This is a genomic window from Atlantibacter subterraneus (assembly GCF_007570865.1).
GTDB lineage: Bacteria > Pseudomonadota > Gammaproteobacteria > Enterobacterales > Enterobacteriaceae > Atlantibacter > Atlantibacter subterraneus.
The window spans coordinates 57,672-519,044 of the sequence record NZ_VLPS01000001.1 but is presented as its reverse complement, the minus strand read 5'-3'; the positions used below and the strand labels follow the sequence as shown (position 1 = coordinate 519,044).

Here is a 461,373-nt window from a genome sequence, read left to right as displayed (position 1 = left end):
GTTGCCGACTACGGTGCCGTCATCGTTAATCTGATAGCTCACCAGGTCGCCCGGCTTATAGCCGTTCTGCTCGGTAGAGACGATATTGTTGGAGCCAGTGTTCTGCTGCATTGAACCGGTGAAATCCAGGGTAAACGGCGTTGGCGCTACGCCGTTCAGCGAGCCAGGCGTCATCGCAATCGTCGCCGGGTTGGTCGGTGCCGTCAGGTTACCGTTGCCGTCAAAAGTCATGGTGGTCGGCGCGGAAACCGGGCTGTTCGCCACGCTGCTGTCCTGGTAGTACACCGCCCAGCTGCTGTCGGCGTTTTTACGGAAGTAGACGTTCATGTCATGGGCGTTACCCTGGGTATCGAATACCGTGACGCTGCCCTTTTTGTTGTAGCTATCGGCGTTGGTCGGGTTAAACGCTACGCCCGCCTCGATGGTTTTATCCGAGGAGTTGAGATTGACCACCATTGACGCAGTGGTGGTCACTTTTGCCGGCATCAGGGTGTTCGGGATGGTCAGGCCAACCGGGTTGGCACCCTGCTGAATGGTCGGCGGGGTACCGGTTGCCGGGTAGCCGGTTACCTGCATGCCCTGCATGTTGGTCAGGTTGCGGCTTTCATCCAGTTTGAACTGGCCGTTACGGCTGTAAAACACCGAACCGTTGCTGTCCACCAGGCGGAAAAAGCCGTTCTGGCTAATGGCGACATCGAGGCCACGACCGGTATTGGTGGTGATGCCGTCGCTGAAGTCCTGGGTCACCGCCGCGACTTTAACGCCGAGGCCCACTTTAGAGCCGGCGAACATATCCGCAAAAGAAACGGAAGCGGATTTAAAACCGTAGGTCGCGGAGTTGGCAATGTTGTTGCCAATCACGTCCAGGTTGGAGGCCGCAGCATTCAGGCCGCTGACCGCTTGAGAAAAGCCCATGTCTTACTCCTGTAAGTGCAAGCGTTAGATAATTTGTCGCACTTCGCTGATTGCGAGAGTGCCGTAGGTGCCCAGGTCCAACAGGGTGTTGCCATTACTGCGCGTCACGCCGTTGACTAAAGCGAAATTAAGCGGCTGCGCCACCAGTTGCGTACCGGCAGAGCTTGCCGAAATCGTCACGTTGTACGCGCCGTCCGGCACGGCGGTGCCGTCGGTCATCTTGCCGTCCCAACTAAAGGTGTGAACGCCCGCGCTGAGCTTGCCGATGTCCAGGGTCTGCATCACCACGCCCTCTTTATTGGTGATGGTGGCGGTGACTTTATCCGCCGCCTGCTGGAGCTCAACGCCGAATGGGGTGGTGGTTTCTTTACCCGCCAGGATCGTGCTGCCCGGGATCATCACCCCGCGGTCGATCAGCGCGCTGGCCTGCAACGACTGATTGTTATCAAGCTGGCCGGAGACCGCGCCCAGCGTGGTATTCAGCTTCTCGATCCCGCTTACGGTGCTGATTTGCGCCAGCTGGGTGGTCAATTCGTTGTTCTGCAACGGGTTGGTGGGGTCCTGGTTTTTCAACTGCGCCACCAGCAGCGTCAGAAAGCTGCTCTGGAGATCGGACGCGCTGCTGCCGGTCAGGCTATTGGAACCGGTGGAATAGCTGGCTCCGCTGACGCCAGTATTGGTTGGGTCGTTAACGTTAACGGCAATGGACATGGTTTTCTCCTTATTGTCCGATGGTCAGCGTTTTCAGCATCATGCTTTTCACGGTGTTCAGCACTTCGACGTTGGCCTGATAGCTGCGCGACGCCGACATGGTGTTGACCATTTCGCCGACCACGTCGACGTTCGGCATTTTGACGTAGCCGTTGGCGTCCGCCAGCGGATTGCCTGGCTCGTAGACCAGCTTGTCCGGTGCCTGGCTCTCCACCACCTGGCTGACCTTCACGCCGCCGGTGGCCGCACCGGGCTGGGCATCCACCTGGAATACCACCTGTTTAGCGCGATAGGGCTGGCCGTCCGGCCCGGTCACGCTATCGGCGTTGGCGAGGTTACTCGCCGCCACGTTGAGGCGTTTCGATTGCGCGGTCATGGCTGAACCGGCGATATCAAAAATATTGAGCAGCGCCATGATTAGTTTCCTTGTTGCAGCACGTTCATCATGCCTTTGATTTGCCCGCTCATCAGCGTCAGATCCGTCTGGTATTTCAGCGCGTTATCTGCAAACTGGGTACGTTCGCGGTCCATATCCACGGTGTTGCCGTCCATCGACGGTTGATCGGGGATGCGGTACAGCAAGTTGGTGGATGGGGCCGTGGAAGCCTGGGCGGGAATGTGGTGAGCGGAGGTCATGGTCAGTGCAACCGTGTTGCCTTGAGCCCGTCCGCGCTCCATTACCTGTTTGAGTTGGCTGGCGAAATCGATGTCCCTGGCCTGATAGCCCGGGGTATCGGCATTAGCAATGTTCGCCGCCAGGATCTCCTGACGCTGCGCGCGCAAATTGAGCGCTTCCTGCTGAAAACGCAACGCGGCATCGAGTTTGTCGAGCATGGTTCCTCCGCGAATAGCATGGTGATGGCGACAGCTTAATGCGCGACCACCTCGCCTTATCGTTGGAATAAGCGCAAAATGCGTCGCTATTTGTTGCCTTGAGTCATCACGAGTCGCGGTAAAATCTTCACCATCGCGCTACCGGAGTCTCGGATGAAACGTCTACCCGCCACGCTTGCTACCGTTTTGATGCTGCTTAGCGCATCGGCTCAGGCCGATGTGACCGCAGGATTGACGGCTTTTTTCGCCCAACGACTGGCGGGTATCAGCGACGAGGTTCAGGTCACGGTCAAGTCGCCGCAAAGCAACTGGCCCGCCTGTGACAATCCGGCTTACAGCCTGCCCGGCAACGCCAGGCTGTGGGGCAACCTGAGTGTGCTGGCGCGCTGCGCTAACGATAAGCGTTATTTACAGGTGACGGTTCAGGCTTACGGCGAGTATGTGGTGGCGAGCGCCCCGGTTGCACGCGGCAGCGAGCTGAATGACGGGAATCTGCGCCTGCAACGCGGTCGGCTGGACCAGCTGCCGCCGCGGGCGATGCTGTCGCTCGATCAGGCGCGCCAGTCCCAGACGCTGCGCGATTTAGCGCCGGGGCAAACCCTGACGATGTCGATGGTGCGCCAGCCCTGGCGGGTAAAAGCCGGTCAGCGCGTTATGGTGATTGCCACCGGCCAGGGGTTCAGCGTCAACAGTGAAGGCCAGGCGTTAAATAATGCTGCCGTAACGCAAAATGCCCGGGTGCGCATGGCCAACGGTCAGGTGGTCAGCGGAACGGTAGATAATGATGGGAATATTCTGATAACGCTATAATCTCTTGCCTCTACACTCATCCAGGCGCGGGTAATCGCTGGCGCCGGTAGCCGGGACCGTAGAGTAACGCATTCTTTCTGGTCATTAATTCGCGGGTAAGCGTAATGATGGGTGTAAAGATTTTGCTGCGGCTGCCGATAAAATATCAACAAATGATAAGACAGGCTCACAGCCACGAGCCCCCTCGATGAGGATTGAACATGAGCATAGAACGCACATCGCCTTTAAAACCAATCGGCACTGTCCAACCGCGCGAGGCGGCCGAGCCTGCACAAGTCCCCGTTAATCGCCTGGATAAAACCGCATCCGCCACCAGCACCAGCGTCACCTTCAGCGGCGCGCAGGCGCGTCTGATGCAGGCTGGAAGCAGTGATATCAATATGGAGCGTGTTGAAGCGCTCAAAACCGCTATTCGAAACGGCGAGCTCAAAATGGACACAGGCAAAATTGCCGATGCGCTAATTAACGAAGCTCAGAGTTTCCTGCAGAGTAAATAATGGTATGAGTCGTCTGTCAGAAGTGCTGGATCAAATGACGGCTGTCCTCAACTCGCTGAAAGAGGTGATGGACGCCGAGCAACTTCAATTATCAGCAGGCCACGTGAATGGCAGTGCGTTGCAACGTATTACCGAGCAGAAAAGCTCGCTGCTGGCCACGCTGGATTATCTGGAGCAGCAGCGCCGCGCGGAGCAGAACGCCGGACGCAGCGCCAATGACGATGCGCCAGGACGCTGGCAGGCAATCACCGAGACGACGCAACAGCTGCGCACGCTGAACCAGCACAACGGCTGGCTGCTGGAGGGGCAAATCGCCCGCAATCAGCAGGCGCTGGAAGTACTGAAACCGCACCAGGAACCCACTCTGTACGGCGCGGATGGCCAGACAGCGAACTCCGTGCGCGGCGGGAAGAAGATTTCTATTTAATTTTTTTGCCGGGCCTGACTCTCTGTCAGGCCCGTTTTTGAATCTACCTAAGCCGTCCGGCGCGCAAAATCCCGCACTCTGAAGCCCAGCACTGCCAGCGTGGCGAAGTACGCAACCACCCCAACGATCACCACCGCCAACAGGCGCAGAATACGGTATGGCATGGTGCCCATATCCCATGCAGGCATCACCATCATCATGCCGATCAGCGCGCCCGCCATCACCAGCACCGCAATAATCAGCCGGGTCAAAAAGCGCGCCCAGCCCGGCTCCGGCTGGAAGATTTTCTGTTTACGCAGTTGCCAGTACAGCAGGCTGGCGTTTAAGCAGGCGGCAAGTCCGATAGACAGCGACAGCCCGGCGTGCTTCAGCGGGCCGATAAACGCCAGGTTCATCAGTTGAGTCATAATCAGCGTCACGATGGCGATCTTCACCGGGGTTTTGATGTTCTGGCGAGAGTAAAAGCCCGGTGCCAGCACTTTTACCACGATCAGCCCCATCAGCCCCACCGAGTAGGCGATCAGCGCGCGCTGGGTCATATCGGCGTCGAAGGCGGTGAATTTACCGTACTGGAACAGCGCGGCAATCAGCGGTTCGGCCAGAATGCCCAGCGCCACGGCGCTCGGCAGCGCCAGTAAAAAGCACAGCCGTAAACCCCAGTCCATCAGGCGGTTATATTCGTCGTGATTACCGCTGGCGAAGCTGCGCGACAGCGACGGCAGCAGGATCGTGCCCAGCGCCACGCCCAGCACGCCGGACGGGAATTCCATCAGGCGGTCCGCGTAGTACATCCAGGAAACCGAACCCGACACCAGGAATGAGGCGAAAATGGTGTTAATGATCAGGGAAATCTGGCTCACCGACACGCCGAGGATCGCCGGGCCCATCTGCTTCACCACCCGCATCGCGCCGGCATCGCGCAGATTAATGCGCGGCAGCACCAGCATGCCGATTTTTTTCAGATGCGGTAGCTGATACAGCAGTTGCAGCACGCCGCCTACCGTCACTGCCCAGGCCAGCGCCAGCACCGGCGGATGGAAATACGGCGCGGCAAACAGCGCAAAACCGATCATGCTGATGTTGAGCAGCGTCGGCGCGAATGCCGGGACCGAGAAGCGGTTCCAGGTATTGAGGATCGCCCCGGCCAGCGAGGCCAGCGATATCAGCAGGATGTACGGGAAAGTGATACGCAGCAGCTGTTCGGTCAGCGCGAACTTGTCAGCGGTGTCCACAAAGCCCGGCGCGGTGACCAGGATCACCCAGTGTGCGCCAATAATCCCCAGCACCGTGACAATCGCCAGCGCCAGGGTCAGCAGGCCCGAGACATAGGAGATAAACAGCCGCGTGGCCTCTTCCCCCTGCTTGCTTTTATATTCCGCCAGGATCGGCACAAACGCCTGGGAAAATGCCCCTTCAGCGAAAATACGGCGCAGCAGATTGGGGAGTTTAAACGCCACAAAAAAGGCGTCGGTCGCCATCCCTGCGCCAAACACGCGTGCCACAATGGCGTCGCGCGCAAAACCCAGCACGCGGGAAAACATGGTCATCGAGCTGACCGCAGCCAGCGATTTTAATAAGTTCATTATTCCATTCCACAAACACTAACGCCTGCAAAGCAGGCGTCAGGTATTCAGCGAGCGCCTAGTCTACCCGAGCGCTGGTGAAATTCTAGCGGCAGATGTTACAGGCGGTTATTCTTCCATCGCCTCGCGCCACAGCTTTTCAACCACCCGCTGGGCCAGCAGCGCCTGTTCGCCTGCGGTTTCGGGAATGGTCTGATTTGCCACGCAGTCGATAAAATGCTGCGCACAACCAACAAATCCGCGCTGTTCAAGCGTGCTCTGCCAGCCGGGAATGGGCTGGGTAACGATCCCTGCTCCGCGCTCTTCCTGCCAGTCGCGCATATCGGTGACCTGATACAGCCCGCCGTCGGTGACCGCCTGCACCCACTCGCGCTGGCTGCCCGCCCGGCGATGCATGCTGGTGGTGATTTGTAATTGTTGATGGGCGAAGTGGTGCTCGGCATACAGCATTTCACCCCGATCGTTGGTTTGCAGGACGCCGCTTTGCAGTTCTGCCGCGCCGCCTGCCAGCCATAGCGCGGTGTCCACCACGTGAAGGTAGTCATCCAGCAGGGTAAAGCGTAAATCGTGCGGGCCAACGCTGTCTGCGCGGTGTTTATCCATCCGCAGCGAGGCGCAATGTTCCAGTCGCGCTTTCAGCTCGCGATAGCGCGGCGCAAAGCGGCGGTTGAAGCCTACCATCAGAGTCAGTTTTTTACGCACCGCCAGATCCACCAGCCGCTCGGCATCCGACAGGTTTTCCGCCAGCGGCTTATCCACGCAGACGTGAACCCCGGCGTTGAGCAGCTCGCTCACCACCGCGTAGTGGCTGGCGGTGCTGCTATGCACGAACACCGCATCGCAGCGCGTCGCCAGTTCGGCAATCGACCCGATATAAGGAATGCGGTACGCGTCGCATATCGGCTGCGCCTTCGCTTGCGTCGGGGAAAACGCCCCCGCCAGCTGCCAGCGTGCGGCCGCAGAAAGCACCGGCAGCCAGGCTTTTTGCGCGATGCCGCCGAGCCCCACCATACCTACCCGTAATAAGGCCATGATTATTCTCCGAGATGCGCTAACAGGGAATCGAGCCGGGTTTGCAACTCCTGAACCTGCGCTTCCAGCACCTCAACGCGCAGCGCCAGATCGTCAGAGCTTGCGCTGACGCTCTCTTCATCCTGAGTGGGAATGACCGTATCGCCGCTGAACAAGTGCATATAGCGGCTTTCGCGCTTGCCCGGCTCGCGCGGCAAGCGAGCAACAAAGGGGCCGTCTTCACGGGCTGCCAGCCGCTCCAGGGTGTTTTCGACTTCCGCCATATCGGCAAATTCGTGCATCCGCGAGGTACGCCCGCGCAGTTCCCCCGGCGTTTGCGCGCCGCGCAGCAGCAGCGTGGCGATTAGCGCCACTTCCGCGCTGTTGAGTTTGAGATCGCCAAATTCAGAATTACAAAAGCGCTGTTCGTATTTCATCACCCGATTGCCGAACCCGCTGACGGTGCGCAGATAGTGGCGCTTCACCAGCAAATCCAGGGTGTTTTGCACCTCGGATTCGCTGAGATTCAGCACCGGCTCGCGGTTGGTTTTCTGATTGCAGGCCGTGACAATGCCGTTAACCGACAGTGGATACTGCTCTGGCGTAGTGACCTGTTTTTCCAGCATGCAGCCAATCACGCGGGCTTCGGTGGCGCTGAGTTGGTATTTCATTGAGGCTCCTTAACGACCTGCGGTCCATTCTTTGGTAGTCAATGCGGTTAATACGTGATCGCGCCAGACGCCGTCGATCAGCAAATAATCTTTGGCATAGCCCTCTTTTTCAAAACCCAGCCGGGCCAGCAGATCCCCGCTGCGCTGGTTATGGGGCATATAGTTCGCCATGATGCGGTGAATATGCTGGGTGCGCTGCATATAGCGGATGGCGGAGGTCAGCGCTTCAAACATCAGCCCCTGCCCCTGCCATTTTTCCCCCAGCGAATAGCCCAGATAGCAGGCGTGAAACGAGCCGCGCACCACGTTGGAGAAGTTGGCGACGCCGTAGATCTCTTTTTCATCGGGATCGAACAGCGCGAAATAGAACGCGCTGCCCTGCTTGTGCAGTTCATTGATCATGCCGAGCCGCGCCTGCCAGCCGGACGGATAGCAATGGCTCTCGTCACGAATCGGCTCCCAGGGCTTGAGAAACTGCCGGTTTTCGGCATAGTAGTCCGCCAGCCGCCAGGCATCCCGTTCGTAAATCAGGCGCACCACCAGGCGGTCGGTCACTAAGCGTATTTTCGGCACATTATTGCGATAGCCAAACATCTGTCGTTACTCCTTGCAGGCATTCTGTCGTCGCCCGTTAGCCACGCCATGTTTTTACTATACCTGTTGCCAGGAGAACAGTGAAAACAGCAACATGCCTTTTTTCAGGTCGTTATCGCGTTTCGATTAACGTCATCAATCAATCTCACAGATTGATAAAAAAATATTGTCGCCTCGACGATGGGAAAATGTGACCGGGCACCGCAAAATGGTTTTCTGTGGTTTCGTTTCCCGGGAGGGGGAAATGGCTGGGGTCTCGCAGGCAAGGAGCCTGGGTAAATATTTCCTGCTGCTCGACAATATGCTGGTGGTGTTGGGCTTCTTCGTTGTTTTTCCGCTGATTTCGATTCGTTTTGTTGACCAAATGGGCTGGGCCGCGCTGATGGTTGGGATCGCGCTCGGCCTGCGTCAGCTTACGCAACAGGGTTTAGGGATTTTTGGCGGCGCGATTGCCGACCGGTTCGGTGCCAAACCGATGATCGTTACCGGGATGCTGTTACGCGCGGCAGGTTTCGCCACCATGGGGATCGCCCATGAGCCATGGCTGCTGTGGTTTTCCTGCTTCCTGTCCGGTATCGGCGGCACGCTGTTCGATCCGCCGCGTTCGGCGCTGGTGGTGAAGCTGGTGCGCCCGGACCAGCGTGGGCGTTTCTTCTCGCTGCTGATGATGCAGGATAGCGCCGGGGCGGTGATCGGCGCGCTGCTCGGCAGCTGGCTGCTGCAATACGACTTTCGCCTGGTGTGCGCCGTGGGTGCGGTGCTGTTTGTGGTGTGCGCGGGAGTGAACGCCTGGCTGCTGCCCGCCTATAAGCTCTCCACCATTCGTACGCCGATGCGCGAAGGCATGGGTCGGGTTCTGAAAGATAAGCGCTTTATCACCTATGTATTAACCCTGGCGGGCTATTACATGCTGGCGGTGCAGGTGATGTTGATGCTGCCGATTATGGTGAACAACATTGCCGGAACGCCGGCGGCGGTGAAGTGGATGTACGCCATTGAAGCGGCGCTGTCGCTGACGCTGCTGTACCCTATCGCCCGCTGGAGCGAAAAGCGCTTCCGCCTTGAGCAGCGTCTGATGGCGGGTCTGCTGCTGATGACTTTCAGCCTGGTGCCGATGGGCTTAACCGCCTCCCTGCAACAGCTGTTTACGCTGATCTGCGTATTTTATATCGGTTCGATCATTGCCGAACCGGCGCGGGAAACGCTTAGCGCCTCGCTGGCGGACGCCCGGGCGCGCGGCAGCTATATGGGCTTCAGCCGTCTTGGTCTGGCGATTGGCGGCGCGTTTGGCTATGCGGGCGGCGGCTGGCTGTTCGATATGGGTCATACGCTCGGCCAGCCGGAACTGCCCTGGGCGATGCTGGGCGCGGTGGGGCTAATTACCTTCTTTGCGCTGTGGTGGCAGTTCAGCCTGCGCCGCGTCGATCCGTCTATGCTGGAGCCGGGTAGCTGATTTGCCCCCTGCTTTGTTCTCCTCCATACTGAAAGTTACGGTCATCATATGGAGGAGAAACGTGAAGCTATATATTTACGATCACTGCCCATTCTGCGTGAAAGCGCGCATGATTTTCGGGCTGAAAAATATCCCCGTCGAGCTCAACGTCCTGATGAATGACGATGTTGATACCCCCACCCGAATGATTGGCCAGAAGATGGCACCAATCCTGCAAAAAGACGACAGCCGCTATATGGCTGAGAGTATGGATATCGTGCATTACGTCGATAAGCTGGACGGCACGCCGCTGCTGACGGGCGCGCGTAACCCGGCTATCGCCACCTGGCTGCGTAAAGTCAACGAGTATGCCAATCGTCTGCTGCTGCCGCGTATGGCGAAAGCGTCGTTTGACGAGTTCTCCACGCCGGAAGCCCGGGCTTACTTTACCGAGAAAAAGCAGGCGTCCATTGGCGCGTTTGACGAGCATCTGGCCCACTCGCCTGGGCTGATAAAAAATATCAGCGACGATCTGCGCGCGCTGGATAAACACATCAAAGCGCCGAATGCGGTCAACGGCGAACTCTCTGAGGATGATATCGATCTGTTCCCGCTGTTGCGTAACCTGACGCTGGTCCAGGGGATCACCTGGCCGACCCGCGTGGCGGATTATCGCGACAATATGGCGAAGCAGACCCAGGTTAACCTGCTCACCTCCATGGCGATTTAAGCCTGAGCCGGCGCGACGCGCCGGCGTTTCAGTTTTTTCCCCTGTTATTTTCCACCTCAGTGCGCGATGCTGCCGGGATTAAGGATGGCGTAACGCTGAGGAACTCTATGAAAAAAATCGTTATCGCACTCGTCGGGCTACTGACGATGCTGGTGGTAGGTTGCAATCAATTAACCCAATACACCGTGACCGAGCAGGAAATCAACCAGGCGCTGGCGAAGCGCAATAACTTTGCTAAAGACATAGGCCTGCCGGGCATTGCCGACGCGCATATCGTGCTGTCGAATCTCTCCAGCCAGATTGGCCGCCAGGAGCCGAATAAAGTTACCCTGACCGGTGACGCCAATCTGGATTTAACCTCGCTGTTCGGCGACCAGAAAGCCACCATGAAGCTAACCCTGAAGGCGCTGCCGACGTTTAATAAAGAGCAGGGGGCGATCTATTTACAGGATATGGAAGTGGTCAGCGCAGAGGTGCTACCGCAGAAAATGGAAGGCGTATTAAAGACCCTGACGCCGTATCTTAACCAGTCATTAAAAAGCTATTTTAACCAGCAGCCTGCATACGTGTTGAGTGAAGACCGCACCAAAGGCGAGGCGCTGGCGAAGCAGTATGCCAAAGGCATTGAAGTGAAACCGGGCGAGATTGTTATCCCGTTTATCGATTGATCTAAGCGGGGGCAGCCACCGCCCCCGTAATAAAAAGGATGCAAACGAAAACGTTTCCGCATATCCTTTGTGCCCGGCATAAATCCAGCCATTGTTGACTGATTTCCCACCAGCCGGAGCACGCTCATGACCGTATCATCCCAGGAATTAACCATCCGCCGCCCAGACGACTGGCACGTCCATTTACGCGATGGCGAAATGCTGAACATCGTGGTGCCTTATACCAGCGAAACCTATGGCCGCGCGATTGTGATGCCCAACCTGGCACCGCCGGTGACCACGGTTGACGCCGCCCGCGCTTACCGTCAGCGTATTCTGGATGCCGTACCGGCCGGTCATTCGTTCGAACCATTAATGACCTGCTATCTCACCGACACCCTTGACGCCGACGAGCTGGAACGCGGATTTAACGAAGGCGTGTTTACTGCCGCCAAGCTCTATCCGGCCAATGCCACCACCAACTCCAGCCATGGCGTGACCAGCATTGATGCAATTATGCCGGTGCTGGAGCGAATGGAAAAAATCGGCATGCCGCTGCTGGTTCACGGCGAAGTGACCCACGCTGATATCGATATTTTCGACCGGGAAGCGCGCTTTATCGAAACCGTGATGGAGCCACTGCGCCAGCGCCTGACCCACCTGAAAGTGGTGTTTGAACATATCACCACCAAAGACGCCGCCCAGTATGTCGCCGACGGCAACGATCTGCTGGCCGCCACCATTACTCCGCAGCATTTGATGTTTAACCGCAACCATATGCTGGTTGGCGGCGTGCGCCCTCACCTCTATTGCCTGCCTATTTTAAAACGCAGCGTTCACCAGCAGGCGCTGCGCGAGCTGGTCGCCAGCGGCTGCGACCGGGTATTCCTCGGCACCGACTCCGCACCTCATGCGCGTCATAAAAAAGAGACCAGCTGCGGCTGTGCCGGCTGCTTCAATGCGCCGTCCGCCCTGGGCGCCTACGCCACGGTGTTTGAAGAGATGAACGCACTGCAACATTTCGAAGGGTTCTGCTCGCTGAACGGCCCGCGTTTCTATGGCCTGCCGGTGAATGAAGCGCAAATCACGCTGGTCAAACAGGAGCAAACTATCGCCCAGAGCATAGCCCTGAGCGACGACACCCTGATTCCGTTCCTGGCGGGTGAAACGGTGCGCTGGTCGGTAAAACGCTGACAGAGAAATATTTTCTGCCCCCTGTTGCAACCTGGATAAGATAACTGTATAAATATCCAGTATAAATAACAGGGGGCGATCATGCGTATTGAAGTCACCATAGCCAAAACCACCGTATTACCACCCGGCGCGATTGACGCGCTGACCACAGAACTGACGCGCCGTATCGAACATTCTTTTCCGGATACCGGAAATCATGTCAGCGTGCGCTATGCCGCTGCCAATAATCTCTCGGTGCTGGGCGGCGCGAAAGAGGACAAAGACCGCATCAGCGAGATCCTTCAGGAGACCTGGGAAAGCGCTGACGACTGGTTCTCTTCACCCTGAATTCGTGTTGTATCAACATACTGCTTTATGCACACTTCTGCTGCGGTATGTTGATGCATTTCGAATAGCGAAAATAAAAAAGTATTCTCTCATTGTGCATTTCCGGGCTCGCCGCCCGGCTTTTTATTATCCTCTTAACCGCAATTCTCTTTTCAGTTTTATCTGTATTGCCGTGTTGCAAACGCTTATTTATCCGAATAAGTTGCCGTTTTATTGTTCAAACAATTCCACCGTTTAAAAAAATGTGTTGCAGAAAATATATTTTTTAGACGTCGGCGCTAATCCACTGATATACTGAAATTGCTTCAATAAAAGACGCATTGAACCTCGAACGACGTTGTCTATAAACACGATAAAGGGGGTTATAATGGTAAAGAATAATGAAGTTATTCAGACGCATCCCCTTGTAGGATGGGATATCAGCACCGTAGATAGCTACGATGCGCTGATGCTACGTTTGCACTATCAATCGCCAAATCGCCCTAATCAAGATGACACCGAAGTTGGGCAAACCCTGTGGCTTACCACCGACGTAGCCCGCCAGTTTATTTCGATTCTCGAAGCTGGCATTGCGAAAATAGAATCCAGTGATTACCAGGAAAACGATTATCGCAAACATTAGTTTGCTTATCTTTTAATCGACAGGCACCTTCGGGTGCCTTAATTTTATGAATATTCTGATTGCTGCCGCTTATATTAATTTTGCTTAAGCGTTGTTGCGCAAACATATCCGCACTGCCTTTTGGTTATATTTCCCGCGATTCTGGTTGTTAACTATTCGGGTAAATCTTGTTTCTTTTCCTCAGGTTCTTTACTCTGCACTCCCTTCACTCAAATGGAGAAAATGTCCATGGAGTACGATCTCATTATTGTTGGCAGCGGGTCCGTGGGTGCCGCTGCCGGGTATTACGCCACCCGTGCGGGGCTGAAGGTATTAATGACCGATTCGGCTCATCCACCGCATAAAGAAGGCAGCCATCACGGTGAATCACGCCTTATCCGTCATGCCTATGGCGAAGGTGAAAAGTACGTCCCGCTGGTGCTGCGGGCGCAAGCGCTGTGGGATGAACTCCAGCAGCTAAGCGGCGAGAAAATCTTTACCCGCAGCGGCGTGTTGAATCTTGGGCCAGCGCATTCCGAATTTCTGTCGAACGTAGCGCAAAGCGCGCAGCAGTTCAGCCTGACGCTGGAAAAACTCGACGCTGCCGCGCTGATGGCCCGCTGGCCTGAAATCACCGTCCCGGCGGATTTTATCGGCCTGTTCGAACCCAATTCCGGCGTGCTGCACAGCGAAACCGCTATCGCCGCCTGGATACGTCTGGCAGAACAAGCGGGCTGCGCCCAGCTGTTTAATTGCCCGGTACAGGCCATTCACGCCGATGCGGACGGCGTCAGTATCGATACGTCTGAAGGTACCTTTCGCGGCCGCAAACTGCTGTTGAGCGCCGGAACCTGGGTGAAGCGGCTGGTCCCTGAGCTTCCCATTACCGCGGTGCGCAAGATATTCGCCTGGTATCAGGCCGATGGTCGTTACAGCACCAATAACCGTTTTCCGGCGTTTACCGGCGAATTGCCCAATGGCGATCAGTTTTATGGTTTCCCCGCAGACAATAACGAGCTGAAAATCGGCAAGCACAACGGCGGACAAATCATTAGCGAGCCTGAACAACGTAAACCTTTCGGCGCGGTGCATACCGATGGCGCAGAGGCTTTCCCGTTCTTACGGCATATCCTCCCGGGTATTGGCGGCTGTCTGTATGGCGCAGCCTGTACTTATGATAATTCCCCGGATGAGGATTTTATTATCGATACGCTACCCGGCGCGCCTAATGCCCTGGTGATTACCGGCCTGAGCGGACATGGCTTTAAGTTCGCGTCGGTGCTGGGTGAAATCGCCTGCCAGTTTGCGCAAGACGTTGCCTCTCCGTTCGATCTTTCGCCTTTCGCCCTGAGCCGCTTTAAAAATGCCTGATATCAAGGGTGGGCTCCCACCCTTGTAATTCCCCTCACGGCGCGGTAACCGGGTATAATGCCGCTGACTTTTCTCAAATGGGCTTAACCATGCGTCGGCTGTTTCATTTTCTGGTCAATAACGTGCGCGAGCATCTGGTACTTTACCTGGTGCTGTGGTCGTTACTGGCAATTATCGATCTGATCTGGATCTGGTTTTTCTGACGCGTCTGTCATCAATAAAATTGACATACATTGACAAACCACTGACGCAAATTTAACGATTCCCGCCTCTTTTCCGCCGTTATTCCACGCCAAAACAACGCTAAATTACGCCTTAGCTAAGCATTATTTTGTCGTTCAATTTCTTTGATGAACTGCTTCCATTTTTTTGGATTGCTTTTGGTTGGCGCTCACGCCATTGTTGCAGCAACTTTAAAATTTAACAGGCGCACAACAATGCAGTGGCGTAACTCACCCACCCGATACGGACATCTTTCAGTGATTTTACACTGGGCCATCGCCCTTACCGTTTACGGTATGTTCGGGCTTGGCTTATGGATGGTGACCCTCAGCTACTACGATGGCTGGTACCACGACGCCCCTGAGCTCCATAAAAGCATCGGCATCCTGCTGATGATGGCGATGGTGGTTCGCTTAGTCTGGCGCATGATTTCGAAGCCGCCACGCGCCCTGGCGACTTACTCCGCGTTTACCCGCGTCGCCGCGGCGGCTGGCCATGCCCTGCTCTATCTGCTGCTTTTCGCCATTCTGATTAGCGGTTACCTGATTTCCACAGCCGACGGCAAGCCCATCAGCGTATTTGGCTGGTTCGAGGTGCCTGCCACCCTCAGCGATGCGGGCGTACAGGCCGATCTCGCCGGTCAGGTCCACCTGTGGCTGGCGTGGGGCGTAGTTATCTTTTCCGTCTTACACGCGCTTGCCGCGTTAAAACACCACTTTATCGATAAAGATGCCACCCTGAAGCGGATGCTCGGGAAAGCGTCATAACTAAGGACTAAGGAGCGACAATGAAAAAAAGCCTGCTGGGGTTAACTATGGGTGCCCTGTTATTTACCACCGGTTCCGCCGTGGCTGCGGATTACGTTATCGACAAACAGGGCCAGCATGCCTTTGTTAATTTCCGCATTCAGCATCTGGGTTACAGCTGGCTGTACGGCACGTTCCGCGATTTCGACGGCTCATTTACCTTTGATGAGAAAAACCCGGCAGCGGATAAAGTGAATGTCACCATCAACACGAATAGCCTGGATACCAATCATGCTGAGCGTGACAAGCACCTGCGCAGCGCGGATTTCCTGAATGTGGCCAAATTCCCGCAGGCGACCTTCACTTCGACGGAAGTGAAAAAAGACGGTGAAGGGCTGGATATTACCGGCAATCTGACCCTCAACGGCGTGACTAAGCCGGTAACGCTGGATGCTAAATTAATCGGCCAGGGCAGCGACCCGTGGGGCGGCCAGCGCGCAGGCTTTGAGGCCAGCGGTAAAATTCATCTCAAAGATTTTAATATCACCACCGACCTGGGCCCGGCGTCTCAGGATGTTGAGCTGATTATCTCTGTAGAAGGCGTACAGAAGAAATAACCGGTTCCCTCGCGGCGGGTGCCGCGAGGGGAAAGGTCACTCGGGGTCAGGAATGCCCAGTTTAGTATTCAACCGTCCCCGGGATTTATTAAAAATTTTCGCGCCGTTTTCCCGCCCTGCACGCAGTTGACGCTGCTGCTCTTCCGGTAACGCCAGTTCGTGCTGGCATTTCTCGCTACAGCAACCGTTGAATTTCTCGGTGCACGTCGGGCACTGAATAAACAGCAGATGGCAGCCGTCGTTCTTGCAGTTGGTATGGGTATCGCACGGCGCGCCGCACTGGTGGCAATGTGCAATCACGTCGTTGCTAATCCGCTCGCCCATTCGCTCATCAAACACAAAGTTTTTGCCGACGAAACGCACCGGCAGCCCCTGCTCGCGGGCGCGACGGGCATATTCAATGATCCCGCCCTCAATATGCCAGACCTGCTTAAAGCCGTTATGGCGCATCCAGGCGCTGGCTTTTTCACAGCGAATGCCGCCGGTGCAGTACATGACGATTTTTTTATCTTTATGCGCTTCCATCATCTCGACGGCTTTCGGCAACTGCTCGCGGAAGGTGTCTGCGGGGATTTCCAGCGCATTCTCGAAATGGCCCACTTCGTACTCATAGTGGTTACGCATATCGATAAACACCGCGTCTGGATCGTCGAGCATGGCGTTCACTTCAGCGGCTTTCAGGTACTCGCCGACGTCGCTGGCATCAAACTGCGGATCGTCAATGCCGTCAGCCACGATACGGTCGCGCACTTTCATCCGCAGCACCCAAAACGATTTCCCGTCATCATCCACCGCGATATTCAACCGTAGGCCGTTGAGCGCCGGATCAAAACCGTACAGTAGTTCGCGCAACGCCTCAAGGTTGCTGGCCGGCACGCTAATCTGGGCGTTAATCCCCTCGTTGGCGAGATAAACGCGGCCAAATACCTTCAGCTCAACAAACGCCTGGTACAGCGCGTCGCGGGTGGCCTGAGGATTAACGATGGTGAAATATTTATAGAATGAGACTGTGGTGCGCGGCTCGGTTTCCGCCAGCATACGCGCCCTGAGTTCCTCATTCGAAATGCGGTTATGCAACACTGGCATGGTGTTCGTTCCTGCAATCGGTAAGGGAAATTTATCGCGCGGCATGATATAGCATTTAACACTAATTTACATCCACACAATCTGCGCTACATTTGCACCCTTATTTCAACAAACCCAACGGCATCCCCGGCTAACTCTCTGAGATTTTTGGCCCCGGGAAAAATTAATGCCACAATAGGCGCTATAGTTTCTCGATTTGTCATTCAGGAAATTCATGACTCAATTACCCACATTCTCGCGTCGTCTGCTTCATCCCCGTTTCTGGCTGAACTGGCTGGGCATTGGTGTGCTCTGGCTGGTGGTTCTGCTGCCCTACCCGGTGATTTATCGCCTCGGCTGCGGTATAGGCCGCCTGGCGATGCGCTTTATGAAGCGCCGTGCGCGCATTGCGTACCGTAACCTTGAGCTGTGCTTCCCGGAAAAATCGGACGCGGAACGCCATCAGATGGTGGTGAAAAACTTTGAATCGGTCGGCATGGGCCTGATGGAAACCGGTATGGCCTGGTTCTGGCCCACCTGGCGCGTTGAACGCTGGTTCGATGTGTCCGGCACCGAGCATATCAAAGCGGTGCAGGATCAGGGTAAAGGCGTGCTGCTGATTGGCGTTCACTTTCTGACGCTGGAACTGGGCGCGCGGATTTTCGGGATCCATAACCCGGGTATCGGTGTGTATCGCCCCAACGACAATCCCCTGCTCGACTGGCTGCAAACCTGGGGGCGGATGCGTTCCAATAAGGCGATGATCGATCGCAAAGATCTCAAAGGCATGGTGCGGGCGCTGAAAAACGGCGACATCATCTGGTATGCGCCGGACCACGATTACGGCCCGCGCAGCAGCGTGTTTGTGCCGTTTTTCGCCGTCGAACAGGCCGCGACCACTACCGGCACCTGGATGCTGGCGAAAATGTCCCGGGCCTGCGTAGTGCCGTTTGTGCCGCGCCGCAAGCCGGATGGCTCAGGGTATGAAATGGTGATCCTTGAGCCGGAGTGCAATCCGCCGCTGGAAACCGCCGAAGAGACCGCTCGCTGGATGAACGGCGTGGTGGAGCGCTGCATTATGATGGCTCCGGAGCAGTACATGTGGTTGCACCGCCGGTTTAAAACGCGCCCTGAAGGCGTGCCCTCGCGTTACTGATCCTCCCGGCGGCAGGGAACTGCCGCCGCGTTGTGGCGACTCTCTGATATTTCAGCAATAAAATTTCACATTCATACTGGCAAATTGTCAGATTCGTCTATTCTTTCCTGAAAAGCCCATGCACACAGGGAGATTGCCATGTCTATGTACGCCACACTTGAAGAAGCCATTGACGCCGCTCGCGAAGAGTTCCTTGCGGATAATCCCGGGATCGCTGAAGACGAGGCAAACATACAGCAGCTTAATATCCAGAAATACATCCTGCAGGATGGCGATATTATGTGGCAGGCTGAGTTTTTTGCCGACGATAGCGAGGATGGCGAGTGTCTACCGGTGTTAACCGGTGAAGCCGCTCAGAGCGTGTTTGACGGTGATTTTGACGAAATCGAGCTGCGCCAGGAGTGGCTGGAGGAAAATACCCTCCACGAATGGGATGAGGGTGAATTCCAGCTGGAACCGCCGCTGGATACCGAGGAAGGCCGGGCAGCAGCGGACGAGTGGGACGAACGCTAGGTTATTCGTACGGGCCGTGACTCGCATCAATCGGCAGTAGCAGGGTATCGAATACCAGCGAAAACGGCAGATCGAGCACGGTAACGTACCGCCACGCAGAGTCTCTGACATCCCACTGTACGCCGGGATAATACTGGTTGCCGTGCCCCTGTCCGGGTATGGTTCGGCTAATAATGCTGCCGCAGCCGCTTAACAGCAGCGCGGCCAGAATGATAACAACAGCGCGCATTCAATAATTCCTGTCAGTCTTAGGGATAAAAAAGCCGGCCCTGGTGGCCGGCTTTTTACATTGCAGAACAGTTTAGCGCGTTTTCAGGGCGCTGGGGTTAAGCGTTATCCCCTGATAATGCGAAACCCAGGAAGAATACTTCTCTGGCGCGGCCCACACGCGGTAGTGCAGACGCGCCAGGGTGACCGGGTCGCTTAACAGTACCAGACGGCGGTCGCGGTTAAGTTTATCCGGCGTTTCGTTCAGTGCCTGCTCGACGTGGCGATCGCGGGCGATCTCCAGTACCTGGCTGGCGCGGTGGCGCGCCGTTGCCATGGCCGTTGCCAGCGCGTTAAACGACGGATGGAATACCGCATGCATAAAGCCGTCATCCAGGGTACGTTCGCGATTGAGATGCAAATAGCGTTCGGTATCCAGCAACACCTGCGGCGTATTGTACTCTTCCGGGATCAGGAACAGTTTCCAGCGTTTGGTACGCAGACCCACGGTAGCGCGGCTGGAAATCACCGATACAAACGGCGACAGGATCAGCGAGAACACAATCGGTGCCAGCCAGAACAGGAAGCGCAGGTCGAGCCACGCCATACCTACCGCCCAGACCAGGCCCAGCAACAGCTGCGAACCGTGACGCATAAAGGCTTCGCCCCATGGGGTGGAGTCATCGTCACGCTGCGGTGAGTTCCAGACAACTTCCCAGCCGAGGAATGCGCTTACCACAAACACGGTGTGGAACAGCATACGCACCGGTGCCAGCAGTACTGAGAACAGCACCTCCAGCAGCAGTGACACCGTCACACGCATGAATCCGCCGTACTCTTTCGAGCCTTTGCACCAGATGAGCAGCACGCTCAGCAGCTTAGGCAGGAACAGTAGCACCATGGTCGAGGCAAACAACGCAATCGCCAGTTCCGGACGCCACTGCGGCCACACCGGGAACAGCTGGCGCGGTTGCAGGAAGTACTGCGGTTCGGTCAACGCGTGCACCACCTGCAATGCCGTAGACAGCGCGAGGAACATAAACCACAGCGGCGCGGAGAGATAAGACATCACGCCGGTCAGGAACACCGCGCGGTGTACCGGGTGCATGCCTTTTACCAGGAACAGGCGGAAGTTCATCAGGTTGCCGTGGCACCAGCGACGGTCGCGCTTCAGCTCATCCAGCAGGTTCGGCGGCAGCTCTTCATAGGAACCCGGCAGGTCGTAGGCGATCCATACGCCCCACCCCGCACGACGCATCAGCGCAGCTTCGACAAAGTCATGGGACAAAATCGACCCGGCGAACGAACCGTCACCTGGCAGCGGCGCAAGGGCGCAGTGCTCAATGAACGGCTTGACGCGGATAATGGCGTTATGGCCCCAGTAGTGCGATTCACCTAACTGCCAGAAGTGCAGACCTGCGGTAAACAGCGGGCCGTAAACGCGGGTCGCGAACTGCTGGCAACGGGCGTACAGCGTGTCCATGCCGGAGGCTTTAGGGGAAGACTGAATGATCCCGGCGTTCGGGTTCGCTTCCATCAGGCGCACCAGGCCGGTAAGACAGTCGCCGGTCATTACCGAGTCGGCATCCAGCACCACCATATAGCTGTACTGGCTGCCCCAGCGGCGGCAGAAATCGTCGATGTTACCGCTTTTACGCTTCACACGGCGGCGGCGGCGGCGATAGAAAATCTGCCCTTCGCCCTGTACTTCGGCGATCAATTCCATCCAGGCTTTTTGCTCGGCCACGCAGATATCCGGGTTATAGCTGTCGCTCAGGATGTAAACGTCGAAATGCTGTTGCTGCCCGGTGGCTTTGACTGACTCCCAGGTCGCCCGCAGGCCAGCGAAAACGCGATCCACGTCTTCGTTGCAGATCGGCATGATCAGCGCGGTACGATGCGCCGGATCGATAGGTTCATCGCCCACCGTTGAAGCGGAAATACTGTATTTATCCCGGCCAATCAACAGTTGCAGGAAGCCCATCAGCGCCGTCCAGAACCCTGCCGATACCCAGCAGAACAGGATAGCGAACAGGATCAGAATGCCGCTTTGCAGGATATACGGCAGCAGCTGCATGAATGACACCCACAGATCCTGGCCAAACATATCGGCAGGATTAATCAGCGCCCAGCCCTGGTACGGCAGAATGGTTTTCATATACCAGGTAGCGACCACCGTCTGTGACAGGGTCAGCAGCAGCAGGATGTAACGGCGGATGGTGCCCACGGTACGCCACTTTTGCTCGGACGCCTGCTGTTCTTTGGTCAGGCGAGAGAGATAGCGCGGCGCGACTTCACGACCGCGCAGGCGATCCCAGAAGCGCCCAACCGGGTTGGTACGCCAGGGGTCCGGGAACATTGAAGAGCGTTTAGCCTTCGGCATCGCCTGCAGTTGGGTGCGCCCTTCATCATCTTTGATTAACTGTCCTTCAGACAGAGAATCGGGCCAGCTCATCTCCAGACGTTTTTGAACAGACTCCAGCGGTGAATCGTCATCGCGGGAAACGGTAAAGCCTGGCTCGCCGAGCGCATGATGCACATCACGCAGCTCGGCAGTATTTTCCGCCAGCGCCGCTTTCGCCTGGGCGGAAAGCGGCAGCGCCTCAATATAGGGGGTAGACTTATTCATTGGCAGGTAGCTGATAGCTCCAGGTTTCACTCAGCGTCTGATCGCCATTGACCAGCGCGGCACGCATTTCAGTGGTTTTCTTGGCGTCTTTCAGCTTGACGCGCACGATCATCCGCCACCCTTTGGTGACAGGATTATAGCGCACGGCGCTTTCAACGATTTCACCGTTGTCGCCAATGCTGGTTTGCGCGGTCACCGGCGTTTCCGGCGGCAGTTTTTTCATTTCCGGGCCAGCGAAATCCACCACGAACGCAATGGTGCCGTCCGGCTGACGGATCAGGTTCGACTGCTTCACATCGCCAGTGGAACGACGGGTCTGGGTAACGTATGCGCTTTCCGGCGCATGGAGCTTGTCTTCATCACGACTAAAGGTAATCGTGTATTTGAAGTTCATCTCTTTACCTGGCTCCGGCAGTTGGTCCGGCGTCCAGTAGGCAACGATGTTATCGTTGGTTTCGTCGTTAGTCGGGATTTCTACCAGCTCGACTTTACCTTTGCCCCATTCACCCACTGGGGTGACCCACGCGCTTGGGCGCTGGTCGTAACGATCGTCGATATCTTCAAAACGCGAGAACTCGCGGCCACGCTGCAACAGACCAAAGCCCTGCGGGTTTTCGGTGCTGAAAGAGCTAACAGCCAGGTGTTTCGGGTTGTTCAACGGACGCCAGATCCATTCGCCGTTGCCGGCTTTAATAGATAAACCGTTTGAGTCATGCAGTTCCGGGCGGTAGTTAGTCGCAGGGGATGGCTGGTTCGGCCCGAACAGGAACATGCTGGTTAATGGCGCAACGCCCAGTTTGCCCACTTTATCGCGCAGGTAAACTTTTGACTGAACATCTACCACGGTATCGCGGCCAGGCATAATCACAAACCGGTACGCGCCGGTCGCACGGGCCGAATCCAGCAGCGCATAGATGGTCAAACGTTTGTCGGTGGGTTTTGGCCGTTCGATCCAAAACTCACGAAAGCGCGGGAACTCTTCACCGGAAGGCAATGCTGTATCAATAGCCAGACCACGTGCCGAAAGGCCATAAACCTGGCCCTGACCAATTACGCGGAAGTAGCTGGCACCCAGCATGCTGACGATTTCGTCGTTCTTATCTTTACTGTTGATCGGATAAAGCACTTTGAAACCAGCGAAACCGAGATCTTTTACAGTGTCTTTGTCGTGCTGGACGTTGCCGAAATTGAAGTAATCCGGGCTGTATTTGATTTTACGCACCGCGGTTGCGGTCACTTCGTTGATGGTGACCGGCGTGTCGAAGTACATGCCCTGATGATAAAATTCGAGCTTGAATGGGGTCTTAACGTTGTTCCAGTAGGCTTTGTCATGATTGAACTGGATCTGCTGATAGTCCGCGTATTTCATGTCGCGGAAAACGGACGGCAGATTGCTTTTTGGCGCTTCATAGCCTTTATCAGCTAATGATTTGGCCTGTTTTGCGACATCGTCAATGGAGAATGCCCAAACCGAGGTGGTATAAAAGGACAACATCACTGCCGCGCCTAACCAGTGCAATTTCAACATCTGTGGTTTAATTTTCATATTAATTAGCACATCCCCCTTTGTGTGCTTAAATCAATCCGATCCATTTTAATGGAAACTCAGGCTTTCCGACAACATAATCCCCTCTTTGTTCATCCCGCTGGCTCAGGGTTTATACAGTTGCGGGCGCAGGGATTCGTTTTGCGAGTTAAACCTGGAGACACTTACCAGGAGTTGGTGTAGGGTTGCCGACGAATTTACCCACATACGCACATAGCGATAAGACGAAAAGTCCGAGAGTTTGCGGAGTTATATGAAGACGACGACAGTACAGCGAGAATATTTTCTGGATTCTATCCGCGCCTGGTTAATGCTGTTGGGGATCCCGTTCCACATTTCATTAATCTATTCGAGCCATCACTGGCACGTAAACAGCGTCGCACCCTCATGGTGGCTGACCCTGTTCAACGACTTCATTCACGCCTTTCGGATGCAGGTTTTCTTTGTAATTTCCGGTTATTTTTCATACATGTTATTCCTGCGTTACCCCCGGCCAAAATGGTGGAAGGTGCGCGTCGAACGCGTGGGCATTCCCATGTTGACCGCCATCCCCCTGCTCACCCTGCCACAATTTATTATGCTGCAATACGTTAAGGGCCAGGCGGATAAATGGCATACCCTGAGCGGCTACGAAAAATATAATACACTGGCCTGGGAACTCATCTCGCATTTGTGGTTTTTACTGGTTCTGGTGGTATTAACCAGCATTGGGCTAATTTTGTTTAAGAATATATCCAGCGGGATCGCTTCAGGGCGTGTTCGTTGGTTGCAAAATATCACCTTAGGAAAACTCTCAATTATTTTCTTTTTCCTCGGGCTGGTTTATGCGCTAATTCGCCGTACCCTTTTTATTGTTTATTCGCCTATTTTAAGTGACGGGCTGTTTAATTTTATTGTTATGCAAACGCTGTTTTATGCGCCATTTTTTATCCTCGGTGCGCTGGCGTTTAAGCACCAAAACCTTAAGCAGTTATTCATCCTGCCGTCGCGCGGCTGCACGCTGGGCGCGGCTGTAGCGTTTGCCGCCTATCTGGCTAACCAGCGTTACGGCAGCGGCGATGCCTGGATGTACGAAACGGAATATGTCATCACTATGGTGCTGGGATTATGGATGGTGAACGTGGTGTTTTCGTTGGGCTACCGTGTCCTTAATTTCCAGTCGGCACGCGTCACCTATTTCGTCAATGCTTCGCTGTTTATCTATCTGGTGCATCATCCGCTGACGCTATTCTATGGCGCTTATATCACGCCACATATCACGTCTAATACCCTTGGTTTTATCAGTGGATTGGTGTTTGTTATCGGCATCGCGCTGGTGTTATATGAAATTCACCTGCGCATTCCCTTACTGCGCTTTTTGTTTTCCGGCAAGCCGCAAAATAAGCGGCCCGACGCCGTCGCGCAAAGCAAATAATTACAGCAGCCACTCCACCGGGAGCCAGTAAGCCAGCGTCACCAGTACCCGCTGCCAGAAGCGGGTTTGCGGCTCCCGGGTTAACACCACTTCCTTGCCGTCACGCTGTTCAATCCAGTTTAACCGTCCGGTGCGATCGAGACGTAGCGTCCACGCGGCTTCCTGCTGGCTTTGAGTGAAGCGAGTATGGATCTGCTGTGCCAGTTTTTGGCTTTCAATGACCAGCCCCATTTCGGTGTTCAGCATGGCAGAGCGTGGATCAAAATTAAACGAGCCAATAAACACGTGGTTGCCATCAACGCTGAAGGTTTTGGCATGCAGGCTGGATCCCGAGTTCCCGGTCAAGCCCCGGTCATGCTGGACACGTTCCTTTTGCGGGCCGGGTTTGAGCTCATAAAGTGCAATTCCATGGCGCAGCAGTTTTTTACGCCAGCGCGCATAGCCCGCATGCACCACCGCTACGTCGTTGGCGGCCAGCGAGTTGGTCAGAATAGCGATATTAACGCCTTTGCGTTTGAGCATCAGCAGCTGCGCCACGCCCGCGCGGGTCGGGACAAAGTACGAAGAGATAATATCGAGCTGCTTTGTTGGTTCGCCGATAACGTTTAACAACCGTAACGGTAATAGCGAATGCCGGCGTGCTTTGCCCTCCCCTTTACGCGGATCGTCGCTCAGTAGACGCGTCTTCGCCCAAATCATAGAGAGCGTCCCGGCGTCCAGGTGGGTAGCGAACTGGGTAGTGGCGAGTTTATCGAGATAGGATTGCGCCACCGGATCCTGCTGCCACTCCTGTGGCAGCTGAACGCGCTGCTCGATTTCGTGCTCATTAACATCGAGCACTTTTTCCAGAGTCGAAACCGACGCGCATTCCCAGTAGCGTTCAAAATCATCACTGACATGCTTTACTACTGGCCCGACAGCCAGCACATCCAGATCGGAGAACAGCGGCTGGTCCCCTGCGCCAAAATAGGCGTCGCCCACGTTGCGGCCGCCAATAATGGTGGCCTCTCCATCGACGGTATAACTTTTATTGTGCATCCGGCGGTTCAGTCGCGCGAAATCAGTGAGATAACCTAACGCTCGCAGGGTGCGAAATGAAAAAGGATTAAATAAGCGAACTTCAATATTCGGATGTGAATTTAGCAGCCGTAGCGCGCTGTCCATGCCGAGGGTATTGTTGTCATCCAGCAACAGCCGTACCCACACGCCGCGTTTGGCAGCGTCAAGCAGCGCGCTAAATAATAACCGCCCGGACATATCGTCTTCCCAGATGTAATACTGCACATCCAGCGTCTGTTCCGCCATTTCTGCCAGCAGATAGCGGGCGGCGAAGGCATCCAGGCTATCAGCCAATGGATGCACGCCGCTATAGTCGGGATGCGCCTGAGTTTTTGGGGCGATAGCTCGCCCAAGACGCGTATTATGCGTCTTGTTCGGGTGAGAGTTGCGCAAGTAAGCGCTGGTAAAGTCGGGTGTTTTCTTCGTCATAGCAGACAAAGTATACCTGCTCCGGTAAAGCGTGCCGGGTAAGATAGTCTGAAACCGTGTTAACCGCGATTTCTGCTGCCGCCGGTTTTGGATATCCGTAGATCCCGGTGCTGATTGCCGGAAACGCTACGCTTTTATACCCGTTGTCGCACACCAGCTGCAGGCTGTTTCGGTAAGCGTCAGACAAGAGTTGCGCTTCATGTGCATCGCCATCGCGCCAGACCGGACCAACGGTGTGGACCACCGCTTTCGCCGGCAAATTCCCCGCGACAGTGATTACCGCATGGCCCGTAGGACATGTACCCTGCTGCTGGCGTACCTGCATACAGGCCTCCATCAGTGCCGGGCCTGCCGCACGGTGAATAGCGCCGTCGACACCGCCACCCCCCATCAGGGACGAGTTTGCCGCATTGACGATGACGTCAGTGGTCATTCGGGTGATATCACCCTGCACAACCTCTATTCTGGATTTCATTGCCGCCTCCTTCATACCCAGTAATGATTGTAGAACATCCGTTAGGCCGGGTCTGAGTTAGTGATAGACGACGTTAATAACCGCTAATTTTTTACGCTCATCCAGATAGTGAAGCTGGACGCTTGCCGGTACATTACTTTTGATTTTGGCGGAATTGATATCAGCCACCGCGAAGGTCTGGGTGACGCGTTTGGTACCGACAGGGCATACCACCCTGAATTGACGCTGGCTGTGTGAAAAATCGCAGCCTTCCTCAACAATTGAACCTCTGAAATGAATCACTCCATCGGCGGCTGAAGCGCTAAACACCGCTAAAGAGCACGAGAAAAAGGACAAACAACACAGTGACAGCACTGAACGCATCAGCATTTTTGCAGTTCCTCATAAGCGCTTCATCCTGAAGACGTGAAAGGTCCTCGCTTAACTATAATTCAACATATTTAACATATTGTTAATATTATGAACAGAATTACACAGTTATCAGCAAGATTGGCCTTAGGAGATCTAACGGCAAAAAACAGTGCAACTTTAATTATCGACTGGATAACTTATAAAATTCCCGGCGGGGACCACTGTTGTCTGAGGTTGATGGCTTTACCGTCGCTGACGGTCACGAGGATGGTGAGGTCATCGCCCGGATCGACATTGATGGCCAGACGCGATACCGAATAAGGTTCGTTGCCTTTTATATGCGCGCGAGAGTGTTGACGAGTGTTGCTATTACCGGAGGTGCCTTTGCGTATGGCCTCAAGCTGGATTTGGCATTCGCAGTCCTGGGTCAGCATCACCTGCGGTACGATGGTCCAGATAGAGCCCTGCTGTTGGGCGTCAAATACGATTTGGTTGGTGAGCGCGACGAGTAACACCATGGTGTACATAACTGACCTCCAAAAAAAACAGGGCCGAAGCCCTGTTCTTAATGCGTTGTACGATTAGTACTGAGCAGCATTCACGAAGTTATTGTAACCGCGCTGAGTGACGTCGGCTGATGCGTAGTTGTCGGTCTGAACAACGTTAGCGTAGTGAGAGTTACCGCGCTGGCTGATAGTGATATCAGAACGGATAGCATTCTGGTTCACGTTCACAGCGTTGTAGTTACCTTTCTGGGTAACATCGGTATCAGAGCCAAAACCGCCAGGCTGTTTAATATCGGCGGTGTTTTTCACACCATCCTGATCCAGCCAAATGTTGCTGTCTTTAGCAGACTGCTGAACATTCGCGAAGTTGTTATAATGCGTTTGGTTAATATCCACCAGGGAGCCATCAGCACCAGTCTGAACTGAATTCACAACGTGATGAGCGCCGTCCTGATAAATTTTCAACTCAGCACCAGACTGAGAAGGACGCCAGTCATTACGATCTGCCATTGCGCTGCCAGAGATAACCACTAATGCTGCAACTGCTGCCACTTTGAATAATTTCATGGTAAAACCCCCATCGGATTGATATTAAGTCGCTCAGAATTAGCGTTGTGTAACGCGTATATTCATAAACGAGTTCTTTTGAACAACAACTGCGGTTTTTTGCGTACCATATTGGGTAACGTTCGCTCTGTTATTCGAGCCTTTTTGAATAACAATCGCGCTATTACCGAACCCATTCTGCTGTATATCCGCATCATTACGGAAACCGTCCTGAGAGACATACGCCAGATTGTAATTTCCTGATTGGTCTACATTTGCTCTGTTACCCGTGCCATTTTGCATAACAACGGTTTGCAGTTTATGGCCATCCTGGCGAGTATCGGCTCTATTATGAGAACCGTCTTGACCAATAATCGCTGCCTGATTGTATGAAGACTTGCTTAATTCATTCACAGCAAAGTTATATTCTGCTGCCGCAAGATCATTACTATATGAATAAGCCACAGCGGGCATACCCAATATAGTCAACATCATCAACAACAATTTGTTTTTCATGTTGTCACCTTGGGCTGGCAGGATAATTAATACAATTATCCTTTCAATCATTTCTAATTTGTAAACACAACTAACAAAATGTTATTGCTGCGTTACGGAGAAGAGTATGTCCGGGGAAACATATTTAATATCTCACCCGCGAGTCGTATTTTTTCTTATTCCGTCACGAAAAAGTATGAGAATGAGAGCAGGTAATAAAGAAGCAAAATATTTTTTTAGTAACAGCTGACAGCAGGGAAAGCAAAGATTCAACCCTGATTAGCAAGCGAAGCGGTAAAAAACAGCGACGAGAAGCCTGTCAAAAAAAACTGCTGAAGATTCTGTCACGACAAACTCATTATCTATACAAACGCTAAAGCCTCCTTGCTGCCAGGGTGACTCCGCGGATTAGAGGTAATACATTTTGAATGATAAATAGAAAAACGCATTACAATCATAAACTTAAAATTATTTGTATGATTTTTAAAATGATGCAAATCATTAAAAATGTACAACTTCTCTATTAATTTTGTCATTTCTAAAATCATCAAATTAACATTTGTATATTCCATTTTACATTCTGTAACATCTTTAACACTTGATTTAAGATTAGTAATGGCTAGATTGAATTCAGCAGTACAAATAAATGTCTCTCTTTTTCATCACCCTCTCCGGGGATGATTGATTATTTTTCTATACACAGCAGTGCAGCATTTGGCAGTACTTCTGGTGGGCTGAATATCTATTCAGCCCAGCTGCCAGGTGTCAATATAAAAAACAGTGGGGTTTCATCATGTACAGTGAAGTCCAGAGCATGCATGGCCAAACGTTGTTCTTGATTACTAAACCGTCTTTACAGGCGACAGCGTTATTACAGCATTTAAAATCATCTCTTGGAATAAACGGCAAACTGCATAACATTCAGCGCTCCGTTGATGATATTGCAGCTAACAGTTTGATTCTGCTTGATATGATGGAAGCTGATAAGAAGCTGATTCAATACTGGCAGGATAATTTAGGCCGCAAGAACATCAATCTCAAGATTGTGTTACTGAATACACCCGATGAATATCCGTTTCGAGAAATCGAGGGTTGGCCGCATATTCATGGGGTGTTTTACGCCCATGAAGACCAGTCCTGCGTTATCGAAGGGATGCGAGGCGTGCTGCGCGGCGAATGCTATTTTTCGCAAAAGCTTGCCAGTTATTTGATTACTCACTCGGGTAATTATCGTTACAACGGCGGTGAATCTACGCTGCTTACGCATCGTGAGAAAGAGATCCTTAATAAATTACGCGTCGGCGCTTCAAATATTGAAATCGCTCAGGCCTTATTTATTAGCGAAAACACGGTTAAAACCCATCTTTATAATTTGTTTAAGAAGATTGCGGTAAAAAACCGTACTCAAGCTGTTTCGTGGGCGAACGATAACCTCAGGCGATAAGCCATGAAAAACCTTAAACTTTTACTGGTGGCCTGTGGAATTTTCTGGGCCACTACGACTGCACACGCCGTAGAAGTGGAAGTCCCGGGATTGTTAACCGACCGTACCGTTTCGTCTATTGGTCATGATTTTTATCGTGAATTTAGCCATAAATGGGAAAGTTCATATCCTGGAAACTTATCAATAAATGAAAGGCCCAGCGCCCGTTGGGGAAGCTGGATAACCATTACTCTGGATCAGGAAGTGCTATTCCAACTCTTTCTGTTCCCTACAAAACGAGACTTTGACCAAAACGTCGATATTGCACTTGCGCAGACACAGGAAGCATTGCAGCGTCGTCAAATAGATAAAGTGTTATTGAGTACCGGTGATTTAACCAGCGATGAATTTTAATTCTCAATAAAACCTATTCAGGAGGCTGACATGCGTCTCGCATACGGCATGATTTCGTTGATGTTAATTGCGCCACTGTCGTGGGGCGGAAATATGACGTTTCAATTCCGCAACCCGAATTTTGGCGGTAACCCGAATAACGGCGCTTTTTTATTAAACAGCGCGCAGGCGCAAAACTCGTATAAAGATCCCAGTTATGACGACGATTTAGGCTATGAAGCGCCGACGGCGTTGGACAGCTTCAGTCAGGCGTTGCAGTCGCAAGTGCTGGGTAATCTGATGTCCAATATTAGTACTGGCAAACCGGGCCGTATGGTGACCAGCGACTACATTGTCGATATCGGGAACCGCGACGGGCAGTTGCAGCTGAACGTCACCGACCGTAAGACCGGTAGAACCTCTGTCATCGAGGTATCGGGATTACAGTACAGCTCCGGCACAGAATAACCCGGTTAAAAAGGATTCTTATCATGCAGCGCTTACTTTTACTTCTGGCAGTGACGTTATTAAGTGGCTGTTTAACCGCTCCCCCAAAAGAAGCGGCAAAACCCACTCTGATGCCCCGCGCGCAAAGCTATCGCGATTTGGTGAAGCTCCCCGATCCAAAAGGCAAGCTTTATGTGTCGGTGTATAACATTCAGGATGAAACCGGGCAGTTTAAGCCGTACCCGGCAAGTAACTTCTCAACCGCCGTACCGCAGAGCGCCACCTCGATGCTGGTGACCGCATTAAAAGACTCGAAGTGGTTTGTGCCACTTGAACGCCAGGGTCTGCAAAACCTGCTTAACGAGCGCAAAATTATCCGCGCCGCGCAGGAAAATGGCACCGTCGCACCGAATAACCGTCAGCCGCTCGATTCGCTGCGCGCGGCGAATATCATGATCGAAGGCTCGATTATCGGTTATGAAAGCAACGTTAAATCTGGCGGCGTCGGGGCACGTTACTTTGGGATCGGTGCGGATACGCAGTATCAGCTCGACCAGATTGCCGTGAACTTACGCGTGGTCAACGTGAGCACGGGTGAAGTGCTGTCATCGGTGAATACCAGCAAAACGATACTTTCCTATGAAGTCCAGGCTGGGGTGTTCCGCTTCATTGATTATCAACGCCTGCTGGAAGGTGAGATGGGTTACACCTCGAATGAGCCTGTCATGATGTGCCTGATGTCCGCCATTGAAACCGGCGTGATCTATCTGGTGAATGACGGGATTAACCGCGGGTTGTGGGATCTGCAAAACCCGGCTGACATGAACAACAAAGTGCTGGCGAAGTACCGGGATATGGCGACACCGCCAGAATCCTGATAGCTACCGCGCCAATAAAAAAAACCAGCTCAGGCTGGTTTTTTTTCGTTTTGCGCCAGGGCTTTTTTCTCACTACGGCTGCCAAGCCAGAGACCGCTGGTTTTCATAGCGAAACCAAACAGCAAGCCTAACAGTAATGATGGGACTATCACTTTCCAGTCCCCCTGCCCTGCAAAGGTGGCGCAGGCACCAATAAAGGTGCCCGGTACAAACGACAGCAACAGATGCCTGGCCTGAACGCACATCAGGAACGCCACCACGCCGGTAATGACATAGCCGAGCACAGAAAACTGCGGTGCCATCGCGCTGGTATGAATGATCACCTGTGCCCACAGCACGCCGCTGCACAACGTGCAGGCCGTCATCAACAGGCCCTTAAAGCCGGTTTTCGGGCAGGCAAAATAGGCGGTGCATCCCAGGAAGCCCGCCCAGCTAATCAGACCCAGTGAAATCGCCACCCAACCCCAAAGGCCGGAGAGGATGCCTGTCGTCAGTGCTAAAGAAATGAGTATGTTCATGGCAGCGTATCTTATCAGAAGCCCTGGCTACTGGTGAGATATGCCGCACATAATTTGTAATTTGAATTGTGTTGTTACATTAATAATGTGATTCAAATCACTCTTATTCACCCTCTTCGGTCAACTCATCCCACATTGCCAGTACGGCTTCGCGGGATAGCTGCGCAAGGGTGCGCCAGAAAGCGGTAGTGGCGTTCGCCTCCACTTTGCCAAAGAAAGTGTCACACCACGGCAGCAGATAGTCGGCGAACAGGGTTTCCAGCGCTTCGCTCTCGTCGTCTGCGGCATTATCTTCCAGCCACGAGGCAGCCAGCAGCAGCGTGCCGATATGATCGGCAGGCGTTTCACCCAGCGGCATGCCGCGAGTTTGCAGAAAGGCCCGGACATCCGTTTCCTGCTTCTCCTGCTGCCATTGCGAACCGTAGGGCGGCACGCGGCACGCTTCACCGACAAACAGCGCATCGTAGTCTGCCGTCAATGCCGGCAGGTCCACGCTTTTCTGCAACCGCGCCAGCAGATCGTCCTGCTCCAGCGGCCAGTTTTGCGCCAGTTTTCCCTCTTTAATCAGGGTAAAAATCGGTGCCATGACCGGATCGCTGGGGTGACGGTAATAGAGAGAGCCCAACAGACGGCAAATAATAGAAAATTCGTTCATAAACATTCCATGGATGGGATTAGAAATCAGCAAATTCAGGGATTGGCGCCCTGCCGCGTGATTCAAGGAAATTCAGGAAACGGCGCGGCGTGACATTAAGAATGCGCTCTTCCGGGAAATCAACGGCGCGGATAATTTTCAGGCTTTCCTCAAAATTACCCAGGGTGAACGCCGTATGGGAATCAGAGCCGAGTGCCAGCCAGCCGCCTGCGTCACGCACGGCAGCGGCGATCCTGGTACAGTTGGCCTCGCTTCCCTTGCGGGAGTGTAAAAAGGACGAGTTGTTAATTTCCAGCGCCACCTGATGCTTCGCGGCCGCTTCAGCGATGGCGTCAATGTCCACCGGGAATTTCGGGTTGCCGGGGTGGCTAATCATATGCACGTCCCCGTTCGCCATGGCGGCGATCATCGCTTCGGTATGGGTGTCGCGATCCTGCGGCGGGAACACCGGCTCGTGGAAACCGGCGATAATAAAATCCAGCGCATCCAGCATCGGGCCAGTGCAGTCGATCTCGCCAGCGGTATTTTTGATATTGGCTTCAATGCCGCGCAAAATCCCTACGCCATCCACCACGCGTGGCCAAATACGCATATTAATAAAGTGCCAGTGGTGCGGCGCATCCGCCATGTCAGGGCCGTGATCGGTAATAGCAAACAGCTTGATGCCGTTTTTCTTTGCCGCAGCGATATAGTCATGAAGGTTGCTGTAAGCGTGAGTACTGGCGACGGTATGCATATGCAGGTCAACGGGATACATGGTTTTCTCCTCTTGCGTTTTCACTAAGGATACCAGTTTCAGCGTTGAAGCTCACGAAATGCCCGGCGAGAGCCGCCGGGCGGGCTGTTAATAGCCGCGTTTCAGATCCACCTGACCGGCGGGGATCTCACCGCGATCGAGGCTGCTTATGGTGTGGCTGATATAGGCGATCGCCTCCACCGGACGGGTCACGGCGGCGACATGCGGGGTAATCGTCACACGCGGATGCGTCCAGAGCGGGCTTGAGGCGGGCAGCGGCTCGCGGCTGAACACATCCAGCATTGCCGCTTTAAGTTTGCCGCTATCCAGCGCAGCCAGTAAATCCTCTTCCAGCAGGTGAACGCCGCGCGCCAGGTTGATGACACAGGCGTTATCCGCCAGTTTATCGAGCAGTTGACGATTAATAATGCCGACAGTTTCTGGCGTATTCGGCAGCAGGTTAATCAGCACGCGGGTGCCGGAGAGAAACGCGTCCAGCTCGTGCTGGCCTGCGAAGCTTTCGACATTGGGATAATTTTTGCGGCTGCGGCTCCAGCAACGCACCGGGAAATCCCAGGCGACCAGGCTTTCCGCGACTTTGCCGCCTAAAACGCCTGCGCCAAGGATACCGATGGTAAATTCTTCACGGGTATAGTCATCCAGCGGGTTCCAGACGCCCTGCTGCTTCTGCGCCTGGTAATCATCGAAGCGTCGGAACCAGTGCAGCACCTGGCTTACGGCATACTCCTGCATTTGCAGAGCCATACCGGTATCTTCGAGGCGGTAAAGCGGCACGCCCGGCGGCAGCATATCGGGATGCTTTTGCAGTTGGCTGAGGATGGAATCCACGCCCGCGCCCAGCGCAAATACGGCTTTCAGGGTTTTGCGCCCGCTGAGCATTTCAACGGGCGGGTGCCAAACCAGCGCATAATCTGCGTGGTCACTATCGCCGGGTTTCCACTCACGCACCCGAGCCTGCGGCAGCGCCTGATGTAATTTATCGAGCCAGAACCCCGTATCAAAGGTGGGGTGATAAAAAATGATGTCCATAGCGTCTCCTCTTTTATACCAGGATCGCGGCAAACCATAGCAGATGCAAGGCGCATTGCCCTGAATTTCATCAATTTGCTGTTTTAAGAAGCAGGTTGTTTGAAGTTTGATTAAACGCGCGCAATAACGCGAAAAGTTGATTGACGGCGCAGCAGGATTTCCCTACATTAGCGCCCGTCCCGGACAGAACGGGACGACAATATGGTGAGGTGTCCGAGTGGCTGAAGGAGCACGCCTGGAAAGTGTGTATACGGCAACGTATCGGGGGTTCGAATCCCCCCCTCACCGCCATATTTTGAAAAAAGCTCATACGAAAGTATGAGCTTTTTTCTTTTCAACTCCGTGCCGGGGGGGATGAGAACCCCCGACCGGGGTTTGACCACCTTTTCCCTACCTCAACCCACTAATGTCTCAAAAACCGTAAACAACACCAATGCCGCGCTAAATCATCATTAATATAAAGTATGTTGTAACTAACGCACCCTCCCTACCCCGTCACCACCCCGACTCCCCGCTCCGCAAATGGCCGCAGCACTTGCTCCTCCGTTTCCTTTGCCACCACCAGCGTATTCACCAGCGAAATATCGCCTATCGCCCAGGGAGAAGCGGTATTCAGCTTTTCCGGGGACGCCATGACAATCGTTTCGGCAGCCCGGCCCGCAAGGGCGCGTTTAATACACGACTCCTCAAAATCGCCGGTCGTCAGCCCCGCCTCGGCATGGACGCCGGTCACGCCTAAAAAGCATACATCAGCATGAATTTTTGCCAGCCCTTCCAGCGTGGCGGCCCCGACAGTCACAATCGAGTGCTTATAAAGCCGCCCGCCTATTAACACCACATCAATATGTGGATGGTCGATCAGCCCCAGCGCAATCCCCGGGCTATGGGTGACCACGGTAATATGTAAATCCAGCGGCAGGCACTTCACCAGTTCGCCGGTGGTGGTGCCGCCGTCAATCAGCACCACCTGTCCCGGCAATATCAGTTCCGCCGCCTTGCGGGCAAGCCGCTGTTTGATGTCCAGCGACAGATTTTTGCGTTCCGCAAAAGTGGCGATAGCGGCTGAAGCCGGCAGCGCGCCGCCGTGTACCCGCTGCAACAGCCCTTCCGCAGCCAGCTCCCGTAAATCCCGGCGAACAGTATCTTCGGATACGGCAAAAGTTTCGCTTAACTGCTTCGAAAGCACCTGCCCCTGTGCGGCAAGCAATTCGAGGATCTTCTTTTTACGTTGTGGAGTGAGCATAAATCCCCTTGCACGATATTGCACGAATACGTTTGACTATACACGAATGTGCGCGTTATCGTGCAAACTTACTGATGGAGGGGGCAAAATGCAATCTGAACATGCGCGAATTCGTATTATCGACAGCCAGACGCTATCCGATGACTGGTATGTCCTGAAAAAATACACCTTCGATTTCTTACGCCGCGACGGCAGCTGGCAACAACAAAGCCGCGAAGCCTACGATCGGGGCAACGGGGCGACGGTCCTGTTATATAACCGGGAAAAACGCAGCGTGATACTGGTGCGCCAGTTCCGCCTCCCGGCCTTTCTTAATAATCACGATGGCTTTTTACTGGAAGCCGCTGCAGGGCTGCTGGACAATCTGGACCCGGAGACGCGCATCAAAGCCGAAGCGGAAGAAGAAACCGGCTATCGTCTCGACAATGTGCAGAAAGTGTTTGAGGCGTTTATGAGCCCCGGCTCCGTGACCGAAAAGCTGCACTTTTTTATTGCCGAATATGATGCCAGCCAGTTCACCGGCACGGGCGGCGGTATTGAAGAGGAAGGTGAAGACGTCGAAACCGTCGAGCTGGGTTTTGATGACGCCTTAACTGCGATTAAGCAGGGAAGAATCGTCGATGCCAAAACCATTATGCTGCTACAGTACCTGGCGCTCGAAGGGGTGATGTAACCAATAACGCCCATCCTGCGATGGGCGTTAACATTCCGGTCATTAATAATAAGTACGTAAAAATTCCGTCAGGCAGAGTATCGCCATCGCCTGCCCGTACGGCATTGAGGTCTGCGGAATGTTGCGGTAAAACGCCAGGTCATGCCCCATTCCGGTGCCAAACGACACCTGCTGAAGCTCACCGTCGCGGGAGATATGTTCCACGATCCCAGCAATCGCCTTTTCCGCCACCTCCGCATAGCGCTTCGGCAGATAGCGTTGCCGCACCCCTTTCAGGATCCCGTAGGCAAAACCCGCCGTGGCGGAAGCTTCAGGATACGAGTACTGATCGTCCAGCAGAGTATGCCACAGGCCGCTTTCGTCCTGACACTTCGCCAGCGCCGCCACCTGATTCTCCAGTACCTGGATTAAATAACGGCGTACCGCGCTGTGCTCCGGAAAATCCACCAGTTCAAGAAAATCGGGAATGACGATGGTCAGCCAGCTATTACCCCGCGCCCAGCGCGCACGCGCAAAGTTATGCCGCCCCTGATAATTCCAGCCGTGGAACCACAGCCCGGTTTCCCGGTCCATTAGATTCTGTACGTGTAGCAGGAACTGATAGGTCGCCTCTTCAACATATTCTGGCCGGTTAAGCAATTTGCCAATTTTAGTCAACGGCAGAACGGTCATCATCAGCGTGTCGTCCCACATCTGCTGATGATTTTCTTCGGCAAGGGTAATGTGCTGCATACCGCCATAGTCGGTACGCGGCATCTGGTACATCGCCCATTCGGCCCAGCTTTCCAGCCAGGGGAGATATTCTGGATTACGCGTTTCTTCATAGCGATACGCCAGGGTCAAAAACGGTGCCATGGTATTGACGTTTTTGGTGGTTGTCCCCTCGGCAAAGCGGTCGGCAAACCAGGCGTCGATAATCTGGCACATCCCCTCATCGCCGGTCTGGCGGTAATACTGCCAGATACCGTACAGCCCGACGCCGTGTGTCCACTCCCACCCTGCCCAACCTTTGGTATCAATCACCCGCCCGTCATCCAGCCGCAGCAGAAACTGGCCAGTGTCATCGCGAATATGAATCAGGTTATCGGTCACTTTATGAATGAGATCTTTCAGTTCGTCCCGGGAGATGATGCGCTCAGGCTGGCGCAACAGCGGGCTATGTTTTACGGGGTAAATAATCATTCGTTTTGCCTTAATAAGGAGTGACGGGGCGCGCCATGGCGGGTTTATGGCGGTTCAGATAGCCAATATTGTTATTGCCCCATAGCGCTGAATACGGCATACCCGTCAGCATTTCGACGGTGGCACGCGCCTGCGGGGTAATGGCTTCCGGCACCGGGCGATTGGCGAGGCGCATTTTTGCCGTCTCCTCGCGCAGAATACTGTGGGTGTGCAGGTTAAGCCTGAAACGCAGGGAGATCAGGAAACCGCAGGCCAGAACCATCACCGTACCGCCGCTTAAAATTAACAGGATGGTCTGGCTCACGGCAGGAGGTTGCGTGGTTTGTCCGGAAACGAACCCGGACATCTGCATCACGATTCCTACCAGCATCACCGCCCCCGCCTGGGATGCCTTGCGGGTCAGAGTCATAATGCCCGCGAAAATCCCTTCGCGACGCTGGCCGGTGATCGCCTCATCCACGTCGGCAATATAGGTGTACGTATTCCACGGTACATAGTTGATGCCGCCGCGTCCCAGTCCGGCGATCCCCGATACCAGCAACAGCAGCGCAAACACATCGTTTAATCCGGCATACCACAGCACGCCGTAGGAAATAGCGCTCAGGCCGAACAGCACCACCACTACGCGATAAGAGGGTGCCGGACCAAATTTGATGCACAGCGGGATCATGGCGATCACCGCGATAAACTGCATGATTGCCATAGCGCCCATCAGGCTGGAGGCAAGCGAGGCGCTCTGCATCAGCACAAACACCACATACCAGGTAAACACGGCGTTAAACACGTCCTGGGCAATGTATCCCCCCAGATACATCCCCAGATGCTGACGAAATATTTTAATCCGCAGCGTCGAGGTCAATTCAATATTCAACCGCTTCATGCTTTGCAGGAAGGTCAGGCTTTTCTTTTCCTGCTCCGCACGCAGCGCCGCTTCGGTCCACTCCGCGCGCGGCCTTTCCCAGGTAAAGCACCACACCAGGGTGAGCACGATGGCGCACAGGGTGGCGAACACCACGCTGGCGTAGAAAAAGGAAAGGGCGTTGTCCTTACCGAAGGTATTGAGCAGGATGCCCGGCAGGAAGGCGGCCAGGATTGCCGAGAGCTGCGCCATCGAAATCCGCGCGCCGGAAAACTTAGTTTTCTGTTTAAAGTCATCGGTCATTTCCGGTACCAGGGTTTCATATGGCACCAGGATCATGGTGTAAACCACATCGAAAATCAGGTAGGTCGCCAGGTAATACCCGTAGCTCATCCCTCCTACCCACATAAAGGTGTAGCTAAAGACCAGCGGAATACCGAGCAGGATAAAGAATTTGCGCCGACCAAAGCGTTTACCGAGCCAGGTCGAGCCGAAGTTATCGGTGAGGAAACCCATCAATGGACTCACCACCGCGTCCAGCACCCTCGCCATCGCAAAGATAAAGGTCGCCTCAACCGGCGTGAGCCCACAAAAGGTGGTGTAGAAGTACAGCAGCCATGCGGCGGTCAGGGCGGTGGTTCCCGCGCCCAGGAAATCCCCTGAGCCGTAAGCCAGATAGTTTGCCAGTCCAATTTTACGTTTTGTCATTGCCGTCAACCCGTTACAAAGAATAAGGGAGATTGCAAGTCACGGCCCTGTGAGGGGTCTGCATGAAATCTTTCATGCCTAAAGTAAAATCAGAGAGGGACAGAAACCTTTGTAATTCCGCCATAGCTTTACAAAAGGTGGCAAAAATACCCGGAATGCCCGCTTAACACTCCATTTTGTGAAACAACGGTTCGTTTTTATCGGACAAATGTATTGAAATGGACAGAGAAAAAAATAGACCCCGCCATGGCGGGGAGTCAGGCGTTCAAAACCAGGCTTAGCGGTAGTTAACAATGACCTGGTTGGATCGCACCCGCAGCACCGGGAACAGTTTGCCGCCGCCGGGAACCTCCCAGATAAAACGCAGCGGTTCACTGGCCGCGATGTTATTGAACCCCCAGGTTGTTCCGCCCTGCCCCTCAATCGGCACGCAGTGGTTAGTACTGCACAGCCGCACCTGCAATCCGGTGGGCGTTGGGCCAGCCAGCTCGTAGCGCCAGGCGACCAGCGTCATTAAGCCGTCCACCGGCTGCGAAGGTGCCAACGGCGGTGATGAGACCGCCTGGCCGCGCCAGGAGAGCGTCGCTCCCACGGCGCTGCTCTGCCATGCGCCTTCCGCCGCGTGAGACAGCAGCGGCGCGAGCAGTATTAATCCTGCCAACAGGCGCATTATTTACCTCCGATAATCGCGGTCATACGGATATTGCGGTTTTCCGACAATTCCATGTTAGAGAGCACCACCAGCTGCGACAACGTGCGGCGTAAAAAGCGCGACAGCAGCGGGCGCAGCGCGTGGTTCACCAACAGCACCGGCGGCGCACCTAACATCTCCTGGCGCTGCAACGCTTCCTGCGCCTGTTCCAGCAGGCGATCTGCCAGGCCTGGCTCCAGCCCGCCACCGCCCTGCAGGGCTTGCAGCAGCAGACGCTCCAGCGCCGTATCCAGACCGATTACCTGCACTTCGCCAGTGCCCGGGAACCACTGCTGGGTGATGGCGCGGCCCAGCGCGACGCGCACCACGGTGGTCAGTTCATGGGGATCGTTCTGCAGCGGCGCGTGCTCCGCCAGGGTTTCAATAATGGTGCGCATATCGCGGATCGGCACTTTTTCGGCCAGCAAACTTTGCAGCACTTTATGCAGCGTGGTGAGGGTGATCACACCCGGCACTAAATCCTCGGTCAGCTTCGGCATATCCTGGGTGACGCGATCCAGTAGCTGCTGCGCCTCCTGGCGGCCAAACAGTTCCGGCGCGTACTGTCCGATAAGATGGTTGAGATGCGTCGCCACCACGGTACTGGCTTCCACCACGGTAAAGCCCTGAATCTGCGCCTGCTCTTTCAGGGCGCTTTCAATCCAGATCGCCGCCAGGCCGAAAGCCGGGTCAATGGTTTGCTCGCCCGGCAGCGTGCCTGCGGCGGTGCCGGGGTTGATTGCCAGCCAGCGGCCCGGATAGGCGTCGCCGCTGCCGATTTCTACGCCCTTCATCAGAATGCGATAGCGCGCCGGAGGCAAATCCATATTGTCGCGGATGTGCACTACCGGCGGCAGGAAGCCCATGTCCTGGGCGAACTTTTTACGAATACTGCGGATACGGCCCAGCAGTTCGCCGTCCTGCTGAAAATCCACCATCGGGATGAGCCGGTAACCCACTTCCATGCCCAGCGGATCTTCCAGTTGAACGTCGCTCCAGGTGGCTTCCACCGCCTGGGTGTTCTCAGGTTGTTTCACCTGCAGCGGCGCGGGAGCCTCTGCGGTTTCGCGTCCGCGCATCCACCAGGCCAGGCCCAACAGCGCCACGGTAAACAGCAGGAACACCAGGTTCGGCATGCCCGGCACCAGGCCCAGCAGCCCGAGCACGGCGGCGCTGAGCAACATCACGCGCGGGTTGCTGAACAGCTGGCCGACCATCTGTTCGCCGACGTCCTGATCGGTGCTGACGCGGGTCACGATCACACCTGCGGCGGTAGAAATCACCAGCGCCGGGATCTGCGCCACCAGGCCATCGCCGATGGTCAGCAGAGTGTAGCTTTCCGCCGCCTGTGCCATCGGCATCCCGTGCTGAATCACACCCACCAGCAGGCCGCCGACGATGTTGATAACCATGATCAACAGCCCCGCGACGGCGTCGCCGCGCACGAACTTACTGGCACCGTCCATTGAGCCATAGAAATCGGCCTCCTGGGTCACTTCGGAACGGCGCTTTTTGGCTTCGTCTTCGCCAATAATCCCGGCGTTGAGGTCGGCATCGATCGCCATCTGTTTGCCCGGCATGCCGTCGAGCACAAAACGTGCGCCCACTTCCGCGATACGCCCTGCACCTTTGGTGATAACCATAAAGTTAATGATCACCAGGATGATAAACACCACGATCCCCACCGCGAAGTTACCGCCCACCAGGAAGTGACCAAAGGCTTCAACCACTTTACCCGCCGCCGCGCCGCCGGTATGGCCTTCCATCAGGATGATACGCGTGGAGGCGATGTTGAGCGCGAGGCGCAGCAAGGTGGTGAACAGCAGGATTGTCGGGAACGCCGCAAACTCCAGGGTGCGCTGGGTGAACATCGCCACCAGCAGCACCATAATCGACAGGGCGATGTTGAAAGTGAACAGCAGATCGAGGACGAAAGCCGGCAGCGGCAATACCATCATCGACAGGATCAGCATGATCAGAACCGGCCCGGCCAGAATCTGCCATTGCGTTGTTTTCATATTGCTGGGCAGGCGCAGCATCGCCACCAGATTAGCCATCGGTGTCCTTCTCGTTCATAAAGTCCAGTGCCTCGGGCACCGGTAAGTTTTGCGGTTTCTTGGGGATCAGTCCGCCAGCCATGCGCCAGCGTTTCAGTTGCCATACCCAGGCCAGCACTTCCGCCACGGCGGCATACAGTTGGCCGGGGATCTGCTGGCCGATTTCAGCATGACGCCACAGCGCACGCGCCAGCGGCGGGGCTTCCAGCATCGGAATGCGGTGTTCATTGCCAATTTCGCGGATGCGTAACGCTACCAGGCCCGCGCCCTTCGCCAGTACCTTCGGCGCGCTCATTTTGTTTTCGTCGTATTTCAGAGCCACGGCGTAATGGGTCGGGTTAGTCACGATCACGTCGGCTTTTGGCACGTCGGCCATCATGCGGCGACGCGCGGCGGCACGCTGCTGCTGGCGGATGCGCCCTTTGACGTGCGGGTCGCCTTCCTGGTCTTTAAATTCGTCGCGGATATCCTGACGGGTCATGCGCAGTTTTTTGATGTGGCTGTAGATTTGCCAGAACACGTCAAACCCGACCATCGGGATCAGGCCGAGTACGATCAGCAAGCCGCACAGCGCCACCAGATTAAGGGAGTTGCTCAGCGCAGCGATAGGCGCTTCACTCATCAGCCGCAGCATCTCGGGCCAGTTGTGCATCAGATACCAGGCCGTGACGCTGCCCACCAGCGTGGCTTTCAGCACCGCCTTGACCAGTTCCGCCAGCGCCTGGGACGAGAACAGTCGTTTGATCCCGGCGATGGGGTTGAGCTTGCCAGGGTTAAACGCCAGGGATTTCGCACTGAACAGCACGCCGCCCAGCAGCATCGGTGCGGCCATCGCCACCAGCACCAGACCCACCAGCAGCGGCAACAGAGCCAGCATCGCCTGTTTTATCAGGCTGCTGATTTGACTGACAATCAGGCCAGGGTCATTGATAATGCTGTGATCGAAATGCAGGCCAGCGGTGAGCATCGCCGCCAGTCTGCGGGCGACAGGCTCCCCGCCGATCCACAGAATACTGATCCCCACCAGCAGCATCAGCAGTGAGGTCAGTTCACGGGAACGGGGTATCTGCCCCTCTTCACGCGCCTTATCAAGTCGGTGGGGTGTGGGGGCCTCTGTTTTTTCCTGGTCGCTATCTTCAGCCACAATGGAGATTCCGTAATGTCATAGCGCCATTATGCGTAACAACGCCCGGATTCAATCGCCAGAAAAGCGGATGGAAACGCGAGGAATTCAGGATTTAAATTAAGTCACGCGTGCCGGTACCCCCGCCGATCTCACATAACAGTCTTGTCCATATCGTTTTCGCAGAAAAATTGTACACGCGTCACGTTTATTTAACTTTTCCCTGGTTAATGTTTATGAAAGCGATTCCACAACTCCCAGATTTAACAGCTTTACAGCCGATCGAAAGCACATTAATGGCAACCTGTTGCACAATTTACCCCTCTAAATGTGATCACCTTCTCAAAACAATTTTGCAACAGATTCATCCATAACAACGACCGGAAAACACATAACCTTTTCATCCTGCAACTCCTACAGTCGTTGATGTCGCCTAAGAAGTGTCTTAAGGGAATGCATGAGCAACAGGGAAATTCTCATCCGGCAGTTAATTTCCACTACACGCCTTGATTTTGTGAAGGGCTCACTTCGGCTTTGCAATCACATAACAGCGACTCACCCCTGTAACACAACGCGTTTGCACCATTAACCCTATAACTTATGTCACCAGTCAGAGGTGTTCGATGAGTAAGATGAATTTAAAACAATTATTATCCGCCAGCGTGCTCGGCTTAATGGTTTGCGCCACTTCCGCTATGGCGAAAGAGGTGGAAGTCGTCAATATTTCCAAAATTGCCGGGATGCCCTGGTTTAACCGCATGGGCGAAGGCGTCACCAACGCCGGGAAAGATTTAGGCATCAACGCCTATCAGGTCGGCCCTTCCAGTACCGACGCCCCGCAGCAGGTGAAAATTATTGAAGACCTGATTGCCAAAAAAGTTTCCGCCATCACTATCGTCCCGAATGACGCGAACGTGCTGGAGCCGGTATTCAAGAAAGCGCGCGATCAGGGCATCGTGGTGCTGACCAACGAGTCCCCGGGGCAGCCGTCTGCTAACTGGGACGTAGAAATCATCGATAACGAAAAATTCGCGGCCGATAACGTCGAAGAGATGGCGAAAGCCATGGGTGGTAAAGGCGGTTATGTGATTTACGTTGGTGGCCTGACCGTGCCTCAGCATAACCTGTGGGCGGACCTGTTCGTGAAATACCAGAAAGAGCATTACCCGGAGATGCATGAAGTCACCACCCGTATGCCGGTGGCGGAAAACATCGACGACGCGCGTCGCACCACGCTCGACCTGATGAAAGCCCACTCTGACCTGAAAGGCGTGATCTCCTTCGGTTCCCAGGGCCCAATCGGTGCCGGTCGTGCGGTGAAAGAGAAACGCGCGCGCGGCAAAGTGTTTGTGTTCGGCATGATGATCCCGTCTCAGGCGGCTTCGCTTATCAAAAGCGGCGATATCACCATGGGCGTGACCTATGATCCGGCCACCGCAGGCTATGCGCTGACGGCGGTCGCGGATAAGGTCATCAAGGGCGAAGAGATCAAACAAGGCCTGGACATCCCGAAACTGGGCAAAGCCGACGTAGATACCGATAAGCGCATCATTAAATTCCACAACGTACTGCGCGTTACCAAAGACAATATCGATAGCCTTTATTAATCAGGGCGTTGCTCCGGCGCGCGGATAACTCACGCGCCGGAGCCAATTGTTTACTTGTTCGCCGGTCGCCCCCACGCCCGGCGATAATTGTCTCTATGAGGTGGTCATGAAGCCTTTTATTTCGCTGGCCAACATCAGCAAAACCTTTTACGGCGTCAAGGCGTTGGATAACGTCGCGCTGACCTTGTTGCCCGGAGAAGTGCATTGCCTGGCCGGACAAAACGGCTGCGGCAAATCGACCCTGATTAAAATCATTTCCGGCGTGTATCAGCCCGATCCCGGCGCGCAGATCGAGATTGACGGCGCGCCGGTTTCCCGTCTCTCCCCGGTCGATTCGGTCAAAGCGGGCATCCAGGTGATTTATCAGGATCTGTCGCTGTTCCCTAATCTGACGGTGGCCGAAAACATCGCCATTCACCAGTACCATAAAAAGTCCTGGGTGAATCAGCGCGAAATCCGCGAGATTGCCGAAAGGACGCTACACAGCATCGGCGCAACCCTCGATCTCGATGCCACCGTCGAATCCCTGCCCATCGCGCAACGCCAGATTGTCGCCATTTGTCGGGCGCTGGCGCAGGACGCCAGACTGATCATTATGGATGAGCCCACCGCATCGCTGACCATGCAGGAGGTTAAAGGCCTGCTTAAGGTGGTTAACGATCTGAAACAACGCCAGATCTGCGTGGTATTCGTCAGCCACCGTCTGGTCGAGGTGATGGCGATTTCCGATCGCATCACGGTGCTGAAAGACGGCAAGCTGATCGGTACGTATCCGGCGGCGGAAGTCGATAATAAAAAGCTCGCGTTTTTGATGACCGGGCTGGCGTTCTCTTATCAGTGCCTGACGCCCCGGGAGCAGCTCGGCGACGTGGCGCTGGAAGTCAAACATCTCAGCCGCGAGGACGAGTATTACGACGTGTCGCTGCGGGTGCACAAAGGCGAAATCCTGGCCATTACCGGGCTGTTGGGCGCAGGACGTACCGAGCTGTGCATGAGTCTGTTCGGCCTGACGCGCCCGGATCGCGGTGAAATCCTGATTGACGGCCAGCCGGTAAACTTCAAAAGCAACCGCGACGCCATCAACGCGGGGATTGGTTACGTATCTGAAGACCGCATGGGCACCGGGCTGGTGATGGCGCAATCGATCAATGACAACATTATCTCTACCGTACTGTCGCGGCTGAAAACCGCGTGGCGGCTGCTTGACCGTCGCAAATCCGATGCGGTGGTAGAGGATTTGGTCAAACAACTGACCATAAAAATCGGCAGCGTTCACCTTCCGGTAAATACCCTTTCCGGCGGCAACGCCCAGCGCGTCGCTATTGCGAAATGGCTGGCGATCAAACCAAAAGTGTTAATTCTCGATTCACCCACCGTCGGCGTGGATATCGCCAACAAAGCGGGGATTTATCAGATTATTAATGCGTTAGCGCAGCACGGCATTGCGGTGCTGATGGTTACCGATGAGATCGACGAGGCGTTTTTTAACAGTCATCGCATCCTGGTGATGCGCAAAGGGGAAATGACGGCGGAGTTTTGGCCTTCAAAAACCACGGAAGCCGAGTTAGCAGAGGTCGTCAATGGTTAATAAATTCGGCATAAAAAAGCATGAACTCTTTTTGGGGATCACCATCCTCATCATCGGCGGCTATCTGACGTTTGCCAGCCCCGATTTTATGACACTGGGTAACATTTACGATTTGATCAACAACTACGCGATGCTGACGATTCTGGCATGCGGTTTGTTTATCGTGTTGATTTCAGGCGGGATCGATATCTCCTTCCCCGCCATGACCATCATCTCGCAGTACGTGATGGTGACGCTGATCCAGAACACCACCGGCAACTTCGCCCTCGCCTTCGCACTCAGCGGCGGCATTGGGCTACTGCTGGGGGTGGTGAACGCCATTCTGGTGAACCGGCTGAGCGTCCCGTCGATCATCATTACCATTTCCACCCTGAATATTTTCTATGGCCTGCTGCTGTATCTCACCAAAGGGGTCTGGCTGTACAGCTACCCTGAGTGGTTTGAACAGGGCGTGATGCTGTTTAAATTTACCGCCGCCGATGGTTATGACTACGGCCTGAGCCTGCAAATCCTGACGCTGATCGTGGTGGTAGCGCTTACCGGCATCATCATGAATAAAACCAGTATTGGGCGCATGATTTACGCCATGGGCGGCAACCGGGAAGCGGCGTCACGTATGGGATTCGGCATCTTTAAACTGCAGCTGTTCGTGTACGGCTATATGGGGCTGATGTCCGGCGTCGCGGGCGTGGTGCAATCCGCCACGGTACTGACCGTCGCGCCCGATTCGCTGCTGGGCTACGAGCTGACGGTGCTGGCCGCCGTGGTGCTGGGCGGCACCAGCATCATCGGCGGGCGCGGCACGCTGCTCGGCACGCTGCTCGGGGTGATCCTGCTGGCGGTGTTGCAGAACGGCCTCAATTTGCTCGGTATTTCGTCTTACTGGCACACGGTTGTCACCGGTCTGGTGATTGTAATCAGTATCAGCACCACCGCGTGGGGCCAGCGTAAAACCCAGGGAGTCGCGCTATGAGCAATCGTAAAATTAAAGATAACGTCGAAATTTATCTGAGCGTGCTGATTGGCGTAACCGTTGTGGCGTTCAGCTTCCTGATCTCCAATGTGTTCTGGTCGGCCGCCAACTTCCAGTCCATCGCCTCGCAGATGCCGATCCTCGGCGTGCTGGCACTGGCGATGGCGGTCACCATGCTGACCGGCGGGATTAACCTGTCGATTATCGCCACCATGAACGCCTGCGCGCTGATCATGGCATGGGTAGCGACCCACTACCCGCCGGGTGCCTTTGCCGTGGTGCTGGTTTTACTCTCCGGCTTTGCCACTGCGCTGATAATCGGCTTTATCAACGGCATGCTGATTGCCGTGGTGCGGGTATCGCCGATCCTGGCGACGCTGGGGATTATGACGTTATTGAACGGTATCAACATCGTGATTTCCCGCGGATCGTCGATCACTAATTTCCCCGAGTATATTCTGTCGATCAATAGCTCCAGCGTACTCGGCATCCCCACGCCACTACTGGTGTTTATTGCCGTGGTGATTGTGATGTGGATTATTCTTGAGAAATCCGCATTCGGACGCACCATCTACCTGATTGGCTCGAACGAGCAGGCCAGCCACTATTCGGGGATTAACACCCGCAAGACGCTGATCTGGGTGTATATCCTGTCATCAGTACTTTGCGTGATCGCCGGGCTGCTGATGATGTCAAAACTCAACTCGGCGAAAGCGTCATACGGAGAGTCTTACCTGCTGGTGTCAATTCTTGCAGCGGTGCTGGGCGGCATTAACCCGGACGGCGGATTCGGCAAGGTGTTTGGCATGGTAATGGCGCTGATCCTGCTGCAAATGCTGGAGAGCGGCCTGAATATCCTTGGAGTGAGCAGTTACATCACCATGGCCCTGTGGGGCGGGCTGCTGCTGGCATTTATCTTTTTGAAGGGGATAAATGTGTCAAGGGTGTTTGGGCGGGTGTGAACGGTGTAAGCAATCAGGCCGTTGTTTAGCGGCGGCCTGATCTCCTCATGATGCGCCAGGACAAAAAAGTGCGCTAAATAATAAGATTTTTAATCACTCCTTTTTCAGATAGATAGAATAATTATATACATCCTATCCAACTATTAACCGGTATTAATTGGCATTGTTATCAATTCTAATTAATTACCTGGCCCAATATTAACCATTCATATAACGCATTAAGCTAATCAATAAATTTATTAATTCCGAAAATAGAGTTATGGATACTTGATAAAGGGCATAGCTATAGCTTTTCATTGAAACATAGTTCAAGCTTGCCCCTGAAAAAATGTGATATTAATCCTCTGATTAATAAGCCGTACAAATATAAAAAATATAACTAATGTTTACACAGTCAAATCTATGATTAAGGTCAAGTTTATATGTTGCAAGTTTAAAATTATGGTGTAGTCTGCTCGTCGCTTGTGGCGTTATGCGATCGTTTAATTTATTGCAAAAATAACTTATATAGTCTTTTTAGATTATATTCCGTTCCCATTTTTACACATGGAGATATTTGTTATGGAGATGACGAAGTTGACAGGTAAAGCTCTTTTTGCCGTTGTGTTTGCTTGTTTCGTCAGCTTTGCGCAGGCGGATGAGATGAATGCCGGAAAAATACATTTTACGGGTTCCATTATTGAGCCTACCTGTGAAATCGCCGGTAATGATGGTAAAGACAATAAGGTTCCCCTGGGTACCTATCCTACATCCTTATTTACCGCTAAAGATATTGAATCAACTTTAATGCCCTTTACTATTACCCTGACCAAATGCCCTGTCGCGACAACCGGCCTGCCCGCTGTCCAGTTAACCTTCAACGGTACGACAGTCACTAACGATCCCACCCTACTCGTAGTCAGTAAAATTACTAGTGACGGTACTACTGCGGCAACCAATGTGGGTATAGCGGTCAGTCCTTCAGGTGACAGTTCTACCCTGATAAAATTTGATGGCAGTGAAGATCAGGCCAGTATTACGCTCCCTCTCGCGGCAGGTACCGATGTCAGCGCGGATTTCGATGCCCGCTATAAAGCCATTGCGACGCCAGTAACAGCCGGCCCGGCGGACGCGGATTTAACCGTCAATATTCTTTATCGCTAATCAATAAAGTTTAATTATTCATTTGAAAAATAACTGTTCGATAATGTTGCGTTATATCGAAACCGACAACAATAAACCAGCTGTTGCTGGTTTATTGTTGCTAATAATTATAGTGAGTAATATTGATGCGCGGAATAATCTCTTTTTTTATTCTCTTCTGCTTTAACTTAACGTTGTGTCAGGCAGCGGGTGTCCAGATAGGCAGGACGCGAGTTGTTTATAATGCCGCGAACAAAGAAGTCGCGCTGACTCTGAAAAACGATGATCAGGAGCTCCCCTGGCTAATTCAGGCCTGGACCGATACCGGCGATGGAAAAACGCGCGGACCTTTTATTGTGACTCCGCCGCTGTTTCGGCTCGATCCGCAAAAAGAGCAAAGCTTACGTATTACCTGGACGGGCGCTCCTCTTCCGGAAGATCGTGAATCGCTGTTTTACATGAACGTGCGCACAATCCCGGCCACAGACAAAGAGGAACAGCAAAAAAATGTGCTGAGGTTGATTTATAAAACCCGCCTGAAGCTTTTTTGGCGCCCGCAGGATTTGTCAGGTACACCAAATGAAACCTGTGAACATTTAACGTTTAAATTAACTGGCGACCGGTTGCAGGTTGTCAATGCCGGTAATTTTTTCAGCGTCTTTGATTCATTATCCATAGGCTCCACAACCATCAGGAATGCCGATATGGTTGCGCCTAAATCAACCGCCGCCTTTCCTGTCTCCGGCCCTGTAACAAGTTTAAATGCAACCTGGCGTTGTATTACCGACTATGGCAACGCTTCGAAGAAATTTACAGCCGCTGCTTCCCGAGAGTAATACCAGGAATGGTCAAGCCAATATTCCAATGTCGCCCGCAAAACTGGCGTTTTAACGCCTTTTTATATTGCCTGGGCGGAACGCTGTTGGTTCTTCCCCCCTGCCTTTACGCAAGGGAATACTATTTTAATCCTTCATCGCTTGAAGGGGATGAACTTGCACGCCAGGATATCGACTTGTCGCTGTTTTCTAAACGAGATGCGCAACTCCCCGGGACTTATCTTTCGAAGATTGTTTTGAATAAACAAAAAATGCCGGATGAATCGATTGAATACATCAGCGGCCCGCAGGGCGTTTTACAGCCTGTACTGACGCCCTTACTGCTTAAAAAATGGGGAGTAAAAATAGAGGATTATCCTGAACTGGCTCAACTACCGCCTGACAAAAAGCTTGATGCTCCTTTAAGCCATTACATTCCCTTTTCGTCTGCGATATTTGATTTCAATAAGATGTCGCTTTCCATCAGCATGCCTCAAGCGGCTATCACCCGATATAGCCCTGATTATGTTGATCCGTCGCGATGGGATAACGGCACGCTCGCCGCGTTTACGGATTACTCTTTTTCCGGCAACGAACGCGATGATTCTCATCAACATTCCTCCAGTCAATATCTGAATCTGCGTAACGGGATTAACGTGGGTGGATGGCGGTTAAGAAGTTACTCCACCTGGAGCAACGCCGATAGTGAGCAATCATGGAACACCATTAATTCCTGGATTCAGCATGATATTAAAGCCCTTAAGGCGCAGTTTGTTGGCGGTGAAAACAGCACGCGCGGCGAAGTTTTCGATAGTCTTCAGTACCGTGGCGTCAATATCGCGTCTGATGAAGAGATGCTGCCTAACAGTCAGCGCGGTTATGCGCCCATTATTCGCGGTACTGCTAACTCTAACGCCGAAGTATCGGTACGACAAAATGGTTATCTTATCTATCAGACTACGGTCGCGCCTGGGCCGTTTGAAATTAGCGATCTTTATTCAACGACAACTAACGGCGACCTGGATATCACTGTTAAAGAAGCCGATGGTTCAGAACATCACTTTACCCAGCCCTACTCGGGAGTGGCCATCATGCAACGGCCAGGGCATCTGAAATTCGAAGCCACTGCCGGACGTTATCGGGCAGATAACAATTATCACGCCAGCGAGCCGCTTTTTTTGCAGGGCAGCGCTATTTACGGCCTGAATAACAATTTGACGCTGTTTGGCGGTGGGACTGGCTCCGGTAAATATACAGCGGCCAATCTGGGTGTAGGCGTCACCTTAGGGGAGTTAGGTTCTTTATCAGCGGATGTGACTCATGCTCGTACCACGCTTAATAACGATGAACAAAAAGCGGGGCAATCGTACCGGTTGCTTTATTCCGGGCAAATCGACTCAACCAATACCAACTTCACTCTGGCTAGCTATCGTTATTCAACCAGTGGCTATTACAGCTTCGCTGACGCCAATGAAAAATATGATGGCGACGAGAACGACTGGTCATTTCATTACAACAAGCGCAACCGTATCCAGGTAAGCATCAGCCAGTCAGTAGTGGATAGCAGTATTTATCTTAACGGGTACCAACAAAACTTCTGGGGAACTTCGAAGACGGAGAAAAGCCTCTCCGCAGGCATTAACAGCAACGTTTACGGCATAAACGTCAATCTGGCCTATACCTATAGCAAAACTTCTGACGATGCCAGCGACCAGTCCCTGTCGCTCGGGTTCAGTATACCTCTTAGCCAGTGGATGCCTGATAGTTGGGCAAGTTACGCAATCAATAGCGTTAAAGGCGGAGACGTTAGTCAACGCGTTAGCCTTTCCGGAACGCTCCTTGAAGACCAGCGCCTGAGCTATACCTTGCAACAGAGTCAAACCAACCACGGCGGTGAAGCGACCAGCAGCCTTTATAGCGGTTATCGTTCACGCTACGGCAATATGAACCTGGGTTACTCTTCATCATCAAATGATACGCAACAGTTAAATTATGGATTGAACGGCGGCATTGTTGCTCACTCCGGGGGGCTCACCCTTGCTCAACCGCTGGGTAATCAATTTGCCATAGTCAGCGCAAATGGCGCATCCGGTATCAAATTTATCAACCAACATGGTATCCAGACTGACTGGCTCGGCAACGCTATCATTCCTTCTTTGACGCCCTATCAGGAAAACGTCATTCGCCTGGATACCACAACTCTGCCTGACGATATCGACAGCGGCGATACCGCTGTGACTGTGGTTCCCAATCGCAATGCAGCGGTTTTAGCGCATTTTGACGCGCGCATTGGCTATCGCGCGCTGATATCCCTGAAGCGTCCTGATGGTCGCGCAGTACCCTTTGGCGCGCTGGCGACAGTCGACTCGACATCGCCTGGCGGCATCGTCGACGATGCCGGTGTGCTTTATCTGTCTGGTATGGAACAGCAAACAGCCTTAACGATTAAATGGGGCAACGCGCCTGGTCAGCAATGCCATGCCGTTGTGACTCTGCCTGTTAGTGAAACAAAACGGATCCTTATTGCGAGCGCACTATGCAAGTAACACATTTATCCTCTCTCTCTAACCAAAGGTCAGCGCTGCAAAATGGGCTATTAAACCTGGCGATTATTTTATCATTGCTTTGGTATCCCCTCGCCGGGCATGCAAAAACATTAGCCGCTTGCCAATGGAGGGCCCCAGTCAGATATGACATGAGCGTTGATCGTGTATTAACCCCGGATGAAAATGTTATTGATAACGCGCTGACTTTATCTAAAAACCTTGCCGATGGCGCGGTCGATCAGGAAGTCAGCTGTAAATGCTCGGGCATTGCAGCAGGCACTTCTATCACCGAACTCACCGCAGTCGGTAGCCCGCTCAGCGCAGGCAGTTCTGGTTACGGTATCCTGACCAGCCATCTTGATTTACATGTTTCAGGCTACGGTGACAATATTAATGGTTCCGCTAACACTCAAATATCCATACCAACTTATCCCACGCCTGCAGACATGCTGATAGCCCGCTATGATCTGACGAAGACAGAAGCCAACGCAGACGTCTGTAACGATGCGACACGGCCTGTCGGAGCAGCGACAGTAAAAAGACAATTCAGGTGGAATACCGTAGGAATTATTATTAAAGTCACCAAACCGATTTTCGGCATTGAGGTAATCCCACCCACTATTGTGGCCCAGTATTACGCCTGCCTTTATTACAGCAGCGCTTGCCTGGTAGGCGAAACGCAACACGTATCCGATGTCTGGCTCAGGGGATCCATCACCGCCCCACTCAGTTGCACCATTAATGCAGGCAGTATTATCGATGTCGACCTGGGCGAAGTTAATCGACCCCAGTTCATTAGCAAGGGCCAGATTCCTCGGGGCTATCGGTTGCGGGATGTCGATATCACCTACCACTGCGACGATCCCGAAGCGCGCACGACCACTGATAAAATTCAGCTTACCTTGAGTTCCGATCAGGGCGTGGTCGCCGACAGCAATCAGCTCATCGCCAAAATGATTGGTCGTGACGATCTCGGCATAAGAATGTATGACGAAAATAACAACAGCATAGTATTGGATGGATCCGTCAGCTTCCCGTTAAGCCTGGATCAGGACGGCAATGGCCATATCAAAATGACCGCCGCTCCGGTAAGCACGACCGATACGCCTCCCACCGCTGGCGCGTTCGAAGGCAATGTCACCGTAAAAATGGATATCAAATAATTCACTTTCCCCACTCTGGCGGAATGAAAATGAATTGCAATGCTCTATAAATGTGTTTCACATAATTTGTGAACTGCTTTCAAAAGCTAAAAAATAAACTAACAACAGTCTTATTAAGACTATCAAGTCTGTTACGTTACTTACGTTTAATAAGCAGGAGCTAAAGCAAATGGAATGGGAAAAATTGCTGAATAGCAGTCGCCGTAAAAATAAAAATAAAATCGCCACAGGTAATGAATCACAAGAAATCATAAATAAAACATATAATAAAACGGAGTGGCGCCAGGAAATTGAACGCGATTTTGACAGAATATTATTTGCTACGCCTACTCGCCGCCTCGCTGATAAGACACAGGTCTATCCTCTCGATCGCAATGACAGCGTGCGGACTCGCTTGACGCACTCACATGAAGTCGCCAATTTCGCTCGCGGAATAGGAATGAGGTTAGCCTTTGATCATAAACAAGAAATATTTGGCGCGCTTGATGAACTGGTGGCAAAACGCGATGTTCCCGCCCTGTTAGCCGCTATCGGCCTGGCGCATGATTTAGGAAATCCGCCCTTTGGGCATCAGGGTGAAGCGGCAATGAGAGACTGGTTTAGGCTCCATCTTGAACCGTTAATCGCACAAAGCGCGGAGGCACCTGCGCAACCGATCTATAATGACTTTTATGAATTCGACGGAAACTCTCAAACAATACGTCTGGTGACAAAATTACAAATATTAAATGACCGCTTTGGGTTAAACCTGACGTATGCGACACTTGCCGCGTTAATTAAATACCCCAGAAATTCTTATTCATCGCCAAAAAACAAATGGAAAAAGCACGGTTATTTTTATTCAGAATATAAAATCATTCAGGATGTATGGAATGAAACAGGACTCAGAGAAGGGGTTCGCCATCCATTCACTTATATTATGGAAGCCTGTGACGACATTGCCTATTCCATACTTGACGCAGAGGATACCGTAAAGAAAACCCTCGCTTCCTATCAGGATCTTATTAACCATTTACGCTGTTGGGAAGAGGGTAATGATGAAGTCATCAATCAGGTTATTAAAGAGACTGAAGAAAAAAATAGTGAGTATGAAGCGTTGCGTCAGGCGCTTTCCCCTGCTGAGCTTAATGACATGAGTATGCAGATGTTCCGCGTGAAATGCTCAGCTGCAATGATCAACTGCGTTGTCGAGGCTTTCTGTCACCATTCTCAAAACATGCTTACAGGAGAATGTGATATTAAGGATTTACTGAGTAAAAGCCGAGCCAGGACGTTGGGTAACGCCTTAAAGAATTTCGATAAAACACGCGGTTACCGTCATAAATCGGTACTGGAGCTTGAATTAAAAGGCGCTAATTACATTCAGGGTTTAATGGATATGCTGTGGATTGGCATCCATGGACATAAAACACAGCGAGAGCGCGAGAAAGAACAGCAGACATGCCAGGAAAAACGAGATGAGTATCGCTCTAATTCTCCTTTTGGCCGGTATGTTTATAGTCAAATTTCTGAAAATTATCGGCGTATATTTGAAGATGAAGATGACGAGTTACCTGTACTGTATAAGGAAGCCCAATTACTTTCAGATGCCATTTCGGGCATGACAGATGGCTATTTAATAACTCTGCATGATGAACTTAAATCGCTCTATGAATATGAAAGTCGCCAACAGAAATGACCTGCTAAAACGTCGGCTCGAAGATTTTTTTTCTTCCCGCGACGACCGCAAAGCCGCCAGAGATATGATGTTGGCATTGGCTGAGGATACACGCGTCTGGATTTTTGGCGGGATGATCCGTGACATTGGGCTGTTCGGGCGCAAAGGCTTCTGTTCGGATATTGATGTGGTGATAGAAAGCGATCGGGGCGATTTAACCAACCGTATCAAAAAGCTCCCAATAGAGTATTTCACAGTCAACAAATTCGGTGGCATTCGTTTTCGATATCAAGAGATTGATTTTGATATCTGGTGTCTTGCTGATACCTGGGCTTTTAAGCAACAGATTATTCCGCTCGAAGATGTACATAGTTTACTGGAGACGACGTTGATGACATGGGATGCCGTCCTCTACGATTTACAGCGGCGTAAAGTCATTAGCCCTGAAAACTATCTCACTGATTTAGTTGAGAAGCGGCTCGAACTCGTGCTGAACCGGACGCCAAACGAAATTGGTTCGCTGGTTAAAATTCTGCGAACGATCTATGGAAAAGAGGTGGATAAACTTGGACCAAAACTTTGCCAATTTCTGAGAGAAATGTTGCGCACATACAGTGGTGAAATCCTCATGCGTTATGAGCTTTCGCATTATCAAACCAGCATCATTAACGGCTTAAAACTGGCAAATTTACGGATGGCGTTGTGCCATAATCAGCCAGACGCGGATTTGGTGTTGTGTTCAGAACAGCCTCCACGCCAGTTAACGCTGCATTTCACCTCCAGCTAAAAGCCACTCTGGTTTACAGAGTGGCTTCGTAAGTCAAAAACCTAAACTATCCAGCAAATCATCAACCTGATCCTGGCTTGCCACCACGCCCGCTTTGGTGGTGTCCACCTGCGGCCCGTTGAGCAGGCTGTCATTCTCGCGTTTGGCGCGCGTGCCCGGTTCCGGCATATTTTCCAGCAGCACCATCAGCAGCTGCCGTTCAATTTCCTGAATCACGTCCATCATGCGCTTGATCACCTGGCCGGTAAGATCCTGGAAATCCTGCGCCATCATGATTTCCAGAAGTTGGGCGTTGGTGTAGCTGGTGTGGCCCGGAACACCAGAAAGATACTGACGGGTGTCGGTCACCAGTTCACGGGCGTCGCTCAGTTCGATAGGATTTTCGAACCAGTCGTCCCAGCGTTTGCTCAACGCTTTCGCGCCTTTTTCCAGCTCTTCCTGATGCGGCTGGGAAGCCTCAACGCTGTTTAACGCGCGCTCTGCCGCCTGGGCGGTCATTTGCACGACATAGTCAAGACGATCGCGGGCGTCCGGAATCGCTTCTGCCGCTTCGGCTATCGCCTGATCTAACCCCAGCTCACGCAGGCTGTCGCGCAGCATACGCGTCAGGCTGCCGATACGGGCGATAATATCGGCGGCGGAATGTTCTTCGCTGGGTTTTATTGCAGGTTGCATCATCACGAGCTCCTTACATTCCGAGTTTCTCGAAGATTTTGTTCAGTTTCTCTTCCAGAGTCGCTGCCGTGAAGGGTTTCACCACATAGCCGCTGGCCCCCGCCTGTGCTGCGGCGATGATGTTTTCTTTCTTGGCTTCCGCCGTCACCATCAGCACCGGCATCGCCGCCATCGCGCCGTCGGCGCGGATGGTTTTCAGCAATTCCAGGCCATCCATGTTCGGCATGTTCCAGTCAGAAATCACAAAACCAAACCCGCCCGCCTGCAGTTTGTTCAGCGCATCAACGCCGTCTTCTGCTTCTTCAACGTTATTGAAGCCCAGCTCTTTCAGCAGGTTACGCACAATGCGTCGCATGGTGGAAAAGTCATCCACAACCAGAAACTTCAGCTCTTTATCCGCCATCAAAAACACTCCTTAATTAAATACGTATTGCCTGTCCGGCACTGATTTTCGCCAGCATCTGCTGGCTGACCTGGCTTAGATCGACGACTTCGCTGACGCCACCCATATTGATGGCCTCACGCGGCATGCCGAACACCACACAACTCGCTTCGTTCTGGGCGATGTTCCAGGCGCCCGCCTGGTGCATCGCCAGCATGCCCGCCGCGCCATCGTTGCCCATCCCGGTGAGGATCACCCCCACCGCGTTGCGCCCCGCGTGTTTAGCGACGGAATGAAACAGCACATCCACGGCGGGACGATGGCGATTCACCGCCGGGCCGTCGTGAATTTTGATTTGATAGTTCGCCCCGCTGCGCGACAGCTCCATATGCCGGTCGCCCGGCGCGATATAGGCGTGGCCCGGCAGTACGCGCTCGCCGTCCTCGGCTTCCTTAACGCTGATCTGGCACAGCTTATTCAGGCGTTCAGCGAAGGAGCGGGTAAACCCTGGCGGCATATGCTGGGTAATCAGCACCGCCGGGCAGGAGAGCGGCAGCGGTTGCAGCACGTGGCGGATCGCCTCAGTGCCGCCGGTAGACGCACCAATGGCAATCAGCTTCTCCGAGCTGAGCATCGGGCCAGCCTTCAGGGTTGCGGGAACCGCCTGCTGGGCGCGGGTAGCGACTTTTGCGCGCGCTGCGGTGCGCACTTTTTCGGCGATCATTTCGCTGTACGCCAGCATTCCTTCACGGATGCCGAGCTGCGGTTTGGTGACGAAGTCTACCGCGCCCAGTTCCAGTGCGCGCAGCGTCACTTCCGAGCCTTTGCCGGTCAGGGAAGAGACCATCACCACCGGCATGGGCCGCAGGCGCATCAGCTTTTCCAGAAAATCCAGCCCATCCATGCGCGGCATTTCCACATCCAGCGTCAGCACATCCGGGTTGAATTTTTTGATTAAATCCCGGGCCACTAACGGATCGGGCGCCGTCGCCACCATTTCCATATCGCTATGACTGTTGATGATTTCCGTCATGATTTGACGCATCAACGCCGAGTCATCTACAGACAGCACCTTGATTTTACTCATTGTCTTTCCTTACTCAGCGCGTAAACCGTCTGACCGCGAAGCCAGAAATCGCGGCTGAGATTACTGAAATTCTCTGAATGCCCGGCGAACAATAACCCCCCCGGCTTGAGTAACGGCACAAAACGCTTGAGGATCTCCTGCTGTGTTTCTTTATCAAAATAAATCATCACGTTGCGGCAAAAGATGGCGTCAAACGGGCCGGGTACGTTGTACTGCTTATCCAACAAATTCAGCGCAGCGAACTGAACGGCGTTGCCGAGTTCGCTGCGCACGCGCACCAGCCCTGCATGGGGGCCGGTGCCGCGCATAAAATAGCGTTGCAACTGCTGCGGAGAGAGGGTCTTAAGCTCTTCCTGGCGGTAGATCGCGCTCTGCGCCTTTTGCAGCACTTCGGTGTCGATGTCGCTGCCGAACACGTTGAAACGGCCCGGGGCGATGCCCAGCGCGTCGGCAAGCGTGATGGCGATGGAGTACGGCTCCTCCCCCGTCGAGGCGGCGGCGCTCCATACCCGGTACTCCCCGCTGCGTTTACGCGCATGGTCGGCCAGCACCGGAAAGTGGTGGGCCTCGCGGAAAAACGCCGTCAGGTTGGTGGTTAATGAGTTAACAAAAGCCTGCCATTCTGCGCTGTTCGGGTTCGCTTCCAGCATACTCAGATAGCGACCAAAATCGTCGAGACCCAGGGTGCGTAACCGGCGAACCAGCCGGTTATAAACCATGTCCCTTTTATGCTCAGCCAATACAATCCCGGCGCGCTGATAAATCAGTTGGCATATCCGACGAAAATGCGCGTCGGATAGCGCGAGGCGCTGGGTCATCTGAAACAGTAATGACGTTTGCCCATTGGGCAGAGATGATGTCATAGCGCCTTCTTTACATAGATTCAGGTTAAAACCGGCACCCGTTGCGGGGTGACTGCCACTTCACTGTCCTCCCGGACAATACTTTCAAGATTAAATGCCGATACCAGCGTGGTGAGACGCTCGGCCTGTCCGGACAGCGAATCGGTCGCGGCGGCGGCTTCTTCGACTAACGCGGCGTTTTGCTGCGTCACCTGATCCATTTGGCTTACCGCCTGGGCAACCTGCTCAATCCCGCGGCGCTGCTCATCGGAAGCCGAGGCGATCTCCCCCATAATGTCGTTGACCTGGGTAACGGAACGAACAATTTCCGACATGGTATTGGCAGCGGTATCCACCAGCTGCGAGCCCTGCTGCACCCGGGAAACCGACTCGTCGATCAACACCTTGATCTCTTTGGCCGCCTGAGCGCTGCGGCTGGCCAGATTGCGCACTTCACCGGCAACCACCGCGAATCCGCGTCCCTGTTCCCCGGCGCGCGCCGCTTCTACCGCCGCGTTCAGCGCCAGGATATTGGTCTGGAACGCTATCCCGTCAATCACGTTGGTGATGTCGCTGATTTTCTGCGAGCTGACCTCAATGCCGCGCATGGTGCTGGCGACGTTGGCCGCCTGATCGCCGCCCCGCTGCGCGGTTTGCGCCGCGTCGCGCGCCAGCTGCGAGGCCTGGCGAGCGTTATCGGCGTTCTGGCCGACGGTAGCCGTCAGTTGCTCCATACTGGCGGCGGTTTCCGCCAGCGACGCCGCCTGCTGCTCGGTACGCGCCGACAGATCGTTATTCCCGGCGGCAATTTCACCGATGCCGGTATGCATTTGATGGCTGCCCTGGCGTACCTGCCCCAGGGTGTCGCGCAAGCGGGTTTGCATCGATTTCAGGGTGGCGAAAATCAGCGAGATCTCGTTACGGCCATACACCTCAATGGTGCGTGCCAGATTGCCATCGGCGATGCTGTCGAAATGGCTGCGCACGATGGCCAGCGGCGTGACGACCATGTTGCGTACCCACCACAGCGAGCCCAGCAGCAGCACCAGCGCCGAAATGGTCCCCACGGCGAAAATCAGCCCGGAGATCCGCAGGTTTAGCTGACTGTCTTCGCTCGCCTGGCGAACAAACAGGCTGATATGCTGCTGCCAGGCGTCGTAACTAACGTCAAACGCCTTTTGCGACTGCTGCGCCGGGGCGGTCAGGAAATCAGAAAGCTGATTGTTTTCCAGCCAGGTCGCCTGATGCTCGATATCATCCCGCCAGGTTTTAAAGCTTTGCGCCGTCGAGGCTTTCATCGCCTCGCCGTCTGCCGTCAGCGCCTCAATCGCCATAAACTGCTCAAACAGCGCGTCCCCCTGCTTGAGGCTACTGCGCGCGGCGGTCATCAGCGCTTTGATCTCCTCCGGCGGATAGCTCAGCGCCGTCAGGGTGCCCGCGCGGTTCAGGGCGGTGCCCGCTTCCAGCAACGCCGCGCGAGTCTGGGTCAGGGTGTCGCGCTGGTGATTGCTGGCCTCCACCATTTTCAGGTTCTGGTTGTCATCGCGAAACGCCCAGAATGACAGGCCGTTACTGCTGATCTGCAATATTCCGCAGAGGATCATCAGTAACATCAAACTGGTCGAGATACGGATACGGTTAAACATTCACTCTCCCACATGGCAACATTGCCGATTCAATCCCGTCATACTTCAAGTTGCCGCATTGTTGGGTATGCTCCCCCGTTCCTGGTCCCTTCTCCCTGTCGCCCATACAACCGCTCAAACTACTCAGGGTGGTTATTAAAATGTTTCCCAGTTGTCGTCCTGGCCGCTGGCAAGAGCCTTACGAGGGGTAAGCGCGGGGGCGCCACCTCTGGGGTTCTCATCGCGGACAGGGTGCGAGTCCTGGTGTGTTGTTGGTTGTGTGTGTAAACGAAAAGCGGAAACGGCCTGGGTCAACAGACTGGCCTGTTCTTCCAGCGCCACGGCGGCGGCGGCGGATTGCTCCACCAGCGAGGCGTTCTGTTGGGTCACGCGGTCCATCTCGGAAACCGCCAGCGCCACCTGGTCGATGCCGCGGCTCTGTTCATCCGACGCCGAGGCGATTTCTCCCATGATGTCGGTGACACGGGTGACGGCGTTGACGATGTCCTGCATGGTATCGCCCGCGCTTTCCACCAGCACCGAGCCGGTATCCACGCGCGCCACAGAATCTTCGATCAGCGCTTTAATTTCTTTTGCGGCCTGGGCACTGCGGCTGGCAAGGTTACGGACTTCCCCGGCCACCACCGCGAAACCCCGTCCCTGCTCCCCGGCGCGGGCCGCTTCTACGGCGGCGTTCAGCGCCAGAATATTGGTCTGGAAGGCGATGCCGTCGATCACGCTGGTGATATCGGCGATTTTCTTCGAGCTGGCGGCGATGTCGTGCATGGTATTGACCACGCCGTCCACCACTTTACCGCCGCGCCCGGCGGTTTCTGAGGCGCTCTGCGCCAGCAGTGACGCCTGGCGGGCGTTCTCGGCGTTCTGTTTCACCGTCGCGGTCAGTTGCTCCATACTGGCGGCGGTTTCTTCCAGCGAGGCCGCCTGCTGTTCGGTGCGTGAAGAGAGGTCATTATTCCCGGCGGCGATTTCGCTGGTGCCGGTATAAATGGCGTCAGAGCCTTCGCGCACGCTGGTGACAGTGTCGATCAGCTCCTGCTGCATATGCTGAACGCTGGCGGCCAGCGCGGTGATTTCGTTGCGCCCGGCAATAGCGAGTCTCGGGGTCAGATCGCCGCTGGCGATTTTATGAATATGGCTGATGACCTGGCTCAGCGGGTTCAGCAAGGCGTTACGGATGCCAAACCACACCAGCACCATCACCACCAACAGGGCGATGCCCAGCGCGCCTAACTGCCACAGCGCCAGACGATAATCCGCTTTGCTGCTGTCGTACGCGGCCTGGTAGAGTTCGATATTCAGCGCTTCGTACGCTTTGATCGCTTTATCGAGTGCGTTTTGTTTTCCCTGGGTGGCCTGGGCGAAATAGGCGTCCATATTGCCGGTTTCAAGGAACTGCACCAGTTCGGTCAGCGCCGCGTTGTAGTCGTTGTACGCTTTTTCCACATCACTGATGGCGCTGGTCATGGCCGGTAAATTGATATGGCTTTGCTGGAAGGCGGCGAAATGTTCCTGGGCGCTTTTTAACGTGGCTTTGGCGCTGTTGAGTAAATCTGTTTTAGCGCTGCTTTGCTGGATTGTCGGCGTCATCAACATGCGTGCCGAGGAGCGGCTGAGGTTGATGCGGGTCTGCAGCATCATTTCCCAGGTTGCATTCAGTTCACCCTGCTGGATGCGCAGCTCGTGTGAAATGCCGAAAGTCTCCTGATTTTCTTTTACTGAGGTAAAAAACAGCCCGCCGGAAATCAGTTGCAGCAGGGCAAACACCACCAAAACAACCATTAACAGAGTGACGACGCGAATACGGTTCAGCATACAGATAACGCCTTCTAAGCAGGTCTACTGTGGCTGTTATCGGCACGTGACGAAGGAACTTTATTGCCTGGATGCAATTTGCCATAGCCCGGAGGAGCTTAAAAAGCAATATCCACCACCAGCGTATCGCTGTAGTTTCCGGCGGGCGGTGTGTTCTGGGTAGCGAGGATCCGGGCGGTGTAGTTATAGGTGCGCAATAGCCCATCGGTGCTAAGCTGCGACGAATCCGCGCTGGCCCAGCGCTCCGTTCCCGACACGCCCCAGCGGTTAATGCTGCTGCCCTTGAATATTTCATAGCTCAGCCGGTTCGCACCGCTGGCCATATTGCGCACGTTACCGCTGGGGTAAAGGCCGTTATTGATCCCTACGCTATAGACGCTGCCTTTGGTGCAGGTAATCGAAATGCTTTGCGAAACCGGCGCAAAGTCCTTGACCAGCGGCGCGCTGTTAAAATTGATCGTGGGCGCGGCGATGGCGATGCAGTCGTTAGTGACCGAGAGCGTAATTTGGGTGGTGATGTCCACCGTGCCGGTTTGCAACGTCAGGCAGACCGCCACGCCCACCGCGCAAATATTAAAGTTCACCCGCAGCGTCAGGTTGACCTGCCACAGCCCGGCGCTGACGTTTTGCCCGTTAACAGTGCGAATAAACAGCGGAAAATTGTAGGTCTGGCTGTTCAGCAGGCCCAGCAACACGCCAGCGTTGAAGCGATAGTTGCCGCTCACCGGGATTTCACTGCCCGCCGGGCAGCCGGACTGGACGCACAGCTGAATGGGGATCAGATCGGTGGAGGCGGGATTGGTGGTATTGCGTAACGCCGCGCGGGTGCCGGCGCTGGAAGTGGCGTTCAATAGCGTAATGGTCACGTTATCGTTATTCAGCAGGTTCAGCACTTTGTCACAGTTCAGCGTCACCACCGAGGTAGTGTTAAGCACGGTGCTGTTAACGGTAAACGAGGTTTGGGTACCGAACGCGGCGTTGTTATTGGTGACGCGGCAATCCGCCTGCGCCGCGGCGCTGCTCGCCAGCAGAATAATTAACAGCAGCAGGCGCATCATGGCGCGAGCCCTTTACAGATAATCGGCCCCTCGGTTTCCAGCCGATGACTGCGCGGTTTATCCAGCACCAGCGTGGCGCGACACTGCCTGCCGTCAGGCAGCGTCACGTCAAGCACGTTATATTCACCGACGCTCTCCAGAAACGCCAGCCCGTCATAGCCGACCGGCGTCGGCGGCTGGCCTCGGCGCAGGATCTGGCTGGAAACCGGGATCGCCGCGTTGTTCTCATCATGCAGGATCACGTTAACTACCCGCTCCTGCTCCATCGGAAATTCCACCAGATAACCGCTGTTGCGCCGCAGCGCCAGCCGCCGGTCGGTCTCTTTTATTCGGGTATCGGCAGGCAGATCCAGCGTATCGATGCTGTAATTGGCCGGGTAATAGGCGGTGACGCCGCTGATCAACAGATAGCCGTCGTTATCGGTTTTCCCGACTGGCTGATTTTCAAAGTTGACGGTGATATCCGGCTGACCGTCGGTGCTGATCACCGCGAAGGCGTCATTGATTTGGTTGGCGGCGAACAGTTTGTTATCCATCATTACCAGCGCGCCGCGCAGTTCGCCCCAGCTGGTGTAGCTCTCGCGATCGCCATAGACGCCGCCCTGGGCTTCCAGTTTATTATTGCGCCAGCCGAGCGTCGCCTGCTGGTAGTCCGGGTCCCGCGACTGGCGGGCATAGGCCAGGTTATAGCTGAAGCCGCCGTCGCTGGGCATCGCGCGATTGTAGTTCACCCACTGGGTGCTGCCGCCGTCCGGCGTCGATTCCACACTGACCGCGGCGCTGTGCAGCCTGCCGAGTGGGATCTGTAACGACATCGCCATAGACCAGCCGTCCCGGGCGGGATCGTGGCTGGCGGAGAGATACAGGCTGCTGTTGGCCCAGATATTTTTGCTCCAGAACAGGTTTACCAGCCTGGTGTGCTTATCATCAAAGCTTTCGATATCCAGCCACGCCGCGCCCAGGTTACCAAATTCCCCCATGTTGTAGGACAGGGAATACTGCGCGCTGCTACGGCTTAGGCTGGCGACTGGCTGATTATCTTCCGCCACGGGCGCGGGGCGATCGTACAGCGCCAGATTGCTGAAGCCCTGGCTGCGGCGGGTATGCTGGGTGGCGAGATTGAAGCGGCTGGCGCTGTACTGATAGCCCCAGTTGATCTGTTCCCCCGCGCGTCCGCGCACCCGGCTGTGGGTCCACGCGCCGTTCGCCACCCCGAACTGTCCGAGCTTGACCAGCGAACCGACGCCGCCCAGCGCCAGCGACTCGGCACCTTCGAGATGAGTTTCTGCCGTCCAGTAATCGGTGACGCCGTGCCGCCAGCTGGCGCTGCCTACCGCCGGGCCGTAGTCAAAATTCTTGATCCCGTAATTGCGCCGTAGCGCGCCGAGAGTCAGCGCCCCGTCGTTCAATCCGGCCTGAAGAAGCTCACTTGCCACGTAAAACGGCAGGGTCGTGGAAACCTGTCTGCCCAGGGCATCGGTTGTCACCACCACCGCATCCCCCGCGCCGTTGACATAGGGCAAATTGGTGAGGGTAAACGGCCCTGGCTCCAGCTGACTGGAGCCAGTACGGTAACCATTGATAAATAAATCAACGCTGGTAGGGACGGCGGCCTCGCCGGAAAAAACCGGCACGGGCCAGGTCACCAGATCCGGGCGCAGCGAAAAATCGCGCCCCACGGTGATCCCCCCGACCCGCACGCTGTTACTCCAGCTCAGCCCATCGCTGATTACATCCCCCAGCGACCAGGTGATGGCGCTGGATTCCTGGTTGATGCTGTAGGTGGTGTCGTAGCGCGTATACCCTTGCGGCTGCCCGTCTGCGCCGCCCAGATTCTGGCGCACGGTGCCGGTGGAAGAGAGTGAACCGGTATCGTTGAAAAAGCGCAGCTCGTGCCATACCGACGCCTGGCGCGTGCCGCCTTCGGTGCTGTTGGCGTAAAAATCATAATTGAGCAGCGCGCCCTGCCCGCTGCGCGCCACCACGCGCGGATTGCCGTTGCCGAAGGTTACTTCCCGCTCCGGTACCCACTCTTTCGGCACCGTCAGCAGCAGCTTTTGGTTAACGCTGTCGTAGCGATATTCACTCTCCGGCAGGCTGGCGAGGGCGATATCGCCCTGGGGCAGTTTATCCACCGGAATACCGCCGCGTTGCAGATCGGCGCTCGACGCCCACAGGCCGCCGTCCCGCCGTTGCACCGGGATCACCAACCCGGTTTCGTAATGGTTAACTACCAGCGCCAGGTGGTAAACGCCCTGCTGGTTGATGGCCTGAGCATCGGGTGGCGGCGGCAGCAGATCGTCATCCTGCTGCGCGCGCCCGGTGGCGGAACAGAAACAGAGCATCATCATCAGGCTGGTCCGGCCTAACGCTGCGCCGGCGCACGCCATACGCTCTCCCTGGCGTTGACGGAGGCGGAAAGCTGGGTCGGATTCGCCATGCCGGACGGCAGCGGCCAGCTGCGCGAACTGCCCGGCAGCACGTAGCCCAGCAGCCCCTGCGCCAGCGTGCGGCGGGAGCCGCCTTGCTGTACCGTTACCTCGCTCAGGCGGACGTGGATTTTGTCATTATTGCTCACCTGAATCGCCGGTTTCCCGTTGTGATTCACCACCTGCCAGCGCAGCTGTTGGGTCGAGACCAGCGCGTGGTGGGTTCCCTCGCGCTGCACCTTAATCCCCTGCCCGTAAACGAACAGCGGGATGGAATAGCGCATTTGCAATTTCAAACCCATCTGCGGTTTTTGCAGGCTGTTCGGCTGGGGAATTTCATCGACCACGATGCGGTATGCCTGTTCGACGTTGGCGGGCACCGCACCCTGTTTAATCAGGCGGATCAGCTGTTTTTTATTGCCGTCGATGCGCACAATCGGCGGGCTGGCGACCACCTCCTGCTGGGCGCTGTAGCGCTCGCTGCCGCCCTCCTGTTTCCAGCGGATGATCCGCACCTGCATGGTAGTCGGCTGGCTGCCCTGATTCTGGATCCACAGCTCTGCCGCGCCGTCATCGGGCTTCAGCACCGGATCGATAGGCCAAATCAGGATATTGCTCGCCGCCCACGCGGCATCAAAAAAGGGGCTAAAAAACAACGCGATTGCGACAGCTCCTGGCAACAAACGCCTGTGTCTCATTCTGTTTTCCTTATTACCATGACAGGGTCACGGTTAATTGATCGCTGTAGGTTCCCGCCGGGCTCATGCCGGTAAGCTGCGCGGCGGCAAAGATGGGCAGCGTGATGTTATTGCTGTTGGTGTAGCTCACCGTCACCGCCTGGTTAACGCCGATTTCGCTGTTGGCGGCAAGAGAGGCGGCGCTGTACAGCCGGTACGGCACGCGCTCCGCGCCGTTTGCGCGCTGCAGATTGCGCACCGAGCCGTAATGCTGTCCGCCATCGATAGCCATGCTTAGCGTCACCCCTGGGGTACAAGCCAGATTCAGCGCGGTATTTGGCACAAAGCCGGTGGTGACGCGGCGATTATCCACCCCGCTGTGCGAACCAAAATCCAGCGTGCCGAATACCCCGCCCACGCCGCTGGCGACCGAGCAGCCAGCGGCAATCGTGGCGTTAACCTGAAAGGACTGGGTGGTGACGGCGCTGGCAGGCAGCGCGATAAGCAAACCGATAACCGGCGCAACGCGGCGTAACACCCGCAGCCGCCTCGTTAATACACCACGCTGACGTTAATGGTGTCGGTATAGGTGCCGGGGATCACGGTGACGCTGTTACCGCCGCCCTGGATCCGGCCATACAGGGTGTAGTTATCGACGCCGCCGGTGGTGGAAGCGATGGGGATCGGCGCGTTGTCATCGATTTCATTATTGAAGGCGCTGTCGCTGAACAGGCTGTAGGCGACGCCCTGAGTGGCGTCGGCGGCGTTAACCAGATAGCGCCCCGGCGTGCCTGGGGTGCCGACGACGCGGGTGGGCGCGCCGTTATTGCTGCTGGTGACCTGAACGGTGTAGTCGGCGGTAGTGCACTGGATGCCGAAGCTGTTGCCGCCGCCCGCGCCCGCTAATTGGGTAGTCAGGGTATCGAAGGTGGCGGGAGAGGTACCGAAATCCAGTACGCCAAAATTGATCCCATCCTGGCTGGGCGATCCGTTAATCAAACAACCATTAGTGAGCGTTAAGGTTGCGCCAATGGTACCACTACTGGTTACCGCATAACTGGGGAGTGTTACCACGCTGAGTCCTACGCCCAGCATCATGGTCAGCAGATTTATTTTCATTAAAATTTCTCCGTCACCTTATGCCTTAAAGCCCTGCTACAGCGGTAATTTCAGGCTTTTTTCAGGCGGTTATTCAGAAATTTAGTTTAAGGTTTCGGATACATCCAGAAATATTCTGATATCTCAATCGGATGGCTTATTGACAAGTTTAAACATTAGCAATCATTAAGTTACAAACTATTAACAAGCTGATGAATGTAAATTTTGCATAATATATTGTTTGTTCTGTGATGTTATTCACAATGAAACGCTGACGTAGTTGTAACACCAGGCGAGGCAGGCAAGCTGCTGGCTAATCACCCGCGCATTGAGCTGCCCGCTAATACGCCGCCACGGATGCCTTTCCAGCCACTGAATAAACGCCGCGCAACTTTGCAGCGTGATCCGCTGCGGCGGGTAATCCTGAGAATTGCCGGTGAGTCGCGCCACCATTTTGCGCGCCGTGGCATTTTCCCACAGCTGCCAGTGATTGTTCCACCAGCCGAGACGCCAGCTACCGCCCGGATGCCATAGTGCGCCAGCATCGCTTTCCCCCTCCTCGACCACAAACCACAGATGGGTGCTGCCCGCTTTCACTTCTGGTGCCCAGGCGGTGATCGCCGCACCGCGCAGAACGCATTCGTGCGCCAGGTAGTGGTCCGTTACCGCAGCAAAGCGCCGCTTCAGGCGCTGAAAGTGACCATGCAGGGCAATGACCGGGCGAACCATCGCTCCGCTGTCGTTGCGTTTTAACGCCGCGCTGCCGTAGCGGATCGCATCAAACTGGCTGCGCGCGAGGAAGTATTGTTCTGCGGCGCGCACCCGCTCCACCAGCGGTACGTCACGCGGCTCAGCCAGGGCCTGGCTGTCGCTCGGGTAGCGCAGCGAGTCGCCCACCGACCAGGGGCTGTAGTTGGTGGATATTTGCACGACCCGCCCTGAATCCGTATCGGCGCTGACGATGACGTAAAGCCGCTGCTGGCGGCGTAAGCCCTGAAAAGGCAGTGTAAACACTTGAGTGGCGATTCGTGATACCGGATGTTCAGCGTCTGAAAACTGGCTTTCGCACCATACCGCCGCCTGGTTAAGCACCCGATAGGCCGTGATATCAGCATGGTGTCGCCCGGCGGCAAGCGCGGCGAACAGTTGCTCGCGCCGCGCTTGTGCAGCCAGGTTGACGCGCAGGGGCGTGAAGGCCAGACCGCAGGCGGTGCATTGCAGGCGCGGGCTGCCGGAACGGTTAGCGCCATAGCGGATCAGGCGGGCCATGCAGCCGCGCGGGCAGCCCTGCCCGGTCAGGCCGAGATGGCGCGCGAATAGCTGTGCAAACCAGTCATTGCATTCTGCTTCGTTGAACAGCGGCGGCAGGCTGCCGCATTTTCCGCAGCCGAGCGCCGGATAGCCCAGCCGAAAAACCGGCCAGACGTAGTCCGGGGCATCCGCCACGCCCAGATTGGCGCACTTCCCGCTTTTACAGACGTTCAGCCGCACCTGAAAACGGTTATCCATCACCGGGTTACCCATGCATTGTGTTAGTCGACAGAGAATGACCCGCTTTTGCATTACTGGTTGTGAGGGCTTTCACAAAAGCAAGGCTTTCAGCCGGTAAAGATAGCCGCGCCTCTTTTTCAATTAAGGAATGATGATGAAAGTTAAATACCTCTCCCTGGCGATCCTCGCGGGCTGGTGCACACAAAGCCTGGCGCAGGACGTTACGGTGATTTACACCAACGATCTCCACGCCCACGTTGAGCCATACAGCGTACCGTGGATTGCCGACGGCAAGCGTCCGGTTGGCGGGTTTGCCACCATTTCCACGCTGGTGAAGCAGGAAAAATCCCGTAACCCTGCCACCTTCTATTTTGACGCCGGAGACTATTTTACCGGCCCGTATATCAGCAGCCTGACCAAAGGCAAAGCGATTATCGATATCCTCAATACCATGTCACTGGATGCAGCGTCGGTAGGTAACCATGAATTCGACCATGGCTGGGACAATACCCTGCTACAACTGAGCCAGGCGAAGTTCCCGATTCTGCTGGGTAACGTGTTTTACCAGAACAGCTCGGTGCCGTTCTGGAATAAGCCCTACACCATTCTGGAAAAAGACGGCGTCAAAATTGGCGTGATCGGTCTTCACGGGGTGTTCGCCTTTGACGATACCGTTTCGGCGGCGATGCGCCAGGGCATTGAAGCGCGCGACGAGGTGAAATGGCTCCAGCACTATCTGGATGAACTGCACGGCAAGGTAGATATCACCGTGGCGCTGGTACACGAAGGCATACCGGCGCGCCAGTCCAGTAAGGGCAGCACCGACGTGAAGCGGGCGCTGGATAAAGATATTCAAACCGCCAGCCAGGTGAAAGGCCTGGATCTGCTGATCACCGGCCACGCCCACGTCGGCACGCCAGAACCGATTAAAGTGGGCAATACGCTGATCCTGTCCACCGACAGCGGCGGCATTGATATCGGCAAACTGGTGCTCGACGTTAACCCGAAAACGCGCTCCCACACGGTAAAAAGCTTCGAGTTAAAAACCCTTTTTGCCGACGAATGGAAGCCTGATCCGGTGACCCAGCAGACCATCGATAAGTGGAACAAACAGCTGCAACAGACGGTCAACCAGCAGATTGGCGAAACGCCCATCGCTCTGACCCGCGCTTACGGTGAATCCTCTTCACTCGGCAATCTGTTCACCGATGCGATGATGGCGGCAGCGCCGGATGCCCAGATGGCGGTGACCAACTCCGGCGGGCTGCGCGCAGATATTAATGCCGGGGAAATTACCCTCGGTGATGTGATCAGCGCCTTCCCATTCCCCAACGAGCTGACGGTGATGGATCTCAACGGCAAACAGGTGCGTAACCTGATGGAGCACAGCGCATCACTTTCCAACGGCGTGTTGCAGGCGTCAAAAGGGGTCATGATGCGCTATGACACCCATAAAGCGCTGGGGGCGCGGGTGACACTGTTAACCCTCAACGGCAAGCCCATCGTGGATAATCAGGTGTATCGCGTGGCGACCAACAGTTTCCTTGCGCCGGGAGGCGACGGATTTATGGCCTTTACCGAGGGGACCAACAAGCAGGTGCGCGGCGGATACAACTTATCAGATGCGCTCATCGATTATCTGAAAGCGGGCAATAAAATCGACCCGGCGGTGGTGAACGAAAAGCGGGTAGAAGAAAGTAAGTGATAAAAAAGCCCGGCAGGTTGCGCCTGCCGGGCTTTATGATGATTACGCCACGCGCGCCGCGGCGCTGTCCAGCAGCGCCATTTCTTCGCTGTTGAGCAATTTCTCGATGTTCACCAGAATCAGCATCCGGTCGCCCACCGCGCCGAGGCCGGTCAGGTATTCGGTAGACAGGGTCACGGCGAATTCCGGTGCCGGGCGGATCTGATCGTTAGTCAGCGACAGCACGTCGGACACGCCGTCCACCACAATCCCCACCACGCGCTGGCCCAGGTTCAGCACGATTACCACGGTGTTGTCGTTGTAATCCACATCTTCTTGATTGAATTTAATGCGCAAGTCGACAATCGGCACGATCACGCCGCGCAGGTTGGTCACGCCCTTGATGAACGACGGGGTGTTGGCAATGCGGGTGACCTGATCGTAGCCGCGGATCTCCTGCACTTTCAGAATGTCGATGCCGTATTCTTCATCGCCGAGGGTGAATACCAGAAACTCCTGGCCAGACGGCTCTCCGGCCAGCTTGGTTACATTACTCATACCGGTCATTTGCATATTTTCCTAAGCTTATCAGGCGGCTGTCTGCGCCACACGTTGTTCACGATTAAGACCTTGCAGCGCGGATACATCAACGATCAGCGCCACGCTTCCATCACCCAGAATAGTGGCGGCAGAAATACCCGGCACCTTGCGATAGTTGCTTTCGAGATTTTTCACTACCACCTGGTGCTGGCCAATTAACTGATCGACCAACAGCGCGTAACGGCGGTTAGCGCTTTGCAGGATCACCACGATGCCCTGGGTGGCCTGGGTTTTCGCACCTTCGACGTCAAACACTTTCCACAATTCCACCAGCGGCAGGTATTCACCGCGCACTTCCAGCACGCGCTCGCCACCCGCCAGCGGGTGTAAATCTTCTTCACGCGGCTGCAGAGATTCCATCACCGCGTTGAGCGGCAGAATGAACACTTCTTCGTTCACTTTCACCGACATGCCGTCAAGAATGGCGAGGGTCAGCGGCAACAGGATGCGAATGGTGGTACCCACGCCCTGTCTGGACTGGATTTCCACATGGCCGCCCATCTCCTGGATGTTCCGTTTCACCACGTCCATCCCCACGCCGCGTCCGGAGACATCGGTCACCACTTCGGCGGTGGAGAAGCCCGGCGCAAAAATCAGCATACCGACTTCATCATCGGTCATGTTTTCGCTCACCGGCAGCCCCTGGGACATTGCTTTTGCCAGAATGCGCGCGCGGTTCAGCCCTGCGCCGTCGTCGGTGACTTCAATGCAGATGTTGCCGCCCTGGTGTTCGGCGGAGAGGATCAGGTTACCCACCGGGGATTTGCCTGCCGCTACGCGGTCTTCCGGCATTTCGATACCGTGATCGAGGCTGTTGCGCACCAGGTGAGTCAGCGGATCGATAATGCGTTCAATCAGGCTCTTATCCAGCTCGGTTGAGCTGCCCTGGAGCGTGAGTTCAATCTGCTTGCCGAGCTTGCCCGCCAGGTCCCGCACCAGACGCGGGAAGCGGCTGAAGACGTACTCCATCGGCATCATGCGGATCGACATCACCGACTCTTGCAGATCGCGGGCGTTGCGTTCCAGCTGGCTCATGCTGGTGATCAGATCGCCGTGAGTGACCGGGTCCAGCTCGTTAGAGCGCTGGGCCAGCATCGACTGGGTGATCACCAGTTCACCCACCAGGTTAATCAACTGGTCGACTTTCTCAACCGCCACGCGGATGCTGGTGTTTTCACGCTCGCGGGTCGCCGGTTTCTGCTCGCGTTCGGCGCGGGCGGGCGCGGCGGCCACCGGCGCAGCAGCAGGGACAGGCGCAGGTTTGGTTTCTTCAACCACCGGTACGGCTACGGCTTCTACCGGCTGCGGCGCGGCATTACCCGGTGTGGAAAAGGCGATCTGCTCCGGCTCGACCACAAAGCACAGCACCGCGCTGATGTCATCGGCGCTGACGCTGGTATCCAGCGTCGCGCTCAGGGTGTTTTCGCCCTGCACTACGTCGCTCAGGTCGCCCAGGTTGGCGAGCTCTTCCTGCAACAGCGCCACTTCGCTGGCTTTTAAGCCGCTTAAGGTGATGCGCAGTTTGCCATCGGCGGCGGCGGGCGCAGCCGCCTGCGGTTCCGGCGTCACCAGCGTCAGCGGTGCCGCTTGCGCGCTGGCTTCGCCCTTCGCTTCCAGCGCAAGCTGGCGCAGCGCCTGGCAGATGTATTCGAAGCTGGCAGCGTCCGGCTCTTCTGAACTTTTATACGCGTCGAGCTGTTCCTGCATAATATCTTTGGTTTCCAAAAACAGGTTGATAATGTCGGTGTTGAGTTGCATCTCACCGCGCCGGGCTTCATCAAGCAGGTTTTCCATCAGATGCGTGGTTTCCTGCAACACGCTAAATCCAAATGTGCCGGCACCGCCTTTTATGGAGTGGGCAGCACGGAAAATGGCATTCAGTTGCTCTGAATCCGGCGCTTCGGGCGCCAAAGAGAGCAGATGCTGCTCCATATCCGCTAACAGTTCGTCAGCCTCATCAAAAAACGTTTGATAAAAATCGCTGATATCCATACTCACGCTATCACCTCTGACCCGGTTGTGGCGGTGTTGAGTTCGTCGCCGGGGGCACTGCTCCCGGTTGGGCTAAATCGCTGAGAGAGCCGTTCTGGCTGTCGGCATTCTCATGCAATATCGATTGCTCGGTCTGCTTGTTGAGCACCAGAATGCTGATGCGCCGGTTGATGGCTTCATCCGGCCCTTTGTCGGCCAGCTTCATGGTGGCCGACATGCCGACAACGCGCAGCACTTTGCCGTCGTCAAGGCCGCCGATCACCAGCTCGCGCCGCGAGGCGTTCGCGCGGTCCGCCGACAGTTCCCAGTTGCTGTAGTAGCGTTCGCCGGAAGCATAAGGAATATCGTCGGTGTGGCCTGACAAGCTGATTCGGTTGGGAATGCTGTTCAGCACAGGCGCGATGGCGCGCAGGATATCGCGCATGTACGGCTCCACTTCGGCACTCCCGGTTTTAAACATCGGGCGGTTCTGGCTGTCGATAATCTGAATACGTAACCCTTCCGGCGTCAGGTCGATGCGCAAATGCGGGCGCAGCGCGCGCAGTTTCGGGTCAGATTCAATCAGCTGGTCCAGATCGCCACGCAATTTTTTCAGCCGGCTGGTTTCCATGCGCTTTTTCAGCTCATCGATATCCGGCTCTTTTTTTACTTCACCCTGCGCCTGGGTGTAATCATCGCCACCGCCCGGGATCGGGCTTTCGCTGTCGGCGATGCGCTGCCCGCCGGTGATCGCGGCAGAAAGCGGGGTACGGAAATAGTCGGCAATTTGTACCAACTCTTTAGGGCTGGCGATGGAAATCAGCCACATCACCAGAAAGAACGCCATCATCGCAGTCATAAAGTCGGCATAGGCAATCTTCCACGATCCGTGAGCCCCCCCGCCGTGGCCTTTATGTTTGCGTTTCTTAACGATAACGATCGGGCGATGTTGATTCTTCATGCGTCTTCCGTCGTGGTTTGCTGGTTCGGTGATTTCACGGCGCGCACATGCTCATCCAGCTCGATAAACGACGGACGCTCGGTGGAATAGAGCGTTTTACGGCCAAACTCGACGGCGATCGGCGGCGCGTAACCGTTGAGGCTGGAGAGCAGGGTCACTTTGACGCACTGCATCATTTTGGTGGTTTCCGCGCTCTTCTGGCGCAGTACCGTCGCCAGCGGCGAGATAAAACCGTAAGCCAGCAGAATGCCGAGGAAGGTCCCCACCATGGCGTGGGCGATCAGCGCGCCCAGCTCTGCCGCCGGACGATCTGCAGACGCCAGCGCATGGACCACGCCCATCACCGCCGCCACGATGCCGAACGCCGGGAGCGAGTCGCCCATGATCGCCAGGCTGTTGGCCGGGATCTCGCACTCGTTCTCATGGGTTTCGATCTCTTCATCCATCAGCGCTTCGATTTCGAAGGTGTTCATGTTGCCGCTGATGATCAGGCGCAGATAGTCGGTGATGAATTCGAGCATCACTTTATCGGCCAGAATGCGCGGGTAGCTGGCGAAAATTTCGCTCTCTTTGGGGTTTTCGATATCCCGCTCAAGGGAGAACATCCCCTGCTGGCGTGATTTGGCCATCAGGCGATACAGCAGCGCCATCAAATCCATGTAGGTGCTTTTGTTGTATTTGGAGCCGCGAAACAACAGCGGTAACGCTTTGACCGTGGCTTTGATCGCTTTGCCGTTATTCCCGACGATAAACGCCCCTACCCCTGCCCCCCCAATGATGACAAATTCAGCAGGTTGATAGAGTGCGCCAAGGTGACCGCCGGTCATCATATAACCGCCGAACACTGTACCGAGAACAACCAGGTAACCTATAAGAATCAGCACGACATCTTCCTTCCGCTGTTGACTGTGACAAGGATTCACAAGCGAAAAGACGTTTTGTGTCTGACGGGGAATAAAAAAGCAGCGATAAGAGACTTATCGCTGCTGGAGTGATTCACCACACCTGACGCTTAAACAGCCTGTACGACCTGTTCATCCAGCAGTTGTGGAATAATATCGGCAGTATCTCGGGAAAGTTTACGCCTTTTTACTGCGCGGGAAGGCGGTTGGCATAAGCTACAGGCGAAACTGCCAACCGGCTGATGCGCATGGGTAATAAAGTTGCCACCGCAGCAGTTGCAGGTCGACAGTTCCAGCATGCCGCTTTCGACAAAACGCACCAGCGTCCACGCGCGAGTCAGCGCCAGCAGCGGGCCTTCATCCTGAGACGGGCACTGTTCCAGGTAAAGGCGATAGGCCTTAATCACCGCGTCCACGCCGGAACAGAGCCCGGTGCGCAGCAGGTATTGCCAGGCGTTACAGAACATCGAAGCGTGGATGTTCTGCTCCCAGGTCATAAACCAGTCGGTGGAAAACGGCAGCATGCCTTTTGGCGGCGGGCTTCCCCGTAATTCTTTATACAGCTTGATTAATCGCCCGCGGCTGAGCTGGGTTTCGCTTTCCAGCATCTGAAGACGCGCGCCCAGCGTGATCAATTCCATTGCCAGCTGAATGTCGCGCGCTTCCTGAACAATGCTCTTTTCGACCATGATCAGGCCCTTTTCTTTTTGCTGACGTCGTCAGCCGTGGTCGCATCGTTAAGCAGGCGGGTGGAAAGCAGGATCCCGGTGTGAACCTGTTGCAGATCGTCAACGCGCGACTCCTGCGTCAGACGGGTAATGGTTTGGTGATCGTCAAAGCGAAACTGACAGATAAGCTGATTGGTCTCGGCCAATTTTACCATCTGCGGTAGCGTAAGCTCGCCGAGGGTGTTTGCCATCTCTTCCGTCACGCCCAGGCGGAACATGGCGGATGCTTTGTCCTGGCTAATTAAACGTTGAGCCAAAAGCAGATACGACAGGTTGATGTCGTAAATGTGTTTCAGTAACTCGGATGTGTGCATTTTTCCCATCCAGAATAACCAACTGCGTACTATGCGGTATGCCCGCACCCCGTGATGTCGCCAGATAAAATCTGGAAAAGTAAAAATAAGGGTTTAATGTTGCAATAAAACAAGTGGTTATTGTAAAGGCCGCTCCATGAAGACAGGTCGTCACAAAAAGTTACTTATTTAAAGACAATTCTTATTTCCCTTACAAAAAACTAAGATTTTTCCTAAAGCGAGCAAACTGTACTCGTCAGAAATTTTACATACAATCGGAGCATGACAATAATTTCGATAATATGTGACAAGCATCACACATTTGAATTAAAAATCTTAATAAACCAATCAGAAAATCTATAGAAATGGACGTTTTTTAACCAAAACTGGTACTGACGTCGTATTGCTTTTACGAATAATCATTCATGGCAAGGGGTATTTACAAAGCTAGCAAGAAAAGTTTCCGCTAATTTTTTACCACTTTTAATTAACATTTAAGAAACAAAATTCCTCACTTAAGCGACGCCCTCTTATATTTATTTAATCATTAACAATCAATGAGTTAAAAATAAACCGTGCGCCAAATAAAAAAATTGTAAATATTTTATTGAAGCGAAGCGCAAACCCTGCTTCTTAAACTGGGACGGGTTGCCCAGACGCTACACAAACATTTCACAAACGTTGCATATTCCTTATATAAGAATAATTAAACTATTTTGTGTTAAGTCTCTCCTGAAGTTCATGTTGTTACCTTGCGCAAACGATAAAAAGCGCGTATCGCTGAGTACACAGCGCCAATTCTCATGTGAGTAAGGAGCGTTACATGAGCTATAAACATCTCCTGGTCGCGGTTGCGCCGACCCCGGAAAGCTATCAGCTGGTGGCAAGAGCCGTCTCCATCGTTAAGCCCGTTGACGGTTCAATCACCCTCATCACCCTTGCATCTGACCCGGAACTGTACAACCAGCTCGCCGCGCCAATGATGGAAAACTTGCGCGAACTGATGCTGGAAGAAACCCACCTGTTTTTACAATCCCTGAAGGAGCAGGCCGGATACCCGATTCATGACACGGTGATCGCCACAGGAGAATTGAGCGAACATATCCTCAATATCTGTGGGAAAACCCCGATCGACCTGGTGGTGTGCGGTAACCACAATCAAAGCTTCTTCAGTAAAGTGACCTGTAGCGCTAAGCGGGTAGTCCAGTCCTGCTCGGTGGATGTGTTGCTGGTGTCGCTATAACGCGTGCGGCCCGCTAAGGGCCGCGTTGCGTGACAGGGAAAACGGGGACTATCAGGCGAGTTTCTGGAAGGTGGCGATTTTTTGCTGTAGTTGGCTTTGCGCGCTACGCGGCGCAATCTGCTTTAGGGTCGCGAGGAAACGCTCCTGCCAGTGATGAATATCGTTTTCCTGCACGACAGCCATCATTTCGCTATGGCGTGAGATACGTTCCGCCAGCGGCATGGTTAACGCGCGGTTCAGTGCCTGGGCGACTTCATCGCGGTCATAGGGATTGACCAGCAGCGCGGAGGTTAATTCATTCGCCGCACCGGCGAATTTTGACAGCACCAGCACCCCTGGATTGGCCGGATCCTGCGCCGCCACGTACTCTTTCGCCACCAGGTTCATCCCATCGCGCAGTGGCGTTACCAGCCCGACATCCGCATGACGGAACACTTTCATCAGCAACTTACGATCGAAGTGCTGGTTCAGATAATAGAGCGGTGTCCAGCCCAGCTGACCATATTTGCCGTTAATCCGCCCGGCTTCGGTTTCCAGTTGATGCCGAATATCCTGATAGGCCTGCACTTCGCCACGTGAGGTCGGGGCAATCTGGGTATAGCGAATTTTACCGTGATGCTGCGGGAAATTTTCCAGCAGGGCTTCAAACGCCTGGAAACGTTCAGGCAAACCTTTGGAATAATCAAGACGCTCAACTGAGAAGATATTCTTAATGGTTCCCAGCTCTTTTTTCAGCTGCGCCAGTTTGGGCGGCAGCGGGCCCGCGGCCTGAGTGGCGATCTCTACCGGCTCGATACCGATTGGGTAAACCGAGGTGGTGAACTGTTTGCCAAACGCACGGTGGGTATGTTTATCCCGCGTGGTCAACGCGGTTTGCTGCGCCACACTTTCTAAAAACGCATTTTCATCGTTAGCGGTCTGGAAGCCCAGCAGATCGTAATCACACAGTTTTTCCAGCAGATCGGCATGGGGAGGCAAGGCGTTAAAGATTTCCGGCGTCGGGAACGGGATATGCAAGAAGAAGCCAATACGGTTATTGATGCCCAGCGAGCGCAACGCGCTGGCGAACGGCAGCAGATGGTAGTCGTGGATCCACAGGATATCGTCCTCTTCCAGCAGCGGCTTCAGTTTTTCCGCCAGCAGCTGGTTAACCCGCAGATAGCCTTCCCAGGCATCGCGCTGAAAGTTCACCAGATCGAGACGGTAGTGGAAGGCAGGCCATAATACGGCATTGGAAAACTGGTTATAGTACTGCTCGTAATCCTGCTCGCTAAGATTAAAGGAGGCCCAGGTAATATTGCCCCGACTGACGGTTTTCAGCGGCTGGTCTTCATTGCCAATCTCTCCGCTCCAGCCAAACCACAATCCTCCCGCCGCTTTTAAGGCACCCAGCACGCCAACCGCCAGGCCTCCTGCGCTTGCTTTTTTATCATCGGGCGGCGCGATACGATTAGATACTACGACTAAGCGACTCATAACCTACACTCCTGTCATTCAATTTTTGTTCTTTTTCTTGTTGTGTTACCAACTTTTCTAGCCATACGTGGACGGCCTGTACATTCATCAGACGATACTTCGCTTCGGTTTCTCCCTTACCGACCTTGATAGAAATGCCGTTCATGGCATTCACCACGGTAAAACCCGCCTCGTCTGTTAAGTCATCACCGATAAACACCGGCGTACGGCCAGCGAACGGTTCCTGCTGCATAAACGCCGCAATCGCCTCGCCTTTATTGATGCCGCGCGGTTTGATCTCGACCACGCATTTGCCCGGCTGGAGCGAAAGCTCCTCATACAGGCTCGCCAGCGTCGACGCCAGGCTAAGAATATGCGTTTCAAATTCCGGTGCCTGGCGATAGTGCAGCGCAAAGGCCATGCCTTTACATTCCAGCTCGGTGCCGGGCATCGCCGCCAGCTCCGCTTCAAGGCGCAACTGCAGCGCGCGCACCAGATCCGCAGGCAGCGTAACAACATGGGTATTTCCGTTGATGTCGCGACGCTCGGCGCCGTGCACCCCGGCAACGGGGAAACGATGCGGTGCGGCCAGCTTGTCCAGCTCGGCCATAGAACGTCCCGAAATCAACGCCAGCGCCCCATTCTGAAGACCGGAAAGCTTTTCCAGGAGGGCACGCACGTCGGTCGGTATGTGAACCAGATCGGGATGAGGTTGGATTTCTGCCAGCGTACCATCGAGGTCAAAGAAAAAAGCCAGGTTTCCGTTATTCAGGGGTGGTAGAGAGAGTTCAGTAGCCACCAGTGGTTTCCTCCTTACACAGTCAAAAGGCAACCAAACAGTTACCTGCCATTATCAATAGCCATGTAAGTATAGACAGTGTGACGAGGCTCGCCATGTTGCTAACGCCCCCGTAAGGCTTGCCAGCGCTGGATTAGTCTGAAAAACGGCAAAAAAAAGCCGACCCGGACGGGTCGGCAATCAATAATTATTACGAATGGATCTTAAGGAAAAGCGGCGCGTTTTTTTGTCAAAAGACGTTACACCGTGCGTTTCGCTTTCTGTTTGTAACGGTCGAAAATCACCGCCGCCAGCAGGATCAAACCACGCACCACATACTGAGCAAACGGGGAGATATTCAGCAGGTTCATGGCGTTTTCCACCGTGCCCAGAATCAAAATACCGGCCACGACGTAAGAGATTTTACCGATGCCGCCTTTCAGCGAAACCCCGCCCAATACGCAGGCCGAGATGACAATTAGCTCATAACCGATAGAGGTCATCGGCTGGCCGCTGGTCATACGCGAGGCAAGAATGATCCCAGCTGCGGCGGAAACCAGGCCAGACAGCACGAAAATAATGATTTTGGTGCGTACTACCGGTACACCGGCCAGACGCGCCGCCTCTTCGTTACCACCAATCGCCAGGGTGTTGCGACCAAAGGTGGTTTTGTTGAGCAGAAAGCCGAAAATAATCAGGCAAGCCACGGTCAGCCAGATTGGTGCCGGCAGGCCCAGCCAGTTGGCATAGCCCAGCGTAAAGAAGCTTTCGTCTTCAATGCCCACCGCTTTACCGTCAGAAATAATGTAGGCCAGGCCGCGCACAATCTGCATGGTGGCAAGCGTGGTGATCAGGGCGTTGATTTTCAGTTTGGCGATAACAAAGCCGTTCACAAAGCCGCTGAGCATGCCGAGCGCCAGACCGGCAAACACCCCGATCCACAGGCTTTCGGTCATATTAATCACCACGGCGGTGGTGACCCCGGCGCAGGCGATCACCGACGCCACCGACAGGTCAAAGTCCCCGGACGCCAGGCAGAACAGCATCCCGCAGGCCACCATTCCGGACATGGAGATAGCCAGCCCCAGCCCCTTCATATTGATAAAGGTGGCGAAGTTAGGCACAAAAATCGCACAGGCGATAAACAACACGGCAAACACGACCAGCATACCGTACTGGTCCCAGATACGACCGAGGGTCAGCGATGACTTTGGCGCACCGGATGTGGTTAAAGCAGACATAAACTCTCCTGTATCAGGCGACAGCCTGGCTGATTTTTGGCATCGCAAGGCTTAGGGCGTCTTGTTCGCAAGCCTCGTTATGCAGTAACTCCCCGGCGACTTCCCCTTCACGCATCACGATGATGCGGTCAGCCACCCCGAGCACTTCTGGCAGGTCGCTGGAGGCGAACAGCACCGCCACGCCCTGCGCCGCCAGCGCATAGATAACGTTATAAATTTCGTGCTTCGCCCCCACGTCGATACCGCGCGTTGGCTCATCCAGCAAAATGACCTTCATCTCTTCCGACAGCCAGCGGCCTAAAATCGCCTTCTGCTGGTTACCCCCCGACAGGTTCATGATCAGCTGCCCGGCGGTCGGCGTTTTAATATTGAGCGACTTAATATGGTGCTGGGCGTTTTGCGCCTCCCAGCCGTTGTTAATCAGGCATCCGGCGCTGATATGCTTGCGGCGGGCGCTGATGTTGATGTTGTCCTGCACTGAGTGCACCGGAATAATGCCGTCCGCTTTGCGATCTTCCGGGCACAGCATCATGCCGGAGCGGATCGCGTCGCCGGGTGCCCGAATATTGACCGGCTGGCCATCGATATAAATCTGGCCGTCAGTAATGCGGGTGCCGCCGAACATGCCTTTCATCAGTTCACTGCGCCCTGCCCCGACCAGGCCGAACAGCCCAACGATTTCGCCGCTGCGTACCGACAGGGAGATGGGCGTGCGCACGCCTGGTGCCTTCACGTTTTCCAGACGCAGCCGTTCCGGCCCGTACTCGCGCGGTTTCCAGCCGTAGATGTCGCCGATTTCGCGTCCAACCATCGCCTGCACCAGTTTGTCGTGGTTGACCTGTTGCATATCATCGAAGGTGCAGACGTAGCGGCCATCTTTAAACACCGTGATGGCATCGCTGAGCGCGAAGATCTCTTCCATACGGTGGGAGACATACAGGATCACGCGCCCTTCGTTGCGCAGTTCGCGGATCACCCGAAATAAGTTTTCAATTTCCCGCGCCGATAGCGAACTGGTAGGTTCGTCAAAGGCGATAACTTTGGCGTTGCGCGCCAGCGCTTTGGCGATTTCCACCATCTGCCACTGCCCGATAGACAGGTACTTGAGCGGCGTTTGCGGATCGATATCCAGCCCTAAATGTTCCAGCTGCAGTTTGGCCTCGTAGTTGAGCAATGACCGGTTCACAAAGCCCATTTTGTGGGGGATCTGGCCCAGATAGATGTTCTCGGCCACGGTCATCTCCGGTACCAGGTGCAGTTCCTGGTAGATGATCGCCACACCCGCGTTCAGCGCCTGAGTGGTATCGGCAAACGCTACCTCCTGGCCTTTCAGGGCGATGGTGCCCGTGGTTGGGGTGTAGTTGCCGCTGAGAATTTTTAACAGGGTCGATTTCCCCGCGCCGTTTTCGCCCATCAGCGCATGAACCTGCCCGGCATGGCAGTCAAAACTGATATCTGATAGCGCTTTCACGCCCGGGAAGGTTTTCCCGATACCGCGGAAAGAGAGCCAGGGTGTTGATTGCTGCATAACGCCTCCACAAACCACCAAAAAGGCGAGCGCACCTGCGGCGCTCGCCCTACGACATTACTTACCGCCTAAACCTTTTTTAGCGAGCTCTTCTTTGAAGTTGTCGCGGGTAATCAGCACCACGTCGGTCACTTCAGTGAATTTCTCTGGCTCAACGCCTTTGGTCACCCAGTTGTAAAGCATTTCGCTGGATTTGTAGCCGTGTACGTCCGGGCTTGGCAGCAGCGAGCCGTAGAAGCCGGTCGCCTGCGCTTTGGACAGTTCGCTCACCGCATCAACGCCGTTGATGCCAATGCCGATCACGTCCGGCGCTTTAAAGCCCTGGCCTTCGGTGGCACGTACGCCGCCCAGCACGGTGTTATCGTTCATACCGACGATCAGCCAGTGTTTTACTTCCGGATGCTGAACCAGCATAGAGTTAGCGGCGTCGAAGGCGCCTGGGATATCGTTAGACTTGGTGGGAACCTGGTAGATCTGTTTTTCCGGGAATCCGGCGGCTTTCAGAGCGTCCATGGAACCGCCGGTACGACGGCGCGCGGTATCCAGTTCGTTGGCGGTAATCGCCATCACGGCGGTTTCTTTCACATCCCAGCCGCGTTTCTGCATCTCTTTATACAGTTCCTGGCCCTGGCGTTCGCCGATTTTGGTCGCCGCCATCATTACCAGCGGAACGGTATCCATTGGCTTGCCTTTGGCGTTAACAAACTGGTCATCCACGGCGATGACTTTCATGTCGTAGCCACGGGCTTTAGCGACAATCGCCGAGCCCAGTTTCGGATCTGGCGTACAAATCACGAAGCCTTTCGCGCCGCTGGCCGCCAGGCTGTCGATGGCGTTAAGGGTTTTCTCACCGTCAGGCACGGCGATTTTGATCACTTCAAAACCTAAATCCTTGCCGGCTTTATCAGCAAATTTCCACTCCGTCTGGAACCATGGCTCCTCAGGCTGTTTCACCAGAAAACCCAGCTTCATGGTTTCTGCGATAGCGGATTGTGACATAACGGCAGCCAGACCGATGGCTGCCAGAGCTTTAGTAAATTTGTGCATGAGCAACTCCAGCTTTAGTTTTCTTTTTGCAGGGTAATGAATCATTAAAATCTTTACTAAAAGGCTTTAAAACAACGCATTAGCTTTTCTGAGGTTCAACGTGCTATTGCTGCGGATAGTATTAGCGGGAAATTGATTATCCATAGGAGAGCGAAATCACATCGCAGAATTTCAGTAAAACAGTGCATAGATTCAGCGATAAAGAACATAAAATTTGGCTGATTTGTATGATGATTAATTTAACAATAACTGAATTATCCATATTCATAGCTCGACAATCCTTGCCATGAAGTAGAGCCGTGACGGCAACTCAAAAAGCGAGCCGCAAGATCTTCACCAGGGTTGCTTATTGTCGAGTGTAAATAAGAAAACCCTGAAGAATTTGCAAGAATTCATTTCAGGGCTAAATGATTTTGAATGTTGTATACGATCTGAATATAACACCCTAACCCAGGGAATTTCAGGCAATTACCGATTTCATTCATCTCCATTAATTGCGAGACAGGTTCCAATATCGAAACAACATCACAGAATAGCCGCGTGTATTAATGAGATAGTGAGCGTATCCTGTAAAAAATGAGGAACAAATCAGTCAGTAAATAGGGCATTCGCTCATTGCGTAATGCGCTCACAATAGCCAGATATCGATCGCGACCTCTTTTACGAGATATAAGCTTTCAGTCACAAGAAGAAATAAGGACATCATATGATCACTAGCGGAATGGTACAAAAACTCAACGCCCAAATGAATCATGAGTTTTACACGTCAAATATGTATCTCCAGCTTAGCGAATGGTGTAGCCAGCAAGAACTCAACGGTACCGCCGTATTTTTGCGACACCAGGCACAAAATACCGTCACGCAAATGATGCGCATGTTTGAATATATTAAAAACAGCGGCGCAACCCCCCTCCTGAAAGAACAGCCCAGGTGCAGCCATTGCGTCACGCTGGAAGATATGTTTGAACAAATGGTTAAGGACTACCATCATCGCATCCAGGCGCTGGCGACCCTGACCGACGAGGCGCGCGCAGCCAACGACACTGCGGCAATCAGCTTTTTAGCGACGTTTAAAAAAGAAGAACTGGTCGACGGCACGCTGCTGCAGGTTATCCTCGATGAAGTCCGCAGCGCCAAAAAAGCGGGTGTTAACATGCAGCAAACCGACAAGCAGTTGCTCGGCGTAATCGATCTTTATCATTGATCAATTTTTGCCACAGAGGAGGTTTCGCACCTCCTCTCGTTATCCGGCTTTCCCTCATCGTCAGCGATTTATGCTATTAATGCGCTGTAAGGCAAAATCATTATTTGATAGTTGTCTTTATTATCTCAGATCAATAAATACCGCCACCCTGCCCGGGTCAATTATTTATGTCGGCTATATCTCAAATTTCACTGATATATTCCCTGCCGATAACGCCGTCATACAGGTTATTTAATTTCATTTTTAATGTTAAAAAAAGGTAATTAAACGAACTATTAATCTTATCTTTCCACAAATCAGATCTACCTCTCAATGAGTACACTTACAATTTGTAATGCTTAAGCGATTCACGCGTTTAAACATTCAAGGATTGTTATGATCACCATCGAGTTTATCGTCATTATTCTCTGCCTGCTGGTAGGTACTCGCTTCGGCGGTATGGGGTTGGGTCTTATTAGCGGCATTGGATTATTTCTATTAACGTTTATTTTCGGTCTGGAACCTGGAAAACCGCCTGTCGATGTCATGCTGACCATCCTTGCGGTAATCGGCTGCGCCGCCACGCTGCAAACGGCGGGCGGGCTGAACGTGATGATGCAGTTTGCGGAAAAGCTGCTGCGCCGTCACCCACAGCACATCACCCTGCTGGCCCCGTTCACTACCTGGACCCTGACTTTCCTGTGCGGCACCGGGCATGTGGTTTACACCATGTTCCCGATTATCGCCGATATCGCGCTGAAAAAAGGCATCCGCCCGGAACGCCCGATGGCAGTTGCCTCTATTGCCTCGCAGATGGCCATCACCGCCTCCCCGGTCTCTGTTGCAGTGGTATCGCTGGTGTCGATCATCGCGGCAAACCACGGTGTGGGCCAGGCATTCGGCATTCTGGAAATTTTAGCAGTGTCGGTGCCAGCATCGCTGTTTGGCGTGCTGATTGCCGCGCTGTGGAGCCTGCGTCGCGGTAAAGATCTTGAGAATGACCCGGAATTCCAGGAAAAAATCAAAGATCCGAAGCAGCGGGAATTTATCTTCGGCTCCACCGAAACCCTGATGAACCAGGTGTTCCCGAAACAGGCCTGGTGGTCTACCTGGATTTTCTTTGCCGGGATCCTCGTGGTGGTGCTGCTTGGCGCAATGCAGGATTTACGTCCGGCGTTTGAAGTCAAAGGCGTGATGAAGCCGCTCTCCATGAACCTGGTGATCCAGATGATGATGCTGATCGCCGGTGCGGTGATGCTGATCGTCTGTAAAGTCAATCCGGCGTCGATTTCTAACGGCGCGGTATTCAAAGCCGGGATGGTGGCGATTTTCTCGGTATTCGGCGTGGCGTGGATGAGTGACACCTTTTTCCAGGCGCATCTTGATGAACTGAAAATGGCGCTGGAAGGCGTGGTGAAAAGCCATCCGTGGACCTATGCGCTGGTGCTGTTCCTGGTTTCCAAACTGGTGAACAGCCAGGCGGCGGCGCTAACGGCGGTAGCCCCGATGGGCCTGATGCTGGGCGTCGAGCCAAAAATGCTGATTGCCTTTTTCCCGGCCTCTTATGGCTACTTTATTCTGCCGACCTACCCGAGCGACCTGGCCTGTATCGGCTTTGACCGTTCCGGCACTACCCGCATCGGCAAATACATTCTTAACCACAGCTTTATTATCCCGGGCCTTATCGGCGTGAGCTGCGCCTGCGTAGCCAGCTACCTGCTGGTCTCCGCCCTGTTCTGACCGCTAAAAACAGCAAACCCGCGCGTGCGCGGGTTTGTTGATCAAGGAGAAACGTTAGCCGTACGCGCGTAGCGTCCGCTGGCACAGGGCCGAACGCACGCAGTCATCTTTGCCGAAGCGCACCACGCTAATCATTTCATCATCTTCAAAACGTTCGAGCGCATCGCTCAATCCCGAGCGAACACCGGATGGCAAATCACACTGGGTAATATCGCCATTAACGATCACCGTGACGTTTTCCCCGAGGCGGGTCAAAAACATTTTCATTTGGGCCGCCGTGACGTTCTGAGCCTCGTCCAGAATCACCACCGCATTCTCAAAGGTCCGTCCGCGCATATAGGCAAAGGGCGCGATCTCGACCTTACCAATCTCCGGACGCAGGCAGTACTGCATAAAGGATGCACCCAGCCGTTTCACCAGCACGTCGTAGACGGGGCGGAAATACGGGGCAAACTTCTCGGAGATGTCGCCGGGCAAAAAGCCGAGGTCTTCGTCGGCCTGTAATACCGGGCGGGTCACGATAATCCTGTCGACATCCTTATGTATCAGGGCCTCCGCGGCTTTCGCCGCACTGATAAACGTCTTGCCGCATCCGGCTTCGCCGGTGGCGAATATCAGTTTTTTGCTTTCAATGGCGTTGAGATAACTTTCCTGGGCGTCAGTACGCGCCACTATCGGCGAAGCGTCGCGACTATCGCGCGCCATGCCAATGGCTTCAACACCACTCATCTGCACAAGCGAGGTGACCGATTCTTCTTCACGTTGTTTATGACTCCGTGAGTCGCGTCTCAGCACACGTTTTGCTTCGCGACGAGCTTTGATCACTGCTTTTTGTCTTCCCATGGATGGCACCTTGAATAGTTGGTTTACATATTACGCAATGCCTGACGGCACGCGTTGATGCGCACGAACATATGAGGTTTGGCTTCCTTTTAAGCCATAGACTGCCGGTTAGAGTGACACGTCGGGGAACCGCCGTATCAAACACATCGGTAAAAAACGCGAAAGAGAGAAAATTGATGGTGAAGAATGCGTTACCGGGAGAGGGCTCACCCGGTGAGAGTGTGGAACGTTGAAAAAGGGTTTGTCCATTACAGGACGCTGTCATCCGCGATCTCCATAGTGAATCCGGGTTCACAACCGGGAACTACCGCATAACTTATCTCTACACTAAAATTTAGCATAACTACAACAAATATTTTACTTATCTACAATGATTCTTCACGCCTGCTGATGTGACAGTTATGACAGGAAAATTTTACAGATTTATTTCAACCGGATAGTCATACAAAAAATTTATGGATTAATCGTTAGCAAATGAAAAATTTAGCGCCGCTTCCTCCATAACAGTCAGCCGGAAATTCCCGGCTGACTGTTTGATTATGGTGTTAAATCGATTACTGCGCCTGAAGTTTTGACGGAGCCGGAGAATGATACACATCATCCGCCTTTTCAAAGCGTTCGATCATAGTTTTTGACGGCGCTTTGCCCATCAGGCTGACCACCACGATACCGAGTGTGGCGAAGATAAAGCCCGGAATGATTTCGTACAGGTTAAACCAGGCGAACTGTTTCCAGACGATCACCGTTACCGCACCGATAATCATGCCTACCAGCGCGCCGTTACGGGTCATGCGCGACCACATCACCGAGAGCAGCACTACCGGGCCAAACGCCGCGCCGAAGCCTGCCCACGCGTAGCTGACCAGGCCGAGTACGCGGTTGTCCGGGTTCGCTGCCAGGGCAATCGCCACCAGCGCTACCACCAGTACCATTAATCGCCCTACCCACACCAGTTCACGCTGGCTGGCATGCTTGCGGAAAAACGCTTTATACAGATCTTCGGTGATGGCGCTGGAGCACACCAGCAGCTGACAGCTCAGAGTGGACATCACTGCCGCGAGGATAGCGGACAGCAGGATACCGGCGATCCACGGGTTAAACAGGATCTGCGCCAGTTCAATAAACACGCGCTCGCTGTTCTGGTTGACCGAGGTGGCCAGCGCCGGGTTATTGGTAAAGTAGGCGATGCCGAAGAAGCCCACCGCTACCGCACCCGCCAGGCACAGGATCATCCAGGTCATGCTGATACGGCGCGCGTTAACGATGGTGTGATGGGAATCCGCCGCCATAAAGCGCGCCAGGATATGCGGCTGACCGAAGTAGCCCAGCCCCCAGCCCATCAGCGAAATGATCGCCACCAGGTTAAGGCCCTTGAGCATATCGACGTTTTCGATGCTTTTCTGTTTGATCACTTCCATCGAATCATCCAGGCCGCCCACCGCGAAAATCACGATAACCGGCGTCAGGATCAGCGCGAAAATCATCAGGCTGGCCTGCACGGTATCGGTCCAGCTCACCGCCAGGAAACCGCCGATAAAGGTGTACAGAATGGTCGCGGCCGCACCGGCCCACAGCGCCGTTTCGTAGCTCATGCCAAAAGTGCTTTCGAACAGGCGTGCGCCGGCCACAATGCCCGATGCGCAATAGATGGTGAAGAACACCAGAATCACTACCGCAGAGATGATGCGCAGAACGCGGCTGTTATCTTCAAAACGCCCGGTGAAATAATCCGGTAACGTTAGGGCGTTATTGTTGTATTCGGTGTGAACGCGCAAACGCCCGGCCACCAGCTTCCAGTTGATCCAGGCGCCTACGGTCAGGCCGATGGCAATCCAGCTTTCCGAGATCCCGGCGATAAAAATCGCGCCAGGCAGGCCCATCAGCAGCCAGCCGGACATATCCGACGCCCCTGCGGACAGCGCGGTGACCAAGCTGCCGAGACGGCGTCCGCCGAGGATATAGTCATCAAAGTTTTTGGTCGAACGCCAGGCGATAAACCCTATCAATATCATGCCAAAGATATAAACCAGGAAAGTCACCACCATAGGTGTGCTTGTCGTCATGCAAATCTCTCCAAATGGGATCCCGCACGGTGTTACCCGTACGTTTATTGGCCGCCGGAACGCAGCAGCTTCGTTATAGTTACTCTTTAAGGAGCAGTATCCTGCCGTAAGCGGTTTTCATTCACAATCGATTTAACACCTCATTCACAACAAATTCACCCCAGAAACTGCGCGTCTTTTTTAGAGGTTGCACTTGCTCACGCTTTTAGTCGGTTGCACCGGGTAAAAGTGTTAAGTCGCCCGTATTTCTTAGGCTACCGCCACGAATGTGTTTTCGATCATCGCGTTTTCTTATTTAACAATTCATTCATTTTTTGGCTTGCTACTCAGGTCACATTTAACATGGTTGCACAAAGTTGCAACATGTTGGATATTGCCGGTACTTGATTACAAAACAGCAATAATTAAAACGGGAGTTAACAACATGGGCACCACCACCATGGGCGTTAAACTGGATGACGCGACGCGGGAGCGCATTAAATCTGCCGCATCGAAAATTGACCGCACGCCCCACTGGCTGATTAAGCAGGCCATCTTTAATTACCTCGAGCGGCTGGAAAATAACGATACCCTACCTGAGCTGCCTGCCCTGCTGGCAGGCGCGGCCAATGAAAGCGAAGAAGCGCTCAGCGCGGCGGGCGAAGAAAATCATCAGCCGTTCCTGGAATTTGCCGAGCAGATCCTGCCGCAGTCGGTGAACCGCGCGGCGATCACCGCCGCATGGCGTCGTCCGGAAACCGACGCGGTGCCCATGCTGCTGGAACAGGCGCGCTTAACGCCGGAGATGTCCAGCCAGACGCATCAGCTGGCCTGGAAACTGGCGGATAAATTGCGTAACCAGAAGACCGCCAGCGGTCGTGCTGGCATGGTGCAAAGCCTGTTGCAGGAGTTCTCCCTCTCCTCTCAGGAAGGCGTGGCGCTGATGTGCCTCGCGGAAGCCCTGCTGCGTATTCCCGATAAAGCCACCCGCGACGCGTTAATCCGCGACAAAATCAGCAACGGCAACTGGCAATCCCATATTGGCCGCAGCCCGTCACTGTTTGTTAATGCCGCCACCTGGGGGCTGCTGTTTACTGGCCGCCTGGTCTCCACCCATAACGAAGCCAGCCTGTCGCGCTCACTGAACCGCATTATCGGCAAGAGCGGCGAACCGCTGATCCGCAAAGGCGTGGATATGGCGATGCGCCTGATGGGCGAGCAGTTTGTTACCGGGGAAACTATCGCCGAAGCGCTGGCCAACGCCCGCAAGCTGGAAGAGAAAGGTTTCCGCTACTCCTACGACATGCTCGGCGAAGCCGCGCTCACCGCCGCCGATGCGCAAGCCTACATGGTTTCCTACCAGCAGGCGATCCACGCCATCGGTAAAGCCTCCAACGGTCGCGGCATTTATGAAGGCCCGGGCATCTCCATCAAACTGTCGGCGCTGCACCCGCGTTACAGCCGCGCCCAGTACGATCGGGTAATGGAAGAACTCTATCCGCGCCTGAAATCCCTGACCCTGCTGGCGCGTCAGTATGATATCGGCATCAACATCGACGCCGAAGAAGCCGATCGGCTGGAAATCTCCCTCGATCTGCTGGAAAAACTGTGCTTTGAACCGGAACTGGCGGGCTGGAACGGCATCGGCTTCGTGATCCAGGCCTATATGAAGCGCTGCCCATTTGTAATCGACTACCTGATCGACCTGGCGACCCGCAGCCGCCGCCGTCTGATGATCCGCCTGGTGAAAGGCGCGTACTGGGACAGCGAGATCAAACGCGCCCAGGTGGAAGGTCTGGAAGGCTATCCGGTTTATACCCGCAAGGTGTATACCGACGTCTCCTACCTTGCCTGCGCCAAGAAACTGCTGGCGGTGCCAAACCTGATTTATCCGCAGTTCGCCACCCATAACGCCCATACCCTGGCGGCAATCTATCATCTGGCCGGGCAGAACTACTATCCGGGCCAGTACGAGTTCCAGTGCCTGCACGGCATGGGCGAACCGCTGTACGAACAGGTGGTGGGCAAAGTGGCTGACGGCAAACTCAACCGTCCGTGCCGCATTTACGCCCCGGTGGGCACCCACGAAACGCTGCTGGCGTATCTGGTGCGCCGCCTGCTGGAAAATGGCGCTAACACCTCCTTCGTTAACCGCATCGCCGATACCACGCTGCCGCTGGATGAACTGGTGGCCTGCCCTGTCGCCGCTGTCGAGAAGCTGGCAGCCCAGGAAGGCATTCCCGGCCTGCCGCATCCAAAAATTCCGCGTCCGGTAGATCTGTACGGCAATGGCCGCGCCAACTCTGCCGGTCTGGATCTGGCAAACGAACATCGTCTGGCGTCGCTCTCTTCGGCACTGCTGAATAGCGCCACCCAAAAATGGCTGGCGCAGCCGATCCTCGAAGAGGCCGCGCGCGACGGCGAGATGACCCCGGTGGTTAACCCGGCGGAGCCGCTGGATATTGTCGGCTATACCCGCGAGGCTACAGAGCAAGAAATCAGCCAGGCGCTGCAAAGCGCGGTAAATAACGCGCCGATCTGGTTCGCTACCCCGCCGCAGGAGCGCGCCGCGATCCTCGAACGCGCTGCCGTATTGATGGAAGATCAGATGCAGACGCTGATCGGCGTGCTGGTACGTGAAGCAGGTAAAACCTTCAGCAACGCCATCGCCGAAGTGCGCGAAGCGGTGGACTTCCTGCGCTATTACGCGGGCCAGGTTAACCACGATTTCGATAATGAAACCCATCGTCCGCTCGGCCCGGTGGTGTGCATCAGCCCGTGGAACTTTCCGCTGGCCATTTTCACCGGCCAGGTGGCCGCCGCGCTGGCGGCAGGTAACAGCGTGCTGGCCAAACCCGCTGAGCAGACCCCGCTGATCGCCGCCATGGGCGTGCGCATTCTGCTGGATGCTGGCGTACCGGCAGGCGTGGTGCAGCTGCTGCCAGGCCGCGGCGAGACCGTCGGCGCGCAGTTGACCGGCGACGAGCGGGTGCGCGGCGTAATGTTTACCGGCTCCACCGAAGTGGCAACGCTGTTACAGCGCAATATCGCTACCCGCCTCGATCCGCAGGGCCGCCCGACGCCGCTGATTGCCGAAACCGGCGGGATGAACGCCATGATCGTCGACTCGTCCGCCCTGACCGAACAGGTGGTGGTGGACGTGGTTTCATCAGCGTTCGACAGCGCCGGCCAGCGCTGTTCGGCACTGCGCGTGCTGTGCCTGCAGGATGACATTGCCGATCACACCCTGACCATGCTGCGCGGCGCGATGGCGGAATGCCGGATGGGCAACCCGGAGCGCCTGACCACCGATATCGGCCCGGTGATTGACGCCGAAGCCAAGGAAAACATCGAGAATCACATTCAGGCGATGCGCGCCAAAGGCCGCCCGGTGTTCCAGGCGGTGCGCGAGCATCAGGACGACGCCCGTGAATGGCAAAGCGGCACTTTCGTTAAGCCCACCTTAATTGAGCTTGAGCGTTTCGATGAGCTGAAAAAAGAGGTGTTCGGCCCGGTACTGCACGTGGTGCGCTACAACCGCAGCAACCTTGACGCGCTGATTGAGCAGATTAACGCGGCGGGTTATGGCCTGACGCTGGGCGTGCATACCCGCATTGATGAAACCATCGCCCAGGTTACCGGCAGCGCCAGCGTCGGCAACATGTACGTCAACCGCAATATGGTGGGCGCAGTGGTCGGCGTGCAGCCGTTCGGCGGCGAAGGACTGTCCGGCACCGGTCCGAAAGCGGGCGGCCCGCTGTATCTGTACCGTCTGCTGGCGAATCGCCCGGAAAACGCCGTGACCACCACCTTTAACCGCGATAACGGCTTACCGGTGGACAGCCAGCTGCGCACCGCACTACTGCAACCGCACGAGGCGCTAACCCAGTGGGCGGCCAACCGTCCGGCGCTGAAAGCGGTGTGCGAAGCCTTTGGCGCACAGGCGCAAACCGGCGTGCAGCGCGTATTGCCGGGGCCGACCGGCGAGCGCAACACCTATACCCTGCTGCCGCGCGAACGGGTTCTGTGCCTGGCGGATAACGAAGACGACGCGCTGGTACAGCTTGCCGCCGTCACCAGCAGCGCCAGCCGCGCGCTGTGGCCGGAAGATAAGCTGCATCGCGAACTGGCCGGTAAACTGCCGTCTGCCGTTGCCCAGCGCATCGACTTCGCTGGCGCGGATTCGCTGATGAGCCAGCATTTCGACGCGGTGATCTATCACGGCGATTCCGATCAGTTGCGCACCCTGTGTGAGAACGTGGCGGCGCGCGACGGCGCGATTGTGTCGGTGCAGGGCTTTGCCCGTGGCGAAACGAATCTGCTGCTGGAGCGGCTGTGGATTGAACGCTCGCTCAGCGTCAACACCGCGGCGGCAGGCGGCAACGCCAGCCTGATGACAATCGGCTAACGCTTCGCTACCCTAAAAGCTCCGTTCAGGAGCTTTTTTTTTGGGGATCGATCATGACAAGAACAGGAATAATGGTTATCGCGCTGCTGATGTCGTCGGCGGCGCTGGCGCAGGATTGCGAGAAAGCCGAAACGCAGCTGGAGCTTAACGACTGCGCGGCAGCCGAATATCAAAAGGCGGATAGCGAGCTGAATGCCGCTTATAAAAAGGTGTACGCCCTGGCCAGTAAAGAGCAGCACGGCTTGCTGAAAAACGCGCAGAATGCCTGGATTAAACTGCGCGACGCCGACTGCGACTTTATCGCCTCCGGCGTCGAGGGGGGCAGTATTCAGCCGATGATTTACAGCCAGTGCCTGACGGACAAAACCCGCGAGCGCAGCGCTTACCTTGAATCAATGCTGCAGTGCGGCGAAGGCGATTTAAGCTGCCCGTTACCGGCGGCGGCCAGCCACTAACGGGGACGAATACCCGCGATAATCATGCGCTGGACGTTCTCCACCGTCTGCTGAAAAAAGGCGTCATCCTGCAAGGTGGCGCCGGTTACCGCTTCAACCTGAACCGAAAAATCCGCATAGTGCTGGGTAGTGGCCCAAATCATAAAAATCAGATGATTGGGGTCGATTTTCGCCAGTTTGCCCTGCGCCACCCAGCCAGCGACAATCGCCGATTTCTCTTCCACCAGCGGTTTTACATCCCCGGACAGTTCTCCCATCAGCAGCGGCGCGCCCTGCAACATCTCCATGCAAAACAGCCGGGAGGCTTCAGGGTAGTCACGCGACACCGCCATTTTTAACCGAATGTACTCGCCGATGGCGGTCAGCGGTTCGAGATCGCTGCGAAACGCCCGCAGCGGCGCCAGCCAGATCGCCAGGATCTGTTTCAGCACCGCGATATACAGCGCGTCTTTAGAGGGAAAATAGTAGAGCAGATTGGTTTTCGACACCCCCGCGCTTTCGGCGATATTTTCCAGCGTCGTGCCGTGCACGCCATATTTTGAAAACTGGCTGAGGCCCGCCTGCAAAATGGCGTCCCGCTTCGCCGCCACCGCCTGCGAACGTTTACCGGCGGGTTTCTTTCCCTGGATCATGCGTTGATTATCCTTCCGACTGTTCCACGGCCTGCTCGCTGGCCGGTTTCTTTTTAAGCTTCAGTTCACTGACCAGCACCCCGAGCACAATGCACGCACCGCCCAGCAGCGCGATGGCGGGAAGGCGTTCTCCGGCCATGCGCCCAAAAATCCCGGCCCATACCGGCTCGCCGGTATAAATTACCGTGGCGCGGGTTGGCGACACGCTGCGCTGGGCCCAGTTCATGGTGACCTGAATAATGGCGCTGAAAATGCCTAACCCCAGCGCCACTACCAGCAAACCGGTGGAAAACGGCGGAACGCGCTCTCCCGCCGGGGCCATCATCATAAAAGACACCAGCGAAGCCGTGGCGAGCTGCACCACCGTGACGCGCTTGATGTCCACTTTGCCCGCCCAGGCGCTAATTAAAATGATCTCCGCCGCAATCGCCACTGCGCCAATCAGGGTGATGATTTCCCCCTGGCCCATCTGCAGCAAATTGCCATCCGGCCCGGCAAGAAACACCAGGCCGATGAACGCCAGTGCCACGCCAATCCACGACATCAACCCCGGCATTCTGCCGAGGCACAGCCACTGGAGCAGTGGCACCAGCGGCACATACATAGCGGTAATGAATGCGGATTTGCTGCTGGGAATGGTTTGCAGCCCCCAGGTTTGCAGGCTGTAGCCAAGGGCGATGGCAATACCGATCGACACCCCCGCTTTCAGTTCAAGGCGCGTCAGCCCACGCAGGGATTTTACCGAAAGTAGCCCAACCGCCAGCGCCGCCGTAGCAAACCGCAGCCCGACAAAAAAGAACGGATCGCTGAGAGTTACCGCGTACTGCACGGCCAGAAAGGTGCCGCCCCAGAACATAGTAATCAGGATCAGCAGGGCTTCCTGCGGCTTAACGGAAAATTGGTAGCGTTGACGTAGCGATGACATGAGAGCACCGAAAAATGTGACAGCTCTCAAGTTTGCGATGGATTAAGACCTGGCGCAATGCCTAAAAACGAAACCGCCGGTCAGGGCCGGCGGCGATGATGATTAACCCGGTTGAAGCGGAGTCAGGTTAATCCACAGTACTCAATGTAATCGGGCTATTCGTTGTTACCGCGATTCCCACCATGACTGTTTTTACCCCCTTTTTTCCCCGCTTCTGAGGCACGTTGCGGGTCATTTTTAAAGTTCCCGCCGCTCGCCTGGCCGCCTTTACGGCCAGCTTCGGATGCCCTTTCACGATTTTCTGCAAAATTACCAGCACCACCACGATGATTTGCCATATCTAACCTCCGGAAAGCGAAACATTAGTCATCATTCAGTTTTGATATCACTACGGCCTTTTACCCCGCGGGTAACCAGAGACATATTTCGTTTGCCGCGTGAGTTAAAGCCTAGACTACAAGCGGACAGAGATCATTTTTCTGTAACATCCCGCAACATGTAATCCATCAATCGGGTGATTATTAACCCCCATTATCTATAAACAGCTCTAATAAGTACCAAAATTGGTAGTTTTTAAATGTGAAAGGATGCAACAGAGCGGCAACACTGGCTAAGTTGCTATACATCAAGCAAAACCCAGTGAAATTTGCACTCCTGGCGCAACGTCATATCTTTAAAAGAGGGCAACCTGGCGTTGCGAACAAGATGTTGAACTCAGGAGTGACTGAAGATGGCGAAGATTTTAGTGCTTTATTACTCAATGTACGGACACATCGAGACCATGGCTCAGGCCGTCGCGGAAGGCGCGCGGGGCGTTGAAGGCGTCGATGTGGAAGTGAAACGCGTTCCTGAAACCATGCCGCCCGAACTCTTCGCGAAAGCCGGCGGTAAAGCGCAAACCACGCCAGAAGCCACGGTGCAGGAACTGGTGAACTACGACGCAATTATTGTCGGCACCCCAACCCGCTTCGGCAATATGTCAGGCCAGATGCGCACCTTCTGGGACCAGACCGGCGGTCTGTGGGCCTCCGGCGCGCTGTACGGCAAAATCGCCAGCGTGTTCAGTTCGACCGGCACCGGTGGCGGCCAGGAACAAACCATCACCTCCACCTGGACCACTCTGGCGCATCACGGCATGGTGATCGTGCCGATCGGCTATGGCACCAAAGAGCTGTTTGATATTTCACAGGTGCGCGGCGGCACGCCGTACGGTGCCACCACCATTGCGGGCGGCGACGGCTCGCGTCAACCCAGCGAAGAAGAACTCTCTATTGCCCGTTATCAGGGCCAACACGTCGCCAGCCTGGCGGTCAAACTTAAAGGCTAAAGGTACAGGAGAATATTGATGCCAAATCAACAATCTAAAGCTCATCACGTGGGTGAATGGGCCAGTCTGAGAAATACCTCGCCGGAAATTGCTGAAGCCATCTTTGAAGTGGCGGACTATGACGAAAAACTGGCGGAGAAAATTTGGGAAGAAGGCAATGATGAAGTGCTGATCCGCGCCTTTAAAAAAACCGATAAAGACTCCCTGTTCTGGGGCGAGCAAACCATCGAACGCAAAAACGTCTGAGTCAACGCCCCCGCCGCCCGGCGGGGGCAACGCGTTATTTCACCGCGCTGTCTAACACTGCGGTGAATTTATCCCACGGGCAAAAACCGTCGCTGTCGGTCGGGCAGCCGGTAAGCTGTAACGCGACGCGCTGCGGCGGGCTTTCCAGATTCAGCGGCGTCGCGTCGCGCAGCTGCTCGCTGCTTTGATACACGTATTCGACCTTCATCAAATCGCGATTGGTTTTGCTGTCGTGCCAGCGCTGGAACATGATTTTCCCGCCAATCGGCGTGCGCTCGTACTGGTGAGCCAGCTGATAGGGTTTGAAATCCAGCGCCGTCAGCAGCGAGGCGATATTAGAATCATGCCCCACCAGTACCGTTACTGCCGGCCCCTGCTTCTCGGTCACCAGCGCTTTCTGGATGTATTTCACCAGCGGCGCGGCCACGTTACGCGCCACATCCGGCGAAGTGAACAGCGTATCCTGATAGCCATTTTTCAGCTTCGACAGCACGCTCCACTGCTTGTCGGTTTTGATCTGGCCCCAGGCGACGTCTTCCATCGGAAAGCCTTCGTAATACTGCAACGTAAAGGCATCCACCAGCGAGTTACCCACTTTCAGCGGCCCGCTGACGCCCGGTTCCTCGGTGGGTTTGGCGCTGAAAGTGTCTTTCGCCGCCGTTAAGTCGCACACCTGTTTCTGTTTGCAGGACGGCGAGTCGTCATAGCCGGTCACCTCTTCCAGCAGTTTATAGCTTTCATCCAGCTGATATTCGCCGCGCTGGGTTTCCATGGCTTTCAGCGCCGCCTGCTGGAATTCCGGCGAGGTATTGGTGATCACCGGGTTAAAGGTCGGGTCCATGGTGCCCATTTTTTCCTGATGATGGACCGGAATATCGCAGCCCGGAAACGCGCCGGTAATAAAGAACTGCGCGGTGGCGACCGTACGCTGGAGGCTATTGGCGTAGGCGTAAACCCGGTTATTCGCCGGGCATTCGCCGCTGGTGACCAGCCCCTGCTGGGCGAACCACTCGCGGAAATAGTGGCCCATATACACTTCCAGCACGCCGCCTTTGGTGGTGAGCTGCCCGCCGGGGACATCCCATTGCGGCCATTTCTGGGCGGTGGATTGCTCAAGCACGCTGCCATTGTTGGCGAGCGGCGCGCGTAAGTTATGGCGGCTCATCAGCAACACCTGCTGAAGCTGGTAGCCTTCCGGCGCGGTTTCTGCCTGCGCCAGCGCGGGGATAAGCAATACAGAGGCGAGCGTCATTGCGAGCGTTGTTTTTTTCATGCCAGGTTCCTCAGGACGTTTATTCCAGCAACGAGTGTGGCAGAAAAAATCTCAACGCCCCGGCGAGCGGATCGCAAAATGACGGTTTTATGACGGGTTAGGCATTCCGGCAAATAAGTTTTATAATGAAACTATATGCCGTTTTTTTTAAGGAGAGATGATGAAACGGACCCGTATGGCAAACACCAACTGCCCGGTTGCCCGGTCGCTGGATATTATCGGCGACTGGTGGTCGCTGCTGATTGTACGCGATGCGCTACGCGGTATCACGCGTTTTGGTGAATTCCAGAAAAGCCTTGGCATCGCCAAAAATATGCTTACCGTGCGCCTTAAGCAACTGGTCGATGAAGAGATCCTGCGTCTACAACCGGCATCCGACGGCAGCGCCTGGCAGGAGTATGTATTAACTGACAAAGGCCGCGCGCTGCAAACGGTGCTGGTGGCGCTATCCCAGTGGGGCAATGATTTTCTGTTTGATGCCGGCGACACCGCCACCGTGCTGGTGGACAGCACCCATCGCAAACCGCTGCGCCGCCTGGAGCTGATCGCGGAAGATGGCCGCAAACTGGAACCTACCGAGGTTCAGTCGAAACTCCCGGTGCGCTAAATCGTTAACCGCCCTTTTGGCTAAAAAAATAGCGCGCAATTTGGTTGCATAATAAAACCAAAGTATCTACAGTTAATTTAGTTTCAATATGCAACCTAATACTGAGGAGTCCATTATGAGCACCGCATCTTCTACGGCGTTAATTACCGGCGCATCTTCCGGTATCGGCGCGGTTTACGCCGACCGGCTGGCCGCCCAGGGCTATAACCTGATTCTGGTGGCGCGCCGCGCCGATCGGTTACAGGCTCTGGCGCAGCAGTTGACCGAACGCTTTGCCGTCACCGTAACCCTCCTGGTGGCGGATCTCAGCGCCGAAGCGGGTATCAACGCGGTAGAAAACGAACTGCGTAACAATGAGGCTATCACGTTGCTGGTGAACAACGCCGGTGCCGCGCATATGGCCTCGTTTCTCGACAGCAGCGCCCAGGCGCATCAGGACATTATTACCCTGAACATTACCGCCCTCACTCGCCTGTCGCTGGCGGCGCTGCCGCGTTTTAAAGCACGTAATGCCGGGACGATAATTAATATCGCCTCGACGCTGTCCATTCACGCCCGTGGCGAAACCGCGCTGTACAGCGGCACCAAAGCCTTCGTATTAAACTTCTCGCGCGGGTTACAGGCTGAATTCGCCCAAAGCGGTGTGCGTATTCAGGTGGTAATGCCGTCGATTACGGCAACGGAAATCTGGGGGCACTCCGGGATTGCCCATGCGCAACTCCCTGAAGGCACGGTGATGACCAGCGAAGATATGGTCGATGCCGCCCTCGCCGGGCTGGCGCAAGGGGAAAACATCACCATCCCACCGCTGCACGATATGGCGCTGTGGGAGCGGTATGAAGAGGCGCGGCTGGCCGTGTTTGGCGCGTCGCGCACCGGTGTTCCGGCACCGCGCTATGGTAAATAACCGGTCAACGCACTGAAGGCCAGCAATGGCCTTCCGGCACTAGATCTGCATATTCATCACGTCCTGATAGGCCGACACCAGTTTGTTGCGCACCTGGATACCCATCTGCAGCGAGACCGACGACTTCTGCAAGTCGACCATCACATCGTTAAGCGACACGCCCGGCGCGCCGAGTGAAAACTGGTTCGCCTGAGCGCGTGCGGCGTTCTGGGTATCGCTGATGCGGCCCAGCGCGGCCTGAAGTTCACCGGCAAAACTCACGGCGGGCTGCGGTTGTACTGGCGTATTGCGCGCAGACAGCATGGTGGCCTGCAACTGCTGGACGACGCCTTCAATCCCCTGAATGGACATGACACTCCCCTGGATCATTTCGAGTAGACGGAGGTTACCACCTTGTCAATGAGATAAAGGCGTTAAATAGCCACTAAAATCTCATCTATTTGGTTCATCGAAATTCCCGGAAAGCCAAATAATGGCAGCGCCATCATTGTGGAAGTTATTGTGCACGTTGCACCCGGGAGTCCGTTTTGCTTCATAACACCAAAATTGTTGTCCACGCTGAGCATCGAGGTGCGCGATGAATACCGCTGCTCCGGCTCAAGCGCCAGCAAATAAAGCCAACGAATGGTTAACCCGCCTGCGAGCAAATCCTCGTATTCCGTTGATGGTCGCCAGCGCGGCTGCGGTCGCGATTATCGTGGCCCTCGTCCTGTGGGCGAAAACCCCGGATTACCGGGTTCTGTACAGTAACCTGAGCGAAAAAGATGGCGGTGCCATCGTCACTCAGCTCACCCAAATGAACGTGCCGTACCGGTTCTCCGATAACGGCGGCGCTATCATGGTTCCGGCGGATAACGTACACGAACTGCGCCTGAAGATGGCCGGGCTGGGCCTGCCGAAAGGCGGCGCGGTCGGATTCGAGCTGCTGGATCAGGAAAAATTCGGCATCAGCCAGTTCAGCGAGCAGGTCAACTATCAGCGCGCGCTGGAAGGCGAACTGTCGCGCACCATCGAAACCTTAGGCCCGGTAAAAAGCGCCCGCGTTCACCTGGCCATGCCAAAGCCGTCGCTGTTTGTCCGCGAGCAAAAGGCGCCTTCTGCTTCCGTTACGGTAAATCTGGAGCCGGGCCGCGCGCTGGATGAAGGACAGATCACCGCCGTTGTGCATATGGTCTCCAGCGCGGTAGCCGGTCTGCCGCCAGGTAACGTGACGCTGGTGGATCAGGGGGGGCACCTGTTAACCCCGTCCAGCACTGCCGGTCGCGATCTGAACGATGCACAGTTGAAGTACGCCGCCGACGTCGAAGGCCGCGTGCAGCGCCGTATTGAAGCGATCCTCGGTCCTATCGTCGGTAACGGCAACGTTCACGCCCAGGTCACCGCGCAGATCGACTTCGCCAGCAAAGAGCAAACCGAAGAGCAGTATCGCCCGAATAACGACCCGAACCAGGCCGCCATCCGTTCACGCCAGTTAAACACTAACGAACAAATCGGCAGCGGCTTGCCGGGCGGTGTGCCTGGTGCGCTGTCAAACCAGCCTGCTCCGGCCAATAACGCGCCTATCGACGCGCCACCGGCGCAAAACCAGCAAAACGCCCAGAACAACGGCCAGCGCACGCAAACGGCTAATACCAACAGCGCCGTGCCGCGCAATACGCAGCGCGATGAAACCACCAACTACGAAGTCGATCGCACCATCCGCCATACCAAAATGAATACCGGCGATGTGCAGCGCCTGTCCGTGGCGGTAGTGGTTAATTACCGCACGCTGCCGGACGGCAAGCCGCTGCCGCTGACCAGCGATCAGATGAAGCAGATCGAAGATCTGACCCGCGAAGCCATGGGCTTTAGCGAGCCGCGCGGCGACACGCTTAACGTGGTGAACTCGCCGTTCACCGAAACGCTGGAAACCGGTGGCGAACTGCCGTTCTGGCAGCAGCAGAGCTTTATCGATCAGCTGATGTCCGCAGGCCGCTGGCTGATAGTGCTGATTGTCGCCTGGCTGCTGTGGCGTAAAGCGGTACGTCCGCAGCTCCAGCGCCGCGCCGAAGAGACCAAAGCCGTCCAGGAAGTGGCTCGCCAGCAGAAAGAGATGGAAGACGCAGTGGAAGTGCGCCTGACTCGCGACGAGCAAACCCAGCAGCGCCGCACCACCCAGCGCCTGAGCGCCGAGGTGATGAGCCAGCGTATCCGTGAAATGTCTGATAACGATCCGCGCGTAGTGGCGCTGGTCATTCGCCAGTGGATGAGTAACGAACTATGAGTGGACTGACCGGTACCGACAAAAGCGCCATTTTGCTGATGACCATCGGCGAAGACCGGGCGGCGGAGGTGTTCAAACACCTCTCTCCGCGCGAAGTGCAGCACCTGAGCGCCGCGATGGCCAACGTGCGCCAGATCTCCAACAAGCAGTTGACCGAGGTGCTGGCGGAGTTTGAACAGGAAGCCGAACAGTTCGCGGCGCTGAGCGTTAACGCCAACGACTATCTGCGTTCGGTGCTGATCAAAGCGCTGGGCGAAGAGCGCGCCGCCAGCCTGCTTGAGGATATTCTCGATACCAAAGAGACCACCTCGGGTATGGAGACGCTCAACTTTATGGAGCCGCAGAGCGCCGCCGATCTTATTCGCGACGAGCATCCGCAGATTATCGCCACCATCCTGGTCCACCTCAAACGCGGCCAGGCGGCGGATATTCTTGCCCTGTTTGACGAGCGCCTGCGTCACGACGTGATGCTGCGTATCGCCACCTTCGGCGGCGTCCAGCCAGCCGCGCTGGCGGAACTGACCGAAGTGCTCAACAACCTGCTCGACGGCCAGAACCTCAAGCGCAGCAAAATGGGCGGCGTAAGAACCGCAGCCGAGATTATCAACCTGATGAAAACTCAGCAGGAAGAAGCGGTTATCACGGCGGTGCGCGAGTTCGACGGCGACCTGGCGCAGAAAATTATCGACGAGATGTTCCTGTTCGAAAACCTGGTGGAAGTGGACGACCGCAGTATCCAGCGCCTGTTGCAGGAAGTGGATTCCGAATCGCTGCTGGTGGCGCTCAAAGGTGCCGAACAGCCGCTGCGCGAGAAGTTCCTGCGCAATATGTCCCAGCGTGCAGCAGATATCCTGCGCGACGACCTGGCCAACCGTGGCCCGGTGCGTCTCTCCCAGGTGGAGAACGAGCAGAAGGCGATTCTGCTGATCGTCCGTCGTCTGGCGGAAACCGGCGAGATGGTAATTGGCAGCGGCGAGGATACCTATGTCTAACCAACCGGCCTGGCAGCGCTGGCTGCCTGACGATCTCGCCCCACCCGCCACGGATTTTGTCATGCCGGAAGCGGCGGAGCCGAATACTGAGCTCACCGCCGCCCAGCAGGAGCAACACCTGCAACAGCAGCTGGCGCTGCTACAAACCCAAGCCCACGAGCAGGGCTATAACGCGGGCGTCGCCGAAGGCCGCGCCCAGGGGTTTGAACAGGGCCGCCAGGAAGGTTTTCAGAAAGGCGTTGAACAGGGTATGGCGGAAGCCCGTAACCAGCAGGCCCCGGTGCATGCCCGGATGCAGCTGCTGGTGAGCGAATTCCAGAACACCCTCGACGCCCTCGACAGCGTGATTGCCTCCCGTCTGATGCAGATGGCGCTGGAGGCCGCGCGCCAGGTCATCGGCCAGTCTGCTGGCGTCGACAACAACGCCCTGATTAAACAGATCCAGCTGCTGTTGCAGCAGGAGCCGCTGTTCAGCGGCAAGCCGCAGCTGCGCGTGCACCCGGATGATTTACAGCGCGTGGAAGAGATGCTGGGCGCGACCCTTAGCCTGCACGGCTGGCGGCTGCGCGGCGACCCGACGCTGCACCCCGGCGGCTGTAAAGTGTCGGCGGACGAAGGCGATCTTGACGCCAGCGTCGCCACCCGCTGGCAGGAGCTCTGCCGCCTCGCCGCGCCGGGAGTGGTGTAATGACCGCCCGGCTTACCCGCTGGCTGGCGTCGCTCGACGCCTTTGAAGCCAAAATCGCCCAGCTGCCGCCGGTACGCCGCTACGGGCGGCTGACCCGCGCTACCGGTCTGGTGCTGGAAGCCACCGGCCTGCAACTGCCGCTGGGGGCGACCTGCATTATCGAACGCCAGAACGGTAGCCAGACTCAGGAAGTGGAAAGCGAAGTGGTGGGCTTTAACGGCCAGAAACTGTTTCTGATGCCGCTGGAAGAAGTGGAAGGCATTTTGCCCGGCGCGCGGGTCTACGCCCGCCACGCGGTGGGCGATAACCTGCAAAGCGGCAAACAGCTGCCGCTGGGCCCGGAACTGCTGGGCCGCGTGCTGGATGGCGGCGGTAAACCGCTCGACGGCCTGCCCGCGCCGGAAACCGAATCCACCGGCGCGCTGATCACCCCGCCGTTCAACCCGCTACAGCGAACCCCGATTGAAGACGTGCTGGACGTGGGCGTGCGCCCGATCAACGCGCTACTCACCGTCGGACGCGGCCAGCGTATGGGCCTGTTCGCCGGTTCCGGCGTCGGCAAAAGCGTACTGTTAGGCATGATGGCCCGTTACACCCAGGCGGACGTGATTGTCGTCGGCCTGATTGGCGAACGTGGCCGCGAAGTCAAAGATTTTATCGAAAACATCCTCGGCCCTGAGGGGCGCGCCCGCTCGGTGGTGATCGCCGCCCCGGCGGACGTCTCTCCCCTGCTGCGTATGCAGGGCGCGGCCTACGCCACGCGCATCGCCGAAGATTTCCGCGATCGCGGCCAGCACGTGCTGCTGATTATGGACTCCCTGACCCGCTACGCCATGGCCCAGCGTGAAATCGCGCTGGCGATCGGCGAACCGCCTGCCACCAAAGGCTATCCGCCTTCGGTATTCGCCAAACTTCCGGCGCTGGTGGAGCGCGCGGGCAACGGCATCACCGGCGGCGGCTCAATTACCGCGTTTTATACCGTACTGACTGAAGGCGATGACCAGCAGGACCCCATTGCCGATTCGGCACGCGCGATCCTCGACGGCCATATCGTTCTGTCGCGCCGCCTGGCGGAAGCGGGCCACTATCCGGCCATTGATATTGAAGCCTCCATCAGCCGCGCCATGACGGCGTTGATCACCGATCAACACTATGCCCGGGTGCGGATGTTCAAGCAGTTACTGTCGAGTTTTCAACGCAACCGCGATTTGGTGAGCGTGGGGGCGTACGCCAAAGGCAGCGATCCGTTACTGGATAAGGCCATCGCGCTCTGGCCGCAGCTGGAGGCGTTTTTACAACAGGGCATTTTCGAGCGTGCCGACGTCGAGAATTCGCTACAGGCACTGGAGCTGATCTTCCCGACGGTGTAACGAGGCGTAAGTGAGGTAACCATGAGTCAGAGCAATGCGCTTAACACCTTAAAAGATCTTGCGGAAAAAGAAGTCGATGACGCGGCTTTGCGGTTAGGTGAAATGCGGCGGGGGTGCCAGCAGGCTCAGGATCAGCTCAATATGCTGATCGACTATCAGCACGAGTACCGCAGCAACCTGAATCAGGATATGAGCCAGGGCATCGCCAGTAACCGCTGGCAAAACTACCAGCAGTTTATTCAGACGCTGGAAAAAGCCATCGAGCAGCACCGGCAGCAGTTAATGCAGTGGAACTCAAAAGTCGATCAGGCATTGGGTTTCTGGAAAGAGAAAAAGCAGCGTTTGCAGGCATGGCAGACGCTTTCCGATCGTCAGGCCAGCGCCGCACTGTTAGCGGAGAACCGGCTCGATCAAAAACGTATGGATGAGTTTGCGCAGCGCGCGACATTTCGGAAAAGCGAATGATTACATTACCTAAAATTTCAGTGGTCCCTGAAGGCGATATTGCCGGGCTGGCGGTTTCTGACAAAAGCGCCCCACTCGGCGAATCTTTTCTGGCGTTACTGAGCCAGGCGATGCCCGGCCTCGGTGACGGTAAAAGCCTGGATCTCGACGCGCTGGCAAACGGCACCCAAAAACTGACGTTAAAGCCTGGTGAAATCGCCGGGGAGGCTGACACCGATGCGAAAACCCTGCTCGAAGCGATGCTGGCGGGGCTGCATACTCCCACTGATAGCCAGCCCGACGCCACCGCCACTGCTGTAGCCAGCGTGGCCGATAAAATTCACGGCGTTAAAGATGATAAGTCACTCAACGAACAGGATATGGCTGCATTAACTGCCCTGTTCGCGATGCTGCCTCACCAGCAAACCGCTGCGCTGGCGAAAGAAAGCGTAAGCGGCCAGGCCAACACGGCGGCGGTTGCCACCGCGACAGGCTCGCTGGCGAAATCGCTGACTGGCGATGTACGCGCCGAGATCAAAAGTGATGGTAAACCCCGTGCTGATACGCAGGCCTTAACTGCCCAGGCCCAGCCGACGGCCTCCGTTGCCACCCAGCAGCCTGATGCGGTGCAGGCCGCCAGCAATGCTGAAAAGCTGTTTAACGACGCCAACGCCAGTAGCCCGACCACGCCATCGGCATTACAGCCGCTGGTGAGTAGCGCAACTACGTCAACCGCGCCGAGCAGCGCCGCCATGGCTACGCCGCATACCGCAGTGCTGAATGCCCAACTGGGCACCGCCGAATGGCAGCAGGCGTTTAGTCAGCACGTTACCCTGATGACCCGTAACGGCCAGCAGAGCGCCGAACTGCGTCTTAACCCGGAAGATCTGGGCCAGGTGCATATCTCGCTGAAAATCGACGATAACCTGGCGCAGATGCAGTTCGTCTCACCGCACAGCCACGTGCGCGCCGCGCTGGAAGCCGCGCTGCCGACGCTGCGCACTCAGCTGGCGGAAAGCGGCATTCAGTTGGGCCAGAGCGATATCAGCAGCGAGAGTTTCGCCGGGCAACAGCAGCAGCAAGGTCAGCCCCAGCAGGGCGGCTCACGCGGCAGCCAGTTTAGTATTGCCGGTAGTGGCGAAGAGAGCGTGGCGGCTCCTGCCAGCCTGCAGCGTATCGCCCGTGGCGATAACGCGGTGGATATCTTCGCCTAACGCCTGAGGTAGCGTGAATATTCACGTCTTTTCCAGGCTTTAACCGCCCGCAGACACGGGATAATCAGCCACTATGCAGTACTGATAGAGGAAACACGGTCAGATGACTGACAGCGCAATCACTAAAAGCCGTAAACGCTCCATCTGGATCCCGTTACTGGTGCTCATTACTCTTGCTGCCTGCGCCACCGCAGGGTACAGCTACTGGCGGATGCAACAAACGCCGGAAACGCCAGTAAAAGCCGAACCCGAGCCACCGCCAGCGCCGGTGTTTTATGCTCTGGATACTTTTACGGTTAACCTCGGCGATGCCGATCGTGTGCTGTATATCGGCATCACGCTGCGTCTGAAAGATGACACCACGCGTCAGCGCCTGAGTGAGTACCTGCCGGAAATCCGCAGCCGTTTACTGCTGCTGTTCTCCCGTCAGAACGCGGAGCAACTCGCGACTGACGAAGGTAAACAGAAGCTGGTTGAAGCCATTAAAGATACGCTTGCCCAGCCGCTGGTGGCAGGCCAACCGAAGCAGGTCGTGACCGACGTGCTGTACACAGCTTTTATTCTGCGGTAGACCCATGGGCGACAGTATTCTTTCACAGGCCGAAATCGACGCGTTGTTGAATGGCGATAGCGACGACAACGTTGAACAAAAAAAGGCTGGCGTTAGCGACAGCGATATTCGCCCTTACGATCCTAATACCCAACGCCGGGTGGTGCGCGAGCGCCTCCAGGCGCTGGAGATCATCAACGAGCGTTTCGCCCGTCAGTTTCGTATGGGGCTGTTTAACCTGCTGCGTCGTAGCCCGGATATCACCGTGGGCGCGATCCGCATTCAGCCCTATCATGAGTTTGCCCGCAACCTGCCGGTGCCGACCAACCTGAACCTGATCCACCTGAAACCGCTGCGCGGCACCGGGCTGTTTGTGTTTTCGCCAAGCCTGGTTTTTATCGCCGTGGATAACCTGTTCGGCGGCGACGGGCGCTTCCCCACCAAGGTGGAGGGCCGCGAGTTCACCCATACCGAACAGCGCGTGATTATGCGCATGCTGAAGCTGGCGCTGGAATCCTACAGCGACGCGTGGAAAGCGATTAACCCGCTGGACGTGGAGTATGTGCGTTCCGAGATGCAGGTGAAATTCACCAATATCACCACTTCGCCGAACGATATCGTGGTAAACACGCCGTTCCATGTGGAAATCGGCAACCTGACTGGTGAATTTAATATCTGCCTGCCGTTCAGCATGATCGAGCCGCTGCGCGAGCTGCTGGTTAACCCACCGCTGGAAAACTCCCGCCATGAAGACCAGAACTGGCGTGAGAACCTGGTGCGCCAGGTGCAGCATTCGGAGCTGGAGCTGGTGGCGAACTTCGCGGATATCTCGATGCGCCTGTCGAATATTCTCAAATTAAAACCGGGCGATGTGCTGCCCATCGAAAAACCGGATCGCATTATCGCCCATGTGGATGGCGTACCGGTACTGACCAGCCAGTACGGAACGGTAAACGGCCAGTACGCACTGCGCGTTGAACACCTGATCAACCCGATTTTACATTCGCTGAATGAGGAACAGCCCAAATGAGTGATATTAACAATCCGTCCGACGATAACGGCTCCGTGGACGATCTGTGGGCTGAAGCCATGAGTGAGCAGAAAACCGCGACCAAAAGCAGCGCCGACAGCGTGTTCCGCGCGCTGGAGGGCGGCGACGTCAGCGGTACGTTGCAGGATATCGATTTGATTATGGATATCCCGGTGAAGCTGACCGTGGAACTGGGCCGCACGCGGATGACCATCAAAGAGCTGCTGCGTCTGACGCAGGGTTCGGTGGTGGCGCTGGACGGCCTTGCCGGTGAGCCGCTGGATATTCTGATCAATGGCTATTTGATCGCCCAGGGTGAAGTGGTGGTGGTGGCCGATAAATATGGCGTGCGCATCACCGATATCATCACCCCGTCCGAACGCATGCGTCGTCTGAGCCGCTAAATGAGTGCCCAGACCGCCACCGTCGCCGCGCCGCAGGCTATGCCGCAGGCCGGCTCGTCATTGATGCAGGTCAGCGGTGCGCTGGCGGTAATTATTCTGCTGATTTTACTGGCGGGTTGGTTAGCGAAACGCTTTGGCTTCAGCGCCAAAAGCGGGCTAAGCAAAGAGGTAAAACTGCGCAGCAGCGTCAGCCTCGGCACCCGCGAGCGCATTGTGGTGGTGGAAGTGGAAGACGCCCGTCTGGTGCTGGGCGTCACGGCGTCGCAGATCACTCATCTGCACACCCTGCCTCCGGCCCCGGCAGAAACGGCGGCTACACCCACGCCCCCTGCCGCCGAGTTTCAAAATCTGATGAAAAATTTGCTTTCACGTAACGGTAAACGTTGATGCGTCGCCTCTCTTTATTGCTTGTTATGCTCGGCCTGATGGCGACGCCTGCCATGGCGCAGCTGCCCGGCATCGTCAGCCAGCCGCTGGCCAACGGCGGCCAGAGCTGGTCGCTGCCGGTTCAGACCCTGGTGTTTATCACTTCGCTGACCTTTTTGCCCGCCGTCCTGCTGATGATGACCAGCTTTACCCGCATCATCATCGTATTCGGGCTACTGCGCAACGCGCTGGGTACGCCGTCCGCGCCGCCCAACCAGGTGCTGCTCGGGCTGGCGCTGTTTCTGACCTTTTTTATTATGTCGCCGGTGCTGGACAAGATTTATACCGACGCTTACCAGCCGTTCAGCGAAAACAAGATCACCATGGACGTGGCGCTGGAGAAAGGCGCTCAGCCGCTGCGTGAATTCATGCTGCGTCAGACCCGTCAGGCGGATCTGGCGCTGTTCGCCCGGCTGGCGAATATCCCTTCGCTGGAAGGGCCGGAAGCGGTGCCGATGCGTATCCTGCTGCCCGCCTACGTGACCAGCGAGCTGAAAACCGCGTTCCAGATTGGCTTTACGGTATTTATCCCGTTCCTGATTATCGACCTGGTGATCGCCAGCGTGCTGATGGCGCTGGGGATGATGATGGTGCCGCCTGCGACCATCGCCCTGCCCTTTAAGCTGATGCTGTTTGTGCTGGTGGACGGCTGGCAGCTGCTGGTGGGCTCTCTTGCGCAAAGTTTTTACAGTTAACGGAGAACGCCGATGACGCCGGAATCGGTCATGATGATGGGCACCGAAGCCATGAAAGTGGCGCTTGCGCTGGCTGCCCCGCTGCTGCTGGTGGCGCTGGTCACCGGTCTTATCATCAGTATTTTGCAAGCCGCCACCCAGATTAACGAAATGACCCTGTCGTTCATCCCGAAAATCCTCGCGGTATTCGTGGCGATCGTGGTGGCAGGCCCGTGGATGCTCAACCTGCTGCTGGATTACGTCCGTACCCTGTTCAGCAACCTGCCGTATATCATCGGCTGATCTGATGCTGCAGATCACCAGCGACCAATGGCTTCACTGGCTTAGCCTGTACTTCTGGCCGCTGCTGCGCGTGCTGGCGCTGGTCTCCACCGCACCTATCCTTGGCGAACGGGTGATTAGCAAACGGGTGAAAATAGGCCTGGCGTTTATGATCACCTGGATTGTTGCCCCCACTATCCCCGCCAGCGACGTCACCATCTTCTCCGTTGAAGGCTTCTGGCTGGCGATACAGCAAATCCTGATTGGCATTGCGCTCGGCTTTACCATGCAGTTTGCCTTCGCTGCGGTGCGTACCGCCGGTGAAATTATTGGCCTGCAGATGGGGCTGTCGTTCGCTACGTTCTTTGACCCCGGCAGCAAACTGAACATGCCGGTGCTGGCGCGTTTTCTCGATATGCTGGCGATGCTGCTGTTTTTGAGCCTTAACGGCCATTTGTGGCTGATATCAATGCTGGTGGATACGTTTCACACCCTGCCGATTAACGGCAATCCGCTTAACACCAACGCTTTTTACGCGCTGGCCAAATCCGGCGGGCTGATTTTCCTCAATGGCCTGATGCTGGCGCTCCCGATGGTGACGCTATTACTGACGTTAAACCTCGCACTCGGTTTATTGAATCGCATGTCGCCACAGCTGTCGGTGTTTGTCATCGGCTTCCCGCTGACGCTTTCCGTCGGTATGGTGGTGATTATTGCCCTGATGCCATTAATCGCGCCATTCTGCGAACATTTATTCAGTGAGATCTTTTCCTTATTAAGCGATATTTTGAGTGAAATTCCCGCCACGCCTTCTCCCTGATCATTGTGCAGGAATGGTAAGGTAAATCCTAAAACCAGAATCAAATAACATCCACCAGCATAACGCTGACGCGGCTTATATGATTTTAGTATTCTCACATTCCTTTACATTCGATTTACTTTAAGACCTTTCCTGGCAAATTAACAACGGCTTTACGGGATAGTGTTGACGCCTGAATATTAACGGCAATCTGCCTGTCGTCACCCGGCAAATATTTCACCGATGTAAATTATTTCCACGGGCGCACGACGCAGAAGGGGCAAAGGATTCGTTGTGTTTTAACGGATAACGCGATGAGTGAGGGTACGCTATGTCAACGATCATCATGGATTTATGTAGCTATACCAGGCTGGGACTAATCGGATATTTAGTCAGCCGGGGTGTACGAAAACGAAAAATAATACAAGTGAATGATGTTGAAAGCCTTGGTCAACAGTGCCGGTCAACGCAGCCGCACGTGGTGTTTATTAATGAGGATTGCTTTATCCATGACGCCGAAAGCAGCCAGCGCATCAGGCAGATCATTAATCAACATCCCGGAACGTTATTTATCGTTTTTATGTCTATTGCCAATCTTCATTTCGATGAGTATTTGCGGGTAAGAAAAAACTTATTAATTAGTTCAAAATCGATTAAACCGGAATCACTGGACGAATTATTAGGGAATTCTCTGACTAATGCCGCGCAGGGTTTAGGAAATATCGCATTACCTACCCTCTCTTTAAGCCGAACGGAATCGAGTATGTTGCGAATGTGGATGTCGGGGCAGGGAACGATCCAAATATCCGATCAGATGAATATTAAAGCTAAAACCGTATCATCCCATAAGGGTAATATTAAGCGAAAAATTAAAACCCATAATAAGCAGGTGATTTATCACGTTGTGCGGCTGGCTGACAACGTGACCAGCGGAATATTCGTCAATATGCGTTAAACAGTAACCCATCTCTGGCAGCGCTGGAGATGGATTAATATCATCCTGCCGGGAAATTAATCGATTTTTTCGACGAAAACGCCGTCGGGATGATCTTTCTCATTAAAGAACCAAATCCCCATCGGGTAATCCTCCAGCGACACCAGGTACATGGTGCCTTCGTTAAACGGCTCTACCGCCAGTACAACCCCTGGTCGACGCGGACCCCCATCCGTTTTCACCGTGACCCGATCGTTAATGTTCATAACTTCTCCTCCCGTATTGATAGTGGCAGTTTAGAACAATTCTCATTTTCTGGCACGGGGTTACCCAGTCGATAAGCCGTTTTTTCTATCGACTACACTTAGTAGCAGGCTTACTGAGCGAGGTACTGCCGATGAAGACGGTAAAAGAGTTTAGCGATGCCCAACACCGGGAAGTGGAGATTGACGTTGATGCGCTGCTTGCCGCGATTAACGAGATCAGCGAAAGCGAAGTCCGCCCGGTGGAAGATGGCGAAGAGCCGCCGCGGGTGAGCGTCAATGGACATGACTACCACACCTATTCCGAGCTTGCCGACGCATTTGAACTGGACATTCATGACTTTTCGGTTAGCGAACTGAACCGCTAGATAAAAATATCCCGGCGGGGGCGCCGGGATAAACTTGCTGAGCAAGAAGAATTTAAAATTCGTTACACCAGGAAATCTGATGCGACACCAACCATATAGGCAATTATTTTGCATGACAAGGATATATTCACTCCATAAATGTGTACTAATGTGGAATTTATTAGATAAATATCTTGCTTCCCTGTGCTGTCGCGGCCTGGGAGAGAATGATATGACGCATTGTGAACAAAAACCGGACGCTGATTGGGATTATTCCTGGCTAGCCGGAAAGCCCTGTTCTTTGTGCCGCTATTATTAAGGATCCTTTATGCCTTCATTGACTGACTCGCTGATTGTGGTTTCCGATCTTGATGGTTGCCTGATTGATAGCCATACCCAGCAGTGGAGCGCTGCGCTTCCTGTGCTGGATAGCCTGCGTGAACATAATATCCCCGTCATTCTGTGCAGCAGCAAAACCGCTGCGGAAACTATCGCGATTCAAAATGAACTCGGTCTACAGGGCGAAGCCTTTATTGCGGAAAACGGCGCGGTGATCCAGCTCAATGACGAGTGGGACGATCACGCAGATTATCCGCGCGTAATCAATGGCGACACGCATGAGTCAATTCGAAAAGTGCTGGAAGAATTGCGCCAGTCGGAAGGTTATAAATTCACGACCTACGATGATGTTGACGACGCCATGATTGGCGAACTCACGGGGCTGACGCCAAAAATGATCGCGCTGGCTAAACTTCAGGAAGCGTCGCAAACCCTGATCTGGCGCGACAGCGATGAACGTTTATCAGCGTTCAGCGAGCAACTTAATAATCTGGGCCTGTGCATGATGGAAGGCGGCCATTTTTGGCACGTGCTGGATCAGCGCGGTGGTAAAGGATCTGCGCTGACCTGGCTTATCGACCAGTACCGCCAGCGAGAAGGCCGCCGCCCAACCACTATCGGCGTGGGTGATAGCCCTAACGATGTGACGATGCTGGATGTGGCCGACTATGCCGTGATTGTCCAGGGATACAGCAAACAGCCTGTGGTGGTGAAAAATGATAATCCGCAGCGGGTGTATCGCACCCAGGCATACGGACCGGAAGGCTGGTGCGAGGGTCTGAATTATTTCCTGGGCTCATCCGTCTGAGGAACTGACGCGATTGCGTCCCGCCTGCTTGGCCTGATACAAGCGCCGGTCAGCGATAGATTGCAGATGTTCAAAATCGTAATCGCCTTCCTGCACTGCGCAGCTCACGCCAAAAGAGGCGCTGATGCGAATAGTGGTGTTCTGGCGCACCAGAATCTCTTTGCTGTTAAGCCGTACGCGAATACGTTCAGCAATCGCGGCGGCCTCCGGCAGTAATGTCCCCGGCAGGACAATGCAAAACTCCTCTCCCCCTACGCGTCCGGCAATGTCATCGCCGCGCAGCGACTGGCGCAAAATGCTGGCCGCATGGGATAGCGCCTTATCGCCGGTCTGATGGCCCCAGGTATCGTTTATGCGCTTAAAATGATCCAGATCGAGCTGGATAACGCACAGCGGCATCTGCTGTTGCTGGCAGCGTCGGGCAATCTGCCTGGCACGTTCAAGAAACGTGCCGCGATTGAACAGATGGGTTTGCGCGTCGTACCAGGCGCGCCATTGCAGCGTTTCTTGCATGGCGAACATATTGCGCACCATCCTGCGGATCACGTACCACGAGCCTAACAGCATCAGCGAGAACAGAGCCCAAAGCAGCCCCAGCACCAGCAAGATGCTGCCGAACTCGCCGCTCAGGCTTTGCTTAAGGGAATAGACCCGGATGAGTACCCCATCGAAAAAGTTGAGTTTCGCCCAACTGATGTAACGGGTATCAATAAGCGCCCCACCCTCGTTATGCTCCGCCATTTCGCGGGTGAGCCGTTCGCGTTCGCTGTCGCTGAACACGCTACCGGCGGGCACCGGTTCCGCCGATGAAGCAATAACCTGAAACTGATTATCCAGCAGTAATATTTCGCCGTTCTCGCGGCGGAACATCGCCTGGTTTAGAAAATCATTCATGGTGCCCAGCGAGAAATCCATCGCCAGCACGCCATACCACTGATTCTGATAATCCAGCGGCAGGCTGGCGGTGACCACCTGATCCTCCTGGCGATTCGCTTCCCGGGCATGCGTCCAGCGCACCCCGCGATCGGGATTATTACGCTGGGTATGGCTATGGAAATAGGGCCGCGTCACCAGCCGGTGATAGCGGGTAGCAATGTCATCAGATGCGGCATGGGGCGTGCTGGAGAGATAAAAACCGGCGCGCGAAGTGTAAAACGTGCGGCGCTGCCGGTCCTGTTGGGGATCGGCCAGTTGCAGGATCGCGCCAAACTCCAGCGCGGCGATCAGTTCGTTCTCCAGCCGCTGTTCGTCACGGGCGAGCAGCGGGTTTTGCCGGACCCGATCGTCGGAAACGCCGTTAACCGGCAGCCCGCGCTGCGTATCGAGGCGGATTTGCCAGGCCCCGGACTGGCGCTGTTGGTCAAACTGCGCCAGCGCCGCATCGGTGCGGTTGGTGGAAATGGGCGAGCTGAGGGCGTGCTGCATGGCGGCGCGATAAAATTGCAGCTTATCCACGCTGTACTGAAGATGGCGATCGAGCGCCGCAGCAACGCTTTGGATGCGGTTTTTCTGGCTGGCGGTCCAGCCATTTTGCAGTACCACGATTTCTCGCCAGGTGAGTAAAGTGGAACAGAGAAACACCACCAGAAAGCAAAAGTTAACGATTTTTATCGGGTGCCTGGCTCGCCATGCGTGTTGTTGGATTTTTGCCGACACAGACAACGCTCCCTGAAAACTGCCCGGAATTTAACAAGTAGTTTGGCATAAGGTTGCAGATGCGCCGTCAGAATCGCGCCATAAATTAGCGCCAGACGGGTATCAACATGGCAGAAACAAAGAGGGAAACCTTGCGGTTTCCCTCTTCACAATCAATGCGCGAGCATTGCTGACGTGCGGTCAATGGTCTTCTTCACGTGAAGCGGGTTTCCCCACGGTTAACTCGTCTTCACGAAAAGCTTCACGCTGCACGCCGAACCCGTCATACCAGCGGCACTCCACCATGCCGCTCGAATAACCGGTCACCACCATGCGCGGACCACCATTTTTGCGTTTAACTTCATCGCTGACCACAAAGACCATACCTGCCTCCTTAATCAGTGCGAAACGTTTACAACATAGACAATTATGGTGATTTTTGCCTGGTGCCCGCGCGTATTTTGAGGAAAAATCCTAATGAGCGGGTTTGCCGCGCAGCCGGGAAATCATATTCACCACCGTCAGCACCACCGCGCCGATGATAAAACCCAATACCAGATTCATGGCTAACGGCAGCAGCGCCTGCCCTATTCCGCCGCCCTGCTCCGCCCAGTGTTCAATGGCGTGATGAACCGGGCCAATGCCGTGCACCACAATGCCGCCGCCCACCAGGAACATCGCCAGAGTACCTAAGATCGACAGCGCTTTCATCAGCCAGGGCGCGGTAACCAGCAACCCTTTACCTACGGCCCTGGCGAGAGCGGAAGACTTTTTCTCCAGCCAGAAGCCCAGATCGTCGAGCTTAACGATAATCCCAACAATGCCGTACACCCCGATAGTGACCACAACGGCGATACCGGATAACACCAACACCTGGTTTAACAGCGGCGACTCCGCCACGATACCAAGAGTGATCGCCACGATTTCGGCGGAGAGGATAAAGTCGGTACGAATCGCGCCTTTCACTTTATCGCCTTCGTACACCAGCGGGTCCTGTTCGGCAATGGCATCCAGCCGCGCCTGGCGCTCTTCAGGGGTCTCTTTATGCTTGCGCGCCTGCCAGGAGTGGACCACTTTCTCAACCCCTTCATAGCAGAGAAACGCGCCGCCGATCATCAACAGCGGCGTGATGGCCCAGGGCGCGAAGGCGCTGATAATCAGGGCCAGCGGCACCAGAATCAGTTTGTTGATAAAAGAGCCTTTCGCCACTTTCCAGACTACAGGCAGTTCGCGGTTGGCGCGTACGCCGGAAACTTGCTGGGCGTTCAGGGATAAGTCATCGCCCAATACCCCGGCGGTTTTCTTTGCCGCCAGCTTGCCCATCATCGACACGTCGTCCAGCAGCGTGGCGATATCATCTAACAACGTTAGTAAACTACTCCCGGCCAAAATTAACTTCCTTCTGTATGGTTTTAATGCCCCAAAGTATGGAACAAAAGCGCTGTGAACGGTAATAAACTGCGCGCTAATCGGAATATTGGCGCTGGCCCGCGCGATAAATTCAGCGCTTTTCGCCGCCTTTTTGCGCTTTCTGTTTGCATGGTCTTTGTGTCAACATTTATTTAACCGTTTGCGAACATTAAAGTGCTCGCGCCTGGAGTAGTTTTGTCGTTCACTATTAGCCCGTTATGCTTCTTCTCTGCCTGACTGAAGCGTCTCGTTTTTGTCAAATTTTGGCGTCGCTGTGGCTACGCCGCATTCGTGTTTTCTTAATCAAGTCGTGAGGGAGTATGCGTTTCGGAAAACTGTTGCCCCTGATAGGGTCGCTCTTTGCGTTATATATCATCTGGGGTTCAACCTATTTTGCTATCGCCGTTGGGGTAAAAAGCTGGCCGCCGTTTATGATGGCCGGCGTGCGCTTTTTGGCGGCGGGTTCGCTGCTGCTGGCGGTACTGCTGGCAACCGGCCATAAGCTGCCTGCCCTGCGTCCGCTGCTCAATGCCGCGCTGATCGGCGTCCTGCTGCTGGCGGTAGGCAACGGGTTCGTGACCGTCGCGGAGCATCAAAACGTGCCGTCCGGAATTGCCGCGGTAATGGTCGCCACCGTTCCGCTGTTTACCCTGATTTTTAGCCGCTTTTTCGGTATTCAAACCCGCAAGATTGAATGGCTGGGGATCGCCATCGGCCTTGTCGGCATCGTGCTGCTGAACAGCGGCGGCAATCTCAACGGCAACCCGTGGGGTGCGCTGCTGATCCTGATTGGCTCCCTGAGCTGGGCCTTCGGGTCGGTGTATGGATCGCGGATTGAGCTGCCGACCGGCATGATGGCGGGCGCGATTGAAATGCTGGCTGCCGGGATAGTGCTGATGGTGGCATCGCTGGTGACCGGTGAAAAACTCACCGCGATGCCCGATCTTTCCGGCTTCCTCGCCGTGGGCTATCTCGCCGTGTTTGGCTCGTTAATCGCCATCAATGCCTATATGTATTTGATCCGCAATGTGACCCCCGCCGTGGCGACCAGTTATGCCTACGTCAACCCGGTGGTGGCGGTGCTGCTGGGCACCAGTTTTGGTGGCGAAAACCTGTCGCCAACCGAGTGGCTGGCGCTGGGGATTATTATTTTCGCAGTAGTGCTGGTGACGCTGGGGAAATATTTTTCCCCGGGAAAGCCGGTGGTTGAGCCCTGCCCGGTAGAAAAATAACGCTACAGGGCATGGATGCCCTTTAGATCGATTTCGGCGCAGTCGCCTCCGCCACATACCCATTCTTCTACCCGCTCGCACAACGCCTCGTCGGACAGTTTGCTCCGGCCACGCAGCGCGCATTCCCAGATAATCAGTACCCGCCAGCCTTCCGCCCGCAGCCGCCCGACGTCACGCTTGTCCCGCTCAACGTTGCTGTTAATTTTGGTCATCCAGAAGTCGGTACGCGTGGCAGGCACTTTAAACAGATAACAGTCGTGATGATGCCAGAAACAGCCGTGAGTGAAGATAACGCAGCGGTACGCCTCAATCACGAAGTCGGGCTTGCCGGCAAGGGCCGCATCCTGCGCCCGCCAGTCAAAGCCCATGGCGGTGAGTAGCGGCGCGAGGCGTTTCTCAATGGCGGTGTCGCGTGTTGCAATCGCCCGCATGTTTTTGCTGCGTATCGCCTTGCTGTGGACATCCGCCATGCTTTACTCCTTACGCTTCGCCACCGCCTGAAGAATGCGTGATTCCAGCAGTTTAGCAACCGCCGCGAACACCGGCACCACCACCGAGTTGCCGAACTGCCGGTAGGCCTGGGTATCCGACACCGGTATGCGGAATTCACTTTGCTTCGGCGCTTCAAAACCCATCAACCGCGCGCATTCGCGCGGCGTCAGGCGGCGCGGGCGTTGCAGTTGGTTAGTGGGATGATCGAAATCGGCTTCGCCGAGTGCTTTATCCCAGCCGCGATCCACCAGGATTTCTGCGCCGTCTTTGTAATAACGGGCAGAAAGCGTACGCGCGACGCTGGATGGATCGCGCGGGTCAACCATGCCGAATCCAAAACCGTTGCCCTTTGCCTGATGCTTTTTGGCATAGCGATAAAGATATTTCCACAATATCGGGCTCAGGATATAACGCGCGTCAACGGCGGTATCCAGTAATTCCCCGAGCGCGGGACGCCTGTCAGGAAAAAATTGGTTTACATCACGCAGCGTAAAACCCTGGTGGAGATTGAGATCGCGCCGGAAGCCCACCAGCACGATACGCTCGCGGTGCTGGGGTAAAAAGTTTTTGCCGTCGATGATTTTGGGATCGTCCGGGCCGACATCCGCAGCGTTCGCCACTTCATAACCCAGCTCGTCCAGGGTTTGCATGATGATGCGAAAGGTGTTGCCCTTATCATGGCTCTTCAGGTTTTTGACGTTTTCCAGCACAAAAATCGCCGGTTTTTTTGCCGCGATAATGCGCGCCACATCGAAAAACAGCGTGCCCTGAGTGTCGCAGGCAAATCCGTGGGCGCGGCCTAAGGCATTTTTCTTGGATACGCCCGCCAGGGAAAACGGCTGGCAGGGGAAACCCGCCAGCAGCACATCGTGATCCGGCATGGTTTTATCAATGTGGTTAAACGCTGCGTCATCGCTGATATCCGCCTGGTGGCTGAGCGTAACGTCGCGGATATCTTCATTGAAGGTGTGCTGATGCGGATCGCAGTACCAGTTGGCTTTATAAGTGCGCACCGCGTGTTTATTCCACTCGCTGGTAAAAACGCACTGCCCGCCGATGGATTCGAACCCCCGGCGGATACCGCCGATACCGGCGAACAGATCGACAAAGCGGAACGCATAGTGCGGGTGATGCGCGGGCGGCGGCGGCAACAGCGCGGCCAATCGGGCCGCCTCATCAGGATGAAGCCGATAAGCCGCATCCTCCTCCAGCTCTCGCTTCAGATGCGTGCGGTTCCATTTCTGAACGCCTGCGTCATTCAACACCTGCAACACCGTTTTGGTATCGTAGATCTCGCTTAGTTTGCGCAATATGGCGACAAACGAATCAGGCGCGCCGTTCCCGGATGGCGCGCACTGCGCCATAGCAGATTGATTTTCCAGCATTAGATAAGCCATTCAGAACGAATTGCCTTAAGAGTATCACAAAACCCAACGCCGCCGGGTTACAACGCAAACTGGCGCAACACGTCCTCGTCATACTGATGATGTTTGCCGCGCAGTTCGGCAGCGAGTTTAGCCATAAATTTCACCAGATAATTGGCATTTTGACGGGCCAGCTCGCGCCCTTTTTCAGTCTGCATGGTGGCAGGTAGTTTAAGCAGCTTGGTTTGAAAATGATCCAGCGCCCAGCGTTTATCATCCGGCTCGCGCTGTTGCGCAAAGGGGTCCTCTGCATCAAATAACGGCCGCCCCAGCTGGCCGGAAACGTAGAACACCCGCGCCAGACCAATGGCACCAAGCGCCTCCAGCCGATCCGCATCCTGAACGATTTTAGCCTCAATGCTTTTTGGCGAAATACCGGCGCTGAAGCTATGCGCCTCAATGGCATGAGCGACATCAGGATACAGCGCCTGAGGAAACGCGGGGAAATGGCTGGCCAGGATGGTTAGCGTTTTCTCAGCGGCATAACGGGAAGCGAGATGGCGTTCCGGATGGTTCTTCGGCAGGTTCACGATGTCATGGAAATAACAGGCTGTGAGAACCGTCAGCGGCGTTGCGCGGTCGTCCATTATGCGCTGCGCGCCAGACCATACGCGACGAAAATGGGCAATATCGTGGGCACCGTCCTGGTGTTTAAAATGCTGTTGGAGGTAGTTTTCGAAGCAGGTTTGCCAGTCATTAAGCATCATCGCAGGTTCTCCTGAAAGCGTGTCCCGCGATGCTAGCATTAATACCCAGGCAATTTAATCCTCACGGGGCCGGGTATACCAGGCTATTGCGCCAGGCAGCATACCAACCGCGCTTAACACTCCGGCACCGAGCAGTGCGCTTAACCATTGGCCGGATGTGGTCGCCATCGACCAGTCAGCGGCCACGCCCGGTGGAGCCTGGATATCGCTTACTACCCAAAAAAAACGCACCATCATCCAGATAAAGTAAAAACAAAATGCATAAAATGCCCATAGCGCCAGCTTACCGCCCAGGCTTCTTTGACCTTTTTCGTCCATCTTAATACCTAATAATCCGCTATCCGTAATGTGTAATCCCACACCCGCAAATGTGATTTTTATCACATAATACCCTTATGTGAAATTTCTTCTGGCTCCCGTTTGTGATTGATCAAGTTTTTTAGTACTCCACCGTCCTGGAAGTTCATTTAAAGATGAAACTTTTTAATGTCCATTAAAAGACTTAAATGTAAAAATATGAAACACGAATTATGTCGAAAATAAACACGCCAAAAACGAGTAAAATTTCGATTTTCATTTATTTGGTGAATATTTTACAAATCATATGATATAAATAATATTTTTTACAGGTCAAAAAACAAACCACAGCCGAAACAAATTAAGATATCAACCCAGTCATTCTGGAAATATGCAAATCCATTAATTATTAACAAGAATAATTATCACGCATCAATAAAAAAATCAAAATTTCTTATATTTCATTGTATTAGATATATATTCAGATTTTATAATTGATTGTTTTATATATTTATTATTTATGACCAAACCCGACGTTATCATTTTGAAATATCGCTACAGATTCACTTACATATAATCCTGAAGAAAAACCCTCTCCTCCCATTATTATTTGCGCGGATATAAACGCGTCTCTTAATGAACGTAATAAGGAAAGCACTGATGAATAGGAAAGTACTGGCAATCGTTATTCCTGCTCTGTTAGTAGCAGGCGCAGCACACGCTGCGGAAATTTATAACAAAAACGGCAATAAAGTAGATATCTATGGCAAAGTTGATGCTCGTCATCAGTTTTCTGATGACGCTGGCAACGATGGCGATCAAACCTATGTGCGTTTAGGTTTTAAAGGCGAAACCCAAATCACTAATGATCTGACAGGTTTCGGTCAGTGGGAATACAACATTCAGGCTAACGATACTGAAGGCAACAGCCAGTCATGGACTCGTCTTGGTTTTGCTGGTTTGAAATTCGCTGATTACGGTTCATTCGACTATGGCCGTAATTATGGCGTCGTATATGACGTCGAAGCATGGACAGATATGCTGCCTGTATTTGGCGGTGATACCTATACCTACACCGATAACTTTATGGTTGGTCGTGCCAACGGCGTTGCGACTTACCGTAATACTGACTTTTTCGGCATGGTTAATGGCTGGAACTTCGCGCTGCAATATCAGGGCAATAATGAAGGCGTGAGCGGCGAGCAGGAAGGTACTGGCAACCGCGGTAGCAGCAATATTCGTAAAGACAACGGCGACGGCTGGGGCCTGTCTACTTCTTATGATTTTGGTATGGGCATCAGCGTTGGGGCGGCTTACGCGTCTTCTGATCGTACCAATGCGCAGGAGCACAACAGTACGGCTGGCGGTGATAACGCTGACGTATGGACATTTGGCCTTAAATACGATGCCAACGATGTATATTTAGCGGCTATGTATGCCGAAACGCGTAATATGACGCCGTTCGGTAACAATAACGCTAACGTTGCCAATAAAACGCAGAACTTTGAAGTCACCGCGCAATATCAGTTCGACTTTGGTTTACGTCCAGAAGTGTCTTACCTGCAATCTAAAGGCAAAGATCTGGCTAAAGACGGCGCCTTTGCTAACAAAGATAACGATCAGGATCTGGTCAAATATGTTTCTGTTGGCGCGAACTACTATTTCAACAAAAACTTCTCTACCTATGTTGATTACAAAATCAACCTGCTGGATGAAGATGACAGCTTCTACAGCGACAACGGTATCTCTACGGATGACGTAGTCGGTATTGGTATGGTGTATCAGTTCTAAGACATCTTAAGTGCAGTGATGTCCTTTGCGGACATTGTTCGCACTTAATGAGGCAAAACCTGAGTTTGGGAAACCGGACTCAGGTTTTTTTATTCAGACAAGGCTTAAAAACCACCGATTTGCGTGCAGCAAATAACCGCAAAACGTTAGACTGGCTCTGCCGTAAGCAAGTGTGACCGGGGTCGTTGAAAGGAAAACGCGTAACTGCTTGAATAGTGGCGGAGAGAGGGGGATTTGAACCCCCGGTAGAGTTGCCCCTACTCCGGTTTTCGAGACCGGTCCGTTCAGCCGCTCCGGCATCTCTCCGTTTTGAACGGTTGCCATGATGCTAGGTTATTTGGCATTTTAATAGTCCTTGCCCTTTCAATTTTGTTCAAATGACGACTTTGCGAGCAGATAGATGATTAAGTGGCCGTGGAAAGCGAGTGAATCCACCTCAACAACGCCTCTTCCCTGGGATGATGCGTTTACCATTCCCGTTTTAGCGGGCTTTACTCCAGCGGAGCAGCAAAAGCTGATTCGCCTGGCTGAACGTTTTCTGCAACAAAAGCGGCTGGTCGCCCTGCAGGGTTTTGAACTGGATGAACTTAAAACAGCCCGGATCGCCCTGCTCTTTTGCCTACCAGTTATGGAATTAGGCGTTGAATGGCTGGATGGCTTCCACGAAGTGCTGATCTATCCCGCTCCCTTTGTGGTGGATGATGAGTGGGAAGACGATATTGGCCTGGTCCACAATCAGCGTTCGGTTCAATCGGGGCAAAGCTGGCAGCAGGGACCGATTATTCTCAACTGGCTGGATATTCACGACTCCTTTGATGCGTCCGGTTTCAATCTTATTGTTCACGAAGTCGCTCACAAACTGGATATGCGCAATGGTGACCGTGCAAGCGGCGTGCCCTTTATCGCTCTGCGTGATGTGGCAGGTTGGGAACACGATCTCCACGCGGCCATGAGCAATATCCAGGATGAGATCGATCTGGTGGGTGAAAACGCCACAAGCATTGATGCCTACGCCGCAACCGACCCGGCGGAATGTTTTGCCGTTCTGTCTGAATACTTTTTTAGCGCGCCGCAACTCTTCGCCCCGCGCTTTCCGTCGCTGTGGCAGCGATTCTGTCAGTTTTACGGTCAGGACCCGTTAAAACGCCTCTATTCGGGCGAAACGGATTGCTGGACGGCACAGGTCCATTAAACTGGCAAAATGATGCGAAAACAGCCAATTGAATCAAAGCGTTAATTTTTGCATTGACACAAATTGGGGCCGCTATTACTATGCGACCCGTTCACACGATTCCTCTGTAGTTCAGTCGGTAGAACGGCGGACTGTTAATCCGTATGTCACTGGTTCGAGTCCAGTCAGAGGAGCCAAATTCTGAAAAGCCCGCTTAAGTAAACTTAAGTGGGCTTTTTGCTTTGTGACGCCATTTAAATCTGATAATCGATGACCACCTCATCGCTTTCCAGCGCCTGACGCTTAATCTCTTCCACCGACAGCGCCGAATTACACAGTTCAATAAAGCGCCAAACGTAATTGCGCTGAAGTTGACCGCGTTTCAGGCCTAACCAGACGGTATTGGCATCGAACAGGTGGCGCACATCCAATCTTACCAACTGCCCGCTGTCATGCTCACCACTCGCCTGCTCCGCGACAATTCCAATCCCCAGTCCCAGTTCAACATAGGTTTTGATCACGTCGGAATCCTGCGCGCTCAGCACGATATCGGGCACGATGCCTTTACGGGCAAACGCCTCATCGATACGTGAGCGGCCAGTAATCCCCTGTCTATAGGTAATAAGCGGCCAGCGGCCCAGCTCGTCAAGGGTAACCGGCGCAGCGTGTAACAGTGGATGACCAGCAGGGACCAGCAGACTGTGCGACCAGCGGAACCACGGATAAGCCACCAGCAGCGGATCGTTACTCAGACGCTCGCTGGCGATACCAATATCCGCCGTACCATTTTCCAGCAGGGTTTCGATTTCCTGCGGCGTGCCCTGGATCAATTCCAGCCGCACTTCCGGGAACAGCGCGCGAAAAGATTTAATTACCGCAGGCAGGCTGTAGCGCGCCTGGGTATGAGTGGTGGCGATGGTCAGAATGCCGCTGGTATCATTAGAGAACAGATCCGCCAGGCGGCGGACATTACTGGCTTCATTAAGAATCCGTTCGGCAATCACCAGCAGTGCTTTACCCGGCTCGGTCATACCCAGTAAGCGCTTACCGCGGCGAATAAAAATCTCGATGCCCAGCTCATCTTCCAGCTCGCGTATATGGCGGCTGACGCCGGATTGCGAAGTGTAGAGCATACTGGCGACTTCAGTCAGGTTGTAATCCCGCTTCGCCGCCTCGCGGATAATTTTGAGTTGCTGAAAATTCATAATGTCCCCAGAAGCATTCTGATATAACGCTATTGTTAAAGTCAGTGCTTCTGCATAACAAATAATAAAAACCAGCAACTTATTCTTTTCTGGAATATAAGCTAGCTGACCAGCAGCAGTTCACGGCTCTCCATCGCAGGGCGTGAAATCAGCGACATAAGAATTTCTTTTACCGCCTGCGCCTGCGGCGAAAGCGACATATGCGCTGAGACGTTCAGTGACAGAGGCAAATTCAGCGCCGGACTGGTAATACGCGCCGTCCAGCCGTTTGCCGATTGCGCCAGCGAGCGGGCAGCGGATTCTGGCAATACCGTAACTCCCATGCCGCTGGCGATGGCAGCGGTCAGTGTTGAAACCGAATCGATTTCGCCAATAATTTTGGCCGATAGCCGACGTAGCGAAAAGGCTTCGTCAACGCGTTTACGCACCGCGCATAAATCACGCGGCAGGAATAAATTCATCTCCGCTACGCTGGCTAAATCCACCTGCTGCCCCGGACAATCCCGGGTGCCGACCAAAAATAGTTCCTCTTTGAGCAACGGCTGACTGGCGATACCGGCAACCGGCGCGCGATCGTACAGCACTGCCATATCCAGCTGACCGCCAAGCAGCTTATCGTTCAACTGTGCGCCGCTGTTTTCCTGAAGATAGACCAGCACGTCCGGCAGCTCGTTGCGTACCGCCTGCAATAGCGGCATGACGATCGCCGCAGCGGCGGTTCCCGGCGCAAGGCCAATCGACACATGGCCGCTTAACGTATGTCCCACGTTATTCACCGCCAGCTGAGCCTGCTCACACTGGCGCAGAATGGTGCGCGCATGGGCATAGAGAATTTTCCCGGCCTCGGTTGGCGTCACGCCGCGCTTGGTGCGAATAAGCAGTTGCTGATCCATTTCTCCTTCCAGCGTTGCCACCTGCTGGCTCAGCGCTGGTTGGGCAATATGCAGCACTTCAGCCGCCTGGGTCAGGCTACCGATATCAACGATTTTTACGAAATACTTCAGGCGTCTAAGATTCATATGGCCCCCTGGAATGAATAACATGAACAAGCCGTTAACAAAGAATTTGCAAGATGCTTGCCAGTTTTTTCAGTGCCGAAAAGGTGCCTTTAACCCGCTGGATAATAAGAGAAACTAATCTCTTAACGCATTTTAAGAATGGAATAGTGTTTTGCTTCTGCCCCATAAGAGGTAGTGCTGCACCAATTGCGGGCGCGGCAATTGGCGCAAAAAAAGGCTTGTGGCTGAATTTGCGAACAAACTAGCAAGCTGGTTCGATCATCCCTGTTAAGGCCAAGGGATTGAGTGCTACCATCCTTCGCCATATCACACCACTTATTCCCCACGGAGCGGGCGTCGCTATGCGAGATGCGGGCACGGCAAAAAAAATCATCTTTGCACTGCTGGTGATTGTCGCAGCGTTATTGATTGTGATGTCCGGCAGCGACCTCACGCAGTTGCGGAGTTACCACCAGCAGTTGGCAAAGTGGGTAAAAGCATATCCGCTACTAAGCGGCGCAGCGTTATTCGTGGCATATACTTTATTGACGGCGTTTTCCGTGCCCGCCGCTACTCTGCTGGCGCTGTTGGCGGGGGCGTTTTTTGGCCTGTTGACCGGGACGATCATTATCTCTTTCGCCTCCACGCTTGGCGCAACGCTTGCCATGCTTAGCAGTCGCTACCTGTTGCGTGACATGCTCTCAACGCGCTATCGAAAACAAATGGACGCGATCAATCGCGGCATTGCCCGCGAGGGGGCTTATTATCTGTTTGCGCTGCGTCTGACGCCTTTATTCCCGTTTTTCCTTATCAATCTGTTGATGGGGCTGACCCGTATTCCGCTGGCAACCTACTGGTGGGTCAGCCAGCTCGGTATGCTGCCCGGAACGCTGCTTTACATCAACGCGGGCCGCACGTTAGCCCATCTTAATTCAGTGAAAGAGGTGTTCTCCCTGCCGGTTATCGGCGCTTTTTTCTTGTTGGGCATTTTCCCGCTACTGGCGAAAAAAATTCTAAACTACATCCGGCATTAACATTATCTGAGGTTCAGTATGTTAACGATTTGCAAATCCCTGGCGCGCGTTTTCAGCGTCGCTGTGGCGTTATTTATCAGCGTCTGCGCCCACGCCGACAGCTGGCAAGAAATTGAAAAACAGAGCGCCGGGCAAACCGTCTGGTTTAATGCCTGGGGAGGTGACGCCAGCGCCAACGGCTATATGCAATGGGTATCGGAGGAAGTAAAAAAACGCTATGGCATCACGTTGAATATCGTCAAAGTGGCGGATGCAGCGGATGTGGTGAAACGTATTCAAAGCGAAGCCGCCACCGGGCGCACCCGCAAAGGCTCTGTCGATCTGATGTGGGTGAATGGCGAGAATTTCCATACGCTCAAACAAGGCGGCCTGCTGGAAACCCAGTGGGCAGAAACCTTGCCCAACTGGCGATATGTGGACACCAACAAGCCGGTGCGCGAAGACTTTGCGGTGGCGACCGAGGGTGCAGAGTCTCCCTGGGGAAGCGCTCAACTTATGTTTATCGCCACCCATATCCGTCTGGCTGACGCCCCTGGCGATCTGGCGTCGCTCCTGGCGCTGGCGAAGCAGCACCCAGGCATGCTCTCCTACCCTCGCCCGCCGGATTTTATCGGCACTGCATTTCTCGAATCGTTGCTGCTGTTGAAGGCAAACGACCCGCAGGTACTGACGAAAGCGCCTGACGAAAACTTTGCCGCCGTTACCGCGCCGCTGTGGGACTATCTTGATAAGCTGCATCCTTTACTGTGGCGCAAAGGCCAGGATTTCCCGGTATCCGCCGCGCGTATGGACCGAATGCTGGCCGATGGCGAACTGCTGGCGACGCTGACCTTTAATCCGGCGCACGTCACCCATCTGGTAAAACGCCAGCAACTGCCCCCTGACGCCTACGCCTTTGGTTTTACTCAAGGCATGCCGGGGAACGTCCACTTTGTGGCGATCCCGGTGAACAGTAGTGCCAAACCGGCGGCAAAAATGGTGGCAAACTTCTTACTCTCTCCTGAAGCGCAGCTACGTAAAGCCGACCCGGCTGTCTGGGGTGATCCAACAGTGCTCGATCCGACGAAACTGACCGCCGCTCAGCAACAACAGCTAGATGCGTTTACCGCGGGTGCGCCGGATGCCATTCCGGTGTTGCCGGAACCGAATGCCGCCTGGATACCGGCGCTTGAAGCAGAATGGACGAAACGCTACGGCAGCCGTTAATGCACCAGGGCTGGACGCGCAGGTTTACGGTAGTAATAGCCTGCCTGGCTATGGGCAGCGTTTATCTACCGCTGCTGCCAGGCGTCGGTAGATTGCTGTGGAACGGCCTGCCCGCCGCGCCCTGGAACGCATTATTCACTGACAATCAGCTGCCCGCCGCACTGTTGGCGACGCTTATCTCAACGCTTATCAGCACGCTTCTTGCGCTGTTTATTTGCCTGCTGCTGGTGGTGACCTTATGGCCATTTGCGCCCTGGAAATGGCTTCAGCAGCGGTTGCCGGTACTGCTGGCTCTGCCACATGTCGCCTTTGCCAGCGGGTGTTTATTGCTGTTTGCTCCGTCAGGGTGGCTGAGCCGCCTTATCATCAATATCAGCATTTTCGACGGGCCCACAGTTTTTATCGATCGTTGGGGTATTGGGTTGGGTTTGGTACTGGCGGTGAAAGAAAGCTGGTTTTTACTCTGGGTGTGCCATGCACGATTAAGTGAAAGCGAACTCACTCCGCGGTTAAACATTGCCGCGACACTGGGCTATGGTCCACTGCAAAGCCGGATGTTTATCGTGATCCCCTGGCTGGTTCCCCGGCTAGGCAGCGCGCTGCTGGCAGCGTTGGCCTACAGCCTTTCCGTAGTGGATGTAGCGTTAATTATTGGCCCCGGCAATCCCCCGACATTCGCGGCGTTGGCCTGGTCGTGGCTAAATGACAGCGACCCGGCGCTTCAGCAAAAAGGCGAAGCGGCGTCAGTGTTGCTGATGGTGCTGTTAGCGGGCCTTGCAGCGGCAGGTTTTGGCCTGTGGCGGATCGCCTGTAGACAATTCTACCCACGTAACGGCCAGCGCCGCGCCGTATCGGGACAAGGCATGGGTATCGCTATGGGCGGGCTGTTGCCATTACTCGGTTTTATGTCGGTGTTAATTCTGTTGGCGTGGTCGCTGGCGCAAGGCTGGTTTGCACCGGCACTCTTGCCCGCTGGATTATCGACTGAAGCCTGGCGCAGTGCGTCGTTGCTGCCGCTGTTAAATGCCGGCTGGCTGGCGCTGGCAAGCAGCCTGGTAGGACTGGTCGTCGTTTTGCTATGGCTGGAAACATTTGGCTGCCGCTGGCAATCTCTGTTCTGGTTACCGCTCTGTTTACCCGCCCTGCCACTGGTCATGGCGCAGTACCCAATACTGTTATGGCTCGGCTGGGACGGCAGTTTCTGGGGAGTAGTCTGGAGCCACTTACTGTGGGTGATCCCGTATATGATGCTTATTCTGATGCCCGCCTGGCAACACCTCGATCCACGGTTGATTATCACGGCGCGAACGTTCGGCTGGTCGCAGCTACAGGTATTCTGGCGAGTAAAATGGCCGCTGTTGATGCGCGCCATCCTGTCGGCAGTAGCAGTCGGGTTTTCGGTCAGCATTGCGCAGTACCTGCCCACGTTATTTAACGGCGCTGGCCGCTGGAGTACCGTGACCACCGAGGCGGTCGCATTAAGCAGCGGCGGCGATCCGCAGGCCCTGGCGATCCAGTCGCTGTTGCAACTGCTGCTGCCTGCAGGGGCATTTTTTATCGCCGCGCTGCTGGGGTGGCTGAGCGCGATTCGTCATCAGGGGCTTCGCTAATATGCTGCAGGTAAAACAGTGCACCATCGCAACGCCGAACTCCAAGTTATTTGCACATCTTGATTTTCAGGTGACGCCAGGCAAAATCTTGACGTTGATGGGCCCATCGGGTTGCGGTAAATCGTCACTTTTGCACTGGCTGGCAGGATGTTTGCCGCAAGGTTTAACCGCCACCGGTGAAATTTGGCTCAATCAGCGCCGCTGCGATACCTTGCCTACCGAAGCGCGGCGCATCGGCCTGATTTTTCAGGACGATCTGCTGTTCCCGCATTTTTCGGTTGGCCAAAATCTGGAGCTGGCAATTCCCGCTGGCGTGACGCGCGGGGAGCGCAAAGCGCAGGCGCTCGCCGCATTGGTCAGTGCACAATTAGCCGGATTTTACCACCGCGACCCGGTCACGCTTTCCGGGGGCCAACGCGCCAGGGTCAGTGTGTTACGGGCGCTGTTAGCTCAACCCGACGCGCTACTGTTGGACGAACCTTTCTCGCGGCTTGACCCCGACTTACGCGCGGCGTTTCGTACTTTTGTCTGGCAGCAGGTGGCGGCCCGCCCCGTGCCTGTGGTGTTAGTGACTCACGACCTGATGGATTGCCCGGATACGCGTCGCTTAATCCAGCTACCCACACTCTTTGACAGTGACTAATCCGGGCAATCCTGCGTTAACGCAACGATTCCTTTACTTCAACCCGGCAAAATAACGCCTCTTAAAATCTTCCCGGAGAAATCGAGTATGAAGTTTTCATCTCGTTTAATCGTCGCTGCTTTACTTTCTGGTTATGTCACTATGGGATATTCAGCTCCCGCCACGCCTCTCTCACTTGCCGATGCGCAGGCCCAACAGGGAGTTATTCTTGATACGCGTTTGAGTGCCTTCTATAACGGCTGGCCGCAGCAGGCCGATGGCGTGGGCGGACATGAAGCCAGCGCATTAAATCTGGCTGCTGGCTGGCTGAGCCAAATGGACAACCCGCAACTCGCCGCATGGACAGAACGGCATAAACTTTCGAAAGAGACATTGATTGCGCTATACGGCAGCGAGCAAGAAACTGACGCCGTACAGGCGCGTCTTGCCGGGTTAGGATATGAAAATATCCGCGTGCTGAGCGACGCCCTCGCCCAACAGGATCGTTTACAACGTCTGGCGCATTTCGAGCAGTTGGTTTACCCGGAATGGATCCATAACTTACAGCAGGGAAAACCGGTAGCCGCAAAGCCTGCGGGCGACTGGAAGGTTATTGAAGTGGCCTGGGGAATGCCGAAGCAGTATCTACTCGGACACATTCCCGGCGCGGGCTACATCAATACTGATGAAATCGAAAGCGAGCCGCTGTGGAATAAAGTTTCCGACGACAAACTCAAAGCATTGCTTCTAAAGCAGGGAATACGTCACGACACCACCGTGATCCTGTACGGTCGCGATGTCTATGCTGCAGCACGCGCCGCTAACATCATGCTGTATATTGGCGTGAAAGACGTGCGCCTGCTGGACGGCGGTTGGCAAACGTGGGAGAAAGCCGGGTTACCGGTTGAACGTGGTCTGGTGCCGAAAGTGAAGCCAGTGAAAGAATTTGGCGCAGCTATTCCTGGTCAGCCGCAACTGGTGCTGAATATGGAACAGGCGCGCGGCCTGTTGCATCGTAAAGACGCATCTTTGGTCAGCGTTCGTTCCTGGCCGGAATTTATTGGCGAGACCAGCGGCTACAGCTACATCAAGCCAAAAGGCGATATTGCCGGGGCGCGCTGGGGACATGCGGGAAGCGATGCGACCCATATGGATGATTATCATAATCCCGATGGGACCATGCGTAGCGAAGCCGATCTGACGGCGCTGTGGAAAGACTGGCATATCACGCCGGATCAGCAGGTATCATTCTACTGCGGTACCGGGTGGCGCGCTTCAGAGGCATTTATGTACGCCCGGGCGATGGGCTGGAAAAATGTCAGCGTATACGACGGCGGCTGGTATGAGTGGAGTAGCGATCCGAAAAACCCGGTCGTCACGGGCGATCGTCAACCCGGAAGCAGCTGGCTGTAATCCTCACTCACGCCGTGGTTACGACTGCGGCGTTTTTGCCTGTTGTTCCGCCTCTTTTAATGTCTGATATCCTCCCCAGACCCGGCTCAGCGTGGTGAACCAGCACAGCGTGCCAAACACTATCGCGATCCAGAAAAAGACTTGAGGAAACAGGCAACAGAGCACAAATGCGGCAATAGTTTCGCTCCCTTCGGTTAAGCCGCCTAAGTAATAAAACGACTTATGGGGATAACCGGGATTTGATAGCGCGTATTTATCCGCTACGGCGGCAAATGCAAGAAAGCTACTGCCGGTGCCGATAAATGCAAACAGCAGCCATGCCGCAGCCAGGCCATTCTCCAGCGGGCTGGCGAGAGCGAAGCCAAACGGCACCAGCGCGTAAAACAGAAAATCCAGCGCGATATCCAGAAACCCACCCGCATCCGATAATCCCCGCCGCCGTGCCAGCGCACCATCCAGACCGTCACATAGCCGGTTCATCAATATGGCGACCAGCGCCGCGCCATACCACTGTAACGCCAGAAACGGCAATGCCAGTACACCAACGGCAAAACCAAACAAGGTGATGCCGTCCGGCGAAATGCCCGGGCGGTCGATTTTCGCGGCAAGCTGCTGGAGCAGCGGCTTGACGCGTGGATGCAAATGGCGGTCAAACATGGTTTTTATCCTGACCGGTGGAGCAAAGCCCTTGGGAAGGAATATCCAGCGCCGTGTTAAAACGTGCCGAAAGATTTTGAAACGCGACCAGCGCCGTCAATTCAGTAATAGCCTGTTCGCTATAATGGCGCTTGAGTTGTTCTTTTACATCTTCACTTAACTGCGGCGGTGTGGCACTCATCCCTTCAGCATAGGCCAGCGCCGCGCGCTCAGCGTCATCAAAAAGGCTGGAATCCTGCCAGGCGGCAACCGCCATCACTTTTTCCATTGAGCCCGAGCGCTGCGCGAGTCGTAGACTGTTCGCATCCACACAAAACGCGCACTCGCATACCTGAGATACCCGGGTCATCACCAGCGCGCGCAACGAAGGCGGCAATGCAGATTTTTTTCGCTCCAGAAAGCCGACAAACAGCGCCACCAGCCAGAACAGAAACGGTAGTCGCCCCCACCAACGCACGGGATTGAGCACCTGCCCGAAATGTTTTTTCTGCAAGCTGGTTAAGGGGGATAACGTAATGGGCAGTTTGGCGAGTGGTTTAACCCACAGGTAATCGGTAAATCGCATGGTTGGTCGCTCGTTGGCTCTCGTTTGCTTAGGGTGCCGGGAATTTACGCTTAAAACACCTGCCATTTTATGATCGTAGTAGTCAGTTGTCTGATATTCATCATGATTGCGCAAAAACCCGGCATTAGAACTGCCGAGCTGACGGATAATTCAGCAATCAAAAAGTTTTATGCAAAACAGGCTTTGACAAGCGGATCGCCCCCCGTTAACATGCGCCCCGTTCACACGATTCCTCTGTAGTTCAGTCGGTAGAACGGCGGACTGTTAATCCGTATGTCACTGGTTCGAGTCCAGTCAGAGGAGCCAAATTCTTGTTTTTATGCGTCTCAGCATGTCTCAATAGTATTTTGATTCAGAGAGTTAGCATAGAAATCCTTCTCGATGCATATCTGTTTATCTCTCTGCATCGGAAAAATGCGGTGGTATGATTTGGAGTCATTCCATTTCGATAATGGAGTGATCACCACACGTCCCTTTCCATCGCGAAAATCCGCAGCATCAAGCCTTCTGATAATCCCTTTAAACTGACCGATTCTCATGATCAGAATCTGCTTGTCAATTCGGGCGGTTTACCTTTCTGGTGTCTCAACTGAAAACAATACCGTATCGCATTAGGTGGCTATCCGAAGGTCTCGCTTTCCGACGCTCCCCATGAGGTAATCGATAAAGTACGTTTTAAGGCGTAGGGCGAAGACGCATATTGTGTCGCTGCCCCGGCTGGCGTTTATCATCCTGCAATAAATAAAGGAAGTCTTCGAACATCTGAATCTTGTATTCCCTCGCGACCATAATCCGTAGAAACCGACGCGGAAAAACACTATCAATCGGGCGCTGCGTCTGATGGGTTTACCGATGCCTGCAGGCATGGATTCTGGTCAATGCCTCTAGCGCACTGGTTGCATCTTAACTCTGGTCGTGGGATGCCGCGGAGCTACAATTAAGCCATTATGAACGGAACATCACGCGGGTGGCATATATAAACGTAAAGTGGAACATCTGGCTCCTTGCAAGGCTGTGGCGCTGAGATGACTCGGCAATATTATATTAATAATAGAGCCAACTAAAAATAGATGGAAAGGGTAATTTGTCTATAAAGATCACTGCGCCAGATATCGCCTGTTATTATGCTGAAAACAGCATTCATATCTCATTCTCCTTTATAACATTCTAGCTTCCATTGGTGATTCGTGCCGCTACAACGGACCAGAGAACATTACCAGCGAAGGATGCAAGGTATGCGTGTACAGTTATGAAACTGTATATATATTTATTCTGCATGTGAAATTGCAATGAATTTCCAATATGAATAATTTAATGAGCGTGAATTCCCTTTTTAGGCCTTTTATTCGGGTGTATAATTCAGACCTGGCTTTCAAATTAATAATTACAGGGAATACCTGGTGCAACTGAGGACGCAAGTATGAATTCCGGACCCGCTGTTTTTTTAAGTACGACAATATTTCTGTTGGCTGGCTGTGCGCCGCACTCCCCGATTGATGCAAAGAAAACAGGAGTGATCAGAAAAGAGAGCAGCGTTGCCAGTAAATATGATTCAACGCAATTGACGGATAAAGATATTTTTGGCAACGAAACCACCCTAGCGATTTCCGAAGAAGATATCCAGGCAGCACTCGAAGGGAATGAGCTTCGCGTACCGAAGAATTCGGCAGTCATTCTTGTCCAGTCAGGCAGTCGCGCACCGGAAGCCGTAATGCAACAGGAAATGAGCCGGTATTATACTGTCGCAACTTTCTCCGGTATTCCGGACAGACAAAAGTCAGTGACCTGTAATAAAGATAAAAACAAAGACGAAAGTCAGGACATTGCTGTTGCAGAAAACATGAACTGGATGCAGGCAATGCGCTATGTCGCCGCAAAAGGACATCAGAAAGCAATTATTGTATATCAAGATATATTGCAGTCCGGCAGATATGACACTACGACAAAAAATATGGTCTGGTCAGATTATAAAGATGAAAAACTGTCCGACAGCATATCGCTGCGTTATCTGGTGCGCTTTACACTGGTGGACGTGGCAACAGGGGAATGGGCCACATGGTCACCGGTTAATTATGAGTATCAAGTGCTTCCACCACTGCCAGGGAAAAAAGATGCCGTAGAGACAGCCATCGAACAGCAGATATCACAGTTTAAGCAAAAAACATATTCAGCAATGGTCAAAGACCTGGTAAACCGCTATCAGTAATCAGCCTTGCCTGCCGCCAATGATTTGCGGCGGCAACCAGCGGTACGAAAACTTCCATACATCGGCTCCTCTTTCCCTGACCGGAACCATGCCAGTGGCCACGCCGGCAGCACTGAACCAGAGCTGGTCTGTCGATTTTATGCATGATGCCCTGGCCTGTGGCCGCCGTTTTTGTATGCTCAATGTTGTTGATGACTTTAACCGCGAGGCTTTGTCGAGTGAAATCGATCTGAATCTGTTGTACAGCATCTGATGTCCGTCGTTTTCCCCCTGCTCAAACCAGGTCACGATATCGTTTACCCGGCGCTGAATCTCATCGCCCTGCCAGATTTTAAGATGGGCTGTTTTTTCCAGAACCTGAGAGAAATCAATGCTGAGAAACTGCTGGCTGACCAGCGAAATATCGAGGGTGAACAGCGAGGAAAGGGACTGCTTCAAGTGAAAGGACGCCACGACCAGTGCATCCGGTGGCAGGCCTTCCACCTCCAGTGTGAAACGTGATCCTGCTGGCATGAATAACCTACTGAATTAACAGAAAAAAACCACCAACCGGACTGCGGCGAATGACTGTACAGTGTTACGCTTATATTATTCAGGCACGCTACCGCCGAAGTTTCCGGGGTTTATCAAAATAAAATGGCGAAAAATAAAATTATAAAGAAATACATTTTTTTCAGTTAATTACCGACTAACCGCTATCCAATATTTACCGTTCCGCTACCGATTATCACGCCACCACAATCCACAGCATCGCCTGTTCTGGCTGCGGGTAACCCATCGATAAACACGGTTGATGAACCACTGGCGATTTTTCGGGGATGTACCGGATGCTCTGGCTTATCATGAGGCGTCAGGGGATCACCCAAACGGGCGGCGGGCAGACCATCAATAAAAACGGTTGGGGAGCCCGCAGTGATTACTGTTTCATGGTACCCGTCATGCTGGGTACCCTTATCGTTGAGTTTTGCGGCTACGGGCATATTTCCTCCAGGAGACAATGCAACAGTAAATTTATATTTATCAGGGATAATCTACAGAAACTACTCTCCCTGTTTCCGGCATATCAAAATAAGGCATCAAAAGGGTATCATCTATTTAAAGCAACTTAACGAACCAGAACCACCTTATTATCGATAATAGCAAAAAACGGGTTCCACGAAAATATACGTTTTCCATTAGTATTGAAGAATTCTAGTGGAGAATTTCTGTTAACGCTATCAATGCCAAGACAAAAAATCCTGCCATTCTGATAAGTCAATAAGGTATATTCATCCCAGTTTGGATTTGGATTTATCTTTCCTTTCTCAACAGCATTAACTATACCTATAGAATCAAAGAAAAGATCAGTATCATCAGTTAAATCTGCCAGTGCATATTCATCCAGAGCTGTTGCATACTTTTTCTTGATCGTAGCAAGATCACCGATCCTAAGATCATTTATTAAGTCTTTATAAGCATCAATTAATCTACCCCTTAAAGTTAAATCATTAATCTGAGACGGTGCTTTAGTCCATTGCCAAACGGGAATACCAGAAACTGTTATGTTTCTGGTGGCGGTTAACCAGTCTTCCGGTTTGGTGTCACCAGCAAATATTATTCTGTTAGATATGCCTTTGATAATAGGGTTGTGTGTGGTGTCGCTGAGATCACTAATTTTGTAGCCTTCGGGATCATTAAATGGCCGACTATTTTCACCATTAAAAGAAACTTTAAAATTTGTTACTACTACATCAGGCTCTTTTGGTGCAGATCTTATGATCTTGACTTCACATGTGTAGATATCAGTTTTTATTTTTGACTCCGAGGGAAAAAAAATCAAACCCACGGTGTTATTAACACTATTCTCCAGAGAATCTGTTATATCCATCCCTGTATTAATAGTCCTTGAGCCACGTAAAGTGCTAAGATAATCCAATCCATTGACTGATAAAATGCAACTACTGCTTAATGTTTTAAAATAAGCGGAATACCTTACACTATTCATATCATCCCCACCAAAAGAGTTTAGTGTAATAAATAAGAAACTAGCTACTAATAATTTTTTCATAAGAAACCTTAAAAATTAATTTTATAGGGCGATGCATCCTTACTTAATGCCTTACATAAACTCCATTCACCTTCGCCTTCCTCCCAATTATCACCAGATGATTCTCTTTTACTCGGTAGGTCATTTTTATTGTGATCATCATTACCAATACCTACTTTTATTTTATATTTTGCATACATTATAACTCCATTATGATAAAAGGTCAGTTCTAAATCTTTCTTTTCTTTTCTATCTAATGCAAAGCAACACTCAGCCGCTATTTTCGCTTCCGCACTAAAAAATGCTTCGACTACTACGACCCTGAGTCCCGCTTCAACTTTCGACTCTAAAGTTAAGCCAAGCTTCCCTTCATTTTTATCACCAAGTTCAGAGTGAAATTCGTTATCCTCGTCAGAGGCATAACGATAGGAGAGATTAATATTTCCGGTGACAATTAGATTCAGGACAGCTTTTGCATAAGCACCATTTTTACCACTTTTAACATCGTCCTCCTGAGACTGTGCTTTTTCTCTGATCCTGGCAATGTTTTTCTCCTGGTGAAAATAAGTAGCAAATGCCTGAATCAAGTCAAGTGTAATAGTAAACTGAATCAATGGAGCCAGATTAACATCCACACCACATTTAACATACGGCTTGTTATCTTGCCTCAGCAATAATTCACCACTACCCTTAATATTCAGACATGGATACTTTATATCAACGGTGAGTAATTGTATTTTCTTGTCATCCGCTCTGAAAAGATTAGTGACTGTATCAATTGTCTTTTCTGCATTTCTCAATAAAGATAATTTATCTTTATAACGCGTAAACTCTTTTTCTATTGTTTTTTTATAATCCTTGTCGGCACTTCCAACTGCAATTGAAGCACTTCCATTAATGGCAACACCTCGTGTGATCGCATATTTCCCAACACTCATGTGTTCATTTTGAGATCTGCCTTGAACAATGTCGTATCGTTCATTATCAGTCAGTTCTTTAGTGCCATCATTTTTAGAAGCAGAAATATTAACATCGACATCCCAAACGAGCTTTGGATAGACTACTATACGAGTATCTACAGTGGTATATATGGGATATTTCGCTTTATCACTGGCATTTGTTTTAAGAGGAAAAATCATTTCCTGGATGGGTTGCCCGAGGCATTCGCCAACCTGCAAGGCGTATTCTGTTTTATCTATCTTTTCAATACCTTCAAATACAACGTCAGTCAGAAATGTAACTATATCCAGATATTCTAATGTTTCATAAAAAAAGCTAGAGCCAGGCATTTTTATGTTTGTATTAGTGGTACTATCAATCGTTAGCTTAAGTTTTTCTTCGTAACTCAAATATTTTAAATTATCTTTATTCTGTCCTTTTTTAAGCTGGCTCAGGTAGTATTCATTGTATATTACTCCTGATGGACAATCGGGGCTACTACTAACACAAGTTTTTCCTGTAAGCGTTGTTGTGACATCAACGCCTTTAGCATCGCTGTCGTGGAGATAGATAACAGGTAAAGATTCGCCTTGTTTATATTCATACGTTTCTTCCGGAACCGTTGTTGTAATTTTAAGGGCATGCGTACAAGTATCAGGATTCTTACAATTACATTTTGGCGAACCCGCTGTAAGGCTAATTGGCATTAGATAGCACTCCTTTTCCATACAGGTATTACACCATTGACATTTAGTAGCAACTGCTCTGCACGGTAATGTCCCGGATGCATCGTCCCCTCCAGAATTATTGTATAATCATGAGGTATATTACCCAAGTTAAAAATACGCTCTCTGGTAAATAATTTTGCTATCTCATCTATACTTCTTCGGTCTGTGATCCCTAGATTACGAAGATAATTAAATAGCTCCCCTGCCCAGTTGATAGAAACATCATTCGCAGACGTGGATACGGCCCTCATTATTTCAGCCAGTTCTCTAACATATCGGCGCTCAAAGATAACTTCTAATAACGCATATTGTTCTTTACTAATAGACATTAGCTTCGATTTTTTGGTTTGCGTATCAGGAAACCTTTCATGAAGTTTTGTAAAAGACACATCTTGTTGTAGGCGATAAGTTGTTTCTATTCGTATGATATATTTAAGGAAAAGATGTTTTTCCCAATCAGAAAGTACACTCAGAAAATCCCAGATATTGCGAGGATCATAAAAACGAAATATCACCGGTTTGGTTTCATTCGGAAGAAGAACCTGCAAATACTTTCTGAGATGTTGTCGTAACACACGCATCGTCGCTTTCGTTGTGAGATATATACCCCATGGGCTGATATTCCATTGCAGCCACTTCTCGACTTCTGGTGTTACTTCGAGCAAATAAGGTACAAGCCCGACTAATTCAGGCTGAAGAGGTTCTGAATACAGACAAGCATGTGGTGGATTATACTCGGAAAGAAAATCCATAAGATCTTCCACGACAGCACCATCAATAATAGCGTAACGGACTGGAAACATTGTTATTCCTCATCCATGGGACAATGAGCCACAAACATGGTTCCTTCTCCTGCTGCAGCCTTCAAAATGGCCGGACGCATGGGCAGAATAACTTCTCCCGGGCTGCCACCTCCATTGAGGTTTATCTTCGCCCCCCTGACATCGACTCCGCCTGAATGTATCACAATAAAAGAACCGCCAACGCGCAGGCTAATTTTGCTGTCACTCTGTAGAACAATATCCCCCAGAACACTCAGTCCCAGAGTACCCGCCACTTTTTGGGCCAAATCACCTTTCACTTCTAAACCATAATTGCCTTCCACCAGGCTCACATGGTCTTTGGTTGTTTTGTGATTCTGTTTTCCTTCCACAGTGACTTTCCTGTCATTTGCCACCACTAAGGATTCATCATGGCCAATGCTTACCGTGCGATCATAATTAACCCGCACATCCTTACTGTTAAGTACTTTCACCTGCATGTTTTTCTGCGCATGCAGAAAAATCTCTTCATTATTGGTTGCATCCTCAAACCGTAACTCGTTATACCCGCTGCCCTTGTACGTCTTCGACCGTATCGTCATCTGCGTCTTCGTCCCCGGCAGGCTGCCCGGCGTGCGGTTTTCCTGGTGATAGGTCCGCCCCATGATAATGGGCTGGTCCGGGTCGCCGTTCAGGAAGTCCACTATCACCTCCTGGCCCACGCGCGGGATCGCCAGGTTGCCGAACCCCGGTCCCGCCCACGCCTGCGCCACCCGTATCCAGCACGAACTGTCCTGGTTTGCCGGGTTATACCGGTCCCAGTTAAACTTTACCCGCACCCGGCCATGTTCGTCGCAGAAGATTTCCTCCCCCGCCGGGCCGGTAACCACGGCTGACTGGGGGCCGTCCACTGACGGCTTTTCCACCGGACGGGGCCGCCACGTCCTGTCTGCCGGGATCACCGTAAAATCATTCTCAAGGGTCGTCCCTGAGCCGGAACGCCCCGCCACTGCCTGCGGCTGGCTTCCCCGTAAATCACTGCTCACCACCTGCCATTCCTGGTTCAGGCCCGTCTGCGGATGTTCCGTCAGTTGAATACGCCGTCCCGGCCATATCTCCGGCGAGCGGCTTTTTCCCTGCGCCTCTTCGGCATTATTACGCCTTCCCTCCACCTGCCAGCGGACGAAGTTCTGTCCGTGCCCGTCCTTGAACCGCCCCGGATAATCAAACACTTCATACTGTGTACGCTGGTAATCCAGGTTCTGCCCCTGCTGCTCAAAGCGACCCGACCAGCCGGGGCGTTTAAAGGTGTAGTCCTTGCCGATGACAGAAGACGGGCGTATCTGTGCGCTGTGGCGGAACTGGCTGATGCACGGCGTGCTCACTTCGGTCCGGGTATTCGGGTTCCATGGGATTTCAAACGCCTCCGGCAGAAAGCGCACCGTGTCGCACAGCACCAGGCTCTGGTCATCGCTGTCCGGTGAATGCTCGTCATAGAAGAACAGACCTTCCTCCGCCGCCATCCGCGCCAGAAAGTCGTAATCCGTTTCACTGTACTGCACGCAGAATTCCCGCGCCGGATGCGCCTCGCTGAACAGCGGACTCCAGTCCGTCACACCGTTTTCCTGCAGTATCGTCCCCAGGATGCTTTTAATATCCTCATTCTGGAAAATACGGGAGTTCTGGCGCAGCCGGGCGCGCCACAGCGGCGGGCGGACCATCATGCGGTACAGCATCTGGTGTCCGTCGTTTTCCCCCTGCTCAAACCAGGTCACAATACCGTTCACCCGGCGCTGTATCTCCGTGCCCTGCCAGATTTTCAGGTGCGCTGGTTTTTCCAGTACCTGAGAGAAATCAATGCTGAGAAGCTGCTGGCTGACCAGCGAAATATCGAGGGTGAACAGAGAGGAAAGGGACTGCTCCAGGTGAAAGGATGCCACGACCAGCGCATCCGGTGGCAGGCCGTCCACCTCCAGTGTGAAGCGTGATCCTGTTGACATGAATAACCTCCTGAATTAACAGGGAAAAGAAACCACCAGCCGGACTGCGGCGAATGATAGTACAGTGTTACGCTTGTATTATTCAGGCACGCTACCGCCGAAGTTTCCGGCGTCCGCCATCTCCCGTAAAAAAACGTAACTCCTTACTGACACTGCTTATTTGCTTACGATACCCAATAAAAACAGCACCCTGCTTGTAAGGACAGGGGGCTGTGGATTCAGCCTTACGCTTCCAGCGGCGCGCGCCAGTCATCAGCACCAGATGTGCCGGATTTGACGTGTTCCCACTCGATTTTACGGTAGGCCAGAGAGACTTCGAGCAACTGCGTGAATTCGCGCTTTGCCGGGTCCTGACAGTGCGGCATATGCAATTTCATATCCACAATCGTTGAGTCTGTCAGGCGGGTAGTGAAGTAATGCTCTTGTTTGCCTTCAACAGAGGTACGCCACCAGTGCAGTTCAGTTTTCGGCAACATTTCACCGGAAGCCAGTGCGTTGTACATCAGCGGCACGGCTTTATTCAGCGCCACAGTAAAAATGAACGGCTTGTGAGCGCGCTGGCCTGCTGGCTGACCAGACTGCGGATCGGTGGGCACAGTTACGTTATGCAGGAATTCCTGAACCAGCATTTCATCTTCGTGGCCCTGCACGTAGATGTTGCCGACAGAATCTGCGGTGAATGCACCCGCGGTAATATTTCCCTGGGTTTGTCCTGTAATCGAAATGTAACAGGGTGTAGGCATTTGTAAGCTCCTTATTGGTGATTAACGACATCTTACATACATCTTCCGAAGGACATCCGGTAGATGAAAACATGCGGGTTTTATAAAAAAACTTGTAGTTTAAGCTCTCTTTACATGGCTGAATGAAACATATAGCCAGAAGCCGAATATTCATTCACATGGTAGTTAAATTAGATTTTAACATATCCATGAATCATATATCTGCATTTATTCATATAAAACCAAGACAATAATTCTTTCATGAATAAATATTAGATCTATTATTCCTCTCAATTATTTTACCTGGCACATCTCATTCATCACACCAACCACATCATAATTAAAATCATGGCGTATGAATTCAGCAAATAACATTCACCTTATGTATGATAAAAAACAAAAAAACTTATAAATCAGATGCTTAATTAGTTGTTAGGATTTATAGAACTCCAACGTCGAATTATTTACCATGAGAAGAATATTACCTTAAAAATAATCACCCAAAAATAATACTCCTGTATTTCATTCGAAAAAAGTGCTTCTCAAAAAAATTTCTGCGCGTAAAATGATTGCCAGGACTTTTTTTACCGTACGGAATTCCAATATTCCATGGTCTGTACAAAGAAGCAGAACATATAACGTAACCTGATGGATTATTTCTATGAGCAAAGATTACAACGGTAGCGTGGCACCCAAAGAACGCATCAATATTTCTTATGTTCCAAAAACTGACGGCGAGCCTTCGGAGGTGGAATTACCTCTAAACATGTTGATAGTGGGTGATACAGGTAACTCACAGGAAACAGCGCCATTTGATGAACGGCAGATGGTTTCAATCGATAAACATTCATTCAATTCAGTGATGGCAGAAGCGTCTATTAGCCTGAATTTTGCAGTTCCGGCAGCATTGAAGGACGACTCAAAAGATGACGATGAGATGAATGTCTCGCTGGAAATCAAATCCCTGAACGATTTTTCTCCAGACAGTGTGGCAAAACAGGTGCCGGAAGTGAACAAACTGTTGGAGCTACGCGAAGCGCTGACAGCATTAAAAGGCCCGCTGGGTAATCTGCCTGCATTTCGCGCCCAGCTTCAGGCATTGCTGGAAAATAAAGAATCCCGCGAGCAGTTGCTGCAGGAAATCAGCCAGGCAGAAAACCAGTAACCACTGTTTTTCAGGGAGATTATCCCGGTATGAGCTTGCGGAAAGATACCGCCAGAACCGATGACGCAATAACACAGGCTGTGATCCTGTTATGTATCAGTCAGACAGGCGACATCAACACAGAAACACTGGATGTATTGATCGCGGCGCTTGACCAGAGGATCGGATACTTGATGGGTGAAATCACCTATATCAACGGGTACCAGCAGATGAAGCCACACTGGCGGAAGATGTTCCACTGACAGTGAAACCTGGCTCCAGAAATACAGATCAACACAAGGATTTTCAGTATGTCTTTACAGGAAGAGGAACTTATTTCCGCCCGCACTGAACAGGGAAGCCATGCCCCGTCGCTGCTTGATGAAATCATGGCGCAAACCCGCATTCAGCCTGGCGCTGATGGTTATAATATTGCCCGCCAGGGCGTAACAGCTTTTGTTGCCAGCCTTCTGCAATCAAATTCACCAGCAGAACCCGTAAACAAACTGGCCGTGGACAGTATGATTGCGGACATCGACGCCCGTATCAGCCGCCAAATGGATGCTATTATTCACGCCCCTCAGTTTCAACAACTGGAGTCGTTCTGGCGTTCAATGAAAGCCCTGATAGACCGTGTTGATTTTCGCGAGAATATTAAGGTCAATATCCTGCATGTCACCAAGGAAGAACTGCTGGACGATTTCGAGTTCGCGCCAGAGATTACCCAGTCAGGCTTCTATAAGCATGTTTATTCCAGCGGATTTGGTCAGTTTGGCGGTGAACCCATTGCGGCGGTATTAGGCGCATATGAGTTCAAAAATACCACGCCGGACATAAAGCTGCTGAACTATGTCAGTGCCGTCGGCGCTATGGCACATGCGCCGTTCCTGTCTTCCATATCTCCGGAATTTATGGGATTAAATTCATGGACCGAGCTGCCCAATATTAAAGATCTTTATGCCATCTTTGAAAGCCCGGCCTACACAAAATGGCGCGCCCTGCGTGATTCTGAAGACTCTCGCTATCTGGGTCTGACCGCACCGCGTTTTCTGCTCCGCCAGCCTTATTCCGCTACCGAAAACCCCATCAGGAGTTTCAACTATGTAGAAGATGTCAGCCACAGTCACGAGCATTATCTGTGGGGCAATACCGCCTGGATGCTGGCCAGTAATGTGGCCGACTCGTTCGCGAAATATAGATGGGCACCGAATATTATTGGGCCGCAGAGCGGCGGTGCGGTAAAAGATCTGCCGGTACATCTATATGAATCAATGGGGCAAATTCAGGCCAAGATCCCAACAGAAGTGCTGATCACCGACCGCCGTGAATTTGAACTGGCCGAAGAGGGATTCATCACCCTGACCATGCGTAAGGGTAGCGATAACGCCGCCTTTTTCTCCGCCAATTCAGTTCAGAAACCCAAGCATTTTCCAGGCAAAGATGCCGAAACCAACTACAAGCTGGGTACGCAATTACCCTACCTGTTCATTATCAACCGCCTCGCACACTACATTAAAGTTCTGCAGCGCGAGCAGCTTGGGTCGTGGAAAGAGAGAAGTGACCTTGAGCGGGAACTCAATATTTGGGTCCGCCAGTATGTCGCCGACCAGGAGAATCCACCTGCTGACGTCCGCAGCCGTAAACCTCTGCGTGGCGCTAAAGTTGAGGTACTGGACGTGGACGGCGAACCTGGCTGGTATCAGGTGGCTATTTCCGCAAGACCCCATTTTAAATATATGGGTGCGTCGTTTGAACTGTCTTTAGTCGGACGGTTAGACAAGTGATACCGGAGCGCGAGAGGCCTGCCGGATCGCTATTTGAGCGTCTGGAAAACCCTCCTGCCAGAAACTGGCGGGGGGGGTAATAATATTGAGGCGTTCAGACAGTCCATTCGCCTCAGCCTGCGAAATATCCTGAACACTCGCTCCGGAAGTTGTCGGGGCACCCCGGAGCTGGGCATAGAAGAGCCGGAAGGATCTGATAATTACCGCAGCGCCATGAGCCGGGCCATCGTGCAGTGTATTGAGCGCTATGAACCCCGAATCTCACATGCTGAGGTTCGGGCGGCTCTTTCCCAGGCAGCCAGCCCACAGGAAATAATTTTCCATATCACCGCCTGGGTGACATTTAACGGCATCGACGATGTGCTTGAGTTTGATATGGCACCGCACGGCAATCAGCATTATCGGGTGGATTAGCAAAATGGAATTTGAAGAGCGCTATTATAGGCAGGAGCTGAATTACCTTCGGCAGTTAAGTAAGCAACTGGCGACTGAAAAACCGAATCTGGCTCGGTTTCTGGCTGAAAAAGGGGCCGACCCGGATATCGAGCGTCTGCTGGAAGGCGTGGCCTTTCTGACTGGCAATCTGCGCCAGAAAATTGAGGATGAGTTTCCTGAGCTAACACACGGCCTGATCAAAATGCTGTGGCCCAATTATCTGCGCCCGGTGCCGTCGATGACGCTAATTGAATACAGTCCGGATATGGACAAAACTTCCGTACCGGTACGCATCCCTCGTAATGAACAGTTAACAACCGGCGCGAAGGGGACTCAGGGAAACCAAGTATTATCTGCGAATTCCGGCAATGAGCACGATGTAGCCCCGCCCTGTACTTTCACTCTCTGCCGGGATATCTGGCTGTTGCCCGTTCAACTGGACCAGGTTGAGGATCGCAGTACGCCCCGCCATGGCATCATTGATATAACATTTACCGTAGCACCGGGTACAGATTTCACCACTCTGGATCTGAACAGGCTGCGCTTCTGGCTGGGCAACGATGATAATTATACCCGTTTCCAGCTTTATCTGTGGTTTTGCGAATATTTACAGGGCGCAGAGTTGCTTACGGGCGAGCAGTCGATCCCGATGCCTGAATTTATGCTGAAAGCTGTGGGATTTGAGTCAGAGGATGCCATGCTGCCCTGGCCCGGTAATGTTCATAGCGGCTACCGTATTCTCCAGGAATTTTTCTGCTACGCTGACAGTTTTCTGTTTTTCGATGCCTGCGGCGTTCCGGCGCTACCTGGCAGATTAAAGGAGAACCGATTCACCCTGCGGCTGCGTTTTTCACGCCCCTTACCAGTGGATATCCAGTTAAACCGCAGCTCCCTGCGTTTATACTGTGCGCCCGCCATTAATCTTTTTTTCCATCATGCCGAAGCGATTACGCTGGATCACCAACGGGCAGATTATCCGCTGATACCCAGCCGCCACTATCCAGATCATTACGACATTTTTTCGGTTAACAGTGTGGTGAGCCAGACACAGAATATATTCAGAAAAAAAGAGTTTGGACACCCCGTTACCACACCTTCTGTACGTCATTGGCCGGCCTTTGAAAGCTTTAGCCACCAGATGGAATACAGCCGTAAACGGGAAGTGGTCTACTGGCAGCACCGGACAAAGACCTCACTTTTTCACCGGGGCTTTGATCATAATCTGGCTTTTATCCATGCCGATGGCAGCCACCCGGATGCCTCACTGCTTAATAATGAAGTGGTCTCGGTATCGCTGATCTGCACTAACCGTGAGTTGCCGGTGCAGATCCTACCTGGCGACATCACAAGTACAACAGGTAAAAACGCGGCAGTGGCGTCATTTCGCAATATTACCCGACCCACACCGCCACTCTGGCCGGTTATAGACGGCAGCCTGCACTGGTCCTTGCTGTCCGCCATGAACCTGAATTATCTGTCACTGCTGGATGCTGATGCGCTCAAACAGGTCATAGCTAATTTTGATCGCCACGCTATTCATCACCCGCAGATGGCTCGCCTGTCACAGCAGAAGCTGGATGCCATTGAACGGCTGGAAACCAGGCCGGTTGATCGCCTGTTTACCGGGATACCGGTACGCGGTCTGGCGTCTACCTTGTATATCCATCCAGGGCCGTTTGTCTGTGAAGGAGAGATGTACCTGCTGGGTGCAGTTTTGTCGCACTTTCTGTCGCTTTATGCCAGCGTCAATTCATTCCACATACTGACCGTTGTTAACACGGAAAGCCAGGAGTCATGGAAATGGGCGGAAAGAACCGGGCAACACCCGCTCATTTGAGTCCGGACAATGCTCCGGTAGAGGATGAAAAAAACACGTTGCGGGAGTGTTTTCTTCAGGACGCATGCGCCTGTAATTTTTTTGCCCTTGCCGAGTTGCTGCACAGGCTGGCATCAGAGGGTAGCGAAACACCGGCGTTGTCCCTCGATACCCCTCCGGCGCAGGAGACCATTCGTTTCCGGGCTGATGCCAGCCTGGGGTTTCCGGTAAGTGATGTCAGGGCGCTGGAGCAAGAGACCTCCGGGCAGTTCAGGGTGACCACCACCTTTATGGGGCTACAGGGCAGCCAGTCTCCCTTGCCCGGTTATTACCTTGATCACCTGGCTTGGAAATCCGCGCACGAGCAAAGTCCGGTCAGTGATTTTCTGGATATGTTCAGCCACCGCCTGACGCAGTTTGTCTGGCATATTTGGCGTAAGTACCGCTACCACATCAGTTTCCGTAACGGCGGCATGGATGCGTTCTCACAGCGGATGTATTCCCTGGTAGGGCTGGGCCACCGGCAGCTTCGCGAACGGCTGGCAATCAATCACAGCAAAATGCTGGCCTATGCCGGAATACTGGCGAATCCGGGACGCTCGCCGGAGATCGTCTGCTCGCTGGTCGCTCACTGTTTCGATTTAAATTTATCTGATGTGACTCTGCAAAACTGGCAGAGGCGGATGGTAGAAATAGAGCCAGATCAGCAGAACAGTCTCGGATGTTACACCATTAAAAATGGCGAAAAGCTGGCCTGTCGATCGGTGCTGGGCAATTTTGTCCTCGGGACGAGTGTTCCCGATCTCAGCGGTAAATTTCAGTTGAGCATTAACAACCTGAATCGTAAGCAGTTTCTCTCGTTCCTGCCGTCAGGAGAAAACTTTATGCCAATGGCGATGTTTGTCTCTTTCGTCCTACGCGATCAGCTTGCCTGGGATTTGCACCTGGCACTGGCACCAGAACAAGTGAGCACCATGCGGCTGGGCGATAGCAAGAGCGCACTGCTGGGCTGGACATCATTTCTCGGCGATCCGGGAGAACATCCCTCAGTCACCATCCGGGTCAGGGAGTAAAATATAACCACTATGGAGCATGATATGGCGGAAGGAAAAGCGCGGCAACAAACGCTTTCACTGCATGTCGTTAACGGCAGCGAACTGGAAAGCGGGCGCGCGGCACGGTGTCTGTTCACGCAGGGCGGAGATGTGGGCCACAGCAGTGAGTGCCACTGGTCAGTTCAGGATAGGCATTAGGATATTCCGGCGAAAGCGTTCACCATCAGTCTGCATGATGGCGCATTCTGCCTGCATCCGCTGGCCGCACCAATATGGCTGAACCAGGCCAAAGTTGCGGTAGCCTCGGATCTGGTGCAGTTACGCCAGGGCGATGAGATCCAGACGGGGCATCTGGTACTTCGGGTTTATCTGAACCACGGCGGGATGCGGCATTACGACGAAGAGATGGCCACCCCCGAAACTATCGTTTCTAACCACGACATTCTTTCAGACACGTTGCTGTCCACTGACGGCGCGCCGGAATATCCAGGTATGCCGTCCCGCCATCAGCTTGCAGATACCATTGTTAATGGCTTTTCCACCGACCCGTTACAGACGCTGCGGACCGAAAGTTTGACCACAAGGGACGATCCCCTTGCAGCGATCACGCCTGCCCGGCCATCCGCGCCGTTGTCCGATCCGGTCAAACACGGCGGGATCAACACGCCGTATATGGATTTGCCGTCAATGTATGCCGATCCGCAGGACGCCGATGATAACGCGATTACACCGGCAGACGCGGCGCAGCGCCATCTCGCCATCAGCCCGTTGCTGCGAGGGCTGGGCGGAACACTTGCCGTACATAATACAGAAGATGCTGATGATTTTCTGGAGGAAGCGGGAAGGACATTGCAGGCGGCAGTTAAAGGGCTGCTTGACCTACAGCAGCACCGCAACAGCCTGTCTGACAAACATCTGCGCCCACTAGAAGATAACCCGCTGCGCCTGAATATGGACTACGCCACTGCGCTGGACGTGCTGTTTGCTGAAGGAAAAAGCCCGGTTCATCTCGCCGCGCCTGCCGCCGTGAGCGAGAGCCTGCGCAATATCCGCCTTCACGAAGAAGCCAACCGCACCGCCATTGTGGATTCGCTGCGCGTACTGCTGGGCGCCTTCTCGCCGCAGAGCCTGATGCGACGTTTTGTACAGTACCGCCGCAGCCATGAACTGCGCAAGCCGCTGGATGATGCCGGAGCCTGGCAGATGTACTGCGATTATTACGATGAGCTGGCATCCAGCCGCCAGCAGGGTTTCGAGATGCTGTTTAACGAAGTGTATGCCCAGGTCTATGACCGAGTACTGCGTGAAAAACAGCGGGAGCCGGAAGCATGACCAGGCCTTTTTGCCGCGCCTGGATGGCATTGGCATTGCTCACCGTCGCTTTATCAGGCTGTGAAACAGCAAAAAAAATCGGCCAGGTCATCAAAAACCCGGATATTCAGGTCGGTAAACTGGCTGACCAGGCTTCGCAGGTGGCGATTACGTTGCTGACAGAGCCGGATGCCAACATCAATGCGGACGGTGAAGCGGCGGCGGTAGACGTACAGCTGGTTTACCTGAGTGATGATTCGAAATTGCAGGCTGCAGATTATGACCAGCTCGCCAGCACACCATTACCGGATGCGCTGGGGAAGAACTATATCGATCACCAGGATTTCAGCCTGCTGCCCGACACAATAAAAACCCTACCACCGGTGAAGATGGATGAGAAGACACAGTTTATTGGCGTGATTGCCTACTTCTCTGATGACCAGACTACGGAATGGAAGCAAATCGAACCGGTGGAAGGGACAGGACACAACTACCGCCTGCTGGTGCATATCCGGCAGAGCAGTATTGAAATGAAAAAAGAGGATGACTAACGATGGCAACCACGCGAAACAAGGTGATATGGCGCGAAGGGACACTGATGCGTCCACACCATCTCCAGCAGCAGCAACGTTATAACGATTATGTGAATAATCTTCGTTTCCGGGCTGTTAGTGATTTATCCTGGGGATTTACGGAGTTGTCCATCAACAACGAGTTGCTGGCACAGGGTAAAATCATGCTCGACAGCGCGTCCGGCACGCTGCCGGATGGCACGGTGTTCTCCCTTCCGGATCAGGATGCGTTACCCGATCCGCTGCAACCGGACAGCTTTCCTAATGAAGAAAGCCGTTATGTCTATCTGGCCTTACCCGTCGCTAGCGATGTGAGAGGCGAAGTCAGTTACGGGCAACAAATCGGACGTTACCGGCTGAACGATGCCAATGTACGGGATCTACATTCAGAGAATGGTGATGCGCGGGCACTGACGCTGGGTCAGTTAACACCCCGCATTATGAGCGGGGCAGACGATATGAGTGCGTATGTCACGCTGCCGCTGTGTCGTATCAAAGACAGGCGTGCAGACGGCTCTCTGATGCTGGATGACAGTTTTATCCCCTCCTGTCAGAACATCCATGTCAGCGCACGGCTGCGTGAATATCTCCGCGAAGTCCAGGAAGCGGTCGGTGGCCGGGCAAATGACCTGGCTAACCGCATTGGCTCTCCAGCGCAAAGCGGTATTGCCGATGTGGCGGAATTTATGATGCTGCAACTGCTCAACCGTAACCAGACCCGGTTTACCCACCGCACCCGCAGACCACAGCTTCATCCGGAAGAGCTTTATCTCGATCTTGCCGGGCTGCTGGGCGAACTCATGACATTTACTGAGCCGTCCCGCTTGCCATGTCCACTGGATGTCTATGATCATAGTAATCTGACGGACACATTCAAAACACTGTTGCCGGAAGTGAAGCGCGCGCTGCATACCGTCCTGTCGCCCAGGGCGGTTAACCTGCCGCTGCATCTGCGTGATGGCATCTGGCAAGCTGATGTACATGACTCAACACTGTTGCAGTCAGCCACTTTCGTGCTGGCGGTAGCAGCAAAAATGGAGACGCTTCAGCTCCAGCGCCAGTTTATTCAGCAGTCAAAAATTTCCTCACCGGAAAAAATTCGCAATATGGTCAGCGTACAGATCCCCGGCATACCGCTGCACACCCTGATGGTGGCTCCCCGCCAGCTCCCTTACCATGCCGGTTTCAGTTATTTCGAACTGGACAAAAGCGGTACCGTTTGGGCAGACATAGTTGCTGCCGGAGCCGTCGCTCTGCATGTTTCCGGCAGTTTCCCGGATCTGAATATGCAACTGTGGGCCATAAGAGGATAACGCGATGGATAATCTGTCACTGCCTCCTTTACCCGGATACGAAAGCGAAGGCTACCGCCAGTACCAGCTTACACTTCGCGGCAATAGCCTGAATCCAATGATTGACGCCGCCACGCCGCTGCTGGGGATGGTGATGCGTGTTGCGGGAATGAACAGCCATGCCATGCCTGAACACCTGTTCACACAGGTGGTGACAGACGTACAGGCGGTGGAGCAGCTACTTCAGGAGCAGGGCTATGAGCCAGGCGTGATTATCTCGTTTCGTTACATCCTGTGTACCTTTATTGATGAAGCGGCGCTGGGTAATGGCTGGTCCAACAAGAACGAATGGATCAAACAGTCGTTACTGGTTCATTTTCACAATGAAGCCTGGGGCGGTGAAAAGGTCTTTATTCTGCTGGAGCGCCTGATGCGCGAGCCAAAACGCTACCAGGATCTACTTGAGTTTTTGTATATCTGCTTTTCGCTGGGCTTTCGTGGGCGTTATAAAGTCGCGCCTCAGGATCAGGGGGAGTTTGAGCAGATATACCGCCGCCTGTATCACGTCCTTCATAAACTGCGAGGCGATGCGCCCTTTCCGCTGCTGCACCAGGATAAAAAAACCCAAGGCGAACGCTACCAGCTCATTAAACGACTGACCATCCGACATGTTCTGTCCGGCGGCATCGTCGTGCTGGCGCTGTTTTATCTGTTCTATCTGTTACGCCTGGACGGCCAGACCCAGGACATTCTTCACCAGTTAAACCGGCTGCTCGCCAGGTAAGGACACCTATGATTCAGATTGATTTGGCCACACTGGTAAAACGGCTTAACCCCTTTGCGAAACAGGCCCTGGAAGCCGCAGCCTCGGAGTGTATGAGCCAGCAGGCAGCGGAAATCACTGTCAGCCACGTACTGATCCAGATGCTGGCTATCCTGCGCAGCGATTTACGGGTAATTACTGAACGCGCCGGGATCAGCACCGATGATTTACGCCAGGCGCTGACAGTAGAAAATTACGCCACAACCCGTTCAGTGGATAGCTATCCGTCGTTTTCCCCCATGCTGGTTGAATGGCTGAAAGAGGCCTGGCTGCTGGCGTCTGCTGAAATGCAGCAGACAGAGTTGCGAGGTGGTGTCCTGCTGCTCGCCCTGCTCCATTCGCCGCTGCGCTACGTGCTGCCTGCCGCCGCCCGGCTGCTCACCGCCATTAACCGCGACCAACTACAGCAGGATTTTGCCGGATGGACGAAGGACTCCGCCGAGTCGGTTGTGCTGAATGCCGACGGACATGTCATCAGCGCCGCAGCCGATACTGGCGACAGCTTGCTTACCCGCTACGCCAGAAACATGACCGCTGATGCCCGCAACGGCAAACTCGATCCGGTATTGTGCCGCGATAATGAAATCGACCTGATGATAGACATTCTCTGCCGCCGCCGTAAAAACAACCCGGTGGTGGTCGGTGAGGCAGGCGTCGGCAAAAGCGCGCTGATCGAAGGGCTGGCGCTACGCATTGTCGCCGGTCAGATACCGGACAAGCTACACGATACCGATATTATGATCCTGGATCTTGGCGCGCTTCAGGCTGGAGCATCGGTTAAAGGCGAGTTTGAGAAGCGATTTAAGGGGTTGATGGCGGAGGTCATTCAGTCACCGAAACCCATTATTCTATTTATCGACGAGGCCCACACGCTGATAGGTGCCGGCAACCAGCAAGGCGGGCTGGATATCTCTAACCTATTAAAGCCTGCGCTGGCGCGCGGCGAGCTGAAAACCATCGCCGCCACCACCTGGAGCGAATATAAAAAATACTTCGAGAAAGACGCCGGCCTGTCGCGTCGTTTCCAACTGGTAAAAGTAAGCGAACCCAATGCTGCCGAAGCCACCATTATTCTACGCGGCCTGTCGGCGGTGTATGAGCAATCCCACGGCGTGCTGATTGACGATGAAGCGTTACAGGCGGCGGCAACGTTGAGCGAGCGTTACCTCTCTGGTCGTCAGTTGCCGGATAAAGCCATCGATGTGCTGGATACCGCCTGCGCGCGGGTAGCGATTAACCTTTCCTCTCCGCCGAAGCAGATTTCCGCGCTGACCACCCTGCGCCACCAGTGTGAAACGGAGATGCGCCAGCTTGAGCGCGAGATCCGCATCGGTCTGCGGTCTGACACCTCACGGCTGACCGAAGTAATTGTACGGTATGACGAAACGCTCACCGAACTGGATGAACTGGAAGCGGCATGGCATCAGCAGCAGGCGGTGGTACAGGAAATTATCGCGCTGCGTAGGGGATTGCTGGACGACTCGAAAGCGATTGGCGAAGAGGACATCGCCGCGCCGAAAGCAGTGGCTGCCGACGATATTGCTGTCCCGGTGAATGAGCCCTCAAGCGATGAATCCGTGGCTGTGGATGAGCCGCTAGCCAGACAGATGGAACATGAAATCCCCCCGGCAAAGCGTCTGGCGCAGTTAACCGCTGAACTGAAGACTCTGCATGATACGCAGCTACTGGTTTCCCCACATGTCGATAAAAAGCAAATCGCCGCCGTCATTGCCGAATGGACAGGCGTGCCGCTTAACCGCCTGTCGCAGAACGAAATGTCAGTCATCACTGATCTGCCGCAGTGGCTAGGCGACACCATTAAGGGGCAGGATCTGGCGATCAAACACTTGCATAAACATCTTCTTACCGCACGTGCCGATCTGCGCCGTCCGGGGAGGCCGCTCGGCGCGTTCCTGCTGGCCGGTCCCAGCGGTGTAGGAAAAACCGAAACTGTGCTGCAACTGGCGGAGCTGCTCTACGGTGGTCGCCAGTACCTTACCACCATCAATATGTCGGAGTTCCAGGAGAAGCATACCGTCTCGCGCCTGATTGGTTCCCCTCCAGGCTATGTCGGCTATGGCGAAGGCGGCGTGCTGACCGAAGCCATCCGTCAAAAACCGTATTCCGTTGTGCTGCTGGATGAAGTGGAAAAAGCTCACCCGGACGTGCTTAACCTGTTTTACCAGGCCTTTGATAAAGGCGAGATGGCCGACGGCGAAGGCCGTCTGATTGACTGTAAAAACATCGTCTTTTTCCTGACCTCCAACCTTGGTTATCAAGTGATTGTCGAACATGCCGACACCCCGGAAACCATGCACGACGAGCTGTATCCGGTACTGGCGGACTTCTTCAAACCCGCGCTGCTGGCACGCATGGAAGTGGTGCCCTATCTGCCGCTGTCACGTGAAACACTCTCAGTCATTATCGCCGGGAAGCTGGCGCGACTGGATAACGTGCTGCACACCCGCTTTAGCGCGGAGGTGGTGATTCAGCCGGAAGTGACTGACGAAATCATGCAGCGTGTCACCCGCGCTGAAAACGGCGCGCGGATGCTGGAATCGGTTATTGATGGCGAGATGCTACCGCCGCTATCCCTGCTGCTGTTGCAGAAAATGACGGCGAATACGGCGATAGCCCGCATCGTACTGGGCGTGACAGACAGTGCGTTTACCGCTGACGTTGTAGATGCATCGGATGAAAGTCTGGCAGATAACATGCAGCCTGAACCGGAAACAGAGGACGAAATCATTCTATGAATAGAATGCAGACGCTCCTGATCATAATGCTGCTGCCGGGATTATTCCCCGACGCAGTACAGGCAGACACACCTGCGAAACAAGCGGTTGCTGTACTGCCGGGAATTGTGGCGCCGGAAACCAACGCACAGACAACGCTCAGTACCATGATGGCCTGTCGCCGGGAGCCTGCTGCGCTGGAGCGTCTTGACTGCTATGACCATATCCTGACACCGGAGCAAACCGGCTTTGATGGCGCGCTGGTAAAGGCCCGTTATGAAGCAGGTGCCTGGAAGCGGGCCTTCACTCAGGAAAAACAGCGTCCGGACAACTCCACCACACTGATGATGACGCGGAGCAGTGGAGAGCGGCCAACGGTGACTATTACCACGCCCGCTATCGGCAACGTACCGCCGCGCCCGGTGCTGATGTTCAGTTGTGAAGATAACATCACCCGAATGCAGGTGGCACTGACCCATGCCATGACACCTGACGACATCGCCGTGACGCTGACCACCGACAACGGACGTTTTCAGACACACTGGTTTATCCGCGAGAACGGTTATCTGCTGGAAGCCAGTCGAGGTTTATCCGGCATTGACGAAATCAAACAGCTTTTCGGTGCAAAGACCCTGACCATCGAGACCAGTACGGACGGTGCTACCGGGAAACTGACATTTAACATTGACGGGCTGGCGGAAACCATCGCGCCGCTGCGCGACGCCTGCCACTGGGCGGGAGAGTAACACTATGGACTTACGTGACCCGGATATCTGGATTTCGCACCTGCTGGAGAATCTACCGCTAGATAAACTGGCCTCCGCGCTGAAAGACGATAATCCTGATTGGGAATATATCGATGGCGAAATGCTTAAGCTCGGTTCGCTGGCTCACAGTCAGTTGGATATCCCGGAAATTCAACGCCGGGGGCTGGTGCTTCTGGCCTCGGAGAGTAAAGATTTTCGCCTGCTGGCACATCTGCTGCGCACCCTGCAACACGCTGGTGATCCACTGCTGGCGCTGCGTTTACTGACTCTTTACCTGGAGCATTTCTGGACGCTGGCCGCACCGCAAAATCCCGTACATAAACAGCGCTTTGCCGCTCAGGTTATCAAACGCCTTGAAGCGGGAATAGATAGTTTCGCAGAAAATGCAGACATCACGCAGCGCGACAGCCTGTTGGCGGAACTGGCAAAGCTGGCACAACACTGGCAGGAGCATAATGTCCCGGTGCTGGCACAGGCTGTGGATGATCTCTCGTCGCAGTATCGACGGGCATTTCACAGGGCAGATCCTGTGCAGCCTGCGTCGCCATCCACCGGTTCACCTCCGCTCACTGCCTCTCCGACCTCTCCAGCATCGGCGATGGCGTCCGCCATCACCGCTGTCCCTACCATTGATATTGAAAGCCATGACGACAAGGCCTGGCGTGACACGCTGCTGAAAGTCGCCGCCATTCTCTGTGAGCGCCAGCCGGATTCGCCGCAGGGTTACCGCCTGCGCCGCCATGCATTATGGCAGGCCATTACATCCGTTCCGCAGGCAGAAAGCGACGGGCGGACACCGCTGGCAGCAGTGCCTGCTGATATGACCGCTGATTATCAGACCCGACTGAACAATGCCGATCTGGCGCTTTGGCAGCAGGTGGAAAAAAGCCTGCTTCTGGCCCCGTACTGGCTTGATGGCCATTACCTTTCGGCGCAAACCGCGCAACGCTTGGGTTACACCAGCGCAGCAGAAGCCATTCGGGAGGAGGTGGCTCGTTTTCTTGACCGCCTGCCGCAACTTGCCACCTTGCTGTTTAATGACCGCACGCCGTTTATGAGCGGGCAGACAAAACAGTGGCTGGCGACTTCTCCAGGCAGTCAGGCAGCCCCGATGGTGCGGACCGACGAACATACAGAGGCTGTCCGCCAGATTTTCATCGAGAAGGGACTAGAAGCCGCGCTGCGATACATGGAAAAACTGCCGGAAGGCGAGCCGCGCGATCGGTTTCACCGGCAATATCTTGGCGCGCAACTAATGGAAGAAGCCGGAATGGAGCAACTTGCGCAGCAGCAGTACTTGATGTTGTTTAAAGCAGGGCTGCGTATGACGCTGGCTGACTGGGAGCCATCCCTGCTGGACCAACTCAAAAAAAATTCACGGCAGAAAAAATTATAAAGTAACAAGGAGTTACAGTGTTCAGATTACCAACACCCCGCCCCTTCAGCAGTCTGCGATCCGCCCTCCGACCGGCGATGCCTCGCGTTAAAGTTTCCGCAGCCTGGCTGCTGGCACTAGTGTGGATTGTGCTGCTGGTATGGATCTGGTGGAAAGGTCCGTCCTGGTCGTTATATGACGAGCAGTGGCTTAAACCGCTGACGAACCGCTGGTTAGCGACGGCGGCCTGGGCGCTCGCGGGGCTGGTATGGCTTACCGTTAGGGTAATGAAGCGCCTGCAACTGCTGGAAAAACAGCAAAAACAACAGCGCGAAGAGGAAAAAGATCCGCTGACCGTAGAGGTGACAGCCCAGCAACGTTATCTAGACCACTGGCTGCTACGTCTACAGCGCCATCTAGACAACCGTCGTTACCTGTGGCAACTGCCGTGGTATATGGTCATTGGTCCAACCGGAAGCGGCAAAACGTCGCTGCTGCGCGAAGGTTTTCCGTCCGACATTATTTACGCTCCAGAGGCCGTGCGGGGAGTGGAGCTGCGCCGGTATGTTATCCCCCGCGTGGGAAAACAGGCGGTCATTTTTGATGTAGACGGTATCCTCTTTGAGCAGCCGGAGGCGGATGTGCTATACCGCCGCCTGTGGACAACTATGCTGGACTGGCTGGTCCAAAAACGCGCCAGACAGCCGCTGAACGGCCTGATACTGACTCTGGATCTGCCCGATCTGCTGACTGCAGACAAACGACGCCGGGAGCACCTGTTGCAAATCCTGCGCGGACGTTTGCAGGATATACGCCAGCACCTTTACTGCCAGTTACCTGTGTATGTCGTGCTGACCCGACTGGATTTACTGCACGGTTTCGCCGCACTGTTTGAGTCTCTGGACAGAAACGATCGCGATGCCATTCTTGGCGTCACTTTTACCCGTCAGGCCCATGAAAATGACGCCTGGCGCGCCGAGCTGAATGCGTTCTGGCAGACCTGGGGCGAACAGCTCAATAACGCCCTGCCGGAGCGGATGTTAACCCCCGGCTCCCGCAGTTCCCTGTTTAGCTTTGTACGCCAAATACAGGGGAGCCGCGAGCCGCTGTTAACCCTGTTGAACGGACTGCTGGACGGAGAAAATATGGACGTCATGCTGCGCGGCGTGTACTTCACATCTTCCCTGCAACGCGGCCAGATAGACGATATTTTTATGCAGTCTGCCGCCCATCAGTTCCGCCTGGGCAACAGCCCGATGACGGCCTGGCCTCTGGTGGACACGGCCCCTTATTTTACCCGCAACCTGTTTCCACAGACCTTACTGGCAGAGCCTAACCTCGCAGGCGAAAGCCGTGTCTGGCTGCTGCAGTCACGCCGTCGGTTATCAGTATTTTCCGTCACCGGGGGCATCGCCGCGCTGCTGCTGATTACGGGCTGGCATCACTATTACAATAACAACTGGCGATCCGGCATTACTGTACTGGAACAGGCAAAAGCCTTTATGTCTGTTCCACCACCACAGGGTATGGACGATTACGGCAACCTGCAACTACCGTTGCTCAACCCGGTGCGTGATGCCACGCTGGCCTACGGCGACTGGGATGATCGCAGCCGCCTGGCCGATATGGGACTCTATCAGGGCAGACGTATCGGTCCATATGTGGAGCAGACCTACCTGCAGCTATTGGAGCAGCGTTATCTCCCGGCTCTTTTTAATGGCCTGGTAAAAGAGATGAATGCCGCGCCACCGGAGAGCGAGGAAAAGCTCGCAGTGCTGCGCGTCATCAGAATGCTGGAGGATGAAAGCGGACGCAACAACGGGGTAGTGAAACAATACATGGCAAAACGCTGGAGCGATAAGTTCCACGGCCAGCGTGATATCCAGACGCAACTTATGTCTCATCTTGACTACGCCCTGCAACACACTGACTGGCACGCGGAACGTCAGGCAGGCGACGGCGATGCCATCAGCCGCTGGACGCCGTATGAAGGCCCGGTGGCGGCGGCCCAGAAAGAACTTAGCAAACTGCCCGTCTACCAGCGTGTTTACCAGAGTCTGAAAACGCGTGCGCTCGGCGTGCTGCCCGCCGATCTGAACCTGCGTGACCAGGTGGGTGCCACGTTTGATCAGGTGTTTACCTCGGGGGATGAGAATAAACTTATTGTTCCGCAGTTCCTCACCCATTACGGACTACAAAGTTATTTTGTGAAACAGCGCGATGCGCTGATCGAACTGACGGCGATGGATTCCTGGGTGCTGAACCTGACTCACAGCGTGAAATATAGCGAGGCCGACCGGGCAGAGATTCAGCGCCAGCTCACCGAACAGTATCTCAGCGACTACATCGCAACCTGGCGCGCCGGGATGGATAACCTCAACGTGCGTGATTATGAATCTATTTCGGAGCTGACCGGGGCGCTGGAGCAAATTATCAGCGGCGATCAGCCGCTCCAGCGGGCGCTGACGGCACTGCGCGACAACACGCAGCCCGCTGTACTTTCTGAAAAACTGGATGACAGCGCGCTTCAGGAAGCTATGGCAGAGCCGGATTATCAGTTACTGACCCGCCTGGGGCATGAGTTTGCCCCGGAGAACAGCACTCTGGCGGTACAGAAAGACAAAGAAAACACTATGCAGGCAGTCTATCAACAACTGACAGAACTGCACCGCTACCTGCTGGCGATCCAGAACGCGCCAGTACAGGGAAAATCAGCTCTGAAGGCAGTGCAGCTACGGCTGGATCAAAACAGCAGCGATCCCATCTTCGCCACCCGTCAGATGGCAAAAACATTGCCTACCCCGCTTAACCGCTGGGTGGGCAGGCTGGCCGATCAAGCCTGGCACGTGGTGATGGTAGAGGCGGTTCACTATATGGAAGTAGACTGGCGCGACAACGTGGTCAAACCTTTTAATGAACAACTCGCCGACAACTATCCGTTCAATCCGCGTTCATCACAGGATGCGTCGCTGGATGCTTTTGAACGCTTCTTTAAACCGGACGGCGTGCTGGACACCTTTTATCAGCATAACCTGCGGCTATTTATGGAGAACGACCTGAGCCTGGGAGACGGGGACAACAGCGTCATCATTCGCGAAGATGTCCGTAGGCAACTGGAGACTGCGCAGGAAATCCGCGAGGCGTTTTTTAGCCGCCAAAATGGGCTGGGTGCCCAGTTTGCCGTGGAAACCGTATCGCTTTCCGGCAATAAACGGCGCAGCGTACTCAACCTTGACGGTCAGTTAGTGGACTACAGCCAGGGACGCAATTATACGGCGCATCTGGTCTGGCCGAATAACATGCGTGAGGGTAATGAAAGCAAGCTGACGCTGATTAGCACCGGCGGCAACGCGCCGCGTAGCATCAGTTTCAGCGGACCGTGGGCGCAGTTCAGGTTGTTTGGCGCTGGGCAACTCACCGGCGTACAGGATGGCACATTCAGCGTGCGCTTTAACGTAGACGGCGGCGCGATGGTGTACCGGGTGCATACGGACACGGAAGACAATCCGTTTACTGGTGGGCTATTTAGCCAGTTCCGGCTGCCGGATACCCTGTACTGAGGAGGCGGAAATGAGTCAGGACATACTCACACAAATTATTGTTACTGGCAGCGATCCACGCGGCCTGCCGGAATTCAGCGCCCTGCGGGAAGAGATCAATAAATCCTCTCACCCGTCGCAGCCGGAGCTTAACTGGAAACTGGTGGAATCACTGGCGCTGGCGATTTTTAAAGCCAGCGGCGTGGATCTGCACACGGCCACCTATTACACCCTGGCACGCACCCGCACACACGGGCTGACCGGATTTTGCGAAGGGGTGGAGCTGCTGGCGGCAATGATAAGTCACGACTGGGATAAATTCTGGCCGCAGGATGAACCAGCCCGTACCGGGATGCTTGACTGGCTCAATACCCGGACCGGTAATATCCTACGCCAGCAACTGTCCTTTTCAGGCACTGACCTGCCGTTGCTGTACCGGACCGAGCGCGCGTTACAGCTTATCTGCGACAAACTCCAGCAAGTGGAACTGAAACGCCAGCCGCATGTAGAAAACCTGCTTTATTTTGTTCAGAACACGCGTAAACGACTTGAGCCACAGCCGAAAAGCAGTAAGGGCGCTCCGGCACCGGCCACCGTCAGAACGTTGATCTATGCCCCGGAGAGCACGCAGCCCGCCACGGAGGAGCCCCTCCCGCCCCTGCCCAACCTGTCGGAAATGAAGTTGAAAGTCCACCACCGCGTCGCGGAAGATACAGCATCAGTAACCGGTGCCGCACCAGGCCTAATCTGTAAAGGCTTTATGGCGGGTGTTGCCTTTACGACGGCTGTTGCTGCCGCACTTTGGTGGTGGCAAATGTACCCAATGCAACAACAACTGGCACAGGTCAGGGATACGGCGCAGGGTGCAGCAACGGTCTGGCTGGCTTCACCTGAACTGGACAGTTACGGACAACGGCTGCAACAGCTTCCTGACGCCTCGCCGCTGCAACTGCTGGAAACAGGTATGCAAATGGCGCGAACCGCAGACAGTCGCTGGCCGGAGAGTCTACAACAGCAGCAGGCAACCGCGCAGTGGAATGAAATCCTGAAAACCCGTGCACAAAGCAGCCCACAAATGCGTGGCTGGCAGCTGGCACGTCAGAATTTGCACGACTTTGCCGACCTGATGATGCAGCGGGAGACAGAGAAGCAGGGCTTTACCCTCTCCTATATCAAAACCGTCACCTGGCAGGCGGAACGACTGCTGAATCAGGAAACGCCGCTGGAATCTCTTCTGACACAATACCAGGACGCCAGGGCGCAGGGACGGTATACGGAAGCGCTGGAAAAACAAATTTATGAACAGCTGAATGGCGTATTAAGCCGCTGGTTGCTGCTGAAATACAATGTAGTGCCGGTGTCGGCAACTGATGCAAAATCAGGAAAATAATAGTTAAATCAAGGAGATTAACATGGCCAATTTAATTTATTTAACACTGAACGGTGAAAAGCAAGGATTGATTTCAGCAGGTTGCTGTTCACTTGACTCTATCGGTAATAAAGCACAGTTACAGCATCTTGATCATATTATGGTATATGAACTGACACATGGGTTAAGTCGGGATCAAAATGTCAATCATCATTCAGTTACGATAAAAAAACCAGTTGATAAATCATCTCCTTTGCTGGGGAAAGCAATTAACGATAATGAAATATTGACCTGCGTTTTTGATTTTTACCGGACAAATAGATTTGGTATTAATGAAAAATATTACAAGCTGGAATTAAAAAATGCCCGAATTAGTGATATTAATTTCTCGATTGCGCATGTAATCATTGACAGCGAAGCACAACCTCAGGAAAGTATTTCTTTTATATATGAATCAATCAACTGGGAGCACTGCATTGCCGGGACCAGTGCATACAGTTTATGGGATGAGAGGGTTTTTTAGTAAAACTTTTACAAATGCATGGAAGGATTCACATGGTAAAGCGCACAGCAGCGGCACACAAAGGTATCCCAACAACAGAAAATCCGAGGCAAAGACCCCAGGTAAATACCCGGACAACAGGGAAAGTCTCTGGACAACCGCCCAAAAAACTCAGCCCCCTTGAGGAGTGGAAGTCCGGGCGAGAAAAAGCAATTGGCAATCCTGACTGGTATATTTATGATAATACAATCAGGAAACTTGTATCTGAGATTAACCAGCATTTATCCATGTCGAAAAACATCGAACAGTACAAACCACTGGACTGGAAATTGATTAAGGCGATGATATGGACTGAAACAGGTGCGACTTCTGCTGCATGGAAAACAAAAACTATGCAGATAGGAAATAATAAGGATGATGGAATCCTCGAGGTGACAGTTCCTGCTCGACCTAGAAAATACAACATAATAGTCCCAAGAAACTGGGACAAATATTTAAAAAACAAAGGTGATATGATAAAAACAAACCCTGAATACAATATTCGCGCAGGCATTGCTCTTTTAATGATAAAGATGTCAGAAACAGAAAAAGATAAAACTGTATATGACAATGAAAAAGAATTCACCTATGAAGTCGTTAGGGGCGATCTTGGCTATAGTTCCATAGCAAAGAAAATAGGTACAACACAGGGAGTACTTACTACACTGAACGGTATTAAAGCTATTCATCCCGGAGATAAACTTAAATATAAGCAAGCGCATCTGGAACAGTATATACCCGGATGGAAATTGTTTACTCCTCAAAATATTCAAATACAATACAATGGAGACCCAAAGCGAGCAACAGCCAGTAAACCTGGTGATTTAAATTATGCGGATAAATTTGAATATGTTTATGGTCTCATTGTCGCTGATGAGAACAAAAAATAGATAACACACTTAAGGAGTGCAAATGAAAGCAAATAAATATTTATTTTCATTATTATTATTGTGTAATATTACTAATGCACATAACATAAAAGTATCGGATTGCTCATACGACCAGTTAATACAACAAGATAAAGTTTACTGGTGTCTTATGGACAAATATCAGCAGAGCGTTTTGGCGTTAAGACATGAGGAAATTAGCGCAGAAAAAAGACTGATTCAATATGATACTGAAGGAGAAAGAGGGCATAATGAAGATGGCACCATTGATTATGAACCTTATATTCACATTGCAAGAATAACATTCCCAGAACTGCATCGTTCCTTTATTCTTTATCGCGAAAAACAATGTAAGTACGCCTCACAAAGTAACGGAGCGCTTCCTGGCTATCGATCTTCAATTTCGTCACTATACTGTAAAACTGATATGAATCTATCACAAATACAATGGATTAAAAACACCATCTAGGATGACGTCATGAATAACAAGTATTTATTCAAAAATATTTTAATGATATTATTTACCTTACACTCCAGTTTATTATTTGCGGTGGATAAAGTTATTATAGAAAAAATGCCACAAGATCTTCAGGATTTTTTTGAATATGCAGATGCTTGTGAGGATTGGATAAGTGATTTTGATCCACGCCTGGAAAAAACAACTTACAATATTGTCGAAAATGAAATCAAAGAAAACTGTTCAGATATTGAAAGCAAATTATCCACAATGAAGATAAAATACAAAAACAACAAAGATTACTCAGCAAGACTGACTGTCTATGATGACACTATAATAATATATGACGAGTATAAAAAGACGCGAATGGAAAATAAAAGCAATGAGTAACTTTATGACTATAATTTAATGAGCTAATGGACGTAGTTATAATGGCAGTGGCGATTATAAGCATGCAGAAAAATTATCTTATGCACAAGCATTATTTACATCTTCAATAGGAAATAGAAATCAATGATTAGTATTTTACGGATTTCGCTAATATCGGTCCCACTAATGATTAGCATTTCCTCAATCCATAGCACATATGCAAATAATGTTTATTATCTGAGTAAGAACAACTGTGAATCAGAAGAAGAGGCGGAGCTTGTCGACTGCCAGAGAAATGAAGTAATTGAAAGCACTATAACGCTGAGAAAAGCCGAAGATAATATCAGATTGCGTATAGATAAATGGTCTGAAGTCAAAAGTGCAGCATTGGATGATGCTATCCCGCTTGCACTTTACAGGCTTGATAAATCTAATCAAGAGTTTATTCGTTATCGTCTTGCTCAGTGCTCGTTTGCAGAATCATGGGGAAATGATGTGGGTCGTTTTACTCACATATATTCATGTATGGCTGAACTAAACAGGCAAAGAGCTGAACAATTAATGCATATTGACATTCCAGATTATACAGAGGATAGAAAATAATCATGATCCGCTTACTGTTATGCGTTTTACTTTTTATATGCAACTTATCATATTCAAGCGATGAACCTGAATATCCCAAAGCATATACTCCAGGAGAATATTATTATTTGTCCTCTAAAATTCCAAAAGAGGTTCTTCAAATAAACTTATATACTGATTATTGCATTATTTATCTATCTTTTTCATTTACAAACAAACCAGATAAGGATGATGCCGTTAATAACATAAATAAATACTGTATAAACTTAGACACATGGAACAGTAAATTGAAGGTAAAGTATACTAATAACCATGAGGTCTTATATAGGTACCTCCAGGAAACAGAGAAACAGGGCTTATCCTCTCTTGTATCAAAACAGTTACATGACAGGCAGAACGACTGCTGAATCCCAAAATTAATAGTTGCTCAAGGAAATTAACATGGCAAATTTAATTTATTTAACACTGAAGCTTCTACAAAATTAAGCTGGCAGTAAGCATTCATTTTTACACCCCACCCAGATACGCTTTCCGCACTTCCGGGTTAACCAGCAGTTCCGCCCCGCTCCCGGTCAGGCGAATTTCTCCATTGGTCATCACATACCCCCGGTCGGAAAGTTTCAGCGCGTGGTTAGCGTTTTGCTCCACCAGAAACAGCGTTACGCCCTGCTGGGTCAGTTCGCGCAGGATCTGAAAAATCTGTTTCACCACCAATGGTGCCAGCCCCAGACTCGGCTCATCCAGCAACAGGAGTTTTGGGCGGCTCATCAGCGCCCGGGCGATAGACAACATCTGCTGTTCGCCGCCGGAGAGCGTCATCGCCCGCTGGCTGCGCCGCTCCTCAAGCCGGGGAAAAAGCTGGTACATGCGCGCCTTATCCTCTTTCTGATAGCGGTTGCCAATAGCAATCGCGCCCATTAGCAGGTTTTCTTCCACCGTCATATCCGGGAAAATGCGCCTTCCTTCCGGGGCCTGGGCGATGCCGTTGCTGGCAATAAAATGGGTGGAGCGGCGGCTGATATCTTCGCCCCGGTAGAGAATTTGCCCGCTGGCGATGCGCGGCTGGCCGAAAATCGACATCAGCAAGGTGGATTTACCCGCGCCGTTCGCGCCGATCAGCGAGACGGTTTCGCCCTCGTTCACCGTCAGTGAAATGCCTTTCAGCGCCTGGATTGGCCCATAAAACACGTCAACATCGCGAAACTCCAGCAGTGGTTTCATCCGGTGACCTCCTCTTCCTCTGCGCCCAGATAGGCGGCGATAACGCTGGGGTTGTGCTGGATTTCCTGCGGCGCGCCGCGCGCGATGACGTTGCCGTGGTCAAGCACGATAACGTGGTCGGAAATCTCCATCACCATGCCCATGTCGTGTTCAATCAGCAGCACCGTAACGCCGTGCTGCTGGCGCAGCAGCCGTAAGATGCGGCTCACGGCGTGGGTTTCCACCGGGTTAAGCCCGGCGGCGGGTTCGTCGAGGCAGATCATCTCCGGCCCGGTGCACATGGCGCGGGCGATTTCCAGGCGGCGCTGCTGCCCATAAGAAAGCGTGCCCGCCAGCCGGTTGGCGCAATCCACCATCTCCACCACTTCCAGCCAGTAAAACGCCCTATCCAGCGCCTGGTTTTCCGCCCTGCGGTACGCGGCAGTGTTAAAAATGCCGGCAATCAGATTACGGTTCGCCAGCATGTGCTGGGCAACCAGCAGGTTTTCTACCACTGACATTTCACGGAATAAGCGGATATTCTGGAAAGTACGCGCCAGCCCGGCCCGGTTCACCAGATGGGTGCCGCCAAACATTTTGTAGTAGAGCCGCGAACCAAGCCGTCGGGGATGCAGAAAATCACTCGCGCGCAGCTTTTGCCCCAGCACCTCGATGATGTCGGTAGGCGTGCGTGTGTTCAGCAAGATCGCACCGCCGGTGGCGTGATAAAACCCGGTCAGGCAGTTAAATACCGTAGTTTTACCCGCCCCGTTTGGGCCGATTAGCGCGGTGATCGAACCGCGTTCCACGTCCAGATTGACGTCGTTAAGCGCGTTGATGCCGCCAAAATGCATCATCAGATGTTCCACCCGCAGGATACTGTCGTTCACGGCGCGACTCCTTTGCGGGTGGCAAACCCGGCGCGACTGGTGCGCACCAGTCCCCGGGGCCGCCAGATCATCATCACCACCATTAACACGCCGAACAGCAGCACGCGGTATTCGGCAAAGCTTCTCAGCAATTCCGGCGCAACCGTCAGCACAAAAGCGGCCAGCACTACGCCGAGCGTCGAACCCATGCCGCCCAGCACTACAATGGCGAGGATCAATGCCGATTCGAAGAAGGTAAATGACGTTGGATTGACAAATCCCTGATACGTGGCGAAGAACACCCCGGCGATCCCGGCGGTTGAAGCGCCGAGCATAAACGCGGAAAGCTTCACCAGCACGTGGTTGAGCCCCAGCGAGCGGCAGGCGATTTCATCTTCACGCAGCGCTTCCCAGGCCCGGCCTATCGGCATCCGCGTCAGGCGATGCTTGATAAACAGCACCAGCAGCACCACCAGAACCAGCACCGCATAGATAAAAATAAATTTCAGGTTAGGGTTATAAGAAATAGCGAAAAACTCATGGAACGGAACGCCGCCGTCTTTGGCGCGCCGGGAAAACTCCAGCCCGAACAGCGTCGGCGCGGGGACGGAAATCCCGTTTGGCCCGCCGGTAAAGCTCAGCCAGTTGTTGAGCACCAGCCGGATGATCTCCCCAAACCCGAGGGTAACAATCGCCAGGTAATCCCCGTGCATCCGCAATACCGGAAAGCCGAGCAGCGCCCCGGCCAGCGCGGCGAGCAGCGCGCCTAACGGCAGCATCACCCAAAACCCCAGCCCCAGATACTGATAGCCCAACGCCAGCCCGTAAGCGCCGATGGCGTAAAACGCCACGTAGCCCAGATCGAGTAGCCCGGCCAGGCCCACCACGATATTCAGCCCTAACCCGAGCAGCACGTAAATCAGCCCGAGGATCGCCACGGTAAGCAGGTACTTGGTGGCGACAAACGGAAACAGCAGCGCCAGCACCATCAACAGCGGGATCGCCCAGCGCAGCGGCGATTTATAATCCACCGGGCGCACATAGACGCCGTCGTCCGCGCTTTCAAACTGGCGGGCAAACCGCCGCCCGCGCGACGTTTGCAGCGCCAGGCTCAGGACGAAGCGCCCCGCCATCACCGCTGCCACCAGTAACGCCACGCGGTCCGGCGACAGCGTATAGCTGTAGCCGCGCAGCACCACCCCGACGATCGGCCCAAACACCACTAGTGCGCATAGCCCTGCCAGTACGGTATCCAGCAGGCATTTTTTGATATCGATTCCTGGCTTCAGTGCCGCATCTGTCATCGTTTACCCCTTACACCTTCGCGACCACGGGACGGCCCAGCAAACCTTGCGGGCGAAAAATCAGGATCACCACCAGCAGTGAAAACGAAAACACGTCTTTATAATCGGAGTTCACCAGCCCGGCGAACTGCGCTTCGGCAACGCCTAACAGCAGGCCGCCAAGCATCGCGCCGGGCAGCGAGCCAATGCCGCCCAACACCGCCGCGGTAAAGGCTTTAATGCCGATGATGAAACCGGCATAAAAATCGAAGGTTCCGTAGTTCATGGTGACCAGCACTCCCGCCAGACCGGCCATCGACGCGCCGATGACAAATACCAGCGAGATCACCCGGTTGGTGTTGATACCGAGTATCGAGGCCATGCGCCGGTCCTGCTGAGTAGCGCGGCAAATGCGCCCCAGCCGGGTAAACTGGATAATCCACGTCAGAACCCCCATGCCCACCACGGCGGCCACCAGGATAAAGACTTTGGTCAGGGTAATTTGCACCACGCCGTCGTCCACGTGGAAGCGCAGCACCCCGGTCAGCAGCGTGGGAATACCCTGCTGATTCGGCCCCTGGCTTAGCTGAACGTAGTTTTGCAGGATCAACGACATGCCGATGGCGGAGATCAATGGTGCCAGCCGGGTGGAGTTACGCAGCGGCCGGTAGGCGATGCGCTCAATCGCCCAGCCGTACACGGCGGTCACGGCGACGGTGAAAATCAGCGTGCCGAAGATCAGCAGCGGGAAGGAGTGAATGCCGAAGCTGGCCAGCAGCGCCAACCCGATGGCGCAGAGATACGCCGAGATCATATAGACTTCGCCGTGAGCGAAATTGATCATCCCGATAATGCCGTAAACCATGGTGTAGCCGATGGCGATCAAACCGTAGACAGCGCCTAACGTCAGCCCGTTGATCAGCTGTTGGAGAAAAAAAGCATCCATATCAACACTCTCGCCAGTGAGAAAGCTGCCCGATAGCCGGGCAGCATTCAGTGTCGCGGCGTTTTACCTGGCGGCAAAACGGACGGGGCGGCAAATTACAGCTGTTTGTATTTGCCTTTGTCATCCCACTGATAAACCACGTAATCCGAGACTTTCAGGTCGCCCTTGCCGTCCCAGGATTTGGGGCCCATCACCGTGTCCACGGTATTGGACTTCAACCATTCACTGGCTTTTTCGTTGTCTTTCCCCGCGCCGTTATAGGCGGCGGCAATCGCCTGGATCGAGGCGTAGGCGTAAAGGGTGTAGCCTTCCGGCTCAAAACCGCTGGCACGGAATTTTTCGATTACCGTTTTACCCGCCGGGATGGTGCGCGGATCGTTGCCGAAGGTCATCAGCACGCCGTTGGTAAACTGCGGGCCGCCCGCTGCGGTCACCATCTCTTCGGTCACTACGCAGTCACCGGAGAAGAATTTCGCCTGTACGCCCTGCTCGCGCATCTGGCGCACCAGCGGGCCTGCTTCCGGATGGCAGCCGCCGAAGTAAACCACGTCGGGTTTCAGCGAACCGATTTTGGTTACCAGGGCGTTAAAGTCTTTTTCCCCACGCGACAGGCCTTCGTACAGCACCTCTTTGGTGCCGCGCTTTTCCAGCGCCGCTTTGGTGGCGTCGGCAAGGCCCTGTCCATAAGTATCTTTATCGTGAATGATGGCGATTTTCTTCGCTTTCAGCGTGTCAAGCATGTAGTTGGCCGCCACAACGCCCTGCTGGTCATCGCGCCCGCACATGCGGAACATGCCCTTCATGCCGCGCTCGGTTACCTGCGGATTGGTGGAGCCCGGCGTGATGGTCAACACGCCCGCCTCGTCATACACCTCAGACGCAGGCATGGTAGAAGAAGAACAGAAATGCCCGACCACCGCCGAAACTTTGGATTCATCCACCATGCGGTTGGCTACCGCCACCGCCTGCTTAGGCTCACAGGCGTCGTCTCCCTGCACCAGCACGATTTTCTCGCCTTTAATACCGCCCGCAGCGTTAATATCCTCCGCCGCCTGGGTTGCGCCCTTCCAGTATTGCGCGCCGTAGGTGGCGTTCGGGCCGGTGAAAGGCCCCGCCACGCCGATTTTGATATCCGCCTGGGCATAAAATGCCGTGGTTAAACAACCGACAATGGCGATATGCAGCGGTAATTGTTTTAGTTTCAAAGACATTCGGATATTCCTCGCACTGTTCAGACACGGCGCCAACGCTGGCGCGGGAAAAATCACGGGCTTCGTCAATACACTGGCTTTCGAGCGGGCCTGTTTATTAACAATCAAAGGGATGAGTTTGCCGTCACGTGGCTGGCTGGGATGCGCGGTTTCCGGACCGTCCAGAATCTTAAACATAGCCGCGCGCCCGTCAGGCTGCGCACCCCGCAAGTATAAATTTGCGGCGAAGATCACCTGTCCGGTGCGGATTGTTGAACATTAACAGTCGGTTCAGGGCGGCAATCATTCAGATGGATGAGTTTTACAGGAGTTGCTATTCAACACACGACTGTATTACTCCTGTGACATACTATCGGTAATGTTGCACCCGACAGCTTGCCGGGATAAGGAGAGAAGATGAACCAAGCCGTAGTAAGCCTGACGCCAGAACAGGCGCTGGATCAACTGGAAGCCCTTTACGACCAGGCGGTGAACGCCCTGCGCGACGCCATCAGCCTGTATATTTCAGAAGGAAAATTACCGGATACCACCCGCCGCGCCAGCGGGCTGTTTGTTTATCCGCAACTGCAGGTGAGCTGGGACGGCACTGCGGTTAATCCGAAAAAGACCCGCGCTTACGCCCGGTTTACCCATCCCGGCTGTTACACCACCACTATTACCCGCCCGGCGCTGTTCCGCGCCTATCTGGCGGAACAGCTGGAGCTGCTGTATCACGATTACGGTGCGATCATCGAAGTGGCACCGTCACCTCATGAGATCCCGTACCCGTATGTGATCGACGGCTCGGCGCTGACGCTGGACCGCTCCATGAGCGCCGGTCTGGCGCGCCACTTCCCCACCACCGAACTGGCGCAAATCGGCGACGAAACCGCCGATGGGATTTTCCACCCTACCGAGTTTTACCCACTATCGCATTTTGACGCGCGTCGGGTCGATTTCTCGCTGGCGCGGCTGCGCCACTACACCGGTACGCCGGTGGAGCATTTCCAGCCGTTTGTGCTGTTTACTAACTACACCCGCTACGTGGACGAGTTTGTGCGCTGGGGATGCAGCCAGATCCTTGACCCGGATAGCCCGTACATCGCGCTCTCCTGCGCGGGCGGCATCTGGATCACCGCCGATACCGAAGCGCCTGAAGAGGCGATTTCCGATCTGGCCTGGAAAAAACACCAGATGCCCGCCTGGCATTTGATCACTCAGGACGGCCAGGGGATCACCCTGGTGAATATCGGCGTCGGGCCATCGAACGCCAAAACCATCTGCGACCATCTGGCGGTACTGCGCCCGGATGTGTGGATGATGATTGGCCACTGCGGCGGGCTGCGCGAAAGCCAGGCGATTGGCGATTATGTGCTGGCGCACGCCTATCTGCGCGATGACCACGTACTGGACGCGGTGCTACCACCGGATATCCCGATCCCGAGCATTGCTGAAGTGCAGCGCGCGCTGTACGACGCCACCAAACAGGTGAGCGGTATGCCGGGGGAAGAAGTTAAACAGCGGCTGCGTACCGGCACGGTCGTCACCACCGACGACCGCAACTGGGAGCTGCGCTACAGCGCCTCGGCGCTGCGCTTTAACTTAAGCCGCGCCGTGGCGATTGATATGGAAAGCGCCACCATTGCCGCCCAGGGCTATCGCTTCCGGGTGCCCTACGGCACGCTGCTGTGCGTGTCGGATAAACCGCTGCATGGCGAAATCAAACTCCCCGGCCAGGCAAACCGGTTTTACGAAGGGGCGATTTCCGAGCATTTGCAGATTGGCATTCGGGCAATAGATTTGCTGCGCGCCGAAGGCGACCGCCTCCATTCCCGTAAACTGCGCACCTTTAACGAACCGCCGTTCCGCTAACCTTGCAGCGTTGTCCGGGTGGGCCTTTCCACCCGGATTTTCGACAAGTTGTGGAATTAATCAGCAAACAAACTCAAAATCAAAAACAGGCTTTGACAAGCCTTCGGTGGGTCGATACTATGCGCCCCGTTCACACGATTCCTCTGTAGTTCAGTCGGTAGAACGGCGGACTGTTAATCCGTATGTCACTGGTTCGAGTCCAGTCAGAGGAGCCAAATTTAGAAAAAGCAGATATCGAAAGGTATCTGCTTTTTTGCTTTTATCCCTTTCCCCGTTTCGCTACCTCCAGCAGCCTTAGTTCAGAATAGCTTCCAGCCTGGCCAGCACTTCATTCACTATCGCCTCGGGGATACGTTCCAGACGTTTGCCGCTCCTGGCTACCATATCAATGGTTCTGGGTTGGTCACAGCGAATGACGCCCGTTGTTTTTGTGCCGGCCCCGTCCAGTGAGACGGTAAAACCCGCAGCACGGGCAAAGTGTCCGCCACTGGTAACGGGAACAACAACGGGCAGACGGGTAAAGGTATTAAACGATGCCTTCGATACGATAAGCACCGGAAGCTTTCCGCTTTGCTCATGGCCCGCAGTGGGATCAAGTGAAACGAGCCAGATTTCGCCTCTGTCCATTTACAGGATCTCCTTACCCACCGGCGGTGCATCAATCCATTCTCGATCCTCTTTGCTCAGTTCAGCGTTGGGATCGCACTGCGCCAACAATTCCTCAAGTGAATAACGGGGCCGTTTCTGGGCCTCAATAATCAGGCAGCCCTTATCAATAGTCATACCGACTTCACTGTCCGTCGTTAGACCCAGCGTTTTAAGCACAGCGGGAGGTACCGTAAGCATCACAGATCCTCCGACCTTTTTCAGGCGAGTGGTATACATATTAAACCTCCGAAAGTTATATTTTAATATAACATCGAAAGCGGGGAGCGCACAATTTGTCATCAATTCCATTGAGATTTCCTTAACGCAACCAGGCATGAAGTCTCATAGTAAGGAACTGATTTGACTGTTGAAATAATTATGATGAATCAAATAAATAAAATGCGGCGCAGCTTCCGTAATCGCTTTGCGCCGCCAGGCATAAAAGGAAAATTACTGAACGGAAGGCATACTTATCGCAACGACTTTCTGAGCCCGCAGCCACACAATTTGCGCCTGAACCGCTACCATAATGGCGATCAGCACGAGAATTTCCCCAAAGCCGTTATGCGGTTGCGGATGGTTAAAGTACAGCCAGGTGCCGAGCAGGAATTTAAACGCCACCAGCCCAACGAACAAACCAATCGTCAACGCATTCCCCTGGCTGAAGACTTTACCGTCCTCAACGCTCAGGCGAGTCAGATTGCCGCGCATCACGCCTACCAACGCGCTGGCACCGACGCTTAGCACCACGGTTGCCCAGGCGATGGCGTCGGTCGGCAGGTAAAAGCCACCCACGACCAGGCCGACTATCCCGTAAATTTTCGCCATTTTGAAACGACCTTTACCGTTCACTTCCGTGCGGATGGTTTGTTTGTAAACTGACCAGCAGGTCAGAGCTATCAGCATCAGGATTTGAGTGGCGGTCATTTTTCACCTCAGCGGTTCAGGAATACTTGTCGATGGAAAAATCTTACCACTGGAAAGATAAACGCCAAATCAACAAAACGCGCGAAAAAAAACCAGGCGTTTAAGCCTGGTTCGGTTGGTAAGAATGAGAGTTAAAAAGTTGTCCCGACCGCATGGTTAATCTGCACCGGCATTCCCGAGCGGCGCTCAATGGCTTCAGACACTACCTGCGCATCCGCATCCGGGCTTTCCACCTCTTTACGCAGCGCCCCGGTTAAGGTGATCGGCACTCGTTTATCCGATTCAAACTCGGTACGGTTGCGCGACAGCGGCTCGTGGACTTCCAGCCAGCGGGTGCCGTCCGGTTCAAGGGTGGTCTTTACCGGTTGATCGATCAGCTGCACGCGCGTGCCCACCGGGACGTTATCGAACAGCAGTTTGATGTCATCATCGCGCAAACGGATACAGCCCTGGCTCACACGCAGGCCGATACCAAAATTGGCATTGGTGCCGTGGATGGCGTACAGGCGGCCAATATAAATCGCGTACAGCCCCATCGGGTTATCTGGCCCGGCAGGGACAAAAGCCGGCAGCGTAATGCCCTCTTTCGCGTATTCGCGACGGGTATTGGCAGTTGGCGTCCACGACGGCGCTTCCTGCTTACGCTCGACTTTAGTCACCCAGTTGCGCGGCGTCTCGCGGCCCGCCTGGCCAATACCGATCGGCAGAACCACCACAGTCCCGCTGTCTGGCGGGTAGTAATAGAGGCGCATTTCGGCGCTGTTCACCACAATCCCTTTACGCGGCGTATCCGGCAGGATCACCTGCTGAGGGATAATCAACTGGCTGCCCGGTTTAGGCAAATAGGGATCAACGCCCGGATTAGCTTCCAGCATATTACTCAGCCCAAGGCCGTACATTGCCGCGAAATGCTCCAGCGGCTCGGTGTTGCCTTCCGGTATCGTGATAGTGATATTGCTGCCCACCAGGCGGCTGCCTTCGGGCGGCAGGGGATAGGTTGTCGCCCAGGACGCTTGCAGCGCGGAAACCAGAAGTAAAAATGAAACCAGAATTAAACGAAGCATAGCGTTCCTTATTGAGTCAGAACTTTAAGCATAGATTGTCAAAACATGACCGAATGTTACAGAAGTATGATCTTATAGCCACCTTCATGTGAAACGCCCATTCTCTTAAGTCCTAAAAGTTATCCTGAATGCTTTTTCACATCAATTTAAGTGATAACAATTATCATTTGCCCTCCTGTATAGCTTAGGCTATGTTTTATAGCAGGTGCTATAAACGATGAAATATCAATCAGGAGACAGGCATGAGGGGTATGGGAAAATGGCGTACGGCAATGGCGATGTCGGCAATAGCTGCCGCGCTGATGACATTTCAGGCCAGCGCTCAGGAAAAATTTAAGGCTGTTACGACGTTCACTGTTATCGCCGACATGGCGAAAAACGTGGCCGGGGACGTTGCCGAAGTGGAGTCGATCACCAAACCCGGCGCAGAAATTCATGAATATCAGCCCACGCCAGGCGATATCAAACGCGCCCAGGGGGCGAAGCTGATCCTCGCCAACGGTATGAACCTGGAGTTGTGGTTTCAGAAGTTTTATCAGCACCTGAAAGGCGTACCGGAAGTGGTGGTGACCAAAGGCATTACGCCGATGGCGATTGGCAACGGACCCTATCAGGGCAAGCCTAACCCGCATGCGTGGATGTCTCCCGATAACGCGATGATATATGTCGATAACATTCGCGATGCGTTTGTTGAGCACGATCCGGCCAATGCCGACGTCTATCGCGCCAATGCGGAAAGCTATAAACAAAAAATTGCCGCCACCCTTGCGCCGCTGCATCAAAAACTCGATCAACTGCCGCCGCAGCAGCGCTGGCTGGTAACCAGCGAAGGGGCGTTTTCCTATCTGGCCCGGGATATGGGTTTGAAAGAGCTGTATCTGTGGCCGATCAACGCCGATCAGCAAGGCACGCCGCAGCAGGTACGTAACGTGGTGGACACCATTAAGCGCGAGCGCATCCCGACTATTTTCAGCGAAAGTACCGTATCCGATAAACCGGCTCGCCAGGTGGCCCGGGAGACCGGCGCGCATTACGGCGGCGTACTGTATGTCGATTCACTGAGCAAAGCCGACGACCCGGTTCCCACTTATATCGATTTGCTACGCGTCACCACCGACACCATCGTCACCGGCATCCGCGAGGGGGCAGCAAAATGATTTCTCCTTTCAGGCGAGTTCAAACCTCAGATATCTCACGACACGGGCCAGGCGTGGCGGTTAGCCAGGCGACCGTCACCTGGCGCAACGGTCACACCGCCCTGCGCGACGCGTCGTTCCAGCTGCCGCAGGGCAGCATTACCGCGCTGCTCGGCGTCAACGGCGCGGGAAAATCTACGCTGTTTAAAGCCATTATGGGGCTGGTGCCGCTGGCGCGCGGCACTATTAATTTGCTGGGAATGCCGGTGAAAACCGCGCTGGGCAATAACCTGGTGAGCTATGTGCCGCAGTCTGAAGAGGTGGACTGGAATTTCCCGGTGCTGGTGGAAGATGTGGTGATGATGGGGCGCTACGGCTATATGGGCATGCTTCGCCGTCCATCTGCCGCCGATCGTCATGCCGTCGATCAGGCGCTGGCGCGGGTGGATATGGGCCATTTACGCCAGCGGCAAATCGGCGAGCTCTCCGGCGGCCAGAAAAAACGCGTCTTTCTGGCGCGAGCGCTGGCGCAGAACGGTCAGTTGATTTTACTGGATGAACCCTTTACCGGCGTGGATGTGAAAACCGAGCAGCAGATTGTCACCCTGCTCGGCCAGCTGCGCGACGAAGGCCGCACGCTGCTGGTATCCACCCATAATCTTGCCAGCGTGCCGTCGTTTTGCGATCACACCCTGTTGATTAACGGCAGCGTAGTGGCCTGCGGCAAAACCGCCGACACCTTTACCCATGCCAATATCGAACGGGCGTTCGGCGGCGTGTCACATCATCTGTTCAGCACCTGCCAGGAGGCGGTATGACCTGGCTGCTCGAACCCTTCAGCTACGGCTGGATGGTAAACGCCATGTGGGTCTCGGCGCTGGTAGGCGGCGTCTGCGCGTTTCTCTCCTGCTATTTAATGCTCAAAGGCTGGTCGCTGATTGGCGATGCGCTTTCCCACGCGATTGTCCCCGGCGTGGCGGGCGCGTGGATGCTCGGCCTGCCCTTCTCGCTGGGTGCGTTTTTCTCTGGCGGGCTGGCTGCCGCCGCGATGCTGTTTTTAAATCAGCGCACCCGGCTGCGTGAAGACGTGATTATCGGCCTGATCTTCTCGTCGTTTTTCGCCCTCGGGCTGTTTATGGTGTCGCTCAACCCCACCGCCGTAAACATCCAGTCGATTGTGATGGGCAACGTGCTGACCATCGCCCCCTCAGACATTATCCAGCTGTCGCTGATTAGCGGTATTACCCTGTTGATTTTACTGGTGAAATGGAAAGATCTGCTGGTCACGTTTTTTGATGAAACCCACGCCCGGGCCGTTGGCCTGAACCCGGTGCTGCTGAAATGCCTGTTCTTTACCCTGCTGTCGGCCTGCACCGTGGCGGCGCTGCAAACCGTCGGCGCATTTCTGGTGATCTCTATGGTGGTCACCCCTGGCGCGACGGCGTGGCTGTTTACCGACCGTTTTCCCCGGCTGATTATTATCGCCGTGGCGCTCGGCAGCCTGACCAGTTTCTTCGGCGCGTGGCTGAGTTATTACCTTGACGGGGCGACGGGCGGCATCATCGTCACCCTGCAAACTCTGCTGTTTGTGCTGGCGTTTTTCTTTGCCCCGCAGCACGGTGTTATCGCAGCCCGCAAACGACGGATGACCCGCCAGGCGGTGCACCATGGTTGAATGGGTAATGGCCCCGCTGGCCTTTGACTTTATGGTCAACGCGCTGATTATTTCCGTGCTGATCGCCATTCCCTGCGCCCTGCTCTCCTGCTTTCTGGTGTTGAAAGGCTGGGCGCTGATGGGTGATGCCATGAGCCACGCGGTATTTCCCGGCGTGGTGATCGCGTGGATGCTCGGCCTGCCCTTCGCGCCCGGTGCGTTTGTGGCGGGGATGCTGTGCGCACTGGCAACCGGCTATCTGAAAGACAACAGCCGCATTCGCCACGACACGGCGATGGGCATCGTGTTTTCCGGCATGTTTGGTTTCGGGCTGGTGCTGTACGTCTGGCTCCAGCCGGAGGTGCATCTCGACCATATTCTGTTTGGCGATATGCTGGGGATCGGCAGCAGCGACATCCGCGATACCGCACTGGTCACGCTGCTCACCGTGTCGGTCATCGCCGTGAAATGGCGTGACCTGGTGCTGCACGCTTTCGACCCGGTACAGGCTCAGGCGGTAGGGCTGCGCATCAAGCTATTGCATTACGGGCTGTTAGTCCTGCTGGCGCTGGCGATTGTCGCCTCGCTAAAAGCGGTAGGGATTATTCTTGCCATTGCGATATTGATAGCGCCCGGCGCGATAGCCTTTTTGATTACCCGCACCTTTGGCGCGATGCTGCTGGCGGCGGTTGGCGTGGCGATTATCGCGTCGCTAAGCGGGATCTGGCTGTCGTTTTATCTCGACAGCGCCCCCGCGCCCACCATCGTGTTGGTATTCAGCCTGCTGTTTGTTATGGCGATGCTGGTTAACCGTCGCCAGTCTGCGCCGCAGCCTGACGCGTAACGGCAGTTTTTTTGCTGCGCGGGTACTTCTGCAACCAGCGTCCACTAATCATACGCCAGTAGAAGAAGAGCCCGCGCACCGCCCAGTCGAGGAACATGCCGAGCCAGACCCCGACGACGCCCATGCCGAGCATAATCCCCAGCACGTAACCGGCAACCACCCGGCAGCCCCACATGCCCAGCATGGTCACCCACATGGCGAAACGGGCGTCGCGCGCGCCTTTCAGCCCGGCGGGAAGCACCCACGCCGCCGCCCAAATAGGCATAAACAGCGCGTTCAACCATAGCAGGTGTTTAACCACTTCGATAACGTCCTGCTCGTGGGTATAGAACGAGGCGATAAGCCCGGCGAACGGCGCGCTCAGCCAGGCGATGGCAGTTAACCCAAGGGTCGAAATCCAGAAAATATGGCGCAGCTGCAACTCCGCCTGGCTAATCTGTCCTTTACCGAGGCGTTTGCCGACGATAATGGTTGATGCAGAGCCCAATGCGTTACCCGGCAGGTTAATCAGCGCCGCCACGGAAAAAGCGATAAAGTTACCGGCAATCACGTTGGTGCCCATACCGGCGACAAACATCTGGGTAAGCAATTTACCGCAGTTAAACAGCACCGACTCCACGCTGGCTGGCACACCAATCCCCAGCACTTCGCGCAAAATCGAAATATCAAGGCGAGTGAAATAGCTGCGTAAGGTGATCTTAAGCGCCGGATTAAAGCCGATCATCAGCACATAAATAATGCCCAGCGCGCCGATATAGCGCGACAGCGTGAGCCCAAGCCCTGCACCGGAGAACCCCAGCCCGTCCCAGGAAAACAGGCCGTAAATCAGCACGCTGCTGATCATAATGTTGAGAATGTTCATCCCGCCGTTAATCAGCAGCGGAATTTTGGTGTTCCCTGCCCCGCGCAGCGCCCCGCTGCCGATCAGCGTAATGGCCGCCGCCGGGTAGCTCCATACCGTGAGCTGGAGATAATTAAGCGCCAGCTGTTTCACCTGAACGGAAGCCTCGCCTGCCACAACATCGATAATTTGTTCGCCGAAATAGTGGATCACCGCCGCCAGCACCACGGCGACCAGGGTCATCAGGATCAGCGACTGGCGCGCCGCCGCGCGGGCGCGTTTCGGGTCGCGCTTGCCGAGGCTAAAGGCCACCACCACGGTGGTCCCTAAATCGATAGCCGCAAAAAACGCCAGGATCACCATGTTGAAGCTATCGGCAAGCCCCACGCCCGCCATCGCTTCTTTGCCCAGCCAGCTCACGAGGAAGGTGCTGAGCACCCCCATCAACAGTACGCAGGTATTTTCAATGAAGATTGGCACCGCCAGCGGCATAATTTCCCGCCAGTAAAGGGTGCGATAACTTTTTCTACGGCCGTGCCAGTGCGTGCGCGACAGAGTGCGCCGCAGCGAAGTGGATAAGCTCAAGGTGAATCCATCAGGAAAGTAAAACAACTTTTCAATGATGAGTGAGGAACGGCGTTACTGCAAAGTATTTCCACATTTTTTGTTGGCATTTTCAGCGAAGCGCCGCCAAAGTGGTCAGTCGAATGCTGAAGACCGAAATGGGGTTTGACAAAAAGTTTTCCCCCGCTAAGATAAGCCTCCACACGATTCCTCTGTAGTTCAGTCGGTAGAACGGCGGACTGTTAATCCGTATGTCACTGGTTCGAGTCCAGTCAGAGGAGCCAAATTTGAAAAAGCAGATGTCGCAAGACATCTGCTTTTTTGCTTTATAACGCCGACGCGCTTACAGCACAAACCCGTAGTGCGAACCGTCCGGCAGCTCCACATCCAGCCGCAGTTTCCCGCCCGCCGCTTCCACATAGCGCTTCAGCGAAGAGAGTTTTAAATCACGCCCCGGCTTTTCCATGCCCGCGACGGTCGGCTGTTTAATGCCCAGCGCCTGTGCCATCTCCACCTGCGTTTTTTTTACCTTTTCGCGCAGTTCCGCAAGGTGGATATTGAGCAGGATTTCCGTCGCCATCGCTCGCGCCTCGGCGGCCACCTCTGGTTTTTCGTCCGCAAGCAGCTGTTCCAGCGTTCTGCCCATGGCGTTACTCCTCTTAATAATGTCCGTTGTGGCAATTGACCACATATGACCTCCGTATCAATATAGATTTAAACCTATATAGGTGTAAAGCGATAATGGAGATATTGAACGGGTATGAGTCAGAAAACACTGACCAAATTTAGACAGTGCGAGAGGGATTCCAGGGTTTCGCCACAGGGCAACAAAGCCGCGGATATGAATGGAAGTTACACCGCAACTTTCTCACTCAACTTTCTGGCAGAGACCTTCCTGGATACTGATTTACTCAAATTAATCTTTTAATAAAGAACATTTAAAAAGCGACCGCAGGCGCGCGTGATACCATTTTCTACGCAATTAACTCCCTCTGAATTTCACCCTAATTGATGGTTATCTATGCCGGGCAATAAACTCTCTTTAGCCCTGCTGATGTGTATGTCTTTTACCTGTCAGCAGGCCTGTGCTGTCCATAAATCACCACATGGTCCAAAACCCCATACCGAACGAAGCTACGCGGCACGGCAACGCATGTATAACCGCGCCAAACTGTTCAAGCTATGGAAAGACAAAAAAGAAAAAGCGGACAGCAAGGTGGTGTACGGCAATAAAGCATCGAAAGCCGCATTACGCACCAAAAACCGCGTGCTACTGCGCGAGCATCCGGAATGGTTCCCCGGGCCATACCGACAAACTAACCCACATTGGGATCATCTGCGCGACAGCGATGGTAGCCTGTACAGCGATCGGCTGCGCGATACCACCGATATGATTGTTGACCGTCTGGAGGACCAGCTCGGTAAACCCTATGTATGGGGCGGCACATCACCTGTTAATGGCTTCGACTGTAGCGGACTGGTGTTCTACGCTTACAACAAACTGCTTTCTTCAAAATTGCCGCGTACCGCGAACGAGATGTACCACTATAAAAACGCGCGCCCGGTAGCCAAACGCGACCTGAAGCGCGGAGATTTGATCTTCTTCGGCATCCATTCCGAAGGCGACCATGCCGATCACGTCGGCGTGTATCTCGGGGATGGCGATTTTATTGAAGCGCCGCGAACCGGCCTGAATATCCGTATTAGCCACTTCGACGGCGATTTCTGGCAGGATCACTATCTGGGTGCCCGGCGCATCCTCACCGCCAACAATATTCTTTAACGGGTCACAGCAAACAAAAAGGCCATCAATATCACTATTGATGGCCTTTTTTATACGTTTCGCCAATCAGGACAGCGAACCTAACACCTTCAGTTCCAGCTCATCCGGCACTTCGTTATACGACAGCACCTGCAATCCAGGAGCGAACAGCCGCGCATAGCAGGATAAAAGGGGACGCAGCTGCGGCGCGACCAGCAGCACCGGCTCTTTGCCTGCCGCTTTCATCTGCTCTTTGGCCTGCGGCATGGTGCTCTGGAACTGACTGAGCATATTCGGGTCTACCGGCACGCTATCCAGCGACACTTTATTGGCCTGCTGGGTTTGATTGACCACGCCGAGCAGCAGATTTTCCAGCTCATTTTGCAAGGTATACACCGATAATGTCTGATTACGCACCAGCGGCGTGGCGATACTGCGGCGCAGCGCCAGTCGTACATCTGAAGTAAGCAGCACCGGATCTTTAGTCGCGGCGCTGCTGGCGACCAGCACGGTGGCGATTGTGACGATGTCTTTAAGCGACACGCCCTCGGTCAGCAACTGACGGTACACTTTTAACAACTGGCTGTAATTCAGAGCCGCGTTAAGATCCTCCGCCAGCTTCGGTGCCATGGCCGAGAGGCGGTTGTGCAAATGGGTCACATCGTCGTAATTAAACAGATCGGGAATGTACTGGCGCACCACTTTATTAACGTGAGTGGCGATAACGCTGGCGCAGTCAATTACCTGATACCCCAGATTCAGGGCTCTGGCTTTCTGATCCGCCTGAATCCAGGTCACCGGCATCCGGTACGCCGGGTCCATGCCCAAAATCCCGTCGACTTCGCCGTAGGTTTCGCTGGTGGGCAGCGCCATCAACCGGTCGGCAGGCACGTCGCCCTCTTCCGCCTGAATACCGTTAATATAAATTGCGTATTGCGTGGGCTTGAGGCGAAAGTTTTCCCGGATGCGGATTTCCGGCAGCAACACGCCGCTGGTATCTGAAATCACCTGCCGCACGCCGCGTACCCGCTGGGTCAGCGGCCCGCCTTTGGTTTTATCCACCAGTGACACCAGCTTATAGCCCAGGCTCAGGCTGACCGGTTCAATAAGCGGAATAGTTTCCCAGCTCACCTGCTGTTCCGGCGTGTCGACGATCGCTTTGGTCAGGTTTTCGAGATTCTGCTCGGTTTCCTGAGAAGCCTGCGGCTGTTTGCTTTGACGCCAGGCGGCATAACCCAGCAGCAGCGTAAACAGCAAAAATGGCAGGTGCGGCATCCCCGGCACAATTGCCAGCATAAACATGATGCCGGCGGCGGTGTAGAGAATAGTCGGGTTCGCCAACAGTTGGCCGCGCACGTCTTTAGCAATATCGCCATTGTCGCTGACGCGCGTCACGATCACCGCTGCGGCGGTAGAGAGCAGCAGCGACGGGATTTGCGCCACCAGGCCGTCACCGATGGTCATCAGCACGTACTGCTGAAACGCGGCGGAAGCGCTGAGATCGTATTTAAAAATCCCGATACAAATCCCGCCAATCATATTGATGGCCAGAATCATCATCCCGGCGATGGCGTCACCGCGCACGAATTTTGATGCGCCGTCCATTGCGCCGTAGAAATCCGCCTCGTTGGCGATGTCTTTACGGCGGGTCTGCGCCTGAGTCTGGTTAATCAGCCCGGCATTGAGGTCGGCGTCAATCGCCATCTGTTTACCCGGCATGGCGTCCAGGGTAAAGCGCGCCGAGACTTCAGAGATACGTTCAGCCCCTTTGGTCACCACGATGAAGTTAATCGTCAACAGCGTCAGTGAGAAAGACCGCAAAAACATTGTCGCGGCGCTCAACGATCAGTCGATTTTCAGCGGCAACGGCATGATGCCGTTAAACAATCTCGGCAAGGTGGCGGTACTGGAAAGCGGAGCGCTGCCTGCCGAAGTGAAAGCCCCACCGACTGCGCCAGCCGAAACGGTTAAACCCACGTCTACCGCCAGCGTCGATAAAGCGCAGGCGCTGAAGGCAAAGCTGGCCAATGACAAGCGCGTGGCGTTAAAAGATAAGTCGGTACGCGAACTGGGCGAGCTGGCAACCGTGATTAATGCCATCGCGGAAAAAAGCCATATGCAGAGCAATATGGAGATGGAAATCGTGCCGCAAGGGCTGCGGATCCTGATTAAAGATGACCAGAACCGTAATATGTTTGAGCGCGGTAGCGCAAAGATTATGCCGTTTTTTAAAAAGTTGCTGATCGAGCTGGCACCGGTGTTCGATTCACTGGACAACAAGCTGATTATTAGCGGCCACACGGATGCCATGCAGTATAAAGATGGCGACAACTACAATAACTGGAATCTCTCTGGTGACCGGGCGCTATCCGCGCGCCGCGTGCTGGAACAGGCCGGGATGCCGGTAGATAAAGTGATGCAGGTGAGCGCCATGTCCGACCGGATGCTGCTGAACGAAGGGGAGCCGAACAGCGCTGAAAACCGCCGTATCGAAATTATGATTTTGACCCAATCGGCGTCCGATACGCTGTATCAATTCTTCGGTGAAAAAGGCGAGAAAGTCGTGGAACCAGCGGTAAAACGCGTGGCGGAACAGAGTCACGTCACCGCTGGCATTCGCTAACTAATACGTCGCCCGCCCACCGGATAAATCAAACGCCGCGCCGCTGTTAAAAGTGCAGGCTCCGGAACTGAGCCACATCACCATTTCCGCCACTTCCTCCACGGTGCCTAACCGCCCCTGGGGCGATTTGGCGATCATGGTGGCCACATGCTCCGGCGTCATCTGCGCCAGCAGCGGGGTTTCAATCGCGGCGGGCGCAACGCAGTTAATACGTAACCCACTTTGCGCATGCTCTTTAGCCAGCGATTTGGTCAGGGCGATAACGCCCGCTTTCGCCGCGCTGTACGCCGACGCGTTGGGCGTGCCCTCCTTCCCGGCCAGCGACGCCAGATTCACCAGCCAGCTCTGCGGCTGGGCTAACAGCGCCGGAACGAAGGTGCGACAGACTTCGAAAGTGCCGTTCAGGTTGACGTCGATAATTTGCCGCCAGATAGCCGGATCGTAATCGATCAGCGGCAGAGTCGGGCCCGCGAACCCGGCGCAGTGGATCAGGGTATCCAGCCTGCCGTTGGTTTGCAGGATGGTCTCGCGTGCGGCAGTGAGCGATGCCGGCTGGGTAATATCCAGCGGCAACTGAAATCCGTCGCGCGCCGGATAATGCACATCCAGCATCCAGACCTGCGCGCCCGCCTGCTGAAACCGGGCGCAGATCGCCTCGCCAATGCCGCGCGCCGCGCCGGTCACCGCCACCACGCGGCCAGAAAAATCGTACTGCGGAAAACCTTTATTCACATGCATGTTCTTCTCCGGGAATTTGCCGTTAGCAAAACGCGGAAAAGCGGGCTACACCAGTTGCTTCTGAATCGCCGCGACACAGGCGCGGATCGCGCCGATGGCCTCATCGGCCTGCAGGGCGTCAAACCGGTAGGTCGGCATACTCACGCTGATACACCCCACCGCCTGCTGGCCGCTGTTGACTATCGCGCTCCCGTAGCAGCAGATATCCAGCTCGTTTTCCTGGATATCCTGCGAATAGCCACGCTCGCGGGTGCGATTGATCTCTTCAGTGATGCCCGCCCGGTCAGTGATCGTATGCTGCGTGAACGACGTTGGCGTAATTTTCGCCAGCATCTGCTCAACCTGGTCAGCGCTGTGCGCCGCCAGCCACGCTTTCCCGACTGAACTGGAAAACAGGCTCACGCGCGTCCCGATCCGCGAGGCCATCCGCACCGTGCGATTGGCTTCCAGCTTATCGATGTAGACCATCTCCAGGCCATCAGGGATGGCAAGGTGGACGGTCTCATCCAGCCGGTCGCGCAACTGCTCGATGTGCGGTCTGGCGATCTGCCGCAGATCGTGCGTCTCCAGGCTGCGCCAGGCCAGACTCACCAGGCGCGGCCCTAAGCTCAGGGTGTCGTTGTCGTATCTAAGCATCCCCTCCACCACCAGCGCCTCGACGATGCGGTGCACGGTGGGGCGCGGCATGCCAAGCTGCCGCGCCAGGCCGCTGATATTCAGCTGGCCAGGGGTTTCCGATACGGCCTGCAACACCCGCATAAACTTCTGAAATGCGGCGGTTCCGGGTACAGCGTGCGTGTTTTCCATCGTCTCTTTTCGGGTTATACGGTCAGGTATCCTCCATCCACGGCCAGAATGGTGCCGGTAATAAAGGATGCCGCCGGGCTGCACAGGAAGGTAACGGCCTGGGCTACATCCTCCGGCGTCCCCCAGCGTTTTAGCGGGGTGCGGGAGAGGATCGGCCCGGCGCGTTCAGCATCATCCTGCAACGCCTGGGTTAATGGAGTGGCAATCCAGCCAGGAGCAACCGCGTTAACGCGGATCTGCTCGTCGGCATAGGCAATCGCCAGGGATTTGGTCAGCTGCATCACGCCGCCTTTACTGGCGCTGTAGCCGGGCACCAGCCCGCCGCCAAAAAAGCTCAGCATTGAGGCGGTATTCACGATGCAGCCCGCGCTCTGCGCCAGTTTTGGGCGGGCGATGGCGCAGCAGCGCAGCGTACCGTTCAGGTTGATATCAATGACGTCCTCAAAGGTATCAATCTGGTGCTCGGCACCGCGCTTAATCACCCCGGCGCAGTTGATGAGGATATCAAGCCGCGGCAGATCATCAACAATATGCTGAATCTGTGTGGCGTTGCGCACATCCAGCTCGCGGATTGCGATGCCCTGCGGCAGATTATTGCATTCGCTGTTGACCCCGGCGGCGATCACCGTCGCCCCCAGCTGCGAGAGCTGCGTGGCGATACCCGCCCCGATCCCGGAAGTCCCGCCGGTGACCAGCGCGGTTTTCCCGGCGAAAAGCTCAGCGTGAAACGTCATAGTTATTGGCCTCATGGTGAATGTCGCTGGCGGCGCTGTCATCCGGCAGCGGTTTTCTGACTAATACGAAGTAAACGGCGGCAGCCAGCACGGCGATCCCGGCGCTGACCAGCAGCGCGTTGTCGTACACCCCGGTGCGCTCAACGATGGCGCCCGTGATAATGGGGGCGAGAGAGCCGCCGAAGTAGCCGCCGCAGTTCTGGATGCTGCCGAGAGACGCCACCTGGCGCTTAGGCACGATCACCGTTGCCATGGTCCAGCAGGCGGCGCTCGCCAGGTTAATAAAGAACATCGCCAGGCAGATGTAGCCCACCGCCAGGGTGGTGCTGGTGGTGAAAATCGCCGGTACGGTAAACGCCGCGCCGCCCAGCAGGCCCAGGCACACCGGCCACTTGCGGCTGTTGATCACGCTGATGCCGCGGTTGGCTAAAATGTCCACCACTCGCCCGGCGACGACCATGCCGACCATGCCGAAAATATACGGGATCGCCACCACCCAGCCGGTGCGCGCCAGTGACAATCCGCGCGCATGTTCCAGATAGCCCGGCAGCCAGGTCAGATACAGCCAGACCATGTAGATCACGCCCATAAACCCGAGCAGCATCCCCCAGGTGGTGGCGTGCGTGAACAGCCCGCGCCACTCGCGCCCGGTGATTTTCTTCTCGGTATCGGTGAAGCGCTCACCCGCGTCGAGGTACTGTTTATCTTCCTGGGTCAGCGTCACTTCATTACGGTTGCGATAAATCAGATACCAGCCGATAGCCAGCATCACGCCGAGAATACCGGTGATGATAAACATCCAGCGCCAGCCGACGGTGAGCATAATCACCGTCAGCAGCGGCGGCGCGATGCATGGGCCGATACAGCTGGAGGCGACGAAAATCCCGGTCGGCGTGCCGCGCTCCTTCAGGTTGTACCATTCGCTGATCACCTTCGCGCCCGCCGGGAACAGCGGCGCTTCCGCCACGCCCAGCACCGCACGGGAAACCAGGAACGTGCTCAGGGAGTTGACCATCCCACAGGCGGCCTGCGCCACCGACCAGAAAAACATGCCGAAACCCAGCATCATGCGCGCGCCGAAGCGATCGAGCAGCGCGCCCACCGGAAGCTGGGAAAAGGCATAGGCCAGGGAAAACGCCGACAGCAGCCAGCCCATCTCGGTGGGCGTAATGTGCATCTCTTCACGGATGGTGGTGTTGGCGATGGAGAGCGCGCTGCGGTCGATATAGTTGATGACGCCGGCAATCGTCAGAAACAGGATCGCAACCAACTGAATGCGCGCCACGCGTTGAGTTTTAGGTACAGAAGTCATAGCGATGTCTCTTTAATTATTATCTGCAGGTGAAAGGACAGACGGCTATCGGATGAATTGATCGACGTAATCCGCACCCAGGCCGCATTCGGCGTAGTGTTTGCGGCACATATCGATTTTGGTGAACACGTCTTCGAACCCGGCGTGATTACCCCACGGGTCGACGTAATACATGCAGCCGTGGACCTGGAACAGGGTGATCATCTCCTCCACGCCTTCATCCACCACCAGGGTATGGGTCTCTCCCGGCGGCTCAAACGCGTATGCGCCTTCGGTGGCTTCCCAGTCGTGCTCCAGATAACGCCAGCGCCCTTTGAGCACGAAGGCATGCACCGGCCCCGGATGGCGGTGGCGGCTAAGCACGCCGGATTTACGCACCCGCAGCAGATTCATCCAGTAGCCGCCGGAGCGGCTCAGGCACAGCGGACGAAACCAGACGTTGTCCGCCTGCGGCACCCAGATGCGCTCGTCGCTGGGGATCGCGCCAGGCACCACCAGATCCGGGATCATCTCTTTCGGTTGGTCAAACTGATACGGCATTCGGCGCAGGGTTTCTGCATCGTTGGTCAGTGTGTTATTGCTCATTGCACCCTCTTGTTCACATTGTGGACACATAATCCATGATATGGATGAAGAAGGTATACGCTTAAAAACGTAGCGATCCACAAAGCGGATCCAGAATTGTGCTTTAAATCACCAAATTGATACATCACCGCAACATTGTCGCAACTAAACCCGTGCTGACGTTTAAATTGAAACGAGGTTCTGAAAAAGAGAGACATGCATTCCAGAGATGGGAATTGACGCTTGCGCCGCATGATGCGCTACATACACTTTTAGCAAGAACCCATAAATACACGCTTTGCTTGCCCTTACCTTTGCCCTTTAACGCAGGAGTCCTGATGATGAGTACCCCACTTTTTCAAGGCGTTATCCCCCCTGTTGCTACCCTGTTCGACGACGAAGGCCGCTTTTCCCCCACCGAACAAGCGCGGCTGATTGAGCGCCTGGTGGCCAGCGATATTGACGGGCTGTTCTTTCTCGGTAGCGCGGGCGAATTCGCTCATATGTCTGATGCGCTGCGTCAGGAAATTGCCGAGTTTTGCGTTAAGCAGGTAGCGGGACGAAAACCGGTATTGATCGGGATTGGCCATTCCGGCACCCAACAGGCGATTGAACTGGGGTTGCATGCCCAGCGCTGCGGAGCCGACGGCGTGGTGGCGATTAACCCGTTTTACAATCCGCTGAGCGAAAGCAATCTGATTGCCCACTATCAGCGCATCAGCAAGGCGCTGGAATTGCCGGTATTGCTGTACAACTTCCCGGCGCTGACCGGGCAGTCGCTGCCGGTGTCGGTGATTGTCGAGCTGGCGAAAACCTGCCCGAACATCGTCGGCCTGAAGGATACCGTGGATACGCTGTCGCATATCCGCGAAACCCTGGCGGCGGTGAAACCGGTGCGGCCTGATTTCGCGGTATTTGCCGGTTACGATGAATATCTGTTTGGCACGCTGATTCTGGGCGGCGACGGCTGTATCCCGGCCAGCGCTAACTTCGCGCCGCAGCTGACCTGCGGGATCCTTAAAGCGTACCGCGAGCAGGATTACGCCACGGCGGTAGAACTCCAGCAGCGCCTGTCGCTAATCCCGCCGCTGTACGGCATCGATTTGCCGTTCTACAACGCCATCAAATACGCATTGCAGCTGACCGGGCTGGATATTTCCTGCAACAGCCTGCCGCCCGCCTCGCCGCTAACGGACGAGATGAAAACGCAGATTAAAGGGATTTTGCAAACAAGCGGTGTGATTTAACGCAACACCGCCGTCTTGCGACGGCGGTTTGTTTTTACGCTTTGGCGACATTCCCCCACACCAGGCTCCCCCGGTGGAAGGTGGCCGTGCGCGGTGAGATTCGCGCCACCGCTTCCGCCGAGCAGGACGCCTCCACCAGCACAAAGCTGGCGTCATCCTGCGCCTTCGGCCAGGCGCGCTGGCCTTTGTCATCCAGCGGCAGCACATCACCGGTGGCGATCGCCAGCGAGCGCGACAGGGTAAATTCGTTAGGGCGGATATAGAGCTGGGCGTAGAGATTGGCTTTCTCCAGCATGTCGCCGAGGCCAAACGGCGACCAGTGATCGATCACGCTATCGGTGCCGGTCATCACAAACACACCCTTCTGCTTCAGCTGGCTGAGCGGCATATGCAGCGTGCCGATCGGCACGGTTGAAGCAATGGTAATGCCCTGCGCCGCCATCCGGGTGGCGGTCTCGTCAACCTGCTGCGGGCTAAGCGTCGCCAGCGCAAACGCGTGGCTGATGGTGAGTTTATCTTTCAGTTCCGGGGTTTTCTCGACGGTTTCAATCATGTAATTCACCGCCGCCACGCCCGCCGGGCTGGTTTCGTGCAGATGAATATCCACGCCTTTTTTATAGTCGATGGCAATCTGGAACATCGTATCGAGGGATTTTTCCATCGCGCCGTCAACGTTGGTCGGGTCCAGCCCGCCGACGTAGTGCGCCCCCGCCTGCATCGCTTCGCGCATCAGCGGCTCGCTTTTCGACAGCAACAGCCCGTGCTGGGGGAACGCCACGATTTCGCACGCAAAACCGTCTTTGCGCTGTTCCAGCACCGCCATTAAATTTTCGAGGTTTTTCAGCCCGGACACCGGCTCGATATTGCAGTGGCTGCGCGCCACCGAGGTGCCTTTTGATTGCAGCAGATCGATCAGCTTTCCGGCGCGCTCGCGCGTGTACGGTTGCAGTTCCGGCAGCAGTTTGCGCTCCAGCTCGATCATATCCATGATGGTGGTGCCTTCCGGGCGCGACAGCGCGCGCCACGGGCCGCCATAGAAGGTTTTATCCAGATGGATATGCATATCGCGCATCGCCGGCAGCAGCAGATGCCCGCCCGCGTCATAGCGCGGCAGCGTGGCGTCGGGATGCTGATGGTTAGCCAGCAGCGCGGCGATTTTGCCGTCCCTGATTTCCAGCGTCATCAGCTCGGTTTGGGTGCTGACCGCCGTGTCGCCCTGCCAGTCAAAACCGCTTTCAAGACGCACATTATACAGATAGTACTGTTTTTCGCTGATGCTGCTCATGGCGCGTGATGCCTCACCGGTTCCGGAAGTGGGATCGGCAGCATACGCCAGTTGCCCGCCTGCGCCCAGCAGCGCGCAGGCGGCGACCGCTTTGCCACTGTGGGTTAAAAATGCGCGGCGGCCCGGGTTTTCGCTGTGATTCATCGGTGGCTCCTGTTCTCTGTCACGGGCAAATAATGTGGGTGCCGGTTTGTCCGCTCAGGGCGGCAGGCAGTTTTTCCGGCGTGGTGATAATCACCCGCTTGCCGCCGTGGCGCAGAAACGACAGGCTGGCTTCGATTTTCGGCAGCATACTGCCCGCCGGGAAATGACCTTCGGCAACGTACTGCTCCATCTCCGCCACGCTGACGGTGCCCAGCGCCCGCTGCTGCGGTTTGCCAAAGTGTACGCACACCTGCTCCACACCGGTGGTGATGGCCAGAATATCGGCGTTGATTTCCTTCGCCAGCAGCGTGGTGGAGAGATCTTTATCGATCACTGCGTCAACGCTGCGGTATTCGCCGCCCGTTTCGCGAACAACCGGGATGCCGCCACCCCCCACGCCGATCACCACAAAACCCTGGTCAATTAACGCGCGGATGGCTTCGGCTTCCACGATGCGCACCGGCTGCGGCGAGGCCACCACCCGGCGATAACCGCGCCCTGAATCCTCAACAAACCGCCAGTCGGGATGCGCCTGCAATAGCGCATCGCGCTGGGCTTCATCAAAAAACGCGCCGATGGGTTTGCTGGGATGGGCAAAATTAGCGTCGTTTTTATCCACTTCCACCTGGGTGATCACGGTGACCGCTTTTTTATCACCGTGGCGCGCCAGCTTGTTGTTCAGCGCCTGCTGGATGAGATAGCCGATGCCGCCCTGGGTATCCGCCACGCAATTCGCCAGCGGCGTCAGCGGCAACCCCTCTTTCTCATGGGCGATTTCGGCGCGGCGCAGATCCAGCCCCACCTGCGGGCCGTTGCCGTGGGTCAGCACGATGTTGTAGTCCGACGCCAGCATCCCGAGGATGGATTCCGCCATCTCGTTTACCGCAACCTGCTGATGCTCAACCGACTGGCTGGCATTGTCTTTAATAATGGCATTACCGCCAATGGCGACGACCACGAGTTGTTTCATGTCGATTTCCTGTCCAGAGTGCGGCAGGCGGGAGCCCGCCTGCCGTCAGGGGTTATGCGGTTTTGGTGGTTTCATCCGCGGAAGAGACCAGCGGATCAGCGGATTTTTCGCGGCTGTCGAGCCAGTGTTTCAGCACGAACATGCCAGCCATCATCAGATAGGCGGTGACGAAAATCAGCGACGATCCTTTGGCGAAGCCCACCACTGGCGCGTGGATCACACCGAACAGCGCCAGCAGCGCCCCGGTGGCCGCCGCTACTGCGCCGCGCAGCGGGCGGTTCATGATGGCGAAGATCGCCAGGCAGCCCCAAATCATACTGGCCAGCGGCGCGCCGTTGCCGAGGTGCATCAGCCCCTGGTAGTAAACGCCCTTGCTGTGCAGCAGTTCAGTACCGAGTTTCGCCGCCGAGGTGCCCGCCGCGTTCATCACGCTGTTAACCATGGTCAGCGCCCAGTTGGCTATCCACGGGAACAGGCAGATAAAGATCACCGGCACTTCGAGTTTGGGCGTTTCCCTCACCACCTGGTTGGCGGTGACCACGCCGATAAACACCAGAATCGGCACGATGGCGGTCATGGGGATCACCGCCAGCATAAAGGCACCGAGACCGAACAGCGGGACGATAAACATGGTAACGCCGGACGCGAGGGTATAACCGATGCTGGCACCCATGGCTTTCCAGCCCGCGTGGCCCACATACACGGTCACCGGGAACGGGTTGCCCATCAGGCAGCCGAGCATGGAAGAAAGCCCGTTCGCCAGCATCACTTTCCGGGTGTTGTACTCGTCCCCTGCCGCGTGAGCGCTCTCGATATTTTCCAGGTCAAAGATGTAGTTCGCCAGCCCCAGCGGCACCGCTGAAGCCAGGTACGGCAGCGCGTGCGGCAGCCCCTGCATAAAGCTATCAATATGCACTTCCGGAGGGTTAAAGCCGAAGGACGACATGGAGGCCTTGATGGCGTCCGGGCTTTGCAGGCCGGAAATCCACGCCAGCGCAGTACCGGCAATCAGCAGCAGTAAGCCGGTAGGAATACGCGCGAAGATTGGCTTTTTGCCGAACCAGTTAATGAAGATCAGCAGCAGGACGATAAACGACACCGTCGGCGCTTCGAAGGCCTGCAACATCGGGTTCATCGCCAGCAGCAGCAGACCCAGGCCGGACAAGCACGACAGCAGTACGGTACGCGGGATCATCTTGCGGATGGTTTCCCCAAGGAACGACCCGCCCGCCAGGATCAGCGCTTCCACAAAGCACCACACCAGGCCGATCTGAATCGCGAAATCCGCATCGCCGGTGGTCTGGTAAACCGGCATCAGCACCAGGAACGTCACGGTGAAAATCGACGGCGCGCTGGGGCCGGACGGCAAGGCGGTCACATCTTTGCGTCCGGTCTGGCGCGCCAGTTGCAGGCCAAACCAGGTATAGCTCAGGCTCGCCACCAGCACCGCTAAACCAAAGGCCGGGGCGATACGGCCATAGACAATTTCTTTCGGAATGCCGACCACAAAAATTAACAACCCCATCATGGTCAGCAGGTTGGTCAGGTTGTTGGTCATCAGGCCAAAATAGGCCGCCCAGTCACCCCGTTTCCATTCAAGTTTTATCTTACTCATGGAACTATCCTTCAAGGTCAGTAAATCGCGCTACACTCCCCCGCCAGGTCTGGGCCAGGCGCGAGGTCCGGTAATACGTGCAGGTGAAACCTCGTTTCGCGAACCGTCGGGCGACGCCGTAACGCCGCCCGTTTAGGGTTATTGGCTATACCGGTCGCTAAAGGCGAGCAGAGCTTTTTCAAAACAGTCGAACGGCGGATGAACGATGCCCGCGCCAATCATGCCGATGCCCGCGTCTTTGTGGGCGATGGCGGTGTTAATTACCGGCAGAATGCCGCTGTTGCCCACCCGGGTAATATCAATGGCGGTGGGAATGCCCATAAAGTTGAGCAGCGGAATAGTGACGTTGGGGTTCTCGCCGAGGGTGATCTCGCGCATCTGGCGCGAAAAATCCACCGCCTCGTCCACGGTGCCGCCCACCAGCGCGACAATCGCCGGAGCGGTGGCCATAGCGAATCCGCCAATGCCGTAGGTTTCGGTAATGGCGCTGTCGCCGATATCCAGCCCGGAATCCTCCGGCTTAAATCCGGCAAACATTGGGCCAATCACCTGCTGCGCCGGGCCGGTGAACCACTGCCCCGGCAGGCCGGAAACCCGCAGGCCGAACTCGTAGCCGTTACGCGCCATGGTCGTGACCACGGTGCTGTATTCGATGCCGTGCGCCGCGTCCATCGCCGCTTTACACATCGCCATCCAGGTCGGGCCGGAGAAGTAGTCGCTGCTGGCGACAAAATCGAACACCTCTTTCTGCTGCGCCACCGAAAAATCGGTCTGGATTAAATACGGCGTCAGCGCCTGGATCAGCAGCGTGGTGCCCGCGTTGTTGCGGTTGTGGCACTCGTCGCCCATATGCAGCGCCTGGGCCAGCATCAGCCGCAGGTCGATCTCCCCGGCCAGCTTCATGGCGTCGCGCAGCATCGGGCCGAGCACGTCACGCATCCAGTTCAGCCGGTCGATCACGCTCTGGTCGTTGGCTCCCATGCGCAGGATCTTCGCCATCTGCTCGCTGAGGTTGGTATAGGCGCGGTTGCCGTACGTTTTGTTTTCGACGATATGCATAAACATTGACGCCGAGGTCACCCCCGCCATCGAGCCGACACAGTCATGCTCGTGGCACGGCGAGAAGACGATTTCCCCGGAGGCGGCAAGCTGTGCGGCGTCATCCAGATCCTGCGCCAGCCCTTCAAACACCAGCGCCCCGGTGACCGCCCCTTTCATTGCGCCGCACATGTTTTCCCAGCTCACCGGCGGCCCGGCGTGCAGGATGGTGTTGCGGGTCATGCCTGGCACCACGTTGATGGCCTGGTCATAACCCACCAGCACCGGATGAGACTGAACGATCCGCTCCAGCGCCTGGGCGTTGGCGGCGGCAATTTTCTCTGCCAGCTGCGGTGCGGCGAGTTGATCCAGGACGCGCACTACTTCAAGATTGCCAAGCCCCGGCGGCGTCCAGTCAAGCTGGGTTACCGCCACGTGCTGCTGCTTTAAATCTTCGCTAAAACGGGCAATCCCGATGTTGATAACATTCAGCGGTTGGCTAAACAGTGTTGGACGGCTCATCAGGCATTCTCCCCTTTCCAGACAAATTCACGCGCCAGTAGTCCTGTATTGGTGCTGCTGCTCGCCCAGGTGACCCCGGCGTCGGTCAGCATGTTGCATTGGGCGGCCAGCGACGGCGTATCGAGATCGGTGCCCAGCACATAGCCGAGGATCTCCAGATGGCGGCCCGCGTCGGCGGCAATCTGTTTAGCCTGTTTAATGGCGTCAATCATCACCCCCACCGGATCTTCATGCGCGCCGAAGCCGAGCACGAAGTCCATGGCGATCACCCCCACTTCCGGATCGCGCGCTTCCTGCAGCAGGCGGCTGATGCGGTTGGTCGGGTCGATCATTGGGTGCGGTTTGCCGTTGGTGAAGTCATCATCGCCAAAGTCCAGGAAGGTGTGGGCGATACTCTGATTGACGTCGCGCAGGCGGCGCTGCGGGTCCGGCTGGATGTTGCTGTAAACGTCGGGGTATTTTTCCAGCGCCGCGAACATCGCCTCATCGCACAGGGTGCCGCCGCAGAACAGCGCGCGGATGTATTTTTGCTGCGGGTTGAGTTTGGCGCGCACGTCGTGGATCAGCGGCCAGTTCAGCGGGTGCAAATCAATGGAGGACTCATCGACGCCGGTTTGCAGCACCGCCTTCAGGGCGGCCTCTTTGGTACCGCGTGCGAAAGTCAGCCCCGGTTTATCGGCCTGCGGCTCTGCGCCGAGGAAACACACCACCACCGGTTTGGCGCAGGCTTCAGCGCGGGCTAACACCTTTTGCGCCACCGACGGCGCGGGCGGCTTAGAAATCAGCGCGATGACGTCGGTTTCCGGGTCGTTCTCCAGCATCGCCAGCGCGTCGAGCATCATCAGGCCGCCGATTTTCTCGCTGAGATCGCGCCCACCGGTGCCGATCAGCTGCGATACGCCGCCGCCGAAATCGTGAATGCGCACGCTCAGCTCCTGGCTGCCGGTCCCCGACGCGCCGATAATGCCAATACGCCCGCGGCGCACCGCATTGGCAAAGCACAGTCCCGCGCCGTTGATGATAGCGGTGCCGCAGTCCGGCCCCATCATCAGCAGGCCTTTTTCATGGGCCAGGGTTTTTAACGCCAGCTCGTCGTCGAGGGAGACGTTGTCAGAAAACAGCATCACGTTAAGATCGTTTTCCAGCGCCTGGCGCGCTTCCCGCGCCGCAAATGCGCCATTGACGGAAATCACCGCCAGGTTGCTGTCCGGCAGATGCTGGCGGGCAGAATTGAGCGTAGCGTAGCGCGCTTCGTGGCTGCCGTTGGTCTCTTTACGGATAAACAGCGCTTCGATAGCCGCCAGCGAGGCGTCGTTCGCCGCCTCATCGCCCTTAATCACAATCATCAAGTCGCCGCTTTTCGCCGCTTCCAGTTCCGGCGTCAGCAGATCAAGGTTACGCAACACCCCTTTGTTCATTTCGGTTGCCATCGCCACAAACGCCTGCTCCACGCCATCCAGCTGGTTAGCTTTGGTTGAAATCGACATAAGCGACACGGAATCAAAATAGGTGTTCTTTTTAATCACGATCCTGGTTGACATATTCTCCTCCAAAATATTGCGTCAATAGCAGGGCGTCGGCCATGCCGTACAGCATGTCGCATCCTGAGCTTGACCCTATTTTCATGACACCCTGAATTTCACGTTGAATATCGCCGCGACTTTCCAGGGTTAATTTTTTAATTAATAAATAAATCACTTCGCGATAGCGCTGGTGAATAGCCTGATTCAGGGTCAGCGCGCTGAGCGGCGTGGTTTGCTGATGATATTTATTAAGCCAGCGGGAAAAATCGTCCTGAAAACGCCCGCACGGATTGCCGTTAATAAATAAAATCGCACTCAGCCCCACCAAATAATCATCGCCGCCCGGCGTCAATCCAATGCCTAAGCCTAATAACTGCTGAAATGCCGCTTCACTGTGTGATTTATCGCGACGTTTTAATCCGTCGGTTAATTTTCCGCGCGCGTCGGTTAATTGCTTTGCCAGCTGCCGGTAAAAAATATTATCAGCGCAATAATGAAATAATGACGCGTTTTGCGGAATGGCCTGGTAAATGGTTGTTGCCAGCGTTTCGCCCTGGTGCTGCTGACAAAACGCGCTTAATGCTTCACTTTTCCAGCAGAGTTTTTCCGGCTGCCACGTCTGGCACGTTCGAAAATCAATCCGCATTCGCAGGCCGATCCTCAGCCAGTTTCCCTGCCAGTAAACCGGGTCGCCGGGTTGCAACAGCCCTGCAAAGGTCGATAACGCTAACCGGCAGCTGTTCGGCGCGTTATCGCTGCCCGCCGACAGCAGAGTGAAACGCTGTAAACCCTGCGGGCAAACAAGATTGACGGCTTTATCGAAACATTGCTCCACGCGCCCGCTGAAGACCGGCGGCTGTAGAAACTGGCTGTCCGCCGAAAGTGCCGTGAACGTCTGCCAGCCAGCCGACGCAAAAGGGTTCACGCGGGCCTCCCGTCAGGCGCCCGCGTTAACCAGCAGTTGGGCGATGGCGTCATAGCCTTTTTCACGCGCCAGTTCGAGAGGCGTTTTGCCGTATTTATCGGTCATATGCGGGTTCGCGCCGTGATCCAGCAGCAGCTTAACGATTTCCTGCTGCTTTGCGCCGCCGTCGTTAAGTACGATGGCTTCCAGTAATGGCGTCCAGCCGACAAAGTTGGTGTGATTAAAATTGATTTCGGTTTTGGTTAATAATTCCCGGACAATTTCCACATGGCCTTTTTCGCTGGCCGGGGTAATTCCCACGCCGCCGAAACGGGTCAGACGATTTAAATCAGGGTTGGCAGGTAATACAATGCGCAGCAGGGTTAAATCATTATTCAGGCAGCTTAACAGGAACGGGTTAAAACAGGTTTCATCTTGCTTATCGATATCCGCGCCGGCAGAAATTAAAAACGATACCGCCTCATATTGTTTATTCAGGCTGGCAAGGGTAATTGCCGTTCTTCCCTGGCGGTTAGTGCAATTAATATCCACACCGTTTTCCAGGCAGGCTTTAAGGGCATTGACATCCCCCTGCTGGGCGGCAAGCAAAAATTCGCTAATCAGTTCATTCTGAGACATAGGGTTCTCCCCGTCAGGGCCAGCAGAAATAGTGTATTTCGCTCTGGCTAATCATTGGATGTTTACTGATTCTGAGAATAGCAATACTGCCCGGTGAATAACATCCGTTTGAAATGCATTCATCGGAAGGGGATAGATTGTTGAATAAATTTTGATAATCGAGCTATTGTGTGCGGCAGCGCACCGTTTGAGCGTGCCGCGCTCACATTTTGAACGCATAAATGGAAGGCTGAGAGGCAGTTTCAGCTCTCTCGATGAGAAGCGTTTTCATTAAATACTGAAAACGTGAAGCCGGGCAGGTTTATTGTAACAACAGTGTTAAATTGTATTCAAAACTGACGTCGCGTCGCTGATAAGGAAAATCGTCATGAATTCCATCTTTACCGAAGAGAATCTGCACACCTTCACTATGGCCGCCCGCTACGCCAGTTTCAGCAAGGCTGCGGATGAGCTGGGCGTGACGACCTCAGCGGTGAGTTACACCATCAAGCGCATTGAAACCTATCTTGACGTGGTGCTGTTTGAGCGTAATACCCGCAGCATTGAGCTGACCGAATCGGGGTTTTACTTTTATCGCAAAGCTATCGATTTGCTGAATGACTTTCACGCGATCAAGCGCGGCATTGACACCATTGCCCAGGGCATTGAAGCCCGGGTGCGGATTTGCATCAACCAGCTGCTTTATACGCCGCGCCACACCGCGAAGCTGCTGCAAATCCTCAAAAAGCAGTTCCCGACCTGCCAGATCACCGTTACGACCGAGGTGTACAACGGGGTATGGGATTCGATTATTAATAACCAGGCCAATATTGCTATCGGCGCGCCCGATACCCTGCTGGACGGCGGTGGGATTGATTATACGGAAATCGGCGCGGTGCGCTGGGAGTTCGCCATTGCGCCAACCCACCCGCTGGCGCTGATGCCGGAGCCGATCACTGAAAGCCAGCTGCGGCTGTACCCAAATATCATGGTGGAAGACACCGCCCACACCATCAATAAAAAAGTCGGCTGGCTGCTGCACGGACAGGAAGCGATTCTGGTGCCGGACTTCAATACCAAATGCCAGTGCCAGATACTGGGTGAGGGCATCGGCTTTTTACCGGCCTATATGGTGAAAGAGCCCAAAGAGCATGGGCTGCTGGTGACCAAAACTATTCACAACCCGCGCCAGGATTCGCGAATGCTGCTGGCGACGCAGCACGCCGCCACGGGGCAAGTGACCCAGTGGATCAAAAAGCAGTTTGCCCCGGACGGCGTGCTGACGGCGATTTATCAGGATTTGCTGTGGCGCGAGTAAATCACAATTCGATATTGCTCTCTGCCAGAGTGCCCATCCCGGTATAAATTGCGCAGGCGGCGTCCACCAGCTGCATCGCCAGCGCCGCGCCGCTGCCTTCGCCGAGGCGCATTCCCATATGCAGATACGGCTCAAGACCCAGCGCGTTTAACGCAATGGTCGCGCCCTTTTCTGCCGAGAAATGTGACGGGATCAGATAAGGTTTTACCCCGGGCGCGATTTTGCAGGCCGCCAGCGCCGCCGCGTAAGACAGGAAGCCGTCCAGCACCACCGGCAAACCGCAGCGCGCCGCGCCGAGGATAGTGCCGGTCATCCCCAGCAGGTCAAATCCGCCGACTTTTGCCAGCACGTCCACACCGTCGCTGGCATCCGGCTGGTTCAGCGCAATCGCCTGCTGCACTACCGCCACCTTATGGGCGATTTTGTCCGCCGGGAAGTTGGCACCAAGACCCACCACATCGGCAGGAGACGCATCGGCCAGCACGCTGACCATCGCCGCTGCCGGGGTGGTATTCGCCATGCCCAGTTCGCCCACGCCAAACACCTTCACGCCGCGCTCCGCCAGCTCGCAGGTATGGGTAATCACGCTGACCAGCAGCGCGTTCGCCACCTGGCGCGACATCGCAGGCTCACGGGCGATATTGCCGCTGCCGCGCGCTACTTTCAGGCTGAAGATCCCCGGCAGCGGATCGCTGTCGATGCCGATATCAATCACATGCACATCCGCCCCTGCCTGTTTCGCCAGTACGCACACGCCGGTGTTATTGCGCAGCATGTTCATCGCCTGGATGGCGGTCACCACCTTCGGCGAAATGGTCACCTGCTCGTCATAAACGCCGTGGTCGGCGCACATCACCAGAATGGCTTTTTTTGCCTGCTGCGGCTTGCCGTAAAACCCCGGCATCCCGGCCAGCTGCACCGCCAGACTTTCCAGTCGGCCCAGGCTACCCGGCGGCTTCAGCAGGCCATCAAGATGGGTTTGCGCCTGGCGCATGGCGTTATCGTCAAGAGGGGGGATTGCGTTAATCAGTGAGGCCAGTGTTTGCATGTGTGTGCTCGTTATAAAAGGGCAATGAGAAAAATGACTTCGCCCAGCTCAATGGCTGCGCCAAGGGTGTCGCCGGTCTGGCCGCGCAGGGTGCGTTTGATGGCAAAACCGATCAGCGCGATGGCAATGGTGGCAATAAGCCACGCCAGCAGGCCGCCGCCGGGAAGCAGAACCAGGCACAGCACTGCGCTGGTCGCCAGCGTTATCGCGGTTTGCGCCAGCGTGACTTTGCCGATAAAGATATTGCCGAGGCCGTTGTCGCGGGCGTAGCGCTGGCGATACATCAACAGCACCACCGCGCCGCGCCCTACCACGCTTGCCAGAATCAGCACCGGCAGCATCGAGTAGCCGCGCAGCGCCAGTTCGTTCACCACCAGCACTTTCGCCAGCAAGACAAAAATCAGCCCCAGCCCGCCGTGAGTGCCAAGGCGGCTGTCGCGCATGATCTCCAGCTTTTTCTCGCGGATACGGGCAGAGAACAATCCGTCGCAGGTATCCGCCAGGCCATCCAGATGAAAGCCGCCGGTCAGCAGCGCCAGCGCCAGCACGTAAAACAGCGCGGCCAGCGGCGTACCGCACCAGGGGGCGAGCAGCATAAACACCGCGGCGGCAATCGCGCCGAGCACCAGGCCCACCCACGGGAAAACCACAATGCCGCGCGAATACTGGTCCAGCTCCAGCCCCTGCGACCAGCGGTAAGGCACCGGCAGGCGGCTCATAAAAGCGAGGGTGGCAAAAAAGGTCCGTATCATTTTCTCTCCAGGATGCCTGAACAGTTAAAACAAGAGATAAAGCAGGCTGAATAACGCCAGCGCCAGCAGCGACGCAACGTTCATCAGGCGAATCGTCGCCGGGATGTCGTCAACGCTCACTTCGCGCGTCGCATCGCCGATCCAGGGTTTCTCGACCCGTTGGCCAAAATAATCGTTGGGTCCGCCAAGCCTGATCCCCAGCGCGCCTGCTACCGTGGCTTCCGGCCAGGCGCAGTTGGGGCTGCTGTGATTGCGGCGGTCGCGCCAGCCAGTGCGCAGCGCGGATTGATAATCATTGCCGCACAACGCTGCCGCCAGCGCCAGCAGCAGCCAGCTGATACGCGCCGGAATAAAATTGGCGATGTCATCCATACGCGCCGACACCATGCCTATCGCCCGGTATTTTTCATGCTTATAGCCGACCATCGAATCGAGGGTGTTTACCGCTTTGTAGGCCATTGCCAGCGGCGCACCGCCCAGCAGCAGGAAAAACAGCGGCGCAATTACCCCATCGACGCTGTTTTCAGCCACGGTTTCCACCACCGCGCGGGTGATTTGCGGCGGCTGAAGTTGAGAGGTATCGCGCCCGACGATCCATGACAGTTTTTCACGGCTCTGGGCCAGATCCCCTGCCCGCAGCGGTTTTTCCACTTCGCGCGCGGCATCGCCCAGGCAGCGCCCGGCCAGCATGGTGTAGATCATCCAGATTTCCAGCGCCACACCCAGCCATGGGTTTAGCCCGTACGCCAGCGCCAGTATGCCCCAGGACAGCGCCCAGGTTGCGCCCACCACAATCAGCCACAGCAATGCGCCGCCCAGCTTCAGGGACAGATCGCTACGGCAGACGCGGCGCACGGCGCGCTGCACCAGATTAATAACCTTGCCGATTACGCGGATGGGATGCGGCCAGTGTTGCGGATCGCCAAGCCAACAATCGAGCAGCCAGGCTGCCCACCAGATGAAAAGCGTCATCAGGATTTCCCGTCGCGCCAGTGATAAGTGAGTAGAGGAAGTTGGGTTTCAGTTACCCGGAGCCGTGGGATACGCGCCCCGGTTGACTAACGCAGAATGAAAAACGGCGGCATGGATAACCCTTGCCGCCGTCTTACTGAATCATTCTTTGATGTCAGGTACTTTCAGTTCGCCCATGACCTTGAGCTTTTTGGAGATCTCACGACGCTCTTTAGACAGCTCGGCGTTTTTGATGATGTAGTCATCCACGCGATCTTCATAGTCGGTTTTCATGCTGGCGATGATGCCCTGAATGGCTTCAATGCTCATACCTGGCTTGATGTAATCGCTCAGGTTGTCGAGCAGCAGCACGCGTTTCTGGTTGTCACGGATCTTCTTCTCTACGTCCTGAATTTCGCGTTGCAGTTTGTTTTTACGACGGAACAAACGCACGAACTCCAGTACGTCCTGGAATGAAGGTTTGCCATTTTCCATATTTACACCCCTGATAATTGAGACTCTGATTCGTTCACAAGCCGCAGCGTCAAACATAACCGGCAACGGCTGCGCATGACAACGGTTAATACCCTACCCTAATCATACGCTGAATTCCTGCTGAATCGAAACCAGCAATATATCCATGCTGTTTCGTATGGTTTTTATTTACGCAATGCCCGGCAGATCAGGTTAGATAACAGCTCCAGCTGACGCGCCAGTTCAAGGCTTAGCCACACGTAGCCGTGAATCGAGGTTTCATGCAGCGCGCTGCCCTCGTCCTGGTGCATCATCTGGCGCAATTCGCCGACAATTTCCGCCAGCCTGGCGTTATTGGCCGCCACCGGCGAAGGGTTACCTTCGTACAGCGCCTTCGACAGCGCCGCCAGGGTATGGTGGGTCATCTGCTGGGTTTCGCGCAGGGTATGCGCGTTAATCATCACAAAATGGCTTTCCCGCGTCGCCCAGTGCGCGTTGAGCTGGAGTTCCAGGGTACAAACCAGATTGCGGCTGACGGTCTGGATCGCCTCGAACACCGATTTCTGAATATGGGTTTCTTTGCTGGCAGGCACAATCAGGGCACGCATTTTCACCACGTCGCTCAGCATGGCGTGCAGCGATTTATCAAGCCGGGGCCGTTCTACCAGATTAGGCGAAAACCCTGCCTGCGACAGCCGGGTGAAGGTATGGGCGAATGTCGCCATCTGGATGCGCCAGTGAATGAACGCGCGCTGGGGATAGATGCTGGTAAACAGCATCGCCAGCAGCGACCCTAAAATAACGTCGCCGCTGCGCCACAACGCGATTTGCAAATCCCCCGCCGGCGCGCCCACCACCACGGAAAGCGTAATGCCTATCAGCAGCGCCTGGTAAGGCCGTTTGCCCAGAGTAAGGTAGCCGCAGATAAACATCGCCAGCGCGCACCACAGCAGCATAATCGGTAAAGAAATCAGCTCCAGCTTCAGGGCGATCAACCCCACCGACGCGCCAAAAATCGTCCCGCCGATGCGCTCAAAGGCGCGCGGCACCACGTTGCCCCAAAACGAGATCGGCCCCATCACTACCACCAGCGTAATCAGCGGCCAGGTGCCTTCCGGCACATTCAGCAGGCGGACCAGTAAAAACGTCAGCGTAAAGGCCAGCGCGATACGCACGCCGTGCACCAGGCGGTAATGACGATAAAGCCGAATTTCGAAAGGGCTTAATGATTTATCAGGACGCACACCGGCTCTCCGCATGAAAAAACCCGCATTGTACCGGGATTTTGCCGTCTGGCATCAACACATCGGGTTAAACGCGCCGTTATTGCGGCGAATAACGGCGACGTCAAGCCAGCCTGGGGCGAATTACTCGTGTTTAGGTTCAACCGGCACGAACATATTGATGTCCCAGTAACCATCCGTTGAGCCGTCGTTCAGGTAGATTTCGAAGCAGGGTTTAGGGGCGATTTGATACTTCACGTCTTCCAGCAGGCTATTGAAAAACAGACGCCAGGGCGTTTCAAAATCGTGATTTTCAACGCGCGCCTGCGCCACCGCATATTGCCCGCCCGCCACTTCGGTTGCCATCACGCCTTCACTGTTGGCGGGGATGGCAAAATTTTCCGGCACGGTGACGGCGGTATCGCAGCGCAGTTTCTCTGCGGGCACCACGTCCGGGTTATCGTAATAAACGGCAATCCACTCCAGCGGCTGGATTTGGTTGCCGTCCACCCACATCATCAGTTGCTCAAACCCCTGAGGAACGGTTTTATCCCAGGGGCCAACTAAATGAAACCCGGCAATGCGACGGGTTTCGGCTTGTTGAATCTGATAATCCATGATCGTTCCTTGCTGTGAAATAACTGTATATGCAAACAGTATTATACGTTTTGCACCGGCGCTCTAAAGCATAGTTTGCTTAATTTGTGAGCGCACTCGCGTAAAAGTCGTTTTCAGAGAACGATGGGGTTAAGTCACTGTTAAGGCTTTAAAGTTTATGGTGCAGGTAATCACTGAAGCGCGAGAACATGCCGCCTTTTTGCACCGCGTTAAGCGTCACCAGCGGCCAGTGGGCCACCAGCTTATCACGGTCATAAAGTTCGATTTCCCCTACCCGCTGCTGTGCCGCCAGCGGCGCTTCCAGTTCAGGCTTGTCCAGTACGTATTTGGCTTTGATATTCGCCACTTCGGACTTCGGCAGGCTGAGCCAGAAATCACGGTCGGTACCCACTTCAACGTTTTCAGCGTCCCCGTACCAGATCCGCTCGGTACCGACTTTTTTGCCTTTATGGAGGATCTGCACGGTATCAAACTGGCTTTGTCCCCAGTGCAGCAGTTTGCGGGCCTGCTCCTCACGGCCTTTCGGGCTCTCCGCGCCCATCACCACGGCGATTAACCGGCGTTGGCCATCCACGCTGGAGGCAATCAGGTTAAACCCGGCACCGGAGGTATGGCCGGTTTTCAGGCCGTCTACGTTGAGATTTTTATCCCACAGCAGGCCGTTGCGGTTCTGCTGGGTGATCCCGTTCCAGGTCAGGCTGCGCTCGCTGTACATATGATAAAACGACGGTTCGCCGTGGATAATCGCGCGCGACAGTACCGCAAGGTCATACGCGGAACTGTGCTGACCCGGCGCATCAAGGCCGTGCACGGTTTCGAAGTGGGTGTCGTGCAGATTCAGCCTGTGGGCATAGTCATTCATCATTTTGACAAACGGCGCTTCGCCGCCCGCAATGTGATCCGCCAGCGCCACGCAGGCGTCGTTCCCGGAGTCAACAATCAGCCCGCGGCTCAGATCGTGGACCGTGACGCGATCCCCGGCCTTTAAAAACATCAGCGACGAACCGGCGAATACCGGATTGCCATACGCCGATGCATCCGCGCCAACGGTCACCACGTCATCTGGCGTGATGCGGCGACTGTCGATGGCGCGGTCCACCACATAACCGGTCATCAGTTTGGTGAGGCTTGCCGGGTTGCGCTGCTGATGCTCATTGCCTGCTGTTAAAATTTGGCCGGTGGTGTAATCCATCAATACCCACGCGCCGGCTTGCACCTGCGGCGGGACGGGCATAACGGCGAAAGTGGGTTCTGCACTGGCGTGGGCAGAAAGAAAAGCGAGCAAAGAAGCGGCAATCAGGCGGGTTTTCAACAGCATATCCTCGTTTGTGTTTTTTTGTCCGCGCCTGTTTTACGGAACTTCGTATGTAAACGCATTCATTAATTGCAAAAAAGTATGACTGTGAACACATTTATCGGAGTAATACGTATCCGCCAGCATGAAAAACCATCGTGATTTTCTTCTGAATAGACAGCCAATCGTTTACCATTAACGCCAGTTTTTGACCCCTTCAGGATGGTGACCGGTGACTGATTCCGCAGCACAGCCGACTTTTCTTTTCCACGATTACGAAACCTTCGGCACCCGCCCGGCGCTGGACCGCCCCGCGCAGTTCGCCGCAATACGTACCGATATGGATTTCAATATCATCGGCGAGCCTGAGGTGTTTTATTGCAAACCGGCCGATGACTATCTGCCGCAGCCGGAAGCGGTGCTGATTACCGGCATCACGCCCCAAATTGCAGCGGCGCGCGGCACCCATGAAGCCGATTTCGCCAAACGCATCCATGATTTATTCACCGTGCCGAACACCTGCGTGGTGGGTTACAACAACGTGCGCTTCGATGATGAAGTCACGCGTAACGTGTTTTACCGCAACTTTTACGATCCCTATGCCTGGAGCTGGCAGAACCATAATTCGCGCTGGGATTTGCTCGACGTGATGCGCGCCTGCTATGCCCTGCGCCCGGAAGGCATCAACTGGCCGGAAAACGACGACGGGCTGCCGAGCTTTCGCCTGGAGCATCTTACCGTCGCCAACGGCATTGAGCATGCCAACGCTCACGACGCGATGGCAGATGTGTACGCCACTATCGCGATGGCGAAACTGGTGAAGATCCAGCAACCGCGGCTGTTTGAGTACCTGTTCAGCCACCGCAACAAGCAAAAGCTGGCGACGCTGATTGATATCCCGCAGATGAAGCCACTGGTGCATGTTTCCGGTATGTTCGGGGCATTTCGCGGCAATACCAGCTGGATCGCACCGCTGGCGTGGCATCCGGACAACCGCAATGCGGTGATTATGGTGGATTTGGCGGGCGATATGTCGCCACTGCTGGAGCTGGATGCCGATGCGCTGCGTGAACGGCTGTATACCGCTAAAAGCGAGTTAGGTGATGACGCGGCAGTGCCGATTAAGCTGGTTCATCTGAATAAATGCCCGGTGCTGGCGCAGGCCAATACGCTGCGCCCGGAAGATGCCGACAGGCTGGGCATTGACCGCCAGCGTTGCCTGGATAACCTGAAAATCCTGCGCGAGCGCCCGGACGTGCGCGAAAAAGTGGTAGCCCTGTACGCTGACGCCGAGCCGTTCGTACCGTCAGACGATGTGGATGCCCAGCTGTATAACGGCTTCTTCAGCGACGCCGATCGCGCCGGGATGCGTATTATCCTGCAAACCGATCCGCAGAACCTGCCGGCGCTGGATATCAGCTTTGTGGATAAGCGCATCGAGAAACTGCTGTTTAACTACCGGGCGCGTAATTTCCCCGGCACGCTGGATCACGAAGAGCAGCAGCGCTGGCTGCGCCATCGCCAGGCGCGCTTTACGCCGGAATATTTGCAAAGCTACGCCCAGGAACTGGAGATGCTGTACGGACAGTACGAAGGGGATAAAGAGAAAATCGCTCTGCTGAAGGCGCTGTATCAGTACGTTCAGGACGTACTGTAAGTTGGACCCAGACCACAAAAAAGGCTCCCGAGGGAGCCTTTTTGTTTTCGCCATTACTGCGCGATATCTTCGTACTGCGGAACCGGGTTGCGGAAGCTTTTGGTCACGCAAGCCAGATAGACCAGGCCAATGCCCGCCCAAATCAGGCCCAGCACCATGGAGCTCTCTTCGAGGTTAATCCACAACGCACCCACGGTCAGCGCGCCGCAGACCGGCAGCACCAGGTAGTTGAAGTGGTCTTTCAGCGTTTTGTTACGCTTCTCGCGGATCCAGAACTGGGAAATCACCGACAGGTTAACGAAGGTGAACGCCACCAGCGCACCGAAGTTAATCAGCGCGGTCGCAGTAACCAGGTCGAAGTTAATCGCCAGCAGGGCAATTGCGCCAACCAGCAGCACGTTCCACGCCGGAGTGCGCCATTTCGGGTGCACATAACCGAAGAAGCTGCGCGGGAACACGCCGTCGCGGCCCATGACGTACATCAGGCGAGAAACGCCTGCGTGCGCCGCCATACCGGAGGCCAGTACGGTGATGGTCGAGAACACCAGCACGCCGAACTGGAAGGTTTTACCCGCAACGTACAGCATGATTTCCGGCTGGGACGCGTCAGGATCTTTGAAGCGCGAAATATCCGGGAAATAGAGCTGCAGGAAGTAGGATGCGCAGATAAAGATCAGACCGCCGATCAGCGCCGTCAGGAAGATGGCTTTCGGGATCACGCGCTCCGCGTCTTTGGTCTCTTCCGACAGTGAGCTGATGCCGTCAAAGCCCAGGAATGAGAAGCACAGGATGGTCGCGCCGGTAATCATCGGCACCACGTGCGCGCCTTCGCTCCAGAACGGACGGGTGCTGGCCAGGGTACCCGCGCCTTCGCCGTGCGCTACGCCGTAGACAATCATGCCCACGATAACCGCCACAATACCCATCTGCAAAATAACGATCAGGGTATTAAAGTTGGCCACGCTCTTAATGCTGCGCAGGTTGGAGATGGTCATAAAGGCCACCAGCGCCACCACGAAAATCCATGATGGAACGGAAGGCACCAGCGCTTCGAAGTAAATTTTCGCCAACAGGATGTTGATCATTGGCATGAACAGGTAGTCCAGCAGCGATGACCAACCCACCATAAAGCCAACGGTCGGGCTGATGGATTTCTGGGCGTAAGTGTAGGCCGAGCCAGCGGACGGGAAGCGCTTAACCAGCTTACCGTAGCTCAGCGCGGTAAACAGGATAGCGACCAGCGCAAAGGCATAAGCCGTTGCGACGTGACCATCCGTGAGGCCCGATACGATACCGAACGTATCAAACAGCGTCATCGGCTGCATATAGGCAAGGCCCATCATGACAACCGGAATCAACGTAAGCGTTTTACGTAATTCCACGCGAGAGGTGTTTGGAGTAGCGTTATGCGACATGGTCATCCCCCATTACGGCGAATGCCGTCGCAAAAGCAAAAAATTGCCCCATTTTTTGGTTTCCTCAGCGACAACAACTGTCGATTTTTAGTAAGTATCTATCCGGTACGAAGCCCGGCCTCTTTGATTTGAATGACGTGTTTGTTGCAAAAAAATAACCGACGCTCTTAACGTCGGTTAGCTTTAATTTTTGCAGGCGGCGTATTTTGCCCATTTTGGATTGCAAAGACAAGACGTTGAGAGCCTCATCACGCATTTCTTTTTAACTGCGCACAATATGCTCAAACGGGGTCAGATGGGGAAGCATACAGCGCCATGATTTCCGGGCTGGCGAGAATGTTTTCCCGCCACCAGTCGCAGGCTAATCCTTCGGTCTGTTCGTTCCAGCCTAACCATACCGAAACCGCGCCCAGTTCAGGTATGACGCGTTTTTCGATTAACGCGCCGGAATCGATAAAACGCTGCGCCATAAAGCGCGGTAAATAGCCACAGGCGAGGCCGCTAATTTGCAATTCCAGCTTGGTTTTAAAATCAAATACCGTAATGACATCCTGTTCATCCAGCACCATGGTGGCAGATGACAACGCCGGACGGCCATCTCCGATCACCGCCGTTCGATGCCGTTTAATATCCCGACGGTTTAACGGTTCGGGAGATTGTGACAAGGCATGGTGGGCAGCAACCACAAACACGCTTTCCAGTTTTCCCAGCAGTTCGTAACCAAAACCGCTCAGCGTAGGTGGGGGATGTAGAGCGCCAATAATCAGGTCGGCATGCCCCTGAGTTAATGCGTCCCAGGAGCCGCCCTGGATGCCATTGACAAACTTCAGTCGCGTCACGTTGCAGTTGGCAAAGAACTTTTCGATCAGCGGAGCGAGAAGCGAAAAAGGGAACGCATCATCAACGCCGATGCGTAGCTCCTTTTCCCAACCCTGGTGCAGTTTAACCGCCTGCTTTTCCAGTTCACGCACCGTATACAGCACTTCCCGCCCGCGCTCCAGCAGCATCTGGCCGGTGCGGGTAAACTTCGCCCGATGGCCGCTGCGGTCGAGCAGCGTGATTTTCAGGTCGTTTTCCAGCTTGTGGACGGTATAACTCAGGGCGGAGGGTGTTTTGTAGAGTTTGGTCGCAGCGGCGGCGAAGCTGCCCTCTTTATCGAGGGCATCAAGAATAACAAGAACATCCAACAGTGGTTTCATATGCGCCCCCTGCGTTGCGCCTGATAACCCGTGCTGGATGTTACTCCATCGGCATCACTAACGGGTCAGGGTACTGGTATTCAAAGCCGAGTTCATTACAGATTCGGTTTCCGTCAATTAATTTGCCACTCCCCGGCTGGGGGCTGTCGCTGAAATGCGGCGGCTCCAGGCCGAGCTGGCGGGCCATCACCGGGTAAAATTCTGCGCGGGTCGGATGACGCGGCGCACATATATTATAGACGTGACCGCCTTTGGGAGCCTGGAGCAGCAGGGTAATCGCAGCGACAACGTCTTCCAGATGCACCAGATTCACGCCGTGGTTGCCGTTGGGGCCGCTTTTACCGGCAAAAAAACGCCCCGGATGACGGCCCGGCCCGACCAGGCCCGCGAGGCGCAGAATATCCACCGAGGTGCCGGGCAAGTTATGCAGCCAGTCTTCCAGCTCTTTCAGCGCTCTGCCGCTTTCAGTTTGCGGATTGCGCGGCGAGGTTTCTTTGAAGGTGCCGTCGCCATCGCCATACACCGAGGTGGAGCTGGTAAAAATGATGCGCGGGATGTTATGGGCCAGCGCGCTGTCGACGATCTCCTGTACCGCCTGGAGGTAGAATTCACCGTTGCCGCCGGTGCGCCGGGCCGGGAGCGTCAGCACTAACGCATCGACATCCAGCAACGCGTCCAGGTCGTCGGTATCGCACACCAGCTCCGGCTGTAGCTGGAGCTGGAACGCCTCTACGCCGCACATCCGCGCCGCCTCCACGCCGTCGAAAGTGGTTTTGCTTCCCGTCACCTGCCAACCGCGCGCGTTAAGCGCCAGTGCCAGCGGCATACCCAGCCAGCCTAATCCGACAATCGCAACTTTTTTCATCTCTCCTCCTGTCATCCCTTGTTACCCTGCGCATCCCCTACTGTGCAGTGTAGGCTACGCCAGCCATACGCTGCTGACAATTCACCTGTTGAATACGAAACGGCGATTGATGAAAAAAAGGGCTTGCCAGTTCGGGCGTATCTGGTTTAGGGTAAATGTCACAGTTTGAATAATCATTCATCAGAGAATTTTATGACGCGCGTTCAGTTTAAACACCACCATCATCACCATCACCCTGACTAGTCTTTCAGGCGATGTGTGCTGGAAGACAGTTAGATCTTCCAGTGGTGCAGAACGCAAGAGAAAGCCCCCGGAAGATCGTCTTCCGGGGGCTTTTTTTTACCCCAACGTTCAGGGTAATCCGGTGTAGTAAAACAGATAACGCACAACACAATTCAGGGTTTACGAGGAAAAGAGAAGATGACCGACACCAACCGTTTACGCATAGCTATTCAGAAATCTGGGCGTTTAAGTGATGATTCACGCGAATTGCTCGCGCGCTGCGGCATAAAAATTAATCTCCACACCCAGCGCCTGATCGCTCTTGCCGAAAACATGCCAATCGATATCCTGCGCGTGCGCGATGACGATATTCCCGGCCTGGTGATGGATGGCGTAGTGGATCTCGGCATCATCGGCGAAAACGTGCTGGAAGAAGAGCTGCTGGACCGCCGCGCCCAGGGCGAAGATCCGCGCTACTTCACTCTGCGCCGTCTCGATTTCGGCGGCTGCCGTCTTTCCATCGCCGCGCCGGTTGACGAGCCGTGGGACGGCCCGCAGGGCCTGAACGGCAAGCGTATCGCCACCTCCTACCCGCACCTGCTCAAGCGTTATCTCGATCAAAAAGGCGTTCAGTTCAAATCCTGCCTGTTGAACGGCTCGGTAGAAGTGGCCCCGCGCGTCGGCCTGGCGGACGCTATCTGCGATCTGGTTTCCACTGGCGCAACCCTGGAAGCCAACGGCCTGCGTGAAACCGAAGTGATTTACCGCTCTAAAGCCTGCCTGATCCAGCGCGACGGCGAGATGCCGGATGCTAAACAGCAGCTGATCGACAAGCTGCTGACCCGTATCCAGGGCGTGATTCAGGCCCGCGAATCCAAATACATCATGCTGCACGCGCCGACCGAGCGTCTCGACGAAGTGATTGCCCTGCTGCCGGGCGCGGAACGCCCGACTATTCTGCCGCTGGCGGGGGATCAGCAGCGCGTGGCGATGCACATGGTGAGCAGCGAAACCCTGTTCTGGGAAACCATGGAAAAACTGAAGTCGCTGGGTGCCAGTTCGATTCTGGTGTTACCGATTGAGAAGATGATGGAGTAACGCCATGGCCTTTTCTACCCCGATCAACTGGAACGACTGCGACGCTGCGACCCAACAGGCGCTGCTGACCCGCCCGGCGATTTCCGCCTCGGACAGCATCGCCCGCACCGTCAGCGAAATCCTCGCTAACGTCAGTGCCAACGGCGACAGCGCGCTGCGCGAGTACAGCGCCCGTTTTGATAAAGCCACCGTGGATGCGCTGGCGGTCAGCGAAGCGGAGATCGACGCCGCCGTGGCGCGTCTTGGCGATGAGATTAAGCAGGCCATGGCGGTAGCCGTCGCCAATATCGAAACCTTTCACCGCGCCCAGGTGTTGCCCGCCGTGGATATCGAAACCCAGCCTGGCGTACGCTGCCAGCAGGTGACGCGCCCTATCGCCTCGGTGGGCCTGTATATTCCTGGCGGCTCCGCGCCGCTGTTTTCAACCGTGCTGATGCTGGCGACCCCGGCGCGCATCGCGGGCTGTAAAAAAGTGGTGCTGTGCTCGCCGCCGCCGATTGCCGATGAAATCCTCTATGCAGCGCGTTTGTGCGGGGTACAGCAGGTTTATCAGGTGGGCGGCGCTCAGGCCATCGCGGCGCTGGCGTTTGGCACCGAGACCGTACCCAAAGTTGACAAAATCTTCGGGCCGGGCAATGCGTTTGTCACCGAAGCCAAACGCCAGGTCAGCCAGCGGCTGGATGGCGCGGCGATTGATATGCCTGCCGGGCCGTCTGAAGTGCTGGTGATCGCCGATAGCGGCGCGACTCCGGATTTCGTGGCCTCGGATTTGCTGTCCCAGGCGGAACACGGCCCGGATTCGCAGGTGATCCTGCTGACGCCGGATAGCGCCATGGCGCAGGCGGTGGCCGACGCGGTTGAGCGTCAACTCGCCGAACTGCCGCGCGCGGAAACAGCCCGCCAGGCGCTGGCGGAAAGCCGCCTGATTGTGGCGCGCGATTTAGCGCAGTGCGTGGCGATTTCCAACCAGTACGGCCCGGAGCACCTGATTATTCAGACCCGCAACGCCCGCGAGCTGGTTGACGACATCACCAGCGCCGGATCGGTGTTCCTGGGCGACTGGTCCCCGGAATCTGCCGGTGATTACGCCTCCGGCACCAACCACGTGTTGCCGACCTACGGTTATACCGCCACCTGCTCCAGCCTGGGGCTGGCAGATTTCCAGAAGCGCATGACGGTCCAGGAGTTAACCCCTGCCGGTTTCAGCGCGCTGGCGCAAACCATCGAAACCCTGGCTGCCGCTGAACAGCTTACCGCCCACAAAAACGCCGTTACCCTGCGCGTCGCCGCACTGAAGGAGAGAAAATGAGCATTGTCGAATTAGCCCGTGAAAACGTTCGCAATCTGACGCCCTATCAATCCGCGCGTCGCCTGGGGGGTAACGGTGATGTCTGGCTGAACGCCAACGAATACCCGACGCCAGTCGAGTTTCAACTCTCTGCGCAAACGTTAAATCGCTATCCTGAATGCCAGCCCAAATTGGTCATCGAACGTTACGCGGAGTACGCGGGCGTGAAGCCGGAGCAAGTGCTGGTCAGCCGCGGTGCCGACGAAGGCATAGAACTGCTGATCCGCGCGTTTTGCGAACCGGGCAAAGACGCGGTGCTGTACTGCCCGCCGACCTACGGCATGTACAGCGTCAGCGCCGAAACCATCGGCGTAGAGTGCCGCACCGTGCAGGCAATTGACGGCTGGCAGCTCGACCTCCCGGCGATTGCTGAAAAACTCGACGGCGTGAAGGTGGTGTTTGTCTGTAGCCCCAACAACCCTACCGGACAGTTGATTAATCCGCAGGATATTCGCGTTTTATTAGAAATGACGCGCGGAAAAGCCATCGTGGTGGCCGATGAGGCCTATATTGAATTCTGCCCCCAGGCAACGCTGGCCGCCTGGCTGGATGAATACCCGAATCTGGTGGTGCTGCGTACTCTGTCCAAAGCCTTCGCGCTGGCGGGTTTGCGCTGCGGCTTTACCCTGGCGAATGAAGAGATTATCGGCCTGCTGCTGAAAGTGATCGCTCCCTACCCGCTCTCTACGCCGGTAGCGGATATCGCGGCCCAGGCGCTGAGCCCGCAGGGCATCGTGGCGATGCGCGAGCGGGTGGCGGAAATCCTCGTCAATCGCCAGTTTTTGGTAAGCGAACTGAAAAAGGTCGCCTGCGTCGAAGCGGTATTCGACAGCGAAACCAACTATGTGCTGGCGCGTATCACCACGTCGAGCGCAGTATTTAAATCCCTGTGGGATCAGGGCATTATCTTACGCGATCAGAACAAACAACCGACATTAAGCAACTGCCTGCGCGTGACCGTCGGCACCCGTGAAGAGTGCCAGCGCGTAATCGACGCTCTGCAGGAACAACCCGGCCTCGCGGCCACGGAGTAAGTATGAGTCAGAAGATCCTCTTTATTGACCGTGATGGCACCCTGATTTCAGAACCGCCGGAAGATTTCCAGGTCGACCGTTTTAACAAGCTGGCGCTGGAGCCGGACGTGATCCCGCAGCTGCGTAAGCTCCAGGACGCGGGCTACAAGCTGGTGATGATCACTAACCAGGACGGCCTCGGCACCGCCAGCTTCCCACAGGATGATTTCGACGGCCCGCATAACCTGATGATGCAGATTTTCACTTCTCAGGGCGTGAATTTCGACGAAGTGCTGATTTGCCCGCATCTGCCGGCGGACAACTGCGACTGCCGCAAGCCGAAAACCCAACTGGTTACGGCATACCTGGCGGAAGAAGCGCTGGATCGCGCTAACAGCTATGTGATTGGCGACCGGGCTACCGACATCGAGCTGGCGGAAAACATGGGCATCACCGGTCTGCGCTATAACCGTGACGAACTGGGCTGGGCAACCATCGCCGAGCAGCTGACCCGCCGCGATCGCTATGCGCGGGTGGAGCGCAACACCAAAGAGACCCAGATTGAAGTCGAAGTGTGGCTGGATCGCGAAGGCGGCAGCAAAATCCACACTGGCGTCGGCTTCTTCGACCATATGCTGGATCAAATCGCTACCCACGGCGGTTTTCGCATGAACATCACGGTGAAAGGCGATCTGTATATTGACGATCATCACACCGTGGAAGATACCGGCCTGGCGCTGGGCGAAGCGCTGAAGCTGGCGCTGGGCGACAAGCGCGGCATCGCGCGCTTTGGTTTTGTACTGCCGATGGATGAGTGCCTGGCGCGCTGCGCGCTGGATATCTCTGGCCGTCCGCACCTCGAATATAAAGCGGATTTCACTTTCCAGCGCGTTGGCGATCTGAGCACCGAAATGGTCGAGCACTTTTTCCGTTCACTCTCTTACACCATGGGCGTGACGCTGCACCTGAAAACCAAAGGTAAAAACGATCACCACCGCGTGGAAAGCCTGTTTAAAGCCTTTGGCCGCACCCTGCGCCAGGCGATCCGCGTGGAAGGCGATACGCTTCCGTCGTCGAAAGGAGTGCTGTAATGGACGTGGTGATTCTGGATACCGGATGCGCCAACCTGTCGTCAGTGAAATGGGCGATCCAGCGCCTCGGCTACGAGCCGCAGGTTAGCCGCGACGCCGATGTGGTGCTGCGCGCCGATAAGCTTTTTCTGCCGGGCGTCGGGACCGCACAGGCCGCGATGGACCAGCTGCGCGAACGCGAATTGATCGACCTGATCAAAGCCTGCACCCAGCCGGTGCTGGGGATCTGCCTCGGGATGCAGCTGCTGGGTTCGCGCAGCGAGGAAAACCAGGGCGTGGAAACCCTGGGGATTATCGACCAGGCGGTGCCGAAGATGACCGATTTCGGCCTGCCGCTGCCGCATATGGGCTGGAACCGCGTCAATCCGAAGGCGGGTAATCGCCTGTTCAACGGCATTGAAGACGGCGCGTATTTCTATTTCGTCCACAGCTACGCCATGCCGGTGAACGCTTCTACCATCGCGCAATGCAACTACGGAGAGCCGTTTACCGCGGCGGTGCAGAAAGATAATTTCTACGGCGTGCAATTTCACCCGGAACGCTCCGGCGCGGCGGGCGCGCAGCTGCTGAAAAATTTCCTGGAGATGTAAATGATTATCCCGGCATTAGATTTAATTGACGGCACGGTGGTGCGCCTGCATCAGGGTGATTACGGCCAGCAACGCGATTACGGCAACGACCCACTGCCGCGTTTACAGGCCTATCAGGCGGAAGGCGCGCAAGTACTGCACCTGGTGGACCTGACCGGGGCGAAAGATCCGGCGAAGCGCCAGATCCCCTTGCTGAAAACCCTGCTGGCGGGCGTTAGCGTCCCGGTACAGGTTGGCGGCGGCGTACGCACCGAAAAGGATGTCGCGGCGCTGTTAGACGCCGGAGCCACGCGTGTGGTGGTGGGCTCCACCGCGGTGAAATCCCCTGAACTGGTAAAGGGCTGGTTTGAACGCTTCGGCGCAGAACACCTGGTGCTGGCGCTGGATGTGCGCATTGATGAAAACGGCGCGAAACAGGTGGCGGTCAGCGGCTGGCAGGAGAATTCCGGCGTGACGCTGGAAGAGCTGGTGGATGCGTTTCTACCGGTTGGCTTAAAGCATGTGCTGTGCACCGATATTTCTAAGGACGGCACGCTTAAAGGCTCCAACGTCGGGCTGTATCAGGAAGTGTGCGCCCGCTTTCCGTCCGTGGCGTTTCAGGCTTCTGGCGGGATTGGCGGCATTACGGATATCGAGGCATTAAAAGACAGCGGCGTAAAAGGCGTGATCGTTGGGCGTGCGCTGCTGGAAGGCAAATTCACCGTCGCGGAGGCTGTACAATGCTGGCAAAACGGATAATCCCCTGCCTGGACGTGCGTGACGGCCAGGTCGTGAAAGGCGTGCAGTTTCGCAACCATGAAATCATCGGCGACATCGTCCCGCTGGCCAAACGCTATGCCGAAGAAGGCGCGGATGAGCTGGTGTTTTACGATATCACCGCTTCCAGCGATGGCCGCGTGGTGGATAAGAGCTGGGTATCACGCGTCGCGGAGGTGATCGACATCCCCTTCTGCGTGGCGGGCGGCATCAAAACCCTCGACGATGCGGCGCAAATCCTGTCGTTCGGCGCAGATAAAATTTCCATTAACTCCCCTGCCCTGGCCGATCCGGAGCTGATTACCCGTCTGGCAGATCGTTTTGGCGTGCAGTGCATCGTGGTGGGTATTGATACCTGGTTTGACGAGCAAACCGGCAAGTATCACGTTAATCAATACACCGGCGACGAAAGCCGCACCCGCGTAACCCAGTGGGAAACTCTCGACTGGGTACAGGAAGTGCAAAAACGCGGCGCAGGTGAAATTGTGCTGAATATGATGAACCAGGACGGCGTGCGTAACGGCTATGACCTGGTACAGCTGAAAAAAGTGCGTGAAGTGTGCCGCGTGCCGATGATCGCCTCCGGCGGCGCGGGAACCATGGAACACTTTCTGGAAGCCTTCCGTGATGCCGATGTGGACGGCGCGCTGGCCGCGTCGGTATTTCACAAGCAGATTATTAATATTGGTGAACTTAAAGCGTTCCTGGCGCTACAGGGCGTGGAGATTCGGGTATGTTAACTGAGCAACTGGATTTTGAAAAAACCGGCGGTCTGCTGCCGGTAGTAGTGCAACATGCCGTGTCTGGCGAAGTACTGATGCTGGGTTATATGAACAGCGAAGCGCTGGCTCGTACTCAGGAAAGCGGGAAAGTCACCTTTTATTCGCGTACCAAACAGCGTTTGTGGACCAAGGGTGAAACCTCCGGGAATTTCCTTAACGTGGTGAGCATTACCCCGGATTGCGACAATGATACGCTGCTGGTGCTGGCAAATCCCATCGGCCCGACCTGCCACAAGGGAACATCGAGCTGCTTCGGCGATGTACATCACCAGTGGCATTTTTTATATCAGCTGGAGCAGTTGCTGGCGGAACGCAAGCACGCCGACCCGTCAAGCTCATATACGGCTAAGCTGTATGCCAGCGGCACTAAACGTATTGCGCAAAAAGTTGGGGAAGAAGGCGTGGAAACCGCGCTGGCGGCAACGGTAAATGACCGCGAGGAACTGACTAATGAAGCGTCGGATTTGATGTATCACTTGCTGGTGCTATTGCAGGATCAGGAGTTGGATTTAGGGAAGGTGATTGAGAATTTGCGGGGACGGCATAAGTAGGATTAAAGGGGCGTTTTCGCCCCTGTTTTATGCGCTATAGCACACGGGAATATGCCATTCAACGTGGGTTATAATGTCCCAGGCAGGCTTTGAATAATATTTTTAACACGGATAAGTTACCGCTAAAACTGCTAATTTTCGTTGGTACTTCACCCTCTGGATAAATACGCGAAGTGGGTAATTCTATACACTGAAAACCCAGTTTAGGCGCAATATAAGAGAGGTAAGCAAGCAGTTCGTAGGTGTTAAAAATATTTCTGAAAGGTGCGACACGTTCATCCAATAACATCTTACTGCTATAAGCACGAAAACCTTGAGTGGTATCAGTCCAACGGAATCCAGACGCCATACTAAGTACTGGTGCGTGAATATATTTAATGGCAAAATCGCGCGATTTTGGCGTGTTCACCGCGACGCCGCCTTTTACAAATCGTGATGCCTGAACAAAATCATAGCCCTTATCAAGCGCGGCGATAAATTCCGGAATGGGTGCGGGATCGTCTTTATCGTTACCGTCTATGGTAACAATATTTTTATAACCTTCTCTCAAAACAAACGCATAGCCGCAACGAAGCTGTGCACTCAGTTTTCCTGAGCCAGTTTTTAAAATCAATCCAGTCACGCCAAGCTCTAACAGGCGATCTTTTTGAAGAGAACCATCTGTACTTCCACCATCAACAATAATGATGTCAGCAATATCAGTAATTTTTAGATCGCTAATTTTAGTGAGTAAACTTGTGATTCGGCTACCCTCATTAATGACGGGAATAACAACACAATTATCATGTTTTTTGCCTGTCCAGATTAGGGGATCATAAGCCGGGACGTCCCAGATTTTATCATTGATCATAGTGAACCTATTTATTTAAGCAGCCCTGGCGGTGATTAACGCAACGCCGACGATCACAAATGCTACGCCAGCAATGGTCGTCCAGTGAAAAGTTTCATTAAAAACAAGTACGGATAAAACAGCCACCGCCGCGACAGCACCTGTAGTCAATACTGGATGAGCAATATTCAAAGGTAATACGGCCAAAGCAGCTGCATACAAAATAAACGCACCGCCATAAAGTGCCAACCCCAGCCAAAAAGGCCAGTTAGACAGGGAGGCAAGAGGATCAGTGAGCGAGGGAAATTTTCTTGGCGGCATCATGGCCATTTTAATCAATACGCTGGCAGAAGCATTACAAGCAATGCCCAGAATGAGAATTAACCATTTCAAGATATCTATACCTACTTAACGATAGAGGGAGGTAACGTAGTCAAGCGCGCGGCGTATTGAAACCGTATGGGATTCATCTTTAGTCGCGAGCATTTCAATGGTCGCCAACTGCGATGGGAACGTAGATTTCAGGATCTCTGCAAGCTTTTCATGATTGCCACAACGATCGCCAGGTGGAAGAAGTTGCGGCTCGCTAATATGAATGTGTCCGATGAAGGGCTTCGATTCCTGCATGACAAGATTATAATCTTCGTTATTAATCATCATAGCGCCCGTATCAAGCTGCATTTTTATAGACGGATGAGCAATCTGTTTCACCACTTCACATGTTTCATGACTCGTCGTCATGAAGTTAGCACCATAGACCTCAGGATTAGGTTCAAGACAAATGATAACACCATTATCGGAAGCAATATCACCTAATCGCCGGAAAAAACCGGTAGAGATAGATGCGATTTCGTCTGATGACAGGCCTGAGCAATCGCGATTCTTAGGCGAACCAAATACAAGCCTGGTAGCGCCAAGTTCAGCACCGATAAAACAGATTGCAGAGAGATGTTCAAGAAGCTGCTTTTGAACAGTCTCAGTTCCAAAAACATTTAATCCGGACGTACCAAATAATAGCGCCTGCATACCAACAAGCTCAATTCCACGCTCCGCCCACCAAGCTTTAACGGCTCTAATTTCAGAGGATTTAGCCTTTTTGACATTTGAGAAATATTTCCCCGGCGCGATATCAATAGCATCGATAGCAAACTCTTGTAAAAGAGTTGCCACTATATTGTCTTCTTCTACGTCCCAGGCCAGGTTGGAGATTGAAACTCTCATTAATTACCATCCTGATGATTGTTTATTTCTGACTGAGCATAATGTCGTACGGCCTGAATAGTTTCACTCACGGAGTACTGATAGTTGTCATTACCGCCAAACAAAGCGGCATAAATACTCCGCATATCGTAGGCAATAACAGGCGAAGATAGCTCATTAGAGAAATCAATTCCAAAACCTTGTTCTGCAATATGCGCGACAGAAACCGGTGCTGACGTCAAATGAATGAGTTGAATATTATTTTCAATTGCCTTAACGATATCAAACCACAGATTCACCATGGGATAGAACTGGAAAACGTTGCGGCTTTCAATCTTATCGATATTATTTTCATGAAGAAAATCATAAATGATATTCTTGCGCAGTCCAGGACCAACGAGGCCGGGTAAACGGACAATTAAATGACGAGGGAATTTTTGCGCAACAAATTTTTCAAGATGATAACGATTGAGGCCATAGGCATGCAAATCATCTTCATCTATGACTGTGTTTTCATCTACAGCATCGGGTTTTTTAAAAACGTCAACGGTGCTGATGAGAATAAAATGGTCACATTCGACATTGTCAAGGCAATCAATCAACGAATTTATTTTATTGCGATCGCCCTGGGGGTCGGCATTAGCAAGCCATTTTTGTGCCGGCGCTCCGGCACAAACAATAACATCGAATTTTTTACCTTTTATATCTTCTATATTTGTCGAACGATAAAATGCATCAAATTGCGTTTGCTTCATTAACGTCGTACCGACAAATCCTGTAAATCCGATCAAGGCTTTTTTCATACTTTTATCCCCTTAACGATCGCGCCCGGTCTGCACAAGATTAGGCTCTTCAGCGGTTGATTTACTCAGCACGTTTACACGATCTTTATTAACCATAACAGCACTTTTCTTCTCAAAGACAACGGAATAAGCGGCCTGTTCACTCCTGTCATCTAACAATCTACTTAAATATTCACCAAAAAAGGCCAACATGATAAATTGCATCATAAACAAGATAGACATAAATAGAATGGTCGTCGTCCAGCCCTGCACTACATGCCCATCGATCATATTTACCACGATGCTGTAGATCGCAAACAACAAGGCGCTAAAACTGCCAAGAGTGCCAATGATTGACATCCACCGTAACGGACGTGAGGAGTTGAAAACCATCAACCTAACTAAATTGCGAAAACCATAGACAATGGAATTTTTAACCTGATTTTCGCAAAGCGGTTCATAGACCAACTCAGCGATCGGATAACCTGTTTTCTGAATTCTCATATAGAATTGATGGTGAAAACGCCCAGTATCCGTTACCGCATTCACTGCTCTACGGCTAAGGCAACGTAAGCCAGTAGAGTTTTTGGGGATATGATAATCAATGGCGGTCAGTATTCGGGTCGCGGTTTCTCGTAAAAATTTATATACGGGAGGTATACTTTGGTTCGATACCCCGACGACTACATCAAAACCAGACTTACATTTGTCAACTGCAGTATGAATAACTTCGACAGGATCCGTTAAGTGATCGAATAGGACCACAAAATCGCCAATTGCATTTTCTAATCCGGCAGCCCAAACGATGTCATCATGGACGCAACCTGATAGTTGCAATAATCGTACGCAAGGTATTGCTTTTAAAGTTTGATCAATACTTGACACTCTGGGTACATCACGATATGGGCCTTTTGATACAATCAAAATCTCATAATCAGTATAATTAGCATCAAGCAATTCGTGAATTTGATTTAACTTGCTTGTTAACTCATTTGAAGTTAGCTGTGTATTTAAAACAACAGAAACGAAAGATTCGCTTTTCACTGGAAGTCTCTTATATTGCTTTTAAATAAGATTTACATTTTTGATTGCTTCAACGGCATCGTAAACGTTATCGATCTTGCCACCCATAATGCAATGAAAACCCTTAATACCATGATTTGGACGAAAAAGTATCGGGCGTGAATCATCAGTTTCACTGCGTGGAAGCAGTGTTTTCACTTCCCAGAGTGAACGTTCATAACGGCACTCATTAAGGACCGGCATATATCGTGCCGCATCTTTTAACATGTACTGCCAGGCGCTAACCTTTATATCTTCGTCAAATTTTGAATAGGAATTGTGATATTTCTCTAAAGGTTTATCGTGCCATTCATAATGGGGTGTATAACGAACATGACTGAAGGAGTGTAGTCCAACAGAAGGAAATGGCATAACAGAAAAAAACGGCCCGCACATAATAGTGAAACCCGTAGATTTGAGTTCATCTGGTACATCTACCAAACACATTTCTGTCATTTCATGCTTGAGAGGAATTAATTCTATTTCAGACTGGTCGAGCAGATAATTTAAATTCGCATAAGTGCAGTTAAATACGTGGTCGGCATAATAACTTTCTGTAATGCCGCTATCTAAGTTGCTTATATGCGTAATAATTCCTACACCAGTACTTTCAACTTTATCAACTGAATAACCACAATGGTATCGAACTCCCGCAGCATCCAGCCTCTGCAACATAATGTCTCTTAACTTAAAAGAATCAAAAGCAAATTCTTTAACAGTAAAGCAGGCGTTGATTAACTGCGGATTAACCAACTTCTCAATTCTTGCCGGGGCATAATCACAGTCAGCACCGATACGCTCGCAAAACAACCGAAATTGCGACGCCGTAACTTTGCCCAAAAGCTCACTAATAAGATAATATTTATCAAAATCAGCGCTTACACAATCTCTAAATTCCTCGACAAAACGAGGAAATGACATTCTCGAACGCAAGGCAGTTAAAATACTTCTTGGATAATGATAACCATTATGAACGCGCGCTTGATTATTATATGAAGCACGGGACATAAAGTTCTGCTCTTTTTCATAAAGGCTAACGTTATGCCCTAGTAGAGATAGCTGTTCAGCTAAATACATGCCGAAAAAGCCACCGCCAGCGATTATAATTTTTTTATTCATACCTGAAATAACACCCAATGAATTAAGAGTCTATGTTATCTCCATTTAGTTTATAAATAAAATAAATTTTTAGGAAAATTCTAACTCATCTAAAAAAGACCATCATTGCGATGGTCTTTGAATATAGAATCATGTCAAGCTAAATTACCTATTCAAGCCACTCGGTATGGAATACACCTTCTTTATCGGTGCGCTTGTAAGTATGCGCACCGAAGTAATCACGCTGGGCCTGGATCAGGTTCGCAGGCAATACCGCTGCGCGGTAGCTGTCGTAATAAGCAACTGCCGCAGAGAATGTTGGCGTTGGGATGCCATTTTGAACAGCATAAGCGACAACATCTCGAAGAGCTTGCTGATAATCATCTGCTGCTTTTTTGAAGTACGGTGCTAACAAAAGGTTCGCAATAGAGGGGTTTTCTGTATACGCATCAGTGATTTTTTGCAAAAACTGAGCACGAATAATGCAACCGGCTCTGAAAATTTTTGCAATTTCACCGTAGTTAAGCTCCCAGCTATTTTCTTCCGATGCGGCACGCAACTGGGAAAAGCCCTGCGCGTAAGAAACAATTTTACCAAGGTAGAGTGCGCGACGAACTTTCTCAACAAACTCAGCTTTATCCCCAGCAAATGGTTTGATCTGAGGACCGCTAAGTACCTTAGATGCAGCCACACGCTGCTCTTTAAGGGAAGAGATATACCGCGCAAACACAGATTCAGTGATCAGTGACAGGGGTTCGCCCAGGTCCAGGGAACTCTGACTGGTCCATTTGCCCGTACCTTTGTTAGCTGCTTCATCCAGTATGACATCGACCAGATAGATTCCATCTTCATCTTGCTTAGTGAAAATATCCTTTGTGATATCGATTAAGTAACTGTTCAGTTCACCTTTATTCCATTCGGTGAAGGTATCTGCCAATTCTTGATTTGACAGATTCAGACCGTGTTTTAGAAGGGAGTAAGCTTCTGCAATAAGTTGCATGTCGCCATACTCGATACCGTTATGCACCATCTTGACATAATGACCAGCACCATCAGCGCCAATGTAGGTCACACATGGCTCACCATCTTCAGCAACCGCTGCGATTTGCTTCAGGATTGGCGCAACCAGTTCATACGCTTCCTTCTGACCGCCAGGCATAATCGAAGGACCTTTCAATGCCCCTTCTTCACCCCCCGAAACCCCCGTGCCTATAAAATTGAACCCTTCAGCGGAAAGCTCACGGTTACGACGAATGGTGTCATGGAAAAAGGTGTTGCCGCCATCAATGATGATATCGCCTTTATCCAGATAAGGTTTGAGGGATTCAATCGCTTTATCAGTACCTTCGCCAGCTTTAACCATCAACAGGATACGGCGAGGCGTTTCCAGTGACTCAACAAATTCTTTAACGGTGTAATAAGGAACCAATTTTTTACCGGGATTTTCTGCAACGACTTCTTCAGTCTTTTCGCGCGAGCGGTTGAGGATGGACACGGTATAACCGCGGCTTTCGATGTTAAGCGCCAGGTTGCGCCCCATTACGGCCATACCAACAACGCCGATTTGTTGCTTGGACATTTTTTACTCCTGGTTAACGAAGGGAATACTCACTACATAGGGTTTCTATATATAAATTATATCGAAACAATAGTAAATAAAATATTTACATTATATTATCATGATTTTCTGATAAAGATTATCCGCCCAAAAGAGACAAACAACTTTCATTAATTCAGTTGAATGAATGGAGTAAATACTGTATTGGTTTTCAAATAAAACGGCAATATAACACTAACTGTCACTATATTGCCGAAGATATTATTGCGTGACGGTGCTAACATTTACATCTTTGATAAAAATCCCTAATGGACGCTGATCGTTCGCAATACCTAAATTAAAAGGAGAATTTACCACAGGAATATCTATCATTAATGTATCTGCGCAAGTTTGAGTAATATCGAAAATAATCTCTTTTTCACTCAACTCATTAGTCAATTCAAATGGAATAGACTCGCCGCCAACGGTAGCTATAAATGATTTACCCAACATTGACTGGAAAGCAGCAGCATTCAATTTCACTTTAACCTTACCTTCAGGCAGACAATTAGTAAATCTCCAGATAACCTTGTTGTTATCGCTCCATCGTCCCAAAGATTCTAAACCACCCAGTCCCTGAACATTCAAAAATCCTTTTTGAATATCTTTGTCAACGATATGAGATGCAATCTGATTATCGTCTGCATTAGATAGTGGTTTTTTTTGGAATTCACACATGGTGAACACGCCAATATAGGTACCAAAATTTTCGCACTGCAACCAAGTCTTATCGCTAAATGGATTAATTTTTCTTATCCAGTCAACATCTTTATTCATATAAGTATTAAAAACAACCCGCAGTGGCAGGTCTGGATGCTTTGCAATCTTTTCTTTAATAAGCTTATCAACTTCAGAAGAAACAGATAAACCATAAAAAATACTGTCGGGATGTAAATAAGGTAATAAAAACGACATCACTTTACCTGGATGCACATACTGCGCAGGGGTGCTGAACGCTTCAGGAATAGTAACGCCGAAAGGACCTGTATGATTTTCTGGTAACTGGATATGCCCCCACTCAGGAACTTTAATGGTCGAAATAGAATAGCCAGCGCAAGCAAGAATGATAATTTTGTAAAAATCGCCTCTGCTGGCGAAAAGTAAACAGATGGCAACCCATATGAATAAGCCCAGTAATAACTCTGTAGGGATTAGATAACGCTGATAGGCAAACATAACAGCCCATAAAGTCGTACTTACCACAACAAAAGCGATAAAAGCCAAGATATAAGAGTTAATGTTCTTAAATTTACGCGTGACCACTAAACATACTAAAAGGACACCTGAAATCAAATATCTAGTATCTGTGAAAAAAGTTTCCGAAGTTACTTTTGTCCCAACAGCAGACTGATAAAAAAATGAGAAAAATGCTTGAATATCTTTGAAACGCCACGGCCACTCTGTGCTTTTCCAGTTATCAGTTGAAAAGTATGGTGACTTAAATATATCATTGTAAACTGGAAAAAAAGGATTACTCCATTCGCGCCAAATATGATAATACCAGCTTGCAGTTAAACCAAATCCAATCATTCCACCTAAAGCAAAAAAGCCGAAAGCCTTAATAAAGGTCCATTGTCTACCATGTATTATAATTATCAACAGACTTATGATTGAAGCCACAATGAATAGTGCGTTTGTTAACTTTAGTCCAAATGCTAAGCCAAGCAGAATACCAGAGAAAAACCAATTTTTACCGGGTTTATTGTTATGTTTTAAAATCAAATAAAGAGCAAATAAAATCAACACCGCACTACTAGAAGAAAAAAATGAAGTGCCAAGCTCACTAATCCATTGAGGAGACAACAAACATAATAAAAGTGCGACATAGCGACTATAATTATTTAATTCAATTTTAAGATAAACAGCTAACTGCCTTGAAATAAGAATAAGCGCAAATATACTAATGAATTGCAGACAATATAAAAATAATGCATTTAATGGAAATGAAAGATATGTGTATGCTAAGTAAGAGATAACGTTAAAACCAGGATGCATAAAACTTTGTATCAGAGCAGGAGCAATATCGCCAGTCCTGCCATGCAAATATGCATAACCTGTAAAATAATGATAATTTAGCAAATCAAAATTAACGTCCTGCCCTCTTGAAACCACAAAAAAAGCAAAACCAATAAAAGCAAGCACAACAAACACGAAATCATATGATAATTTAATACGTTTCATATGTAATCCATTAATATAACTTCAAAAAATAATATAAATTTACTGACACATTTAATTTCTTGAATTAAATTAGTGCTATTCCTTTATAAGTTCATTATATATTTCCTTATAGCTTTCAGTCATACATGTTGATGTAAATACATCGTAAAAACGTTTTTCAGCATTCTTTCCGTAATCTCTTGCGAGAGCAGGATTTTCCCAAAGAAGTGTCATCGCATTTGATAGCGCAGAAACATTAGCTGGCTTGACAACAATACCGGTCTCATTATGGATATTAATAAAACTTGTTCCTGTGCCAATTTCGCATGAGATCAGTGGTTTACCATACATTGCACCTTCAAGAAGCGTAATTCCGAATGCTTCTGAACGTAGATGTGATGGAAAAACGACGCTATAGCACAACTCAAGTAAAGCAGCTTTATCTGCATCCGGTAAAGCACCAACAAAATGAACGTTTTCTAATTCATTAATCTTTGCCAGGTGTTTAAGTTCATTTTCTATCGGACCGCTACCAATGATAACCAGTGGATAATCAAGTCCCTTTAAGGACTGAATGAGAAACTGTAACCCTTTATAGTAACGGAATGCGCCAATAAATAGAAAAAAGCGATCGCCTATCCGATTCCGCCAATATTCCAAATGCTCTTTATCTGCCACCGGATAAGACGACTTATCTAAGCCGTAAGGTATTACTTTGACCTTTTGACTGTATTTTTGCAAAACTGGACTGGACTGAACATAATTTGGCGAGGCTGCAACAATACAATTAACCGCGTTGAGAAAGCGATGCATGAGCGGAGCGTAAATGCGTAGAGCAAGTTTCTGCTTAACAATATCCGAATGATAGGAAACTATGCAGGGCTTTTTTATACCTACCATAAAATGAAGTAAATCCATAAAAGGGTAAGGAAAATGATAATGAATAATATCTGCCTGCTTTGCCAGTTGCTTAAAACGTTTGATTGCGCTTAGCGAAAAGGGAGTTGAAGCCATTTCAAAACTCGTCGCAGCATAATTAGCGCAATGGTTTCCTATCTTTTCATTATCAATATTGCCACGCTTGCTTAAAGAAAGCGTGGTAGACGCAACACCATATTTTGAACCGGCCTCACTAAGCTGAAAAATAACCTGCTCAATGCCACCAAAAGAATCGGGATAATAGGTTTTATATAAATGAAGAACTTTCAGCATGAAATTAATATACCTGCTTATAGGCAATAATTGTCTCTTGTGCACAACGCTGCCAGGAGAACGTTGAGGCGCGCTGTAGTCCTTTTGCACGAGCTTGTTCACGCCATACTTCGTCTTCGATACTTTTAAGCATCAGTTGACTTAAAGTATCAACATCCATGGCTTCACATGTTAATGCACATTCACCTACTACCTCCGGCAAAGAAGAACTTGTTGAACATACGACAGGAACACCGGAGGCCATTGCCTCGAGTACCGGCAAGCCAAAACCTTCATATAGTGAAGGGAAAAGAAAACTTTTAGCACCAGCAAAAAGCGAGGGTAGATCGGAAGAAGGAGTATAGCCAAGATAACGCAACCACCCTTCTCTTTCACCACGCTCAAACCGATGGTGCAATTCTTCACTGCCCCATCCTTTAAAACCGCTGATTACAAGGGGAATGCGCTGCCTAATTTCCAGGGGCAGCATTTGATAGGCGTCGAGAAGCGTTGTTAAATTCTTCCGAGGTTCAATAGATCCGGTAAATAAACAGTATTGAGAGGCACTTAGCTCGTATTTATGAAGCACAGGTGCGATGTCTCTCGCCCCGGCAGGATAAAACTCACCACTACTTGCAAGACTCGCGGTATAGACTTTATTTTCCGGAAGATTAAAGTATTCAATCAGTTCGCGACGAGTAAATTCGGAGTCGGTGATAAAAATTTGTGCTCGTTTAAGCGTTTGCATTAACTCTTTTTGCATAAACTTAACGCGTTCTACAGGATGGCATTGTGGCCAGGTAAACACCGAAAGATCATGAAAGGTAACGACACATCGCTCAACATGAGGCGGTAAATAAAAATTTGGGCCATGATAGATTGCATCTTGATGATGGCGAAGAACCTGTGTCTTTAGCCAGGGAGCAGTCAGGCGATAAATTTCAGCAGCAAACTGGTTCTTTCGTAATCGCTGAGTCAACCCAAGAGATGCAGTTTTGTTTTCTACAACCTCAGGTAGTTGGTTGGATAATGTGCGCCCTTTAAGAAACAAAAGCTCAGAGATTTCTGAGCTTTTTGATAAACATTTTGCTAACTCATAAGCATACCGTCCAATACCCGTTAAAGGATATTTTATAGAGTCGGTACCAAATATGACTTTCATTCGTTTTCCAGCATCCAGCGCAACGTTTCTTCTAATGCAGGAACTTCCCAATCGGGAATTATCGCACGTAACTTCTCTGGATTACCGCAAAGCGTTTTTACTTCATTTGCGCGCACAAAAGCAGGATTAACTTTAATTTCAAGATGGTGGCCTGTGATTTTTTCACACAGTTCTACCACTTTTCTTAACGAATAGGTTCTACCAGAGCATATATTTACGATTTCACCACGCGGTTGCGCTTTAACCAGCTCTACATATGCCTTACTTAATGCTCGCACATCTGTAAAATCACGCCAGACGTCAATATTCCCCAGTTCAATCGTGGGTGATTTTTCTTTAAAGTGCTTAACGATTTTTGGCAATAAGAAATTATCTGCCTGACCCACGCCGGTATAATTGAATGGTCGGGTAATTAATATGGGCAATTTATCCAGCCAGATCTTTGCCATATATTCCATCGCCAGCTTACTGACTGCATAATCATTTGCTGGGTTGGCAGGCGCGGTTTCAGCTAGCTGGCCTTCAGTACTATTGCCATAAATATTAGCGCTGCTAGCCAGTAAGACTGCGTCCATGGGATGATTGCTATCATAGAGCGCCTGCAATAGATTGCGTGTTCCGACGATATTCACGTCGTAAAACGCTTTCGCGTCACCATGACCCACAAACGCAATGGCGGCTAAATGGATAGCGACATCGGGCTTTATAGTTTTGACTACATCCGATAGCTGAACGGTATCAAGCAAATCAACATGAAAATAGTCTGCTTCATCTGAAGGTGCTGAGCCCAGGCCGTAAACACGATATCCGGCAGCGGAAAGTTCCGCTGCCACATAGCGACCGGTAAACCCATTAATGCCTGTTATCAAGGCTCGTTTGCCGGTGCCTGTCATTAGAAAGAAAATCCTTGCTGATTACGACGCAGATCTTCTTCTACCATCATCTGGCATAATTGCTCCAGTGTGGTTTTAGGTTCCCAACCCAGAATCTCTTTTGCACGAGCTGGATTGCCGATAAGTAAATCAACCTCTGCCGGGCGGAAAAACTTCGGATTTACCCGCACCAGGGTTTTACCGGTATCAACATCAATACCTACTTCCTGCTCGTCTTTACCTTCGAAACGCAGAGTGTAGCCCGCAGCTTTGAAAGCCATTGATACGAAATCGCGTACGGTTTCAGTACGGTTAGTAGCCAGGACAAATGTATCCGGCTGATCGGCCTGAAGCATGCGCCACATACCTTCAACGTACTCTTTAGCAAAGCCCCAGTCACGCTTAGCGTCCATGTTCCCTAACTCAAGCACTTCAGCCTTGCCAAGTTTGATTTTAGCAACAGTATCAGTGATTTTACGGGTCACAAATTCCTGCCCACGCAGCGGAGATTCATGGTTGAAAAGGATACCGCTGGAGGCAAAAATACCATAGCTTTCACGATAGTTAACCGTCATCCAGTGAGCATAGAGTTTCGCTACGCCATACGGGCTACGCGGGTAAAACGGAGTGTCTTCTTTCTGCGGTACAGCCTGAACCAAACCGAACATTTCTGAAGTGGAGGCCTGATAAAAGCGAATTTTCGGGTTAACAATGCGAATCGCTTCTAACAGATTTACTGGGCCGATACCTGTAATTTCCGCAGTAGTGACAGGTTGCTCAAAAGAAACACCAACAAAACTCTGAGCTGCCAGGTTATAGACTTCGGTCGCACCCGTGTTTTGCAGCAAACGAATGCTTGCTGACAGGTCAGTCAAATCATATTCAACCAGATGAAGATTAGGGTTATTTTTAATGCCCAATTCTTCAATACGCCAAAAATTAACTGAACTCGTCCGGCGGTATGTTCCATACACCGTGTAACCTTTGTTCAACAGAAGTTCAGCTAAGTAGGCGCCATCTTGGCCTGTAATGCCCGTTACGACTGCAGTTTTCATTTCGTCTTTACCATTATGTTTACTGATGGAAGGGGTTAATTAAAATAATTATTCAGATAATTGTATACGGTTCTGGGTTTCTTATCGCTATAGTAACAAACCCTGTCGACATAATTAAGACCTAAAGCCGAAGAAACACGTGTACTAAGCGGTGATTTTTCTACATCCAAAACGCGATCGAGCTCTTTGTACATCGCATTAGGTAACTCCTGCCAACCTAAACATTTAAAAATTTGATTGACGTAAAAAAGAGCTAAATGGCCTCGAGGATGGTTGATGGTATAAAAAAGCGGGTGATGCCTGTAGTGATTACGTATATAGTCCGCAATACCTTTGACATCTGTTGTCGATTCTTTGCTCTCAAGGATGCTTAATGATTTTTCGGCATTTTCTCTAATGGCGTCTTCAGATACATCATCCCAAACATTGGCAATATCTTCTGGTGCCTCAGAATATTTATCCAGCCAAATATTGCAGTATGCACTTTTAGTAGGTTTTAAAATCTCACCGCCTACTGCCCAAGGGAAAAGACCTGTCCAGGTAATATATGGAACAGTAACGAGTTGCACATCTGGGCGAAGCCTTGTCTGAATAATATGCTCCGGCATTAAAAATTCTGGATAGTCACCGATTAACTGTTGATAAATGAAAATGTCGATATCATCGTATTCCTTTGACAAAGGCTCGTTACTGGCAATCTGCCGCCAGTTCTCCATAAAAACAACCTTATAGTCAGGATATGTTAATTCGATTGCTTTTTTTACCAGGAAACCTTGGCAAGTAAGATAGATACCTACTTTTTTCATTTTTCAATCCCGTGAGGGATGCAGCCATTGACAAAGTTAATAAAATCTTTTACGCCATGCGTATTAAGATAATTATCAATATCAGCAGTGCGCCCACCAATGTGAAGCAACTCATCGTTAATGACTGAAGCTAATTCATCTGCAGTAAGAGAGTCTTCTACCATACGAACTGCTTCACCGTAATCTACGAAAGATCCAATCTTGGTAACAATAACATTTTTCTTTAATGTTAAAAGTTGTGGTACTACGCCAGAGCTTTCCCCAAGACTTTTTTTACGAAGTTGGAGTGCTAAATCAATGCTTCCCATCAGACGAAAAAGTTCCTCCTCGTCTGGCGAATCATGAATCTCAATAAAGTCAGGTACCGTAGTATAAGTATTTTTAAAGAAATCCTCTGCAAGATATCCTGCAATGATTAACTTTATTTTTATGCCCTTATCGACTAATTTCTGCACTGCTTTAATGATTTTCGGCGTATCTTTACCTGCGTTAGGAAGGCCAAATGAACCAATGCGAATGTAATCTTCGTCAAGATTCTCACTACGTTCAAGTTTAATAGTTGGAACAGGCAAAAAAGTTTCTTTGATAACGATCGGGGTCACAGATCCTAGATCGGTTTCTGCTAACTGACGTGCCGCTGAAGAGTTAACCCACATTTCGTCAACCAACCCGCGATCAACAAAAGGTTTTAATGCGTAAATCCCATTATTCATTAAATGATGAATATCAAAGACATTTTTATCATTTAAAAGTTCTGGATCTTTGTGCGCATAAGCATCCCTAAGAACTTGCACATAGCTCAAGTTCAACTCTATACATACAAGGAACAAGAGGTTAAATAAACAAAGATCATGTAGATATAATGCACGTGGTGCTGAGGATTTTTTTGTAGTTAATAACGACACAGCCATTTTAAGGTTGTGATCAGAATTCCCTAATACAAAAACCTCTAAGGAATAATCAACCATTTTGGCTGCGTTGACATAAGTGTCAACAGCAAAAAATTGTGATGGATTATCCTGACTTAATGCTTTTTTGTGCTCAAGCATCGTATCAATATTAGGATAATCACCATAAAAATGTGTTTCTATATTATTATTCACAAACGAGATTAATGTATAATCTGCAATTCCTGTTTGTGCTGGAGGCATTGGTGAAATAACAGCAATCCGTTGCGTCTTTTTATCAACCGCATTAAAAATATTATGATAACTCACCAGTTCCATAATATTCATGGCATTGCTGTGGACCAGAGGCTCTTGAGTGTTATGAACAGCCGTAGTCTGATGTGCATAAATGGCACGTATCACACTTGCTGCTTTTGGAAAGAAATAACGCAGCACCTTAAAGCCGAACATCTCAATTCTTCTAAACAAAACCCGACTCCTTTATACGGTAATTTTTATTTTGGTAATAATTTGTCAATTATTCTTTGTAATAAAGATGGTCTTTTCGTATTAATAATTTCAATCTGTTTTGTTAACTGGTTGCACTGCTGTTCCAGCATCACTATTTTTTCCGTAAGCTCTTTTCGGTTATTTTCTGAACTAATATTATAAGCATCAGAAAAAGAACTAAACTTATCGTCGAAATTATTTAATTTATCATCGATAGTGGCAACCGAGAAACCATTCCCCTCATTTAGTTGATCAATCCTTTTATCAAGATAACCCACTGCATCATGATATTCTTTATACATTTCATTGATTTTATCTTCGATCGAAGATAAATTTTTTGAATTATCTGCTTCAAATTCTTTGACTTTAGCATCAAGTGAATAAATAAAATTAGTGGTTTTTTCAAGCTGCCCTGATAATTGGTAATGGTAATCAAAGAAATTTTTTTGAAACAGGGAATTTATAAATTTTTCTTCGCGAGGATTGAAAACTAAAAAGGTTTCAACCAACTTCATCCAGTATTTGATATTGACTGGATGTATATCAATATTGCTCGATTCACTCAACTGTTCGGCTTTATTCCATAAATCAAGAAATAATTTGAAGTTCCAGTCTGAATGCGGAGTACTCCAAATTAAAGAAATCCATACTTTAACTTGCGACTCATCATACCAGGTGTCTAGTAAGAATGGATAACGAACCGCAGTAATTTCATCGGAGTGAGCTTTAATGACATCCTGAACAAGAATTATAAAATCAACAAAAACGTTAAAAGGCCAACTCGTGGTACGAATGTCAGTTGTTATAGATCCAATATCAATGAAATTCAGTTGCGTATCTTTAGCAAGGAAAATATTCCAAATGCGAAGGTCAGTATGATAGAGGCCGTTTTTCTCTAATTCGGTCACATTAGTTAGTAAATTAGAAATTATATCCTTATGAGAAAAATCTCCGCCTGCTGCTATTCTGCTGGAAAGAAGTTCACCCTCGACTTTTTCTAGAACTACAACGCCTTGCCATGTGTTTTGAGTACAACTCACAATGGCTGGGATAAAACTAGGGAAAGTGTGCCCAGATTTAAAATAGCTATATTCTTTTTGAAACTCTTGTAAATTATTTTGTTTTTGGCCGTTATTAAAATAATAACATTTTATGACGTTGCTCTCTGAAAAGAAATAACGTCTGCTATTCAAATGGTATCCATGAGAATATTCATGCGGTTCATCTTTCCATGAACTAAACTCACCGATATTAACTCCATCGCACCAGAGGTAATTGCTTGAAAAAATTAAGGGACGCGCAACATCTGATAAATGTGTCGCAAACATCTGAAGCGTGTATTGATAGGCAACATTATCAAGATTTGAATAAACATTATCAGGTAATGATTCTGCCCAATATAACGGTTCTTCTTTTAAAGCAAGTTCAGTGAGCAATACCTTAGAATTTTGAGCTATTTTATTGATTATTCTTTTTGTTTCATCATAGCCTATTGCATGGCAGACATGATGAAAAACATTTAAACCCAATACTAAATCATAAGAATCTGGTTCAAGGGTACTAACAAATGAAGCGATATCATTTTCATAAAATTTGACATGCTCAAAATGATGAAACTCAGCTAACCCCGTACACAATTCAACGTTTTTATCTAAGTAATCGATCCCTACTATTGATTCACTTATCCCTGCCAGATTCAGACTAAAGAAACCCTGGGCACAGCCCAGGTCAAGCACCCGAATCGGGCGCTGTAAATGCTTTACCAGCAGATTAGCAATATTCATAACTATAGCTAATCTATCACTGGATTCTCTTTCGGCCTCAGAGGTAAAATCCTCGAACCCGAAAATAGGTTGGTATCGCTCGGGAAGAGCTTCAACCAGTCTGTTTATTTTATCACTCACGTTATTGTTCCCAATCGAATTCAGCATTTAAATTACTCAATCCTATGCTCGCCTGCTCATTAACGACTTGAATCATGATTGAATCATAGCGGCGATCTAAAGGTTTGTCTTCACCATCAATTGAAAACTCGGAAACACCAAGAGAAATAAGATAATTTCCTCTATTGAGATCAAGCGGACATCTGAATGAACACTTAATTACTTGACCACTTTTATACGTCGCAGTTGTTACGTCTTTATCAGAACTGATTTCAGAGTTGGTACCATACATGATAACCCCATCATGGGTTTTAATCATGATACCAAATACTGGATGTGTTATATCGCGTTCGAATAATACGTTAAAAACAAAATCGACTTTTGACCCGGTAGTAATAGAGGTTGGGTACATTTTTTCGTTAGCGACTATAGCAAAATCAATAATCTTCGCACCGCCAGCACCCCAGCGATACTCGATTTTTTGATACAGCGGACGCGTATGATAAAGATCTTCAGTTGAAAGTTGTACTTCCAGCTTATTGCTATCATCCGACTTTTTAACTTTCTTACTCTTGCCAAATATTTGATCGCGAAATCTATTAACAACGTCGCGCGGCTCACCGATCATATCGATGGTGCCATGACGTAATAAAATGGCTTTTTGGCAATGTTTAACAATGTCATCAAGCGCATGAGTCACAAATAACAGCGTCATGCCTTCACGACGATAGCGGTTAATACGTTGGAAACATTTTGCCTGGAACGCCATATCGCCCACGGATAATGCTTCATCAACAATAAGCACATCAGGTCGAACAGCTGTCGCCACACTAAAAGCGAGACGTACCTGCATCCCACTGGAATAGATACGCAACGGTTGATCAATAGCTTCGCCAATTTCTGCAAAGGCTTCTATCTCTGGCATCAAAACGTGGATCTGTTCAATGCTGAGCCCCTGTAACTGACATGCCATAAATACGTTCTGTCGCCCAGTAAAATCAGGATGGAATCCCATGCCTAATTCCAGCATAGCTGCAACTCGCCCGTTTATGGTTACTGAGCCGGTGGTCGGTTGTGAAGTACCCGTAATGAGTTTAAGCAGCGTACTTTTACCCGCGCCGTTGACGCCAATTATGCCAACGGTCTCGCCTTTACCTACAGTAAAGGAAATATCTTTTAACACCCACTTGAGATTATGATGCGCTCTTTTTACAGGTGATATCCACTCTAACAACCGTCCAAAACGGTTAAAATAAATCTTATATGCTTTTCCAACTTTATTTACAGATATGCTGTCCATTACAGTTCGTCCACCATATCAGCTGAAAATTTTCTAAACATATACATTCCTAATGTACAAAGAACAACGGCTGTAACCGCTACTGGAAGAACGAGTTCCCAATCAGGCCATTTTTGGTAAACCATTATATTCTGGTAAGAGACGACCAACTTTGATAATGGGTTCATCATGATAATATTTTTAGCCCATTCTGGCACTATATTCACAGTGTAAACAATTGGCGTAAACCAAAACCAGAACTGTATCAGGATGGCAATAAATTGACCGATATCCCTGAAGAATACGTTCATTACGCCTAACACCATGCCAAGACCAACGGTGAAAGCAATCTGGATAATGAGTAACGGTATAATAGCGACAATCACTTCATAAGGAAATTGCCCGGTAATAATCAGGAAAATCGAAAATATTGTAAAGATAATGAGGAAGTTTAAAATTGCTGAGACAACAACAATGACCGGCAAACATATTCTGGGGAAATTTAGCTTTTTTAGCATATTTGCATTTTCAAGGAAAACGCTAACGCTTCGTCCCAGAATCTCAGCAAATAATCCCCAGGTTAACACCCCTGAGCACAGGTAAATACTATAAGCAAAAGCACCGGTAACATTCGGCAACTTTGCCTGCATGATCTCAGAAAAGATCAGGGTATAAACAAGAATCAACGATAAAGGTTGTAATATTAACCATGCTGCTCCCAGCATACTGGTTTTATAACGTACCTGAAATTCACGTTTGACACTACCGAGGATAAAACCCCGGTAACGGTATATTGACAATAAAAGATCTTTCATTTATTACTTTCCAAGCATCAATGTCAAAATTTCAGATGTTTTATCGTTCATCAACTTGGTATTATTTCTTGATTCAACGTTGAGACGTACTACGGGTTCAGTATTTGAACTACGTAAGTTGAAGCGCCAGTTATCGAACTCAATGCTCACACCATCTGTTAAATCAACATGAGTTGATTCTGGCTCATAGACTGCGCGAATTTTTTCAATTGCTGCTTTTGCGTCATCCAGTTTGTTATTAATCTCCCCGGAAGCAGGAAATGCAGCCATTCGGTCTGCAACTAAAGCTTTCAGGCTGGTATTTTTTACACAGAGCAGTTCAGCGACCAATAACCATGGGATCATCCCACTATCGCAATAAGCAAAATCTCGGAAATAATGGTGAGCACTCATTTCACCACCATAAATCGCATCTTCTTTGCGCATGCGCTCTTTGATAAAAGCGTGACCAGTTTTGGACATTACCGGAACACCACCTGCTTTTGTAACAATATCCATAGTGTTCCAGGTCAGGCGAGGGTCGTGGATAATCTTGGCACCAGGCTCTTTTTGTAGGAACGCCTCCGCCAGTAAGCCAACAATATAATATCCTTCAATGAACTGAGCTTCGCCATCAAACAGGAAACAACGGTCAAAATCTCCATCAAACGCAATGCCCATGTCAGCGTGATGTTCACGCACAGCATCTGCGGTGTCCTGACGGCATTCTGGTAATAATGGGTTAGGAATACCATTAGGGAAATTACCGTCAGGCTGATGATGTACTTTGATAAACGTTACCGGCACATTTGCTTTCTGAAAGCGCTTTTCAATTGCATCAATTACATGACCTGCCGCCCCATTGCCGGAGTTAATAACCAACTTCATCGGTCGGTTAAAATTATCCAGATTGATATAGCCCATTAAATGATCAACATAGGCATCCAGAACGGTAATTTGCTTATAGCTGCCACGCTGGCTTTCGTCTACTTTTGCAAAATTATTTTCTTCAGCAAGGCGTTGAACATCGCGCAGGCCAGTATCACCACTGATAGGTTTTGCATTTTCCCGAACAAGTTTCATGCCATTATAATTCATAGGATTATGGCTGGCTGTAACCTCAATACCCCCATCGACACCCAGATGGAAAGTCGCGAAATAAATTTCTTCGGTTCCACTTAAACCGATATCAAGCACATCTGTCCCGGCATCTCTAAGGCCATTTGCCAGCGCTAATTTCAGCGCTTCGCTTGTCAGACGAACATCACCGCCGACGACAATAGTTTTAGGTTTTAAAAATTCGCCATATGCGCGACCAATACGATATGCAATATCTTCATTTAGCTCTGTGCCCAATTCGCCACGAATATCATATGCTTTAAAGCAAGTTAATGATGACATCTTAATTAATCCTTAAAATTAGCAACGACCGTATTGGTCAATAATACGAATAATGTCGTCATCGCCCAAATAGGAGCCTGACTGAATTTCTAATAATTCGAGTGGGATTTTTCCTGGATTTTCAAGGCGATGCTGCGACCCAATTGGAATAAACGTGGACTGATTTTCAGTCAACAGGAACGATTTATCCTGAATTGTGACTTTACCGGTGCCAGAAAGCATAACCCAATGTTCTGTACGATGATGATGCATTTGCATTGAAAAAGCGGCACCGGGTTTAACAGTAATTCGGTTAACATTAAAACGCTCAGACTGGACAACTACATCACAGCGGCCCCACGGTCGGTATATTTCCCGGTGGCGTTTATATTCACTACGATTTTGTGCTTTAAGATGTTCAACGACTTTTTTAACATCCTGAACCTGGTCTTTATTTACAACCAGAACTGCATCTTTGGTATTAATGATAACGAGATTATCTACGCCTATTGCAGCAACGAGTTTTTCGTCTGTGTTGATATAACAATTGTTAGTATTATGAGTAAAAGTATCTCCAGTAAGAACATTACCGCATTCGTTCTTATTACTCACTTCCCACAAAGCAGACCATGAACCTACGTCGCTCCAGTCAGCATCAAGGCTAACAACCACGGCATCTGACGTTTTTTCCATAACGGCATAGTCAATAGACTCATCCGGACATGCAACGAAGAGCTCTTTATCGACATTAATGAAATCATCACCATCTTTTGCGTTCAAGATAGCTGATTTACATGCATCCAAAATATCTGGGCGGAATTTTTCCAGTTCTGAAAGATATTTTTTCGCCCGGAACATAAACATCCCGCTATTCCAGTAATATTCTCCTGATGAGATATACTCTTCAGCAGTTTCACGATTGGGTTTCTCAACAAAACGGTTAACTTTAAAAGGCGAATCTGACTCTGGGGTCACCTGCTCACCTCTATGAATATACCCATACCCCGTTTCAGGGCCGGTCGGAACGATTCCAAAAGTGACCAGACTTCCTTTTTTAGCATATTCAAATGCAGCCTGTACCGCCTCATGGAATGCAGCTTTATTATTAATAATATGATCAGCAGCTAAAACTAACAAAATTGGATCATCGCCATTTTCGATAGCACTGAGTGCGGCAAGCGCGATTGCTGGCGCAGTATTGCGGCCTACAGGTTCAAGGATAATATTATGAGAAAGCTTATCAATTTGTCTCAGTTGTTCCGCGACCAGAAAACGATGCTCTTCATTGCAAATTACTACTGGCTCTCTTGCGTTAACACCGTCCAGTCGGACCACTGTTTCCTGAAGCATCGAACGTTGTCCATACAAACGCAGAAACTGTTTAGGATACAGTTCACGTGACATTGGCCATAAACGACTACCGGTTCCACCAGCCATAATCACAGGAAGTAGCATTTTGCAATCCTTAATATTAGTGAATTTGTCAATAACGAGGTATAAATGAATCAATTAGGTACGCTACCGCCCCTGGCTTTCGCAACCAGAGCGCGTACGGCTTCGTTGTTTGTTAGTACTCTTGGTAAAAGTTACTGGCGAATCCTCCTGGCCCGTACGCAACCCGGTCAGGAAAATGAGAGTCAGGAATTTTTTACGAAGTGCACTGCACCTGCTGAAAAGTGACAGCGATAGGATAGAACATTTTTTTGCGGAGACAGGACTGATTTCATTTAAGGACCATAAATACTTCTGATATCGGCGCTGATTCAAATTTTAACTTAGCGGTTGATTGCTCGATAATTAAGCCAAACGTATATGCAAAGCGTCTAAATTATGAACGGTCGCATTCTGTGTTGATTTGCAACCGTTCATTTTTAAACGAAAAGCACTGATTATGACAGCATCTTCTTAATGCTTTCCCTAAATTTTTGACCTTCTTTCAGGTTACGTAAACCATAGTTGACAAAGGCCTGCATGTATCCCATTTTTTTGCCGCAGTCGTAGCTTTCGCCAGTCATCAACATCGCTTCAACCGGTTGATTTTTATTCATAGCGGCAATGGCATCCGTTAACTGAACGCGTCCCCAGGCTCCCGGTTCGGTACGTTCCAGTTCAGACCAGATATCCGCAGAAAGCACATACCGCCCAACTGCCATAACATCAGAAGCCAGCGTCTGAGGCTGATCGGGTTTTTCGATAAAATCGACGATACGCGCCACTTTACCTTCGGTATCCAGCGGCTCCTGCGTCGTTATAACGGAATACTCAGAGAGATCCCCCTCCATACGCTTTGCAAGTACCTGACTGCGACCGGTTTCCTGGAAACGCGCCACCATTGCAGCAAGGTTGTAACGCAGCGGATCGGCGGATGCGTCATCCAGCACAATATCCGGCAACACGACGACAAATGGATTGTTGCCGACGACAGGCTGAGCGCAGAGGATAGAGTGGCCCAGGCCCAGCGGCTGCGCCTGGCGGACGTTCATGATGGTTACGCCCGGTGGACAGATTGACTTCACTTCTGCCAGCAGCTGGCGCTTAACGCGTTGCTCAAGCAGAGCTTCCAGCTCGTAGGAAGTATCGAAGTGGTTTTCAACCGCATTTTTCGAAGAGTGAGTGACAAGCACGATCTCTTTGATGCCAGCGGCTACGATTTCGTCGACGATGTACTGAATCATTGGCTTATCGACGATAGGAAGCATCTCTTTCGGAATCGCTTTAGTGGCAGGCAACATATGCATGCCCAGACCGGCAACCGGAATTACTGCTTTCAAATTAATCATTATCAATCCCACCTCAAAATGGTCGATGAATTATAGTCTTTTCGCGCCCCAACGCCAGCACGTTTTGTTAAGCGAAACGAATGCCCAATTCTACCTCTCCGCTTAGCGGCTTGAAATGTATAAAAAACGTAAAAAACGCAGCGGAGGCCAGGATTATTCGCAAAGTGGCGCATTAAAACATCACGTAGATTTTTTTGGTAACCGGAAATTGAGCGCCGAAGCACTGATATATTTTTGGTCGATTCGGTCGATATCGACTGATGGCTGTCCATTTTTGTTCACTGCGTTAATATTACGCAACGAAAGCAACGTCTCATCCCGCGCCATAAATCGCCCGCGAATGTCCTTTCGCAAGTCAAAGTGTAGTTTAAGCGCAGGCCCCTTACTGGCGTCTTGCATCACATTGATATTACGAAGGAAAAGATGCTGCGGCTTGTTATGGATTTCCAGCGAAGCGGCTTTCAGGTCAAGGTTGGTTAGCGAAACGAATGACGTTGCGTTACCGGATGAAATCTGTATGCCGCGCAGTTTTTTCTCGCTTCGCTGATTGTCCAACAATACATTATTTAGTCGGAAATTCTGCGGAATCGACAAATATTTCCCCTTCACCACCCCATAGCCTATTAACATACCCGCGCTGTTGACCATTTTAATATTTTCGATGGAAAAATTGTCGCACCCATATATGGCGACAGTCGCATTGTCAATTCCCGCTTTTTTACTGTAGTCCGGGGTAATATTTTGAGCAGTAATATTACGAATGACAAAATGTTTACCATTTTCAACATGAACTAATTGCCGGCAGTTTTTGCCGGTTATATTGGCAACCACAAAATGCTTCACCGCCTGGCTTTCCGGGTAGTCGTTGTCGTAAGTACTGCCCGCCAGTCCGATACCAATCCCCCAGTTAGTTTTACCATTGGTGCAATTGATGTCCTCAACGATGTGATCGGATATCAGTAAGTCGCGATCGTTGATAGCAACGTTCCACTCTATAGCGTCGCCCTGTAAACGGCTGAAATAACCGTTGGTAATGCGTACACCTTCGATCTTATTGTGAAAGCCCTGACGCAGGATCCCGTAGTTGGCATTCTGCACGGTCAGATGGTCAATCGTCAGATTACGCATGGTTTTCGGGGCGCGTCTACCAATAAAAACCAGCGCGACCGGCCCGAAGCCGCTCATCTTTAGCTGAGTTATTCGGCAATCAGAACCGCGGATATCGAGGATTACATCATGAATCTCTGCCCTCCCCTCGCCCGTGACCTGGCAGTTATCGGCTAAGACAAAGCGCCCGTTGCCATTGCCTTCAATACGTCCCTTTACCCGTAACGTCTTACCTGCAGGTATAAAAATCGCGCTGTTGACGTCGTTACAGACTACATTCTCAGGCACCTCGACAGTCTGCGCCGCATCAAAGGCGCGCCTGAACGCATCCGGCCAGTCAGTACGATAAAAGCGTTCGACATTGACGGTGCCAGAGCTTTCCAGCGCACGAGCGACAGGGCTATGGAGAAGGGGAAGAAGCGCCACTGAGCCAGTGGCTTTAAGCAGCGTACGTCGCGTCCAGGTCTTTTGGTTACCCATAAATCCTCAACGTAATGAAAGGGTTTGCAATAAATTCGCCAGATGATGATGAATAAGCTGCTGATTAAATACGGTTTCTACCTTTTGCCGTGCGCGCTGGCGCAGCGGTTCGAGCTGCGCTTCACTGAGACTGGCGACATGCTCAAGCCTGTCTGCCAGCGCCTGAGCATCGTTTTCCGGTACCAGCCAGCCGGATTGTTCGCTGTCTATCAGTTCCGGAATGCCGCTGTGCAGGGTCGAGATAACGGGTATCCCTACCGCCATCGCCTCCATTAACGCCACCGGGATCCCTTCCATATCGCCATCAGCGCCGGTTACCGAGGGCAACAGAAACAGATCGGCGTCATTCAGCATCGTCCTGACCTCATGGCTGGGTTTAAACCCCGGCATGACAATCTCGTTTTCTAACTGATACTGCTCAATGAGGGTCCGCAGCCTGCGCTCCCAGGGGCCCATCCCCAGGATGTGATAGCGAAACGGTACGCCGCGCGCTTTCAGCTGACGGCAGGCTTCAATCGCCACATGCAGCCCTTTCTTTTCCGTTAACCGCGCGACAGAAACAATCTGCAGCGGTGAGCCCGGCGTTTTAGCAGCACGCAGCGTGAAGTTATCCATATCCACGCCCATCCGCGACACGGCGAGCTTTTCCTGCGGGCAGCCCATCGCTGCCAGCCTTTGCGCCCAGAGTTCGCTTATGGGCAGCATCATATCGCCGCGTTTAAATAATTTTTGATACTCCGGGGTGTAATGCTCCAGCACCTGGCGATGCGAAACGTCGATCCCGTGGAAAACAGTAGCGATTTTGCCCTCCAGCAGCCCCAGTTCGCGCAGCTTAGCGGCGGTGACGCCTGCCGGGCCAAAATGGGCGATAAACACATCCGCCTGATGGCGTCGCGCGCCAGCGCAAATTGCCGACAGGATCAGATTGCGGGCCTCATCGCCATAACGCGCCATATTCATGGCCCGCCATACCGATGGACGATGCAATCCTTTGGCCGTCCGGAAAGCGCGATACTTCAGCTTATTGACCTTGCCTTCCGGTTCATCCAGTAGCCAGGTGGTTTTGTTGGCCAGTTGATACTGCTCAAACGCCGCGTGGGTGTGTTGCAAATCCCCTTTATGGATTGCGACGATTTCTACCTCATAGCCCATCCTGATAAAACCGACGATCTGGTTAAGGACAAAGGTTTCCGACGCCACCGGAAATTTCAGTAAAAAGAAGCCGACCTTCATGCTTTCTCCTCAATACGCGCCAGCACCGATTGCACCATGCTGATCCCCCTGGCGCGTTCAGCGGCCACCGCGTTGTTAAGCCGTTCATTGATGGTCGGTAACTGGCCTACCGTATCGGCCACCAGCCCTTCCAGCGAACCATCCAGCAGCTGTCGGATATCCACTGCCATTTCCGGCATGCCCAGCTGCTGCATAATGCCTGCCGATTTGTGCTCGTAGTTGACGGCGATGGCCGGCGTGCCGAAATTCATGGAAATAATCGCCGAGTGCAGGCGAGTACCGACGGTCAGCTCGCAGGCCGCAAGCAACTTGCCCATTTCAAGGTCGTTCAGTTCATCCATCACCACGTGATAGCGCGAAGCGTCTTTGATCAGCGCGCGCAATTTCAGCGCCACCATTCGGTCGTCTTTGTTGTAGCTATCGATACCGGTGCAGGTTGACAGCGCCAGCACCTGATACCCGGCGTCAATCAGCCGATTCACCACGCCGGCAAACGCCTGTTCATAAGCCTGTTGCGTGGTGCCAAGCCGCTTATCAAAGGGCGCTAAGTCGCGCAGGGTGATGGCAACGGTTTTTTGCTGCGCCACCACGCCAAGCCAGTGCTTAACCGCATAGCTGGCGACAAAATCCTCTTCATGTGGCGCGACCAGCCAGGCGGTATCCACACCCTGCTCGACCTTTTGGCTGTCGATCTGGCTTTGGGTCATCAGCTCCAGCGACACCTTTTCACGCAGGATCAGGGCGTCGCACTGCCCAAACACATAGTTAGCGAGCTGATTAAACTGCGGATCGTGAAACGGCCCCACGCTGTGGCCAACGATAAACAGCGGCTTATTGGCCATAAAGCTACACAGCGCGTGTTCAAACTGCGGCGTTCCGTACAAATCGACAAAGAACGATCCGCCAACCTGAATAATCGCGTCGTACTGCGCCAGCTGCTTCACAAAATTCAAAAACCCCTGCGGAATGGCGATATTGCGCAGTTGCCCATCCCCGGAGGCTTTGGACAGTAAGACCTGATGCTGATAACGACGACGCAGCACCTTTTTCACTTTCCCCATCAATCCGGTCGCTCTGTTATGGCGTTTCATCTGCTGATGCAGCGGATCGCTTAGCACCGGGCGATCCAGCAGCCAGGCGGAACTCACCGGATAGCGGCTCATGACGTCGACATCCGCGTCCGGCGCGAGCCGGGTAATGGCATCCACGAGGCCGCGCAGGATTGCGCTGTCGCCCCGGTTTCCACAAGTATGATTGCCAAGAATTAATAATTTCATAAAGACCTCTTAATGGGGTTGTATGCAGGCCAGACGTCAGCCTGCACGCAGCAGCACTTTGAGTGTTTTGTTGCGACAAAAAGGGCGTTTTACTTCAACAACCAGCGGATGGCGGGAGAGCGCGATGGTCAACGCCCAGGCCACAATGCCCGCCATGATTTGCGCGGCGAGCACCATCGCGGGCTGCCAGTGAGGCGCGAGCAAGATACCGGTGAAGTAGCTTGCCGCAACGGTGGGAATAACCAGGCGCAACGGCAGCCACAGGCTGTGTAGATACTCCCGGTAGCTCGGGCCCAGTACGGGTTTGAGCAGCACAAAATAGGTCAGGAAAACGTTGACGCTCTGGATAATCAAAAAGCCCAGCGTCACGCCGATCACGCCGTTCATCTTCCCTCCGACAATAATCGCCGGAATAAACAGAAAGGTTTTGAACAGGTTGAACTTAAAGCTTAAATCTACGCGCGACGTTGCCATCAGCAGCGAGCCGACCGGGTTACCCACGGCGCGCAATAATCCCACCACGCACAGCAGTTGCAGCACCGGCACGATGTCGATCCACTTTTCACCAAACAGCAGCGGCACTACGCGTTCAGAAACCACCAGCAGCCCCAGCAAGGCCGGGAAATTGATAATCCCCACCAGCGAGATCAGCTTATAAAAGTTGACCCGCAGCCGTACGGTGTCCTCCTGCATTTTGGCGAAGGCGGGAAACAGCACCCGGGTAATAATCGGGTTCAGCTTCGCCGGCGGGACCACCGCCAGATTCCAGGCCAGGTTAAAGCCCCCTGCCGCCGCCGCGCCTAAAATACGCGCCAGCACCAGGGTCGACAGATTGGTGTTGAGATAATTAATCAGGCTATCGGCGGTAAGCCACGCGCCGAATTTCAGGTTGGGTGCCACGGCGCGAAGAGAGAACTGGAGGCCGGGGCGGTAAATGTTGCGGCCAGCAAAACCAAACAGCGTGGTGCGGACCAGCGAGTTCACCAGATAACCGATAATCGCCATCATGGCGTTGGGCCAGAACCAGGCACCGAGGGTGGTGACGCTAAATCCGGCCAGCACCGAGCAGGTTTCGATCAGGCCGATTTTGTTGAACTCCAGCTCTTTTTGCATCAGCGCGCGGTACTGTAGGCCGTGGGGGATGACGATAAACGCCAGAGACAGCGTTTTAATCAGCGGTGCCAGATCGGGATTGCGCAGCACCGCCGCCAGGGTGTCGCTGAGCAGGAACACGCCCGCGCACACCGCCCATCCGAGGCCGACATTCAGCCAGTAGAGCGTCGACAGCTCCAGCCGGGTAATGTTTTTACGCTGGATAATGGAGTTGGCGATGCCAAAATCCGACAGCGTATCCGCCAGCGCGATGATCACCAGCGAAATGGTCAGCAAACCAAACTGATGCTCATTCATCAGCCGCGCCAGCAATGTCATCTGGATCAGGCCAAGGGCGATAATCGCCACGGTGGACATCGCAGACCACTTGGCCCCGCTAATGGTTTTTTCTCTCAGGCTCATGGACTTTCCTTAGTACGCGGCTTTATTCACAAAGCCTTTAAAAACTGTGAGAAAAACAATGCGGATATCGAACCACAGGCTCCATTCGCGGATGTATTCCAGGTCGAACTCGATGCGCTTTTCCATTTTCTCCAGCGTGTCGGTTTCACCGCGCCAGCCGTTGATTTGCGCCCAGCCGGTGATGCCCGGTTTCACTTTGTGGCGCAGCATGTAGCCTTCAATCAGTTCGCGATACTGCTCGTTATGCGCCACGGCGTGCGGGCGCGGCCCGACGATGGACATACTGCCGGTCAGCACATTGATGAACTGCGGAAGCTCGTCCAGCGACGTGCGGCGCAGGAAGTTACCCACCGGGGTCACACGGGGATCGTTTTGCGTGGCCTGGGTGACTACCGCGGCGTTCTCCATCACCTTCATCGAGCGGAATTTCCACACCATGATCGGCTTACCGTCCATGCCGTAGCGGGTCTGGCGGAAAATTACCGGGCCTTTGGAGGTCATTTTCACCGCCAGGGCGATACAGCAAAGCACCGGCGAGATCAGCAGCAGGATCAGCGAGGCAAGCACGATATCTTCCGCCCGCTTCAGCAGGCGGTTAATGCCGTTAAGCGGGGTATCAAACAGCGGCACCACCGGTACGCCGTTGACCTCATCGGTGCGCGAATGAAGGATATTGAAGGTGAACACGTCCGGGATCAGCATCACCGAGCAAGTGGTGTCGGAAAGCTGGCGCACCAGTTGCCTGATGCGGACCTCATCGCTCATCGCCATGGCGATATAGATATTGTGGATTTTGCCGGTCTTCGCGTCGTCCACCAGCTGTTGCAGATTTCCGGCCCAGTATTGCGATACGCCGCCCGGCTGCGGGTCGTGGTACACACCGGCCACGTCAAAACCGAGCCACGGCTCGTTCTGGAAGCTTTGCACCAGCTCCATACCGACCGGCAGCGTCCCGGCGATGGCAACCCGACGGGTGTTGTAGCCGCGATTGCGCAACCAGCCTGCACCGAAGCGGATGCAGGAACGGCAGACCAGCAGCCCAACGGTCGACAGTAAATACCAGGCGAACCACACGGCGAACCGGGTATTAAAATCATCGTTGAAGGCCAGCAGCCCGGCACTGAATATCAGGCTTAGCGTCCAGTTTTGCAGCAGCAGCGTCAGCTCGGTAGTGATTTTCACCCCACGCCAGGAGCGGTAAAAGTCCGTGATCCCGCCGATCATCTGGAACACCACCAGCGTCAACAGCGCAATCAATAAGTACATATATAAAAATGGCAAACCATTGATTTTGCAGATTATCCACAAGCCGCCAAACATAATGGCGATATCAGAAAACCGCTGCACCATTGAGATTAACGATGCATTTGTTTTGGCTCGCTCGCGCTTTTTTAGCGTTGTCATCGTTGGTCCTGTTAGTCGCGCTTACGCGCTGGAATGGGGATAAGCGGGGGCGTATGTCCGCAAATCACGCTTACGGACATGCGCTATCAGACTAACTTTGCTTAAACACCTCTCCCGTCGCGATCCTCAAAACGCACAATATCGTCCTCTTCGAGATAGGCTCCGGAACGAACTTCAATGAGATCAAGGGGGATCTTGCCCGGATTTTCCAGACGGTGTGGTGTACCAAAGGGGATGTAGATGGATTCGTTTTCACCAAGCAAACGGACTTCTCCGTTCATGGTGACCTGTGCTGTACCCGCTACGACAATCCAGTGCTCGGCACGATGATGGTGCATTCTCAGAGAGAATCCCTCGCCTGGTTTCACCCGAATGCGTTTCACCTGATAACGCTCGCCTTCGTCGATAGAGTCATATTTTCCCCACGGACGAAAAACTTCGCGGTGGATGTGATGTTCATGGCGACCATCAGCTTTGAGCTGTTCCACCACCTTTTTCACATCCTGAACCTGGTTGCGGTCGGCGATCAGTACCGCATCTTTGGTTTGCACCACGACCAGATCTTTAACCCCTACAGTGGTAACCAGCCCAGATTCAGCGTAGACATAGCTATTCTCGGTTTGATGGCTGATCACATCACCGTGATGCACATTACCTTCCGGGGTACGGTTGCTGATTTCCCACAGTGAGGACCAGGACCCTACGTCGCTCCATCCGGCATTCATCGGCACCACAACTGCGTCATCAGTATGTTCCATTACCGCGTAATCAATGGACTCGTCGGGGCAGGAACGAAAGGCTTCTTCATTAATGCGCACAAAATCAAGGTCGGGATCAACGGTATCCATCGCCTGCTGGCAAGCCGCCATAATGTCAGGACGATATTTTTCTAATTCCTCAAGATAGCGACCCGCACGGAACAGAAACATGCCGCTGTTCCAGTAATAATCTCCGCTTGAGAGATACGCTTGCGCAGTGGACAAATCTGGTTTTTCAACGAATTCCGCTACGTCAAAAGCCACTGCATCAACTTTGATTTCTGCCTGGCAGACGCTACCGCGACGGATATAGCCATAACCGGTTTCCGGGGCGTCAGGCACAATACCGAAGGTCACCAGTTTACCGCCCACCGCCAGTGGGATTGCCGCCTGAACGGCATCATGAAATGCCTGTTCTTCCTGAATGATATGATCGGCGGCTAACACCAACATCAAGGGATCTTCATTTGGGCTAGTGCGCAACGCCGCCAGAGCCGCTAATGCCACAGCAGGCGCAGTATTGCGGCCAACGGGTTCGAGGATAATGTTTTCAGCCAGTTTGCCCAGATCGCGTAACTGCTCCGCCACAATGAATCGATGTTGTTCATTGCAAATCACAACCGGGTTTTTACATGCCACGCGATCCAGTCGGGAAACCGTCGCCTGTAGCATCGTAAGTTCGCCTTTCAGGCAAAGAAATTGCTTGGGATAAAGGACGCGGGACAGCGGCCATAAGCGGCTACCTGAGCCTCCCGCCATAATAACCGGATAAAGAGTGGACTGATTCATGGCTTAACCCCGTATATTTTCAATAAATTGGCTTAGCACGCTCTCTTTTTCGAGCATGCGTTCGGCATATTCACGTGCCAGCGTGTTGTTGACTGGCATCTGTAACGCGCTTGCGATGCCCTGCTCCAGCGCATCCACCGATTCCGGCTCCACGCACACCGCGATGCCCGGCGTGGTCAGGCAAAGTTGACCGAGTTCAGTGTGCGTTTCGGCGGTGATCACCGCGTTGCCGCCCACCGCCAGAATATTGGTTAACTTAGAAGGTAATACCGCGTCTGCGGCACCCCGCCGCTGGATCACCAGATGGCAATCAGCCAGCGCCAGCAGCGCCGGTAAATCCTCATACGGCTGTAATGGCATAAACTGCACGTTAGCCAGCTCGCGCTGGGCGACCAGCGCTTCCAGCCGCGCCTTATCGCCACCCTGCCCGACAATTAAAAACAGCCACGACTGCGAGCGGGCGCGATCCGCCACCTCTATCAGGTTCTCAAGCCCCTGTTTTTCACCGATATTGCCGGAATAAAGCACAATCTGTTTATCCGCCGGGAGCGCCAGCCGTTGACGCAGCGCCGCCACGTCAGCGCCAGGCACATCGCGAAAGCGCGCGACTTCTGACCAGTTAGGGAAAAAGATAGTGCGCTCGGGCGGCACGCCTTTCTCGGTAGCTTTGTTGATCATTGAGCGGGAAATAGTCGAGACGTTATCCACGCCCAGCAGGCCGCTGCGCTCAAACGCCGCCGCCAGCTTCGCCACCGCGCCGCGTTTACCGCCCGCCATGCCGAGCCCCAGCATGGCGTCCACTTCATAATCCTGAATATGCAGCAGGGTTTTCGCGCCAGAGAGTTTTGCCAGCAGGCGCATACCCGGCGTGCAAAACAGCGTCGGCACCACGCCGATGATGCGGTCCGGCTTCCAGCGACGCTGGGACAGCAGCGGGAACAGCGAGCTGAGCGCAAAACTGCCGAGATGCATCAAACGCTTCACCGTGGAAGGCTGTTTCGGTACATACAGCGGGCAGCGCCAGACCGTAGCCGCGCCGGTTTCTTTACGCCAGCGCCAGGCCGAATAGTTTTCGCCCACCTGCCAGGCCGGGTAGTACGGCGGCGCGGTAATGACGCGCACGTCATGCCCCTGACGCGTCATCCACTCCACCATCTCGCCGGTGTATTTACCGATGCCGGTTAATTCCGGGGAGTAATTGATGCCGTACACCAGAATTTTCATAACCCCAGCACTCCGTCCTGAAGCGTCTCGTTAAAGTAGGCTCGGGTGTTGTAATGCACCTCTTCATCCTGAGCCAGCGCTGAGGATCTCCTCCAGCAATAGGCGTCATGCTGCTGCACCGGTAAATTGAGTTCTTCTTTACGAACCCGCAGCCGAAAGCCCAACACCACGTAATGGGTGGAAAAATCGCGGCCGGAAAAATTGTCTTCATAGAAGTGCTGCCAGATTCCAAAGAATTGTGCGTCACTGAGACAAAACCCCTGCCCTAGTTCTGCCAGGGTTAAGCGACTGAATGCCTGCTCCAGCGATTCGTCTTTTAGCACCCGCCCGCCAGGCACAAACCAGTAGCCCTGGGCGGGACGGTTAGTGCGTTTGCCCACCAGAAATTCGCCATGCTCGTTTTCTACGATCAGATCCAACGAAATCAGCGGCGTTAAACGCACTACGGTGGAAAACTGTTCATGATCGAGAAACATGTTTACCCCCGGAACTGCTGCTGATTTTCCTGAAACCACTGATAGGTACTGGCAAGCCCTTGCTCCAGTGATACCTCATGGAACCAGCCGAGATTGTGGAGCCGGGAGACATCAAGTAACTTGCGCGGCGTGCCATCAGGTTTGGTCGCATCAAACACGACACGGCCCCGATAACCGGTTACCTGAGCGACCGTTTGCGCCAGCTCGCGGATGGTGCAGTCCACCCCGGTGCCGACGTTAATGTGGGACAGCATCGGTTCGGTGTTTTCTTCCCACACTTCTTTGTCCAGCTCCATCACATGAATACTGGCGGCAGCCATATCATCCACATGTAAGAATTCACGCATCGGCGTGCCGCTGCCCCATACCACCACATCCGGCGCATTACTGATGGTTGCTTCGTGGAAACGGCGCAGCAAGGCTGGGATCACGTGAGAGTTGTTGGGATGAAAATTATCATTCGGACCATAAAGGTTGGTGGGCATCACCGAGCGGTAATCGCGACCATATTGCCGGTTATAGGATTCACATAGCTTGATGCCGGCAATTTTAGCGATAGCATAAGGTTCGTTTGTCGGTTCCAGCGTCCCTTGCAATAATTCGCTTTCCTTAATGGGCTGGTTAGCCAATTTTGGATAAATGCAGGAAGATCCCAGGAAAAGCAATTTAGCCACGTTATGTGTGTGCGCCGCGTGGATCACATTGCTTTCCATCATCATGTTTTCGTAAATAAAATCAGTCGGATAGCTGTTATTGGCAACGATCCCGCCAACCTTAGCGGCCGCCAGATAAACCTGATCAATCGCTTCGCTGGCAAAAAACGCGTTTACCGCCTGGGTATCCAGCAAGTTCAGCTCATCGCGGGTACGCAAAACCAGTTCGATATCGTCACGCTGTCCCAGTTGGCGAACAATAGCTGAACCCACCATGCCACGATGGCCCGCAACATAAACTCGTTGTTTTTTCATTATCAGGACTCCAGCGCGAGGGCGACTTCATAACCATGAGATTTAAGCAATACATGCTTTTTGGCCGCCTCAAGATCGGTTTGAATCATATCGGCCACCATCTCCTGCAACGTAATTTCCGGCTTCCAGCCCAATTTCTCATGAGCTTTGGTCGGGTCGCCCAGCAGGGTTTCTACTTCTGCAGGCCGGAAATAGCGCGGGTCGACGGCGATAATCACATCGCCCGGCTTCACGCCCGGCGCATCGTGGCCGGTCACCGACACCACAATGCCCTTCTCTTCCACGCCCTTGCCTTCAAAACGCAGTTTGATGCCGAGCTGCGCGGCAGCCATCTCCACAAATTCACGCACCGAATACTGCACGCCAGTGGCGATCACAAAGTCTTCCGGCTGCTCCTGTTGCAGCATCATCCACTGCATTTTCACGTAGTCTTTGGCGTGGCCCCAGTCGCGCAGGGAGTCCATGTTGCCGAGGTACAGGCAGGATTCGAGGCCCTGGGCGATGTTGGCGATGGCGCGGGTGATTTTGCGGGTCACGAAGGTTTCGCCACGGCGCGGGGATTCGTGGTTAAACAAAATGCCGTTGCAGGCGTACATGCCGTAGGATTCACGGTAGTTCACGGTGATCCAGTAGGCGTAAAGTTTGGCGACCGCATACGGCGAGCGCGGATAGAACGGCGTGGTCTCTTTCTGCGGGATCTCCTGCACCAGGCCATACAGCTCGGAGGTCGATGCCTGGTAGAAGCGCGTTTTCTTTTCCAGCCCCAGGAAACGGATCGCTTCTAACAGGCGCAGCGTGCCCATGGCATCCACATCGGCGGTGTATTCCGGGGATTCAAAAGAGACTGCCACGTGGCTCATCGCCCCGAGGTTGTAGACTTCATCCGGCTGCACTTCCTGGAGAATACGCGTCAGGTTGGAGGTATCCGTCAGATCGCCGTAATGCAGGTGGAATTTCGGGTTGCTGGCGTGCGGATCCTGATAAATATGGTCCACACGTTCGGTATTGAAAGACGAGGCGCGGCGCTTGATGCCGTGAACTTCGTAACCTTTTTCCAGCAACAGTTCGGCCAGATAGGAACCATCTTGTCCGGTTACACCCGTAATGAGAGCCACTTTACTCATGATTTACTTTTCCTCTGTTTAAATCGGGCCTGGTTTAACTAGCCAGACTGCTGTTTACACGCTCGCGAATAATTTCCGCTGGGTTACCTCGGCAAATCACATTGCCGGGTAACGATTTAAATACGCTGCTCCGCGCACCGACCACGGTGCCTTCGCCAATCGAAACGCCGGGCGCGACAAACACATCGGTCGCCAGCCAGCATTTCTCGCCAATCACAATCGGTTTGGCAAAAATATCGAAATGGGCACTCAAATAATCATGGCTGCCGGTGCATAAATAACTTCTCTGGGAAATAACCGCATTCGCGCCGATGGTAATATCACCCAGGGTATATAACACCGCGTCGTCGCCAATCCAGGCATAATCGCCCAGCGTTAATTTCCATGGGTAGGTAATTTTTACCGAAGGGCGAATCACCACCCCTTTACCAATTCGCGCACCAAACAGTCTTAATAAAAAAGCGCGCCAGCGATAGGCTATTTGCGGCGACCAGGCAAATAATGTTTTCTGTACCGCCCACCATAACTGAACTTTAACAGGATGCCCGCCGCGGAAATTTTTTGGAACCGAGAATCCTCTTAATTCTTGCATCGGTTTTCCTTATCTTTTAATTCACTATCGCGGGGGTAATTCAAAATTCAGGATGCAAATTCCCCCGCCCTGAAAAGAGCGTTAATTTAAGTGCCGCCGGTTATATAAAATTAATTTTTTTGGTACAGCGCTTTGGTTTTACCGGTGGTGCGTACGCGTAACCAATAAGAAAGCTCAGCCCAAAAGCCGGGCACACCTAAAATTGTGCGCTGAACGTTTTTCGCATCCCGGCATAATTCCAGATTATTGGAGGTGGAAACGCCGCCCATTGAAAACTCCGACACTAAACCATCGAGGCGTTTAAAGGGATAACCGGCTTTATACAGTTTTGCCGCCAGCGCATAATCAGACGAGACTTTATATTGCAGATCGTAAGGGTGAGATTTTAATCCCTGCATCGGGAAAAATATTGCCTGATGGCTGGCCGGTAAGCTGTGATAAATATACCAGCCCTGTTTAGCACTACGCCGGGTTTTATGACCGTTGCCGAAATCCAGCAGGGCATCACCAATGACCATCGCTGGCCGGTGCGCCGGGAGCGTCACCAGCTGGCGCACGAAATGCGCCACGTCAGGGTGAAACACATCCCCGGAGTTTAAAAAGAGGGCGTAATCGCCGTGAGCAAGCTGAATACCCTTATTCATGGCGTCATAAATGCCATTATCTTTTTCGCTGACAAAACGTAACTGGTACTGCCCGTTGAGGCTTTTCAGAAATTCCTCAGTACCGTCTGCGGAGCCGCCGTCCACCACAATCCATTCAAAATCGATTGATGGATCGGCTGCCAGATGCGCCAGCGATTGCCATGTTTTTTCTACCCCGGCAAGATTTTTCCAGGCCACCGTGATGACGCTTAATCGCATTGTTATTTCTCCTGCACGTGGGGCTGCCCGATGGCCTTGCGTAGAATAAACGGGCAGACAATTAAAAAGGCATATTCGGGGCTAAATATCGAACCGGTAAAGAACAGGGAAATCGGCGTGAATAACCACAGCTGCACCCGGTAATTAGGATTATCGCCAAAGGCGCGCGCTATCATTTTGCCGACTTTCCATAAATACCAGCCCGTTAAAATAACCGCCAGCCATGAAAAATAAATAATCAACAGATACAGACCATTGTCTATGGTTTTACCCACGTCCGCACCGTTAAATATTCCGAATGACGCCACATATTCGTAAAGCGAACCGAAACGCACTACTCCATCAATATGGGTTAAAGAATAACCGACCATCACCAGTGGACCGATAATACGATAATAGGATGACGAGCCTTCTGTCCCTAAATCGCCAATACGGGTAGCGATATAGGGAAACGCAAAAATCAACCCCACCATAAATACCGCCAGGGAAATAATCGCCAGCGGCAGTTTTTTACGCAGCGCATTTTTATTGAGATATTTAAACGCCCACTCCAGCAGATAAAACAGAATAAAAGTCATCACCCCAGAGAACGATCCCGAGAGAATAATACCTAACAGGATCATCGCATCGGCTTTCGGCGTTTTGAGGCCAAACTGTTTGATGCACAGCCAGATTGAGATTAGCGCCAGCGCGAAGAATGCCGGTTCAAAATAGAGCGCCGTGGTTCGCCTGCCGCCAAATTTAATAAAATTCATGACGTAGCTGTTGCTGTAGATCAGATATTTTGAGATGGCCTCCATTAGCGAACTGCCGCCGGTCAAAATAATCTGCGCCATTTCCGCACAGGCGATGGCGACGATAATGCCCGTTACCAGATAAAACAGCCGCAGCACCTTAGGGTAATTGCGCGGCGACAGGGTTTTAAAGCGAATGCTCCAGGTCATGCCGATAATAATCACGATATAGACGAACAGCATGGTCGAGGTGACGTATTTGGACGCATCCAGCGACTGACCAAACAGATAGTTGAATAGCGTCAGCCCGGCCCCCAGCCCCAGCGCGATCATCAGCTTCTTCAGATTGATGCGCTCGACGTACAGCAACAGCAGCACCGGCAAAAACGTCACCACCGTAATGGGAAAGCTCTCGCCCAGTTGCAGCAGCTTGACGTTAACCAGCAGATAAATCAGCGGCAGCAACAGATAGCTACAGACTCTGATAGAACGAGACATACTCCTCCAGCATCTGTTGGCCGCTGTAGGCCTCGCGACTGGCAGTTTTAAACGCCTCGAGAGACATCCCAAAGATAGATTCTGCGATCTGCGCGCGGTGTTGCTGCGCCAGCGCGATCGCGTCCTGCTCATCCACCGTGCGGCCACCGGATTTTTCCAGCACTTCCCGCGCCGCATCGCTGTGGGTGGCAATCACCGGCACGCCGATGGACAGGGCTTCGCACAGGATCAGCGGATAGTTATCCACCCGGGAGCTAAACAGCAGCGCATCCATCTGGTTCAGCTCGCCCATCAGCCGCCGCTTATCGGTGAGAAAACCGTGATTTACCACGTTGCTGCCTTCAAACGGCGAGAATTTACCGAAGGTGTGGACTTCCACCTTATCCCCCAGCGCGACGATATCGCGCACCAGCTGCTGGCGGGTTTTCCCGTCGTAGCGCAGGTCGTGAGCCACTACGGCGATTTTCGGCGCGCCGCTGGACGGCGACGGCGGCGGCAGCTCGGCGAGGATCGATTCGGTGGCGACGTCGATGCCGTTATTAATAATCTGGCAGCGGCCCGCGCCGTAGATCTGGTTGAACGCCTGGGCAACGTGCTGGCTGGGGGAGATGAACAGGCAACCCAGCGCCAGCATCTTGCGGAACAGAAAGCGCTTCGCCGCGATTTGCTGATGCGCGCGGTCAATTTTAACCGGTGGATAATTGGTGAGCGTCGGACATTTACCGCAGCCGCGGGTCCAGCCGTCGCAGCCGTCAAGAAAGGCGCAGCGCCCGGTGACGCTCCAGTGATCGTGCAGCGTCCAGACCAGCCGGACATCCGGCTTATGGGCCGTGACGCGCTCGGCAAACGCCACCACCTGTTCCAGATTCAGCCAGTAGCTGTGCAGCACGTGGAAATGTAGCACCACCGGCCCGGCGGTACGCGTTACCTTGCGGTACAACCCGTCCAGGTTGCCGAACAGGTCGCGATTAACAAACCGAAACAGCGCGATGTTAGCCACCGACGTCAGGCGCGGGGTGTGTTTTTCCACCTGGGCGTACTGCTGATGGCTAACGCTCTTCTTGCCGCCCTTGCCGTAGCCATAGATGAAGCGGGAGGCCAGCCCCTGCTGTAAAGCACGCTGATGCAGATCCAGCGCCACGCCCGCCGCGCCCCCTTCAGCGAGGCGCACGTTAAATTGCACAATGTTCATTTGATTACCTTCACGCGAGCTTTCTCGCCCGTCACCAGCGCGTTATCCGGCACGCTGTCCATCACCACGCTGCCCGCGCCGATGGTGGCGTGATGACCAATGGTGATATCGCCGATCAAAATGGCGTTCGCGCCCAGCTCCACGCCGTTGCCAATCACCGGGCAGGCCAGGCTGTCGCTGCCGCGATTGCCGATGGTGACGCCGTGGCGGATCACGAAGTCATCCCCCGCCACCACGTTTTTGTTGATCACCACCGCGTAGCCGTGATGAATGGTGAAGCGTCGGCCAATGGTCGCCGCCGCCTGGATTTCATAGCCGAACAGGCATTCGGTGACGATCCGGTACAGCACCAGCACTGGCGCGGCCCAAAGATTGTTGATGACGTTTTTCTTGCGCCATACCGAGCAAAAGTGTGCGATGCGGTAGGCCAGAACCATGCAGCACGGACGCAGGCTCCAGCTATTAGCGCGGCAGTCTTCCAGCAGCATTATTTCCCCCGCAGGCTGTAGGCCAGCCGTTTGGTATTGCGCAGCGACAGCAGCGTCAGGCAGGTGCGCCAGTTCATCCGTTTATTGCGGATCTGGTACAGGGTAAACAGCTGATACTTCTTGCTGGCCCGATCGAAAATCCCTTTGTGCTTGCGGTAAAACTGGAAGTAGCCGGAAAACTGTTTTGCCGATTTGGTGATCTGCATTTCACCGTGGTTGATATGCAGAATTTGGGTTGCGGCCTCGACTTTCCACGGCTCGCCGTAGCGCAGTACCATGCGCAGAAAGATGTCGTAATCCTGGGCCGCCGCCAGCGAGGTGTCGAACAGCGAAGCCTTAAAACGCCACGCCCAGCTGAATACCTGGTTGCCGATGATGTTGCGCTTGTAGAACAGCTTGCGCGACCATGGTGATTTCGGGTACAGCGGCAGGCTGGCCGGCTGGGTATAGACCTCACCTTCACAGACATAGTCGTTGGCGTAGAGGAAGGCGTGATCGTTAAGACGATGGGCCTCACGTAAAAACACCGACAGGCGCTCCGGCGTCCACTCATCGTCATCGTCGATGCCGGTAATAAATTCACCGCGCGCCTGCTGGATCGCCTGATTGCGCACCGCACAGGCGCCGCTGTTGATCTCATTGCGCACATAGGTTACGCGCGGATCGTTAAGCTGTTCGACAAACTCGCTGAGCTGCTGCCAGGAGGCGGAACAGTCGTCCACCACGATCATTTCCCAATGGTGGTAATCCTGACGCAGTACCGATTTGATGGCGCGGATCGCCAGCTGCTGGCGGTTCCATGTCGGCATATAGATTGAAATTAAAGGCCGTTGCGCGTGTGCCATGTTCCATTCCCCTGGCGTCAAAAAAGAGGTTGATGACGAATGCCCCCGGCGCGAACCGGGGCGCGGGTTATTTACTGTCCGACTGGTATTCGTACTCGTAGTAGCCGTAATCCTGATAGCCGGCGGCGCGGCGGAAGATGGAGTTGAGGATCACCCCTTTGACCGCAATGCCGTTCTGCTCGAAGCGGCCCAGGCTGGTTTCCACCTCTTTCAGGGTGTTAACGGCGTAACGCGCCACCATCAGGGTGGTGCCGGCATGGCGACCGGCAATCGCGGCATCGGTCACCGCGAGGATCGGCGGGGTATCGATGAGCACCAGGTCGTAATTTTTACTGGCCCAGGCGATCAGCGCGCCAAAGCGCTCGCTCATCAACAGTTCCGACGGGTTGGGCGGCACCTGGCCACGCGGCACCAGATCGAATCCGGCAATCGAAGTGGGACGCGCGCAGGAGGCGATATCGCCCTGCCCCGCCAGCACGTCCGACAGGCCGTTGACGTTGTTAGTACCCAGCAGCTCATGGGTGTAGCCCTTACGCATGTCACAGTCGATCAGCAATACCCGTTTATGGGTCTGGCTAATCACCGCCGCCAGGTTGGCACAGACGAAGGTTTTACCGATTGACGGGCTGACGCCGGTGAGCATCAGCACATTATTGTTGGCCTGCATCATGGCGAAATGCAGGCTGGTGCGCAGGCTGCGGATGGCCTCAATAGCCAGATCCGTCGGATTGCCCACCGCCAGCAGCTGGCTCTGCTTAAAACGCTTCACGCCCCTGATGGTTTTAACGCTATCCCGGGCTTTCTGCCATTCCGACAGCGGAATGCTGGCGTAAACGCTGATGCCCGACTCTTCCAGCACCTGCGGGCTTTCAATGCCGCGATTAAACAGCGAGCGCAGCAGTACGCCGACAATCGACAGCATCAGGCCCAGCAGAATGCTGCCGAGAATGATTAAGCCTTTTTTTGGTTTCAGCACGCCTGGCTGGGCGATGGCCGCATCGACGATGCGCACGTCGCCAACGGTGCTGGCCTCGGTGATTTTCAGCTCCTGCTGTTTATTCAGCAGTTGCATATACACCTGCTGACCGGATTCCACATCGCGGGTCAGGCGCACGATTTCCTGCTGGGTTTCCGGCATGGCGGTGACGCGGTTGTTCAGCCGCCCTTTTTCGTCCTCCAGCGCGCGGCGTTTTTCCAGCAGCGTGCGGTAGGCCGGGTGCGCTTTGGTGTACAGCTTGGAGATTTCCGCTTCTTTAAAGGTCAGTTCGTTGAGCTGGGCGTCGATATTGACCATGGAATCCAGCACCGCTTTGGCTTCCAGCGGCAGATCGACCGAATCTTTCTTCTGGCGATAGGCGTTGAGTTTATTTTCCGCCTCATCCAGCCGGGCGCGCACTTCCGGCAACTGCTTCGCCAGGAACGCCAGGCTTTTTGATGCCTCTTCGGATTTGCGCTCGACGTTCTGCTCCAGATAGTTGCGGGTGATGCTGTTTAAAATCGCGCGGATTTGATCCCGGTCTTCGCCGGTAAAGGTCAGGCTCAGCACCCCGGTGTCTTTGCCGTTTTCGGTGACCGTCAGGCTGTTCTTGAGCTGATTGATCATGCCGAGGGTGGAGTATTTGGTGACCGTAAACTCGCTGCCGGTTTGCGCCTTGATCGCCTTAACCAGCAGGGTCACGCCCTGTTTGTTCAGCGGCTCGCCCACTTTCCCCTGGGCGCTAAACCCGTCGTCGCTGGTCAACTGATACTGCTGCGGCCCCAGCACTTCCAGAGTAAAGGTGGCTTTCGCCATTCCGGCGGGTAGCGTAAAGGTCTCAACCGCGACCGTATCGTTCTGGCGGCCCATCAGGCGATCCCAGCCTGCGCCAAACAGCGGAAAACTGTTTTTCTCGACGGCGATGTCCAGGTTGAGATCGTCAACGGTTTTGCCCAGCACCAGCCGCGACTGGATCAGCTGGATTTCGGCGTCTGAGGCGGGCGGTTTGTCCGATAACGCGCTATTGATGTCCTGCACGATAGAGTTGCCGGTGTTTTGTTCGATTTGCACCAGCGCGTCGGCGCTGTAGATAGGCGTGGCGAACATCACGTACACCGTCGCCAGCAGTGCAAACGCGGCGGTGATGCCCAGCACCCACCAGCGGGCTTCAATCACGGTGCCGATCAGGCGCCCGATATCAATTTCATCGCTGCCTTCGGTCGCGGAGGCGGCATTCATTTTTGCTGTCATGGTTATCCCTGCTGAGGTTTCAGTGCCTGCGCCCAACGCCGGGCGGAATCGTCCAGCATCGTGTAAACCGCCTCGAATGCCTCGGCGCTTTTACGATACGGATCGGGGATTTCGCGCGCTTCATCCCAGTGACCAAACAGCATCACTTTGCCGCGCATCTCCGGTGCCATATCGCACAGCCGCGCGATATGGCGCTTTTCCATGGCGAGGATCAAATCGTAATCGCGGCACATCGCCCCGGTGACCTGGCGGGCGCTATGGCCCTCCAGGGAAAGCGCATGCGCAGCAGCAACCTGCCCGGCACGTTCATCAGCACCTTTACCCACCAGCGCGCCAAGCCCGGCAGAAGCGACCGTTAACTCGGGCAGATAGTGTTTCAGTAGCCGCTCTGCCGTGGGGGAACGGCAAATGTTGCCCACGCACACCACAAGAATTTTGTTGAACATAACGGTTACCAGTTGTGGAGATCGCTGGCTGTGTCCGTCATATAACGGACGCCACTGATGGTCGGCAGCAATTGGTTGATCAGGCGGTTCCAGCGCGCGACCGGCGCGGTGGTCACGTACACCACGTCATACGGCTGGAGGCGGAATTCCGTCGCCATCACCAGCGAGGTGGCATCGGACATATCAAGCTGGTAGATATTGGCGATCTTGCCGTTGGCGCTGCCCTTGCCTTTCAGCGGACGGATCACGAAGATGCCGCTGGCGTTGGAGGTGGTGAGGTCGATGCCTTCCGCCTGGCCGAGCGCTTCGGTTAGCGTCATGCCGCTGAAGTCCATTTTGAGCGTGGACTGTTTCTTCACTTCGCCCATCACGAACACTTTCAGATCGTCATTACGCGGCACGAACAAAATATCGCCGGGATACAGCAGATGGTTCTGGCTGAGGTCGCCGTTTTGCATCAGCGCCTGCAACGAGAGGCGCTGCTCTTTACCGTTATGGGTCAGCACCACGTTGCGCCAGTCGGCGTTTTCGGTCAGGCCGCCTGCGGCGTTGATGGCATCCAGCACCGTCAGCGGCACGTTGGTGATCGGCTGCTGGCCTGATTTATTGACCTGGCCGGAGATATACGCTTTTTGCGAGCGGAACGCGGCGATATTAACGTCCACCTGCGGGTCAGCGATGTACTGCGCTAAACGGCCGGTAATATCACTACGGATTTCGGACAGGGATTTACCCGCGACATGCACTTTGCCGATATAGGGATAGAACATGCTGCCATCCGGCTGAACCCAGTTACCGGCGTCGCTGGAGCTGCGGTACTGACCAGCGGGGGTGGTGAGCTCCGGATGGTCCCACACGGTGACGTTCAGCACATCCCCTGGCCCAACGCGGTATTGATACTGGGCGATTTCCTGGTCAAGGGACATATTCGGCTGCGCGACATTGGGGCGCGGGCGCAATTGCTCAACCAGTCTCGGCGTCAGCGGGTAAACGTTGACCATTTTATCCAGGTCAAAGTCGGCATCCTGCTGGCGAATAACATCTTTGCCCATTGTCGACATATTACTGCCGGGTAACACCGTACACCCGCTCATTAAGGCGACCGACACCAATAATGGCATCAATTTCAATCTTGATTTCGTCATTGATTATTTTCACTTTGGCAGAGTATTAATTCCGGTCGGATAAATAAGTCGCTTCCCAACACGCCGATAAACCATGCGCGGAAATCACAATAAAAATAATTGGAATCATTCCTAAAAACGGACTTAATTAAACGAAGGTTTTCGACAGCGTAATTAAAGCTTACCGATGGCCTTCAGGCACGCTACCGCCCCTGGCTTTCAGCTACCAACTCACTGTAAAAACAGAATGTTAATGAAGAACCCTGCGCTAACTGGAATTATCCGAATTGGCGAAAGTTATTTATTGCAGTTTGATGAAAAGGCGCAATGGTAATTAATAAACATGTCCCATCACCCCTGATAACCGCAAGGATTGTTACAGCTAAATTTTTGTCAGGCAAGCCTGTTAATTGGTCAAAAGGCTTTTTAAGATTAATATGAAGCACCACAAATATTAAGTTTTAGGATTAGCCTCACATTGACACGCTAATTATTTAATTGCCGTTTTATTTATTATTAGGAATATCCTCAGGCTTATTTCGTCGCAAACAAAGAAATAATAACGGCGCAATAATAATAACCCTTAGTAATAAAGAGACTAATGGCAGTAGTGTCACGTGGTTGACTATTCGCCATTTTTTCTTCGCCTCAGCCCGTGATTGGCCGCTGTGCGCCATTCATCAGGAGGCTGCGCATTGCATTTTTCGCCGTCATTAACCATGATCGGGTTATCTTTCATTGCTTCATTACAGGTAAACGTTTTTCTATGGAATGGATCGCCGATCCCTCGATCTGGGCGGGATTAACCACCCTGGTGGTGCTTGAACTGGTGCTGGGTATCGATAACCTGGTGTTTATTGCGATTCTCGCGGAGAAGCTGCCGCCAGGACAACGCGACCGCGCCCGCATTACCGGCCTGATCCTCGCGATGGTGATGCGGCTGGGCCTGCTGGCGTCAATCTCCTGGCTGGTGACACTCACCCGCCCGCTGGTGGTGCTGTACGGCCACGGCTTCAGCGCCCGAGACCTGATTATGCTGTTTGGCGGGCTGTTCCTGCTGTTCAAAGCCACGGTGGAACTCAACGAGCGGCTGGAAGGCAAAGACCATGAAAACCCCACCCAGCGGCGCGGCGCGAAGTTCTGGGCGGTAGTGGCGCAAATCGTCATTCTGGACGCGATTTTCTCACTGGATTCGGTGATCACTGCCGTGGGCATGGTCGATCACCTGGGCGTGATGATGGCCGCCGTGGTGATTGCCATTTCGCTGATGCTGTTAGCCAGCAAAGCGCTAACGCGTTTTGTGAATAATCATCCAACGATTGTGATCCTGTGTCTGAGCTTCCTGTTGATGATTGGTTTCAGCCTGATTGCCGACGGTTTCGGCTTCGCCATTCCGAAGGGTTATCTGTACGCGGCGATTGGTTTCTCCATCATGATCGAAGGACTTAACCAGCTGGCGATGTTTAACCGCCGCCGGTTCCTGTCGGCCAATATGTCGCTGCGCCAGCGCACCGCCGAAGCGGTGATGCATCTGATCAGCGGTAAGCATGAGAACGCCGAGCTGGACGCGCAAACCGCCTCGCTGGTGGCCGACGCTGCCAATGTGCCGGTGTTTAACCGCCAGGAGCGGCTGATGATTGGCCGGGTGCTGAACCTGAACCAGCGCAGCGTCAGCAGCATTATGACCTCGCGCCATGATATCGAGCATATCGACATTAACGCCCCCGAAGAGCAGATCCGCCTGCTGCTGGACCGCAATCAGCACACTCGCGTGGTGGTCACCGCAGACGATGAAATTCTCGGCGTGGTGCATATTCTCGACCTGCTCCAGCAGTCGCTGGCGGGGAAACCACTCGACCTGGGCGCGCTGGTGAAACAGCCGCTGGTGTTCCCGGAAACGCTACAGCTGCTGCACGCGCTGGAGCAGTTCCGCAATGCCCGCACCCACTTTGCCTTTGTGGTGGATGAGTTTGGCTCTATCGAAGGGCTGGTGACGCTTAGCGATGTGATGGAAACCATCGCCGGGAACCTGCCTAACGAGGTGGAAGAGATCGACGCCCGCCACGATATCCAGCGCAACCAGGACGGAACCTGGACCGCCAATGGCCATATGCCGCTGGAGGATCTGGTGCAGTTTGTGCCGCTGCCGCTGGATGAAAAACGGGAATACCACACCATCGCCGGGCTGCTGATGGAGTACCTGCAACGGGTGCCTGCCGAGGGCGAAGAAGTTGAAGTGGGAGATTATGTGATTAAGACGCTGGAAGTGGATAATCATCGCGTTCAGAAAGTGATGATTTACGCTCAACAGCCCGCCGGGGCGTGATAGCGGGGATGTGCTGGCCTGCGTGGGCAGGCCAGCAATCAGATTAGCTGTCAATCCCTTTACTGCGCAGATACTCTTCGTAACCGCCGGAGAAGTCGATCACTTTCTCAGGCGTGATCTCTACCACCCGCGTCGCCAGCGAGCTGACAAACTCACGGTCGTGAGAAACGAAAATCAGCGTGCCCTGGTACATTTCCAGCGCGGCGTTCAGCGATTCGATGGATTCCATATCCAGGTGGTTAGTTGGTTCGTCCATTACCAGGATATTCGGTTTTTCCATCATCAGCTTACCGAACAGCATACGGCCCTTCTCACCACCGGACAGCACCTTAGCAGGCTTCCTGATATCGTCCTGGCTGAACAGCAGACGGCCCAGAATACTGCGCACCGCCTGCTCGTCGTCGCCTTCCTGTTTCCACTGACTCATCCAGTCGAAAACCGTCAGGTCGTTGTCAAATTCCGCGGCGTGGTCCTGGGCGTAATAGCCAATGCGCGCGTTTTCTGACCACTTCACGGTACCGTTATCAGGCTCCAGCTCACCCACCAGCGTTTTCAGCAGGGTGGATTTACCCACGCCGTTGGTCCCCAGTACCGCCAGTTTTTCTCCGACTTCCATCAGCAGATTGACTTGTTTAAACAGCGGACCCTGGTCGAAACCTTTGGTCAGCGCTTCCACTTCCAGCGCGTTGCGGAACAGTTTCTTGTCCTGCTCAAAACGGATGAACGGGTTCTGGCGGCTGGAGGCCTTCACTTCTTCCAGCTTGATTTTGTCAATCTGACGGGCGCGCGAGGTCGCCTGGCGTGACTTAGAGGCGTTGGCGCTAAAGCGGCTGACGAAGGATTGCAGATCGGCGATCTGGGCCTTCTTCTTGGCGTTGTCCGCCAGCAGGCGTTCACGGGCCTGGGTCGCCGCCGTCATGTATTCGTCATAGTTGCCCGGATACACGCGCAGTTCGCCGTAATCCAGATCCGCCATGTGGGTGCACACCATATTCAGGAAGTGGCGGTCGTGCGAAATAATAATCATGGTGCTGTTACGCTCGTTCAGCACCTGCTCCAGCCAGCGAATGGTATCGATGTCCAGGTTGTTGGTCGGTTCGTCGAGCAGCAGAATGTCCGGGTCGGCGAACAGCGCCTGGGCCAGCAGCACACGCAGTTTCCAGCCTGGCGCGACTTCGCTCATCGGGCCGTAATGCTGTTCAACCGGGATACCGACGCCCAGCAGCAGTTCACCGGCGCGCGCTTCAGCAGAGTAGCCGTCCATCTCGCCATACAGCACTTCCAGATCGGCCACTTTATAGCCGTCTTCTTCGCTCATTTCCGGCAGAGAATAGATGCGGTCGCGCTCCTGCTTCACTTCCCACAGCTCACCGTGCCCCATGATCACCGTATCGAGAACCGTGAACTCTTCGAAGGCAAACTGATCCTGGCGCAGCTTACCGATACGCTCGTTGGGATCGAGGGACACGTTACCGAGGGACGGTTCCAGATCCCCACCGAGGATCTTCATAAACGTGGATTTTCCGCTACCGTTGGCGCCAATCAGGCCGTAACGGTTGCCGCCGCCAAATTTGACGGAAATATTTTCAAACAGCGGCTTACTGCCAAACTGCATAGTGACGTTGCTGGTAACTAACACGACGATATCCTGCAAGAAATTGTGATAAACGCCGCATTATGCCATAAGTCCGAATTTAAATCGCCCCGCAACGCCCCTGCTATGCTTAGCAGGGTAAGCAAAAAAATGTGATATCATCCACATCCGATTTCCCAGCGCGCAATAATCCACCTATAATGCGCCCCGAAATCGCTAATCTACCGCCGAGTAAGGCTCGACTACACTGCACAAGATGAACATGAAATTACGCACGCTTTTAGTAGCAGCTTTCGCTGTGATCGGTTTTTGCAAAACCGCCAATGCCGTGACCTACCCTCTGCCGACCGACGGCAGCCGTGTTGTCGGGCAAAACCAGGTCATCACGATTCCGGAAGGCAACACCGAGCCGCTGGAATATTTCGCCGCGCAGTACCAGATGGGTTTTTCCAATATGACGGAAGCCAACCCGGGCGTGGATCCTTACCTGCCTAAAGGCGGCACCATTTTAAATATCCCGCAGCAGCTGATCCTGCCGGATACCCCGCATGAAGGGATTGTTATCAACAGCGCCGAAATGCGTCTGTACTACTACCCGAAAGGCTCCAATACCGTGATCGTTCTGCCGATCGGTATCGGTCAGTTGGGTAAAGATACCCCGATCAACTGGGTCACCAAAGTTGAGCGTAAGAAAGCAGGCCCGACCTGGACGCCGACCGCCAAGATGCACGCTGAATACGCAGCCGCAGGCGAGCCGCTTCCGGCAGTGGTCCCGGCAGGCCCGGATAACCCGATGGGTCTGTACGCGCTGTACATCGGTCGCCTGTATGCTATCCACGGCACCAACGCTAACTTCGGCATCGGCCTGCGCGTGAGCCACGGCTGTGTACGTCTGCGTAACGACGATATCAAATTCCTGTTTGAGAACGTGCCGGTCGGCACTCGCGTCCAGTTTATCAACGAGCCGGTGAAAGCCACCGTTGAGCCGGACGGCAGCCGTTATATCGAGGTTCACAATCCGCTGTCTACCAGCGAATCTCAGATTGAAAACAACGAAGTGGTGCCGATCACCCTGACCCAGGCGGTCCAGACGGTAACCACCCAGCCGGATTCCGATCAGAGCATCGTTGAACAGGCGCTGCAAAACCGTTCCGGTATGCCGGTACGTTTGAACTGATTCATCTGAAACGAAAAAGAGCGGCTGATTAGCCGCTCTTTTTTTATGCCCTGCGCTAGCGCAGCAGCGTGAGTAACCCCCACCCCACCAGCATCCCCCACGCCAGCAGCGGCAGCGACCAGAGATGAAAGCGCCACCAGATGCGGCGATCGCCCGCCATGCGCAGGGCAATCAAATTCGCCAGCGATCCCGGCAGCAGGCCGAACCCACCAATGTTCACCGCCCAGGCCAGCAGCATGGAAGGCGGCACATAGTTCAGCAGCAGGATGGTGGAGGGCACGTTGCTGATAAACTGCGACAGCCCAACGCCCAGCAAAAATAACCCGCCGGAAGAGAACTGGGTCACGCCAGGCAGATTTTCGCGCAGCGCCGGTAGCTGGATCAGCAGATGCACATCGATAAACATCACGACAAACACCAGCAGCAGGCTCCAGTCGATGTTCACCAGCACGTTGCGCGCCACGATCAAAAAGCCCGCCGCGACCACCAGCAATCCCCAGCGCTCGACGTGAAGCTCCAGCGAAGCCAGAAACACCAGGTACAGTACCAGGCAGGTCCACACCAGGCGCGGCTTCCACTGATGCTGCTGTTCACGCGCCTGGTAATGCAGCGCCCTGGCCGGGAAAAAGAACCAACACAGGAGCAGCAGGCTGAGCACCAGTACCGCCGCGAGCGGCAGCATCTGCCAGATAAACGCCGCAAAAGAGATCCCCGAGCGCCCCCACAGCAAAATATTTTGCGGGTTGCCGATGGGGGTGAGCAGCGAACCGGCGTTTACCGCCAGCGCCTCGAAAATAATCAGCCGGGTAACCGGAATGCCGCACAGTTTTTTCAACGTAATGGTGAGTGGCACCACAATGAACAGCGCCACGTCATTGGTTAAAAAAGTAGACAGCAGCGCCGCACCGAACACCATAAACATCGCCAGCTGACGCTCGCTGGCAAAGCCTTTCACCATGCGCCGCCCCAGCACGTCAAAATAGCCGCTGAGTTCAACGCCTTTGGTCAGCATCATTAATCCGCTCAGGGTAATAATGGTGTGCCAGTCAATCGCGTCAGGCCAGTGCACGGGGGCAAAGGGAACAAAAAAGCTAACGATCAGGCCAATCAGTAATAAGAGGTGTAAGAAACGGTCGCGTAAAAAGGGACGGAGAAATTGCCGCAGCATTTAGTGTCCCTGGCCGTGTTGTTCGTTGAAACGCTGGAATACCCCGAGGGTCTCTTCACTAACGTGATGTTCCATGCCCTCGGCATCGCGCCGGGCGGTATCCGGGCTAACGCCAATATTCAGCAAAAACTGTTCGACGATGTGATGCCGTTCGCGGCTCGCCTGGGCGAGTTTTTCCCCTTCCGGCGTTAAAAATACTCCGCGCCAGGGAATTTGCTCAATCAACCCGACCGTTGCCAGCCGTTTGAGCATTTTCGCCACCGTCGGCTGCGATACGCCTAACCGCGCCGCCATATCCACCTGGCGGGCCTCCCCTACTTCACGGATAAGATCCGAGATCAATTCGACATAATCATCAATAAGTTCACGGCGGTGGGCTTCGCGAACCTGGCGAAACCCTTCAACATGCTCTTCGACATTGACCAATTGCGTCACTTTTTTACTGTTTTGCTTACCTGCGCGACGACTCATTGTGCTTCCTCATTACTGTGGCGCGATACGGTTATCTCGATCGTAACGCTCATTGTAAACCACAGCCTCGCCAGCACAAAAAATTAACGAATTAGCCATAGCTATAGAATATAGCCTATGCTATATCTGTATGTATTCGCATCAGTGATGGATTTACCGATGTCGGAACCGAGGAGGTAGCCCATGAACGAATTCAAGAGGTGCATATCCGTGTTTAGCCACTCTCCATTTCAGGTCCGCTTGTTGCTGATTGATTTACTCTGTGATTATTTCAAGCGCCCGGAACCGAAAACCCCTGCCAAATAACGGCGTCAGGCTGTTATCTGGCAGCGCCCCAGATGATGAAGTTGTCATCATTTTGTAATTTTTTTTGTCTGTTTTGTTTCTCCCTTTGTTGCCGCATCAGGCTTGCGCCCTGCCGTTTAGCTATTTTGTAATCCGTCTCGCAAAACAAACCGTTAGCGCCTGTTGATCTTCTTATGACAAGGCTCTATCTTCTTGCAGCCCTGCAATCAAAGCGGCTCGCAGATGCGGTCACGCCCTCTTCTATCCAGCTCCCAGGCAGGCTCTCAATACCCTTGACGCCAGGGTTCACGCATGGCGTTCTGTTGAAGTTGCGATATGAATGTAACGCTGAAAAAATCCTTAACCGCCCGTGGATTCATGCCCGATCCGTGGATGGCTTTCTATTTCCTGCAATCCTTGCTGATTAATTACGCGCTGGGTTATCCGTTCAGCCTGCTGTATGCGGTGGCGTTTACCTGCGTTTTACTCCTGCTGTGGCGCGCGATGCCGGTGGGGCAAAAAGTCCTGATCGGTGCCTGTTCGCTGGTGGCGGCGATGTATTACCCCTTCGGCCAGGCCTACGGCGCGCCGAACTTCAATACGCTGCTGGCGATGCACTCCACCAATATGGAAGAGTCCACCGAGATCCTGACCATCTTCCCGTGGTACAGCTATCTGGTGTCGGTGTTTATTTTCGCGCTGGGCGTGCTTGCGCTGCGCCGTAAAGCCATCGTCAAAAATCCGCCCTGGCGGCATTTTGACAGCCTGTGCCTAGCGGTGAGCGTGGCGGCGGTGTTTGTTGCGCCGTTGCAGAACCTCGCCTGGGGCGGCGTGTTTAAGTTAAAAGATACCGGCTACCCGGTGTTTCGCTTCGTTAAAGATGTGGTGGTCAACAATCAGGAAGTGATCGACGAGCAGCAGCGCATGGCGCAGCTGTCGCAGATTAAAGACTCCTGGAACGTGCTGGCCGTTAAGCCGAAGTACCACACCTATGTGGTGGTGATTGGCGAGAGCGAACGGCGCGATGCGGTGGGTGCCTTCGGCGGCCACTGGAACAACAGCCCTTTCGCCAGTTCGGTGAATGGCACCCTGTTCACCGATTATATTGCCGCCAGCGGCTCTACTCAGAAATCCCTCGGGTTGACGTTAAATCGCGTAGTAGACGGCAAACCGCAGTTTCAGGATAACTTTGTTACCCTGGCCAACCGCGCCGGCTTTCAGACCTGGTGGTTCTCCAACCAGGGGCAAATCGGCGAATACGATACCGCTATCGCCAGCATCGCTAAACGCGCCGATGAAGTGCAGTTCCTGAAAAGCGGTGATTTTGAAGCGGATAAAAACACCCGCGATGAAGCGCTGCTGAAGATGACCGCCCAGGTGCTGGCAACCGAGCGCACGCAGCCGCAGCTTATCGTGCTGCATTTGATGGGTTCGCATCCCCAGGCCTGCGACCGGACGCAGGGAAAATACGCCGATTTCGTGCAGTCGAAAGAGACGTCGTGCTACCTCTACACTGTGACCCAAACCGATGCGTTGTTGAAACAGCTTTACGGCCAGTTGCAGAACAGCGGTCAGAGTTTCTCGATGGTCTATTTCTCCGATCACGGGCTGGCGTTTAAGGAGCGCGGTAAAGAGGTGCAGTATCTGGCCCATGACGACCAGTTCCAGCAGAATTTCCAGGTGCCGTTTATGGTGCTGTCCAGCGATGATAAAGCGCATCGGATTATTAAAGCGCGCCGTAGCGCCAACGATTTCCTGGCGTTTTTCTCCCAGTGGACGGGGATAAAAACCAAAGAAATCTCCAGCCGCTACCGGTTCCTGTCAGAACAAAAAGCCGGGCCGGTCTACATCACTAACTTCAAGCTTAATAAGGTCGATTACGACCATCTGGGCAGCGATATATTTGAAACCCGCAGCCGCTAACGGTTTGCATCAGGCAAAAAAAATCCGCCCATCGGGCGGATTTTTTATTATCACCGAAGTGATTAGAAGCGGTAACCCACGCCAGCGATCCAGGTGCCAACGTCAACGTTACGAATGCGGCTCTGCTCGTAGGAAACGTCCAGTGCAACGTTTTCCATCGGGTTGAACTGCATACCTGCGCCGTAAGAGAAACCGTAGTCGCTGGTGTTGTTGTCAGCGGTGGTGTAGTTACGATCCTGGTATTTACCGTAGCCAACACCCACAACGCCGTAGATGCTCGCCCAGTCGTTCAGACGGTAAGCCGGACCTGCGGTGATGCCGTAGTACTGGCCTTTACGGTATGCATCGCTGTCGGAACGGTCTTTTTCGGTGTAGGTAAAGGAACCGATGTAGCCCAGCGGGGTGTCATTTTCATAACGATATTTCAGGTTGAAACCGTTAGCTTTGTTCATTACGCCCTGATAATCGCTCTGAGCATAACCACCGGTTACGGTGCTGGTTGCGGCGCTAGCTGTACCAACGGAAACGGCCAGAACACAAGCCAGTGCTGAAAGACATGCAATTTTTTTCATAACCACCTCAAATGTGCTTCAAGTAAAACTAAAGTATTAAATATACCAAAAAATGATGGGAAACTCTTTGCGATTCAGGCTGTCTAAGGGAACCTTCATGTAACGGAACGTTTCCGACATCCTTTATCTCACTAATAAAACAATTAGTTAACGTAACCGGTTCATTATGGGCTCCAACGAATCTTTCAGACATCCAGATAATTCTTAAAAGATTCTGTAGCTTTTCTCATCAATCTCCCTACATTCTAGGGCCTGGCGCGCCGTTTTTTTTCAACAAAGGCTCAACCATTACTCATTATTTACATTACACTGCCAGCTTTACTGATAGCTGACACAAATTGACAGGTGCAGGATGCCAACGTTGTCCCGTAAAACGCCCATCTGGGTTCCGGTTGTAACCCTACTCATCGCCATGATTTCCATTCAAAGCGGCGCGTCTCTGGCTAAAACGCTTTTTCCGCTGGTCGGCGCGCCGGGCGTGACCGCGCTGCGCCTCGCGTTGGGAACGCTGATTCTGGTGATTATTTTCAAGCCCTGGCGGCTGCGCTTTTCCCGTGAACAACGCATTCCGCTATTGATGTATGGCCTGGCGCTGGGCGGCATGAACTACCTGTTTTATCTGTCTATTCGCACCGTTCCGCTGGGTATTGCCGTTGCGCTGGAGTTCACCGGCCCGCTGGCGCTGGCGCTGTTTTCCTCCCGCCGCGCTGTGGATTTTATTTGGGTGATCCTGGCAGTACTGGGGATGTGGTTTTTGCTGCCGCTTGGCCAGGACGTGACGCATGTCGATCCGCTCGGCGCGGCCTGCGCGTTAGGCGCTGGGGCCTGCTGGGCGTTATATATCGTTACCGGCCAGCGCGCCGGGGCCGATCACGGCCCGGCGACGGTCGCGCTGGGTTCACTAATCGCCGCGATTGTGTTTGTGCCCATTGGTGCCTGGCAGGCGGGCGATGCACTCTGGCACTGGTCGCTGCTTCCATTAGGGATTGGGGTCGCTATTCTGTCTACCGCTCTTCCCTACTCGCTGGAAATGGTCGCGTTGACCCGTCTGCCCACCCGTACTTTTGGCACCTTAATGAGTATGGAGCCAGCGCTGGCCGCGTTTTCCGGGATGATTTTCCTCGGCGAAACCCTGACCGGGACACAGCTTCTGGCGCTGTGTTCGATCGTGATCGCTTCGATTGGCTCCACGCTCACCATCAAGCGTGAGCCGCAGATAAAAAGCGTCGATATAAAATAACGGCTATTATTCCGCATCGTTAAAATAGGGTGCGGAATAATCTTAGTTTTTTATCAGGATTATTGCTGCCACAGTTCTGGTTGCGATTGAGAATAATTACCCGCCGGCTACATATTTATTTACGTCTCATTTTAAAATCGTCAATCCAATCATAAACCATTGATTTTATTGCAATCAAACTTCGCAACGCGTCTCTCGCTATTTGACCGATAGGTATATTCAAAACAGCAGACTCAAAACCCGGTGCTATACTTATTTCCGGTAATTCAATTGGGACATAACATCAAGAGGATATGAGATTATGAGTACCGCTAAATTGGTTAAAACAAAAACTTCTAATCTGCTATATACCCGCAACGATGTGGCAGATAGCGATAAGAAAGCGACTATTGAGTTGCTGAACCGCCAGTTAGTCCAGTTCATCGACCTGTCTCTGATCACCAAACAGGCTCACTGGAACATGCGCGGCGCAAACTTTATCGGCGTTCATGAAATGCTTGATGGCTTCCGCACAGCGCTTACCGATCACCTCGATACCATTGCAGAACGTGCCGTACAGCTCGGCGGTGTTGCACTGGGCACTACCCAGGTTATCAACAGCAAAACGGCGCTGAAAAGCTATCCGCTGGACATCCACAGCGTTCAGGATCACCTCAAAGAGCTGGCCGATCGTTACGCCGTAGTAGCAAACGATGTGCGTAAAGCCATCGAAGAAGCGAAAGACGAAGATACCGCAGATATCTTCACTGCCGCCTCGCGCGACCTGGACAAATTCCTGTGGTTCATTGAATCAAACATCGAATAAGTCAGACGTTTTTCTTATTCCACCCCCTCCCTCACGAGGGGGTTTTGCACCGTTTTGGCGCACCCCCTTTCCTTCCGCTCCCGCGAAACGTTATTTTTTTGTAATAATCACCTCACACAATCGTTAATGAAAGATTGTTTTCTGGCCTGTTTGACCGCTTAATAGGGCTTCTCAACCTTTCATCCTGTGGATGCACCAAATTGGAGCACCAAAATGGTGCGTTGAGGGCGGTTTGCTCCGTAAGCCATGCAAGGCGTCTTTTTCAACTCCATTTAAATCAGCAGGTTGTAATGTTGGCACGAATTTTTCATACTAAGGCTGTCTCGCTGGGGATCGTCCCGTGGATTTAAAAAAGGAAAAGCTATGAAGTCGATTTTGAAAGTGTCACTTGCTGCACTTACCCTGGCTTTCGCCGTCTCTTCTCAGGCTGCTGATAAAAAATTGGTCGTGGCGACCGATACCGCATTCGTTCCCTTTGAATTCAAGCAAGGCGATAAGTATGTGGGCTTTGACGTAGATCTGTGGGCTGCCGTTGCGAAAGAACTGAAGCTGGATTACGAACTGAAGCCGATGGATTTCAGCGGCATCATCCCGGCACTGCAAACCAAAAACGTTGACCTGGCGCTGGCGGGCATCACCATCACTGACGAGCGTAAAAAAGCGATCGACTTCTCCGACGGCTACTACAAAAGCGGCCTGCTGGTGATGGTAAAAGCCAACAACAATGACGTGAAAAGCGTAAAAGATCTGGACGGTAAAGTGGTGGCCGTGAAGAGCGGTACCGGTTCTGTTGATTACGCGAAAGCGAACATCAAAACCAAAGACCTGCGCCAGTTCCCGAACATCGACAACGCGTACATGGAACTCGGCACCAACCGCGCTGACGCGGTGCTGCACGATACGCCGAACATTCTGTACTTCATCAAAACCGCGGGCAACGGCCAGTTCAAAGCGGTAGGTGAGTCCCTGGAAGCACAGCAGTACGGCATTGCATTCCCGAAAGGCAGCGACGAACTGCGTGATAAAGTGAACGGCGCGCTGAAAACACTGCGCGACAACGGCACCTATAACGAAATTTATAAAAAATGGTTCGGTACTGAACCAAAATAATAATACGCAGACTTAATAACAGCGCCGATGCGTCGGCGCGACTCTGAGGGGCGGCCATTCGCCCCTCTCATTTTGAACCACGGTACAACAGGATATCATCATGCAGTTTGACTGGAGCGCCATCTGGCCCGCCATTCCCCTCCTGATTGAAGGCGCCAAAATGACCTTGTGGATTTCGATCCTCGGTCTGGTCGGCGGCCTGATTATCGGCCTGGTTGCAGGCTTCGCCCGCACGTACGGCGGCTGGATCGCCAACCACATCGCCCTGGTGTTTATCGAAGTGATTCGTGGCACGCCGATTGTGGTGCAGGTGATGTTTATCTACTTTGCCCTGCCCATGGCGTTTACCGACCTGCGCATCGACCCGTTCAGCGCGGCGGTGGTCACCATCATGATCAACTCCGGCGCATATATCGCCGAAATCACCCGCGGCGCGGTGTTGTCTATCCATAAAGGATTCAAAGAAGCCGGCCTGGCGCTGGGACTGTCGCGTCGCGAAACCATTCGCCACGTGATTTTACCGCTGGCGCTGCGCCGTATGCTGCCGCCGCTGGGCAACCAGTGGATTATCAGCATCAAAGATACCTCGCTGTTTATTGTTATCGGCGTCGCCGAATTAACCCGCCAGGGCCAGGAAATCATTGCCGGTAACTTCCGCGCGCTGGAAATCTGGAGCGCCGTTGCGGTGTTCTATCTGATCATCACCCTGGTGTTGAGTTTCGTACTGCGTCGTCTTGAAAGAAGGATGAAAATCCTGTGATTGAATTTAAAAACGTTTCCAAGCACTTTGGCGCGACCCAGGTGCTGCACAATATCGATTTGAACATTACCCAGGGTGAAGTGGTGGTGATTATCGGGCCGTCCGGCTCCGGTAAATCCACCCTGCTGCGCTGCATTAACAAACTGGAAGAGATCACCAGCGGCGATTTGATTGTCGACGGTCTGAAAGTCAACGACCCGAAAGTTGATGAGCGCCTGATCCGTCAGGAAGCGGGCATGGTGTTCCAGCAGTTTTATCTGTTTCCTCACCTCACTGCCCTTGAGAACGTGATGTTCGGCCCGCTGCGGGTGCGCGGCGCGTCGAAAGCAGAAGCGGAAAAACTGGCCCAGTCGCTGCTGGCGAAAGTGGGGCTGGCGGAACGCGCCCACCACTATCCTTCCGAACTGTCCGGCGGCCAGCAGCAGCGCGTGGCAATTGCCCGCGCGCTGGCGGTCAAGCCGAAAATGATGCTGTTCGATGAGCCGACTTCGGCACTCGACCCGGAGCTGCGCCACGAAGTCTTGAAAGTGATGCAGGATCTGGCAGAAGAAGGCATGACGATGGTGATCGTGACCCACGAAATCGGCTTCGCCGAAAAAGTGGCATCCCGACTGATCTTTATCGACAAAGGCCGGATCGCCGAAGACGGCAATCCGCAAACGCTGATCGAGAACCCACCCAGTCAGCGCTTGCAGGAATTTTTGCAGCACGTCTCCTGATACTAACCCCCTCATACGAGGGGGTTTTTTATTACCCCCGGATTAATCCCCATTTCCCGCCAGGCCCGCTCCGGACACTATACTTAGGTTTTTTGTGTCACTTTCTCAACCCGGAGGAGCCTGTGTCGCGAATTCTTTTGCTGATGCTGATGTTGGTGTGCGCCCCATTACAGGCCGTTTCGCTGCCCGCCGATGCGGTGGGTGCGGCGGCAACCACGGAAAATAAAACCGACGCGCCACCTCCTGAACCCGACCTGGCCGAGAAAAAGGCCGCCTACGGCGCGTTGGCCGACGTGCTGGATAACGAGCAGTCGCGCGCCGAGCTTATCGACCAGCTGCGTCAGGTTGCCGCCACGCCACCGCCAGAGCCCGTGCCGACGCTGACCCCGCCGCCGATTGAGGAAGAAGAAAAAACCGTTCTGGAAAACGTCACCGACATCACCCGCCATTACGGCGGCGAACTGGTGTCGCGTTTCGCTCAGCTGCATCGCAATATCACCGGCGCGCCGCACAAGGCTTTCAATCAGCAAACGTTTATTAACGCCTTTACCCACTTTATCGGGCTGGCGATGGCGGTATTCGCGTTTTACTGGCTGGTACGGATGGCGGCAAGCCCGCTGTACCGCAAAATGGGCGAATGGGGGCGGCGCAGAAATCGCGACCGCAGCAGTTGGTTCCATCTCCCGCTGATGATTATCGGTGCCTTTATTATCGACCTGGCGCTGCTGTCGCTGACGCTGTTCGTCGGGCAAATTCTTAGCGATATGATGAACGCCGGTAATCGCACCATCGCACGCCAGCAGGGCTTGTTTCTCAACGCCTTCGCGCTGATTGAATTCTTTAAGGCCATCCTGCGGCTGATTTTCTGCCCGCGCTTTCCCCAGCTGCGCCCTTTCAATATCAGCGATGAAAGCGCCCGCTACTGGAATTTGCGCCTCAGCGCCCTGAGCAGCCTGATTGGCTACGGCTTACTGGTCGCGGTGCCGATTATCTCGAATCAGATCAACGTCCAGGCGGGGGCGCTGGCCAACGTGGCGATCATGCTGACCATCACCGTCTGGGCGCTGGCGCTAATTTTCAAAAATAAGCGTCGGATCCAGGAGGATTTAATTCATCTTGCCGACCGCTCGCTGGCGTTTTTTAGCCTGTTTATCCGCGCCTTCGCGCTGGTATGGCACTGGATTGCCAGCGCCTACTTTATTGTGCTGATGTTTTTCTCTCTGTTCGATCCGGGTAATAGCCTGAAGTTTATGATGGGCGCGACGCTAAAAAGCCTGGCGATCATCAGCGTGGCGGCGTTTATTTCCGGGATGCTGTCGCGCTGGATTGCCAAACGCATCACCCTGTCGCCTGAGGTGCAGCGCAATTATCCGGAGCTGCAAAAACGCATCAACGGCTGGCTTTCCGCTTCACTGAAGCTGGCGCGGATCCTGACGGTGGTAGTAGCGATGCTGTTGCTGCTCAACGCCTGGGGGCTGTTTGACATGTGGCAATGGCTCACCCAGGGGGCTGGCGAGAAAACCGTGGATATTCTGATCCGCATTTTGCTGATCCTGTTTTTCTCCGCCGTTGGCTGGACCATTCTGGCCAGCCTGATTGAAAACCGCCTGTCGTCGGATATTCATGGCCGCCCGATGCCCAGCGCCCGTACCCGCACGCTGCTGACGCTGTTCCGTAACGCCCTGGCGGTGGTGATCAGCACCATCACTATTATGATTGTGCTGTCGGAAATCGGCGTGAACATCGCCCCGCTGCTGGCGGGCGCAGGCGCGCTGGGGCTGGCAGTGTCATTCGGTTCGCAAACGCTGGTGAAAGATATTATCACCGGCATCTTCATCCAGTTTGAGAACGGGATGAATACCGGCGATTTGGTCACCATCGGGCCGATTACTGGCACCGTGGAGCGGATGTCGATTCGCTCGGTGGGCGTGCGCCAGGATACCGGCGCGTACCATATTATCCCATGGTCATCGATCACCACCTTCGCTAACTTTGTGCGGGGGATTGGCTCGTTTGTCGCAAACTATGATGTCGATCGTGGCGAGGATGCTGAAAAGGCTAACCGCGCTCTGCGTGATGCGGTGGATGAGGTGCTGCAAAACGACGATATCCGTCCACTGGTGATAGGTCAGCCGTCGTTTGCCGGGATTGTCGGCCTGACTAATACTGCATTTACTATCCGCGTCACCTTCACCACCCAGCCGCTGAAGCAGTGGACGGTGCGGTTTGCGCTCGACAGTATGGTGAAAAAGCACTTTGATAAAGCAGGTATCCGGCCGCCGGTGCAAACCGTCCAGGTGATGCAACCGGGGCCGGACGCGGCGGCGATTAACAGTGAGGCGGCGGCAGGCAGCGCATTGCCGCCTGCAAATCCTACGGTTTAATCAGCGAGCAGCGGACGATGCCCGGCGGGAACGTTGGGCATCGTTGTGGAAAGTCCAGGCGATAAAGCGGCTCTGCTTCTGGCCCTGCGCCATTTCTACCTTCACCACTTTTTCGACGCCCGTCTGTTGCAGAACGCGATACAGTCCCGGGAGATTGTCCCCTTTCGAGACCAGGGTGGTAAACCACATCACCTGACGGGCAAAGGCTTTGCTTTCCTCAATCAGCGTGGTGATAAACGCCACTTCCCCGCCTTCGCACCACAGCTCCTGCTGCTGCCCACCAAAGTTAAGCTGCGCGTTGTCATTCAGCCCCAGGTTGCGGCGTTTGCGCTCGCTGCTGGCTGCGGCGGTGGCCTGCGAATCATGGAACGGCGGATTGCAGATTGTGGCGTCGTAAAACTCATTTTTATGGATGATGCCGTTGAGGATCGCCCCGGGCGTTTTCTGGCGGCGTAGGCGAACCGCTTTATTGAGCCCCGGATTGGCAAGAATAATCGCATTGGCGCTTTTTAACGCCTCGTCATTCACTTCGCTGCCGGTAAAACGCCAGCCGTATTCATGGTGACCAATCAGCGGATAGATACAGTTTGCGCCGACGCCGATATCCAGCACCGTGGCGTTACGCGGGATTTCGCCATCATTACTTTGCGCCAGCAGATCCGCCAGGTGATGGATATAATCGGCACGTCCCGGCACCGGTGGGCACAGAAAGCCGTCGGGGATATCCCAATTTTTAACCTGGTAATGGTGGGCCAGCAGCGCCCGGTTAAGGGCTTTGACCGCCAGCGGATCGGCAAAATCGATTGTCGGCTCCCCGGCAGGCGAGCGGCGCACAAAGGCCGTCAGCTCAGGGTTGGCCTGTTGCAGAGCGGTAAAGTCATAGCGGTTTTGGTGGCGGTTGCGCGGATGCAGGCCGGGTTTGGTAGTCATCGATTTTCTCCCTGGTGGGCGCGTACAATACCCGCTCGCTGAGGCAGGGTAAATATCGCCACGCTATTTTCCTGCTCAGGCTGGTGAAAATTACAGAACCAAAGCATGACCGCCACGTCAATGTTCAGCAAATGCAAAGTTCGCCAGCAAAAATTGCACATTTACGGTGCGTTTCACCAGGCATGGCGAGATAACTGAAAATTAATCCATAAAATCAACTAATTATATTTCATCCTACTGTCATGCTTCGTCAAGATATGTTGTTCAAAAAATAAGCACAAGACCGTCAATTTTTTGCGTTGTGTCACATAATTAGCCTCCTACACTTAAAAAGCTGAATCATCAAATCAGCGCTGTGACACTCCAGAGGATGTAATTATGAAAAAATTGCTCGCGTTATCTACCGCCCTTGCCCTTTCTTCTTTCGCCTTTGTGACGCACGCTGCGCCTGTCATGCTGGACAGTAGCTCAAACCAACTCCGTCCCGCCGGTACCGTTTCGGCAAGCGGCGCGCGCGACCTCAGCGATCTGGAAGATAAACTGGCTGAAAAAGCGCGTGAAGAGGGAGCGAAAGGGTACATCGTTAATTCCGCCAGCGGTGATAACACCATGTTTGGCACCGCCACCATTTACAAATAACCGTCACTCAGCCCGCTACGTCGGCTGTTTTCTCCTCCCCATGACGTTCAGTCAGCCCTGAAATCTACACCCGCACTGTAGATTTCAGGGTAAACCCTCTTCAGAAGCCCGAGCGACGCAGCGGGCTTTTTTTATACAGCTGCGCAAGCGATTGCTATTCAGCGCATCAATATTTGAAATCATGTTGGCAATAAATGCGCTCTTGAGGCATCAGGGTGTTGCTGGCGGATAAAATGACAGATTACTGAATTATATATTATATAAATCAGCCAATTAGAGGATGTTCAAATTTTTAGAACGACGCCGTCAATATGTTTAGATTTTCTCTCTCGTAAAAAACCGTGATACTTATCACATCGACGGAACAACGTCACATTTACAGAATAACCTACGAGGAATACCTGATGAAAACCACTAAATATGCTGCCGCCGCTCTGATTCTTTCAACTTTATCTTTCGGCGCTTTTGCTGCGCAGTCCATCAACCCGGCTGATACCAGCGGTTTAGACAAAATCGGTGTAGTGTCCGCTGACGGCGCAACCACGCTGGATGGTCTGGAAGCGAAACTGGCCGCTAAAGCAGAAGCCGCTGGCGCAACCAGCTACGCAATCACCTCTGCGAACACCAACAACAAAATCAACGGTACTGCGACCCTCTACAAATAATTACGCTTTGCCAACGAGTTACCCTCAACTTTGACTCTGCTGTTACCCTTGTTTGCCCGTCCGGCCCTGGACGGGCTTTTTTTTAATCAATAAACGCGATCTTAAGCGCAAACAGCAGCGCCACCACCACCACGCATAAGTTCAACTCACGCCAGCGGCCGGTAAACACCTTCATCACGCAATAGCTCATAAAGCCCAACGCGATCCCTTCGGTAATCGAGAAGCTGAACGGCATCATCACCGTGGTGATAAAGGTGGGTACCGATTCAGTAAAGTCATTCCAGTCGACCCGCGCCAGGCTTGCGGTCATTAACACGCCAACAAAAATCAGCGCCCCGGCGGTGGCGTAACCCGGCACCATTTCCGCCAGCGGCGAAAAGAACATCACCAGTAAAAACAGCACGCCGACCACCACGGCGGTCAAACCGGTTCTGCCGCCTACCGCCACGCCCGAGGTGCTTTCGATATAGGCCGTCACCGACGAAGTACCGATGAACGCCCCAGCGACCGAGCTTAAGCTATCAACGTACAGGGCCTTATCCATATTGGGGAACTTTCCCTCGCTGTCGATTAATCCGGCTTTATCGGTGACGCCAATTAACGTACCGGACGAATCGAACAGGTTAATCAACATAAACGAGAAAATAATCCCCGCCAGATCGAGCGATAACGCGCCGGATAAATCCACCTGCCCCATTACGCTCATTACGCTGGGCGGCGTGGAATAAATGCCGGTGAAATGGACATCGCCAAAAAACAGCCCGCACAGCGAAGTAATAACGATAGACACTAATACCGCAGCGTGAAACTGGCGCGAAGAGAGCACGGCAATAATAAAAAACCCTAATACACCCAGTAACACGCCGTGGGAACTTAAATCGCCAATCGCAACCAGAGTATCTTTATTAGCAACAATTACCCCGGCATTTTTTAAACCCATCATCGCGATGAACAACCCAATCCCGCTGGTTATACCAATGCGTAAACTAATGGGAATATTGGCTATCATCCAGTAGCGGATGCGAAACAGGGTAAGTAAAAACAGCCCGACCGCGCCCCAAAAAATGGCCCCCATTCCCACCTGCCAGCTCACGCCAATGGCACCCACAACCACAAAGGCAAAAAAAGCGTTTAACCCCATTGCCGGAGCCAGCGCTACCGGAAGGTTAGCGACAAGCCCCATGGCAATACTGCCGACCCCGGCAATCAGGCAGGTGGTCACGAACACCACTTTGGTATCCATTTGCGCCGCACCCAAAATTTGCGGGTTAACAAACACGATATAAACCATGGTCAGAAAGGTGGTAAATCCGGCAATGATTTCAGTACGTGCCGTGGTACCGTGTTGGTTAAATTTAAAAAAACTCGCCAGCCCACCGGATTCGGCGGGCTTAATGTCATCCAGCGTATTATTCATTTTTTATATCCCAAAAAGAGGATGGATTAGCGTTTATATTTACAACGATGCGCTTATTTGTAATCCATTCGACACTGTTTATTCAGTGATAGTAATCACACCCTTATCGCTATTCTGCCGCTAAACTAAAATTAACCGAAAAATTAAAAATGATAATTAACCTATCATTTTAATAAAATCAAAATGAGAAAATAAATGAACGCAAATTTAATTTCTAACTATCATGGAATTACCCGAAATGCATTGCAGGAAGTATTAGCCGTCGCGCGCGGTGAACTCGTGGCGGATTATATTATTGATAATGTCGCCATTCTCGATTTGATCAACGGCGGCACATTTCCGGGGCCGATTGTCATCAAAGGCAAAACCATAGCCGGTATCGGGCCTGAATATTGTGATGCGCCCGCCCTGCGCCGCATTGATGCCCAAAACGCCGTAGCGGTCCCCGGTTTTATCGACGCCCATCTGCATATTGAGTCCAGCATGATGACGCCGGTCACCTTTGAATCCGCTACCCTGCCGCGCGGGCTTACTACGCTGGTGTGCGATCCCCATGAAATTGTCAACGTGATGGGCGAAGCGGGCTTCGAATGGTTTGTACGCTGCGCGGAGAAATCACAGCAGAACCAGTACATCCAGGTCAGCTCCTGCGTCCCGGCGCTGGCGGGCAGCGATATTAACGGCGCGGAATTCCCCCTTAGCGCGATGGAAAAATGGCGCGCGCATCCGTTGATTACCGGGCTGGGCGAAATGATGGACTATCCCGGCGTGATCAAGGGGGACGACGCCATCCTCGCGAAGCTGGATGCGTTCCGTCATCTCACCCTGGACGGTCATTGCCCCGGCGTATCGGGGAAAGCGCTTAATGCCTATATTGCCGCCGGTATCGAAAATTGCCATGAAAGCCATACGCTGGCGGAAGGACGCGAAAAGCTGGCCGCCGGGATGGCGCTGATGATCCGCGAAGGCTCCGCTGCCCGCAACCTTAATGCGCTCGCGCCATTGATATCTGAGTTCAGCAGCCCGCAGTGCATGTTGTGTACCGACGACCGCAACCCATGGGAAATCGCTCATGAAGGCCATATCGACGCGCTGATCCGTCGGCTGATAAATCAGCATAATGTCCCGCTGCACGTGGCCTACCGCGTGGCGTCCTGGTCGCCCGCGCGCCACTTTGGTTTTAAACACCTGGGGCTGATCGCGCCCGGCAAGCAGGCGGATATCGTGTTGCTCCGGGATGCCCACCGGGTCGACGTGCAGAGCGTGTTTGTCAAAGGCAAACCGGTTTGCGGGCAGCTGTTGCAGGCCAACGAAGCGGCGCGGCTCAATCAATCCCGGCCGCCGCTGGGCAATACGGTGCAACGCGCAACGGTCGCGCCTGAGGAACTTACGCTGCGCCTGGCCTCCGGCGCGCATTATCGGGCGATTGAGGTTATTCCCAACGAGTTAATTACCCGCGCCCGGGAGTACCAGTGGTCGGAAAACGCCTTTGAGCGGGAGGATATCTGCTATATCGCGGTACTGGAGCGCTACGGGCACCAGACGCCCGCCGCGCTGGGCCTGCTGATGGGCTTTGGCTTGCGCGACGGGGCGCTGGCTTCGACGGTCAGCCACGACAGCCATAACCTGGTGGTAATAGGCCGTAATCCGGTGGATATGGCCTGCGCGGTGAATCAGGTGATTGATGATGGCGGTGGGCTGTGCGTGGCACAGCGGGGCGAAGTGGTCAGCCATCTGCCGTTGCCCATCGCCGGGCTGATGAGTACCCAAACGGCGGATGCGCTGGCGCAGCAAATCGACAGCTTAAAAGCCGCCTGCCGGGCGTGCGGCGTGATGCTCGATGAACCATTCATCCAGATGGGATTTTTATCGCTGCCGGTGATCCCGGCGCTGAAGCTTACCAGCCAGGGGCTGTTTGACGGCGAGCGCTTCTGTTTTACCGGGCTGGCGGTAGATGAGTAGCCAGCCCGCCATCAGGCGGGCTCAGAAAGGATTAATAACTTTGCGCGACGCGCGCCAGCGCGTCTTCCAGGGTCTGCGCTTCACCGGTCGCCACCAGGCAGCAGGCGAGCTGGCGCTTAATCGCCGCCGGGACCGGCTCGCTCCCGGCGATGCAGCGCTCAATCCAGCGCGCGGTGGTTTCCGGATCTTTTGCTGACGGCAGTGAGAGCGGCTCTTCTCCCGGCGCGCTCTGGCGTTCGGTCAATATCCGCACGCCCTGGGCATCAATCAGATTGATTTGCGGGCAGCCCTGCGGGTTGGCATACACTTCCCCTTCGGTGCCGTGCATCAACAGGCCGCGACCGCCGATATCGCTAAAAAAGTTTGCTACCCGGGTGATGTACTCCGGGTGCGACACGCTCGACAGGCGCAGCGCCGCGTCCTCGGCAAACGGCGTCGCCAGCTTCGCCAGCGTGTGGGCGCTGTTGCGCACACCCATCCGCCAGCGCATAGCCAGCTGGTTTTCCAGCGGCGGACACAGAGCGCTCACCGGAATAAACACCGGTTGATGGCCTTCCAGTTTGGCCTGCGCCTGCCCGGCGTGCAGCGTCGGCTCAATGCCCATCAGCTCGAAAATTGTCTGGGTCAGCACCCGCGTCGGGTCTTCGCTGACGCCGTGCACCACCACCGGGAAACCCAGTTTATTCAGCAAAACAGCCAAAAGCGGCGTCAGGTTGGCCTGTTTGCGCGCGCCGTTATAGCTGGGGATGACAATGGGCATCGGTTTAGCAACCGGTGGCGTCAACTGAATGGTCTGCTGCTGCATCGCCTCATAGAAGCCGAGCATTTCCGCCTCGCCTTCGCCTTTAATGCGCAGCGCGATCAGGATGCCGCCCATTTCCAGGTCAGGCACCTCGCCGTTCAGCATCGCGGTATACAGCTCGCGGGCGGTCTCGCTATCCAGATCCCGGGCGTGATTTTTACCCCGTCCGACTTCTTTAATTATTTTGCGGTAGTCCACGACAGTTCTCCTCGCGATGTGTTAAGGACACGAATTCACTATTAGTGCCTGATTTATTATTGTTATACCAGAGAAAGCTATTTACCGGCGCGTCGTCGCCGACTGTACGCGCCGCCTTTGCTGCGCCGCGCTTTATCTGCGGCGGGTTTCAGCGGCTTCACCTCCGGCACGTCAGGCCGTTCAATCGGGAACACCGGCAGCGCGTCCAGCAGACGTTTACCGTAATTTTTAGTCAGCAACCGCTTATCGTAAATAATCACTTCGCCCCGGCACTCGTGGCTGCGGATTAAGCGCCCTACCTGCTGGATCAGGTTAAACGACGCGCTCGGCAGGCTCTGCACCTCAAACGGATAGCGGTTGAGGCTTTTCAGCCACTCCCCTTCGGTGATCACCACCGGGCTGTCGATAGGCGGGAAGGCAATTTTATGGATATGCACCTGGGTCAGCAGATCGCCTTTTAAATCCAGCCCTTCCGCGAAGGATTGCAGGCCAATCAGCACGCTGCGCTCGCCGTTTTCCACCCGCTGGCGATGCAGCTGAATCAGCCGGGAGCGGGGTTTATCGCCCTGTACCAGCAGCAACAGCCGCAGGTCGGCAACGTGGTCAAGAAAACGCAGCATGGCGCGCCCGCTGGCAAACAGCACCAGCATCCCGAGGTGCTTTTTACTCTCGACTTCCTGACGGAAAAACGCCGCCATCTCCGTCAGATGCTGCTCTTCGTTGTCGATAAGCGGTTCGTAGTGCATCTGGGGGATCACGATCTTGCCCTGCTTGACGTGATTAAACGGCGAATCCAGCGCCACAAAGCGATCCCCGGCTTTGTCTTTCAGGCCGCTCATCTCCTGTAGCCGTGAAAAGCTGTTCAGGGAACGCAGCGTGGCGGAGGTGACCACGATATGCGGCACGCTACGCCACAACAGTTTTTCCAGCTGATCGCTGACCCGGATCCCCACACAGTGGAAAAACAGATGCAGCTGGCCTTCACGCACCTCGCGGGTCGCCCATTTGGTCACCGGCGCGCCGGAGGCCTGCGCCATCGCCGACAGCCGCCACAGTTTGCTCTGGCTCTCGAACATGCCCAGCGCGCGGTTCATTTGCAGCAGCACGCGATGCAGGCGCACCACGTCGTGGCTGGCGGTTTTCTCGCTGAGATCGTTTAAAAACAGCTCCGCCAGGCCGCGCAGCTGCTCGGTGAGTTTCGCCAGCCGCTGGCAAATCTCCATAATCTCCTCAGGCAGCTCGCCCATGGCGAAGCGGTGTTCCGCTTCCTGGGACGGCGGCAGATAAAGATTGAGGATGTTATTCAGCGAGGCGATATGCTCGTACAGCTCTTCACAATGGGCGTTTAGCCGCTCCGGCGTCGCCAGCGGCGGCGTGGTTTTGGGGCGGAACTGCTCCAGACAGGTGGCGATCAGCTTGCAGAACAGGTCGAGCTGAAGACGATACCAGGGCGCGGTGATCTCGGCGCTCATTTCCAGCGCATCGCGCGCCACGTCTGGCAGATGATGGCCTTCATCGAGCACCAGCAGCAGATTCTTCGGCTCCGGCAGTACCGATTCGCTCTCCAGCGCCGCCATCACCAGCGCGTGGTTAGCCACCACCACTTCCGCCTCCTGAATTTCGCGCCGCGCGACAAAAAACGGGCATTCGCGATAATAGTGGCAGTTGCGGTTCAGACAGCTGGCTTTGTCGGTGCTTAACCGCCGCCACAGATCGTCGTCAATCGCCTTATGGCTGTGATCGCGCAGGCCATCCCATTTGTAGCTGTCGAGCTCGGTTTTCAGCGTGGCGCAGAACTTTTGCTCTTCCTGGCTGTTGGGCGTCAGCTCATCATCGAGAAACGCCAGTAAATCCTGCTGGGAAGGCTCGGTGCTGGCCAGCGCGCTGAGGTTGCGCGGGCAAACGTAGCGCCCACGGCCAAAGGCGGCGGTAAAGCGCAAATCTGGGATGATTTTTTTCAGCAGCGGTAAATCTTTGCTGAAGATCTGGTCCTGTAGCGCGACGTTGGCGGTGCTCACCACCAGCGTTTTTTGCTCATCGCGGGCAATGGCGATGCCGGGGATCAGGTACGACAGGGTCTTACCCACGCCGGTAGGGGCTTCAATCGCCAGATGCCGCCCTTCATCACCCGCCAGCGTCTTAGCGACTTCCGCAATCATCTGCCGCTGCGGGGCGCGGGGGATAAAGTCGGGGATTTGCAGCTGCAGCGCCTTGTACCACGCCGCGATTTGCGTTTTTTGTGCGCTGGATAACGCCATAACAGAACCATAAATACTGTATAAACAGCCACTATTGTGACATTTTCACCGCGCCGCCGCAAAGCAAAAGCCGGGCGTTACGCGAGACCTCGCGCAGAAATAACAAGGGAGCCGCGAGGGCTCCCTGTTGATGTTACTGCGCGCTGGCCGGTTTTCTCGGGCGCGGACGACGCGGGCGGTCGCCTGCGGGTTTTGCCGCATCGCCGAGACGGCGCGACGGTTTTTCGCCTTTTGCGGCATCACCGCCGGTACGGCGATCGCCTTTCGGCGCGCCGCCTTCGCTACGGCGCTGGCCCTGCGGCTGCCCGCGACCGGCGGACTGGCCACCGCGCGGGGACTGTCCACGTCCACGACCGCCGCCACGGCTGTCACGACCATTCTGAATCGGCTCTGCCGGGATAGTCGGGTCCGGCTCAAAGCCCGGGATCGCCATGCGCGGCACTTCGCGCTTCAGCAAACGCTCGATGTCGCGCAGCAGTTTATGCTCGTCAACGCACACCAGTGACAGCGCCTGGCCGGTCGCGGCGGCGCGGCCAGTACGGCCAATACGGTGCACATAATCTTCCGGCACGTTCGGCAACTCGTAGTTCACCACGTGCGGCAGTTCTTCGATATCCAGGCCGCGCGCGGCGATGTCGGTCGCCACCAGCACGCGCAGATCGCCGGATTTAAAATCGGCTAACGCACGGGTACGCGCGCCCTGGCTTTTGTTGCCGTGGATCGCCGCGCTGCGGATGCCGTCTTTGTTCAACTGTTCCGCCAGATGGTTAGCACCGTGCTTGGTGCGGGTAAACACCAGCACCTGCTGCCAGTTTTCTTTGCCGATCATCAGCGACAGCAGCTCACGCTTGCGCTTTTTGTCCACAAAGTGAACGTACTGGGTGATCTGTTCAGACGCGGTATTGCGGCGCGCCACTTCCACTTCTGCCGGGTTATGCAGCAGTTTTTCCGCCAGCGATTTAATGTCGTCGGAGAAGGTCGCGGAGAACAACAGGTTCTGGCGGCGCGGCGGCAGCTTCGCCAGCACGCGGCGGATATCGTGGATAAAGCCCATATCGAGCATCCGGTCCGCTTCGTCCAGCACCAGAATCTCGACTTTATCGAGCTTAACGGCGTTCTGATGTTCCAGATCGAGCAGACGGCCAGGTGTGGCGATCAATACGTCCACGCCGCCGCGCAGTTTCATCATCTGCGGGTTGATGCTTACGCCGCCAAACACCACCAGCGAACGGATATTCAGGTATTTACTGTATTCGCGAACGTTCTCGCCCACCTGTGCCGCCAGTTCGCGGGTCGGGGTGAGGATCAGCGCGCGCACCGGGCGATTGCCTTTCATCTGATGAGACTTATCGGTCAGCAGTTGCAGCAGCGGCAGGGTAAAGCCCGCCGTTTTGCCGGTGCCGGTTTGCGCGCTGGCCATCAGGTCGCGCCCCTGTAGTACCACAGGGATAGCCTGGCGTTGAATCGGGGTAGGTTCGTTGTAACCCTGTTCGGTCACGGCGCGTAAAATGTCAGGGTTCAAACCAAGCGAATCAAAAGACATAACAACTCCAGACTCGCCCCGACCCGATAAGGTGTAGTTTCAGGGGGAGTTATCACTAATCAGGGACAAAACCACAATGTCATAAGGGGGCGGAGTGTAGCAGTTTTTGTGACGTGGCGCATAAATTGTCGCCCTGTCACCCATTTCATTTTCACGCAGCGACTGGACAAGCTCAAAGTTTAACCATAAAGTTAATCAATCGATTGATTAACTTTATGGGTGACAGTGATGATTAACATCACCAGTCCGTTGACCAGCCGGGGCGAACACGCCAGAAGCCAGTTGATCCAGGCCGCCACGGCGCAGTTTGGCGAATACGGTTTGCACGCCACGACCCGCGACATCGCTGCCGCTGCCGGGCAAAACATCGCCGCCATCACCTACTATTTTGGCTCAAAAGAGGATTTGTACCTGGCCTGCGCCCAGGCGCTGGCGGATTTTATCGGCAGCCAGTTTCAGGCCCACGCCGAAGCCGCCCAGTTAATCTTAGCCCAACCGCAGCCGGATAAAGCCGAAATCCGCCGTCTGATCGACGACGCCAGCCGCCATATGGTCACGCTGATGACCGCCGATGACACGCTGAACCTGAGCAAATTTATTTCCCGCGAACAGCTCTCCCCCACCCCGGCCTATCAACTGATCCATGACAAGGTGATCGAACCGCTGCACACCCATCTCACCCATCTGGTTGCCAGCTACACCGGGCGCGATCCAGGGGATGTCACCACCATTTTGCACACCCATGCGCTGATCGGCGAAATCCTCGCCTTCCGCCTGGGACGGGAAACCATTCTGGTACGCACCGGCTGGACGGCCTTCGACCAGCAAAAAAGCGAGTGCATTCACCAGGTGGTTTCCAGTCATATTGATTTTATTTTGCAAGGCTTATCTGTAAGGAGTAGCGATTAATGAAGAATAAAAAACCGGTACTGCTGGTGGTTATCGTCGTGCTGGTACTGGCGGCCTGTTTCGGCGGCTGGAAGTGGTATCAAAGCCGTCAGGACCAGACGCTGACCCTGTATGGCAACGTCGATATCCGTACCGTGAATTTAAGTTTTCGGGTCGGCGGACGTCTTGCCAGCCTGAATGTTGATGAAGGTGATGCGGTTAAATCCGGCGCAACGCTGGGGCTGATTGATAAAGCGCCCTATGAAAACGCGCTGCGCCAGGCCGAAGCCAACGTGGCGGCGGCGCAGGCCAAATATGATTTGGTGATGGACGGCTACCGTTCCGAAGAGATCGCCCAGGCCGCGGCGGCAGTGAAACAGTCCCAGGCCGCCGCCGATTACGCGCAGAATTTCTATAGCCGCCAGCAGGGGCTGTGGAAAAGCCGCACCATCTCCGCTAACGACCTGGAAAACGCCCGTTCGTCCCGGGATCAGGCGGTGGCGAATCTGAAGGCCGCTCAGGATAAGCTCAGCCAGTTCAAAGCCGGGAATCGCCCGCAGGAGATAGCCCAGGCGAAGGCCGCGCTGGAACAGGCACAGGCGCAGCTGGCGCAATCAACGCTCGATTTGCAGGATACCACCCTGCTGGCCCCCTCTGACGGCACTATCCTGACCCGCGCCGTGGAGCCAGGCACCATGCTGAATGCAGGCGGCACCGTGTTCACTCTGTCCCTGACCCATCCGGTATGGGTGCGCGCCTATATTGATGAGAGCCACCTTGGCGAAGCGCAGCCGGGGCAGCAGGTGCTGCTGTATACCGATGGCCGCCCGGATCGGCCATATAAAGGGCAGATTGGCTTTGTGTCGCCCACGGCGGAATTTACCCCGAAAACCGTAGAAACCCCGGACCTGCGTACCGACCTGGTGTACCGCCTGCGGATCATCGTTACCGATGCCGACGCCTCGCTGCGCCAGGGGATGCCGGTGACCGTACAGTTTGATAACGAGGCGCGCAATGAGCGCTGAGGACGGCATCATCCGCCTGGATGGGCTGATGAAACGCTTTCCCGGCATGGATAAACCGGCGGTCGCCAGCCTGCACAGCGAAATCCGCGCGGGTGCGGTGACGGGTTTAGTCGGGCCGGACGGCGCGGGCAAAACCACCCTGATGCGCATGCTGGCCGGGTTACTGCGCCCGGATGACGGCGCGGCGCGGGTTAATGGTCTCGATCCGGTAAACGACGACCGGGCGCTGCACGCCATCTTAGGTTATATGCCGCAAAAATTCGGCCTGTATGAAGATCTCACCGTGATGGAGAACCTCAACCTGTACGCCGATTTGCGCAGCGTCACCGGGGAAACGCGCCGCAGCACCTTTGAGCGGCTGCTGGAGTTTACCGCGCTGGGGCCATTTACCGATCGGCTGGCGGGCAAACTCTCCGGGGGGATGAAGCAAAAGCTCGGTCTCGCCTGCACCCTGGTCGGCCAGCCGAAAGTTCTGCTGCTGGATGAACCCGGCGTCGGCGTTGACCCGATCTCGCGCCGCGAGCTGTGGCAAATGGTTCACGAGCTGGCGGGCGAAGGGATGCTGATCCTGTGGAGCACCTCCTATCTGGATGAAGCCGAGCAGTGCCGCGAAGTGTTGTTGATGAACGAAGGCGAGCTGCTGTATCAGGGCGAACCTAAAGCGCTGACCCAACAAATGGCCGGGCGCAGCGTGCTGGCGACCAGCCCGTCGCTGAACAACCGCCAGCTGTTGCAGAAAGCGCTGAAAACCCATGCCGTCAGCGACGGGATGATCCAGGGCCGTTCGGTGCGCCTGATCCTGCGCAAGGATGCCAGCCCCGAGACCCTGCGCCAGCAGCAGGAACTGGCGGATATTGAGGTTAACGAAACCGCGCCGCGCTTTGAGGATGCCTTTATCGACCTGCTGGGCGGCGCGTCCACCAACGAATCGCCCCTCGGCGCGATCCTGCATACCGTGGAAGGTACGCCCGGTGAAACGGTGATTGAAGCGCGGTCGCTCACCAAAAAATTTGGTGATTTCGCCGCCACCGACGACGTGAACTTTACCGTGCAGCGCGGGGAGATTTTCGGCCTGCTCGGCCCGAACGGCGCGGGTAAATCCACCACCTTTAAAATGATGTGCGGCCTGCTGGTGCCGACGTCCGGTAAAGCGCTGGTGCTGGATATGGATTTAAAAACCGGTTCCGGCAAGGCCCGCCAGCATCTGGGCTATATGGCCCAAAAATTTTCGCTGTACGGCAACCTGACGGTGGAGCAAAACCTGCGCTTTTTCTCCGGCGTTTACGGGCTGCGCGGCAGCGCCCAGAACGACAAAATCAGCCGTATGAGCGAGGCGTTCAGCCTTAAAGCCATTTTCAATCAGCCCACCGATTCCCTGCCGCTGGGCTATAAGCAACGGCTGGCGCTGGCCTGCGCGTTAATGCACGAGCCGGACATTCTGTTCCTCGATGAACCCACTTCCGGCGTCGATCCGCTGACCCGGCGCGAGTTCTGGCTGCATATCAACAGCATGGTGGAAAAAGGCGTCACGGTGATGGTCACCACCCACTTTATGGATGAGGCCGAATACTGTGACCGCATCGGGCTGGTTTATCGCGGTAAGCTGATTGCCAGCGGCACGCCGGATGACCTGAAGCAAAAAACCGCCGATGACGACAACCCGGACCCCACCATGGAGCACGCGTTTATCACGCTGATCCAGCAATGGGATAAGGAGCATGAATCATGAGTACGCACCTCTCCTGGCGGCGCGTGCGGGCGCTGTGCGTCAAAGAGACGCGGCAGATTATTCGCGACCCCAGCAGCTGGCTGATTGCCGTGGTGATCCCGCTGCTGCTGCTGTTTATCTTCGGCTACGGCATTAACCTCGACTCCAGCCGTCTGCGGGTGGGGATTTTGCTGGAGCAGCAGAGCGCCGACGCGCTGGACTTTGCCCATACCATCAGCGCCTCGCCGTTTATCGACCCCAAAATCAGTACCGACCGGCAGGATCTCATCCAGCGGATGCAGGCCGGGAAAGTGCGCGGCATCGTGGTGATCCCGGTGGATTTCGACCAGCGGATGGCGCGCAGTGGCGATACCGCGCCGGTTCAGGTGATCACCGACGGCAGCGAACCCAATACTGCCAACTTCGTACAGGGGTATATCGAAGGTATCTGGCAAATCTGGCAGATGCAGCGCGCGGAGGATAACGGCGAGAGCTTCGAGCCGCTGATCGACGTGCAGACGCGCTACTGGTTTAACCCCGCCGCCATCAGCCAGCACTTTATTATCCCCGGCGCGGTGACCATCATCATGACGGTGATCGGCGCGATTTTAACCTCGCTGGTGGTGGCCCGCGAATGGGAGCGCGGCACCATGGAGGCGCTGCTCTCCACCGAAGTGACGCGCAGCGAGCTGCTGCTGTGCAAGTTAATCCCCTATTACTTCCTCGGGATGCTGGCGATGCTGCTGTGTATGCTGGTGTCGGTGTTTATTCTCGGCGTGCCGTACCGGGGCTCGCTGTGGCTGCTGTTTATTATTACCAGCCTGTTTTTGCTCAGCACCCTCGGCATGGGGCTGCTGATCTCCACCATTACCCGCAACCAGTTTAACGCCGCCCAGGTGGCACTGAACGCCGCGTTTCTGCCGTCGGTGATGCTGTCAGGGTTTATCTTCCAGATCGACAGCATGCCGGCAGCGATCCGTGCGGTGACTTACATTATTCCGGCGCGCTATTTCGTCACCACCCTGCAAAGCCTGTTCCTGGCGGGGACTATTCCGGCGGTGCTGATCGTGAATATGCTGTTTTTGATTGCTTCCGCCGTGATGTTTATCGGCCTGACGTGGCTGAAAACCAAACGTCGGCTGGATTAGGGAGAAAGAAATGCTACATCGTCTCTGGACGCTGATCCGCAAAGAGCTACAGTCGCTGCTGCGCGAACCGCAAACCCGCGCCATTCTGATTTTACCGGTGGTGATCCAGGTGCTGCTGTTCCCGTTTGCCGCCACCCTGGAAGTAACCAACGCCAGCATCGCCATTTATAACGAGGACAACGGCAAACACTCGGTAGAGCTGACCCAGCGCTTCGCCAAAGCCACCGCGTTCAGCCACATTACCCTGCTGAAGAGTTCAGCGGAGATCCGCCCCACTATCGATACCCAAAAGGTGCTGCTGCTGATCCGCTTCCCGGCGGACTTTTCGCGCAAGCTGGACACCTTCGAAACCGCGCCGCTGCAGTTGATTCTCGACGGACGTAACTCCAACAGCGCCCAGATTGCCGCTAACTACATTCAGCAGATTGTGAAGGAATATCAGCAGGATTTGCTGGACGGCAAACCCAAACCGAACAACAGCGAGCTGGTGGTGCGCAACTGGTATAACCCGAATCTGGATTACAAATGGTTCGTGGTGCCGTCGCTGATCGCCATGATCACCACCATCGGCGTGATGATCGTGACGTCGCTGTCGGTGGCGCGCGAGCGGGAACAGGGTACGCTGGATCAGCTGTTAGTGTCGCCGCTGGCGACCTGGCAGATATTTGTGGGTAAAGCGGTTCCGGCGCTGATTGTGGCGACGTTCCAGGCCAGCATCGTGCTGGGCGTGGGGATTTGGGGCTACGACATTCCGTTTTCCGGCTCGCTCAGCCTGTTTTACTTCACCATGCTAATTTACGGCCTGTCGCTGGTCGGCTTTGGTTTGCTGATTTCCTCGCTGTGCTCCACCCAGCAGCAGGCGTTTATCGGGGTATTCGTGTTTATGATGCCCGCGATACTGCTGTCGGGGTATGTGTCGCCGGTAGAGAACATGCCGGTGTGGCTGCAAAACCTGACTTGGGTGAATCCGATCCGGCACTTCACCGATATCACCAAGCAGATTTATTTAAAGGATGCCAGCTTCGATATTGTCTGGGGGAGTTTGTGGCCGCTGTTGGTGATTGCGGCCACAACGGGGTCAGCGGCGTACGCTATGTTTAGAAGAAAGATCGCCTAAACGCGGTTTGCGCTCTTTCGCCAGCAGCGACACCAGGGCCGGGCCTGCGAGAATGGCGAGCCCGGCAACCGCCAGGATCAGGTTGTTGTGCACGATGCGCGACAGCAACCACAGCGCGATAATGGCATTGCCAAAATACCAGGTGGTGGTGAGCTCTTCAAGGAAGTCGCCCAGTTCACGCAGCCGCCCCTCGTGGACGCGCTGCAGGGCGAACATCATCAGCACCGTTGCGCCGTATAACAGGCATAAACCGATGCCTACCTTCACCAGTGCGCCGCTCATCCATCCCATCACCAGGAGCGCGATAACGGCCAAATGCAGCACAATCTGCCAGCAGCTCAGGCCGGTTGCAACACGAATACGTTGTTGCCACTTCATGAATTCTCTCCTTCGGAATTTCTCGCTGTAACTGAGAGTACCGCACTTTACGGAAAATTCCGTAACCCCGCACCTTTTTGTGACTAAGACTACACTTTATTTTCATTGGAAAAACACAGGCAGGGGGAACATGGCCAGTAAGACAGCTGCATTTTCATTCAAACTGCTCACAATCAATACACATAAGGGTTTTACCGCGTTGAACCGGCGCTTTATTTTGCCGGAGCTGCGCGACGCCGTGCGCACCGTTTCTGCCGATATCGTCTGCCTTCAGGAGGTGATGGGCGCACACGAGGTGCATCCGCTGCACTTCGAAAACTGGCCGGATACCACCCACTACGAATTTATCGCCGACACCATGTGGAGCGATTACGCCTATGGGCGCAACGCGGTATATCCCGAGGGGCATCACGGCAACGCAGTGCTGTCGCGCTTTCCCATTAATGAATATGAAAATCTCGATGTTTCACACAACGGCCATGAAAAGCGCGGCCTGCTGCACTGCCGTATCAACCTGGCGGAGGTGAATAAAACGCTGCACGTGATTTGCGTGCATCTGGGCCTCCAGGAGGCCCATCGCCACGACCAACTCCAGATGCTGTGCGATTTAGTCAACAGCCTGCCGGATGGCGAACCTATCGTCGTGGCGGGCGATTTCAACGACTGGCGGCAAAAAGCCAACCCTATACTTAAAACAAAAGCCGGGCTTGATGAGGTGTTTACCCGCGCCAGAGGCCGTCCGGCGCGGACTTTCCCGGCGGTAATGCCCGTGCTGCGCCTCGATCGCATCTATGTAAAGCATGCGTCAGCCAGCAGCCCGACCGCGCTACCGCTGCGTGAATGGCGACACCTTTCCGATCATGCCCCTTTGGCAGTGGAGATCCATTTATGAAAACCAACTGGCGCGATGGCAATCAGATCGAGTTACTGGAAAACGGCGATATGTTTTTCCCCGCCGTATTTAGCGCCATCGATGAAGCACAGCACAAAGTTTATGTAGAAACCTTTATCTGGTTCGAGGATAACGTGGGCCGCCAGCTGCACAAGGCGGTGCTGGCGGCGGCGAAGCGCGGCGTCAGCGTGGAAGTGCTGCTCGACGGCTACGGTTCGCCGGATCTCAGCGATGAGTTTGTTACGGAACTGACCACAGCGGGAGTCATCTTCCGCTATTACGACCCGCGCCCGAAGATTTTCGGGATGCGCACTAACCTTTTCCGCCGGATGCACCGCAAGATCGTGCTGATCGACGATCGCATCGCCTTTGTCGGTGGGATCAACTACTCCGCCGAACATATGATCGACTACGGCCCGGAGGCCAAGCAGGACTATTCGGTGCGTATCGAGGGGCCAGTGGTAGAGGATATCCGCCAGTTTGTGCTGTCGAATCTGCCGGAAAACGAAACGCCACGCCGCTGGTGGCGGCGGCGCACCCGCGCCAGCGAGAACGCCACGCCGGGTGAAGCCCAGGTGCTGTTTATCTGGCGCGATAACGAAGAGCACCGCGACGATATTGAACGTCACTATCTCAAAATGCTGGCTAATGCGCGCCAGGAAGTGATTATCGCCAACGCCTACTTTTTCCCCGGCTACCGGCTGCTGCACGCGATGCGCAATGCGGCGCGGCGCGGTGTTAAAGTGCGTTTAATCGTGCAGGGCGAACCGGATATGCCGATTGTGCGCGTCGGCGCGCGGCTGCTGTACAACTACCTGCTGAAGGGCGGCGTGGAAGTGTATGAATACCTGACGCGCCCGCTGCACGGCAAAGTGGCGGTGATGGACGATCACTGGGCGACGGTGGGCTCCAGTAACCTCGACCCGCTCAGCCTGTCGCTGAATCTGGAAGCTAACGTGCTGATCCACGACCGTAACTTTAACCAGAAACTGTATGAAAACCTTACCCGGCTGATCACCGAAGAGTGCCGTCAGGTGGATGAAACCATGGTGCCGAAACGCACCTGGTGGAACCTGACCAAAAGCGTGCTGGCGTTCCACTTCCTGCGTCACTTCCCTGCGCTGGTGGGCTGGTTGCCCGCGCATACTCCACGGCTTTCCCAGGTAAAGCCGCCCGTGCAGCCCGAAATTGAAACCCAGGATCGGGTTGAAACCACGGATAAGGCGTAAGGACATCACATGGCGAAATCTCATCCGAAGTGGCGTAAAGCCAAAAAAATCCTTACGTGGGTCTTCTTTATTGCGGTGGCGGTGTTGCTGGTGGTGTATGCCCGCAATGTCGACTGGGAGGAGGTGTGGAAAGTTATCCGCAACTATAACCACACCGCGCTGCTGGCCGCGCTGGGGCTGGTGATTGTCAGCTATCTGGTTTACGGCTGTTACGATCTGCTGGGGCGGCTGTACTGCGGCCATAAGCTGGCGAAGCGCCAGGTGATGCTGGTGTCGTTTATCTGCTATGCCTTTAACCTGACGCTCAGCACCTGGGTGGGCGGCATTGGGATGCGCTACCGGCTTTACTCCCGGCTTGGGCTGCCCAGCGCCACCATCACGCGCATTTTTTCCCTGAGTATCACCACCAACTGGCTGGGCTATGTGCTGTTGGGCGGGGTGATTTTCAGCATTGGCGTGGTTGAGTTGCCGTCGCACTGGTACATCGAAGACGGCACCCTGCGCATTATCGGCGCGGTACTGCTGGTGCTGAGCGCGGTGTACCTGTGGGCCTGCGCCTTCGCCAAACGCCGTCACATCACCATTAAAGGCCAAAAGCTGGTGTTGCCCGGCTGGCGTTTCGCGCTGATGCAGATGGGCATTTCCAGCCTGAACTGGATGGCGATGGGGGCGATTATCTGGATCCTGCTCGGCCAGGACGTGAATTACTTCTTCGTGCTGGGCGTGCTGCTGGTGAGCAGTATCGCCGGGGCCATCGTCCACATCCCGGCGGGAATTGGCGTGCTGGAAGCGGTGTTTATCGCGCTGCTGGCGGGGGAACATACCAGCCAGGGGAAAATCATCGCCGCCCTGCTGGCCTATCGCGTGCTCTATTTCTTTATCCCGCTGCTGCTGGCGCTGATTTGCTATGTGCTGCTGGAAAGCCGGGCCAAGAAATTACGTGCCAAAAATGAGCAGAAGATGGGGACCAGTTGAGAGTAAGCGGATAAAAAAAACCGCATCAGGCAAACTGCCGATGCGGTTTTTTATGGGTCTAGCGGCGGTTACCGAAGATGCGTAACAGCATCAGGAACAGGTTAATAAAGTCCAGATACAGCGTCAGCGCGCCGAGGATGGAGTATTTACGCAGGTTTTCCCGGTGCGATACATCAATCTGCTGGCCGATGTTTTTCAGCTTCTGAGTGTCATACGCCGTCAGCCCGACAAACACAATCACACCGATGTACGTCACTACCCACATCAGCGCTTCACTCTTCAGCCAGAAGTTAACCAGCGAGGCGATAATAATCCCGATCAGCGCCATAAACAGCATATTGCCGAAGCCGCTGAGGTCGCGTTTGGTGGTGTAACCGTACAGGCTCATCACGCCGAACATCCCGCCCGCCACCACGAAGGTGCTGGCAATGGAGCTGGAGGTGTAGACCAGAAAGATACTCGCCATGGTCAGGCCGGTGAGCGCCGAATAGAGCATAAAGAGCGTGGTCGCTAATGCGCCGCTCATCTTATGCACTAAACCCGACAGGATAAACACCAGCGCGAGCTGGGCGATGATCAAGCCAAAAAAGGTGATCTGGCTTTGAAACACAAACATCATCACCGCCGGGGTATTGGCGGCGTACCAGGCGATAAATGCGGTCAATAACAGGCCGCAGGTCATCCAGCCATAAACCTGCGCCATATAGGTTTGTAGACCGCTGCGGGTCTGTTGAACAATGGTTTGTTCGGGACGTTCAAATCTATCCATGATGCCTCCTTTAAAATGGCAAATGCCTTGTATAAAGGTTAACAGATCCTGGAAAAACCGTCCTACCAGCGTTCCGCCGCCTGATGGTCGCTGTCGCGGGATTCCACCCAGCGGTCGCCTTCCGGCGTGGCTTCGCGCTTCCAGAACGGCGCGCGGGTTTTCAGATAATCCATAATAAATTGCGCCGCTTCAAAGGCCTGGCTGCGATGCGCGCCCGTGACGCCAACAAACACAATTTCGTCGCCGGGCCACAGTTCACCGATACGATGGACAACCGAAACCCGCTGTAGCGGCCAGCGTTCACGAGCTTCTGCAACGATTTCCGCCAGCGCTTTTTCGGTCATACCGGGATAGTGCTCAAGAGTCAGCGCGCTAACGCTGTCGCCCAGATTGTGATTGCGCACTTTGCCGGTAAAGGTGACGACCGCGCCATCTTCATCGCAGGCCGCCAGCCACTGGTATTCTTCGCCAACGTTAAAGCCCTCGTGACCCACGCGAATTTTCGTATCCTGCATCTCAGCCTCCGGTGACCGGCGGGAAAAAGGCCACTTCATCGCCCTCGCTCAGTGGATGATCGAACGCCACCAGCGTCTGATTCACCGCCGCCAGCAGTTTGCCGGACTCCAGCGCCAGCTCCCAGCGCCCTCCCCGGCTTTCGAGATGCTGACGCAGGGATTCCACCGTCGGGAAGGCTTCTGTAATTTCCAGGCGGTCGCAACCGACCAGTTCACGCACCTGCGCGAAAAACAGCACGTTAATCATCACACCTCCACTCTGAAATCACCGGATTTACCGCCGCTTTTCGCCAGCAGCCGCACCGGGCCGATCACCATGTCTTTTTGCACCGCTTTGCACATGTCGTAAATGGTCAATGCCGCCACCGATGCCGCCGTCAGCGCCTCCATCTCTACCCCGGTTTTGCCGCTCAGACGGCACACCGCTTCGATGCGCACCCGGTTGTGTTCCGGCTCGGCCTCCAGTTGCACTTCCACTTTGCTGAGCAGCAGCGGATGGCACAGCGGGATCAGCTCCCAGGTGCGTTTAGCGGCCTGGATCCCGGCGATACGCGCCGTGGCGAACACATCGCCTTTGTGATGGCTGCCGTCGACGATCATGGCAAGGGTGTCGGCACGCATGGTGACAAAGGCTTCAGCGCGCGCTTCCCGCACGGTTTCCGCTTTGGCGCTGACGTCAACCATATGGGCTTCGCCGGCGGCGTTAAGATGAGTGAGTTGCGACATGATTATTTCTTCAAATGGGGGTGGAAGTTGCACGGGCGGTTACGGGCGTCGAGCTGGCCGGAGATGATATGTTCCCAGGCGGTCTGGCAGGCGCGCGTTGAGCCCGGCATCGCGAAAATCAGTGTGCGGTTGGCAATTCCCGCCACCGCGCGGGACTGCATCATGGCGGTGCCGATCTCTTCAAAGGAGAGCATGCGGAACAGTTCGCCATAGCCTTCCACTTCGCGATCGAACAGCGGCAGCAGCGCTTCCGGCACCTGATCGCCGTCGGTAAAGCCGGTTCCGCCGTTAATCAGCACCACCTGCACGTTGTCATCGGCAATCCAGGCAGAAACCTGGGCGCGGATGGCGTAGCGGTTCTCTTTGACAATCGCTTTATCCACGATGTGATGACCGGCGTCATGCGCCGCATCGCGTAAATAGTGGCCCGAGGTATCGTCCTCTTCGCCGCGACGACTGGAAACGGTAAGAATAGCGATACGCGTCGCAATAAATTCTGCGCTCACCTGGCTCATAGTGTTCTCCTGAGGACCGGCTTAACCGCCGATGTATGACAGATTCTGGGTGATCCCGGTATTTCCCTGATGCAGGAAATGCGTCTGTTTTTTATGGTGCAGCGCCTCGGCGATACGCGCTTCCAGCGCCGCTTGCTGTGCATCTTCCTCCAGCAAATCGCGCAGATCCACGCCGCCTTCGCCAAACAGGCATAAGTGCAGTTTGCCCAGCGAAGAGACCCGCAGCCGGTTGCAGCTGGCGCAGAAATCTTTCTCATACGGCATGATCAGGCCAATTTCGCCCGCGTAATCCGGGTGGCAGAACACCTGGGCCGGGCCGTCGCTGCGCTGGCGGATCTGATGGATCCAGCCGCGCTTTAACAGCTCATCGCGCAGCGTCATGCCGGAGATATGGTGCTTTTTGAACAGGTCGCTGCCCTCGCCAGTTTCCATCAGCTCGATAAAGCGTAATTGGATAGGGCGCGGCTGGATCCAGTTGAGGAAGGTGTCGAGCTGATGATGATTCACGTCGCGCATCAGCACGGTATTGACTTTAACTTTGCTGAAACCGGCGTCAAAGGCGGCGTCAATGCCGTCCATCACCTGATGGAATTTGTCCTGGCCGGTAATCGCGTGAAACTGGCGGGCGTCGAGGCTGTCGACGCTGACGTTAATCGCCGTTAACCCGGCATCGCGCCAGGCGGCGACGTCGCGCGCCAGCCGATAGCCGTTAGTGGTCACGGCAATCTGGCGGATATTTTCGTTTTCGCGGATAGCGGCGATGATATCGGTGAAGTCGCGACGCAGCGACGGCTCGCCGCCGGTCAGGCGCACTTTTTCGGTGCCCATATTGGCGAACGCGCGCGCCACGCGGCGAATTTCTTCGACGCTGAGAAAGCTTTTATTGGTGTGCCCGGCAGGCTTATAGCCATCCGGCAGGCAGTAGGTGCAACGGAAGTTACACACATCGGTAATCGACAAACGTAAGTAAAAAAACTTACGCGCGAAGGCATCGGTAAGTTGAGAGACCATGTACACCTTTCCAGATACGGGAGATGCAGGCATTTCTTTCTGCACCCTGGTGACGTTTGTCACGGCCAAACTGCCATATCATCGACGTAGGCAAAGAGGCTTGAGTGTATGCTTCACATTATGAAGCGGGTTACTGGCATAGTAGCGTGGATTAAACGCGCCTGCCATGTTCAATTTCGCTGTATAAAATTGTATATAACGATGTTATTCTGCGATTTCGTTACAGAATACGTAAAACTCGCGGTTTTGTTTTGACATGCATCATTTTAATCCGCAAGGTTCGTCTTTTTTATGGTTTGAGCTAACGTATTGCTTATCAACAGAATGAAGGAACATCTATGCGTAATCGCACCTTAGCGGATTTAGACCGGGTGGTGGCGCTCGGCGGCGGGCATGGTTTAGGACGCGTGATGTCCTCGCTCTCCTCCCTGGGCTCCCGCCTGACCGGTATCGTGACCACTACCGATAACGGGGGATCTACGGGCCGTATTCGCCGCTCCGAAGGGGGTATCGCCTGGGGTGATATGCGCAACTGCTTAAACCAGTTAATTACCGAACCGAGCGTCGCTTCCGCGATGTTTGAGTATCGTTTTAGCGGTAATGGCGAATTATCCGGCCATAACCTCGGAAATCTGATGTTAAAGGCCTTAGATCACTTAAGCGTCAGGCCGTTAGAGGCCATCAATTTAATAAGAAACCTGCTGAAAGTGGATGCGTTTTTAATTCCGATGTCTGAGCAACCGGTGGATTTGATGGCTACCGATGCTGAAGGCAACGATGTCTACGGTGAGGTTAACATCGATCAGCTACGCGAGCCGCCGCAGCAGCTGTCGCTGTACCCCACTGCGCCAGCGACCCGCGAGGCGCTGCAGGCGATCGGCGAAGCGGATTTGATCCTAATGGGGCCGGGAAGTTTTTACACCAGCCTGATGCCGCTGCTGCTGTTGCCGGATCTGGCTCAGGCGCTGAGGCGTACTCCCGCGCCGGTGGTCTACATTGGCAATTTAGGTCGCGAGCTGAGCGTCCCCGCAGCGCAGCTGTCGATCCCGGAAAAACTGGCCATTATGGAACGTTATGTGGGTAAACCGCTGGTGGATGCCGTGGTGGTTGGCCCGAAAGTCGATGTTTCCGGGCTGGTAGACAAGGTGATTATTCAGGAGCCGCTGGAAGCGGAAGATATCCCTTACCGCCACGACAGGCATTTGCTGCGGGCGGCACTGGATAAAGTGGTCCAGAAGATGGGGTAAACCTGGCGATCAGGAGGCAGCGATAAACAGTTCGCGCAGCTGGTGCAGCTGATCGCGGATAGCCGCAGCCTCTTCGAACTCCAGATTTTGCGCATGTTGCAGCATCTGCGCTTCCAGCTGATGGATTTTCTGCTGGAGCGCTTTTGGCGTAAGCGCCAGTTCTGCTGCTTCCACCTCGGCGGCGCTGCGTGCTTTCCCCTTGCCTTTGTTGCGGGTTTTGGCGATACCGCTGCCCAGCGACAGAATATCCACCACCTTCTTGTTAAGCCCTTGCGGCACGATGCCGTGCTCTTCGTTATAGCGCTGCTGCTTCTCGCGACGGCGTTCGGTCTCGCCAATGGCTTTGGCCATCGACGGGGTGATTTTATCCCCGTAGAGGATCGCTTTGCCGTTAACGTTACGCGCCGCGCGGCCAATGGTCTGGATAAGCGAGCGTTCGGAACGCAGGAAGCCCTCTTTATCGGCGTCCAGAATCGCCACCAGCGAGACTTCCGGCATATCCAGGCCTTCGCGCAGTAAGTTAATCCCCACCAGCACGTCAAATTCGCCCAGACGCAGGTCGCGGATGATTTCCATACGCTCCACGGTGTCGATATCCGAGTGCAGATAGCGCACCTTCTCGCCGTGCTCTTCGAGATATTCAGTCAGGTCTTCCGCCATGCGTTTGGTCAGGGTGGTGACCAGCACGCGCTCGTTGATGGCGGCGCGCTTGCGGATTTCCGACAGCAGATCGTCCACCTGGGTCGCCACCGGTCGTACTTCGATAACCGGATCGAGCAGCCCGGTAGGACGCACCACCTGGTCAATAATCTCGCTGCCCGATTTTTCCAGCTCGTAGTTGCCCGGCGTGGCCGACACGTAAATGGTCTGCGGGGCCAGCGCTTCGAATTCTTCAAATTTCATCGGACGGTTATCCAGTGCCGAAGGCAGCCGGAAGCCGTACTCTACCAGGGTCTCTTTACGCGCCCGGTCGCCACGGTACATGCCGCCGATTTGCGGGATGGTCACGTGGGATTCATCCACCACCAGCAGGCCGTCGGCAGGCAGGTAGTCAAACAGGGTTGGCGGCGCTTCGCCCGGCCCGCGCCCGGAGAGATAGCGCGAGTAGTTTTCGATGCCCGAGCAGTAACCCAGCTCGTTCATCATCTCTAAATCGAACTGGGTGCGCTGGGTCAGGCGCTGTTCTTCCAGCAGTTTGTTATTGGCCAGCAGCACCTTGCGGCGATCCGCCAGCTCCACCTTGATCTCTTCCATCGCCTGCACGATGCGCTCGCGCGGCGTCACGTAGTGGGTTTTCGGGTAGATGGTAAAGCGCGGGATCACCCCTTCCACCTGGCCGGTGAGCGGGTCAAACAGCGACAGCCGCTCCACTTCTTCATCGAACAGCTCCACGCGCAGCGCCATGTCATCCGATTCCGCCGGGAAGATGTCGATCACCTCGCCGCGCACCCGGAAGGTACCGCGCTGGAACGCCTGATCGTTGCGGGTGTACTGCAATTCCGCCAGCCGGCGCAGAATGGCGCGCTGGTCGATAATCATGCCGTTTGTGAGGTGCAGCATCATCTTGAGATACAGATCCGGGTCGCCCAGACCGTAGATGGCAGACACCGACGCCACCACCACCACGTCCCGGCGTTCGAGCAGCGCTTTGGTGGCGGATAAACGCATCTGCTCGATGTGTTCGTTCACCGAGGCGTCTTTCTCGATAAAGGTATCAGAGCTCGGCACGTAGGCTTCAGGCTGGTAGTAATCGTAGTAAGAAACGAAATACTCCACGGCGTTATCCGGGAAGAACTCTTTCATCTCGCCATACAGCTGCGCCGCCAGGGTTTTGTTGGGTGCCAGCACCATGGTTGGGCGCTGCAAATCGGCAATCACGTTCGCCACGGTGAACGTTTTCCCCGAGCCGGTTACCCCAAGCAGCGTTTGATGGGCAAGGCCATCCTCAAGCCCCTCTTTCAGACGGCGGATCGCCTCTGGCTGGTCGCCGGAGGGCGTAAAAGCGGAATTGAGTTTGAAGGGTTTGCTCATGGGATACCTGACGCGTTGCGAGGGGAATGGATAATTTTACTCCCTCACGGTCAATTTGCCAACGCAAAAGACTGGATAAAAAACCAGTACCGGATAGACTTGAGTTAAGACAAATATTTAGCGGTTGCCAGCCGCTGAAAAGTCGCAAACCAGGCATTTCACTGGCTGGCAGGGGTTATCCCCAAACGAACCGGTTTTTTAACAGTTGTCAAGCAAGGTAATGAAAGTTTTATGGCAGCCGATGACACTTTTTTGACAACCATTGCTTTTATATAATCTATTGGAAAATAAGCTAAATTTTTATCAGCCGCCTTTCGCGTCAATTCATGCGCAAGCCGCGTATTCTCTCGCTTCCCACCAGTTTTCTAACTCTAATGCACAAGGTTATCCACAGGAATAGTGGATAAGTGGTTGCAGCCCTGATGCCCTGCCGCCCAGCAGAAACCCTGTTTTTTGTGCGCCGGTGGGGTAAAAAAAAATTTATCGCTAATTTTGGTGGTTTTTTGCCAAACCTGGCACGCTGACGGAAATCGTTGCGCAACCGTACCGGTCGGCAAACTCTCGCTGCACCAGCGCTGAATGTTAAAGCACTGTTAAAGTGCAGCGCTATCTTGCGCCCTCGCCCGCAACAGCGGGAATAGGCCGAATATGTGAGTTTAGTCCTAATTTTCCCTCTGCTGGCTCATCTGCCACCACCCTGGCAGAGGAATTGCAGCATCCCTGAATCCGCCGCGGTACAACCCAGGAGCGCTTATGTTGAGTTTGCATTCAGTGAATCAGTTTTATGGTGAACGCCATGTTTTATGGAATGTAGATCTGGAGATGCTGCCGGGAGAGTGCATCTGCATTACCGGTGCGCAGGGGATGGGCAAAACCACGCTGCTGAACTGCATTACCGGGCATCTGCCGGTACAGAGCGGCACTATCGTCTGGCGGCATGGTGGGCTTGCGCCGCAGCAGCTGAACGACGCCAGCGCCGATATGCGCGCGGCGCTGGGCATCGGCTACGTGCCGCACGACCGGCGGATTTTTTCCGGCCTGACGGTGGAGGAGAACCTGCAAATCGCCCTGCGCGCCGCCGGAGAAACCCACGGCGCGATCCCGGAATCAACCTTTACGCTGTTTCCCGAGCTTTATCCGCTGCGCCACACGCGCGGCGCGGCGTTGAGCGATGAAAATCAGCAGCGGCTGGCGCTGGCGAATGCGCTGGTCATTCAACCGAGATTACTGATCCTCGATGAGCCGACGCGCGGCAACAGCGCCGGGTTTATTCACAAGTTGGGGGATGTGCTGCTGCGGCTGAACCGAGATTTCGGCCTGTCGATATTGATGGTGGAGCAGCGGATGTCGTTTATTCGCCGCGTCGCCGAGCGCTTCTGTCTGTTGCATAAGGGCAGAAGCGTGGCCCAGGGCAGCGTGGCGCAGCTTGATAACCCGCGCCTGCTGCCCTTGATTCACTGCTAATCCAGCAGGGAGATATCCAGAAAACGGCCCGTATCCTGGGTAAACGGGTCGTCAAGCCACGGGATTTCGCCCAGCATCGGCGCGGGGATACGCGCCTGCAGCGAGGCTAAATAGTCCTGATGGCGTGCGCCAGGCGGCGTAACGTCATTGGCGATCCATCCCGCCAGCCGCAGCCCGGCGGCTTGCACCGCAGCGGCGGTCAGCATGGCGTGATTGATGCAGCCCAGCTTCACGCCCACCACCAGGATCACCGGCAACTGTTGTTCCCTCACCCACTCGGCAAAGGTCCAGGTTTCACTGAGCGGGGTAAACCAGCCGCCAGCGCCCTCCACCTGCACCCAGTCGGCTTTCTGTTCCAGCGCCGCCAGCCCCTGTGATATCACGGCGCGTTCAATGGCGATGCCTGTCGTACGGCTCACCAGGTGCGGCGAAGTGGGTTCTTCAAACACGTACGGGTTAACTTCGCTATATCCCAGCGCCAGCGAACTGTTGCGCTGAAGCGCCAGCGCATCGCCGTTGCGCACGCCCTCAGGGGTGAGGTCGCTGCCGGAAGCAACGGGCTTATATCCGGCTGTGCGGTAGCCCGCGCGGTTTGCCGCCTGCAATAACGCACAGCTGGCGACGGTTTTGCCCACTTCGGTATCGGTTCCGGTGATGAACCAGCGTTTACTCACGGATTATGACTCCACAAAAAAGTTGATAGGTCAGCGGATAACGTCCGCCCTGCTGCGGCCAGGCCAGCGCCAGCTGCTGTAGCTGGCTGCGGGTCAATACCCGATTTTCGCGCCCGCGATGAAGGTGGGTTGCGCCAATGCCCTTCAGCGACTGCATGGCGCTGAGCGGATCGGCGAAATTCAGCGTCAACGGGCTTTGCTGCCAGTGCAGCGGATATGGCGCGCAGGCTTCCAGCACCGTCTCGACGGGCAAAAACGTATTGGCGTGGCAGGCGTTATCCACGCCGCGCCATGCCTGGTGCAGCTCGTCGAGAGATCCGGCCACCAGGGTGCTGAAGGCGATACGTCCGCCGGGGCGCGTTACGCGCCAAAGCTCACGGACCCCATCAGCAAGATCGCTGCACCACTGCACCGCCAGGTTGCTCCAGGCTAAGTCGACGCTTTCCGCTGCCAGCGGCAGGTTTTCAATATCACCCTGCAGATAGCGCTGCGCCGCCTGATTCGCCTCGGCGGCGCTGAGCATCGCGTCGGAGAGATCCAGCGCCGTCACGCCACTCCCCTGCTGCTGCCAGTAGCGGCTGAAGTAGCCGGTGCCGCACCCCGCGTCGAGCACCCGGGCAAACGACGTTTTATCCAGCAGCCGCAACAGCCGCTCGCCGCTTTCACGCTGAAACGCGGCATGCCTGTCATAGTGCGCGGCGGCGCGGCCAAAGGCGGCGGCAACGGCAGTTTTATTCACGGGTGACGTCATGGAGCGCCTCCAGCAGTGCGTCGATATCGCTTTCGGTATGGGCCGCCGTCAGGGTAATACGCAAGCGGGCGCTGCCAGTCGGCACCGTCGGCGGACGAATGGCGGTCACCCACAGCCCGCGTTCGCGCAGGCTGGCGGCCAGTTGCAGGGTACGTTGATTGTCACCGACGATAATCGGCTGAATGGCGGTCTGAGAATCGGCTAACTGGAGCGGAATATGCACCATCTGACGGCGAAAACGCGCGATATGGCGTTGCAGCGTGGCACGTTGTTCCTCCGCCTGCTGGATCACCGTGACGGCGGTTTGCAGCGCGTGCGCCTGGGCGGGCGGCATGGCGGTGCTGTAAATCAGGTGCCGGGCGAACTGCAACAGATAATCCGCCAGATCGTCGCTGCACAGTACCGCCGCGCCGCTCAGGCCAAAGGCTTTGCCGAACGTCACCACCAGAATATCCGCTTTGACGTTTGCCGCCGCACAGCTGCCGCGCCCGCCCTCGCCCATCACGCCGATGCCGTGGGCGTCATCCACCATCAGCAGCGCGTTGCGCTTCGCTGCCGCGATCTCTGCCAGCGGCGCGCGGTCGCCATCCATACTGAATACGCCTTCGGTGATCGCCAGCTGCTGACCGGTCAGGGGTTTATCCAGCAGCGCTTGTAGCGAATCAACGTCGTTATGGTGAAAGCGGCGCAGGGTCGCCGGGCTTAAGCTGGCGGCCTCCAGCAGCGAAGCGTGGCTCAGCCTGTCGGCGACGATGCGATCCTCTTTTTGCATCAGCGCGCCTATTACCGCCTGATTCGCCGAAAACCCGGAGATAAACAACAATGCGCGCGAATAGCCCAGCCACTCCGCCAGGGTTTGCTCCAGCCGATGGTGCGCCTGATGGAAGCCGGTCACGTGCCCGGAGCCGCCGCTGCCCACGCCGTAGCGCTGCGCGCCCTGCTGCCAGGCCTCAACGATAGCCGGATGGCGGCTTAATCCCAGATAGTCGTTACCAGAAAAATTGCGGTAGCGCTGGCCCTGGTGGATAAACCCGGTGGCGTCGCTTTCCCCGACGATCCGGGTACGCAGGGCGTTTACCGACCGGCGTTCGTCAAGGGCGGCTGCGATGCGCTGTTGCCAGCTCATACCACCGCCGCGTTGTAATAATCATCGGTATCCGGCGTCTGGAGCTGCGCTTCCAGCCGCTGCTGCTGCTCGTTATCTCCCAACAGCACCGCCGTTTGCTCCGGGTTAATCCCCAGCTTGCGGAACAGTTGCAGATCTTTGTCCTCTTCCGGGTTTGGCGTGGTCAGCAGCTTGCAGCCATAGAAAATCGAGTTGGCGCCTGCCATAAAGCACATCGCCTGAGTCTGCTCGTTCATCTGCTCACGCCCGGCGGAAAGGCGTACAAACGAGGTCGGCATCATGATGCGCGCTACCGCGATGGTGCGGATAAAGTCAAACGCATCGACGTCGTCGTTGTCCGCCAGCGGCGTGCCTTTCACCTTCACCAGCATGTTGATCGGCACGCTTTCCGGCGGGGTGGGCAGATTCGCCAGCTGCAACAATAGCCCGGCGCGATCGGTAACGGTTTCACCCAGCCCGACGATGCCGCCGGAACAGACTTTGATCCCGGCGTCACGCACTTTATCCAGAGTATCGAGGCGCTCCTGATAGCTGCGGGTGGTGATGATGTTGCCGTAGAATTCCGGGGAGGTATCAAGATTGTGGTTGTAGTAATCCAGCCCCGCCGAGGCCAGGCGCTGGGCCTGATTATCCGACAGGGTACCCAGCGTCATGCAGGCTTCCAGCCCCATGGATTTGACGCCCTGCACCATCTGCTCCAGATAGGGCATATCGCGCTCGTGAGGGTTTTTCCAGGCTGCGCCCATGCAAAAACGGGTCGATCCGGCGGCTTTGGCCTTGCGCGCCGAATCCAGCACCTGCTCCACTTCCATCAGTTTTTCGGCTTCGAGGCCGGTTTTGTAGCGCGAGCTTTGCGGGCAGTATTTGCAGTCTTCCGGGCAGGCCCCGGTTTTGATCGACAGCAGCGTGCTGACCTGCACCTGGCGCGGATCGAAGTGCTGACGGTGGACGGTCTGCGCCTCAAACAGCAGATCGAGGAGCGGTTTTTCAAACAGTGCAGTGACTTGCGACAGTGTCCAGCGTGGGGAATCAGCCATCTTGCTTCTCCAAAAGGGTGTTGCTTCTTATCGGTTCGGTTTATACTCGTAAACCTAATTCTTTTTAAAATGGTTTACAAGTCATGATAACGCAACAGGACATCGCCTTTGACCAACAGCATATCTGGCATCCGTATACCTCGATGACCCAGCCGCTGCCGGTGTATCCGGTGGTGCGGGCCGAAGGATGCGAGCTGGAGCTGGCAAGCGGCGAGCGGCTGGTGGACGGCATGTCATCCTGGTGGGCGGCGATCCACGGCTATAACCATCCGCGCCTTAACGCGGCGATGAAAAACCAGATTGACCAGATGTCCCACGTGATGTTCGGCGGCATCACACATCCTTCCGCCATTGCGCTGTGCCGCAAGCTGGTCGCGATGACGCCCGCCGCGCTGGAGTGCGTGTTTCTGGCGGATTCCGGTTCGGTAGCGGTGGAAGTGGCGATGAAAATGGCGTTGCAGTACTGGCACGCCAGAGGCGAGTCGCGCCAGCGGTTTCTGACCTTCCGTCACGGCTACCATGGCGACACGTTTGGCGCGATGTCGGTGTGCGATCCCGATAATTCAATGCACAGCTTGTGGAAAGGCTACCTGCCGGAAAACCTGTTCGCTCCGGCTCCGGCCAGCCGTTTTGATGGGGAATTCGACGAGCGGGATATCGCGCCGTTCGCCCGGCTGATGGCGGCCCACCGCCACGATATCGCCGCCGTTATTCTTGAGCCGATCGTTCAGGGCGCGGGCGGGATGCGCTTTTACCATCCAGAGTGGCTGCGGCGCATCCGCAAGATGTGCGACCGCGAAGGCATCCTGCTGATTGCCGATGAGATTGCCACCGGCTTTGGCCGCAGCGGCAAGCTGTTCGCCTGCGAACATGCGGGCATCACGCCGGATATTTTATGCCTCGGCAAAGCCATTACCGGCGGCACCATGACACTTTCCGCCACGCTGGCCACCCGCCACGTCGCGAATACCATCAGCGACGGCGCAGCGGGCTGCTTTATGCACGGCCCGACGTTTATGGGCAATCCGCTGGCCTGTGCGGTAGCGACGGAAAGCCTGGCAATTCTGGAAACCGGCGCATGGCGCGAACAGGTCGCTGCGATTGAAAAACAGCTAAACACCGAACTGGCCCCCTGCCGGGAATCGCCGCAGGTGGCGGACGTGCGGGTACTGGGCGCAATTGGCGTGGTGGAGACCCACACCCCCGTCGATATGGCGCGGCTCCAGAAATTCTTTGTCGAACATGGGGTGTGGATCAGGCCGTTTGGCCGGCTGATTTACCTGATGCCGCCGTATGTGATTTCCGCCGAACAGCTGAGCCGGTTAACCGCCACCGTGGCGAAGGCCATAAACGACCCTGCGCTGTTTCGCTGATCCCAGGCCGAATGCACTACACTTCGTGAAGTGAAATTCATTCAAAACTGCTTAAGGAGCGCCTATGAAATTATTCAGTCGGGACATAACGGACGGCGAAAAACTCCCGCTCCGCCATGTGTTTAACGGCATGGGATACGAAGGCGATAATATCTCCCCGCATCTCGCCTGGGACGAGGTGCCGCCGGGCACCAAAAGTTTTGTCGTAACCTGCTACGATCCCGACGCGCCAACCGGTTCCGGCTGGTGGCACTGGGTGGTGGCGAATTTACCGGCGGATACGCGGGTGCTGCCGCAGGGGTCGGGTTCAGGCCAGGCGGCGTTGCCGGAAGGCGCGGTACAGACCCGTACTGATTTCGGCAAGACAGGCTACGGCGGCGCGGCCCCGCCGAAGGGCGAATCCCACCGCTATATCTTTACGGTGTATGCGCTGGATGTGGAGCATATCGATGTGGACGAAGAGGCCAGCGGCGCAATGGTAGGCTTTAACGTGCATTTCCACAGCCTGGGTAGCGCCTCGCTGACCGCGATTTACGTGTAGTGAAACGGCGGCCTTGCGCCGCCGTCTGTTTTACAGGAAATCAGGCAGTAATGCCGCCAGTCGGCGCTGGCTGAGCAACGATATTGCCGCCTCGATATCCGGCGCGAAGTAGCGATCCTGAGCGTAGTACGTCACTTTATCGCGCAGAATATGGCGCGCCTTTTCCAGAGTCGGGCTGGATTTCAGCCCTTCACGCAAATCTATCCCCTGACAGGCCGCCAGCCACTCCACCGCTAACACGCCACGGGTGTTGCTGGCCATCTCCCACAGCCGACGCCCGGCGGCGGGGGCCATCGAAACATGGTCTTCCTGGTTGGCCGAAGTCGGCAGGCTGTCCACGCTCGACGGGTGCGCCAGCGCTTTGTTTTCGCTGGCCAGCGCCGCTGCGGTAACCTGAGCGATCATAAATCCGGAGTTCACCCCACCGTTTTTCACCAGGAACGGCGGCAGCTGCGACATATGTTTATCCATCATCAGCGCGATGCGCCGCTCGGACAGCGCGCCGATTTCCGCCAGCGCCAGCGCCAGGTTATCGGCCGCCATCGCCACCGGTTCGGCGTGGAAATTGCCGCCGGAAATCACCTCTTGTTGCTCGGCAAACACCAGCGGGTTATCGGATACCGCGTTAGCTTCCACCAGCAGCACGTCCGCCGCCTGGCGCATTTGCGTCAGGCACGCGCCCATCACCTGCGGCTGGCAGCGCAGCGAGTACGGGTCCTGCACTTTTTCACAGTTGTGATGGGACTGGGAGATTTCACTGTCGTCGGTCAGCACGTGGCGGAACAGCGCCGCGCTGTCGATTTGCCCTTTCTGACCGCGAACCGCGTGGATCCGGGCATCAAACGGACGGCGAGATCCCAGCACCGCTTCGGTGGTTAACGCCCCACTGACCACGGCGGAGGCGAACAGCTCTTCCGCCTCGAACAGGCCGCGCAGCGCAAATGCCGTGGATGCCTGGGTGCCGTTGAGCAACGCCAGGCCCTCTTTCGCCGCCAGGGTGATCGGCGTGAGTCCGGCTTTGGACAGCGCCTCGACGGCGGGCAGCCACTCGCCCTGGTAGCGCGCCTGCCCTTCGCCCAGCAGCGTCAGGGACATATGCGCCAGCGGGGCCAGATCGCCGCTGGCACCTACCGAGCCTTTGGCCGGGATACGCGGATAAACCTCGGCATTGACCAGCGCCTGCAGCGCCTGAATCACTTCCAGCCGGATACCGGAATAGCCGCGCGCCAGGCTGTTGATTTTCAGCACCATGATCAGGCGTACCAGCGCGTCGTCCAGCGCCTCGCCGACGCCCGCCGCATGGGACAACACCAGCGAACACTGGAGATTTTCCAGATCTTCGCTGGCGATGCGCGTTGACGCCAGCAGGCCAAAACCGGTGTTGATGCCGTAGGCGGTGCGGCCTTCGGCAAGAATATCGTTAACGCACTGCACGCTGCGGTTGATGTCGTCAAACGCGCCGTTATCCAGCTCCAGCTTGAGTGGCGCGCTGTAAATCTGGCGCAGATCCGCCAGGCTCAGTTGGCCCGGCGTCAGTCGAAGGGTACGCATTATTTTTTCTCCTGGGTTGCCGGAACCATCGGTAAATTCAGCCCCTGCTCCACCGCGCAGTCGATGGCGCTCGGGTAGCCCGCATCGGCATGGCGCATCACGCCGGTGGCCGGGTCGTTGTGCAGCACGCGGGCGATACGCTGGGCGGCTTCGTCAGTGCCGTCGCAGACGATCACCATGCCCGCATGTTGCGAAAAGCCCATGCCCACGCCACCGCCGTGGTGCAGCGATACCCAGGTCGCGCCGCTGGCGGTGTTTAACAGGGCGTTGAGCAGCGGCCAGTCGGAGACCGCGTCGGAGCCGTCACGCATGGCTTCGGTTTCCCGGTTCGGGCTGGCGACCGAGCCGGAGTCCAGATGGTCGCGGCCAATCACAATCGGCGCGCTGACTTCGCCACTGCGCACCATTTCGTTAAATGCCAGGCCGAGTTTTTGCCGCCATTCCAGCCCGACCCAGCAGATGCGCGCCGGCAAGCCCTGGAAGCTGATGCGCTCGCGGGCCATGTCCAGCCAGCGGTGCAGATGCACGTCGTCGGTAATCAGTTCCTTCACTTTGGCATCAGTTTTGTAGATATCTTCCGGGTCGCCGGACAGCGCCACCCAGCGGAACGGGCCAATGCCGCGACAGAACAGCGGGCGAATAAACGCCGGGACGAAACCGGGGAAATCAAAGGCGTTCTCCACCCCGCTCTCTTTGGCCATCTGGCGCAGGTTATTGCCGTAATCGAAAGTCGGAACGCCCCTCTGATGGAACGCCAGCATCGCCTGCACGTGCTGCGCCATAGACTGTTTCGCCGCTTTGATGACGCGCTCCGGCTCGTGGGTTCCGGCCTGCTGATACTCCTCCCACGTCCAGCCCGCTGGCAAATAACCACGCAGCGGATCGTGGGCGCTGGTCTGGTCGGTGACCATATCCGGGCGCACGCCGCGTTCTACCAGCTGCGGCAGAATTTCCGCCGCGTTGCCGCACAGGGCGATGGAGACCGCTTTGCCTTCGCCGGTGTAGCGTTTGATACGCGCCAGGGCGTCATCCAGCGAGTCGGCCTGTTCATCCACATAGCGGGTGCGCAGGCGGAAATCGATGCGGCTTTGCTGGCATTCAATGGTCAGCGAACAGGCCCCCGCCAGGGTAGCGGCCAGCGGCTGCGCGCCGCCCATGCCGCCCAGACCGGCGGTTAACACCCAGCGGCCCTGTAAATTGCCGTTATAGTGCTGGCGACCGGCTTCCACAAAGGTTTCGTAAGTGCCCTGCACGATGCCCTGACTGCCGATGTAGATCCAGCTACCAGCGGTCATCTGCCCGTACATCGCCAGGCCTTTGGCGTCGAGTTCGTTGAAGTGTTCCCAGGAGGCCCAGCGCGGCACCAGATTGGAGTTAGCAATCAGCACGCGCGGCGCGTTGCTGTGGGTGGTAAATACCCCGACCGGCTTGCCGGACTGCACCAGCAGAGTCTGATCGTCTTCCAGCTCTTTTAACGCTTTGATGATGGCGTCATAGCATTCCCAGTTGCGCGCCGCACGACCAATACCGCCATACACCACCAGCGCGTTAGGGTTTTCCGCGACGTCAGGATCGAGGTTGTTCATCAACATGCGCAGCGGGGCTTCAGTCAGCCAGCTTTTGGCATTCAACGTGGTGCCTCGTGGGGCGCGAATTTCGCCTTCGCGGTATTTATCGTGCTGCATGACCAGCTCCTTAAACAGGGTGACAGAATGTAGAGGACTATACTTGTATAGACATTTAAAAAATTTAGCCGTACCTGAGTGATGACCCTGTGCAGGCCATCACATAATTAACAAAATGGTTACATCATCAGGACATGAATCGCCCTTGCAGGCGGTAGCGGGAACCGGGAAACAGCAGCCGCGCGTGGGAGACAATATGGTTGACCGACCAGGTGCGGCGGCGGATCAGCAGGCACGGCTCGTCGGCATCGATACTGAGCCAGTCGCGCTCCTGCTGGCTGGCGCGCACCGCTTCGACGATATGCTCGCCTTCGGTTAGCGGCGCGGCCTGCGACAGATAGGCATGCGGCGTGGTGAGGGTGAAATCCTGCGCCAGATAGTCCGGGGCCGCGTGGGTATTCACTACCCGATCCTCAATTTGCACCGGCACGTCGTTTTCATAATGCACCAGCAGCGAGTGAAACACCGGCGTGCCTTCCGTCAGCCCCAGCGCCGTGGCCTGGCGGGCATCGGCGTTAATCCGCTCCAGCAGTAATACCTCGCTGCGGTGGCGATGATTACGCGCGGCGATCTCATCGGCAATGCTGCGAATTTCAAACAGCGCCGACTGGCCTTTCGGCTCGGCGACAAAGGTCCCGACCCCCTGCAAACGCACCAGCAGCCCTTCATCGGTAAGCTCGCGCAGCGCCCGGTTGATGGTCATGCGGCTAAAACCGAACTGCTGCACCAGCTCCGCTTCGGAGGGAATGCGGTCGTGGGGCTTCCAGACACCGGCATGAATGTTGCTGCTGATGGACTGTTTCACTTTTTCGTAAAACGGCACCGGTTCCTGCGCCGCAGCCATACGGGGTTGAGATGAAAACATAGTGAGTAAGCGTTCCTTATCCGTGATTATCCGCATCAGACCACTGGTGGACGATTTGCCACGCCAGCCGCGCCGCCACCTTCGCGCCAAGACTGTCGCGGTCAAATTCCGGGTTAAATTCTACCAGGTCGACGGCCTGAAGCTTCGGGCTGCGGCACAGCGGTTCCAGCAGGGTTAGCAGTCTGTCCAGCGGAATGCCGAGCCCGGCGGGTGCCGATACTGCAGGCATCTGCCAGCCCGGCAGCGCGTCCAGATCGATGGTTAAATAGATTTTATCCGCCCACGCCAATAGCGCGGCAATCTGGGTTGCCGCCGCGGTTTGTTCCGGGCGCTGGCAGTCTGTATCCCAAATGATGCTGACGTTAAGCCGGGCGGCCTCGTCCAGCAGCGCCTGGGTATTGGCAGCGGGATTAACGCCAATGCAGGTGTAATTGAACTCGCGCCCCTGCTGCTCGCAGTGCAGCGCCAGCTGGCGGAACGGTGTGCCGGAGGTCGCCTGGGCGGCGCGACGTAAATCGAGATGGGCGTCGATATTGATAATGGCAATGCGCGCGTCGGGCCAGGCGTCGAGTACGCCGCGCCCGTGGCCAAAGGCGGTTTCATGGCCGCCGCCAAATACCAGGGTGCGCATCCCGGCCTGGTGGCACTGTTTTACCGCGTCACTCAGCGCATCCTGCGCGGCTTCCAGCGCGTCCGGCTGCGCGTGAATATTTCCCAGATCCACCAGACGGTCGTGGCCGCGATGGCTGGCCATATTCGCCAGCGCGCTGCGTAACGTATCCGGCCCCTTTTGTGCGCCGGGCCGACCGTGATTGCGCTTCACGCCTTCGTCGCAGGCGAAGCCCAGCAGCGCGATGCCTTCGGCTTCAGGTTCGAATACCGTGCGGTGTTGGAGGGTCTGAAACACGCGCAGCGCGTTGTCGGCTTCCGCCAGATCGTTGCGCCCCTGCCATAGCGCGGCGCGAGCAGGTTGCCAGAGCGTCACAGGGATTTCCCCTCTAAAAATTGGGCTTCGCCGCGATAAACCCGGCAGTGCAGCGGATTACGGCAGGGTTCGTAGACCATTTCCACCGGCTGTTCGGCATCCCAGACGATAAAGTCGGCGACGAACCCGGCGGCAAGTTGGCCGTGAGTGTGTTGTTTACCTAACGCCCGCGCGGCATGGCGCGTTACGCCTGCCCACGCCTCTTCCGGCGTCAGGCCAAACTGCACGCAGGCCATATTCATCGCCAGATGCAGGCTGGCAAACGGGCTGGTGCCGGGGTTGATGTCGGTGGCGACCGCTATCGGCACGTTGTGCTGGCGCAGCAGATCCACCGGCGGACGCTGGGTTTCGCGCAGGAAATAGAACGCGCCGGGCAGCAGCACCGCGACGCTGCCACCCTGTCGCAGCGCCATCACGCCCTGCTCGTCCAGATATTCAATATGATCGGCGGACAGGCCGTGGTATTTCCCCACCAGCGCCGACCCGCCCAGATTAGAGAGCTGTTCTACGTGCCCTTTCACCGGGATGCCCAGCGCCTGGGCCGCGGCGAACACCCGTTCGGTCTGCGCCACGCTGAAACCGACGTTTTCGCAAAACGCATCCACGGCGTCGAACAATTTTTGCTCCCATAGCGCGGGCAATATCGTGTCGCAGACGTAGTCGATATAGCCGTCAGGATCGCCTTTATACTCCGACGGCGTGGCGTGGGCCGCCAGTAAAGTTGCGGCGATCTCTACCGGATTGGTTTGCGCCAGCCTTTGCGCCACCCGCAGCATTTTCTGTTCGTCGTCCAGATTCAGACCATAGCCCGATTTCACCTCAATCGTCGTCACCCCTTCACGCATTAGCGCGTTCAGCCGCTGCTGCGCCATGTGCTGCAGCTGTACGGCAGACGCGGCGCGGGTAGCTTTAACGGTGGCGTTAATCCCGCCGCCCTGGGCGCTGATTTGCTGGTAGGACACGCCGTTCAGCCGCTGTTCCCACTCCTGGGCGCGGTTGCCGCCGTAAACCAGATGGGTATGGCAGTCGATCAGCCCCGGCGTCACCAGCCGCCCCTGCAGGTCGATGATTTCACACCCGGGGTTAGCCAGCGCGGGCGTCACGGCCAGGATCTTGCCGTGGCGGACAATAAGATCGTGATGTTCCAGCAGGCCATAGGGCGTATCGATAGCCGGGTCGAGCGTGGCGAGTCGCCCGTTACGCCAGATAACATCACCGGGAAGCAGGGTTGTGGTCATGATGTTCGCTTGTCATGGGTTGTCTATACATTTATTGGCAACCTGTCGGACTTGTCAACCTGCCCGCCATTCACAGTTCACGAAAGCGCGGATAAAATTAACTTTTTAGCGCTTTAGCTTCCCGTTTTGATCAAGTTAGGTTAAAAAAGCAGGCTATTTCAGCACTCATCCTTTTTGACACAGCAAGGAGCATCCCTTGAACAGATTTTCGGTTTCCCGTCTGGCGCTGGCTTTTGCCGTTGGCGTGACACTGACCGCCTGTAGCTCAACGCCGCCGGACCAGCGTCCGTCCGAGCAAACAGCGCCAGGCACCGCATCGCGCCCGATCCTGTCGGCTAACGAAGCGCAGAACTTTGTCGCCTCACGCTATTTCTCCGCCATGGACCCGAACGCGGCACCGTGGTCACCGGTAAAAATCGCCGTTCCCGCCCAGCCTGACTTTGTGGTCGGCCCGGCAGGCACCGCAGGCGTGACCCATACCTCGATTCAGGCGGCGGTGGATGCGGCGATTATCAAGCACACCAGCACCCGTCAGTACATTGCGATTATGCCGGGTACGTATGAAGGCACCGTGTATATTCCTGCCGCCTCCGGCAGCGTGACGCTGTACGGCCTGGGTGAAAACCCGGCAGACGTGAAAATCGGCGCGGCGCTGGATTCTGAAATGGATCGCGCGACCTGGCGTCATACGGTTAACCCGTCAGGCAAATACATGCCGGGCAAACCGGCCTGGTATATGTTCGATAACTGCCAGAACCGCCGCGAGGCCACTGTCGGCCTGATGTGTTCCGCCGTGGTGTGGTCACAGAACAACGGGCTGCAATTGCAGAATCTGACCATCGAGAACAATCTGGGCGACAGCGTGGATGCCGGTAATCATCAGGCGGTCGCGCTGCGCAGCGATGGCGACAAAGTTCAGATCGATAAAGTGAACATTCTGGGCCGTCAGAACACGTTCTTCGTGACCAACAGCGATCTGCAAAACCGCATCGTGAACAACCGTCAGACCCGCACGCTGGTAACTAACAGCTATGTGGAAGGCGACGTGGATCTGGTTGCTGGTCGCGGCGCGGTGGTGTTTGACAACACCGAGTTCCGGGTGGTGAATTCCCGTACCCAGCAGGAAGGCTACGTGTTTGCCCCGGCGACTCAGCCGAACATCTGGTACGGCTTCCTGGCGACCAACAGCCGCTTTGTGGCGAACGGCGACGGCGTAGCGCAGTTGGGCCGCGCGTGGGATATCGAAGCGTCTGAAAACGGCTATACCGCTAACCAGACCGCCAACGGTCAGGTGGTTATCCGCGACAGCGTGATTAACGAAGGCTTTAACAAAGCCAGGCCGTGGGGCGATGCGCTGGGTTCCAAACGTCCGTTCGCGGGCAATACCGGCACCATGGCGGATGACAAACTGCAGCGCGAGTTGAACGACAACAACTTCAACCGCATGTGGGAGTTCAATAACCGCGGTCTGGGTAGCCAGGTGGTTGCCGAGCCGAAACAGTAATAAAAAAGGCGCATGAAAAATGCGCCTGATTATTGAGCGGACACGCCTCAGGCCTGTCCGCTTTTTTTTCGCCCTTAACGCGCGTCGATCACCACCCACATCGGGCCCTGACCCACGGCATAGCGCCCGACATCACGCAGCAGCCCCTGAGCGCCTTCAATCGCATGCACAGAAATATGGTGCGACTTCTGCCCGGCGGCGATCAGGTATTTACCGCTATGATCGATATTAAAACCGCGCGGCTGGGTTTCGGTCGGGTGGTACCCTTCCACCGCCAGCACGCTGCCGTCTTCGGAGACGCTGAACACCGTCACAATGCTGGCGGTACGATCGCAGGTATACAGGTGGCGGCCATCCGGGGTGATATGAATATCTGCCGCCCAACGGGTGTCGGCAAAGTCCGGCGGCATAATGTCCAGCGTCTGGATGCATTCAATTTTGCCGTTCGGCGACTGCAGCGCCCAGACGTCCACGGTGCCATTCAGCTCGTTCACGCTGTAGGCAAACTGATGGTTCGGGTGGAACGCCATATGGCGCGGACCTGCGCCTTCGACGGTATTGAGCTCCGGCGGGGTTTGCGCGATCAGGTTGCCGTCATCGCTCACGGTAAACAGGCAGATGCGATCCTGCTTCAGGGCGGGCACCAGCAGGGTGCGGTTATCCGGGGAGATGTTCGCCGAGTGGCAGCCATCCAGCCCTTCCACCACGTCAACCACTTCGCCGGGGATGCCGTCGTTAAGCGGCGTCACGCTGACGCAGCCTGCGCCGTAAGAGCCGCTGAACAGGAATTTGCCGTGATGATCGGTGGAAATATGAGTCGGGCTACCGGGCAGCGCCGCTTCCGCCTCAAAGTTTAATGTGCCCTCGTCCGGGGAGATGCGGTAGGCGATGACGCGAAATTCCGGGCGCACGCCAACGTAGAGGTAACGCTTATCCGGGCTGATGACCATCGGCTGCACCTGGCCTGGCACATCGACCACCTGCAACAGCGTGAGCTCGCCCGTTGGGTTAAGACGCCAGACGTGGATCTGCTGGCTTTCCGGGCTGGCGGTATAAACGGTTTGTTTCATGAATACTCCTTTCCTCACGTGAGCGTTAAGTCTTCAAAAGGGTAGCGTGTTTTGTCGCAATGTGCCGAAGGCGAAACGGTGATTTTGACCCGGCGCGGTTGCGGTGTACCATCAACCGAACCTTTTCTGAACAATACCTGACGGGAATCTGCCCATGCCCTATCGTGTCATCGCCCTTGATTTAGACGGAACCCTGCTCACGCCGCAAAAAACCATCTTGCCGGAATCGCTGGAGGCGCTAAAGCGCGCGCGCGAAGCAGGTTATCAGGTGCTGATTGTCACCGGTCGCCATCATGTCGCCATTCACCCTTTTTATCAGGCGCTGGCGCTGGATACACCTGCTATTTGTTGTAATGGCACTTATTTGTATGATTATCATGCAAAAAACGTGCTGGCATCCAACCCGATGCCTGCCGTTGAAGCCCAGCAGCTGATTGATGTGCTGGAGCAACACCAGGTTCACGGCCTGATGTACGTAGACAACGCCATGCTGTACCAGCTGCCGACCGGGCACGTACTGCGCACCGAAAACTGGGCGCGCAGCTTGCCAGAGCATCAGCGTCCGGTGTTTTTGCAGGTGCCTTCCCTGCGCGACGCGGCGCAGCAGGCCGACGCCATCTGGAAATTCGCGCTCACCGATGCGGATCTCGGCAGGCTGCATGAGGTGGTGGCGCACATTGAAGAAAAATTCGGCTTTGCCTGCGAATGGTCGTGGCACGATCAGGTGGACGTAGCGCTGGCGGGCAACAGCAAAGGCAACCGCCTGGCGCAATGGGTGGAGTCCCAGGGCATGACCATGCAGGACGTGGTGGCGTTCGGCGATAACTATAACGATTTAAGCATGCTGGAGCGCGCCGGGCTGGGCATCGCCATGGGCAACGCCGACCAGGCGATTAAAGATCGCGTCAACACGGTGATTGGCCTGAATACCGAACCGAGCATCGCCGAGGCGATTTATCAGCACCTGCTGTGATCAGGCGGTAATCGACACGCTTTTGATCTGCGCGTACAGCCACTGGCCCGGTTTGATACTCAGTTCGTCCCGCGCCCAGGGGCTGATACGCGCCCACAGCGTCCGGGTGCCGACGTCCAGCTGCACTTCCACCTGCCCATCATCATCCAGCAGATTGACCACTTTCGCCCGCAGCACGTTGCGAATGCTGCTGTTAACCGGCGGTTGCAGCACCAAAGACACGTCCGACGCCTGAATGCGAATTCGCAGCGCTGACTGCAACGGTTTATCGATGCGGTTGACCCAGATATGCTGATCGCCGAGCGCCAGCGCGGTCATGGCGTAATGCGGATGGTGCTCCAGCACGCTGACTTTCAGCACGCTGCTCTGCTGTTCGCGCGGCAGCCACGGGTGCATCACCGCGCTGCCCCATACCGATTCCAGGCTGCCAAAGGCTTTCACGCTGCCGTTGTCCAGCACCAGCACGTTATCGGCAAGCTGGACAATCTCTTCCAGCGAGTGGCTGACGTAGAGCATCGGGGTCTGGATCTCGCGCGTCAGCCGCTGGAGATAGGCCAGCAGTTCGCGTTTGCGCGGGATATCCAGCGAGGCCAGCGGCTCGTCCAGCAGCAGCAGCTCCGGGGCGGTTAACAGCGCGCGGCCAATCGCCACCCGCTGCTTTTCGCCGCCGGACAGCGAGCCGGGCAAGCGATCCAGCAGAGGTTCAATGCCCAGCAGCGCCACCAGCTTATCGAACTGCCCGGCCATGGATTTCGCCATGCCGTAGCGCAGGTTGCCGCTCACTTTATAGTGCGGGAACAGGCGCGCGTCCTGAAAAACGTAGCCGACCCGGCGCTTTTCCGGCGGCAGGAAAATCTTTTGTTCCGCGTCGCTCAACACCCGATCGTTAAGCACAATCCGCCCGGATTCCGGGCGAGTCAGCCCGCAAATGGCGTTAATCAGCGAGGTTTTACCCGCGCCGGAGACGCCGAAAACCGCCGTCACGTCCTGCCCCGGCAGGGTTTCATTGACCTTCAGGTGATGGCTGCCCAGCGTCTGGGAAAAATTGAGTTCCAGCATAATCAGTTCCCCATCCGCTTACGGCTAATCCGCGCCAGCCATTCAGCGATCATCAGTGACATCACCGCCAGCACGATGGAAATCAGGCACAGCCGCGCCGCCGCGCTTTCACCGCCCGGCGTCTGGATCAGGGTGTACATGGCGGAGGGAATGGTGCGGGTTTCGCCAGGAATATTGGAAACAAAGGTGATGGTCGCGCCGAACTCGCCCAGCGATCGCGCAAAGGCTAACACCGTACCGGCAATAATGCCGGGTAAGGTCAGCGGCAAGGTGATGGTGAAAAACACCCGCCAGCGGCCTGCGCCAAGGGTGCGCGCCGCCTGCTCAAGCTTTAAATCTACCGCTTCCAGCGCCAGGCGGATCGCGCGCACCATCAGCGGAAATGACATGACGCCAGCGGCCAGTACCGCGCCGCGCCAGCTAAAAGCGAAGGTGAGACCAAACCAGTCGTACAGCCACTGTCCGATAAACCCGCGCCGCCCCATCGCCACCAGCAGTAAATAACCCACCACCACCGGCGGCAGCACCAGCGGCAGGTGGATCAGGCTATCGAACAGCGATTTGCCCGGGAAGCTGCATCTTACCAGCACCCAGGCGCACAAGATCCCGAAGGGCAAACTAATCAATACTGCAATCGATGAGACTTTGAGGCTCAGCAACACGGCCTGCCATTCGGGTTCCGTTAAGATCATTAGTGGGTCGTAAATCCGTATTGTTTAAAGATTGCCGCCGCCTGCGGCCCTTTCAGGTAATCGTAAAACGCCTTCACGTCGGCGTTATTATGCCCGTCGATGATGGCCATTGGGTATTCCACTTTTTTGTGGGAATCTTCCGGGAAGGTGCCTACCACTTTGACGCCTTTACCGGCGACCGCGTCAGAACCGTAAACAATGCCCAGCGGCGCTTCGTTACGCTCCACCAGCGCCAGCGCGCCGCGTACGTCTTCCGCCGGAGCCAGGCTCGGGCTGACTTTATCCCACGCGCCCAGTTTTTGCAGCGCTTCTTTGGCGTAAATACCTGCCGGAACGTGTTCCGGATCGCCCACCGCCAGACGGCCACCTTTCAGCAGGCTCTGCCAGTCGGTTTTCTGGTTGATCGCAATATCGCCCTGCTGGCTCGCTTTCGGCGCAACCACCACCAGGCTGTTGCCCAGCAGCGTTTCGCGAGTGGCGGCGTCGATGGATTTTTTATCGCTGGCGTAATCCATCCACTTCTGATCGGCGGAGATAAACAGGTCCGCCGGTGCGCCCGCTTCAATCTGACGCGCCAGGGTCGATGACGAAGCAAACGAGGACACCACGTCCACCTGCTTCTCTTTTTTATACTGGGTCGCGATGTCCTGCATCGCGTTAGTCAGGGACGCCGCTGCAAATACGGTGATTTTGCCGTCAGCCGCCAGCGTTTGCGTTGCCAGACCCAGAGAGAGGGCAATACCCGCCGTTAGTTTCAACCATTTAGTCGCCATGTGCTTCTCCATTGAGCATCGTTATGTATCGAGCAATATAACGGTGCACATCAGATATTCAAAGCATTAATCGGCAAAATGTGAGGGGACTTGAGAGAAAACGCCCGGACAAACCGGGCGTTGGGGGGAATCAGTGCTGCTGCTTTGAGCGGTCTTTGTGACCGATAGTGGAGAAGACGTTAAACACTTCGCCCAGGCCATAAATCAAACCCAGGATGATAGCCATCACCACGGGCACCATGATTACGGCAAACACCAGACTTTTCAACAACTCGAACATGGTAGCCTCCAGAATACAGGGAGCGTTATTTTAACGTCCCTCATAAAAAACGCACTCTCCTTTTTGTGCCATTTGCGTCGCCGTCCGGCTTTCAGTCACAATAGCCGTTTTACCAGGAGCCGGATATGCAAGCGGAAATTCTTCTTACTCTTAAACTTCAGCAGCGCCTGTTTGCTGACCCGCGACGCATTGCGCTGCTTAAACAAATAGAACATACCGGTTCAATTAGCCAGGGCGCGAAGCTCGCTAACATCAGTTATAAGAGCGCCTGGGACGCCATCAACGAGATGAACCAGCTCAGCGATCAGCCGCTGGTGGACCGGGCGACCGGTGGCAAAGGCGGCGGCGGCGCGGTGGTGACAACGTACGGCAAGCGCCTGATCCAGCTTTACGATCTGCTGGGGCAAATTCAGCAGAAAGCCTTTGACGTGCTGAGCGATGACAGCCTGCCGCTGGATAGCTTGTTGGCGGCGATCTCGCGGTTTTCTCTGCAAACCAGCGCCCGTAACCAGTGGTTCGGCACCGTTACCCATCGCGATCGTCACTCGGTGCAGGAACATCTCACCATTTTGCTGGCGGATGGCGTCACCCGGTTAAACGCGGCGATTACCGCGCGCAGCGCGGAACGGCTCGGGCTGGAGACGGGCCGGGAAGTGCTGGTGTTGCTGAAAGCGCCCTGGGTACACATCGCCCGCGACGCTGCCCAGGCGGCAGGTGCAGACAACCAGCTCGCTGGCGTCATCAGCGCCATTGAGCACGCCGAGGACCAGAGTGAAGTGGTCGTCACCGTAGCCGGTGGGCAGCGGGTATGCGCCACGCTAACGGCTGCACAGGTCGCGGCGCTCAATCCAGAAGAAGGTGCTGAGGTCACAGCATTTTTTAATGCCGATTCATTGATCGTCGCCACGCTGTGCTAAAACCCCGCGCCCGGTTGACAATTTCGGGCGCGCGACGTATCCCTGATGCTTATTTGCTGCAAAAAATGGGATAACACATGTCAGTATTGCAAATTTCGCAAGGCACGTTTCGTATTGGCGATACCCGCACCCTTGAGCTTGCCGGGCTAACCCTGCGCACGGGTGAAAGCTGGGCGTTTGTCGGTGCCAACGGCAGCGGAAAATCGGCGTTGGCCCGGGCGCTCTCGGGGGAGCTGCCGCTGTTGAAAGGCCAGCGCGAATGCGGGTTCCAGCGCATCGTGCGCCTGTCGTTTGAGCAGTTGCAGAAGCTGGTGAGCGAAGAGTGGCAACGCAATAACACCGATTTACTCGGCCCCGGTGAAGACGATACCGGCCGCACCACCGCGCAAATTATTCAGGAAGAGATCCACGATCCTGCCCGCTGCCAGGCGCTCGCGGAACGCTTCGGCATTACTCATCTTCTGGAACGGCGCTTTAAATATCTCTCGACCGGAGAAACCCGCAAAACCCTGCTGTGCCAGGCATTAATGCCCAGCCCCGATCTACTGATCCTTGATGAACCTTTCGACGGACTGGACGTGCACTCCCGGGAACAGCTAGCCCTGCTGTTGGGCCAGTTAAACCAGGAAGGCCACACCCTGGCGCTGGTATTAAACCGCTTTGATGAGATCCCGGCGTTTGTTGAAAACGTCGGCGTGCTGGCGGACTGCGTGCTGACCGAGGTGGGCAAAAAAGCGCAGCTGCTGGAGCAGGCGTTGATCGCCCAGCTGGCGCACAGCGAAAAGCTGGCGGGTACTACCCTTCCCGAACCGGATGTGGTCACGCCGGTGACCCTGGCTCCTGATGCCCCGCGTATCGTCCTGCGCGATGGCGTGGTGTCGTATAACGATCGCCCCATCCTGCACAGGCTGAGCTGGACGGTAAATTCCGGCGAGCACTGGCAAATTGTCGGGCCGAACGGCGCGGGCAAATCCACCCTGCTGAGCCTGATTACCGGCGATCATCCCCAGGGCTACAGCAACGATCTCACGCTGTTTGGCCGCCGTCGCGGCAGCGGTGAAACCATCTGGGATATCAAAAAGCACATTGGCTATGTCAGCAGCAGCCTGCATCTTGATTACCGGGTCAGCACCACGGTGCGCAACGTGATCCTCTCCGGCTATTTTGATTCCATCGGCATCTATCAGGCGGTGTCGGATCGCCAGCGCAAGCTCACCCGCCAGTGGCTGGATATTCTCGGCATCAGCGATAAAGTGGCCGATGCGCCATTCCAGAGCCTCTCCTGGGGGCAGCAGCGGCTGGCACTGATTGCCCGCGCGCTGGTCAAGCACCCCACCCTGCTGATCCTTGATGAGCCGTTGCAGGGGCTCGATCCGCTTAACCGCCAGCTGGTGCGGCGCTTTGTTGATGTGCTGATCGGCGAAGGCAGCACCCAGTTATTGTTTGTCTCGCACCACGCCGAAGACGCACCAGACTGTATTACCCACCGCCTGACCTTTGTCCCGGACGGCGAAATTTACCGTTATCAATTCGACGCAGTGAAATAGCGTTTACCGGGGCGCGACCTGCGCCCATTTTCGGACTAGCCGCATCTTCCTGCGGCTAACCCCCTGTTTTAAAATCATTTACCAGGGAAGTTAATCCGCGTGGTAATTTAGTGTAAACGATTCCACTAATTTATCCGATATCACAGTTTCCTGCCGTCTGTTATGCTAAGGTTAATACATACCATAAGCGTAATGGAGCCTGATATGAGAGTGTTAGTAACGGGTGGTAGCGGTTACATAGGCAGTCATACCTGCGTGCAACTGCTGCAAAATGGCCACGACGTCATCATCCTTGATAATCTCTGCAACAGTAAACGCAGCGTGTTACCGGTTATTGAAACCCTGGGCGGCAAACAGCCGATGTTTATCGAAGGGGATATCCGCAACGAAAGCCTGCTGACCGAAATTCTGCACGATCACGCTATCGATACCGTGATCCATTTCGCCGGGCTGAAGGCCGTGGGCGAATCCGTCGCGAAGCCGCTCGAGTATTACGATAATAACGTCAACGGCACGCTGCGCCTGATTTCCGCCATGCGCGCCGCCAACGTCACCAATTTTATTTTCAGCTCGTCTGCCACGGTGTACGGCGACCAGCCGAAAATCCCCTATGTGGAAAGCTTCCCGACCGGCACGCCGCAGAGCCCGTACGGCAAAAGCAAGCTGATGGTTGAGCAAATTCTTACCGACCTGCAAAAAGCCAATCCGCAATGGAGCATTGCGCTGCTGCGCTATTTCAACCCGGTCGGCGCGCATCCGTCAGGGGATATGGGCGAAGATCCGCAGGGCATCCCGAATAACCTGATGCCGTACATCGCCCAGGTGGCGGTGGGCCGTCGCGACTCGCTGGCGATTTTCGGCAATGACTACCCGACTGAAGACGGCACCGGCGTGCGCGATTATATCCACGTGATGGATTTGGCCGACGGCCACGTCGCCGCCATGCAGCAGCTGGCGGGCAAACCGGGCGTGCATATTTACAATCTCGGCGCAGGCGTCGGCAGCAGCGTGCTGGACGTGGTCAACGCCTTCAGCAAAGCCTGCGGCAAGCCAGTGAATTACCACTTTGCGCCGCGCCGCGACGGCGACCTTCCGGCCTACTGGGCCGACGCCAGCAAAGCGGACAAAGAGCTGAACTGGCGCGTGACGCGCACGCTGGATGAAATGGCCCAGGACACCTGGCGCTGGCAATCGCGTCATCCGCAAGGTTATGCAGATTAAGGAACGCAGATGGAAAAGTTTAACCCGGTCGATCATCCACATCGCCGCTATAACCCGCTGAGCGGGCAATGGATCCTGGTTTCGCCGCACCGCGCCAAGCGCCCATGGCAGGGCGCGCAGGAGACGCCATCCAGCACGGTGCTGCCGTCCCACGATCCCGACTGTTTCCTGTGCCCGGGCAACGTCCGGGTAACGGGCGATAAAAACCCCAATTACACCGGCACCTACGTCTTTACCAACGACTTTGCGGCGCTGATGACCGATACGCCGGACGCGCCGGAAACCCAGGATCCGCTGATGCGCCTGGAAAGCGCGCGCGGCACCAGCCGGGTGATTTGCTTCTCGCCGGACCACAGCAAAACGCTGCCGGAACTGACCGTTGCGGCGCTGGAAGAGGTGGTCAGCACCTGGCAGGCGCAGACCGAAGAGCTGGGTAAAACCTACCCGTGGGTGCAGGTGTTTGAGAACAAAGGTGCAGCGATGGGCTGCTCCAACCCGCATCCGCACGGCCAGGTGTGGGCGAACAGCTTCCTGCCCAACGAAGCGGCGCGGGAAGATAAACTACAGCGCGAGTATTTCGCCGAACATGGCCGCCCGATGCTGGTGGACTACGTTGAGCGCGAGCTGGCGGACGGTAGCCGCACCGTAGTAGAAACCGATCACTGGCTGGCAGTGGTGCCTTACTGGGCGGCCTGGCCGTTCGAAACGCTGCTGCTGCCGAAAGCGCACGTCACGCGTATCAACGAGCTGAGCGACGATCAGCGCCGCGACCTGGCGCTGGCGCTGAAAAAACTCACCAGCCGCTATGACAACCTGTTCAAATGCTCCTTTCCCTATTCCATGGGATGGCACGGCGCGCCGTTTACCGCAGACGATGCTACGCCCTGGCAGCTGCATGCCCATTTCTACCCGCCGCTGCTGCGCTCCGCCACGGTGCGTAAATTTATGGTGGGCTATGAAATGCTGGCCGAAACCCAGCGTGATTTAACCGCTGAGCAAGCAGCCGAGCGCCTGCGCGCAGTCAGCGACATCCACTTTCGCGAGTCCGGAGAATAACAATGAGTCTGAAAGATAAAACCCAATCCCTGTTTGCTGACGCGTTCGGCTACCCTGCCACTCACACCATTCAGGCACCGGGTCGCGTCAACCTGATTGGCGAGCACACCGACTATAACGACGGTTTTGTGCTGCCCTGCGCCATTGATTATCAAACCGTGATTAGCTGCGCGGCGCGTGATGACCGTCAGGTGCGGGTGATTGCCGCCGATTATGACAACCAAATCGACGAGTTTTCTCTGGATGCGCCGATCCTCAGCCACGATTCCCAGCAGTGGTCCAATTACGTGCGCGGTGTGGTGAAGCATCTGCAACAGCGCGACCGCAATTTTGGCGGCGCGGACCTGGTGATCAGCGGCAACGTGCCGCAGGGGGCGGGGTTAAGCTCGTCGGCATCGCTTGAAGTGGCGGTCGGCACCGTGTTCCAGCAGCTTTATCATCTGCCGCTGGACGGCGCGCAAATCGCCCTTAACGGCCAGGAAGCGGAAAACCAGTTCGTCGGCTGTAATTGCGGGATTATGGATCAGCTGATCTCTGCGCTGGGTAAAAAAGATCATGCGCTACTGATCGACTGCCGCTCGCTGGGCACCAAAGCGGTGCCGATGCCGGAAGGCGTGGCGGTGGTGATTATCAACAGTAATTTCAAACGCACCCTGGTGGGCAGCGAATACAACACCCGCCGCGAACAGTGTGAAACCGGGGCGCGTTTCTTTACTCAGAAAGCGCTGCGCGATGTCAAGCTGGAGCAGTTCAACGCGGTAGCGAATGAGCTGGACCCGGTGGTGGCCAAACGCGTGCGTCACGTGCTGACTGAAAACGCCCGTACCGTTGAAGCCGCAGACGCGCTGGCGCGCGGCGATCTCAAACGCATGGGCGTGCTGATGGCGGAATCCCACGCCTCAATGCGCGACGATTTTGAAATCACCGTACCGCAGATCGATACCCTGGTAGAGATCGTTAAAGCGGTCATTGGCGATGAGGGCGGCGTGCGTATGACCGGCGGCGGCTTCGGCGGCTGCATCGTGGCCCTGATGCCGGAAGCGTTAGTGCCTGCGGTTAAACAGGCGGTCGCCACTCAATACGAAGCGAAAACGGGCATCAAAGAAACCTTTTACGTGTGTAAAGCATCAGAAGGAGCCGGACAGTGCTAAGAGAAACCACGGCGCTCGCCCCTGACGGGCTGCCCTATCGGCTCACCACCCTGCGCAACAGCGCGGGGATGGTGGTCACATTAATGGACTGGGGCGCGACGCTGCTGTCCGCGCGGGTGCCGATGAGCGACGGTACGGTGCGTGAAACTCTGCTGGGCTGCCCCTCGCCGGAAGAGTGGCAAAACCAGACCGCTTTTTTAGGTGCCAGCATTGGCCGCTACGCCAACCGCATCGCCAAATCGACCTTTACGCTGGATGGCGAAACGTATGCACTGACGCCAAGCCAGGGTGAAAACCAACTGCACGGCGGGCCGGAAGGCTTCGATAAGCGCCGCTGGCTGATCGAACGCAAGAATGAATCGGAAGTGGTGTATACCCTCACCTCTCCGGATGGCGACCAGGGCTTCCCTGGCGAAGCGCGCGCGTGGGCGCATTACACCCTGACGCAGGATAACCAGCTGGTGATTGAATACCGCGCCACGGTGGATAAACCCTGCCCGGTAAACCTGACCAATCATGCCTATTTCAACCTGGACGGCACGCAGGGCGACGTGCGTAATCACCGCCTGCAGCTGTTTGCCGACGCGTATCTGCCGGTAGACAGCATGGGCATTCCAACGCGCGATTTGACCAAAGTGGCGCTGACCAGTTTTGATTTCCGCCAGCCGAAAGTTATCGCCCAGGAGTTTATGAGCGATGCCGATCAGCAGCAGGTCAAAGGCTACGATCACGCGTTTTTATTGCAGGCCAAAGGCGACCTGTCCCAGCCGGCGGCGCATCTCTGGTCAAGCGATCAAAAACTGCAGATGACGGTATTTACCACCGCCCCTGCCCTGCAGTTTTATTCGGGGAATTTTCTTGAAGGTACCCCGGCGCGCGAACAAGGCAATTATTCCGCCTGGCAAGGGCTGGCGCTGGAGAGTGAATACCTGCCGGATAGCCCGAATCACCCGGAATGGCCGCAGCCGGACTGCGTCCTGCGCCCCGGTGAAGCGTACCGCAGCGTGACGATTTATCAGTTCAGCGCGCAATAACCGCTAAGCCCTCCTTCATGGAGGGCTTTTTTTCGCCATATCGCTGATTTTCTGCTCTTTGCGCGACAAAATCATAACCCTGACGTCACATCCGCCTTACACTCCGCCGCTATTTTCGCTATGTTAGAGAATTAGCGTTGCCGCTGTCACAAACTCGGCAATATAATGATTATTGTTATCATTTAACCCAGGAGTAAATCTATGGCTGTTACTAAGCTGGTACTGGTTCGTCACGGCGAAAGTCAGTGGAACAACGAAAACCGCTTCACCGGTTGGTACGACGTTGACCTGTCTGAAAAAGGGGTTGGCGAAGCAAAAGCAGCGGGCAAACTGCTGAAAGAAGAAGGCTTCAGCTTTGATTTTGCTTATACCTCTGTGCTGAAACGCGCCATCCATACCCTGTGGAATGTTCTGGATGAGCTGGACCAGGCGTGGTTGCCGGTTGAGAAGTCCTGGAAACTTAACGAACGCCACTACGGCGCGCTGCAGGGCCTGAACAAAGCGGAAACCGCCGAAAAATACGGCGACGAGCAGGTCAAACAGTGGCGTCGCGGCTTTGCGGTAACCCCGCCGGAACTGACCCGTGACGATGAGCGTTACCCGGGCCACGATCCGCGTTACGCGAAACTGACCGAGAAAGAGCTGCCGCTGACTGAAAGCCTGGCGCTGACTATCGACCGCGTGATCCCTTACTGGAACGAAACCATTCTGCCGCGCCTGAAAAGCGGCGAGCGCGTGATTATCGCCGCACACGGCAACTCCCTGCGTGCGCTGGTGAAATACCTCGACAACATGGGCGAAGACGAAATTCTTGAACTGAATATTCCGACCGGCGTGCCGTTGGTGTATGAGTTTGACGAAAACTTCAAGCCGATCAAACACTACTATCTGGGTAACGCTGACGAGATCGCTGCGAAAGCCGCGGCGGTAGCCAACCAGGGCAAAGCGAAGTAATCCCCTGCTGGTTACAAAAAAGGCGTGGTCGCAACCACGCCTTTTTTATTGCCGCTGACCCGTCCTGAATAGCGCTTATCCGCGACGGGCTTTCACCGCTGCGGCCAGCTGGTTGAGCAGGGTTTCGGTAGCGTCCCAGCCGATGCAGGCGTCGGTCACGCTCTTGCCGTAGACCAGCGGTTCGCCGCTCTCCAGGCTCTGATTGCCTTCCACCAGATGGCTTTCAATCATCACGCCCATAATGGCTTTTTCACCGTTGGCGATCTGCTGGCAAACGTCTGCGCCCACTTCCATCTGCTTCTGGAACTGTTTGCAAGAGTTGGCATGGCTGAAATCGATCATCACCTGCGGGGTTAAGCCCGCTTTGGTCAGGCCGGTTTTCACTTCCGCCACGTGCGCCGCGCTGTAGTTCGGCTCTTTGCCGCCGCGCAGAATGATATGGCAGTCGCCGTTGCCGCTGGTGTTGACAATGGCGGAGTGGCCCCACTTGGTTACCGACAGGAAGCAGTGCGGCGCGCTGGCGGCGTTAATGGCGTCGATAGCCACCTTAATGGTGCCGTCGGTGCCGTTTTTGAAGCCAACCGGGCAGGAAAGGCCCGATGCCAGTTCGCGGTGTACCTGAGATTCAGTGGTACGCGCGCCGATGGCGCCCCAGCTCATCAAATCCGCCAGGTATTGCGGCGTAATCATATCCAGGAACTCGCCGGCAGCCGGTAAGCCAGAATCGTTGATGTCCAGCAGCAGCTTACGGGCGATGCGTAGGCCGTCGTTGATCTGGAAAGAGTTATCCATGTGCGGATCGTTAATCAGCCCTTTCCAGCCCACGGTGGTACGCGGCTTTTCAAAATAGACGCGCATGACCACTTCCAGCTCGCCCTTCAGGCTTTCACGCAGATTCAGCAGGCGGGCAGCATATTCTTTTGCGGCTTTAGGATCGTGAATCGAACACGGGCCGATCACCACCAGCAGGCGATCGTCCTGGCCTTTCAGGATCTGATGAATAGACTGACGTGATTGAGAGACAGTATCAGCGGCTTTTTCTGTGGCGGGAAATTTTTCTAACAGCGCAACAGGAGGCAGTAACTCATTGATAGTATTAATTCGTAAATCGTCGTTCTGATAATTCATGATCTTTCCAGTGGATCTCTACAATTTCGAGTAAGTGCAATCCCTTCAATCTATCTCGTCACGCCCGAAGTGTAAACGCGCTTTTACACTTCGGGCAGAAAATTCCTGGAAATGACTTAATAAACGCCAGAAAGTAGCGAAAAGCGCGATCGAGTCTACAATTTTTACTTGTAACCACTCTGTTTTTGCCTTTTTCCGAAATTGCATGCTGACTTATGCCTTGGCTGCAAATTTTTTAACTTAGCTTCAGATTATTGCCAGCACAATCTGACGTAACGTTGGAAGAAAACTTTCCAGCACGATGACTAAAACAGGAGCATGACGATGAACAAACTGACTGCATTGATTCTTAGCGCAACGCTCTCTTTAGCCAGTGGCGCGGCTTTAGCCGCAGAAACTAACGCCAACTCCACGGATAACAATGGCCCGGCTAACGCCGCAGCCAGCGCCGGGGTAGGCACGCCGGAAGCGAATCAGAATATCGCCCCGAAAGGTGTTGATAGCAACGACATCAATACCAGCAATAAAAATATGAGCAACTCCGGTACCACTGGCACCAATATGGGAACCTCCGGTACCGGGACTACGGGTACGGGCACAGGCGGCACCATGCTGCATCCTGATACCAGCAACACTAACAGCGCGACCTCCAGCGGCCCAACCTCCGCCGATGAGATCCATAAAAACACCCAGTGTAAAGACGGTAAATGTCCTGATATCAACGATAAAGTTGAAACCGGTCAGGGCGGTGACAACGTCAACCCCAACACTGACGGCACCACTCACTAATTTATAGTGATTGATACAAAGGAGAGCTTTCGCTCTCCTTTATTTTTGGTAACTTAACCTGATCAATCATGGATGCTAACAAAAATCAGGTAGCTATGGCCCACTCACATTCCCACACACCCGCTTCCGACTCGAATAGCAATAGTAAAAGACTGCTGGCCGCATTTGTCGTTACCGCCACCTTCATGGTGCTGGAAGTCATCGGAGGATTGATTTCTGGCTCGCTGGCGCTGCTTGCTGACGCCGGGCATATGCTCACCGACGCTGCTGCGCTGCTGTTTGCCTTTCTCGCCGTCTATTTCGCCCGCCGCCCGCCGAATAACCAACAGACGTTTGGCTGGCTGCGCCTGACCACGCTTGCCGCGTTTATCAACGCTATCGCCCTGGTGCTGATCACCGTGCTGATCGTGTACGAGGCGTTTGTGCGTTTTTATCATCCGCAGCCAATCGCCGGGAAAACCATGATGGTGATTGCCGTCGCCGGGCTGTTTGCCAATATCCTGGCGTTCTGGATCCTGCACCGCGGCAGCGAAGAGAAAAATATGAACGTGCGCGCCGCTGCGCTGCATGTGCTGGGGGATTTGCTGGGTTCGGTGGGCGCGATTATCGCCGCGCTGGTGATCCTGTGGACCGGCTGGACGCCAGTTGACCCAATATTATCGGTGCTGGTGTCCTGCCTGGTATTACGCAGCGCGTGGCGATTGCTTAAGGAAAGCGTGAACGAGCTGCTGGAAGGCGCACCAAAAGCGCTGGATATCGCGGCGCTGAAGCGCAACCTTAGCCGATCGATTCCCGAAGTGCGCGATGTGCATCATGTGCACATCTGGCTGGTGGGGGAAAAACCGGTGATGACGCTGCATGTTCAGGTGATCCCGCCGCACGATCATGACGCGCTGTTAGGCCGCATCCATCACTTCCTTGAACACGAGTATCACGTTGAGCACGCGACGGTGCAGATGGAATACCAGCCCTGTAGCGGGCCGGATTGCCATCTGTACCAGTCAACGCCGGATGCACATCACCACCATCATCATTAATTCAGTGCCCGTGAGCCATGCTCGCGGGCCGATTTAATCCACATCCGGCTGCCGTTCAGGGCGATAAAGGTCAGAATTAAATATTCAAGCGACATCGCCAGCACGCCCTGCAACGCGAAAATCACCACGCTGATGACATTAATAATCACCCACAGTAGCCAGTTTTCGACGTATTTACGGGTCATCAGGATCATCGCCACAATCGACAGCACCATCATGCAGGAATCCCAGAACGGGAAGGCATCCGGCTGAAGTTCCGGTTGGGTCACGTTCAGGCCCAGCGCCTGCATAATAGATACCGCTACGCGGGTCAGGAAACCAAATACCGGATCGATATACACCGTCATCAAGCCAATCGCCACCACGCAGACAGCCAGCCAGCCCATGGCTTTGGGCAACGGCAGCCAGCGAATTTTCAACAGCGCTTCGTTGTTATTGGTTTGCCGCGACCAGGCGTACCAGCCGTAGATATTGGCAACAAAGAAGAACAGCTGGAGCAGCAGGCTGGCGTAGAGCTGGATCTGGAAGAAAATCACCGCAAACAGCGTGACGTTAATCAGCCCAAAGAAGTAGTTGATGATTTTCTCGAGGCTCGCCAGCCAGATGCACAGCAGCCCGGCGACGGTGCCAATGGCTTCGATCCATGACAGCGAATAGCCGCCGGTCCCAATCGGAATGTGAACCAGGATATTCTGAACGCTAAAAAAATCCATATTTTCCCCAGAGCGTACTGTGATACGCGTCGTTTGTTATCAATATTAACGACGAAGTGTAGCCGCAAAATCCAACATGCGGTTAAGCGGCACCAGCGCGCCCTCACGCAGCGCGGCATCCACATGGATCTCGTGGGCGCTTCCGCCCGCTTCCAGCCCTTCTGCGATGGCCTGAAGGCCGTTCATCGCCATCCACGGGCAGTGGGCACAGCTGCGGCACGTTGCCCCCTCACCCGCCGTCGGCGCTTCTAATAGCTCTTTCTCCGGGCAGGCCTGCTGCATTTTGTAGAAGATCCCGCGATCGGTGGCCACAATCAGCTGCGGGTGCGGCAGCGTTTTGGCGGCGGCAATGAGCTGGCTGGTGGATCCCACCGCATCGGCCATATCGACAATCGCCTGCGGGGATTCCGGATGAACCAGCACCGCAGCCTGCGGATAAAGTGCTTTCATGCGCGTCAGCGCCTGGGTTTTAAACTCATCATGAACGATACAGGCCCCCTGCCAGCACAGAACGTCTGCGCCAGTCTGCTTTTGCACGTAATGACCGAGATGGCGATCCGGGGCCCAGATAATTTTTTCACCCAGGCTGTCGAGATGCTCGATTAACTCCACGGCAATACTGGAGGTCACCACCCAGTCGGCGCGCGCTTTTACCGCTGCCGAGGTGTTGGCGTACACAACCACGGTGCGATCCGGGTGCGCATCGCAAAATGCGCTGAACGCCTCAATCGGGCAGCCTAAATCCAGCGAACATTCCGCCTGCAATGTCGGCATCAGGATGGTCTTTTCCGGGCTGAGGATTTTGGCGGTTTCGCCCATGAATCGCACGCCCGCGACCAGCAACGTCGACGCGGGATGATTTGCGCCGAAGCGCGCCATTTCCAGCGAATCGGAAATGCAGCCGCCGGTCTCTTCCGCCAGCGCCTGGATTTCCGGGTCGGTGTAATAATGGGCCACCATCACCGCATCGCGCTCTTTCAGCAGGCGTTTGATTTTCTCTTTATAGAAGACCTTTTCGTCATGGCTTAGCGGACGCGGTTTAGGCGGGAACGGATAAATGGCATCTTCAGGTCTAAACATTACGCTCATCATGCAATCTCGTTTTGCTGGCTGAACCATTTAACGGTTCCGGAGCCTGATTCCTGCCTGAAAAGGCAGTATTGTTTTATATGCTAAACAAGATAGCCGATCGTGCAGCAAAAGTCGTGGGGAAAATGCACGGTTAAAGCGATCTGCCTGTAGCGGCTGACATGACGACCCACCAGATTTAGGGAGGCCTGAACAGGCGATTTCCGGTCCTTTAAGAATGTTCTGTGTTTCAACTAATAAACATAAAAGTAACAATTTTATCGCCCGGGATGAGGCGGCAATTTTTATTGAGTAAAGGACCGGCTCGCCCAGGGAAAATACAAACGGCACACAAAAAGGATTAACAACAATGAAAAAGGTATCTCTGGCGATTTTATTCGTAGGCGGGATGGTAAGTGGCGCAGCACTGGCGGATAACCATACGTTTTCAGTAGGTTATGCGCAAAGCAAGGTTGAGGATTTTAAAAACATCCGTGGCGTTAATGTTCAGTACCGTTATGAATTTGATTCGCCGGTAAGTTTCCTGGGCTCTTTCACTTATATGAAGGGCGATGATGACCAGAATTATTATCTCGCCTCAGACTATATTCAGAACCACGTTGAAGCGAAATATTACTCCCTGTTAGTGGGTCCGGCTTACCGGATTAATGAGTATGTTTCCCTGTATGCGCTGGGCGGCGTAGCGCGCTCAAAAGCGGAAGGCCGTACTACCTGGCATAACGCAGGCGACGGCTATGTTGGCCGCGACAGTATTTCTGAAAAATCTACCTCATTTGCTTATGGCGCTGGGGTGATTTTTAACCCGGTAGAAAACTTCTCGGTTAACGTCGGGTATGAAGGCACCAATGCCGACCTGGAAGGCAGCCGCTCAATCAATGGCTTTAATGTGGGGGTGGGTTACCGCTTCTGATACGTTGTATGGACTACAGATAGCATAAAAGCGCCTTTAGGGCGCTTTTTTGCATTGGTGGGTCGTGCAGAATGACTCGGCTTCGCCTCGCCCTTCGGGCCGTTGCTGACGCAACGTTATCCTTCACGTTTTACTGTAGATGTCTAACAAAGGATTGGTGGGTCGTGCAGGATTCGAACCTGCGACCAATTGATTAAAAGTCAACTGCTCTACCAACTGAGCTAACGACCCTTTCGGGGATTGCTGCCGCAGAATATTTTCAGAGTGGTGGGTCGTGCAGGATTCGAACCTGCGACCAATTGATTAAAAGTCAACTGCTCTACCAACTGAGCTAACGACCCATACAGGGTCACATCTGAATGCGGGTAAAACTAAATATTGGTGGGTCGTGCCGGATGACTCGGCTTCGCCTCGCCCTGTGGGCCGTTGCTGTCGCAACGTTATCCTTCACGTTTTGCTACTGCTATCCACCTGAATATTGGTGGGTCGTGCAGGATTCGAACCTGCGACCAATTGATTAAAAGTCAACTGCTCTACCAACTGAGCTAACGACCCAAGTGGTGGGTGATGACGGGCTCGAACCGCCGACCCCCTCCGTGTAAAGGAGATGCTCTACCAACTGAGCTAATCACCCACTGAGACACTGCTAATGCTCTTTAAAGCGTTAAGTGGTGGGTCGTGCAGGATGACTCGGCTTCGCCTCGCCCTACGGGCCGTTGCTGACGCAACGTTATCCTTCACGTTTTGCTACTGCTATCCACCTTGATATTGGTGGGTCGTGCAGGATTCGAACCTGCGACCAATTGATTAAAAGTCAACTGCTCTACCAACTGAGCTAACGACCCACTTTTCGCCACCTCAGGTTTGTTTCATATCCCTCGGCAACGGCGGCATATATTACTGATTTCAGAATCAGGCGCAACAAAAATTTCGATAGAGATCACTTAACTGCTTAAGTTTCACGCGGTGAGACCAGAAAAACCGCATTCTGGTCGAACCCTGAACTATTGCATTGCACTTAAGCGTTTCTGCGCCTGTTTCGCGCCATCGGTATTGGGATATTTACTGATGACCTGCTGATACACCGCTTTAGCTTTCGCACTGTCGCCTTTGTCCTGCATGATCAGACCCACTTTATACATGGCGTCTGCAGCTTTTGGCGATTTGGGGTAATTCTTCACGACCGAGGCGAAGTAATAAGCCGCATCGTCTTTCTTACCCTTGTTGTAATTCAACTGCCCCAGCCAGTAGTTGGCATTCGGCTGATAGGTTGAATCCGGGTACTTCTTCACAAAGTTCTGGAATGCCGCAATAGCCTCGTCCTGGCGCGACTTATCCTGGACTAACGCGATAGCCGCATTGTAGTCGGTATTCGCGTCTCCGCCCTGTACTGGCGCGCCAGAGCTGGCAGCAGGCGCGTTTGCCGCGCTGTCGCCCGTAGATGCGCCTGCGTTGTTCTGCGCACCCGCATCGCCAGGCTGCGCCGCTGCGCCGCCGCTGCTTAGGCTATCTATCTGCAACAACAGCTGCTTCTGACGTTCCACAACCTGATTTAACTGATACTGGCTTTCCTGAATCTGACCGCGCAGGGAGTCAATATCATTCTGGTTATCGGAGAGTTGCTGCTGGAGTTGGGTTAAAAGCTGACTGTGAGCGTTAGAAATACGCTCAAGTTGCGTGACCCGGTCTTCAACCGAGCCAGAGCCGACACTACTGATTGGCGCCTGAGCAAAAGCGGCCCAGGGGGCCGCTATGCCAACCAGTAACGACAGACTCATCAGATGACGTCTGAAGTTACTGCTCATGCGATTCTCTTAGTAAACCAGTACGGCACGACGGTTTTTAGCGTAAGCCGCTTCGTCATGGCCCAGTACTGCAGGTTTTTCTTTACCGTAAGAAACGATGGAGATCTGATCAGCAGAAACGCCTTTACCCTGCAGGTACATCTTAACGGCGTTCGCACGACGTTCACCCAGGGAGATGTTGTACTCAGGCGTACCACGTTCGTCCGCGTGACCTTCTACGGTGACTTTGTAAGACGGGTTGCTACGCAGGAAGTTAGCGTGAGCGTCCAGCATTGCAGCGAAGTCAGAACGGATGTCGTACTTGTCCAGATCGAAGTAAACGATGTTGTTCTGCTGCAGCTGCTGCATTTGCAGACGCGCTTGCTCTTCAGAAGACATGTTACCGCTGCCGTTAGCGTCCATACCAGTGCCGGCGCCGTTCAGCATGCCGCCTTCGCTGCCATCGTTGGTGGCGTTCTTGTTAGAAGAACACGCTGCGATTGCCATTACAGGCAGAGCGATCATCAGCCCTTTCAGCACTTTGTTCAGTTGCATTTCAATGATTCCTTTAGTAATCAATTAATTATTATTACAGATACGGAGACCAGGCAGGGAATTTGACCTGTCCATCAGTCGCCGGAAGACGCGCTTTGAAACGCCCATCTGTTGAAACCAAATTCAGCACAGATCCCATCCCCTGAGAAGAGCTGTAGATTACCATCGTGCCGTTAGGTGCCAGACTTGGCGTTTCATCCAGGAACGTTGACGACAGAGTTTGTACGCCACCCGCAACCAGATCCTGTTTAGCGATGTGCTGAGCGCCGCCGTTGGAGCTCACCATCACCATAAATTTACCGTCAGCGCTGACGTCCGCGTCCTGGTTCTGAGAACCTTCCCAGCTAATACGCTGCGGCGCGCCGCCGTTAATGCTAACTTTATAAACCTGCGGACGGCCCGCCTGGTCAGAGGTATAGGCCAGAGTCTGGCTATCCGGGAACCAGGTCGGCTCGGTGTTGTTGCTACGGCCATCGGTGACCTGACGGATCTGACCAGAGCCGATATCCATCACGTACAGGTTCAGGCTACCGGTTTTAGACAGCGCAAACGCCAGTTTAGACCCGTCCGGCGAGAAGGCCGGTGCGCCGTTGTGACGCGGGAATGAGGCTACCTGACGCACGGCACCGTTGGCCAGGGTCTGAATAACCAGCGCAGAACGGCCGCTTTCGAAGGTTACGTAAGCCAGTTTAGAGCCGTCCGGAGACCATGCCGGTGACATCAGCGGCTGCGGTGAACGGTGAACCACGAACTGGTTGTAGCCATCGTAGTCAGACACGCGCAGCTCATACGGGAATTGGCCGCCGTTAGTCTGTACCACGTAGGCGATACGGGTACGGAACGCACCTTTAATACCGGTCAGCTTTTCGAACACTTCGTCACTCGCCGTATGGCCCGCATAGCGCAGCCACTGCTTGTTCACTTTGTAAGAGTTCTGAGCCAGCACGGTGCCCGGTGCGCCAGAGGTATCCACCAGCTGATAAGCCACGGTATAGCTGCCGTCGCCGTTCGGCGTGACCTGCCCTACCACCACGGCGTCAATGCCCAGCGCAGTCCATGCGGCAGGTTGAACTTCCTGCGCGGAACCCGGCTGCTGCGGGAGACGTGAACGATCTAACGGATTGAATTTACCACTGTTGCGAAGGTCGGCCGCGACAATGCCGCCGATGTCTTCTGGCGCTGCGCCTGGGCCTGCCCATTTAAATGGAGCAACACCAATCGGACGCGCGGAATCTACCCCCTGGGTGATTTCAATGCGCACTTCTGCATGCAGCACCGCTGCCCACAGCATCAGAAAACTAAATGCTACTCGTAATGCCTGCTTCATCATTTCTCCCTTACCTGGACGCAAAGTCCACGATAATTTAGCAGAATGTTAACAAACCCAAAAACACAAGACGGCTCAAACACTGATACTTAGCTTAGTGAACATATCCCCGTTTTCACGGGGATAATAGTACTAAGGTTTAAAGTCCAGCGGAGCATTTTTAAACACTTCATAGACATCCTGGCTCGGTGGTTTCGGAATTTTCGCAAGCCTTGCCGCTGCAACAGCGGCCTGGCATAGCGCCGGATCCCCACCTTCTGATTTGATATCAAGCAGTAAGCCATCAGGAGCCAGTTTGATCCGTAACGTACAGACTTTACCGGCGAAAGACGGATCGTTGTAAAACTTACTTTCGATCGCTGTCTTTATTTGCCCTGCATAATTGCTGATATCAGCGCCAGACGCGCCATTCGCTTTATTATTTCCTTTCCCGGCGGCAGATGCGGTATTTCCTTTGGCTCCGCCCCCGGTTTTCGGTGCATTCTTACCTGAGCTTAAATCACCGAACAGATCGTCAACGTCAGAGGCTGCCGCTTTCGCCGCTGCGGCTTTGTCTGCCGCTGCCTTGGCTGCTGCCGCTTTTTTCTCGGCAGCGGCTTTTTCAGCAGCCGCTTTCTTGTCCGCCGCCGCTTTAGCTGCGGCGGCTTTTTCCGCTGCGGCCTTCTCTGCCGCTGCTTTCTCTGCGGCAGCCTGTTTAGCGGCTTCGGCCTGGGCTTTCTTCTCGGCGTCCGCAGCGGCTTTCGCAGCCGCTTTCTTCTCTGCTTCTGCGGCGGCTTTCGCGGCTTCAGCTTCGGCTTTCTTCTTCGCATCCGCTGCGGCTTTTGCTGCCTCGGCTTCCGCTTGTTTCTTCGCCGCCGCGGCGGCTTTCGCCGCATCTTCCTGCGCTTTCTTCGCGGCGTCTGCAGCAGCTTTAGCCTGTGCGTCCGCCTGCGCTTTAGCGTCGGCTGCCGCTTTCGCTGCAGCGGCTTCAGCCTGCTTCTGTTGTTCCTGAGCGCGTTTCGCCGCTTCTTCAGCCTGTTTCTGCTGTTCTGCCTGCTCGCGGGCGTTTTCCTGCGCCTGCAAACGCTCTTTTTCCAGTTCCTTCAAACGCTGCTGTTCAGCCGCCTGCTTTTCACGTAATTCTTCGGCCTGCTGCTGGGCTTGCTTTTCACGCTGCTCGGCGGCCTGTTTGGCGCTGGCGCGCTGCTCCTGCTCACGATTGTACTGATTAACCACGGCACCCGGATCGACCATGACGGCATCAATTGCCGAGCCGCCACCGCCGCCTGCGCTGGCGTCAATGTTTTCGTCAAACGAGCTCCAGATAAGTATTGCAATCAGGATGATATGCAGCACCACTGAAATGATGATCGCTCGTCTCAGCTTGTCGTTCTGTTCGGTTGCCTTTGACACTCTCGGTTCCCAAAAACTTTTCGCCTGTTAAGCGGATTTTCAGATAGGCTGCGTCATTAAGCCCACAGACTTAACACCCGCCTGATGCAACAGGTTCAGCGCTTTGATGATTTCATCATAAGGCACCTCTTTCGCGCCCCCGATAAGGAAGACCGTTTTCGGATTCGCCTGCAGACGACGTTGCGCTTCGGCAATCACCTGCTCGGAAGGCAACTGATCCATACGATCTTTTTCAACCACCACGCTGTACTGCCCTACCCCGGACACTTCGATAATCACCGGAGGATCGTCATTAGTGCTGACGGTTTGTGAATCCATCGCATCCGGCAGATCGACTTCCACGCTCTGGGTGATAATCGGCGCGGTCGCCATAAAAATCAGCAACAGCACTAACAGCACGTCCAGTAGCGGAACAATGTTGATCTCGGACTTCAGTTCGCGACGGCTCCGTCCACGAGTTCTGGCCATGGCTTACCCCTTGGTGCTCTCTGGGTTAGCGAATGCCTGACGGTGCAGGATCGCCGTGAACTCTTCCATAAAGTTGTCGTAGTTCAGTTCCAGTTTGTTCACGCGCTGGTTAAGGCGGTTATAAGCCATAACGGCAGGAATGGCCGCGAACAGGCCGATTGCGGTGGCGATCAGCGCTTCTGCGATACCCGGCGCAACCATTTGCAGGGTAGCCTGTTTCACCGCGCCCAGCGCGATAAAGGCGTGCATGATCCCCCACACGGTACCGAACAGACCGATATAAGGACTGATAGAACCGACCGTGCCGAGGAAAGGAATATGGGTTTCCAGCGTTTCCAGTTCACGGTTCATCGAAATACGCATCGCGCGCGACGCCCCTTCGACAATGGCTTCCGGCGCATGGCTGTTCGCGCGATGCAAACGGGCGAACTCTTTAAAACCGGCATAGAAAATCTGTTCAGAGCCCGCCAGATTTTCGCGGCGTCCCTGGCTTTCCTGATACAGGCGAGAAAGCTCAATGCCCGACCAGAACTTATCTTCAAAAGCTTCCGCTTCACGGGTTGCGGCGTTAAGAATACGCGTTCGCTGAATAATGATGGCCCAGGATGCAATGGAAAAACCAATCAAAATCAACATGATAAATTTGACCAGAAGGCTAGCCTTCAGGAACAAATCAAGGATATTCATGTCAGTCACTGCTTGAACTCCGCGACAATAGACTTGGGAAGCGCACGAGGCTTCATTAAGAGTGGATCAACACAGACGATCAGCACCTCAGCTTCGTTGAGGGTTTGCTGTTCTGCATTGACGATCCGTTGCGTGAAAACCAGGGATGTTCCACGCATCGACGTAATTTCAGTTTGAATTTCGAGCATATCGTCGAGTCGGGCAGGCGCAAAATACTCCAGCGTCATCTTGCGTACCACGAAGGCCACACGCTCCGCCATTAGTTCTTGCTGACTAAAGTGGTGGTGGCGCAGCATCTCTGTGCGTGCTCTTTCATAAAAAGCGACGTAACTGGCGTGATAAACCACACCACCGGCGTCGGTGTCTTCGTAATAGACACGAACCGGCCATCGAAACAGCGTTGTGCTCACTCTACATCCCGGTAATGCAAATAAACGTTGCTACTATACGCAAGAGGAAGGGGGTTTGGAATGGGTAGAGGTAAAGGGTAAGTAAAAATTTATGGGCTTGTGAAAGCCCATAATTCATAACGGTGAAATCCTGCTCAGAGGAAGAAAAACGCCAGACCAGCGATGAGCACGATATCGGCCAGGAGCGGGCAGAACAGGGCTTGCCAGTGAATAGCGCGTGGCCGGAACCCGACGCCATGGATCACCCCGGCGCATACCGCCCACATCAGCAGCAGGCCGTGCCAGACGGTAAGATCGCTGGTTTTTGCCGCGAAACGCGACGGGTCCCAAAACATACAACCCGCCAGCACTAACGCCATCACTAAGGAAAGGGCCCGTAGCGGGCCCTTGTCCATTACCGCATACAGCTGCGCGATAATTTTACTCATTAGTGTTCTTCTTTACCGAGCTTGGCGGCTTCTACGTGCTCCAGCGCCAGCGCGGTAATCACACCAAACGCACAGGCAAGAAGCGTGCCGAGAATCCATGCAAAGTACCACATAATCAGCTCCTTACTAGTACAGAGAGGTTGAGTTGGATTCGATATGCTCTTTCGTGATGCGGCCAAACATTTTCCAGTAGCACCATGCGGTGTACAGAAGAACAATTGGCACGAACACGATAGCGACATAGGTCATCACGGTCAGCGTCAGCTGGCTGGATGTCGCATCCCACATGGTCAGACTGGCGTTCATCATGATGCTGGACGGCATCACGAACGGGAACATCGCAATACCGGCGGTCAGGATCACACAGGCAATCGTTAATGAAGAGAACACGAACGCCAGCGCGCCTTTTTCCACACGGGACATCAGCACGGTCAGCAGCGGCAGTACAACACCCAGCGCCGGGATCGCCCACAGAATCGGTGCGTTGTTAAAGTTCACCAGCCAGGCACCTGCTTCACGGGTGACTTCTTTGGTCAGCGGGTTAGAGAATGCGTGATGATCGAGCGTAGAGGTCACGACGTAACCATCAATACCGAACATCACCCATACGCCAGCCAGCGCGAAGCACACCATCATCACCAGCGCGGCGACCTGCGCCGTTGCGCGGCTACGCAGGTGGATTTCACCCACGGTACGCATCTGCAGATAGGTTGCGCCCTGGGCGATGATCATCGACACGCTCACCACGCCTGCCAGCAGACCAAACGGATTCAGCAGCTGGAAGAAGTTGCCGGTGTAGGTCAAACGCAGGTACTCATCCACGTTGAACGGTACGCCCTGCAACAGGTTGCCGAAGGCCACGCCAATCACCAGCGGCGGAACGAAGCTACCGATGAAGATGCCCCAGTCCCACATGTTGCGCCAGCGGGTGTCTTCAATCTTGGAGCGGTAGTCAAAACCGACCGGACGGAAGAACAGCGACGCCAGCACCAGAATCATCGCCACATAGAAGCCGGAGAACGCGGCGGCGTACACCATCGGCCACGCCGCGAACAGCGCGCCACCTGCGGTGATCAGCCACACCTGGTTACCGTCCCAGTGAGGGGCGATGGAGTTGATCATAATACGACGTTCGGTGTCGTTACGACCCAGGAAGCGGGTCAGCATGCCGACCCCCATATCAAAACCGTCTGTCACGGCGAAACCAATCAGCAGGACGCCAACCAGCAACCACCAGACAAAACGCAATACTTCATAATCGATCATTTGACGTCTCCTGTCTTAGCGTGCCGGTTGCGAGTCGACTACTGACTCATCGTATTGACGTTGAGAACCCACATTTGATTGCTCAAAGTGATAGCGGCCAGTTTTCAGGCTGCTTGGGCCCAGGCGCGCAAATTTGAACATCAGATACAGTTCGGCCACCAGGAACAGGGTATACAGGCCGCAAATCAGCACCATTGAGAAGATGATGTCGCCCGCGGTCAGGGAGGAGTTCGCCACCGCCGTCGGCAGCACTTCACCTACCGCCCAGGGTTGACGGCCATACTCCGCCACAAACCAGCCGGATTCGATAGCGATCCACGGCAGCGGCAGGCCATACAGCGCCGCTTTAAGCACCCATTTCTTCTCGCCGATACGGTTGCGAATAACGGTCCAGAACGCCGCCGCGATGATGCCCAGCAGCAGGATGCCGCACGCCACCATGATACGGAACGCGAAGTACAGCGGCGCAACGCGCGGGATAGAATCCTGGGTCGCCAGCTGGATTTGCTCTTCGGTCGCGTCGGTAACGTTCGGGGTATAGCGTTTCAGCAGTAAACCGTAGCCCAGATCTTTCTTCACTTCGTTGAACTGGTCGCGAACGCCCTGATCGGCGGAACCGGCGCGCAGCTCTTCCAGCAGCTGATAAGCCTTCATCCCGTTACGGATGCGCTCTTCATGCTGAACCAGCAGATCTTTCAGGCCGATAACCGGGGTATCGACGGAACGCGTAGCGATAATGCCCAGCGCGTAAGGGATCTGAATAGCGAAGTGGTTTTCCTGTTTCTCCTGATCCGGAATGCCGAACAGAGTAAAGGAAGCGGGTGCAGGTTGGGTTTCCCACTCGGCTTCAATAGCAGCCAGTTTGGTTTTCTGCACATCGCCCATTTCGTAGCCGGATTCGTCACCCAGTACGATGACGGACAGCACCGCAGCCATACCGAAGCTGGCGGCAATAGCAAAGGAGCGTTTTGCGAAAGCGATATCACGGCCTTTCAGCAGATACCAGGCGCTGATGCCCAGTACAAACATCGCGCCGGCAACATAACCTGAGGCCACGGTGTGAACAAACTTCACCTGAGCAACCGGGTTAAGCACCAGTTCGGAGAAGCTGACCATCTCCATACGCATGGTTTCGAAGTTGAAGTCGGACGCGATGGGGTTTTGCATCCAACCGTTCGCCACCAGAATCCACAGCGCGGAGAGGTTAGAGCCAAGTGCCACCAGCCAGGTTACCGCCATGTGCTGCACTTTGCTTAAACGGTCCCAGCCGAAGAAGAACAAACCAACAAACGTAGATTCGAGGAAGAACGCCATCAGGCCTTCGATAGCCAGCGGCGCGCCAAAAATGTCGCCCACGTAATGCGAATAGTAAGACCAGTTAGTCCCGAACTGGAACTCCATGGTCAAACCGGTAGCGACGCCCAGAGCGAAGTTGATTGCAAACAACTTGCCCCAGAATTTGGTCATATCTTTATAGATTTGTTTGCCGGAAAGCACATAGACCGTTTCCATGATAGCCAGCAGGAACGCCATACCCAGCGTTAGCGGCACAAACAGAAAGTGATACATAGCGGTCAAGGCAAACTGTAAGCGCGACAGTTCGACTATATCTAACATCTTGACTCCTTGCTCTTTGCATGAAGACGTTGAACGCGGTTGCCGTTATCGGTCCCCAAACGCATGCCCCAATACAAATATTGCTTCCATAACATCACCATTTCCCCGTCACAATGTGACAGAGAAGCGAGTAAGGTTGCAAATACGTTAATAAGAAATACAAATTGATCCCGCAAATATATTACGCTGCAATTCCCTTACAATAAACAGGTTTTTGCATAGTGTTATTTGCATTTTTCGACGGTGATCAATTTATAGCGAAAATAGGGTAGAAACGCTAGATTGATTTAGCGCAAGTTTACAAAAATCTCGTGATATCGCCGCGCGTTAAGTATTGATCTGACTCAATTTATGACATTGGTGTTAATTATGTTTCACTTGAGAGACCACGGTGATCATATTGTTAATTATTTGTTCATGAGACGCCGTTCGAGTTAAAGGACAGTGATAATTTCTCAAATGGATTATTGGCGAGGGGGATAAAGTGGAAATAAATAGCGGGAAAGAGAAATAATGTTAAATCCATCACGAAATTTTATTTAAATGTCCTTTTTGCTGGTTATCCATAACAATAAGTTCACTTGATTATCATTTAATTAACAATTCTATGTTTTAAAAAAGCGACACCCGGATAATTTCCTCCAGGTATCGCTGTTAATTCACTTTTACGGCTTCAGGGTTATTTTAAACGTGCGGGACTGGCCGGGTTTTAACAGGCCGGTGGTTGTGGGTTGATGCTTCACGTCCGGGCAAACCCTTTCACCCATATCTGTTTCCTGCCACTGTGTCACAGGGGATGTAAACGCCAGTTGCCCTTCACAGGCTTCATCATGAGACGGGTTGTAAACCCTGACGATCAGCGCCTCAGCATCTTCCGCTTTTTTCAGCACGCTTAGCTGGCACTCAACCGGCGACATGGTCAACAGCGAGTAATGCCGTGGCGTGGTAAACGGTGCGCTGTTTAGCTTCATCGCGTTCCACGGGATTTTGTTATAGCACTGTACCGGCGTGAGCCAGGCGCGGGCCTGCTGCGCCACACCTGCCCCTGCCGCCGTTCCGCTATAGCTGAACAGGCTAAAGCGGCAATGCAGTTTGCCGCGCATTTGCGAGTCTGGTACTGGCAGCTTAATACCGGATGGACGCCCGGGACGCAGCAGCAAATCCTCTTTCCCCAGCAGCCCGACCGCGCGCAGCAGCGTCAGCGCAAAGGTTTTTTGCCCTTCGCCGATGATTTCCACTTCCCGCAATCCTTCGCTAAACAGCGCCATGCCGTGGCGTTGCGACTCCAGCGCGCAGTAATTCAGGAAGTTCCACACCGGCACCGGGGCTTCTTTCCAGCCTTCCTGCTGCCAGGTTTCCATCGCGCTGTCGTTAACTGGCCGCTGAATCGCGCCAAACTGGGTATCGCACAGGACGCTTTCGCAGTGAAACGGCGTCGGGATCAGCACCCGCAGGCGGTGGTCGTCAGCCTGATTATCAATCACCATTTCGACATCCACCCGCCGCTGATGGTGCGCCAGCGTAATGCGGCATTCCGCGTTGATGCGCCCGCTGGCTTCCCGGCGCGCACGCTCGGCCAGATCCTGCGGCACCGCCATCGTTAACCGTAGCACCGCCGTGCTCTGCCAGGCCTCGTGGATCACCTCAACCTGATGTTCACCTTCGGATGAGCAGACAACCCACTCCTCGCGCGCCGGGGAATAGTCGTACTCATCGCCGTCGTCAGAACCGTCCTCCAGCGTCAGCACCCGGTCATAAATTAGCCCGGTTTGCTTATCCTGCATTTTCAGGGTGCCGTCAGGGTTGATATCAATGCGCCAGAAGCCGTTCTCCAGCAGCGCTTCCGTCTGTGGCGGCAACGATTTCTGCTGCCCTTCTTCTGGTATGACGTTCAGCGTCAGATAACCCATCGCGGGTAATACCTGGCAGAGCTGGATATCGTATTCCATAAACGGCTCATAGTTGCCGTAATGGACGATTTGCCGGTCCACCAGCCCAGGGTCGATTTCCCGTGCAGCGCGGATGAAATACTCCACCGGGTTGCCCGCACTGTCCCGCAGTGAAAACTGCGCGGCGCGAATACGCAGCGTGGTATTAATCACTTCCTGACGCGGGTACGGCATCATATTAAACAAGGTGAGTTTATCGCCCTGCCCCTCGGGCATGGCATCGACGATTTTACGCTGGGTAAAGCGCAGCAGATTGTCGGCCATGTCTTCAGCCAGTTCGAAACGCGCCATGATCTCCCGATGCACTTTGTCGCTACAGCAGCAGCCGATGCTGTCGTGGGCGTGATTTTTTAAGATCTCCTTCCACATTTTCTCGAGCAGGCCGTGGTGGTAATCAAAACCCAGGCTCCAGGCGATAGCCTTCAGCGGCTCCAACAGATTGACGATTTTGTTTTCGATGCGCGCATGGGCAATTTTGATATCCATCCGCGTTGAGCCGATGGTGCGGTGAACGCGCATATATTTGCCGTCGATAAACTCGCCTTTAAGCGTATCGAGGCGTTCACGCTGCCGTTCAATCTGCTCAAAGACCGTTTCAAAGCGGCTCATGACAAATTCGCGCTGCGGGTAAATCTCGCGCAGTTTCGCCATCACGCTGAAGATATTTTGCTGAAGCGGCATCTGGTCGTGGCCGTTCGGCAGCAGAATTTCTTTGGTCAGCGAAGCCTTCTCCAGCACCTCAAAATAGCTGTCGAGCCGTTTGCGCAGGCCCGCTTCATCATCGGGCAGGTATTTACCGATGGCGTAACCCAGCGGCAACACCTGAGCCACCACTTCGCTGCCCTCTCCGCTCTGCCATAAAAACTCGGTTTTATCGCTGCCGTGGCGCTCCGAGCAGCCGCGCCAGAACATCGCGCGGGTAATACCGAAGCCGTTAAAGATATGCGGTAACTGGCCGGACATACCGAAAGAATCCGGCAGATAGCCAATCATCATCGGCTCGCCAAATTCCCGGCAGTCGCGCAGGCCGTACATCAGATTACGGACAATCGACTCCCCCGCCACGATAGTGGTGTCGGTCTGGGTATACCAGGGGCCGATAATCAGCCTTCCCGCCTCAACCAGTGCTTTGACCCGCTGGCGGTTTTCCGGCTTCACGGCGAAATAGTCTTCGAGGATCGCCGTCTGGCCGTCGAGCACGTAGAACGGGTATTCCGGGTCCTGCTCCAGCCGGGCGAGGATCTCCTCCATATTGTTAACCAGCAAAATACGCGACTCTTCGGTGGTGAAATACCACTCGCGATCCCAGTGCATATGAGGAGTAATGTGAACGCGCGATACCGCTTTCATCGTGGTTTCCTTTTATTCAGTCTCAGCGCAGACGTCATATTTGCCACGCTTCACCGCATGACGACGCCAGAGCAATAAAATGGTGGTGGAAATCGCCGTGCCGACCAGCGCCGCGCCAAACCAGCCCGCCGCCGCCACCACGCCGCCAAATCCACCGTCGTGCAGTAAAAACAGCGAGAAAATCCCTGCGCCTGGGGTCGACAGACCAATATGCATTGCCCCCACAATGGCACCGGTCACCATCGACCCCAGCACGAAGGAACCAATGACCCGCAGCGGATCTTCAATCGCCATCGGGATTGCCCCTTCAGTGATCCCCGCCAGGCCCAGCAGCCAGGTTGATTTCCCGGTTTCGATCTCAAATTGCTTAAACAGACGCGGCGCAATCAGCGTCGAGGCGGTGACCGTAAAGGCCGACACCATTTTTACCGAGGCGAAAATGGCGTACGGGCCAAACACGCCGTTTGCCATCGCCCCCAGGCAGAAGGCGTAGGAGGCTTTATTCACCGGCCCGCCCAGGTCAAAGGAACACATAAAGCCGATAATCGCACCGAGCAGCAGCGCGTTGGTGCCCGACAGCCCGTTTAGCCACTGGGTTAGCCCGTTATTCAGCCAGGCCACCGGCCCGCCGATCACAAACAGCATCAAACTGCCCGCCACCAGCGTGCCGATCACCGGATAGAGATAGAAGGTCAGGAAGCCGTTGAACTGGCTGGACAGGCGGATATGGCTTTTCACCCAGCGCATCAGATAACCGGCGATCAGGCCGCCCGCCACGCCGCCGAGAAAACCCGCGCCAATCATGTTGGCAGCCAGCCCGGCCGCAAAACCGGGCGCTAGTGCCGGTTTATCCGCCAGGGACCAGGCGGTATAGGCCGCCAGCACCGGCACCATCAGCGTGCCGAGCATGCCGCCGCCCAGCTTGCGGTACATCCACAGCCACGAGTTTTCCAAATCGAACAGATGCTGCAAGCCGAAGATTTGCGCCAGCAGCACCGCTACCGCCAACACCGTCCCGCCCGCCACAATCAGGGGGACGGCATAAGAAATACCGCTCAGCAGCGCCTGCTTAAGCTCTGCTTTAACGCAGCGCGCAGCGGGCGTTGAAGATGCCGGGCGCTGCGCTACGGCAAGCGGCTCCAGCGCCAGCGCCTGCTGGAGCAGTTCCGGCGCGCGACGGATGGGCTCGGCGACCGGAACGGATAAACAGGGCAGATGCGCGAAGCGCTCGGCTTCTTTCACCGCCACTTCGGCGGCAAAAATGCAGGCGCGGGCATCGCGCAGCTGTTCCGCCGTCAACCGCCCTTCTATGCCGTTTGCCCCCTGGGTTTCCACGTGGACGTTAATACCCAACTGGCGGCCGGCTTTTTCAAGATATTCCGCTGCCATAAAGGTGTGGGCGATCCCCGCCGGACAGGCGGTAACGCAGACGATGGTTGGCTTGTGTTGCGCCGTCTGCGGCGCGGCGAGTGCATCTTCCGGCTGTGCATTCAGTAGCGCAAACACCTGTTCCGGGGTCGTGGCCGCCAGTAAGTGCTCTCGGACTTCGTCATCCACCAGCCGCGAGGTGAGCCCGGTGAGGAGTTGCATATGCGTGGTGCCCGCCTCCTGCGGTGGGATCGCCAGCAGGATAATCAGGTTAACCTGCTCATCGCCGTCAATCCCCTGCCAGGCCAGCGGCTGTGCCAACGTCGCCAGGGCAAAACTGGCTGACGTGACCGCCGTCGATTTACCGTGCGGCACCGCCAGCCCCTCGCCTAACGCCGTTGGGCCCTGCGCCTCACGCGCCAGCACATCAGCCAAAAACAGATCCACATCCTGCAATTTTCCCTGCTGCATCAGGCTCTCTGCCAGCTTACGTAACGCCTGGTCGCGATCGGTAAAGGTTTGGCGGAGTAAAACGCAGTCAGGATGGGTTAACGCGGTCAGGTCCATACGTCCTCGCTCAGATTGACTCGCGGCATGGTTGCCGCTTTTGTCTATCCTGACAGAATCAACAATACCTTTATGTGATCACTTTCAATTTAAACAATATTTGTATTGTATTTGTATTGTTTACTATTCCACACGATCTGCCAGAATCGTTAAATTGTGTGCAAAGGGTATTAATCAGGAGTGAGGAATGGCGCTGAAGCCGATGTATCGTCAGATCGCGGATGCGATTGGGCAGCAGATCGAACAGGGGCAGTTAAAACCCGGCGACGCGCTGCCCACTGAATCAGCCTTGCAGGCGCAGTTTGGCGTCAGCCGGGTGACGGTGCGCCAGGCGCTGAAACAGCTTACCGAACAGAATGTGATTGAGAGCATCCAGGGCAGCGGGACCTATGTAAAGGAGGAGCGGGTCAATTACGATATTTACCAGCTCACCAGCTTTTACGAAAAACTGGCCGACCGGAACGTTGAAACCCACAGCGAGGTATTAACCTTCGAAGTGATTAACCCGGATCCGCACCTCGCCGGGCGGTTAGATCTGACCGAAAGTGACAAGGTCTGGCACGTTAAGCGGCTGCGATTCATTAAGCAAAAAGCGGTCACGCTGGAGGAGACCTGGATGCCGCTGGCGCTGTTCCCGGATCTCACCTGGGAAGTGATGGAGAAATCCAAATATCACTACATAGAAGTGGTGAAAAAAATGGTGATCGACCGCAGCGAACAGGAAATTCTGGCGGTGATGCCGACGCCGGAAGTGGCGAAAGCCCTGAGTCTCGATCCGGCGCGTCCGACGCTGGAAAAAGTCTCGCGCGGTTTTTTAAAAGACGGCAAGGTGTTTGAGTACAGCCGGAATATCTTCAAGAGCGACGATTATAAATTCACGCTGGTCGCCCGGCGACGCCATTAAAAAAGGCCACCCCAGGGTGGCCAACCATGTCGAAGAGTCAATTATTATTCTACAAATTTCCCCGCCGAAACGGGGAAATGAGGGTTTGTTACAGAATCGACTTCAGCGCGTCGCCGATATCGGCCAGGCTGCGAACGGTTTTCACGCCCGCGGCTTCCAGCGCAGCGAATTTCTCATCCGCCGTACCTTTACCACCGGCAATGATCGCGCCCGCGTGGCCCATACGCTTGCCTTTCGGCGCGGTTACGCCAGCGATATAGCCGACAACCGGTTTGGTCACGTGATCTTTGATGTACGCCGCTGCTTCTTCTTCAGCGCTGCCGCCGATCTCGCCGATCATCACGATGGCTTCGGTCTGCGGATCTTCCTGGAACAGTTTCAGGATATCGATGAAGTTAGAGCCCGGGATCGGGTCGCCGCCGATGCCCACACAGGTGGACTGGCCGAAGCCGTAATCGGTGGTCTGTTTAACCGCTTCATAGGTCAGGGTGCCAGAACGGGAGACGATGCCCACTTTACCCGGCTTGTGAATATGGCCCGGCATGATGCCGATTTTGCATTCGCCTGGGGTGATTACGCCCGGGCAGTTTGGCCCGATCATGCGCACGCCCGCTTCGTCCAGCTTCACTTTCACGGTCAGCATATCCAGCGTCGGGATGCCTTCGGTGATGGTGATAATCAGTTTGATGCCTGCATCGATCGCTTCCAGGATGGAGTCTTTGCAGAACGGAGCCGGAACGTAGATCACCGAGGCGGTCGCGCCAGTAGCTTCTACCGCTTCACGCACGGTGTTAAACACCGGCAGGCCGAGGTGGGTGGTGCCGCCCTTGCCCGGGGTTACGCCGCCAACCATCTGGGTGCCGTAAGCAATCGCCTGCTCGGAGTGGAAAGTCCCCTGGCTGCCGGTAAAGCCCTGGCAGATCACCTTGGTGTTTTTATCGATTAAAACAGACATTATTTCCCCTCCACTGCGGCAACAACCTGCTGAGCTGCATCCGTCAGACTTTTCGCTGCAATAATATTCAGGCCGCTGTCAGCCAGACGCTGTGCGCCCAGCTCGGCGTTGTTCCCTTCCAGACGCACCACGACCGGCACGTTGACGCCCACTTCTTCTACTGCGCCGATAATACCGTCGGCGATCAGGTCGCAACGCACGATACCGCCGAAAATGTTCACCAGAACGGCTTTCACTTTCTCATCAGACAGAATGATTTTGAACGCTTCGGTTACGCGCTCTTTGGTTGCGCCGCCGCCTACGTCGAGGAAGTTAGCCGGTTCGCCGCCGTGCAGTTTAACGATGTCCATGGTGCCCATCGCCAGGCCTGCACCGTTAACCATGCAACCGATGTTGCCGTCCAGCGCCACGTAGTTCAGTTCCCACTGTGCAGCGTGCGCTTCGCGGGCGTCTTCCTGGCTGTGGTCGCGCATTTCACGCAGATCCGGCTGGCGGAACAGCGCGTTGCCGTCAGCGCCCAGTTTGCCGTCGAGGCACACCAGATCGCCCTGCTTAGTGATCACCAGCGGGTTGATTTCGATCAGCGCCAGGTCGCGCTCAAGGAAAATGTTCGCCAGGCCCATGAAGATCTTGGTGAACTGCTGAATTTGTTTGCCTTCCAGACCCAGTTTGAACGCCAGTTCGCGTCCCTGATACGGCATCGGGCCGGTCAGCGGATCGAGAGGCATTTTGTGGATCAGGTGCGGGGTTTTCTCCGCCACGGTTTCGATTTCCACGCCGCCTTCGGTGGAAGCCATGAACACCACGCGACGGGTGCTGCGGTCAACAACCGCGCCCAGGTACAGCTCTTTATCGATATCGGTCGCAGCTTCAACCAGGATCTGGTTAACCGGCTGGCCGTTAGCGTCTGTTTGGTAGGTCACCAGGCGTTTGCCCAGCCACTGCTCGGCAAATGCGCGAATTTCTTCTTTGCTGTTAACCACTTTCACGCCGCCCGCTTTACCGCGGCCGCCAGCGTGAACCTGACATTTTACTACCCACGGGCCTGCGCCGATTTTAGACGCGGCCTCTTCTGCTTCACGCGGGGTATTACAGGCGTAACCCACCGGTGCCGGTAAGCCAGATCTGGCAAACAGTTGTTTCGCCTGATATTCGTGTAAGTTCATGTGTTCTATCCATCCTTCAGGTAAACCTGTCGCTGAATCTACGTTCAACTACAGGGCAGGTGATGTTTATCAGCCCGCCGGCACTGCCAGCGGGCCTTATGCATTGGCTCTACACGTCCAACAGCAGACGGGTCGGATCTTCCAGCAGCTCTTTAATCGCCACCAGGAAGCCCACGGATTCGCGACCATCGATCAGACGGTGATCGTAAGAGAGCGCCAGGTACATCATCGGCAGGATCTCAACTTTACCGTCAACCGCCATCGGGCGATCTTTAATGGCGTGCATGCCGAGGATCGCGCTCTGCGGCGGGTTGATGATCGGGGTGGACATCAGGGAACCAAACACGCCGCCATTGGTGATGGTGAAGTTACCGCCGGTCAGGTCTTCAACGGTCAGTTTGCCGTCGCGCCCTTTCAGCGCCAGTTCTTTGATGCGTTTTTCGATATCCGCCATGCCCAGCGCGTCAACGTCACGCAGGACCGGAGTCACCAGGCCGCGCGGCGTAGAAACCGCCATGCTGACGTCGAAGTAGTTGTGGTACACCACGTCTTCGCCGTCGATGGAGGCGTTGACTTCCGGATAGCGTTTCAGCGCTTCAACCACGGCTTTCACGTAGAAAGACATAAAGCCCAGACGGATGCCGTGACGTTTTTCAAACGCGTCGCCGTACTGCTTACGCAGATCCATGATCGGCTTCATGTTCACTTCGTTAAACGTGGTGAGCATGGCGGTGGAGTTTTTGGCTTCCAGCAGGCGCTCGGCCACGCGCTTACGCAGACGGGTCATCGGCACACGTTTTTCAGAGCGGCCAGCCAGCTGCGGCTGAGACTGCTGCTGCGCGCTGGCAGCGGCAGGTTCTGCGGCTTTCGGCGCGTCAGCGTTACCGGCTTTCGCCAGGTGTTTTTCCACGTCTTCACGGGTCAGACGGCCACCGACGCCGGTGCCTTTGATGTCGCTGGCTTCCAGCGAGTGCTCGGCCAGCAGGCGACGGATCGCCGGGCTGAGCGCATCGTTATTTTGTTCTTCGAGCGAGGCCTGCTGACGCTGGGCCGGAGTCGATTCCTTCGCTTCTGCTTTCGCGCCGCTCTCTTTACCTGCGCTGTTACCTTCACGCAGGCGACCCAGGATCTGGCGAGAGGTCACGGTGGTGCCCTCTTCTTCCAGAACTGCGTCCAGAATGCCGTCCGCCGATGCCGGAACTTCCAGAACCACTTTGTCAGTTTCGATTTCTACCAGAACCTCGTCGCGGGTTACCGCATCACCCGGTTTTTTATGCCAGGTGGCGACAGTTGCATCGGCAACGGATTCAGGCAGGTCAGGGACAAGAATATCTACGCTACTCATTATTTATCCTTTAATTAATCGACGTTCAGCGCGTCATTGACCAGATCTTGCTGCTGTTTCTGGTGAACGGACATATATCCTACCGCCGGAGAGGCGGAGGCCGGGCGGCCTGCGTAACGCAGTGCAGAACCAAACGGAATCACTTCGCGGAAATGGTGCTGGCTGCAATACCATGCGCCCTGGTTTAATGGCTCTTCCTGACACCAGACAAAATCATGTACATGCGCGTACGGCTTTAAGACTTCCTGCACGGCCTGGACCGGGAAAGGATAAAGCTGTTCGATACGCACAATGGCGACATCTTTCTGATCGTTCTTACGGCGCTGTTCCAGTAAGTCGTAATAGACTTTACCTGAACAGAGCACCACGCGTTTCACTGCTTTCGGGTCCAGCTCGTCAATTTCGCCAATTGCCGGCAGGAACGCGCCGTTAGCCAGTTCGTCCAGCGAAGAGACGGCCAGCGGGTGACGCAACAGGGATTTCGGCGACATCACCACCAGCGGGCGACGCATACCGCGCAGCGCCTGGCGACGCAGCATGTGGTACACCTGCGCCGGAGTCGACGGGACGCACACCTGCATGTTCTGCTCGGCGCACAGTTGCAGATAACGCTCCAGACGCGCGGAGGAGTGCTCCGGTCCCTGGCCTTCGTAGCCGTGCGGCAGCAGCATCACCAGACCACACATCCGGCCCCACTTCTGCTCGCCGGAGGAGATGAACTGGTCGATAACCACCTGCGCGCCGTTGGCGAAGTCGCCGAACTGGGCTTCCCAGATGGTCAGCGTGCGCGGCTCTGCGGTAGCATAACCGTATTCAAACGCCAGCACTGCTTCTTCAGAGAGCACCGAGTCCCAGACGCGGAACGGGCCCTGGCCGTTGTGCACGTGCGACAGCGGGGTCCAGGTGGAGCCGTTGGTCTGGTTGTGGATCACCGCGTGGCGGTGGAAGAACGTACCGCGACCGGAGTCTTCGCCCGACAGGCGAATCGGAATGCCTTCATCAACCAGGGTAGCGTAAGCCAGGTTTTCCGCGCCGCCCCAGTCGAACGGTTTCTCGCCGTTAGCCATCAGCTGGCGGTCGCTGTAGATTTTCGCCACGCGCGACTGCATTTCGATGGTGTCCGGCACGGTGCTGATGCGTTTTGCCAGCTCCTGCAGACGCTTCATTTCCACTTTATTCGGATACGCTTCATCCCAGTCGTGGTTGAGGTACGGCGACCAGGTGAAGGAGTGCATGTTCATCGGACGCCACTCTTTCACCACGCACTCGCCGGCATCCAGCGCATCGCGGTAAAGGTTAACCATCTCGGTGGCGTCTTCCAGCGTCGCGACGTTTTCCTGCTCCAGCTTGTCAGCGTAGATTTTGCGCGGCGTCGGGTGCTTTTTGATTTTCTGGTACATCAGCGGCTGGGTTGCGCTCGGCTCGTCGGCTTCGTTGTGACCATGACGGCGGTAGCACACCAGGTCGATGAATACATCGCGTTTGAAAGTATTACGGAAATCCAGCGCCAGACGGGTCACAAAAGCCACGGCTTCCGGATCGTCTGCGTTAACGTGGAAAATCGGTGCCTGAACCATCTTGCCGATGTCGGTGCAATACGGGGTAGAACGCGCGTCCAGCGGGTTGGAAGTGGTAAAGCCCACCTGGTTGTTGATCACGATGCGAACGGTACCGCCCACTTCGTAACCGCGCGCTTTGGACATGTTCAGGGTTTCCTGAACCACGCCCTGACCGGTCACCGCGGCGTCGCCGTGAATGGTGATCGGCAGTACTTTGTTGCTGCTCGGCTCGTCCAGACGATCCAGACGGGCGCGTACCGAACCGATTACCACCGGGCTAACGATTTCCAGGTGCGACGGGTTAAACGCCAGCGCCAGGTGAACCAGGCCGCCTTCGGTTTCGATATCTGACGAGAAGCCCATGTGGTACTTCACGTCGCCGGTGCCAAGGTGTTCTTTGTGTTTGCCCGCGAACTCGTCGAACAGATCCTGCGGTTTTTTACCCAGCACGTTAACCAGCACGTTAAGACGACCGCGGTGCGCCATACCCAGCACCACTTCACGCGTGCCGCTGTTGCCCGCGTGGCGAATCATCTCTTTCAGCATCGGGATCAGCGCGTCGCCGCCTTCCAGCGAGAAGCGTTTCGCGCCCGGGAACTTCGCGCCCAGGTAGCGCTCAAGGCCTTCGGCTGCGGTCAGCTCGCTCAGGAAGCGTTTCTTCTCTTCCGCTTTAAAGCTGGCGTGGCCGATGACGGATTCGATGCGCTGCTGGATCCAACGCTTCTCTTCCGTAGACGTGATATGCATGTACTCCGCACCGATTGAGCCGCCGTAGGTCTGTTTCAGGGCGTCGATCAAATCGGCGAGCTTCATGGTCTCTTTGCCGCCGGCAAAAGAGCCAACGTTAAAGGTTTCCTGTAAATCCGCTTCGCTCAGATTATGGAAAGCAGGCTCCAGGTCCGCCACACGTTCTTGCTGCCACAATCCCAGCGGATCGAGGTTGGCGTGTTGATGGCCTCTGAAACGCCAGGCGTTAATCAGCTGCAGGACTTTGACCTGTTTCGCGCCGGCGTCAGGGTCGGCGACTGAGGAGGTGTAACGTGAGGCATCCTTCGCCAGACGGCGGAAATAATCACGTGTTTTGGAATGGAATTGATCCGGTTTAGCCCCGGTGCCAGGCAGCTGCTGGAACATGGAGCGCCAGTGGGCGTCCACTGAATCAGGATCGGTTAAGAAGTCTTCATAGAGCTGTTCTATCCAACTTTGGTTTGCACCAGAGAGATAAGAAGAGTCCAGCCAGGCTTTCATTGCGCCGTTCTGCATCGTGATCCCTTAAGCATCTTATGCTTATTTCGCCATGGATAACTACAACGTACTTAGGGAGTACGTAGTACCAGGGTTCACTTTTTGGGCTCTTGGTGGCCCGGTAAGGAACCTTTAAAAACTGTCAACACGGCAGTTTTTAAAGGTTTCCTGCACTGGCGGAAAGCATAGCGCTAACCGCCCGTTTTGCCCGGTAAACACCGCTTACCGGGCGGGTTTTATTACGCGCTGCGTTGCAACAGCATGGTCTTGATATGACCGATCGCCCTGGTCGGGTTCAGCCCTTTAGGGCAGACACTGACGCAATTCATAATGCTGTGGCAGCGGAATACGCTGAAAGCATCGCTCAAATTATCCAGACGGTTATCGGTTTCGGTATCGCGGCTGTCAATCAGGAAGCGATACGCGGCAAGCAGGCCTGCCGGGCCGATAAACTTATCCGGGTTCCACCAGAACGATGGGCAGGATGTGGAGCAGCAGGCGCACAGAATACACTCGTAGAGTCCATCCAGTTTTTCGCGCTGTTCCGGCATCTGCAAATGTTCGCGAGCGGGCGGATTTTGTCCATTATTCAACAAGTAAGGCTTAATCTTCTCATATTGAGTATAGAATTGCCCCATGTCTACCACCAAATCACGCACCACCGGCAAACCCGGCAGGGGACGGATCACAATCTTCTGTTTTCCGTTGCCCAGCGCGGAGATCGGCGTAATGCACGCCAGACCGTTTTTGCCGTTCATGTTCAGGCCATCGGAACCACACACCCCTTCACGGCAGGAGCGGCGGAACGCCAGGGTGGGATCTTTTTCTTTCAGCTGGATAAGCGCATCCAGCAGCATCATGTCGCGCCCTTCTTCCCCTTCCAGGGTGTAATCCTGCATACGCGGCGCGTCGTCTACATCCGGGTTGTAGCGGTAAATGGAAAATTCAAGTTTCATCTGCCTGTCTCCGCGATTAGTAGGAACGCACTTTCGGCGGGAACGCCGGGCGCAGTTTCGGTTCCATATTGACGCTACGGCGCGTCATGGATTCCGTCTCTGGCAAGTACAAGCTGTGGCACAACCAGTTCGCATCATCACGCTCCGGATAGTCGAAACGGCTGTGAGCGCCACGGCTCTCGGTGCGGAAATTCGCAGATACCGCTGTCGCATACGCGGTTTCCATCAGGTTATCCAGCTCCAGGCACTCAACGCGCTGGGTGTTGAATTCGCTGGAGGTGTCGTCCAGACGGGCGTTTTGCAGACGTTCGCGGATCGCTTTCAGTTGCTCCAGGCCTTTGGCCATGGCATCACCTTCACGGAATACCGAGAAGTTATGCTGCATGCATTCCTGAAGCGCTTTACGGATCACCACCGGATCTTCGCCGCTGCGGTTGTTGTTCCAGCGGTTCAGACGGGACAGGGAGGCGTCGATGTCGGAGTCGCTGGCATCGCGCAGCGCGCCCTGCTCGGCGATGGATTCCTGCAAATGCAGGCCCGCCGCACGGCCAAACACCACCAGGTCAAGCAGCGAGTTGCCGCCCAGGCGGTTAGCACCGTGTACCGATACGCAGGCGATTTCACCCACCGCAAACAGGCCCGGGATCACTACGTCTTCGCCCTGTGCGTTCACGGTCAGCGCCTGGCCGGTCACTTTGGTCGGAATACCGCCCATCATGTAGTGGCAGGTTGGGATAACCGGGATCGGCTCTTTAACCGGGTCGACGTGCGCAAAGGTGCGAGACAGTTCGAGGATGCCCGGCAGGCGGGACTCCAGCACCTCTTTACCCAGATGGTCGAGTTTCAGTTTGGCGTGCGGGCCCCACGGACCGTCGCAGCCGCGACCTTCACGGATTTCGATCATGATGGAACGCGCCACCACGTCACGGCCCGCCAGGTCTTTGGCGTTCGGCGCATAACGCTCCATAAAGCGTTCGCCATGTTTGTTCAGCAGGTAGCCGCCTTCACCACGGCAGCCTTCGGTCACCAGAACCCCCGCGCCCGCGATGCCGGTCGGGTGGAACTGCCACATTTCCATATCCTGCACCGGCACGCCTGCGCGCAGCGCCATGCCGACGCCGTCGCCGGTATTGATGTGGGCGTTAGTGGTGGACTGGTAAATACGGCCTGCGCCGCCGGTCGCCAGCACGGTGGCGCGGGCTTTGAAGTAAACCACTTCACCGGTTTCGATACACAGGGCGGTACAACCTACCACCGCGCCATCCTGGTTTTTCACCAGATCCAGTGCGTACCATTCGGAGAAGATAGTGGTATGGTTTTTCAGGTTCTGCTGATACAGGGTGTGCAACAGTGCGTGACCGGTACGGTCAGCCGCCGCAGCGGTACGTGCCGCCTGCTCGCCGCCGAAGTTTTTCGACTGGCCGCCAAACGGACGTTGATAGATACGGCCATCGTCCAGTCGGGAGAACGGCAGGCCCATATGCTCCAGCTCGAGAATCGCTTCCGGGCCGGTCTTACACATATATTCGATCGCGTCCTGGTCGCCGATATAGTCGGAACCCTTGACGGTATCGTACATGTGCCATTCCCAGTTATCTTCATGGGTGTTGCCGAGCGCAACGGTAATGCCACCCTGAGCGGATACGGTATGGGAACGGGTCGGGAAAACTTTGGAGAGCAGCGCACAGGTCTGGCCGCTCTGGGAAATTTGCAGCGCCGCGCGCATACCTGCACCGCCGGCACCAATCACAACTGCATCAAATTCTCTGACTGGCAAATTCATTAGACACCCCACACCACAACGAATCCATAAATAACGTAAACCAACAAGGCGACCACAATCGCCAGCTGCAACAGCATGCGCAGCGCCAGAGGTTTAACGTAGTCGGTCAACACCTGCCACATGCCAATCCAGGCATGGATTAATACGGAAAACAGCGCCAGCAGGGTGAACACTTTGGTGAAAGCGGAAGAGAAGAAGCCGGTCCAGACCGCCCAGGTCAGGTCGCCGGTCACGGCGAAGAACCCGATCAGGTAGATGATGTACAGCGTCAGGACGATGGCAGTCGCACGAACCAGAATGAAGTCATGTACGCCATTGCGTCCCAATGCGGAGGCGTTGCTTACCATACGAGAACTCCTGCGAGAAGTGAAAGCACGACAGTAATGATGAAAGAAATGTTTGCAGTACGCTTACCGGTCTCAAACGTCTCTTCCAGGTAGCCGACATCCATCAGCATGTGGCGAACGCCGCCGACGACGTGATACGCCAGCGCGGTGAGAATGCCCCACATGATGAATTTAACAAAAAAGCTACCCATGATGGCTGACGCCGTCTGGAAGCCTTCCGGAGAGGAGAGCGAGACGCCCAACAACCAGAGCAGAATGCCGACAGCCACAAATGTGATCACGCCGGATACGCGATGGAGGATGGAAGCGATTGCGGTAACAGGAAACCGGATCGTTCGCAGATCCAGGTTAACAGGTCTTTGTTTTTTCGCGTTTTTTATCATGAATAGCGCCCACATGCTGTTCTTATTATTCCTTCCTCCGGGTCTGCAGGCGGGTCAGACAGCGTGCCTTTCTATAACTCTGCGTCATGCAAAAACATCAACTTCCTGTTTTAAAACGACGGGTTACTACGCTGGGTGGCTCTCGGTGCAGGGTATTCCGGAGACCTGGCGGCAGTATAGGTTGTTCACAAAATCATTACAATTAACCTACATACAGTTTGTCGGGTTTTAGTCGAAACAGTGACCAGGATCACGATACAAACATTATTTTAAATTTTAATCATCTGATTTGACAAATATTAAACAAAATTGTTACAACCATCACCGAAGAAGTCATATAATTCGCAAAAGTTATGAGGTCACACTTTCACCTGACAATAAGTTATGTAACAGTGATCGGTATTGACCGGAGTAATTTAGCCAGGTATTAGTGATATATAGGTTTAATGAATACTGACTGCTAACTTCCTGATTTACTGTAGTTTCGCCCTGATTCGAACCGTTGTCTGCAAGCCGCTGAGCGCTCTGTACCCTGGTTTCTCCCTCTGAAACAGAGCTGTGCGCCATACAACAAACTGACAACATGACGGTCAGGGACGAAGGTAATGAGGATGAGTAGCGGTCTTAAGCAATAAGGCGCTAAGGAGACCGTAAATGGCTGACAAAAAAGCGAACATCACCTACAACGGTGACGCTGCTATTGAACTGGATGTGCTACACGGCACACTCGGTCAGGATGTAATTGATATCCGTAGTCTTGGTTCTAAAGGTGTTTTCACGTACGACCCGGGTTTTACCTCTACCGCATCTTGCGAATCCAAAATCACTTTTATTGATGGTGACGAAGGCATCCTGCTGCATCGCGGTTTCCCGATTGACCAGTTAGCCACCGATTCCACCTACCTTGAAGTCTGCTACATCCTGCTGTACGGCGAAAAACCGACCCAGGAACAGTACCAGGAATTCAAAACCACCGTAACCCGCCACACCATGATCCATGAGCAGATTACCCGTCTGTTCCATGCATTCCGTCGTGATTCCCATCCGATGGCGGTCATGTGCGGTATCACGGGCGCGCTGGCGGCGTTCTACCACGATTCCCTGGACGTGAATAACCCGCGTCACCGTGAAATCGCGGCGTTCCGTCTGCTGTCGAAAATGCCGACCATGGCGGCGATGTGTTACAAGTATTCGATCGGCCAGCCTTTCGTGTACCCGCGCAACGACCTCTCCTACTCCGGCAATTTCCTTAACATGATGTTCTCCACGCCGTGCGAGCCTTACGAGGTGAACCCGGTGCTTGAGCGCGCCATGGACCGTATTCTGATCCTGCACGCTGACCACGAGCAGAACGCGTCGACCTCAACCGTGCGTACCGCTGGCTCTTCGGGTGCTAACCCGTTCGCCTGTATCGCTGCGGGCATCGCGTCCCTGTGGGGACCGGCGCACGGCGGCGCGAACGAAGCCGCGCTGAAGATGCTGGAAGAGATCAGCTCCGTTAAGCACATCCCGGAATTCATCCGCCGCGCTAAAGACAAAAACGATTCGTTCCGTTTGATGGGCTTCGGTCACCGTGTCTACAAGAACTATGACCCGCGCGCCACCGTGATGCGTGAAACCTGCCACGAAGTGCTGAAAGAGCTGGGCACCAAGGACGATCTGCTGGAAGTGGCCATGGAGCTTGAGCACATCGCGCTCAACGACCCGTACTTCATCGAACGTAAGCTGTACCCGAACGTCGATTTCTACTCCGGCATCATCCTGAAAGCCATGGGCATTCCGTCCTCCATGTTCACCGTTATCTTCGCGATGGCGCGTACCGTGGGCTGGATTGCGCACTGGAACGAGATGCACGACGACGGCATCAAAATTGCCCGTCCGCGTCAGCTCTACACCGGCTACGACAAGCGCGATTTCAAATCCGATTTGGAAAAACGTTAATTCCTGCCGATGTGAAAAACGCGCTTTCGGGCGCGTTTTTTTATTTCTGACAGCCAGGACACCAGTAAAACGGGCGCGACGAGAGTGTGGTTTTCTCGATGATTGCCCCGCAGCGCCGACATTTTTTCCCGGCTCGGTGAAACACTTCAAAGCGGAACAGTGCCCCGTGGTGCTTGTTCTCGTCCGCCTGTCCGCGCGTCTGGTAAGAAAGGCGCGGAATGGAAAGACAGGCGGCGGCGAGCGCGTCCAGCTGAGGCTCGGTTAACTCCACCGCCTTATGGCGCGGCGCAAGCTCGGCCAGCCAGAGGATTTCAACCCGCAGATAGTTGCCCAGCCCCGCCAGAAACGCCTGGTCCAGCAGCAACCCGCTGAACTGGCGGCGACAAAACCGCGGGCTTAACAGCCGCGCTTTTACGTCGTCCGCCGTCAGGGACATATCCAGCACGTCCGGCCCGACCCGCTGCAAAAACGCATGCGCCGCAACGCCGTCCGCGTCGAGCATCTCGATATCAGAGGCGCTGTACAGCAGCACGGCGGCGTCTGCGGTTTCCAGCCGCACGCGCAGGCTGCGCGTGGTTTGCGGCTCCTCTCCGGCTTTCACCACCCGCCATACGCCGTAGAGTTGGTTGTGGCTATACAGCACCAGCCCGCCGGAAAAATGGGTGAGCAGTGCTTTGCCGCAGGTTTGCACCCGCACCACATGTTGACCGATCAAGCCTGCCTGGTAAGGTTGTAAAGCAGGAAAAGCAAACCATACAGAGGTTAACGGTTTGCCCTGTATTGCTGCCTCCAGATTGTCCGCCGCGCGGCGGATCTCCGGACCTTCTGGCATAAAGATTCCTTAGTTACTCGGCGGTAACATCAATATTTCGTGCTAAAAACGCCTCACGCAACCTGCGGGCAAAAGCCAGCGCGTGCGCGCCGTCGCCGTGCAGGCACACCGTCTGGGCATTGACCGTCGCCCAGACGCCGTCCCGGCTCTGTACCCGGCCATGCAACACCATCTCCAGGGTGCGGGAAACCGCTTCATCATCGTCGTCAATCAGCGCTCCCGGCTCGCTGCGCGGCACCAGTGAACCATCCGCCAGATAGCCCCTGTCGGCGAAAACTTCCTCTCGCGTCGCCAGACCGTAACGCTCCCCGGCGCGGATCATTTCGCTGCCTGCCAGCCCGACGAGAATCAGGCCGGGATTGAGGCTTTGCACCGCGCGGGCGATAGCATCCGCCAGCGGCGGCTGTTTCGCCGCCTGGTTGTACAGCATCCCATGCGGCTTGACGTGCGTCATCGTCCCACCCTCAGCATGCACAATGGCGGCCAGCGCGCCGATCTGGTAAAGCGTCTGAGCATAAATGGTGTCAGGCGGAAGCTGCATGGCAGTGCGGCCAAAGTTTTCCCGATCGGGAAAGCTCGGATGCGCGCCGATGGCGACGCCGTGCGCCAGCGCCAGCCGCACGCTTTCGCGCATGGTCTGCGCATCGCCGGCGTGAAAGCCGCAGGCGATGTTGGCGGAGGTAATCAGCGGCATCAGCGCGCTGTCGTTACCGCAGCCTTCGCCGAGATCGGCGTTGAGATCAATCTTCATTCGCCAGCCGCCATTCCAGTTGTTCAAAGTAGCGTTGCTGGTGCGTTCGCGCTTCCAGCGCTTCTTCAAGGGTGCAACGATCGAAATGCAGCGGCTCACCAAGACGCAGCTGCGCCAGGTTGTACATGTCCGCCTCAATCACGCAGGCGATACGCGGATAGCCGCCGGTGGTCTGGGCGTCATTCATCAGCACGATGGGCTGGCCGTTATGCGGCACCTGCACCACGCCGGGCAGCAGTCCGTGAGAAACCAGCTCGCGGGATTCTGTCCGCTCCAGCATGTGACCGTTCAGCCGGTAACCCATGCGGTTGCTTTGCGGGCTGAGTTTCCACGGCGCGCGCCAGAATGCCTCCTGGGCGGCGGGCGAAAATTCGTGATATTCCGGCCCCGGCAAGGCGCGAATGCGGTTGCCCCACAGCAGCTGGTGCACCCCGCGGCTTTGCAGGAATGTGCGCGTCGCCGGGCGTAACGGCAGGCGATCGCCGTCCTGGAGGCGACGCCCTTCAAAGCCGCCGAAACCAGCTTTTAAATCGGTGCTGTACGATCCCATAATTTTTGGCACGTCGATGCCGCCAGCAACCGCCAGATAGCTGCGCATGCCGCGTTTCGGCAGCGCCAGCTTTAACTGTTGGCCGGCGCGTACCGGCAAGCGCCAGCCGGTCCACACGGAATGGCCGTCAAGGGTCGCGCCGCAGGCCGCGCCGGTTAATGCGAACCAGCCGTCCTGATGAAAGGCGATGGTGCATTGCCCCAGGGTAATTTCCAGCGCCGCCATATCCGGCTCATTGCCCACCAGCAAATTGGCGATACGCAACGCGGGGGTATCCATTGCGCCGCAGCGGCTGATGCCCGCCTGGCGCAATCCGTGCCGACCGCCGTCCTGCACCGTGGTGCTCATCCCAGCGCGAATAATCTCTAACACACGCCCTCCTTAGACGGCACAAAACGTACCCGGTCGCCGGGCTGCAATAACGTGGCAGGCTGGCGCTGCGGATCGAACAACCGCAGATCGGTACGACCAATAATTTGCCAGCCGCCGGGGGTGGACAGCGGGTAGATCCCGGTCTGGCCGCCGCCGATCCCCACCGATCCGGCTGGGACTTCAAGGCGCGGTTCGGCGCGACGCGGCGTGGCGAGGCTGGCAGGCAGCCCGCCGAGATACGGGAATCCCGGCTGGAAGCCGATAAAGTAAACGATATAATCGGCGTCCGCATGGCGTTCCACCACCTCGCGCTCGCTGAGCCCGGTATGGCGCGCCACTTCCGCCAGGTCCGGGCCGTGTTCGCCACCGTAGATCACCGGGATCTCAATCAGCCGCGAGTCCAGCGTCACCGCCTCGCTCTCTTCCCACCAGCGCTGCAAACGCTCGATGGCGTTCAATGCCGAGGTAGCCGGATCGCGTAAAGTCACAGTGATGTTATTCATCCCCGGGATCACTTCCACCACCGCCGGTACGTCCGCCAGACGCTGCACCAGGCCCCAGATCCGCTGCTGGCTTTCCAGGGTGACCGGCGGTTCCAGTTCCAGAACCACCGCGCTTTCTCCTAACAAATAACACCGCGCTCGCTGCACTGTTTCACCTTTACTCAAGCTGGATTAGGAATGTCGATAAACGTCACATCGAGATCGGTGGTTTCGTTCAACCATTCGCTCAGTGCGCGAATGCCGCCGCGCTCGGTGGCGTGATGGCCTGCGGCATAGAAATGCAGCCCCTGCTCGCGCGCCGAATGGATGGTTTGCTCGGAGACTTCCCCAGTGATAAACGCATCGACGCCAAAGCGCGCCGCGCTGTCGATAAAGCTCTGACCGCCGCCGGTACACCAGGCGACGCGCTTCACGTCGGCAGGCCCGGTATCGCCGCACCATAGCGGGCGGCGTCCCAGCCGCGCCTCAATCCACGAGGCCAGCTCAAGTCCCGGCACCGGCATCGACAGTTCGCCCCAGGGCACCAGCGGCTCGATCTCGCCTTTGACCTCAATGCCTAATAGCGTGGCGAGCTGGGCGTTGTTGCCCAACTGCGGGTGGGCATCCAGCGGCAAATGCCAGCCGTAAAGGTTGATATCGTTGGCCAGCAGCGTCTTCAGGCGCTGGCGCTTCATGCCGCAAATGACGGGCGACTCGCCCTTCCAGAAATAGCCGTGGTGCACAATCACCGCATCCGCCTGCTGGCGAACTGCCTCGTCGAGCAGCGCCTGGCTTGCCGTCACGCCGGTGATGATTTTCTGCACGGTCTCGCGCCCTTCAACCTGCAAGCCGTTTGGCGCATAGTCGTTAAAGGCCGCGCTATTAAGCTGCTGATTGATCAGGCTTTCCAGTTCGGTATTTTTCATGATGGCTCCCTGTTACTGTTTGCGCGCCGCTTCATACGCCGCGAGCGTGGCGACTCGCGCCTGTTTGTGTTCAACAATCGGGTATGGGTAATCAATCGTTACCCCCTGCTTCTGGGCCCACAGCCACGGCTGATGCACCGCTTTACCGGGAATATCTTTGAGTTCCGGCAGCCACTGGCGCACAAAATCGCCCTGCGGGTCGAAGCGTTCACCCTGAGTGGTCGGGTTAAAAATGCGAAACCACGGTGCCGCATCATGCCCAGTGGAGGCCACCCATTGCCAGCCTCCGTTATTGGCCGCCAGCATCCCGTCCACCAGCTGCGACATAAAATAACGTTCCCCTCGCCGCCAGTCGATAAGCAAGTCCTTAACCAGAAAGCTGCCGACAATCATCCGTAAGCGGTTATGCATCCAGCCCGTGGTATTCATCTGGCGCATGGCGGCATCGACAATCGGGTAACCGGTTTTACCTTCACACCAGGCGATGAACTGCGCCTCGTCGTTGTTCCACTGGACCCGGTCGGTCCAGGGAATAAACGGCTTATAGCGGCACAGCTCAGGCCAGTATGCAAGAACATGCAGATAAAACTCGCGCCAGATCAGCTCGTTAAGCCACACCGCGCCGGTTCCGCCTGACAGCGCGTCAGGGTGCTCGCACAGCAGGCGATGCAGGCACTGACGTGGCGAGAGAACGCCAATCGCCAGCCAGGGCGACACGCGGCTGGTGCCATCGATGGCGGGATAGTCGCGTTTTTTATCATAGTCTGCCACCGACTGGCGGCAAAACTGGCGCAGGCGGTTGAGCGCGGCAGCCTCACCTGGCGGGAACAGATCGGCATCAGGTTCGGTTTGCGGATAGTCAAACGGCGTAAAAGGATCTGGCGTTGGAAGCGGCCCGCTCTGCCGCACGGCAGGCGCGTTAACACACTCCGGCAGTCCCTCATGCAGCCGTTTGATAAATGCGCGGCTGAAGGGCGTGAACACTTTATACATCTCATGATTGCCAGTGGTGACGCTGCCGGGTGCCAGTAATACGTAATCGTCAAACCCCTGGCACACCAGAGTATCGCCGAGACGCTTTTCCACGGCGGCGTCGCGCTGGCGTTCGTTCAGTTCGTATTGGTAGTTGTAGAACAGCGCATCAACGTTGTGCTCATCGCAAAAGTTTTCCAGCGCATCCACCGAGGCGGCAAAGTCATTTACTTCAAGCACCGTCAGGGGAATGCCCCTTTCCGCCAGCGAAAGTTGCAGGGAGTGGAGGTGCGCCTGTATCCACGCCGCCTGGCGCGGCGCGAGATGGTGATCGCGCCACTGTTGCGGGGTGGCGATAAACAGGCCAATCACCCTGGCCTCCGGGCGACGGCAGGCCGCCGCCAGCGCAAGGTTATCGTTCACGCGGAGATCGGCGCGAAACCAGACCAGATGGGTGGTCATAAAGCTCCTGAATTAATTGCCATAGCGCAGGCGCAATGCCTCCGGGAAAGGATCGAAATAGCGCTGCTGTTGCAGATAGCCGTCAGGATATTCCGCCAGATAATGCTTTAACAGGGTGACCGGCGCTAACAGCGGCTGCGTGCCCTGGCGATAGCGGTCAATCAGCTCTGCCAGTTCCTGGCGCTGACGGCCATTGAGATGCGGGCGGAAATAACCCTGCACGTGCATCAGCACGTTAGTGTGATTACGCCGGGTGGCATGGTGGGACATCAGCGTCATCAGGCGCTGACGGTACGCATTGAAATACAGCTCCAGATCGTCCCATTGATCGATAGCGGCGACGAAGCGCCCCAGCTCGCGATACTGCTGCTGCGAATGGGCCAGCAGTAATAATTTATAGCGACTGTGGAAGGCGATCAGCGCGCCGCGGGTCAGGCCCTGGGCACGCAGCTGGTTCAGTTCGTGCAGCGTGTAAATCCGCTCGACGAAGTTTTCACGGATCGCCGGATCGTGCAGCCGCCCGTCCTCTTCCACCGGCAGCCACGGAAAGGTCTGCATCAGGATTTCGGTAAATATCCCGCGCCCGGCTTTGCGGTTATTTTTACCGTCTTTGTCATAGACCCGGACCCGCTCCATTCCGCAGCTCGGCGACTTGGCGCAGACAATGTAACCGCACAGGTGGGCAAGGCGCGCAATGCGCTGATGAGAAAACTCCGCCATATCGGCAGTTAAATCCCCTTCTCGCTTGTCGCTAAAGCGCAGCGAAATAGCACCCTCATCGTCTTTGACCAGCCGCAGCGCGGGTCGCGGCACCGGCAAGCCAATTGCCATTTCCGGGCAGACCGGTTCGTAACGAACCCAGGGGGAGAGATCCTCTACCGCAAACGCGAGCCGTTTATGACCACCGTCGAAACGCACTTTTTCCCCGGACAAACAGGCGCTGATGCCAACCGGGATTTTCTCGTCCATAGCTACTCCTTACTGATGCGTGAAGTAAGTGTAGCAATGAAGTCTGGTTCACCTGAATCACAAACCTAATTCTGGATGATAGTTAACCAGAGTGGTGTGCCGATATTCGATGCTGTTTAAAATATTTCGATCCTGCTTCTGAACAGCCTTGATGTAACGCTCAACATAGTGGGCAAATTTTCGGGTGATATGTGCTTGCTTCCCCAGTAATTTTTTACCGGCAATTTTACTTCGCAGGAGAAAATGTCTGAGTTGATATGGCTACTCTCACGCAGTAAAACGGCTTTAGAATAATCGAGTCCCATCCCTTTATTGCGTTTATCCGGGCCGCGATTGATTTCCAGAATAAAACTCTCGCTGTGTTGGATAGTAGAGCGAACCGGTATGGCAAACGTTAATTCATTGAGGCGGATCTGGACTACCCCGTGCCCTCGCACTTTTTCGTTGTTAAACCAGGTATTGGTCGCCATATCGAAATCCAGCGCCTGCAAAAGCACCGGATTAGCCAGATAAAATGACTTATCTAATTTTTTGAGTTCCATCTCTGAACGCTCCATACGAAAAAACCCCAGCTTTCGCCAGGGTTTTAAGGTAGTTGATACAAGGAATTTAGGTTTTTAACGTGGGGATGTTCCTACCGCCACAAACTACCCTGTAAATGCTACCTGAATATGCGCAACAGTCAATCTTGAGGCACTTCGCCAAACGGAATTTTAGGTAGACGCTTAGAGGCTTTTTTTGTCATCGCCGCATAAAAAAACCGCCGAACAATCGGCGGTTTTCTCACTGACCAATCGATTAATAAAAATCGCTGGCGGCGGCTTCGGACTGGGCCATCCATACCGGTTTTTCACTGGTTTTCGACCAGACGCGGTGCAGGTAGCTGTAGAAGCGCGCGCGGTCTTTCCACAGCAGCATCACCGGCAGCGCCACAATGCCTGCCACGATGACCAGAGCGCGACGCAGGAAGACCTGATGCGCAGGATATTTTTTGTATAAAGACATAAGTTTCTCCCCTTTTAGCTGACCGGTAATCTTCACCGGGAATCTGTATCTGTCGAAAATATTACCGTTTTGACTGTAATTTTACTACTCCTCCGACCACTTAATTTAGCCAGAACACCGATCTTTACACTTCACGCCGTAATTAAGTTACATAACGGTTAAATTTTTACTAACCATTAGTTAAATAATGGTCTTTTGGATTTTTATACTTTTTTTACACCTGCCGGGGCAGTTTTTTACAACATCTTTGCACGCCAGTTTTTAACCTTGCTGCAGTCCTGTTTCCCCAATGGAGGTGGATCGTGAGTGCAGGTGTCATTGCCGGCGTGGTGCTGGTATTTCTGTTAATCGGCTATCTGATTTATGCCCTGATTAACGCGGAGGCATTCTGATGGCTTCCAGCGCATTTTTACTGATTGCCGGGTTTATTGTGGTGCTGCTGGCGCTGGCGAAACCGTTGTCGGCTCTGTTAGCCAGACTGATCGACGGGCAACCGCTGCCGGTGCTGGGCCGGGTCGAATCGCTGTTGTGGCCGCTGTGCGGCATTCGCGACGAGGAGATGAACTGGCGGCAATATCTGCTGGCGATCCTGTTGTTCAACGGTTTTGGCCTGGCAGTGCTGTTCGCGTTGCTAATGTTGCAGGGCCATCTGCCGTTAAATCCGCAGGGCTTTCCGGGGATGTCGTGGGATCTGGCGCTGAATACCGCCGTCAGCTTTGTTGCCAACACCAACTGGCAGGCGTATGCCGGGGAGAGTTCGCTCAGCTATTTAAGCCAGATGGCCGGGCTGACGGTGCAGAACTTCCTTTCCGCCGCCAGCGGTATCGCGGTGGTGTTCGCCCTGATCCGCGCGTTCTCACGCCATTCCACCACGCTGCTGGGCAACGCCTGGCAGGATCTCACCCGCATTACGCTGTGGGTACTGTTGCCGCTGTCGCTGGTGCTGGCGCTACTGTTTATCCAGCAGGGCGTGATCCAGAACTTCTCCGACTATTTGCCGATGACGTCGCTGGAAGGCGCGCAGCACGTTTTGCCGATGGGGCCAGTGGCTTCCCAGGAGGCGATCAAACTGCTGGGGACCAACGGCGGCGGCTTCTTTAACGCCAACTCTTCGCATCCGTTTGAAAACCCAACCGCATTAACCAACTTTGCCCAGATGCTGGCGATTTTCCTGATCCCGGCGGCGCTGTGCCTGGCATTTGGCGAAGCGGTGGGCGATCGCCGCCAGGGCCGGGCGATCCTCAGCACCATGACGCTGATCTTCGTGGTGTGCGCGGCGGTGGTGATGTGGGCGGAAACTCACGGCAACCCGCACCTGGTAACGCTCGGCGCAGATAGCGCTATCAATATGGAAGGCAAAGAGAGCCGCTTCGGCATTCTCGCCAGCAGCCTGTACGCGGTGGTCACGACGGCGGCGTCCTGCGGGGCGGTGAACGCGATGCACGACTCGCTGACCGCGCTCGGCGGCATGGTGCCGCTGTGGCTGATGCAGATTGGCGAAGTGGTGTTCGGCGGCGTGGGCTCCGGGCTGTACGGCATGCTGCTGTTCGTGCTGCTGGCGGTGTTCATCGCCGGGTTGATGATTGGCCGCACGCCGGAATATTTGGGTAAAAAAATCGACGTGCCGGAGATGAAACTCACCGCGCTGGCGATTCTGGTCACGCCCGCCCTGGTGCTGCTCGGCAGCGCGCTGGCGATGATGACCGAGGCCGGACGCAGCGCCATGCTGAATCCGGGTCCACACGGATTCAGCGAAGTGCTGTACGCCGTCTCCTCCGCCGCCAACAACAACGGCAGCGCCTTTGCCGGGCTGAGCGCCAATACCCCGTTCTGGAATCTGCTGCTTGCCGCCTGCATGTGGCTGGGCCGTTTTCTGGTGATTATCCCGGTAATGGCGATTGCCGGCTCGCTGGTGGAGAAAAAATCCCAGCCCGCCAGCGTCGGCACCCTGCCCACCCACGGCGCGCTGTTTATCGGTTTGCTGACCGGCACCGTGCTGCTGGTGGGCGCGTTGACCTTTATCCCTGCCCTGGCCCTCGGCCCGGTGGCGGATCACTTTATTCATTAATCTTGCGGAGAGCGATTCATGAGTCGTAAGACGCTGGCCCTGTTCGATAGCGCACTGCTTCGCCAGGCCATGATTGACGCCGTTATCAAGCTTAACCCGCGCGCCCAGTGGCGCAATCCGGTGATGTTTATCGTCTGGCTCGGTAGCCTGTTAACCACCGTGCTGGCGGTGGCGATGGCCGCGGGCGTCCTCAACGGCAGCGCCGGATTTACCGGGATCATCAGCCTGTGGCTGTGGTTTACCGTGCTGTTCGCCAACGTGGCGGAAGCGCTGGCGGAAGGCCGCAGCAAAGCGCAGGCTAACAGCCTCAAAGGGGTACAGAAAACCGCGTGGGCCCGCAAACTGCGCGCGCCGCACCATGACGCGCAGCGGGATAAAGTCCCCGCAGCCGAACTGCGCAAAGGCGATCTGGTGTATGTGGAAGCGGGCGATATTATCCCCTGTGACGGCGAAGTGGTGGAAGGCGGCGCGTCGGTAGATGAGAGCGCGATAACCGGCGAATCCGCGCCGGTTATCCGTGAATCCGGCGGCGATTTCGCCTCGGTCACCGGCGGGACACGCATTCTGTCCGACTGGCTGGTAATTGAGTGCAGCGTCAATCCGGGGGAAACGTTCCTTGACCGGATGATCGCCATGGTTGAAGGCGCGCAGCGCCGCAAAACGCCGAATGAGATTGCGCTGACCATTTTACTGGTGGCGCTGACGCTGGTGTTTTTGCTGGCCACCGCCACGCTGTGGCCGTTCTCCGCCTGGGCGGGCAATGCCGTGAGCGTCACCGTGCTGGTGGCGCTGCTGGTGTGCCTGATCCCTACCACTATCGGCGGGCTGCTGTCGGCGATTGGCGTCGCCGGGATGAGCCGGATGCTGGGCGCGAACGTGATCGCCACCAGCGGGCGCGCGGTTGAAGCGGCGGGCGACGTGGACGTGCTGCTGCTGGATAAAACCGGCACCATCACGCTGGGTAACCGTCAGGCGTCAGCGTTTCTTCCCGCGCCGGGCGTTGATGAACATACCCTGGCCGATGCGGCGCAGCTGGCGTCGCTGGCGGACGAAACCCCGGAAGGCCGCAGCATCGTGGTGCTCGCCAAGCAGCGTTTTAATTTGCGCGAACGCGACGTGCAAACGCTACAAGCTACCTTTGTGCCCTTTACCGCCCAGACCCGCATGAGTGGGATTAATTTCCAGCAGCGGATGATCCGTAAAGGCTCGGTGGACGCGGTGCGCCGTCATGTTGAAGCCAACGGCGGGCAGTTCCCGGCAGCGGTGGAAGGCCTGGTGGAGAACGTGGCGCGTACCGGCGGCACGCCGCTGGTGGTGGCGGAAAACGCCAGAGTGCTTGGCGTCATTGCCCTGAAAGATATCGTCAAAGGCGGCATCAAAGAGCGCTTTGCCGAGCTGCGCAAAATGGGCATCAAGACCGTGATGATCACCGGGGACAACCGCCTGACCGCCGCCGCGATCGCTGCCGAAGCGGGGGTCGATGATTTCCTGGCGGAAGCGACGCCGGAAGCCAAGCTGTCGCTGATCCGCCAGTATCAGAGCCAGGGCCGTTTAGTGGCCATGACCGGCGACGGCACCAACGACGCTCCGGCGCTGGCGCAGGCCGACGTGGCGGTGGCCATGAACTCCGGCACCCAGGCGGCGAAGGAAGCGGGCAATATGGTGGATCTTGATTCCAATCCTACCAAGCTGATTGAAGTGGTGCATATCGGCAAGCAGATGCTGATGACCCGTGGCTCGCTCACCACCTTCAGTATCGCCAACGACGTCGCCAAATATTTCGCGATTATTCCGGCGGCATTTGCCGTGACCTATCCGCAGCTCAACGCCCTTAACGTGATGCATCTGCACTCTCCCGCCTCGGCGATCCTGAGCGCGGTGATTTTCAACGCCCTGATCATTATTTTCCTGATCCCGCTGGCGCTGAAAGGGGTGAGTTACAAACCGCTGAGCGCCGCGGCGATGCTGCGCCGCAATCTGTGGATTTATGGTCTGGGCGGGTTGCTGGTGCCGTTTATCGGCATCAAGGCGATTGATGTCGTGCTGACAGCGTTCGGCCTGGTCTAAGGAGAAAAAAGTATGTCGATGTTACGTCCGGGGATCGTTTTATTACTGTTACTGACGCTGATAACCGGCGGCGTTTATCCACTGTTAACCACCCTGCTGGGACAATGGTGGTTTGCCGATCGGGCAGCCGGTTCGCTGATTTATCAGCACGATCGGCTGCGCGGTTCGCGGTTGATCGGCCAGGATTTCACCCAGCCGGGATATTTTCAGGGCCGCCCTTCTGCCACTGCCGAAACGCCTTATAATCCTCAGGCATCCGGGGGCAGCAATCTCGCCGCCAGCAACCCGGAGCTGGATAAACAGATCGCCGCGCGCGTGGCGGCGTTGCGCGCCGCCAACCCGAAAGCCAGCCCGGCGGTGCCGGTCGATCTGGTGACCGCCTCGGCCAGCGGCCTGGATTATGGGATTTCGCCCGAAGCGGCAGCCTGGCAGATCCCCCGCGTCGCGGCGGCCCGCCAGCTGAGCGCACAAACCGTCGCCCGGCTGGTGAAGGCCCATACCACCACGCCGCTTATCGGGTTTCTCGGCAAACCGGTAGTCAACGTGCTGGCGTTAAACCTGGCGCTGGATGCCAATAAGGACTGAAGATGACTGAGGAGCCTTCGCGCCCCAATCCGGATCGCCTGCTGGCACGCGCCAGCGGGCAACACCGTGGCAAGCTGAAGATATTCTTCGGCGCGTGCGCGGGCGTCGGTAAAACCTACGCCATGCTGACCGAGGCGCGGCGTCTGCACGCGCAGGGGCTGGATGTGCTGGTGGGCGTGGTAGAAACCCACGGCCGCCAGGAAACCGCCGCGCTGGTGGAAGGTTTGCCGGTGCTGCCGTTAAAACGGCTGGCGCATCGCGGTCGGCTGGTGGCGGAATTTGACCTGGACGGCGCGCTGGCGCGCCATCCGGCGTTGATCCTGATGGATGAGCTGGCCCACAGCAACGCGCCGGGCTCCCGTCATCCAAAACGCTGGCAGGATGTGGAAGAGCTGCTGGCGGCGGGTATCGATGTGTTCACCACCGTCAACGTTCAGCATCTTGAAAGCCTGAACGATGTGGTGGGCGGCGTGACCGGGATCCAGGTGCGCGAAACCGTACCCGATCCGATTTTCGATGCCGCTGACGACGTGGTGCTGGTGGATCTCCCGGCGGACGATCTGCGCCAGCGGCTGCATGAAGGCAAAGTCTATATCGCGGGCCAGGCGGAACGCGCCATCGAACATTTCTTCCGTAAAGGCAACTTAATCGCCCTGCGCGAGCTGGCGCTGCGGCGCACTGCCGACCGGGTGGACGATCAGATGCGCGCCTGGCGCGACAATCCCGGTCAGGAAAAAGTCTGGCACACCCGGGATGCGATTTTGCTGTGCATCGGGCGCGGTGGCGGCCATGAAAAGCTGGTGCGCGCCGCCGCCCGGCTGGCGGCAAAACTCGGTAGCGTCTGGCACGCCATTTACGTTGAAACGCCACGCCTGCATCGCCTGCCGGAAACGGAGCGCCGCGCCATTTTGCAGGCGCTGAGCCTGGCGCAGGAGCTGGGCGCGCAAACCGCTACTCTCGCAGAATCGGCAGAAGAAAAAGCCGTGGCGCGCTACGCCCGTGAACACAACCTCGGCAAAATCGTGATTGGCAAACGCCCGCGCCGCCTGTTCTGGCGCGATACCTTTGCCGATCGTCTGAACCGCTACGCGCCGGACCTGGATGTGCTGGTGGTGGCGCTGGAAGACGCCCCTACCCCACCATCAGCCAAACCTGACGATAGCCGCAGCTTCAGCGAGCGCTGGCGCGTCCAGCTTAAAGGCTGCGCGGTGGCGGTGGCGCTCTGTGCGCTCATCACTCTGTTGGCGAGCCGCTGGCTGATCGCCTTCGAAGCGGCGAACCTGGTGATGCTGTATCTGCTGGGCGTGGTGATCGTGGCGCTGTTCTACGGGCGCTGGCCATCGGTACTGGCGACGTTTATTAACGTGCTGAGTTTCGATCTGTTTTTTGTCAATCCGCGCGGCACGCTGGCGGTGTCGGATATGCAGTATCTTCTCACCTTCGGCGTGATGCTGACCGTGGGGCTGGTTATCGGTAATCTTACCGCCGGGGTGCGTTATCAGGCACGGGTCGCCCGCTATCGCGAGCAGCGCACCCGTTCTCTGTATGAGTTATCCAAATCCCTGGCGGTGGGTCGCACCACTCAGGATATCGCTGCCACCAGCAGCCAGTTTATCGATGCGACGTTTTTTGCCCGCAGCCAGCTGTTGTTGCCCAATGAGCACGGCGCGTTAAAACCGCAACCCGACGAAAGCGTGACACCATTCTGGGACGAGGCTATCGCCCGCTGGAGTTTTGATAACGGCCAGCCCGCTGGCGCAGGGACCGATACGCTCCCCGGCGTGCCCTATCAGATTGTGCCGCTGCGCGCCGCGGGCAAAACCGTTGGGCTGGTGATTGTCGAACCCGCGAATCTGCGGCTGTTGATGATCCCCGAGCAGCAGCGCCTGCTGGAAACCTTTACGCTACTGGCGGCGAACGCGCTGGAGCGGCTGGCCCTGACGCGAAGCGAAGAGCAGGCGCGGCTGACCAGCGAGCGCGAGCAGCTGCGTAACTCCCTGCTGGCGGCGCTGTCTCACGATTTGCGCACCCCGCTGACGGTGCTGTTCGGCCAGGCGGAAATTCTAACCCTCGATCTGGCAAGCGAGGGGTCCGCCCATGCCCGCCAGGCCAGCGACATCCGCCAGCACGTGCTGAATACCACCCGGCTGGTGAATAATCTGCTGGATATGGCGCGCATCCAGTCCGGCGGGTTTAATCTGCAACGCGAATGGCTCACGCTGGAAGAAGTGGTGGGTAGCGCCCTGAATATGCTGGAGCCAGGGCTGGCCGGACGGCAGATTGCGCTGGATCTTCCCGACCCGTTGCAGCTGATTTATGTCGATGGCCCGCTGTTTGAACGCGTGCTAATCAATCTGCTGGAAAACGCCGTTAAATATGCCGGCAGCGCGGCGCAGATCGGCATTCGCAGCAAGACGCAGCCCAACTGGCTGGATATTGAGGTGTGGGATACCGGGCCAGGCATTCCTTCCGGTCAGGAACAGGCGATTTTTGAGAAATTTTCGCGCGGAGATAAGGAATCGGCGATCCCGGGCGTTGGGCTTGGGCTGGCAATATGCCAGGCTATTGTGGATGTCCACGGCGGGATAATATACGCCGGTAATCGTCCCGAAGGCGGCGCCAGTTTCCATATTCAGTTGCCGTTGCCTACGCCGCCGGATATGACTGACATGCACGAGGCCCTGTGACTACCGTTCTGATTATTGAAGATGAAAAAGAGATCCGCCGTTTTCTGCGCACCGCGCTGGAAGCGGATTCCCTGCGCGTGTACGACGCCGGGACGTTGCAGCGTGGGCTAATTGAAGCCGCCACCCGCAAGCCCGACCTGGTGATCCTCGACCTGGGCCTGCCGGATGGTGACGGTATCAGCTTTATTCATGAATTCCGCCAGTGGAGCCAGGCGCCGATTATCGTGCTGTCGGCGCGCAGTGAAGAGACCGATAAAATCACCGCGCTGGACGCGGGCGCTGATGATTACCTGAGCAAACCCTTCGGCATCGGCGAGTTGCAGGCGCGGCTGCGCGTGGCGCTGCGCCGCCAGCAAACGCGACCCGAGGGCGACACGGTGTATCAGTTTTCCGGGATTAGCGTAGACATTCCCGCCCGGCGCATTACGCGAGACGCAGAGGAAATCCATCTTACGCCCATCGAATTTCGCTTACTGGCGGTGCTGTTGAACCACCATGGCAAGGTGTTAACCCAGCGCCAGCTGTTAAATCAGGTGTGGGGGCCGAATGCGGTGGAGCATAGCCACTATCTGCGCATCTATATGGGTCACTTACGCCAGAAGCTGGAAATCGATCCGGCGCGGCCCCGGCATTTGCTCACCGAAACAGGCATAGGCTATCGGTTTATGCTGTAATAAAAACAGCCATTACTGAGAGTATCCATGATGAACAAGATCCTCACCTTGTCTGTTGTCGCATTAACGCTTTGCGCCTGTACCGGCACGCAACTCGGCCTGGGCTTGGGTACAGGCTCATCAGGCGTGGGAGTAGGCGCAGGCATGTCGTTCCCGGTCGGCCAGCGGGATGTGCCAAACGATGAACATTATGCGCAAAACATTATTGATGAGATTTACGCCAGAGTAGGCGACACCCGTCCCTGGGCCGGCAAGCTGTGCACCCTACGCATTGCGGCGGATGTAGAAGGCACTGTCCTGGACGTGGCACGCGTAGGAGGCGATGAAAACTGGTGCGAGCGTGTAATGATGGCCGCCACATCGCTGCATACCCTTCCCCCACCACCTGCCGCCCTGGTCGATCGCCTTCAACAGGGTCTTATCGTTGATTTAATCCCCAGATAAACCTGTTTCTTTCGCGGCAATTTGTTAATAAAGATCTACAGAAACCGCTTTTCATTATTTTTATTGCGGGAATAAATAATTGCATTTCCCCACTATTACTCTGCATTTTTATGCATTCTCCTGTGTCGTCTCGCTTACCCTTCACGCGATTGCTTTGCTGTAATGCGATTATTTCTCTTTAATCCACTCTGGGTTAAATCTGAATAATCAAAACGACAAACCGAATAATTAACCACACGGCTAATTTATCCCTTAACCAAAACAATTCAAAGATTGTTAAATAAATTAACCAGGGATTGTTACACAAACACATCCACTAATAACTCCGATAAATAGCAGTAGAATAATCTGCATTTACATGCTCTAACGCCTGTATGTAGTGAAACTAAATCATTTTATTGATACTCGTCACGGTTTATCCTTTCGCCAGAGATAAAATAGCCCCGCCTTTATTTAGAAAAGGATTTAATTATGGAAAACAACAACCGGTTAATGCCGCATATAAGGCGAACCACACATATAATGATGTTTGCCCATCGTAACAGCTTCGATTTCCACTTCTTCAACGCCCGATAGTCACGTCCTGGCAGGTGCGCCGCTGCACGGGCCTCTGCATACCCTTTGCTTTTGGGTTTCAATGCCTGCGCGCGATCGCGTCTGATCTCTGATAAAGCCAATTATTTACTTCAATCGCCGGATTGACGGGCTTTATTCATCCTAAAAAATAGCGTCGATTATTTTGCTGCCGTCTGGCCGCACGATATTCCTTTGCTTAATTTCCGGTGCCATTCAATTTCTTAAATAAAGAAATTGCGGGAAAGTATTGCTTAAATTTCAGGATTACCATGCAAAAGTTAAAAATTGCGGTTAGCCGCATCTGTCCGGACTGCGTTAATACTCAACGGGAAGTCGTTTCAATTATGGATACCGATTTTATTGATGTCGCCGCCGCCGTTGTGGCGTTAGCCGATATCGATAACGGTATTATTGATAAAATCGAACGTACCGGCTTTGGTCTGCCGATTTTTATCGCTACCCATAATAATGAACGGGTGCCCGAACATTGGTTAGCGCGTATCAATGGCGTGTTTGAAATCAGCGAGTCTCGTTCGGAATTCTATGGCCGCCAGCTTGAGGCCGCCGCAGCGAAATACGAAACCAGCCTGAAACCGCCGTTCTTCCGCGCCCTGGTGGATTACGTTAAACAAGGCAACAGCGCGTTTGATTGCCCCGGCCACCAGGGGGGGCAGTTCTTCCGCCGTCACCCGACGGGCAATCAGTTCGTGAACTTCTTTGGCGAAACCCTGTTCCGCTCCGATTTATGTAATGCAGACGTGGCAATGGGTGATTTGCTGATCCACGAAGGCGCGCCGTGCACGGCACAAAAACACGCTGCCAAAGTGTTTAATGCCGATAAAACGTACTTTGTGCTCAACGGCACCTCTTCCTCCAACAAAGTGGTGCTGAATGCGCTGCTGGCACCGGGCGACCTGGTGCTGTTCGACCGTAATAACCATAAGTCGAACCACCACGGCGCGCTGCTCCAGGCTGGTGCGACGCCGGTTTATCTGGAAACGGCGCGTAACCCGTACGGCTTTATCGGCGGGATTGACGCGCACTGCTTCGAAGAGCGCTATCTGCGTGACAGCATCCGTGAAGTGGCAGCCGACCGCGCTCAGGACGCCCGACCGTTCCGCCTGGCGGTGATCCAGTTAGGCACCTACGACGGCACCATTTATAACGCGCGTCAGGTGGTGGATAAGATTGGTCACCTGTGTGACTACATCCTGTTCGACTCGGCGTGGGTGGGCTATGAGCAGTTTATCCCGATGATGGCGGACTGTTCGCCGCTGCTGCTGGAACTGACCGAAAACGATCCGGGCATCCTGGTGACGCAGTCGGTGCATAAACAGCAGGCCGGGTTCTCCCAGACCTCGCAAATCCACAAAAAAGACAGCCATATCAAAGGGCAGGATCGCTATGTTTCCCATAAGCGCATGAATAACGCGTTTATGATGCACGCCTCCACCAGCCCTTTCTATCCGCTGTTCGCAGCGCTGGACGTTAACGCCCGTATGCACGAAGGCGAAGGCGGCAAGCAAATGTGGATGAACTGCGTGGAAGTGGGTATCGACACCCGTAAGCTGATCCTCAATAACTGCCACCATATCCGTCCGTTCGTGCCTGCTACCGTTGACGGCAAAGCGTGGGAAAGCTGGGATACCCAACAGATCGCCCGCGATTTGCGCTTCTTCCACTTTGTTCCAGGCGACAAATGGCATGCGTTTGAAGGCTATGCGGAGCATCAGTACTTCGTCGACCCCTGCAAACTGCTGCTGACCACCCCAGGTATCAATGCCGCCACCGGCGAATACGACACCTTTGGCGTGCCGGCCACCATTCTTGCCAACTTCCTGCGCGAGAACGGCGTGGTGCCGGAGAAATGCGACCTCAACTCGATCCTGTTCCTGCTCACCCCGGCTGAAGAGATGGGCAAAATGCAGCAGCTGGTGGCGCTACTGGTGCGTTTCGAGCAGTTACTGGAGCACGACGCGCCGCTGAGTGAAGTGCTGCCGTCGCTCTGGAAACAGCATCAGGAGCGCTACGGCGAGTACACCCTGCGTCAGCTTTGCCAGGAAATGCATGACTTCTATGCCAGCCACAACGTGAAGCAGCTTCAGAAAGAGATGTTCCGTAAAGAGTACTTCCCGCGCGTGGTGATGAACCCGCAGGACGCTAACTACGCCTTTATCCGTGGGCAAACCGAGCTGGTAAAACTCAGCGATGCAGAAGGCCGCGTGGCGGCTGAAGGCGCGCTGCCTTACCCGCCGGGCGTGCTGTGCGTGGTCCCGGGCGAAATCTGGGGCGGCGCAGTACTGCGCTACTTCCAGGCGCTGGAGGAAGGCATCAACCTGCTGCCGGGCTTCGCGCCGGAGCTGCAGGGGGTGTATGTCGAGGAACAGGACGGTCGTAAACAGGTGTGGTGCCACGTTATCAAGCAGCCCGTGGTGAAAGCGTCAGCACAAAAGGAAATCAGATTATGAGTAAATCCAATAAGATGGGCGTGGTGCCGCTCACAATATTGACCATGGTGAACATGATGGGCTCCGGCATCATCATGCTGCCCACCAAGCTGGCCGAAGTGGGGACGATTTCGATTATCTCCTGGCTGGTGACGGCGTTAGGGTCGATGGCGCTGGCCTGGGCGTTTGCCAAATGCGGGATGTTCAGCCGTAAATCCGGTGGGATGGGTGGTTATGCCGAGTACGCGTTCGGTAAGTCCGGCAACTTTATGGCCAACTATACCTACGGGGTATCGCTGCTGATCGCCAACGTGGCGATTGCGATTTCCGCAGTCGGTTACGGCAGCGAACTGTTCGGCGCGACGCTCAGCCCGGTACAGATTGGTATCGCCACCATTTGTGTACTGTGGATTTGCACCGTGGCCAACTTTGGCGGTGCGCGCATCACCGGGCAAATCAGCGGCATTACCGTATGGGGCGTGATCATTCCGGTCGTCGGTCTGTCGGTGATCGGCTGGTTCTGGTTCAGCCCGTCGATGTATGCCGAATCCTGGAACCCGCACAATGTGCCGTTCTTTGATGCCGTGGGCTCGTCTATCGCCATGACGCTGTGGGCATTTTTAGGGCTGGAATCCGCCTGCGCCAACACCGAAGTAGTTGAAAACCCGGAACGCAACGTGCCGATCGCGGTACTGGGCGGGACGCTGGGCGCGGCGGTGATCTACATCGTCTCGACCAACGTGATCGCCGGGATTGTGCCAAATATGGATCTGGCGAACTCCACCGCGCCGTTCGGGCTGGCCTTCGCGCAAATGTTCACGCCTACCGTGGGTAAAGTGATCATGGGCCTGATGGTGATGTCCTGCTGTGGTTCGCTGCTCGGCTGGCAGTTCACGATTGCCCAGGTGTTTAAATCCTCGGCAGATGAAGGTTACTTCCCGAAAATCTTCTCGAAAGTGTCTAAAGCTGAAGCTCCGGTTAAAGGCATGCTGACGATTGTGATTTTCCAGAGCGTGCTGGCGCTGATGACCATCAGCCCGTCGCTGAACAATCAGTTCAACGTGCTGGTCAACCTGGCAGTTGTCACCAACATCATTCCGTACATTCTGTCGATGGCGGCGCTGGTGATTATCCAGAAAGTGGCGAAGGTCGATCCGGGCAAGGCGAAAGCAGCAAACCTCGTGGCATTGGTCGGAGCGATTTACAGCTTCTACGCGCTCTACTCCTCCGGTTCCGAAGCAATGCTGTATGGCGCTATCGTGACCTTTATGGGCTGGACGCTGTACGGGCTGGTATCACCGCGCTTTGAATTGACTAACAAACACGGCTAATCGAAATTCAGCCGTAAAAAAGGGAGCCGAGGCTCCCTTTTTCTTTAAACGCTATCAGGCGTTTTTCAGTACTTCGCTAACAATTTCCACCGCTTCTTTCTCAATCTGCGCGCGATGTTCCGCGCCCAGGAAGCTTTCGCAGTAGATTTTGTAGGCGTCTTCGGTGCCGGACGGACGCGCCGCGAACCAGCCGTTATCAGTCATTACCTTCAGGCCGCCAATCGATGCACCATTGCCCGGCGCAGCGGTTAAGCGCGCGGTGATCGGATCGCCTGCCAGGGTGCTGGCGCTGACCATCTCCGGAGAGAGTTTAGACAACGCGGCTTTCTGCGCGGAAGTCGCGGACGCCTGTAGACGGTTATAGCTCGGTGCGCCAAAACGTGCAGCCAGCTCGTCATAGTGCTGCTGCGGGTTTTTACCGGTGACCGCCGTGATTTCTGCCGCCAGCAGGCACATGATGATGCCGTCTTTATCGGTGGACCACGGGGTGCCGTCAAAGCGCAGGAACGAAGCGCCCGCGCTTTCTTCGCCGCCGAAGCCGAAGCTGCCGTCAAACAGGCCATCAACGAACCACTTAAAGCCCACAGGCACTTCTACCAGTTTGCGGCCCAGGTCGTTGACCACGCGGTCAATCATCGCGGAAGAAACCAGGGTTTTACCCACCGCGACGTCTTTGCCCCACTGCGGACGATGCTGGAACAGATAGTTAATCGCCACGGCAAGGTAATGGTTCGGGTTCATCAGCCCTGCCGGCGTGACGATGCCGTGACGGTCATAATCCGGATCGTTGGCGAACGCCAGATCGAATTTGTCACGCAGCGCCAGCAGGCCAGCCATCGCGCATTCTGACGAGCAGTCCATGCGGATCGCACCGTCTTTATCCAGATGCATAAAGCGGAAGGTTTGATCAACGTGATCGTTAACGATAGTCAGATTTAAATTGTAGTGTTCGGCGATGCGTTTCCAGTATTCGATACCGGAACCACCCAGCGGATCGACGCCCAGCGTCAGGCCCGCTTTTTGAATGGCCGCCATGTCGACGATATCCGCCAGCCCTTCGACAAAAGGCTGCACCAGGTCTTGTGCGGTAATGCGACCGCTCGCCCAGGCGTCATCCAGCGAAACGCGTTTCACCGACTTCAGGCCTTCCGCCAGCAAGGCGTTGGCACGATCTTCCACCACTTTAGTGACGTTGGTGTCTGCCGGGCCACCGTTAGGCGGATTGTATTTAATGCCGCCATCTTCCGGCGGGTTATGGGACGGCGTGATCACAATCCCATCGGCCTGTTTTCCGCCCTGGCGGTTGTGCACCAGAATAGCGTTAGACACCGCCGGAGTCGGCGTGTAGCCGTTATCTTCCTGAACAATCACATCCACGCCGTTGGCGGCCAGCACTTCCAGCACCGAAATAAACGCCGGTTCGGATAGCGCGTGCGTGTCTTTACCTACATAGCAAGGGCCGGTCACGCCGTTTTTAGCGCGTTCTTCGGCAATAGCCTGAGCGATCGCCAGAATATGCGGCTCGTTAAAGCTGTGGCGCGCTGCGCTGCCGCGGTGGCCGGAGGTCCCGAATTTCACCGCATGCTCGCTGTTCCCCGACTGCGGTTTCAGCACGTAATACTGTGCAGTAAGTTGGGCAACATTAATCAAATCACGCTGTTGTGCAGGCTGCCCTGCACGGTTATGAATTGCCATGGCCTGGTCCTTTTGACGCATTAGTTAAATGGTGCCGCAAACCTTTTCAATCAATTCCGCCGGGAACTGCATTGACTGCATGATGTGCTCAATCATGCTGCATTTACGACCGGTATTGGTATTAGTAATCACCCAGTATGGCGTACCTGGCACGTGTTTGGGTTTGGTTTGATTACCGCTCTGCAAAAGCGTTTGCTGGTCACCCGCAAAATAGACGCGGGTGCGGCCATGCAGCGACTCGGTGGCATCGGCGAACGCTTTTGGATCCAGTGTATAGAGTGTAGACAGCACCAGCATGAAACGGTTAACGGCGCGCTTTTGCTCAGCGTACTCGTCAGAAAGCAGCAGCTCGCGAACGGCGCGCACACGATCTTTGGGGTTGTTGGCGGGTTTCTGTTCCATCACGGCGACGGCCGCGCTGCTCTCTTTTGCCGGTTTCTCGGCCTGCGGTTGCGCGGGGTTGAATTTCAGCATGCGACGCAAAATGTCGGACGCGCTTTCACCAATGTGCTGGGTGTGGCTCGCGATATAGCGATAAAGGTCGTCATCAACTTCAATCGTTTTCATTTTAATCCAGTGCGATATCTTTCTGAATACAAATCGTTGGGAGTATAGGATCAAACCCCAACAGCGGATAGCGTCAAGCCAGGGTGGCAGCAAAAGTCAGATTTAACTGGGATCTTGCGACCGGGCGGCAGAATGTTCAACATAATACCCTAACCTGACACCTGCAAAAAAAGAACTTTGCCATGAAATTACATACCCGAGCGCAATCTGCACAACAATCGCATAACGCCTCACCGATCTTGCTGGTCCACGGGCTGTTCGGAAGCCTGGATAACCTGGGCGTGCTGGCGCGCGAACTGATTACCGATTTCGACGTTATCCAGGTGGATATGCGCAACCACGGGTTGTCGCCGCGCAGCGATGTCATGACGTATCCGGCCATGGCCCAGGATCTGATTGATACGCTTGACCAACTGAGTATCGACAAAGCCATATTTATCGGCCACTCCATGGGTGGTAAAGCGGTGATGGCGGCGACCAAAATCGCGCCACAGCGCATCGATAAACTGGTGGCGATTGATATCGCGCCGGTTGATTACCAGGTGCGGCGGCACGATGAGATTTTCGCTGCAATCAATGCGGTTAGCGAATCCGGGGTAACGTCTCGCCAGGACGCAGCGGCGCTGATGCGCGAGCATATCCCGGAAGACGGCGTGATTCAGTTTCTGCTAAAGTCATTTGCCTCCGGCGAGTGGCGTTTCAATGTGCCGGTCCTGTGGGATCAATATTCACATATTGTCGGCTGGGAAACGGTGCCCGCCTGGGATCGCCCCGCGCTGTTTATTCGCGGCGGCAATTCGCCGTATGTAGATGAAACCCATCGCGATGCGCTGCTGGCGCAGTTTCCTCAGGCGCGTGCGCACGTGGTGGCTGGCGCGGGTCACTGGGTCCATGCCGAAAAACCGCAGGCCGTGGTGCGGGCCATCCGCCGCTACCTCGATGCTGAGTGACAAGCTGGTTAAAAATAGAGCGGCTGATAAGTTAGAGTGCCGTTAACGCGTTGGCGCGCCGGATTCCCTCATGTATGATGGCGCGCTTAACTGCATCCGAGCCCCGCTCCTGCACCCTGTTTTCCCTGTCAAAACGCGCATCATGGCCAAAGAACAAACGGACCGTACGACATTAGATCTGTTCTCGGACGAACGCCGCCCGGGCAGACCCAAGACTAACCCGCTGTCACGCGACGAACAGCTGCGCATCAATAAGCGCAACCAGTTGAAGCGTGACAAAGTGCGTGGGCTCAAGCGCGTTGAGCTCAAACTGAACGCCGACGCCGTTGAAGCGCTCAACATGCTGGCGGAAGCCCGCAATATCAGCCGCAGCGAATTAATCGAAGATATTCTGTTGTCACAGCTCGCGGCACTGAAGGACTGAGAGTTATCTAAAAACACGGCACAATGTAGCAGACTGTGCACATGGCCGTGATAGACATTTCCGCCTGCTTGTCTGTTCTGCTATGATTGCCCTATCTGTAGGCTTTTTGCCTCAACCATCTCATTAAGTTTCAAGAGGTTATTTTACTCATGGCAATCGTAGGCATTTTCTTCGGCAGCGATACCGGCAATACTGAAAATATCGCAAAAATGATTCAAAAACAGCTTGGTAAAGATGTGGCTGAAGTGCGTGATATTGCTAAAAGCAGCAAAGAAGACCTCGAAAGTTTTGATATTCTGCTGCTGGGTATCCCAACCTGGTACTACGGCGAAGCGCAGTGCGACTGGGATGACTTCTTCCCTACCCTCGAAGAGATCGATTTTAACAACAAACTGGTTGCCCTGTTTGGCTGCGGCGATCAGGAAGACTACGCCGAGTATTTCTGCGACGCATTGGGCACCATGCGCGATATTATCGAACCACGCGGCGCAACCATTGTTGGCCACTGGCCGACCGAAGGTTATCACTTTGAAGCCTCTAAAGGCCTGGCGGATGACGATCACTTCCTGGGTCTGGCCATTGATGAAGATCGCCAGCCGGAACTCACCGCAGAACGCGTTGAAAAATGGGTGAAACAGGTTTCTGAAGAACTGCATCTGCAGGACATCATCAACGCCTGATAACTCAAGGCGCTAAACCACTTAGCGCCTTAATTCTGCCATTGATAGGCAAAAGCGATAAAAATAATTGCTACAAATTTTTAACTTTTGCGTACAGACCTGTACAATACATCCCTCACGCATCGGGTGATTTTGCAACAAATGCAGGCGGCGCCACGATTTTGGGTATTTTTTAGCAAGGCTGTTGCAGTTTTCATTTAGGCATGGCAGTTCTATAATGAAACGCATAATGCCTTGCATTCGATCTCTTGCTCCCTGAGGAGCGAATCGTTACGTAACAGGACAAATTCCGCATGACTGACAACAATACCGCATTGAAGAAGGCTGGCCTGAAAGTCACGCTTCCGAGGTTAAAAATCCTCGAAGTGTTGCAGGGGCCGGACAACCACCATGTCAGTGCGGAAGATTTATATAAACGCTTGATCGACATGGGCGAAGAGATTGGTTTAGCGACCGTTTACCGCGTGCTTAACCAGTTCGATGATGCTGGCATTGTTACGCGTCATAATTTCGAAGGCGGCAAATCGGTTTTCGAACTGACTCAACAGCATCATCACGATCACCTCATTTGCCTGGACTGTGGCAAAGTGATTGAGTTTAGCGATGATTCTATTGAAGCGCGCCAGCGTGAAATTGCCTCCCGCCATGGTATTCGCTTAACAAATCACAGCCTCTACCTGTATGGGCACTGCGCGGAAGGTGATTGCCGTGAAGATGAAAACGCGCATGAAATCGCAGAAAAATAATTTTTTTCAGAACCAGTAATTCCAGTAAAAGCCGACTAATGTCGGCTTTTTTATTGATGATGGTTCAATAAAATAATGCATTTAAAAATAATTAATAAAAGAACATCTAAGTAAATCCTGTAATAAATTAAATAATGTTAATTACACTTTAAGAATTTATCAATAAGTATAGAATTCAGCGAGTTATGATATATTATGTAGCCTGAGGGTTCAGTTCGCCCGGTTGTTGGATTGCGGTTTAAAAATACCATCCTTTAAAATACCAGGTAACATCGCATTCGATAATAAAAATCTGGTTAATCGCAATGACATTACCGCAAAAACCTCTCTCTGAATTATATCGCTTGACGGATTTATTCACGGACTACCACAAACTCACACGCGTTGAGAGATTTACGTTAATACCGGTAAAAGCGCATACCGTTACGCTGATTCATGGCGGCCAGTTTTCAATCATTCGTAGCAGTGACAGGCTATTATTCGAGAAGCAAACGGCACCCGCGCTGTATGGCTTAACCGGTAATTCGCATACATTATCCTATATCCGTATTTATGCCGATACGCAGTGCCATTTCCAGCTGGTGCCTCTGGAGGCTTTTATGCAACGCCTTGAGGATAATCATTCGCTGCATTTGATACCCGCCATCTTATCCTGGCATATTGAAAGTTTGCTTTATCGTGATGAGATGATGATGGGAAGAAATAGCTACCAAATGATTAAGGGAAATATTCTCCATCTCAATCAGTTAGATGAATTTATGCGCGCAAAAATCAATGTGGCGGATTTTATCGTCAAGCGAACCAACTTATCCCGCAGTATTGTTATGAAAGTTTTATCCGCGCTGCGAGCTAAAAATTATATTGACGTTAAAAGAGGCAAGTTACTGACTATAAGTCAGTTGCCAGAAAAATTAAGTTGATATCAATAATAGCCAAAAAAACCGACGTTTTTACTATTAATAAGCCGTTAACAGATAACATCCCAAAAAAAACGCCGCATTACGCGGCGTTTTACCTGTAAGAGGTTATTCCCCGATTTTCGCCCAGGTATCGCGTAACCCTACGGTACGGTTGAACACCAAATGCTCAGGAGTGGAATATTTACTGTCGAGGCAGAAATATCCTTCGCGCTCGAACTGCAGCGCCTTACCCATTTCCGCATCCTGCAGGCCTGGTTCGCCAAAGCCCTGTTTGATGACCAGCGATTCCGGATTGATGGTCGACAGGAAATCTTCTGCGGCACCCGGATTCGGCACGCTAAACAGACGATCGTACAATCGAATTTCAATCGGTAGCGCATGGCTGGCGCTTACCCAGTGGATCACGCCTTTCACTTTACGGCCATCAGCCGGGTCTTTGCTCAGGGTTTCTGCATCGTAGCTACAGAAGATAGTGGTGATATTGCCTTCAGCGTCTTTCTCAACGCGTTCGGCCTTAATCACGTAAGCGTTACGCAGGCGTACTTCTTTGCCCAGCACCAGACGCTTGTACTGCTTGTTGGCTTCTTCACGGAAATCAGCGCGATCGATCCACACTTCACCGCTAAACGGCACATCGCGGCTGCCCATTTCCGGCTTGTTCGGGTGGTTCGGCATCGCAACGATTTCGCTCTGGCCTTGCGGGTAGTTCTCGATCACCAGTTTAACCGGGTCGATTACCGCCATCGCACGCGGCGCGTTCTCGTTGAGATCTTCGCGGATACAGGCTTCCAGCGCAGCCATTTCTACCGTGTTGTCTTGCTTGGTCACGCCGATGCGCTTACAGAATTCACGGATAGAGGCAGCGGTATAGCCACGGCGACGCAGACCGGAAATGGTCGGCATACGCGGGTCATCCCAACCTTCGACGATCTTTTCTGTCACCAGCAGGTTGAGTTTGCGCTTGGACATAATCGCATACTCAAGATTCAGGCGAGAAAACTCGTACTGACGCGGGTGAACCGGGATGGTGATGTTATCCAGCACCCAGTCATACAGGCGGCGGTTGTCCTGGAATTCCAGCGTGCACAGCGAATGGGTGATGCCTTCCAGCGCATCGGAGATGCAGTGGGTAAAGTCGTACATCGGGTAGATGCACCACTTGCTGCCGGTCTGGTGATGATCGGCAAACTTAATCCGGTAAATCACCGGGTCACGCATCACGATAAACGGCGAGGCCATATCGATTTTCGCGCGCAGGCAGGCTTTACCTTCTTCGAAACCACCGGTACGCATTTTCTCGAACAGCGCGAGGTTTTCTTCCACGCTACGGTCGCGGTACGGGCTGTTCTTACCCGGCTGGGTCAGGGTGCCGCGATATTCGCGAATCTGTTCCGGAGAGAGTTCGTCAACGTAGGCCAGGCCTTTGTTGATCAGCTCCACGGCGTACTGATGCAGCGCATCGAAATAGTCAGAGGAATAACGCACGTCTCCTGACCACTGGAAACCTAACCACTGGACGTCGTTCTTGATGGAATCAACGTATTCGATATCTTCTTTTACCGGGTTAGTGTCATCGAAACGCAGATTGCACTGGCCCTGATAATCTTTGGCGATGCCAAAGTTCAGGCAGATCGATTTTGCATGGCCAATATGCAAATAACCGTTCGGCTCAGGCGGGAAACGGGTATAAACAGTCGAGTGTTTTCCACTGGCCAAATCTTCATCAATGATTTGGCGAATAAAGTTAGTCGGGCGGGCTTCAGCCTCACTCATCGCGCATTCCTCAAAGCTTCGCAAAATAGATAACGGTGAATGATCTTATAACCTAAGACGGGACACAACCCTTAGTTGCACAAAAACGCAATTACCGCTGCGTTGCGGCGATTTTGCATAAAAAAAGCGGCGGAATTCTCTTCCGCCGCTTAAGGCAATCTCTTACTCAGGAGCGATTACTTGCCTTTAATCTCATACAGCGGGGTTTGACCGGCAATAACCTGACCCTGCGCCTTAATTACCAGGCCGCTGAAGTCATCGATATTGCTGCAAACCACCGGACTGATCATGGAGCGCGCATTGGCGTTCAGGAAGTCCAGATCCATTTCCAGCACCGGCTGGCCCGCCGTGACTTCAGCACCCTCTTCCACCAGGCGGCTAAAGCCCTGGCCGTTCAACGCCACCGTATCGATGCCCATATGGACAACGATTTCAGCGCCGTTTTCAGTTTCCAGGCAGAACGCATGGTTGGTGTTGAAGATCTTAACGATGGTCCCTGCGGCTGGTGAAACCACGGTTTTTGCCGTCGGTTTAATCGCCACGCCGTCGCCAACGGCTTTGCTGGCAAAAGCTTCGTCCGGAACGTCGTCCAGCGCGACCACTTCACCGGTTACCGGCGCAACCAGCGTTGCGATAGTGGCGGTGGTGTTTGGCATAGCCTGCGGTTTCGCCGTCTGAACCGGCGCAGCAACTGGTGCGGTTTCACCGGCAGCAGGCGCGGCGGCAGGTACGTTGCCGACGGTTTTCATCGCATCGGCGATTTTTTCCGCCATAAAGCCAACGATAATCTGCACGCCGGTTTTATTGAGACGGATAACGCCGGTAGCACCAAGGCGTTTCGCCAGGGCTTCGTTAACGCGGGAAGAGTCTTTCACGGACAGACGCAGACGGGTGATACAGGCGTCGATACCGGTCAGGTTATCGGAACCGCCGACTGCCGCCACGTACTGACGCGCCAGACCGGTGACATCCTGCTCTTTGGTGCCGCTGACGTTCACATCCTGACCATCCGCTTCGCTACCGGCAACCGCCAGTTCACGACCCGGGGTCATCAGGTTGAATTTGGTGATAACCAGACGGAACACCACGTAGTAGATAACGAAGAATACCAGACCCTGAACGATCAGCATGTACCACTGCGTCGCCAGCGGGTTACGGGTAGACAGCACCATATCCACCAGACCGGCGCTGAAGCCGAAACCGGCAATCCAGTGCATGCTGGCGGCGATGAATACCGAGATACCGGTCAGAATGGCGTGGATGACGTACAGTACCGGCGCAACGAACATGAAGGAGAATTCCAGCGGTTCGGTGATACCCGTGAAGAAGGCAGCAAACGCGCCCGCCATCATGATACCCAGTACTTTTGCTTTGTTTTCCGGACGTGCGCAGTGGTAAATCGCCAGCGCCGCGCCAGGCAGACCAAACATCATGATTGGGAAGAAGCCCGCCTGATAACGACCGGTGATGCCGACAATGCCTTTACCGGATTCGATAGACTGCGCGCCACCCAGGAAGTTAGGAATATCGTTGATGCCCGCCACGTCGAACCAGAACACGGAGTTCAGCGCGTGGTGCAGACCAACCGGAATCAGCAGACGGTTAAAGAAGGCGTAAACGCCCGCACCGACGGAGCCGAGTTTCTGGATGTGTTCGCCGAAGGTCACCAGGCCATCGAAAATCATTGGCCAGATGTACATCAGGATGAATGCCACCACAATCATCACGAAAGAGGTGAGGATGGGCACCAGACGACGACCGCTGAAGAACGACAGCGCTTTCGGCAGCTCAACGCCGCTGAAGCGGTTGTACAGTTCCGCAGAGATAATACCCACCAGGATACCAACGAACTGGTTGTTGATTTTACCAAACGCCGCGGGAACCTGATCGGCAGGGATTTTTTGGATCATCGACACCGCTGCCGGCGAGCAGAGGGTCGTTAACACTAAGAAGCCGACAAAACCGGTGAGCGCCGCCGCACCGTCTTTATCTTTAGACATCCCGTACGCCACACCAATGGCGAACAGAACCGACATGTTATCAATAATGGCAGAACCAGACTTAATGAAGAATGCCGCAAGCGCGTTATCTCCACCCCAGCCAACCGGGTCAATCCAGTAACCTACCCCCATCAGAATTGCTGCTGCAGGCAGGGTAGCAACCGGCACCATCAGCGCCCGGCCTACTCGTTGCAAATAACCTAGAATACTCACTTTATCCCCCTATGAGACCTGATAAGGCTCTTTCAAAGCCGTTTTTTTATTGTGTAACCAACCTTGAAAAATGCGGTGACGTTGCGCATCACACCGGAAGTGTGTGAAAAATTAATTCGTATCGCAAATTAAACGCGCATTTTTTGTGAGATTTATCACCAAATATCGCTATATACCCCCCATTACACTGGCTAACTCCCAAAACTTATTTTATGATTCAAAAAATCAAGGCGGAACGTTCCTGAGAGGCACGATAAAAGGAACCGTTTTACACTAACTGTATGTTCCGCCCGTCTGTTTTAAATTAACTATTTGAGGTGAATAATGAGACTGATTCCCCTGGCAACGGCACAGCAGGTCGGTAAATGGGCAGCACGCCATATTGTGAATCGCATTAATGCGTTCAAACCGACTGCAGATCGTCCTTTTGTGTTGGGTTTGCCGACCGGCGGCACGCCGCTGGAAGCGTACAAAGCGCTGGTAGAGATGCATAAAGCGGGCCAGGTGAGCTTTAAACATGTGGTCACCTTTAATATGGATGAATACGTCGGCCTGCCGAAAGAGCATCCGGAAAGCTACTACAGTTTCATGCACCGTAATTTCTTTGACCACGTTGATATCCCTGCTGAAAACATCAACTTACTGGATGGCAACGCGCCAGATATTGACGCAGAATGCCGTCAGTATGAAGAGAAAATTCGCTCCTACGGCAAAATTCACCTGTTTATGGGCGGCGTCGGCAATGACGGTCATATCGCCTTTAACGAACCGGCTTCCTCGCTCGCTTCCCGCACCCGTATTAAGACCCTGACGCATGACACCCGTGTGGCAAACTCCCGTTTCTTTGACGGCGACGTTAACCAGGTGCCGAAATATGCCCTGACCGTGGGCGTGGGCACGCTGCTGGACGCCGAAGAAGTGATGATTCTGGTACTGGGTCATGTGAAAGCGCAGGCGCTACAGGCGGCAGTTGAAGGCAACGTGAACCACATGTGGACGATCAGCTGCCTGCAGTTGCATCCTAAAGCCGTGATCGTCTGCGATGAGCCGTCTACCATGGAGCTCAAAGTGAAGACGCTGAGATACTTCACCGAACTCGAAGCAGAAAACATCAAAGGTCTTTAAGTGAGTATTTACCGGGGGTCATTATGTACGCATTAATCCACGGCCGCATTTATACCGGCCATGAAGTTCTGGACGACCACGCGATTGTTATCGCGAATGGCCTGATTGAACGCGTTTGTCCACTTGCCGATGTACCATCCGGCATTGAACAGCGCGACGTCGGCGGTGCCATCATTGCCCCCGGTTTTATTGATGTGCAGCTTAACGGCTGCGGCGGCGTCCAGTTTAACGATACCGCCGAAGCCGTTACGGTGAAGACGCTGGAAATTATGCAGGCTGCCAATGAAAAATCCGGCTGCACCAGCTATCTTCCCACGCTGATTACCAGCAGCGACGAATTAATGAAGCAAGGTATTCGCGTGATGCGCGAGTATCTGGCGAAGCACCCGAACCAGGCGCTGGGCCTCCATCTTGAAGGCCCATGGCTGAATCTGGTGAAAAAAGGCACCCATAATCCGGATTATGTCCGCAAGCCCGATGCCGAGCTGGTTGATTTCCTGTGTGAAAACGCCGATGTCATTACCAAAGTGACGCTTGCGCCTGAGCAGGTCGATCCGCAATTTATTCGCCAACTGGTAGCGGCCGGCATTATTGTTTCCGCCGGGCATTCCAACGCCACCTATAAAGAAGCCAAAATCGGCTTCCGCGCGGGTATTGGCTTTGCCACTCACTTATTTAACGCCATGCCGTATATTACCGGTCGCGAACCGGGCCTGGTGGGCGCGATTTTCGATGAGCCAGAGCTTTATTGCGGCATTATCGGTGATGGTTTGCATGTCGACTACGCCAATGTCCGTATTGCCAAGCAGATCAAGGGCGATAAACTTTGCCTTGTTACCGATGCCACAGCCCCCGCCGGTGCTGATATCGATCAGTTCATTTTTGCCGGTAAAACAATATACTACCGCAACGGGCTGTGTGTGGACGAGAACGGCACCCTCAGCGGTTCTGCACTGACCATGATTGAAGGCGTGCATAACCTCGTCGAGCATGTCGGCATCGCGCTGGATGAAGCGCTGCGCATGGCGTCGCTCTACCCGGCTCGCGCAATGGGCGTGGATAAAGACCTCGGCACAATCGAAGCCGGGAAAGTGGCCAACCTGACCGCCTTTACCCGCGATTATAAAATTATCAAGACCATCGTTAATGGTAACGAGGTCGTCACAGAGTAAGAACAGGCATGACAACTGGCGGACAGGCTCAAATTGGTAATGTTGATCTGGTAAAACAACTGAATAGCGCGGCGGTATATCGCCTTATCGATCAACACGGACCGATTTCGCGCATTCAGATTGCTGAACAAAGCCAGCTCGCACCCGCCAGCGTCACCAAAATCACTCGTCAGTTAATTGAACGCGGGTTGATCAAAGAAGTCGATCAGCAGGCCTCCACCGGGGGCCGCCGCGCTATCTCGATTATCACTGAAACCCGCAATTTTCAGGCCATCGGCGTTCGGCTGGGCCGCCATGACGCGACGCTGACGCTGTTCGATCTCAGCAGCAAAGCGCTGGCGGAAGAGCATTTTGCCCTGCCCGAACGCACGCAGGAAACGCTGGAAGACGCGTTGCTGAATGCCATCGCCCAATTTAGCGAAACCAACCTGCGCAAAATCCGCGAACTGATCGCTATTTCCGTTATTTTGCCAGGCCTGGTCGACCCGGATACCGGCGTAGTGCGTTATATGCCGCATATTGAGGTAGAAAACTGGCCGCTGGTCGAAAAACTCGAAAAACGTTTTAACCTCCCCTGCTTCGTAGGCCATGATATTCGCAGCCTGGCGCTGGCTGAGCACTATTTCGGTGCAACCCGCGACTGTGAAGACTCTATTCTGGTGCGCGTACACCGCGGTACCGGCGCAGGCATTATCTCTAATGGGCGGATTTTTATTGGCCGCAACGGCAACGTCGGTGAAATCGGTCATATTCAGGTGGATCCGTTAGGCGAACGCTGCCACTGCGGCAACTTTGGCTGCCTGGAAACCATCGCCGCCAATGCCGCCATTGAAGCGCGAGTGCGTCATCTGCTGGAGCGCGGTTATCAGAGCCGTCTGACCGTTGACGACTGCAACATCGATGCGATCTGCAAAGCCGCCAACCGTGGCGATCCGCTGGCCAGTGAAGTGATTGAGCATGTTGGCCGTCATTTGGGCAAAGCGGTGGCTATCGCGATCAACTTATTTAACCCGCAGAAAGTGGTTATCGCAGGGGAAATCATCAGCGCAGAAAAAGTGCTGCTACCCGCTATCGAAAGCTGCATCAACACCCAGGTCCTCAAGGCGTTCCGTAAAAACTTGCCGGTGGTGCGCTCGTCTCTTGACGATCGCTCCGCGATTGGTGCTTTCGCGCTGGTGAAGCGCGCAATGCTCAATGGCATGCTGCTGCAGCGTTTGCTGGAAAGTTGAAATTGCCAGTGTCATTTCCGTTATAGTTACTTCTTATCTTTCAGGCAGACCAGAGTAGTCCATGACCATTCAGAACGTAATTTGTGATATTGACGGCGTGCTGATGCACGACAACGTGGCCGTGCCCGGCGCGAGCGAATTCCTGACCCGTATTCTGGAGAAAGGCTTGCCGCTGGTGCTGTTGACCAACTACCCGTCGCAAACCGGCCAGGATCTCGCTAACCGTTTCGCCTCTGCGGGCATTAACGTGCCGGACAGCGTGTTTTACACCTCCGCTATGGCCACCGCCGACTTTCTGCGCCGTCAGGAAGGTAAAAAAGCCTATGTGGTGGGCGAAGGCGCATTAATCCACGAGTTGTACAAAGCCGGCTTTACCATTACCGATATCAACCCGGACTTTGTGATCGTGGGGGAAACCCGCTCCTATAACTGGGAAATGATGCACAAGGCCGCGTTCTTCGTGGCTAACGGCGCGCGCTTTATTGCCACTAACCCCGATACCCATGGTCGCGGCTTTTACCCGGCCTGCGGCGCGCTGTGCGCCGGGATTGAAAAAATCTCCGGACGTAAACCCTTTTACGTCGGTAAACCAAGCCCGTGGATCATCCGCGCGGCGCTGAATAAGATGCAGGCCCATTCCGAGCAGACGGTGATTGTCGGCGATAACCTGCGTACCGATATTCTGGCGGGCTTCCAGGCCGGTCTGGAAACGATTCTGGTACTTTCCGGGGTTTCCACCCTGAATGATATTGACGCCATGCCGTTCCGGCCTTCATGGATTTACCCCTCCGTCGCAGAAATCGACGTTATCTGATCCGAAGCCACGATTATCGTGGCTTCGTTATTTTTATCAGCGCTTTAAAACCCACCATCTAATAAAAATGCCTTTTCATTGAGGATCCATCAATAATCGCGCTTAAATACTGTCCTTTTTTTAGCAATCCGCAATGACCATTGAACTTTTCACTTAAGCGAACGGAAAAACCTTGCCACAACGGCCCGGTTTGCGGCATTTTCTTAGCCATAGCAACGCAATCGGCCCGGTAAAGCGCGCCGTGCGCCGACCAACAACATCACCGCCAGGTTAATGGAGAAGTCTATGTGTTCGATTTTTGGTGTACTGGATATTAAAACTGATGCAGGCGAGCTGCGTAAAAAAGCGCTGGAACTGTCTCGCCTGATGCGCCACCGCGGCCCGGACTGGTCTGGCGTTTACGCCAGCGATAAAGCCATTCTCGCCCACGAACGCCTGTCGATTGTTGATGTTAACGCCGGCGCACAGCCGCTGTACAACGAAGCGAAAACCCACGCGCTGGCGGTGAACGGTGAGATTTACAACCATCAGGCTCTGCGCGCCGAATACGGCGACCGCTATCAGTTCCAGACCGGTTCTGATTGCGAAGTGATCCTGGCGCTGTACCAGGAAAAAGGTCCGGAATTCCTCGACGATCTGCAAGGCATGTTCGCCTTTGTCCTGTATGACAGTGAAAAAGACGCCTACCTGATTGGCCGCGACCATATCGGTATTATCCCGCTATATATGGGCCACGACGAACACGGCAACTTCTATGTCGCATCAGAAATGAAAGCGCTGGTGCCGGTATGCCGCACCATTAAAGAATTCCCGGCAGGCAGCTATTTGTGGAGCCAGGACGGTGAGGTCCGTTCTTACTATCAGCGCGACTGGTTTGAATACGATGCGGTTAAAGACAACGTTACCGACAAAAACGCCCTGCGTCAGGCGCTGGAAGATTCCGTTAAAAGTCATTTGATGTCTGATGTGCCGTACGGCGTACTGCTTTCCGGTGGTCTCGACTCCTCCGTGATCTCCGCCATCACCAAAAAATTCGCCGCCCGCCGCGTGGAAGATGAAGAGCGCAGCGAAGCCTGGTGGCCGCAGCTGCACTCTTTTGCCGTCGGCCTGAAGGGCGCGCCGGATCTGAAAGCCGCGCAGGAAGTGGCGAACCACCTGGGCACCGTGCACCATGAAATTCACTTCACCGTGCAGGAAGGTCTGGATGCCATCCGCGATGTGATTTATCACATTGAAACCTATGACGTAACCACCATTCGCGCCTCAACGCCGATGTATTTGATGTCGCGTAAAATCAAAGCCATGGGCATCAAAATGGTGCTGTCCGGCGAAGGTTCCGATGAAGTGTTCGGCGGCTATCTCTACTTCCATAAAGCGCCGGATGCCAAAGAGCTGCATGAAGAAACCGTGCGTAAGCTGCAGGCGCTGCATATGTTTGACTGCGCCCGCGCCAACAAAGCGATGTCTGCCTGGGGCGTGGAAGCCCGCGTTCCGTTCCTGGATAAGAAATTCCTCGACGTGGCAATGCGCATCAACCCGCAGGATAAAATGTGCGGCAACGGCAAGATGGAAAAACACGTGCTGCGCGAATGCTTTGAATCTTATCTACCGGCAAGCGTGGCGTGGCGTCAAAAAGAGCAGTTCTCCGACGGCGTCGGCTACAGCTGGATCGACACCTTAAAAGAAGTAGCGGCCCAGCAGGTAAGCGACCAGCAGCTCGAAACCGCGCGCTTCCGGTTCCCGTCCAACACGCCATCCTCCAAAGAAGCGTACCTGTACCGTGAAATCTTCGAAGAGCTGTTCCCGGTGCCGAGCGCGGCAGAATGCGTGCCTGGCGGTCCGTCTGTGGCCTGTTCTTCCGCTAAAGCGATTGAATGGGATGAAGCGTTCAAAACCATGAACGATCCATCAGGCCGTGCGGTAGGCGTGCATCAGTCTGCCTACAAGTAAACGGTAGCATGACTTAAAAAGGAGCCTGTCAGGCTCCTTTTTTATGGCACTTTACGGGTGCCGAAAACGTTAATTATCAGCAATCCACGCGTTAAATAACCAATAACTGCTGAATATTTCGTCAAGCTGTTCGCAAGCTAGTCAAACAGCGATTATCAGGCGCTTTTCGGGAAAAAATGTGTTGACGCTGCAAGGCCCAATACGCATAATGCGCCCCGCAACGCCGATAAGGTAACGCAAAAAAAAGATGGCTACGTAGCTCAGCTGGTTAGAGCACATCACTCATAATGATGGGGTCACAGGTTCGATTCCCGTCGTAGCCACCATCTTTTTGCGGGAGTGGCGAAATTGGTAGACGCACCAGATTTAGGTTCTGGCGCCGCAAGGTGTGCGAGTTCAAGTCTCGCCTCCCGCACCATTATCTTCACGTTGCACGGATGGGGTATCGCCAAGCGGTAAGGCACCGGTTTTTGATACCGGCATTCCCTGGTTCGAATCCAGGTACCCCAGCCACCTTTTCTGACGATTGTGCTTATGCACAGTGTCATTGGGGTATCGCCAAGCGGTAAGGCACCGGTTTTTGATACCGGCATTCCCTGGTTCGAATCCAGGTACCCCAGCCAGTCAGTTTTGGCTGGTAGAAACACAATATGGCTACGTAGCTCAGCTGGTTAGAGCACATCACTCATAATGATGGGGTCACAGGTTCGATTCCCGTCGTAGCCACCACCTTTTGGGGTATCGCCAAGCGGTAAGGCAGTGGATTCTGATTCCACCATTCCGAGGTTCGAATCCTCGTACCCCAGCCAATTTAAAAAGACGGATTGCATCAGCAACCGCACCCTGTTGGGGTATCGCCAAGCGGTAAGGCAGTGGATTCTGATTCCACCATCCCGAGGTTCGAATCCTCGTACCCCAGCCACTCTTAAAAAAGCTCGCTTCGGCGAGCTTTTTTGCTTTCTACGATCCAGGCAATTTGTCGTCCTGAGCTTCAACTAAGGACGACATAGAAGGCTGTTACAACCCTAACGCATATTTGAGCGCCTGGCGCTTCAGCACGCCCGCGCGTTCAGCCGCCATCAGGCCAAGATTGCGCAGCAGCTTCACCGGCGGCAGATCGTTGCTGAACCCGGCGTAGAACAAATCCATACCGCTTTGCATCAGGAAATTATCCCCCTGCCGACGCATCTGATAACGGCGCAAGACCTCATAGCTTGACCAGGGTTCGCCGTGACTGCGGGCGCGCACCAGCACGTCCAGCAACGCATCCACGTCGCGATAGCCCAGGTTGACGCCCTGCCCCGCCAGCGGATGGATGGTATGCGCCGCATCGCCCACCAGCGCCAGGCCCGGCTGAGCGTAGCGCAGCGCGTGGCGGCGGGTCAGTTGAAACGCGCCGCAGGCTTGTGGGGTGACGTTACCGACGCGCCGCGGGAAATGCAGGGCAATCTCCCGGCCCAGTTGTTCCATCGACATGCTTTGCAACTGGCGAATACGCGCCGGTTTGTCATACCACACCAGCGACGCCCAGTTATCATACAGCGGCAGGAAAGCGCGTGGGCCGTCCGGGGTAAACTGCTGCCAGGTGCTGTCGCCAGGATCGCTTGCGCAGCGCACCGAAATCAACAGGCAGGACTGCTGGTAGTTCCAGGCATGAATGCCGATACCGGCCCACTCGCGGATCCGTGAGTTCGCGCCATCGGCACCGATCACCAGCTTCGTCTCCAGCAGGGTACCGTCTTCAAAGGTCAGTTCATGAACGTCATTGCGCCGATGCATCCGGGTAAGCGCCGCCGGGCAGTGCAGCGTGACGCAGGGATGCTGCGCCAGCGCCTGCCACAGCGCCCGTTGCAGCACCTGGTTTTCTACCATAAAACCCAGCTCCGGCAGCTTCAGCTCCGAGGCGTCAAACGCCACGTGGGAGGCTTCCCACTCCCAGGTTTCCAGCCGTCGCCAGGCGTGGGCGCGCATGCCAAGAATGTCATCCCATACGCCCAGCTGCTTCAAAAGCGCCACGGAAGCGGCGCTAATCGCCGAAATACGCACGTCAGGCGGCGACGCCGGGTCAAATTCCGCTGGCGGCGCATGTTCAATCACGCTGACCTGAAAACCATGTTGCGCGAGCCCCAGTGCAATTGCGGCGCCCACCATGCCTGCGCCGATAACGGCGACTTCAGTTGGTTGATTTGCCATGGTCATTTATCCTTAAACGCAGTTAATTCAGTTTACCGGATTTTCGGGTAGCTGGCGTCGCAATCCTCGCCACTGGTCACGGCAGCGTCAAAGCATTACAATACGCGCCCTGCATTACGGCGGTTAACTTAAGCAATGAGCATGTCGATGACAAAAAAACTCCATATCAAAACCTGGGGCTGTCAGATGAACGAATACGATTCATCGAAGATGGCCGATCTGCTGGATGCCACCCACGGCTATCAACTGACCGACGTGGCGGAAGAAGCGGATGTGTTGTTGCTCAACACCTGCTCAATCCGTGAAAAGGCTCAGGAGAAAGTCTTCCATCAGCTGGGTCGCTGGAGAGCGCTTAAGGAAAAGAACCCGGAACTGATTATCGGCGTTGGCGGCTGCGTGGCATCGCAGGAAGGCGATCACATTCGCCAGCGCGCCCACTACGTGGACATTATTTTTGGGCCGCAGACCCTGCACCGTTTACCGGAAATGATCAACCGTGTGCGTGGCGATCGCAGCCCGGTGGTGGATATCAGCTTCCCGGAAATCGAAAAATTCGACCGTCTTCCTGAACCGCGCGCCGATGGCCCAACGGCGTTTGTGTCAATCATGGAAGGCTGCAATAAGTACTGCACCTATTGTGTGGTGCCTTATACCCGCGGCGAAGAAGTCAGCCGTCCGTGCGACGATATCCTGTTTGAAATCGCCCAACTGGCGGCGCAGGGCGTGCGTGAAGTCAATCTGCTGGGCCAGAACGTCAACGCCTGGCGCGGGGAAAACTACGATGGCACTCAGGGAAGCTTTGCCGACCTGCTGCGTCTGGTGGCGGCCATCGACGGCATCGACCGTATTCGCTTCACCACCAGCCATCCGATTGAATTCACCGATGACATCGTGGAAGTGTACCGCGACACTCCGGAACTGGTGAGCTTCCTGCACCTGCCGGTGCAGAGTGGTTCAGACCGCGTGCTGAACCTGATGGGCCGCACCCACACCGCGCTGGAATACAAAGCGATTATTCGTAAGCTGCGCGCCGCGCGTCCGGATATCCAGATCAGCTCTGACTTTATCGTCGGCTTCCCGGGCGAAAGCCAGCAGGACTTCGAGCAGACCATGAAGCTGATTGCCGATGTGAATTTCGACATGAGCTACAGCTTTATTTTCTCCGCGCGTCCGGGTACGCCTGCCGCCGATATGGTGGATGATGTGCCGGAAGAGGAGAAAAAACAGCGCCTGTATATTCTTCAGGAGCGCATCAACCAGCAGGCGATGGCGTGGAGCCGCCGCATGGCAGGCACCGTTCAGCGTATTCTGGTGGAAGGCACCTCGCGTAAAAGCATTATGGAGCTCTCTGGCCGTACCGAGAACAACCGCGTGGTGAACTTCGAAGGCACGCCGGATATGATAGGTAAATTCGTCGATGTGGAAATCACCGACGTGTTCCCAAACTCGCTGCGCGGTACTGTGGTACGCACCGAAGAAGAGATGGGTTTACGTATCGTCGAATCCCCGGAATCGGTGATTGCCCGCACCCGTAAAGAGAATGAAATCGGCGTTGGTATTTACCAGCCGTAATCCCCCCCGACGATATGCTGCCTGTATCGCAGCATATCGTTGCATTTGCACTGCCCTGCCCTTGTAATTGCACGCTGTTACCCAAATATCAGGCCTGAAGCTTGCGCCTTTTTCCCACGCCGTGAATAATTTCCTTAAGCCTGAGAAAATCAGCACGCATTATTGTTCACCTAACTGGCCCTGTGTGACCAAGAGGATAAGTTTGAATATCGAAACACGTGAATTCACCCTGGAACCTGCAGATAACGAACGTCTGCTTAGCCTTTGCGGACCGTTTGACGACAATATCAAACAGCTCGAACGGCGCCTCGGCATCGAAATTAATCGTCGTGACAACCACTTCAAACTCACCGGACGTAGCCTGAGCGTCAGCGCGGCGGCGGATATTCTTCGCCATTTGTACGTGGATACGGCACCGATGCGCGGCAAGATCAAGGACATCGAGCCTGAGCAAATTCATCTGGCGATTAAAGAATTCCGCGTGCTGGAGCAGAACGCGGAAAGCGTGCCGGACTATGGCAAAGCGGTCAACATTCAGACCAAGCGCGGCGTGATTAAACCGCGCACGCCTAACCAGGCGCAGTACATTGCCAATATTCTCGACCACGATATCACCTTTGGCGTCGGCCCGGCGGGGACCGGTAAGACCTATCTGGCAGTGGCTGCGGCGGTGGATGCACTGGAGCGCCAGGAAATTCGCCGCATTCTGCTGACCCGTCCGGCGGTAGAGGCAGGTGAGAAACTCGGCTTCCTGCCCGGGGATCTCAGCCAGAAAGTCGACCCGTATCTGCGCCCGCTGTACGATGCGCTGTTCGAAATGCTCGGCTTTGAGCGCGTCGAGAAGCTGATGGAGCGCAACGTAATTGAAGTCGCGCCGCTGGCCTACATGCGTGGTCGTACCCTGAATGACGCATTTATCATCCTCGACGAGAGCCAGAACACCACCATCGAACAGATGAAGATGTTCCTGACGCGTATCGGCTTTAACTCGAAGGCGGTGATTACCGGCGACGTGACGCAAGTCGACTTGCCGCGCAATATGAAATCCGGCTTGCGCCATGCCATCGAAGTGCTGAACGAAGTGGAAGAGATCAGCTTTAACTTCTTCCACAGCGAAGACGTGGTGCGCCACCCGGTGGTCGCGCGCATTGTTAACGCCTATGAAGCCTGGGAAGAAGCGGATCAGAAGCGTAAAGCGGAGCAGGCGGCGGAACGCAAGCGCGAAGCGCTGGCGCAGGCTGCTGGCCAGCAGGAGCAACCATGAGCCAGGTGATTCTGGATTTACAGCTGGCCTGTGAAGACACCACCGGTTTACCGGACGAAGCCCAGTTTCAGGTCTGGCTTGAAGCGGTGCTGCCTCAGTTTCAGGAAGAGGCGGAAGTGACCATTCGTCTGGTAGACGAAGCGGAAAGCCATAACCTGAATCTGACCTATCGCGGCAAAGACAAGCCCACCAACGTGCTCTCGTTTCCCTTTGAGGCACCGCCGGGCATCGAACTGCCGCTGTTAGGTGATTTGATCATTTGCCGCCAGGTGGTGGAGCGCGAAGCGATTGAGCAAGTGAAGCCGCTGGACGCCCACTGGGCGCATATGGTCATCCACGGTAGTCTGCATCTGCTGGGCTACGACCATATTGAAGATGACGAAGCCGAAGAAATGGAAGGGCTGGAAACAGAGATAATGCTTGCTCTGGGCTTTAGCGATCCGTACATTTCCGAGAAAGAGTAAGCAGTGAGGCAATCCTGCCCCTGCACCCAGGCCGCCGCCGTGCGTTTTCCGGCGACGGCACAATCACAACCAACATGAGGTCCTGTACCAGACGCCATGAGCGACGATAATTCACACAGTAGTGACACGCTTAACAGCAAGAAGGGATTTTTCTCCCTTTTACTGAGCCAGCTTTTCCACGGCGAACCAAAAAACCGTGAAGAGTTACTGGCACTGATCCGTGATTCCGAACAAAACGAGCTTATCGACCTGGATACCCGCGATATGCTTGAAGGGGTAATGGATATCGCTGACCAACGGGTCCGCGACATCATGATCCCACGCTCGCAGATGGTCACCGTTAAACGCAACCAGAGCCTGGACGAATGTCTTGATGTGATCATCGAATCCGCCCACTCGCGCTTCCCGGTCATCAGCGAAGATAAAGATCACATTGAAGGGATTCTGATGGCGAAAGATCTGCTGCCGTTTATGCGCAGCGATGCCGAGCCGTTCAGTATGGAAAAAGTGTTACGCCCGGCGGTAGTTGTGCCGGAAAGCAAGCGGGTTGACCGCATGCTGAAAGAGTTCCGTTCTCAGCGTTACCACATGGCGATTGTCATTGATGAGTTTGGCGGGGTCTCTGGCCTGGTCACTATCGAAGACATTCTGGAACTGATTGTGGGTGAAATTGAAGACGAATATGACGAAGAAGAAGATCTCGATTTTCGTCAGCTGAGTCGCCACACCTGGACCGTTCGCGCCCTGGCACCCATCGAAGATTTCAACGAAACCTTCGGCACCCAGTTCAGCGACGAAGAGGTCGATACCATTGGCGGCCTGGTGATGCAGGCGTTCGGTCATTTACCGGCGCGCGGCGAAACCGTTGAAATTGACGGTTACCAGTTTAAGGTCGCCATGTCGGACAGCCGACGCATTATCCAGGTTCATGTAAAAATTCCGGACGACTCGCCTTCACCCAAACTTGAAGAGTAATGGAATGCGCTTTTCTGCATTGTTTGAACGCCAGCGCGTGCGCTTGCTGCTGGCGCTATTAACGGGAGCCAGCGGAACGCTGGCTTTTTCTCCTTATGACTTCTGGCCCGCCGCGCTGATCTCGCTGATCGGCCTGCAGGGCCTGACGCTCAACCGCCGCCCTCTGCAAAGCGCCTGGATTGGTTTTTTCTGGGGGCTGGGCCTGTTTGGCACCGGCATTAACTGGGTTTACGTCAGCATCGCCCAGTTTGGCGGGATGCCGGGCCCGATCAACGTCTTTTTAGTGGTTCTCCTCGCCGCGTATCTCTCGCTGTACACCGGTCTGTTCGCCGGTGTGCTCGGTAAACTGTGGCCCAAAGCCAACGTCTGGCGCGTGGCGGTTGCCGCGCCGGTAGTCTGGCAGGTGACTGAATTTTTGCGCGGCTGGGTGCTGACCGGCTTCCCGTGGCTACAGTTCGGCTATAGTCAGGTGGATGGCCCACTCAAAGGCTTAGCGCCGGTGACTGGCGTGGAAGGCATTAACTTCCTGTTGATGATCGTGAGCGGCCTGATTGTTCTGGCGCTGGCGCGTCGGCATATTACGCCCGCTATCGTCGCCGTGGTGCTTTTCGCACTGCCCTTCCCGCTACGCTATATCCAGTGGTATCAACTGTTGCCGGAACGCCAGCTTAACGTCTCGCTGGTGCAGGGGAATATTCCCCAGTCGCTGAAGTGGGATGAAAGCGAACTGCTGAATACGCTGCGCATTTATCTCAACGCGTCAGAGCCGAAAATGGGCCAGTCCCAGCTGATTATCTGGCCGGAGTCGGCGATCCCCGATCTGGAAATCAACCAGCAGCGCTTTTTAACCGAGCTGGACGGCATGCTGCGCGAGCATAACACCAGCCTGATTACCGGTCTGGTAGACGCGCGTCTTAACAAGCAGAATCGCTACGACACTTACAACACCATTATCACCCTGGGCGCGGATAACCCGTACAGCTACAACTCCCCGAACCGCTACAACAAGAACCATCTGGTGCCGTTCGGTGAGTTTGTGCCGCTGGAATCGATCCTGCGTCCGCTGGCACCGTTCTTCGATTTGCCGATGTCGTCATTCAGCCGCGGCCCGTATCAGCAACCGCAGCTGTTGGCCCACGGCTTTAAAATGACGGCGGCAATTTGCTATGAAATCATCCTTGGCGAGCAGGTGCGCGATAACTTCCGTCCGGACACCGATTTTCTGCTGACCATTTCCAACGACGCCTGGTTTGGCCGCTCCATCGGTCCGTGGCAGCACTTCCAGATGGCGCGGATGCGCGCGCTGGAGCTGGCGCGTCCGCTACTGCGTAGCACCAATAACGGCGTGACCGCCGTGATCGGCCCAACCGGCGATGTGCAGAAGATGATCCCGCAGTTTACCCGTGAGGTATTAACCGCCGAGGTGACACCAACACGTGGTATCACCCCTTACGCGCGCTTCGGCCACTGGCCACTGTGGTTGCTCACCGGCGTGATGAGTTTTATGGCGTTGATCGTCGCGTTACGCCGCAAAAACCTTTAAACCGCTCTACACTTTTTAAGGCCAGCTCTGCTGGCCTTTTTCATTTCTGGCACGGCGATTGCTTAATGTAATCAGGTACTTTGCGAATTTCCTTTTCGGACGAAGCGTGAGAAACCGGGTTGCACCATGACGGATCAACCGAAGCACTATATCGGTGCAACGCGCGAGATTTGCCTTTAAATGGTGCGGCGCACTTCGCAAAAATAAACAAATAAATAGCAAAACCTTTACATTCAGCCAGGCTAAATGTTAACAAGCAGACACAATGTTGCGCAGTAGTGCAACAATAAAAACAACACAAACACTCACATGGGTTATCACTGGCGTCGATGGCGCTACGATAAGGAGTTGGATATGCAATTACGTAAACTGGCCGCAGCAATGTTAGTCATGGGGTTGGGCGCAGGGTTAGCCCACGCCGAAGAGGCAAAAACCGCTGACGCTGCCGCACAGCAAGGTACGCTGGCGAAAGTCGCGAAGAATGGCGTTATCGTCGTGGGTCATCGCGAATCTTCCGTACCGTTTTCTTATTACGATAATCAGCAAAAAGTTGTCGGCTATTCTCAGGATTATTCCAACGCTATCGTTGAAGCGGTGAAGAAGAAACTGAACAAGCCGGATCTGCAGGTTAAACTGATTCCAATTACCTCCCAGAACCGTATTCCGCTGCTGCAAAACGGCACCTTTGACTTCGAATGCGGCTCCACCACTAACAACCTGGAACGCCAGAAACAAGCGGCTTTCTCCGACACCATCTTTGTGGTGGGCACCCGTCTGCTGGCTAAGAAAGGCGGCGATATTAAAGACTTCCCGGATCTGAAAGGCAAAGCGGTTGTTGTCACCTCCGGCACCACCTCTGAAGTTCTGCTGCACAAGCTGAACGACGATCAGAAAATGGATATGCGCATCATCAGCGCCAAAGACCACGGTGACTCGTTCCGCACTCTGGAAAGCGGCCGCGCGGTAGCGTTTATGATGGATGACGCCCTGCTGGCTGGCGAACGCGCGAAAGCGAAGAAACCGGATCAGTGGGAAATCGTCGGTAAAGCGCAGTCTGAAGAAGCCTACGGCTGTATGCTGCGTAAAGACGATCCGGAGTTCAAGAAGCTGATGGATGACACCATCGCCCAGGCCCAGACCTCTGGCGAAGCGGAAAAATGGTTCGACAAGTGGTTTAAGAACCCGATCCCACCGAAAAACCTGAACCTGAACTTTGAACTCTCCGATGAGATGAAAGCGCTGTTCAAAGAACCTAACGATAAAGCACTGAACTAATTACAACCATTAAGGGGCGGGACATCCTGCCCTCTCGATTGTTTCGACAGCCCGGACAGACTCTGCGTCGGATGGCCGTTCCCCATCCGGCGTGAACACTCCCCTCGTTTCCAGCGAGTCAAAAAAGGAAACAGCGGAGAAGGCTTCGTAGCAATCTTCGAGGGTAGCCAGGCTACCCTTATTTTTTTTGGAGTAACGTATGTCTATAGACTGGAACTGGGGTATTTTTTTACAGCCCGCCCCGTTCGGCAACACCACCTATCTGGGCTGGCTATGGAGTGGTTTTCAGGTTACCGTCGCGCTGTCGATCACGGCCTGGATTATTGCCTTCCTCGTCGGCTCCCTGTTTGGCATCCTGCGTACCGTCCCAAACCGTTTTCTCTCCGGGCTCGGGACCTGCTACGTCGAACTTTTCCGTAACGTTCCGCTGATCGTTCAGTTCTTTACCTGGTATCTGGTGGTACCGGAACTGCTGCCTGAAGATCTGGGGATGTGGTTTAAAGCTGAGCTCGATCCCAACGTGCAGTTTTTCCTGTCGTCGATGATCTGCCTCGGCCTGTTCACCGCCGCACGCGTGTGCGAGCAGGTGCGCGCCGCGATCCAGTCGCTGCCGCGCGGCCAGAAAAACGCCGCCCTGGCGATGGGCCTGACGCTGCCGCAGGCCTACCGCTATGTGCTGCTGCCTAACGCCTACCGCGTTATCGTCCCGCCGATGACGTCAGAAATGATGAACCTGGTGAAAAACTCCGCCATCGCCTCGACCATCGGGCTGGTGGATATGGCGGCGCAGGCCGGCAAACTGCTGGATTACTCGGCGCACGCCTGGGAATCCTTCACGGCGATTACGTTAGCATATGTGTTGATTAACACCCTGATTATGTTGGTGATGAATGTGGTAGAGCGCAAAATCCGCCTGCCCGGTAATCTGGGGAGCAAATAATGTACGAATTTGACTGGAGCTCGATTGTTCCCTCCTTCCCCTATTTGCTTGATGGCCTGGTCATCACGCTGAAAATCACCATTACGGCGGTGATTATCGGCATTATCTGGGGCACGCTACTGGCGGTCATGCGCCTGTCGAGCTTTAAACCCATTGCCTGGTTCGCCACCACCTACGTGAACGTGTTCCGCTCGATTCCGCTGGTGATGGTGCTGCTGTGGTTTTACCTGATTGTGCCGGGTTTCCTGCAAAACGTGCTGGGCTTATCCCCGAAAACCGATATCCGTTTGATTTCGGCGATGGTGGCGTTTTCGATGTTTGAAGCCGCCTACTATTCGGAAATCATCCGCGCCGGTATTCAGAGCATCTCCCGTGGGCAATCCAATGCCGCGCTGGCGCTGGGCATGACCCACTGGCAATCCATGAAGCTGATTATTCTGCCGCAGGCGTTCCGCGCCATGGTGCCGCTGCTGTTAACCCAGGGCATCGTGCTGTTCCAGGACACCTCGCTGGTTTACGTATTAAGCCTTGCAGACTTCTTCCGTACCGCCTCTACCATCGGCGAGCGCGACGGGACTCAGGTCGAAATGATCCTGTTTGCAGGTGGCGTATATTTCATCATTAGTTTAAGTGCGTCGCTGCTGGTCAGTTGGCTGAAGAAAAGGACGGTATAATGATTTCCCTGAAAAATGTTTCTAAATGGTATGGTCAGTTTCAGGTGTTGACCGACTGTTCAACGGAAGTGACCAAAGGCGAAGTGGTAGTGGTGTGCGGGCCGTCCGGCTCCGGGAAATCCACGCTGATTAAAACAGTGAACGGGCTTGAGCCGGTGCAGAAAGGCGAAATCATCGTTAACGGCACCAAAGTCAATGATAAGAAAACCAACCTCGCGGAGCTGCGCTCCCATGTGGGCATGGTGTTCCAGCACTTTGAGCTGTTCCCGCACCTGTCGATTATTGAAAACCTGACCCTGGCGCAGGTGAAAGTGCTCAAGCGCGATAAAGCGGCGGCGCGTCAGAAAGCGGTAAAACTGCTGGAGCGCGTCGGCTTATCGGCGCACGGCGAGAAATACCCGGCGCAGCTCTCCGGCGGCCAGCAGCAGCGTGTGGCGATTGCCCGCGCGCTGTGCATGGACCCGGTGGCGATGCTGTTTGACGAACCAACCTCCGCACTCGACCCGGAAATGATCAATGAAGTGCTCGACGTCATGGTGGAGCTGGCCAACGAAGGTATGACCATGATGGTGGTGACCCATGAAATGGGCTTTGCCCGTAAAGTGGCCAATCGGGTGATCTTTATGGATGAAGGAAAAATCGTTGAGGATTCGGCGAAGGAAGAGTTTTTCGCCAACCCGAAATCGGAACGCGCCAAAGACTTCCTGGCGAAAATCCTGCACTGATCGTCCGCAGAACCCAAAAGGAGCAGCCAGGCTGCTCCTTTTTAATATGGATTACGGCTCAAACGGCCTGCGCTGGAACTGATCGTGACCGCATTTCGGGCATAGCGGCAGCGGTTCCGGAGTATAAAATGCCAGATGATGATGGCATTTTTCACACACCAGATTGCCAAGCCCCACCACTTCCCCACTGTGATAAACCCCGTGGTGGTTTAAATCCTGAAACACTTCGCGCCATTCCAGCTGGGTTTTGTCGGTAATGTCCGCCAGCTCCTGCCAGATACTCTCTTTGATAACCCGCATAAATACGCTGTCGGTAAACTCTTCCTGGCTTTCGCCATAACTACGGGCAAATTCCTCTAAATCGCGCCGTACCGCGCGCGTTACCTCTTCCACCTCTGTGCGGGTGAGCTCGCCGGTTTGCGCCATTTGCTGGCGCGCGCTGGCCACCAGCGCATCGATATCCCGCTCACCGTTGCGTAAACGTTCGGTTAATGTCGCCACCAGTTCACGATAAAATTGAGCAACCTTGTTCATTTCAGCACTTCTCCTGGTCGGGTAACGTCTTCTAATAATAGACGTTAATCCCGGTTGGCTATGTTAGCCGACGCACATCGCGGGTAAAGGAATGCAAAGGTTGGGGGCGAGAGGGAAACCAATCAAAGGCTGTTTTGCCGCAGTCGAATCGGCTATGCTATGCCGATCTTAATCACACTCATACATGCTACCCACGTAGCGGCAATGAAAACAGGACCACTGGCTGCCATGCAAGAGCAATATCGCCCGGAAGAGATTGAATCCCACGTACAGCATCACTGGGAAGAGAAGCGCACATTCGAAGTGACTGAAGACGAGAGCAAAGAGAAGTATTACTGCCTGTCGATGCTTCCCTATCCTTCTGGTCGACTACACATGGGTCACGTCCGTAACTACACCATCGGCGATGTGATTGCCCGTTACCAGCGCATGCTGGGTAAAAACGTGCTTCAGCCGATCGGCTGGGATGCGTTCGGCCTGCCTGCGGAAGGCGCAGCGGTAAAAAACAACACCGCGCCCGCGCCGTGGACCTACGACAACATCAATTACATGAAGAACCAGCTCAAAATGCTGGGCTTTGGTTACGACTGGAGCCGCGAGCTGGCGACCTGTACCCCGGAATACTACCGCTGGGAGCAGAAGTTCTTTACCGAGCTGTATAAAAAAGGGCTGGTGTACAAGAAAACCTCTGCGGTGAACTGGTGCCCGAACGACCAGACCGTACTGGCGAACGAGCAGGTTATCGACGGCTGCTGCTGGCGCTGCGACACCAAAGTCGAGCGTAAAGAGATCCCACAGTGGTTTATCAAAATCACCGCCTACGCTGACGAGCTGCTGAGCGATCTGGATAAACTGGACCAGTGGCCGGATACCGTTAAAACCATGCAGCGCAACTGGATTGGCCGCTCCGAAGGCGTGGAAATTACCTTCGATGTGGAAAGCCGCGCCGACAAACTGACGGTGTACACCACTCGCCCGGACACCTTTATGGGCGTGACCTATCTGGCCGTGGCGGCGGGCCATCCGCTGGCGCAGGCTGCCGCAGCGACCAACCCAGCGCTGGGCGATTTCATTGCTGAATGCCGAAATACCAAAGTTGCCGAGGCCGACATGGCGACGATGGAGAAAAAAGGCATGGCAACCGGCTTCAACGCCATCCATCCGCTGACCGGTGAAGCCGTACCGGTATGGGTCGCGAACTTTGTGCTGATGGAATACGGCACCGGTGCCGTGATGGCCGTTCCGGGCCACGACCAGCGCGACTGGGAATTCGCCACCAAATACGGACTGGCGATCAAGCCGGTTATCCTGGCACAGGACGGCTCCGAGCCGGAACTGTCGCAGCAGGCGCTGACTGAAAAAGGCGTGCTGTTCAACTCTGGTGAATTCGACGGCCTGCCGTTTGAACAAGCGTTTAACGCCATTGCCGACAAACTGGCCGCCAAAGGCGTCGGCGAGCGCAAAATTAACTACCGTCTGCGCGACTGGGGCGTTTCCCGTCAGCGTTATTGGGGCGCGCCTATCCCGATGGTCACCCTGGAAGACGGCACCGTGATCCCGACCCCGGAAGATCAGCTGCCGGTGATCCTGCCGGAAGATGTGGTGATGGACGGCATCACCAGCCCGATCAAAGCCGACCCGGAGTGGGCGAAAACCAGCGTTAACGGCCAGCCTGCGCTGCGTGAAACCGATACCTTCGACACCTTTATGGAGTCTTCCTGGTATTACGCGCGCTACACCTGCCCGCAGTACGATAAAGGCATGCTCGATTCGAAAGCCGCCAACTACTGGCTGCCGGTGGATATTTATATCGGCGGTATCGAACACGCGATCATGCACCTGCTGTACTTCCGCTTCTTCCACAAGCTGATGCGCGATGCCGGAATGGTGAACTCCAACGAGCCTGCCAAACAGCTGCTCTGCCAGGGCATGGTGCTGGCGGATGCGTTCTACTACGTGGGCGCCAGCGGCGAGCGCAACTGGGTTTCCCCGGTAGACGCCATCGTTGAGCGTGACGATAAAGGCCGTATTGTTAAAGCCACTGACGCAGCGGGCCACGAACTGGTCTATGCTGGCATGAGCAAAATGTCGAAGTCGAAAAACAACGGCATCGACCCGCAGGTGATGGTAGAGCGTTACGGCGCGGATACCGTGCGTCTGTTTATGATGTTTGCCTCTCCGGCAGATATGACGCTGGAATGGCAGGAATCCGGCGTTGAAGGAGCTAACCGCTTCCTGAAACGCGTCTGGCGACTGGTTTACGAGCACACGGCGCAGGGCGCTGCGGGCAATCTGGACGTCGCGGCGCTGACCGAAGATCAGAAAGCGCTGCGTCGCGATATCCACAAAACCATCGCGAAAGTGACCGATGATATCGGCCGCCGTCAGACCTTCAACACCGCCATCGCCGCGATCATGGAACTGATGAACAAGTTGGTGAAAGCGGCGCAGGAAAGCGAGCAAGACCGCGCATTGATGCGTGAAGCCCTGCTGGCGGTGGTGCGTATGCTGTATCCGTTCACCCCGCACGTCTGCTTTACGCTGTGGCAGGAACTGAACGGCGAAGGCGATATCGATAACGCGCCGTGGCCGCAGGCCGACGAAAGCGCCATGGTGGAAGATTCCCGTCTGGTGGTGGTGCAGGTTAACGGCAAAGTGCGCGGTAAAATTACCGTTCCGGCCGATGCCACTGAACAACAGGTGCGCGAGCGCGCCGCTCAGGAACATCTGGTCGCGAAGTATCTTGAAGGCGTAACTGTACGTAAAGTGATTTACGTACCGGGTAAATTGCTTAACCTGGTTGTTGGCTAAGCGCAGGAGGAAGCGTGCGATATCTCATCACTCTGATAGTGAGCCTGGCGGTACTGGTGACCGCCGGATGTGGCTGGCACTTGCGCAGCACCACCCAGGTGCCTGAGCAAATGCATACGCTGATCCTGGATTCAGGTGACCCGTATGGCCCATTAAGCCGCGCGGTGCGTAAGCAGTTGCGTCTGAACGGTGTGGAAATAGTTGAGCCGAGTAAAGTGCGTAAAGACATTCCGTCTCTGCGTCTTGGCGGCGCGTTGATATCTCAGGATACCGCGTCGGTCTTCCAGGATGGCCGTACGGCGGAATATCAGATGGTGATGACGGTCAATGCTACAGTGCTGATCCCGGGCCACGATATTTACCCGATCAGCACCAAAGTGTTCCGCTCGTTCTTCGACAACCCGCTCACCGCGCTGGCGAAAGATGCCGAACAGGACATCATTATCCAGGAAATGTATGACCGCGCGGCGGAACAGCTGATCCGTAAGCTGATGTCGGTACAGGTGAAAGATCTGGAAGCCACCAAATCTGAAGCGCCGACCGCCCAGCAGAGCAGCACGACGACCTCGTCGGGCCGCGTTTCTACCACGCTTTCCGCTCAGTAATGGTCAGAGTTTGGCCTGAACAACTCCGCGCGCAGCTCAAAGAAGGGCTGCGCGCGGCGTATCTGCTGACCGGAAACGATCCGCTGTTGCTGCAGGAAAGCCAGGACGCCATCCGTCAGGCCGCGCAGGAACAAGGCTTCGACGAGCACCATACCCGCCAGATTGATGCGCAAACCGACTGGGAAGAGATTTTCTCGATCACCCGCGCGTTAAGCCTGTTTGCCAGCCGCCAGACGCTGCTGCTGATCCTTCCCGACAACGGCCCCAACGCGGCGATTAACGATAAGTTAGCCGAGCTGGTCAACCTGCTGCACGAGGATCTGCTGCTGGTGGTGCGTGCGGTTAAGCTCACCAAAGCCCAGGAAAATGCCGCCTGGTGTACCGCCCTGTCCAGCCGCGGCGTGATGGTTAATTGCCAGACGCCCGAACAGGCGCAGCTGCCGCGCTGGGTGGCTAACCGGGCGAAAAGCCGCCAGCTCACGCTGGATGACGCGGCCAGCCAGCTACTCTGCTACTGCTACGAAGGCAACCTGCTGGCGCTGGCTCAGGCGTTGGATCGGCTGGCGCTGCTGTGGCCTGACGGTAAACTCACCCTGCCGCGCGTGGAACAGGCGGTTAACGACGCCGCGCATTTCACGCCGTTCCACTGGGTGGATGCGCTGCTGGCCGGCAAAAGCAAACGCGCGCTGCACATTCTGCAACAGCTACGGCTGGAGGGCAGCGAACCGGTGATCCTGCTGCGCACCGTGCAACGGGAACTGCTGCTGATGGTCACGCTTAAACGCCAGTCGCAACACACGCCGCTGCGCAATTTGTTCGATCAGCATCGGGTCTGGCAAAACCGCCGGGCGCTGCTGAGCGATGCGCTAACCCGGCTGAGTGACGATCAGTTGCGCCAGGCGGTCAGCCTGCTGGCGCAGATTGAACTGACGCTGAAACAGGATTATGGCCAATCGGTATGGCAGGAGCTGGAAGGCTTATCCCTGCTACTGTGCCATAAAGCCTTACCGGACGTGTTTATTCATGGCTAAGCCGCTGCTGGCGTATTACGGCGGGACGTTCGATCCCATTCACTTCGGCCATATCAAACCGGTAGAAGCGCTCGCACGTCAGGTGGGTCTGCAAAAAGTCGTGATTATCCCCAATAACGTGCCGCCCCATCGGCCTCAGCCCGAGGCCAGCAGCGCTCAGCGTAAAGCGATGATTGAAGCAGCGATCCATAACAATGCGCTGTTTGAACTCGATGACCGGGAACTGCAACGCGCCATGCCCTCCTGGACTGCAGACACCATGGAAGCGCTGCGTAATGAACAGGGTGCCGCGCAGCCGCTGGGGTTTATCATCGGCCAGGACTCGCTGCTGGCGTTTCGCACCTGGCACCGCTATGCCGATATTCTCGCCTGCTGCCACCTGCTGGTGTGTCGCCGACCGGGTTACCCTCTCACCATGCCCGACGCCGAACAGCAGCGCTGGCTGGAACAGCATCTGGCAGCCGATGCAGGCGAACTCCACGCCCTGCCCGCCGGGAAAATTTTTCTTGCCGACACGCCGCTGTTAGCGATTTCGGCCACCGACATTCGCCAGCGTCTGGAGAACGGCCAGCCCTGCGACGATCTCGTTCCCGGCCCGGTGATGGACTACATCACGCGCCACGGTTTGTATCGTGACTGATTGCCACTAACGCGGCGATCAGCGCCTCGTTGTCTGCCCGGCTTTTCACCGCTACCCGAAAATAACGCGGATCCAGCCCCGGATAGTTCGCACAACTGCGGATCAAAATATGCTGCGCCAATAACCGGCGCTGCAAGTCCTGCTCGCCGTCGTAGCGGAAAAACAGATAGTTTGCCTCTCCTGGCCACACGGTGATAAACGGCTGCGCATTGAGCGCCTGCCATAAAAAGCGCCGTTCCGTTTCCAGCCAGTGAAAGGTCGCCTGTTGATAAGCTTCGTCATTAAGAACGATTTCCCCCGCCAGCGCCGCGAAGGCATTAATGGTCCAGGGCTCGCGGCTGGCGCGCAATGCCGCCATGCGCGACGCGTCGCTGTTGATTAAGTAGCCCAACCGCAGGCCGGGAATGGCATAGAACTTAGTCAGCGAACGCAAAATCCACAGGTTGGGATGCTCCGCAAGCCAGCCAGTACAGCCGGTAGCATCGGGTATAAAGTCGATAAACGCCTCGTCGACCACCAGCGCGATACCCTGTTCAGCACAGCGGGCAACGATCGCCTGCATTAACTCGCGCTCCGGCATTAATCCGGTGGGATTGTTGGGCGTACACAACACCAGGCAGTCAAGATCCGGCGTCAGGGCCGACAGCAATCGGCTATCCGGCTGCCAGCCATCGGCTTCGGTTAACGGATAGTCGGTAATACGGCATCCCACCCGGGTTAATGCCCGGCGATATTCGGCAAACCCCGGCGTCAGCAGCAGCGCGTGACGCGGCGCGAGATGGGCCAACAGCTGGAAAATCAGTTCGGTTTCGCCATTGCCCGCCATCAGCCAGCTCAGCGGCAGGTGATGATGTGCCGCCAGCGCCTGGTGCAGCGCCAGATACTCCGGGTCCGGATAGCGCTGCGCCGCGTCGAGATTTTCAGTAATGGCACGCCTCAGGGTGGCAGGCATCCCGAGCGGATTGATATTGGCGCTGAAATCAATCAGCTGCGCCGGATCCACCCCGGCCAGCGCCCCTGCTTCGCGAATATTGCCGCCATGATTGCTGGTAAACATCTCGCCTCCGTCAACGTAAAACGCCATCTTACCCCAAAGCCTGCGTCAGGCTGCGACTGATGGTAGACTCAATAGCGGTGAATTAAGGAGCAATGCATGAAACTCTGGCTGGTAAGACATGGACAAACCGAGGCGAACGTCGCCGGGTTGTACAGCGGACGTAGTGAAACCGCACTCACCGAGCAGGGCATCCGTCAAGCGACGCAGGTGGGGCAGCTGCTTCAGGCAGTCTCTTTCGATCGGGTGCTGAGCAGTGCGCTGGGCCGGGCGCAGCATACTGCCCACCTGGTGCTGGAAGGCCGCGACCGGGCCATTGAAACCAATCCGCTGCTCAATGAGATGCATTTTGGCGACTGGGAAATGCGCCATCATCTCGATTTGCAGCGCGAAGACGCGGTCACCTATGCCGCCTGGTGCCGGGACTGGCAAAACACCGTTCCCACCAACGGTGAAGGTTTTCAGAATTTTTCGCAGCGGGTTTTGGCGCTTTCCCGTGATTTGCGCGCTATGCCACAGGAAAATATCCTGGTGGTTAGCCATCAGGGCGTGCTGAGCCTGCTTATCGCCACCCTGATGGGGCTGCCGCCGCCGTCGCTGTGGCACTTTATGATCGAGCAGGGTAGCTGGAGCATGGTGGAAATCCAGCAGGATTTCGTCACGCTGCGCACCCTGAATAACCGGGCGGCAGCGGTTATTCACCCGAGTGGAGACATCTGATTTTCTTCTGGCGGGCCGTTGCGTATTGACAGGCTATATAAGGCTGATATCCTCCGCTGCCAGACTTTCTCCCGCCGACGGCCATTTTCTAAATTGTTTTACAAAAATGGCGATGCAAACTCAGGTTAGCGGTGGGATGATAGCCCACTTCATACAGCAGGCAGGTCGCTGCTGTTATCTCATTGAGTTTGATGCGCTCCCGGCGGCATCATCAGCGTTCATATTCCCAGGGGGAACACTTGCAGGGTAAAGCACTCCAGGATTTTGTTATTGATAAAATCGACGATCTGAAAGGTCAGGATATCGTTGCTATCGACGTTCAGGGTAAATCCAGCATCACGGATTGCATGATCATCTGTACCGGTACTTCTACGCGCCACGTGATGTCCATCGCCGACCACGTGCTCAGCGAATCCCGCCACGCCGGCCTGATGCCGCTCGGCGTTGAAGGCCAGAACGCGGCAGACTGGATCGTTGTCGACCTGGGTGATGTGATTGTGCATGTCATGCAGGAAGAGAGCCGTCGTCTGTACGAACTCGAAAAGCTCTGGAGCTAAGGCGTGAAGTTGCAACTGGTCGCCGTTGGCACCAAAATGCCCGACTGGGTGCAAACCGGGTTTACCGAATATCTGCGCCGCTTTCCGAAAGACATGCCGTTCGAACTGATCGAAATCCCGGCGGGTAAGCGGGGCAAAAACGCCGACATCAAGCGCATTCTCGATAAAGAAGGCGAACTGATGTTGGCCGCAGCAGGCAAAAATCGCATTGTCACGCTCGATATTCCAGGCCGTCCGTGGGATACCCCGCAGCTTGCCAATGAACTGGAACGCTGGAAGCTGGATGGTCGAGACGTGAGTCTGCTTATTGGTGGCCCGGAAGGGTTATCGCCAGCCTGTAAAGCCGCTGCCGAACAGAGCTGGTCGCTCTCTGCGCTGACGCTGCCGCACCCGCTGGTGCGTGTTCTGGTCGCAGAAAGCCTTTATCGGGCGTGGAGTATTACCACCAACCACCCTTACCATCGTGAGTAAACGCTACCAGGTAGATTAAGCAGCGGATGAAATTACAGAATTCTTTTCGCGACTATTCGGCTGAGTCCGCGCTTTTTGTGCGTCGGGCTCTGGTCGCCTTTTTAGGGATTTTACTGCTTACCGGCATACTGATCGCGAATCTCTATAATTTGCAGATCCTGCGCTTCACCGATTACCAGACGCGCTCCAACGAAAACCGCATCAAGCTGGTACCGATCCCACCCAGCCGCGGCATTATTTACGATCGCAACGGCATCCCGCTGGCCCTCAACCGCACCATCTACCAAATCGAGATGATGCCGGAAAAAGTCGATAACGTGCAGCAGACGCTCGATGCGCTGCGCGGCGTGGTGGATCTGACGGATGACGACATCGCGGCGTTCAAAAAAGAGCGTTCCCGCTCCCATCGTTTTACCTCCATCCCGGTGAAAACCAACCTGACGGAAGTGCAGGTGGCGCGTTTCGCCGTGAACCAGTACCGCTTTCCCGGCGTGGAAGTGAAAGGCTATAAGCGCCGCTACTACCCCTATGGTTCCGCCCTGACCCACGTTATCGGCTACGTGTCGAAAATCAACGATAAAGACGTGGAGCGCCTCGACAAAGACGGCAAGCTGGCGAACTATGCCGCAACCCACGATATCGGCAAACTGGGCATTGAGCGCTTCTATGAGGATGTGCTGCACGGCCAGACCGGCTATGAAGAGGTAGAGGTTAACAACCGTGGCCGGGTGATCCGCCAGCTGAAAGAAGTGCCGCCGCAGGCCGGGCACGATATTCATCTGACCATTGATTTACAGCTGCAGGCCTACATCGAGACGCTGTTGCAGGGCAGCCGTGCAGCAGTGGTCGTCACCGATCCGCGTACCGGCGGCGTGCTGGCGATGGTATCCACCCCCAGCTATAACCCTAACCTGTTCGTTGACGGTATCTCCAGCAAGGATTATTCGGCGCTGCTGAACGATCCAAACACCCCGCTGGTGAACCGCGCCACCCAGGGGATCTACCCGCCAGCGTCTACCGTGAAGCCTTATGTTGCCGTTTCGGCGCTGAGTTCCGGGGTGATCACCCGCAATACCACGCTATTCGACCCCGGCTGGTGGCAACTGCCCGGTTCAGAAAAACGCTATCGCGACTGGAAAAAATGGGGCCACGGCCGCCTGAACATTACTAAATCGCTGGAAGAGTCGGCGGATACTTTCTTCTATCAGGTTGCCTACGACATGGGCATTGACCGCCTTTCCGAATGGATGAGCAAATTCGGCTATGGTCATTACACCGGTATCGACCTGGCGGAAGAGCGCTCCGGCAACATGCCGACCCGCGAATGGAAGCAAAAGCGCTTTAAGAAGCCCTGGTATCAGGGGGACACCATCCCGGTCGGTATCGGCCAGGGTTACTGGACCTCGACGCCGCTACAGATGAATAAAGCGATGATGATCCTGATTAACGACGGCATCGTAAAAGTGCCGCATCTGTTGATGAGCACCACCATCGACGGCAAACAGCAGCCCTGGGTGCAACCGGAGCAGCCGCCGGTGGGCGATATCCACTCCGGCTACTGGGAAATCGCCAAAGACGGGATGTACGGCGTGGCGAACCGCGCCAACGGTACCGGTCATAAATACTTTGCCAGCGCACCGTATAAAATCGCCGCGAAGTCGGGTACTGCGCAGGTTTTCGGCCTGAAAGCCAACGAAACCTATAACGCCCACCGCATTGCCGAGCGTCTGCGCGACCACAAACTGATGACCGCATTCGCCCCGTACGATAAACCGCAGGTCGCGGTCGCCATGATCTTGGAGAACGGCGGCGCTGGCCCGGCGGTTGGGACTATCATGCGCCAGATCCTCGACCATATCATGCTCGGGGATAACAACACCGAACTGCCCGCTGAAAATCCGGCCGTGGCCGCGGCGGAGGACTAATGACCGACAATCCGAATAAAAAAACCATCTGGGATAAAATTCATCTCGATCCCACTTTTATGCTGATCATCCTGGCGCTGTTAACCTACAGCGCCCTGGTTATCTGGAGCGCCAGCGGCCAGGACCTGGATATGACCGAACGTAAAATCGGCCAGATCCTGATGGGGCTGGTAGTGATGGTAGTGATGGCGCAAATTCCCCCGCGCGTATACGAGGGCTGGGCACCCTATCTGTATATCGTGTGTATTATTTTGCTGGTGGCGGTGGACGCCTTCGGGGCCATCTCCAAAGGGGCGCAGCGCTGGCTGGATTTGGGCATCGTTCGCTTCCAGCCCTCGGAAATCGCCAAAATCGCGGTGCCGCTGATGGTGGCGCGCTTTATCAACCGCGACGTCTGCCCGCCCAGCCTGAAGAACACCGGTATCGCGCTGGTGCTGATCTTTATGCCGACGCTGCTGGTGGCGGCGCAGCCGGACCTCGGCACCTCAATTCTGGTGGCGCTTTCCGGCCTGTTCGTGCTGTTCTTGTCCGGCCTGAGCTGGCGGCTGATTTTAATCGCCGTCCTGCTGGTGGCGGCGTTTATCCCGATTCTGTGGTTCTTCCTGATGCATGATTATCAGCGTCAGCGCGTGATGATGCTGCTCGACCCGGAATCCGATCCGCTCGGCGCGGGCTATCATATTATTCAGTCTAAAATTGCTATTGGGTCAGGCGGTTTGCGCGGCAAAGGCTGGCTGCACGGCACCCAGTCGCAACTGGAGTTTTTGCCCGAGCGCCATACCGACTTTATCTTTGCGGTGCTGGCGGAAGAACTGGGGCTGGTGGGCGTGCTGATCCTGCTGGCGCTCTACATTCTGCTGATTATGCGCGGGCTGTGGATAGCGGCCCGGGCGCAAACCACCTTTGGCCGGGTTATGGCGGGCGGTTTGATGCTGATTTTGTTCGTTTATGTGTTTGTGAATATTGGTATGGTAAGCGGTATTCTGCCCGTGGTTGGGGTGCCGCTGCCTCTGGTGAGCTATGGGGGCTCGGCCTTGATCGTACTGATGGCCGGGTTTGGTATCGTGATGTCGATACATACCCACCGAAAAATGCTGTCTAAAAGCGTATAAGGGGAACGGAATGCGTAAGCAGTGGCTTGGAGTCTGTGTCGCGGCAGGATTGCTGGCGGCCTGTAGTTCAAATGATGACGGTCAGGCGCCTACCACCGTGGCCCCACAGCCTGCGGTGTGTAACGGTCCGGTTGTGGAGATCGGTGGCGCGGAGCCGCGCTATGAGTCGCTGAACCCTTCAGTGAATCAGGATTATCAGCGCGACGGCAAAAGCTACAAAATCGTGCAGGACGCCTCGCGCTTCAGCCAGGCCGGGCTGGCCGCTATTTATGACGCCGAGCCGGGCAGCAATCTGACCGCCTCGGGCGAAGCCTTTGATCCGATGCAGTTGACCGCCGCGCACCCAACGCTGCCCATCCCGAGCTACGCGCGCGTCACAAACCTGGCGAATGGTCGGATGATTGTGGTGCGGATTAACGATCGCGGCCCATATGGCAACGACCGGATTATTTCGCTGTCCCGCGCATCCGCCGACCGTCTGAACACCTCGAATAACACCAAAGTGCGTATCGACCCGATTATCGTTGCGCCGGATGGCTCCCTGTCCGGCCCGGGAATGGCCTGCACCACAGTGGCAAAACAGACTTACGCTCTGCCCGCGCGCCCCGATCTGAATACCGGCATGGGCAGCGCGTCGTCAATGCCGCAGGCGCAACCCGCTGGCGATGTGCGCGCCATCAGCAATGATACGCTGCAAAGCGAAGACACTACCGGCGCGCCGGTCCGCAGCAGCGGCTTTTTAGGCGCGCCAACGCCACTGAACAGCGGTGTGATTGAAAGCGATGCGCCAGCTCCGGTTGCGGCACCCGTTGCTGCCCCGGTTACCGCGCCGCAAACCGCGCCAGCGCCGGTCACCGCGCCGGGTTCAGTGCAGGGCAGCGTCAATGCGCCCGTAGCCGCAGCCGCCGCGACCGGCAGCTACGTGGTCCAGGTGGGCGCGGTCAGTGACAGCGCGCGCGCCAGCCAGTGGCAGCAGAAGCTCAGCCAACAGTTCGGCGTGCCGGGGCGCGTGACGCCGAACGGCGCGGTGTATCGCGTTCAGCTTGGGCCGTTCAGCAGTAAATCCGAAGCCGCCGCGCTCCAGCAACGTCTGAGCAGCGAGGCGCAATTACAGTCATTCATAACAAACGGCGGCGCGCAGTAACGCGTCCGGGCTGGCTGAAGCGGCGTTGGCGCGTAAAAACCGCTAACAAAGTCATTCGCAAAGTCGGATGCCAGCCCAACCGCCATTTGCTATAGTAAGGCACTTTTTTTCACTTCATCACGGATGTCGTTGTTTTACCATGAAGACCACTCTCTCCGTACGTTTCGCTAAGCGCATCGCGCTCACCACAGCGCTGGCCGTTGCGGCACTCTCCACCGCTCATGCCGACGACCTGAATATTAAAACGATGATCCCAGGCGTTCCGCAAATCGATGCCGAGTCCTACATCCTGATTGATTACAACTCTGGCAAAGTACTGGCAGAGCAAAACGCGGATGTGCGCCGCGACCCTGCAAGCCTGACCAAAATGATGACCAGCTACGTCATCGGCCAGGCAATGAAGGCAGGAAAATTCAAAGAATCTGACCTGGTGACCATCGGCAACGACGCCTGGGCCACCGGCAACCCGGTATTCAAAGGCTCCTCGCTGATGTTCCTGAAACCTGGCATGCAGGTTCCGGTTTCCCAGCTGATCCGCGGCATCAACCTGCAATCCGGCAACGATGCGTGTGTGGCGATGGCGGATTACGTTGCGGGCAGCCAGGACGCGTTCGTCGGCCTGATGAACAACTACGTTAACGCACTGAACCTGAAAAACACCCACTTCCAGACCGTTCATGGTCTGGATGCTGATGGCCAGTTCAGCTCGGCGCGCGATATGGCGCTGATCGGCCAGGCGCTGATCCGCGACGTGCCGAACGAATACACCATCTACAAAGAAAAAGAGTTCACCTTTAACGGCATCCGCCAGACCAACCGTAACGGTCTGCTGTGGGATAACAGCCTGAACGTGGACGGCATTAAAACCGGTCATACCGACAAAGCGGGCTACAACCTGGTGGCGTCTGCCACTGAAGGCCAGATGCGCCTGATCTCCGCCGTGATGGGTGGCCGTACCTTTAAGGGCCGCGAAGCCGAAAGCAAAAAGCTGCTGACCTGGGGCTTCCGTTTCTTTGAAACCGTAAACCCGATTAAAGCCGGTAAAGAATTTGCCTCCGAGCCAGCCTGGTTCGGCGACCATGACCGCGCGTCGCTGGGCGTGGATAAAGACGTTTATCTGACCATTCCGCGCGGCCGCATGAAAGACCTGAAGGCCAGCTATGTGTTGAACAGCAGCGAGCTGCATGCCCCGCTGGCGAAAAATCAGGTGGTTGGCACTATCAACTTCCAGCTGGATGGCAAAACCATTGAGCAGCGTCCGCTGGTGGTGTTGGAACAGATTGAAGAAGGCAATTTCTTCGGCAAAATCATTGATTACATTAAGCTGATGTTCCACCACTGGTTTGGATAAAAATTGAACACTTGAAAGTGTGATTTACGTCCCCATATACTAGGTATCAAAACAACTCCCGCTCAGGCGGGAGTTATTATTTTTTATCCAATGCTGGAGCTGACATGAAAACCAAACTTAACGAACTGCTTGAATTCCCGACGCCCTTTACTTACAAAGTGATGGGTCTGGCGAAGCCGGAGTTGGTTGATATGGTCGTTGAGGTAGTTCAGCGCCATGCGCCTGGTGACTACACGCCGCAGGTAAAACCAAGCAGCAAGGGAAACTACCACTCTGTTTCTATCACGATTAACGCCACACATATTGAGCAGGTAGAAACCCTGTACGAAGAGTTAGGCAATATCGAAATCGTTCGTATGGTGCTGTAATCCCTGACCCGGCCTCTGGCCGGGTTTGTTGTCTGCAGGTCCACCCGACCCTGCTGTGTTATACTCCCCGCCACCTTTTCCCTCCGGAGACGCAGTTTTGTTTCAGGAAACCATTCTTATTCGTCAACTGGGTTTGCAGCCTTACGCGCCGGTTTCGCAGGCGATGCATGATTTCACCGACACCCGCGACGCCGACACCCCCGATGAAATCTGGCTGGTTGAGCATCAGCCGGTGTTTACCCAGGGCCAGGCCGGTAAAGCGGAACACGTATTAATGCCGGGCGATATCCCGGTGATCCAGAGCGATCGCGGCGGCCAGGTGACCTATCACGGTCCGGGGCAGCAGGTGATGTACGTGATGCTCAATCTGAAGCGCCGTAAGCTTGGCGTGCGTGATTTAGTGACTCTGCTGGAACAAACCGTAGTAAATACCCTGGCTGAACTGGATATCGAAGCCCATCCTCGCGCCGATGCGCCTGGGGTTTACGTTGGTGAGAAAAAAATCTGCTCGCTGGGTTTACGCATCCGTAAAGGCTGCTCGTTTCACGGTCTGGCGCTGAATATCAACATGGATTTAGCGCCGTTTCTGCGCATCAACCCATGCGGCTATGCGGGTATGGAGATGACCCAGGTCAGCGCTTACCGTGACGGCGCGACTATCGATACCATTAACCCGCTGCTGCTGAAGCATACCCTGGCGCTACTGGGGAACCCGCCGGTGGAAATGGTCAATGAGCCGCTGCGCAAATAAACAGAGCTGTAACCTGTGCAAGGGCACAAAATAACAACCATTTTACAATTCTGTTCCCTTTTTACCTGCGGTGAGGCTGCTTTACCGCAGGGAGTAATGATATACTGCGTAGAGTTAATTCAAAAATAGTTGATAAATACAACACTTACTTGAATTGAGACGCTTTCCTTCGTTATCCGCAACTGGAACACGCATGCTATGAGTAAACCCATCGTGATGGAACGCGGCGTTAAATACCGCGACGCCGACAAAATGGCCCTTATCCCGGTTAAAAACGTGGCGACAGAGCGAGAAGCGCTGTTAAGAAAGCCGGAATGGATGAAAATCAAACTTCCTGCCGACTCGACGCGTATTCAGGGCATCAAAGCAGCCATGCGTAAAAACGGCCTGCATTCGGTATGTGAAGAGGCTTCCTGCCCTAACCTCGCCGAGTGCTTCAACCACGGTACCGCCACCTTTATGATCCTGGGCGCTATCTGCACCCGTCGCTGCCCGTTCTGCGACGTAGCCCACGGTCGCCCGGTTGCGCCCGACGCTAACGAACCGCTTAAACTGGCGCAGACCATCGCCGATATGGCGCTGCGTTATGTGGTGATCACCTCCGTTGACCGTGACGATTTACGTGACGGCGGCGCGCAGCATTTTGCCGATTGCATTACCGCAATCCGCGAGAAAAGCCCGAATATCAAAATCGAAACCCTGGTGCCTGACTTCCGTGGCCGTATGGACAAGGCGCTCGATATCCTTAACGCCACGCCGCCGGACGTGTTCAACCACAACCTGGAAAACGTACCGCGTATCTACCGCCAGGTGCGTCCAGGTGCGGACTACAACTGGTCGCTGAAGCTGCTGGAGCGTTTTAAAGAAGCGCATCCGGAAATCCCGACCAAATCCGGTTTGATGGTTGGCCTGGGTGAAACCAACGCCGAAATCATCGAAGTGATGCGCGATTTACGCAGCCACGGCGTCACCATGCTAACGCTGGGCCAGTACTTGCAGCCGAGCCGCCATCACCTGCCGGTGCAGCGCTACGTCAGCCCTGATGAGTTTGACGAGATGAAAGCCGAAGCCATGGCGATGGGCTTTACCCATGCCGCCTGCGGCCCGTTCGTCCGCTCGTCTTATCATGCTGATATGCAGGCCAAAGGCGAAGAAGTGAAGTAACAGTTTGTTACCTTAGGATCCGCAGAACATAAAAAAACCGGCTTAACTGAGCCGGTTTTTTTCTACCTGAACGTCTGGTCGCTGCAATTACTCTTTATGAGCAATGCGTTCGCCAGTCGCGTCGTTGGCAGCAGTGGTTTTCGCCGCGTTTTCATCATCATTCATGGCTTTTTTGAAGCCTTTGATGGCTGCACCCAGGTCACCGCCCAGCGTACGTAACTTTTTGGTTCCAAACAGCAGAACCACCAGTGCGGCAACTACCAGCAGTTTGGTAATACTAATCTCACCCATACTTACCTTCTTAATAAACAGGCGCCGGAATGGCAGCCGAAAAGCCAGACTCAATTAACGGTTATTTGAGCCGGACGTACAATAGCAATCTGTAACAAGGTGAATCAAGCTCTGCTTAAAAAAACGTCACAATAATGTCGGTGGCGCGAAGCGGCGATGCTTCAGGACCGGTAGTTTATTGCGCGCTTCTGTTAAACGTTCTGCCGTCACGTCCGTTACAATCAGCGCCGGGCTTTCCGCCGCGGCGGCGATGGTCACGCCAAGCGGATCGATAACCCGGCTTTGACCAATATTCTTGTTGCCGCACTCTCCGGCGGCAACCACATAGCAGGTACTGTCCAGGGCACGGGCGGCCAGCAGCGTCGACCAGTGGTGCTCTTTTAGCGAGCCGCGCACCCATGCGGTTGGCAGCACTAACACCTCTGCGCCAGCAAGCGCCAGGCTGATAGCCATTTCCGGGAAGCGCAGATCGTAGCAGGTCATCATACCAACCTTCATGCCTGCTACCTCCACCAGCGGCCCCACCGTCGCCCCTGCGTCCACCAGACGCGATTCCTGCATCGAGAACGCATCATACAGATGAATCTTTTGGTAAACCGCGACGATCTCTCCATTTCGTAAGGCGACCTGAGTATTCGCCGCCCGCCCGGCGGTTGTCGGCACATGGATGGTGAGAAACGTGATCATTTCGCTGCCAAGGCTCGCCTGACACAGCGCGCTAACGAACGTCCCTTCCAGCGCCTGGGCGGAATTAACCGACATATCCGGATCGTTGTCATCCCGCGCCAGCAGCGCTTCCGGCAGCACCAGCAGATCCACGCCCGCCGCCTGCGCCTGACGCATATAGTCGATGCAAATCCCGACATTTTTAACACTGTCGGAAGTGACCGCAAACTGCCCTGCCGCTACTTTCATTGCGCGCTCCTGGAGGGTTAGCGTGATTGCTCTCACAATCATAGCCATAAGTATGCCGTCAGCGGTACACTCTTTGCTTTGATCCAAACGATACAAGGCATTCATGTGATTAATATTGCCATTGCAGTTTTTCTTGGCGGCGGGTTGGGCAGCCTTACCCGTTGGTTACTCAGTTTACGCCTCAACCCCCTGCATCACGCGATCCCCATCGGCACGCTGACGGCGAACCTGATTGGTGCCTTTGTTATCGGCGCGGGCCTCGCCTGGTTCAACCGCATGAGCCATATCGATCCGATGTGGAAATTGTTGATCACCACCGGCTTTTGCGGCGGATTAACCACCTTTTCCACTTTTTCAGCCGAAGTGGTGTTTTTGCTCCAGGATGGGCGATTTGGCTGGGCGGCGTTGAACGTGGTGGTGAACCTGTTGGGGTCATTTATGATGACCTCGCTCGCATTTTGGTTATTTTCTCAACTTAGCGCCCGCTAACGCTGCCGTCTTAATATTGGCTTAATCTTTCCCTGCAACGATGGCGCTAAAGCCCGTTGTGAGGAAATGTGATGAGAGAGTATCTACAAAGCGGTAGCGCGCTGCTGTTTACAGCGTTAGTGGTGGCGAGCTTTCTGAAGATTTATCTGTTTTACTGATTGGCCAAACCGGACGCAAAAAAAAACCCGCACTTAAGCGGGTTTTGAATTCTTGCTGAACGCCGAATCAGATAGCGATTACGTTAGCAGCAGAAGGGCCTTTGGCACCGTTAGTGATTTCGAACTCTACACGCTGACCTTCAGCCAGAGTTTTGAAACCATTGCTCTGGATCGCAGAGAAGTGTACGAACACGTCTTTGCTGCCGTCTTCCGGAGTAATGAAACCGAATCCTTTGGACTCATTAAACCACTTAACGTTACCTTTAATCTTAGACATCAAAATTACCTTTACATGAAAAAACGACACAAATGCTGTGTCGGGCATCAGTACAACAATTGTGGTGACATTTGTCCAGTCGAAGTTTAATAAAAAGTGATAAAAGTCGCGTTCTTTTCATCAGAAAGAGGTAGAACCACGATTTATCCCTTAGTTTTCAACGTCCACATCACCTCTTTAAATATAGTCTTTTTTTGTACCTTTAGAACTGAAATCGCAACCAGGCAAAGTAAACATTCCCGTTACCGTAAGTGCCCGGGATATAGGTCATCTGGAAATTTGCCGGGCCATAGCCGATAGAGGCCATCGGCAGCAGCACCGGAACGGGAATGTAATGCCAGTTATCGCGTGCCGTCACACCGACGGTGTACCCCAGGCCCGCATGAAATTTATCGTCTTCGAGCGGTCGCCAGGTGGCTTCCCAGCCGTAACCGGCAATCGGTTCCCACTTGTTAAACGAATCTTTAAACGCCATCACGTATAAACTGTGCCAGTTGCCTTTCTCATCCCAACGCGACTGGCCAAATCCCGCTCCCCAGGGGCGCTCATTATAGGATTTCGCTTTGTCATGATCGTAGGCGTAGCGAGCATGCCAGGTGATCACCGGCACATACAAATCGTAATGCTGCGGATTGTCCCAGGTTTCGACCACGTTATCGCGCAGCGTGGTATACCCCGCGTCGATATGGTCGAGTAATTTGGCCGCCGTCGCCGTGTTGCTGACCAACGGGGCCAGAAAGATAAAAATAACACCAAGTTTTTGAAATACCGTCACGTCATAAATACCCTTTTTTAAACTTTTTAAAGTCTAATAAAGGATATTTTAATCAACCCTAAACGGTCTCTCGGGTATTTCCTGAAAGATCATCAACGCGCCGGGAATATTCAGATAATTCTCAACATTCCCGGCAAGCGCTATTTCCGCGGCGCAGTAGCCCTGGGTTTTTTGATTAACAGATACAGCGCCGGGATCACCAGCATCGACAGCAGCGGTGCGGTGATCATGCCGCCAATCATCGGCGCGGCGATGCGGCTCATCACCTCCGAACCGCTGCCGCTTCCCCACATAATCGGCATTAAACCGGCCATGATGGTCGCCACCGTCATGACTTTCGGGCGCACGCGCAGCACCGCACCTTCATGAATGGCCTGCAACAGCTGCGGCGTTTGCTCGCCGCCGGGCTCAAGCCGCTTACGCTGCCACGCCTGATTTAAATACAGCACCATAATCACGCCGAATTCCGCCGCCACACCCGCCAGCGCAATAAAGCCCACCGCTCCCGCCACCGAGAGATGATAATCCAGCAGCCACAGCAGCCAGACCCCGCCAATTAAGGCAAACGGCAGCGTACCCATTATTAACAGCGCGTCGCTGAAGCGCTGGAAGGTGATATACAGCAGAATGAAAATAATCAGCAGGGTAAACGGCAGCACGATTTTCAACGTCGCGGTGGCGCGTTCCAGATATTCAAACTGCCCCGACCAGGAAAGCGTAACCCCCTGAGGCAGCGTGACATTCGCCGCGACGATTTGCTGCATTTCCTCTACAGCGGATTTTAAATCCCGCCCGCGCAGGTCAACGTAAATCCAGTTCGACAGGCGCGCGTTTTCGCTTTTCAGCATCGGCGGCCCGTCGGCGACGGTGATGTCCGCCAGTTCCGACAGCGAAACCTGGCTGCCGCTGGCAGTGATGACCGGCAAGGCCCGCAGTTTCTGGATATTGTCGCGCCATTCGCGGGGATAGCGCACGTTAATCGGGTAACGCTCGCGTCCTTCGATGGTTTCGCCGATATTCTGTCCGCCCACCAGCGTGGCGACCATCGACTGCAACTCACTGACCGAAACGCCATAGCGCGCCGCTTTGCGCCGGTCGATGACGATATCCACATAGCGCCCGCCCTCCAGCCGCTCCGCCAGCGCCGACGTCACGCCCGGCACCGACTTCACCAGCTGTTCGATTTCACCGGCCACCCGTTCGATGTCCTCAATCCGGCTGCCGTTGACCTTAATCCCCACCGGGCTTTTAATGCCGGTCGCCAGCATATCAAGCCGGTTGCGGATCGGCGGCACCCAGACGTTAGCAATGCCCGGCACCTTCACCCGCGCGTCCAGCTCTTCCACCAGTTTGTCCATGGTCATGCCAGGCCGCCACTGATCGTGCGGTTTAAAGCGGATGGTGGTTTCCAGCATGGTGAGCGGCGCAGGATCGGTGGCGGTTTCGGCGCGTCCGGCTTTACCAAACACGCTTTCCACTTCCGGTACGGTTTTGATTAACCGGTCGGTTTGCTGGAGCAGCTTCGCCGCCTCGCGCGCCGAAATACCCGGCAGCGTCGAGGGCATATACAGCAGATCCCCTTCATCAAGCGGCGGCATAAACTCGCTGCCGAGGCGGCTCAGCGGCCACAGCGTCGCCACCAGCAGGATCAACGCCAGCGCCACCGTGGTTTTCGGCCAGTTCAGCACCTTATCCAGCAGCGGCTCGTAGGCGCGGATCAGCCAGCGGTTGAGCGGGTTATCCTGCTCGGCGGGAATGCGCCCGCGAATAAACGCCCCCATCAGCACCGGGATCAGCGTGATGCCCAACCCGGCAGAGACCGCCATCGCCCAGGTTTTGGTAAACGCCAGCGGCGAGAACATCCGTCCCTCCTGGGCTTCCAGCGCGAACACCGGGATAAACGACAGGGTGATGATCAACAGGCTGCAAAACAGCGCTGGCCCCACTTCCACCGCCGCCTGTTCGGCAATTTTCCAGTACTCCGCGCCGCTGGGGTTTTTGCCGTCGCGATCGTGCCGCCACTGCTCCAGCACCTTGTGCATATTTTCGATCATCACGATCGCCGCATCCACCATGGCACCGATAGCGATGGCGATCCCGCCCAGCGACATAATATTGGCGTTGATCCCCTGATAATGCATGATGATAAACGCGCCCAGAATCCCCAGCGGCAGCGAGATAATCGCCACCAGCGCCGAGCGGAAGTGGAACAGAAACAGCACGCAGACCAGCGCCACCACCACAAACTCTTCAATCAGCTTATGGGTGAGGTTTTCAATAGCGTGCTCGATCAGGTTTGAACGATCGTACACCGGTACGATCTCCACGCCTGCGGGCAGGGTGCGCTGGATCTGGTTGAGTTTGGCTTTCACGGCGTTGATGGTTTCCAGCGCGTTTTTACCGTAGCGCATCACGATAATCCCGCCGGTCACCTCCCCTTCCCCGTTGTATTCCGCCACGCCGCGCCGGATTTCCGGCCCGAGGCGCACCGTCGCCACATCGGACAGCAGCACCGGCACGCCGTTGCGGTTAGCGATAACCACGTTGCGGAAATCCTCCAGGCTGGCGAGATAGCCGGTGGTGCGCACCATATACTCCGCTTCGCCCATCTCCAGCAGTGAACCGCCGCTCTCCTGGTTGGCCTGGCCGACCGCGTCCACCACCTGTTGATGGGTGATATTCAGCGCCCGCAGCCGCTCCGGCTGCAGCAGGATTTGGTACTGGCGCACCATGCCGCCGACGCTCGCCACCTCCGCCACGTTGGGCACCGTTTTCAGTTCAAACTTCAGCGTCCAGTCCTGCAAGGCCCGCAGCTCCGCCAGGCTGTGTTTGCCCGAGCGGTCGATCAGCGCGTATTCGTAGACCCAGCCTACACCGGTAGCATCCGGCCCCAGCGACGCTTTCGCTTCCGCAGGCAGTTGCGACTGCACCTGGCTTAAATACTCCAGCACCCTGGAACGCGCCCAGTACGGGTCGGTGCCGTCTTCGAACAGGATATAGACGTAGGTTTCGCCAAACATGGAAAACCCGCGCACGGTTTTCGCGCCGGGCACCGACAGCATGGTGGTGGTGAGCGGATACGTCACCTGATCCTCAACCACCTGCGGCGCTTTGCCGGGATAGGCAACGCGCACAATCACCTGCACGTCCGACAGGTCCGGTAGCGCATCCACCGGGGCGCGCATCAGCGCCCAGATGCCCCACGCCGCCATCATCAGCGCGGCAATCAGCACCAGGAAGCGGTTTTTCAACGAGCCTCGAATAATGGCGGCAATCATTGGGCACCTTCCTTAAACGGTGCCAGATGGGTAATGACCGCGCCGTCGTCATTCATGGTGAAAGAAAACTGCACCTTATCCCCCGGCCTGACGTCGGGCTGCGCGGTTTTCAGGGCGAAGTCCATGGTCATCGCGCCCCATTTCAGCGCCGGGATCGGGCCGTGGGACAGCGTTATGCTGTTGTTTTCCAGCGCTTCCACCACGCCGGTACCCTGATACTCGGTTTTTATCGTCCCGCCCGGCAGCGCGCTGCGCAGGCTGGCTTCCGAGTCGATCAGGAATTGCCCGGAAGTTACCACCTTCATGCCCTCATCCAGCCCGGACGTTATCTCTACCCAGCCGTCGCCGCGTATGCCGGTTTTCACGTTCACCGCCCGGAAGAAGCCGTCTTCTTCCGCCACCAGCACCCGGTTGGCGCTGCCGGTTTCAATTAACGACTCTTCCGGAATTGCCAGGCGCGGCGTGCCAGCCTCTTGCGCGTCCCGGTTGATCGCCAGATACATACCCGGCCTGAGCTTCTGGTCAGGGTTGGCGATGACGATGCGCGCCTGAAGGGTGCGGGTAGTGCTCTCCAGCGCGGGCAGCAATTCGCTGACTTTGCCGTTGAACGCTTCGCCGGGATAGCTTTCGGTGGTTGCCGTGACCGTCGCGCCCTGGCGCAGCGCCTGGGCTTGGGATTGCGGGTAATCCACTACTACCCATACCGGGTCGAGGCTCGCCAGCTCAAACAGCGGCGCTGTCGCGCTGACCTGCGCCCCGGCGCGGGTCTCCAGCTTCGCCACATAGCCGTCGCGCCCGGCGCGCAGCACCAGACGGGTTTGCGGTTTCCCGCTGCGCTCCACGCGGCGAATAATCTCTTCCGGCATAAACTGCAACGCCAGCCGCTCGCGCGCGGCGGCAGTTAATGCGCTATCCCCCAGCAAACGCACCGCGAGGTACTCCTGCTGGGCAGCGGTCCATTCCGGGATCCACAGCTGCGCCAGCGGTTCGCCCTTTTTCACCGCCTGTAGTGGCGCACGCACGTAAAGTTTTTCCACCACGCCCGATGCCGGGGCCGGAATGATTTCGCTGCTGCGCTCATCGTTCTGCACCGTGGCGTAAGCAGTAAACGGGGCAACCAACTCGCGCCTCTCCGCTCTGGCGGTGCGGATGCCGAGATTCTGCTGCTGGCGGGGGCTGATCGACACACCCGCCTGGTCAGCTGCTTCATCGGCGTAGCGCGGCTGCAACTCCATATCCATAAACGGTGATTTGCCCGGCTTATCAAAGCGCTGGCCCGGCACCATCGGATCGTACCAGTAGAGCACTTTGCGCTCCGGCTGGTCAGTGGCGGTGGATGTCGCATGATGCTGTTGCCCCAGCCAGTAGCCGCCGGCCAGCGCCGCGCCGACCACCAGCGCGATAAGTGAGAGGGATTTACTGTTCATGGGTGGCTCCTTGCACCGTCAGATATCGGACGGCGGCCCAGCGCTGCGCCATCTCTTTTTCGGCATTAATTGCGCCAAGCTGTGCATCCAACAGGCCGCGCCGCGCCTCGAGCACCGCATCCAGCGATGCCTGCCCGGAACGGTATTCTGCATTGATCACTTTCAGGCGCTGTTGATTAAGCGGCACGATTTCCTGCTGCTTGCGGCTCCACAGGGTTTGCGCCGCCTGGTATTCCGCCACCAGACTGCGCACTAACGCCACCCGGTCGCGGGTCGCCTGCGCCAGCTGGTCGTTGGCCTCCATGGCCCGCGAGACATCGGCGGCATAGTCTTTATCCTGACGATGGGACTGGAACAGCGGCATATCCACGGTGAACATCACCCCGGCCAAATCACCATACTCCTCGGCGCGTCGGGCGTAATAAACCTCCACGCCGACGTCGGGCTTCGACGCCACCGCCGACTGCGCCGAGCGGGCTTTCGCCACGTCGGCTTCCCGGGCGGCCAGCACCACTTCCGGATGCGCAGCCACGCCCTGTTCGAGCACCTGCTCATCGGCGGGCAGCCGCTGATAGCGCGGCAGCGCCCCGGCGACGTTATCGATATTTTCACCGGTGAGTTGGTACAGGCGAGTTTGCGCCAGCCGGACGTCGCGCTCCGCCAGCGTCAGGTTATCGCGCAGGGCGGATAGTGTGGTTTGCAGCGCCAGCGCCCCGGACGCAGACGCCGAACCGCTGGCCACGCCGCTGCGCTGCACCGGGATCTGCTTTTCGGTTTCCTGTAATAGCTGCCGCGCCGCCGCGACGGCTTTTTCCGACAGCGCCAGATCCAGCCACGCCTGGGCGGTATCCCGCTGTAACTGCGCGCGGATCACCTGCGCCTGGGCGCTGGCGCTGGCCGACTGTGCCAGCAGCGTGTCGGCCTTGCGGTCACGTTTGTCGGCGCTCACATACTTCTGCATCACGCCAACGCGCTGCATGGTCATCCCTTCACGGGTAAAGCGATGGGCATTGCTGCCCTGCACCGGCAGGTTTTCGATACCAAATTTCAGTTCCGGATCGGGCAACTGGCGCGCGGAATCGGCCATCGCGCCAAAAGCGCGCACCTGGTTGCGGTTGGCGGAAAGCTGGGCGGAGTAGCGCTCCGCCAGGTCGAGGGTCTGCTCAAGACTCAGCGCCGCTGCCTGTGCGGCCGCGCTGGTCAGGACGAGCAAAACCCCGCCGAGCCAGAGGCTCAGGGTCGTTTGCTTCATAACGCCTCCGGTTATTGCGCAGGCGTGATGCGAACGAGCTGATAGCCACTGTCGGTCTGGGTGAAGGAGAATGCTACCTTCTCACCCGGCTGCACCGGCGTCTCCTGCCCGGCAGGACGGTCAAACGCCATGGTCATCGGCGGCCAGTTAAGCGCCCCGATAGCCTGGTGAGCAATAGTGATCTGGCGGTCGGTGATTTTTTTCACCACGCCTTCGCTTTGCCATACCGGCTGTTCGGCAGACATATTCATGGCGTGATGGTGATGGGCGGTGTCGTCCGCAGCGGAAAAGGCGGAAAAGGTGAACAGCAGCGCTGCAACCGGCAGCAGTCGTGAAATTAAAGCCATTGTAGTTACTCCAACAAAGTCGATAAAAAATTAACGCGTAAAAAACGGTTGACGATGTGGGAGTTATTCTCTGAACCGGCAAAACCGGATGGTTGCCGGCGGCCCTGCTGCGGGAGGGGTTAAAGACCAGTGGGTGTCGATGTGCTGAACGCACTGCGGTTCAATCACCGCCAGGGTATCCACCACCGGCAGCGCCACCAGATTAATTTGCGAACTCTCTTTTTGCATCACGTCAGGGACGCAGTGCTTTTCGCAAAGCGGAGACGCGGTAGAGTGCGATGGCGATGCGTCATGGCCCATCAGGTGATCCTGATGCTGAACGCTGACCACCTGGCCTTCAAGATCGAGCGGGCAACCGTGGGATGCCTGCGCCGTCTGGCCCGCCACCAGCAGAAAACCCAACGCCATCGCCAGCATCCAGAGATGCTGACGTAATACGCGTACTGTTTTCATCAGGGAGCGACGGTTCATGGTGGTCTTAATAAAGCCTGCAATGGGCCGAGTATAAGCGGTGAAAAATTTAGAAATAAAGCGGATTTTTAATGCTTTACATTTGGCACCATTAATTGTGAATTAAAAGTTAATCTGTATTTTTAATTTGTTATTAGCTGTCGCGGGAATTGTTTTTATTTGCCCATAATCACAACAACTTCCAAAAGCATGACAAACGTAGCCCACACAATCCATCACAATCCCTTGTAATCGCAGCATAAAAAACATCCGTTAACCACTTTCCTACATATAAATAGTTACTAGTTATTTGTTTCTTGATATTTGTCAGAAAACATTTATGGCTTATCCGCAAAATCCGCAACGATTGATCGTAGAAATCATTCACCTTCCATTTCGTTTATTCGACCAGTCGTGTTTTCACTGTCGAAATATGAGGGCTTTATGCTGACCTTTTTAGAACTTCTGATAGGACTGGTCGTCATTATTGGCGTCGCGCGCTATATCATTAAAGGCTATTCAGCCACCGGCGTGCTGTTTGTCGGCGGTCTGGCGCTGTTAATCGTTAGCGCCCTGATGGGCCATAAAGTGCTGCCGTCCAGCGCCACATCCACGGGCTACACCGCCACCGATATTTTTGAGTACATCAAAATCCTGCTGATGAGCCGTGGTGGCGATCTCGGCATGATGATCATGATGCTGTGCGGTTTTGCGGCCTACATGACCCATATCGGCGCTAACGATATGGTGGTTAAGCTGGCGTCCAAACCGCTACAATATATCAACTCCCCGTATATTCTGATGATTGCCGCCTACTTCGTGGCCTGCCTGATGTCGCTGGCGGTATCATCCGCCACCGGCCTTGGCGTACTGCTGATGGCGACGCTGTTCCCGGTAATGGTTAACGTCGGTATCAGCCGCGGCGCGGCAGCGGCGATTTGCGCCTCTCCGGCGGCGATTATCCTGTCACCGACCTCCGGCGACGTGGTGCTGGCAGCCCAGGCCGCAGAGATGCCGCTGATCGACTTCGCCTTCAAAACTACCCTGCCGATTTCCATCGCCGCTATTATCGCTATGGCGATTGCCCACTATTTCTGGCAGCGCTATCTGGATAATAAAGAGCAGGTCAGCCATGAAATGCTCGATGTCAGCGAAATCCAGACCACGGCCCCGTCGTTTTACGCCATCCTGCCGTTTACGCCGATTATCGGCGTGCTGATTTTCGACGGCAAATGGGGTCCGCAGCTGCATATCATCACCATTCTGGTGATCTGCATTGCGCTGGCGGCGGTGATTGAATTTGTGCGCGGCTTTAACACTCAGAAAGTCTATTCCGGTCTGGAAGTGGCGTATCGCGGCATGGCGGATGCGTTTGCCAACGTGGTGATGCTGCTGGTGGCTGCCGGGGTGTTCGCCCAGGGCCTGAGCACCATCGGCTTTATCCAGGGGCTGATCTCTATCGCCACCTCGTTTGGTTCGGCCAGTATTATCCTGATGCTGGTGCTGGTGATCCTCACCATGCTGGCAGCGATGACGACCGGCTCCGGCAACGCGCCGTTCTATGCGTTCGTCGAGATGATCCCGAAACTGGCGCACAGCTCCGGCATCAACCCCGCTTATCTGACGATTCCGATGTTGCAGGCTTCCAACCTGGGCCGTACCATCTCCCCGGTTTCCGGCGTGGTAGTGGCCGTGGCAGGGATGGCGAAAATCTCCCCGTTTGAAGTGGTAAAACGCACCTCCGTACCGGTGCTGGTGGGCCTGATTGTGGTGATTATCGCCACCGAAATTCTGGTGCCGTCGGCGGCGCTGCTGCCGTAACGCCGTTACCGGCTCGTCACAGTGAAAAAGCGCCGGTTCGGCGCTTTTTTTATGCTTTAATACCGTGACTAAATGAAATCAAAGAAACCATTAATGCTAAAAATGATGAACAGCGCAGCCGCCGCACTGGTTTGCAGCGTGCTGCTCTCACCTTTCGCCGCCGCGCAAACCACGCCGCTGGTGGCGCAACGCTATAGCGATTTTGATCGCTACGTGCTGGCGCTTTCCTGGCAGACCGGTTTTTGCCAGGAGCAGCACGACCGTAACCGCAATGAAACCGATGAATGCCGCCTGCAAAAAGAGCAGGACGATAAGCGCGCCTTTTTAACCGTGCACGGGCTGTGGCCAGGCCTGCCGAAGTCGATTTCCGCACGCGGCGTCGACGAAAAGCGCTGGATGCGCTTCGGCTGCGCTACCCGCCCGGTGCCGAATATGCCGGAAGCCCGGGTCGGGCAGAAATGCGCCGCCGCCGAAACCGGCCTGTCGCTGGAAGCCGCCGCCAAACTCAGTAGCGTAATGCCTGCCGCAGGCGGCACCTCCTGCCTGGAGCGTTATGAGTTCGCCAAACACGGCGTCTGCTTCGGCTTCGACCCGGATGCCTATTTCACCACTATGGTGCGCATGAACAGCGAAGTGAAACAGAGCCCGCTGGGCGCGTTTATTGCTGCCCACTATGGGGAAACCGTTTCGCGCAAAGCCTTTGATAACGCGGTAGCAGCGTCATTTGGCAAACAGAACGTGCGGGCCTTTAAGCTGATATGCAGCGGCAATCCGGCTTATCTTACCGAGATGCAGATTTCGCTGAACGCCGCCGCCATCAATGCGCCGCTCAGCCCCGCCTCGTTTAGCGCCCAACCCCATCCCGGCAACTGCGGCAAGCAGTTCCGCCTGGATGAAGTCGGGTATTAAGGTCAGGGTTGGCGTTAACGACCAATAAATTCCAGTAAGTCCTGGTTGATCTGCTGCTTATGGGTAGTGCAGATACCGTGCGAACCCCCTTTGTAAACCTTCAGCGTGGCGTCAGGCAGTATCTCTGCCGCCACTTTGCCGCAGGTTTCGAAGGGAACAATCTGATCGTCGTCGCCGTGGATCACCAGCGTCGGCACCGTCATTTTGCGCAAATCTTCCCGCAAATCAGTTTCTGAAAACGCTTTAATACAGTCATAAAGCGCCTTAATCGACCCCTGCATGCCCTGACGAACAAAGCTATTGCGCACCTCTTCCGACGGCTGCGCGCCGTCGCGGTTGTAGCCGTAAAACGCCAGCGTCAGCTCTTTAAAAAACGCGGCGCGATCGTTGATGACGCCGTCGCGAATGCCGTCAAACACCGACTTCGGTACGCCATTCGGATTAAAATCGGTATTGATCATAATCGGCGTCACTGCGCCGATTAATACCGCTTTGGCTACACGCGCGGTGCCGTGCCGTCCGATGTAACGCGCCACTTCGCCACCGCCGGTAGAGTGCCCGACGTGGATTGCGTCCTGCAAATCGAGATGCGCCGTCAGTTCCGCTAAGTCATCGGCATAGCGATCCATATTGTGCCCCTCCCAGGGCTGGGAAGAGCGTCCATGGCCGCGCCGGTCGTGGGCGATCACGCGGTAGCCCTGCTGCCCTAAAAACAGCATCTGATCTTCAAACGCATCCGCCGTCAGCGGCCAGCCGTGGCTGAATACGATCGGCTGCCCCGATCCCCAGTCTTTGAAGTAAAGATAACTGCCGTCGCTTAGCGTGATTTTATCAATATCGCTCATGGGAACTCCTCAGGGGTTGTGGTGACTGGCCAGACAAACTCCTTAAGAATAGCTACCCGCTGACAGGGCGAGGCCGTTAAAAACACTTTTCACGGGCAGCGCTGCGGCAGGTTTCCCGATGAGGTCTAAAATCAATATGTTGGATCGGTTTCAGGCTGCTTTGCGAATGAAAACGATGAATTGCATTTATTACAGATGTTTGATGCCGCTCTCAAAATGTTAATAAACACGCCGGAGTTATTTACATCCCTACCGATGTTACCAGTATCATGTTACCGGTATCAGTGAGGAACACGGCGCTCATCCTGCCTTCTCCCTGAATTGAATGCAGAGGAAATTGATGATGACAGAAATGACATACGCATACGGCGCGGGAACGCTGCTTGGTATCGCCGCAGGGGCCGTTGCGCTGCTGCTGGTGTTGATCATGCGCTTTCGCGTGCACGCCTTTTTGGCCCTGACGGTGGTGAGCATTGTGGTCGCACTGGTCACCAAAGTCCCGTTCGACAAAATTGTCCCTACCATTCTGAGCGGCTTCGGCAGCACCCTGGCGGGCGTCGCCCTGCTGGTTGGTCTGGGCGCGATGATTGGACGTTTGCTGGAAGTCTCCGGCGGCGCGAAAGTGCTGGCGGATACCCTGATTAATAAATTTGGCTCCCACCGCGCGCCGTTTGCGCTGGGTATCGCTTCACTGCTGTTCGGCTTCCCGATTTTCTTCGACGCCGGTCTGGTGGTGATGCTGCCGATTATCTTTAGCGTGGCAAAACAGTTTGGCGGCTCGACCCTGAAATACGCCCTGCCTGCGGCAGGCGCATTCGCGGTAATGCATGCCCTGGTTCCGCCGCATCCGGGCCCGGTTGCCGCGAGCGAGCTGCTCGGTGCCAACATCGGCCTGCTGGTGCTGCTGGGTCTGATTATCGCGATTCCGACCTGGTACTTCGGTGCCTATCTGTTTGGCCTGTACGCCGGTAAAAAATTCGACGTCAAACTGCCTAAATCTTTCCTGGGCGATGTGGAAGTCGATGCCAACCACCAGCCGCCTTCATTCGGCATGGTGCTGACCATCCTGCTGCTGCCGCTGGTACTGATTTTCCTTGATACCGGCCTGAACACCGCCAAAGTGCTGGGCTGGGTCAGCGGCGACAATACCGTGGTGAACTTCCTGCGCATGCTGGGTAAAACGCCGGTAGCGCTGCTGATCACCGTGTTCTTCGCGCTGGCGGTATTCAGCAAGAACCACACTCGTCAGCATCTGGAAAAAATCTGTGAAGGCGCGCTGGGCCCGATCTGCGGCATCATCCTGGTGACCGGCGCGGGCGGCATGTTCGGTGGCGTACTGCGCGCCAGCGGCATCGGCGACGCGCTGGCTGGCGTGCTGGCGGATACCGGCTTGCCGATTATCGTGGCGGCGTTCGTTATCTCTACCGCACTGCGCGTGGCGCAGGGTTCCGCCACCGTGGCGCTGACCACCACCGCCGCGCTGATTGCGCCGATGGTGCAGGCAACGCCGGGTCTGAGCCAGTTTGACCTGTGTTTTATCGTTATCGCCATCGCGGGCGGCGCAACGGTGCTGTCACACGTGAACGATTCCGGCTTCTGGCTGGTGGGTCGCTTCCTGGAAATGGACGAGAAAACCACGCTGAAAACCTGGACCGTGATGGAAACCCTGCTGGGCACCATCGCCTTCCTGCTGGCTGCCGTGGGCAGTATGATCCTGTAAGCCTGAATTCGTGAGATATATCACTTCATTAGTTCGGCCTGGATAAGTATCATCCCCTTAGTTAACCCTCATCGCTTTTGACGGTGAGGGTTTTTCTTTGGAAAAATTCGTGCCGCGCGATATGGCGCGCCAATGACATGGAGTAAACGATGTCCAGACCTGCCATTATTATTAATGACCTTGATGCCGAACGCATCGACCGCCTGCTGGAGCAACCGGCGTTCGCCAGTTTGCCGGTAGCCGACGCGTTGAATGAGGAGTTGGATCGCGCGCAAATGTGCCGCCCGGAGGAGATGCCTGCCGATGTGGTGACCATGAACAGCAAAGTGCGTTTTCGCGATTTGGCGACCAACGAAGAGTACATCCGCACGCTGGTCTATCCGAACCAGGTGCGCGACAGCGCGGAAGAGCTGTCAGTAATGGCCCCGGTGGGCGCGGCGCTGTTGGGCTTGCGCGTCGGCAATGCCATCCACTGGACGCTGCCCAACGGCAACGAGACGCACCTCGAAGTGCTGGAACTGCTGTATCAGCCGGAAGCGGCGGGCGAGTATCTTCGCTAATCCATTAAGAGGGCGCTCCGCGCCCTCTTTGATTATTGCTGGAGCGGAAACAACCGACGGTACAACGCCTGCATCTGCAACGCCTTTTCTGTTTCACCACGATATCGGGCAATCATCATCATACTGAGCCAGACGTTTTTATCGTTATGCCGTAGCGACCAGCGCTGCGCCTGCTGCATAAATCTGTCGAGTTCACTCTCATCCCGGGACTGGTTATAGCGTATCAACCGCGCCACCATCGCATCGAAATCAGCACGCTCAAACTGGCTGGCGAAGTACCAGGGCGCAGGCACCGGAAAACCGCTAAACCCATTTCTTTCCAGCGTAGTGAGTTGCCGGTTGGCATATAAACCGGTGACGCTGAACGCTAATAGCGCCATGCCGGATACGACGTAACCCACGCGCGACGGGTATAACGCCGCGCGCGTTTCCGGTTGCGCCATTTCAGCGCATCCCAGACGCAGCAATACAATAAACAACGCCAGATGAATAAATGACTGATAAAAAGGGTATTCCAGATTCAGGTGAACCAGCAGGGGGACGATCAGCATCGTATATCCCACCGCCAACCGGCTACGCCGCATAGCGCGGATCACCATAACCATCCAGCCGAAAAACAGGGTCATCACGCCAGTCACCGCCGTAATCCCGCCCTGAAACCAGGCGTAAATCAATTCATTATGCGGGTGGGTCACGATACTGGAATAGGTATAGGGCAGTTCGGGATGCGCCAGTACATAGCGACTGAACTGGTATTCAAATGTGCCGTAGCCCCAGCCGAACCAGGGCTTTTGCAGGATCATTTGCCAGCTGATGGTCAGAATATGCCAGCGCTCATGGGTGGAGGTACCGTACTCGCGCGCCAGTAAATACGGCTGGCCGTTAACCCATATCTGCACATGACGGGTGATATACCACCCCGCCGCCACGCAAAACGCCATCGCCGCTATAGCGATAACTATGCGGCGCGGACTTTTCCATCCTTGTATAACTATCAGGATCGCCACGATACTCCCTGCGCCGATGGCACCAGCCCGCGACTGACTTAACGTGAGGCAAAATGCCAGCAGCCCCAGTCCCGCGATCAAAACAGAGGTGTAGCGACGGCGGGCCTCCCGCATAAGTAACAAAAATCCGCATCCCAGCCCGGTCGCCAGAAAGCTGGCCAACAGATTAACCTGCTGGAAAATGCCGTAGGGACGCCCATGGTTGCGTAGCCAGTCAAACTCAAACCACCGCACCGCCAGGGCTGGGAAGAACACCTGAATAATACTGATTGCGCACTGGCAAATCGCCAGCACGAATATCGCTGATAAAATCCACTGCTTTTGTTGCGGCCCGAATGACTGAAGCAGCAGCCATAGCCACAGTATCAGCGCTGCCAACAATCCCCAGACGCCGGGGTTGCCTCTGGCCTGGATCAGCCATGGCAGCAGCAACAGCAGGCAACCGATAGTCACCAGAGGCTGGCGCTCAGCTCGCAGCGCGTGACTTTTTTTTATAAATGTCAGGGTAAGTAAGACTAAGCCTGACCAGCCAATAAGCAGTAAATTATAAGGTAACGCCACGCCTGAACCGCCTGAGCCTGGGATATACATCCCCATCAGACAGAGCGCGAGAAATAAAAAAAGAGATCGCATATTAACAACGTCTATTAAATGTTCGCTTTATTAACCTGAAAGATAACTGGCGAACCACAGACCGTTACCCTTTTATTCATCAAAGGCGGCGAGCCTTAATCCGCTTTACCTGTTTATCTGCCTGTAAGATCTTACTGATAAGACAGCACAAAGGTGCTGGTAGCGATAAAGTCCCCTGCCGTCAGTGACCTGGCTGCGATCTGCGACGGCAGAGCCTGGATATAAGCGTTGAAGTTAAGACTATTATTGCCGCTCGCCAGCGGAACCCAGGGCGCTGCTTTATTGATCGCCAACGGCGTGCCGTCCGCCAGTTCAAGGCCAAGCGCCACCCCTTTTGCCGTGCTGACGCTGTCCAGCGCCAGTAAATTGGTCAGCTCGCTGTCTGCAATGCCCTGAAAGGTGACATTTACACTGCCCGCGATTGCCGGGTTGCAGTTTTCCAGGTGGATAGTGAACGGCTGGCTTTTAGTGCGCTGATACTGGTAAAGGGATTTTTCAATCACCGTGCCGAAATCCAGAGTGATATCTTTATCGCTGTCCGGCAGAGTGCAGGAAATCGCGATTAACGTACCGGAAAAATGGACGTTATCCGCCGCCAGGGCGTGATGGCTACCGGCCAGACACAGCAAAGCCGCAGTACAGGAAACAAATTTTTTCATGGTTTCCTCTAAATATAATCAACGCGCAATGTCATTGACGCTTCAAACGTGCCTGCGCTTAGCACCGCGCCGAGGGATTGTACGGGCACCGCTTCTATCTTAGGCGGCGTGGTAGAATCGCTGACCGCGACACGCTGCGCGAAGGTCGCCGGTTGGCCGTCGACCAGGATACGAATGCCCAGGTCAGGTTTATCCGTCTGGATTGCCGAGCTGTCGAAAGAAGCCGGGCTGGCTGTGTCCACCACAACCGCCAGATTATACGGGGTGTAACCGGTAGTGCAGGTGATGCTGTAATTGACGTTTTGTTTATAGTTATTCCCGTCGATCTTCTCGACGCCGAGATCGTCGCCAAAGTCCACTTCTATGGTCTGGCCGTTGCTGATGGTACAGGGCGGCGCGACCAGCGTGCCGTGAAAAGTCATATTGACGTCCTGAGCGCTGGCGGCCTGAACTAAACCGCCCGTCGCCGCAACCAGTAAAGCGGTTAAGAAAGGTTTCATTGATATTCCACCCTCATGGTTGCGCTGGCGGTAAAGGCCCCGGTGGGCAGGCGCGCGCCCGGCTGCTGGGTCAGTATGGCTTTCAGCGCCGGTTTGGCGGCGGCAGAGGCAAAATTCAGATCGGTATTCAGCGGCAACGCCGTGCCGTTAGCGGTAATTTTGATACCCATTTCGTTAATATCGGTCTGAAGCAGATCGTTATCAAAGCTGGCCGGAGTACCGAGAATTTTCATTTTCAGGCCATAGTTGTCGTAGGTACAGGTCAGCGTGTAATCAATGGATTTTTCCACTGTTCCGGCGGCGACATCGGTGACGGCGACCGCGCTGCCAAAATCTACGTCAATCGGGTTGCCATTGTTAAGATTGCAGGCCGGGAGAGAAATCGTCGCGTTGGTCAGAACCACCTGGACAACATTATGATTAAAATCATCTCTAACTTCGCCAACCAGACCCGTAGTTAACGCACCGCCATTTAAAATTTCGTCGGTTTTAATTAAATGAACAGTTGCAGCGCCAACCAACATACGCCCATGAGTAAATTGCCTTGGATTACCATCATTAGAATAAGGCCAGCCACCCGCAGTCACTACCTTTATCCCCACACCAGGTATATTAGTTGCAAATGTATAGCTAACGCTGGTTAACGTTGTCCATGGGGCAACCATCCAGTCAGTAATGGTTCCTGGATCATCATTACATTCGAGAGAACTATCATTTGGGTCTCCTTGCGTCATTGTTGCCAGATCATCCCCAACCCTGGCATTAGGAGGAACAATAATGTTTCCAAAATCATAATGATAAATCACTTGAGGAGGATCATCAGGGTCTATTAAACACGTCGCATTAGCAACGTTGTTACCGGCGACAAAAATTAACAGTATTCTCAGTAAAAAAATAAAAAAATGATTTTTCATTTTACGTTGCTCTTATCACCATTTATCTTCACTGATAAATCAGGCTGAAATTAATCACCGCATGGTACGGCCCGGCGACAAACGGCGCAGTGGTGCGCTCCGGCGTCAGCGTAAAGGTCACCTGGTTCTGGCCCGGGTTCAGCAGGAATGTGTCGCTGTAGCGCGATAACATCACGGTTTTACCCCGGCTGTCGCGAATACGCAGCCCAATGCCCGATGCCCCGGTCACTTTTACCAGGTCCGGATTGTTGTCATCGGCTTTCGCTATAAAGCGCGCTTTGTATGGTGGTTGTATGGTGCTGATGGTTTCGGTCATCGGCGTGATATTGGTGCTCCAGTTGCCCAGTTCAGGACAGTCGCGCAGGTAAACAGTGACCGTCACCGGACGCGCGGGCTTCCCTACCAGATTGACTTCAGCCCGCGACGTAGAACCCATGTCCACCTCCTGCCACGCCGAATCCATCTCCATCCGGCAGGTGTTTTCCCTCAGGTCGCCGTAAACATACAGCTGCCCGGTATCCACCAGCGGCTTATCATCCGCCGCTGCCTGGCCTGCCAGCATCAGCAGGCCGGTCACTGCGAGTTGTTTCATCCCGTTCACTGCGCGTCTCCTTGCATACGGTGTTATTTTTTGTCCTGAACGCGTTTCCCGTTACAGGTGGTGCCGCCACAGCTGAACTGAATTTGCGGACGGCCGCCGTAATCATTCACGTAGGTCAGGACGGGCGTATTGCCGAACGCGGCGGCGGACGCCTCAATGGTTGCGCTGTCTTTCGGGCTGACCATTACCGGATTAAAGCCCACCGGTTTGCCTTTTACCGAGGGCGCGCCTTCTACGATGGTCAGGAAGTACGGGGTCGGGTTACTGACCACAAACCGGTCGCCCTGACGTGTAAGGGTCACTTTCTCTACCCAGTCCCCTTCCGCCGCCTGCGTGTTATCCAGACGGATGGCCGCCGGACGGTAGAACAACTTAATGCGCGTCTGTAACGCAATCTGTAGCGTATTGGGTTTGGTACTACGCGGCGGGATTTCACGCAGGTTGAAATAAAACAGGGTTTCGCGGTCCTGCGGCAGACTGTTAACGGCTGGCGTGGCCTGCACCTTTACCTGGCTTTTCGCCCCTGGCTCCACACGCTGAACCGGCGGCAGCACGGTAAGCGGGCTGGTAATTTTGTTGCCCTGGACATCCTCCAGCCAGCCCTGAGCCAGGTAAGGCAGACTTTTATTTTCATTACTGATATTCAGGCTTACCGATTTCTCTCCGCCGTTATACACCACGCGGGTACGGTCGAGAGCAATGGCGGCAGAAGCCTGCTGTGCGACGAAAGTCAGCACCAGCGCGCCAAGGATAGGTGGAGTTAACGTTTTCATCTTCATACTCATGGTTTGTCAGAGTTGTGCCGCGCCATGCTGGCACGGCAGTAATAAATTGCCGGTCTGGGTTTGCACCGCCAGGTTTTCTGGCAGAGTCACCTCGCACTGAACGTCTCCATCCCAGGATACCTTCAGGGCCGCGCCCGGCTTGAGGCCGCTTAGCCAGGCCTGACCATCGTCATTAACAATGCCCACCTCCTGGTTCTGCGCATTACTTACGCTGGCACCGAACGGGGGAAAGCTGCCGTCCGCCAGACGAATAACCGCCATTGCCTTCAGGCCAGTCACTACGTTGAATTTCCGATAGCCAATAGCCCCTTCTGTCAGCGTCGCCTGAACGACGGACGACGTCGATTCGGCATTGTCTGGCAGATTGTTAATATCGATACTCAGGCTGTTTTTGCTGTAGTTGTTAACTTCGGTGATCACAGCTTTGCCAAAACGGTTAGTTTTAGTGACGTTGCTGTAACCTCTGACCGGAATATTCGCCGCGTCGCCGGTGTCCAGCAGCATCCGGGTGCCGCCAGTGGTATTGGAACGATGCAGCGCCGCGCCCTGTAGCGTCGCGGTCATCCCGCCGCGCAGCGACATGCCCGCCGAACTGTACTGACCGTGCTGATAATCGACGTTGCCCGTTACCTCAGCCATATCGCCGTAATGGTCGTAGTAGCCGCTGAGCGAACCGCCATCATCCGTGCCGCCCGCCGCTACGCGATAGTTGTCGCCGTTTTTCAGCCGGCCGTAATAGCTCAGGTTATGACTGTTATTGTCGCCGTTGTACGACGAGTTCAGGCCAAGGGTGCCGCTGTCACCCCACGGAATACTGAGCGACAGATACATTCCGTCGTCGTTCTCGCCGTTAAACTTGTTACGGTAGGCAGTCAGCGAGGCGTTGATGTTCTTCCATCGTCCAATATCGAAATAGCGCGACAGCGACAGGCTGTAACGGTCCTCCGTTGGGCTGTTCCAGTAGGTCTGGTGCGAGTAGTTGAGGTAAGCGCTGATGCCCAGCTTCTCGAACTGCTGGTTGAAGGTGATGGTGTACATCTCCTTGCTCTGCATGTAATCGCCGTAATCCGCCCGATAGCTCAGGTAATCGTTAAAGCTCATAAAATCTTTTTCTGAGAAACGATAACCCGCAAAGGTTACCTGGCTGCCGGTCTCATCAAAACGCTTCGAGTAGCTCACACGGTATGACTGGCCGTGCCGGTGCTCGCCCTCAAGTTTGGCATCCGAGCGGGTCACGTCGAAAGCCAGCGCGCCGAGCGCCATCAGGTCGCGGCCAACGCCCACCGCCAGCGCCAGATATTTCGAACTGGATACCATGCCGCCGTACAGCGACCAGCCGTTACTGATACCCCAGGAAAACTCTCCGGTGCCGAAGGTGTTGCCCTGGCTGTGGTGGTCGTAATCGGTGGGCTGGCCAGCGAAAAACTTGTAACGCACGGTGCCGGGACGGGTCAGGTACGGGATATTCGCAGTGTTGACTTTATATTCCTGCACCGAGCCATCCTGCTCCTGGACACGCACGTCCAGCGTCCCGGCCACTGCGCTATTCAGATCCTGGATAGCGAAAGGTCCCGCCGCCACCTGGCTCTCGTAAATTACCCGCCCCTGCTGGGAAATCGTCACCTTTGCGTTGGTCTTCGCCACCCCGGTCACTTCCGGCGCGTAGCCGCGCAGGTTAGGCGGCAGCATATTATCGTCTGAGACAAGGCTACCGCCGGTAAAGCGGAAGCTGTCGAACAGGTCTGAGTTAACGTAGTCCTCGCCAAGCGTCAGCTTTGCCTTTAGCGCGGGTAATGCCCGGTAAAGGTAGAAGCGACTCCAGTCCCATGACTTTTGCCCACTGCCGTTGTCATCGTCGCTGCTGTTCTGGTAATTGGTCTGCCAGTCGGCGCGGGCGCGCCATGGCCCAAAGTTAGCACCGAAGGTGCCGTTGCCGGACAGGGTATTGTCATCCCCGCCACTTCCGGTTTCGTTATGACGGCTCTGGGCATTGAGGTTATAGTCGGCCAGCAGGCCGGGGATACCGTTGTCCCACATTGACGGCGGTACCCAGTTATCCGTGATGTACTCCATATACGCCTGAGGCACGCTCACCGTCAGTACGTTCTCACCTGTATCCGGCGTCACCGTCACGCCTGGCAGCGCCGTGACGTCCAGGCATTCGCCGTTATGCCAGGGTGTCACTTTCTTCTGGTATGCTTCTTTAAAGCCGAATTTTTCAACCATATCCGGTGTAAAGCAGGGGACCGAAACGGTTTTATCCTTTTCGGAGGCATAAACCATAACGGTCTGCTCTTCCAGTTCATTTTGGTTAATTTTTATTTTAAAGGTATATTCACCCGGCATAATATAGCCACGACGCGAGAATCGGCTCAAATCGATATTCTGGCGATCTTTCACATCCAGAACGTCGGTATTAAATTGAATATCGTCGGCAACTGCCGGTGCGCGAATACCTGTAAATATACAGATAGCCAGTGCTGACAATTTAATTATTTTTGCTGTAGCGGCCCGGCGTTTTTTATTAATTATCATTAAACTCATTGCTGCCGTCCAATATTACGTCATCTTGCAAGTATTTCTGCTGAAATTAAAAGTATTCCACTTTGTATCTCAGTGTTGTTTGATAACTGCCCATTACTAAATTCCCGGCGCTGGCTTTGAGCCGCACCTGATAATTTAGTTTGATATCTCCGACAGCCACCTCACGGTAAGGAATGGCTTTGCCTGGCGTCACAATTTGGCCATTTTCATCAGTTAATTGCAGCGCCACGCCCCCTGCCCCGCTAACCCGAAACATGCCCTTGTTGTCCGCGCCATCAAAGGTAACGGTCAGATACTGCCACGGGGTTCCGTTACCGCCGCTGTCAAGTGTGCAACCGGTCAGTTGGATAGTGAAAGGCTGGGGTTCGCCTTCCCCAAAGCGCTTCATATGACTCCGGGTTTCTGTGCCCAGCCCTACTGCCTGCCAATGGTCGCCGGTGGCGATATCGCAAGCGCTGCTAAATATGACGCCATTCAGATTAACTCGCCCTTTCAGACCGTAGTCAGGTATTTCTGACGGGGTGGCGGAGTATGCTGTACAGGCCGTTGCGGCCAGAAAAAACACCAACAGGCGATAGATAAATTGCATCACAGGTGCCTCCCGTGAAAGCGGTAAACCAGCCCCACCTCGGGGAAGTGCGGGTTTACCAGCAGGGAAGAATTACTGATAGGCCAGGGTGAAATCAGTCACGGCAGTAAAGTCGCCCGGGACGATAGTTGCTGACGCGCCGTCACCTTGCAGGTAAGCGGAGAACAGCAGGGTGTTGTCACCATCTTGCAGCAACTGCGGCGCAGTCGCCGTACCCAGTTTGATCTGGTTGCTGCCGCCGTCGGTCAGAATAATACTGGCACCTTTAGCGGTACCGGTGATGCCCAGAGAGTCAGTGACCACACCCGCCGCGCCGGTAAAGGTCGTGGTCACGGTTTTCAGCGTTGAGGTGTCGCAGTTTTCCAGATCGATCTCAAAATTACGCGGCGTGGAAGTACCGGATTTGTTGTTGGCGGCCAGTTCCACGTTAGAGATTTGTCCAAGATTCACAGTCTGATCAACACTGTTCGGATTAATTGAGCATGGCGCATCGATAATGGAGCCCGTGAAGGTCACTTTTCCGTGGCCCTGGTCTTGGGCGTTTGCCGCGCCCGCAGCCAGAATTACACCCATAACTGAAGCAAGTACAACTTTTGTGAATTTCATTGCTATGTCCTTAAATTAAATGATTATTCCCGAACAAATAATTTACAGCGCAAATTAAAATTTTCTTAAAACCGCTTATTCAATATTAATTAACGCAGCGAGGGCTAGTTTAGTCAGCGGCCATTTCCATTCAACACCGGGTACAATCCATTTTTGGACAGTTTATCTTTTCAAAGACCGGAATCAGAATAACAAAATATTCATCAAATATATTAATCAGGTCATTTTTTGACTATTAAACCCTATTTACCCGGTAATAAATATTAAAAATATAAATACAATGAATTTAAAAAAAATTAATAATCTCAGCTTTTCCATCGTTCCACACAAAAAGTTAGGAATTGTTATTAAAGGAAAAAGTAACAGGACATGGGTCGTCGCCTGTGGTTAGTTCGTCTGCGCTTTTTTGATAACCACAACCCCACGTGCAGACGTGGGGTTGTAAAAAATGTCCCGCTTTACGGCAAGATCGCGTTAAAGCGGTAAACCCGCCCCACCTCGGGGAAGTGCGGGTTTACCAGCAGGGAAGGATTACTGATAGGACAGAGTAAAATCAGCCACGGCAGTAAAGTCGCCCGGGACGATAGTTGCAGATGCGCCGTTACCTTGCAGGAAAGCGGAGAACAGCAGCGTGTTGTCACCATCTTGCAGCAACTGCGGCGCAGTCGCCGTACCCAGTTTGATCTGGTTGCTGCCGCCGTCGGTCAGAATAATACTGGCACCTTTAGCGGTACCGGTGATGCCCAGAGAGTCTGGAACGACACCCGCCGCACCGGTAAAGGTCGTGGTCACCTTACTCAGCGTTGAGGTGTCGCAGTTTTCCAGATCGATTTCAAAGTTACGCGGCGTGGAAGTACCGGATTTATTGTTGGCGGCCAGCGCTACGTTAGAGATTTGTCCAAGATCCACTGTCTGATCAACGCTGTTCGGATTAATTGAGCATGGCGCATCAATAATGGAGCCCGTAAAGGTCACTTTTCCATGTCCCTCGTCTTTGGCATTTGCCGCGCCCGCAGCCAGAATTACACCCATAACTGAGGCAAGTACAACTTTTGTGAATTTCATTGATATGTCCTTAAATTAAATGATTATTCCCGAACAAATAATTTACAGCACAAATTAAATTTTCCTCAAAAGCCTATTAAAATATTAATTTATGCAGCCAGGGCTAGTTTAATCAGCGGCCATTTTCATACAATACTCGATACAATCCAATTTTGGACAGTTCGTCTTTTCAAAGACCGGAATCAGAATAACAAAATATTCATTAAATATATGAATCAGGTTGTTTTTTGACTATTAAACCGTGTTTATCCGGTAATAAATATTAAAAATATAAATACAATGAATTTAAAAAAAATTAATAATCTCAGCCTTTCCATCATTGCGCACAAAAAGTTAGGAATTGTTATTAAATGAAAAAGTAACAGGAAATGGGTCGTCGTCTGTGGTTAGTTCGTCTGCGCTTTTTTGATAACCACAACCCCACGTGCAGACGTGGGGTTGTAAAAAACGTCCCGCTTTACGGCAAGATCGCGTTATTCACTATCCCCACGCTGGTGGCCTTCTCCCGCGCGGTTTCCGGGGATTCTGCACCGGGCACCAGGATGATTTTGCGGCAATCCTCCTGGCGCTTCTCAAACACTTCATAGCCGCGCGCGGCGTCTTCCAGCGGCAGATAGTGGGTTACAATTTCTTCCGGGGTTAATAATCCTTGCTCAATCAGCGGCAGCAGCTCCGGTAGCCAGGCGTGAACGTGAGTCTGGCCCATACGGAACGAAATTCCCTTATCAAAGGCGTCGCCGAACATAAAGCCATGAATAAAACCGGCGTAAACGCCTGGCACGCTGACAATCCCACCGCGCCGTACCGCGGCAATACACTGGCGCAGCGCTTTACCGCTGCTGCCTTCGATTTTCAGCGTGGTGAGCACCGTCTCGGTGGTGCTGCCTTTGGCCTCAAAACCCACCGCGTCAATAACGGCGTCAACGCCGCGATTGCCTGCGGTTTGCTCAATAATCAACGCCGCCGGATCGTCATCCTTATCGAAGTTAATCGGGATCGCACCGTAACGCTGCTTCGCGAACTCCAGCCGATAGGGATGATGATCCACCATAAAGATCTGTTCCGCGCCTAATAGCCGCGCGCAGGCGGCGGTCAGTAGCCCTACCGGACCCGCGCCATAAATCGCCACGCTGGAACCTTTCTTGATTTCGGCGTTTTTTGCGGCCTGCCAGGCAGTCGGGAGTATATCGGAGAGAAACAGCGCTTTATCGTCAGAGAGCAGCGGCGGCACTTTAAACGGTCCAACGTTGCCTTTCGGTACACGTACATACTCAGCCTGGCCGCCGGGAATGCCGCCGTACAAATGGCTATAACCAAACAGCGCCGCCGGCGGTGGGATCTGTTTTTTGTTCAATGACGCGCCCTGCCCGGTGTTAGTGGTTTCACAGGCGGAATATTGCTGCTGTTTACAGAAAAAGCAGTCGCCACAGGCAATCACAAACGGGATTACCACCCGGTCGCCGCGCTGGATATCTTTGACGCCGCCGCCGATCTCCACCACTTCCCCCATAAATTCATGGCCAAAAATATCGCCATGTTTCACTTCCGGGATTTTGCCGCGGTAGAGGTGCAGGTCAGATCCACAAATCGCAGTGGCGGTAACGCGCAGGATGATATCGTCAGGTTGTTCAATGGCAGGGTCGGGAACATTTTCAACGCGAACGGAGTGCGCGCCATGGTACGTCAAAGCTCTCATGCTGACCTCCAAAGGGGAAAAGGGGGAAAGTGTCAGGAAAAATGACTCTTTACCAAGGTTAGCAACCTTCAGGCCGCCCCCCCGCCCGGCAGCGGTTTTCTGGAAATTTTAAGAGCAATCCTGGAATTTACGCGCGGTTTCTGCCGCTTCGCCCATTGAATCAAGGCCAAAATCGCGTTTTGCCAACCCAGCGCAACTATTTATTTGGTTTATGGGTTTATGATGGCGTTGACTTCAGAACCCAAGGAGGAGTGAGTATGTACAACACGATTATTATGCCGGTTGACGTATTTGAAATGGAACTGAGCGACAAAGCGGTGCGCCACGCCGAATTCCTGGCCCAGGAGAAGGGAATCATTCACCTGATGCATGTATTGCCCAGTTCCGGCAATCTCAGCATGCACCGTTTCGCCATGGACGTGCGTCGGTTTGAGGAGCATTTGCTTCAGGAAGCGCAAACGCGCCTGGCCTCGATGACCGACCATTTCAATATCTCGCCCGAGCGCATCAAAACCCATGTGCGATTCGGCAGCGTGCGTGACTGCGTCAACACCCTGGCAAATGAACTGGATGCGGATGTCGTGGTGATCGGGTCGCGCAATCCCTCTATCACCACCCATCTGTTAGGCTCTAACGCTTCCAGCGTGATCCGCCATGCCCATATCCCGGTGTTTGTGATCCGCTAACCGCGCAGACAAAAAAAGCCACCTTACGGTGGCTTTGATTTTTTTGCAGGTGTCTTACTTTCTTTTTTACGCGGTTTTGGTGCGAATCAGGTAATCGAACGCGCTGAGTGACGCTTTCGCACCTTCACCGGTTGCGATGATAATTTGCTTGTACGGCACGGTGGTGCAGTCGCCCGCCGCGAACACGCCTTTGACGCTGGTTTCGCATTTGGCGTCGATCATGATCTCGCCCATGCGGTTGCGCTCAATCGCGCCTTCCAGCCAGTTAGTGTTCGGCAGCAAACCAATCTGCACGAAAATCCCTGCCAGCTCAATGTGGTGCACATCGCCGCTGACGCGATCGCGGTACTCCAGACCGGTCAATTTGCTGCCGTCGCCCATGACTTCGGTGGTCTGGGCGTTAAGAATGATGTCGACGTTTTTCAGGCTGCGCACTTTGTCCTGCAATACCTGGTCGGCTTTCATTTCCGGCGCGAATTCCAGCAGCGTGACGTGCTCAACGATACCGGCCAGGTCAATGGCCGCTTCCACGCCGGAGTTACCGCCACCGATCACCGCCACGCGCTTGCCTTTGAACAGCGGGCCATCGCAGTGCGGGCAATAGGTTACGCCTTTGGTGCGATACTGCTCTTCGCCCGGCACATTCATGTTGCGCCATTTCGCGCCGGTGGCAATGATAATGCTGCGCGCTTTCAGTACCGCGCCAGACGCGGTTTCAATCTGGTGCAGACCGCCTTCCACCGCCGCCGGAACCAGTCTGGTGGCGCTCTGGGTGTCGATCACATCCACATCGTAATCATCAACGTGGGCTTTCAGCGCGCCTGCCAGTTTCTGGCCTTCGGTTTTCGGCACGGAAAT

The 461,373-nt window shown here is 54.7% G+C and carries 432 protein-coding genes, 18 tRNA genes, 5 pseudogenes, 1 riboswitch and 1 other annotated feature (2 of these 457 running past the window's edge); of the genes and pseudogenes, 205 read left to right on the top strand and 250 right to left on the bottom strand.

Annotated features, from left to right (window positions below):
• The 4 genes in view from flgE to flgB are tightly spaced (at most 24 nt apart) and all read right to left on the bottom strand, a layout consistent with a single transcriptional unit that may run on beyond the window.
• On the bottom strand, positions 1-915 hold the 5' portion of the coding sequence (flgE, locus tag FND52_RS02535) for a flagellar hook protein FlgE (protein WP_125292122.1). It extends 303 nt beyond the left edge of the window; the window shows 915 of its 1,218 coding nt (coding positions 1-915); the start codon lies at positions 913-915; its stop codon lies beyond the left edge, outside the window.
• Between the two features lie 24 nt (positions 916-939).
• Positions 940-1,626, bottom strand: a complete 687-nt coding sequence (gene flgD, locus FND52_RS02530; RefSeq protein ID WP_144129211.1) for a flagellar hook assembly protein FlgD — start codon at positions 1,624-1,626, stop codon at positions 940-942.
• Positions 1,627-1,636: 10 nt separating this feature from the next.
• Positions 1,637-2,041 (bottom strand): flagellar basal body rod protein FlgC, encoded by a 405-nt coding sequence (gene flgC / locus FND52_RS02525; protein WP_125292124.1) that lies wholly within the window; start codon positions 2,039-2,041, stop codon positions 1,637-1,639.
• Positions 2,042-2,043: 2 nt separating this feature from the next.
• Positions 2,044-2,460: a flagellar basal body rod protein FlgB gene (flgB, locus tag FND52_RS02520; RefSeq protein WP_125292125.1), complete on the bottom strand. Its 417-nt coding sequence runs from the start codon at positions 2,458-2,460 to the stop codon at positions 2,044-2,046.
• A 153-nt stretch (positions 2,461-2,613) separates the two neighbouring features.
• Between flgB and flgA the strand changes: the two genes are divergently transcribed.
• From flgA to flgN, 3 genes are all read left to right on the top strand, one after another.
• The gene (gene flgA / locus FND52_RS02515; protein WP_125292126.1) at positions 2,614-3,270 is read left to right on the top strand and encodes a flagellar basal body P-ring formation chaperone FlgA; all 657 of its coding nucleotides are present in this window, start codon (positions 2,614-2,616) and stop codon (positions 3,268-3,270) included.
• Between the two features lie 200 nt (positions 3,271-3,470).
• On the top strand, positions 3,471-3,767 hold the full coding sequence (gene flgM / locus FND52_RS02510; protein ID WP_144129210.1) for a flagellar biosynthesis anti-sigma factor FlgM: 297 nt from the start codon (positions 3,471-3,473) through the stop codon (positions 3,765-3,767).
• A gap of 4 nt (positions 3,768-3,771) precedes the next feature.
• Positions 3,772-4,194, top strand: a complete 423-nt coding sequence (flgN, locus tag FND52_RS02505) for a flagella biosynthesis chaperone FlgN (protein ID WP_125292128.1) — start codon at positions 3,772-3,774, stop codon at positions 4,192-4,194.
• A gap of 47 nt (positions 4,195-4,241) precedes the next feature.
• Here flgN and murJ read toward each other — a convergent pair whose 3' ends face one another.
• From murJ to rimJ, 4 genes are all read right to left on the bottom strand, one after another.
• Positions 4,242-5,777 carry a murein biosynthesis integral membrane protein MurJ gene (murJ, locus tag FND52_RS02500; RefSeq protein WP_144129209.1) on the bottom strand — a complete coding sequence of 512 codons (1,536 nt, stop codon included), beginning with the start codon at positions 5,775-5,777 and terminating at the stop codon, positions 4,242-4,244.
• 108 nt (positions 5,778-5,885) lie between these two features.
• On the bottom strand, positions 5,886-6,809 hold the full coding sequence (locus tag FND52_RS02495; RefSeq protein ID WP_144129208.1) for a Gfo/Idh/MocA family protein: 924 nt from the start codon (positions 6,807-6,809) through the stop codon (positions 5,886-5,888).
• Between the two features lie 2 nt (positions 6,810-6,811).
• Positions 6,812-7,459, bottom strand: coding sequence for a YceH family protein (locus tag FND52_RS02490; protein WP_144129207.1), 648 nt, complete (start codon positions 7,457-7,459; stop codon positions 6,812-6,814).
• A gap of 9 nt (positions 7,460-7,468) precedes the next feature.
• On the bottom strand, positions 7,469-8,053 hold the full coding sequence (rimJ, locus tag FND52_RS02485) for a ribosomal protein S5-alanine N-acetyltransferase (protein ID WP_125292132.1): 585 nt from the start codon (positions 8,051-8,053) through the stop codon (positions 7,469-7,471).
• 244 nt (positions 8,054-8,297) lie between these two features.
• On the opposite strand from rimJ, the gene mdtH reads away from it, so the two are divergent.
• The 10 genes from mdtH (at position 8,298) to FND52_RS02430 (ending at position 15,940) form a co-directional block, all read left to right on the top strand.
• The gene (gene mdtH, locus FND52_RS02475; protein WP_125292133.1) at positions 8,298-9,506 is read left to right on the top strand and encodes a multidrug efflux MFS transporter MdtH; all 1,209 of its coding nucleotides are present in this window, start codon (positions 8,298-8,300) and stop codon (positions 9,504-9,506) included.
• 61 nt (positions 9,507-9,567) lie between these two features.
• Entirely contained in the window at positions 9,568-10,215 is a 648-nt protein-coding gene (grxB, locus tag FND52_RS02470; RefSeq protein WP_125292134.1) for a glutaredoxin 2, read from the top strand.
• A gap of 107 nt (positions 10,216-10,322) precedes the next feature.
• Positions 10,323-10,883 carry a lipoprotein gene (locus tag FND52_RS02465; protein WP_125292135.1) on the top strand — a complete coding sequence of 187 codons (561 nt, stop codon included), beginning with the start codon at positions 10,323-10,325 and terminating at the stop codon, positions 10,881-10,883.
• Positions 10,884-11,009: 126 nt separating this feature from the next.
• A complete protein-coding gene (gene pyrC, locus FND52_RS02460; RefSeq protein WP_125292136.1) occupies positions 11,010-12,056 on the top strand; it encodes a dihydroorotase in 1,047 nt (348 codons plus the stop codon).
• Between the two features lie 81 nt (positions 12,057-12,137).
• Positions 12,138-12,383 (top strand): DNA damage-inducible protein I, encoded by a 246-nt coding sequence (gene dinI, locus FND52_RS02455; RefSeq protein WP_125292137.1) that lies wholly within the window; start codon positions 12,138-12,140, stop codon positions 12,381-12,383.
• A gap of 367 nt (positions 12,384-12,750) precedes the next feature.
• Positions 12,751-13,005, top strand: coding sequence for a biofilm formation regulator BssS (gene bssS, locus FND52_RS02450; RefSeq protein ID WP_125292138.1), 255 nt, complete (start codon positions 12,751-12,753; stop codon positions 13,003-13,005).
• 228 nt (positions 13,006-13,233) lie between these two features.
• On the top strand, positions 13,234-14,355 hold the full coding sequence (gene solA / locus FND52_RS02445) for an N-methyl-L-tryptophan oxidase (RefSeq protein WP_144129206.1): 1,122 nt from the start codon (positions 13,234-13,236) through the stop codon (positions 14,353-14,355).
• 89 nt (positions 14,356-14,444) lie between these two features.
• Positions 14,445-14,558: a YceO family protein gene (locus FND52_RS02440; RefSeq protein ID WP_125292140.1), complete on the top strand. Its 114-nt coding sequence runs from the start codon at positions 14,445-14,447 to the stop codon at positions 14,556-14,558.
• A gap of 234 nt (positions 14,559-14,792) precedes the next feature.
• The gene (locus FND52_RS02435; RefSeq protein ID WP_144129205.1) at positions 14,793-15,344 is read left to right on the top strand and encodes a cytochrome b; all 552 of its coding nucleotides are present in this window, start codon (positions 14,793-14,795) and stop codon (positions 15,342-15,344) included.
• Between the two features lie 20 nt (positions 15,345-15,364).
• Positions 15,365-15,940, top strand: a complete 576-nt coding sequence (locus tag FND52_RS02430) for a YceI family protein (protein ID WP_125292142.1) — start codon at positions 15,365-15,367, stop codon at positions 15,938-15,940.
• A gap of 36 nt (positions 15,941-15,976) precedes the next feature.
• On the opposite strand, the gene trhO is transcribed toward FND52_RS02430, so the two are convergent.
• Positions 15,977-17,026 (bottom strand): oxygen-dependent tRNA uridine(34) hydroxylase TrhO, encoded by a 1,050-nt coding sequence (gene trhO, locus FND52_RS02425; protein ID WP_144129204.1) that lies wholly within the window; start codon positions 17,024-17,026, stop codon positions 15,977-15,979.
• Positions 17,027-17,240: 214 nt separating this feature from the next.
• Between trhO and FND52_RS02420 the strand changes: the two genes are divergently transcribed.
• Both FND52_RS02420 and FND52_RS02415 read left to right on the top strand, forming a co-directional pair.
• Positions 17,241-18,161 (top strand): Kdo(2)-lipid IV(A) acyltransferase, encoded by a 921-nt coding sequence (locus FND52_RS02420; protein WP_144129203.1) that lies wholly within the window; start codon positions 17,241-17,243, stop codon positions 18,159-18,161.
• A 138-nt stretch (positions 18,162-18,299) separates the two neighbouring features.
• A complete protein-coding gene (locus FND52_RS02415; protein ID WP_125292145.1) occupies positions 18,300-18,674 on the top strand; it encodes a MysB family protein in 375 nt (124 codons plus the stop codon).
• 1 nt (position 18,675) lies between these two features.
• On the opposite strand, the gene FND52_RS02410 is transcribed toward FND52_RS02415, so the two are convergent.
• The 3 genes from FND52_RS02410 to mdoG form a co-directional block, all read right to left on the bottom strand.
• Positions 18,676-18,903 carry a YceK/YidQ family lipoprotein gene (locus FND52_RS02410; RefSeq protein ID WP_125292146.1) on the bottom strand — a complete coding sequence of 76 codons (228 nt, stop codon included), beginning with the start codon at positions 18,901-18,903 and terminating at the stop codon, positions 18,676-18,678.
• A gap of 72 nt (positions 18,904-18,975) precedes the next feature.
• The gene (gene mdoH / locus FND52_RS02405; RefSeq protein ID WP_144129202.1) at positions 18,976-21,510 is read right to left on the bottom strand and encodes a glucans biosynthesis glucosyltransferase MdoH; all 2,535 of its coding nucleotides are present in this window, start codon (positions 21,508-21,510) and stop codon (positions 18,976-18,978) included.
• Positions 21,503-23,038: a glucans biosynthesis protein MdoG gene (gene mdoG / locus FND52_RS02400; protein WP_125292497.1), complete on the bottom strand. Its 1,536-nt coding sequence runs from the start codon at positions 23,036-23,038 to the stop codon at positions 21,503-21,505. The genes mdoH and mdoG overlap by 8 nt, the downstream gene beginning before the upstream one ends.
• Positions 23,039-23,309: 271 nt before the next feature.
• Between mdoG and mdoC the strand changes: the two genes are divergently transcribed.
• Positions 23,310-24,470, top strand: coding sequence for a glucans biosynthesis protein MdoC (mdoC, locus tag FND52_RS02395; RefSeq protein ID WP_144129201.1), 1,161 nt, complete (start codon positions 23,310-23,312; stop codon positions 24,468-24,470).
• On the opposite strand, the gene FND52_RS02390 is transcribed toward mdoC, so the two are convergent.
• From FND52_RS02390 to csgB, 6 genes are all read right to left on the bottom strand, one after another.
• Positions 24,471-25,958 carry a phospholipase D family protein gene (locus tag FND52_RS02390; protein WP_144129200.1) on the bottom strand — a complete coding sequence of 496 codons (1,488 nt, stop codon included), beginning with the start codon at positions 25,956-25,958 and terminating at the stop codon, positions 24,471-24,473.
• Positions 25,891-26,433 (bottom strand): O-acetyl-ADP-ribose deacetylase, encoded by a 543-nt coding sequence (gene ymdB, locus FND52_RS02385; RefSeq protein WP_125292150.1) that lies wholly within the window; start codon positions 26,431-26,433, stop codon positions 25,891-25,893. Before ymdB ends, FND52_RS02390 begins: the two co-directional genes overlap by 68 nt.
• A gap of 57 nt (positions 26,434-26,490) precedes the next feature.
• Positions 26,491-26,802, bottom strand: coding sequence for a type 1 fimbrial protein (locus FND52_RS02380; RefSeq protein WP_144129199.1), 312 nt, complete (start codon positions 26,800-26,802; stop codon positions 26,491-26,493).
• A gap of 179 nt (positions 26,803-26,981) precedes the next feature.
• Complete coding sequence (gene csgC / locus FND52_RS02375) at positions 26,982-27,311, bottom strand: curli assembly chaperone CsgC (RefSeq protein WP_144129198.1); 330 nt, start codon at positions 27,309-27,311, stop codon at positions 26,982-26,984.
• Between the two features lie 54 nt (positions 27,312-27,365).
• Positions 27,366-27,857, bottom strand: a complete 492-nt coding sequence (locus FND52_RS02370; protein ID WP_125292153.1) for a major curlin subunit CsgA — start codon at positions 27,855-27,857, stop codon at positions 27,366-27,368.
• 39 nt (positions 27,858-27,896) lie between these two features.
• Positions 27,897-28,352 (bottom strand): curli minor subunit CsgB, encoded by a 456-nt coding sequence (gene csgB / locus FND52_RS02365; RefSeq protein ID WP_125292154.1) that lies wholly within the window; start codon positions 28,350-28,352, stop codon positions 27,897-27,899.
• A gap of 772 nt (positions 28,353-29,124) precedes the next feature.
• On the opposite strand from csgB, the gene csgD reads away from it, so the two are divergent.
• From csgD to csgG, 4 genes are read left to right on the top strand one after another with little or no spacing between them, the layout of a single operon-like run.
• Positions 29,125-29,775: a biofilm master transcriptional regulator CsgD gene (gene csgD, locus FND52_RS02360; RefSeq protein ID WP_125292155.1), complete on the top strand. Its 651-nt coding sequence runs from the start codon at positions 29,125-29,127 to the stop codon at positions 29,773-29,775.
• 3 nt (positions 29,776-29,778) lie between these two features.
• Positions 29,779-30,168: a curli production assembly/transport protein CsgE gene (gene csgE / locus FND52_RS02355; protein ID WP_125292156.1), complete on the top strand. Its 390-nt coding sequence runs from the start codon at positions 29,779-29,781 to the stop codon at positions 30,166-30,168.
• A gap of 30 nt (positions 30,169-30,198) precedes the next feature.
• Positions 30,199-30,615 carry a curli production assembly/transport protein CsgF gene (csgF, locus tag FND52_RS02350; RefSeq protein WP_125292157.1) on the top strand — a complete coding sequence of 139 codons (417 nt, stop codon included), beginning with the start codon at positions 30,199-30,201 and terminating at the stop codon, positions 30,613-30,615.
• Positions 30,616-30,638: 23 nt separating this feature from the next.
• Complete coding sequence (gene csgG, locus FND52_RS02345) at positions 30,639-31,472, top strand: curli production assembly/transport protein CsgG (protein WP_125292158.1); 834 nt, start codon at positions 30,639-30,641, stop codon at positions 31,470-31,472.
• A 29-nt stretch (positions 31,473-31,501) separates the two neighbouring features.
• On the opposite strand, the gene FND52_RS02340 is transcribed toward csgG, so the two are convergent.
• The 4 genes from FND52_RS02340 to ghrA form a co-directional block, all read right to left on the bottom strand.
• Entirely contained in the window at positions 31,502-31,990 is a 489-nt protein-coding gene (locus FND52_RS02340; protein WP_125292159.1) for a DUF1097 domain-containing protein, read from the bottom strand.
• A 103-nt stretch (positions 31,991-32,093) separates the two neighbouring features.
• The gene (locus tag FND52_RS02335) at positions 32,094-32,645 is read right to left on the bottom strand and encodes a TorD/DmsD family molecular chaperone (protein WP_144129197.1); all 552 of its coding nucleotides are present in this window, start codon (positions 32,643-32,645) and stop codon (positions 32,094-32,096) included.
• A gap of 19 nt (positions 32,646-32,664) precedes the next feature.
• Positions 32,665-33,402: a phosphatase gene (locus FND52_RS02330; protein WP_144129196.1), complete on the bottom strand. Its 738-nt coding sequence runs from the start codon at positions 33,400-33,402 to the stop codon at positions 32,665-32,667.
• Positions 33,403-33,489: 87 nt separating this feature from the next.
• Positions 33,490-34,431 (bottom strand): glyoxylate/hydroxypyruvate reductase GhrA, encoded by a 942-nt coding sequence (gene ghrA, locus FND52_RS02325; RefSeq protein ID WP_144129195.1) that lies wholly within the window; start codon positions 34,429-34,431, stop codon positions 33,490-33,492.
• 203 nt (positions 34,432-34,634) lie between these two features.
• On the opposite strand from ghrA, the gene FND52_RS02320 reads away from it, so the two are divergent.
• Positions 34,635-34,722 (top strand) — tRNA-Ser (locus tag FND52_RS02320).
• A 196-nt stretch (positions 34,723-34,918) separates the two neighbouring features.
• Here FND52_RS02320 and FND52_RS02315 read toward each other — a convergent pair.
• A complete protein-coding gene (locus FND52_RS02315) occupies positions 34,919-35,674 on the bottom strand; it encodes a DeoR/GlpR family DNA-binding transcription regulator (protein WP_144129194.1) in 756 nt (251 codons plus the stop codon).
• A gap of 88 nt (positions 35,675-35,762) precedes the next feature.
• Between FND52_RS02315 and FND52_RS02310 the strand changes: the two genes are divergently transcribed.
• Entirely contained in the window at positions 35,763-36,347 is a 585-nt protein-coding gene (locus FND52_RS02310) for an NUDIX hydrolase (protein WP_144129193.1), read from the top strand.
• A 42-nt stretch (positions 36,348-36,389) separates the two neighbouring features.
• Here FND52_RS02310 and bglB read toward each other — a convergent pair whose 3' ends face one another.
• The 5 genes from bglB to flhB all read right to left on the bottom strand — a co-directional run bounded on the left by bglB (position 36,390) and on the right by flhB (position 42,988).
• Complete coding sequence (bglB, locus tag FND52_RS02305; protein WP_144129192.1) at positions 36,390-37,529, bottom strand: beta-galactosidase BglB; 1,140 nt, start codon at positions 37,527-37,529, stop codon at positions 36,390-36,392.
• A 10-nt stretch (positions 37,530-37,539) separates the two neighbouring features.
• Entirely contained in the window at positions 37,540-39,096 is a 1,557-nt protein-coding gene (locus FND52_RS02300) for an MFS transporter (protein ID WP_125292166.1), read from the bottom strand.
• 277 nt (positions 39,097-39,373) lie between these two features.
• On the bottom strand, positions 39,374-39,766 hold the full coding sequence (gene flhE / locus FND52_RS02295; RefSeq protein ID WP_144129191.1) for a flagellar protein FlhE: 393 nt from the start codon (positions 39,764-39,766) through the stop codon (positions 39,374-39,376).
• The gene (flhA, locus tag FND52_RS02290) at positions 39,766-41,844 is read right to left on the bottom strand and encodes a flagellar biosynthesis protein FlhA (protein ID WP_144129190.1); all 2,079 of its coding nucleotides are present in this window, start codon (positions 41,842-41,844) and stop codon (positions 39,766-39,768) included. The genes flhE and flhA overlap by 1 nt, the downstream gene beginning before the upstream one ends.
• Entirely contained in the window at positions 41,837-42,988 is a 1,152-nt protein-coding gene (gene flhB / locus FND52_RS02285; protein ID WP_125292169.1) for a flagellar biosynthesis protein FlhB, read from the bottom strand. The genes flhA and flhB overlap by 8 nt, the downstream gene beginning before the upstream one ends.
• A 653-nt stretch (positions 42,989-43,641) precedes the next feature.
• On the opposite strand from flhB, the gene FND52_RS02280 reads away from it, so the two are divergent.
• The 10 genes from FND52_RS02280 (at position 43,642) to FND52_RS02235 (ending at position 56,187) form a co-directional block, all read left to right on the top strand.
• On the top strand, positions 43,642-44,574 hold the full coding sequence (locus FND52_RS02280; protein WP_376739496.1) for an autoinducer 2 ABC transporter substrate-binding protein: 933 nt from the start codon (positions 43,642-43,644) through the stop codon (positions 44,572-44,574).
• 106 nt (positions 44,575-44,680) lie between these two features.
• Positions 44,681-46,162 carry a sugar ABC transporter ATP-binding protein gene (locus FND52_RS02275; RefSeq protein WP_125292171.1) on the top strand — a complete coding sequence of 494 codons (1,482 nt, stop codon included), beginning with the start codon at positions 44,681-44,683 and terminating at the stop codon, positions 46,160-46,162.
• Positions 46,155-47,135, top strand: coding sequence for an ABC transporter permease (locus tag FND52_RS02270; RefSeq protein ID WP_125292172.1), 981 nt, complete (start codon positions 46,155-46,157; stop codon positions 47,133-47,135). The genes FND52_RS02275 and FND52_RS02270 overlap by 8 nt, the downstream gene beginning before the upstream one ends.
• On the top strand, positions 47,132-48,097 hold the full coding sequence (locus FND52_RS02265) for an ABC transporter permease (protein WP_144129189.1): 966 nt from the start codon (positions 47,132-47,134) through the stop codon (positions 48,095-48,097). Before FND52_RS02270 ends, FND52_RS02265 begins: the two co-directional genes overlap by 4 nt.
• Before the next feature lie 561 nt (positions 48,098-48,658).
• Positions 48,659-49,240 (top strand): fimbrial protein, encoded by a 582-nt coding sequence (locus FND52_RS02260; protein WP_312816318.1) that lies wholly within the window; start codon positions 48,659-48,661, stop codon positions 49,238-49,240.
• A gap of 125 nt (positions 49,241-49,365) precedes the next feature.
• Complete coding sequence (locus FND52_RS02255; RefSeq protein WP_144129188.1) at positions 49,366-50,055, top strand: fimbrial biogenesis chaperone; 690 nt, start codon at positions 49,366-49,368, stop codon at positions 50,053-50,055.
• Between the two features lie 8 nt (positions 50,056-50,063).
• Positions 50,064-52,580, top strand: coding sequence for a fimbria/pilus outer membrane usher protein (locus FND52_RS02250; protein WP_144129187.1), 2,517 nt, complete (start codon positions 50,064-50,066; stop codon positions 52,578-52,580).
• 149 nt (positions 52,581-52,729) lie between these two features.
• Positions 52,730-53,743 (top strand): fimbrial protein, encoded by a 1,014-nt coding sequence (locus FND52_RS02245; RefSeq protein WP_144129186.1) that lies wholly within the window; start codon positions 52,730-52,732, stop codon positions 53,741-53,743.
• A gap of 169 nt (positions 53,744-53,912) precedes the next feature.
• Positions 53,913-55,421: a dGTP triphosphohydrolase gene (gene dgt, locus FND52_RS02240; RefSeq protein ID WP_144129185.1), complete on the top strand. Its 1,509-nt coding sequence runs from the start codon at positions 53,913-53,915 to the stop codon at positions 55,419-55,421.
• The gene (locus FND52_RS02235) at positions 55,393-56,187 is read left to right on the top strand and encodes a hypothetical protein (protein ID WP_144129184.1); all 795 of its coding nucleotides are present in this window, start codon (positions 55,393-55,395) and stop codon (positions 56,185-56,187) included. Before dgt ends, FND52_RS02235 begins: the two co-directional genes overlap by 29 nt.
• A 33-nt stretch (positions 56,188-56,220) precedes the next feature.
• On the opposite strand, the gene cheZ is transcribed toward FND52_RS02235, so the two are convergent.
• The 12 genes from cheZ to FND52_RS02175 all read right to left on the bottom strand — a co-directional run bounded on the left by cheZ (position 56,221) and on the right by FND52_RS02175 (position 69,402).
• Entirely contained in the window at positions 56,221-56,865 is a 645-nt protein-coding gene (gene cheZ, locus FND52_RS02230; RefSeq protein WP_125292178.1) for a protein phosphatase CheZ, read from the bottom strand.
• A 10-nt stretch (positions 56,866-56,875) separates the two neighbouring features.
• Entirely contained in the window at positions 56,876-57,265 is a 390-nt protein-coding gene (gene cheY, locus FND52_RS02225; RefSeq protein ID WP_024552273.1) for a chemotaxis response regulator CheY, read from the bottom strand.
• A 16-nt stretch (positions 57,266-57,281) separates the two neighbouring features.
• Positions 57,282-58,331: a protein-glutamate methylesterase/protein-glutamine glutaminase gene (locus tag FND52_RS02220; protein WP_125292179.1), complete on the bottom strand. Its 1,050-nt coding sequence runs from the start codon at positions 58,329-58,331 to the stop codon at positions 57,282-57,284.
• On the bottom strand, positions 58,328-59,194 hold the full coding sequence (gene cheR, locus FND52_RS02215) for a protein-glutamate O-methyltransferase CheR (protein WP_125292180.1): 867 nt from the start codon (positions 59,192-59,194) through the stop codon (positions 58,328-58,330). The genes FND52_RS02220 and cheR overlap by 4 nt, the downstream gene beginning before the upstream one ends.
• A 20-nt stretch (positions 59,195-59,214) precedes the next feature.
• Positions 59,215-60,819, bottom strand: coding sequence for a methyl-accepting chemotaxis protein (locus tag FND52_RS02210; RefSeq protein ID WP_144129183.1), 1,605 nt, complete (start codon positions 60,817-60,819; stop codon positions 59,215-59,217).
• 135 nt (positions 60,820-60,954) lie between these two features.
• Positions 60,955-62,631: a methyl-accepting chemotaxis protein II gene (gene tar / locus FND52_RS02205; protein ID WP_144129182.1), complete on the bottom strand. Its 1,677-nt coding sequence runs from the start codon at positions 62,629-62,631 to the stop codon at positions 60,955-60,957.
• A gap of 98 nt (positions 62,632-62,729) precedes the next feature.
• Positions 62,730-63,689: a Csu type fimbrial protein gene (locus FND52_RS02200; protein WP_144129181.1), complete on the bottom strand. Its 960-nt coding sequence runs from the start codon at positions 63,687-63,689 to the stop codon at positions 62,730-62,732.
• On the bottom strand, positions 63,686-66,079 hold the full coding sequence (locus FND52_RS02195; RefSeq protein WP_144129180.1) for a fimbria/pilus outer membrane usher protein: 2,394 nt from the start codon (positions 66,077-66,079) through the stop codon (positions 63,686-63,688). Before FND52_RS02195 ends, FND52_RS02200 begins: the two co-directional genes overlap by 4 nt.
• On the bottom strand, positions 66,055-66,816 hold the full coding sequence (locus FND52_RS02190) for a fimbrial biogenesis chaperone (protein ID WP_144129179.1): 762 nt from the start codon (positions 66,814-66,816) through the stop codon (positions 66,055-66,057). The genes FND52_RS02195 and FND52_RS02190 overlap by 25 nt, the downstream gene beginning before the upstream one ends.
• Before the next feature lie 13 nt (positions 66,817-66,829).
• Positions 66,830-67,333 carry a Csu type fimbrial protein gene (locus FND52_RS02185; RefSeq protein ID WP_125292186.1) on the bottom strand — a complete coding sequence of 168 codons (504 nt, stop codon included), beginning with the start codon at positions 67,331-67,333 and terminating at the stop codon, positions 66,830-66,832.
• Between the two features lie 14 nt (positions 67,334-67,347).
• Entirely contained in the window at positions 67,348-67,914 is a 567-nt protein-coding gene (locus FND52_RS02180) for a Csu type fimbrial protein (protein WP_125292187.1), read from the bottom strand.
• A gap of 237 nt (positions 67,915-68,151) precedes the next feature.
• Entirely contained in the window at positions 68,152-69,402 is a 1,251-nt protein-coding gene (locus tag FND52_RS02175; RefSeq protein WP_144129178.1) for a cytoplasmic protein, read from the bottom strand.
• A 136-nt stretch (positions 69,403-69,538) separates the two neighbouring features.
• On the opposite strand from FND52_RS02175, the gene FND52_RS02170 reads away from it, so the two are divergent.
• Entirely contained in the window at positions 69,539-71,089 is a 1,551-nt protein-coding gene (locus FND52_RS02170; RefSeq protein WP_144129177.1) for a bifunctional metallophosphatase/5'-nucleotidase, read from the top strand.
• 42 nt (positions 71,090-71,131) lie between these two features.
• Here FND52_RS02170 and cheW read toward each other — a convergent pair whose 3' ends face one another.
• The 6 genes from cheW to flhD all read right to left on the bottom strand — a co-directional run bounded on the left by cheW (position 71,132) and on the right by flhD (position 76,544).
• Complete coding sequence (gene cheW / locus FND52_RS02165) at positions 71,132-71,635, bottom strand: chemotaxis protein CheW (RefSeq protein WP_125292190.1); 504 nt, start codon at positions 71,633-71,635, stop codon at positions 71,132-71,134.
• Positions 71,636-71,656: 21 nt separating this feature from the next.
• Positions 71,657-73,660 (bottom strand): chemotaxis protein CheA, encoded by a 2,004-nt coding sequence (gene cheA, locus FND52_RS02160; protein ID WP_125292500.1) that lies wholly within the window; start codon positions 73,658-73,660, stop codon positions 71,657-71,659.
• A 10-nt stretch (positions 73,661-73,670) separates the two neighbouring features.
• On the bottom strand, positions 73,671-74,600 hold the full coding sequence (motB, locus tag FND52_RS02155; protein ID WP_144129176.1) for a flagellar motor protein MotB: 930 nt from the start codon (positions 74,598-74,600) through the stop codon (positions 73,671-73,673).
• On the bottom strand, positions 74,597-75,484 hold the full coding sequence (motA, locus tag FND52_RS02150; RefSeq protein WP_125292192.1) for a flagellar motor stator protein MotA: 888 nt from the start codon (positions 75,482-75,484) through the stop codon (positions 74,597-74,599). Before motA ends, motB begins: the two co-directional genes overlap by 4 nt.
• Positions 75,485-75,612: 128 nt before the next feature.
• Positions 75,613-76,197: a flagellar transcriptional regulator FlhC gene (gene flhC / locus FND52_RS02145; RefSeq protein ID WP_125292193.1), complete on the bottom strand. Its 585-nt coding sequence runs from the start codon at positions 76,195-76,197 to the stop codon at positions 75,613-75,615.
• Positions 76,194-76,544, bottom strand: coding sequence for a flagellar transcriptional regulator FlhD (gene flhD / locus FND52_RS02140; protein WP_203123168.1), 351 nt, complete (start codon positions 76,542-76,544; stop codon positions 76,194-76,196). The genes flhC and flhD overlap by 4 nt, the downstream gene beginning before the upstream one ends.
• A gap of 802 nt (positions 76,545-77,346) precedes the next feature.
• On the opposite strand from flhD, the gene uspC reads away from it, so the two are divergent.
• Positions 77,347-77,766: a universal stress protein UspC gene (gene uspC / locus FND52_RS02135; protein ID WP_144129175.1), complete on the top strand. Its 420-nt coding sequence runs from the start codon at positions 77,347-77,349 to the stop codon at positions 77,764-77,766.
• Between the two features lie 51 nt (positions 77,767-77,817).
• Here the strand turns inward: uspC and otsA are convergent, their stop codons facing one another.
• From otsA to araF, 5 genes are all read right to left on the bottom strand, one after another.
• Positions 77,818-79,242 (bottom strand): alpha,alpha-trehalose-phosphate synthase, encoded by a 1,425-nt coding sequence (gene otsA / locus FND52_RS02130; protein ID WP_125292196.1) that lies wholly within the window; start codon positions 79,240-79,242, stop codon positions 77,818-77,820.
• Positions 79,217-80,020, bottom strand: a complete 804-nt coding sequence (gene otsB, locus FND52_RS02125; RefSeq protein WP_125292197.1) for a trehalose-phosphatase — start codon at positions 80,018-80,020, stop codon at positions 79,217-79,219. The genes otsA and otsB overlap by 26 nt, the downstream gene beginning before the upstream one ends.
• Before the next feature lie 239 nt (positions 80,021-80,259).
• Positions 80,260-81,240 carry an arabinose ABC transporter permease AraH gene (gene araH, locus FND52_RS02120; protein ID WP_125292198.1) on the bottom strand — a complete coding sequence of 327 codons (981 nt, stop codon included), beginning with the start codon at positions 81,238-81,240 and terminating at the stop codon, positions 80,260-80,262.
• Positions 81,241-81,253: 13 nt separating this feature from the next.
• On the bottom strand, positions 81,254-82,768 hold the full coding sequence (araG, locus tag FND52_RS02115; RefSeq protein ID WP_144129174.1) for an L-arabinose ABC transporter ATP-binding protein AraG: 1,515 nt from the start codon (positions 82,766-82,768) through the stop codon (positions 81,254-81,256).
• 57 nt (positions 82,769-82,825) lie between these two features.
• Complete coding sequence (gene araF / locus FND52_RS02110; RefSeq protein WP_125292200.1) at positions 82,826-83,815, bottom strand: arabinose ABC transporter substrate-binding protein AraF; 990 nt, start codon at positions 83,813-83,815, stop codon at positions 82,826-82,828.
• Positions 83,816-84,521: 706 nt separating this feature from the next.
• On the opposite strand from araF, the gene FND52_RS02105 reads away from it, so the two are divergent.
• Both FND52_RS02105 and FND52_RS02100 read left to right on the top strand, forming a co-directional pair.
• Complete coding sequence (locus FND52_RS02105) at positions 84,522-85,019, top strand: non-heme ferritin-like protein (RefSeq protein ID WP_125292201.1); 498 nt, start codon at positions 84,522-84,524, stop codon at positions 85,017-85,019.
• Positions 85,020-85,394: 375 nt separating this feature from the next.
• The gene (locus FND52_RS02100) at positions 85,395-86,738 is read left to right on the top strand and encodes an anaerobic C4-dicarboxylate transporter (RefSeq protein ID WP_125292202.1); all 1,344 of its coding nucleotides are present in this window, start codon (positions 85,395-85,397) and stop codon (positions 86,736-86,738) included.
• A gap of 54 nt (positions 86,739-86,792) precedes the next feature.
• Here the strand turns inward: FND52_RS02100 and phoH are convergent, their stop codons facing one another.
• Together phoH and putP are read right to left on the bottom strand one after the other, a co-directional pair.
• The gene (gene phoH, locus FND52_RS02095) at positions 86,793-87,581 is read right to left on the bottom strand and encodes a phosphate starvation-inducible protein PhoH (protein WP_192798670.1); all 789 of its coding nucleotides are present in this window, start codon (positions 87,579-87,581) and stop codon (positions 86,793-86,795) included.
• 554 nt (positions 87,582-88,135) lie between these two features.
• Positions 88,136-89,644 carry a sodium/proline symporter PutP gene (putP, locus tag FND52_RS02090; RefSeq protein ID WP_125292204.1) on the bottom strand — a complete coding sequence of 503 codons (1,509 nt, stop codon included), beginning with the start codon at positions 89,642-89,644 and terminating at the stop codon, positions 88,136-88,138.
• Between the two features lie 424 nt (positions 89,645-90,068).
• On the opposite strand from putP, the gene putA reads away from it, so the two are divergent.
• Both putA and FND52_RS02080 read left to right on the top strand, forming a co-directional pair.
• Positions 90,069-94,031 (top strand): trifunctional transcriptional regulator/proline dehydrogenase/L-glutamate gamma-semialdehyde dehydrogenase, encoded by a 3,963-nt coding sequence (gene putA, locus FND52_RS02085; RefSeq protein ID WP_144129172.1) that lies wholly within the window; start codon positions 90,069-90,071, stop codon positions 94,029-94,031.
• Positions 94,032-94,084: 53 nt separating this feature from the next.
• Positions 94,085-94,486 (top strand): lysozyme inhibitor LprI family protein, encoded by a 402-nt coding sequence (locus FND52_RS02080; protein WP_144129171.1) that lies wholly within the window; start codon positions 94,085-94,087, stop codon positions 94,484-94,486.
• On the opposite strand, the gene rutR is transcribed toward FND52_RS02080, so the two are convergent.
• The 3 genes from rutR to FND52_RS02065 all read right to left on the bottom strand — a co-directional run bounded on the left by rutR (position 94,483) and on the right by FND52_RS02065 (position 96,381).
• Positions 94,483-95,118 carry an HTH-type transcriptional regulator RutR gene (rutR, locus tag FND52_RS02075; RefSeq protein ID WP_144129170.1) on the bottom strand — a complete coding sequence of 212 codons (636 nt, stop codon included), beginning with the start codon at positions 95,116-95,118 and terminating at the stop codon, positions 94,483-94,485. The genes FND52_RS02080 and rutR overlap by 4 nt on opposite strands.
• A 7-nt stretch (positions 95,119-95,125) precedes the next feature.
• The gene (locus tag FND52_RS02070) at positions 95,126-96,043 is read right to left on the bottom strand and encodes a DMT family transporter (protein WP_125292208.1); all 918 of its coding nucleotides are present in this window, start codon (positions 96,041-96,043) and stop codon (positions 95,126-95,128) included.
• 155 nt (positions 96,044-96,198) lie between these two features.
• On the bottom strand, positions 96,199-96,381 hold the full coding sequence (locus tag FND52_RS02065) for a con-10 family general stress protein (protein WP_125292209.1): 183 nt from the start codon (positions 96,379-96,381) through the stop codon (positions 96,199-96,201).
• A 392-nt stretch (positions 96,382-96,773) separates the two neighbouring features.
• On the opposite strand from FND52_RS02065, the gene wrbA reads away from it, so the two are divergent.
• Positions 96,774-97,370 carry an NAD(P)H:quinone oxidoreductase gene (gene wrbA, locus FND52_RS02060; protein WP_125292210.1) on the top strand — a complete coding sequence of 199 codons (597 nt, stop codon included), beginning with the start codon at positions 96,774-96,776 and terminating at the stop codon, positions 97,368-97,370.
• Between the two features lie 18 nt (positions 97,371-97,388).
• Positions 97,389-97,616 carry a YccJ family protein gene (locus FND52_RS02055; RefSeq protein ID WP_125292211.1) on the top strand — a complete coding sequence of 76 codons (228 nt, stop codon included), beginning with the start codon at positions 97,389-97,391 and terminating at the stop codon, positions 97,614-97,616.
• A 34-nt stretch (positions 97,617-97,650) separates the two neighbouring features.
• On the opposite strand, the gene agp is transcribed toward FND52_RS02055, so the two are convergent.
• Positions 97,651-98,889, bottom strand: coding sequence for a bifunctional glucose-1-phosphatase/inositol phosphatase (gene agp / locus FND52_RS02050; protein ID WP_144129169.1), 1,239 nt, complete (start codon positions 98,887-98,889; stop codon positions 97,651-97,653).
• Between the two features lie 160 nt (positions 98,890-99,049).
• Between agp and FND52_RS02045 the strand changes: the two genes are divergently transcribed.
• Together FND52_RS02045 and FND52_RS02040 are read left to right on the top strand one after the other, a co-directional pair.
• Positions 99,050-99,496, top strand: a complete 447-nt coding sequence (locus FND52_RS02045) for a winged helix-turn-helix transcriptional regulator (RefSeq protein WP_144129168.1) — start codon at positions 99,050-99,052, stop codon at positions 99,494-99,496.
• A gap of 115 nt (positions 99,497-99,611) precedes the next feature.
• Positions 99,612-100,403 carry an SDR family NAD(P)-dependent oxidoreductase gene (locus FND52_RS02040; protein WP_144129167.1) on the top strand — a complete coding sequence of 264 codons (792 nt, stop codon included), beginning with the start codon at positions 99,612-99,614 and terminating at the stop codon, positions 100,401-100,403.
• Between the two features lie 39 nt (positions 100,404-100,442).
• Here FND52_RS02040 and fliE read toward each other — a convergent pair whose 3' ends face one another.
• Complete coding sequence (gene fliE, locus FND52_RS02035; RefSeq protein ID WP_144129166.1) at positions 100,443-100,754, bottom strand: flagellar hook-basal body complex protein FliE; 312 nt, start codon at positions 100,752-100,754, stop codon at positions 100,443-100,445.
• A 226-nt stretch (positions 100,755-100,980) separates the two neighbouring features.
• Between fliE and fliF the strand changes: the two genes are divergently transcribed.
• From fliF to rcsA, 14 genes are all read left to right on the top strand, one after another.
• Positions 100,981-102,666 carry a flagellar basal-body MS-ring/collar protein FliF gene (gene fliF, locus FND52_RS02030; RefSeq protein ID WP_144129165.1) on the top strand — a complete coding sequence of 562 codons (1,686 nt, stop codon included), beginning with the start codon at positions 100,981-100,983 and terminating at the stop codon, positions 102,664-102,666.
• Positions 102,663-103,658, top strand: a complete 996-nt coding sequence (fliG, locus tag FND52_RS02025) for a flagellar motor switch protein FliG (protein ID WP_144129164.1) — start codon at positions 102,663-102,665, stop codon at positions 103,656-103,658. The genes fliF and fliG overlap by 4 nt, the downstream gene beginning before the upstream one ends.
• Positions 103,651-104,346 carry a flagellar assembly protein FliH gene (gene fliH / locus FND52_RS02020; protein ID WP_144129163.1) on the top strand — a complete coding sequence of 232 codons (696 nt, stop codon included), beginning with the start codon at positions 103,651-103,653 and terminating at the stop codon, positions 104,344-104,346. The genes fliG and fliH overlap by 8 nt, the downstream gene beginning before the upstream one ends.
• The gene (gene fliI / locus FND52_RS02015; RefSeq protein WP_125292219.1) at positions 104,346-105,716 is read left to right on the top strand and encodes a flagellar protein export ATPase FliI; all 1,371 of its coding nucleotides are present in this window, start codon (positions 104,346-104,348) and stop codon (positions 105,714-105,716) included. Before fliH ends, fliI begins: the two co-directional genes overlap by 1 nt.
• 21 nt (positions 105,717-105,737) lie before the next feature.
• The gene (gene fliJ, locus FND52_RS02010) at positions 105,738-106,181 is read left to right on the top strand and encodes a flagellar export protein FliJ (RefSeq protein WP_125292220.1); all 444 of its coding nucleotides are present in this window, start codon (positions 105,738-105,740) and stop codon (positions 106,179-106,181) included.
• Positions 106,178-107,374 (top strand): flagellar hook-length control protein FliK, encoded by a 1,197-nt coding sequence (locus FND52_RS02005; RefSeq protein ID WP_144129162.1) that lies wholly within the window; start codon positions 106,178-106,180, stop codon positions 107,372-107,374. The genes fliJ and FND52_RS02005 overlap by 4 nt, the downstream gene beginning before the upstream one ends.
• Before the next feature lie 103 nt (positions 107,375-107,477).
• Positions 107,478-107,945: a flagellar basal body-associated protein FliL gene (gene fliL, locus FND52_RS02000; protein ID WP_125292222.1), complete on the top strand. Its 468-nt coding sequence runs from the start codon at positions 107,478-107,480 to the stop codon at positions 107,943-107,945.
• A gap of 4 nt (positions 107,946-107,949) precedes the next feature.
• The gene (gene fliM, locus FND52_RS01995; RefSeq protein WP_125292223.1) at positions 107,950-108,954 is read left to right on the top strand and encodes a flagellar motor switch protein FliM; all 1,005 of its coding nucleotides are present in this window, start codon (positions 107,950-107,952) and stop codon (positions 108,952-108,954) included.
• Positions 108,951-109,358, top strand: coding sequence for a flagellar motor switch protein FliN (fliN, locus tag FND52_RS01990; RefSeq protein ID WP_002434942.1), 408 nt, complete (start codon positions 108,951-108,953; stop codon positions 109,356-109,358). The genes fliM and fliN overlap by 4 nt, the downstream gene beginning before the upstream one ends.
• Positions 109,359-109,745, top strand: coding sequence for a flagellar biosynthetic protein FliO (gene fliO, locus FND52_RS01985; protein WP_144129161.1), 387 nt, complete (start codon positions 109,359-109,361; stop codon positions 109,743-109,745).
• On the top strand, positions 109,742-110,479 hold the full coding sequence (gene fliP / locus FND52_RS01980; RefSeq protein WP_125292225.1) for a flagellar type III secretion system pore protein FliP: 738 nt from the start codon (positions 109,742-109,744) through the stop codon (positions 110,477-110,479). Before fliO ends, fliP begins: the two co-directional genes overlap by 4 nt.
• Positions 110,480-110,491: 12 nt before the next feature.
• Positions 110,492-110,761 carry a flagellar biosynthesis protein FliQ gene (gene fliQ / locus FND52_RS01975; RefSeq protein ID WP_002434937.1) on the top strand — a complete coding sequence of 90 codons (270 nt, stop codon included), beginning with the start codon at positions 110,492-110,494 and terminating at the stop codon, positions 110,759-110,761.
• 4 nt (positions 110,762-110,765) lie between these two features.
• Positions 110,766-111,560: a flagellar biosynthetic protein FliR gene (gene fliR, locus FND52_RS01970; protein WP_144129160.1), complete on the top strand. Its 795-nt coding sequence runs from the start codon at positions 110,766-110,768 to the stop codon at positions 111,558-111,560.
• A gap of 310 nt (positions 111,561-111,870) precedes the next feature.
• On the top strand, positions 111,871-112,494 hold the full coding sequence (rcsA, locus tag FND52_RS01965) for a transcriptional regulator RcsA (RefSeq protein ID WP_125292227.1): 624 nt from the start codon (positions 111,871-111,873) through the stop codon (positions 112,492-112,494).
• 56 nt (positions 112,495-112,550) lie between these two features.
• Here the strand turns inward: rcsA and dsrB are convergent, their stop codons facing one another.
• The gene (dsrB, locus tag FND52_RS01960) at positions 112,551-112,739 is read right to left on the bottom strand and encodes a protein DsrB (protein ID WP_125292228.1); all 189 of its coding nucleotides are present in this window, start codon (positions 112,737-112,739) and stop codon (positions 112,551-112,553) included.
• A gap of 131 nt (positions 112,740-112,870) precedes the next feature.
• Between dsrB and yodD the strand changes: the two genes are divergently transcribed.
• A complete protein-coding gene (yodD, locus tag FND52_RS01955; protein WP_125292229.1) occupies positions 112,871-113,104 on the top strand; it encodes a YodD family peroxide/acid resistance protein in 234 nt (77 codons plus the stop codon).
• Between the two features lie 307 nt (positions 113,105-113,411).
• On the top strand, positions 113,412-114,230 hold the full coding sequence (locus tag FND52_RS01945) for a mannosyl-3-phosphoglycerate phosphatase-related protein (protein ID WP_125292231.1): 819 nt from the start codon (positions 113,412-113,414) through the stop codon (positions 114,228-114,230).
• Here the strand turns inward: FND52_RS01945 and dgcQ are convergent.
• The 3 genes from dgcQ to FND52_RS01930 all read right to left on the bottom strand — a co-directional run bounded on the left by dgcQ (position 114,219) and on the right by FND52_RS01930 (position 117,254).
• Complete coding sequence (dgcQ, locus tag FND52_RS01940) at positions 114,219-115,874, bottom strand: cellulose biosynthesis regulator diguanylate cyclase DgcQ (RefSeq protein WP_425277903.1); 1,656 nt, start codon at positions 115,872-115,874, stop codon at positions 114,219-114,221. The two genes, FND52_RS01945 and dgcQ, sit on opposite strands and share 12 nt — an antisense overlap.
• Before the next feature lie 192 nt (positions 115,875-116,066).
• The gene (locus tag FND52_RS01935; RefSeq protein ID WP_125292233.1) at positions 116,067-116,249 is read right to left on the bottom strand and encodes a YodC family protein; all 183 of its coding nucleotides are present in this window, start codon (positions 116,247-116,249) and stop codon (positions 116,067-116,069) included.
• Between the two features lie 90 nt (positions 116,250-116,339).
• The gene (locus FND52_RS01930) at positions 116,340-117,254 is read right to left on the bottom strand and encodes a DUF808 family protein (protein WP_144129158.1); all 915 of its coding nucleotides are present in this window, start codon (positions 117,252-117,254) and stop codon (positions 116,340-116,342) included.
• 341 nt (positions 117,255-117,595) lie between these two features.
• Between FND52_RS01930 and yedA the strand changes: the two genes are divergently transcribed.
• On the top strand, positions 117,596-118,507 hold the full coding sequence (yedA, locus tag FND52_RS01925; protein ID WP_144129157.1) for a drug/metabolite exporter YedA: 912 nt from the start codon (positions 117,596-117,598) through the stop codon (positions 118,505-118,507).
• Positions 118,508-118,509: 2 nt separating this feature from the next.
• Here yedA and FND52_RS01920 read toward each other — a convergent pair whose 3' ends face one another.
• The 4 genes from FND52_RS01920 to drpB are packed head-to-tail and all read right to left on the bottom strand — an operon-like array spanning position 118,510 to position 121,448.
• Entirely contained in the window at positions 118,510-118,977 is a 468-nt protein-coding gene (locus tag FND52_RS01920) for a very short patch repair endonuclease (protein WP_144129156.1), read from the bottom strand.
• Positions 118,978-118,980: 3 nt separating this feature from the next.
• Positions 118,981-120,396: a DNA cytosine methyltransferase gene (locus tag FND52_RS01915; protein ID WP_144129155.1), complete on the bottom strand. Its 1,416-nt coding sequence runs from the start codon at positions 120,394-120,396 to the stop codon at positions 118,981-118,983.
• Positions 120,397-120,443: 47 nt separating this feature from the next.
• Positions 120,444-121,130, bottom strand: coding sequence for a phosphohydrolase (locus FND52_RS01910; RefSeq protein WP_144129154.1), 687 nt, complete (start codon positions 121,128-121,130; stop codon positions 120,444-120,446).
• Between the two features lie 54 nt (positions 121,131-121,184).
• Positions 121,185-121,448 (bottom strand): cell division protein DrpB, encoded by a 264-nt coding sequence (drpB, locus tag FND52_RS01905; protein WP_144129153.1) that lies wholly within the window; start codon positions 121,446-121,448, stop codon positions 121,185-121,187.
• Positions 121,449-122,087: 639 nt separating this feature from the next.
• On the opposite strand from drpB, the gene ompC reads away from it, so the two are divergent.
• Positions 122,088-123,218 carry a porin OmpC gene (ompC, locus tag FND52_RS01900; protein WP_125292240.1) on the top strand — a complete coding sequence of 377 codons (1,131 nt, stop codon included), beginning with the start codon at positions 122,088-122,090 and terminating at the stop codon, positions 123,216-123,218.
• A gap of 216 nt (positions 123,219-123,434) precedes the next feature.
• Here ompC and FND52_RS01895 read toward each other — a convergent pair.
• A tRNA-Ser gene (locus FND52_RS01895) sits at positions 123,435-123,524 on the bottom strand.
• A gap of 94 nt (positions 123,525-123,618) precedes the next feature.
• On the opposite strand from FND52_RS01895, the gene mtfA reads away from it, so the two are divergent.
• A complete protein-coding gene (gene mtfA, locus FND52_RS01890) occupies positions 123,619-124,410 on the top strand; it encodes a DgsA anti-repressor MtfA (RefSeq protein ID WP_144129152.1) in 792 nt (263 codons plus the stop codon).
• 100 nt (positions 124,411-124,510) lie between these two features.
• Positions 124,511-124,586 (top strand) — tRNA-Asn (locus tag FND52_RS01885).
• A 57-nt stretch (positions 124,587-124,643) separates the two neighbouring features.
• On the opposite strand, the gene cbl is transcribed toward FND52_RS01885, so the two are convergent.
• Complete coding sequence (gene cbl / locus FND52_RS01880; protein WP_125292298.1) at positions 124,644-125,594, bottom strand: HTH-type transcriptional regulator Cbl; 951 nt, start codon at positions 125,592-125,594, stop codon at positions 124,644-124,646.
• Between the two features lie 101 nt (positions 125,595-125,695).
• Entirely contained in the window at positions 125,696-126,613 is a 918-nt protein-coding gene (gene nac, locus FND52_RS01875; protein WP_144129151.1) for a nitrogen assimilation transcriptional regulator NAC, read from the bottom strand.
• Positions 126,614-126,954: 341 nt separating this feature from the next.
• On the opposite strand from nac, the gene FND52_RS01870 reads away from it, so the two are divergent.
• From FND52_RS01870 to FND52_RS01850, 5 genes are all read left to right on the top strand, one after another.
• A complete protein-coding gene (locus tag FND52_RS01870; protein WP_144129150.1) occupies positions 126,955-127,626 on the top strand; it encodes a TVP38/TMEM64 family protein in 672 nt (223 codons plus the stop codon).
• Between the two features lie 18 nt (positions 127,627-127,644).
• Positions 127,645-128,832: an ABC transporter substrate-binding protein gene (locus FND52_RS01865; protein ID WP_144129149.1), complete on the top strand. Its 1,188-nt coding sequence runs from the start codon at positions 127,645-127,647 to the stop codon at positions 128,830-128,832.
• On the top strand, positions 128,805-130,442 hold the full coding sequence (locus FND52_RS01860) for an ABC transporter permease family protein (protein WP_416359014.1): 1,638 nt from the start codon (positions 128,805-128,807) through the stop codon (positions 130,440-130,442). Before FND52_RS01865 ends, FND52_RS01860 begins: the two co-directional genes overlap by 28 nt.
• 1 nt (position 130,443) lies before the next feature.
• Positions 130,444-131,085, top strand: coding sequence for an ATP-binding cassette domain-containing protein (locus FND52_RS01855; protein ID WP_144129148.1), 642 nt, complete (start codon positions 130,444-130,446; stop codon positions 131,083-131,085).
• An 87-nt stretch (positions 131,086-131,172) separates the two neighbouring features.
• Positions 131,173-132,477 carry a rhodanese-like domain-containing protein gene (locus FND52_RS01850; protein WP_144129147.1) on the top strand — a complete coding sequence of 435 codons (1,305 nt, stop codon included), beginning with the start codon at positions 131,173-131,175 and terminating at the stop codon, positions 132,475-132,477.
• An 18-nt stretch (positions 132,478-132,495) separates the two neighbouring features.
• On the opposite strand, the gene FND52_RS01845 is transcribed toward FND52_RS01850, so the two are convergent.
• Together FND52_RS01845 and FND52_RS01840 are read right to left on the bottom strand one after the other, a co-directional pair.
• Positions 132,496-133,134: a CDP-alcohol phosphatidyltransferase family protein gene (locus tag FND52_RS01845; protein WP_144129146.1), complete on the bottom strand. Its 639-nt coding sequence runs from the start codon at positions 133,132-133,134 to the stop codon at positions 132,496-132,498.
• Positions 133,127-133,699: a carboxymuconolactone decarboxylase family protein gene (locus FND52_RS01840; RefSeq protein WP_144129145.1), complete on the bottom strand. Its 573-nt coding sequence runs from the start codon at positions 133,697-133,699 to the stop codon at positions 133,127-133,129. Before FND52_RS01840 ends, FND52_RS01845 begins: the two co-directional genes overlap by 8 nt.
• Before the next feature lie 230 nt (positions 133,700-133,929).
• Here FND52_RS01840 and FND52_RS01835 point away from each other — a divergent pair.
• The 3 genes and pseudogenes from FND52_RS01835 to FND52_RS01820 form a co-directional block, all read left to right on the top strand.
• A tRNA-Asn gene (locus tag FND52_RS01835) sits at positions 133,930-134,005 on the top strand.
• A gap of 1,114 nt (positions 134,006-135,119) precedes the next feature.
• On the top strand, positions 135,120-135,905 hold the full coding sequence (locus FND52_RS01825; protein WP_144129144.1) for a lipoprotein YafT: 786 nt from the start codon (positions 135,120-135,122) through the stop codon (positions 135,903-135,905).
• Positions 135,906-135,996: 91 nt separating this feature from the next.
• Positions 135,997-136,143, top strand: a pseudogene (locus FND52_RS01820) (IS3 family transposase); the annotation flags it as partial.
• Here FND52_RS01820 and FND52_RS01815 read toward each other — a convergent pair.
• From FND52_RS01815 to FND52_RS01785, 7 genes and pseudogenes are all read right to left on the bottom strand, one after another.
• Positions 136,143-136,418, bottom strand: a pseudogene (locus FND52_RS01815) (contractile injection system protein, VgrG/Pvc8 family); the annotation flags it as partial. The pseudogenes FND52_RS01820 and FND52_RS01815 sit on opposite strands and share 1 nt — an antisense overlap.
• A 182-nt stretch (positions 136,419-136,600) precedes the next feature.
• Positions 136,601-136,885: a type VI secretion system PAAR protein gene (locus tag FND52_RS01810; protein WP_144129143.1), complete on the bottom strand. Its 285-nt coding sequence runs from the start codon at positions 136,883-136,885 to the stop codon at positions 136,601-136,603.
• A gap of 125 nt (positions 136,886-137,010) precedes the next feature.
• Positions 137,011-137,952, bottom strand: coding sequence for a hypothetical protein (locus FND52_RS01805; RefSeq protein ID WP_144129142.1), 942 nt, complete (start codon positions 137,950-137,952; stop codon positions 137,011-137,013).
• A gap of 8 nt (positions 137,953-137,960) precedes the next feature.
• Complete coding sequence (locus FND52_RS01800) at positions 137,961-139,577, bottom strand: hypothetical protein (protein ID WP_144129141.1); 1,617 nt, start codon at positions 139,575-139,577, stop codon at positions 137,961-137,963.
• Entirely contained in the window at positions 139,577-140,401 is an 825-nt protein-coding gene (locus FND52_RS01795; protein WP_144129140.1) for a DUF4123 domain-containing protein, read from the bottom strand. The genes FND52_RS01800 and FND52_RS01795 overlap by 1 nt, the downstream gene beginning before the upstream one ends.
• 2 nt (positions 140,402-140,403) lie before the next feature.
• On the bottom strand, positions 140,404-142,359 hold the full coding sequence (locus tag FND52_RS01790) for a type VI secretion system Vgr family protein (RefSeq protein ID WP_144129139.1): 1,956 nt from the start codon (positions 142,357-142,359) through the stop codon (positions 140,404-140,406).
• Between the two features lie 224 nt (positions 142,360-142,583).
• A complete protein-coding gene (locus tag FND52_RS01785) occupies positions 142,584-143,102 on the bottom strand; it encodes an Hcp family type VI secretion system effector (RefSeq protein WP_001142955.1) in 519 nt (172 codons plus the stop codon).
• A 640-nt stretch (positions 143,103-143,742) separates the two neighbouring features.
• On the opposite strand from FND52_RS01785, the gene tssB reads away from it, so the two are divergent.
• From tssB to FND52_RS01685, 19 genes and pseudogenes are all read left to right on the top strand, one after another.
• Complete coding sequence (gene tssB, locus FND52_RS01780) at positions 143,743-144,246, top strand: type VI secretion system contractile sheath small subunit (protein ID WP_144129138.1); 504 nt, start codon at positions 143,743-143,745, stop codon at positions 144,244-144,246.
• Positions 144,247-144,536: 290 nt separating this feature from the next.
• Positions 144,537-146,009 (top strand): type VI secretion system contractile sheath large subunit, encoded by a 1,473-nt coding sequence (gene tssC, locus FND52_RS01770; protein ID WP_144129136.1) that lies wholly within the window; start codon positions 144,537-144,539, stop codon positions 146,007-146,009.
• A pseudogene (tssE, locus tag FND52_RS01765) lies at positions 146,006-146,423 on the top strand (type VI secretion system baseplate subunit TssE). The gene tssC and the pseudogene tssE overlap by 4 nt, the downstream one beginning before the upstream one ends.
• Positions 146,424-146,427: 4 nt before the next feature.
• On the top strand, positions 146,428-148,281 hold the full coding sequence (gene tssF, locus FND52_RS01760) for a type VI secretion system baseplate subunit TssF (RefSeq protein ID WP_144129135.1): 1,854 nt from the start codon (positions 146,428-146,430) through the stop codon (positions 148,279-148,281).
• Positions 148,245-149,333 (top strand): type VI secretion system baseplate subunit TssG, encoded by a 1,089-nt coding sequence (gene tssG, locus FND52_RS01755; protein WP_144129134.1) that lies wholly within the window; start codon positions 148,245-148,247, stop codon positions 149,331-149,333. Before tssF ends, tssG begins: the two co-directional genes overlap by 37 nt.
• A gap of 24 nt (positions 149,334-149,357) precedes the next feature.
• A pseudogene (tagH, locus tag FND52_RS01750) lies at positions 149,358-150,647 on the top strand (type VI secretion system-associated FHA domain protein TagH).
• Between the two features lie 23 nt (positions 150,648-150,670).
• Positions 150,671-151,177: a type VI secretion system lipoprotein TssJ gene (tssJ, locus tag FND52_RS01745; protein WP_416359016.1), complete on the top strand. Its 507-nt coding sequence runs from the start codon at positions 150,671-150,673 to the stop codon at positions 151,175-151,177.
• Positions 151,178-151,179: 2 nt separating this feature from the next.
• Entirely contained in the window at positions 151,180-152,511 is a 1,332-nt protein-coding gene (tssK, locus tag FND52_RS01740) for a type VI secretion system baseplate subunit TssK (protein WP_144129132.1), read from the top strand.
• 4 nt (positions 152,512-152,515) lie between these two features.
• The gene (gene icmH, locus FND52_RS01735) at positions 152,516-153,274 is read left to right on the top strand and encodes a type IVB secretion system protein IcmH/DotU (protein WP_144129131.1); all 759 of its coding nucleotides are present in this window, start codon (positions 152,516-152,518) and stop codon (positions 153,272-153,274) included.
• An 8-nt stretch (positions 153,275-153,282) separates the two neighbouring features.
• On the top strand, positions 153,283-156,069 hold the full coding sequence (gene tssH / locus FND52_RS01730) for a type VI secretion system ATPase TssH (protein ID WP_144129130.1): 2,787 nt from the start codon (positions 153,283-153,285) through the stop codon (positions 156,067-156,069).
• Positions 156,066-156,794 (top strand): type VI secretion system-associated protein VasI, encoded by a 729-nt coding sequence (vasI, locus tag FND52_RS01725; RefSeq protein WP_144129129.1) that lies wholly within the window; start codon positions 156,066-156,068, stop codon positions 156,792-156,794. The genes tssH and vasI overlap by 4 nt, the downstream gene beginning before the upstream one ends.
• Before the next feature lie 4 nt (positions 156,795-156,798).
• On the top strand, positions 156,799-158,211 hold the full coding sequence (tssA, locus tag FND52_RS01720; protein ID WP_144129128.1) for a type VI secretion system protein TssA: 1,413 nt from the start codon (positions 156,799-156,801) through the stop codon (positions 158,209-158,211).
• A gap of 17 nt (positions 158,212-158,228) precedes the next feature.
• Complete coding sequence (gene tssM / locus FND52_RS01715) at positions 158,229-161,750, top strand: type VI secretion system membrane subunit TssM (RefSeq protein WP_144129127.1); 3,522 nt, start codon at positions 158,229-158,231, stop codon at positions 161,748-161,750.
• Between the two features lie 10 nt (positions 161,751-161,760).
• The gene (locus tag FND52_RS01710; protein WP_144129126.1) at positions 161,761-163,119 is read left to right on the top strand and encodes a VasL domain-containing protein; all 1,359 of its coding nucleotides are present in this window, start codon (positions 161,761-161,763) and stop codon (positions 163,117-163,119) included.
• Positions 163,120-163,141: 22 nt separating this feature from the next.
• A complete protein-coding gene (locus FND52_RS01705) occupies positions 163,142-163,621 on the top strand; it encodes an Hcp family type VI secretion system effector (protein ID WP_144129125.1) in 480 nt (159 codons plus the stop codon).
• A gap of 32 nt (positions 163,622-163,653) precedes the next feature.
• Entirely contained in the window at positions 163,654-164,529 is an 876-nt protein-coding gene (locus tag FND52_RS01700) for a LysM peptidoglycan-binding domain-containing protein (protein ID WP_144129124.1), read from the top strand.
• 22 nt (positions 164,530-164,551) lie between these two features.
• Positions 164,552-164,995: a hypothetical protein gene (locus tag FND52_RS01695; RefSeq protein WP_144129123.1), complete on the top strand. Its 444-nt coding sequence runs from the start codon at positions 164,552-164,554 to the stop codon at positions 164,993-164,995.
• Between the two features lie 9 nt (positions 164,996-165,004).
• On the top strand, positions 165,005-165,373 hold the full coding sequence (locus tag FND52_RS01690) for a hypothetical protein (protein WP_144129122.1): 369 nt from the start codon (positions 165,005-165,007) through the stop codon (positions 165,371-165,373).
• 123 nt (positions 165,374-165,496) lie between these two features.
• Entirely contained in the window at positions 165,497-165,955 is a 459-nt protein-coding gene (locus tag FND52_RS01685) for a lysozyme inhibitor LprI family protein (RefSeq protein ID WP_144129121.1), read from the top strand.
• A gap of 486 nt (positions 165,956-166,441) precedes the next feature.
• On the opposite strand, the gene FND52_RS01680 is transcribed toward FND52_RS01685, so the two are convergent.
• The 5 genes from FND52_RS01680 to FND52_RS01660 form a co-directional block, all read right to left on the bottom strand.
• Positions 166,442-167,155, bottom strand: coding sequence for an ABC transporter ATP-binding protein (locus tag FND52_RS01680; RefSeq protein WP_144129120.1), 714 nt, complete (start codon positions 167,153-167,155; stop codon positions 166,442-166,444).
• The gene (locus FND52_RS01675) at positions 167,152-168,024 is read right to left on the bottom strand and encodes an ABC transporter ATP-binding protein (RefSeq protein ID WP_144129119.1); all 873 of its coding nucleotides are present in this window, start codon (positions 168,022-168,024) and stop codon (positions 167,152-167,154) included. The genes FND52_RS01680 and FND52_RS01675 overlap by 4 nt, the downstream gene beginning before the upstream one ends.
• Positions 168,021-169,307 carry a high-affinity branched-chain amino acid ABC transporter permease LivM gene (gene livM, locus FND52_RS01670; RefSeq protein ID WP_125292304.1) on the bottom strand — a complete coding sequence of 429 codons (1,287 nt, stop codon included), beginning with the start codon at positions 169,305-169,307 and terminating at the stop codon, positions 168,021-168,023. Before livM ends, FND52_RS01675 begins: the two co-directional genes overlap by 4 nt.
• A gap of 10 nt (positions 169,308-169,317) precedes the next feature.
• Positions 169,318-170,232, bottom strand: coding sequence for an ABC transporter permease subunit (locus FND52_RS01665; protein ID WP_125292305.1), 915 nt, complete (start codon positions 170,230-170,232; stop codon positions 169,318-169,320).
• Between the two features lie 95 nt (positions 170,233-170,327).
• Complete coding sequence (locus FND52_RS01660; protein WP_144129118.1) at positions 170,328-171,443, bottom strand: branched-chain amino acid ABC transporter substrate-binding protein; 1,116 nt, start codon at positions 171,441-171,443, stop codon at positions 170,328-170,330.
• 396 nt (positions 171,444-171,839) lie between these two features.
• On the opposite strand from FND52_RS01660, the gene FND52_RS01655 reads away from it, so the two are divergent.
• Together FND52_RS01655 and FND52_RS01650 are read left to right on the top strand one after the other, a co-directional pair.
• Complete coding sequence (locus FND52_RS01655) at positions 171,840-173,294, top strand: AMP nucleosidase (protein ID WP_125292307.1); 1,455 nt, start codon at positions 171,840-171,842, stop codon at positions 173,292-173,294.
• Between the two features lie 139 nt (positions 173,295-173,433).
• Positions 173,434-173,509 (top strand) — tRNA-Asn (locus FND52_RS01650).
• Between the two features lie 79 nt (positions 173,510-173,588).
• Here the strand turns inward: FND52_RS01650 and FND52_RS01645 are convergent.
• The 4 genes from FND52_RS01645 to ldtA all read right to left on the bottom strand — a co-directional run bounded on the left by FND52_RS01645 (position 173,589) and on the right by ldtA (position 175,933).
• Positions 173,589-173,921, bottom strand: a complete 333-nt coding sequence (locus FND52_RS01645; protein WP_144129117.1) for a type II toxin-antitoxin system PemK/MazF family toxin — start codon at positions 173,919-173,921, stop codon at positions 173,589-173,591.
• Positions 173,922-174,179 carry an AbrB/MazE/SpoVT family DNA-binding domain-containing protein gene (locus FND52_RS01640; RefSeq protein ID WP_125292508.1) on the bottom strand — a complete coding sequence of 86 codons (258 nt, stop codon included), beginning with the start codon at positions 174,177-174,179 and terminating at the stop codon, positions 173,922-173,924.
• Between the two features lie 213 nt (positions 174,180-174,392).
• Positions 174,393-174,869 carry a DUF1453 family protein gene (locus tag FND52_RS01635; RefSeq protein ID WP_144129116.1) on the bottom strand — a complete coding sequence of 159 codons (477 nt, stop codon included), beginning with the start codon at positions 174,867-174,869 and terminating at the stop codon, positions 174,393-174,395.
• Between the two features lie 131 nt (positions 174,870-175,000).
• Positions 175,001-175,933, bottom strand: a complete 933-nt coding sequence (gene ldtA, locus FND52_RS01630; RefSeq protein WP_125292345.1) for a L,D-transpeptidase — start codon at positions 175,931-175,933, stop codon at positions 175,001-175,003.
• Between the two features lie 272 nt (positions 175,934-176,205).
• Here ldtA and FND52_RS01625 point away from each other — a divergent pair, with 272 nt between their 5' ends.
• Genes FND52_RS01625 through FND52_RS01610 form a run of 4 tightly spaced genes read left to right on the top strand, consistent with a single transcriptional unit; the run spans position 176,206 to position 179,567 of the window.
• Positions 176,206-177,090, top strand: a complete 885-nt coding sequence (locus FND52_RS01625) for a metal ABC transporter substrate-binding protein (RefSeq protein ID WP_244290546.1) — start codon at positions 176,206-176,208, stop codon at positions 177,088-177,090.
• The gene (locus FND52_RS01620) at positions 177,087-177,887 is read left to right on the top strand and encodes a manganese/iron ABC transporter ATP-binding protein (RefSeq protein ID WP_244290529.1); all 801 of its coding nucleotides are present in this window, start codon (positions 177,087-177,089) and stop codon (positions 177,885-177,887) included. Before FND52_RS01625 ends, FND52_RS01620 begins: the two co-directional genes overlap by 4 nt.
• Positions 177,884-178,744 (top strand): metal ABC transporter permease, encoded by an 861-nt coding sequence (locus FND52_RS01615; protein WP_144129114.1) that lies wholly within the window; start codon positions 177,884-177,886, stop codon positions 178,742-178,744. The genes FND52_RS01620 and FND52_RS01615 overlap by 4 nt, the downstream gene beginning before the upstream one ends.
• Positions 178,737-179,567 (top strand): metal ABC transporter permease, encoded by an 831-nt coding sequence (locus FND52_RS01610; RefSeq protein WP_144129113.1) that lies wholly within the window; start codon positions 178,737-178,739, stop codon positions 179,565-179,567. The genes FND52_RS01615 and FND52_RS01610 overlap by 8 nt, the downstream gene beginning before the upstream one ends.
• Here FND52_RS01610 and FND52_RS01605 read toward each other — a convergent pair.
• Positions 179,530-180,993, bottom strand: coding sequence for an EmmdR/YeeO family multidrug/toxin efflux MATE transporter (locus FND52_RS01605; RefSeq protein ID WP_125292350.1), 1,464 nt, complete (start codon positions 180,991-180,993; stop codon positions 179,530-179,532). The genes FND52_RS01610 and FND52_RS01605 overlap by 38 nt on opposite strands.
• Positions 180,994-181,180: 187 nt before the next feature.
• On the opposite strand from FND52_RS01605, the gene FND52_RS01600 reads away from it, so the two are divergent.
• Positions 181,181-181,256 (top strand) — tRNA-Asn (locus FND52_RS01600).
• 59 nt (positions 181,257-181,315) lie between these two features.
• On the opposite strand, the gene FND52_RS01595 is transcribed toward FND52_RS01600, so the two are convergent.
• The gene (locus FND52_RS01595; protein ID WP_144129112.1) at positions 181,316-181,618 is read right to left on the bottom strand and encodes a helix-turn-helix domain-containing protein; all 303 of its coding nucleotides are present in this window, start codon (positions 181,616-181,618) and stop codon (positions 181,316-181,318) included.
• 375 nt (positions 181,619-181,993) lie between these two features.
• Between FND52_RS01595 and FND52_RS01590 the strand changes: the two genes are divergently transcribed.
• Entirely contained in the window at positions 181,994-182,755 is a 762-nt protein-coding gene (locus FND52_RS01590; RefSeq protein ID WP_125292352.1) for a C40 family peptidase, read from the top strand.
• A 66-nt stretch (positions 182,756-182,821) separates the two neighbouring features.
• On the opposite strand, the pseudogene FND52_RS01585 reads toward FND52_RS01590, so the two are convergent.
• Positions 182,822-184,540: pseudogene (locus FND52_RS01585) on the bottom strand (flagellar biosynthesis protein FlhA); the annotation flags it as partial.
• On the opposite strand from FND52_RS01585, the gene FND52_RS01580 reads away from it, so the two are divergent.
• A complete protein-coding gene (locus tag FND52_RS01580; protein ID WP_144129110.1) occupies positions 184,515-185,357 on the top strand; it encodes an OmpA family protein in 843 nt (280 codons plus the stop codon). The pseudogene FND52_RS01585 and the gene FND52_RS01580 sit on opposite strands and share 26 nt — an antisense overlap.
• Here the strand turns inward: FND52_RS01580 and FND52_RS01575 are convergent, their stop codons facing one another.
• Genes FND52_RS01575 through FND52_RS01555 form a run of 5 tightly spaced genes read right to left on the bottom strand, consistent with a single transcriptional unit; the run spans position 185,358 to position 189,533 of the window.
• Complete coding sequence (locus tag FND52_RS01575) at positions 185,358-186,095, bottom strand: SDR family NAD(P)-dependent oxidoreductase (RefSeq protein ID WP_144129109.1); 738 nt, start codon at positions 186,093-186,095, stop codon at positions 185,358-185,360.
• A 45-nt stretch (positions 186,096-186,140) separates the two neighbouring features.
• On the bottom strand, positions 186,141-186,902 hold the full coding sequence (locus tag FND52_RS01570) for an IclR family transcriptional regulator (RefSeq protein ID WP_125292356.1): 762 nt from the start codon (positions 186,900-186,902) through the stop codon (positions 186,141-186,143).
• A gap of 14 nt (positions 186,903-186,916) precedes the next feature.
• Positions 186,917-187,636 carry an SDR family NAD(P)-dependent oxidoreductase gene (locus tag FND52_RS01565; RefSeq protein ID WP_125292357.1) on the bottom strand — a complete coding sequence of 240 codons (720 nt, stop codon included), beginning with the start codon at positions 187,634-187,636 and terminating at the stop codon, positions 186,917-186,919.
• The gene (locus FND52_RS01560) at positions 187,620-188,948 is read right to left on the bottom strand and encodes an MFS transporter (RefSeq protein ID WP_125292358.1); all 1,329 of its coding nucleotides are present in this window, start codon (positions 188,946-188,948) and stop codon (positions 187,620-187,622) included. The genes FND52_RS01565 and FND52_RS01560 overlap by 17 nt, the downstream gene beginning before the upstream one ends.
• A gap of 45 nt (positions 188,949-188,993) precedes the next feature.
• Complete coding sequence (locus FND52_RS01555) at positions 188,994-189,533, bottom strand: 2,4'-dihydroxyacetophenone dioxygenase family protein (RefSeq protein WP_125292359.1); 540 nt, start codon at positions 189,531-189,533, stop codon at positions 188,994-188,996.
• A 317-nt stretch (positions 189,534-189,850) separates the two neighbouring features.
• Here FND52_RS01555 and FND52_RS01550 point away from each other — a divergent pair, with 317 nt between their 5' ends.
• Entirely contained in the window at positions 189,851-190,759 is a 909-nt protein-coding gene (locus FND52_RS01550) for a dihydrodipicolinate synthase family protein (RefSeq protein WP_144129108.1), read from the top strand.
• A 34-nt stretch (positions 190,760-190,793) separates the two neighbouring features.
• Here the strand turns inward: FND52_RS01550 and FND52_RS01545 are convergent, their stop codons facing one another.
• From FND52_RS01545 to FND52_RS01515, 7 genes are all read right to left on the bottom strand, one after another.
• On the bottom strand, positions 190,794-192,188 hold the full coding sequence (locus tag FND52_RS01545) for an amidohydrolase family protein (RefSeq protein ID WP_144129107.1): 1,395 nt from the start codon (positions 192,186-192,188) through the stop codon (positions 190,794-190,796).
• Positions 192,189-192,207: 19 nt separating this feature from the next.
• Positions 192,208-193,158 (bottom strand): carbamate kinase family protein, encoded by a 951-nt coding sequence (locus FND52_RS01540; protein WP_144129106.1) that lies wholly within the window; start codon positions 193,156-193,158, stop codon positions 192,208-192,210.
• Positions 193,159-193,210: 52 nt separating this feature from the next.
• Complete coding sequence (locus tag FND52_RS01535) at positions 193,211-194,773, bottom strand: xanthine permease (protein ID WP_144129105.1); 1,563 nt, start codon at positions 194,771-194,773, stop codon at positions 193,211-193,213.
• Positions 194,774-194,911: 138 nt separating this feature from the next.
• Positions 194,912-196,333, bottom strand: a complete 1,422-nt coding sequence (locus FND52_RS01530) for a YlbE family protein (protein ID WP_144129104.1) — start codon at positions 196,331-196,333, stop codon at positions 194,912-194,914.
• Positions 196,333-197,874, bottom strand: a complete 1,542-nt coding sequence (gene fdrA, locus FND52_RS01525) for an acyl-CoA synthetase FdrA (protein WP_144129103.1) — start codon at positions 197,872-197,874, stop codon at positions 196,333-196,335. The genes FND52_RS01530 and fdrA overlap by 1 nt, the downstream gene beginning before the upstream one ends.
• Positions 197,852-198,781, bottom strand: coding sequence for an oxamate carbamoyltransferase subunit AllH family protein (locus FND52_RS01520; protein ID WP_144129102.1), 930 nt, complete (start codon positions 198,779-198,781; stop codon positions 197,852-197,854). Before FND52_RS01520 ends, fdrA begins: the two co-directional genes overlap by 23 nt.
• A 12-nt stretch (positions 198,782-198,793) precedes the next feature.
• Positions 198,794-199,399 (bottom strand): ankyrin repeat domain-containing protein, encoded by a 606-nt coding sequence (locus FND52_RS01515; RefSeq protein WP_144129101.1) that lies wholly within the window; start codon positions 199,397-199,399, stop codon positions 198,794-198,796.
• A gap of 367 nt (positions 199,400-199,766) precedes the next feature.
• Between FND52_RS01515 and FND52_RS01510 the strand changes: the two genes are divergently transcribed.
• Positions 199,767-200,696 (top strand): LysR substrate-binding domain-containing protein, encoded by a 930-nt coding sequence (locus FND52_RS01510; protein WP_125292368.1) that lies wholly within the window; start codon positions 199,767-199,769, stop codon positions 200,694-200,696.
• Position 200,697: 1 nt separating this feature from the next.
• Here the strand turns inward: FND52_RS01510 and cobT are convergent, their stop codons facing one another.
• The 7 genes from cobT to dacD form a co-directional block, all read right to left on the bottom strand.
• Positions 200,698-201,744, bottom strand: coding sequence for a nicotinate-nucleotide--dimethylbenzimidazole phosphoribosyltransferase (gene cobT, locus FND52_RS01505; protein ID WP_144129100.1), 1,047 nt, complete (start codon positions 201,742-201,744; stop codon positions 200,698-200,700).
• Positions 201,745-201,755: 11 nt separating this feature from the next.
• Entirely contained in the window at positions 201,756-202,496 is a 741-nt protein-coding gene (cobS, locus tag FND52_RS01500) for an adenosylcobinamide-GDP ribazoletransferase (RefSeq protein WP_144129099.1), read from the bottom strand.
• Positions 202,497-202,520: 24 nt separating this feature from the next.
• Positions 202,521-203,468 (bottom strand): adenosylcobinamide-phosphate synthase CbiB, encoded by a 948-nt coding sequence (gene cbiB / locus FND52_RS01495; RefSeq protein WP_144129098.1) that lies wholly within the window; start codon positions 203,466-203,468, stop codon positions 202,521-202,523.
• Between the two features lie 141 nt (positions 203,469-203,609).
• Positions 203,610-203,942, bottom strand: a complete 333-nt coding sequence (locus FND52_RS01490; protein WP_125292372.1) for a DUF496 family protein — start codon at positions 203,940-203,942, stop codon at positions 203,610-203,612.
• A gap of 164 nt (positions 203,943-204,106) precedes the next feature.
• Positions 204,107-205,165: an FUSC family protein gene (locus FND52_RS01485; RefSeq protein WP_125292373.1), complete on the bottom strand. Its 1,059-nt coding sequence runs from the start codon at positions 205,163-205,165 to the stop codon at positions 204,107-204,109.
• Between the two features lie 123 nt (positions 205,166-205,288).
• A complete protein-coding gene (gene sbmC, locus FND52_RS01480) occupies positions 205,289-205,762 on the bottom strand; it encodes a DNA gyrase inhibitor SbmC (protein WP_125292374.1) in 474 nt (157 codons plus the stop codon).
• Between the two features lie 148 nt (positions 205,763-205,910).
• The gene (gene dacD, locus FND52_RS01475) at positions 205,911-207,074 is read right to left on the bottom strand and encodes a serine-type D-Ala-D-Ala carboxypeptidase DacD (RefSeq protein ID WP_376749919.1); all 1,164 of its coding nucleotides are present in this window, start codon (positions 207,072-207,074) and stop codon (positions 205,911-205,913) included.
• A 214-nt stretch (positions 207,075-207,288) separates the two neighbouring features.
• Here dacD and sbcB point away from each other — a divergent pair, with 214 nt between their 5' ends.
• Entirely contained in the window at positions 207,289-208,713 is a 1,425-nt protein-coding gene (gene sbcB / locus FND52_RS01470) for an exodeoxyribonuclease I (RefSeq protein WP_144129096.1), read from the top strand.
• A 53-nt stretch (positions 208,714-208,766) separates the two neighbouring features.
• Here the strand turns inward: sbcB and FND52_RS01465 are convergent, their stop codons facing one another.
• The 4 genes from FND52_RS01465 to FND52_RS01450 form a co-directional block, all read right to left on the bottom strand.
• The gene (locus FND52_RS01465) at positions 208,767-210,128 is read right to left on the bottom strand and encodes an APC family permease (RefSeq protein ID WP_151605348.1); all 1,362 of its coding nucleotides are present in this window, start codon (positions 210,126-210,128) and stop codon (positions 208,767-208,769) included.
• Positions 210,118-210,180, bottom strand: coding sequence for a membrane protein YoeI (gene yoeI, locus FND52_RS22060; RefSeq protein WP_125292509.1), 63 nt, complete (start codon positions 210,178-210,180; stop codon positions 210,118-210,120). The genes FND52_RS01465 and yoeI overlap by 11 nt, the downstream gene beginning before the upstream one ends.
• Positions 210,181-210,409: 229 nt before the next feature.
• On the bottom strand, positions 210,410-211,327 hold the full coding sequence (locus tag FND52_RS01455; protein WP_144129095.1) for a LysR substrate-binding domain-containing protein: 918 nt from the start codon (positions 211,325-211,327) through the stop codon (positions 210,410-210,412).
• A 40-nt stretch (positions 211,328-211,367) separates the two neighbouring features.
• On the bottom strand, positions 211,368-212,192 hold the full coding sequence (locus FND52_RS01450; RefSeq protein WP_144129094.1) for an SDR family oxidoreductase: 825 nt from the start codon (positions 212,190-212,192) through the stop codon (positions 211,368-211,370).
• A 192-nt stretch (positions 212,193-212,384) separates the two neighbouring features.
• On the opposite strand from FND52_RS01450, the gene hisL reads away from it, so the two are divergent.
• The 9 genes from hisL (at position 212,385) to hisIE (ending at position 219,643) form a co-directional block, all read left to right on the top strand.
• Positions 212,385-212,435 carry a his operon leader peptide gene (gene hisL / locus FND52_RS01445; protein WP_001364200.1) on the top strand — a complete coding sequence of 17 codons (51 nt, stop codon included), beginning with the start codon at positions 212,385-212,387 and terminating at the stop codon, positions 212,433-212,435.
• Positions 212,411-212,533: a sequence feature (His leader region), on the top strand. (Overlaps the previous gene by 25 nt.)
• A gap of 79 nt (positions 212,534-212,612) precedes the next feature.
• Positions 212,613-213,512 (top strand): ATP phosphoribosyltransferase, encoded by a 900-nt coding sequence (gene hisG / locus FND52_RS01440; RefSeq protein ID WP_125292380.1) that lies wholly within the window; start codon positions 212,613-212,615, stop codon positions 213,510-213,512.
• A 4-nt stretch (positions 213,513-213,516) separates the two neighbouring features.
• Positions 213,517-214,821, top strand: a complete 1,305-nt coding sequence (hisD, locus tag FND52_RS01435) for a histidinol dehydrogenase (protein ID WP_144129093.1) — start codon at positions 213,517-213,519, stop codon at positions 214,819-214,821.
• A complete protein-coding gene (gene hisC / locus FND52_RS01430) occupies positions 214,818-215,894 on the top strand; it encodes a histidinol-phosphate transaminase (RefSeq protein WP_144129092.1) in 1,077 nt (358 codons plus the stop codon). Before hisD ends, hisC begins: the two co-directional genes overlap by 4 nt.
• 2 nt (positions 215,895-215,896) lie before the next feature.
• Positions 215,897-216,964 carry a bifunctional histidinol-phosphatase/imidazoleglycerol-phosphate dehydratase HisB gene (hisB, locus tag FND52_RS01425; RefSeq protein WP_125292383.1) on the top strand — a complete coding sequence of 356 codons (1,068 nt, stop codon included), beginning with the start codon at positions 215,897-215,899 and terminating at the stop codon, positions 216,962-216,964.
• The gene (hisH, locus tag FND52_RS01420; protein ID WP_144129091.1) at positions 216,964-217,554 is read left to right on the top strand and encodes an imidazole glycerol phosphate synthase subunit HisH; all 591 of its coding nucleotides are present in this window, start codon (positions 216,964-216,966) and stop codon (positions 217,552-217,554) included. The genes hisB and hisH overlap by 1 nt, the downstream gene beginning before the upstream one ends.
• Positions 217,555-218,292 (top strand): 1-(5-phosphoribosyl)-5-[(5-phosphoribosylamino)methylideneamino]imidazole-4-carboxamide isomerase, encoded by a 738-nt coding sequence (gene hisA, locus FND52_RS01415; RefSeq protein WP_144129090.1) that lies wholly within the window; start codon positions 217,555-217,557, stop codon positions 218,290-218,292. It abuts the gene before it with no gap.
• Positions 218,274-219,050: an imidazole glycerol phosphate synthase subunit HisF gene (hisF, locus tag FND52_RS01410; RefSeq protein ID WP_125292386.1), complete on the top strand. Its 777-nt coding sequence runs from the start codon at positions 218,274-218,276 to the stop codon at positions 219,048-219,050. Before hisA ends, hisF begins: the two co-directional genes overlap by 19 nt.
• Complete coding sequence (gene hisIE, locus FND52_RS01405; RefSeq protein ID WP_144129089.1) at positions 219,044-219,643, top strand: bifunctional phosphoribosyl-AMP cyclohydrolase/phosphoribosyl-ATP diphosphatase HisIE; 600 nt, start codon at positions 219,044-219,046, stop codon at positions 219,641-219,643. Before hisF ends, hisIE begins: the two co-directional genes overlap by 7 nt.
• 58 nt (positions 219,644-219,701) lie before the next feature.
• Here the strand turns inward: hisIE and FND52_RS01400 are convergent, their stop codons facing one another.
• The 39 genes from FND52_RS01400 to FND52_RS01210 form a co-directional block, all read right to left on the bottom strand.
• A complete protein-coding gene (locus tag FND52_RS01400) occupies positions 219,702-220,493 on the bottom strand; it encodes a glycosyltransferase family 2 protein (RefSeq protein WP_144129088.1) in 792 nt (263 codons plus the stop codon).
• A gap of 15 nt (positions 220,494-220,508) precedes the next feature.
• Entirely contained in the window at positions 220,509-220,865 is a 357-nt protein-coding gene (locus FND52_RS01395) for a DMT family transporter (protein ID WP_144129087.1), read from the bottom strand.
• A gap of 15 nt (positions 220,866-220,880) precedes the next feature.
• Positions 220,881-221,693, bottom strand: a complete 813-nt coding sequence (locus FND52_RS01390; RefSeq protein ID WP_144129086.1) for a sugar phosphate isomerase/epimerase family protein — start codon at positions 221,691-221,693, stop codon at positions 220,881-220,883.
• Positions 221,693-222,475 carry an NAD-dependent epimerase/dehydratase family protein gene (locus FND52_RS01385; RefSeq protein WP_144129085.1) on the bottom strand — a complete coding sequence of 261 codons (783 nt, stop codon included), beginning with the start codon at positions 222,473-222,475 and terminating at the stop codon, positions 221,693-221,695. The genes FND52_RS01390 and FND52_RS01385 overlap by 1 nt, the downstream gene beginning before the upstream one ends.
• Before the next feature lie 12 nt (positions 222,476-222,487).
• Positions 222,488-223,498 carry a glycosyltransferase family protein gene (locus FND52_RS01380; RefSeq protein ID WP_144129084.1) on the bottom strand — a complete coding sequence of 337 codons (1,011 nt, stop codon included), beginning with the start codon at positions 223,496-223,498 and terminating at the stop codon, positions 222,488-222,490.
• 21 nt (positions 223,499-223,519) lie between these two features.
• Positions 223,520-224,635: an FAD-dependent oxidoreductase gene (locus FND52_RS01375; RefSeq protein WP_144129083.1), complete on the bottom strand. Its 1,116-nt coding sequence runs from the start codon at positions 224,633-224,635 to the stop codon at positions 223,520-223,522.
• Positions 224,636-224,783: 148 nt separating this feature from the next.
• On the bottom strand, positions 224,784-226,193 hold the full coding sequence (gene gndA / locus FND52_RS01370; protein WP_144129082.1) for an NADP-dependent phosphogluconate dehydrogenase: 1,410 nt from the start codon (positions 226,191-226,193) through the stop codon (positions 224,784-224,786).
• Positions 226,194-226,433: 240 nt separating this feature from the next.
• The gene (locus FND52_RS01365) at positions 226,434-228,392 is read right to left on the bottom strand and encodes a glycosyltransferase family 87 protein (protein ID WP_144129081.1); all 1,959 of its coding nucleotides are present in this window, start codon (positions 228,390-228,392) and stop codon (positions 226,434-226,436) included.
• A gap of 75 nt (positions 228,393-228,467) precedes the next feature.
• The gene (locus tag FND52_RS01360) at positions 228,468-229,583 is read right to left on the bottom strand and encodes a glycosyltransferase family 4 protein (RefSeq protein ID WP_144129080.1); all 1,116 of its coding nucleotides are present in this window, start codon (positions 229,581-229,583) and stop codon (positions 228,468-228,470) included.
• A 4-nt stretch (positions 229,584-229,587) separates the two neighbouring features.
• On the bottom strand, positions 229,588-230,724 hold the full coding sequence (locus tag FND52_RS01355) for a glycosyltransferase family 4 protein (protein ID WP_144129079.1): 1,137 nt from the start codon (positions 230,722-230,724) through the stop codon (positions 229,588-229,590).
• Positions 230,721-231,617 (bottom strand): GDP-mannose 4,6-dehydratase, encoded by an 897-nt coding sequence (locus FND52_RS01350; RefSeq protein ID WP_144129078.1) that lies wholly within the window; start codon positions 231,615-231,617, stop codon positions 230,721-230,723. The genes FND52_RS01355 and FND52_RS01350 overlap by 4 nt, the downstream gene beginning before the upstream one ends.
• Positions 231,617-232,651 (bottom strand): GDP-mannose 4,6-dehydratase, encoded by a 1,035-nt coding sequence (gene gmd, locus FND52_RS01345; RefSeq protein ID WP_144129077.1) that lies wholly within the window; start codon positions 232,649-232,651, stop codon positions 231,617-231,619. The genes FND52_RS01350 and gmd (FND52_RS01345) overlap by 1 nt, the downstream gene beginning before the upstream one ends.
• A 35-nt stretch (positions 232,652-232,686) precedes the next feature.
• The gene (locus FND52_RS01340; RefSeq protein WP_144129076.1) at positions 232,687-233,457 is read right to left on the bottom strand and encodes a WcbI family polysaccharide biosynthesis putative acetyltransferase; all 771 of its coding nucleotides are present in this window, start codon (positions 233,455-233,457) and stop codon (positions 232,687-232,689) included.
• Positions 233,454-234,833, bottom strand: coding sequence for a glycosyltransferase family protein (locus FND52_RS01335; RefSeq protein ID WP_144129075.1), 1,380 nt, complete (start codon positions 234,831-234,833; stop codon positions 233,454-233,456). The genes FND52_RS01340 and FND52_RS01335 overlap by 4 nt, the downstream gene beginning before the upstream one ends.
• Positions 234,834-234,859: 26 nt before the next feature.
• Positions 234,860-236,758 carry a class I SAM-dependent methyltransferase gene (locus FND52_RS01330; protein WP_167509314.1) on the bottom strand — a complete coding sequence of 633 codons (1,899 nt, stop codon included), beginning with the start codon at positions 236,756-236,758 and terminating at the stop codon, positions 234,860-234,862.
• Between the two features lies 1 nt (position 236,759).
• On the bottom strand, positions 236,760-238,037 hold the full coding sequence (locus FND52_RS01325) for an ABC transporter ATP-binding protein (RefSeq protein WP_144129073.1): 1,278 nt from the start codon (positions 238,035-238,037) through the stop codon (positions 236,760-236,762).
• On the bottom strand, positions 238,037-238,831 hold the full coding sequence (locus FND52_RS01320) for an ABC transporter permease (RefSeq protein ID WP_144129072.1): 795 nt from the start codon (positions 238,829-238,831) through the stop codon (positions 238,037-238,039). Before FND52_RS01320 ends, FND52_RS01325 begins: the two co-directional genes overlap by 1 nt.
• Positions 238,832-238,834: 3 nt before the next feature.
• The gene (gene cpsG / locus FND52_RS01315) at positions 238,835-240,211 is read right to left on the bottom strand and encodes a phosphomannomutase CpsG (RefSeq protein WP_125292404.1); all 1,377 of its coding nucleotides are present in this window, start codon (positions 240,209-240,211) and stop codon (positions 238,835-238,837) included.
• Between the two features lie 18 nt (positions 240,212-240,229).
• Positions 240,230-241,645, bottom strand: coding sequence for a mannose-1-phosphate guanylyltransferase/mannose-6-phosphate isomerase (locus FND52_RS01310; RefSeq protein WP_144129071.1), 1,416 nt, complete (start codon positions 241,643-241,645; stop codon positions 240,230-240,232).
• Between the two features lie 434 nt (positions 241,646-242,079).
• Positions 242,080-242,970, bottom strand: a complete 891-nt coding sequence (galF, locus tag FND52_RS01305; protein ID WP_125292406.1) for a UTP--glucose-1-phosphate uridylyltransferase GalF — start codon at positions 242,968-242,970, stop codon at positions 242,080-242,082.
• Between the two features lie 180 nt (positions 242,971-243,150).
• Positions 243,151-244,557, bottom strand: a complete 1,407-nt coding sequence (wcaM, locus tag FND52_RS01300; RefSeq protein WP_144129070.1) for a colanic acid biosynthesis protein WcaM — start codon at positions 244,555-244,557, stop codon at positions 243,151-243,153.
• A gap of 6 nt (positions 244,558-244,563) precedes the next feature.
• The gene (gene wcaL, locus FND52_RS01295; protein ID WP_144129069.1) at positions 244,564-245,790 is read right to left on the bottom strand and encodes a colanic acid biosynthesis glycosyltransferase WcaL; all 1,227 of its coding nucleotides are present in this window, start codon (positions 245,788-245,790) and stop codon (positions 244,564-244,566) included.
• A complete protein-coding gene (gene wcaK, locus FND52_RS01290; protein WP_144129068.1) occupies positions 245,787-247,067 on the bottom strand; it encodes a colanic acid biosynthesis pyruvyl transferase WcaK in 1,281 nt (426 codons plus the stop codon). Before wcaK ends, wcaL begins: the two co-directional genes overlap by 4 nt.
• Before the next feature lie 36 nt (positions 247,068-247,103).
• Positions 247,104-248,582, bottom strand: a complete 1,479-nt coding sequence (locus tag FND52_RS01285) for an MOP flippase family protein (protein WP_144129067.1) — start codon at positions 248,580-248,582, stop codon at positions 247,104-247,106.
• Positions 248,583-248,591: 9 nt separating this feature from the next.
• On the bottom strand, positions 248,592-249,986 hold the full coding sequence (wcaJ, locus tag FND52_RS01280; RefSeq protein ID WP_125292411.1) for an undecaprenyl-phosphate glucose phosphotransferase: 1,395 nt from the start codon (positions 249,984-249,986) through the stop codon (positions 248,592-248,594).
• Between the two features lie 101 nt (positions 249,987-250,087).
• Complete coding sequence (gene cpsB, locus FND52_RS01275) at positions 250,088-251,533, bottom strand: mannose-1-phosphate guanyltransferase (protein ID WP_125292412.1); 1,446 nt, start codon at positions 251,531-251,533, stop codon at positions 250,088-250,090.
• A 3-nt stretch (positions 251,534-251,536) separates the two neighbouring features.
• A complete protein-coding gene (gene wcaI / locus FND52_RS01270; protein WP_144129066.1) occupies positions 251,537-252,757 on the bottom strand; it encodes a colanic acid biosynthesis fucosyltransferase WcaI in 1,221 nt (406 codons plus the stop codon).
• Positions 252,754-253,233, bottom strand: coding sequence for a GDP-mannose mannosyl hydrolase (locus tag FND52_RS01265; RefSeq protein WP_144129065.1), 480 nt, complete (start codon positions 253,231-253,233; stop codon positions 252,754-252,756). The genes wcaI and FND52_RS01265 overlap by 4 nt, the downstream gene beginning before the upstream one ends.
• Positions 253,234-253,235: 2 nt before the next feature.
• Entirely contained in the window at positions 253,236-254,201 is a 966-nt protein-coding gene (gene fcl / locus FND52_RS01260; RefSeq protein ID WP_125292415.1) for a GDP-L-fucose synthase, read from the bottom strand.
• A 2-nt stretch (positions 254,202-254,203) separates the two neighbouring features.
• Positions 254,204-255,325 (bottom strand): GDP-mannose 4,6-dehydratase, encoded by a 1,122-nt coding sequence (gene gmd, locus FND52_RS01255; RefSeq protein ID WP_144129064.1) that lies wholly within the window; start codon positions 255,323-255,325, stop codon positions 254,204-254,206.
• Between the two features lie 34 nt (positions 255,326-255,359).
• Positions 255,360-255,917, bottom strand: coding sequence for a colanic acid biosynthesis acetyltransferase WcaF (gene wcaF / locus FND52_RS01250; protein WP_144129063.1), 558 nt, complete (start codon positions 255,915-255,917; stop codon positions 255,360-255,362).
• Positions 255,918-256,027: 110 nt separating this feature from the next.
• Positions 256,028-256,780 (bottom strand): colanic acid biosynthesis glycosyltransferase WcaE, encoded by a 753-nt coding sequence (gene wcaE / locus FND52_RS01245; protein ID WP_144129062.1) that lies wholly within the window; start codon positions 256,778-256,780, stop codon positions 256,028-256,030.
• 2 nt (positions 256,781-256,782) lie between these two features.
• Positions 256,783-258,012, bottom strand: a complete 1,230-nt coding sequence (wcaD, locus tag FND52_RS01240) for a colanic acid polymerase WcaD (RefSeq protein WP_144129061.1) — start codon at positions 258,010-258,012, stop codon at positions 256,783-256,785.
• The gene (gene wcaC, locus FND52_RS01235) at positions 257,987-259,204 is read right to left on the bottom strand and encodes a colanic acid biosynthesis glycosyltransferase WcaC (RefSeq protein WP_144129060.1); all 1,218 of its coding nucleotides are present in this window, start codon (positions 259,202-259,204) and stop codon (positions 257,987-257,989) included. The genes wcaD and wcaC overlap by 26 nt, the downstream gene beginning before the upstream one ends.
• Positions 259,201-259,689, bottom strand: coding sequence for a colanic acid biosynthesis acetyltransferase WcaB (gene wcaB, locus FND52_RS01230; RefSeq protein ID WP_144129821.1), 489 nt, complete (start codon positions 259,687-259,689; stop codon positions 259,201-259,203). The genes wcaC and wcaB overlap by 4 nt, the downstream gene beginning before the upstream one ends.
• A gap of 2 nt (positions 259,690-259,691) precedes the next feature.
• Positions 259,692-260,537: a colanic acid biosynthesis glycosyltransferase WcaA gene (gene wcaA / locus FND52_RS01225; RefSeq protein WP_144129059.1), complete on the bottom strand. Its 846-nt coding sequence runs from the start codon at positions 260,535-260,537 to the stop codon at positions 259,692-259,694.
• Positions 260,538-260,604: 67 nt separating this feature from the next.
• Positions 260,605-262,764 (bottom strand): tyrosine-protein kinase Wzc, encoded by a 2,160-nt coding sequence (wzc, locus tag FND52_RS01220; protein ID WP_144129058.1) that lies wholly within the window; start codon positions 262,762-262,764, stop codon positions 260,605-260,607.
• Between the two features lie 2 nt (positions 262,765-262,766).
• Positions 262,767-263,210, bottom strand: a complete 444-nt coding sequence (gene wzb / locus FND52_RS01215; protein ID WP_125292423.1) for a low molecular weight protein-tyrosine-phosphatase Wzb — start codon at positions 263,208-263,210, stop codon at positions 262,767-262,769.
• 5 nt (positions 263,211-263,215) lie between these two features.
• Positions 263,216-264,355, bottom strand: a complete 1,140-nt coding sequence (locus tag FND52_RS01210; RefSeq protein WP_125292424.1) for a polysaccharide export protein — start codon at positions 264,353-264,355, stop codon at positions 263,216-263,218.
• A gap of 745 nt (positions 264,356-265,100) precedes the next feature.
• Between FND52_RS01210 and FND52_RS01205 the strand changes: the two genes are divergently transcribed.
• Complete coding sequence (locus FND52_RS01205) at positions 265,101-266,660, top strand: TerC family protein (RefSeq protein WP_125292425.1); 1,560 nt, start codon at positions 265,101-265,103, stop codon at positions 266,658-266,660.
• Positions 266,661-266,703: 43 nt separating this feature from the next.
• Here FND52_RS01205 and FND52_RS01200 read toward each other — a convergent pair whose 3' ends face one another.
• Positions 266,704-268,299 (bottom strand): ABC-F family ATPase, encoded by a 1,596-nt coding sequence (locus FND52_RS01200; protein WP_144129057.1) that lies wholly within the window; start codon positions 268,297-268,299, stop codon positions 266,704-266,706.
• Positions 268,300-268,510: 211 nt separating this feature from the next.
• Here FND52_RS01200 and ldtB point away from each other — a divergent pair, with 211 nt between their 5' ends.
• A complete protein-coding gene (gene ldtB / locus FND52_RS01195) occupies positions 268,511-269,431 on the top strand; it encodes a L,D-transpeptidase (RefSeq protein ID WP_125292427.1) in 921 nt (306 codons plus the stop codon).
• Positions 269,432-269,486: 55 nt separating this feature from the next.
• Here ldtB and FND52_RS01190 read toward each other — a convergent pair whose 3' ends face one another.
• Together FND52_RS01190 and mntR are read right to left on the bottom strand one after the other, a co-directional pair.
• Complete coding sequence (locus FND52_RS01190; protein ID WP_144129056.1) at positions 269,487-270,599, bottom strand: SLC13 family permease; 1,113 nt, start codon at positions 270,597-270,599, stop codon at positions 269,487-269,489.
• A complete protein-coding gene (gene mntR / locus FND52_RS01185; RefSeq protein WP_125292429.1) occupies positions 270,600-271,070 on the bottom strand; it encodes a manganese-binding transcriptional regulator MntR in 471 nt (156 codons plus the stop codon). It lies immediately after the preceding gene.
• Between the two features lie 183 nt (positions 271,071-271,253).
• Here mntR and mntS point away from each other — a divergent pair, with 183 nt between their 5' ends.
• Complete coding sequence (mntS, locus tag FND52_RS01180) at positions 271,254-271,376, top strand: manganase accumulation protein MntS (RefSeq protein ID WP_125292430.1); 123 nt, start codon at positions 271,254-271,256, stop codon at positions 271,374-271,376.
• Positions 271,377-271,691: 315 nt separating this feature from the next.
• Positions 271,692-273,278: a phosphoethanolamine transferase gene (locus FND52_RS01175; RefSeq protein ID WP_125292431.1), complete on the top strand. Its 1,587-nt coding sequence runs from the start codon at positions 271,692-271,694 to the stop codon at positions 273,276-273,278.
• 62 nt (positions 273,279-273,340) lie between these two features.
• On the opposite strand, the gene ompX is transcribed toward FND52_RS01175, so the two are convergent.
• On the bottom strand, positions 273,341-273,850 hold the full coding sequence (gene ompX, locus FND52_RS01170; protein ID WP_125292432.1) for an outer membrane protein OmpX: 510 nt from the start codon (positions 273,848-273,850) through the stop codon (positions 273,341-273,343).
• A 352-nt stretch (positions 273,851-274,202) separates the two neighbouring features.
• Between ompX and rhtA the strand changes: the two genes are divergently transcribed.
• From rhtA to ybiO, 6 genes are all read left to right on the top strand, one after another.
• Entirely contained in the window at positions 274,203-275,090 is an 888-nt protein-coding gene (gene rhtA, locus FND52_RS01165) for a threonine/homoserine exporter RhtA (RefSeq protein ID WP_144129055.1), read from the top strand.
• 301 nt (positions 275,091-275,391) lie between these two features.
• Positions 275,392-275,895 (top strand): DNA starvation/stationary phase protection protein Dps, encoded by a 504-nt coding sequence (dps, locus tag FND52_RS01160; protein ID WP_125292434.1) that lies wholly within the window; start codon positions 275,392-275,394, stop codon positions 275,893-275,895.
• Between the two features lie 363 nt (positions 275,896-276,258).
• Positions 276,259-277,005: a glutamine ABC transporter substrate-binding protein GlnH gene (glnH, locus tag FND52_RS01155; protein ID WP_125292435.1), complete on the top strand. Its 747-nt coding sequence runs from the start codon at positions 276,259-276,261 to the stop codon at positions 277,003-277,005.
• 100 nt (positions 277,006-277,105) lie between these two features.
• On the top strand, positions 277,106-277,765 hold the full coding sequence (glnP, locus tag FND52_RS01150) for a glutamine ABC transporter permease GlnP (protein ID WP_125292436.1): 660 nt from the start codon (positions 277,106-277,108) through the stop codon (positions 277,763-277,765).
• Positions 277,762-278,484 carry a glutamine ABC transporter ATP-binding protein GlnQ gene (gene glnQ / locus FND52_RS01145; RefSeq protein WP_002434736.1) on the top strand — a complete coding sequence of 241 codons (723 nt, stop codon included), beginning with the start codon at positions 277,762-277,764 and terminating at the stop codon, positions 278,482-278,484. The genes glnP and glnQ overlap by 4 nt, the downstream gene beginning before the upstream one ends.
• A 122-nt stretch (positions 278,485-278,606) precedes the next feature.
• Positions 278,607-280,868: a mechanosensitive channel protein gene (gene ybiO / locus FND52_RS01140; RefSeq protein ID WP_144129054.1), complete on the top strand. Its 2,262-nt coding sequence runs from the start codon at positions 278,607-278,609 to the stop codon at positions 280,866-280,868.
• On the opposite strand, the gene rlmF is transcribed toward ybiO, so the two are convergent.
• Positions 280,869-281,798: a 23S rRNA (adenine(1618)-N(6))-methyltransferase RlmF gene (rlmF, locus tag FND52_RS01135; protein WP_144129053.1), complete on the bottom strand. Its 930-nt coding sequence runs from the start codon at positions 281,796-281,798 to the stop codon at positions 280,869-280,871.
• A 378-nt stretch (positions 281,799-282,176) separates the two neighbouring features.
• On the opposite strand from rlmF, the gene mcbA reads away from it, so the two are divergent.
• Together mcbA and ybiJ are read left to right on the top strand one after the other, a co-directional pair.
• Entirely contained in the window at positions 282,177-282,437 is a 261-nt protein-coding gene (mcbA, locus tag FND52_RS01130; protein WP_125292439.1) for a DUF1471 family periplasmic protein McbA, read from the top strand.
• Positions 282,438-282,841: 404 nt separating this feature from the next.
• Positions 282,842-283,102 (top strand): DUF1471 family protein YbiJ, encoded by a 261-nt coding sequence (gene ybiJ, locus FND52_RS01125; RefSeq protein ID WP_144129052.1) that lies wholly within the window; start codon positions 282,842-282,844, stop codon positions 283,100-283,102.
• Between the two features lie 82 nt (positions 283,103-283,184).
• On the opposite strand, the gene FND52_RS01120 is transcribed toward ybiJ, so the two are convergent.
• Positions 283,185-284,519, bottom strand: coding sequence for an NCS2 family permease (locus FND52_RS01120; RefSeq protein WP_144129051.1), 1,335 nt, complete (start codon positions 284,517-284,519; stop codon positions 283,185-283,187).
• Positions 284,520-284,714: 195 nt separating this feature from the next.
• On the opposite strand from FND52_RS01120, the gene adeD reads away from it, so the two are divergent.
• On the top strand, positions 284,715-286,481 hold the full coding sequence (gene adeD, locus FND52_RS01115; protein ID WP_144129050.1) for an adenine deaminase: 1,767 nt from the start codon (positions 284,715-284,717) through the stop codon (positions 286,479-286,481).
• A 31-nt stretch (positions 286,482-286,512) separates the two neighbouring features.
• Here the strand turns inward: adeD and ybiB are convergent, their stop codons facing one another.
• From ybiB to rhlE, 3 genes are all read right to left on the bottom strand, one after another.
• Complete coding sequence (gene ybiB / locus FND52_RS01110) at positions 286,513-287,481, bottom strand: DNA-binding protein YbiB (protein ID WP_144129049.1); 969 nt, start codon at positions 287,479-287,481, stop codon at positions 286,513-286,515.
• Between the two features lie 77 nt (positions 287,482-287,558).
• Complete coding sequence (gene dinG / locus FND52_RS01105; protein WP_144129048.1) at positions 287,559-289,739, bottom strand: ATP-dependent DNA helicase DinG; 2,181 nt, start codon at positions 289,737-289,739, stop codon at positions 287,559-287,561.
• Between the two features lie 133 nt (positions 289,740-289,872).
• Positions 289,873-291,282, bottom strand: a complete 1,410-nt coding sequence (gene rhlE, locus FND52_RS01100) for an ATP-dependent RNA helicase RhlE (protein WP_125292445.1) — start codon at positions 291,280-291,282, stop codon at positions 289,873-289,875.
• Positions 291,283-291,510: 228 nt separating this feature from the next.
• Here rhlE and cecR point away from each other — a divergent pair, with 228 nt between their 5' ends.
• The 5 genes from cecR to FND52_RS01075 are packed head-to-tail and all read left to right on the top strand — an operon-like array spanning position 291,511 to position 297,168.
• Positions 291,511-292,191, top strand: coding sequence for a transcriptional regulator CecR (gene cecR / locus FND52_RS01095; protein ID WP_144129047.1), 681 nt, complete (start codon positions 291,511-291,513; stop codon positions 292,189-292,191).
• A complete protein-coding gene (gene hlyD, locus FND52_RS01090; protein WP_144129046.1) occupies positions 292,191-293,195 on the top strand; it encodes a secretion protein HlyD in 1,005 nt (334 codons plus the stop codon). Before cecR ends, hlyD begins: the two co-directional genes overlap by 1 nt.
• Positions 293,185-294,924, top strand: coding sequence for an ATP-binding cassette domain-containing protein (locus tag FND52_RS01085; RefSeq protein WP_144129045.1), 1,740 nt, complete (start codon positions 293,185-293,187; stop codon positions 294,922-294,924). The genes hlyD and FND52_RS01085 overlap by 11 nt, the downstream gene beginning before the upstream one ends.
• The gene (locus FND52_RS01080; RefSeq protein ID WP_144129044.1) at positions 294,921-296,051 is read left to right on the top strand and encodes an ABC transporter permease; all 1,131 of its coding nucleotides are present in this window, start codon (positions 294,921-294,923) and stop codon (positions 296,049-296,051) included. Before FND52_RS01085 ends, FND52_RS01080 begins: the two co-directional genes overlap by 4 nt.
• A 10-nt stretch (positions 296,052-296,061) precedes the next feature.
• Positions 296,062-297,168, top strand: a complete 1,107-nt coding sequence (locus tag FND52_RS01075; protein WP_125292450.1) for an ABC transporter permease — start codon at positions 296,062-296,064, stop codon at positions 297,166-297,168.
• On the opposite strand, the gene FND52_RS01070 is transcribed toward FND52_RS01075, so the two are convergent.
• Positions 297,130-297,546 carry a YbhQ family protein gene (locus FND52_RS01070; protein WP_125292451.1) on the bottom strand — a complete coding sequence of 139 codons (417 nt, stop codon included), beginning with the start codon at positions 297,544-297,546 and terminating at the stop codon, positions 297,130-297,132. The genes FND52_RS01075 and FND52_RS01070 overlap by 39 nt on opposite strands.
• A gap of 130 nt (positions 297,547-297,676) precedes the next feature.
• Here FND52_RS01070 and FND52_RS01065 point away from each other — a divergent pair, with 130 nt between their 5' ends.
• From FND52_RS01065 to FND52_RS01055, 3 genes are read left to right on the top strand one after another with little or no spacing between them, the layout of a single operon-like run.
• Positions 297,677-298,438 (top strand): endonuclease/exonuclease/phosphatase family protein, encoded by a 762-nt coding sequence (locus FND52_RS01065; RefSeq protein WP_125292452.1) that lies wholly within the window; start codon positions 297,677-297,679, stop codon positions 298,436-298,438.
• Entirely contained in the window at positions 298,435-299,667 is a 1,233-nt protein-coding gene (gene clsB / locus FND52_RS01060; protein ID WP_125292453.1) for a cardiolipin synthase ClsB, read from the top strand. The genes FND52_RS01065 and clsB overlap by 4 nt, the downstream gene beginning before the upstream one ends.
• 9 nt (positions 299,668-299,676) lie before the next feature.
• The gene (locus FND52_RS01055) at positions 299,677-300,642 is read left to right on the top strand and encodes a lysylphosphatidylglycerol synthase transmembrane domain-containing protein (protein ID WP_125292454.1); all 966 of its coding nucleotides are present in this window, start codon (positions 299,677-299,679) and stop codon (positions 300,640-300,642) included.
• A 58-nt stretch (positions 300,643-300,700) separates the two neighbouring features.
• Here FND52_RS01055 and FND52_RS01050 read toward each other — a convergent pair whose 3' ends face one another.
• The 6 genes from FND52_RS01050 to moaA all read right to left on the bottom strand — a co-directional run bounded on the left by FND52_RS01050 (position 300,701) and on the right by moaA (position 304,178).
• Positions 300,701-301,411, bottom strand: a complete 711-nt coding sequence (locus FND52_RS01050) for a Bax inhibitor-1/YccA family protein (protein WP_043865573.1) — start codon at positions 301,409-301,411, stop codon at positions 300,701-300,703.
• A 62-nt stretch (positions 301,412-301,473) separates the two neighbouring features.
• Positions 301,474-301,926: a molybdopterin synthase catalytic subunit MoaE gene (gene moaE / locus FND52_RS01045; protein WP_144129043.1), complete on the bottom strand. Its 453-nt coding sequence runs from the start codon at positions 301,924-301,926 to the stop codon at positions 301,474-301,476.
• Between the two features lies 1 nt (position 301,927).
• Positions 301,928-302,173 (bottom strand): molybdopterin synthase sulfur carrier subunit, encoded by a 246-nt coding sequence (gene moaD, locus FND52_RS01040; protein WP_144129042.1) that lies wholly within the window; start codon positions 302,171-302,173, stop codon positions 301,928-301,930.
• Positions 302,173-302,652 (bottom strand): cyclic pyranopterin monophosphate synthase MoaC, encoded by a 480-nt coding sequence (gene moaC, locus FND52_RS01035; RefSeq protein WP_144129041.1) that lies wholly within the window; start codon positions 302,650-302,652, stop codon positions 302,173-302,175. Before moaC ends, moaD begins: the two co-directional genes overlap by 1 nt.
• A 2-nt stretch (positions 302,653-302,654) precedes the next feature.
• A complete protein-coding gene (gene moaB, locus FND52_RS01030) occupies positions 302,655-303,167 on the bottom strand; it encodes a molybdenum cofactor biosynthesis protein B (RefSeq protein ID WP_144129040.1) in 513 nt (170 codons plus the stop codon).
• 21 nt (positions 303,168-303,188) lie between these two features.
• Positions 303,189-304,178 carry a GTP 3',8-cyclase MoaA gene (gene moaA / locus FND52_RS01025; protein WP_144129039.1) on the bottom strand — a complete coding sequence of 330 codons (990 nt, stop codon included), beginning with the start codon at positions 304,176-304,178 and terminating at the stop codon, positions 303,189-303,191.
• A riboswitch (molybdenum cofactor riboswitch) is annotated at positions 304,166-304,297 on the bottom strand. (Overlaps the previous gene by 13 nt.)
• A gap of 219 nt (positions 304,298-304,516) precedes the next feature.
• Here moaA and yvcK point away from each other — a divergent pair.
• Positions 304,517-305,425 carry a uridine diphosphate-N-acetylglucosamine-binding protein YvcK gene (gene yvcK / locus FND52_RS01020; RefSeq protein ID WP_125292459.1) on the top strand — a complete coding sequence of 303 codons (909 nt, stop codon included), beginning with the start codon at positions 304,517-304,519 and terminating at the stop codon, positions 305,423-305,425.
• A 9-nt stretch (positions 305,426-305,434) separates the two neighbouring features.
• Here the strand turns inward: yvcK and uvrB are convergent, their stop codons facing one another.
• Positions 305,435-307,456: an excinuclease ABC subunit UvrB gene (uvrB, locus tag FND52_RS01015; RefSeq protein WP_125292460.1), complete on the bottom strand. Its 2,022-nt coding sequence runs from the start codon at positions 307,454-307,456 to the stop codon at positions 305,435-305,437.
• 753 nt (positions 307,457-308,209) lie between these two features.
• Here uvrB and FND52_RS01010 point away from each other — a divergent pair.
• Complete coding sequence (locus tag FND52_RS01010; RefSeq protein ID WP_144129038.1) at positions 308,210-308,920, top strand: ABC transporter ATP-binding protein; 711 nt, start codon at positions 308,210-308,212, stop codon at positions 308,918-308,920.
• Here FND52_RS01010 and bioD read toward each other — a convergent pair.
• The 4 genes from bioD to bioB are packed head-to-tail and all read right to left on the bottom strand — an operon-like array spanning position 308,917 to position 312,508.
• The gene (gene bioD / locus FND52_RS01005) at positions 308,917-309,594 is read right to left on the bottom strand and encodes a dethiobiotin synthase (RefSeq protein ID WP_144129037.1); all 678 of its coding nucleotides are present in this window, start codon (positions 309,592-309,594) and stop codon (positions 308,917-308,919) included. The genes FND52_RS01010 and bioD overlap by 4 nt on opposite strands.
• Positions 309,587-310,345, bottom strand: coding sequence for a malonyl-ACP O-methyltransferase BioC (bioC, locus tag FND52_RS01000; RefSeq protein ID WP_144129036.1), 759 nt, complete (start codon positions 310,343-310,345; stop codon positions 309,587-309,589). The genes bioD and bioC overlap by 8 nt, the downstream gene beginning before the upstream one ends.
• Positions 310,326-311,471, bottom strand: a complete 1,146-nt coding sequence (bioF, locus tag FND52_RS00995) for an 8-amino-7-oxononanoate synthase (protein WP_144129035.1) — start codon at positions 311,469-311,471, stop codon at positions 310,326-310,328. Before bioF ends, bioC begins: the two co-directional genes overlap by 20 nt.
• The gene (bioB, locus tag FND52_RS00990) at positions 311,468-312,508 is read right to left on the bottom strand and encodes a biotin synthase BioB (RefSeq protein ID WP_144129034.1); all 1,041 of its coding nucleotides are present in this window, start codon (positions 312,506-312,508) and stop codon (positions 311,468-311,470) included. The genes bioF and bioB overlap by 4 nt, the downstream gene beginning before the upstream one ends.
• A gap of 83 nt (positions 312,509-312,591) precedes the next feature.
• On the opposite strand from bioB, the gene bioA reads away from it, so the two are divergent.
• Together bioA and FND52_RS00980 are read left to right on the top strand one after the other, a co-directional pair.
• Positions 312,592-313,881, top strand: a complete 1,290-nt coding sequence (gene bioA / locus FND52_RS00985) for an adenosylmethionine--8-amino-7-oxononanoate transaminase (protein ID WP_144129033.1) — start codon at positions 312,592-312,594, stop codon at positions 313,879-313,881.
• 64 nt (positions 313,882-313,945) lie between these two features.
• Complete coding sequence (locus tag FND52_RS00980; RefSeq protein WP_125292468.1) at positions 313,946-314,422, top strand: kinase inhibitor; 477 nt, start codon at positions 313,946-313,948, stop codon at positions 314,420-314,422.
• A gap of 30 nt (positions 314,423-314,452) precedes the next feature.
• Here FND52_RS00980 and hutH read toward each other — a convergent pair whose 3' ends face one another.
• The 5 genes from hutH to hutI all read right to left on the bottom strand — a co-directional run bounded on the left by hutH (position 314,453) and on the right by hutI (position 320,746).
• Positions 314,453-315,973 carry a histidine ammonia-lyase gene (hutH, locus tag FND52_RS00975; RefSeq protein WP_144129032.1) on the bottom strand — a complete coding sequence of 507 codons (1,521 nt, stop codon included), beginning with the start codon at positions 315,971-315,973 and terminating at the stop codon, positions 314,453-314,455.
• Complete coding sequence (hutU, locus tag FND52_RS00970) at positions 315,973-317,658, bottom strand: urocanate hydratase (RefSeq protein WP_125292470.1); 1,686 nt, start codon at positions 317,656-317,658, stop codon at positions 315,973-315,975. The genes hutH and hutU overlap by 1 nt, the downstream gene beginning before the upstream one ends.
• A gap of 127 nt (positions 317,659-317,785) precedes the next feature.
• Positions 317,786-318,523 carry a histidine utilization repressor gene (locus tag FND52_RS00965; RefSeq protein ID WP_144129031.1) on the bottom strand — a complete coding sequence of 246 codons (738 nt, stop codon included), beginning with the start codon at positions 318,521-318,523 and terminating at the stop codon, positions 317,786-317,788.
• A 16-nt stretch (positions 318,524-318,539) separates the two neighbouring features.
• A complete protein-coding gene (hutG, locus tag FND52_RS00960; protein ID WP_144129030.1) occupies positions 318,540-319,508 on the bottom strand; it encodes a formimidoylglutamase in 969 nt (322 codons plus the stop codon).
• Positions 319,505-320,746, bottom strand: a complete 1,242-nt coding sequence (gene hutI, locus FND52_RS00955; RefSeq protein WP_144129029.1) for an imidazolonepropionase — start codon at positions 320,744-320,746, stop codon at positions 319,505-319,507. The genes hutG and hutI overlap by 4 nt, the downstream gene beginning before the upstream one ends.
• 196 nt (positions 320,747-320,942) lie before the next feature.
• Between hutI and FND52_RS00950 the strand changes: the two genes are divergently transcribed.
• The gene (locus tag FND52_RS00950; RefSeq protein WP_125292474.1) at positions 320,943-322,250 is read left to right on the top strand and encodes a putative acyl-CoA thioester hydrolase; all 1,308 of its coding nucleotides are present in this window, start codon (positions 320,943-320,945) and stop codon (positions 322,248-322,250) included.
• A gap of 74 nt (positions 322,251-322,324) precedes the next feature.
• Here the strand turns inward: FND52_RS00950 and pgl are convergent, their stop codons facing one another.
• Entirely contained in the window at positions 322,325-323,320 is a 996-nt protein-coding gene (gene pgl, locus FND52_RS00945; RefSeq protein WP_144129028.1) for a 6-phosphogluconolactonase, read from the bottom strand.
• Positions 323,321-323,474: 154 nt separating this feature from the next.
• Between pgl and FND52_RS00940 the strand changes: the two genes are divergently transcribed.
• Complete coding sequence (locus FND52_RS00940) at positions 323,475-324,293, top strand: pyridoxal phosphatase (protein WP_144129027.1); 819 nt, start codon at positions 323,475-323,477, stop codon at positions 324,291-324,293.
• On the opposite strand, the gene modC is transcribed toward FND52_RS00940, so the two are convergent.
• From modC to FND52_RS00920, 4 genes are all read right to left on the bottom strand, one after another.
• Positions 324,294-325,352 (bottom strand): molybdenum ABC transporter ATP-binding protein ModC, encoded by a 1,059-nt coding sequence (gene modC / locus FND52_RS00935; protein WP_144129026.1) that lies wholly within the window; start codon positions 325,350-325,352, stop codon positions 324,294-324,296.
• 2 nt (positions 325,353-325,354) lie between these two features.
• Positions 325,355-326,044 (bottom strand): molybdate ABC transporter permease subunit, encoded by a 690-nt coding sequence (gene modB / locus FND52_RS00930; protein WP_125292478.1) that lies wholly within the window; start codon positions 326,042-326,044, stop codon positions 325,355-325,357.
• Entirely contained in the window at positions 326,044-326,817 is a 774-nt protein-coding gene (gene modA, locus FND52_RS00925) for a molybdate ABC transporter substrate-binding protein (protein ID WP_144129025.1), read from the bottom strand. Before modA ends, modB begins: the two co-directional genes overlap by 1 nt.
• A 130-nt stretch (positions 326,818-326,947) precedes the next feature.
• Positions 326,948-327,097 carry an AcrZ family multidrug efflux pump-associated protein gene (locus tag FND52_RS00920; protein WP_125292480.1) on the bottom strand — a complete coding sequence of 50 codons (150 nt, stop codon included), beginning with the start codon at positions 327,095-327,097 and terminating at the stop codon, positions 326,948-326,950.
• 125 nt (positions 327,098-327,222) lie between these two features.
• On the opposite strand from FND52_RS00920, the gene modE reads away from it, so the two are divergent.
• The 7 genes from modE to gpmA all read left to right on the top strand — a co-directional run bounded on the left by modE (position 327,223) and on the right by gpmA (position 334,977).
• Positions 327,223-328,014 (top strand): molybdenum-dependent transcriptional regulator, encoded by a 792-nt coding sequence (modE, locus tag FND52_RS00915; RefSeq protein WP_125292481.1) that lies wholly within the window; start codon positions 327,223-327,225, stop codon positions 328,012-328,014.
• A 77-nt stretch (positions 328,015-328,091) separates the two neighbouring features.
• Positions 328,092-329,561: a molybdate ABC transporter ATP-binding protein ModF gene (modF, locus tag FND52_RS00910; protein WP_144129024.1), complete on the top strand. Its 1,470-nt coding sequence runs from the start codon at positions 328,092-328,094 to the stop codon at positions 329,559-329,561.
• A 204-nt stretch (positions 329,562-329,765) separates the two neighbouring features.
• A complete protein-coding gene (gene galE, locus FND52_RS00905; RefSeq protein WP_144129023.1) occupies positions 329,766-330,782 on the top strand; it encodes a UDP-glucose 4-epimerase GalE in 1,017 nt (338 codons plus the stop codon).
• Positions 330,783-330,791: 9 nt separating this feature from the next.
• Positions 330,792-331,838: a galactose-1-phosphate uridylyltransferase gene (gene galT, locus FND52_RS00900; protein WP_144129022.1), complete on the top strand. Its 1,047-nt coding sequence runs from the start codon at positions 330,792-330,794 to the stop codon at positions 331,836-331,838.
• A gap of 2 nt (positions 331,839-331,840) precedes the next feature.
• Entirely contained in the window at positions 331,841-332,989 is a 1,149-nt protein-coding gene (gene galK, locus FND52_RS00895; protein WP_144129021.1) for a galactokinase, read from the top strand.
• Positions 332,983-334,023, top strand: a complete 1,041-nt coding sequence (gene galM, locus FND52_RS00890) for a galactose-1-epimerase (protein WP_144129020.1) — start codon at positions 332,983-332,985, stop codon at positions 334,021-334,023. The genes galK and galM overlap by 7 nt, the downstream gene beginning before the upstream one ends.
• Positions 334,024-334,224: 201 nt before the next feature.
• Entirely contained in the window at positions 334,225-334,977 is a 753-nt protein-coding gene (gene gpmA / locus FND52_RS00885) for a 2,3-diphosphoglycerate-dependent phosphoglycerate mutase (protein WP_125292487.1), read from the top strand.
• A gap of 75 nt (positions 334,978-335,052) precedes the next feature.
• Here the strand turns inward: gpmA and aroG are convergent, their stop codons facing one another.
• Entirely contained in the window at positions 335,053-336,105 is a 1,053-nt protein-coding gene (gene aroG / locus FND52_RS00880) for a 3-deoxy-7-phosphoheptulonate synthase AroG (protein WP_144129019.1), read from the bottom strand.
• A gap of 318 nt (positions 336,106-336,423) precedes the next feature.
• On the opposite strand from aroG, the gene FND52_RS00875 reads away from it, so the two are divergent.
• Both FND52_RS00875 and zitB read left to right on the top strand, forming a co-directional pair.
• A complete protein-coding gene (locus FND52_RS00875) occupies positions 336,424-336,894 on the top strand; it encodes a protein YbgS (protein WP_144129018.1) in 471 nt (156 codons plus the stop codon).
• Positions 336,895-336,989: 95 nt separating this feature from the next.
• The gene (gene zitB / locus FND52_RS00870) at positions 336,990-337,931 is read left to right on the top strand and encodes a CDF family zinc transporter ZitB (protein WP_125292490.1); all 942 of its coding nucleotides are present in this window, start codon (positions 336,990-336,992) and stop codon (positions 337,929-337,931) included.
• Here the strand turns inward: zitB and pnuC are convergent.
• Positions 337,928-338,644, bottom strand: coding sequence for a nicotinamide riboside transporter PnuC (gene pnuC, locus FND52_RS00865; protein WP_144129017.1), 717 nt, complete (start codon positions 338,642-338,644; stop codon positions 337,928-337,930). The genes zitB and pnuC overlap by 4 nt on opposite strands.
• Positions 338,645-338,689: 45 nt before the next feature.
• A complete protein-coding gene (gene nadA / locus FND52_RS00860; RefSeq protein ID WP_144129819.1) occupies positions 338,690-339,733 on the bottom strand; it encodes a quinolinate synthase NadA in 1,044 nt (347 codons plus the stop codon).
• A 349-nt stretch (positions 339,734-340,082) separates the two neighbouring features.
• On the opposite strand from nadA, the gene FND52_RS00855 reads away from it, so the two are divergent.
• Complete coding sequence (locus tag FND52_RS00855; protein WP_125292492.1) at positions 340,083-340,643, top strand: Ail/Lom family outer membrane beta-barrel protein; 561 nt, start codon at positions 340,083-340,085, stop codon at positions 340,641-340,643.
• Between the two features lie 155 nt (positions 340,644-340,798).
• Here FND52_RS00855 and FND52_RS00850 read toward each other — a convergent pair.
• The 18 genes from FND52_RS00850 to mngA all read right to left on the bottom strand — a co-directional run bounded on the left by FND52_RS00850 (position 340,799) and on the right by mngA (position 355,811).
• Positions 340,799-340,874: transfer RNA gene (locus FND52_RS00850), tRNA-Lys, on the bottom strand.
• A gap of 34 nt (positions 340,875-340,908) precedes the next feature.
• Positions 340,909-340,984 (bottom strand) — tRNA-Lys (locus FND52_RS00845).
• 138 nt (positions 340,985-341,122) lie between these two features.
• A tRNA-Lys gene (locus FND52_RS00840) sits at positions 341,123-341,198 on the bottom strand.
• Positions 341,199-341,201: 3 nt separating this feature from the next.
• Positions 341,202-341,277, bottom strand: a tRNA-Val gene (locus FND52_RS00835).
• Between the two features lie 135 nt (positions 341,278-341,412).
• Positions 341,413-341,488 (bottom strand) — tRNA-Lys (locus tag FND52_RS00830).
• Positions 341,489-341,647: 159 nt separating this feature from the next.
• The gene (cpoB, locus tag FND52_RS00825) at positions 341,648-342,448 is read right to left on the bottom strand and encodes a cell division protein CpoB (protein ID WP_125294495.1); all 801 of its coding nucleotides are present in this window, start codon (positions 342,446-342,448) and stop codon (positions 341,648-341,650) included.
• 9 nt (positions 342,449-342,457) lie between these two features.
• Entirely contained in the window at positions 342,458-342,982 is a 525-nt protein-coding gene (pal, locus tag FND52_RS00820) for a peptidoglycan-associated lipoprotein Pal (protein ID WP_125294496.1), read from the bottom strand.
• 34 nt (positions 342,983-343,016) lie between these two features.
• Positions 343,017-344,309: a Tol-Pal system beta propeller repeat protein TolB gene (gene tolB / locus FND52_RS00815; protein ID WP_144129016.1), complete on the bottom strand. Its 1,293-nt coding sequence runs from the start codon at positions 344,307-344,309 to the stop codon at positions 343,017-343,019.
• Between the two features lie 132 nt (positions 344,310-344,441).
• Positions 344,442-345,701, bottom strand: a complete 1,260-nt coding sequence (tolA, locus tag FND52_RS00810) for a cell envelope integrity protein TolA (protein ID WP_144129015.1) — start codon at positions 345,699-345,701, stop codon at positions 344,442-344,444.
• 39 nt (positions 345,702-345,740) lie between these two features.
• Complete coding sequence (gene tolR / locus FND52_RS00805; protein WP_125294499.1) at positions 345,741-346,169, bottom strand: colicin uptake protein TolR; 429 nt, start codon at positions 346,167-346,169, stop codon at positions 345,741-345,743.
• A gap of 3 nt (positions 346,170-346,172) precedes the next feature.
• On the bottom strand, positions 346,173-346,865 hold the full coding sequence (gene tolQ, locus FND52_RS00800; protein ID WP_144129014.1) for a Tol-Pal system protein TolQ: 693 nt from the start codon (positions 346,863-346,865) through the stop codon (positions 346,173-346,175).
• The gene (gene ybgC / locus FND52_RS00795; RefSeq protein ID WP_125294501.1) at positions 346,862-347,266 is read right to left on the bottom strand and encodes a tol-pal system-associated acyl-CoA thioesterase; all 405 of its coding nucleotides are present in this window, start codon (positions 347,264-347,266) and stop codon (positions 346,862-346,864) included. The genes tolQ and ybgC overlap by 4 nt, the downstream gene beginning before the upstream one ends.
• Positions 347,267-347,400: 134 nt before the next feature.
• Positions 347,401-347,694 carry a cyd operon protein YbgE gene (gene ybgE / locus FND52_RS00790; RefSeq protein ID WP_125294502.1) on the bottom strand — a complete coding sequence of 98 codons (294 nt, stop codon included), beginning with the start codon at positions 347,692-347,694 and terminating at the stop codon, positions 347,401-347,403.
• Positions 347,694-347,807, bottom strand: a complete 114-nt coding sequence (gene cydX / locus FND52_RS00785; RefSeq protein WP_064718024.1) for a cytochrome bd-I oxidase subunit CydX — start codon at positions 347,805-347,807, stop codon at positions 347,694-347,696. The genes ybgE and cydX overlap by 1 nt, the downstream gene beginning before the upstream one ends.
• Positions 347,808-347,820: 13 nt before the next feature.
• A complete protein-coding gene (cydB, locus tag FND52_RS00780) occupies positions 347,821-348,960 on the bottom strand; it encodes a cytochrome d ubiquinol oxidase subunit II (protein WP_144129013.1) in 1,140 nt (379 codons plus the stop codon).
• A 15-nt stretch (positions 348,961-348,975) separates the two neighbouring features.
• A complete protein-coding gene (gene cydA, locus FND52_RS00775; protein WP_125294504.1) occupies positions 348,976-350,577 on the bottom strand; it encodes a cytochrome ubiquinol oxidase subunit I in 1,602 nt (533 codons plus the stop codon).
• A 665-nt stretch (positions 350,578-351,242) separates the two neighbouring features.
• Positions 351,243-353,876 (bottom strand): mannosylglycerate hydrolase, encoded by a 2,634-nt coding sequence (gene mngB / locus FND52_RS00770; RefSeq protein WP_144129012.1) that lies wholly within the window; start codon positions 353,874-353,876, stop codon positions 351,243-351,245.
• A 12-nt stretch (positions 353,877-353,888) separates the two neighbouring features.
• Complete coding sequence (gene mngA, locus FND52_RS00765; protein WP_144129011.1) at positions 353,889-355,811, bottom strand: PTS 2-O-a-mannosyl-D-glycerate transporter subunit IIABC; 1,923 nt, start codon at positions 355,809-355,811, stop codon at positions 353,889-353,891.
• 187 nt (positions 355,812-355,998) lie between these two features.
• Here mngA and FND52_RS00760 point away from each other — a divergent pair, with 187 nt between their 5' ends.
• Positions 355,999-356,715, top strand: coding sequence for a GntR family transcriptional regulator (locus tag FND52_RS00760; protein ID WP_144129010.1), 717 nt, complete (start codon positions 355,999-356,001; stop codon positions 356,713-356,715).
• Positions 356,716-356,803: 88 nt separating this feature from the next.
• Here FND52_RS00760 and sucD read toward each other — a convergent pair whose 3' ends face one another.
• The 8 genes from sucD to sdhC form a co-directional block, all read right to left on the bottom strand.
• Entirely contained in the window at positions 356,804-357,670 is an 867-nt protein-coding gene (sucD, locus tag FND52_RS00755; protein WP_002435969.1) for a succinate--CoA ligase subunit alpha, read from the bottom strand.
• Complete coding sequence (gene sucC, locus FND52_RS00750) at positions 357,670-358,836, bottom strand: ADP-forming succinate--CoA ligase subunit beta (protein WP_125294508.1); 1,167 nt, start codon at positions 358,834-358,836, stop codon at positions 357,670-357,672. Before sucC ends, sucD begins: the two co-directional genes overlap by 1 nt.
• 109 nt (positions 358,837-358,945) lie before the next feature.
• Positions 358,946-360,181 carry a 2-oxoglutarate dehydrogenase complex dihydrolipoyllysine-residue succinyltransferase gene (odhB, locus tag FND52_RS00745; protein WP_144129009.1) on the bottom strand — a complete coding sequence of 412 codons (1,236 nt, stop codon included), beginning with the start codon at positions 360,179-360,181 and terminating at the stop codon, positions 358,946-358,948.
• A 14-nt stretch (positions 360,182-360,195) separates the two neighbouring features.
• A complete protein-coding gene (sucA, locus tag FND52_RS00740) occupies positions 360,196-363,003 on the bottom strand; it encodes a 2-oxoglutarate dehydrogenase E1 component (RefSeq protein WP_144129008.1) in 2,808 nt (935 codons plus the stop codon).
• A 221-nt stretch (positions 363,004-363,224) separates the two neighbouring features.
• Entirely contained in the window at positions 363,225-363,941 is a 717-nt protein-coding gene (locus FND52_RS00735) for a succinate dehydrogenase iron-sulfur subunit (RefSeq protein ID WP_144129007.1), read from the bottom strand.
• Positions 363,942-363,957: 16 nt separating this feature from the next.
• A complete protein-coding gene (gene sdhA, locus FND52_RS00730; RefSeq protein WP_125294512.1) occupies positions 363,958-365,724 on the bottom strand; it encodes a succinate dehydrogenase flavoprotein subunit in 1,767 nt (588 codons plus the stop codon).
• A complete protein-coding gene (gene sdhD / locus FND52_RS00725) occupies positions 365,724-366,071 on the bottom strand; it encodes a succinate dehydrogenase membrane anchor subunit (RefSeq protein WP_125294513.1) in 348 nt (115 codons plus the stop codon). The genes sdhA and sdhD overlap by 1 nt, the downstream gene beginning before the upstream one ends.
• Positions 366,065-366,469, bottom strand: a complete 405-nt coding sequence (sdhC, locus tag FND52_RS00720; protein ID WP_167509313.1) for a succinate dehydrogenase cytochrome b556 subunit — start codon at positions 366,467-366,469, stop codon at positions 366,065-366,067. Before sdhC ends, sdhD begins: the two co-directional genes overlap by 7 nt.
• 639 nt (positions 366,470-367,108) lie before the next feature.
• Here sdhC and FND52_RS00715 point away from each other — a divergent pair.
• Complete coding sequence (locus FND52_RS00715) at positions 367,109-368,395, top strand: citrate synthase (RefSeq protein WP_125294514.1); 1,287 nt, start codon at positions 367,109-367,111, stop codon at positions 368,393-368,395.
• 40 nt (positions 368,396-368,435) lie between these two features.
• Here the strand turns inward: FND52_RS00715 and nei are convergent, their stop codons facing one another.
• The 9 genes from nei to FND52_RS00670 all read right to left on the bottom strand — a co-directional run bounded on the left by nei (position 368,436) and on the right by FND52_RS00670 (position 375,716).
• Positions 368,436-369,227, bottom strand: a complete 792-nt coding sequence (gene nei / locus FND52_RS00710; RefSeq protein WP_144129005.1) for an endonuclease VIII — start codon at positions 369,225-369,227, stop codon at positions 368,436-368,438.
• A 13-nt stretch (positions 369,228-369,240) separates the two neighbouring features.
• Positions 369,241-369,978 carry a 5-oxoprolinase subunit PxpA gene (gene pxpA / locus FND52_RS00705; protein WP_144129004.1) on the bottom strand — a complete coding sequence of 246 codons (738 nt, stop codon included), beginning with the start codon at positions 369,976-369,978 and terminating at the stop codon, positions 369,241-369,243.
• On the bottom strand, positions 369,968-370,900 hold the full coding sequence (pxpC, locus tag FND52_RS00700; RefSeq protein ID WP_144129003.1) for a 5-oxoprolinase subunit PxpC: 933 nt from the start codon (positions 370,898-370,900) through the stop codon (positions 369,968-369,970). Before pxpC ends, pxpA begins: the two co-directional genes overlap by 11 nt.
• Positions 370,894-371,550 carry a 5-oxoprolinase subunit PxpB gene (gene pxpB, locus FND52_RS00695; protein WP_144129002.1) on the bottom strand — a complete coding sequence of 219 codons (657 nt, stop codon included), beginning with the start codon at positions 371,548-371,550 and terminating at the stop codon, positions 370,894-370,896. The genes pxpC and pxpB overlap by 7 nt, the downstream gene beginning before the upstream one ends.
• Before the next feature lie 14 nt (positions 371,551-371,564).
• Positions 371,565-372,308 carry a type 2 GTP cyclohydrolase I gene (locus FND52_RS00690; protein WP_125294519.1) on the bottom strand — a complete coding sequence of 248 codons (744 nt, stop codon included), beginning with the start codon at positions 372,306-372,308 and terminating at the stop codon, positions 371,565-371,567.
• Positions 372,309-372,320: 12 nt separating this feature from the next.
• Positions 372,321-373,742 (bottom strand): deoxyribodipyrimidine photo-lyase, encoded by a 1,422-nt coding sequence (gene phrB / locus FND52_RS00685; RefSeq protein ID WP_144129001.1) that lies wholly within the window; start codon positions 373,740-373,742, stop codon positions 372,321-372,323.
• Between the two features lie 12 nt (positions 373,743-373,754).
• Complete coding sequence (locus tag FND52_RS00680; RefSeq protein ID WP_144129000.1) at positions 373,755-374,711, bottom strand: YbgA family protein; 957 nt, start codon at positions 374,709-374,711, stop codon at positions 373,755-373,757.
• A 116-nt stretch (positions 374,712-374,827) separates the two neighbouring features.
• Positions 374,828-375,253, bottom strand: coding sequence for a hypothetical protein (locus FND52_RS00675; RefSeq protein ID WP_244290528.1), 426 nt, complete (start codon positions 375,251-375,253; stop codon positions 374,828-374,830).
• Between the two features lie 256 nt (positions 375,254-375,509).
• The gene (locus FND52_RS00670; protein WP_125294523.1) at positions 375,510-375,716 is read right to left on the bottom strand and encodes a YbfA family protein; all 207 of its coding nucleotides are present in this window, start codon (positions 375,714-375,716) and stop codon (positions 375,510-375,512) included.
• A 302-nt stretch (positions 375,717-376,018) separates the two neighbouring features.
• On the opposite strand from FND52_RS00670, the gene kdpF reads away from it, so the two are divergent.
• From kdpF to potE, 10 genes are all read left to right on the top strand, one after another.
• Complete coding sequence (kdpF, locus tag FND52_RS00665) at positions 376,019-376,108, top strand: K(+)-transporting ATPase subunit F (RefSeq protein ID WP_125294524.1); 90 nt, start codon at positions 376,019-376,021, stop codon at positions 376,106-376,108.
• Positions 376,108-377,784, top strand: a complete 1,677-nt coding sequence (gene kdpA / locus FND52_RS00660) for a potassium-transporting ATPase subunit KdpA (protein WP_144128999.1) — start codon at positions 376,108-376,110, stop codon at positions 377,782-377,784. Before kdpF ends, kdpA begins: the two co-directional genes overlap by 1 nt.
• Positions 377,785-377,802: 18 nt before the next feature.
• On the top strand, positions 377,803-379,851 hold the full coding sequence (kdpB, locus tag FND52_RS00655) for a potassium-transporting ATPase subunit KdpB (protein WP_144128998.1): 2,049 nt from the start codon (positions 377,803-377,805) through the stop codon (positions 379,849-379,851).
• A 12-nt stretch (positions 379,852-379,863) separates the two neighbouring features.
• Positions 379,864-380,436 carry a potassium-transporting ATPase subunit KdpC gene (kdpC, locus tag FND52_RS00650; RefSeq protein ID WP_144128997.1) on the top strand — a complete coding sequence of 191 codons (573 nt, stop codon included), beginning with the start codon at positions 379,864-379,866 and terminating at the stop codon, positions 380,434-380,436.
• A 2-nt stretch (positions 380,437-380,438) separates the two neighbouring features.
• Entirely contained in the window at positions 380,439-383,123 is a 2,685-nt protein-coding gene (gene kdpD / locus FND52_RS00645; RefSeq protein ID WP_144128996.1) for a two-component system sensor histidine kinase KdpD, read from the top strand.
• Positions 383,120-383,797, top strand: coding sequence for a two-component system response regulator KdpE (gene kdpE / locus FND52_RS00640; RefSeq protein WP_125294529.1), 678 nt, complete (start codon positions 383,120-383,122; stop codon positions 383,795-383,797). The genes kdpD and kdpE overlap by 4 nt, the downstream gene beginning before the upstream one ends.
• Positions 383,798-383,824: 27 nt before the next feature.
• Positions 383,825-384,241, top strand: a complete 417-nt coding sequence (locus tag FND52_RS00635; RefSeq protein WP_144128995.1) for a cell envelope integrity TolA family protein — start codon at positions 383,825-383,827, stop codon at positions 384,239-384,241.
• A gap of 471 nt (positions 384,242-384,712) precedes the next feature.
• A complete protein-coding gene (gene speFL / locus FND52_RS00630; RefSeq protein ID WP_106875989.1) occupies positions 384,713-384,817 on the top strand; it encodes a leader peptide SpeFL in 105 nt (34 codons plus the stop codon).
• Between the two features lie 269 nt (positions 384,818-385,086).
• Positions 385,087-387,285, top strand: a complete 2,199-nt coding sequence (gene speF, locus FND52_RS00625) for an ornithine decarboxylase SpeF (RefSeq protein WP_144128994.1) — start codon at positions 385,087-385,089, stop codon at positions 387,283-387,285.
• A complete protein-coding gene (gene potE / locus FND52_RS00620) occupies positions 387,282-388,595 on the top strand; it encodes a putrescine-ornithine antiporter (protein WP_125294532.1) in 1,314 nt (437 codons plus the stop codon). Before speF ends, potE begins: the two co-directional genes overlap by 4 nt.
• A gap of 54 nt (positions 388,596-388,649) precedes the next feature.
• Here the strand turns inward: potE and pgm are convergent, their stop codons facing one another.
• Positions 388,650-390,290 carry a phosphoglucomutase (alpha-D-glucose-1,6-bisphosphate-dependent) gene (pgm, locus tag FND52_RS00615; protein WP_144128993.1) on the bottom strand — a complete coding sequence of 547 codons (1,641 nt, stop codon included), beginning with the start codon at positions 390,288-390,290 and terminating at the stop codon, positions 388,650-388,652.
• 24 nt (positions 390,291-390,314) lie between these two features.
• Complete coding sequence (gene seqA / locus FND52_RS00610) at positions 390,315-390,857, bottom strand: replication initiation negative regulator SeqA (RefSeq protein ID WP_144128992.1); 543 nt, start codon at positions 390,855-390,857, stop codon at positions 390,315-390,317.
• A 182-nt stretch (positions 390,858-391,039) separates the two neighbouring features.
• On the opposite strand from seqA, the gene ybfF reads away from it, so the two are divergent.
• The 5 genes from ybfF to FND52_RS00585 all read left to right on the top strand — a co-directional run bounded on the left by ybfF (position 391,040) and on the right by FND52_RS00585 (position 394,577).
• Complete coding sequence (ybfF, locus tag FND52_RS00605; RefSeq protein WP_144128991.1) at positions 391,040-391,807, top strand: esterase; 768 nt, start codon at positions 391,040-391,042, stop codon at positions 391,805-391,807.
• Between the two features lie 142 nt (positions 391,808-391,949).
• Entirely contained in the window at positions 391,950-392,231 is a 282-nt protein-coding gene (ybfE, locus tag FND52_RS00600) for a LexA regulated protein (RefSeq protein ID WP_167509312.1), read from the top strand.
• A 149-nt stretch (positions 392,232-392,380) separates the two neighbouring features.
• The gene (gene fldA / locus FND52_RS00595; RefSeq protein ID WP_167509311.1) at positions 392,381-392,911 is read left to right on the top strand and encodes a flavodoxin FldA; all 531 of its coding nucleotides are present in this window, start codon (positions 392,381-392,383) and stop codon (positions 392,909-392,911) included.
• 293 nt (positions 392,912-393,204) lie between these two features.
• Entirely contained in the window at positions 393,205-393,657 is a 453-nt protein-coding gene (gene fur / locus FND52_RS00590) for a ferric iron uptake transcriptional regulator (protein WP_125294538.1), read from the top strand.
• A gap of 305 nt (positions 393,658-393,962) precedes the next feature.
• The gene (locus FND52_RS00585; RefSeq protein WP_125294539.1) at positions 393,963-394,577 is read left to right on the top strand and encodes a helix-turn-helix domain-containing protein; all 615 of its coding nucleotides are present in this window, start codon (positions 393,963-393,965) and stop codon (positions 394,575-394,577) included.
• A 105-nt stretch (positions 394,578-394,682) separates the two neighbouring features.
• On the opposite strand, the gene glnS is transcribed toward FND52_RS00585, so the two are convergent.
• Positions 394,683-396,350 (bottom strand): glutamine--tRNA ligase, encoded by a 1,668-nt coding sequence (gene glnS / locus FND52_RS00580; RefSeq protein WP_125294540.1) that lies wholly within the window; start codon positions 396,348-396,350, stop codon positions 394,683-394,685.
• Between the two features lie 176 nt (positions 396,351-396,526).
• A complete protein-coding gene (gene nagE / locus FND52_RS00575; protein ID WP_125294541.1) occupies positions 396,527-398,563 on the bottom strand; it encodes an N-acetylglucosamine-specific PTS transporter subunit IIBC in 2,037 nt (678 codons plus the stop codon).
• A gap of 324 nt (positions 398,564-398,887) precedes the next feature.
• On the opposite strand from nagE, the gene nagB reads away from it, so the two are divergent.
• The 12 genes from nagB (at position 398,888) to FND52_RS00515 (ending at position 405,775) form a co-directional block, all read left to right on the top strand.
• A complete protein-coding gene (gene nagB / locus FND52_RS00570; RefSeq protein WP_125294542.1) occupies positions 398,888-399,688 on the top strand; it encodes a glucosamine-6-phosphate deaminase in 801 nt (266 codons plus the stop codon).
• A 23-nt stretch (positions 399,689-399,711) separates the two neighbouring features.
• Positions 399,712-400,860 (top strand): N-acetylglucosamine-6-phosphate deacetylase, encoded by a 1,149-nt coding sequence (gene nagA / locus FND52_RS00565; RefSeq protein ID WP_144128990.1) that lies wholly within the window; start codon positions 399,712-399,714, stop codon positions 400,858-400,860.
• Positions 400,861-400,868: 8 nt separating this feature from the next.
• On the top strand, positions 400,869-402,089 hold the full coding sequence (gene nagC, locus FND52_RS00560) for a DNA-binding transcriptional regulator NagC (protein ID WP_125294544.1): 1,221 nt from the start codon (positions 400,869-400,871) through the stop codon (positions 402,087-402,089).
• 61 nt (positions 402,090-402,150) lie between these two features.
• Positions 402,151-402,903, top strand: coding sequence for an HAD-IIA family hydrolase (locus tag FND52_RS00555; protein ID WP_125294545.1), 753 nt, complete (start codon positions 402,151-402,153; stop codon positions 402,901-402,903).
• Positions 402,904-403,188: 285 nt separating this feature from the next.
• Positions 403,189-404,853, top strand: a complete 1,665-nt coding sequence (asnB, locus tag FND52_RS00550; RefSeq protein ID WP_144128989.1) for an asparagine synthase B — start codon at positions 403,189-403,191, stop codon at positions 404,851-404,853.
• Between the two features lie 249 nt (positions 404,854-405,102).
• A tRNA-Met gene (locus FND52_RS00545) sits at positions 405,103-405,179 on the top strand.
• Positions 405,180-405,186: 7 nt separating this feature from the next.
• Positions 405,187-405,271, top strand: a tRNA-Leu gene (locus FND52_RS00540).
• A gap of 20 nt (positions 405,272-405,291) precedes the next feature.
• Positions 405,292-405,366: transfer RNA gene (locus FND52_RS00535), tRNA-Gln, on the top strand.
• 35 nt (positions 405,367-405,401) lie between these two features.
• Positions 405,402-405,476: transfer RNA gene (locus tag FND52_RS00530), tRNA-Gln, on the top strand.
• 29 nt (positions 405,477-405,505) lie between these two features.
• Positions 405,506-405,582 (top strand) — tRNA-Met (locus FND52_RS00525).
• Positions 405,583-405,587: 5 nt separating this feature from the next.
• Positions 405,588-405,662 (top strand) — tRNA-Gln (locus tag FND52_RS00520).
• Positions 405,663-405,700: 38 nt separating this feature from the next.
• Positions 405,701-405,775, top strand: a tRNA-Gln gene (locus tag FND52_RS00515).
• A gap of 95 nt (positions 405,776-405,870) precedes the next feature.
• Here the strand turns inward: FND52_RS00515 and ubiF are convergent.
• Positions 405,871-407,046: a 3-demethoxyubiquinol 3-hydroxylase gene (gene ubiF / locus FND52_RS00510; protein WP_144128988.1), complete on the bottom strand. Its 1,176-nt coding sequence runs from the start codon at positions 407,044-407,046 to the stop codon at positions 405,871-405,873.
• A 147-nt stretch (positions 407,047-407,193) separates the two neighbouring features.
• Here ubiF and miaB point away from each other — a divergent pair, with 147 nt between their 5' ends.
• The 9 genes from miaB to FND52_RS00460 all read left to right on the top strand — a co-directional run bounded on the left by miaB (position 407,194) and on the right by FND52_RS00460 (position 416,478).
• The gene (gene miaB / locus FND52_RS00505; protein ID WP_125294548.1) at positions 407,194-408,618 is read left to right on the top strand and encodes a tRNA (N6-isopentenyl adenosine(37)-C2)-methylthiotransferase MiaB; all 1,425 of its coding nucleotides are present in this window, start codon (positions 407,194-407,196) and stop codon (positions 408,616-408,618) included.
• Positions 408,619-408,820: 202 nt separating this feature from the next.
• Complete coding sequence (locus tag FND52_RS00500; protein WP_167509310.1) at positions 408,821-409,882, top strand: PhoH family protein; 1,062 nt, start codon at positions 408,821-408,823, stop codon at positions 409,880-409,882.
• Positions 409,879-410,346 carry an rRNA maturation RNase YbeY gene (gene ybeY / locus FND52_RS00495; protein ID WP_144128986.1) on the top strand — a complete coding sequence of 156 codons (468 nt, stop codon included), beginning with the start codon at positions 409,879-409,881 and terminating at the stop codon, positions 410,344-410,346. The genes FND52_RS00500 and ybeY overlap by 4 nt, the downstream gene beginning before the upstream one ends.
• A 96-nt stretch (positions 410,347-410,442) precedes the next feature.
• Positions 410,443-411,321, top strand: coding sequence for a CNNM family magnesium/cobalt transport protein CorC (gene corC, locus FND52_RS00490; protein ID WP_125294551.1), 879 nt, complete (start codon positions 410,443-410,445; stop codon positions 411,319-411,321).
• Positions 411,322-411,325: 4 nt separating this feature from the next.
• Positions 411,326-412,864 carry an apolipoprotein N-acyltransferase gene (gene lnt, locus FND52_RS00485; protein ID WP_144128985.1) on the top strand — a complete coding sequence of 513 codons (1,539 nt, stop codon included), beginning with the start codon at positions 411,326-411,328 and terminating at the stop codon, positions 412,862-412,864.
• A gap of 354 nt (positions 412,865-413,218) precedes the next feature.
• On the top strand, positions 413,219-414,139 hold the full coding sequence (locus tag FND52_RS00475) for an amino acid ABC transporter substrate-binding protein (RefSeq protein ID WP_144128983.1): 921 nt from the start codon (positions 413,219-413,221) through the stop codon (positions 414,137-414,139).
• Positions 414,140-414,338: 199 nt separating this feature from the next.
• Positions 414,339-415,079, top strand: coding sequence for an amino acid ABC transporter permease (locus tag FND52_RS00470; RefSeq protein WP_125294555.1), 741 nt, complete (start codon positions 414,339-414,341; stop codon positions 415,077-415,079).
• On the top strand, positions 415,079-415,753 hold the full coding sequence (gltK, locus tag FND52_RS00465) for a glutamate/aspartate ABC transporter permease GltK (protein WP_125294556.1): 675 nt from the start codon (positions 415,079-415,081) through the stop codon (positions 415,751-415,753). Before FND52_RS00470 ends, gltK begins: the two co-directional genes overlap by 1 nt.
• Complete coding sequence (locus tag FND52_RS00460) at positions 415,753-416,478, top strand: amino acid ABC transporter ATP-binding protein (RefSeq protein WP_125294557.1); 726 nt, start codon at positions 415,753-415,755, stop codon at positions 416,476-416,478. Before gltK ends, FND52_RS00460 begins: the two co-directional genes overlap by 1 nt.
• 51 nt (positions 416,479-416,529) lie before the next feature.
• On the opposite strand, the gene FND52_RS00455 is transcribed toward FND52_RS00460, so the two are convergent.
• A complete protein-coding gene (locus tag FND52_RS00455; RefSeq protein ID WP_125294558.1) occupies positions 416,530-417,012 on the bottom strand; it encodes a zinc ribbon-containing protein in 483 nt (160 codons plus the stop codon).
• 228 nt (positions 417,013-417,240) lie between these two features.
• Here FND52_RS00455 and leuS point away from each other — a divergent pair, with 228 nt between their 5' ends.
• The 4 genes from leuS to nadD are packed head-to-tail and all read left to right on the top strand — an operon-like array spanning position 417,241 to position 422,099.
• On the top strand, positions 417,241-419,823 hold the full coding sequence (gene leuS, locus FND52_RS00450; protein WP_144129817.1) for a leucine--tRNA ligase: 2,583 nt from the start codon (positions 417,241-417,243) through the stop codon (positions 419,821-419,823).
• A 14-nt stretch (positions 419,824-419,837) separates the two neighbouring features.
• Positions 419,838-420,428: an LPS assembly lipoprotein LptE gene (lptE, locus tag FND52_RS00445; RefSeq protein ID WP_125294559.1), complete on the top strand. Its 591-nt coding sequence runs from the start codon at positions 419,838-419,840 to the stop codon at positions 420,426-420,428.
• Positions 420,428-421,459, top strand: a complete 1,032-nt coding sequence (gene holA / locus FND52_RS00440) for a DNA polymerase III subunit delta (protein WP_144128982.1) — start codon at positions 420,428-420,430, stop codon at positions 421,457-421,459. Before lptE ends, holA begins: the two co-directional genes overlap by 1 nt.
• Positions 421,452-422,099 (top strand): nicotinate-nucleotide adenylyltransferase, encoded by a 648-nt coding sequence (gene nadD, locus FND52_RS00435; protein ID WP_144128981.1) that lies wholly within the window; start codon positions 421,452-421,454, stop codon positions 422,097-422,099. The genes holA and nadD overlap by 8 nt, the downstream gene beginning before the upstream one ends.
• Here the strand turns inward: nadD and cobD are convergent.
• Positions 422,071-423,156 carry a threonine-phosphate decarboxylase CobD gene (gene cobD, locus FND52_RS00430; protein ID WP_144128980.1) on the bottom strand — a complete coding sequence of 362 codons (1,086 nt, stop codon included), beginning with the start codon at positions 423,154-423,156 and terminating at the stop codon, positions 422,071-422,073. The two genes, nadD and cobD, sit on opposite strands and share 29 nt — an antisense overlap.
• A gap of 96 nt (positions 423,157-423,252) precedes the next feature.
• Between cobD and FND52_RS00425 the strand changes: the two genes are divergently transcribed.
• The 10 genes from FND52_RS00425 (at position 423,253) to lipA (ending at position 432,716) form a co-directional block, all read left to right on the top strand.
• Positions 423,253-423,873: an adenosylcobalamin/alpha-ribazole phosphatase gene (locus FND52_RS00425; RefSeq protein WP_144128979.1), complete on the top strand. Its 621-nt coding sequence runs from the start codon at positions 423,253-423,255 to the stop codon at positions 423,871-423,873.
• 239 nt (positions 423,874-424,112) lie between these two features.
• Positions 424,113-424,430 carry a ribosome silencing factor gene (gene rsfS / locus FND52_RS00420; RefSeq protein ID WP_125294564.1) on the top strand — a complete coding sequence of 106 codons (318 nt, stop codon included), beginning with the start codon at positions 424,113-424,115 and terminating at the stop codon, positions 424,428-424,430.
• A 3-nt stretch (positions 424,431-424,433) separates the two neighbouring features.
• Positions 424,434-424,901, top strand: a complete 468-nt coding sequence (rlmH, locus tag FND52_RS00415) for a 23S rRNA (pseudouridine(1915)-N(3))-methyltransferase RlmH (RefSeq protein WP_125294565.1) — start codon at positions 424,434-424,436, stop codon at positions 424,899-424,901.
• Between the two features lie 26 nt (positions 424,902-424,927).
• Positions 424,928-426,826 carry a peptidoglycan DD-transpeptidase MrdA gene (gene mrdA, locus FND52_RS00410; protein ID WP_125294566.1) on the top strand — a complete coding sequence of 633 codons (1,899 nt, stop codon included), beginning with the start codon at positions 424,928-424,930 and terminating at the stop codon, positions 426,824-426,826.
• Entirely contained in the window at positions 426,826-427,938 is a 1,113-nt protein-coding gene (gene mrdB / locus FND52_RS00405; RefSeq protein ID WP_125294567.1) for a peptidoglycan glycosyltransferase MrdB, read from the top strand. Before mrdA ends, mrdB begins: the two co-directional genes overlap by 1 nt.
• A gap of 10 nt (positions 427,939-427,948) precedes the next feature.
• Positions 427,949-429,082, top strand: coding sequence for an endolytic peptidoglycan transglycosylase RlpA (gene rlpA, locus FND52_RS00400; protein WP_144128978.1), 1,134 nt, complete (start codon positions 427,949-427,951; stop codon positions 429,080-429,082).
• 139 nt (positions 429,083-429,221) lie between these two features.
• Entirely contained in the window at positions 429,222-430,433 is a 1,212-nt protein-coding gene (dacA, locus tag FND52_RS00395) for a D-alanyl-D-alanine carboxypeptidase DacA (protein ID WP_125294569.1), read from the top strand.
• A 104-nt stretch (positions 430,434-430,537) separates the two neighbouring features.
• Positions 430,538-430,801: a DUF493 family protein YbeD gene (gene ybeD, locus FND52_RS00390; protein ID WP_002436065.1), complete on the top strand. Its 264-nt coding sequence runs from the start codon at positions 430,538-430,540 to the stop codon at positions 430,799-430,801.
• 97 nt (positions 430,802-430,898) lie between these two features.
• Positions 430,899-431,552, top strand: a complete 654-nt coding sequence (lipB, locus tag FND52_RS00385) for a lipoyl(octanoyl) transferase LipB (RefSeq protein WP_144128977.1) — start codon at positions 430,899-430,901, stop codon at positions 431,550-431,552.
• Positions 431,553-431,750: 198 nt separating this feature from the next.
• Positions 431,751-432,716, top strand: coding sequence for a lipoyl synthase (gene lipA / locus FND52_RS00380; RefSeq protein ID WP_125294571.1), 966 nt, complete (start codon positions 431,751-431,753; stop codon positions 432,714-432,716).
• A gap of 87 nt (positions 432,717-432,803) precedes the next feature.
• Here the strand turns inward: lipA and tatE are convergent, their stop codons facing one another.
• Both tatE and FND52_RS00370 read right to left on the bottom strand, forming a co-directional pair.
• Entirely contained in the window at positions 432,804-433,007 is a 204-nt protein-coding gene (gene tatE, locus FND52_RS00375) for a twin-arginine translocase subunit TatE (RefSeq protein WP_002436071.1), read from the bottom strand.
• A gap of 126 nt (positions 433,008-433,133) precedes the next feature.
• Positions 433,134-433,922 carry a deaminated glutathione amidase gene (locus FND52_RS00370; protein ID WP_144128976.1) on the bottom strand — a complete coding sequence of 263 codons (789 nt, stop codon included), beginning with the start codon at positions 433,920-433,922 and terminating at the stop codon, positions 433,134-433,136.
• A 105-nt stretch (positions 433,923-434,027) separates the two neighbouring features.
• On the opposite strand from FND52_RS00370, the gene crcB reads away from it, so the two are divergent.
• Positions 434,028-434,411 (top strand): fluoride efflux transporter CrcB, encoded by a 384-nt coding sequence (gene crcB / locus FND52_RS00365; RefSeq protein WP_144128975.1) that lies wholly within the window; start codon positions 434,028-434,030, stop codon positions 434,409-434,411.
• A 225-nt stretch (positions 434,412-434,636) separates the two neighbouring features.
• Here crcB and cspE read toward each other — a convergent pair whose 3' ends face one another.
• From cspE to FND52_RS00330, 7 genes are all read right to left on the bottom strand, one after another.
• Positions 434,637-434,846 carry a transcription antiterminator/RNA stability regulator CspE gene (gene cspE / locus FND52_RS00360; RefSeq protein WP_002436076.1) on the bottom strand — a complete coding sequence of 70 codons (210 nt, stop codon included), beginning with the start codon at positions 434,844-434,846 and terminating at the stop codon, positions 434,637-434,639.
• A gap of 202 nt (positions 434,847-435,048) precedes the next feature.
• Positions 435,049-435,582, bottom strand: a complete 534-nt coding sequence (gene pagP, locus FND52_RS00355; protein WP_280114059.1) for a lipid IV(A) palmitoyltransferase PagP — start codon at positions 435,580-435,582, stop codon at positions 435,049-435,051.
• Positions 435,583-435,761: 179 nt separating this feature from the next.
• Positions 435,762-438,899: an efflux RND transporter permease subunit gene (locus FND52_RS00350; protein WP_144128973.1), complete on the bottom strand. Its 3,138-nt coding sequence runs from the start codon at positions 438,897-438,899 to the stop codon at positions 435,762-435,764.
• Positions 438,896-440,326, bottom strand: coding sequence for an efflux RND transporter periplasmic adaptor subunit (locus tag FND52_RS00345; protein ID WP_144128972.1), 1,431 nt, complete (start codon positions 440,324-440,326; stop codon positions 438,896-438,898). The genes FND52_RS00350 and FND52_RS00345 overlap by 4 nt, the downstream gene beginning before the upstream one ends.
• Positions 440,316-441,578, bottom strand: coding sequence for a TolC family protein (locus tag FND52_RS00340; RefSeq protein ID WP_144128971.1), 1,263 nt, complete (start codon positions 441,576-441,578; stop codon positions 440,316-440,318). Before FND52_RS00340 ends, FND52_RS00345 begins: the two co-directional genes overlap by 11 nt.
• Before the next feature lie 11 nt (positions 441,579-441,589).
• Entirely contained in the window at positions 441,590-441,925 is a 336-nt protein-coding gene (locus FND52_RS00335; protein ID WP_125294578.1) for a copper-binding protein, read from the bottom strand.
• A 63-nt stretch (positions 441,926-441,988) separates the two neighbouring features.
• Positions 441,989-442,378, bottom strand: coding sequence for a hypothetical protein (locus tag FND52_RS00330; RefSeq protein WP_244290527.1), 390 nt, complete (start codon positions 442,376-442,378; stop codon positions 441,989-441,991).
• A 441-nt stretch (positions 442,379-442,819) separates the two neighbouring features.
• On the opposite strand from FND52_RS00330, the gene dcuC reads away from it, so the two are divergent.
• A complete protein-coding gene (gene dcuC / locus FND52_RS00325; RefSeq protein WP_125294579.1) occupies positions 442,820-444,196 on the top strand; it encodes an anaerobic C4-dicarboxylate transporter DcuC in 1,377 nt (458 codons plus the stop codon).
• 102 nt (positions 444,197-444,298) lie between these two features.
• A complete protein-coding gene (gene rna / locus FND52_RS00320) occupies positions 444,299-445,105 on the top strand; it encodes a ribonuclease I (protein WP_425277902.1) in 807 nt (268 codons plus the stop codon).
• A 14-nt stretch (positions 445,106-445,119) separates the two neighbouring features.
• Here the strand turns inward: rna and FND52_RS00315 are convergent, their stop codons facing one another.
• The gene (locus FND52_RS00315; protein WP_144128969.1) at positions 445,120-445,950 is read right to left on the bottom strand and encodes an alpha/beta fold hydrolase; all 831 of its coding nucleotides are present in this window, start codon (positions 445,948-445,950) and stop codon (positions 445,120-445,122) included.
• Between the two features lie 343 nt (positions 445,951-446,293).
• Between FND52_RS00315 and FND52_RS00310 the strand changes: the two genes are divergently transcribed.
• Together FND52_RS00310 and rnk are read left to right on the top strand one after the other, a co-directional pair.
• Positions 446,294-447,670 (top strand): GntP family permease, encoded by a 1,377-nt coding sequence (locus FND52_RS00310; RefSeq protein WP_125294582.1) that lies wholly within the window; start codon positions 446,294-446,296, stop codon positions 447,668-447,670.
• A gap of 149 nt (positions 447,671-447,819) precedes the next feature.
• On the top strand, positions 447,820-448,230 hold the full coding sequence (gene rnk / locus FND52_RS00305) for a nucleoside diphosphate kinase regulator (RefSeq protein WP_125294583.1): 411 nt from the start codon (positions 447,820-447,822) through the stop codon (positions 448,228-448,230).
• Positions 448,231-448,262: 32 nt separating this feature from the next.
• Here rnk and FND52_RS00300 read toward each other — a convergent pair whose 3' ends face one another.
• The 11 genes from FND52_RS00300 to FND52_RS00250 all read right to left on the bottom strand — a co-directional run bounded on the left by FND52_RS00300 (position 448,263) and on the right by FND52_RS00250 (position 459,829).
• The gene (locus FND52_RS00300) at positions 448,263-449,798 is read right to left on the bottom strand and encodes a PglL family O-oligosaccharyltransferase (protein ID WP_244290526.1); all 1,536 of its coding nucleotides are present in this window, start codon (positions 449,796-449,798) and stop codon (positions 448,263-448,265) included.
• A gap of 203 nt (positions 449,799-450,001) precedes the next feature.
• Positions 450,002-450,529 (bottom strand): fimbrial protein, encoded by a 528-nt coding sequence (locus FND52_RS00295; protein WP_144128967.1) that lies wholly within the window; start codon positions 450,527-450,529, stop codon positions 450,002-450,004.
• 8 nt (positions 450,530-450,537) lie between these two features.
• Entirely contained in the window at positions 450,538-451,029 is a 492-nt protein-coding gene (locus FND52_RS00290) for a fimbrial protein (protein WP_167509309.1), read from the bottom strand.
• Entirely contained in the window at positions 451,026-451,943 is a 918-nt protein-coding gene (locus FND52_RS00285; RefSeq protein ID WP_144128966.1) for a fimbrial protein, read from the bottom strand. Before FND52_RS00285 ends, FND52_RS00290 begins: the two co-directional genes overlap by 4 nt.
• Positions 451,944-451,971: 28 nt before the next feature.
• Positions 451,972-452,535, bottom strand: a complete 564-nt coding sequence (locus FND52_RS00280) for a fimbrial protein (RefSeq protein ID WP_144128965.1) — start codon at positions 452,533-452,535, stop codon at positions 451,972-451,974.
• Between the two features lie 32 nt (positions 452,536-452,567).
• Complete coding sequence (locus FND52_RS00275) at positions 452,568-453,323, bottom strand: fimbria/pilus periplasmic chaperone (protein WP_376753046.1); 756 nt, start codon at positions 453,321-453,323, stop codon at positions 452,568-452,570.
• Between the two features lie 12 nt (positions 453,324-453,335).
• Entirely contained in the window at positions 453,336-455,873 is a 2,538-nt protein-coding gene (locus tag FND52_RS00270) for an outer membrane usher protein (protein WP_425277898.1), read from the bottom strand.
• Between the two features lie 46 nt (positions 455,874-455,919).
• Positions 455,920-456,462, bottom strand: coding sequence for a fimbrial protein (locus tag FND52_RS00265; protein ID WP_341872480.1), 543 nt, complete (start codon positions 456,460-456,462; stop codon positions 455,920-455,922).
• A gap of 72 nt (positions 456,463-456,534) precedes the next feature.
• A complete protein-coding gene (locus tag FND52_RS00260) occupies positions 456,535-457,068 on the bottom strand; it encodes a fimbrial protein (RefSeq protein WP_144128961.1) in 534 nt (177 codons plus the stop codon).
• A gap of 531 nt (positions 457,069-457,599) precedes the next feature.
• Positions 457,600-458,133: a fimbrial protein gene (locus tag FND52_RS00255; RefSeq protein ID WP_144128960.1), complete on the bottom strand. Its 534-nt coding sequence runs from the start codon at positions 458,131-458,133 to the stop codon at positions 457,600-457,602.
• Between the two features lie 457 nt (positions 458,134-458,590).
• Positions 458,591-459,829 carry a zinc-dependent alcohol dehydrogenase gene (locus tag FND52_RS00250; RefSeq protein ID WP_125294592.1) on the bottom strand — a complete coding sequence of 413 codons (1,239 nt, stop codon included), beginning with the start codon at positions 459,827-459,829 and terminating at the stop codon, positions 458,591-458,593.
• Between the two features lie 257 nt (positions 459,830-460,086).
• Here FND52_RS00250 and uspG point away from each other — a divergent pair, with 257 nt between their 5' ends.
• On the top strand, positions 460,087-460,515 hold the full coding sequence (uspG, locus tag FND52_RS00245) for a universal stress protein UspG (RefSeq protein ID WP_125294593.1): 429 nt from the start codon (positions 460,087-460,089) through the stop codon (positions 460,513-460,515).
• Between the two features lie 66 nt (positions 460,516-460,581).
• Here the strand turns inward: uspG and ahpF are convergent, their stop codons facing one another.
• On the bottom strand, positions 460,582-461,373 hold the 3' portion of the coding sequence (gene ahpF, locus FND52_RS00240; RefSeq protein ID WP_144128959.1) for an alkyl hydroperoxide reductase subunit F. Its footprint extends 774 nt past the window's final position; 792 of the gene's 1,566 nt are visible here — the last part of the coding sequence; its start codon lies beyond the right edge, outside the window; the stop codon is at positions 460,582-460,584.

What these genes read in the sequence shown, in the direction of transcription:
- flgD (WP_144129211.1), bottom strand. Translation starts at nt 1,626, where the DNA reads ATGTCCATTGCCGTTAACGTTAACGACCCAACCAATACTGGCGTCAGC.
- flgC (WP_125292124.1), bottom strand. Translation starts at nt 2,041, where the DNA reads ATGGCGCTGCTCAATATTTTTGATATCGCCGGTTCAGCCATGACCGCG.
- flgB (WP_125292125.1), bottom strand. Translation starts at nt 2,460, where the DNA reads ATGCTCGACAAACTCGATGCCGCGTTGCGTTTTCAGCAGGAAGCGCTC.
- flgA (WP_125292126.1), top strand. Translation starts at nt 2,614, where the DNA reads ATGAAACGTCTACCCGCCACGCTTGCTACCGTTTTGATGCTGCTTAGC.
- flgM (WP_144129210.1), top strand. Translation starts at nt 3,471, where the DNA reads ATGAGCATAGAACGCACATCGCCTTTAAAACCAATCGGCACTGTCCAA.
- flgN (WP_125292128.1), top strand. Translation starts at nt 3,772, where the DNA reads ATGAGTCGTCTGTCAGAAGTGCTGGATCAAATGACGGCTGTCCTCAAC.
- murJ (WP_144129209.1), bottom strand. Translation starts at nt 5,777, where the DNA reads ATGAACTTATTAAAATCGCTGGCTGCGGTCAGCTCGATGACCATGTTT.
- FND52_RS02495 (WP_144129208.1), bottom strand. Translation starts at nt 6,809, where the DNA reads ATGGCCTTATTACGGGTAGGTATGGTGGGGCTCGGCGGCATCGCGCAA.
- FND52_RS02490 (WP_144129207.1), bottom strand. Translation starts at nt 7,459, where the DNA reads ATGAAATACCAACTCAGCGCCACCGAAGCCCGCGTGATTGGCTGCATG.
- rimJ (WP_125292132.1), bottom strand. Translation starts at nt 8,053, where the DNA reads ATGTTTGGCTATCGCAATAATGTGCCGAAAATACGCTTAGTGACCGAC.
- mdtH (WP_125292133.1), top strand. Translation starts at nt 8,298, where the DNA reads ATGGCTGGGGTCTCGCAGGCAAGGAGCCTGGGTAAATATTTCCTGCTG.
- FND52_RS02465 (WP_125292135.1), top strand. Translation starts at nt 10,323, where the DNA reads ATGAAAAAAATCGTTATCGCACTCGTCGGGCTACTGACGATGCTGGTG.
- pyrC (WP_125292136.1), top strand. Translation starts at nt 11,010, where the DNA reads ATGACCGTATCATCCCAGGAATTAACCATCCGCCGCCCAGACGACTGG.
- dinI (WP_125292137.1), top strand. Translation starts at nt 12,138, where the DNA reads ATGCGTATTGAAGTCACCATAGCCAAAACCACCGTATTACCACCCGGC.
- bssS (WP_125292138.1), top strand. Translation starts at nt 12,751, where the DNA reads ATGGTAAAGAATAATGAAGTTATTCAGACGCATCCCCTTGTAGGATGG.
- solA (WP_144129206.1), top strand. Translation starts at nt 13,234, where the DNA reads ATGGAGTACGATCTCATTATTGTTGGCAGCGGGTCCGTGGGTGCCGCT.
- FND52_RS02440 (WP_125292140.1), top strand. Translation starts at nt 14,445, where the DNA reads ATGCGTCGGCTGTTTCATTTTCTGGTCAATAACGTGCGCGAGCATCTG.
- FND52_RS02435 (WP_144129205.1), top strand. Translation starts at nt 14,793, where the DNA reads ATGCAGTGGCGTAACTCACCCACCCGATACGGACATCTTTCAGTGATT.
- FND52_RS02430 (WP_125292142.1), top strand. Translation starts at nt 15,365, where the DNA reads ATGAAAAAAAGCCTGCTGGGGTTAACTATGGGTGCCCTGTTATTTACC.
- trhO (WP_144129204.1), bottom strand. Translation starts at nt 17,026, where the DNA reads ATGCCAGTGTTGCATAACCGCATTTCGAATGAGGAACTCAGGGCGCGT.
- FND52_RS02420 (WP_144129203.1), top strand. Translation starts at nt 17,241, where the DNA reads ATGACTCAATTACCCACATTCTCGCGTCGTCTGCTTCATCCCCGTTTC.
- FND52_RS02415 (WP_125292145.1), top strand. Translation starts at nt 18,300, where the DNA reads ATGTCTATGTACGCCACACTTGAAGAAGCCATTGACGCCGCTCGCGAA.
- FND52_RS02410 (WP_125292146.1), bottom strand. Translation starts at nt 18,903, where the DNA reads ATGCGCGCTGTTGTTATCATTCTGGCCGCGCTGCTGTTAAGCGGCTGC.
- mdoH (WP_144129202.1), bottom strand. Translation starts at nt 21,510, where the DNA reads ATGAATAAGTCTACCCCCTATATTGAGGCGCTGCCGCTTTCCGCCCAG.
- mdoG (WP_125292497.1), bottom strand. Translation starts at nt 23,038, where the DNA reads ATGTTGAAATTGCACTGGTTAGGCGCGGCAGTGATGTTGTCCTTTTAT.
- mdoC (WP_144129201.1), top strand. Translation starts at nt 23,310, where the DNA reads ATGAAGACGACGACAGTACAGCGAGAATATTTTCTGGATTCTATCCGC.
- FND52_RS02390 (WP_144129200.1), bottom strand. Translation starts at nt 25,958, where the DNA reads ATGACGAAGAAAACACCCGACTTTACCAGCGCTTACTTGCGCAACTCT.
- ymdB (WP_125292150.1), bottom strand. Translation starts at nt 26,433, where the DNA reads ATGAAATCCAGAATAGAGGTTGTGCAGGGTGATATCACCCGAATGACC.
- FND52_RS02380 (WP_144129199.1), bottom strand. Translation starts at nt 26,802, where the DNA reads ATGCTGATGCGTTCAGTGCTGTCACTGTGTTGTTTGTCCTTTTTCTCG.
- csgC (WP_144129198.1), bottom strand. Translation starts at nt 27,311, where the DNA reads ATGTACACCATGGTGTTACTCGTCGCGCTCACCAACCAAATCGTATTT.
- FND52_RS02370 (WP_125292153.1), bottom strand. Translation starts at nt 27,857, where the DNA reads ATGAAATTATTCAAAGTGGCAGCAGTTGCAGCATTAGTGGTTATCTCT.
- csgB (WP_125292154.1), bottom strand. Translation starts at nt 28,352, where the DNA reads ATGAAAAACAAATTGTTGTTGATGATGTTGACTATATTGGGTATGCCC.
- csgD (WP_125292155.1), top strand. Translation starts at nt 29,125, where the DNA reads ATGTACAGTGAAGTCCAGAGCATGCATGGCCAAACGTTGTTCTTGATT.
- csgE (WP_125292156.1), top strand. Translation starts at nt 29,779, where the DNA reads ATGAAAAACCTTAAACTTTTACTGGTGGCCTGTGGAATTTTCTGGGCC.
- csgF (WP_125292157.1), top strand. Translation starts at nt 30,199, where the DNA reads ATGCGTCTCGCATACGGCATGATTTCGTTGATGTTAATTGCGCCACTG.
- csgG (WP_125292158.1), top strand. Translation starts at nt 30,639, where the DNA reads ATGCAGCGCTTACTTTTACTTCTGGCAGTGACGTTATTAAGTGGCTGT.
- FND52_RS02340 (WP_125292159.1), bottom strand. Translation starts at nt 31,990, where the DNA reads ATGAACATACTCATTTCTTTAGCACTGACGACAGGCATCCTCTCCGGC.
- FND52_RS02335 (WP_144129197.1), bottom strand. Translation starts at nt 32,645, where the DNA reads ATGAACGAATTTTCTATTATTTGCCGTCTGTTGGGCTCTCTCTATTAC.
- FND52_RS02330 (WP_144129196.1), bottom strand. Translation starts at nt 33,402, where the DNA reads ATGTATCCCGTTGACCTGCATATGCATACCGTCGCCAGTACTCACGCT.
- ghrA (WP_144129195.1), bottom strand. Translation starts at nt 34,431, where the DNA reads ATGGACATCATTTTTTATCACCCCACCTTTGATACGGGGTTCTGGCTC.
- FND52_RS02315 (WP_144129194.1), bottom strand. Translation starts at nt 35,674, where the DNA reads ATGCTCACTCCACAACGTAAAAAGAAGATCCTCGAATTGCTTGCCGCA.
- FND52_RS02310 (WP_144129193.1), top strand. Translation starts at nt 35,763, where the DNA reads ATGCAATCTGAACATGCGCGAATTCGTATTATCGACAGCCAGACGCTA.
- bglB (WP_144129192.1), bottom strand. Translation starts at nt 37,529, where the DNA reads ATGATTATTTACCCCGTAAAACATAGCCCGCTGTTGCGCCAGCCTGAG.
- FND52_RS02300 (WP_125292166.1), bottom strand. Translation starts at nt 39,096, where the DNA reads ATGACAAAACGTAAAATTGGACTGGCAAACTATCTGGCTTACGGCTCA.
- flhE (WP_144129191.1), bottom strand. Translation starts at nt 39,766, where the DNA reads ATGCGCCTGTTGGCAGGATTAATACTGCTCGCGCCGCTGCTGTCTCAC.
- flhA (WP_144129190.1), bottom strand. Translation starts at nt 41,844, where the DNA reads ATGGCTAATCTGGTGGCGATGCTGCGCCTGCCCAGCAATATGAAAACA.
- FND52_RS02280 (WP_376739496.1), top strand. Translation starts at nt 43,642, where the DNA reads ATGGTTTGCGCCACTTCCGCTATGGCGAAAGAGGTGGAAGTCGTCAAT.
- FND52_RS02275 (WP_125292171.1), top strand. Translation starts at nt 44,681, where the DNA reads ATGAAGCCTTTTATTTCGCTGGCCAACATCAGCAAAACCTTTTACGGC.
- FND52_RS02270 (WP_125292172.1), top strand. Translation starts at nt 46,155, where the DNA reads ATGGTTAATAAATTCGGCATAAAAAAGCATGAACTCTTTTTGGGGATC.
- FND52_RS02265 (WP_144129189.1), top strand. Translation starts at nt 47,132, where the DNA reads ATGAGCAATCGTAAAATTAAAGATAACGTCGAAATTTATCTGAGCGTG.
- FND52_RS02260 (WP_312816318.1), top strand. Translation starts at nt 48,659, where the DNA reads ATGGAGATGACGAAGTTGACAGGTAAAGCTCTTTTTGCCGTTGTGTTT.
- FND52_RS02255 (WP_144129188.1), top strand. Translation starts at nt 49,366, where the DNA reads ATGCGCGGAATAATCTCTTTTTTTATTCTCTTCTGCTTTAACTTAACG.
- FND52_RS02250 (WP_144129187.1), top strand. Translation starts at nt 50,064, where the DNA reads ATGGTCAAGCCAATATTCCAATGTCGCCCGCAAAACTGGCGTTTTAAC.
- FND52_RS02245 (WP_144129186.1), top strand. Translation starts at nt 52,730, where the DNA reads ATGAGCGTTGATCGTGTATTAACCCCGGATGAAAATGTTATTGATAAC.
- dgt (WP_144129185.1), top strand. Translation starts at nt 53,913, where the DNA reads ATGGAATGGGAAAAATTGCTGAATAGCAGTCGCCGTAAAAATAAAAAT.
- FND52_RS02235 (WP_144129184.1), top strand. Translation starts at nt 55,393, where the DNA reads ATGAATATGAAAGTCGCCAACAGAAATGACCTGCTAAAACGTCGGCTC.
- cheZ (WP_125292178.1), bottom strand. Translation starts at nt 56,865, where the DNA reads ATGATGCAACCTGCAATAAAACCCAGCGAAGAACATTCCGCCGCCGAT.
- cheY (WP_024552273.1), bottom strand. Translation starts at nt 57,265, where the DNA reads ATGGCGGATAAAGAGCTGAAGTTTCTGGTTGTGGATGACTTTTCCACC.
- FND52_RS02220 (WP_125292179.1), bottom strand. Translation starts at nt 58,331, where the DNA reads ATGAGTAAAATCAAGGTGCTGTCTGTAGATGACTCGGCGTTGATGCGT.
- cheR (WP_125292180.1), bottom strand. Translation starts at nt 59,194, where the DNA reads ATGACATCATCTCTGCCCAATGGGCAAACGTCATTACTGTTTCAGATG.
- FND52_RS02210 (WP_144129183.1), bottom strand. Translation starts at nt 60,819, where the DNA reads ATGTTTAACCGTATCCGTATCTCGACCAGTTTGATGTTACTGATGATC.
- tar (WP_144129182.1), bottom strand. Translation starts at nt 62,631, where the DNA reads ATGCTGAACCGTATTCGCGTCGTCACTCTGTTAATGGTTGTTTTGGTG.
- FND52_RS02200 (WP_144129181.1), bottom strand. Translation starts at nt 63,689, where the DNA reads ATGATGCGCCTGCTGCTGTTAATTATTCTGCTGGCGAGCAGCGCCGCG.
- FND52_RS02195 (WP_144129180.1), bottom strand. Translation starts at nt 66,079, where the DNA reads ATGGCGTGCGCCGGCGCAGCGTTAGGCCGGACCAGCCTGATGATGATG.
- FND52_RS02190 (WP_144129179.1), bottom strand. Translation starts at nt 66,816, where the DNA reads ATGAGACACAGGCGTTTGTTGCCAGGAGCTGTCGCAATCGCGTTGTTT.
- FND52_RS02180 (WP_125292187.1), bottom strand. Translation starts at nt 67,914, where the DNA reads ATGAAAATAAATCTGCTGACCATGATGCTGGGCGTAGGACTCAGCGTG.
- FND52_RS02175 (WP_144129178.1), bottom strand. Translation starts at nt 69,402, where the DNA reads ATGGATAACCGTTTTCAGGTGCGGCTGAACGTCTGTAAAAGCGGGAAG.
- FND52_RS02170 (WP_144129177.1), top strand. Translation starts at nt 69,539, where the DNA reads ATGAAAGTTAAATACCTCTCCCTGGCGATCCTCGCGGGCTGGTGCACA.
- cheW (WP_125292190.1), bottom strand. Translation starts at nt 71,635, where the DNA reads ATGACCGGTATGAGTAATGTAACCAAGCTGGCCGGAGAGCCGTCTGGC.
- cheA (WP_125292500.1), bottom strand. Translation starts at nt 73,660, where the DNA reads ATGGATATCAGCGATTTTTATCAAACGTTTTTTGATGAGGCTGACGAA.
- motB (WP_144129176.1), bottom strand. Translation starts at nt 74,600, where the DNA reads ATGAAGAATCAACATCGCCCGATCGTTATCGTTAAGAAACGCAAACAT.
- flhD (WP_203123168.1), bottom strand. Translation starts at nt 76,544, where the DNA reads ATGCACACATCCGAGTTACTGAAACACATTTACGACATCAACCTGTCG.
- uspC (WP_144129175.1), top strand. Translation starts at nt 77,347, where the DNA reads ATGAGCTATAAACATCTCCTGGTCGCGGTTGCGCCGACCCCGGAAAGC.
- otsA (WP_125292196.1), bottom strand. Translation starts at nt 79,242, where the DNA reads ATGAGTCGCTTAGTCGTAGTATCTAATCGTATCGCGCCGCCCGATGAT.
- araH (WP_125292198.1), bottom strand. Translation starts at nt 81,240, where the DNA reads ATGTCTGCTTTAACCACATCCGGTGCGCCAAAGTCATCGCTGACCCTC.
- araG (WP_144129174.1), bottom strand. Translation starts at nt 82,768, where the DNA reads ATGCAGCAATCAACACCCTGGCTCTCTTTCCGCGGTATCGGGAAAACC.
- araF (WP_125292200.1), bottom strand. Translation starts at nt 83,815, where the DNA reads ATGCACAAATTTACTAAAGCTCTGGCAGCCATCGGTCTGGCTGCCGTT.
- FND52_RS02105 (WP_125292201.1), top strand. Translation starts at nt 84,522, where the DNA reads ATGATCACTAGCGGAATGGTACAAAAACTCAACGCCCAAATGAATCAT.
- FND52_RS02100 (WP_125292202.1), top strand. Translation starts at nt 85,395, where the DNA reads ATGATCACCATCGAGTTTATCGTCATTATTCTCTGCCTGCTGGTAGGT.
- phoH (WP_192798670.1), bottom strand. Translation starts at nt 87,581, where the DNA reads ATGGGAAGACAAAAAGCAGTGATCAAAGCTCGTCGCGAAGCAAAACGT.
- putP (WP_125292204.1), bottom strand. Translation starts at nt 89,644, where the DNA reads ATGACGACAAGCACACCTATGGTGGTGACTTTCCTGGTTTATATCTTT.
- putA (WP_144129172.1), top strand. Translation starts at nt 90,069, where the DNA reads ATGGGCACCACCACCATGGGCGTTAAACTGGATGACGCGACGCGGGAG.
- FND52_RS02080 (WP_144129171.1), top strand. Translation starts at nt 94,085, where the DNA reads ATGACAAGAACAGGAATAATGGTTATCGCGCTGCTGATGTCGTCGGCG.
- rutR (WP_144129170.1), bottom strand. Translation starts at nt 95,118, where the DNA reads ATGATCCAGGGAAAGAAACCCGCCGGTAAACGTTCGCAGGCGGTGGCG.
- FND52_RS02070 (WP_125292208.1), bottom strand. Translation starts at nt 96,043, where the DNA reads ATGTCATCGCTACGTCAACGCTACCAATTTTCCGTTAAGCCGCAGGAA.
- FND52_RS02065 (WP_125292209.1), bottom strand. Translation starts at nt 96,381, where the DNA reads ATGGCAAATCATCGTGGTGGTGCTGGTAATTTTGCAGAAAATCGTGAA.
- wrbA (WP_125292210.1), top strand. Translation starts at nt 96,774, where the DNA reads ATGGCGAAGATTTTAGTGCTTTATTACTCAATGTACGGACACATCGAG.
- FND52_RS02055 (WP_125292211.1), top strand. Translation starts at nt 97,389, where the DNA reads ATGCCAAATCAACAATCTAAAGCTCATCACGTGGGTGAATGGGCCAGT.
- agp (WP_144129169.1), bottom strand. Translation starts at nt 98,889, where the DNA reads ATGAAAAAAACAACGCTCGCAATGACGCTCGCCTCTGTATTGCTTATC.
- FND52_RS02045 (WP_144129168.1), top strand. Translation starts at nt 99,050, where the DNA reads ATGAAACGGACCCGTATGGCAAACACCAACTGCCCGGTTGCCCGGTCG.
- FND52_RS02040 (WP_144129167.1), top strand. Translation starts at nt 99,612, where the DNA reads ATGAGCACCGCATCTTCTACGGCGTTAATTACCGGCGCATCTTCCGGT.
- fliE (WP_144129166.1), bottom strand. Translation starts at nt 100,754, where the DNA reads ATGTCCATTCAGGGGATTGAAGGCGTCGTCCAGCAGTTGCAGGCCACC.
- fliF (WP_144129165.1), top strand. Translation starts at nt 100,981, where the DNA reads ATGAATACCGCTGCTCCGGCTCAAGCGCCAGCAAATAAAGCCAACGAA.
- fliG (WP_144129164.1), top strand. Translation starts at nt 102,663, where the DNA reads ATGAGTGGACTGACCGGTACCGACAAAAGCGCCATTTTGCTGATGACC.
- fliH (WP_144129163.1), top strand. Translation starts at nt 103,651, where the DNA reads ATGTCTAACCAACCGGCCTGGCAGCGCTGGCTGCCTGACGATCTCGCC.
- fliI (WP_125292219.1), top strand. Translation starts at nt 104,346, where the DNA reads ATGACCGCCCGGCTTACCCGCTGGCTGGCGTCGCTCGACGCCTTTGAA.
- fliJ (WP_125292220.1), top strand. Translation starts at nt 105,738, where the DNA reads ATGAGTCAGAGCAATGCGCTTAACACCTTAAAAGATCTTGCGGAAAAA.
- FND52_RS02005 (WP_144129162.1), top strand. Translation starts at nt 106,178, where the DNA reads ATGATTACATTACCTAAAATTTCAGTGGTCCCTGAAGGCGATATTGCC.
- fliL (WP_125292222.1), top strand. Translation starts at nt 107,478, where the DNA reads ATGACTGACAGCGCAATCACTAAAAGCCGTAAACGCTCCATCTGGATC.
- fliM (WP_125292223.1), top strand. Translation starts at nt 107,950, where the DNA reads ATGGGCGACAGTATTCTTTCACAGGCCGAAATCGACGCGTTGTTGAAT.
- fliN (WP_002434942.1), top strand. Translation starts at nt 108,951, where the DNA reads ATGAGTGATATTAACAATCCGTCCGACGATAACGGCTCCGTGGACGAT.
- fliO (WP_144129161.1), top strand. Translation starts at nt 109,359, where the DNA reads ATGAGTGCCCAGACCGCCACCGTCGCCGCGCCGCAGGCTATGCCGCAG.
- fliQ (WP_002434937.1), top strand. Translation starts at nt 110,492, where the DNA reads ATGACGCCGGAATCGGTCATGATGATGGGCACCGAAGCCATGAAAGTG.
- fliR (WP_144129160.1), top strand. Translation starts at nt 110,766, where the DNA reads ATGCTGCAGATCACCAGCGACCAATGGCTTCACTGGCTTAGCCTGTAC.
- rcsA (WP_125292227.1), top strand. Translation starts at nt 111,871, where the DNA reads ATGTCAACGATCATCATGGATTTATGTAGCTATACCAGGCTGGGACTA.
- dsrB (WP_125292228.1), bottom strand. Translation starts at nt 112,739, where the DNA reads ATGAACATTAACGATCGGGTCACGGTGAAAACGGATGGGGGTCCGCGT.
- yodD (WP_125292229.1), top strand. Translation starts at nt 112,871, where the DNA reads ATGAAGACGGTAAAAGAGTTTAGCGATGCCCAACACCGGGAAGTGGAG.
- FND52_RS01945 (WP_125292231.1), top strand. Translation starts at nt 113,412, where the DNA reads ATGCCTTCATTGACTGACTCGCTGATTGTGGTTTCCGATCTTGATGGT.
- FND52_RS01935 (WP_125292233.1), bottom strand. Translation starts at nt 116,249, where the DNA reads ATGGTCTTTGTGGTCAGCGATGAAGTTAAACGCAAAAATGGTGGTCCG.
- yedA (WP_144129157.1), top strand. Translation starts at nt 117,596, where the DNA reads ATGCGTTTCGGAAAACTGTTGCCCCTGATAGGGTCGCTCTTTGCGTTA.
- FND52_RS01920 (WP_144129156.1), bottom strand. Translation starts at nt 118,977, where the DNA reads ATGGCGGATGTCCACAGCAAGGCGATACGCAGCAAAAACATGCGGGCG.
- FND52_RS01915 (WP_144129155.1), bottom strand. Translation starts at nt 120,396, where the DNA reads ATGGCTTATCTAATGCTGGAAAATCAATCTGCTATGGCGCAGTGCGCG.
- FND52_RS01910 (WP_144129154.1), bottom strand. Translation starts at nt 121,130, where the DNA reads ATGATGCTTAATGACTGGCAAACCTGCTTCGAAAACTACCTCCAACAG.
- drpB (WP_144129153.1), bottom strand. Translation starts at nt 121,448, where the DNA reads ATGGACGAAAAAGGTCAAAGAAGCCTGGGCGGTAAGCTGGCGCTATGG.
- ompC (WP_125292240.1), top strand. Translation starts at nt 122,088, where the DNA reads ATGAATAGGAAAGTACTGGCAATCGTTATTCCTGCTCTGTTAGTAGCA.
- mtfA (WP_144129152.1), top strand. Translation starts at nt 123,619, where the DNA reads ATGATTAAGTGGCCGTGGAAAGCGAGTGAATCCACCTCAACAACGCCT.
- cbl (WP_125292298.1), bottom strand. Translation starts at nt 125,594, where the DNA reads ATGAATTTTCAGCAACTCAAAATTATCCGCGAGGCGGCGAAGCGGGAT.
- nac (WP_144129151.1), bottom strand. Translation starts at nt 126,613, where the DNA reads ATGAATCTTAGACGCCTGAAGTATTTCGTAAAAATCGTTGATATCGGT.
- FND52_RS01870 (WP_144129150.1), top strand. Translation starts at nt 126,955, where the DNA reads ATGCGAGATGCGGGCACGGCAAAAAAAATCATCTTTGCACTGCTGGTG.
- FND52_RS01865 (WP_144129149.1), top strand. Translation starts at nt 127,645, where the DNA reads ATGTTAACGATTTGCAAATCCCTGGCGCGCGTTTTCAGCGTCGCTGTG.
- FND52_RS01860 (WP_416359014.1), top strand. Translation starts at nt 128,805, where the DNA reads ATGGACGAAACGCTACGGCAGCCGTTAATGCACCAGGGCTGGACGCGC.
- FND52_RS01855 (WP_144129148.1), top strand. Translation starts at nt 130,444, where the DNA reads ATGCTGCAGGTAAAACAGTGCACCATCGCAACGCCGAACTCCAAGTTA.
- FND52_RS01850 (WP_144129147.1), top strand. Translation starts at nt 131,173, where the DNA reads ATGAAGTTTTCATCTCGTTTAATCGTCGCTGCTTTACTTTCTGGTTAT.
- FND52_RS01845 (WP_144129146.1), bottom strand. Translation starts at nt 133,134, where the DNA reads ATGTTTGACCGCCATTTGCATCCACGCGTCAAGCCGCTGCTCCAGCAG.
- FND52_RS01840 (WP_144129145.1), bottom strand. Translation starts at nt 133,699, where the DNA reads ATGCGATTTACCGATTACCTGTGGGTTAAACCACTCGCCAAACTGCCC.
- FND52_RS01825 (WP_144129144.1), top strand. Translation starts at nt 135,120, where the DNA reads ATGAATTCCGGACCCGCTGTTTTTTTAAGTACGACAATATTTCTGTTG.
- FND52_RS01810 (WP_144129143.1), bottom strand. Translation starts at nt 136,885, where the DNA reads ATGCCCGTAGCCGCAAAACTCAACGATAAGGGTACCCAGCATGACGGG.
- FND52_RS01805 (WP_144129142.1), bottom strand. Translation starts at nt 137,952, where the DNA reads ATGAAAAAATTATTAGTAGCTAGTTTCTTATTTATTACACTAAACTCT.
- FND52_RS01800 (WP_144129141.1), bottom strand. Translation starts at nt 139,577, where the DNA reads ATGCCAATTAGCCTTACAGCGGGTTCGCCAAAATGTAATTGTAAGAAT.
- FND52_RS01795 (WP_144129140.1), bottom strand. Translation starts at nt 140,401, where the DNA reads ATGTTTCCAGTCCGTTACGCTATTATTGATGGTGCTGTCGTGGAAGAT.
- FND52_RS01790 (WP_144129139.1), bottom strand. Translation starts at nt 142,359, where the DNA reads ATGTCAACAGGATCACGCTTCACACTGGAGGTGGACGGCCTGCCACCG.
- FND52_RS01785 (WP_001142955.1), bottom strand. Translation starts at nt 143,102, where the DNA reads ATGCCTACACCCTGTTACATTTCGATTACAGGACAAACCCAGGGAAAT.
- tssB (WP_144129138.1), top strand. Translation starts at nt 143,743, where the DNA reads ATGAGCAAAGATTACAACGGTAGCGTGGCACCCAAAGAACGCATCAAT.
- tssC (WP_144129136.1), top strand. Translation starts at nt 144,537, where the DNA reads ATGTCTTTACAGGAAGAGGAACTTATTTCCGCCCGCACTGAACAGGGA.
- tssF (WP_144129135.1), top strand. Translation starts at nt 146,428, where the DNA reads ATGGAATTTGAAGAGCGCTATTATAGGCAGGAGCTGAATTACCTTCGG.
- tssG (WP_144129134.1), top strand. Translation starts at nt 148,245, where the DNA reads ATGGGCGGAAAGAACCGGGCAACACCCGCTCATTTGAGTCCGGACAAT.
- tssJ (WP_416359016.1), top strand. Translation starts at nt 150,671, where the DNA reads ATGGCATTGGCATTGCTCACCGTCGCTTTATCAGGCTGTGAAACAGCA.
- tssK (WP_144129132.1), top strand. Translation starts at nt 151,180, where the DNA reads ATGGCAACCACGCGAAACAAGGTGATATGGCGCGAAGGGACACTGATG.
- icmH (WP_144129131.1), top strand. Translation starts at nt 152,516, where the DNA reads ATGGATAATCTGTCACTGCCTCCTTTACCCGGATACGAAAGCGAAGGC.
- tssH (WP_144129130.1), top strand. Translation starts at nt 153,283, where the DNA reads ATGATTCAGATTGATTTGGCCACACTGGTAAAACGGCTTAACCCCTTT.
- vasI (WP_144129129.1), top strand. Translation starts at nt 156,066, where the DNA reads ATGAATAGAATGCAGACGCTCCTGATCATAATGCTGCTGCCGGGATTA.
- tssA (WP_144129128.1), top strand. Translation starts at nt 156,799, where the DNA reads ATGGACTTACGTGACCCGGATATCTGGATTTCGCACCTGCTGGAGAAT.
- FND52_RS01710 (WP_144129126.1), top strand. Translation starts at nt 161,761, where the DNA reads ATGAGTCAGGACATACTCACACAAATTATTGTTACTGGCAGCGATCCA.
- FND52_RS01705 (WP_144129125.1), top strand. Translation starts at nt 163,142, where the DNA reads ATGGCCAATTTAATTTATTTAACACTGAACGGTGAAAAGCAAGGATTG.
- FND52_RS01700 (WP_144129124.1), top strand. Translation starts at nt 163,654, where the DNA reads ATGGTAAAGCGCACAGCAGCGGCACACAAAGGTATCCCAACAACAGAA.
- FND52_RS01695 (WP_144129123.1), top strand. Translation starts at nt 164,552, where the DNA reads ATGAAAGCAAATAAATATTTATTTTCATTATTATTATTGTGTAATATT.
- FND52_RS01690 (WP_144129122.1), top strand. Translation starts at nt 165,005, where the DNA reads ATGAATAACAAGTATTTATTCAAAAATATTTTAATGATATTATTTACC.
- FND52_RS01685 (WP_144129121.1), top strand. Translation starts at nt 165,497, where the DNA reads ATGATTAGTATTTTACGGATTTCGCTAATATCGGTCCCACTAATGATT.
- FND52_RS01680 (WP_144129120.1), bottom strand. Translation starts at nt 167,155, where the DNA reads ATGAAACCACTGCTGGAGTTTCGCGATGTTGACGTGTTTTATGGGCCA.
- livM (WP_125292304.1), bottom strand. Translation starts at nt 169,307, where the DNA reads ATGACAGATGCGGCACTGAAGCCAGGAATCGATATCAAAAAATGCCTG.
- FND52_RS01665 (WP_125292305.1), bottom strand. Translation starts at nt 170,232, where the DNA reads ATGGATGCTTTTTTTCTCCAACAGCTGATCAACGGGCTGACGTTAGGC.
- FND52_RS01660 (WP_144129118.1), bottom strand. Translation starts at nt 171,443, where the DNA reads ATGTCTTTGAAACTAAAACAATTACCGCTGCATATCGCCATTGTCGGT.
- FND52_RS01655 (WP_125292307.1), top strand. Translation starts at nt 171,840, where the DNA reads ATGAACCAAGCCGTAGTAAGCCTGACGCCAGAACAGGCGCTGGATCAA.
- FND52_RS01645 (WP_144129117.1), bottom strand. Translation starts at nt 173,921, where the DNA reads ATGGACAGAGGCGAAATCTGGCTCGTTTCACTTGATCCCACTGCGGGC.
- FND52_RS01640 (WP_125292508.1), bottom strand. Translation starts at nt 174,179, where the DNA reads ATGTATACCACTCGCCTGAAAAAGGTCGGAGGATCTGTGATGCTTACG.
- FND52_RS01635 (WP_144129116.1), bottom strand. Translation starts at nt 174,869, where the DNA reads ATGACCGCCACTCAAATCCTGATGCTGATAGCTCTGACCTGCTGGTCA.
- ldtA (WP_125292345.1), bottom strand. Translation starts at nt 175,933, where the DNA reads ATGCTTCGTTTAATTCTGGTTTCATTTTTACTTCTGGTTTCCGCGCTG.
- FND52_RS01625 (WP_244290546.1), top strand. Translation starts at nt 176,206, where the DNA reads ATGGCGATGTCGGCAATAGCTGCCGCGCTGATGACATTTCAGGCCAGC.
- FND52_RS01620 (WP_244290529.1), top strand. Translation starts at nt 177,087, where the DNA reads ATGATTTCTCCTTTCAGGCGAGTTCAAACCTCAGATATCTCACGACAC.
- FND52_RS01615 (WP_144129114.1), top strand. Translation starts at nt 177,884, where the DNA reads ATGACCTGGCTGCTCGAACCCTTCAGCTACGGCTGGATGGTAAACGCC.
- FND52_RS01610 (WP_144129113.1), top strand. Translation starts at nt 178,737, where the DNA reads ATGGTTGAATGGGTAATGGCCCCGCTGGCCTTTGACTTTATGGTCAAC.
- FND52_RS01595 (WP_144129112.1), bottom strand. Translation starts at nt 181,618, where the DNA reads ATGGGCAGAACGCTGGAACAGCTGCTTGCGGACGAAAAACCAGAGGTG.
- FND52_RS01590 (WP_125292352.1), top strand. Translation starts at nt 181,994, where the DNA reads ATGCCGGGCAATAAACTCTCTTTAGCCCTGCTGATGTGTATGTCTTTT.
- FND52_RS01580 (WP_144129110.1), top strand. Translation starts at nt 184,515, where the DNA reads ATGAAGTTAATCGTCAACAGCGTCAGTGAGAAAGACCGCAAAAACATT.
- FND52_RS01575 (WP_144129109.1), bottom strand. Translation starts at nt 186,095, where the DNA reads ATGCATGTGAATAAAGGTTTTCCGCAGTACGATTTTTCTGGCCGCGTG.
- FND52_RS01570 (WP_125292356.1), bottom strand. Translation starts at nt 186,902, where the DNA reads ATGGAAAACACGCACGCTGTACCCGGAACCGCCGCATTTCAGAAGTTT.
- FND52_RS01565 (WP_125292357.1), bottom strand. Translation starts at nt 187,636, where the DNA reads ATGACGTTTCACGCTGAGCTTTTCGCCGGGAAAACCGCGCTGGTCACC.
- FND52_RS01560 (WP_125292358.1), bottom strand. Translation starts at nt 188,948, where the DNA reads ATGACTTCTGTACCTAAAACTCAACGCGTGGCGCGCATTCAGTTGGTT.
- FND52_RS01555 (WP_125292359.1), bottom strand. Translation starts at nt 189,533, where the DNA reads ATGAGCAATAACACACTGACCAACGATGCAGAAACCCTGCGCCGAATG.
- FND52_RS01550 (WP_144129108.1), top strand. Translation starts at nt 189,851, where the DNA reads ATGATGAGTACCCCACTTTTTCAAGGCGTTATCCCCCCTGTTGCTACC.
- FND52_RS01545 (WP_144129107.1), bottom strand. Translation starts at nt 192,188, where the DNA reads ATGAATCACAGCGAAAACCCGGGCCGCCGCGCATTTTTAACCCACAGT.
- FND52_RS01540 (WP_144129106.1), bottom strand. Translation starts at nt 193,158, where the DNA reads ATGAAACAACTCGTGGTCGTCGCCATTGGCGGTAATGCCATTATTAAA.
- FND52_RS01535 (WP_144129105.1), bottom strand. Translation starts at nt 194,773, where the DNA reads ATGAGTAAGATAAAACTTGAATGGAAACGGGGTGACTGGGCGGCCTAT.
- FND52_RS01530 (WP_144129104.1), bottom strand. Translation starts at nt 196,333, where the DNA reads ATGAGCCGTCCAACACTGTTTAGCCAACCGCTGAATGTTATCAACATC.
- fdrA (WP_144129103.1), bottom strand. Translation starts at nt 197,874, where the DNA reads ATGTCAACCAGGATCGTGATTAAAAAGAACACCTATTTTGATTCCGTG.
- FND52_RS01515 (WP_144129101.1), bottom strand. Translation starts at nt 199,399, where the DNA reads ATGTCTCAGAATGAACTGATTAGCGAATTTTTGCTTGCCGCCCAGCAG.
- FND52_RS01510 (WP_125292368.1), top strand. Translation starts at nt 199,767, where the DNA reads ATGAATTCCATCTTTACCGAAGAGAATCTGCACACCTTCACTATGGCC.
- cobT (WP_144129100.1), bottom strand. Translation starts at nt 201,744, where the DNA reads ATGCAAACACTGGCCTCACTGATTAACGCAATCCCCCCTCTTGACGAT.
- cobS (WP_144129099.1), bottom strand. Translation starts at nt 202,496, where the DNA reads ATGATACGGACCTTTTTTGCCACCCTCGCTTTTATGAGCCGCCTGCCG.
- cbiB (WP_144129098.1), bottom strand. Translation starts at nt 203,468, where the DNA reads ATGACGCTTTTCATCTGGTGGGCAGCCTGGCTGCTCGATTGTTGGCTT.
- FND52_RS01490 (WP_125292372.1), bottom strand. Translation starts at nt 203,942, where the DNA reads ATGGAAAATGGCAAACCTTCATTCCAGGACGTACTGGAGTTCGTGCGT.
- sbmC (WP_125292374.1), bottom strand. Translation starts at nt 205,762, where the DNA reads ATGGATTATCAGATTCAACAAGCCGAAACCCGTCGCATTGCCGGGTTT.
- FND52_RS01465 (WP_151605348.1), bottom strand. Translation starts at nt 210,128, where the DNA reads ATGTCGCATAACGCTACTCCAAACACCTCTCGCGTGGAATTACGTAAA.
- FND52_RS01455 (WP_144129095.1), bottom strand. Translation starts at nt 211,327, where the DNA reads ATGAAACCACTGTTGGATGTTCTTGTTATTCTTGATGCCCTCGATAAA.
- FND52_RS01450 (WP_144129094.1), bottom strand. Translation starts at nt 212,192, where the DNA reads ATGAAAAAAGTTGCGATTGTCGGATTAGGCTGGCTGGGTATGCCGCTG.
- hisG (WP_125292380.1), top strand. Translation starts at nt 212,613, where the DNA reads ATGACCGACACCAACCGTTTACGCATAGCTATTCAGAAATCTGGGCGT.
- hisD (WP_144129093.1), top strand. Translation starts at nt 213,517, where the DNA reads ATGGCCTTTTCTACCCCGATCAACTGGAACGACTGCGACGCTGCGACC.
- hisC (WP_144129092.1), top strand. Translation starts at nt 214,818, where the DNA reads ATGAGCATTGTCGAATTAGCCCGTGAAAACGTTCGCAATCTGACGCCC.
- hisB (WP_125292383.1), top strand. Translation starts at nt 215,897, where the DNA reads ATGAGTCAGAAGATCCTCTTTATTGACCGTGATGGCACCCTGATTTCA.
- hisH (WP_144129091.1), top strand. Translation starts at nt 216,964, where the DNA reads ATGGACGTGGTGATTCTGGATACCGGATGCGCCAACCTGTCGTCAGTG.
- hisA (WP_144129090.1), top strand. Translation starts at nt 217,555, where the DNA reads ATGATTATCCCGGCATTAGATTTAATTGACGGCACGGTGGTGCGCCTG.
- hisF (WP_125292386.1), top strand. Translation starts at nt 218,274, where the DNA reads ATGCTGGCAAAACGGATAATCCCCTGCCTGGACGTGCGTGACGGCCAG.
- hisIE (WP_144129089.1), top strand. Translation starts at nt 219,044, where the DNA reads ATGTTAACTGAGCAACTGGATTTTGAAAAAACCGGCGGTCTGCTGCCG.
- FND52_RS01400 (WP_144129088.1), bottom strand. Translation starts at nt 220,493, where the DNA reads ATGATCAATGATAAAATCTGGGACGTCCCGGCTTATGATCCCCTAATC.
- FND52_RS01390 (WP_144129086.1), bottom strand. Translation starts at nt 221,693, where the DNA reads ATGAGAGTTTCAATCTCCAACCTGGCCTGGGACGTAGAAGAAGACAAT.
- FND52_RS01385 (WP_144129085.1), bottom strand. Translation starts at nt 222,475, where the DNA reads ATGAAAAAAGCCTTGATCGGATTTACAGGATTTGTCGGTACGACGTTA.
- FND52_RS01375 (WP_144129083.1), bottom strand. Translation starts at nt 224,635, where the DNA reads ATGAATAAAAAAATTATAATCGCTGGCGGTGGCTTTTTCGGCATGTAT.
- gndA (WP_144129082.1), bottom strand. Translation starts at nt 226,193, where the DNA reads ATGTCCAAGCAACAAATCGGCGTTGTTGGTATGGCCGTAATGGGGCGC.
- FND52_RS01365 (WP_144129081.1), bottom strand. Translation starts at nt 228,392, where the DNA reads ATGAAACGTATTAAATTATCATATGATTTCGTGTTTGTTGTGCTTGCT.
- FND52_RS01360 (WP_144129080.1), bottom strand. Translation starts at nt 229,583, where the DNA reads ATGCTGAAAGTTCTTCATTTATATAAAACCTATTATCCCGATTCTTTT.
- FND52_RS01355 (WP_144129079.1), bottom strand. Translation starts at nt 230,724, where the DNA reads ATGAAAGTCATATTTGGTACCGACTCTATAAAATATCCTTTAACGGGT.
- FND52_RS01350 (WP_144129078.1), bottom strand. Translation starts at nt 231,617, where the DNA reads ATGACAGGCACCGGCAAACGAGCCTTGATAACAGGCATTAATGGGTTT.
- gmd (WP_144129077.1), bottom strand. Translation starts at nt 232,651, where the DNA reads ATGAAAACTGCAGTCGTAACGGGCATTACAGGCCAAGATGGCGCCTAC.
- FND52_RS01340 (WP_144129076.1), bottom strand. Translation starts at nt 233,457, where the DNA reads ATGAAAAAAGTAGGTATCTATCTTACTTGCCAAGGTTTCCTGGTAAAA.
- FND52_RS01325 (WP_144129073.1), bottom strand. Translation starts at nt 238,037, where the DNA reads ATGGACAGCATATCTGTAAATAAAGTTGGAAAAGCATATAAGATTTAT.
- FND52_RS01320 (WP_144129072.1), bottom strand. Translation starts at nt 238,831, where the DNA reads ATGAAAGATCTTTTATTGTCAATATACCGTTACCGGGGTTTTATCCTC.
- cpsG (WP_125292404.1), bottom strand. Translation starts at nt 240,211, where the DNA reads ATGTCATCATTAACTTGCTTTAAAGCATATGATATTCGTGGCGAATTG.
- FND52_RS01310 (WP_144129071.1), bottom strand. Translation starts at nt 241,645, where the DNA reads ATGCTACTTCCTGTGATTATGGCTGGTGGAACCGGTAGTCGTTTATGG.
- galF (WP_125292406.1), bottom strand. Translation starts at nt 242,970, where the DNA reads ATGATTAATTTGAAAGCAGTAATTCCGGTTGCCGGTCTGGGCATGCAT.
- wcaM (WP_144129070.1), bottom strand. Translation starts at nt 244,557, where the DNA reads ATGGGTAACCAAAAGACCTGGACGCGACGTACGCTGCTTAAAGCCACT.
- wcaL (WP_144129069.1), bottom strand. Translation starts at nt 245,790, where the DNA reads ATGAAGGTCGGCTTCTTTTTACTGAAATTTCCGGTGGCGTCGGAAACC.
- wcaK (WP_144129068.1), bottom strand. Translation starts at nt 247,067, where the DNA reads ATGAAATTATTAATTCTTGGCAATCATACTTGTGGAAACCGGGGCGAC.
- FND52_RS01285 (WP_144129067.1), bottom strand. Translation starts at nt 248,582, where the DNA reads ATGAGCCTGAGAGAAAAAACCATTAGCGGGGCCAAGTGGTCTGCGATG.
- wcaJ (WP_125292411.1), bottom strand. Translation starts at nt 249,986, where the DNA reads ATGACAACGCTAAAAAAGCGCGAGCGAGCCAAAACAAATGCATCGTTA.
- cpsB (WP_125292412.1), bottom strand. Translation starts at nt 251,533, where the DNA reads ATGAATCAGTCCACTCTTTATCCGGTTATTATGGCGGGAGGCTCAGGT.
- wcaI (WP_144129066.1), bottom strand. Translation starts at nt 252,757, where the DNA reads ATGAAAATTCTGGTGTACGGCATCAATTACTCCCCGGAATTAACCGGC.
- FND52_RS01265 (WP_144129065.1), bottom strand. Translation starts at nt 253,233, where the DNA reads ATGTTTCTCGATCATGAACAGTTTTCCACCGTAGTGCGTTTAACGCCG.
- fcl (WP_125292415.1), bottom strand. Translation starts at nt 254,201, where the DNA reads ATGAAAAAACAACGAGTTTATGTTGCGGGCCATCGTGGCATGGTGGGT.
- gmd (WP_144129064.1), bottom strand. Translation starts at nt 255,325, where the DNA reads ATGAGTAAAGTGGCTCTCATTACGGGTGTAACCGGACAAGATGGTTCC.
- wcaF (WP_144129063.1), bottom strand. Translation starts at nt 255,917, where the DNA reads ATGCAAGAATTAAGAGGATTCTCGGTTCCAAAAAATTTCCGCGGCGGG.
- wcaE (WP_144129062.1), bottom strand. Translation starts at nt 256,780, where the DNA reads ATGCGATTAAGCGTCATCACGGTGGCCTGGAAAAATCTTGCCGGGGTA.
- wcaD (WP_144129061.1), bottom strand. Translation starts at nt 258,012, where the DNA reads ATGTCTCGTTCTATCAGAGTCTGTAGCTATCTGTTGCTGCCGCTGATT.
- wcaC (WP_144129060.1), bottom strand. Translation starts at nt 259,204, where the DNA reads ATGAACATTGTGCAATTTAACGTGCGCCTCGCTGAAGGGGGCGCGGCG.
- wcaA (WP_144129059.1), bottom strand. Translation starts at nt 260,537, where the DNA reads ATGGCACACGCGCAACGGCCTTTAATTTCAATCTATATGCCGACATGG.
- wzc (WP_144129058.1), bottom strand. Translation starts at nt 262,764, where the DNA reads ATGACAGCAAAAATGAATGCCGCCTCCGCGACCGAAGGCAGCGATGAA.
- wzb (WP_125292423.1), bottom strand. Translation starts at nt 263,210, where the DNA reads ATGTTCAACAAAATTCTTGTGGTGTGCGTGGGCAACATTTGCCGTTCC.
- FND52_RS01210 (WP_125292424.1), bottom strand. Translation starts at nt 264,355, where the DNA reads ATGACGAAATCAAGATTGAAATTGATGCCATTATTGGTGTCGGTCGCC.
- FND52_RS01205 (WP_125292425.1), top strand. Translation starts at nt 265,101, where the DNA reads ATGGAATGGATCGCCGATCCCTCGATCTGGGCGGGATTAACCACCCTG.
- ldtB (WP_125292427.1), top strand. Translation starts at nt 268,511, where the DNA reads ATGAACATGAAATTACGCACGCTTTTAGTAGCAGCTTTCGCTGTGATC.
- FND52_RS01190 (WP_144129056.1), bottom strand. Translation starts at nt 270,599, where the DNA reads ATGCTGCGGCAATTTCTCCGTCCCTTTTTACGCGACCGTTTCTTACAC.
- mntR (WP_125292429.1), bottom strand. Translation starts at nt 271,070, where the DNA reads ATGAGTCGTCGCGCAGGTAAGCAAAACAGTAAAAAAGTGACGCAATTG.
- mntS (WP_125292430.1), top strand. Translation starts at nt 271,254, where the DNA reads ATGAACGAATTCAAGAGGTGCATATCCGTGTTTAGCCACTCTCCATTT.
- FND52_RS01175 (WP_125292431.1), top strand. Translation starts at nt 271,692, where the DNA reads ATGAATGTAACGCTGAAAAAATCCTTAACCGCCCGTGGATTCATGCCC.
- ompX (WP_125292432.1), bottom strand. Translation starts at nt 273,850, where the DNA reads ATGAAAAAAATTGCATGTCTTTCAGCACTGGCTTGTGTTCTGGCCGTT.
- rhtA (WP_144129055.1), top strand. Translation starts at nt 274,203, where the DNA reads ATGCCAACGTTGTCCCGTAAAACGCCCATCTGGGTTCCGGTTGTAACC.
- dps (WP_125292434.1), top strand. Translation starts at nt 275,392, where the DNA reads ATGAGTACCGCTAAATTGGTTAAAACAAAAACTTCTAATCTGCTATAT.
- glnH (WP_125292435.1), top strand. Translation starts at nt 276,259, where the DNA reads ATGAAGTCGATTTTGAAAGTGTCACTTGCTGCACTTACCCTGGCTTTC.
- glnP (WP_125292436.1), top strand. Translation starts at nt 277,106, where the DNA reads ATGCAGTTTGACTGGAGCGCCATCTGGCCCGCCATTCCCCTCCTGATT.
- rlmF (WP_144129053.1), bottom strand. Translation starts at nt 281,798, where the DNA reads ATGACTACCAAACCCGGCCTGCATCCGCGCAACCGCCACCAAAACCGC.
- mcbA (WP_125292439.1), top strand. Translation starts at nt 282,177, where the DNA reads ATGAAAAAATTGCTCGCGTTATCTACCGCCCTTGCCCTTTCTTCTTTC.
- ybiJ (WP_144129052.1), top strand. Translation starts at nt 282,842, where the DNA reads ATGAAAACCACTAAATATGCTGCCGCCGCTCTGATTCTTTCAACTTTA.
- FND52_RS01120 (WP_144129051.1), bottom strand. Translation starts at nt 284,519, where the DNA reads ATGAATAATACGCTGGATGACATTAAGCCCGCCGAATCCGGTGGGCTG.
- adeD (WP_144129050.1), top strand. Translation starts at nt 284,715, where the DNA reads ATGAACGCAAATTTAATTTCTAACTATCATGGAATTACCCGAAATGCA.
- dinG (WP_144129048.1), bottom strand. Translation starts at nt 289,739, where the DNA reads ATGGCGTTATCCAGCGCACAAAAAACGCAAATCGCGGCGTGGTACAAG.
- rhlE (WP_125292445.1), bottom strand. Translation starts at nt 291,282, where the DNA reads ATGTCTTTTGATTCGCTTGGTTTGAACCCTGACATTTTACGCGCCGTG.
- cecR (WP_144129047.1), top strand. Translation starts at nt 291,511, where the DNA reads ATGATTAACATCACCAGTCCGTTGACCAGCCGGGGCGAACACGCCAGA.
- hlyD (WP_144129046.1), top strand. Translation starts at nt 292,191, where the DNA reads ATGAAGAATAAAAAACCGGTACTGCTGGTGGTTATCGTCGTGCTGGTA.
- FND52_RS01085 (WP_144129045.1), top strand. Translation starts at nt 293,185, where the DNA reads ATGAGCGCTGAGGACGGCATCATCCGCCTGGATGGGCTGATGAAACGC.
- FND52_RS01080 (WP_144129044.1), top strand. Translation starts at nt 294,921, where the DNA reads ATGAGTACGCACCTCTCCTGGCGGCGCGTGCGGGCGCTGTGCGTCAAA.
- FND52_RS01075 (WP_125292450.1), top strand. Translation starts at nt 296,062, where the DNA reads ATGCTACATCGTCTCTGGACGCTGATCCGCAAAGAGCTACAGTCGCTG.
- FND52_RS01070 (WP_125292451.1), bottom strand. Translation starts at nt 297,546, where the DNA reads ATGAAGTGGCAACAACGTATTCGTGTTGCAACCGGCCTGAGCTGCTGG.
- FND52_RS01065 (WP_125292452.1), top strand. Translation starts at nt 297,677, where the DNA reads ATGGCCAGTAAGACAGCTGCATTTTCATTCAAACTGCTCACAATCAAT.
- clsB (WP_125292453.1), top strand. Translation starts at nt 298,435, where the DNA reads ATGAAAACCAACTGGCGCGATGGCAATCAGATCGAGTTACTGGAAAAC.
- FND52_RS01055 (WP_125292454.1), top strand. Translation starts at nt 299,677, where the DNA reads ATGGCGAAATCTCATCCGAAGTGGCGTAAAGCCAAAAAAATCCTTACG.
- FND52_RS01050 (WP_043865573.1), bottom strand. Translation starts at nt 301,411, where the DNA reads ATGGATAGATTTGAACGTCCCGAACAAACCATTGTTCAACAGACCCGC.
- moaE (WP_144129043.1), bottom strand. Translation starts at nt 301,926, where the DNA reads ATGCAGGATACGAAAATTCGCGTGGGTCACGAGGGCTTTAACGTTGGC.
- moaD (WP_144129042.1), bottom strand. Translation starts at nt 302,173, where the DNA reads ATGATTAACGTGCTGTTTTTCGCGCAGGTGCGTGAACTGGTCGGTTGC.
- moaC (WP_144129041.1), bottom strand. Translation starts at nt 302,652, where the DNA reads ATGTCGCAACTCACTCATCTTAACGCCGCCGGCGAAGCCCATATGGTT.
- moaB (WP_144129040.1), bottom strand. Translation starts at nt 303,167, where the DNA reads ATGAGCCAGGTGAGCGCAGAATTTATTGCGACGCGTATCGCTATTCTT.
- moaA (WP_144129039.1), bottom strand. Translation starts at nt 304,178, where the DNA reads ATGGTCTCTCAACTTACCGATGCCTTCGCGCGTAAGTTTTTTTACTTA.
- yvcK (WP_125292459.1), top strand. Translation starts at nt 304,517, where the DNA reads ATGCGTAATCGCACCTTAGCGGATTTAGACCGGGTGGTGGCGCTCGGC.
- uvrB (WP_125292460.1), bottom strand. Translation starts at nt 307,456, where the DNA reads ATGAGCAAACCCTTCAAACTCAATTCCGCTTTTACGCCCTCCGGCGAC.
- FND52_RS01010 (WP_144129038.1), top strand. Translation starts at nt 308,210, where the DNA reads ATGTTGAGTTTGCATTCAGTGAATCAGTTTTATGGTGAACGCCATGTT.
- bioC (WP_144129036.1), bottom strand. Translation starts at nt 310,345, where the DNA reads ATGACGTCACCCGTGAATAAAACTGCCGTTGCCGCCGCCTTTGGCCGC.
- bioF (WP_144129035.1), bottom strand. Translation starts at nt 311,471, where the DNA reads ATGAGCTGGCAACAGCGCATCGCAGCCGCCCTTGACGAACGCCGGTCG.
- bioB (WP_144129034.1), bottom strand. Translation starts at nt 312,508, where the DNA reads ATGGCTGATTCCCCACGCTGGACACTGTCGCAAGTCACTGCACTGTTT.
- bioA (WP_144129033.1), top strand. Translation starts at nt 312,592, where the DNA reads ATGATAACGCAACAGGACATCGCCTTTGACCAACAGCATATCTGGCAT.
- FND52_RS00980 (WP_125292468.1), top strand. Translation starts at nt 313,946, where the DNA reads ATGAAATTATTCAGTCGGGACATAACGGACGGCGAAAAACTCCCGCTC.
- hutH (WP_144129032.1), bottom strand. Translation starts at nt 315,973, where the DNA reads ATGCGTACCCTTCGACTGACGCCGGGCCAACTGAGCCTGGCGGATCTG.
- hutU (WP_125292470.1), bottom strand. Translation starts at nt 317,658, where the DNA reads ATGCAGCACGATAAATACCGCGAAGGCGAAATTCGCGCCCCACGAGGC.
- FND52_RS00965 (WP_144129031.1), bottom strand. Translation starts at nt 318,523, where the DNA reads ATGTTTTCATCTCAACCCCGTATGGCTGCGGCGCAGGAACCGGTGCCG.
- hutI (WP_144129029.1), bottom strand. Translation starts at nt 320,746, where the DNA reads ATGACCACAACCCTGCTTCCCGGTGATGTTATCTGGCGTAACGGGCGA.
- pgl (WP_144129028.1), bottom strand. Translation starts at nt 323,320, where the DNA reads ATGAAACAAACCGTTTATACCGCCAGCCCGGAAAGCCAGCAGATCCAC.
- FND52_RS00940 (WP_144129027.1), top strand. Translation starts at nt 323,475, where the DNA reads ATGCCCTATCGTGTCATCGCCCTTGATTTAGACGGAACCCTGCTCACG.
- modC (WP_144129026.1), bottom strand. Translation starts at nt 325,352, where the DNA reads ATGCTGGAACTCAATTTTTCCCAGACGCTGGGCAGCCATCACCTGAAG.
- modB (WP_125292478.1), bottom strand. Translation starts at nt 326,044, where the DNA reads ATGATCTTAACGGAACCCGAATGGCAGGCCGTGTTGCTGAGCCTCAAA.
- modA (WP_144129025.1), bottom strand. Translation starts at nt 326,817, where the DNA reads ATGGCGACTAAATGGTTGAAACTAACGGCGGGTATTGCCCTCTCTCTG.
- FND52_RS00920 (WP_125292480.1), bottom strand. Translation starts at nt 327,097, where the DNA reads ATGTTCGAGTTGTTGAAAAGTCTGGTGTTTGCCGTAATCATGGTGCCC.
- modE (WP_125292481.1), top strand. Translation starts at nt 327,223, where the DNA reads ATGCAAGCGGAAATTCTTCTTACTCTTAAACTTCAGCAGCGCCTGTTT.
- modF (WP_144129024.1), top strand. Translation starts at nt 328,092, where the DNA reads ATGTCAGTATTGCAAATTTCGCAAGGCACGTTTCGTATTGGCGATACC.
- galE (WP_144129023.1), top strand. Translation starts at nt 329,766, where the DNA reads ATGAGAGTGTTAGTAACGGGTGGTAGCGGTTACATAGGCAGTCATACC.
- galT (WP_144129022.1), top strand. Translation starts at nt 330,792, where the DNA reads ATGGAAAAGTTTAACCCGGTCGATCATCCACATCGCCGCTATAACCCG.
- galK (WP_144129021.1), top strand. Translation starts at nt 331,841, where the DNA reads ATGAGTCTGAAAGATAAAACCCAATCCCTGTTTGCTGACGCGTTCGGC.
- gpmA (WP_125292487.1), top strand. Translation starts at nt 334,225, where the DNA reads ATGGCTGTTACTAAGCTGGTACTGGTTCGTCACGGCGAAAGTCAGTGG.
- aroG (WP_144129019.1), bottom strand. Translation starts at nt 336,105, where the DNA reads ATGAATTATCAGAACGACGATTTACGAATTAATACTATCAATGAGTTA.
- FND52_RS00875 (WP_144129018.1), top strand. Translation starts at nt 336,424, where the DNA reads ATGACGATGAACAAACTGACTGCATTGATTCTTAGCGCAACGCTCTCT.
- zitB (WP_125292490.1), top strand. Translation starts at nt 336,990, where the DNA reads ATGGCCCACTCACATTCCCACACACCCGCTTCCGACTCGAATAGCAAT.
- pnuC (WP_144129017.1), bottom strand. Translation starts at nt 338,644, where the DNA reads ATGGATTTTTTTAGCGTTCAGAATATCCTGGTTCACATTCCGATTGGG.
- nadA (WP_144129819.1), bottom strand. Translation starts at nt 339,733, where the DNA reads ATGAGCGTAATGTTTAGACCTGAAGATGCCATTTATCCGTTCCCGCCT.
- FND52_RS00855 (WP_125292492.1), top strand. Translation starts at nt 340,083, where the DNA reads ATGAAAAAGGTATCTCTGGCGATTTTATTCGTAGGCGGGATGGTAAGT.
- cpoB (WP_125294495.1), bottom strand. Translation starts at nt 342,448, where the DNA reads ATGAGCAGTAACTTCAGACGTCATCTGATGAGTCTGTCGTTACTGGTT.
- pal (WP_125294496.1), bottom strand. Translation starts at nt 342,982, where the DNA reads ATGCAACTGAACAAAGTGCTGAAAGGGCTGATGATCGCTCTGCCTGTA.
- tolB (WP_144129016.1), bottom strand. Translation starts at nt 344,309, where the DNA reads ATGAAGCAGGCATTACGAGTAGCATTTAGTTTTCTGATGCTGTGGGCA.
- tolR (WP_125294499.1), bottom strand. Translation starts at nt 346,169, where the DNA reads ATGGCCAGAACTCGTGGACGGAGCCGTCGCGAACTGAAGTCCGAGATC.
- ybgE (WP_125294502.1), bottom strand. Translation starts at nt 347,694, where the DNA reads ATGAGTAAAATTATCGCGCAGCTGTATGCGGTAATGGACAAGGGCCCG.
- cydX (WP_064718024.1), bottom strand. Translation starts at nt 347,807, where the DNA reads ATGTGGTACTTTGCATGGATTCTCGGCACGCTTCTTGCCTGTGCGTTT.
- cydB (WP_144129013.1), bottom strand. Translation starts at nt 348,960, where the DNA reads ATGATCGATTATGAAGTATTGCGTTTTGTCTGGTGGTTGCTGGTTGGC.
- cydA (WP_125294504.1), bottom strand. Translation starts at nt 350,577, where the DNA reads ATGTTAGATATAGTCGAACTGTCGCGCTTACAGTTTGCCTTGACCGCT.
- mngB (WP_144129012.1), bottom strand. Translation starts at nt 353,876, where the DNA reads ATGAAAGCGGTATCGCGCGTTCACATTACTCCTCATATGCACTGGGAT.
- mngA (WP_144129011.1), bottom strand. Translation starts at nt 355,811, where the DNA reads ATGGACCTGACCGCGTTAACCCATCCTGACTGCGTTTTACTCCGCCAA.
- FND52_RS00760 (WP_144129010.1), top strand. Translation starts at nt 355,999, where the DNA reads ATGGCGCTGAAGCCGATGTATCGTCAGATCGCGGATGCGATTGGGCAG.
- sucD (WP_002435969.1), bottom strand. Translation starts at nt 357,670, where the DNA reads ATGTCTGTTTTAATCGATAAAAACACCAAGGTGATCTGCCAGGGCTTT.
- sucC (WP_125294508.1), bottom strand. Translation starts at nt 358,836, where the DNA reads ATGAACTTACACGAATATCAGGCGAAACAACTGTTTGCCAGATCTGGC.
- odhB (WP_144129009.1), bottom strand. Translation starts at nt 360,181, where the DNA reads ATGAGTAGCGTAGATATTCTTGTCCCTGACCTGCCTGAATCCGTTGCC.
- sucA (WP_144129008.1), bottom strand. Translation starts at nt 363,003, where the DNA reads ATGCAGAACGGCGCAATGAAAGCCTGGCTGGACTCTTCTTATCTCTCT.
- FND52_RS00735 (WP_144129007.1), bottom strand. Translation starts at nt 363,941, where the DNA reads ATGAAACTTGAATTTTCCATTTACCGCTACAACCCGGATGTAGACGAC.
- sdhA (WP_125294512.1), bottom strand. Translation starts at nt 365,724, where the DNA reads ATGAATTTGCCAGTCAGAGAATTTGATGCAGTTGTGATTGGTGCCGGC.
- sdhD (WP_125294513.1), bottom strand. Translation starts at nt 366,071, where the DNA reads ATGGTAAGCAACGCCTCCGCATTGGGACGCAATGGCGTACATGACTTC.
- sdhC (WP_167509313.1), bottom strand. Translation starts at nt 366,469, where the DNA reads ATGTGGGCGCTATTCATGATAAAAAACGCGAAAAAACAAAGACCTGTT.
- FND52_RS00715 (WP_125294514.1), top strand. Translation starts at nt 367,109, where the DNA reads ATGGCTGACAAAAAAGCGAACATCACCTACAACGGTGACGCTGCTATT.
- nei (WP_144129005.1), bottom strand. Translation starts at nt 369,227, where the DNA reads ATGCCAGAAGGTCCGGAGATCCGCCGCGCGGCGGACAATCTGGAGGCA.
- pxpA (WP_144129004.1), bottom strand. Translation starts at nt 369,978, where the DNA reads ATGAAGATTGATCTCAACGCCGATCTCGGCGAAGGCTGCGGTAACGAC.
- FND52_RS00690 (WP_125294519.1), bottom strand. Translation starts at nt 372,308, where the DNA reads ATGAAAAATACCGAACTGGAAAGCCTGATCAATCAGCAGCTTAATAGC.
- phrB (WP_144129001.1), bottom strand. Translation starts at nt 373,742, where the DNA reads ATGACCACCCATCTGGTCTGGTTTCGCGCCGATCTCCGCGTGAACGAT.
- FND52_RS00680 (WP_144129000.1), bottom strand. Translation starts at nt 374,711, where the DNA reads ATGGACGAGAAAATCCCGGTTGGCATCAGCGCCTGTTTGTCCGGGGAA.
- FND52_RS00675 (WP_244290528.1), bottom strand. Translation starts at nt 375,253, where the DNA reads ATGGAACTCAAAAAATTAGATAAGTCATTTTATCTGGCTAATCCGGTG.
- FND52_RS00670 (WP_125294523.1), bottom strand. Translation starts at nt 375,716, where the DNA reads ATGTCTTTATACAAAAAATATCCTGCGCATCAGGTCTTCCTGCGTCGC.
- kdpA (WP_144128999.1), top strand. Translation starts at nt 376,108, where the DNA reads ATGGCTTCCAGCGCATTTTTACTGATTGCCGGGTTTATTGTGGTGCTG.
- kdpB (WP_144128998.1), top strand. Translation starts at nt 377,803, where the DNA reads ATGAGTCGTAAGACGCTGGCCCTGTTCGATAGCGCACTGCTTCGCCAG.
- kdpC (WP_144128997.1), top strand. Translation starts at nt 379,864, where the DNA reads ATGTCGATGTTACGTCCGGGGATCGTTTTATTACTGTTACTGACGCTG.
- kdpD (WP_144128996.1), top strand. Translation starts at nt 380,439, where the DNA reads ATGACTGAGGAGCCTTCGCGCCCCAATCCGGATCGCCTGCTGGCACGC.
- FND52_RS00635 (WP_144128995.1), top strand. Translation starts at nt 383,825, where the DNA reads ATGATGAACAAGATCCTCACCTTGTCTGTTGTCGCATTAACGCTTTGC.
- speFL (WP_106875989.1), top strand. Translation starts at nt 384,713, where the DNA reads ATGGAAAACAACAACCGGTTAATGCCGCATATAAGGCGAACCACACAT.
- speF (WP_144128994.1), top strand. Translation starts at nt 385,087, where the DNA reads ATGCAAAAGTTAAAAATTGCGGTTAGCCGCATCTGTCCGGACTGCGTT.
- potE (WP_125294532.1), top strand. Translation starts at nt 387,282, where the DNA reads ATGAGTAAATCCAATAAGATGGGCGTGGTGCCGCTCACAATATTGACC.
- pgm (WP_144128993.1), bottom strand. Translation starts at nt 390,290, where the DNA reads ATGGCAATTCATAACCGTGCAGGGCAGCCTGCACAACAGCGTGATTTG.
- seqA (WP_144128992.1), bottom strand. Translation starts at nt 390,857, where the DNA reads ATGAAAACGATTGAAGTTGATGACGACCTTTATCGCTATATCGCGAGC.
- ybfF (WP_144128991.1), top strand. Translation starts at nt 391,040, where the DNA reads ATGAAATTACATACCCGAGCGCAATCTGCACAACAATCGCATAACGCC.
- ybfE (WP_167509312.1), top strand. Translation starts at nt 391,950, where the DNA reads ATGGCCAAAGAACAAACGGACCGTACGACATTAGATCTGTTCTCGGAC.
- fldA (WP_167509311.1), top strand. Translation starts at nt 392,381, where the DNA reads ATGGCAATCGTAGGCATTTTCTTCGGCAGCGATACCGGCAATACTGAA.
- fur (WP_125294538.1), top strand. Translation starts at nt 393,205, where the DNA reads ATGACTGACAACAATACCGCATTGAAGAAGGCTGGCCTGAAAGTCACG.
- FND52_RS00585 (WP_125294539.1), top strand. Translation starts at nt 393,963, where the DNA reads ATGACATTACCGCAAAAACCTCTCTCTGAATTATATCGCTTGACGGAT.
- glnS (WP_125294540.1), bottom strand. Translation starts at nt 396,350, where the DNA reads ATGAGTGAGGCTGAAGCCCGCCCGACTAACTTTATTCGCCAAATCATT.
- nagB (WP_125294542.1), top strand. Translation starts at nt 398,888, where the DNA reads ATGAGACTGATTCCCCTGGCAACGGCACAGCAGGTCGGTAAATGGGCA.
- nagA (WP_144128990.1), top strand. Translation starts at nt 399,712, where the DNA reads ATGTACGCATTAATCCACGGCCGCATTTATACCGGCCATGAAGTTCTG.
- nagC (WP_125294544.1), top strand. Translation starts at nt 400,869, where the DNA reads ATGACAACTGGCGGACAGGCTCAAATTGGTAATGTTGATCTGGTAAAA.
- FND52_RS00555 (WP_125294545.1), top strand. Translation starts at nt 402,151, where the DNA reads ATGACCATTCAGAACGTAATTTGTGATATTGACGGCGTGCTGATGCAC.
- asnB (WP_144128989.1), top strand. Translation starts at nt 403,189, where the DNA reads ATGTGTTCGATTTTTGGTGTACTGGATATTAAAACTGATGCAGGCGAG.
- ubiF (WP_144128988.1), bottom strand. Translation starts at nt 407,046, where the DNA reads ATGGCAAATCAACCAACTGAAGTCGCCGTTATCGGCGCAGGCATGGTG.
- miaB (WP_125294548.1), top strand. Translation starts at nt 407,194, where the DNA reads ATGACAAAAAAACTCCATATCAAAACCTGGGGCTGTCAGATGAACGAA.
- ybeY (WP_144128986.1), top strand. Translation starts at nt 409,879, where the DNA reads ATGAGCCAGGTGATTCTGGATTTACAGCTGGCCTGTGAAGACACCACC.
- corC (WP_125294551.1), top strand. Translation starts at nt 410,443, where the DNA reads ATGAGCGACGATAATTCACACAGTAGTGACACGCTTAACAGCAAGAAG.
- lnt (WP_144128985.1), top strand. Translation starts at nt 411,326, where the DNA reads ATGCGCTTTTCTGCATTGTTTGAACGCCAGCGCGTGCGCTTGCTGCTG.
- FND52_RS00475 (WP_144128983.1), top strand. Translation starts at nt 413,219, where the DNA reads ATGCAATTACGTAAACTGGCCGCAGCAATGTTAGTCATGGGGTTGGGC.
- FND52_RS00470 (WP_125294555.1), top strand. Translation starts at nt 414,339, where the DNA reads ATGTCTATAGACTGGAACTGGGGTATTTTTTTACAGCCCGCCCCGTTC.
- gltK (WP_125294556.1), top strand. Translation starts at nt 415,079, where the DNA reads ATGTACGAATTTGACTGGAGCTCGATTGTTCCCTCCTTCCCCTATTTG.
- FND52_RS00460 (WP_125294557.1), top strand. Translation starts at nt 415,753, where the DNA reads ATGATTTCCCTGAAAAATGTTTCTAAATGGTATGGTCAGTTTCAGGTG.
- FND52_RS00455 (WP_125294558.1), bottom strand. Translation starts at nt 417,012, where the DNA reads ATGAACAAGGTTGCTCAATTTTATCGTGAACTGGTGGCGACATTAACC.
- leuS (WP_144129817.1), top strand. Translation starts at nt 417,241, where the DNA reads ATGCAAGAGCAATATCGCCCGGAAGAGATTGAATCCCACGTACAGCAT.
- holA (WP_144128982.1), top strand. Translation starts at nt 420,428, where the DNA reads ATGGTCAGAGTTTGGCCTGAACAACTCCGCGCGCAGCTCAAAGAAGGG.
- nadD (WP_144128981.1), top strand. Translation starts at nt 421,452, where the DNA reads ATGGCTAAGCCGCTGCTGGCGTATTACGGCGGGACGTTCGATCCCATT.
- cobD (WP_144128980.1), bottom strand. Translation starts at nt 423,156, where the DNA reads ATGTTTACCAGCAATCATGGCGGCAATATTCGCGAAGCAGGGGCGCTG.
- FND52_RS00425 (WP_144128979.1), top strand. Translation starts at nt 423,253, where the DNA reads ATGAAACTCTGGCTGGTAAGACATGGACAAACCGAGGCGAACGTCGCC.
- mrdA (WP_125294566.1), top strand. Translation starts at nt 424,928, where the DNA reads ATGAAATTACAGAATTCTTTTCGCGACTATTCGGCTGAGTCCGCGCTT.
- mrdB (WP_125294567.1), top strand. Translation starts at nt 426,826, where the DNA reads ATGACCGACAATCCGAATAAAAAAACCATCTGGGATAAAATTCATCTC.
- rlpA (WP_144128978.1), top strand. Translation starts at nt 427,949, where the DNA reads ATGCGTAAGCAGTGGCTTGGAGTCTGTGTCGCGGCAGGATTGCTGGCG.
- dacA (WP_125294569.1), top strand. Translation starts at nt 429,222, where the DNA reads ATGAAGACCACTCTCTCCGTACGTTTCGCTAAGCGCATCGCGCTCACC.
- ybeD (WP_002436065.1), top strand. Translation starts at nt 430,538, where the DNA reads ATGAAAACCAAACTTAACGAACTGCTTGAATTCCCGACGCCCTTTACT.
- lipA (WP_125294571.1), top strand. Translation starts at nt 431,751, where the DNA reads ATGAGTAAACCCATCGTGATGGAACGCGGCGTTAAATACCGCGACGCC.
- tatE (WP_002436071.1), bottom strand. Translation starts at nt 433,007, where the DNA reads ATGGGTGAGATTAGTATTACCAAACTGCTGGTAGTTGCCGCACTGGTG.
- FND52_RS00370 (WP_144128976.1), bottom strand. Translation starts at nt 433,922, where the DNA reads ATGAAAGTAGCGGCAGGGCAGTTTGCGGTCACTTCCGACAGTGTTAAA.
- cspE (WP_002436076.1), bottom strand. Translation starts at nt 434,846, where the DNA reads ATGTCTAAGATTAAAGGTAACGTTAAGTGGTTTAATGAGTCCAAAGGA.
- FND52_RS00350 (WP_144128973.1), bottom strand. Translation starts at nt 438,899, where the DNA reads ATGATTGCCGCCATTATTCGAGGCTCGTTGAAAAACCGCTTCCTGGTG.
- FND52_RS00345 (WP_144128972.1), bottom strand. Translation starts at nt 440,326, where the DNA reads ATGAACAGTAAATCCCTCTCACTTATCGCGCTGGTGGTCGGCGCGGCG.
- FND52_RS00340 (WP_144128971.1), bottom strand. Translation starts at nt 441,578, where the DNA reads ATGAAGCAAACGACCCTGAGCCTCTGGCTCGGCGGGGTTTTGCTCGTC.
- FND52_RS00335 (WP_125294578.1), bottom strand. Translation starts at nt 441,925, where the DNA reads ATGGCTTTAATTTCACGACTGCTGCCGGTTGCAGCGCTGCTGTTCACC.
- FND52_RS00330 (WP_244290527.1), bottom strand. Translation starts at nt 442,378, where the DNA reads ATGAAAACAGTACGCGTATTACGTCAGCATCTCTGGATGCTGGCGATG.
- dcuC (WP_125294579.1), top strand. Translation starts at nt 442,820, where the DNA reads ATGCTGACCTTTTTAGAACTTCTGATAGGACTGGTCGTCATTATTGGC.
- rna (WP_425277902.1), top strand. Translation starts at nt 444,299, where the DNA reads ATGATGAACAGCGCAGCCGCCGCACTGGTTTGCAGCGTGCTGCTCTCA.
- FND52_RS00315 (WP_144128969.1), bottom strand. Translation starts at nt 445,950, where the DNA reads ATGAGCGATATTGATAAAATCACGCTAAGCGACGGCAGTTATCTTTAC.
- FND52_RS00310 (WP_125294582.1), top strand. Translation starts at nt 446,294, where the DNA reads ATGACAGAAATGACATACGCATACGGCGCGGGAACGCTGCTTGGTATC.
- rnk (WP_125294583.1), top strand. Translation starts at nt 447,820, where the DNA reads ATGTCCAGACCTGCCATTATTATTAATGACCTTGATGCCGAACGCATC.
- FND52_RS00295 (WP_144128967.1), bottom strand. Translation starts at nt 450,529, where the DNA reads ATGAAAAAATTTGTTTCCTGTACTGCGGCTTTGCTGTGTCTGGCCGGT.
- FND52_RS00290 (WP_167509309.1), bottom strand. Translation starts at nt 451,029, where the DNA reads ATGAAACCTTTCTTAACCGCTTTACTGGTTGCGGCGACGGGCGGTTTA.
- FND52_RS00285 (WP_144128966.1), bottom strand. Translation starts at nt 451,943, where the DNA reads ATGAAAAATCATTTTTTTATTTTTTTACTGAGAATACTGTTAATTTTT.
- FND52_RS00280 (WP_144128965.1), bottom strand. Translation starts at nt 452,535, where the DNA reads ATGAAACAACTCGCAGTGACCGGCCTGCTGATGCTGGCAGGCCAGGCA.
- FND52_RS00275 (WP_376753046.1), bottom strand. Translation starts at nt 453,323, where the DNA reads ATGAAGATGAAAACGTTAACTCCACCTATCCTTGGCGCGCTGGTGCTG.
- FND52_RS00270 (WP_425277898.1), bottom strand. Translation starts at nt 455,873, where the DNA reads ATGAGTTTAATGATAATTAATAAAAAACGCCGGGCCGCTACAGCAAAA.
- FND52_RS00265 (WP_341872480.1), bottom strand. Translation starts at nt 456,462, where the DNA reads ATGCAATTTATCTATCGCCTGTTGGTGTTTTTTCTGGCCGCAACGGCC.
- FND52_RS00260 (WP_144128961.1), bottom strand. Translation starts at nt 457,068, where the DNA reads ATGAAATTCACAAAAGTTGTACTTGCTTCAGTTATGGGTGTAATTCTG.
- FND52_RS00255 (WP_144128960.1), bottom strand. Translation starts at nt 458,133, where the DNA reads ATGAAATTCACAAAAGTTGTACTTGCCTCAGTTATGGGTGTAATTCTG.
- FND52_RS00250 (WP_125294592.1), bottom strand. Translation starts at nt 459,829, where the DNA reads ATGAGAGCTTTGACGTACCATGGCGCGCACTCCGTTCGCGTTGAAAAT.
- uspG (WP_125294593.1), top strand. Translation starts at nt 460,087, where the DNA reads ATGTACAACACGATTATTATGCCGGTTGACGTATTTGAAATGGAACTG.